This window comes from Pseudomonas auratipiscis (genome assembly GCF_036324085.1).
GTDB lineage: Bacteria > Pseudomonadota > Gammaproteobacteria > Pseudomonadales > Pseudomonadaceae > Aquipseudomonas > Aquipseudomonas auratipiscis.
On sequence record NZ_JAZDCU010000002.1, the window covers coordinates 57,672 to 516,440 of the forward strand.

Sequence of the window (458,769 nt, forward strand, 5' to 3'; positions counted from 1 at the left end):
CGCCTGTACCCTCGACAATCGCGTGGGCACCGGAGTTACGCACGGCAAAGCGCTCGCCCGCGGTGCCAGCAGCGAACAGCTTGCCGCCAGTGGCGCCGTACAGACAGGTGTTGCCGACAATGGCACTGTGCTGGGTGGCGAACGGGCTGCCTGCAGGCGGCACGATAACCAGCTTGCCGCCGGTCATGCCTTTACCGACGTAGTCGTTGGCATCACCTTCGAGGTACATGTTCAGGCCGCCGGCGTTCCACACACCAAAGCTCTGACCAGCCGTTCCTTTGAAGCGGAAGGTGATCGGCGCGTTGGCCATGCCCTGGTTGCCGTGCAAACGGGCGATTTCGCCAGAGATGCGTGCACCGATGGAACGGTCGCAGTTGCAGATATCCAGTTCGAACTGGGCACCGGCCAGGTCGCGAATAGCCGGCAGGGCCATTTCGACCATCTTCTCGGCCAGCACACCCTTGTCGAAGGGCGGGTTACGGTCGACTTCGCAGAACTGCGGTTTGTCGGCCGACACGTGCGGGCTGCCCAACAGCGGGCTGAGGTCCAGGTGCTTCTGCTTCTCGGTCTCGCCGGGGAGCATTTCCAGCAGATCGGTACGCCCGATCAACTCGCCGAGGCTGCGAACACCCAGCTTGGCCAGCCACTCACGGGTCTCTTCGGCCACGTAGGTGAAGAAATTCACCACCATATCGACGGTGCCGATGTAGTGATCCTTTCGCAGCTTGTCGTTCTGAGTGGCGACGCCGGTGGCGCAGTTGTTCAGGTGACAGATACGCAGGTATTTGCAGCCCAGGGCGATCATGGGCGCGGTACCGAAGCCAAAGCTTTCGGCGCCGAGAATGGCTGCCTTGATGACGTCCAGGCCGGTTTTCAGACCACCGTCGGTCTGTACCCGGACCTTGCCACGCAGGTCATTGCCGCGCAGGGTCTGATGCGTTTCAGCCAGGCCCAGCTCCCACGGTGCACCGGCGTACTTGATCGAGGTCAGCGGCGAGGCACCAGTACCACCGTCATAGCCGGAGATGGTGATCAGGTCTGCATAAGCCTTGGCTACACCGGCAGCGATCGTGCCGACACCCGCCTCGGCCACCAGCTTGACCGATACCAGCGCCTGAGGGTTGACCTGCTTGAGGTCGAAAATCAGCTGCGACAAGTCTTCAATCGAATAGATGTCGTGATGCGGTGGTGGCGAAATCAGGGTTACGCCAGGTACGGCATAGCGCAGCTTGGCAATCAGGCCGTTGACCTTGCCGCCAGGCAGTTGGCCGCCCTCTCCGGGCTTGGCGCCCTGGGCAACCTTGATCTGCAGCACTTCGGCGTTGACCAGGTATTCAGGCGTAACGCCGAAACGACCGGTAGCAACCTGCTTGATCTTGGAGCTGCGGATCGTGCCGTAACGCGCCGGATCTTCACCGCCTTCACCGGAGTTGGAGCGTGCCCCAAGGCGGTTCATGGCTTCGGCCAGCGCTTCATGCGCCTCAGGCGACAACGCGCCGAGGGAGATGCCAGCAGAATCGAAGCGTTTGAGAATTGCGTCCAGCGGCTCGACTTCTTCCAGGGCCAACGGCTGATCGGCGACCTTGACCTTGAGCAGGTCACGGATCATCGACACCGGACGGGTGTCGACCAACGCGGTGTATTCCTTGAATTTGGCGTAGTCGCCCTGTTGTACAGCAGCTTGCAGTGTGTTGACCACATCCGGGTTGTAGGCGTGGTATTCGCCGCCGTGAACGAACTTCAGCAGGCCACCCTGCTGGATCGGCTTGCGCGCGCTCCAGGCTTCGGCAGCAAGCAGCTTCTGTTCATTCTCGATGTCGACGAAGCGTGCGCCCTTGAGACGGCTGGCAACGCCCTTGAAGCTCAGGCCCACCACTTCTTCGGACAGACCGACGGCTTCGAACAATTGAGCGCCGCGGTAGGAACCGATGGTCGAAATACCCATCTTCGAGAGAATCTTCAACAGACCCTTGGAGATGCCCTTGCGGTAGTACTTGAACACTTCGTCCAGGTCGCCGAGCACTTCGCCGGTACGGATCAAGTCAGCCAGTACTTCATAGGCCAGGTACGGGTAAACCGCCGAGGCGCCGAAACCGAGCAGCACGGCAAAGTGATGCGGGTCACGGGCGGTAGCCGTTTCTACCAATATGTTGCTGTCGCAACGCAGGCCCAGCTCGGTCAGGCGATGGTGAACAGCGCCCACGGCCAGCGAGGCATGCGCCGGCAGCTTGCCCGGAGCGATATGACGGTCGCTCAGCACCAGTTGGGTCTTGCCGCTGCGCACCGCTTCTTCAGCCTGGTCGGCGATGTTGCGCACCGCAGCTTCCAGGCCAATGCTTTCCTCATAGTTGAGGTCGATCAGCTGGCGCTCGAAGCCCGGGCGATCAAGATTCATCAGCGAACGCCACTTGGCGGGCGAAATCACTGGCGAGCTGAGAATCACCCGTGAGGCATGCTCAGGGGATTCCTGGAAAATGTTGCGCTCGGCACCGAGGCAGATCTCCAACGACATGACGATTGCTTCACGCAGCGGGTCGATCGGCGGGTTGGTCACCTGCGCGAACTGCTGGCGGAAATAGTCATAGGTCGAGCGCACGCGCTGGGACAGAATCGCCATCGGCGTATCGTCGCCCATCGAGCCGACGGCTTCCTGGCCTTGCTCGCCAAGCGGACGCAGCACCTGGTCACGCTCTTCGAAGGTGACCTGGAACATTTTCATGTATTGCTTGAGCTGATCAGTGTCGTAGCTGGCCACGCCCTGGTCATCGCTCAAGTCAGCCTGGATGCGCAAGGCATTCTGGCGCAGCCAGCGCTTGTACGGATGGCGCGACTTGAGACGATTGTCGATGGCGTCCGTGTCGAGGATCTGACCGGTTTCGGTGTCCACGGCAAAGATCTGGCCTGGGCCGACCCGGCCTTTGGCGATCACGTCTTCAGGCTTGTAGTCCCACACGCCGATTTCCGACGCCAGGGTGATGTAGCCGTTCTTGGTGGTGACCCAGCGCGCCGGACGCAGGCCGTTGCGGTCGAGCAGGCAGACTGCATGGCGACCTTCGGTCAGTACCACGCCCGCCGGGCCGTCCCACGCTTCCATGTGCATGGAGTTGTATTCGTAGAAGGCACGCAGGTCGGCGTCCATGGTCTCGACGTTCTGCCACGCTGGCGGAATGATCATGCGCACGCCACGGAACAGATCGATGCCACCGGTGACCATCAGCTCGAGCATGTTGTCCATGCTCGAGGAGTCGGAGCCGACACGGTTCACCAATGGGCCGAGTTCTTCCAGATCAGGGATCAGTTCGTTTTCGAACTTGGTCCGCCGAGCCTGGGCCCAGTTGCGGTTACCGGTAATAGTGTTGATCTCGCCGTTGTGGGCGAGGAAGCGGAACGGCTGCGCCAGCGGCCATTTCGGCAAGGTATTGGTGGAGAAACGCTGGTGGAACACGCAGATAGCGGTTTGTAGGCGCTCATCACCCAGGTCTGGATAGAAGGCGACGAGATCCGCCGGCATCATCAGGCCTTTATAGATAATGGTCTTGTGCGAAAAACTGCAGATGTAGTGGTCGGTGTCGGCGGCGTTGGCCACCGACGAGCGACGACGAGCGCTGAACAGCTTGATGGCGAAATCTTGATCGCTCAGGCCTTCGGCACCGATGAACACTTGCTCGATCTGCGGCAGGCGCTCCAAGGCCAGTCGACCCAGAACGCTGGTATCGATCGGCACTTTGCGCCAGCCCACCAGTTGCAGGCCCGCTGCGAGAATCTCGCGATTCATGTTTTCGCGTGCCGCTTCAGCCTTGGTGGCGTCTTGATTGAAGAACACCATGCCAACGGCATATTGCTTGGGCAGCTCGGCGCCGAAATGTTCCAGGGCGACAGCCCGCAGAAACTGATCCGGCTTTTGCATTAACAGACCACAACCGTCACCGGTCTTGCCGTCGGCGTTGATGCCACCGCGGTGGGTCATGCAAGTCAGCGCCTGAACGGCTGTTTGCAGTAGGTGGTGGCTGGGTTCACCCGTCATATGGGCGATCAGGCCGAAACCACAGTTATCCTTGAATTCTTCGGGATGGTACAGACCTGTTTTCATAGACACTTTCTCACCAGGTTCGCCTCTCACCAAGGCAAATCTTTTTTTAGTACAACCACTTACCATCCACGCCGAACGAATGCCAGCTTTGCGGGGGCAATAGAGGAGCCATTGTTGCACAGCGACAGGGAAGCCCACAAATTTACGACGAATATTCGTAAATCCATGTCGCGTTTTTGAATGTTTTTAAGCGCGCACCGTGGTAACGGAATAGCTTGAGTCTGAAGCGTTTCAGCCTGGACTGCAAGATGGGCTTGTGGCCGGCAGTCTGGGACAGAAAAGCCTGCCGCGTATCACGCAGCAGGCTTGACCGTAAATCAGGAGTCGCTCAGCAGGTGGCGGGGGTAGTGCCACCAAGCTTTATCAACGGGTCGCAGCGAGTTCTTGTTGAACGCTGGCGACGGTACGAGGCCAAGGTTTACCAGCCTGAACCTTGGCTGGCAAGGCTTTGATTGCTGCCAGGGCTGCATCACGGCTGGAGAAGCTACCGTAAGTGATGACGTACAGCGGCTTGCCCTGCAAGGTTTTCTTGAAGTAGCGATAGTCGCCACCCTGAGCTTTCACGTATGCCTGGGCAGACGCCTCGGAGCTGGTACCGAGGATTTGCACAACGTAATTGCCTGGCTTCTGCCCAGCATACCAGCTACCGCCTGCAGCAGGCTTGGCGGCCGGCTTCTCTGCTGGCTTCGGCGCGGGCTTGGCGGTTGCAACCTGAGTCGGCGCAGGCTTGGCCACAGGCGCTACCGGCTTACTGGCAACAGGTGCAACCGGCTGCGGTACAGCTGCTGGCTGAGCCTGACTTACCGGCTGTGCGGGCGCGGGTGCAGGACCTGCGCTAACTCCGGCAGGCGGGGCAATGGTGGTGACCGTCGGTGGCTGCAGGGCGGTATCGGCGGCCGGGCCACCATCTTCGCCATCACCCATGCCAGTGGATTCAGCCAGCGGGCCACGCATGACCGGCTGTGACTGGCCGACCAGCGGCAATGGCATTGGCTGTGAGTTACCAGCAAATTCGATCGCCGGGCTGCCGTTGTTCGATTGCGCATTCCCCGGCTGACCTTGGCCCAGCGGCAATTGAGCCTGCTCTGCGGGGGCGCTGGGCGCTTGATCGCCTTTCTTTGGCATCAGCACGGCCGCAGCAACAGCGACCACTACGACAGCAGACAGCGCCAGCACGTGTTTTTTAGGCATATTGAACCCCATTGATGGTCGCTTCGCCGTGGTTCGGCTAGCGATCATGGCTTCGATCAAGGTATCGCGGGCAACCTGGTTGATGTTTCCAGGCCAGCCGTCCGAGTTTTGGTGAATATCGGCGATCTGATCATTGGTGAAAACCTCGATCCCTCGTCCGGCACCTTCCAGGCGCTGTTCGAGGTATTCCCGGGTTTCTTCTTCGCTATAGGGTGCAAGCTCGATGACATGGAAGCGCTCCAGGTCAGCATTGAGTTCTTCCAGCCCAGCGATCAACGACGGTTCGCCGAAAAGGAACACGTGCGGGCGTCCCTCCGGTGTGCCCGCAGCCAATTCCAGCAAGGCTTGGAGTGCCGACTCGTCAAGTTGTTCCGCATCGTCCACCAATAGGTAGACCTCTTGCCCGGTCAGTGCCAGTTGCACGACCTGAGCCAGCAATTCGGGAACTTCAGGCTGGGCGACACCCAAGGCCTGAGCGACCTGGCCGAGCACACTGGCAGCGTCAGTGGCGCCACGGGCGGAAACCACCACGCTTTGCACTGACTGCTTGTTGGTACTGGCAACCAGGGCTTGGCGCAGCAGCGTCTTGCCGCTGCCCTGCGGGCCGGTTACAACCAGCAGCAACTGACTGTAACGTGCCAGGTGATGCAACTGGCCAAGCACTGGCTTGCGCTGGGCCGGGAAGAATTTGAAACCAGGCACCCTTGCTGCGAAGGGATCGTGGTTCAACTGATAATGGCCGAGAAAGGCCTCGTCGGCATGCAAACTAGTCATCGGACGCTCATCAACCTCAAAGCTGGGCCACTATCGCGCGGTAATCCGCGGCGAGGGTGGCCTGAAGAATCTCTTTCGGATAGTCGTCGGTGACCACTGCCTCGCCCATGCGGCTGAGCAGGACCAGACGCAAACGACCGTCGAGTACCTTTTTATCTACTGCCATGTGTTCCATGAACTGGGCTGGCGTCATGTCCTGCGGCGGCACTACCGGCAAACCGGCGCTTTGCAACAAGCGAATACCACGATCGCGATCCTGCTGGCTGATCCAGCCCAGGCGCATGGACATCTCCAAGGCCATCACCGTACCCGCAGCCACCGCCTCACCGTGCAGCCAGACACCGTAACCCATTTGGGTTTCGATAGCGTGGCCGAAGGTATGGCCGAGATTGAGGGTGGCACGCACACCGGACTCGCGCTCATCGGCGCCGACAACTGCAGCCTTGGCCGCACAGGAGCGACGAATCGCCTCCGTCAGGGCAGCCTGATCCAGTTTGCGCATCGCCGCCACATTCGCTTCGAGCCATCCCAGGAACGGTTCGTCACAAATCAGACCGTACTTGATCACTTCGGCAAGGCCCGCCGACAGCTCACGCGGTGGCAGGGAGTTGAGACTGGCAGTATCAATGAGCACGGCATTGGGCTGATAGAAGGCGCCGACCATGTTCTTGCCCAGCGGATGATTGATGCCGGTCTTGCCGCCCACCGACGAATCGACCTGGGACAGCAAGGTGGTAGGCACCTGGATAAAATCCACGCCGCGCTGATAACAGGCAGCTGCAAAGCCTGCCATGTCACCGATGACACCGCCACCCAAGGCAACCACGGTGGTCCGCCGGTCGTGACGGGCAGTCAGCAAGGCATCGAAAATCAGTTGCAGGGTTTCCCAGTTCTTGTAGGACTCACCATCAGGCAGGACCACCGGAAGTACCGAATAGGCACCCAGGGTCTTGCTCAGTCGTTCGAGATACAGGGGCGCGACAGTCTCATTGGATACGATAGCGACTTGTCTGCCAGCGATATGCGGCGCCAGCAGCTCGGCCTGATCCAGCAGGCCCTCGCCAATGTAGATCGGGTAACTACGCTCGCCCAATTCGACCTTAAGTGTCTGCATGTGTCCCCACAATGAACAAGGCGCGACCTCGATAACTCGATCCGCGCAATAAACGGTGTGCCCTGTCACGGCATGACTGGTCGCCGAGGATAAGCCTGGCTTAACGGGGCGGCAACTTCTGCAAGCGTTCGAGAATATCCTGCACGACCATTCGTGGTGGCCGTTCGTCGGTTTCCACTATAAGGTCGGCAATCTCGCGATAGAGCGGATCACGGACCTCCAGCAGGGCACGCAACGTCGCCTCCGGATTGGCCGTGCGCAACAGCGGTCGGTTGCGATCACGCGAAGTGCGCCCAACCTGCTGCTCTACCGAAGCATGCAAGTACACCACACGCCCTCCGGCGTGCAGAGCCTGACGATTGGCATCGCGCATCACCGCACCTCCGCCGGTAGCCAGAACCACGCCATCGAACGCGCATAGCTCGGCGATCATCGCCTGCTCACGGTCTCGAAAGCCCGGTTCGCCTTCCTTATCGAAGATCCACGGGATATTGGCGCCGGTGCGCAGTTCAATTTCCTTGTCGGAATCCTTGAACGGCAGGCGCAGCTCTTTGGCTAACAGGCGACCGATGGTGCTTTTACCAGCACCCATGGGCCCCACAAGTATCAAATTTCGCACAGAATCAACGACTCACAGCAATCGCCTGGTCACTCATGATACGCGGAGTCAGGAAGACCAGCAGCTCGGATTTTTTCTCTTGTAGAACATCGCGACGAAACAGCCGCCCAACATACGGCACATCGCCGAAAAATGGCACCTTGTCGACAACTTTACTTTGCACAGTGGAGTACACGCCGCCAATCACGATAGTTTCCCCATCGCGTACACGAACCTTGGCATTGACCTCGTTTTTGCGGATTGCCGGCACCTGAGCAAGGGCGTTGAGGTAGTCGGGTTCGTCCTTGGTGACCTTCACCGCCATGATTACCCGATTGTCCGGGGTAATCTGCGGAGTCACTTCCAGCGATAGCGAGGCTTCGCGAAAAGTCACCGAAGTAGCGCCGCTGCCGCTGGTTTCCTGGTAGGGCACTTCGGTGCCCTTGAGAATCCGGGCGGTCTCCTTGTCGGCCGTGACCACCTTGGGCTGGGAGATGATTTCACCATTGCCGGACTTCTCCATGGCACTGAGCTGCAAGTCCAGCACCAGGTTATCTCGCACAAGGCCCAGGCCAATGGCTGAGGTAGCCCGCTCCACGCCCAAATCGACAAACGTGTCGCCAGCCGCGGAGCCAAGGCCACTGCCTGAACTTGCTTGCGCGCCCCAGCGCATGCCAAGACTTTTTTCGAAATCGACATTGGCTTCGACAATTCGCGCCTCGATCATCACCTGGCGCACCGGCACATCCAGGCGAGTGATCATTTCCTTTAGTTCTTCGAGCCGCTCGGGGGGCTGATGAGCGATCAGGGTGTTGGTTCGTTCATCGACACTCAGCGCCCCCTGCCCGGAAGCCATTGGATCAGTCGGCGCAAGTGTCTGGAATACTGCGGCAATATCTTTCGCCTGGGCATAATGAATCGGCAGCAACTCACGGCGCATCGGCGCCAGCCCAGCCACCCGCTGACGCCCTTCGAGCAGCTGTTTTTCGTACCCCGCAAGCTCCGCGATCGGCGCTATCAGCAAGACATTGCCTTCGGCGCGTTTTTCCAGGCCTTTGCTGCGCAGTACCAGATCCAGCGCCTGCTCCCAGGGCACCTCCTGCAAACGCAAGGTAACCCGACCCTGCACGGCATCACTGGCAACCAGATTTACCCCACTGAAGTCGGCCAGCACCTGCAGTACCGCGCGCACCTCAACATCCTGAAAATTCAACGACAACGCTCGGTCACGCTCGACGCTGCCAACGGCCATCGGGTTCACTAGCCCCCACGCAACCAGCCAGGCGATTGCTGCCCCGCTCCACTTTGTCTTCACCTGCGACCTCCCTGGTTCGCTCCCTTATCCGGTGTTTGCCGGCAATTTCAGGCCAAGCGTTCGGGTTCTCTCGACCCAGCCTTCGCCCTGCACGAAAACTTCTTCGGTGATTTCCACCTCGCGTTCATCGATACGCACAACCCGGCCGTTATTACGTCCCAGCCGATCACCCAATTGCAGGCGATGAACGAAGCCCGCAGCCCGCAGCAACGCAAAACGAACCTGATTGCGCGCAAGACTGCCGACCATTTCGAACTGTTCGAGCGGTAACGTCCGCAGGTACTCACGCGGCAGCGTCTGTGGCGAAGACTGAAAAGGGTTGCGCAACGAATCTGGCACAGGCCCAACCAGCCCGGGCTCAGCAACCGGCACTTCAGGCCATGCGCTTGCCTCTAGGCTGCGATAAGCGCTGACACGCACCTGCATGCGCAGCCCATTCGGGGCGTTCTCCTCATCCGCCAACAGGGAAAAGTCCTGCGCGGTAAGTAGCCGGGGCAACTGGGCCAAACCATGGAAAAAAGCCGCCAACCCAGAGTAAGAGCCACGCAAGTGAAGCTGCATGGGCAGCTCAATGTGCTGGTCATGCAGCACCTGCGCCAGCACCTCCAAGTGTTCGACAAACACCCCGTGCGCATGCCCTCGAAGCGCAACCACCTCAAGCAGATCAGCCAACTCACCGCCTGCTTCCAAGCGCCAGCGCGATACATTCAGGCTTTCATTGGCTGCAGCCAGTTGCGCTTCTGCGGATGCAAGCGCCTGCGCTCGACTGGCCCTGTCGATGCGTTCGATATTCATGCGCCGAGTCTGCTCATGGGCGGCTTCAACCCCTGAAAAAAGCACTCGCAAGTGCAACGCGTAAGCCAGCCCGAGCAGCAGCACCAGACAACACAACAGAAAAAACACTTGCCTGATGCCAGAGGCACTCGCCAGCTGTTGCCATCGAAACATCATCGACACACTCAAGGCTTGGCCCCCAGTGCGACGCTCACGTCGAATGCTTCGCCCTCATTGACCGCCTTGACCTGATGTACATGAGTGCCCCCGAAAACGTCGGACAAGTTGCGCAACAGCTGTGCAACCAATGACGCCGATTGTGCGACCCCGAGAATCTGCAAGCGCGAACCTTCTCGGGTCACCGTAGTGAGCCGAACGCCGAGTGGAACCGCATGCTCAAGCTGCTGAAAAAGATCGACCAGGAGCAAGCGCTGCTCGTGCAGGGCGTCCAGCACTTCTCGGCGACGATGAACCTGCGCATGCATATCCTCGTACCGTGCCACCTGTAGCAGCTGGCTATCGAAATGCTCAATGTCTTGGCGAATTGAAGCCTGCTCGAGCGCTTGGCCTTGCCGCTCGCGTCGCCCCAGGTAGTCCATCATCCAGGTTGCCAGTACTGCCGTCAGCCCCACGCCTAGCAGCAGTGCTTGCAGGCGTCGAATTGCAGCCTGACGTCGCTGCTCGCGCCAAGGCAGCAGGTTCAATTCAAGCATCGATCCCCCTCACGCATGGCCAGGCCGCAAGCAACTGCCAGGTATTTGGCCTGATCCCTGGAGGGCAGCGTATCCAGTCCGGGGGCTGGGACCACGGACTGGAAGGGGTCTGCATGCCGCACCTCGATGCCAAGACGCTGCTCGAGCTGCTCGGCGAAGCTCTGATCGCGTGCGCCACCGCCGGTAAGAAATACCTGCGCAGGGAGCGCCCTGTCGGGGCGGGACAGTAAGTAGTTATCCACAGCTGCGACCACCACCGGCACAGATCCCTGGCACTCATACAGAGGCACTTCCCGGCGCTGCGCTACAGGCCCTGCCGCACACTCGTGAATCACCAGGGCACCGACCTCCAGCTGTAGCAGTAGGGCATCCTGCATCCCGCCCACCTGCACTGCGCGGCGCAAGGCATGAGCGTCAGGCTCTACGGCACAAATAAACAGGTCAGCACATTCGGCGCTGGCCTGTAGTGCATCCAGCAAGGCCAGATGGCAAACGGCAACAACTACTTGCTGGTGCAGCGGGTTGCCTGGGTACGGTCCGACAGACTGGAAGTCGATTGCCGCCTCCTCGAGGGCAAAAGGAACAAACTCGCCGACGTCACTGGATAGGCGCTCATCCATAAGGTGATCTTCAAGGTCGGCAGGCAGTGAAAGGACTTTCTCGATGACCAGCCCACCAGGTAGCGCCACCGCTCCACGCCGGCCTTGTCCGGCGCAACGCAAGACGGCCTCACGCAACACCACACCGACCTGTTCTGGCTCAGTAATCCAGCCCTGGTGCATTACACCTGTCGGCAAGGGTTCGAGTGCCCAGCCCTGAAGGTGATAAAGACCTCGGCGCCGGCACAACCGCACCAGCCTGATGAACGGAGGGGTAATTTCTACGCCCAAAAGTGAACTGGCATCCCTGCCCATGCGTCCAAGCATCGGTTTTCCCCTGATCTGGACAGGCGTATTGAGGTCAGCCCTCAACAACCTGCTGCCTTCCTGACGGTCGCACCAATAACGCGCCCGCGTGAAAAATGCTTATAATGCCCAGCGTTTTTCCTTGTCCGCTGGCCCTGCGCGCAACCCACTCTTTTATCTGGACGCCCAAAAGCCTTGATACGCCTGCTGAAGTTCTTCTGGTGGTCTTTCGTCGCAGTCATTTGCGCCATCGTGCTCGGTCTGAGCGGCGCGTTTCTGTATCTTAGCCCCAGCTTGCCCTCGGTAGAGGCCCTCAGAAGCATCCAGTTGCAGATCCCTTTACGGGTCTACAGCAGTGACGGAAAACTCATCGCCGAGTTCGGCGAGATGCGTCGCTCCCCCATCCGTTTCGCCGACATTCCGCCCCATTTCATCCAGGCTTTGCTCTCGGCAGAAGACGACAATTTCGCCAATCACTACGGGGTCGACCCGGCTAGTTTGATGCGTGCTGCAACACAATTGCTGAAGTCCGGGCACATTCAAACCGGCGGCAGCACTATCACCATGCAGGTGGCAAAGAACTTCTTCCTCAGCAGTGAGCGCAGCTTCTCGCGCAAGACCACCGAAATTCTCCTGGCCTTGCAGATCGAACGCGAGCTGACCAAGGACGAGATTCTCGAGCTGTACGTCAACAAGATTTACCTGGGTAACCGCGCTTACGGCATCGAAGCCGCAGCACAGGTTTACTATGGCAAATCGATCCGCGACATCAGTTTGGCGCAGATGGCGATGATCGCCGGCCTGCCGAAGGCACCGTCGCGCTTCAACCCGCTTGCCAACCCGGTCCGCGCCAAAGAGCGTCGCGACTGGATTCTTGGGCGCATGTACAAACTCGGCAAAATCGACCAGGCCGCCTATCAAGCCGCGCTGGCCGAGCCAATCAACGCCAGCTACCACGTACCAACGCCTGAAGTCAGCGCCCCTTACATCGCCGAAATGGCGCGGGCGGAGATGGTCGGCCGTTATGGTAGCGATGCCTACACCGAAGGCTTCCGGGTTACCACCACCGTACCGAGCGACCTGCAGGAAATCGCCAACAAGGCGGTTCTCGACGGCCTCAGTGCCTATGACGAGCGCCATGGCTATCGCGGTCCCGAAGCCCGCTTTGCGGGCAAGTCCCATGTTGATTGGCTTCAGGAGCTGAGTAAACAGCGCCCATTGGGTGGCCTGGAGCCAGTCATTGTCACTCACGTCGATAAGACCGGCCTGCAGGTACTGACACGCAGTGACACAGTGGAAACTGTGGCCTGGGAAACCATGAAGTGGGCTCGCCCGTTCCTCAATACCAATAGCCAGGGTCGAGCGCCGCAACAGCCTGCCGATGTTGCTCAGGTCGGCGACCTGATCCGCGTCCAGCGCCTGGACGACGGCACGCTGAAGTTCAGCCAGGTACCCAATGCCCAAAGCGCGCTGGTTTCGCTGGACCCGAACACCGGTGCCATCCGTGCCTTGGTCGGCGGTTTCTCCTTCGAGCAGAGCAACTACAACCGCGCCATGCAGGCCAAGCGCCAACCCGGCTCGAGCTTCAAGCCCTTTGTCTACAGCGCAGCACTGGACAACGGCTACACAGCCGCCAGCCTGGTCAACGACGCGCCTATCGTGTTTGTCGACGAGTATCTGGATAAAGTCTGGCGACCAAAAAACGACACCAACACCTTCCTCGGTCCGATCCGCATGCGTGAAGCGCTGTACAAGTCGCGCAACCTGGTGTCGATCCGCCTGTTGCAAGCGATGGGGGTTGGTCGCACCATCGACTACATCAGCAAGTTCGGCTTCAACAAGCAGGACCTGCCACCCAACCTGTCTCTGGCCCTGGGTACCGCGACGCTGACGCCAATGGAAATTGCCACCGGCTGGAGCACCTTCGCCAACGGTGGCTACAAAATCACCCCGTACCTGATCGAACGCATCGAAAGCCGCAACGGTGAAACCCTGTTTACCGCCAACCCGCCACGGGTGCCGCAAGCCGATCAAGTCGCAGCAGGCATTGCTGCGCCAGAAGCCCCGATCAGCACCCAACTGCCCGGTGAGGCGGCTCCCGCACCTGCAGGCAATGAAGCGGCGGCAGACCAGCCTCCAGCCGTCGCTGAACGGATTGTCGATGGCCGCACCACCTACATCCTTACCAGCATGCTCCAGGATGTAATCAAGCGCGGTACCGGACGCCGCGCCCTGGCCTTGGGCCGCACGGACCTTGCGGGCAAGACCGGCACCACCAACGAGTCCAAGGATGCCTGGTTCTCCGGCTACAACGCCGACCTGGTAACCACAGTGTGGAGCGGCTTCGATCAACCTGAAACCTTGGGCCGCCGTGAGTATGGTGGCACCGTGGCGCTGCCAATCTGGATGAACTTCATGGGTGCCGCTCTCAAGGACAAACCCAACCACGCGCCGGCAGAGCCGGAGGGCATCCTCAGCCTGCGGATCGATCCTGTCAGTGGCCGAGCAGCGACACCTAGTACGCCCAATGCCTACTTTGAGTTGTTCAAGGCAGAAGACACCCCCCCATCGGTGAACGAGCTGGGCGGTTCGGCCCCAGGCAGCCCACTACCGGCTGATGAAGCGGCGCCGATAGACCTGTTCTAAGCGATCGCGGGGCAAACCCGCTCCCACCGGTCATGCATGGCCCAGCCTGGGGGCGGGCTTGCCCCGCGATGAGACGCACAGACAGCAGCCCAACAAAAAGCCCCGACTCTTGCGAGCCGGGGCTTTTTGCTACAACGCTACAACAGCTTAGCCGTTGAACACGTCATCCACGCTTTTCAGCGGGTAGTTGGCCGGATATGGCAGGGTCGCCACACCAGTCTCCAGCGCTGCCTTGGCTACGGCATCGGAAACGACGGTGATCAAACGTGCATCCATTGGCTTCGGAATGATGTACTCACGACCGAATTCCAGGGCATCAACGCCGTAGGCTGCACAAACTTCCTTTGGAACCGGCAGCTTGGCCAGGTCTTTCAGGGCGTTGGCCGCAGCGATTTTCATTTCTTCGTTGATGCGCTTGGCGCGAACATCCAAGGCGCCACGGAAGATGAACGGGAAGCCCAGTACGTTGTTGACCTGGTTCGGGTAGTCGGAACGACCCGTGGCCATGATCACGTCGCTACGGGTAGCGTGAGCCAACTCCGGCGAAATTTCCGGATCAGGGTTGGAGCAAGCGAAGACGATTGGGTTTGGCGCCATCGACTTCAGGCCTTCAGCGCTCAGCAGGTTCGGACCGGACAGGCCAACGAACACATCAGCGCCGTCCAGGGCATCAGCCAGGGTACGCTTGTCGGTAGCGTGAGCGAAGACCGCTTTGTACTGGTTCAGGTCGTCACGGCCAGCGTGGATCACGCCAGTACGGTCAACCATGAAGATGTTCTCGATCTGCGCACCCATGCTGACCAGCAGCTTCATGCAAGAGATGGCAGCAGCACCGGCGCCCAGGCAGACGATCTTGGCTTCAGCCAGAGTTTTGCCAGCGATTTCCAGGGCGTTGATCATACCCGCCGCGGTCACGATAGCGGTGCCGTGCTGGTCATCGTGGAACACCGGAATGTCGCACTGTTCGATCAGGGCGCGCTCGATTTCGAAGCACTCAGGTGCCTTGATATCTTCCAGATTGATGCCACCGAAGGTGATGGAGATGCGTTTTACGGTGTCGATGAAGGCTTGCGGGCTTTCGGAGTCGACTTCGATGTCGAATACGTCGATGCCAGCGAAACGCTTGAACAGAACACCCTTGCCTTCCATGACAGGCTTGGACGCCAGCGGGCCGAGGTTGCCCAGGCCAAGAATGGCGGTACCGTCGGAAATGACTGCTACCAGGTTACCCTTGCCGGTGTACTTGTAGGCCAGCTCCGGGTCGCGACCAATTTCGCGCACCGGCTCGGCCACGCCAGGGCTGTAGGCCAGCGCCAGGTCGCGAGCAGTCGCGGTAGGTTTGGTGAGCTCTACGCTCAGTTTCCCCGGACGAGGCTGAGCATGATATTCGAGAGCGGCAGTTTTCAGGTCTGACATGGTGGGCATTCCGCTATTTACTGTTCTGACGGACCGCCGAGGATACGCAAAGAGCCAAGGCCCGACAAGACTGGTCGGTCACTTGTGTCAAGGCCTTTAACCTACGACTTTCCGCCAAGAGCCGCGGCCCGCAAGGGTTTCGATGTGTACAATCGAAATAAAAAATGTAGACAATTTTTTATCTTTCGACCCTTTCCAGCATCGTTGGATCGGTCAATGGCAACATCCAGCGCCGCTGCCCGGGTTTCAAGCCACCTTTGCGGGAACGATCCAGCACCCAACCGCGAACTTCGACGGATCGCCCTTTTAGATCAGTCAGGAAGGACGGCGGGAAGTTACGCTGCAACCGCGAGGACACCTGCAGAACCAATGAATCGTCAATTTCGATCCAGATACCGCCGCGATTGCGCTCGATACTGCGTACCTTGCCGCTGATCAACGCAAAGCCCGACTTTCGGATCTGGCTCGACGGGGTCACCGGGGACTGGCGCCACAGGCCTTTTCCAGCCCGACGAGCAGCCTGCTCGGCCTGCTGCTGACACTCGCTCAACGAGACGTTGGGCGCGACCGCCACGCGATAGCCAAGGCCTTCACTGAGCAGTTGTGCCTCGAAATTGTCGCCAGAGTGGCCATAGACGTGCGCCAGCGTGCGACCGTATTTGTCGCGCGCCTCAGCGCCGGGAACCAGGCTCACCCGGTCGCCACTGGCCTCTACCAGCGCCCGCAGGCGTTGGCGTGCGGCCTCGGCAAAGGCCTCACTGGTTCGCCCCTTACGACCGATCTCCGGCGCATTGATACCAATCAGGCGCACGCTTCGACCATCTTTCAGACGCAAGGTATCGCCGTCGACTACCTGGCGCACGCTGACCCACTGCGGATCGACGGGCATCGGACAGAAGGCCAGCGCCGTCAGTTGCCAAGTTGCGCCCACAAAAAAGGCGCCCACAAGGGACGCCTTTTTCAGCAGCGATGCCAAGCCCAGCGGGCCAGCTACGCGCAATCTTACTTCTTGCCGAACGCAGCGAAGCGATCTTCGAAGCGCTTGACGCGACCGCCGGTGTCCAGAGTCTTCTGCTTACCGGTGTAGAACGGGTGGCACTCGTTGCATACGTCGGTACCCAGTGGAGCGCACAGGGTCGAACGAGTTTCGAACTTGTTACCGCAGCTGCAGGTGACTGCGACTACTTCGTAATTCGGGTGAATTTCTGGCTTCATGGTCACTTCCTCGACTGCGTGCCGCCACCCAACACCATTGTTGAATACCGCACGTAATTAGGCGGCGAATAATACCAGAGCATGCTGTCAACGCAAGTTGTCGCTTGCACCGGCTGTCGTCTGCTAGGCTCGCCAGGTCTTGGAACCCCTTCAGAGAACTCACTGCGTGTCCGACGTCATTCTGCGCCTCGCCCTACCCTCGCCGCTGCGGCGACTGTTCGACTACAGGGCCACGGCAAGCATGGCGCGCCACACGCTAACCCCTGGCATGCGTATTCGCGTGCCCTTCGGGCGCCGGGAAATGATCGGCATCCTGGTCGAAGTCACCGACAAGAGCGAAGTACCGGCCGACAAGCTGAAACCGGCAATCGCCCTGCTCGACCCGGTTTCGCCCCTGCCCCCGGCGCTGTTCAAACTGTGCCTGTGGACAGCCCAGTACTATCAACACAGCCTTGGCGACACCCTGAGCTGGGCCTTGCCCGTGCTACTGCGCCAGGGCGAACCCGCCGAAGCACGCCAGGAACGCTTCTGGCAGGTGGCCCCAGGGGCACGCCAGGATGACCCTCGTATCGCCCGCGCCCCTCGCCAGCGCGAAGCCCTGGCGACGCTGGCACAGCACCCTCACGGTGTCGCACACACGCTGTTGAGCAAACTGATGTTGAGCAAAGACAGCCTCGACCTGCTGCTAGCCAAAGAGCTGGTACAGGTTGAAGTACGCCGCCACTTGCCACAGGAGCGTCATGAGCACTGGCTGGCCCAGCCTGAGCTGCCACTGAACGACGAACAGCGCGCCGCCTTCAACGCCGTACGCTCGGGATTCGACAGTTTTCATGCCTTCCTGCTCGCCGGGGTTACCGGCAGCGGTAAGACCGAGGTGTACCTGCAACTGATACGCGAAACCCTGGAAGCCGGCAAACAAGCGCTGATTCTGATTCCGGAAATCAACCTCGGGCCACAGACCCTGGCGCGCTTCGAGCAGCGGTTCAACGCCCGCATCGCCCTCCTGCACTCCGCCGTCAATGACCGCGAACGCCTGGATGCCTGGCTTGCGGCCCGCGACGGCGAGGCCGATATCATCATCGGGACTCGTTCGGCCCTGTTCACTCCGATGAAACATCCCGGCCTGATCATCATCGACGAGGAGCACGACGGCTCCTATAAACAGCAAGAAGGTCTGCGCTACCACGCCCGCGACCTCGCCCTGGTGCGCGCGCGGCAGGAGAACATCCCGATCCTGCTCGGCTCGGCAACACCGTCACTGGAAAGCCTGCACAACGCGCACAGCGGGCGCTACGGCCTGCTGCGCCTCAATCAGCGCGCCGGCGGCGCCCAGCAACCGCGCTTCCTGCGCCTGGACGTCAAGAGCCGGCCGCTGGACAGCGGTATCAGCGGTCCGATGCAGCAGGCTATCGGCCAGACCCTGGCCGCCGGCCAACAGGTGTTGGTGTTCCTCAATCGCCGCGGTTTCGCGCCCACTTTGCTCTGCCACGATTGCGGCTGGATGTCCGAGTGCCCGCGCTGCGATGCGCGCATGACCGTTCACCAGCGCTCCAATGAATTGCGCTGCCATCACTGTGGCTACGATGAGCGAGTGCCGCGCCAGTGCCCTCAGTGCAACAAGGTTGACCTGCGCCCCGTTGGTGCGGGCACCGAGCGAGCGGAAGAGCGCCTGAGCATTCTGTTCCCTGACTTCCCGGTTTTGCGCGTGGACCGCGACAGCACCTCGCGCAAGGACGCCATGAACCAGCTGTTCGCCACGATCCAGCGCGGCCAGCCGTGTATCCTGGTCGGCACCCAGATGCTCGCCAAAGGGCACCACTTCCCGCGCGTAACCCTGGTGGCAATTCTCGACGCAGACGGCGGGTTGTTCTCCGGAGACTTTCGCGCCAGCGAGCGTATGGCCCAACTGATCGTCCAGGTCGCAGGGCGTGCAGGACGCGCTGAGGAGCCCGGCAAGGTCATCATTCAGACACACCTGGCTGACCACCCGCTATTAGTACAACTGACCGAACAAGGTTATTTCGCCTTTGCCGAACAAGCCTTGAGCGAGCGGCGTGCTGCTGGCCTGCCACCGTTTGCCCACCTGGCGCTGCTGCGAGCTGAAGCGCACAAGCCAGGGCAGGCCGAAGGGTTTCTCGACGAAGCATGCAGCGCTGCAGAACAGCTGCTGATCGAACACAACCTTCAAGGTATCGAGCTGCTTGGCCCGGTACCTGCGCCGATGGAACGACGCGCGGGCCGTTTTCGAGCACAACTATTGCTCCAGGCCAATGCACGTGCGCCTTTGCATCGACTGATCAGCGCCTGGTTGCTACTGTTGGAACAGATGCCGTCCGGGCGCCAAGTGCGCTGGTCTTTGGATGTTGACCCTGTAGATCTGTACTGACCAGGGTCGCAGTGGGAGCGGGCTAGCCGCACGATACACCCTCAAAGGTTGGCAACCACGCTCCGGCAACGGATAATGTCCAGTTTTTCCACCTGCGCATCGAAGCGCCGCCGCGCTTGCGGTCGAAAGAGAAGCCCATGAAAGACACCATTCGCCAGCTAATCCAGCAAGCCCTCACCCAACTCGTCACCGACGGTGTGTTGCCTGAAGGGCTGACGCCGGCGATCCAGGTGGAAAACGCCAGGGACAAAACGCACGGTGACTTCGCCAGCAACATCGCGATGATGCTGGCCAAGCCTGCCGGCATGAAGCCACGTGACTTGGCAGAAAAACTCATTGCCGCACTGCCTGCCGACGAGCAGATCAGCAAGGTCGAGATTGCCGGCCCTGGCTTTCTGAACTTCTTCCAGAACACCCAGGCCCTGGCTGCCCGCCTTGATGCCGCACTCGCCGACAGCAAACTCGGCGTGCGCAAAGCCGGCCCTCAACAGAAGGTTGTGGTTGACCTGTCGGCACCGAACCTCGCCAAAGAGATGCACGTCGGCCACTTGCGTTCGACCATCATCGGCGACGCCGTGTCGCGCGTACTGGAATTTCTGGGCGACACAGTGATTCGTCAGAACCACGTGGGCGACTGGGGCACCCAGTTCGGCATGTTGATGGCCTACCTTCAGGAAAACCCGATCACCAGCGACGAGCTGTCGGACCTGGAAAACTTCTACCGCGCAGCGAAAAAACGTTTCGACGAATCCGAAGAGTTCGCCGACCGTGCCCGTGGCCTGGTGGTCAAACTGCAAGCGGGTGACGAGGAGTGCCTGAAGCTGTGGACCCGCTTCAAGGACATCTCGCTGTCGCACTGCCAGAAAACCTACGAACTGCTCAACGTCAAGCTGACCATGGCCGACGTCATGGGCGAAAGCGCCTATAACGACGACCTGGCCAATGTCGTCAACGACCTCAAGGCCAAAGGCCTGCTGGTCGAGAGCAAGGGTGCCCAGTGCGTGTTCCTTGAGGAGTTCAAGACCGCCGAGGGCGAACCACTGCCAGTGATCGTACAGAAAGCCGATGGCGGCTACCTGTATGCCACCACCGACCTGGCTGCCGTGCGCTATCGCAGCAACGTACTCAAGGCCGACCGCGCCCTGTACTTTGTCGACCAGCGCCAGGCCCTACACTTCAACCAGGTGTTTGAAGTAGCTCGCCTGGCCGGCTTCGTCGGCCACCCGATGCAAATGGAGCACATGGGCTTCGGCACCATGAACGGCGCTGATGGTCGTCCGTTCAAGACCCGCGACGGCGGCACGGTAAAACTTATCGATCTGCTCACCGAAGCCAAAGAGCGTGCCTACGCCCTGGTCAAGGAGAAGAACCCCGAGCTGCCCGAGGCTGAACTGCGCGCTATCGGTCAAGTGGTGGGCATTGACGCGGTGAAGTACGCCGACCTGTCCAAGCACCGCACCAGCGACTACAGCTTCAACTTCGAGTTGATGCTCAATTTCGAGGGCAACACTGCGCCATACCTGCTGTATGCCTACACGCGCGTCGCCGGCGTATTCCGCAAGCTGAATAAAAGCTTCGATGAGGCAGACGGGCAGATCGTCCTGCAGGCAGCCCAGGAACAAGACCTTGCCGCGCGCCTGGCTCAGTTCGGCGAAATCCTGAACAACGTCGCCGAAAAAGGCACCCCACACGTACTCTGTGCCTATCTGTACGACGTGGCCGGCCTGTTCTCCAGCTTCTACGAGAACTGCCCGATCCTCGCTGCCGAGACACCTGAACAACAGCAGAGCCGCCTGCGCCTGGCTGCCCTGACTGGCCGCACCCTCAAGCAAGGTCTGGAGCTGCTCGGCCTGGAAACCCTGGAGCGTATGTAAGTTGGCTGCCAAGAAAAAACCTGCACCAAAGCGCGGCGCCAGCCGCAACCAGGCACCTGCCAAACAGCCGATTCCGGGCTGGTTGTGGCTGGCAATTGGCCTGACGGTTGGCGCCTTCATCGTTTTTCTGATGAAGCTTGAGCCAGGCAACGAAGAGGTGAAGCGGACCAAGCCTGAACAGCAAAAAGCCGAAAGAGCCGCCGAAGCCAACAAGACAGCGCCGAGCCCACAACAACCGGTAAAGCCCAAGTACGACTTCTACACCTTGCTGCCCGAGTCGGAAGTGATCGTGCCGCCTGAAGCGGTTCCGGAGAAAACCCCGCCGGTGCCTGCGCAACCTCCGGTAACCCCGGCGGAAGCGGCGAAGATCGATACGGCGCGCGCACAGGCGGCGCTGATGGGACAAACGCCACCGCCCGCGCCACCAGTGATCAAGCCTGCAGCAACGACCCAGTTCTTTCTTCAAGCCGGGTCGTTCCGCAAACAGGCGGATGCCGACAAGGTTCGGGCGCAGATCATTCTGCTCGGCCAGGCGGTCAAGGTGGAGTCCGGTACCGTCAAGGAAGAAACGTGGTACCGAGTGCTGGTCGGACCGTTCAGCAACCGCGAACAACTGACCGTAGCCCAGAAGCAACTGGCCGGCAGCGGCTTCAGCAACTTGCTCTTGCAGCAACGCCAGACCCGCCAGTGAGTCCCGCCAGCGGCCTTGTCGACACCGACAAGGCCGCTACTTTCAACGCCGCTGAGCGTTGGCCAGCGATACCTGGGTGTTCAACGTCCAGAAATCATACAAGACCCCCACCAGGAAAAGCCCACCGGTGAACAGGTAGATGATGCCGGTGATCCACTTGCCCTGATACATGCGGTGCACGCCGAATACACCCAGGAAAGTCAGCAGAATCCAGCTCAGGCTGTAGTCCAGAGGACCGGCGTGAAAGCGCAGATCCGCCTCGCGATCCATCGCCGGGATCAGGAACAGGTCGATCAACCAGCCAATGCCCAGCAAGCCCAGGGTAAAGAACCAAATAGTACCGGTAACCGGCTTGCCGTAATAAAAACGGTGGGCACCGGTGAATCCGAAAATCCACAACAGGTAACCGATAACCTTGCTGTGAGTGTCGTGCAACTGCCCGTCCTGCTGATAACTGTTCATTTCTAGCCTCAGTGAGTTATCGATAAATTTTCTAAGAAAAAATGTGACTTTTTCGTTTCAGGGCGACGTATGGCACTGCGCCAATCGACCAACGGATCAGAAATTGATCAAAAAGCTGTTATAAAGTTGCGCGCTAACCAACAAGAGCCCTGCCCATGCGTCCTTTTTTCAAGACATGGCTGACCCTTTGCCTATTATTGCCACTGGCAGCCCACGCCACCAACCGTGAGCAACGTTTACCCAACGGCTTTTCCGGGTACTCCTCAAATTCCGCCGCCGAGCGTTCCACCAAGAACGTCAGCAGCAAGGTGCACCACAGCACCCGCTCCAGCAAGCCAAGCCTGCCGGTCGCATCAATGTCGCCGCAACAGAGCAGCGATGTGCTCAGCCGCGCCGTCAATGTACTGGGCACTCCTTATCGTTGGGGCGGCAGCAGCCCAAGTAAAGGCTTCGATTGCAGCGGCCTGGTCAAGTACGCCTTCCACGAGATCGATGAAGTCGACCTGCCCCGCACCTCCAACGCCATGGCTCAGGGCCACGGCGTGAAAGTCGATCGCAATGACCTCAAGCCAGGCGACCTGATTTTCTTCAATATCAAGAGCCGGCGGGTCAATCATGTTGCCATTTACCTGGGCAACGACCGCTTCATCCATGCCCCACGCACAGGCAAGCGGGTGAGCATCGACACACTTAACAAGCCTTACTGGCGCAGCCGTTATGTAGTTGCCAAGCGTGTTTTGCCGAAAAGTCAGCAGTTGGCCCTGGCCAAGCGCTAGAACCATTGGTGCGCCCCCGCGCGGGCGCTCTGAACACTGATCAAGCCACGCGCAAGCAGACCTTCGAGGCTACTGTCCAGGGTCTGCATACCCAACGCCCCGCCCATTTGCATCGTTGAATACAACTGCGCCACCTTGCCCTCGCGCACCAGGTTGCGCACTGCGGGGGTAGCCAGCAACACCTCATGGGCGGCTACCCGTCCGCCCCCCACCTTTTCCACCAGCACCTGTGACACCACAGCCTGCAGCGCTTGCGCCAACATCACCCGCACCAATTGCTTTTCATCCGCCGCAAAGACGTCTACCAGTCGATCAATGGTTCTCGCCGCAGAGCCTGCATGCACCGTAGCCAGGACCAGATGCCCGGTTTCTGCAGCGCTCAGGGCCAGGCGTATGGTCTGCGCATCACGTAGCTCACCGAGCATTACCACATCCGGATCCTGGCGCAGGGCGGCACGAAAGGCTTGTTCAAAGCCAAGGCTGTGCCTGCCAATCTCACGCTGGCTGATCAGGCTGCATCGAGGGCTGTGAACAAATTCGATAGGGTCTTCAAGGGTAATGATGTGCAGTTGCCGCTGACAATTGAGGTGATCCACCAAGGCGGCCAAGGTGGTCGACTTCCCCGACCCAGTAGGGCCAGTGACCAGCACCAATCCTGCAGGCAGTTCGGCAATCTGCTGAAAGACACTGCCCAAGCCCAGGTCAGCGAGACTGCTCACCGCACTCGGAATCACCCTAAGTACTGCTGCGGGCCCTCTGCTCTGCGTAAAGGCATTGACGCGAAAACGCGCCAGGCCGGGTACAGCGACCGAGAAATCGATATCCAGAAGTGTTTCGAAATCCTTTTTCTGCGCGCTGGTCATCAACTGCGCCAGCATCTCGAGCATTTGTTCAGCGCTCAATACCGGCAGTTGCAGTCGACGGACTCGCCCATCCACACGAAGGGCCGGTACCTCTGCTGCCGACAGGTGAATATCCGAGGCTCCAGCCCTTGTCGCTACGGCCAACAGTTCAGTCACATCCATGAGACTCCCCAAAGGCTGCCAAGCAGGTAGAATGCCGCAGACCCAAAGAGCCGCTGGCATCTATCAATGTCCACCATAGCAGACAACCTTTCCACGCTCGCCGCACGCATCAGCGCTGCCGCCGAGGCCGCTGGACGCGCACCTTCCGACATCCGCCTGCTGGCGGTGAGCAAGACCAAACCCGCTGCCGCCGTGCGTGAAGCCTTTGCCGCCGGGGTTCGCGATGTCGGCGAGAACTACTTGCAGGAAGCCTTGAACAAACAAGGCGAATTGACCGACCTGCCCTTGACCTGGCACTTCATCGGCCCCATTCAGTCGAACAAGACTCGCGCAATCGCCGAGCATTTTGACTGGGTACATTCCGTGGACCGCTTGAAAATTGCTCAACGTCTGTCCGAGCAACGCCCAGATGGCCTAGCTCCGCTGAACATTTGTCTGCAAGTGAATGTCAGTGGCGAGGCCAGCAAATCCGGGTGCTCGCCAGAAGAACTACCTGCACTGGCCACCGCCATTGCCGCATTACCGCACCTGCAACTGCGCGGGCTGATGGCGATTCCCGAGCCCACCGACGATCGCGCAGCTCAGGAAGCGGCATTTGCACGTGTTCGCGAGCTACAAGACAGTCTCGGGCTGAATCTGGACACGCTCTCCATGGGTATGAGCCACGACCTGGAAGCGGCAATCGCTCAGGGCGCGACGTGGGTACGTATCGGCACCGCATTGTTCGGCGCCCGCGATTACGGCCAGCCCTGACCTATGCCTTTTCAACTTATTTCCTAAAGGACCTGACATGAGCAAGACTCGTATTGCCTTTATCGGCGCCGGCAACATGGCCGCCAGCCTGATCGGCGGCCTGCGCGCCCAGGGCCTGGACGCCTCGCAGATCCGCGCCAGTGACCCGGGTGCCGAGCAGCGGGCCAAAGTTAACGCCGAGCACGGCATCGAAATGTTCGCCGATAACGCCCAGGCCATTGAAGGGGCCGACGTGGTGGTGTTGGCCGTCAAGCCGCAGGCCATGAAAGCCGTCTGTGAAGCGCTCAAGCCCAACCTCAAGCCCGAACAACTGGTTGTGTCCATTGCCGCTGGAATCACCTGCGCCAGCATGAACAACTGGCTCGGCGCACAGCCAATCGTGCGCTGCATGCCCAACACGCCGGCGCTGCTACGCCAGGGTGTCAGTGGTCTGTACGCCACCCACGAAGTGACGGCGGCGCAACGCCAGCAAGCCGAACAACTGTTGTCGGCAGTGGGCATTGCCCTGTGGCTGGACACCGAGCAACAGCTTGACGCTGTCACCGCAGTTTCCGGCAGTGGTCCTGCGTATTTCTTCCTGCTGATCGAAGCTATGACTGCTGCTGGCGAAAAACTCGGATTGCCTCGCGAAACGGCAGCCAAGCTGACCCTGCAAACCGCTCTGGGCGCCGCACACATGGCCGTTAGCAGTGATGTCGACGCCGCCGAGTTGCGTCGTCGGGTAACGTCCCCTGCCGGCACCACTGAGGCGGCAATCAAGTCGTTCCAGGCCGATGGATTCGAAGCGCTGGTGGAAAAAGCGCTGGGCGCTGCCGCGCATCGCTCGGCCGAAATGGCCGAACAACTGGGCAACTAAGGAGCCGAATATGATCGGATTGAACAACGCTGCCATTTACGTCGTACAAACCCTGGGTAGCCTCTACCTGCTGATCATCATGCTGCGCTTCATTCTGCAGCTGGTTCGGGCTGACTTCTACAACCCACTGAGCCAATTTGCGGTGCGCGCCACCCAGCCGTTGCTCAAACCAATGCGCCGGATCATCCCGAGCCTCTTCGGCCTGGACATGTCATCGCTGTTGCTGGCAATCATTGTGCAAATGCTGGTCATGGGCCTGACCCTGTTGCTGGCCTATGGCACCACCGGCAATCCGCTGCAACTGCTGATCTGGTCGATCATTGGCGTTACGGCCCTGTTCTTGAAGATTTTCTTCTTCGCCCTGATCATCAGCGTGATTCTTTCCTGGGTCGCTCCCGGTAGCCACAACCCTGGCGCCGAACTGATCAATCAGATCTGCGATCCGTTCCTGGCTCCATTTCGCCGCCTGCTGCCGAACCTGGGTGGCCTGGACATCTCGCCAATCCTGGCGTTCATGGCGCTCAAGCTGATCGACATGCTGGTCATCAACAACCTCGCCGCCATGACCGGTATGCCGGAAATTCTGCGCCTGCTGGTTTGATTCAACGCTATCGCGGGGCAAGCCCTGTACCACAGGCTGGGAACGGCCGTGCCCCGTGATGCTTTCCTTCCTTGCCGCACACATCAGTGGTCTTTAGACTTACGCCTCATTTAAGCGTGAGCAGGGTCGATGTCCACTGTCTTTCCCGAAGATTCGGTCGGTCTGGTAACACCGCAACTGGCGCAGTTCAACGAGCCCTTGGCCTTGGCCTGTGGCCGCTCGCTGAACGCCTATGAACTGATCTACGAAACCTACGGCACACTCAACAGCTCGGCCAGCAACGCCGTGTTGATCTGCCATGCGTTGTCCGGTCACCACCACGCGGCGGGCTACCATAGCCCGGACGATCGCAAGCCGGGCTGGTGGGACAGTTGCATCGGTCCAGGCAAGCCGATCGATACCAACCGTTTTTTCGTGGTCAGCCTGAACAACCTGGGCGGCTGCAACGGCAGCACCGGCCCAAGCAGCATCAATCCGGCCACTGGCAAGCCTTATGGCGCCGATTTCCCGGTGCTGACGGTGCAAGACTGGGTTCACAGTCAGGCTCGCCTGGCCGACCGCCTGGGTATCACCCAGTGGGCAGCCGTGATCGGCGGCAGCCTGGGCGGCATGCAAGCCCTGCAGTGGACCATCACTTACCCTGATCGCGTACGTCACTGCCTGGACATCGCTTCGGCACCGAAGCTGTCGGCACAGAACATCGCCTTCAACGAGGTCGCCCGCCAGGCCATCCTTACCGACCCCGAGTTCCACGGTGGCTCGTTCCAGGATCAAGGCGTAATCCCCAAGCGCGGCTTGATGCTCGCACGCATGGTCGGGCACATCACGTACCTGTCCGATGACTCCATGGGTGAAAAATTCGGCCGTGAGCTCAAAAGCGACAAGCTCAACTACGACTTTCACAGTGTCGAATTCCAGGTCGAAAGCTACCTGCGTTATCAGGGTGAAGAGTTCTCTGGCCGCTTCGATGCCAACACTTATCTGCTGATGACCAAGGCGCTGGACTACTTCGACCCCGCCGCTGCCCATGGCGGCGACTTGGTGGCAGCCCTGGCCAACGTCACGGCGCAGTACTGTGTGATGTCCTTCACTACCGATTGGCGCTTCTCGCCTGCTCGTTCGCGGGAGATCGTCGACGCGCTGATCGCTGCACGCAAGAACGTCTGCTACCTGGATATCGACTCGCCCTATGGCCACGATGCCTTCCTGATCCCGACCCCGCGCTACATCACGGGATTCACGAACTACATGAACCGCATCGTCTGCTGAGGACCCTATGAGAGCCGACCTGGAAATCATCCAAGACTGGATCCCCGCCGGCAGCCGGGTACTCGACCTCGGTTGCGGTACTGGTGAACTGCTGGCTTCACTGCGTGACAACAAGCAGGTCAGCGGTTATGGCCTGGAAATCGACCCGGACAACATCGCTCAGTGTGTCGCCAAAGGCGTGAACGTCATTGAGCAGGACCTCGACAAAGGGCTGGGCAATTTTGCCAGCAACAGTTTCGATGTCGTGGTCATGACCCAGGCCCTGCAGGCTGTGGAGTACCCCGACCGGATCCTCGATGAAATGCTGCGCGTGGGTCGCCAGTGCATCATTACCTTTCCCAATTTCGGCCACTGGCGCTGCCGCTGGTACCTGGCGACCAAAGGTCGCATGCCGGTCTCGGACTTCATGCCGTATACCTGGTACAACACGCCGAACATCCACTTCTGCACCTTTGAAGATTTCGAGGCGCTGTGCAGCGAACGTCGCGCACAAGTTCTCGACCGGCTGGCCGTTGACCATTTGCACCGCCACGGGTGGGCAAGCAAGCTATGGCCTAATCTTCTAGGGGAGATCGGCATTTACCGTGTCAGCAGCCCCGGCCTTACCCAACATAAGGTCGCAGTTTAACCCGCACACTGGAGGAGAACGATCATGGGTCGCTTGTTGAGTTTTTTTCTGACTGCCTGCTTAAGTGTCACAGCAGTTGCTGCCGACGCCATCAAGGGCGAACGCCAGGAAGTCTTCGGAGACACCACGGTGCACTACAGCACCTTCATCTCGACCTTCCTGCAACCGGACATCGCCAAGGCTGCCGAACTGGTTCGTAGCAAAAACCAGGGCGTGATCAACGTTTCGGTGATCAAGGCCGGCAAACCCGTGGTTACCCAGGTCAGCGGCAGCGTCAAGGATCTCACCAGCAATTCGATCCCGCTGAAGTTCAAACAGATCAACGAACAAGGCGCGATCTATTACATCGCCCAATATCCTGTGCACCAACAGGAAACCCGTACTTTCACTATCAACGTTGATACTGGCGGCAAAACCGAAACCATCAGTTTCAACCAAGAGCTTTTCCCAGGCGAATGATGACTTTTCAACAAATCGTATTGGCCAGCCATAACGCCGGCAAACTCAAGGAACTGCAGGCCATGCTCGGTGATACCGTGCAACTGCGTTCAATTGGCGAATTCAGCAGCATCGAACCGGAAGAGACCGGCCTGTCGTTCGTTGAGAATGCCATCCTCAAGGCACGCAATGCAGCACGCATTTCGGGCATGCCGGCGCTGGCCGACGACTCCGGCCTGGCCGTCGACTTCCTTGGTGGCGCCCCTGGGATCTACTCGGCACGCTATGCCGACGGCAAGGGTGATGCAGCCAACAACGCCAAGCTCCTCGACGTTCTCAAGGATGTACCGCAAGAGCAACGCGGCGCCCAGTTCGTCTGTGTCCTGGCGCTGGTACGCCATGCCGACGATCCGCTGCCGATCCTCTGCGAAGGACTCTGGCACGGGCGCATCCTTACCGAAGCCAGCGGCGAGCACGGTTTTGGCTATGACCCGCTGTTCTGGGTACCGGAACGCGACTGTTCCAGCGCCGAACTGAGCCCCGCCGACAAGAACCAGATCAGCCACCGTGCCCGTGCCATGAGCCTGTTGCGTCAACGTCTGGGCCTGGCATGATCGATCATTCGCCGGCACAGCCACTGCATCTGGGCGAGGCTGGCTTTACGTCCCAAACACCACGGGCGGCACTTACACAACTGCCGCCCCTGGCGCTGTACATTCACATCCCCTGGTGCGTGCGTAAATGCCCGTACTGCGATTTCAACTCTCACGCCGCTACCCCCGAGCTACCGGAAGAGGCTTATGTCGATGCCTTGCTGGCCGACCTGGACCAGGAGCTGGGCGCAGTCTATGGGCGGTCGATCAGCTCGATCTTCTTCGGCGGCGGCACCCCGAGCCTGTTCAGTGCTCGCGCGCTGGGCCGTTTGCTGGCGGGGGTAGAGCAACGCATCCCATTTGCCAGCGATATCGAGATCACCTTGGAGGCCAACCCAGGAACCTTCGAGCAGGAAAAGTTCAAGGCCTACCGACAATTGGGCATCAATCGCCTGTCGATTGGTATCCAGAGCTTTCAACAGGCCAAGCTTGAAGCCCTGGGCCGCATCCACAACGGCGACGAAGCCATCCGCGCCGCCGATATGGCGCGCAATGCCGGCTTCGACAATTTCAACCTGGACTTGATGCACGGCCTGCCTGATCAGTCGCTGGACGACGCCTTGAATGACCTGCGCCAGGCTATCGCGCTGCAACCTACGCACCTGTCCTGGTACCAGCTGACTCTGGAGCCCAACACGGTGTTCTGGAACCAGCCACCCATGCTGCCAGAAGACGATATTCTCTGGGACATCCAGGAAGCCGGCCAAGCCCTGCTGGCCAGTCACGGCTATAACCAGTACGAAGTGTCGGCCTATGCCCAGACCGGCCGCGCCGCGCGCCACAACCTCAATTACTGGAGCTTTGGCGACTTCATCGGCATCGGCGCCGGCGCCCACGGCAAACTCAGCCATCCAGACGGACGCATTCTGCGCACCTGGAAGACCCGCCTGCCCAAGGACTACCTCAACCCGACCAAAGCCTTCAAGGCTGGCGAAAAGTTGCTGCCGATAGACGAGCTACCCTTCGAATTCCTGATGAACGCCCTGCGCCTGACCCAGGGGGTCGACGCCGAACTGTTCAGCCAACGCACTGGGCTGGCGCTGGAACAACTCACCGCTGCACGGCGCGAGGCCGAACAAAAAGGCCTTTTGCAGGTCGAAACGACGCGACTGGTCGCCACCCCTCGGGGCCAGTTGTTTCTCAATGACCTGCTGCAGTATTTCTTGACCTAAGGATTGCGAATGGACTTGGTACTCGACCTGCTCTCGACAGTTTCTCGCTGGAGTCGCAGCAATCTATCGGAAATCGCACTGGCGCTTGTAGGCTGCTTGCTGGTGTTGTTTGGCACGGATATCAAAGGCTGGGTGGAACAACGCCTGGGCGGCCTGGCAGGTGCCTTGCGCGTGCCTTTCATGGCGCTGTTGGTGATGATCGGCAGTGGTGCTGCGCTGATCTACGCAACGCCGTGGGTAGTGCGCGGGTTGGCGCAATTCAACAACTATGCGTTGGCGCCGGTGTTGCTGGTTGTGCTGGTATTGATTGGCGTAGTTGCTGACCGACGCTGAATGCATCGCGAGGCAGGGCGACGATTCGCCTTGCCCCGCTACAGGCTTACGCCAGCTTTTCGAACTTCAGATCCCAAACCCCATGCCCAAGTCGCTCGCCACGGCGTTCGAACTTGGTGATCGGGCGCTCAGCCGGACGCTCTACGCATTTGCCGTCCGCTGCCAGGTTGCGGTAACCCGGCGCCACATTCATCACTTCCAGCATGTATTCAGCATAGGGTTCCCAGTCGGTAGCCATATGGAATACGCCGCCCACCTTGAGCTTGCTGCGCACCAGCTCGGCAAACTCGGGCTGAACGATACGCCGCTTGTGGTGACGGCTTTTGTGCCATGGGTCAGGGAAAAACAGCATCAGCCGATCGAGACTGTTGTCAGCCACGCACTTGTTCAGCACTTCGATCGCATCGCAGTCATACACCCGCAGGTTCTTCAAACCCTGGGTCAGCACGCCATTGAGCAGCGCACCGACACCTGGCCGGTGTACTTCGACACCGATAAAATCCTGCTCCGGTGCCGCAGCAGCCATTTCCAGCAAGGAATGGCCCATGCCGAAACCAATCTCCAGGGTACGCGGCGCTGAACGGCCAAATACCTGGTCGTAGTCGACCGGGCTATCGGCCAACGGCAGAATGAACAGTGGACCACCCTGCTCCAGGCCACGTTGCTGGCCCTCGGTCATACGCCCGGCGCGCATCACGAAACTTTTGATACGGCGGTGTTGGCGCTCTTCGCCGTCAGTGGAGATCGGCGTTTCTTGCGATTCAGTCATCAGGAGCTCTTACTTGATCAGACCATCCAGCGGCGACGAGGCGCTGGCATAGAGTTTCTTCGGCATACGACCGGCCAGGTAAGCCAGACGACCCGCGACAATGGCGTGCTTCATGGCTTCTGCCATCATGATCGGTTGCTGGGCGTTGGCAATGGCCGAGTTCATCAGCACCGCCTCGCACCCCATTTCCATGGCGATTGTAGCGTCCGAAGCAGTGCCGACGCCGGCATCTACCAGTACCGGTACTTTTGATTCTTCAAGGATGATCTGCAGGTTGTACGGGTTGCAGATGCCCAAGCCGGTGCCAATCAGGCCCGCCAACGGCATAACAGCGATACAACCGATTTCAGCCAGCTGACGGGCGATGATTGGATCGTCGCTGGTGTAGACCATCACGTCGAAACCATCCTTGACCAGCACTTCGGCGGCCTTGATTGTTTCAATGACGTTGGGGAACAGGGTTTTCTGGTCGGCCAGCACTTCCAACTTGACCAGGTTGTGGCCGTCAAGCAGCTCACGGGCCAGGCGGCAGGTGCGCACGGCCTCGACCGCGTCATAGCAACCCGCGGTGTTCGGCAAAATGGTGTAGCGATCCGGCGGCAGCACATCGAGCAGATTCGGTTCGCCCGGGTTCTGGCCGATATTGGTACGGCGCACGGCCACGGTGACGATCTCGGCACCCGAGGCTTCAATGGCCAGGCGGGTTTCTTCAAGGTCACGGTACTTGCCAGTGCCGACCAGCAGGCGCGACTGAAAGGTACGGCCGGCCAGCGTGAAGGGCTTGTCGCTGCGAAGGTTGCTCATCGGATATCCTCTGAATGGTTGAGGGACTTGCAAGGTAATCCTGGGCCTCTAGCCGCCGCCGATGGCATGCACGACTTCGACCTGATCGCCTTCACGCAGCGCTGTGGCTGCATGCTGGCTACGTGGCACGATGTCCAGGTTGAGCTCTACCGCGACACGGCGCCCGACAAGGTCCAGGCGGGTCAGCAGGGCCTCGACGTTTTCGCCATCGGGCAACTCGAAGGGTTCACCGTTCAATTGAATGCGCATGCGCACGGCCACCATTATTTTTAGGGGCCCGCATTCTAGCCCTGATCAGGTGCTGCGACCAAGGCCAAGCATCGCCATTCGTCTCGATTCGGACCGCCGAGTCAACCCAGGCGCCAGGCTGCCAGGCCCAGGCACAACCAACCACCGAGGAAGGCCATGCCGCCGATTGGAGTGATTATGCCCAGTTTGCCAATCCCGCTGAGGGTCAGCAGGTAAAGGCTGCCCGAGAAAAGTACGATACCCAGGGTAAACAAGCCGCCAGCCCAACCCACCAGGCGCCCCGGCAACTGCGTAGCCAGTACGGCAACCCCGAACAACGCCAGGGCATGGACCAACTGATAGGTTACACCTGTCTGGAAGATCGCCAGGTATTCGCTGCTCAAGCGCCCTTTCAAACCATGAGCGGCAAATGCCCCCAAGGCGACGCCAGTGAAGCCGAAAAACGCGGCGAGCAAAAGAAAACTACGCAACATGGGGCGACTCCTAGTCATCACAGGGTCTGTATAATGGCCCGCTCAATCGGTTCGGCCAAGCCATCTCTATGTTGTCTTCCATAATCCGCCGTCTTACCCGCGCCCTGCTCTGGTTCGCCGCCGGCAGTGCCTTATTGGTGCTGGTGCTGCGCTGGATACCTCCACCCGGCACTGCGTTGATGGTCGAACGCAAGATCGAATCCTGGTTCAACGGCCAACCTATCGACCTGCAGCGCGACTGGGAGCCTTGGGAGCGAATATCCGACGAGCTCAAGGTGGCGGTCATTGCCGGTGAGGACCAGAAGTTCGCCAATCACTGGGGCTTCGATTTCATTGCCATTCAGGCAGCCCTGGCCCACAACGAACGCGGCGGTAGCATTCGCGGCGCCAGCACCCTCAGCCAGCAAGTGGCGAAAAACCAATTCCTCTGGTCAGGGCGCAGTTGGCTGCGCAAAGGCCTGGAGGCCTGGTTCACCGCCCTGATCGAGTTGCTCTGGTCAAAGGAGCGAATTCTTGAGGTTTATCTCAACAGCGCTGAGTGGGGCGAAGGCGTGTTTGGCGCCCAAGCCGCGGCGCAACACCATTTCGGTGTCGATGCCAGCCGCCTTAGCCGCCAGCAGGCCAGCCTGCTCGCAGCAGTACTACCCAGCCCGCTGAACTGGAGCGCTAGCCGCCCAAGCAGCTACGTGGCTCGGCGAGCCGGCTGGATTCGGCAACAGATGCGTCAGTTGGGTGGCAGTGGTTACCTGGTTCAATTGGAAAGCCCGCGCAAGGCGCCCTGGAAGCAATAAAAAACCCGGCAAAGCGCACACTTTGCCGGGTTTTCATTATTTGCCGATTACGGGGTAAATGCCTTAGAACGCGCCCATGTAATCACGCTTGCCCACTTCCACACCATTGTGACGAAGGATTGCGTAAGTGGTGGTGACATGGAAGAAGAACTGCGGCAGACCGTAGGTCAGCAAATAGGCCTGGCCAGTGAAGCGCTTCTCTTTCGGCGTACCCGGACGGGTCACGATTTCAATACCTTCCTTGCCATCGATCTGCGCTGGCGCAACGCCGTCCAGGAAAGCCAGAACCTTACTGATCAGTGCTTGCAACTCAGCAAAGGTGGTTTCGCTGTCATCGTATTTCGGCAACTCGACCTCAGCCAGGCGTGCCGATACACCCTTGGCGAAATCAACCGCGATCTGCACCTGGCGAACCAGTGGAAACATATCCGGATAAAGGCGAGCCTGCAGGAAGACGCTCGGATCAATGTTTTTAGCCGTAGCGTGAGCTTCGGCCTTGTTCAGAACCTCACTCAAGGCGTTGAGCATTTGCTTGAAAACAGGAACAGAAGCGGCATACAAGGAAATGGTCATAACAGTCTCGACATGGGTGGCGGAAAGAGTGGCGGGGCCAACGTGGCGCGATTATAGACCGGCGTTGTCGCGTGAATGGCCCGGCACCATAAAAAAGGGTTTTCACGGATTGCCGGTTCGGTATGACAATCTCTCGGCGCCTATATGAAGTTGCCTAAGGACTTTCGGGCAATGCACGCGAGGTGGAACCTTGAAATACATCATCGAAGCATTCGATAGAGAGACCGAACAACTAGCTTATGAAATCGCGCTGCCTGACGGATGCGATCCACAGCTAGCGGCAATCATGGGGTGGACAGCGCCCCAGCGAGGGGATGAAGGATACAACCTGACCAGCGAACAGGTGGCGGCGATTGAAGTGCTCGCTAACAGAACCATTCACGAACACGACCATATCCTGCAGCTCACCTGCAACATCGATTAATTGTCTGACCTGGGGGCGTACCGAACGGGAGGTGGCCGTAACTCTTGATGATGCCGTAACGGGATAAGCATACATTTGCAGTGCACAACCCAGCCCTGCCCCATCTAGCCACGAAAATCCGTGATGCCTAAAAAAAGCCCCGACACTTCGGGGCTTTTTGTTTGTCGCGACTTAGATTGCGATCAAGGCTTTCACCTTGTTCATCGCATTCTTTTCCAGCTGACGAATGCGTTCGGCAGACACGCTGTATTTCTCGGCCAGATCATGCAGTGTGGCCTTTTCTTCTGCCAGCCAGCGCTGATAGAGAATGTCACGGCTACGATCATCCAGGCCCTGCAGTGCTTCATGCAGATTGCTGGTGGAGTTGTCGCTCCAGTCGGCATCTTCCAACTGACGAGCCGGGTCGTAGCGATGGTCTTCCAGGTAATTGGCCGGCGACTGGAAAGCACTGTCGTCATCAGCTTCGGACGCTGGGTCAAAGGCCATGTCCTGACCGGTCAGGCGGCTCTCCATCTCGCGCACTTCACGTGGCTCGACGCCCAGGCTTTCAGCAACACGATGAACTTCATCGTTGTTCAGCCAGGCCAGGCGTTTTTTCTGGCTGCGCAGGTTGAAGAACAGTTTGCGCTGGGCCTTGGTGGTAGCGACTTTGACGATGCGCCAGTTACGCAGAATGAACTCGTGAATCTCGGCTTTGATCCAGTGCACAGCAAAGGACACCAGGCGCACACCCATTTCAGGATTGAAACGTTTGACCGCTTTCATCAGGCCAACGTTGCCTTCCTGAATCAGGTCAGCCTGGGCCAGCCCGTAGCCCGAATAACTGCGAGCGATATGTACGACAAAGCGCAGGTGCGCGAGCACCATCTGCCGAGCTGCCTCTAGATTTTGCTCATAGTAGAGACTCTCGGCCAGTTCACGCTCCTGCTCAGGCGACAGCAGTGGAATGCTGTTGACTGTGTGCACGTAGGCCTCCAGGTTTGCACCGGGAACCAGGGCATAGGCAGGTTGCAACGAAGTGGTCATACGAAAAAACCTCCGACTCACTAAACTCGTGCCCTCAGGCACTGCCAACATTGACCGGGAACCGCGAAACAAGTTCCCTGAATATGAAAAGAGTCAATAGCAGCAAAAAGACACTATCGCGGTGCAAGCTCTCGCAAATGGCGGGCGACCGCAATCCAAGCACCGATATACCCTAACAACACCGCTCCAAGCAAGAGCGACAGACCATCGGCAGGCGGAACCCCGGCCAAGGCGAAATCACTGCCATAAAGCCCGGAAAGGCCAATAACCGCGTCGTTCAGCCAGCTCAGGCCAAATGCCAGTACACCCCAGGCCAACACCCCGGCGCCCAGACCATACAACGCACCCATGTACAGGAAAGGCCGGCGTACATAGCTGTCAGTGCCGCCTACCAGCTTGATGACTTCAATTTCGGTACGGCGGTTCTCGATGTGCAGGCGAATTGTGTTACCAATTACCAAAAGCAGCGCCGATACCAGTAAGACAGTCAGGCCGAACACAAAACGGTCGCCCAGCTTCAGAATCGCCGCCAGACGCTCGACCCAGACCAGATCCAGTTGCGCTACATCCACCTTGGGGAGCTCTGCAAGGCGCTGGCGCAAGGCTTCCAGCGCTGGCTTGTCGACCTCCGCCGGGGTTACGACAACCACACCGGGAAGTGGATTATCCGGCAATTCACGCAGGGCATCGCCCAGGCCCGATTGCTGTTGAAATTCTTCCAGGGCTTTTTCACGACTAACGTATTCGGCCTCGGCAACGCCAGGCAAACCCTTGATCTGCTCACGCAGCGCTTCGCCATCGCGGCTGCTGGCATCCAACTTGAGATACAGGGAAATCTGTGCCGCTCGCTGCCACGATCCTCCCAGACGCTCGACGTTGCTCAGCAGCAACGACAGCCCCATGGGCAAGCTCAGGGCCACAGCCATCACCAGGCAGGTGAAAAAGCTGCCTATTGGCTGCTTGGCCAGACGGCGCAAACTATCGAGCAGGCTGGAGCGATGACTTTCCAGCCAGGCATGCAGAAGAGTGCGGAAGTCAGGACCATCGTCGTCATGGCTGCTGCGTTTGTTTTTTTCCGGTTGCGGATCGGCGGCCTTGGGGGCCACGCGCTCGGAAACCTTGGGACTGCGTGTCGCACTCATTGCCCGGCCTCCCCGTCGCCGATCAAGCGACCGCGTTGCAGTGTCAGCATGCGATGGCGCATACGCGCAATCAGCGCCAGGTCGTGACTGGCGATCAGCACGCTGGTGCCCAGGCGGTTGATATCTTCAAATACACCCATGATCTCTGCGGCCAGGCGCGGGTCGAGGTTACCGGTGGGCTCATCCGCCAGCAGCAAGGCCGGGCGATGGACAATGGCGCGGGCAATACCAACGCGCTGCTGTTGTCCGGTGGACAAATCGCCAGGATACAACTCGGCTTTGTCCGAAAGCGCTACGCGCTCGAGCGCCGAGTCGACGCGCTTGGCAACTTCGACCTTGGACAGTCCGAGGATCTGTAGCGGCAAGGCAACGTTGTTGAACACGGTACGGTCGAACAGCAGTTGGTGATTCTGGAACACTACGCCGATTTGCCGGCGCAGGAAGGGGATCTGGGCATTACTGATCTGTCCCAGATCTTGTCCGGCCAGCAACAGTTTGCCGCTGGTAGGCCGCTCCATGGCCAGCAACAGGCGCAGCAACGTACTTTTGCCCGCGCCGGAATGACCGGTGACGAACAGGAATTCGCCCCGACGCACCCGAAAACTCAACTCATGCAGGCCTACGTGACCATTGGGGTAGCGCTTGGCGACCTGTTCGAATCGAATCATGGGTGCTCCCGCTCGGCAAACAGTGCTTTCACGAAGGGTTCTGCTTCGAAGGTGCGCAAATCGTCAATACCTTCACCCACGCCAATATAGCGGATCGGCAAGCCGAACTGCTTGGCCAGGGCAAAGATGACGCCGCCTTTGGCGGTGCCGTCGAGCTTGGTCAGGGCCAGGCCTGTGAGCTCGACACTCTGATTGAAGTGCTTGGCCTGGTTGATAGCGTTTTGCCCAGTGCCAGCATCGAGCACCAGCAAGACCTCGTGAGGTGCGTCGGCATCGAGCTTGCCGATGACCCGACGGACCTTCTTCAATTCTTCCATCAGGTTGTCTTTGGTATGCAGTCGACCGGCGGTATCGGCGATCAACACATCAACACCCCGCGCCTTCGCAGCCTGGACAGCATCGAAGATCACTGAAGCGGAATCGGCGCCAGTGTGCTGGGCAATGACCGGAATATTGTTACGCTCGCCCCACACCTGCAGTTGCTCGACGGCGGCGGCACGGAAAGTGTCACCGGCTGCCAGCATGACTTTCTTGCCTTCAAGCTGAAGCTTTTTCGCCAGCTTGCCGATGGTGGTGGTTTTGCCGGCACCGTTGACACCCACGACCAGAATCACAAAAGGTTTGGCCTGGGAATGGATGCGCAATGGCTGCTCGACTGGCTTGAGCAGGTCAGCCAGTTCACCCTGCAGCGACTTGTACAAGGCATCGCTGTCGGCCAACTGCTTACGCGCGACCTTCTGGGTCAGACTCTGGACAATTGTCGAGGTGGCTTCAACACCGACATCTGCGGTCAGCAGGCGGGTCTCGATTTCGTCGAGCAGATCATCATCGATCGCTTTCTTGCCCAGGAACAGGCTGGCCATGCCCTCACCAATGCTGGCGCTGGTCTTGGACAATCCTTGCTTGAGGCGAGCGAAGAAACCGCCCTTGCTTTCCTCGGTACTGACGGGAACAACGTCTTCGACAGGCGCAGGTTCTGCAACCGCTACCGGCGCTACCGGCGCTACCGGCGCAGGCTCGGCCAGGACTACCGGTGGCGCAACAGGTTCTGGCGCTGTAACCACAGGCACGGGCATAGGCTCAACCACCAGCGGCGCAGGCTGGGCCGCTTCCACCTGTACCGGACGTTCCGGGATGGGGGGAGGTTCATGCGGCTCCAGGTCGGCGACCAGCGCTACCGGCTCTTCAGGAACCGGCAGGACCAACCCGACGGACGGCGCGTGCGGGGCTTCGACCGCGGCAATCTGAACGGGCTCAGGTGCTGCAACCGGAGTCGAAATAATTTCGACTGGCGGCGTTGCAACCTGCTCCGGCTCAATCGGTGCGGGAGGTTGTGGCTGCTCGGCAACAGGTTGCTGGGGCTTTTTGCGCAGCCAGCCGAACAGGCCTTTCTTTTCACCAGCCGCGGCCGGCGTCTTTTTGTCGTCGTTGGAACCAAACATGGAAGACGGCTATCTCAGGGTAGCGAAGCGCCACTGTGGCACTTCGAGAATTCTTTTCACGCAGAACAGACTACTTTTATTCCGGCTCGTTCATGCGCAGCATTTTGTCTTGTGGCCTGCAGGTCAGATCCACGACAGGCATGGTCGACAGGCAACCGGATCAGTATCCTAGCACCTCCTAGCCCGCTGACGCTAAGACCACGCGGGCAGTCCTACAGGTTAAACAACGTATGAATGCTCTAGCCCGCCGCGCCGCTGGCCTGTTGCTCAGCACAGTTTGTCTGCCGTTCGCGGCCTTTGCCGCCGATCCGCAACCCACCCATGAGTTCATTCTCGACAACGGCCTTAAAGTGGTCGTGCGCGAGGACCACCGCGCACCGGTGGTGGTCTCGCAGATCTGGTACAAGGTGGGCTCTACCTATGAATCCCCTGGCCAGACGGGTCTTTCCCATGCTTTGGAACACATGATGTTCAAAGGCAGCGAGAAGCTCGGACCGGGCGAAGCCTCACGGATCCTGCGCGACCTGGGTGCCGAAGAGAACGCCTTTACCAGCGACGACTACACCGCCTACTACCAGGTACTGGCTCGCGACCGCCTGCCGGTAGCCCTGGAGCTGGAAGCCGACCGCATGAGCAGTCTGCGCTTGCCTGCTGACGAGTTCAGCCGCGAAATCGAGGTAATCAAAGAGGAACGTCGCCTGCGCACCGACGATCAGCCCAACGCGAAAGCCTTTGAGCTGTTCAGCGCCATGGCCTTCCCGGCCAGCAGCTATCGCACGCCCACCATCGGTTGGATGGCAGACCTGGACCGCATGAAGGTCGAAGAGCTGCGCCACTGGTACGAGTCCTGGTACACCCCGAACAACGCCACCCTGGTAGTAGTCGGCGACGTTACGGTCGATGAGGTCAAAGGTCTGGCCCAGCGCTTCTTCGGCGCTATCCCAAAGCGCGCAATTCCACCGGCCAAATTGCCGTTGGAACTGGCCGAACCTGGCTTGCGCGAGACCACCCTGCATGTGCGCACCCAGCTGCCGAGCCTGATCTACGGCTTCAACGCCCCCGGCCTGGCAACCGCCAAGGACCCGCGTACCGTGCATGCTCTGCGCCTGATCTCGGCATTGCTTGACGGTGGCTACAGTGCTCGCCTGCCAAGTCGCCTGGAGCGCGGCCAGGAGTTGGTCTCCGGGGCATCATCCAGTTACAACCCGTTTACCCGTGGCGACAGCCTGTTCCTGATCTCGGCCACACCGAATCAGCAGAAGAAAAAAACCCTGGCCGAAGTCGAAAGCGGTATCTGGAAGCTGCTCGACGAGCTTAAAACCACCCCGCCATCCGCCGAAGAGCTTGAGCGCGTACGCGCCCAGGTCATCGCCGGACTGGTCTACGATCGCGACTCCATTAGCAGCCAGGCCACTTCCATCGGCATGCTGGAGACCGTCGGCCTGTCCTGGAAGCTGATTGATAGCGAACTCGATGAACTCAAGAGCGTAACCCCGGCCGACATTCAGAACGCCGCGCGCACCTACTTCACCCGTGAACGCCTGAGCGTTGCCCATGTACTGCCCGAGGAGAACGCTCATGAGTGAACGTAGCGCACCCCGTTACACCCTGATCGGCCTCGGCATCCTGGTGCTGGTAGGCGCCTCGGCGTTCTTCCTGGCCAAGCCGGCCCAATCGGACAATGCCGCGCAGCCTGCCAACAGCGCGGCGGCCAAGCCAACCAATACCTTGCAGACACTGGCAGAGCTCGATGGCAAGGCGCCCAGCCGTCGCCAATTGAACATCCAGACCTGGAACACTGCCGAAGGTGCCAAGGTGCTGTTCGTCGAAGCACGTGAACTGCCAATGTTCGACCTGCGCCTGACCTTCGCTGCCGGCAGTAGCCAGGATGGAGACGCTCCAGGTCTGGCTACCCTGACCAACGCCATGCTCAATGAAGGGGTTTCCGGCAAGGACGTTACCGCCATTGCCGAAGGTTTCGAAGGCTTGGGGGCAGACTTCGGTAACGGCGCCTATCGCGACATGGCCGTGGCCTCACTGCGCAGCCTGAGCGCAGCGGATAAGCGTGAACCGGCACTGAAGCTGTTCGCTGAAGTCGTCGGCAAACCTACTTTCCCGCAGGATGCCCTGGAGCGGATCAAGAACCAGTTGCAGGCCGGCTTCGAGTACCAGAAGCAGAACCCAGGCAAGCTGGCCAGCATTGCGTTGTTCGAGCACCTGTATGGCAATCACCCCTATGCCCATCCAAGTGATGGCACTGCCAAGAGCATTACGCCGATCACCCTGGAGCAACTGCGCGCATTCCATGCCAAGGCCTATGCCGCGGGCAATGCCGTCATCGCCCTGGTTGGCGACCTCAGTCGCAGCGAAGCCGAAGCCATTGCCTCCCAGGTTTCGGCAGCCCTACCCAAGGGGCCAGCACTGGCCAAGCTGGCTCAGCCTGAGGAGCCAAAGCCTGGCACTACACATATCGACTTCCCGTCCAACCAGACGCACCTGATGCTGGCGCAATTGGGTATCGACCGCAACGACCCTGACTACGCTGCACTGTCGTTGGGCAACCAGATTCTGGGTGGCGGCGCCTTTGGCACCCGTCTGATGAGCGAAGTCCGTGAGAAACGCGGCCTGACCTACGGCGTATACTCCGTGTTCAGCCCGATGCAGGTACGTGGCCCGTTCATGATTAACCTGCAGACCCGCGCTGAACTCAGCGAAGGCACTCTCACGTTGGTCCAGGATATCCTTGCCGATTACCTCAAGACCGGCCCGAGCCAGCAAGAGCTGGACGATGCCAAGCGTGAACTGGCGGGCAGTTTTCCGCTGTCCAATGCCAGCAACGCCAGCATCGTCGGCCAACTGGGTGCCATTGGCTTCTACGACCTACCGTTGACCTGGCTGGAAGACTACATGCAGCAGTCCCAGGCCTTGACTGTGGAGCAGGTCAAAGCTGCACTCAATAAGCACCTCGCAACTGACAAGATGGTGATTGTCACTGCAGGACCAAGCGTGCCGCAGAAACCCCTGCCGCCGCCCACTGACAAACCCACCGAGCAGCCGCTTGGTGTACCGGAGCATTAATGGCCAGTCCATCCGCAAAAACGGCCAAGCAACATAGCGGTCAAGGCCAACTGCGCATCATTGCCGGTGAATGGCGCAGCCGCCGCCTGAGCTTTCCTGACGCCCCAGGATTGCGTCCTACGCCCGATCGAGTGCGTGAAACGCTGTTCAACTGGCTGGCGCCACACATCGAAGGGGCCAAGGTTCTCGACGCCTTTGCCGGTAGCGGCGCCCTTTACCTCGAGGCGCTGTCGCGTGGAGCCGGCGAAGCTGTTGCGCTGGACAGCAATCCAGCGGCCATTGCCAACCTGCGGCAAAACCTGGAGACCCTGCGCTGCCCTCGCGGCCAGGTGATCCAGAGCGATGCCCAGCGCTACCTGCAAGGCGAGCCGAAGCTTGCTTTCGATCTGGTATTCCTCGACCCACCGTTCCACCAGGAACTGCTGCCAGCCACCTGTGCACTCCTTGAAGAGCGCCAGTGGCTGGCTGCCAATGCCTGGATCTACACCGAAAGCGAAACCCCGCCTTCTACGCTGCAGCTGCCAGGTAACTGGCGTCTGCATCGCGAGAAGAAAGCCGGACAGGTGTACTACGCCCTCTGGCAGCGTGGCTGAATTGGCTCGCGGCCCCTGTGAAGACGGGGGCCGCTAACAGTGTGGTAATTAAATAGCCCCTGCGCCCCCTCGTTGTAGCTGATCGTTCCTCTGGTCATCAACCAGAAGGAGCGCCGTCATGGAACGACGTTATTGCCTAGGAAGCGGCCTGCTTGGCTTGCTTCTGTTCTCGGGCCAAGCCCTGGCCGATTTGCCCGTCCGTCACACCTTCAGCCTGAATAACGGCCTGCAAGTGGTCGTCAGCGAAGATCGCCGAGCCCCGGTGGTCACTACCCATATGCTCGTCAAAGTCGGTTCTAGTCATGAATACCCCGGCCAATCGGGCCTGTCTCATGCCCTGGAGCACATGCTCTTTCGTGGCAGTTCAAAGACTGCGCCCGGAGAGTTCTCGCAAATCATCGAACGCCTGGGCGGCAGCCAGAACGCTTACACCACTCGCGACATGACGGTCTACCACCAGACCTTACCCAGCGATCGCCTGGCTGTGGCACTGGAGCTGAACGCTGACCTGCTTCAGGGCGCCACCCTCGACGCTGCCGAATTCGAGCACGAAATAGAAGCAGTAAAATCTGAGCGCCGCGAGGAAGTCGACGGCTACCCCACCGATAGAACACGAGAGCAATTGCAATCCATTGCCTATACCAGCAGCTACAGCACGCCTGTGATCGGCTGGCAGAATGACCTTGAGCGCATGAGCAACGAGGAGCTCAAAGCCTGGTATCAGACCTGGTATGCACCCAACAACGTCACCTTGGTTGTCGTTGGCGATGTGCAACTCGATGAAGTCAAAGCGCAAGTTGAACACTACTTCGCGGGCTTCTCCCGGCAACACTTGCCAGTGACAAAGCGGCCCTTGCAGTCGATTCCGGCAGGCCCGAGAACAATGACCGTACTCGATAAGTCCAGCACCCCATTGCTGAACATGGCCTTCAACGTGCCCACCTACGCAACAGCCGAACAGGCAGACGATGTAGAGGCCTTGCGATTGATTCAAGCGCTGCTGGGAGCAGGAATGGGCGCACGACTCAGCACCCGCCTGCATCGTCAGCAGGCAATCCTTTCCTCTCCCCGGGTCAAATACAAAGCGATATCAAGGGGCGATACGCTTTTTGAAATCACCGCCTTGGTCAATATCGCCCAACCTCGCCCACTGCCGGAGATCCAGAAAGCCATCTGGGCGGAACTGAACAACTTGAAGCAGACCCCGCCCGAGCCGCAAGAGCTTGAACGAGCCAAAGCCTTGCTGTTGGCTGAAAAGGTCTTCGCTCAAGACCATCTGGAAGGTCAGGCAGCCAGCATTTCAGCCCTTCTGGGCAGTGACCTGGCGATCTCCCAACTGGATGCTGACGCCGCCAGGTTGGCACTGATAACACCGGAAAAAATTCAACAAGTCGCGGCTTCGTACTTCACCCGCGAGCGTTTCGCTGCTGCCTATTTCCAGGCCGAGGAGGCCGAAGATGAATAAAATCACGAGCAGTTTTCTATATGCCTTACTGGCGCTGGTGTGCGGCGTGCTCCATGCACAGGAACAATCCCACGTCCTTGAGCTGGAGTCATTGAAGACGCCTCCCGCCTCTCCTGCGCAATTGCAGCTGCCAATCGAATCGTGGCAAACGCCCCAGGGAAGCCAGGTGCTGTTTCTACGCAGCCCGAAGCTACCAATGTTCGATGTGCGAGTCGTGTTCGACGCAGGCAGCGCTAGGGACGATGGCGCGTCAGGACTTGCTCAGCTCACCACCGGCATGCTCGATGAGGGAACAACTCAGCGCGATGACCTGCAGATTGCCGAGGAATTTGACGAAATCGGTGCAAAATTCCAAAAATCAGTTCATCTCGACTACACCTACGTGAGCGTGCGTAGCCTCAGCTCAGGGCCGCACCGTGCCAAGGCAGTGGCGTTGTTAGCCGAGGTATTAGGTCAACCGCAGTTTGCCGAAGACAAGTTGCAACTGATCAAAGATCAGATGAACAGCCTGTCCGCGCGAAACAAAGATTACGCCATGACCAAAGCGCTCTCGCAGCTGTATGCGCATACCTATGCCGGTCACCCCTATGCCACGCCCAAGCTTGGTACACCGCAGACGCTTGAAACATTGAAAATCGCCGACCTCCAGGCATTTCATCAACATGCGTTCAACGCAGAAAACGCACTGATCACCCTGGTCGGCGACCTCACTCAAGAGCAGGCCCGGGATATCGCCACCCAACTGTCCACTGCCTTGCCTGGAGGCACGGCCCTGCCGCCGCTGCAGAAACCAGCAACGTTCGAGCCGGAGATCTATCACATCGCACACCCCGGTGCTCAATCACTCCTGCTATTGGCCATACCTGGGGTCGGTATCGATCATCCCGATGCGCCGGCACTGACCTTGGCTAACCTGATACTCGGTGGTGGATCAACGTCTCGACTCTTCGAGCAACTGCGCACCCAACGCGGCTTGACCTACAGCGCCAGCTCTCACCTGCTGCAACCGACTGGCACCGGGATCTGGGTGTTCAATACTCAAGTTCAAGCCAAATACCAGGAGGGCGCCGTTGCGCTGCTCGAAGAGTTGTTGCAGGAGTACGCCGACAATGGCCCGACTGAACAAGAATTCACCGATGCCAAGAACAAATTGCGCGGTGTCTACCTTCGAGAATCGGTAAGCAATGAACAGCTCAGTCAGATTCTGATGCGTATAGGCGTGCATCAGTTGCCACTGGATTACCGCCAAGCGTTCATCGCGCACGTTCAGGCACTGACACTGGATGAGCTGAACGTCGCCTTGAAAAAACACCTCAAGCTCGACAAGCTGGTGCGGATCAGCGTCGGCCCTACAGGCGAGCAGCATCCCTTACCCGAGCAGCCGGCGGGTTGATTGCAGCGAAGTTCAGGAACCCGGCATACACTAACTTGTAACAAGATTTGTGAGTACGCCGCAATGTCTTCATCTGCGCCCAGCCCCTTCACGCCCGCCCGGGGGCTGGGCAACCCACACCTGCAGACATTGTGGGGGCCGCTCTGGCGCAAGTCGGCTGTCTTGTCTCGTCAGCGCGAGCGGCTCTGGTTGGCCGACGGAGACTTTCTCGACCTCGACTGGCATGGGCCGCACAGCGCTGATGCGCCGCTGGTACTGTTACTCCATGGTTTGACCGGGTCGTCCAACTCACCCTACGTGATCGGTTTGCAGCGTTGCCTTGCGGCGCGAGGCTGGGCCAGCGTGGCCTTGAACTGGCGTGGCTGTTCTGGTGAGCCCAACCTTCTTGCACGCAGCTATCACTCCGGCGCCAGCGAAGACCTGGCCGAAGCAATCGCGCATCTGCGCAGCAGTCGTCCGTTGGCACCGATCTACGCGGTCGGCTACTCATTGGGCGGTAATGTGCTGCTCAAGCATCTGGGTGAGGTAGGTTCGGCGAGCCAGGTGCAGGCAGCGGTGGCAGTGTCGGTTCCGTTTCGCCTGGACCAATGCGCCGACCGAATTGGCCTGGGTTTTTCGCGGGTTTACCAGGCGCATTTCATGCGCGCCATGCTCGCGTATGTGAAAGATAAGCAGCGTCACTTCCAACACCACGGCCACCAGGAAGGACTGGCAGCCCTGGATCGCCTGGGACCGCTGGAGAACCTGCGTACCTTCTGGGACTTCGATGGCAAGGTCACTGCGCCACTCAATGGCTTTATCGACGCCAAGGACTATTACCGCAGGGCATCGAGCCGCTATTACCTGGGCGAAAACCGCACGCCCACGTTGATAATCCATTCCAGCGATGACCCTTTCGTGTTCAGCCATAGCCTGCCTGAGGCGAAAGAGTTGGCGCCGAAGACCACCTTGGAGTTGCACTCGCGCGGTGGTCATGTCGGCTTTGTCGATGGCAGCGTACGGGATCCCGGCTATTACCTGGAAAGACGCATTCCGCAGTGGCTGGCAGACCTGTGAACCCTAATCCCCGGTGGCTACAGGGCGCTGGTTGTCGGTAATCCACTCACTCCATGACCCTGCATACAACTTTCCAAGCGGATACCCCGCCAGCGACAAGGCAAACAGGTTATGGCAAGCCGTCACACCTGAACCGCAGTAGGCAACCAGCTGCTCTGGCGCGCGCGTGCCAAATTTTTCGGCAAAGCGCTTTTTGAGCTGCTCAGCAGCCAGGAAGCGACCGTCCGGGCCCAGGTTGTCGGTGAAAGCTGCGCATTGCGCGCCGGGAATATGCCCGGCAACAGGATCAATAGGTTCCACTTCGCCGCGAAAACGCGGGAGACCGCGGGCATCAAGCAGGGTCAGGTCGGCCTGGCCCAGGCGTTGTGCCAACTGCGTGGCATCAAGCACCATTGCAGGATCAGGTTCGCCTCTGAAAGTACCTTCGCGTTTGGCCGGTGCGTCCAGGCTCAGCGGCAACCCTGCTGCGTGCCACGCCTTGAGGCCACCATCGAGAATCGACACGCCGCTACGTTTGCCAAGCCAGGCGAGCAGCCACCAGGCACGCGCAGCGAAGGCACCGGGACCGTCGTCGTACAGAACGACTTCGCTGTCGTTGTCGATGCCCCAGTCTTGCAGACGCTCGACCAAGCGCTCTGGGTCGGGCAATGGATGGCGACCCGTCACGCCCTTGATGATCGGACCACTGAGGTCGCGTTCAAGGTCGGCAAAATGTGCACCGGCAATATGCCCCTCAGCATAACTACGCTGGCCATAGTCGATATCTTCCAGGGCAAAGCGGCAATCGAGAATCACCAGCTCCGGCGCCTCCAGGCGTTCGGCCAATTGCTGGGCAGTGATCAGTTGCGCGAGGGGCATGACAGTCTCCTGAACGATTGAACGGATAGGGCCTGGGCTTTATTGCTCCAGTGCCTGGTTAAGCGATACGTAAAACTCCTGGCACAAGGCGTCCACCGCAGGGCGGGCTTGCGCAGTTACAAAACCGAGCTCCAGAACCAATACCTGATAGATGCCTCGCTTGAAGGCATCTTCACTGAGGTAGGCCGAACTTTCCCGAGTAGTGCAGAGAAACCGTACCCAGGAGGTCAGCACAATCCAGGCATTGAGTGTCAGCGACTCGATCTGCACGGCATCCATGGCTACCAGCCCAGCCTCCACGAAACCACGGTAGATTGCCTGGCCCTGGATCAAGCTGCGCTGGGAAAAACGTCGATAACGGGCCGCCAGCTCTTTGTCACTGTCGAGCAGGTGTTCAAGGTCCCGGTGCAAAAAGCGATAGTCCCACATCGCCGCTAACAGCTCCTTGAGGTAGAAACGCTTGTCGGCAACCGTGGCAACGCGATCTTGCGGTGGACGCAAAAAGCTCTCCACCTGCTCTTCGTACTGACTGAAGAGCACGGCAATGATTTCCTGCTTATTGGCGAAGTGGTAGTACAGATTTCCGGGAGAGATCTCCATATGCGCTGCAATGTGATTGGTGCTGACGCTGCGCTCGCCCTGCTGGTTGAACAGTTCCAGACTGGTCTGCACGATGCGGTCGCGGGTCTTGATGCGCGGGGCCATGATCAGTTCCAGATGCCGAGCTTTAATCGATTAGGTCCATCTTACGGTTTATCCGAATGTGGATGTACCTGCCTGTCATTAAAAACTAGTCGCAAAACGCGCGCATTAGAGTATAAGCTCTAGAAAAACACACTGCCGTGGAGTTTTCGCATGACCGCCGACGCTGCTCGCCTTTTGCCCTCTAGCACCCTTGATGATCTCGCCACCCAGTTCAGCGTTCAGCGCCAGGCGTTCGCCGGCAACCCCATGCCACCTGCAGCGCAGCGCCTGCAGTGGCTGAAAAGCCTGCGGCAGATGCTGCTCAAGCACCAGGATGCCCTTGCCGCAGCCATCAGTGAGGACTTTAGCGGCCGTAGTATCGATGAAACGCGACTAGCCGAAGTGATGCCTAGCATCCAGGGGCTGCGTCATACCGAACGCCATCTCAAGCAGTGGCTGAAGGACTCGCCGCGCAAGGTCGGCCTGGCGTTCCAGCCTGCCAGCGCCAAGGTGGTGTACCAGCCCTTGGGTGTGGTGGGAATCATCGTGCCGTGGAACTACCCTCTGTTTCTGGCCATGGGCCCTTTGACCTGCGCCCTGGCTGCTGGCAATCGAGTCATGCTCAAGCTCAGCGAAGCCACACCGGCAACTGGCTTGTTACTCAAGCAATTGCTGGAGTCTGCGTTTCCCCAAGATTTGATTACCGTGGTGTTGGGCGAAGCCGATGTCGGCGAAGCATTTTCTCGCCTGCCCTTCGACCACTTGCTGTTCACCGGCGCCACCAGCGTCGGCCGCCACGTCATGCTGGCAGCGGCGCAGAACCTGACGCCCGTTACTCTGGAACTGGGTGGAAAGTCGCCGGCCATCGTCTCCGCTACCGTGCCCCTGGCCGATGCGGCTGAACGGATCGCCTTCGGCAAGACCCTCAATGCCGGCCAGACCTGCGTGGCGCCAGACTACGTCTTAGTGCCACGTGAACGTCTGGATGACTTTGCCGACGCTTATCGCAAGGTCGTGCATCGCTTCTACCCGAGCGTGGCCGATAACCCCGACTACACCGCGATCATCAATCCCCGTCACCTGGCACGCCTGGAGAGTTATCTCAGTGATGCGCGTGACAAAGGCGCGAAAATCATCGACCTGTACCCACAGGAAGTCCGTCAGGGCCGGCGCCTTCCTCCACACCTGCTGCAGCAGGTCAACGACGACATGCGCGTGATGCAGGACGAAATCTTTGGACCACTACTGCCGCTGGTGCCCTACGACCATCTTGATGAGGCGCTTTCCTACATCAACCAACGCCCTCGACCCTTGGCGCTTTACTACTTTGGCTATGACCGTGGCGAACAGCAGAAGGTACTCGAGCAGAGCCACTCTGGCGGCGTCTGCCTGAACGACACGTTGTTGCACGTTGCACAGGACGACCTGCCCTTCGGCGGCGTCGGTCCCTCGGGCATGGGCCACTACCATGGTCACGACGGCTTCCTGACTTTCAGCAAAGCCAAGGCCGTGTTCGCCAAGCAACGCTTGAACGCCGCACGCCTGATCTACCCGCCCTACAGCAAGCCGCTGATCAAGTGGGTATACAAACTCTTCATTCGCTAACAACAACTCCAGGCACAACAACAATGACCATAAATCTGCCTGCAACATCCGCCCTGAGTCGTCGCGGACTGCTCAAGTTCAGCCTGGGCGCCACCGCGTTCCTGGCGACAGCCGGCCTGGGCGCAAGCCTCAGCGGCTGCTCGGCGCAAACGCCGGCCAGCGGTTTCATCACCTTGCGCCAGGGTGACTTGCCGATTCTACGCAGCCTGATTCCGGTGGTCCTTGCCGGAACCTCCGCTGCCGAAAACGTCGACGCAGTGCTCAACCGGCTGGACAGCAAGCTTGCCAGCCTGTCTCCGGCGATGCTCAAACTGACACAGCAATTGTTCGACGTACTCGCTCTGCCAGTTACCCGCGGGCCACTCACGGGTATCTGGGGTGGATGGGAAAGCGCCAGCACCGAACAACTGCAGACCTTTTTACAGCGCTGGGAAAACAGCTCGCTGAATCTGCTGCGTATGGGCCATGCCTCACTGCTGCAATTGTTGCAGATGGCCTGGTACGAGTTACCTCAATCCTGGGCGAGATGCGGCTACCCAGGCCCTCCGAAGATCTGAATCAACTGACAACGACAAGAGGCTGAAGATGCCCGTACCAGACCTGTTCCGCGACGGCATGAGCCGCGGCTGGAAAACCCGTGACGCCTCGCGCCTGGACCAAGACCTGAGCCTGGAAGCCGATGTCGCCATCATCGGTAGCGGCGCCGGTGGCGCCACCAGTGCCGAAATGCTCAGTGCCGCCGGCTTCAAGGTGCTGTTGATCGAGGAAGGGCCGCTCAAAACCAGCAGCGACTTCAAGTTACTCGAAGACGAGGCGTACTCCAGCCTCTACCAGGAAGGTGTCGGCCGCATGAGCAAGGATGGCGCAATCACCATCCTGCAGGGCCGCGCCGTAGGAGGCACCACCCTGATCAACTGGACTTCAAGCTTTCGCACACCGGAACCGACGCTTGCGCATTGGGCCAGCGAGCATGGTGTGAAAGGCCTGAGCAGTGTCGAGCTTGCGCCCTGGTTCGAGCGTATCGAGCAACGCCTGGGCATTACGCCGTGGGCCATGCCACCCAATGCCAACAACGAAGTGCTACGCCGTGGCTGTGAAGCCCTCGATTACAGTTGGAAAGTCATTCCACGTAATGTGCGCGGGTGCTGGAACCTGGGTTATTGCGGCATGGGCTGCCCGGTCAATGCCAAGCAGTCGATGCTGGTAACGTCCATTCCCGCCACCCTGGAAAAAGGCGGCGAACTGCTTTATCTGGCCCGTGCTGAGCGTCTGATCCACGACGGTGAACACATCAGCGGCCTGCAATGCCTGGCCATGGACGCCCGCTGCGTCAACCCGACAGGGCGCAAGATTCAGGTCAAAGCTCGACACTACATTCTCGCCGGCGGCGGAATCAACAGCCCTGGTCTGTTGTTGCGCTCGGACGCCCCGGACCCCCATGAACGCCTGGGCAAACGCACCTTCTTGCATCTGGTCAATTTCAGTGCAGGGTTATTCAAGGACAAGGTCAATCCGTTCTACGGCGCCCCGCAGTCGATCTACTCCGATCACTTTCAATGGCGCGATGGCGTCACCGGCCCAATCGGCTACAAACTTGAAGTACCACCGCTGCAGCCCGCGCTGGCCGCCACGTTACTCGGCGGCATGGGTACTGAAAATGCGATCCGTATGGAGCAACTCCCCAACACCCACATGATGCTCGCCCTGCTGCGCGACGGTTTCCACCCGCAAAGTGTCGGCGGCGAAGTTCAGTTGCGCGGCGATGGCTCACCGGTACTCGATTACGCCGTCACGCCCTACGCCTGGGAAGGGGTACGCCGCGCCTTTCACAGCATGGCTGAAATCCAGTTTGCTGCCGGTGCCGAGGCCGTTCTGCCTGTGCACAGCGACGGTCGCTACGTGAAGTCGTTGCAAGAAGCCCGGAAAATGATCGACGGCCTGAGCCTGGAACTGTTCCGCACGCGCTTGGGCAGCGCCCATGTGATGGGGGGTTGCGCCATGGGCGAAGACCCTCGCCAGGCTGTCTGCGACAGTCTTGGACGCCATCATCAACTGGCCAACCTCTCGATTCATGACGGTTCGCTGTTCCCCACCAGCATCGGAGCCAACCCGCAATTGTCGGTGTACGGCCTGACCGCCCGACTCACTGATGGGCTGATCGAACGCCTGGTTACCAATAGATGACAACAAATGGCCTCACTGTCTATAGTGCCTTCAGCATGTGCAGGCGACTTGGCCGACTGCCACTGCTGCGATACCATCCGACTCCCCAACGCACTCCTGCCAGGACGACGCGATGAACCGAGTGTTGTACCCAGGTACTTTCGACCCTATTACCAAGGGCCATGGCGATCTGGTCGAACGTGCCTCACGGCTGTTCGACGAGGTGATCATTGCGGTCGCTGCCAGCCCGAAGAAAAACCCTCTGTTCCCCTTGGAACAACGGGTGGAACTGGCTCGTGAGGTTACCAAGCACCTGCCCAATGTCGAAGTCATCGGCTTCTCATCTTTGTTGGCACATTTCGCCAAGGAAAGGCAGGCCAATGTATTCCTGCGCGGTCTGCGTGCCGTTTCGGACTTCGAGTACGAGTTCCAACTGGCGAACATGAATCGCCAACTGGCACCGGATGTCGAAAGCCTGTTCCTCACCCCTTCCGAGCGTTACTCGTTCATTTCCTCGACTTTGGTTCGGGAGATCGCGGCTCTGGGTGGCGACATCACTAAATTCGTCCATCCCGTGGTGGCCGAAGCCCTGACCGAACGCTTCAAGAAGTGACATCGGTGATTTGACCACGGCGCCCGCGTGCACTGCGGGCGCTAATGCGGCACAATTGTGCCCATTGGTTTTCAAATGCCTGGGTGTTGAGCCCTGGCCGGAGTCCCCATGTCCCTGATCATCACCGACGATTGCATCAACTGCGACGTCTGCGAACCCGAGTGTCCGAACGCCGCTATCTCCCAGGGCGAAGAGATTTACGTGATTGACCCGAATCTGTGCACGCAGTGTGTCGGTCACTACGACGAACCGCAGTGCCAGCAGGTTTGCCCGGTCGATTGCATCCCGCTGGATGAAGCGCATCCAGAGACCGAAGACGAACTGATGGCCAAATACCGCAAGATCACCGGCAAGGCCTGATGCCGTTCGTCGCCCGGTTCCTCCCGTTAGTCCTTGGCGCCACCCTGGCGCTAGGGGCTGTCGGTGCCCAGGCCCAAGGCCCGGGGCGTCCCGCGATCGCCAGTCCGCACACCGAAGCCACTGCCGCTGCCCGAGAAATCCTCCAGCAGGGTGGCAACGCGTTCGATGCAGCCATTGCCCTCAGTGCAGCCCTGGCAGTCGTCGAACCCTACGGCTCCGGACTGGGCGGCGGAGGGTTCTTCCTCCTGCGTGAAGGTGACACACCGGTTCGCTACGCCTTTATCGACGCGCGCGAGCGCGCGCCCGCCAAGGCCAGCGAAGCCATGTATTTGCAGGACGGCAAGGTTCAGCCCGGCTTGTCCATCAATGGTCCTTTGGCGGCGGCGATCCCCGGTTTGCCAGCGGCACTGGCCGATCTTGCAGCGCATTACGGCAAGCTACCGCTAAGAAACACCTTGGCCCCGGCTATTCGCCTGGCTAACCAGGGCTTTGCCGTCGATCGTATCTACCGGGATCGGGCCAAGATGCGCTTGAGTGCGCTGCGTGACGATCCGGAAAGCGCCCGGCTGTTTCTGCAGGACGGAGAAGTACCCGAGCTGGGTGCAAAAATCCGCCAACCTGAACTGGCGATCACTCTTCAACGTTTGGCCGACCAGGGCCGCGATGGCTTCTATGCCGGCCCTACGGCCCAGGCCATGGTTGAAGGCGTGCAGAGCGCGGGTGGCATCTGGAGCCTGGACGACCTGGCCAACTATCGCACGGCCAAGCGCGAGCCATTGCGCTACCCGTTGGCCGACCAGCGCGAGCTGATCAGCGCCCCACCGCCCTCCGCGGGTGGCGTGGCCCTGGCACAGAGCCTGGCGATGCTCCAGCGCCTGCCCTGGCAAAGCGCCGAGCCGGTACAACGCAGCCATTACGTGCTGGAAGTGTTGCGCAGGGCTTACCGCGACCGTGGCCTGCTTGGCGATCCGGAGTACGTGCACAACCCGGTAGCGCAGTTGCTGTCGCGCAACTACTTGACCGGCCTTGCAGACAGCATTGACGTCTACCAGGCTACGCCCAGCAGCAGTCTGCCGCCGTCGCCGCCTTGGCGCGAAGGCGATCACACCACGCACTTTGCAGTGATCGATGCCGATGGTAACGCCGTCGCCGCGACGCTGTCGGTGAACCTGCCGTTCGGTGCAGCTTTCAGCGCACCCGGCACCGGGGTGGTACTGAATAACGAAATGGACGACTTCGCCGCCGACCCTCACGGCAGCAACAGCTACGGGCTGGCGGGCAGTCAAGCCAATGCCGTAGCCGCCGGCAAACGGCCGCTATCGAGCATGAGCCCAACCTTCATCGAGAGCCCGACGCAGTTCGCTGCCTTTGGCACGCCAGGCGGCAGCCGGATTCCCAGCATGGTGCTGTTGTCGATGCTTGGTTTCCTCGAAGGTAAGCCGGTCGCCAGTTGGCCCGCCGTGCCACGCTACCACCACCAGTATCTACCGGATGTCGTAGAGCACGAACCGGGGGCCTTCAGCGCCGAACAGCAACACCAACTGCAGGCCCGTGGCTACCAGCTCAAGGATCTGGGCCGCACATACGGCAACCAGCAAGTGTTGTTCTGGGACAAGGCCAAGCAAACGCTGGAAGCCGCCAGCGACCCCCGCGGCGTAGGCCGCGCAGAAGTGCTCAGCCCCCGCTGAGAGCCTTCACTTCTGACAGCGCGGGCAAAAAACGCTCGCGCGCTGGCCCAGTTTGACCTCGCGCAGGATGCTGCCACAAACCTTGCACGGTTCTTCCCGGCGACCGTAGACAAACAGCTCCTGCTGGAAGTAGCCCGGCTGGCCATCACCGCCGACAAAGTCGCGCAAAGTGGTGCCACCGCGCTCGATCGCGCAGGCCAGAATGCGTTTGATCTCGATAGCCAGCTTCAAGTACCGGGCCCGTGAAATGCTGCCCGCCGCGCGACGCGGGTCGACGCCCGCCGCGAACAACGCCTCGGTCGCATATATGTTGCCAACCCCTACCACCACAGCGTTGTCCATGATGAATGGCTTGACCGCCATGGACTTACCGCGCGATAGCTGAAAAAGACGCTCACCGTCAAACAGGTCGGTCAAAGGCTCGGGCCCGAGCTTGATCAGCAACTCATGATTGAGTGGATCCAGACTCCAGAGCATTGCTCCGAAACGGCGCGGATCGGTGTAGCGCAAGGCAAGACCCGACTCCAATTCGATGTCCACATGCTCATGCTTGCCGGCAGGCAGGCCAATCTCGACCAGACGCAAATTACCAGACATGCCCAGGTGACTGATCAGCGTCCCGACTTCAGCATTTAACAGCAGATACTTGGCGCGGCGCTCGACCTTGACGAAACGCTGCCCGGACAAGCGAATGTCGAGATCCTCGGGAATCGGCCAGCGTAAACGCCGGTCACGCACGACTACCCGGCTGACGCGCTGGCCTTCCAGGTAAGGCGCAATACCGCGCCGGGTGGTTTCGACTTCTGGAAGTTCCGGCATGTATCAGTGGCCGCCCAATTCGCGAATGGTCTGTTTGAGGTTCTCGAAGTCGTACTCCGAGAGTCCCACGTAGTCGAGCACCAAGTGCCCAATGGCCTGCCACTCGTGATCGACACTCTGATTGCCCAATACCCGGTACGATGAGCAGATGTGCTCGGCCATCTTGAGAATCGCCAGCAGGTTTTTCAATTGGCTGCTGCGCGCCGAATCATCGCTGAACACTGCGAGGGCGTTGTGGTGATTTGCGATGGCATTGCTCAAATGCTCGGGCAGGCGCCAGGACTTGGCTGTGTAGTAACCCACCACTGCATGGTTGGTGTTGAACACCTGGTTCTCGGTATCGACCACCCGTTTGTCAGGGCCGGCACTGGCGTAGGCATCTTCAAGCACGCCCATGTAATCGGGGAAACGCTTGAGCATCAGCGGCACACCGCAGTCATGGAACAAGCCCAAGGCGTAGGCTTCGTCCACCGCCTGGGAGCCGATGCGCTTGGCCAGGGTCAGGCAGGTCATCGCCACATCCTGAGCGGTATCCCAGAAACGGTTGAGCGTAACGATAGTGTCGTCACTCATTTCGCCCTTGATCGATTGGGCGTTGATCAGGTTGATGATCGAACGGCTACCGAGCAAATTCACTGCACGCTGTATCGAGGCAATCTTGTTGGTCAGCCCGTAGTAAGGCGAGTTCACCAGTTTGAGCAGAGCACCCGACAGACCGGGGTCTTGAGAAATCAGCTTGGCGATCACCTCAAGGTCGGGATCAGGCATATATTGCTCGAACTGCAGATCGACCATGATCTGTGGCTGCGGCGGTACGCTGATGCCTTGCAAGGCGTGCTGGATCTGTTCGGCGGAGAGTTCCTGGGACATATGTACACACTCGGGACTGAGCGGCGATTCTAACCCGATCATCCCGGCCAGGGGAGCAAGCAAGGCCTCTGCCATGTAGCAATTTGTCGCTATTCACATCGGCGCGCCAGGCATCGGGTTATACTCCCGCTCTTTTTTCCCGGAGCGACGTCATGTCCCTGCCCAGCCTTCGTCTCAAAGCCAATGCCGATCGCCGCCTGCGCGCCGGCCACCTATGGGTCTACAGCAACGAAATCGACGTCGCCGCGACCCCGCTGCATGGCTTCAAGGCCGGCGACCAGGCTATCCTGGAAACCGCAGGTGGCAAGGCCCTGGGCGTCGTCGCCATGAGCCCGAACAACCTTATCTGTGCCCGCTTGCTGTCGCGTGACGCAAAGTTGGCGCTGGACAAATCGCTACTGGTGCACCGCATCAACGTCGCCCTGTCACTGCGTGAACGCCTGTTCGACAAGCCGTTCTACCGCCTGGTGTACGGTGATTCCGATCTGCTGCCGGGGCTGGTAGTGGATCGTTTCGGCGATATCGTCGTTGTGCAGTTGGCCTCGGCCACCATGGAGCAGCATAAGGACGACGTTATCGCTGCGCTGGTCCAGGTGCTCAAGCCTAGCGGCATCCTGTTCAAGAACGACTCGGCCGCACGCGATGCCGAGGGCTTGAATCGTTACGTGGAGACCGTGTTCGGCCTGGTGCCGGAGTGGGTTGCCCTGGAAGAGAACGGCGTCAAGTTCGAAGCTCCGGTCATGGAAGGCCAAAAGACCGGCTGGTTCTACGACCACCGCATGAACCGTGCGCGCCTGGCGCCGTACGTTCAAGGCAAGCGCGTTCTCGATCTGTTCAGCTACATCGGTGGCTGGGGCGTTCAGGCCGGTGCCTTCGGCGCCAGCGAAGTGTTCTGCGTAGACGCTTCGGGCTTCGCACTGGACGGTGTTGAACGCAACGCAGCACTTAACGGCATTGCCGAGAAGCTGACTTGCATTGAAGGCGACGTATTCGAAGCCCTGAGAGAGCTCAAGGCCTCGGAAGAGCGTTTCGACGTGATCGTTGCCGACCCACCCGCCTTCATCAAACGCAAGAAAGACCTGAAAAACGGTGAAGGTGCATACCGTCGTCTGAACGAACAGGCCATGCGCCTGCTGACCAAGGACGGCATTCTGGTCAGCGCATCGTGCTCGATGCACCTGCCCGAGGACGATTTGCAGAATATTCTGCTGACCAGCGCCCGCCATCTGGATCGTAACATCCAGCTGCTCGAGCGCGGCGGTCAAGGCCCGGATCACCCGGTACACCCAGCGATCCCGGAAACCCGCTACATCAAGAGCATTACCTGTCGATTGCTGCCTAACAGCTAAGCGGGTGAAGCTTGCCCTGCGATCGCGAGCATTGATTTACATCGCATCGCGGGGCAAGCGCGCTGCTAACGGGCGTGTCTGCACAACACAGTCGCCAGCGTGGTTAGATATCCAGCACCTGCGAAGCGATCCCGAAGTACACCAGCACCCCAGCGGCATCGGCAATCGATGTCACCAAAGGCCCGCTGGCCGTGGCCGGGGCGAGCTTGATACGGCTTAGCAGGAACGGCAGGCTCATACCGATCAGGCTGCCAAGCAACACTATTACCAACATGCTGCTGGCCACGATCAGCGCGATATCCCGGCCGCCACGCAACGCCCCAAGCGACGCCACGGCGATGGCCATGGTACATCCCAATGCCAAGGCGACCCCGCACTCGCGACCGAGCAAACTCAACCAGTCACGCATGACCACTTCACCTGTAGCCAAGGCGCGGACCATCAACGTTGCCGACTGGGCCCCGGCATTGCCGCCGCTGTCGACCAGCAACGGCAGAAAGAACACCAGGACGATGTGTGCAGCGATGGTTTCTTCAAAAATGGCGATTCCAGCCCCGGAAAACAGGTTGCCAAACACCAGTAGAACCAGCCAGAACACGCGCTTGCGATACAACAGGCCAATCGTGGCTGTCTTCAGGTTACCCAACGGGGTAGAGATCAAGGCGCCCTTGTGGAAATCCTCGGTTGCCTCCTCGACGGCTGCGCGATGAGTCTGCGCTTGAGCCTTGGACGATGCCGGGGCGGTACGGTTTAGTTCGTGAATAAATGTCATTTCGATCTCCAGGCAGCAGCGCAGGTGCCTGGAGGCCGACCGCAAGGAATATCGGTCAGCTGACGGGCAGCCCTGGCGCCACTGTGTTCAGTGCCAGAATGTAGGTTCGCGATGAACTGAAACTGGGAAGGTCCATTAAGGGTGTCGTCTCGTAAGCCGCACATGCGGCGCAGCGATGATAGCCAGTTCGACTGGCGGAAACAGCCGCTTTCAGGGGCTTTCGCAACGATTCAGAAAGCTCTTACAAAAGGTCTGACAGACCGATGACGGGTCGATGTGGGTGCTGATCGCCACCAACCCTCTACATCACCATTCCTTCGCGGCGCCAGCGGTGTAGAATCGAGCTATTCATCGCCAGTCATCCCGGCGGGTTTATGAGCTCTGGCCGAGCGCACGGCGATCCCGCGGCGATCTCGGCTTCATCCGTACCAGCGGCCACATGCCTTCGGTGCAAAGGACAAGAGAAGCTCACTCCCCTTTTTGTTACCTGATTAGCCGCCAGGAGTGCTTCATGCCTGATTACCGCTCGAAAACGTCCACCCACGGTCGCAACATGGCCGGCGCACGCGCCTTGTGGCGCGCCACTGGGATGAAAGACGAAGATTTTAAAAAGCCGATCATCGCCATCGCCAACTCGTTCACTCAGTTCGTCCCGGGGCATGTGCACCTGAAGGACCTGGGTCAACTGGTCGCCCGTGAGATCGAACGTGCCGGTGGTGTAGCCAAAGAGTTCAACACCATTGCGGTGGACGATGGCATCGCCATGGGCCACGACGGCATGCTCTATTCCCTGCCTAGCCGAGAAATCATCGCCGACTCGGTCGAATACATGGTCAACGCTCATTGCGCCGACGCCATTGTATGTATCTCCAACTGCGACAAGATCACCCCTGGTATGTTGATGGCCGCCCTGCGCCTGAACATTCCGGTGATTTTCGTTTCCGGTGGACCGATGGAAGCCGGCAAGACCAAACTGGCCAGCCACGGCCTGGATCTGGTCGACGCCATGGTCATCGCCGCCGATTCGACCGCCTCCGATGAAAAAGTCGCCGAATACGAGCGCAGCGCCTGCCCAACCTGTGGTTCCTGCTCCGGCATGTTCACCGCCAACTCGATGAACTGCCTGACCGAAGCGCTGGGCCTGGCCCTGCCCGGCAACGGTTCGACCCTGGCGACCCACAGCGACCGCGAACAGCTGTTCCTGCAAGCCGGGCGCACCATCGTCGAGCTGTGCAAACGCTACTACGGCGAAAACGACCAGAGCGTACTGCCACGCAATATCGCCAACTTCAAGGCGTTCGAGAACGCCATGATGCTCGACATCGCCATGGGTGGCTCGACCAACACCATCCTGCACTTGCTGGCTGCCGCCCAGGAAGCGGAGATCGATTTCGACCTGCGCGATATCGATCGCCTGTCGCGCAAAGTGCCGCAACTGTGCAAGGTCGCGCCGAATATCCAGAAGTACCACATGGAAGACGTCCACCGCGCCGGCGGCATCTTCAGCATCCTCGGCTCGCTGGCCCGTGGCGGTCTGCTGCACACCGACCTGCCGACCGTGCACAGCCCGAGCATGGAAGAAGCCATCGCCAAGTGGGACATCACCCAGACCAGCGACGAAGCCGTACACCACTTCTTCAAAGCTGGCCCGGCCGGTATTCCGACCCAGACCGCTTTCAGCCAGTCGACACGCTGGGAAAGCCTGGATGATGACCGTGAGAACGGCTGCATCCGCAGTGTCGAACACGCCTACTCGCAAGAAGGCGGCCTGGCCGTCTTGTACGGCAACATCGCTCTGGACGGCTGCGTAGTAAAAACTGCCGGCGTCGACGAGTCGATTCATGTCTTCGAAGGCAACGCGAAAATCTTCGAAAGCCAGGACAGCGCCGTGCGCGGCATTCTTGCCGACGAAGTGAAGGAAGGCGATATCGTCATCATTCGCTACGAAGGTCCGAAAGGTGGCCCGGGCATGCAGGAAATGCTCTACCCGACCTCCTACCTGAAATCCAAGGGCCTGGGTAAAGCCTGTGCCTTGCTGACCGATGGCCGCTTCTCTGGTGGCACCTCGGGCCTGTCCATCGGCCACGCTTCCCCTGAAGCAGCTGCCGGCGGCGCTATTGGTCTGGTTCAGGATGGCGACAAGGTACTGATCGACATCCCCAACCGTTCGATCAACCTGCTGGTTAGCGATGAAGAGCTGGCTGCACGTCGCGTAGAACAAGACAAGAAAGGCTGGAAGCCAGTGGAAGTGCGTCCACGTAAAGTAACTACCGCACTGAAAGCCTACGCCCTGCTAGCCACCAGCGCCGACAAGGGTGCAGTTCGCAACAAGGCAATGCTCGACGGCTTGTAAGTCGAAACGCCAACAAAAAAAAACCGGCGCCCTGTGCGCCGGTTTTTTTATTCCAATTCCCGCTCCCTTTGCCCGCCCCGGGAAGCGGACGGGGATGCTCTGCAATGGCCTTATCCCTCTGCGTTCTGCGGCTCCTTGATCTTGTACCAGGCCACATACAAGGCCGGGAGGAACAGCAATGTCAGCAAGGTGGCAATGATGATCCCGCCAATCATCGCGTAGGCCATGGGGCCCCAGAACACTTCACGTGCAATGGGGATCATGCCCAGACTCGCCGCTGCGGCCGTCAACAGAATCGGCCGACGGCGGTGGTTGGTAGCTTCCTGAACCGCAGCCCACGGCGTGAAGCCCTGGCCTTCGTACTCGTCGATCTGGGTCACCAGAATCACCGAGTTACGAATGATGATGCCGATCAGCGCAAGAATCCCCAGAATTGCCACAAAGCCCATCGGTGTACCTGTTGGAACCAGGGCCAGAACCACACCGATCAAGCCCAGCGGTGCCACGCTCGCGACCAGGAATAGCTTCTGCACGCTGTGCAACTGAATCATCAGGAACGTGCCCATCAGGAACAGCATCAGCGGTAGCACTTTGGCAATCGGGCCCTGGGCCTTGCCACTCGCCTCCACGGTACCGCCGGTTTCGATTTTGTACCCAGCCGGCAACTTGCTGGCAAAATCGTCGATCTGCGGTTTGAGCTCTCTTACCAGGTCGGTCGGCTGAATGTCACCGCGCACGGCAGCCTTGATGGTAATGGTCGGCTTGCGATCGCGGCGCCAGACCAGCGGCTGTTCCAGCTCGTAGCGCACTGTAGCGAATGCCAGCAAGGGAATTGACGTACCGTTGGGGGTGACGATCTGCAGGTTTTGCAGCGTTTGCGGCGAGCTACGTTCACTGCCTACGGCGCGCGCAATAACGTCGATCAGGTAGATGTTGTCATTTACCTGGGTGATGGTCGTGCCGCTGACAATGCTGTTCATCACGTTGGCCACGTCCTCGGACGACAGGCCAAGCTGCCGTGCCTTGTCCTGGGCGATGTCGACTCGCAGGACTTTGCCAGGCTCGTTCCAGTCGTAAATGATCTGGCCGATGTTGTCATTGCTGTCGAGCAGGGTCGCCAAGGCGATGGCGTGTTTACGAACCTCGTCGATGTCCTTGCCCATTACCCGATACTGGATTGGCAACCCGACAGGAGGACCCATTTCAAGTGACTGCACTGTGCTGCCAATGCCGACGAAGTCTTCACGCAACCGTTCCTTCAAGCGCTTGATGAGTATTTCGCGGGACTCGAAGCTCTTACTGACGATGACCAGCTGCGCGTAGTAGGGGTTCTGCAGTTGCTGGTCCAATGGCAGGTAGAAACGAATCGCACCCTGGCCGATGTAAGTGCTCCAGCGCTCGATGTCCGGATCACCCTTGAGCGTGGCCTCCAGCTTATCCACCGCTTTGCGGGTCTCCTCGATAGAGGCGTTCTGCGGCAGGTTGAGGTCGACAAGAATTTCAGGGCGGTCCGAAGCGGGGAAAAACTGGTTCTGCACGAATCGCATGCAAAACAGCGCCAGCAGAAAGATCAGGATGGTGCCGATGATAGTCAGCCAGCGATGGCGCATGCACCACAGCAAGCTGTGTTCGAATGCCCTGCCGACGCGGCCGGTTTCCTCGTTGTGCGGTTTGACCTTGGCGCTGAGGATATGCACTCCCAGCACCGGCGCGAACACCACTGCCACAACCCAGGACACCAGCAACGCAACAGCGATCACCGCAAAGAGTGTGAAGGTGTACTCACCTGCAGAACTGGCATTGAGACCAATCGGCATAAAACCTGCGACTGTCACCAGGGTGCCCGTGAGCATCGGAAAGGCCGTCGAGGTGTAGGCAAAGGTTGCTGCCTGCTCCTTGGTCTCACCCATCTCCAGGCGCGTCACCATTACCTCCACCGTGATCATCGCATCGTCTACCAACAGCCCCAGGGCGATGATCAATGCCCCCAACGAGATCCGCTGCATGGTGATGCCGCTGTACTCCATGAAGATGAACACCATCGCCAGCACCAACGGAATCGAGCACGCCACCACCAGGCCGGCGCGCAGGCCCAGGCTGATGAAGCTCACCACCAGAACGATGATCACCGCCTCGAACAGGGCACTGGTGAAGCCACCTACGGCTTCTTCCACCACCACAGCCTGGTCGGACACGGTGTGCACCCCGACGCCTACCGGTAGTTCGGAAATCACCTGGTTCATGGTTTTGTGCAGGTCGGCACCAAACGCCTGGATGTTGCCACCGGCTTTCATGCCGATGCCCAGACCTATGGCAGGCTGACCATTGAAACGAAACTGCGGCGACGGCGGATCAACGTAGCCGCGCTCGATTTCGGCGATGTCCGCCAAACGGAAGAAGCGGTCATTGATACGCAGATTGACCGCTTCAAGATCCTTTTCCGAAGCGAACTGCCCGGACGTACGGACCGACACGCGTTCAGGTCCAGCCTCGATCACCCCGGCCGGCGTTACCGCGTTCTGGCTCTGCAACGCCTGCAACACCTGGCGCTGGTCAATGCCAAAGGAGGCCAGCTTGCGCGTGGAGAAATTCAGGAACAGCACTTCGTCCTGGGTACCGATCATCTCGACCTTGCCCAAGCCTGGCACTTCGCGGATCACTGCTCGCACCTGCTCGACGTAGTCGCGCAGTTGGCGCATGGTCAAACCATCGGCGGTAAATGCGTAGATCGACCCGTAGACGTCACCGAACTCGTCGTTGAATCCAGGCCCCTGGATACCTTGGGGAAACTCGCCACGAATATCCTGAATCTTCTTGCGTACCTGATACCAGATCTCGGGGATCGCTTTGGAAGGAGTGGTATCGAGCAGGTTCACGTAGACGGTCGATTCACCCGGACGGGTGTAACTCTTTACATAATCGAGTGAGTCTAGCTCCTCGAGCTTTTTCTCGATGCGGTCGGTGATCTGGTTGAGGGTTTCATCCTGCGTTGCCCCAGGCCAACGCGTCTGAATCACCATGGTTTTAATGGTGAAAGAAGGATCTTCCTCCCGCCCCAGGTTCATGTAGGAAAATACGCCCATCAGCAAGCTGACGAACATCAGGTACCAAACAAAGGATTGGTGCTTCAGCGCCCACTCCGACAGGTTGAAGCTTCCTTTCATCGTGGACTGTCCTCATCGACTAATACTTTCTGACCGGGCTTTAGGCTGTTGACGCCTGCAGTTACTACACGATCCCCGGCCTTCAAACCTGCACTCAGTACGACGCTGGTCGGCGTTCGTTCAAGCAACTGCACGTCACGAATAGCGACCGTTTCCTGTTGCGGATCGACCACCCAGACTCGGCTTTTTCCGTCGCTTTCCAGCAGCGCCGAGGCGGGCAGTTCCACCCGCGGGGATACCGCCGATGTCAAGGTGACACTGATCGCGGTACCCAGATAAAAAGCATCCGGAGTGGTGGCCAAGGTCAGTCGCGCTCGGCGCGTTCGCGTGGCGGCATCCGCCTGCGGCTCAAGTTCACGCAACGTCGCGGTGGTGCTGATGTCGGGGTCAAGTTGCGAAGCGACGACAAATTTCAAATCACCAGATAGCTGTTCGGCCAGGTAGGTCGGCAGGTCGATAACCGCCTCCTTGATATCCGGGCGAGCCAAGGTGACAACCGCCTGGCCGGCACTGACGGTCTGCCCGGCTTCCGCCTGCCAATCGGTGACCACCGCCGCATGATCGGATCGCAACTCGGTGTAACCGAGTTGATCACGCGCCTGATCGACAGCAGCTCGCGCTTGCTCCAGGGTAGCGCCTGTGGTTTTCATATCGGTCATCGCGCTATCGAGTTGTGCCTGCGCACCCACGCCGCGATCAAATAGCTGTTGCTGCCGGCGTGCATCAGCCTGAGCATTTATCCATTGCGCCTGGGCCTTCGCCAGATCACCCTCGGCTGCCCGTAGCTGGTTACGCTGATCGGCCGGATCAAGGCTGGCCAGTGTATCGCCTGCCTTCACCTGACTGCCGACATCGACCCAGCGCCGCGCAATACGCCCGCCAACGCGAAAGCCCAAGGTGCTTTCGAAGCGTGCCTGAATACTGCCAGCAAATCGCCCAAGATCGGCTTGAACTTGAGGCTCGACGATCAGCGACAGCACCGGACGAATCGGATCTGGCTCGGCGGTTTCCTTGCCACACCCTGTCAACAACACCACGCTGCAAAACGCCAATGTGAGTGTCTTCATTGAGCCACCCCAATATCCTCAAAGGGCGCGATTTCCACCTGCATGCCCGGATTGAGTAGCTGCCCGCCTGCCACCACCACCATTTCACCGCCTTTGAGCCCTTCACCGATCACCACCTTGCCGGTGAGATAACGACCGATCTTGACCTGCTGCAATCTGACTTTGTTGTCATCCCCTACCAGCCAGACAGCTGGATCATGCAACGCCTTGGTCAAGGCCGACCAAGGCAGTTCGATACTTGGTTTTCCATGAACATTGCCAGTGGCCGTGACCGGCGAGCCCAGCTCCATTGCGTCCGGAACGTCGTGCAACGCTACCTTGACCTGCACCGTCCCGCTCTGCGCTGAGACCGTCGGCGTCACTTCACGCACTTGGCCCTTGGCCTGGATCTTCGGGTTGTCGACCAGACTGACCACGATCGTTTCGTTACTTGGTGGCGCCACCAGCAAGGACTCATAAACGTTGAACACCGCATCACGCTCACCATCGCGGGCCAAGCTGAAAACCGGCATCGTGGCCTGAACCACCTGCCCTACTTCAGCTTGACGCTCGGTGATGACCCCTGCGGCATCGGCCACCAGGGCGGTGTAACCCAATTGGTCGCGAGCGTTGGCGAGCTGCGCCTGCGCGGCCTTCAATGCGCTCTGGTTGCTACGTAGCGTGGCCTGGGCCGAGTCGTATTCACTTTGACTGGTATAGCCTTTGGGCAGCAGCTTTTGCTGACGGACAAATGCAGCACTGGCCTGAGTGACCCGCGCTTGCGCTGCGAACACTTCAGCCTTGGCCGAGTCGACATTGGCCTGCAGGTCCTTGGGGTCAAGTCGAGCCAGCACCTGATTGGCTTTAACGTGATCGCCAATATCAACACTTCGAGAAATGATCTTGCCACCCACGCGAAACGACAGTTCCGTTTGTACCCGGGCCTGTATATCCCCGGTCAAGGTCACAGAAGCAGCAAAGTCACTGGGTTGAACGTGTTGTACGGCTACCCTGGGTAGTTCGACTTCAGCGGTTTTCTTTTCACCACACCCTGTCAGTATCAGCAATAGCCCTAGGCCGGCGACTAAAAATGGACGCAACACCGTCATGCAGGCTCCTTGCATGTACCAGTTCGATAGAGAGATGCGAGTGTTAGCGTAGATCAGACGCAGCGCTGCCGCTTGTGCGAAATCAATAGATTTATGCGGACAGAAGATGCTGGAGGGATAGAGCTCATCGCGGGACAGCCTGCTCCCTGGATGGGAGCGAGGCTGTTCCGCGCTTTTCAGATCAAGCTGAAACAGGCGAAGGTGAGCGACCTACGTCTGGTTGTTTCCACGACTCTGCAGCACTTTCCTCGATAGCCTGCTGGATCGCCCGGCGGCGACGTTCTTCGGCGCGACGGCTGAAGTACCAGACCATGAAGGTCACAATCGACACCGAGAGCAGGATCAGACTGGCAACGGCGTTGATTTCCGGCTTCACGCCCAGACGCACGGCAGAGAAGACTTCCATCGGCAACGTGGTCGAGCCAGGGCCCGACACGAAGCTGGCCAGTACCAGGTCATCCAGCGACAGGGCGAAGGACATCATGCCGCCGGCCGCCAGCGAAGGCGCGATCATTGGGATAGTGATCAGGAAGAACACCTTCCAAGGGCGTGCTCCCAGGTCCATCGCCGCTTCTTCGATCGACAGGTCGAGCTCACGCAGACGCGCCGACACTACCACGGCCACATAGGCCGCACAGAAGGTGGTGTGGGCGATCCAAATGGTGACGATGCCACGCTCCTGGGGCCAGCCGATCAACTGCGCCATGGCCACGAACAGCAGCAACAGCGACAGACCGGTGATCACCTCAGGCATTACCAGCGGCGCGGTAACCAGGCCACCGAACAGGGTACGGCCCTTGAAGCGAGTAACCCTTGTGAGCACGAACGCTGCCAGAGTACCCAATGCCACTGCCGCAATCGCGGTGTAGCAGGCAATTTCCAGCGAGCGCATCACCGAGCCCATCAGTTGGCTGTTGTCGAGCAGGCCGACATACCACTTGATCGACCAGCCGCCCCAGACTGTTACCAGTTTCGAGGCATTGAACGAGTAGATCACCAGGATCAGCATGGGCAGATAGATGAACAGCAGGCCCACTATCAACATCAACTTGGAGAAACTGAAACGCTTCATGCCCTGCCCTCCATCTCTTTGGCCTGACTACGGTTGAAGAGCAGAATCGGCACAATCAGGATCGCCAGCATCACCACTGCCAGGGCAGACGCCACCGGCCAGTCACGGTTGTTGAAGAACTCTTGCCAGAGCACTTTACCGATCATCAGGGTTTCCGGACCGCCAAGCAGTTCAGGGATAACGAACTCACCCACCACCGGAATGAACACCAGCATGCAGCCAGCGATAATGCCGTTCTTGGACAGCGGAACGGTGATTTTCCAGAAGCTGTTGAAGGTGCTCGAACCCAGGTCCGATGCTGCTTCAAGCAGGCTCTGGTCGTGTTTGACCAGGTTGGCGTACAGCGGCAGGATCATGAACGGCAGGTACGAGTAGACCACGCCGATATACACCGCAAGGTTGGTGTTGAGGATCTGCAGCGGTTGGTCGATCAAGCCCAGCCACATCAGGAAGCTGTTGAGCAGGCCGTTGTTGCTGAGAATGCCCATCCAGGCATAGACGCGAATCAGGATCGCGGTCCAGGTTGGCATCATGATCAGCAGCAACAGGACGGTCTGGCTTTCCTTGCGCGCATTGGCAATGGCATAGGCCATGGGATAACCGATCAGCAGGCACAACAGCGTGCTGAAGAAGGCCATCTTCAACGAGCCCAGGTAGGCCGCGATGTACAGCTCATCCTCGGACAACAGGCCGTAGTTGGCCATGTTGAGTACCAACTGCAGCTTGCCTTCAACGTAGCTGTAGATCTCGGTGTAAGGCGGGATCGCTACGTCGGCTTCAGCAAAGCTGATCTTTAGAACGATGAAGAACGGCAGCATGAAGAACAGGAACAGCCAGATGAACGGAACGCCAATAACCAAATGGCGACCTTCAGGCTTTATTCGATTGAGCGCTCGCTTGAGCTTGCGCATGTTCATGACCGCAGTACCACACCGCTGTCGTCTTCCCACCAGACATAAACCTGGTCGTCCCAGGTTGGACGGGTGCCCTGACGCTCGGCGTTGGCAACAAACGACTGGACGATCTTGCCGCCAGGCAGCTCGACGTAGAACACCGAGTGACCGCCAAGGTAGGCAATGTCGTGAACCTTGCCGCGCGACCAGTTGTGCTCACAGGTCGGCTGCGCGGTAGTTACCAGAAGTTTCTCCGGACGCAGTGCGTAGGTGATGCGCTTGTCTTCAACCGAAGTGGTAACACCATGGCCAACATAGATTTTGCGTTCGAGTTCCGGGCTGGCAATGACCGCATGACCCTCAGCATCCTCGACCACTTCACCGTCGAACAGGTTGACGTTACCGATGAATTCGCAAACCAGGCGACTGGTTGGCGTCTCATAGATGTCGATCGGGCTGCCGATCTGGGCAATCCAGCCCAAGTGCATGATGGCGATGCGCTGGGCCATGGTCATGGCCTCTTCCTGGTCGTGGGTCACCATCACGCAGGTTACGCCCACACGTTCGATGATCTCTACCAGTTCCAATTGCATCTGCGAACGCAACTTCTTGTCCAGCGCCCCCATCGGCTCGTCGAGCAGCAACAGTTTCGGACGTTTGGCCAGCGAGCGGGCCAGGGCAACACGTTGGCGCTGGCCACCGGAAAGCTGGTGTGGCTTACGCTTGGCGTACTGGGTCATGTGTACCAGTTTGAGCATCTCGCCAACACGGGCGTCGATCTCGGCTTTGGGCATGCGGTCCTGCTGCAGGCCGAAGGCAATGTTCTGCGCGACGGTCATGTGCGGAAACAGCGCATAGGACTGGAACATCATGTTGATTGGCCGCTCATAGGGCGGCATATCGGTAATGTCTACGCCATCGAGGAAGATGCGTCCCTCGGTTGGCCGCTCGAAGCCGGCGAGCATACGCAGCAAGGTAGATTTACCCGAACCGGAGCCGCCAAGCAGAGCGAAGATCTCGCCCTTCTTGATTTCGAGGGACACATCGTCCACCGCGACCGTTTCGTCGAATTTTTTCGTGACCCGGTCGATTTTGACCAGCACCTGTTTAGGTTGCTGGTCGCCCTCGAGGGCTTTCTTATAGGCACCGGAGGCAACAGCCATTTGTGAAACTCCCAACAAGATTTTTTGCGTCCGCCCCTGCCGTGGCGGACCCTGGATACTTACTTGCCCGACTTGACCTTGGTCCAGCTACGGGTCATCAAACGTTGCACTTTGGGTGGTAACTCGGAGCTAACGTACAACTTGTCCAGCACTTCTTGCGGTGGGTAAACCGCTGCGTCGGTTCGCACGCTCTGGTCCATCAGATCGCCAGCCTTGAGGTTCGGGTTGGCATAACCGACGTAATCACTGACCTGAGCAATAACTTCAGGTTTCAGCAAATAGTTGATGAAAGCATGGGCCTCTTTGACATTGGTGGAATCCTTGGGGATTGCCAGCATGTCGAACCAGAGGTTGCCGCCTTCCTTGGGAATCACATACGCCACGTCCACGCCTTTGCCAGCTTCTTCAGCACGGGCCTTGGCCTGGAACACGTCACCGGAAAAACCAGCAGCCACACAGATGTCGCCATTGGCCAGGTCCGAGATGTACTTGGACGAATGGAAATACGTCACATAAGGGCGCACTGCCAACAGCTTCTTCTCAGCGTCGGCATAGTCCTTGGGATCAGTACTGTTGGGATTACGCCCCATATAGTTGAGCACCGCAGGCAGCATCTCATCGGCCGAGTCCAGGAAGGCAACACCACACTTGGAGAGCTTCTTGATGTTTTCCGGCTCGAACAACATGGCCCAGGAATCGATCTTGTCGGTGCCCAGCGCCGCCTTGACCTTCTCGACGTTGTAACCGATGCCGTTGGTACCCCACAGATATGGAACGGCGTACTGATTGCCCGGATCGTTCTTTTCCAGGCGCTTCATCAGTGCCGGATCCAGATTCGAATAGTTCGGCAGCAACGACTTGTCGAGCTTCTGGAACGCGCCCGCCTTGATCTGCTTACCGAGGAAATGGTTGGACGGCACCACTACGTCGTAGCCAGTACGGCCCGCCAGGAGTTTGCCTTCCAGGGTTTCATTGGAGTCGAAGACGTCCTGTACAGGCTTGATGCCCGTAGCTTTCTCGAAGTCTGCGAGCGTCGTCTGCCCGATGTAGTCCGACCAATTATAAAAGTGCACCGTGGGCGCCGCTTGGACGCTGATCGCCAGCGTCAGACCCGCTCCAGCCAGCATGGCCTTGCGAAATGTAGATATAGACAAGTGGGAGGTCCTCACAATAGTGCCAGTGGCAAACGACAGAAACACCTGCCATCAACGCAAACCGGCGCGCAACTTACCTTCGATGCACTGATGTCGCAAAAAAAATTTGCCGCTAAATGATCCCTGGACGTGATTCACACCGCGCCCAGGGATACCGCCGGCTTATTTGCCCGACTTGATCTTGGTCCAGCTGCGAGTGATCTCGCGTTGAGCTTTCGCGCCTGGGTCAGCAATTGCGTACAGCTGCTTCTTCACATCAGCCGGTGGATAGATGCTCGGATCACCCGAAATATCCTTGTCTACCAGCGGGGTTGCCGCCTTGTTGCCGTTCGGGAAGCGTACTGCGTTAGTGATACCCGCCATGACTTCCGGCTGCATCAGGAAGTCCATGAACTTGTAAGCGGCGTCGACATTGGCGGCATCTTTAGGGATAGCAACCATGTCGTAGAAGGTACCGGCGCCTTCTTTCGGAATGATGTAGTCCAGCTTGACCTTGTCACCGGCTTCGTGAGCACGCGCCTTGGACTGCTCCAGGTCACCCGAGTAACCCACAGCGACGCAGATGTTGCCGTTGGCCAGGTCCGAGATGTACTTGGAGGAGTGGAAGTAACTGATCGACGGTCGGATCTTCAGGAACAGTTCTTCAGCGGCCTTCAGGTCAGCTTTGTCTGTGCTGTTGGTCGGCTTGCCAAGGTAATGCAGAGCCGCCGGGATCATTTCGGTCGGCGCATCGAGGAAGCTTACGCCACAGCTCTTGAGCTTTTCGATGTTCTCGGGCTTGAACACCACGTCCCAGGAATCGATCTTGTCGACACCCAGCGCAGCCTTGACCTTCTCTGGGTTGTAACCAATACCGATAGAGCCCCACATGTACGGGAATGCGTACTTGTTACCCGGGTCGCTGGCATCACCAACGGCCTTGAGCAGATCTTCGTCAAGGTTCTTCCAGTTTGGCAGCTTGGAGCGATCCAGTTCCTGATAGACACCCGCCTTGATCTGTTTGGCCAGGAAGTTGTTCGACGGTACGACGATGTCATAACCGGACTTGCCTGCCAGCAACTTGGCCTCGAGGGTTTCGTTGCTGTCGAAGACGTCATAGACGACCTTGATACCGGTCTGCTTCTCGAAGTTGGCGACGGTGTCTGGTGCGATGTAATCGGACCAGTTATAGACGTGCAGCACTTTGTCATCCGCCTGAACAGCACTGGCCATGGCGCCCATCAGGGACATAGCCAACAACGTCTTGCCCAATTTCTTCATGCGTAATGCTCCAGAATTTTTTATTAAGCCATCTGTTCAGTGGCCGGCTCTTTACGGCACAAGCACTGGGCGACTGAAACAGTCGCTAGTCTGGCAAGTTCCAAGGCGCTCTTTCAAGGAAAGAGCACCTCGAAACCACATGATGCCATTACGCTAGCCTAGCACTTGGCTATTTCAGCGCCTCAAGCGTCAAGTCCAGGCATTTGCGTGCCTTTTCCACAAGCTCGTCGATCTCTTCCCGGCTGATGACCAGCGGTGGCGCAATGATCATGGTGTCGCCCACAGCGCGCATGATCAGACCGTTGTCGAAGCAGTGCTGACGGCAGATCATGCCTGCGCCCTGGCCCTCGTAACGGGTGCGCGAGGCCTTGTCCTTGACCAGCTCGATTGCACCGAGCATGCCCAGGCCACGCACTTCGCCTACCAACGGATGATCGTTGAGCTCACGCAAACGCTTTTGCAAATACGGTGCCGTTTCTTCCTTGACCCGCTCGATAATTTTCTCGTCGCGCAGGATCCGCAGGTTTTCCAGGCCCACGGCGGCGGCAACCGGGTGACCGGAATAGGTGAAGCCGTGGTTGAAGTCACCGCCTTCGCTGACGACCTTGGCGACTTCGTCACGTACGATCACACCACCCATTGGGATGTAACCAGAGGTCAGGCCCTTGGCGATGGTCATCAGGTCTGGCTTGAGATCGTAGTAGTCGGAACCGAACCACTCACCGGTACGCCCAAACCCACAGATCACTTCATCGGCGATGAACAGAATTTCGTACTTGGTCAGGATTTCCTTGATCTTCGGCCAGTAGCTCTCTGGTGGAATGATCACACCGCCTGCGCCCTGGATCGGCTCAGCGATAAAAGCAGCGACGTTTTCTTCGCCCACTTCGAGAATTTTCTTTTCCAGCTGTTCGGCGGCCCAGATACCAAACTCTTCCGGGCTCTTATCGCCACCCTCACCGAACCAGTACGGCTGCGGGATGTGGACGATGTCCGGCAGGGTGCCGCTTTGTTCGTGCATGCCGCTCATACCACCCAGCGCGGCGCCAGCCACAGTGGAGCCGTGATAGCCATTAATGCGGCCGATAATCACTTTTTTCTGCGGCTTGCCCTTGACCGCCCAGTAGTGACGGACCATACGCAGGTTAGTGTCGTTACCTTCGGAGCCCGAACCGGTGAAGAACACATGAGTCATACCTTCCGGCGCCACGGCAGAAATCGCCTTGGCCAATTCCAGCGCAGGTGGGTGTGCGGTCTGGAAGAACAGGTTGTAGTACGGCAGCTCACGCATTTGCTTGGCTGCAGCGTCTGCCAGCTCTTCACGACCGTAACCGACCGCCACACACCACAGACCAGCCATGCCATCGAGGATTTTGTTGCCCTCGCTGTCCCACAAATGCACACCTTCAGCTTTGGTGATGATTCGTGGGCCCTTTTCTTTCAGTTGCTTGTAATCACTGAAAGGCGCCAGGTGATGATCACGGCTCAGGTCTTGCCACTCGCGGGTTTGCGGGTTGTTGACGCTCATGTGCTTCTCCGTTTTCTGACGGCCGCGCTCCTGCGGCTCCGGGGTTGATCAGACTGCAAACAGCAGGAACTCTCGTTCCCAGGAGCTGATTACACGTTTGAAGTTTTCATGTTCGGCACGTTTGGTTGCGACGTAGCCAGTGATGAATTTCTTGCCCAGGTAAGGTTCCAGGGCCTTGCAGTTTTCCATGCGCTCCAACGCATCCTCGATGGTCAGCGGCAGGCGCAGATTGCGACGCTCGTACCCTCGACCCTGTACCGGAGCGCTCGGTTTGATGCCTTCGACCATGCCGATGAACCCGCACAACAGGCTGGCGGCAATTGCCAGGTACGGGTTGGCATCGGCACCTGGCAGACGGTTCTCGACGCGACGGTTCTGCGGCCCCGCATCCGGTACGCGCAAGCCGACAGTGCGGTTCTCTTCGCCCCATTCCACGTTTACCGGAGCCGAAGTGTCTGGCAGGAAGCGACGGAACGAGTTCACGTTCGGTGCAAACAGCGGCAGCACTACTGGAATGAATTTCTGCAAGCCGCCAACGTGATTGAGGAACAACTCGCTCATGCGGCCGTCTTCATCGGAGAAGATGTTCTTGCCGGTATGCACGTCGATGATGCTTTGGTGCAGATGCATGGCACTGCCCGGCTCGCCGGTCATCGGCTTGGCCATGAAGGTAGCGGCGACGTTATGCTTGAGCGCCGCTTCGCGCATGGTTCGCTTGAACACCAGGATCTGGTCGGCCAGGGCCAGGGCGTTACCGTGACGGAAGTTGATTTCCATCTGCGCCGTGCCGTCTTCGTGGATCAGCGTGTCCAGGTCCAGGTTCTGCAGTTCACACCAGTCGTAGACGTCCTCGAACAATGGGTCGAATTCGTTGGCGGCCTCAATAGAGAACGACTGACGCCCGGTTTCCGGACGGCCGGAGCGACCGATTGGCGGCTGCAGCGGGAAGTCTGGGTCTTCGCAGCGTTTGGTCAGGTAAAACTCCATCTCTGGCGCCACAATTGGCTGCCAGCCCCTGTCGGCATACAGCTTCAGAACCTTCTTGAGCACGTTACGCGGCGACAGCTCGACCGGGTTGCCTTGCTTGTCATAGGTATCGTGGATTACCTGGGCCGTGGGCTCGATGGCCCAAGGCACGAGAAACACCGCGTTCTCGTCAGGCCGGCAGATCATGTCGATGTCGGCAGGATCCAGCAGCTCGTAATAGATGTCGTCGTCGACGTAGTCGCCGGTAACGGTTTGCAGCAGGACACTCTCGGGCAAGCGCATGCCTTTTTCAGCGATGAACTTGTTGGTTGGAGAAATCTTGCCACGGGTGATCCCGGTGAGGTCGCTGATCAAGCACTCCACTTCGGTGATCTTGTGTTCTTTCAACCAATCGGTGAGCTGGTCGAGGTTGTTACTCATAAATACCTCAGGAGGTAAATGTCTGGACAATCGTCAGGACACCCGAAGTGGGCGTCGCAGACATTCTGGATGCCGCGCGAAGCTAAAGCAAAAGCCGCGCAGGGGCATACCGCGGCCAGAGCCGCTATAGTCATTAAAGAGAAACGTAGAAGGCGCATCGACAACAGGCAGGCTGCCCGTGCCGTCAATTATTTCAGCCGGGGTGCCGTGTACTGACGCGTAGCGGTAGACGCTCGCGTGAAATGCGTGGAAGCCAATCTGCGGGCGGCAGACGGTGAAGCCGGTTGACGGCTGGCGTGACATGTAACCCCCGGTATTATTGATGTTATGGGTTGCCACCGAGCTTAGCCTTGTTCATTTTTTTACACAACACCCCCGTAAAAAATAGAACACGGCCCGTCGAAAAATCGCTGTTCTTGTAGGAAAGTAGCGGTTGCCGATGCCCTCGATTGCAGCAAAAATGCCGCTTAAGGGCCATTTTAGGGCATCATGGGGTTGGCTTGACTTCAGTATGGCTTTCCGATTGACTGGAGCAGCAAGCCCCCATTGATTGATATTTTTAACAACAAAGGTGTTGCATCATGTCGGTACCCCCGCGTGCCGTTCAGCTTAACGAAGCGAACGCGTTCCTTAAGGAACATCCTGAGGTTCTCTACGTTGACCTTCTGATTGCAGATATGAATGGTGTGGTGCGTGGCAAGCGCATCGAGCGCACCAGCCTCCACAAGGTTTACGAGAAAGGCATCAACCTGCCGGCCTCCCTCTTCGCATTGGATATCAACGGTTCAACGGTAGAAAGCACCGGCCTGGGCCTGGACATCGGCGATGCCGATCGTATCTGCTATCCGATCCCGGACACCCTATCCAACGAGCCGTGGCAGAAGCGCCCGACTGCGCAGCTGTTGATGACCATGCACGAGCTCGAAGGTGAGCCGTTCTTCGCCGACCCGCGTGAAGTGCTGCGCCAAGTGGTGAGCAAGTTCGACGAGATGGGCCTGACCATCTGCGCCGCGTTCGAGCTGGAGTTCTACCTGATCGACCAGGAGAACGTGAACGGCCGTCCACAACCGCCACGCTCACCAATTTCCGGCAAACGCCCGATGTCGACCCAGGTCTACCTGATCGACGATCTGGATGAGTATGTAGACTGCCTGCAGGACATCCTCGAAGGCGCGAAGGAACAGGGCATCCCTGCCGACGCAATCGTCAAGGAAAGCGCCCCGGCGCAGTTTGAGGTCAACCTGCACCACGTTGCCGACCCGATGAAGGCCTGCGACTACGCGGTACTGCTCAAGCGTCTGATCAAAAACATCGCCTACGACCATGAAATGGACACCACCTTCATGGCCAAGCCTTATCCAGGCCAGGCGGGGAATGGTCTGCATGTCCATATCTCGGTGCTGGACAAAGATGGCAAGAACATCTTCACCAGCGAGGATCCCGAGCAGAACGCCGCACTGCGTCATGCGATCGGCGGTGTGCTCGAGACCCTACCGGCGTCGATGGCGTTCCTGTGCCCGAACGTCAACTCGTACCGCCGTTTCGGTGCTCAGTTCTACGTACCCAACTCGCCAAGCTGGGGCCTGGACAACCGTACCGTTGCCCTGCGCGTACCCACCGGCGCACCTGATGCCGTACGTATCGAGCACCGTGTCGCCGGCGCCGACGCCAACCCGTACCTGTTGATGGCCGCGGTATTGGCGGGCGTTCACCATGGTCTGACCAACAAGGTCGAACCTGGCGCGCCGACCGAAGGCAACTCCTACGAGCAGAACGAGCAGAGCCTGCCGAACAACCTGCGTGATGCCCTGCGCGAGTTGGACGACAGCGAGATCCTGGCCAAGTATATCGATCCTAAATACATCGATATCTTCGTGGCCTGTAAGGAAAGTGAGCTGGAAGAGTTCGAACACTCCATCTCCGACCTCGAGTACAACTGGTACCTGCATACCGTTTGATGGCGTAATCGCGAGGCAAACCGGCGTCTACAGATTAAGTCCTGTAGGCGCCGGCTTGCCTCGCGACGCCTTACAAAGCCTTCTCGAAAATCTTCGAGTTTCGCTGGTAGTTGTACAGCGAAGCCCTTGCTGCGGGCAGCCGCTCGACGCCACTGGGCACAAACCCACGCTCACGAAACCAGTGCGCAGTCCGAGTCGTCAGCACGAACAAGGTGTTCAAGCCCATCTCCCGCGCCCGCGTCTCGATGCGCTCGAGCAGCTCATCGCCACGCCCCCCATGGCGATATTCGGGATTCACTGCCAGGCACGCCAACTCACCAGCTTCGGATTCAGCAATTGGATACAGCGCAGCACACGCGATGATCATGCCTTCGCGCTCGACCACACTGAACTGTTCGATCTCACGTTCCAGCACCTCACGAGAACGGCGCACCAGAATGCCTTGCTCTTCCAACGGGCTGATCAGCTCCAGCAAGCCACCGACATCTTCAATGGCTGCTTCGCGAACCTTCTCAAACTGCTCTTGCGCCACCAGGGTGCCGCCACCATCGCGGGTGAACAGTTCGGTGAGCAAGGCACCATCTTCGGCATAGCTGACGATATGACTGCGCGCTACGCCGCCACGGCAAGCCTCGGCAGCGGCATCCAGCAGTTCAGCCTGATAGTCACTGCCCAAACGCTGCAAATGCGCCGGAACCTGCTGCGGGCGCAGCTCACGCACCAACCGTCCTTGCTCGTCGATCAAGCCGCGTTCGGCGCCGAACAACAGCAATTTGTCGGCCTCCAACTCAATCGCCGCGCGGGTCGCGACATCTTCACAGGCCAGGTTGAAAATTTCGCCGGTCGGCGAGTAACCAAGCGGCGATAACAACACAATGGAGCGCTCATCGAGCAGCCGGTTGATACCCTTGCGGTCGACCCGGCGCACCTCACCGGTATGGTGATAATCGACCCCTTCAAGCACACCGATCGGCCGCGCCGTTACCAGGTTGCCGGCGGCAACACGCAAGCGCGAACCCTGCATTGGCGAAGCCGCCATGTCCATCGACAGACGCGCCTCTATGGCGATACGCAGGTGACCAACGGCATCGATCACACATTCCAGGGTTGCCGCATCGGTGATGCGCATACCACGGTGGTAATGGGGCGTGAGGCCGCGACTGGCCAGGCGAGTTTCGATTTGCGGACGCGAACCGTGCACTAATACCAGGCGAACCCCAAGGCTGTGCAACAGCACCAGGTCGTGGACGATATTGCCGAAGTTGGGGTGTTCCACACCGTCACCGGGCAACATAACCACAAAGGTGCAGTCGCGGTGGGCGTTGATATAGGGCGAAGCATGACGCAGCCAGTTGACGTAATCGGGCATAACCACAAAGCCTGTAAAAAATTGGACAAGAACGGGAAGGCACACAGCGCTCGAAGGGTTATCGTCGGAACAGGCTTGGCGTCACGCGCAATCTCCTTTGGGTAACGGCTGAACTCAACGGGCAATTACCGGATTCAGGCAGTAATGTTCAATCAACTCACGCAATAGACGCACAGTAGGCTGCAAGCGTGACATTTCAAGATATTCGCCAGGCTGATGAGCGCAAGCGATGTCGCCCGGACCGAGCACCAGGGTCTCACAGCCCAGACGCTGAAGATAAGGCGCTTCGGTACCAAAGGCTACCGCTTCAGCGCGATGACCCGTAAGACGTTCGGCTACCCGCACCAACTCCGCGTCGGCGTCCTGTTCAAACGGCGGCACCTCGGGGAACAACGGTGCATAGTCGATCTTCACCTGATGCAGCTCGGCCAGCGGTGCAAGCTTTTGCCGAATGGCGGCACGTAGGGCCTCGGGGTCCATGCCCGGCAATGGGCGCAAATCGAACTCCAATGCGCACTGGCCACAGATCCGGTTGGGATTGTCACCGCCATGAATGCAACCGAAGTTCAAGGTCGGCTGCGGGACGCTGAACTGAGCATTGTTGAATTCCTTCTGCCATTGCTGACGCAAGCTCATCAGCTCGCCCATCACCCGGTGCATGGCCTCCAGCGCACTGTGGCCCAAGCGCGGATCCGATGAATGGCCACTGCGACCGAGGATATCGATACGCTCCATCATCACACCCTTGTGCAGGCGGATAGGCTTGAGCCCGGTCGGTTCACCGATCACGGCCGCTCGACCCAGCGGACGACCAGCCTCGGCCAACGCACGGGCGCCGGACATGGAACTCTCTTCGTCGCAGGTAGCAAGAATCAGCAACGGCTGCTTGAAGTCGTTTGCCAGCAACGGCTGTACTGCCTCGATGATCAAGGCGAAGAAGCCTTTCATATCGCAACTGCCGAGCCCGACCCAGCGGCCATCGACTTCCGTCAATTTGAGCGGGTCGGTCTGCCACAATTGCGGATCATAGGGCACCGTATCGCTATGCCCTGCCAACACCAACCCACCCGGGCCACTGCCATAACTGGCCAGCAAGTTGAACTTGCCCGGCGTCACCTGCTGAATATCGCAGGCAAAGCCCAGGTCACCCAACCAACCGGCCAAAAGGTCGATCACTGCCCGGTTTGACTGATCCAGCGCAGGTTGGGTACAGCTGACCGAAGGCACTGCAATCAGTGCCGCGAACTGTTCTTTGAGCGATGGCAAAGGCATGCGCATTCTCCTTGAGGCGAAGCCCATCATAGGGCCATCGAGCACCTGGAATAAACCGTCGACGGCCGACTCCTGTACACTGCACGGCCAAGACGCTCCCTGTCATCCGAGCCTGGATTACTCAGCAATGCACAAAGAAACCGAAATCAAACTGCGGGTCAGCCGCGAGACACTCGCCGCCCTGCGCGAACACCCATTGCTGAAGAAGCGCAACAAGTCTGGCTGGCAACAGCGCGAGCTGCTGAACCAGTACTTCGACACCCCTGAGCGTGACCTGGCTGCCGCCAAGGTTGCACTGCGCCTGCGCCGCGACGGCGATGTGGTCATCCAGACCCTCAAGACCCGTGGCCAGAGCGTCGCCGGTCTGTCGGTGCGCAACGAGCACGAGTGGCAGTTGCCCAAGGCCAAGCTGGACGTGAAAAAGCTCGACGACGCGTGCTGGCCAGCCGAACTCGCCGACGTGGATAAAAAAGCCATCAAGGCGCTGTTCACCACTGATTTCACCCGCGAGTATGCAGAAATCGCCTGGGGTCGCGGCAAGGCCAAGGTGGTGATCGAAGCCGCCCTGGACCTGGGCAGCGTGGTCGCAGGCAAACAGAAGGAAGAAATCTGCGAGTTGGAGTTGGAGCTGCGTGAAGGTGAACCTGAAGCATTACTGGAACTCGCTGCCGAGCTGTCCGCCAGCTTGCCGTTGTTCCCGTGCGACATCAGCAAAGCCGAGCGGGGCTATCGCTTGCTCGATCCAGCCAGCTACGCGCTGAGTCTGCCGGCTGCCGAGCTGAACCCAGAAATGCCACTGGATGACGGCTTCGCCGCCCTCGCCTGGCAATTGCTCGGTACCAGCCAACGCCTGGCCGAACAATACCGATTCAACGGTCACTGGCGCCTGCTGCAGGACTGGGTCCAGGCCCTTGCTGAGCTTCGCGCCCTGGCCAGCAGCCTTGGCCAGGCCGCACCACGCACGACAACCTCCACCTTGCGCAGCAGCCTCGATGCCCTGCTGGAAGACTGGCGCCCACTGGTACTGGCCGGCAATGACGACGAAGACGTCCGCCGTGCAGCGCCGGAACAATTTGCAGAAGAACTGCAGGACCCGCGCTGGGGCCAGTTCTCTCTGGAGACCTCGCGCTGGCTGCAGGCTCGCGGCTGGACCGTCGAGCGCAACAAACGCGGCGACCGCCAGGGTGCCGCGCAGTTGGCCAATTGGTTGAATGTGCTGCTGGCCGACGAAGCCAAGGCCCTGAACCTGCCGCTGTACCATCGCCAACCGGAAGACCTGGCAGAGCAATTGCCCCGAATCGAGCGTCTGCTTGCCTGGCTGCACCATGCCCGTCAGGTGCTTGAGAGCCCAGACCTGGACCGCCTTTTCGGTGAGCTGAACAAGCTGCACGAACTGGCCAACCAGTCGATCAGCGATGAGGTCGAAGCCGAAGTTCGCATTACGGTACTGGATGCCCGTGCCGACCAGGCCATGGCCGTGTTCCAGAGTCGCGGCTGGAAACATCTGTTGCGCAAGTAGGCCCTCAGCGCAGCACCGGTAGACTCGTCGTGGACTTTATTTCGGATAAGGCCACGGTCGAGTTGACCTCCTGGATCCCCGGCACCATCGACAGTTTTTCGAAAAAGAAGCGTTCGTAAGCTTCGATGTCCGGGGTGACGATGCGCAGCAGAAAATCCACTGCGCCCATCAGCACATAGCATTCCATCACCTCCGGGAAGCCGCGAATTGCCTCGGTGAATTCGGTGAAGTTGGAACGCCCGTGGGCATTCAGTTTTACCTCGGCAAAAATCTGCGTATTCAGACCGATTTTCTTGCGATCCAGTAAGGACACCTGAGCGCGAATCACCCCTTCTTCTTTCAAGCGCTGAATCCGTCGCCAGCAGGGTGATTGAGAGAGCCCTACGCGCTCGGCAATCTGCGCACTGGAAAGCGACGCATCTTCCTGCAAGAGAGCGAGGATTCGCCGATCGTAGAGATCCAATTCACTCTGCATAATTATTCCTGCTTTTCGTTAGCATACGAATTGAACAATTCAAAAATTCATACTATCTGCTGATCATAGAGAAAAAATACCCGGTTGAGTATGTGAAAATTTCTTTCACTTGAACCGGAGATTTCCATGAGCGCACTTGAACGCTTCGACAGCCCTGTGACCCCGATGCGTGATGATGTCTGGGCCGCTGACGGCATCTATAGCTGTGTGCACTACCAACTCCAGGTAGAAGCCGAGCCAGACAGCCTGTGCCGAATCCTGAACCTGTTTGCCCTGCAATTTCTCACGCCCCACAAAGTGCTGATGGCCCAGGAGGGTGATCTTCTCAAGGTCGAGATAGAGATTGCCGGCTTGAGCTGGCACCGCGCCGAGCTGATTGCACAAAAAATGCGCAACCTGATTTGTGTCGACAAGGTTCACCTGCAATTGGCCCGCACCGCTGACTGAGTGCGGCAATACCCGGAAATGCATGTCGGCCTTGCTGTTCCCTGCTGTCGACTACGCTTGTAGTTGCCCCTTCAGGCAGCAAGGCAAGGACGCCTCATGACTGTCAGCGATCAGGATCGCAGGCTAAGCCTGGGCGGTCTTCTCACTGCGCTTCTCGACGCACGTCTCATCAGCCCGCAAGCCGCCCACACGCTGCGAAGCCTACGCCAGACCGGCGATGCACATCCTCTGGAACTGATCGCGGCGCAAAACCTGCCTGATCCGCGCCAGGTCGGCCAATACCTGGACCTGGAGAGCCTGTGCCAGTGGCTGGCCAAGCGCGCCGGGCTGCCCTACCTGCATATCGATCCCCTGCAACTCGACCTTGGCGCAACCACAGGACTGATGTCTGCCGCGTTTGCCCGACGCCACCGCATTCTGGCGATAGCGGCGGATGACAATAGTGTCACCGTTGCCAGCGCTGAACCGTTCGTCAGGAAATGGGAGGCCGATCTGGCCCAAGTGCTGCGCAGACCGATCAAGCACGTTCTGGCGAGCCCCGTGCAAATTAACCGGTTCAGTCAGGCTTTCTTTCATATGGCCCACTCGGTAAAAGGAGCCAGTCACCAGGCAGGGACCGCGATTCCACGCGCAAACCTCGAACAGTTGCTCGACCTGAGCGCAAATGGCCGGGCGCATGAGGATGATGATGCCCATATAGTCACCATTGCCGACTGGCTGCTGCAATACGCCTTTGATCAGCGCGCGAGCGACATCCACCTGGAGCCGCGTCGAGACCAGGGCCACCTGCGCTTTCGCATCGATGGCCTGTTACATTCGGTGTATCAGTTTCCCGGCGCGGTAACCCTGGCTGTCATCAGTCGCCTGAAAACCCTTGCTGGCATGAATGTCGCGGAAAAGCGCCGGCCGCAGGATGGTCGGATCAAGACGCGCCTGCCCACTGGCAATGAACTGGAACTGCGCCTGTCGACGCTGCCCACCACCTTTGGAGAGAAACTGGTGCTGCGCATCTTCGATCCGATGGTGCTGCAGCAGGACTTTGCGCAGTTGGGCCTGGAAGGCGACGACCTTGCACGCTGGTTGGCATTGATCGGGCAGCGCCATGGATTGATTCTGATCACAGGTCCGACCGGCTCGGGCAAGACCAGCACCCTGTACACCACGCTCAAACACCTGGCCACTCCCCAGGTCAACCTGTGTACGGTGGAAGACCCCATCGAAATGGTCGAGCCCAGGTTCAATCAACTACAGGTACATCCTGCCATTGACCTTGGCTTTGCTGAAGGCACCCGGGCGCTGCTACGCCAAGACCCGGACATCATCATGATTGGAGAAATCCGAGACCTGGAGACCGCCCAAGTGGCCTTCCAGGCCGCCTTGACCGGTCACCTGGTGCTGTCCACCCTGCACACCAACGATGCTTGCAGCGCTATCACTCGCCTGCTTGAGCTAGGCCTGGCAGCGCATCTGATCAAGGCTGGGCTTATTGGTGTAATGGCCCAGCGCCTGGTACGTACGCTCTGCACGTGTAAGCAAAAGGCAGTTCCAGGTGAAGCCGGCTACCTGGCCCGAGGCTGCAATGAATGCCGGCAGACCGGTTACTTCGGCCGCACCGGTATTTATGAACTGCTGAACATGAATGAAGGGCTGAAAACCTACGTCCACGGCGATATCGACCTCACCAAACTGCGTAGCCAAGCCATCGCCGACGGCATGCTGACCTTGCAACAGCGCGGCGCGCAGAAGGTGGCTTCGGGGGTGACCACCATGACAGAAGTCCTGCGGGTGGCTTCAGGGAACTAGATCGAGGCAATCCGATCGAAGCTGTCAGTCAACCTCAGTTGGAGTCACCCCTCGATGCGTCTCAACGTTGCAGTCGCAACCCTTGCCCTGCTCTCCCTGCCAATCGGTTCAGCCATGGCCGATACCTTCTGGCGTAATGTCATTTCCTCTGGCGCAACCACAGGCTCTACCTACCTCACCTCCAAAGACCACAAACTGGTCCTTGCCGCACAGGACGATGCAGGCAGTTTCGTTGCCAGCGAAGGTGCTATCCGAGGCCCTTATCTGGAGTCTGCCATACACAAGGTGCGGGCCGAAAATCCCGGCCTGGAAGCGAGCGACATGGATCTGGCCAATGCCATTCTGGCCAAGAATGCTGTAAGCGAGTAATTCACTCTCGCAGGACCAGTACGCTCCCGCGAGGGCGTACTGGTCCGCGATCAACTGCGATAGTCCTCAACAGGAACACAGGCACAGAACAGGTTCCTGTCACCAAACACGTTGTCCACCCGATTAACCGCGGGCCAGTATTTATGCTGTCGCACATGGTCGCTGGGGGCAATTCCCTGGGCGATGCTGTACGCACGTTCCCACACGCCCAATACATCAGCCAAGCTATGTGGCGCATGCTTGAGCGGGTTATCGTCTGCTGACCAGTTCCCGTCCTGCACTTCACGAATCTCTGCGCGAATACTCAGCATCGCTTCGACAAAGCGATCCAGCTCCGCCTTCGATTCGCTCTCGGTAGGCTCGACCATCAATGTCCCCGGTACCGGGAACGACATGGTCGGTGCATGGAAGCCATAATCCATGAGGCGCTTGGCCACATCCTCTTCGGTAATTCCGGTCAAGGCTTTCAGCGGCCGCAGATCCAGGATGCATTCATGGGCGACGCGCTCATTGCGGCCCCGATAGAGCACCGGAAACGCCCCTCCTAGCCGTTCAGCCAGATAGTTGGCCGACAGGATCGCCACCTCACTGGCATCGGCCAACTGCGGGCCCATCATGGCGATGTACATCCAACTGATCGGCAAAATACTGGCGCTGCCCCAAGGCGCCGCACTGACCGCAGTGTTCTGTGGATCGGGCCCAGGCACCGGGATGACCGGATGGCTGGCGACAAAAGGGGCCAGATGGGCGCGTACGCCAATCGGGCCCATGCCTGGACCGCCGCCACCATGAGGAATGCAAAAGGTCTTGTGCAGGTTCATGTGTGAAACATCGGCACCGATATCAGCTGGCCGGGTCAAACCGACCTGAGCATTGAGGTTGGCCCCGTCCATGTACACCTGGCCGCCCTGCTTGTGGATAACGTCGCAAATTTCACTGATGCCTTCTTCATACACCCCGTGGGTCGATGGATAGGTGGCCATCAAACACGACAAACGCTCGCCTGCGGCCTGCGCTTTGGCGGTCAGGTCGGCAAGGTCGACGTTGCCGGCCTCATCGCACTCGACAATCACCACCTGCATGCCTGCCATCTGCGCCGAAGCCGGGTTGGTGCCGTGGGCCGACGAAGGGATCAGACAAATATCGCGCTGACTCTGGTGGCGGCTACGGTGATACTTGGCAATTGCCATCAAGCCGGCGTACTCGCCCTGCGCACCGGAGTTAGGCTGCATGCAGATCGCGTCGAATCCCGTGATCGCACACAACCAGTCTTCCAGTTCATCGATCATCGCCTTGTAGCCCTGCACCTGTGCGGCGGGTGCAAACGGGTGCAACAGCGCAAAACCCGGCCAGGTAATCGGGATCATTTCGCTGCTGGCATTGAGTTTCATGGTGCATGAGCCTAGCGGGATCATCGACTGGTTCAGCGCCAGATCCTTGTTTTCCAGTTGTTTGAGATAACGCAGCATCTCGGTTTCGCTGTGATGCAGGTTGAACACCGGATGGGTGAGATAGGCCGAGCTTCGTTGCAGCCCTGCCGGAATACCTTCGGGCAAGGTCTGCGCATCGAGGTCGTCCATATCCAGGCCATGATCTGCACCGAGAAATATATCGAACAAACGCAGCACAGTTGCCTGGTCGCACGTCTCGTCAAGGCTGACGCCCAACTGGCCGCGGCCGAGAATGCGCAGGTTGATCTGAGCAGCTTCGGCACTTTGGATAATCGCGGTCTGGCTGCCGCCCACTTCCAGGGTCAGGGTATCGAAAAAGTGCTCATTGAGACGTTTGATGCCTTTGCTGTGCAAACCGGCAGCAAGCATGGACGTCAGCCGGTGAACCCGCTGGGCAATGCGCAGCAAGCCTTGAGGGCCGTGATACACCGCGTAGAATGCAGCGATGTTGGCCAGCAGCACCTGCGCAGTACAAATGTTGGAGTTGGCTTTCTCACGACGAATATGCTGCTCACGGGTCTGCAAGGCCATTCGCAGTGCCACGTTTCCACGCGCATCCTTGGACACGCCGATAATGCGCCCAGGCATGGCGCGCTTGAACTCATCACGGCAAGCAAAATAGGCCGCATGTGGGCCACCATAGCCCATCGGCACTCCGAATCGCTGCGACGACCCCAACACCACGTCCGCTCCCAACTCACCAGGCGGGGTCAGCATCAGCAAGCTGAGCAGGTCGGCAGCCACACAGGCGAGGGCGTGCTGCTTGTGCAACTGTTCGATCAGTGGCGTCAGATCGACAATGTCGCCGTGGGTATCCGGGTACTGCAGTAAAGCACCAAATACCTGGTAGTTGGCCAGGTTATCCAGCGTATCGACCACCAACTCGAAACCAAAACCTTCGGCACGGGTTTGCAATACCGACAGGGTTTGCGGGTGGCAGTGTTCATCGGCGAAGAACACATTGCTTTTCGACTTGGCCATGCGCTTGGCCAGGGCCATGGCTTCCGCTGCCGCGGTGGCTTCATCAAGCAACGACGCGTTGGCCAGGTCCAGACCGGTGAAGTCGATGATCATCTGCTGGAAATTCAGCAACGCTTCGAGGCGACCTTGGGCAATCTCCGGCTGATAGGGGGTGTACGCAGTGTACCAACCCGGATTTTCCAGCACGTTGCGCAGAATGACCGTCGGCGTGAGCGTACCGTGGTAGCCCATGCCAATCAGGCTGGTCCACACCTGGTTCTGCTCGGCATAACCTCTGAGTTTGCTCAGGGCCGCCTGTTCATCCAGGGCAGCGGGCAGTTCCAGTGGACGGTTCAAGCGAATGCCCGGAGGTACGGTCTGCTCGATCAGTTCGCGACGAGTGCCCAGCCCCAGGGCCTGGAGCATGGCTTGCTGTTCCGAGGCATCTGGCCCCAGATGGCGATGCAGGAAAGGATTAACTTCGAAAAGTTGGCTCAGGGACGGCGACTGGGACATAGCGGCTCTCTCTTCCTAGACCAAGCCCCGAGCAGTCGAGGCATATTGAGTCTAGGAAGAGATTGCCGCTTGTGTGAAAAACTATTCGCCGATGGCCACTTTGTAGCCAGCAGCGTCGAGCAGTTTTTCCAGTTCGGCAGTGTCAGTTGGCTTGAGCTTGAAGATCCAGCTGGCATACGGATCGCTGTTCAGCGACTCTGGGCTATCAGCCAGTTCTTCATTTACCGCGATTACTTCACCACCTACTGGTGCATAGATGTCCGAGGCGGCCTTGACCGACTCAACCACACCGGCAGCCTCGCCTGCGGCAAAAACTTTGCCGACTTCCGCCAGTTCGACGAACACCACGTCACCCAGCGCTTCCTGGGCGTGGTCGCTGATACCGACAGTTACCGTGCCATCAGCTTCCAACCGGGCCCACTCGTGGCTTTCGGCAAAACGCAGGTCGGCGGGGATATTGCTCATCTTGTTTTCCTCGATAGGGTAAGCGGTAAGCCCGCCAGAATTAGGTTCAGATCAGAATCTTGCCATGGCGCACGAAGGTCGGTTTGACCACCCGCACCGGGTACCATTTGCCACGGATTTCTACTTCGGCACGGTCTGCGGTTGCCATCGGCACCCGCGCCAACGCAATCGACTTGCTCAGCGTAGGAGAGAAACTACCACTGGTGATCTCCCCTTCGCCAATATTGGCTACGCGCACTACCTGATGGGCTCGCAGCACGCCGCGTTCCTCCAGCACCAGCCCGACCAGTTTTTGATCGACGCCATGCTCGATTTCCGCCAACAACCCGCTGCGACCGATGAAGTCGCGCTCTGCCGGTTCCCAGGCAACACTCCAGCCCAGGTTCGACGTCAGTGGCGTATGAGCCTCATCGATGTCCTGGCCATACAAATTCATGCCCGCTTCCAGACGCAGCGTGTCGCGCGCACCAAGGCCGCTCGGGGCAATACCTGCGCCGACAAGGTCGTTGAAGAATGCAGGCGCCTGCAACGCGGGCAATATGATTTCCAGGCCGTCTTCGCCGGTATAACCGGTGCGGGCAACAAACCAGTCGCCTTCGACGCGGCCTTCGAAGGGTTTGAGTTCGCGAATCAGCGCAGCCCGTGGGGCGCTGACCAGTTCTGCAACCTTGGCCCGGGCATCCGGCCCCTGGATAGCCAGGATAGCCAGCTCCGGACGCTCGATGAGCTCGACCAGGAACTGGCCTTTGTGGTCGTTCAACCACTTCAGGTCCTTGTCCCGTGTCGCCGCGTTGACGACCAGCCGATAACCGTCCTCACAACGGTAGACAATCATGTCGTCGATAACATTGCCCTGCTCGTTGAGCATGGTGCTGTACAGGGCTTTGCCGGACTCGGTAAGCCGGTCGACGTCGTTGGCCAGCAGGTACTGCAGCCAGACACGGGCCTGGTCGCCATGTACATCGATCACGGTCATATGGGAAACATCAAACACTCCGCAGTCGCTACGCACCTGATGGTGCTCTTCGACCTGAGAGCCATAATGCAAAGGCATGTCCCAACCGCCAAAATCGACCATCTTGGCGCCTAACGCCAAATGCAGGTCATAAAGAGGCGTGCGCAGTCCCATGGGTTTCTCCTTCCGGGCGTGGCGAAGCTACGGCTGTTGGCAGCATTTCAGCTACCCGGTTTGTAGGACCGGCCGCAGCGAATGCCGCGCATTGTAGCTGCAAGCTTGAAGGCTGACACCCTCAGCGCGTTTGACCTACACGATATGCCGAACGTCGAATCAGACCGATGACCGGCAAAAGGCCAACCAAAATCAGCGTCAGGGCAGGCAGCGAAGCCCGCGCCCACTCGCCCTCGCTGGTCATTTCGAACACACGCACAGCCAGCGTGTCCCAGCCAAACGGTCGCATCAATAATGTCGCCGGCATTTCCTTGAGAACATCGACGAACACCAACAAGGCGGCGCTCAAAGCCCCCGGCACCAATAACGGCAGATATACCTTGAAAAATAATTTTGGACCGCTCACGCCAAGGCTGCGCGAAGCCTCCGGTAGCGAGGGGCGAATACGCTCCAGACTGGTTTCCAGCGGCCCGTAGGCCACGGCGATAAATCGCACCAGGTACGCCAGCAGCAAAGCGAACAGACTGCCCAGCAACAATGGCCGACCGGCACCGCCCAACCAATTGGACAGTGGCACCACCAACTGATTGTCCAGGTAACTGAATGCCAGCATGATCGACACCGCCAGTACCGAGCCTGGCAAGGCGTATCCAAGATTGGCCAGACCTACTCCGGCACGAATGCTCGGCGTAGGCGCTTGACGATTGGCGAAGGCGAGCATCAACGCGACACTCACCGTGATCAGCGCCGCCATCGCACCCAGGTACAGGGTATGCAGAATCAGGCTGGTGTAGCGCTCATCAAGATCGAAACGGCCGCGCTGCCAGAACCACACCAGCAATTGCAGCAGCGGAATGACGAAGGCACAGGCAAACACCAACAGGCACCAGCAGCTAGCAACCCATGCCTTCACGCCGTGCAAGTGGTACAGCGCCTTGCTCCTGGGCCGTTCGTTGCTGCCACGCACGGCGCCGCGGGCGCGACGCTCACCGTAAAGCACCAGCATCACCGCCAGCAATAAAAGACTGGCCAGTTGCGCAGCGCTCGAAAGGCTGAAGAAGCCATACCAGGTCTTGTAGATGGCGGTAGTGAAGGTGTCGAAGTTGAACACCGACACGGCGCCGAAGTCAGCCAGGGTTTCCATCAGCGCCAAGGCGATGCCTGCACCGATGGCTGGACGGGCCATCGGCAGCGCCACACGCCAGAACGCCTGCAGTGGCGAATGCCCAAGCACCCGCGCCGCTTCCATCAAGCCTCTGCCCTGGGCCAGGAAAGCGCTACGGGCAAGCAAATACACATAGGGATAGAACACCAGCACCAGGACGATGATCACCCCACCTGTGGAACGCACCCGAGGCAGACGCATGGGCCCAAACCACTCACGCAGCAAGGTTTGCACCGGCCCGGAAAAATCCAGTAGGCCGACAAAAACAAATGCCAACACATAAGCAGGAATCGCGAACGGCAGCATCAACGCCCAGTCCAGCCAGCGTCTGCCAGGGAATTCACACAGGCTGGTTAGCCAGGCCAGGCTGACACCCAGCACGGTCACTCCGACGCCGACCCCCACGATGAGGGTCAAGGTGTTGCCCAGCAAGCGGCTCATCTGGGTATCGAGCAGGTGCGACCAGATTTGCATGTCGACCGACTGCCAGGACAACAGCAGTACGCTCAGCGGCAGCAGTACCAGGGCGGCAACTGCAAAAACCAGGGGATACCAGCGACGTTGGGCGGGGTGAGCCAAAAGGACAAATCTCTTTGTAAATAGGAACGGGCTTACGCCGCGATTGCATTATGTCAGTCATCTCGCAATCGCGGGGCAAGCCCGTTCCCACAGGGGCCTATCAGGGCACCGACTTAGTTCCAGCCAGCCCGATCCATCAGGCGAATCGCCTCAGCCTGACGCTTACCAGCCACTTCGACAGGGATAGTGTCGGCCTTGAACGTTCCCCAAGCAGCGACTTCTTCGGAAGGCGCGACCTTCGGATTGGCCGGGAACTCCTGGTTCACGCCAGCGAAAATTTTCTGCGCATCTTCACCCGTCATCCATTCAACCAACTTGGTGGCGGCTTCAGGATGTGGCGCATATTTGGTCAGGCCAATGCCCGACAGGTTGACGTGCACGCCGCGGTCGGCCTGGTTTGGCCAGAACAGCTTGACCGCAAGGTTCGGATTTTCCTTGTGCAGGCGACCGTAGTAGTAGGTGTTGACGATACCAACGTCGCACTGACCTGCGTTGATGGCCTGCAGCAAGGCGGTGTCATCGGAGAACACATCCGTGGACAGGTTGTTGACCCAGCCCTTGATGATTTCTTCGGTCTTCTTCTCGCCGTGGGTTTCGATCAGGGTGGCGGTCAGCGATTGGTTATAAACCTTTTTCGCCGTGCGCAGGCACAGACGACCTTCCCAGTTCTTGTCGGCCAGGGCTTCGTAAGTGCTCAGTTCTTCAGGCTTCACTCGATCGGTGGAGTAAGCGATGGTCCGCGCCCGCAAGCTCAAGCCGGTCCAATCGTGGGACGAAGCACGGTACTGCTTGGGAATATTGGCATCGATCACTTCGGATTTGATCGGCTGCAAAATGCCCATCTGCTCGGCCTGCCAGAGGTTGCCGGCATCGACAGTCAGTAGCAAGTCAGCAGTGGCGTTCTTGCCCTCGGCCTTGATGCGTTGCATCAAAGGCGCTTCTTTGTCGGTGATGAACTTGACCTTGACCCCGGTCTTGGCCGTGTAGGCATCGAAAACCGGCTTGATCAACTCATCGATACGCGAGGAATACACCACCACTTCATCCGCAGCCTGGGCGGTACCGCCCAGCAGGGTCAAAGCCAGAGCGGCCAGTACGTACTTGCGTGGCAACATGGTGCATGTCCTCGAAGTTCAAAAGAGGTGCAAATGGTAGTTAATCCCATTTCCCATCTCAACTGAACTCATCGGGGAGGAGTTACCAGATGTTACTGCGCTTGCAAGGCTGGCCTCAGGACCGCGCCAACTCTGGCAGATCACCACTAAGCCCAAGGGCTTGACGTACAAACAAGGCCTTTGCTTCGGGCAGTTGTTCCACCCATTTCAGGCCGCTGTTGCGCAACCAGCGCAGCGGCAACTGGTCGGCCTGGAACAAACGTTCGAAGCCTTCCATCGCTGCCATAAGCGCCAGGTTGTGTGGCATACGCCGGCGTTCGTATCGGCTCAGGACGCGGATATCTGCCAATCGCTCCCCCCGCTCATAGGCGTGCTGGAGCTCTTCGGCCAAGGTGGCTGCATCGAGAAACCCCAGGTTGACGCCCTGCCCGGCCAACGGATGGATGGTGTGGGCAGCATCGCCGATCAGCGCCAGGCCTTCTGCGACATAGCGCTTGGCATGCCGCTGGCGCAACGGCACGCACAGCCTTGGGTCGGCTTGCAGTACAGTGCCGAGACGGCCTTCGAAGGCGCGCTCCAGTTGTGCGCAGAAATCGCTATCTTCCAACTTCATCAGGCGCTCGGCCTGCTCTGGAGTGGTCGACCAGACAATCGAGCACCAATCCTGCTGGCCGTCGCGCAGCAGTGGCAGGAAAGCCAACGGACCGTCATCGGTAAAGCGTTGCCAGGCGGTAGCCTGATGCGGTTCAGAGCAGCGCACACTGGTAACGATGGCGTGATGCAGGTAGTCCCACTCACGCGTCTCGCAGCCCGTCAGGCGGCGCACCGCCGAGTGCGCACCATCAGCCGCAACCACCAGCGGTGCACGCAAGGTCCGGCCATCCGCGAGGGTCAGCAACCACTCATCACCGGAGCGGCGCATCTGCTCGAGACGCGCATTGGCCAGCAAACCGATTTCGCTGTCATGCAAGCGCTGCAGCAGGCCATCCTGAACTACGCGGTTTTCGACGATGTGGCCCAGCACTTGGGCGTGCACACTGGCCGCCGAAAAATGGATCTGGCCGGTGCCGCTGCCGTCCCAGACTCGCATGTCCGAATATGGGCTCAGGCGGCGCGCCTCAATCCCTTGCCAGGCGCCCAGGCGCTCCAGGATGCGCTGGCTGGCCATCGACAGGGCACTGACCCGTGGCTCGAAAGCAGACTGCTCGTCGAATGGTTTGACCGACAGCGGACTGCCATCGAGCAGGAGGATTTCCAGGCCACTGTGCTGGAGTGCCAGGGCCAGGGCGCTGCCGACCATACCGGCACCGACAATTAACAGATCTGCGCGCATTTCCATGCTTTAAGCCTGTCTCGCTTGCGGCTTGAGCCGCACGTATAGGGTTTTGTCGACCTGGGCCACCAACTCACCGGCAGCGTCACGGATATCGACTTGAAGTTTTGGCAGGTACTTTTTACCGCCTGCGGTGTGCTCGCGAATGTCAGCCAGCAACTCATCGCCGATGCGCAAGTCAGCGAACACCGGTCCTTTGCCCGGCGCTATGAAGTCGATACTGGCTGCCTTGTCCCAGACAATGTACTCGCGGCCCAACAGTTCTATCAGCATCAACATGTAGAACGGATCGACCATCGAATAGAGGCTGCCACCGAACTGGGTTCCAACATAGTTACGGTTGAACCAGTGCAAACCCATGCGCACCCTCACATGGCGCAGATCCTGGCTGATACTCAACACGCGAATACCGGCGCCAATATAAGGCGGGTAAAAATTCAGCAGCCAGCGCAGCAGCCGTGCGCGCCGGGCCATTTTACGTGAGTCATCCATGCTCAGCTCCGCGGGTCCGGGCGGGTTCCCAGGCCCATGGCCTGACGGGCAAACCAGCGTTTGGCTGGGGGCAACAAGTCCAGCCCGAGCAAGCCCAGGTTACGCCCAGTGGCGATCAATGGCTGTGCGTTGCCAAACAGGCGGGTTACCCGGTCGGAAAAGCCCACGGTCATGTCCTGGTCCAGCCGCTGGCGCTCGCGATAGGCCTGCAATGTGGCAAAGTCCCCTGGCGCAGCAGGTCCTGCCAACAGGCCTTCGGCCAGCGACTGCACATCACGCAGGGATAGATTGAAACCCTGTCCGGCAATCGGATGCAGGCTGTGGGCAGCATTACCCAGGACCACAAGGTGCGGACGCACTTGCTCTTGAGCTTCTATCAACGACAAGGGGTACAGATGCCGTGCGCCCACTTGGCGTAAAGCACCCAGGCGATAGCCGAACATACTTTGCAGCTCATCAAGGAAGCTACGCTCGTCCATTTCCGCCAGACGCTTGGCATCCATACCCGCACGAGTCCAGACCAGCGCACAGCGGTTTTCCGGTAATGGCAACAAGGCCATCGGCCCTTCATCGGTGAAGCGCTCGAATGCCTGGCCACAGTGAGCTTCACTGGGTGTGATGTTGGCAATCAGCGCGCTTTGGTTGTATGGCCGCTGACTGACATGAATGCCCAGTTGTTCACGCAGCCCGGAGCGTCCACCATCGGCCAGCACGGCAAGATCGCATTCGACCCAGGTGTCGTCGTTGAGCGAAAGACGGTAGCCGTCTTCCAGCGCCTGCATGGCTGTCACTTCAGCCGGACAACGCCAGCTGACCACGTCGGTATCCAGGCCTTTCCACAGGCACTGTCCTAGCCAGGCGTTCTCCACCACGTAGCCCAAGGCAGGAACGCCTTCCTCCAGGGCATCCAGGCGCGTGGCACCAAAGCGGCCCCGATCGGAAACCTGAATCTGGCGAATCGGCTCGGCGCGGCGACTGATCTGCTGCCACAAGCCAAGGCGTTCATAGATTTGCCGGGTGCCAAAGGATAGCGCAGACGAACGCGCATCATAGCTGGGCTGATAGGTGTCGCCGGGTGCAAAGGGTTCGATCAGCAGGATGTTCCAGCCACGCGCCTTGGCACCGGCCTGCAGGGCAAGCGCCAGACTGGCACCGACCAGGCCGCCGCCAATAATTGCCAGGTTCACCCGTTTCATGCGGCGGCACTGCGCGCGGCAGCCATCAAGGCCTCGATTTCAGCGATCGTCTTCGGCACACCGGAGGTCAGGATTTCACAGCCCTGCTTTGTAACCACTACGTCATCCTCGATACGTACGCCTATGCCGCGCCACTTTTTCGCGACATCCTGGTTATCGGCACCAATGTAGATGCCAGGTTCCACCGTCAGGGCCATGCCCGGTTCGAGCACCCGCCACTGACCGCCAACCTTGTATTCGCCGACGTCATGTACATCCATGCCCAGCCAGTGGCCAGCGCGATGCATGTAAAAGGCACGGTAAGCTTCGCTTTCGATCAACGCTTCGACGCTGCCTTTGAGCAGCCCCAACGCCACAAGCCCTTCAGTGATCACCTGAACCGTTGCCTCGTGGGCGTGGTTCCAGTGCTTGCCCGGAGCAATGACGGCAAACGCTGCTTCCTGAGCCTTGAGCACCAGTTCGTAGATCGCTTTCTGCTCCGCAGAGAATTGGCCGCTGACCGGAAAGGTCCGCGTAATGTCACTGGCATAGCAGTCGATCTCACAACCGGCGTCGATCAGAACCAGATCACCATCCTTGAGCACCGCGTCATTCTCCTGATAGTGCAGAATGCAGCTGTTGCGTCCGGCAGCAACGATAGAACCATAAGCTGGCATCTTCGCCCCACCCTTGCGAAATTCGTAATCCAGCTCGGCCTCCAGGCTGTACTCACGCAAGCCCGCACGACAAGCCTGCATGGCCCGAACATGGGCACGGGCAGAAATGGCTGCCGCTTCACGCATCACTTTCACTTCTGCCGCCGACTTATACAGGCGCATGTCGTGCAGGAGATGATCCAGGGCAACGAACTCGTTCGGTGGCTGGGCACCAAGGCGAGCCTTGGAACGGATCACGTTGATCCACTCCATCAGGTGACGATCGAACTCGGGGTTGCTGCCCATGGCCGAGTACACCCGGTCCCGGCCCTCGATCAAGCCCGGCAGGATGTCGTCGATATCGGTAATCGGGAAAGCGTCATCGGCGCCAAAATCACGCACCGCCCCTTCCTGTCCGGCACGCAGCCCATCCCATAATTCACGCTCTGGATTGCGTTCACGACAAAACAACACATATTCGCCATGCTCGCGACCAGGAATCAGCGCAATCACTGCCTCCGGCTCAGGGAAGCCGCTCAGGTACTGGAAATCACTGTCCTGACGGTACACATGCTCGACGTCACGGTTGCGAATGGCGACCGCAGCGGCAGGCAGGATAGCGATACTGTTGGGCTCCATCTGCGCCATCAGCGCCTTGCGTCGACGGGCGTATTCCGACTTGGGGATATGGCTCATGGGCAGTGGGGTCCCTCTACAGTCAGTGCAGCGAAGGTTTGGCTGCAGGTTCGACCGGCTTGGCCAATTCCGTGTACAGCAACAGCGGTGCGACGCGCAGGTATTCCATTACTTCCATATAGTCGCTTTCACCGTCTTCGGACTCTTCCAGGGCGTCCTGGACCTGGGAAATGGCATCCAGGTCTTGAAGCACTTCCTTGGCTTCAGTGCTCAGCGTCACGCCGGCGGAGTTCAGACCGAAGCCATACAGGAATCCCTTGCACCACTCACCCAGCGCTGCAGCGCGGTCAGTCAGCGCAGCTTCGTCGCCCGGCAGCAGCAGTACGATAGTGATATCGTCACCCGTGAGTTCGCCCTTGACCATCTCCTGCAGGCCGATCAAAGCGTTACGAACATTGTCTGCCGGATCGTTTTCCAGCAGGTGGGCGGCATCGGCCAACCAGGCCTCCGAATCGAAGCCAGCCCCCGCGCAACTGCGCCCGAGCAACAGCCCGTGCAGTTCGGCAGGGGATACAGGATGCCCGTTGCTGGTGAGCAAAGTGGCGAAAGCGGTGTACGGCGAATTGGTAATAGGCATGGGCAACTAGGCGCCAGACGGCGCAATGACTAGAATGAAGACCTTGTATCCTAGCACCGGCAGGCGCGCCAAGACCATCGACGCGGCCAACTCGGAGCAGGCCGGGGCATAAATCGGGCAACCACCCGCCAGACCGAATCGAGTGGCAACCAATGCAAGAGAACGATCTGCAAACGCTGATGGGCCGATTCGAACTGCTGATTGAGCGAGTCGAGCAACTTAAACGGCAAAACGCACTCCTATTAGCTCAGGAAAAGTCCTGGCGCGAGGAACGCGCCCACCTCATCGAAAAAAACGAAATCGCCCGGCGTAAGGTCGAATCGATGATTTTGCGACTCAAGGCCCTGGAGCAAGACTCATGAGTTCAAGCAATAGCGTGACCGTTCAGATCCTCGACAAAGAATATTCGATCATCTGTCCGCCCGAGGAACGCAGCAATCTGGTCAGCGCCGCTCGCTATCTGGATGGCAAAATGCGTGAAATCCGCAGCAGTGGCAAAGTGATCGGCGCCGACCGGATCGCTGTGATGGCCGCGCTGAACATTACCCACGACCTGCTGCACAATCAGGAACGCCCTGAAGCACCGGCCGGTGGCGCCACCCGCGAACAGGTTCGCGATCTGCTCGAACGCGTCGATCAGGCACTGTCTGACGATCAAGATACAAATAAGGGTTAAGAATCGGTATACTGGCGCCACTCCCTGGAGTGCTTGCCAGTCGGTCATGTCCCTGAGCCGATACGCACAACCACGGGGGTTGCACGTGGGGCCGGTGTGCATGTCCGCTTGACGGAAAGCCTTAACGCCTCCTGCAATCTCCACCTTGAACTTTCGGGTTCAAGGGCTACACCGACAGCGGTTCGTCGGGGAGCCTGAATTACCTTTGCGCGCATTCCAAAGCGGGCAAATTGAGCGGTTGCCCAAGCGCAACAGCCTTCTCTGGGAACGCCCGTGCCATGACCGACACCGCGCAGCTAACCCGCCCCCAACTTCGCCGCCTGCTACGTGACGCCCGTCGTGCCTTGAGCCCGGCCCAACAACGTCAGGCCGCAGCCGGGTTGTACCGCCAGCTGGCGCAACATCCATTGTTCCGTCGCGCCCGCCACATCGCCCTGTACCTGCCCAACGACAGTGAAATCGACCCTCGCTTGCTGCTGCGCGAGGCGCAACGGCGAGGCAAGCGTACTTACCTGCCCGTCTTGCACGCCTGGCCTAGAAGTAAAATGGTCTTCCAACGTATCGAGCACGGCGAAAAACTGCGACCCAATCGCTTTCGCATCGCCGAACCTCACATCAACCTGGCGCGACAACGACCTATCTGGGCGCTGGATTTGATCCTGCTGCCGTTGGTGGGGTTTGATGAAGAAGGCGGCCGACTGGGGATGGGAGGCGGCTTCTACGATCGAAGCCTGGCCTATCAAGCCCGCCGCAAAGCCTGGAAAAAACCTTTGCTGCTGGGCCTGGCGCACGAGTGTCAAAAAGTGCAACGACTGGCACAGGCCAGCTGGGATGTGCCGCTACAAGGGACGGTCTCGGACCGTGGCTGGTACCTGGCGCCAGCCTGAGAAACGTCAACGCTGCGATCAACGTTGTTGCGGATTCACCGGCATTTCGTAGGGAGCATCGAGTTTGCGCTCCCAAAGGCTTTGCGCATAACCGGTAGTGACCACACCCAAACCGAACAGAAACACGAGAATCCAGAGCAAGTCCGGTTTGCGATTCATTGATTGCCCCCCTCAGGCAAACTGATCACGTTGTCAGCAACGTTTTTTAGTTGTTGCAGCAGCGTCAAGCTTAAAAGTGGCGCATTCTCCGACAACCAGCGCCGACACGCAAACCTTGACGCCAACCGACCGTCGGTTTCATGCAACAGGTTATTTCAAGTTTAGTCAGGAGCACCACCTATGGCCTATTGGCTAATGAAATCCGAGCCCGAAGAACTATCAATCAAGGATCTGGCCCGCCTCAAGCAAGCGCGCTGGGACGGCGTTCGTAACTATCAGGCCCGCAATTTTCTGCGCAGCATGGCAGTGGGCGATCAATTTTTCTTTTATCACTCAAGCTGCCCCGAACCCGGGATCGCCGGGATCGGCCAGATATGCACCGCCGCTTACCCTGACCCGACCGCCCTCGACCCTCAGAGCCATTACTTCGACGCCAAAGCCAACGATGAAAAGAACCCTTGGAGCGCCATCGATGTCGTCCATGTGGAAACATTCACGAAGGTTCTAGGCTTGGGCTTCCTCAAGCAACAAACCGCCCTTGCAGAACTGCCACTGGTACAAAAAGGGAGCCGCTTATCAGTCATGCCGGTTACTGCGCAACAGTGGGCAGCAGTACTCGCACTGCGTTAAACAGGGTAGGATTGCGGAGTTTTGACGAACATCAACGCACCAGGGTCGGTGCCGCGCCACAATTTGGTGCGAATGCAGCAGGAGGCAGACTGATGAGCCAACATACTCCAAAATTATTTGCTGGCGCTTTGATCGCCTTACTCCTGGCCGCTGGTGGCCTGGGCTACTGGAAGTCCCTGCACGACCGCCTGCCTGATGGTTTGAGCATGGGCAACGGCCGGCTTGAATCCACTGAAGTACAAATCGCCAGCAAGATCCCCGGGCGCCTGGCCGAAGTGCTGGTCGATGAAGGCGACAAGGTCACGCAAGGCCAGCTCCTGGCGCGTATCGACACCCGCACGCTCGAAGCTCAACGCAGCCAGGCTGAGGCCGAGGTGCTTCGCGCCAAGGAAAATTACTCCGCCGCCCAGGCCAATGTGCAACTGCGCCAGAGCGAACTGCTGTTGGCCAGTCAGGAGTTGAAGCGGGTCAAGGAAATTTTCCTGCGCAAATACGCCAGCCAACAACTGCTCGACCAACAGCAAGCCCGCTACGACACCGCAAGCTCAGCCGTGGTCGCAGCCCGCGCACAATTGGCCGCGATCAAGGCTGCGATTGGCGCTGCCGAAGCTCAAGTCGCCCAGCTTACCAGTGAGATCGACGACAGCAGCCTGCGGGCGCCCCTCGATGGCATTATCCAACTGCGCCTGGCCGAACCGGGTGAGGTGCTGGGCGCCGGAGGCCGCGTGCTGATGCTGATCAACCCGAACGATCAGTACATGAACCTGTACCTGCCCGCCTCGACCACCGGCCGCCTGACTGTCGGCGATGAAGCCAGGATAGTTCTCGACGCCCTGCCGGACAAAGCGCTGCCGGCAAAAATCGCATTTGTTGCCGCCAAGGCCCAGTTCACGCCGAAACAGGTGGAAACCCGCGACGAGCGCCAAAAGCTGGTGTTTCGGGTCAAGCTGCGCCTGACCGAACCCAGTGCCGTGCCTCAGGCCAAGCCCGGCATGCCCGGTGCGGGTTACGTGCGCACGGCTGAAGTAGACTGGCCGGCCAATCTGCAATGAACGCCCTGGCGCTACACGCGCAGGGCATCAGTCACCGTTATGGCAAGCTCGATGCCCTGCAAGATATCTCCTTCGACCTGCCAGCTGGCACCCGTTGCGGGCTGATAGGTCCTGACGGTGCTGGAAAGTCCAGTCTGCTGGGCTTGATCGCCGGGGTGAAGAAGCTGCAAAGCGGCGAGCTTGAGGTACTCGACGGATCGATCCGCAAGCGCCATCACCGCAACAGCCTGTACCCGCGAATAGCCTTCATGCCGCAAGGTCTGGGCAACAACCTCTATCCTGAATTATCCATCAGCGAAAACATTCGCTTCTTCGCCACCCTGTTCGGCCTCAGCGCTGCGCAGTGCGAGCAGCGCATGCACAGCTTGCTGCTCGCTACCGATCTTGCGCGATTTGCCGAACGGCCGGCCGGCAAGCTATCCGGAGGCATGAAGCAAAAACTCGGTTTGTGCTGTGCGCTGATCCACGATCCCGACTTGCTGATCCTTGACGAGCCAACCACCGGTGTAGATCCGCTGTCGCGTCGGCACTTCTGGGAACTGGTCGAGCAAGTCCGTGCCGAGCGACCACAGCTCACCCTGCTGGTTGCCACTGCCTACATGGAAGAAGCCGAGCAGTTCGAGCACTGCCTGATGCTTGATCGCGGCAAGTTGATCGCCTCGGGACTCAGCCAGGAACTGGCCAGTGCAACGGCCAGCGGCAAACTGGATGACGCCTTCACCCACTACCAAGGTGACAGTGCGCACGATCCTCAGCCACTAGAGATTCCTCCACGCCCCGCCGGCGAAACAACAATCGCTATTGAAGCTCACGAACTGACCCTGCGCTTTGGTGACTTCACTGCGGTGAACAAGGTCAGTTTCGCCATCGGTCGAGGGGAGATATTCGGTTTTCTCGGTTCCAATGGTTGCGGCAAAACCACCACCATGAAAGTGCTCACCGGCTTGATGCCTGCCAGCGAAGGCAGCGCGACCCTTTTGGGGCGGCCGGTAGACGCCAAAGACTTGGCAACCCGCAAGCGGGTTGGCTTCATGTCGCAGAGCTTCTCGTTGTATGGCGAGCTTAGCGTGCGCCAGAACCTTGAGTTGCACGCGCGGCTTTTCGATCTGCCCAAAGCCGATAGCACAACTCGTATCGCTGAGCTCATCGAACGCTTCGACCTTGGCAACATCGCTGACCAGCAGTCCGGGGCGCTGCCCTTGGGGCTGCGCCAGCGTCTGTCACTCGCTGTGGCGGTATTACACCGCCCGGAAGTGCTGATTCTCGATGAACCCACTTCTGGCGTGGACCCAGCGGCTCGCGATGATTTCTGGCGCCTGCTGATCGAGTTGTCGCGGGAACAAGGCGTGACCATATTCCTCTCCACGCACTTCATGAACGAGGCGCAGCGCTGCGACCGAATTTCCCTGATGCATGCGGGCAAGGTGCTTGCTTGCGATACCCCTGCGGCGCTGCAACAACAGTTTGCCGGAGACACCCTCGAAGACGCTTTCGTGACATGCCTGGAACAAGCGCAAGGACTGGCCGAAGCGCCAGCAGCCTCAACAGCACTTGAAGAGCCAGGCGCTTCAACCCCGATAACGATGTCCCGGGGATTCAGCATCAGGCGCCTGTTTGCCGTTGCCACCCGCGAGGGTAAGGAGCTACTGCGCGACAAGGTCCGTCTGGCGTTCGCGTTGCTCGGTGCGTTGTTCATGATGGTGATCTTCGGCTATGGCATCTCGCTGGACGTCGAGAATCTTGCATTCGCCGTTTATGACCAGGACCAGAGCCCGCAAAGTCGAGCCTATCTTGAAGCATTCCGTGGCTCGCGCTACTTCGCCGAGCAGCCGCCTATCCGCGATTCGGCACAGCTGCACCAGCGCTTGCAGCGCTCGGAAATCAAGCTGGCACTGGAAATCCCGCCAGGATTCGGACGTGACTTGCATGCCGGGCGCCAGCCAGTGGTCGCGGCATGGCTCGACGGCGGCATGCCGTTTCGCGCCGAAACCAGCCGTAACTATGTCGAAGCGGTGCACCAGGCCAACCTCGAGCAACTGGCAGCCCTGAGCAGCCAGGCACAACCTGGACAATCGCCGGTGCGCCTGGAAACTCGCTTTCGCTACAACCAGGACGTGGTCAGCGTGAACGCGATTGGCCCCGGAGTAATGGCGCTGATCCTTGCCTTCATACCAGCCATGCTCACAGCGCTTGGGATTGTCCGTGAGAAAGAGCTGGGCTCGATCACCAACTTCTATGCCACTCCGCTGACCCGTCTGGAGTTTTTGCTCGGCAAACAGGCCCCCTACCTGGCGATCAGCCTGATCAACCTGGCGTTGCTGGTGGCGATGAACCGCTGGCTATTCGGTGTGCCATTCAAAGGCAGCGCATTTGCCCTGGCCGTTGGCGGTCTACTGTATGTGCTGGCAACCACTAGCCTTGGCCTGTTGATCTCGGCGTTCACCCGTACACAGATCGCGGCGATCCTCGGCACCATGATCATCACCAGCCTGCCGACCATCCAGTTCTCCGGGCTGATCGTGCCACGCTCATCACTCGATGGATCGGCAGCACTGATGGGGCAACTGTTCCCGGCCGGCTACTTTCTCGATGTTGCCGTCGGCACCTTCACCAAGGCCTTGAGCCTGCGTGAACTGTGGCCGCAATGCCTGGCCCTGTTCGGGTTCTTTGTTGCCTTCACCGGCCTGAGCCTGGCCATGCTGAAGAAGCAGGAGGTCTGATGCATCGTTTGGCACATACCCTGCGCCTGGGTCTCAAGGAGCTGACCAGCCTACGCCACGACAGCGTTCTGCTGCTGTTTTTGCTCTATGCATTCAGCGTGGCCATCTACATGCCGGCGGCAGGCTCGATCATTGGTGTGCACAACGCCAGCGTCGCGGTGATCGATGAAGACCACAGCCAGCTGTCGCGCAAGCTTGCCGAATCCTTGCAACCCCCTGAATTCCAGCCTGCGGTGCCGCTGCCTTACAACCAGCTCGACCAGGCCATGGACAGTGGCCTGTATACCTTCGTCATCAACGTGCCAACGAACTTTCAAAACGACCTGCTGGCGGGGCGTTCACCGGAATTGCAGGTTAACGTCGATGCCACAGCCATGAGCCAGGCGTTCATGGGGGCGGGATACATCGGGCGGATATTCGAGCGCGAGCTGCTCGATTACGCCAACCAGGGCTCCGCCGCTGCCAACAGCCCGGCGACAATCAGCCCGAGGGCCCTGTTCAACCCCAACCTGGAAGGTGGCTGGTTCCTGGCGGTAATCCAGATCGTCAACAACATCACCATCCTTGCCATCGTGCTTACCGGCACAGCACTGCTACGCGAGCGCGAACATGGCACCCTGGATCATTTGCTGGTGCTGCCGCTGACCGCACTGGAAATCATGCTAGCCAAGATCGGCAGCAACGCACTGGTTGTGGTGGTATGCACCTGGGTGTCGCTGGAGGTAATCGTCAAAGGTGCACTGGGCGTGCCGCTGGCCGGCTCACTCGGGTTGTTCCTGGCAGTCACCGCCCTGTACTTGTTTGCCAGTACAGCGCTAGGCATATTCCTCGCCACCTTGGCGCGCTCGACGCCGCAGTTCGGCCTGCTGGCGATTCCAGTGATCATTCCCATGCTGTTGCTGTCGGGCGGCAGCACACCGCTGGACAGCATGCCGCAGTGGCTACAGTGGGTCATGCAGCTTTCACCTTCAACCCACTTTGTCAGCCTGAGCGCGGCGATCCTGTTTCGCGACGCCGGCCTGGCAGTGGTCTGGCCCGACGTGCTGGCCCTGGCAGCCATTGGCCTGGCGTTTTTTGCGGTCGCCCTGGCGCGCTTTCGACGCAGCCTCACATCCTGAAGCGCGTCGGTACTACTGCACGATAAGGTTGTTGAACAATAGATCATCGACCATAGGCTTGCCCTCTTCGGCTTCCAGGACTTGCTGGACTTGCTTCAAGGCTTCCTGACGCAGTTTTTCCTTGGACTCGACATTGCTCATGCTTTCCAGATTCTGCTGGGTAAACAGCGCCACCAACTGATTGCGGATCAGTGGCTCATGATGCTTAACCGCTGCGGCAGCAGCATCACTGTTAACGCGCAATGCCACGTCGGCTTTGAACACACGGAGTTTCGGCCCGCCATCCAAGGCATAGTTGCCAACGAAGGGTGGACTCAAAGAGATATAAGAAACCTTCGGTTCGCCTTCTTTGGCTTCCTCGGCCATCGCCGCTATCGGCAGCATCAATGCCAATACCATCAAGATCCACGCTTTCACAAATTCGCTCCTCACACAGTTGGCGCCAGCATACCCAGCGCACCGGTCAAACCCAAGCCCAGGCTTATGCCGGCCTATCAGGACGGGCCATGCTGATTGACCCGGTACTCCACCCACCTACACTTATCGGCCACTACGCGCAAAGGAATAGTCCCGATGAAAGCTGTGTTGTGCAAAGCCCTGGGTCCTGCCAGGGATCTGGTCCTGGAAGAAGTTGCAAACCCCACCCCGAAGAAGAACGAGATCGTCATGGAGGTGCATGCGGCCGGGGTCAACTTTCCCGACACCTTGATCATCGAAGGCAAATATCAATTCCAGCCCCCCTTGCCCTTTTCGCCAGGCGGCGAAGCCGCCGGTATTGTCAGCGCGGTAGGTGAGAAGGTCACCACACTCAAACCGGGCGATCGGGTTATGGCACTGACAGGCTGGGGAAGTTTTGCCGAGCAGGTTGCAGTACCTGCCTACAACGTCCTGCCGATTCCAGAGCACATGGATTTCAACAGTGCAGCCGCCTTTGGCATGACCTATGGCACCTCGATGCATGCTTTGCAGCAACGTGCCCAGCTCAAGGCTGGCGAAAGCCTGCTGGTACTGGGAGCCTCGGGCGGCGTCGGGCTGGCAGCGGTGGAAATCGGCAAGGCCATGGGTGCGCGGGTGATTGCTGCAGCCAGCAGCGCCGAGAAACTCGCCGTGGCCAAGGCTGCCGGTGCCGATGAGTTGATCAACTACAGCGAGCACAGCCTCAAGGATGAGATCAAACGCTTGACCGGTGGTAATGGCGTCGATGTCATCTATGACCCGGTTGGCGGCGACTTGTTTGACCAGGCTGTCCGCGGCATCGCCTGGAACGGCCGCCTGCTGGTGGTAGGTTTTGCCAGCGGGCGCATCCCGCAGCTACCGGTAAACCTGGCACTGCTCAAGGGTGCGGCAGTGCTCGGTGTGTTCTGGGGCGCTTTCGCCCAACGCCAGCCGGACGACAATGCAGCAAACTTCAAGCAACTGTTTGCATGGTACGCCGAGGGCAAGCTCAAGCCACTGGTGTCGCAAACATTCCCACTGGCCGAGGCAGGCGCGGCCATCGAATTGCTCGGTCAGCGCAAGGCCGTGGGGAAATTGGTCGTGACCATGCGCTGAGCCGGTTTTCCCGCAGCGCTCGTCAGCGCTGCGGGACCAGCCGCTCGCGCAACGCCGCAGGCCAAAGGTCGACATAGTCGACGCCCGGGTATGCCCGGCACTGTTCGATTATTTTCGGCAGGGCCTTGTTAAAGGCTTTTGAGGTAGCAAGGGCGTATTCGTAGCTGGTGGTGCCGTCTTTCGGGAGGTCCGAGATCATGCGAATCGACAACAATGTCGTGTTCATCTCGTCAAGTGGCCTTTTTTCATCATCTTTACGGTACATAGCCACTTCTTCGTTGAATTGCTTGCACGTCTTCAAGATCAACCCGGCACGCTCGTAGATATCCCACCATTCTTCTTTGTCATTCAGACGAAAATACAGATTTGTTTGTACATCCACTTTTTCAGGGTTTTCTCTAGAAACGGTCCCGGGCTTGAAACGCCATTTCCTGGCCGCTTCCAGCGCAGAATTTGCAAAGGCCGGGTCACTACTCTGAAGGACCTTTACATTTCGGACGCTACCGTCGGCCAGCACATCGAAACCGATTCTGACAGAGCCGGAAATAGCCGACTTGAGCAATTCCTGCGGATAGGTTGGGATGACCTTTTCAACGAATTCCATTTTGATATCGGCATGGGCGATACCTGCCCCCACCAACAGCAGTGCTGCTAACCACTTCATCCTTGATCCTTGCCTGCCTTGAATTCTTCCAGAGCGCGATATTAGCGAACCAGAGTTTCTGCGGCAATTTAACAATTCTCATTACTGTTGGAGGCACAACTCCAACGGGTAGCCGCGGGCTTGCCCGCTACCGGTTGTGCAGTGCCCGGATGGCAGCGGCGAAAGCGGGCTTCCAGGTTACGGTCCGGCATGGCGTGGCTGCGCAAGGCGCTCAACGTCTGCTCGACATAGTCACGGGTGCTGCCGTAGCGCCCGCTGGCATTGGCGAAGATCTGACTGAGCAGATGGTCGGGCAGGTTGCCGGCATAACAGGGCAAGTGCCGCTCCAGCACAAACCCCAATGCCTGGACCTTGCTGCCATCATCCAGACGACAAGTAAGCCAATGAGGTCGGTAGGCCGGGTATGGCATTTCACGCTGCCACAACGCCAACAGAGAGTCCTCGAGGCGCTCCTGCGGCAACCTGTAGGCGAAGCCGCCGCATGAACCACCCCGATCCAGACCGAACACCAGCCCCGGGGACTCAGGCGTACCACGATGCTCATGAGACCAGAGGTAGAGGCCGCGATGATAACCATGCACCTTGGCCCGCTGGCGCTCGGCGGCATTGCATTCCGGCCGCCAGATCAGCGAACCATAGGCAAACAGCCAGACGGGACCGCCCTGGTGACGTGACATGGTGTGCTGGACCGAGTGTTGAAGTTGCTCAAGAGACAGTTGTTGTCCGAAATCGAGCAACGGAGGATAAGCCACATTCAAAGATGCAGTTTCAATCGCCGACATAGCTGCCGCCAAATTCCTCGTAACTAGTGAAGTGAGTTACTGTAAACGAATACTTCATCCGCGTACTTACCGTACGGCAGACGGGCATTGAACACAATACTCGGCACACCCGAAAGCGCCCTGCAGCAAGGCGTTGCGCAAGCTATCGAGTGTTATTTCAAGTGTAGTGAAAGTTATTTACAGCGCAGGCAATAATAAAGGCCTTATGCCAGACACCAACGATGCAGGTTATTAAAATAGGCACGCTGTTGCAGCGTGCCTTATACCGCTATTCAATCACGCGGCGCATAAGCAAAAACATCGGCACGCATTTGATGAGCGTCCATTCCTGCTTCGACCAATGCATCGAGGGTGGCATAGATCATATTGGGCGAACCACTGGCATAGACGTGCACACCTGCCAGGTCGCTCAGGTCTTCGCACACCGCCTCATGCAGCATTCCGCAGCGCCCTTCCCAACCACAAAGATCACTGACCACCTTGTGCAGGAACAGGTTCGGCAAACGCTCCCACTCCGCCCAGTGTTCGATGTGGTAGAAGTCCTCGGGGCGGCGTACGCCCCAATACAGATGGACCGGGTGCTTAAAGCCCTTGGCCCGGCAATGTTCGAGCAGACTGTGCATCTGCGCCATGCCGGTACCAGCGGCAATCAGTACCAATGGACCGTCGGGCAGCTCGGCCAAGTGAGTATCCCCAAAGGGCATCTCGACGCGCGCCATGCGCGTACGTTGCAACTGCTCGATCAACTGCAGGGCGCTGTTCTCACGCGCCAGTACATGCATCTCAAGCTCACGCCCGCTATGAGGCGCCGAAGCCAGCGAGAACGCTGCCTTGTCAGCGCCTTCACGCTCGATCATCAGGTATTGACCCGCGTGATAACGTGGCACTTTACCGGCTGGGGCCCGCAGACGAATCCGCCAGACATCGCCACCGACGTCGACGCATTCACTCAACTGGCAGGCCAGTGTCCGCACCGGCAGCTCACCCAGGGCGAGCACACCATCCCACAACAAGATACAGTCCTCCAACGGCTCGGCGATGCAGGTGAACAGTTCACCATGATCACGCTCCTGTCCATCCTGACGCACGCGCCCCTCTACCAGCAAGGCAGCGCAGACATGACAGTTGCCATTGCGGCAGCTCTGCGGGCAGTCATAACCCAGGCGTCGCGCCCCATCCAGAATCCTTTCACCGGGGTTGAGCACTAGCACCGCCCCGGAAGGCTGCAAGGTTACCTGCATTTAGTCTATTCCCAACTGGTTCCACAGCTCATCGATCCGCCGGGTGACAGCTTCATCCTTGACGATGACCCGTCCCCATTCACGGGTGGTTTCTCCTGGCCACTTGTTGGTTGCATCCAGACCCATCTTCGAGCCCAGGCCAGAAATCGGCGATGCAAAGTCCAGGTAGTCGATCGGGGTGTTCTCAATCATCACCGTATCGCGCTTGGGGTCCATGCGCGTGGTGATCGCCCAGATCACATCATTCCAGTCACGTGCGTTGATGTCGTCGTCGGTGACAATAACGAACTTGGTATACATGAACTGTCGCAAAAACGACCAGACACCGAGCATGACGCGCTTGGCGTGCCCCGGATACTGTTTCTTCATGGTCACTACCGCCATGCGGTAGGAACAACCCTCAGGTGGCAGGTAGAAGTCGGTGATCTCCGGAAACTGCTTTTGCAGGATCGGTACGAACACCTCGTTCAATGCCACACCTAGAATCGCCGGTTCATCCGGTGGACGTCCCGTGTAGGTGCTGTGATAGATCGGGTTTTTCCGGTGAGTGATACGCTCGACGGTGAACACCGGGAAGCTATCGACTTCGTTGTAGTAGCCCGTGTGGTCGCCATAAGGACCTTCCGGAGCCATTTCACCCGGATGAATCACACCTTCGAGGATGATTTCGGCAGTAGCCGGCACTTGCAGGTCATTGCCACGGCACTTGACCAACTCGGTGCGGTTACCGCGCAACAAGCCAGCGAAGGCATATTCGGAAAGCGTGTCAGGCACTGGCGTCACGGCGCCAAGAATGGTCGCAGGGTCTGCGCCCAGAGCCACAGACACCGGGAACGGTTGGCCCGGATGCTTTTCGCACCACTCGCGGTAGTCCAGAGCGCCACCACGGTGGCTGAGCCAGCGCATGATGACTTTATTGCGGCCAATTACCTGTTGGCGGTAAATCCCCAGGTTCTGGCGTTCCTTGTTCGGGCCGCGAGTGACTGTCAGGCCCCAGGTAATCAGCGGCGCCACATCGCCCGGCCAGCAATGCTGCACCGGCAGCATGCCGAGATCGACGTCGTCGCCTTCAATGATCACTTCGTGACAGGCCGCGTCCTTGATCACCTTCGGCGCCATGGACACGACTTTCTTGAAGATCGGCAGCTTGGACCAGGCGTCCTTGAGGCCTTTGGGCGGTTCAGGCTCCTTCAGGAAAGCCAGCAGCTTGCCGATTTCACGCAGTTCGCTGACCGACTCGGCCCCCATCCCCATGGCCACCCGTTCCGGGGTGCCAAACAGGTTACCTAGCACTGGAATGTCAAAACCCGTGGGTTTCTCGAACAGCAATGCCGGGCCTTTGGCTCGCAGGGTGCGGTCACAAACCTCGGTCATTTCCAGAACTGGGGAGATCGGAACCTGGATGCGCTTGAGTTCGCCGCGCTGTTCCAGGCCACGGATAAAGTCGCGCAAATCGCGATACTGCATGCAAAAGCCTCGTATTCGCCGTACCGGTCGGGGAGCAGAGTGTAGCGCCTAACCCGACCAGCCTGAATAGCCAAAGTACAGATAGCAAAAAGCCGGGTTGCCCCGGCTCTTGCGCAACGCACTCGTTTACTTGCGCTTCATCGACAAGAAGAACTCGTCGTTGGTCTTGGTCTGTTTGAGCTTGTCGATCAGGAACTCGATGGCAGCAACTTCATCCATCGGGTGCAGCAGCTTGCGCAGAATCCACATGCGCTGCAGTTCGTCGTCAGCGGTAAGCAGCTCTTCGCGACGGGTACCCGAACGGTTGATGTTGATAGCCGGGAAGACACGCTTCTCGGCGATCTTGCGGTCCAGCGGCAGTTCCATGTTGCCGGTACCCTTGAACTCTTCGTAGATCACTTCGTCCATCTTCGAGCCGGTTTCAACCAGCGCGGTGGCGATAATGGTCAGCGAGCCGCCTTCTTCGATGTTACGAGCAGCACCGAAGAAACGCTTTGGTTTCTCCAGGGCGTGAGCATCGACACCACCCGTCAGGACCTTGCCGGAACTCGGGATCACGGTGTTGTAGGCACGGGCCAGACGCGTGATCGAATCGAGCAGGATGACCACGTCTTTCTTGTGCTCAACCAGGCGCTTGGCCTTCTCGATAACCATTTCGGCAACCTGCACGTGGCGGGTTGGCGGTTCGTCGAAGGTGGAGGCAACCACTTCGCCGCGCACGGTGCGCTGCATTTCGGTTACTTCTTCCGGACGCTCATCGATCAGCAGAACGATAAGGTGGCACTCGGGATTGTTACGCGTGATGTTGGCCGCGATGTTCTGCAGCATGATGGTCTTGCCCGCCTTCGGCGGAGCGACGATCAGGCCACGCTGGCCTTTGCCGATCGGGGCGCAGAGGTCGATAACCCGACCGGTGAGGTCTTCGGTGGAACCGTTACCGGCTTCCATCTTCAGGCGCTTGTTAGGAAACAGCGGCGTCAGGTTTTCGAACAGAATCTTGTTCTTTGCGTTTTCCGGCCGGTCGAAGTTGATGGTATCGACTTTCAGCAGGGCGAAATAACGCTCGCCTTCTTTTGGCGGGCGGATCTTACCGACAATGGTGTCGCCGGTACGCAGGTTGAAACGACGGATCTGGCTTGGCGAGACATAGATGTCGTCCGGACCGGCCAGATAAGAAGCATCAGCAGAGCGCAGGAAGCCGAAACCGTCCTGGAGAATCTCCAGCACGCCGTCACCGGAGATTTCCTCGCCGCTTTTCGCATGCTTTTTCAACAGGGAGAAAATCACATCTTGCTTGCGCGAACGGGCCATATTTTCTATGCCCATCTGTTCGGCCATTTCGAGCAGATCGGTAATCGGCTTTTGCTTGAGTTCAGTCAGGTTCATAAGGGGAATGACGTAATCATGTAAGAAGGGGAAATTAAGCTTCTGGCTTAATGAAGCCGCGCCGCAAAGAAGGCGACAGGATCGCGTACTGATTCGAATTAGGGATGCGTCGGCGACGGCGTGCAGAGGGCACTGAAAAAACAGTGCGAGGCCGAATGTAACACCTGCTTTTTCTGCCGTCTAGTCATCAGGCAAAGAAAAGCCCCGGAGAATACGGGGCTTTTATGACTCAGATATTGGCGTCCAGGAAGGCTGCCAACTGAGACTTGGACAACGCGCCGACCTTGGTGGCCTCGACGTTGCCGTTCTTGAACAGCATCAGCGTCGGGATGCCACGCACGCCGTGCTTGGCCGGAGTTTCCTGGTTTTCGTCGATGTTCAGCTTGGCGACGGTCAGTTTGCCCTGGTAGGTAGCGGCGATATCGTCCAGAACCGGAGCGATCATTTTGCAAGGGCCGCACCATTCAGCCCAGTAGTCGACCAGCACCGGGCCTTCAGCCTTCAGTACATCGGCTTCGAAGGAGGCGTCAGTGACGTGTTTGATAAGATCGCTGCTCATGGAAGTCTCCAAGGTCGTAAGCAAAAAAACGTGGCCCATCATAGCTGCACCTGCGGCTTACAGGAAGTCGCGGACGATTGAGTGTAACTATAGTTGTGCATGACCGCGCATATCACCGCTGTCACAGGAAAGTCATATTTCCTCATTCAACCTGCCTTGCATCAAGCCTTGATACGCTGCGCGTTGGCGTCAGCCCAGGATCGTGGCAGGATTGCCGGGTTATCGACCGAGAAGCCATGATCATGCCGCAAACCACAGCCAAGAATCTTTCCTTGATCGCTGCCATCGACTTGGGCTCCAACAGTTTCCATATGGTTGTGGCCAAGGCCCACCATACCGAGATCCGCATTCTTGAGCGCCTCGGCGAGAAGGTCCAACTGGCCGCAGGCATCAACGAAGAACGCCAGCTGAATGAAGAGTCCATGCAACGCGGCCTGGACTGCCTCAAACGCTTCGCCCAACTGATCAGCGGCATGCCTGACGGTGCGGTGCGTATCGTCGGCACCAACGCTCTGCGCGAAGCGCGTAACCGTGGCGAGTTCATCCGCCGTGCCGAAGAAATTCTCGGGCATCCGGTAGAAGTGATTTCCGGGCGTGAAGAGGCCCGACTCATCTATCTGGGCGTGTCCCACACCCTGGCCGACACCCCCGGCAAACGCCTGGTCGCCGATATCGGCGGCGGCAGTACCGAATTCATTATTGGTCAACGCTTCGAGCCACTGCTGCGCGAAAGCCTGCAAATGGGCTGCGTCAGCTATACGCAGCGCTACTTCCGTGACGGCAAGATTACCCCCGCACGCTATGCCCAGGCCTATACAGCCGCGCGTCTGGAGTTAATGAGCATTGAAAACGCCCTGCACCGCCTGACCTGGGACGAGGCCATCGGCTCGTCCGGGACCATCCGCGCCATCGGCCTGGCCCTCAAGTCGGGCGGCATGGGCAACGGCGAAGTCAACGCCGAAGGTTTGGCCTGGCTCAAGCGCAAGCTATTCAAGTTGGGCGACTCCGAAAAGATCGACTTCGAGGGCGTCAAACCGGATCGCCGCACGATTTTCCCTGCGGGCCTGGCCATTCTTGAGGCCATATTCGACGCGCTGGAGCTGCAACGCATGGACCATTGCGATGGTGCTCTGCGCGAAGGTGTGCTCTATGACCTACTGGGTCGTCATCACCACGAAGACGTCCGTGAGCGTACTCTGACTTCGCTGATGGAGCGCTACCACGTCGACCAGGGCCAAGCCGCCCGAGTCGAACGCAAAGCCTTGCACGCCTTTGACCAGGTGGCCAAGGCCTGGGACCTGGAAGAGGGTATCTGGCGCGAATTGCTCGGCTGGGCCGCAAAGGTGCATGAGGTGGGCCTGGACATCGCCCACTATCACTACCACAAGCATGGCGCCTACCTGATCGAGCACTCGGACCTGGCAGGCTTCTCCCGAGAAGATCAGCAAATGCTCGCGCTGCTGGTGCGCGGCCACCGCCGCAATATTCCCAAGGACAAGTTCGCCGATTTCGGCGAAGACGGCGCCAAGCTGATTCGCCTGTGCGTGCTGCTGCGCTTTGCGATCCTGTTCCACCACATCCGCGGCACCCAGCAGATGCCCAAGGTTACCCTGCACGCCAAAGGCGACAGCCTGGATGTGGAGTTCCCGGCGGGCTGGCTGGAAGAGAATCAGCTGACCCAGGCCGACTTCGGCCTGGAGGCGGAGTGGCTGACCCGGGTCGGTTTCGTCCTCAGCGTACGCTGAGGACCGGGTTGCTCAGGCGTTCCAGCAGGGCCGCCTGGGCACTGCGCGGGTTCTGGTTCCCGGTAGGCGTGCTGCGAACATAGCGACCATCGGGTTGCAGGATCCAGGCGTGGGTGTTGTCGGTCAGATACCCCTCCAGCTCCTTCTTCACCCGCAAGATCAGTTTCTTGCCCTCTACCGGGAAGCAAGTCTCGACGCGCTTGTCGAGGTTACGCTCCATCCAGTCAGCACTCGACAGGAACATCTGCTCCTCGCCGCCATTGAGGAAGTAGAACACTCGGGTGTGTTCCAGGAAGCGACCGATGATCGAACGTACCTGAATGTTGTGCGACACCCCGGCAATTCCTGGTCGCAAGCAGCACATGCCACGTACCACCAGATCGATCCGCACACCCGACTGACTGGCCTTGTACAAGGCGCGGATGATCTTTGGATCGGTCAACGAGTTGAACTTGGCAATGATGTGCGCAGGCTTGCCATCGAGGGCAAACTGGGTTTCACGCGCAATCATGTCGAGCATGCCTTTCTTCAAGGTAAACGGCGCATGCAGCAGCTTTTTCATGCGCAGGGTCTTGCCCATGCCGATCAACTGGCTGAACAACTTGCCGACGTCTTCGCACAGTGCATCATCGGAGGTCAGCAGGCTGTAGTCGGTATATAGCCGGGCGTTGCCAGCGTGGTAGTTACCGGTACCCAAGTGCGCATAGCGAACGATCTCACCCGCTTCGCGACGCAAAATCAGCATCATCTTGGCGTGAGTCTTGAAGCCAACCACCCCGTAGATCACCACGGCCCCGGCTGCCTGCAGGCGGCTGGCCAGTTGCAGGTTGGACTCTTCGTCGAACCGCGCGCGCAATTCGATCACCGCAGTGACTTCCTTGCCGTTACGCGCCGCATCGACCAGCGCGTCGACGATCTCCGAGTTGGCACCACTGCGGTACAGGGTCTGGCGTACGGCCAGAACGTTGGGGTCCTTGGCGGCCTGACGCAGCAGATCGACCACGGGTGTAAACGATTCAAACGGGTGCATGAGCAGGATGTCCTGCTTTCCGACCACGCTGAAAATGTTCTCGGCGTTCTGCAGCAGCTTGGGAATCGCTGGCGTGAACGGGGTGTACTGCAATTCTGGATGACTATCCAGGCCAGTAATGCTGAACAGTCGAGTCAGGTTGACCGGACCATTGACCTGATACAACTCACTTTCGCTCAGGTTGAACTGCTTGAGCAGGTAATCCGAGAGATGTTTGGGGCAGGTGTCTGCCACTTCCAGGCGCACCGCATCACCGTACCGACGCGAGAACAACTCGCCACGCAGGGCACGCGCCAGGTCTTCGACGTCTTCGGAATCGAGCGCCAGATCGGCGTTACGGGTCAGGCGGAACTGATAGCAACCCTTTACCTTCATGCCTTGGAACAGGTCGTCGGCGTGAGCATGGATCATCGACGACAGGAAGACATAGTTGGCGCCTGGGCCTCCAACATCTTCCGGCACTTTGATCACCCGCGGCAGCAGACGCGGCGCCGGTATGATCGCCAGGCCAGAATCGCGGCCAAAGGCGTCCACACCTTCAAGCTCGACAATGAAGTTCAGGCTCTTGTTCACCAGCAACGGGAACGGGTGTGTCGGATCGAGGCCGATTGGCGTGATGATCGGCGCGATCTCATCGCGGAAGAAGCGCCGCACCCAGGCCTTGAGCTTGGTGTTCCAATGGCGGCGACGAATGAAGCGAATTTGGTGCTTCTCCAGCTCTGGCAGCAGCACATCGTTGAGAATCGCATACTGGCGATCAACTTCGCTGTGCACCACTTCGCTGATGCGCGCCAACGCCTGGTGAGGCTGCAGGCCGTCAGCGCCGGCCTGCTCACGGGCAAAGGTGATTTGCTTTTTCAGGCCCGCTACACGAATTTCGAAGAACTCATCCAGGTTACTGGAAAAGATCAGCAGGAACTTCAACCGCTCCAGCAATGGGTAGTTCTCATCCAGCGCCTGCTCCAGCACGCGAATGTTGAACTGCAGTTGCGACAGCTCACGGTGAATGTACAGGCTGCTGTCATCCAGACCCGGAATGGCGATGGCGGGTGCCGCCGGGGCCGGTGAAGGCGCGGGCGCCTCTACTTCGACTACCGGCTCGGGCACTGCAGCAGGCTCCGGCGGCGTTTCGAGCATCTGCTCCGGCACGGAATGAGCTTGCTTCATTTCGACATCACTACTCTGTACTTCGTTATTCATCTAGCGTTCCTGAAGGGCGTTACTGCCCTCTCATCAATTGAGCAGCGCGAACAGCGAAATAGGTCAGGATGCCATCAGCTCCTGCCCGTTTAAAGGCCGTGAGGGATTCCAGGATCACGCCTTCACTGAGCCAGCCGTTCTGGATCGCGGCCATGTGCATGGCGTACTCGCCACTGACTTGATAGACAAAGGTCGGGACCTTGAATTCATCCTTGACCCGGTAAAGGATATCCAGATACGGCATGCCTGGCTTGACCATGACCATATCAGCGCCTTCAGCCAAGTCTGCAGCCACTTCATGCAGGGCTTCCTGACTGTTGGCCGGGTCCATCTGGTAAGAGGCCTTGTTGGCCTTGCCCAGGTTCAACGCAGAGCCGACTGCATCGCGGAACGGACCATAATAGGCGCTGGCGTACTTGGCCGAGTAAGCCATGATACGAACGTTGACGTGACCGGCCAGCTCCAGTGCCTCGCGAATAGCCTGGATACGGCCATCCATCATGTCCGAAGGGGCGACAACCTGAGCACCGGCTTCGGCATGCGACAGCGCCTGACGCACGAGCGCATCGACGGTGATGTCGTTCTGCACATAACCTTCGTCGTCGAGAATACCGTCCTGGCCGTGAGTGGTGAACGGATCAAGGGCTACGTCGGTAATTACACCCAGCTCCGGGAAACGTTCACGCAGGGCTCGGGTGGCACGCTGGGCAATACCCTCCGGGTTCCAGGCTTCAGCACCGTCCAGCGACTTTTTCTCTGTTGGCGTGACCGGGAACAAGGCCAGGGCAGGAATGCCCAAATTCACCCACTCCTGTGCAGCTTCCAACAACAGGTCGATGCTCAAGCGCTCTACACCTGGCATCGAGGCAACTTCCTCGCGGCGATTTTCGCCATCCAGGACAAACACCGGCAGGATCAAATCATCGACGGTCAGTACGTTTTCGCGAACCAGACGACGGGAAAAATCGTCACGACGGTTGCGACGCAGACGGGTGGCAGGAAACAAACGGTTAGCGGGGGTAAAGCTCACGGCAGACTCCTGAGCCCGCGCAGGCGGGCGAGCGCGACAGTTATAAGCGCTCATTATGACGCTTGAATGACAGCCAGGGACAACCCTGCGACTTGAGGACGCAGTTATTGTCCTAGCAGGAAATGTTCACGTCGAGACACATTTGGACACTTTCCCCAAAGGCCACGAAGGGTTAGGCTGCGCGTTCATTTCGCCAGCACCCAGAAAATGCTCCAACAATTCCTGCAGGATTTCGGCTACTTTGCCCTTTTTCTCGGTACGTTTTTCGAAGGTGAGACCATCCTGGTTCTCGCAGGCTTCCTTGCGTTCCGCGGATACATGGATATCAACCTGGTGGTCCTGGTGGCCTTCTTCGGCAGTTATGCCGGTGACCAGCTCTGGTATTTCATGGGGCGCAAGCACGGGCGTAAGCTGCTGGCGCGCAAACCACGCTGGCAACTGATGGGCGACAAGGCCCTCGAGCACATCCGTCGGCATCCGGACATCTGGGTCCTGAGTTTCCGCTTCGTCTATGGCTTGCGTACCGTTATGCCGGTCGCCATCGGCCTGTCCGGCTACCCCCCACGGCGCTATCTGCTGCTCAACGGCATCGGCGCGGCAGTCTGGGCCTTGGCTTTGGGCACCGCCGCCTACCATTTCGGCGCCATTCTCGAAGGCCTGCTGGGTAACGTGAAAAAATACGAGCTGTGGGTACTCGGCGGCCTGTTGGCCTTTGGCGGGTGCCTGTGGCTGCGTCGGCGCTTCAAGGCCGCGCGCGTTGCCCGCAAGGAAGCTGCCGCGTTGCTGGCTGAACAAGCAGAGCAGAGCAAACCGCCAGCCCCCGATCAAGACAACGATCGTCCTTGACCTGCAGCAAGTGAACACTCGGCGCGGATTACGATCCAAACTCTGTGGCGACATTTGCCAATTTATAGGACATTGAGCACCTCGACTCGGGAGTAGTGAGAATGACAAAAAAAGTTGCAGTGATTCTTTCCGGCTGTGGTGTGTACGACGGCGCCGAAATCCACGAAAGTGTGATTACCCTGCTGCGCCTGGACCAACGCGGCGCACAGGTGCAATGCTTTGCTCCGAACATTGCCCAAATGCACGTAATCAATCATCTGACCGGCGAAGAAATGCCTGAGTCGCGCAATGTCCTGCTGGAGTCGGCGCGCATCGCCCGCGGCGAAATCAAGGACCTGCGAGAAGCCGATGCCAAAGACTTCGACGCACTGATCGTACCGGGTGGTTTTGGCGCGGCAAAAAACCTGTCCAACTTCGCCGTTGAAGGCCCTGGTTGCACCGTTCACCCTGATGTTCTGGCCTTGGCCGAGGCATTTGCCGAAGCCGGCAAGCCGGTGGGGTTGATCTGTATCTCCCCTGCCCTGGCGGCGAAAATCTACGGCCCCGGCGTGGTCTGCACCATTGGCAACGATGCTGACACCAGCGCCGCCATCGTCAAGATGGGCGGCACGCACGAGGAGTGCGATGTTCATGACATCGTCGAAGACACTCAGCGCAAGTTGGTCACCACCCCGGCCTACATGACGGCAAAGTCGATCAGCGAAGCCGCTGGCGGCATCTACAAGCTGGTTGACCGCGTACTAGAGCTGACTCACGAAAACGACTGAGTTCGATATCAGCGCGCCAGACGCGTGAGGATGCGGTCCAGGGCGTTGGAGAATGCCTGCTTTTCACGATCGCCGTAAGGCGCCTGACCACCACCGACCTGCCCTTGCTCTCGCAGGTCGGTGAACAGATTGCGTACCGCCAGACGCTCGCCCATGTTGCGCTCATCGAACTCGCGCCCGCGCGGATCAAGACAGGCCACGCCCTTTTTCACCAGCCGATCGGCAAGCGGTACATCACTACAGATCACCAGCTCGCCCGGCACAGCATGTTCGACCAGGTAATCGTCGGCGGCATCCGGACCACTGGGCACAACGATCAGTCTGACACAGGCAAATGCAGGCTTGATCTGACTCTGGCCAGCCACCAGTACCACTTCGAGCTGGCGCTTGAGGGCGAATTTGACGACCTGATCCTTGGCCGCCTTGGGACAGGCATCGGCATCAATCCAGACACGCATGACAAAAATTCCAACAAGAACGGACGGTCAGTATCCCCGCTCGCCCGTTCAGCTTCAAATCAACCCGCCGAAACCCGTCGCTTCTCGGCCAGGCGGCTGCGCCCGTAGAGAACGACGATTGCAAGCAACGCAACTGCTTGCGCGGTCAGCGAGTACGCATCAGCGTGGATACCCAGCCAATCGAAATCGAAGAACGCCACCGGACGAGTTCCGATCACGCCGGCCTCCTGCAAGGCCTTGACGCCGTGGCCGGCAAACACCACCGACAAGGCGCACAGCAGCGCGGCGTTGATGCTGAAGAACAACGACAGGGGCAGCTTCGCCGAACCACGCAGAATCACCCAGGCCAGGCCAATGAGCAGGACCAACGCCGTGGCACCACCCGCTAGCACCGCCTGATGCCCAGCGGGGCCAGCCTGCAGCCACAGGGTTTCGTAGAACAGAATCACTTCGAACAACTCGCGATAAACCGAGAAGAACGCCAGCAAGGCAAAACCGAAACGCCCTCCGCCGCTCAGCAGGCTGCTCTTGATGTAGTTCTGCCAGGCAGCTGCATGCCGACGATCGTGCATCCATACGCCCAACCACAGGACCATGACGCTGGCAAACAGCGCCGTGCAGCCTTCAAGGAGCTCACGCTGGGCACCACCAACGTCAATGACATAGGCCGCAAGGGCCCAGGTGCCAAAACCGGCCAGCAATGCCAGGATCCAACCGATGTTGACGCTGCGCACCGCCGACTGTTGACCGGTATTGCGCAAAAAGGCCAGGATCGCCGCCAGCACCAGAATCGCTTCCAGGCCTTCGCGCAGCAGAATCAGCAGGCCGGAAATGAAACTCAAGGTCCAGCTCAAGCCGTCTCCACCGAGCAAATCCGCAGCTTCCTTCAGCTTGCCTTTGGCCACCTCCAGGCGCTGTTTGACCTGGTCGAGACCCAAGCCATCCTGCAACGCCTGGCGGTACGCCATCAGCGACTTCTCAGTGTCTTTGCGTACGTTGGCATCGACGTTGTCCAATGAGCTTTCGACCAACTCAAAGCCTTCCAGGTAGGCTGCAACAGACAGGTCGTAGGCCTGCTCGTGATCACCAGCCTCGAAGGCCGCCAGGCTCTTGTCCAGCGTCGTTGCGGTGTAGTCGAGCAACTGCCCCGGGCCCCGCTGGACCTGCGGCGGCTGGGCGCGCTGCGCACGGAATACCGCCGCGGCCTCTGGACCTTGGGCGGCGTCGACCTCGGCAGGCGTCTGGCGAGCCAGATCAGCGAGGTTGAAGGTTGTGTCGCCCTTGGCCTTGGTCGGGTCGGCAGTAAAACTTGCGATGTAAGTGGCCAAATCCCAGCGCTGACGCTCGTCGAGCTGGTCGGCAAACGACGGCATGTCGGTGCCCTCGATGCCTTGTCCCAGCGTATTGAACAGATCGAACAAACTCAGACGGGACAGACGTTCGCTGCTGCGCAGGTTGGCCGGCGGTGGCTCAAGGCCCACACCTGCCGGGCCATCTCCAGCACCGGTGTCACCATGACAAACCGAGCACTGCTGGGCGTACAACGGTGCGCCACGGGAAGCATCGGGCGTGATCAGAGGGGCCTGACTGACTTCATAGGCTACGGCCAACTGCGCGCCAAGCTGGCGCGCCTGATGGGCGACGCTGGCGCCCTCTTGATGCTGAACAATGGCCTGGCGCAGATTGATCACGCCCTGCTCCAGCGCTCGCTGCTCGGCGCGTGCCGGCAGTCCGCTGATCAGGCCTTGCAATACATCGGTAAACTCCAGCTGCTCGCGGTACTCCCCATCGTCCACGACCTTGCCCGCCTCTACCGTCGCCGGATAGTCGGCACCGATGTAGCCAATCAGGTGCAACGCTTTGGCGGCATCATCGACAGAGTCGGCCAGCAGCGCGGTACTACTCAGTGCCAGTAGCGGCCAGAGTAACCAGGCAAGCAAACGGGAGCGGGGAATCATGAGCCAATCTCAAATAACAATGCGAGGTATTGCATTGTTCACTTCCAATGGCCATCGCTCAAGGTTTACCCGGCAATCTCAGTAAAAATTAGTGACAATTTCATCTTCAAGCAAAAAAGACGACCCGAAGGTCGCCTTTCCTACCAATGCGGCAATTACCGCAATGAAACGTGCCTGCGTCTCAGACCGGCGCCCGGCGGATGGTCGCCAGCAGTGTGGCAGCGCCCAGGAACAACCCGGCGAAGGTGCGGTTCATGCGGCGCTGTTGCTTTGGCGTACGCAGCAAACGCAAGACTCGCGCCGCCAGGCCGGTGTAGCCGGCCATGACCAGCAGATCGACAGTAATCATGGTCGCGGTGATGATCAGATACTGAGGCAGCAAAGGCGAATGGGGATTGATGAATTGCGGCAACACCGCCAGCATGAAAATCAGCGCCTTGGGGTTGCTGACATTAACCAGAAAGCCGCGAAACACCAGGCTCAACGGCTTGCCGATTGGCCGCACGGCAGACTCGTCGCTCAGGTCAGCCGGCAAGGCACGCCATTGTTTGACGGCCAGGTAGACCAGATAGGCAACGCCGAACCATTTGATTACCTGGAACGCGGTAGCAGAAGCCGCCAGCACGGCGCCGACACCTGCCGCAATGATCGCAATCTGCAGAACCAGGCCCAATTGCAAGCCCAGGGCGTTCCAATAGCCACGCCAGAAACCGTACTGCAGCCCACACGACATCGAGGCAATGGCCCCAGCGCCCGGCGAGAGACTGATCACCCAGCAAGCGGCAAAAAATGCCAACCACGTTTCCAACGACATCGCACACCTCGCCCGTAGCTTTGTTACAAAGCTCTAAGCTAGTGTGCTGGCGAAAAAATCACCACGGTTTTTTTCAGTTCGCCGATCAATTGCCTGAGGTTTTGTCTTCGCCCACCAACGGTACGAACTCAGCCCCACGCCAGCGCCGTACCGACTTCTGGAAAAATTGGCTGTTGGGCACCTGAACGATGGCCCCGCCAGCTTCGGGCAACTCGATCAATGTCGTGAACAGCAGGTTGATGGCCACCACCCGCCCTTTAACGCCGGGCTTGTCGATGGTCTCGACCAACTCCACTACGTCGCCAATGCGAAACGGCCCGACGGTGAAGATCAGCACGGCACACAGCAGGTTCGACAGCACACTCCACATGGCGAAGAACGCAACGGCGGCCACTGCGACAAAGCCGGACAAGGCCGTCCAGAGCACCGTGGCGGAAACGCCCAGGCGCTCGAGCACGAAGACCAGCGCGCTGCCCATGATCAACCAGCGCAAACCGCCCCGAACCGGCATCATCAGTTCCGGTGGCAATGGATAACGCTCGCCCAGGCGTTTGAGACAGCGCCCAACCAGGCGCTGCAACACAAACGCGGCGCAGAGGATCAGAAGAATCTGCAGCCCCAACCAGAACGGTGCGATCCATTCCGGCGGAACCGGCAACTGCAAGGACGTTATCAAGACAACGCCTCCAGCTCCGCCTGCATGGTCTCCAGCTCCTCGAGGGCGGCCATCCAGGCTTCTTCCAATTCTGCCTCACGAACTTTGAGCTTGGCCTGTTGGGCCAGCAGATCGCGCAGCTCATCCTTGCGGGCCGCTTCATAGAGCGCGCTGTCACCCAGGCTTGCATCGACCTTCGCCAACTGTTCGTGCAAGGTGCCCAGTTCACGCTCAAGTTTGTCGGCTTCGCGCTTGTGGGGCGCCAGTTGCTGACGGAGTGCCGCAGCAGCCTGACGCTGGGCTTTCTTGTCAGTCTTGTCGGCGTTGACCGGCGCAGTACTGACAGGTGCATTGCGCTGGCGGTACTCGACCAGCCAACGGCTGTAGTCATCAAGGTCGCCATCGAAGGTTTCGACTTTACCGTCAGCTACCAGCAAGAAGTCATCGGTGGTGCTCTTGAGCAGGTGGCGATCGTGAGATACCACCAGCACTGCGCCACTGAACTCCTGCAGGGCCATGGTCAGCGCCAGGCGCATTTCCAGGTCCAGGTGGTTGGTCGGTTCGTCGAGCAACAGCAGGTTGGGTCGCTCCCAAGCGATCAATGCCAGCGCCAGGCGGGCCTTTTCGCCACCGGAGAAATTAAGCACCGGCTCGTCGATGCGGTTACCCCGGAAGTCAAAGCCACCGAGGAAATCGCGCAATGTTTGTTCGCGCTCGGTCGGGGCCAGGCGTTGCAGGTGCAGCAAGGGACTGGCTTTGTTATCCAGCGAGTCGAGTTGGTGCTGGGCGAAGTAGCCGACCGACAGGTTTTCACCGCGCACCAAGCGCCCGCTCAGCGGCTCGAGCTCGCCCGCAAGGTTTTTGATCAGGGTCGATTTACCCGCGCCGTTGGGGCCGAGCAAACCGATGCGCGCACCCGGCGTGAGCTGCAACTTGACCTTCTCAAGGATGGTCTTGTCACCATAGCCCAAGCGGCCCTCGGAGAGATCGAGCAAGGGGCTGGAGATTTTTTCCGACTCACGGAAAACGAAGTCGAACGGGGAATCCACATGCGCCGCCGACAGCTCCTCCATGCGCTCCAGGGCCTTGATCCGGCTCTGCGCCTGACGTGCCTTGGTAGCCTGGGCCTTGAACCTGGCGATGTACTTTTCCATGTGCGCACGTTGCGCCTGCTGCTTCTCGTAGGCCTGTTGCTGCTGGGCCAGGCGCTCGGCACGGGTGCGCTCGAATGCCGTGTAGCCACCGCGGTAAAGCGTCAGCTTGCACTGTTCGACGTGGGCCACATGATCGACAACCGCATCGAGAAAATCGCGGTCGTGGGAAATCAGCAACAGAGTGCCCGGATAGCTCTTGAGCCAGTCTTCCAGCCAAAGGATCGCATCCAGATCCAAGTGGTTGGTCGGCTCGTCGAGCAGCAACAAGTCGGAAGGACACATCAACGCCTGGGCCAGGTTCAGACGCATCCGCCAGCCGCCGGAAAAGTCGCCGACCCGGCGATCCATCTGCTCGTTGGTGAAGCCGAGGCCGGCCAGCAGCTTGCGCGCACGCGCATCGGCAGTATAGCCATCGGCGCTATCGAGTTCGATATGCAGGCGCGCCAGCGCCGTACCGTCATGGGCGGCTTCGGCGGCGGCGAGATCGGCCTGGACCTTGCGCAGGCGCAGGTCACCATCGAGCACATAGTCGACTGCCAGACGGTCGAGCGTATCGACCTCCTGACGCATGTGTGCGATACGCCAGTCGGCCGGCAACTGACAGTCGCCCGAGTCAGGCGTCAGCTCTCCGCGCAACAAGGCGAACAGGCTGGATTTACCGGCGCCATTGGCACCGATCAAGCCGGCCTTGTGACCGGCGTGCAGGGTCAACTCAGCGCCTTCTAGCAGGCGCTGGGGACCACGCTGTAAAGTGAGGTTCGATAGTCTGATCATAATGGCCGCGGAGTTTACCAGCTTCGTCGATAACTGGCGCGAGTAGGACCATGCACACCGACCTGTGGAATTTTGCCTTGAACCTCTATGCCCGCCCAGGGGTAGAAACCGCGTGCTTGCAATGGCAAGACCAGGGTGGCGATGTCTGTCTGCTGCTTTGTGCAGCATGGCTCAATTCACGTGGTGCTCAAGCCAGCGAGCAACGCATGCAGGCACTGCGTGAAGTGGCCGAAACCTGGCAGAAAGAGGTGACCGGGCCGTTACGCAGCTTGCGCCGGCAATGGCGACAGGCAGCCATTGAGGACTCGCAGTTGGCGCGCTTGCGCGAACAAGTGAAAGGCTTGGAGTTGGAAGCTGAGCGGGTGTTGCTGGAGCGCCTGCAAATCGCCAGTGAAGGCTGGTGCTCAGCAACCGGAGCCGAGAGCGACTGGTTGCACTACCTGGCGCCAAGGGACGCCGGTTTGCATCACGACGCGCTGGATACGTTGCGCGCCGTGATGCTGTCGACTCAGGACGCCGAAGACGGAGTCTGAGTTGGTGCCACCGACGCTGCCGGCGTAGTCGGCGCGGCGGCTGCCGGAGCCGCAGCTGCTGGCGTAGACACGGACGCTGCTGGCGCAGGCGTCGCTGCAGGCTTGGCTACAGCTGGTTGTGCTGCTGGCTTGGCAGGTGCCTTTGCAGCAGGCTTGGCCGCAGCTCGGGCAGGTGCTTTGGCCGCAGCAGGCTTGGCCGCGGGTTTGGCTGGCGCTTTTGCTGCTGCAGGTTTGGCCGCAGGCTTGGCTGGCGTTTTTGCCGCAACTGGCTTGGCCGCAGCTTTGGCTGGTGCTTTCGCTGCCACGGGTTTGGCCGCTGCCTTGACTGGAGCTTTAGCCGCTGCCGGCTTGGCCGCAGCTTTGGCTGGCGCTTTCGCTGCTGCAGGTTTGGCCGCAGCCCTGGCTGGAGCTTTGGCTGCTACTGGCTTGGCTGCTGGCTTGGCCGCAGGTTTTGCAGCTGCTGTCCGTGCCGCAGGTTTGGCGGTGGCTTTTGCTGCTGCAGGCTTGGCCGGCGCTTTCGCGGCAACAGGTTTTGCAGCTGCGGTTTTAGCCGCAGGCTTGGTGGCCGCTTTGGCCGCTGCCGGCTTGGCAGCAACGTTACGCGCAGGCGCTTTTGCTGCAGGTTTGGCAGCGGGTTTGCTTGCAGCCTTGGCTACTGGCTTGGCAGCAACAGGCGCTGGTTTGGCCGCGCGCTGAGTCAGCGCTTTGCCAGCAGCCTCCTTGACCTTGCCAACGCCTTGGGCAAGTTTCAGGCTTTCCTGAGCATCACGTTTGAGCTGCAGGATGTAGGTGCGAGTCTGCGACTGACGCTCTTTGAGCGAGTCGAGCAATTCTTCCAGTTCAGCGGCTGCGGATTTGGCCTTGGCCTGAGCCTTGGACTTTCCGGACTTGGCAGCATCCTGCAATTTAAGACGAGACTTATGCAGTTTTTCTTGAGCCTTGCCGCGTTGTTTTTCCAACTTGGCGAGCAGCTTTTCTGCATCAGCCAGCGCTTGCGAGCAGGCAGTTTCCAAATGTTCGAGCAGGCTGCCCGAGAGTTGCTGGAGCAGGTGCAACGGAGTATTTACTGGCTTCTTATTGGCCGACATGATTTACCTCCTGGCTGACGAGAGTGCGGCTCATACTATGCTTCTGCTGCTACCGCCGCTAGGCCATGTTGACAGTATTAAAGGCGCCGCGTTGCATGCCTGGGCAAAGTTGTTATCGCTGCAGCTGGAATCAAGTGTAGATGCTTCACAAAGTGTTGCTGATATTTACACGGTAGTCGTAGGCGAACGCTGGCATACTTTATTTCCACTGAAGCAGGAGTGAGCCAGTGTCACGCTATCTAGTGTTAGCTCTTTTTCTATTGCCGGCGACGCTCATGGCCGCGCCTGCCAACACCCCGAAAAATGAACATGATCTGGCCTACAGCCTGGGCGCAAGCCTCGGTGAACGCCTGCGTACAGAAGTTCCTGACCTGCAGTTGGACGCGTTGCTCGAAGGACTAAGCCAGGCCTATCAAAACAAGCCGTTGGCGCTGAGCAAAGAACGCATTGCAGTAATACTCAGTGAACATGAAACCCGGGCCAATGAAGCAGTGCTACAAGCACAAAGTGAACAGATGCTGGCTGCAGAAAAACGTTTCCTCACCACTGAACGTGCGCGTGCAGGTGTGCGCGAATTAGCCGCAGGCATTCTGGCAACAGAATTGGTGAAAGGTAGCGGACCCAAACCCACAGCGACCGGTAAAGTCCAGGTGCGTTATGTCGGCAAGTTGCCTGACGGCACAATCTTCGATCAGAACCAACAGCCGCAATGGTTCAAATTGGACAGTGTGATCGAGGGGTGGCAAGTAGCACTGCCCGAAATGGCAACCGGTTCGAAATGGCGTTTGGTAATTCCTTCGGCGCAGGCTTATGGCCCCGACGGCGCGGGCGACTTGATTGCGCCCTACACGCCATTAGTGTTCGAGATCGAACTGATTGAAGTGGCCGACTGACGCGTCGGCCCATCGGTCAGGCCTGCACGGCGCCTTCTTCACTATGGGCGTTGTGCAGTACTTCGATCAGGCAGTCTTCCAGCTCGAAGCGCTCATGCAGCAAGCTGCCCAGCTCACTGAGTTTTTTCGCGAAACGCTCGGGGTCGTTGCAGTTGCCCTTGTCGCAATGATCGTTGAACGCCGAAGCAATTTCAGTGGTCGCGTCGATGCGCGGACTGATCTGCTGGGCAAGCTCAAGGCCGCGTGTGTCGCCAAATGCCTTGGCTTCACTGACCAACTGCTCGCTGACTTCGAAATGCCAGGCCGAAACATAGTCGACCAACACTGCACAGAAGTCCCGGCTTTTGTCCTTGTCGGCGAAGGCAGGCTTGGCATCACGTAACTCACGGAAGGCTGTCACCAGCTCTGCGCGCTCTTCCAACCAGCGGTCAATGAGCTTATGGACCCCACCCCAGCGTTCCTGAGCATTCTGACAACTATCTAGCATGGCGATCTCATCCCTTCTGGGTAATGCCCCTGCCCCCGCTCGCAAAAGTGCAGAGCATAGGTCGTTGGCAGGGCAGCATCGAGCAGCTGTATTTTCGGTATGCGTGCAGGGAGATTATTCCCGTGCGCCCTTGGCTTCAAGGTACGCAGACGACAAAGTTCATACAAGTGTTTAATACCACTTGCCGGTGCCACTGGTCGTTTGCAGGCGTGCTCGCGTGCTTCAGTTTTTTGCCAGATGACGAATCAGCAGATGCCTGTAGGCCAACAGGCGAACGAGCAGCAGCGCGGCCAGCAGTACAAACACCAGCAAGCTCCACTCAGGAACGGTCAAGTCGAGAAAGCTCCAGGTGATAGGTACGCATTCCGGGCTGCCAAGCAGCATGGCTTTGATTACCTGCCCCAGGGGCATATTGGCGACGAAATATTCCATCGATGGCTGGCAGCCAACGTTGGAAAGTGGTGAGCCCTGCAACCAAACGTGTCTGGCTGCCAAGAGCGCACCGGCAGTAGCGAAGAACAGCCCCAGGGCCGCATAGATCCGTGAACCAGACCACCCCGGTGCCTGCACTACCGCACACAGACAGACCAATGCAAAACCGCCCAGGCATATGCGCTGGCTGTAACACAACGGACACGGCTGCAGCGCCAACCCCCATTCCAGATAAAAGGCCACAGCCAGCATCAGCGCCGAGACCAGCAACGCCGGAAGGAACATTGAACGCAAGCAGGCCGACGGCATGGGAGTTCCGGGATCGAGAAGGACAGGCTTTAACGGTAGAGGAAAGCGGTACCTTGTTTCAAGGCGCGACAAATAGGGCAAGTCCCTGAGTGCAAAGGGAATATTCCGAGAGAAGACTTGAAGTTTTACCTACCACTGTCAGACGGGAGCGTGAGAGTGTGTAGGCATTTTCTCTGCAGCCTTGAGCACGCGCACTGGCGCATGCCCAAGGCTCGATTCACGCCTGGACGGATTCTGGCAGCGGCAAGGCCAGCAGACGTTCGTCAAGCAGCCCCAGGCCCTCCTGGAACAGTTGATTGCTGCGCTCGGTATCACCCAACCCGGCCAATAGGCGCGCCAACTCTGCGCACGCTTCAGGATTGCGCTGCAAGCGTAGGCTGCTCTCCAGGTAGTCACGGGCTTTGCCCCACAAGCGATTCTGCAGGCTCAGCCGTCCGAGAGTGAGTAACAGGCCCGGATCATCGCCATGCTGCTTCAACCAGCCTTCAGCGGTTTGCAACTGGCGTGCGACATCCGAGCCACGTACCAAGCCATAGAGCCGTGCCAGGTGGCTTTCATAGTGGCGCTTGATTGCGGTGCGCAGAACTTCTTCGGCCTCATTCTCGGCCCCCAGCTGGCGCAATTGTTCGGCATAGGCCAATACCAGCTGCGGCTCTTGGCGCTGGGCGGCCGTCAGTTGCTGCCAGGCGCGTTCCAGCGACTGCCGAGCACTTTGCTCTTCGCCTTCACGGCTGGCGGCCAGGCTGAGATTTTCTCCCCAGGCGCGACGTTCAAGATCCGCCAGTTCGGCAGCGGGCAAGACTTTGTCCTTGCGCAAGTCCGGCATCAACCGAATCAGCGCCGACCAGTCGCCACGCTCTCGGTACAACCGCTGCAGCAGCCTGAGCACTTGCGCATTGTGTGGATGACGCTCCTGCATGGCTTGCAGCGTGACCAGTGCGGAATCACTCTCCCCCTGATCCATCTGCAGTTGGGCATGATTCAAGGCGATGGCCAGCTCCGCCTGCGGCTGACGCTCCAGTGCCCGCTCAAGCAGGTTGTCGCGGTCTTCGATACGCCCCAGTTCATTTGCAGCCCGCGCAGCACCAAGATAGTACAGCAGCGGCTGACGCTCGCTTTCGGCGGCACGTTGCAGGTGGCGCTGGGCACTGGCCCAACGACCTTCAGCAAGGTCCAACTGCCCCTGCTCAATGGCCAGCTGGGTACGGCGACTGCGGTTGCGCCGCGACCAGGGATTGACCACGCCACTTGAGGTCAACACAAGGCCCACCAGATAGCGCACCAGCAGTACCGTCAGGATGATGCCGAGCAACGCCGCCAGCGCCGCCCAAAGCCCCGATTGATAGCGAAAGCCGCCGTAGGAAATCAGCACATAACCACTGTGCTTGGCGATCGCGATCCCGAGCGCAGCAGCGACCGCAATGGCCACTACCGCCAACAGGTAGACGCGCTTCATGGCTTGGCCTCCTCGACCGGCAGGTGCCGACGCTCAAGGTAGGCCTGGACAGCACTCAGGCTGTCGGCCAGGTCCGGAACGACCACCGACACCGGCTCTTCAGCCAACGCATTGAGGCTGTCGAGCATCGCCTTACTCTGGGGGTTGTCCGCATTGAAGTTGGCGAGCAGAACGCTGCGCGCATCATCCAGCGCCTGGGTGTAGACCTTCGCTTCACCATTCAACGCTGCCCATTGAGCTTGCTCGATCGTCAGGCTCAACGCCAGGCGCAGCTGGTTGAGCGACTGCCCGGAAAGCAACGGCCGTACATTCTCGTCAGCATTGAAATCGATCTGGAAATACTTGGACAACTCGGCCCACCACTGCGACCAACGACTGGCGCCGTCGCCATCGGCGGTCAATGCCCCGAGAGCATTGGCGTCGCTGTTGAACTCCGGCGACACCGCGCTGAGCTGCTGCACCAGCTCACGCTGAGCAGCGAGTTTCAGGAACAGACCGGTGCGATCCGGTTGCTGAACGCTGTTCAACGTTGCCAGGCTCTTGGCCAACTGCTCACGAGCGGCGAACGCGCCAGGATCACTCTGCTCTCGCAGAATGTCATCGGCACCCTGGACCAGCGCACGCGCACTGACAATATCCTGCAATGCAGAAAGCCGCAGGCTGGCCAGGCGCAACAAGTGCTCGGCTTCGGCCAGGCGCCAGTCCTTGCGGCTGGCCCCAAGCACGGTTTCAAGGCGCTGGCTCAGACGCTGCTGGTCACCCTGCAATTGGGCTACCAGGCGGCGACGATCTTCGAGTTCGGTGGCTGCAGGCAAGCCCGCCAACTGCGCGGATATTTGCTGTTCGCGCAATTGCAGGGCCTGGGTTTTTTCGCCCAGGGCTTGCAGGTATTGGCCCTGGCCTTGCTCAGCGCCCTGGAGCTGGCGCACCTGCCATACCCCCCAACCACCGACGGCGACACCCGCAGCACCGAGCAGCAGAGCCAGGATCGCCAGGCTGTTGCTCGAACGTTTGCCTGGCGTGGCAGCGGAAGGTTCAGACGTTTCAGGCGTCGTTTGCATGTCATCGTTGGGCAAGACAGTTTCGCTCACGTATCCATCCTTTGCATTGGGCTCGTCGCCAATCAGCTTAGCGCTTCAGAGGGCAGGTGCAGGCATTTGCTGCAGTGCTGCCAACAACGCCGCGGCACTGGCACCGCGGCAGTCCACTACATTCTGTGCCCCGGCTTCCCGGGCTTGCCCGGCTACACGCGGGCTGGGTACAAACAGCGGCAAGCGGGCCAACTGCGACCAATTGTCCCCGGCCAGTTGCAGCAGGTGTTCAAACCCCTGCCCACTGCTGACCACCAGGCCGTTCAGGCGTTCCGCGCAAATTCGTTCAGACAGCGCGCCCAGTGGATAAGCCGGTAGGTAGCGACGGTAGAGTTCCAGATAATCGACACTAGCACCTTGCTCGGCGAGACGCTCGGCGAGCAGTTCGCGACCGCCCTGGCCACGTATGATCAACACACGTGGCGCCGTTCCGCCAATCGCCTGGTGCAATTGAGGCATGTGCAGCAGGGCTTCGCTGTCGTCGCCCTGCGCTGGATAGCAGACCTGGCAGCCCTCGGCCTGAAGGACCTGCGCTGAAGCCGCGCCCACGGTAAACCAGGCTTGCCGAGGCAGCTGCGACCAGTGACGAGCCAGCTCGGCCAGTCCCAGACGCGCAGCAGGCTTGCTGACCACGATGACCGCTGCGTACTGGTCAAATTCGCGCAGCAGTTTGCGCTGTGCTTCATCCAGGCTCAGCGGTTCGATTTCCAGCAACGGCAGGCTGCTACTGGCAATGCCTTGCTCGGCCAGCGCCCGGGAGAGCGCAATGCACTCCTGCTCCGGGCGTGTCAGCAGCAGGCGCCAACCGCTCACGGGTGACCGGCCTCGCCGTAGACAGCCTTGAGGATGTCTTCGGCGCCTTGCTTGAGCAGGTCCTCGGCCACCTGGACACCCAGCGTCTGCGCATCGCTGCGCGGCGCACGGGCTTCAGCGGTCAGCAGCTTGCCACCGCTGGGCTCGCCAACCAGGCCACGCAGCCACAGTTGATCACCTTCGAGCACGGCATAACAGGCAATCGGGACCTGGCATCCACCATTGAGGTGCTTGTTCAGCGCCCGCTCGGCCACGACACGGTCCGCGGTGTCCTGGTGATGCAAAGGAGCCAACAACGCATGAATTTCGCTGTCGACGCTGCGGCATTCGATACCCACAGCACCTTGGCCACCGGCAGGCAAGCTGTCGTCGACGCTGATGCCGGAGGTAATGCGGTCTTCAAAACCAAGGCGGATAAGACCGGCTGCAGCGAGGATGATCGCGTCGTACTCACCGGCATCGAGCTTGGCCAGGCGGGTGTTGACGTTACCGCGCAGAAAGCGGATCTGCAGATCAGGGCGACGCGCCAGCAACTGGGCCTGGCGGCGCAGGCTGGAAGTGCCTACCACGCTTGCAGCTGACAGCTCATCAAGGCTTTTGAAGGTATTGGACACGAAGGCGTCGCGCGGGTCTTCACGCTCACAGATGCAATACAGCCCCAGGCCTTCAGGGAAGTCCATGGGCACATCTTTCATCGAATGCACAGCGATGTCGGCCTGGTTTTCCAGCAGCGCGGTTTCCAGTTCCTTGACGAACAGGCCCTTGCCACCAATCTTGGACAGCGGCGAGTCGAGCAGTTTGTCACCCCGGCTGACCATAGGCACCAGAGTAACCAGCAAACCAGGATGGGCTTGCTCAAGACGTGCTTTGACGTATTCGGCCTGCCACAGGGCTAGGGCACTTTTGCGCGTGGCAATGCGGATTTCACGAGTGGACATGGATCGATCCGTACAAGATAGATGCAACGGATGATAACAGCTCATTCCGACCCGCTTGCAGATCTATGTCACAGGAGAATTGAACCGTCCCTGGTAGAGCTATTCTCCAATCGCAGCCTAGAGCTGCTGCATCATCTTGCGTACACCGGCCACGTGCCGGCGGCTAACGATCAATGCATCACCGTTGAGGCCCTTGAGAAACAACTGGAAATGCCCCAACGGCGTGCGTTGCAGCCGCTCTATTCGGTTGCGGGCGACCAGGGCGTTGCGGTGAATCCGCACGAACCGGTCGCCGAATTCGTCTTCCAGCGCCTTGAGGGGCTCGTCCAGCAGGACTTCGCCGCCTTCATGACGCAACGTTACATATTTGTGGTCGGCGATGAAGTAGATCACCTGGTCCAGCGGGATCAACTCGATCCCTTTGCGGGTTCGCGCACTGATATGGCTACGTGGCCCGCTGCCGCTTTCGGCCGCTGGGCGGGTAAGCGCAGCCAGTTGTACCCGACTGGGTCGCTCGGCCTTTCTCAAGGCTTCGCGCAGCGCATCGGCAGCCACCGGCTTGAGCACATACCCGAGCGTGCTTTCCGTGAATGACTGGACGGTGAATTCGTCATCACCCGTACAGAACACAACGGCAGGCGGGGCTTCACGCTCACACAAGCGGGCAGCTACCTGCAGGCCATCGAGGCCCGGCATGCGGATATCGAGCAAGACCACCTCAGGCTTGAGGCTGTCTATCAACGCCAGAGCCTCTTCGCCGTTGGTGGCGCTGGGCTCCAGTACGGTGTATCCCCCGAGTTCGCCAAGCAGTCGGCTCAGCCGTTCCCGGGCTTGGGGTTCGTCATCAACGATCAGGACATTCATATTGCGCTGGATTCCTGCGTGAGTCTCGCACAAGGGTAGCGTAGACAGGTGAGGTGACGACCGTCACGGCGATCCACGCTCAGACTCGCACGATGGCTAAAGATTCACTGGTTCGGCAGGAAACATGCCGATCCTCTGTCCAACTGTAGACGGTTGCCGGAACGCTGCCGTTCAATCGGTAAATATCCTGTTGTGCAACGGCTGTCATCTGCCTTCTGCGCGACATAATCACGCATTCGCACCGACCGCCGCCCTGCGGTCCGGGCCTTAACCCTGTTATCATCGACGCCACTTTCCGTTCACGCCTTCAACGAGTGAATCCATGAGCACCGACAAGACCAATCAGTCCTGGGGCGGCCGCTTCAGTGAGCCCGTCGACGCATTCGTCGCCCGTTTCACCGCCTCCGTCAACTTTGACCAGCGCCTGTACCGCCACGACATCATGGGTTCGATCGCCCACGCCACCATGCTGGCGAAGGTCGGCGTGCTCACTGATGCCGAGCGCGACACCATTATCGATGGCCTCACGACCATCCAGGGTGAAATCGAGGCCGGCAACTTCGACTGGCGCGTCGACCTTGAAGACGTGCACATGAACATCGAGGCACGCCTGACCGACCGTATCGGCATCACCGGTAAAAAGCTGCATACCGGCCGCAGCCGCAATGACCAGGTCGCTACCGACATCCGTCTGTGGCTGCGAGACGAGATCGACCTGATCCTGGCCGAGATCACCCGTTTGCAGAAGGGCCTGCTGGAGCAGGCCGAACGCGAAGCCGACACCATCATGCCCGGCTTCACCCACCTGCAGACCGCCCAACCGGTAACCTTCGGCCATCACCTGCTGGCCTGGTTCGAAATGCTCAGCCGCGACTACGAGCGCCTGGTCGACTGCCGCAAACGTACCAACCGCATGCCGCTGGGCAGCGCCGCCCTGGCAGGCACCACCTACCCGATCGACCGCGAGCTGACCTGCAAGCTCCTGGGCTTCGAGGCCGTGGGCGGCAACTCGCTGGACGGCGTCTCCGACCGCGACTTCGCTATCGAATTCTGCGCAGCCGCCAGTGTGGCAATGATGCACCTGTCGCGTTTCTCTGAAGAACTCGTCCTGTGGACCAGCGCCCAGTTCCAGTTCATCGATCTGCCTGATCGTTTCTGCACCGGCAGTTCGATCATGCCGCAGAAGAAGAACCCGGACGTTCCAGAGTTAGTGCGTGGCAAGACCGGTCGCGTATTCGGTGCTCTCACCGGCCTGCTGACCTTGATGAAAGGCCAGCCGCTGGCCTACAACAAGGACAACCAGGAAGATAAAGAGCCGCTGTTCGACGCCGCCGACACCCTGCGTGACTCGCTGCGCGCCTTTGCCGACATGATCCCGGCGATCAAACCGCGCCACGCGATCATGCGTGAAGCTGCACTGCGTGGTTTCTCTACCGCAACCGACCTCGCCGACTACCTTGTACGCCGTGGCCTGCCATTTCGTGACTGCCACGAAATCGTCGGCCACGCCGTCAAGTACGGTGTCGATAGCGGCAAGGACCTGGCTGAAATGAGCCTGGAAGAACTGCGCCAGTTCAGCGACCAGATCGAACAGGACGTCTTCGCGGTGCTCACCCTGGAAGGCTCGGTCAACGCCCGCAACCACATCGGCGGTACCGCACCGGCCCAGGTTCGCGCAGCCGTTGCTCGGGGCCAGGCCTTGCTGGCCAGCCGCTGAGCCCAACGCACAGGCTCGTCGGCGCTACGCCGCGAGCCTGCTTGCGCGAGAGGGACTAGCGCTTGCCGCTACGCACCATCTCAAGGAAAACAGGCATCTGCGCATCCTTGTCTGCTGCGATTTTCTGCACGTTGGGATTCTGCTTGAAATGATTGAGCAGCGTCTGGGCCTGAGGAAAATCCTCCAGCAGATCCATATCAAAAACCTTCTTGCCCACTGCACTGGCCAGATCAAGGCTGAAGCAGAACTTCATGTCGGCAATGGTCATCTGATTGCCGGCAACGTATGGCGAGAACGTGCCATTGCGCTTTAGCGTTTCCACCCCGGCCAACAACTCGGTTTTCGCCTTGTCCTTGATAACCGGATCGACCTTGGCACCAAAGAAAGCCTCGGGATAACACGCACGGGCCGGCAACTCGATATACAGCTCGATTTCCTTGGCCAGCTCACGCACTTTGGCCTGGGCGAAGGCATCTGCGGGCAGCAATGGCTTGTTATCAGGATGCGTCTGTTCGATATATTCCAGAATCAGGTTGGTTTCACTCAGAAAGCCATGTTCGGTCTCCAGCACCGGCACCTTGCCCCGCGGGCTGACTTTCAGTGCCTGCGGGCTCTGGCCGCCGAAGAATAGAACTTCTTCAAAAGGAATTCCTTTCTCCAGCAGCGCCAGCTTGACCATGTTGTAGTAGTTGCTAACCGCGAATCCATGAAGCTTGAGCATGACAACAGCCTCCAGGCCGTAAAGGGGTTGGCGCAGTTGTTATAGCCCCGGCACGCGGCACTGACCAGCATCATGGAGTTTGTAGATAGCGAGGCATTGGCGCTTTGCCCGTGGCAAACTGAGCATCCCCTCAGAGGAGAATCGCCCATGAGCGAACCCACAGACATCGACAACGACGAAGAAGAGTTCGCCGAGTCGACCCTGATCGAAGCGATCGAAAACCAAATCGAAAGCGATGATCCACCTGCCGCCAAAGCCACGTTCAACAAACTGACCCTGGTAGGTTACGAGCGCGAAGACATCCTTAACCTCATGGCCCACGTGCTGGCCTACGAGATTGACGCGATGCTTGAAGATGACCGCGCCTTTGACACCCAGTGGTACGAAACTGCCTTGCGCGCCCTGCCTGAGCTGCCTCCTGAAAAGGACTGAAGCAAAGCAGGAGTTACCTGACTACACTGCAAAACCAGGCACCGCTGACGGTGCTGCCCTCCTTGTCTGGAAGTCGGAGTTACTATGTCGTTTACCCCCGATCTGATTGCCGAGCTGGAAGTCCTTGCCCTGTTCAACCTGGATAGCAGCCAGGAAGGTATCAAGGTTCACAACACTGCCTCTCAAGAGCTCATCGCTGCCGCCCAGCGCCTGTACGACAAAGGTTTGACCGACCAGCATGATGGCGGCTACCTGACCAGTCTGGGGCATGATGCGGCCGAACACGCACAGCAACTGCTGACTATCCTGAAAGTCGCCCAACCGGCCTGAAAACAATGCTCATCGCGGAGCAAATCTGCTCCGCGATGCATTCAACGCTAATAAAATGGCGTCAAAATTAAATTAGCGCTTAAACTCGCCTCAGCTCCCCAGACGGCCGGTTTTAGCGCGCAATGAACCACCCCTACGAAATTCGCCCCGACCTCGAACAGGGCATTGACCGAAAGGTGCTCAGCCAACTGCGCCAACGCTTCCTGACGCTCAATCAGGGGCGACTCTACCGAGCCCTGGAAGGATTATCGAGCCGTCAGCAGCAAGTGTTGACGCTGTTGCCGCTGTTTCTGCACGTCAATCACCCGCTGCTTCCTGGCTATGTATCTGGAACCACGCCCGCAGGGGTCGCCAACTTCGAACCTGACGCCAACATACTGGCCGAAGCCCAGCGCCTGACACGCTCCTTCTCCTACAAGGCCCGCCATGGCAAGCCATCCATGCCCATCCACGGGCTGTTCCTGATGGGTAGCCTGGGCACGCTGGCCCAGGCAGAACAAAGTGATATGGACGTGTGGGTCTGCCACGCAGCCCATCTCGGCGATAGCGAACTGGCTGAACTGCGCAAAAAAGCCCAACTGTTGGAGAACTGGGCCACCAGCCAAGGCGCCGAGGCCCACCTGTTTCTGATCGAACCGCAACGCTTCGTGAGCGGCGCACGCGACAGCCAACTCAGCTCCGACGACTGCGGAACCACCCAGCACTATTTACTACTGGACGAGTTCTACCGCACCGCGATCTGGCTCGCCGGACGCACCCCGTTGTGGTGGCTGGTGCCAGTCTACGAAGAGTCGCGTTACCACCCGTACATCGACACACTTCTGTCCAAGCGCTTCGTGCGCGCCGACGAGTACCTGGACTTGGGGCACCTGGCGCATATTCCGCCAGGGGAGTATGTCGGCGCAGGTCTCTGGCAGCTTTTCAAGGGCATCGAGTCGCCCTACAAATCGGTGCTGAAACTGCTCTTGACCGAGGTCTATGCCAGCGAACACCCGCACGTGAATTGCCTGAGCCTGCAATTCAAACAGGCGGTATTTGCCAATCAGCTCGATCTCGACGAGCTCGATCCGTACATGATGGTCTACCGGCGCATCGAGAAGTACCTACAAGCACGCGGAGAGCAACAGCGACTTGAGCTGGTGCGTCGCAGCCTGTACCTGAAAGTGAACAGGAAACTCAGTGGCCAGCCGCGCCAACGCGGCAACTGGCAGCGTGCACTGCTTGAGCGACTCAGCGAGGAATGGGGTTGGGACGAGCGCCAACTGGCATTGCTCGACGCCCGCAGTCAATGGAAGGTACGCCAGGTGGCAGTCGAACGCCGCGATCTGGTCGCCGAGCTCAACTACAGCTATCGCTTCCTCTGCCAGTTTGCCCGTAACCAGAATGCAGCAAGTCGAATCGACCACCGTGACCTGAGCATCCTCGGCCGGCGCCTGTATGCAGCGTTTGAACGCCGCGCAGGCAAAGTCGAGGTCATCAACCCAGGCATTGCCCCGGACCTGGCCGAAGATACCCTCACGCTGGTGCAATCGCCCAACCGCAAGGAGCCCGGAGAGGTTCACTGGGGCCTGTACAACGGTAACCTGGGCGTGCACGAATGGGAGCACTTCGCGCCACTCAAGCGCTGCCGAGAACTGCTCGAGTTACTGGCCTGGGCTCATCGCAATGGGGTAATCGACAACAGTACACGCCTGGCCTTGCATCCAGGCAGCAGCGACCTGAGTGAATATGAGCTGTTCAACCTGTTGGGCAGCCTGCAACAAAGCATCCCTCTACCCTTGCCGATGATCAGCGAACAGCGCCTACTACAGTCGAGCGTGGCGGACGAAATTCTCCTGTTGATCAATGTCGGCATCGACCCGTTACGCCACCATCGTGACCTGAACATTCTGATGACCACCGAGCGTACCGACTCGCTGAGCTACGCTGGCGTACGTGAGAACCTGGTCTTGACCCTCGATCAGGTAACGCTCAATAGCTGGAACGAGGTTCAGGTGCACCGCTACGAGGGTGAGCATGCCTTGCTGCGGTGCTTGCGCGACTACCTCAATGGTTTGGGTGATTGCAGCCATCGACCACGGTTGCGGGTTCAGTGCTTCTGCCACAACCGAGCCCCAGCCATTGCTCTGCGGGTCGAAGAGGTTTTTCTCAATGCCCAGGCGCTGCTGGCGCAGCACCTCAACTTCCGTTATTTGTTGCAAGTCCAGCAGCACACCCACGTCTTGGAGCTGCAGGCCGGTGCAGTGAACCTGGTAACGCTTGAGGGCCAGGATGCTGTTTCGCACTATTTAAGCAAGGAACGTTGCGAGTACAGCCCGCTGCACCTGGATGCCAACGCCCTGCAGGAGCTGGACCTGGCCCAGGTTCTGCCACTGGGACAACCGCGGTGTATTCAGGTGTTTTATCGACTGCAGGATGCCTGGGCCACTGTCTATGTGCTCGATGAGCACAACGCACTCTGGCAACAGCGCCTGCCTTACCATGACGAAAACAGCCTGCTACTGCCGCTACAGCGCTTCATGCAGTCCATGGTTTTTCGCCGTGAAGCGCGGCTGCCGCTGGACAATCTTCACGCTCAAGGTTCGCTGGAGATTCTTTATTACCAATTGTTGCCTTCAGGCACTGGCAAGGTCCGCCAGGTGGATGCCAAGCAAGTGCAGCGTAATGCCATCGCCCTGCCTTACTACGAAGTGCAGGCGATTTTGCAGGCAGGCGCCAGCGATGACGTTCAGGTCACTTTGTATTGTAATCAGCGGGAGTTTTCCGAACTCGAGCATGGCGACCAGCTGTATACCATGGTCGCCCGCGAGATCATCGAGCAGCGCCGCGAGACCGAGCGCTACCGTTGTTACATTACTGACCTGGACCTGTCTGGCGTGCTTGCCGAAGGCCTGGGTTCGAGCACTCTCTACCTGCGCTACAAAGGCGAGCTGGAGCAGGCGCTCAACGAGGCCCTGGCGCAGGTCTAAGGCTCAGAGATCGAAGTTGCCAGCCGCTTCGGGCTGGTATTCAACTTCCAGCAGCTTCAGCTTGAGCGTTTTGCCGCCCGGGGCCGGCCAATCGATCTGCTCACCTACCGACAAGCCCAGCAGCGCACTGCCGATGGGGGCCAGGATGGAGATCTTGCCTTCGTCGGCGTTGGCGTCCTTCGGGTAGACCAGGGTCAGGTGGTAGTCCTTGCCACTGGCTTCTTCGCGGCAATGAACCCGGGAGTTCATGGTCACGACACCGGCCGGAACTTCCTCGTGACCGACCTGTTCGGCGCGGTCCAGCTCGTCCTGCAAGGCGAGCACACCCGGCGTATCCTGCATCTTCTCATCGAGGCTGTCGATCAGACGCTCGAGACGCTGTACGTCCAATCGGGTGACGATAATGGAAGGCTTGGTGCTCATGATCCAGTCAGGCTCCTTTTTTTGAGCGATATAAAGCAAAACCCCGCCCAAGGGCGGGGTTTGCAGGAATTCGGCACTGCCGAAGCAAGTTCGACACTACCACAGCCAAGTAAATACACAATACCCGAAGGGATTACGCCGATCCTGCCAGTTGCCGACGAGTCTGCGCCTCCTGGCAGATTTGCCGACGACGCTGGTCATCGGCAGAGCGCCACTGGCGAATGTCCTCGACATGACGGAAACAGCCAATACAAACCTTGTTCTCATCCAGCCGACAAGTGCTGATGCAAGGCGATGGCACCGCCGGACTGACATTGCTGTAGAGCGGCTTGGCCGGCTTCGACGCGCTGCTCATCTCAGATCTCTTCGAAGTCGAGCTTCTCGCCCACCCGCTCCCAGACGATGCGCTCAAGCATCTCGCCCAGCAACTCTTCGGTTTTTTCGCAGGTCCATTTGCCGCTCTGCTCGTCGTAGTCGAAATGGAAACCGCCGGACTTGTCAGCCAGCCACAGCTGACGCAGTGGCTCCTGGCGACTGAAAATCAACTGGCTACCATTGTCGAACTTGATGGTCAGGACGCCAGCCGAATTCTCCATATCCAGATCCAGATCGGTGTCGTCGAACAGGTCTTCCAGGGCCTGTTGGGTCGCATCGACCAGGTCGTGAAAACGCGCTTCGGTCAAACTCATTGCAAGAACCTCAAAAATGTCTGCACACACGCAAGCCGGGGAAGATACGAGCGACGCGCGCCGAATGCAAAGGATAACGCCCAGTGCCTGACGCAGCAGCCCCCGCCCGACGGCGGGCTGCCTGCATAGGCAAGGCGGCAGGTGCTCGGTATACTCGGGCGCAATACTGCATATTTCAAAGGATTACGCCATGAAGCGCCTGATCTCCTCCCTCGCGGCGCTCGTCGCGATTGCCTGCCTTGTTTCCGCCTGCGGCCAGAAAGGTCCGCTGTACCTGCCAGACGACAGTAAAGACGGTCAAAAGTCGCAATCGCACAAGCATCAGTAAGGGTAACCCATGGACGCTTTCAACTACCGCGACGGTGAACTGTTCGCGGAAGGCGTGGCCCTGTCGGCCATCGCCGAACGTTTCGGCACGCCAACCTACGTCTACTCGCGCGCTCACATCGAGGCCCAGTACCGTAGCTATGCCGACGCCCTGCAGGGCGTTTCGCACCTGGTCTGCTTTGCGGTCAAAGCCAACTCCAATCTTGGCGTGCTGAATCTGCTGGCGCGTCTGGGCGCAGGTTTCGACATCGTGTCCGGCGGTGAGCTCGAGCGGGTCCTGGCCGCTGGTGGAAGCGCCGACCGTGTAGTGTTCTCGGGCGTCGGCAAAACCCGTGAAGACATGCGCCGTGCCCTGGAAGTCGGTGTTCACTGCTTCAACGTCGAGTCCACCGACGAGCTGGAGCGCCTGCAAGTGGTGGCTGCCGAGATGGGTCTGCGCGCCCCGGTTTCGCTGCGGGTCAACCCGGACGTCGACGCTGGCACCCACCCGTACATCTCCACGGGCCTGAAAGAAAACAAGTTCGGTATCGCTATCGCCGATGCTGAAGAGGTTTACATTCGCGCTGCCCAGTTGCCCAACCTGGAAGTGGTCGGTGTCGATTGCCACATCGGTTCGCAACTGACCACCCTGGAGCCTTTCCTCGATGCCCTCGACCGCCTGCTGGCGCTGATCGATCGCCTCGGTGACTGTGGCATCCTCCTGCGTCACCTGGACCTGGGTGGCGGCCTCGGCGTGCGTTACTGTGACGAAGAACCGCCACTGGCGGGCGACTACATCAAGGCTATCCGCGAACGCGTTGGCGACCGTGACCTGGCACTGGTGTTCGAGCCGGGCCGCTACATTGTGGCCAACGCCGGCGTCCTGTTGACCCGCGTCGAATACCTCAAGCACACAGAGCACAAAGACTTCGCCATCGTCGATGCGGCCATGAACGACCTGATCCGCCCGGCCCTCTACCAGGCCTGGATGGACGTCACTGCCGTGCAACCGCGTGCCGGTGAAGGCCGTAACTATGATGTAGTCGGTCCGATCTGCGAAACCGGTGACTTCCTGGCCAAAGAGCGCACGCTGAACCTGGCCGAAGGTGATTTGCTGGCAGTGCAGTCCGCGGGCGCCTATGGTTTTGTCATGAGCTCGAACTACAACACCCGTGGTCGCTGTGCCGAGATCCTGGTCGATGGTGACCAGGCGTTTGAAGTGCGTCGCCGGGAAACTGTCGCCGAGTTGTTCGCTGGCGAAAGCCTGCTGCCGGAGTAAACCCATGCTGCTGCGTTTTACCAAAATGCATGGGCTGGGCAACGACTTCATGGTCCTCGACCTGGTCAGCCAGCATGCGCACATCTTGCCCAAGCACGCTAAGCAATGGGGTGATCGCCACACCGGTATCGGCTTCGACCAGTTGCTGATCGTCGAAGCGCCGAGCAATCCGGAAGTGGACTTCCGCTACCGAATCTTCAATGCCGACGGCTCTGAAGTAGAGCAATGTGGCAACGGAGCACGCTGTTTCGCGCGCTTCGTGCTGGACAAGCGCCTGACTGCAAAAAAACGCATTCGGGTCGAAACCAAGAGCGGTGTCATCGAGCTGGACGTGCGCAGTGATGGGCAGATCAGCGTCGATATGGGCCCGCCTCGGCTGGTGCCTGCCGACATTCCGTTCGATGCACCGGCCCAGGCGTTGAGCTATCCACTGGAAGTAGCCGGACAACAGATCGAGTTGGCCGCCGTATCCATGGGTAACCCCCATGCTGTGATACGCGTCAACGACATCAACAACGCACCGGTTCATGAACTGGGGCCACAGATCGAACACCATCCGCGCTTCCCACAGCGGGTCAACGTCGGTTTTATCCAGATCATTGACCGTCACCGCGCTCAATTGCGCGTCTGGGAGCGCGGCGCTGGGGAAACCCAAGCCTGCGGTACTGGCGCCTGCGCGGCTGCCGTGGCTGCGATCAGCCAAGGCTGGATGGATTCCCCACTACTGATCGATCTTCCCGGTGGACGCCTGTCGATCGAATGGGAAGGCCCAGGCAAGCCGGTCATCATGACCGGCCCCGCCGTTCGCGTATTTGAAGGACAGGTTCGTCTATGAGTGAGTGCCAACCATGACCGATCAGCCCCAGGCTCCCGCCGAACAGCCCACCGACCTTAGCGCCGAGGGCTCGACGCCCGCCTTCGGGGCTGATGCCGTGGTTGCGTACCTGCGTGACAACCCGACGTTCTTCGCGGAACACGACGATCTGCTCTGCGAACTGAACATTCCCCATCAGCGCGGCGACAGCGTTTCGCTGGTGGAGCGTCAGCTCAAGCTGCTGCGCGACCGCAATATAGAAATGCGCCATCGCCTCTCGCAGTTGATGGACGTAGCCCGAGACAACGACCGGTTGTTCGACAAGACCCGTCGACTGATTCTCGATCTGCTCGATGCCGACAGCCTGGAAACCGTGGTCATGGCAGTCGAAGACAGCCTGCGCCAGGAATTCAAAGTACCCTTCGTCAGCCTGATTCTTTTCGGCGAAAGCGCAGCCCCTGTCGGCCGCTGGGTCAACAGTGCCGACGCCCAGCAAGCCATCGGCGGCCTGTTGTGCAGCGGCAAGACAGTCAGTGGCAACTTGCGTGACCACGAGTTGGACTTTCTGTTTGGCGAAGACCAACGCAAAGAAGTCGGCTCCACGGCGGTGGCGACCCTCAACCATCAAGGCCTGCATGGCGTGCTGGCCATCGCCAGCCGTGATCCGCAGCACTACAAAAGCACAGTAGGCACCCTGTTCCTCAGCTACATCGCCGAAGTGCTTGGCCGTGTCGTCCCGCGTTTTACCCAGACCCTACGCCCGGTACGTTGATGGAACGTCAGCTGCAGGCCTTCAGTGCGCACCTGCGCAATGAACGTCAGGTGTCCGAGCACACCCAGCTGGCTTATCGCCGCGACCTGGAAAGCGTTTTGGCGTTTTGCGGCAAAACTGGGATCGACAGCTGGAATGACCTGCAAATCCAGCACTTGCGCCAACTGATCGCCCGTCAGCATCATCAGGGACAATCCTCCCGCAGCCTGGCTCGCTTGCTCTCGGCAGTGCGCGGGTTGTATCGCTATCTCAATCGCGAAGGGCTGTGCAGCCATGATCCGGCCAACGGCTTGTCGGCGCCCAAGGGTGAGCGGCGCTTGCCGAAAACCCTCGACGCCGACCGCGCCCTGCAGTTGCTCGAAGGCGCAGTGGAAAACGACTTTCTCGCACGCCGCGATCACGCCATGCTGGAGCTGTTCTACTCCTCTGGCTTGCGCTTGTCAGAACTGACCAGCCTGAACCTTGACCATTTGGATCTACCTGCCGGCCTGGTGCAGGTGCATGGCAAGGGCAGCAAGACTCGCGTGCTGCCCGTCGGCCGCAAGGCACGTGAGGCAATGGAGCAATGGCTGGCCCTGCGCGGTATCAGCAGCCCGCAGGACGGCGCGGTATTCGTCAGCCAGCAAGGGCGTCGACTCGGTCCGCGTGCGATCCAGTTGCGCGTACAGGCGGCAGGAGCCCGAGAATTGGGCCAGAACCTGCACCCGCACATGTTGCGACACTCCTTCGCCAGCCATCTGCTGGAGTCGTCCCAAGACCTGCGTGCGGTACAGGAGATGCTCGGCCACGCCGACATTGCTACCACGCAGATCTACACTCACCTTGATTTCCAGCACTTGGCGGCCGTCTATGACAGTGCCCACCCCCGGGCAAAACGCAGTAAGGGCAGCGATTCATGAGCATCGAACTGATCACTTTCGACCTGGATGACACCTTGTGGGATACCGCACCGGTAATTGTCAGCGCCGAAGCCATCCTGCGTGACTGGCTGGCGGCCAATGCGCCAGACCTGGGCACAGTCCCGGTGGAGCATCTGTACGCTATCCGCGAACGTCTGGTGCAAGCCGAACCGGGGCTCAAGCATCGCATCAGCGCTCTGCGCCGGCGCGTCCTGTTTCACGCCCTCGAAGACGTCGGCTACAGCGAGAACAAAGCCCGTGAGCTAGCCAACGAAGGTTTTGAAGTGTTCTTGCACGCTCGCCACCAGATCGACATTTTTCCCGAAGTTCAGCCGGTACTGGAAATCCTTCGTCATCATTACACCCTTGGCGTTGTTACCAACGGCAATGCCGACGTGCGACGCCTGGGGCTCTCCGACTACTTCAAGTTTGCCCTGTGCGCCGAGGATATCGGCATCGGCAAGCCCGACCCTCAGCCCTTCCTTGAAGCCCTGCGCCAAGGTCAGGTCGAAGCTCATGCCGCGGTGCATATCGGCGATCACCCTGGGGACGACATTGCCGGGGCGCAACGTGCAGGCCTGCGGGCAATCTGGTTCAACCCGCAGGGCAAACCCTGGGAGGCTGAGAGCCGCCCTGATGCTGAAATCCAGCGCCTGTCGCAACTGCCCGAACTGCTCAACAGCTGGCGTTAACCTTCTCACACGGCACAAAAAAGCCCGCAGCGACGGCGGGCTTTCTTGCTGACAGAACCACTCAGATAGGGCGGCTTCCGTACTTGTTGTCTGGCTTCTTGGGCGGATCGGCAACCACGTTGGCTTCCACTTCCTGCACCTTGCCGCCACGCGAAAGGAACTCTTCCATGGCCTTGGCCAGGGCATCACGCTCCTTCTGCTTGGCTTCCATGCTCGGCATTTCATCTACCGAGACAGCAGCCGACTTGGACTTGCCCTTGGCAGCAGGTGCCGGGCTGTCGTCGCCACCATCGTCAGCCACATCATCGGCTGCCGCTTCGAGGCCCTCATCACCGTCGTCTTCGTCGCCTACTTCGAGGTCGTCATTTTCCAGATCGTCGTCGCTCATGTTCTACCTCATGACTTGCGAAAAGCAGATTAGTTATAGACCAGCAGTGTCGTGAGTCGACAACCGCCAGAAAAAATTCAAAGGGTCGCGGGTTTGCCGCCACCTCGAGTGCGCGCAAAAAAGCTGGCGTGCACCGTGCAGGTCCCGCTCTTGGCAGGGCCTGACAAAATTAAAGAGCCGCCGATAGTGAATTGTCGGCCTACCCTGGCGTGATCAGCCTGCTCATTGGCAAGCCTAGCAAAGGGTAGCGAAGTTTGCGGACTGCTTGTCTGCTCCCTTCGGCGCGCATTCTAGCGTGCTCAGAGAAAAAGCAAAGTGTCTTACTATCACTCTGCTCTGTAAGTTTTCTCCCCGTGCGGCGCCAGCCGAGAAAGCAGGCGTAAAAACGTCATGGGAAACCGTTTGCGTTACCGGAAATCGACATCGTGCAGACAAAAAAATGCCCGGCAAGCCGGGCAAGATTTTTCGAGGGCGTTACAGGTTGTAGCCGCGCTCATTGTGTTGCGCCAGGTCGAGACCGACCGACTCTTCTTCTTCGTTAACCCGCAGACCCATCACCAGATCCAGCACTTTGAGAATCACGTAGGTAACAATGGCCGTGTAGATCACGGTGAAACCGACGCCTTTGGCTTGAATCCAGACTTGTGCACCAATGTCTTCAACGGTACCGAATCCGCCCAGTGCAGGAGCTGCGAACACGCCAGTGAGGATTGCCCCGACGATACCGCCGACGCCGTGGACTCCGAAGGCATCCAGGGAATCGTCATAGCCAAGCTTGCGCTTGAGGCTGGTAGCGCAGAAGAAGCAGATGACACCCGACATCAAGCCGATCACCAGGGCGCCCATTGGGCCCACGGTGCCTGCAGCCGGGGTGATCGCCACCAGACCGGCGACCACACCGGATGCAATGCCCAAGGCGCTAGGTTTACCGTGGGTAATCCACTCGGCAAACATCCAACCCAGTGCGGCAGCGGCGGTTGCGACCTGAGTTACCAGCATGGCCATACCCGCGGTGCCGTTGGCGGCAGCAGCGGAGCCTGCGTTGAAGCCGAACCAACCTATCCACAGCATGGCCGCGCCCATCAGGGTGTAACCCAGGTTGTGCGGAGCCATAGGCGTGGTCGGGAAGCCTTTACGCTTGCCCAGCACCAGACAGGCCACAAGACCGGCGATACCTGCGTTGATATGCACCACAGTGCCGCCAGCGAAATCCAGAACGCCCCAATCCCACATCAGGCCACCCGCACCAGCCCAAACCATGTGAGCGATGGGTGCATAAACCAGCGTGAACCAGACAGCCATGAAAATCAGCATGGCGGAGAATTTCATGCGTTCGGCGAAAGCACCGACGATGAGGGCTGGAGTAATGATGGCGAAGGTCATCTGGAAGGTGATGAACACCGCCTCAGGGAACATTGCCGTCAGGCTGTCAGGGGTGACACCGGCCAGGAAGACCTTGGAGAAACCACCGACAAAGGAATTGAAGTTGACCACGCCTTCTTCCATACCCGTGGTATCGAATGCCAGGCTGTAGCCGAAGACCACCCAAAGAATGCTGATCATGCCAGTGATTGCAAAGCACTGCATCATCACCGACAGCACGTTCTTGGAACGCACCATACCGCCGTAAAACAACGCCAGACCAGGGATGGTCATGAACAGCACCAAGGCTGTAGCAGTCAACATCCAGGCAGTGTCGCCGGAGTTGAGTACGGGGGTTGCCTCCTCTGCCAGGGCAAGGCCGGGCATTATGAGGGACAAAAGGGCTCCTAGCCCTGCGAATTGACGCAGAGTCATATTGTTTTCTCCTGGGGCGTTGGGGTTTGGTGAGGCTTTTTTTAGATCGCGTCGGTATCGGTTTCGCCGGTACGGATGCGGATCGCCTGCTCCAGATTGACCACGAAAATCTTCCCGTCACCGATCTTGCCGGTGTTGGCAGCCTTGGTAATCGCTTCGATGACCCGGTCCAGATCCTTGTCGTCGATAGCGACGTCGATCTTCACCTTGGGCAGGAAATCGACGACATATTCAGCCCCGCGATACAGCTCGGTGTGGCCCTTCTGCCGACCGAAGCCTTTGACTTCAGTGACAGTGATACCCTGCACGCCGATTTCAGACAGCGACTCGCGCACGTCGTCCAACTTGAACGGCTTGATGATGGCAGTGACTAGCTTCATGAAACTCTCTCCCGAATTGGTGGACTTGCCCCAGGAAAACAAACCCGACTCAAGTCTAAGCGCAGCGCCTGGCTTTGTAACGCGTCGTCGACCGAAACAGCTTGATGCTCCACCTGCACCCGCCTACGTCACGTTGACTGCATCAGTGCATGGGTCACTAAGGTCTTAGCAGAAACCTTGCCAAATCCGTTAACCCCTCCAATAACAAGCACTTGCGGCGAGCCGCCAACATTGGCCAGTCGCCAGCTCCCATTAGCTGCACAATTACAGTGCGTGGCGATTCACCACGATGCGCAAAAAGCGTGCAGGCCAAGGTTGATAAAATCTGCGTGCTACACTAGCGCCCCACTTGGATACAGCGGATAGCCGAACATGCTCGCGCCCAAAGCCTTTCTCGATGCCCTGAGCGACCAAGCCTCGCGCCTGTTCAGCGGTGACACCTCACAACCTCGGGCTGAACTTGAAAGCCAGTTCAAGGCGTTGCTGCAAAGCGGCTTCAGTAAACTGGAACTGGTCAGCCGGGAAGAATTCGACAGCCAGATGGTGGTATTGGCCCGCACCCGCGCTCGCCTCGAAGCGCTGGAAGCCAAAGTGGCCGAAATGGAAGCACGCCTGAATCCAACTGCTGCCGAATAAGCTGCCTTTTGCAGATACGGCACCTAGCAGTAAAAGCGGGCTCAGCCCGGTAATCGCTGCAGTTCAATCCCATCGATCAATGAATCGATCAAGGCTTGAGCCAGCTCCAGCGAATGCTGAACCGACCTGGTATGCTCCCGCCCGAGGCCGTCGGCATATTCCAGCACCTGCGCGACACTGGCGCTGGCGCATCGGAGATACAGCGACGCATGCACCAGCGCATCCTCGGCGCTGACACCTGCACGAACAACGAACAGCGGCGGATGCTCGGGACAACTGGCGACCGCCCTTTCGACAGTTTCGACAAAGGGCAAATCGGGTGGATCAGGAACAGGCTTTTTCATTGGGCAACTCCCATGCAAATGGAGCGACCACCGTTCGCTGCGAAACGAATAGGGTGGCAGCTGTACGCGGGTTCGCAGACCGGGCATAGGAACCGGCGCACCCTAAAGTGCCCCACGCACAGCCGCCATTAACCTGTGATGCAAGCAGGGAAGCCTGCAACTGGAAAATAGAGCTCTGACTTATGCCTCGGACTGCGACATCCGGTCGTAAAAATATTCACGACCATCGCAGGGTAGGCACGCACCTTGGCAGGCGCAACAGAGTAACGGCGCCCAAAGTATGATTCAGAAGCGTCTGACAGAAAACACCTACGCACCCTTGAAGGGAAAAATTATCGTAAAAATTAGACTTACTTTTAGACGCCATCCTCGCATCCCCTCGAAACTCACACCTGTTCATTGTTGTGAAGACAATACGCAAACTTTCTAGACGTTACATACCAACAGCCGCAACACGCTGCACTTGTAGGAAACTTCTGAATTTTGCGGCGCCCGCCCCGAGACGTTGAGCAAAAATTCTCTTTCAGGCACTCTCGCGCGCTGCTCGAAAGCAGCTACAAACAATGTTGATAAGTCCACACCACTATTAGCTACGCCTCTATATGATGATGAGAGCGCAGTATGTATTTTTATCGGGAATCAACTACTGGAATAAACGAAAAATAATTTACTGTAGCTTTAAAAGGCGCTCGAGTCACAACCTTAAACGTCCAAGCCCCACACACCATAAACATGGGCAATACAGAACCACAAGAGATTATCTCTTTACAATACAGTAATATCACTTGGATCCACCTTCACTCAGTACATCAGCACCCACCACGTGGGCAAATGAAAAAAACTCCAATTCAACGCCTTTGCAGCCTCCTATGTAGATGGAGTTATTAGGGTGACTGCGGACGGTTCAATAAGCGGATGGGAATAAATACAGGAAATACAGCGAGAGTACGCTAATTTTTCTGACAAGTGTCTTTTTAAAGGAGCCAATAAATTACAGACGGGCATACCCGTAGCGGGCAAAACCACTCTAGTTTTCGAGGCGCTAGTGGATTACCATTCTGTCAAAATAATAATGCAGACAGAACCACCCGAAAATTCACAATAGAAGCATACGCAGCATCACTTTCTTAAATTATACCGCGCAACCTTTTTCTGTAAAAAATAAATCCCACAAAAACAATAACTACATACAGTACCAGATAGAGAACATGTAATTGCCTACCCTCAAGCTGATAGGTCGCTCTTATAGGCCAAGCAACCAGCCCCGTGTACAAGATTGAAGGCCCTAAAACAGCACATGACAAGGCAATATAATAGCGAAAATTATCTAAACTCATATTCATCCATCCATTCAACACACCAGCCAAAGAAATTACAGACACTACATAGTAAGGATTGCGAACACCCTTTATCTCGTTTCGGGAGGCATCAGGCAACACAAGCATCGACGCAGGTGTTGTGCGCGTAGTATGCGATCAGAAATAAATCAGCCCATGGAAATTTAGCAAAAATTGTGTACTTCACAATTCAAACTCTATCTCGACATGTTTGAAAATGTAGCCGGTTTTGTCACAGATCCGGTCAGGGCTCAGTCCTGGAAAAAATCAGACTTACTATTCCTTATCTCCCCCTCATCCCTCCACTATCCTTACAAAGCCGCAGGACGCGGCCCCGCATTGATCATGGAGTGTTCATGTCCCTCGCCCTTGTCCACAGTCGCGCTCAAGTGGGGGTGTCTGCCCCGGCTGTCAGTGTCGAAGCCCATCTTGCCAATGGTTTGCCCGCGCTGACCCTGGTCGGTTTGCCGGAAGCCACGGTGAAGGAAAGCAAGGACCGCGTGCGCAGCGCGATTCTTAATTCAGGACTGGAATTTCCCGCCCGCCGCATCACGCTCAATCTCGCGCCAGCAGATCTGCCAAAGGACGGCGGGCGTTTTGATCTGGCTATCGCTTTGGGCATTCTGGCAGCCAACGGGCAGTTTCCAGGCACTGCCCTGGAAGATCTGGAGTGCCTCGGAGAGCTTGCGCTATCGGGCGCCATACGACCGGTGCAAGGCGTTCTTCCAGCGGCCTTAGCGGCTCGGGAAGCCGGGCGGGCGCTGGTAGTGCCACAAGAGAATGCCGAAGAAGCCTGTCTGGCATCGGGCTTGGTGGTGTTTGCTGTCGGCCACCTGCTGGAGCTGGTAGCTCACCTCAATGGCCAGACGCCTCTTGCCCCTTATGCCGCCAATGGTTTGCTGCTGCAAGTGCGCCCCTACCCTGATCTCAATGAGGTGCAGGGCCAGCAAGCCGCAAAACGCGCCCTGCTGGTAGCTGCCGCGGGCGCTCACAATCTACTCTTCAGCGGCCCTCCCGGCACCGGGAAAACCCTGCTCGCCAGCCGTTTGCCTGGCCTGTTGCCGCCACTGGATGAACGCGAGGCGCTGGAAGTGGCAGCGATTCAATCAGTAGCCAGCCATGTACCGCTCAGTAGCTGGCCGCAACGGCCCTTCCGACATCCTCATCATTCGGCGTCCGGGGCTGCGCTGGTGGGTGGCGGCAGTCGTCCGCAACCGGGTGAAATCACACTTGCTCACCACGGAGTGCTGTTTCTTGATGAACTGCCTGAATTTGAACGAAGGGTGCTTGAGGTGCTGCGTGAACCACTGGAGTCCGGCGAGATTGTTATCGCCCGCGCCAAAGACAAGATCCGCTTTCCGGCACGCTTCCAACTGGTCGCAGCAATGAACCCCTGCCCCTGTGGATATCTCGGCGACCCTACCGGGCGCTGTCGTTGCAGCAGTGATCAGATTCAGCGCTACCGCAACAAGCTTTCCGGTCCCCTGCTTGATCGCATCGACCTGCATCTGACCGTCGCCCGCGAAGCCACCGCCCTGTCCCCGGTTGCCAGCAACGGCCAGAGCAGTGCCTGTATTGCGGCACAGGTCGCAGCTGCGCGCGAGCTTCAGCAGCGACGCCAAGGTTGCGCCAACGCTTTTCTCGACCTGCCAGGCTTGCGCAAGCACTGTGAGTTATCCACAGCCGACCAGCATTGGTTGGAAAGCGCCTGCGAGCGGCTGACGTTATCGTTGCGAGCGGCGCATCGGTTGCTGAAGGTGGCTCGCACGCTGGCCGATCTGGAGCATGCCAAGCACATAGATAGAAACCATCTCGCCGAAGCCTTGCAGTACCGACCGACTACAGCAGCCTGAGCAATTATTTCAAACTTGAAATATATATAGTGCACTATTTTATTTATGCACTAAGACAATGGCAAGTGCTGCCCGTCGACTTGCCACACCGATGCGCAGGCCTATAATAGCCACACATTTCACGGCACGCGTAATGCTTGATGATCTACCATTTTCGACTGAAAAACAGCGCTCTTGTGGAGTTTAATTCCGAACACTGCAAGATAATTATCGAGAAATCACCCGGCACCACCGAGGAAGTATCACTGGCGCGAGCAGATTCGCGCATACTCGAACTTTTGCTGATGAGCCCTGGCACAACCTGCTCACGCGAAGCCATTCAAGAGTTCGCCTGGGATGATCGTATCGTCTCCACCGGCAGCCTCAACCAGTCGATATTCATGCTCAGGAATATCCTCGGCGACAGCAAGGATCACGAGATCCTGATCACCGTGCCGCGCCGAGGCTATCGCTTCAACAGCGACTACCTGATCAACGGACCCGAGGCATCAGCAGCGCCTGAGCAAGAAGACCTGGAACAAGGCCCTTCAAGCAGCGAGCCGTCCCCGCCAGCGCCCAGTCGTAAGCGAGGAATTGGCAGAGCAGTCCAACTGGGTTACCTGGCTGCGGCAGTATTGGCAGTGTTCGCTGTATGGCGGATATATGCCTGGTATGAACCGGTTAATGGGCTGCAGGTAGTCAATATAAAGCAGGGCGAACTTTCAATTTCGGCGGTCGGTAAAAACAAGCATGAAGTCGAAAAACTTAAATCTTATATTGCAGAACTAGACTTGCCAACGCAAGGAATGAAAGGTCAAGCGTTTATAAGCCGAACCGGCCCGCGCTTTAATATATCGTGCATCAGGGCAACGGGGCTTACTTACAACGCTGAGTTCCAGTTGCGTGATGAGTCCCTCGCCAGCATGCTAAAAAAATGTGTGGCCGCTGAATGATGAAAAATATTCGAACTGCATGGCCCCACTGGCTTGTCATCGCAATTGTGATGTCTGCGAGCCTGGCGGCGCTTTTCATTGAGCTTCCCCGCCCGTTCAAGAACAGCCAGCCTTATCGAACCGAAGGGCATAACTTCATGGCTCAGGATGTTCTGGACTCCAAGGAGGGGTTGACCATAAGCGAACCGAGCGCGGTTATCAGCGTGCTTGAACGATTAGGCGACAAGGAACGACACGTAGCCGTCGGTACGTCGTTTGTCGATGTCTCTCGCTGGCGATTGAAGATCAAGGTTGAAGACCTGCAGGCCAGCAGCCATGAAGAGCTGTTCGACGTGCGCCGCAATTCGGAATTGCTGTTTGCTCGCCAGTACTTCAGGTTAGGCTCAATTCTCAACCTGGCGGTCATTCCGTCAGGTGGCGATACGCTTTGCTACTACATGCTTGAGCTCGACCGTTTGAGGTGCATGAACGACTGACCGCGGGGACCGCCGCGTCCAGTCGGGCGCGCCCTACAGGCCATAAATAACGATTTTTGATTCCTGCTTTTTCCACTCCAGCTTCAGAGTGCGATGCGCCAGTCACATCAGGGTGGCGCTAACAGGAATCCTCCATGCCATTCAGAACATTAATCCTGCTTTTGCTCTCGATGAGTCTATTTGGTTGCTCGATGGCCCCCACCATCGACACCGCCATAACGCCCGAGCAACAAGCAAGTACTTCCCTCACTGTTATCGAGCACGATGACAGTAGCCTTGCTTGGAAGAAATCCTCCGCGTCCTTGTCGAAGGATTATGACAAGACAATATTCATCAATTTGCCAAAAACCATTTCCTTCGACACTACCGATCCCAGACTTGCCAACTTTGATGGCGACGCAAACAAGCTTCGCTCGCACTTTCGCGCGCAACTGGAAAAGCAGCTGACTGCTGCGGGTTATCGCGTAGTAGACAAGCCAACCCATGGGGCACTCGCGCTTCAAGTTTCGATTGCCGACATCGAACGCGCCCCGCGTGATCCGAATGTCACCGAATACATTCCCATCGGTATGTTGGTCGGGCTTTCCCTGCACGCCACGGGAGTGCGTGACGAGACGCTTTACTTGTTCTTCCAGAGCGAAGTCAGCGACAGCCTGACCGGTGTAACCCTTGGCCGCGCCGTAGACCGGGCCAGCGGTCGCAATATCGGGCAAGACAAAGGGCCTGTCGTCGAAGACATCTATCCCGCCATGGATACCGCTGCGCGGTTGATTCGCGAACGGCTGGACAGAGAATTCCAGCCCAAGGGCTCGGTTTGATAGACCCCCTTCCCATTAACCAACCCACATTGGATGAACAATGAAATTCGCAAAACAGTTTGTAGCCGCTTTGGTCGTATTCAGCTCTGTCGGCGTCATGGCGGATGACCGTGGCCTTTATCTGGGCGGCGGCCTCACCAAGGTTGACACCGACGAGCATCAATTGAGCGATGACGACAACGCCTATAAGGCCTTTGTAGGCTACCGGCTGAACCCATACCTGGCGCTCGAAGGTGCCTGGGTAGACCTGGGCAAATTCGATGGTGAGTACGCGGACTTCGAAGGCCACTCGCTGCAAGCCACCGCGCATCTCGGCTTTCCCATAGGTCAACGCATACGCCTGTTCGCCAGCGCCGGCGTCCACGCCTGGGATGCGGACAAAGACGTCGCCGGCGACAGCAGTGATTTGGACATGACCTACGGCCTTGGCGTCGAGGTCGATGTGTTGCGCAACATTGGCGTTCGCCTGGAGCAAGAAGTGCTCAAGGTGGGTGATATCGATCTGGACCAGACCAGCGCCAGTGTCTACTTCATGTTCTAGGTACCCACCAGTAGTAATTGCCGCAAACCTGCTCTTTACTAGCAACACCCCACCGCCGCGAGATCGGTATGTTCGCTCTTATCCAGAGTTACCCATTGCTGATCGGTATCGTTCTGATCGCACTCGATATTCTGCTCTGGCAAGTGACCCCGCTCAAGCGGCGCGCCTTGCGTATCGGCCTGCGCCTGGGTGTGTTCCTGTTGTTTACCTGGGTGTTGATCAGTTCCGGGGTAAGCCCGTTGCAGCCAGCGCCTTGGACCGACGATGTAGCCCGCAATCTGTTGGCAACTGTCCTGGGCATTGGTTGGTGGCTATTCGCAGCGCGGACCATGACCGTTGTGATCGGCGTGATTTTGGTAGCGCGCAGTAGCCATACCGGCCGCCTGCTGCAAGACGTACTCGGTGCGGTGATCTTTTTAGTGGCTATTGTCGCCGCAGCCGCTTACGTGTTGCAGCTACCGGTAAAGGGGCTGCTGGCGACCTCGGGGGTGATGGCGATTGTCATTGGCCTGGCGCTGCAAAGCACCCTGAGCGATGTGTTCTCCGGGATTGTCCTCAACACCACCCGCCCTTATCAGATAGGTGACTCGGTCAGCATCGACGGCACTGAAGGCAAGGTCATCGATATCGACTGGCGCGCCACCCGCCTGCTGACCGGCAACGGCAGCCTGGCGGTAATTCCCAACTCGGTAGCGGCCAAGGCCAAACTGCTCAATTTCAGTCAGCCGAACGATGTACACGGCGTGTCGATCAGCGTGGTGATTCCGGCGAGAGTCCGTCCCAGGCGCGTGTTCGATGCGCTGGAGAAAGCCCTGCAAGGTACGCGTACGCTGCTGAGCACGCCGCCACCCAAGGTCACCATTAAGAGCTCCACGCTGGAATCGGTCGAATACGAAGCCAGCGGTTTTGTCAGTTCAATGAGCCAGAAAACCGATACACGCAATCACCTGTTTGACCTCGCTCATCGCCACCTCGAAGCAACCGGCGTGGTGTGGAATACCGACAGCCTGCCATCCCAGACCTGGACCCGCCAACGTGCCCTGTTGGAAGACGTACGCATTTTCCGCTCACTGAGCAGCGAGGAAAAAGACAACCTCAGCCAGCGCATGACGTCAGTCGAGTACCTGGCCGATCAGGTGATCCTGGGCGTGGGTGATAACTCGGACTATCTGCTGGTGATAGGCACTGGCGTGGTGTCGGTGGTGGTGCGGGACGGTGACAAGCTGATCGAGGCCGGACGCATGGGGCCGGGCGAGATCCTGGGGGTTGAGAACCTGCTTGAGGCTGAAGACTCAACGGCTGAGTTTCGCACCTTGTCCAGTTGTCTTCTGTACCGCATCGACAAAGACGAAGTGCGCAGCTGTCTTGAGCAACGGGGCGAAGTCAAGACAGCGCTGATCAAGCTCCAACGTATCCGTCAGCAAACGCGGCAGTCGCTGCTGGAACAAAAGCCGGCAGCCATCAAGAAAGGCGGCTTTCTCAGCTGGCTGCACAAGTAGCCGTTACAACACCACGCGCAAACACTGCCCGGCGTGATACAGCGAAAATCCGGTCTCGTAGAAGCCGGTGCGCAGAGCCGGCGCTGAAACCGGCTTCATTGGCGAAAACGGAACAGGCAGGGTATCCGGGTTGTCTTGTAGGAGGAACTGCGCAAAGGCCTTGCCGATCACCGTTCCGGTGGTGTTGCCCCGGCCGTTGTAGCCGGTGACCGCGACCAGGCCCGGGGCCGGCTCGAACAGGCGCATCAAGTGATCAGGGGTGAAGTCGATGCAGCCGGTCCAGTGCATTTCCCACTCGACTTTGCCCAACTGCGGGAAGTAGTGATTCTGGATACGGTCGGCCCAGCTGCGAATGAACCAGCTTGGCTTATTGTCGACCCGACCCAGGCTACCGAGTAGCAGCCGGCCTTCATCATCACGACGAATGCTGCTCAGCACGGTGCGAGTGTCCCAGGAGCCTTGCCCGTGCTTGAGCACGTTATCAGCCGCAGCGCATTGCAGCGGCGCCGAGGCGACCTGGTAGTAGTAGCCCCGGAAAAAGTGCTTCTGCAGCGTGGTCCAATCGCCTTCGGTGTACGCGCCGGTGGAGATAACCACTTTGTCGGCGCTGACCGCGCCATTGGCAGTTTTCACTCGCCAGCCGCGGTTTTCGCGCTCCAGTCCCTCGACAGCGGACTGCTGGAAAATCTGCCCACCCAGGCGGCTGACGGCTGCCGCCAGGCCTTGGGTGTAGGCCATGGGGTTGATGGTGCCAGCGCGGCGGTCGAGCAGCGCGGCGGAAATCTTGTCGGTACCGCAGTATTCCTCACACGCTGCGCCAGTAAGCAATTCGACGTCGGCTCCGCGACGGCTCCACTGCTGATGACGCGCCTGCAAGTCGGCTACTCCGGTGGCGTTATGCGCCATATGCAGGGTGCCAGTATTGTGTGCCTGGCAGTCGATGCCCAAGCGTTCGATAGTGGCGAAAACTTCAGCAGGTGCCTCGCCGAGGACCTTGTTCAGGCGACTGCCTTGCTGTTGGCCAAGCGTAGCTTCAACGTCATCGGGACGAATCCAGGTACCGGCATTGACCAGACCGACGTTGCGACCCGAACCGCCGTGGCCGATCTTCCAGGCTTCCAGCAGGATCACCGACTTGCCAGCTTCAAGCAGGTGCAGCGCGGCGCTAAGACCGGTAATGCCACCGCCAATGACGCAGACGTCGGCCTTGAGTTCGGTGGCCAGCTTATCGACCGGCGCAGCGAGCGTGGTTACGTGTTCCCACAAACAGTGTTGACGCAGCTCTGGCATGGCCGGCTTCCTTGATTATTATTGTTCGGTGGAGCGCTTGTCGCGGGGCCAACTTGCTCCCACAGTATCATTGAGACTTGTAGAAGCGGGCTGGACCCGCGAACAACCGGATCAGTCGAACACGATCCCCTGCGCCAATGGCAGCTCACGCGAGTAGTTCACGGTATTGGTCTGACGACGCATGTAGGCTTTCCACGAATCGGAGCCCGACTCACGACCGCCACCGGTTTCTTTCTCGCCGCCGAAGGCCCCCCCAATTTCCGCTCCGCTGGTGCCGATGTTGACGTTGGCAATACCGCAGTCGCTGCCCGAAGCGCTCTGGAAGCGCTCTGCTTCACGCAGGTCGGTGGTGAAAATGCACGAGGACAAGCCTTGCGGTACCTCGTTGTTCAGGCGCAGGGCCTCTTCGAAGTCGTCATAGGCCAGCACGTAGAGGATCGGGGCGAAGGTTTCGTGACACACCACGGCGCTTTGCGCCGGCATCTCGGCAATGGCTGGCGATACGTAGTACGCATTCGGATACTGCTCTGCCAACTGACGCTCACCACCAAATACTTGGCCGCCTTCGTCGCGAGCACGCGCCAGGGCATCCTGCATGGCGCTGAAGGACTGCTTGTCGATCAGTGGCCCAACCAGGTTGTCCTTGCGCGGATCACCGATACGCACTTTGGCGTAGGCAGCTTTCACCCGTGCAACCACCTCGTCCTTGATCGAGCGATGCACGATAAGACGACGCAGGGTGGTACAACGCTGACCGGCCGTACCGACGGCGCTGAACAGGATGCCACGCACGGCCAGGTCCAGGTCTGCGCTAGGCGCCAGGATCATGGCGTTGTTGCCACCCAGTTCGAGGATGCTGCGACCAAAGCGGGCGGCAATCCGTGGACCGACTTCGCGCCCCATGCGGGTACTGCCGGTGGCGCTGACCAGCGGCACACGCGGATCGTCGACCAGCGCTTCACCGGCTTCACGATCACCGATAATCAGTTGGCTCAGTCCTTCTGGCGCATCGCCAAAGGCTTTCAGGGCTTTCTCGAACAGCGCCTGGCAAGCCAGCGCGGTGAGCGGGGTTTTCTCGGAAGGCTTCCACACCACGGCGTTACCGCAAACCAGCGCCAGCGTCGTGTTCCAGGCCCAGACGGCAACCGGGAAGTTGAAGGCGCTGATGACACCGACCACGCCAAGCGGGTGCCAGGTTTCACGCATGTGGTGGCCAGGGCGCTCAGAGGCGATGGTCAAACCGTACAACTGGCGCGATAGACCCACGGCGAAGTCGCAAATGTCGATCATTTCCTGCACTTCACCCAGACCTTCCTGAGTAATCTTGCCGGCTTCGACCGAAACCAATTCACCCAGGGCAGCCTTGTTTTCACGCAGTACTTCGCCGAACAGGCGAATCAACTCACCGCGACGCGGCGCCGGAACATTGCGCCAAGCCTGAAATGCTTGCGCAGCCTTGTCGATTTTTGCCACGACCTGGGCTTTGCTTTCCAGGTGCACCGAGGCAATCGCGCTGCCATCGATAGGGGTGTGAACGGGATGGTTGCCATGGGTGTAGGCAGTGGCCGGGACACCGAGGCGGTCAAGCAGTCCATCAACCATTTTCTTCTCCTGCATGCGATGAGTGGTTGAAATAGTGATCCGGATCAGTATTAATCCGATCACTCTGGCGCAACAAACGACCTTTATTCTGCATATCATTCCGCCAGGTAATGATCTACCCGCTTAGAGACTGCTATGTCCAAACGTCTGGTGCCATCGATGGCCGCCCTGCAGTGTTTCGAGGCTGCCGCCCGGCACCTGAGCTTTACCCGCGCAGCCGAAGAATTGCATCTGACCCAGAGCGCGGTGAGCAAACAGGTCGCCCAACTTGAGGAGATGCTGCGCCATCACCTTTTCCTGCGCATCCGCCGCCGCCTGCAATTGACACCTGCTGGTGCGCTTTACCTGGCCGAGGTCAACAAGATCCTCACCCAGGTAGACATGTCCAGCCGCTACATCCTCTCCTACGGTCAGCAGACCGAAGTATTGAAAGTAGCCACTCAACCGAGTTTTGGCGTGCGCTGGTTGATTCCTCACCTTAAAGGCTTCGGCAAACGCCACCCGAATATCCATCTGGATATCCGCAACGAGATGGAACCCTTCGCGCTGCTGCAGGGTAAAGCCGACGTGGTGTTTTTCTTCGGCCAAGGCACTTGGCCGGGAGCTACCTGTGTGGAGTTGTTCGGCGAAGAAGTGGTGCCGGTTTGCGCACCGGAGTTGGTGCAGGGCCGCACGCTCAAAGACGCCAGCGAATTGTCCGAGCTTGTGCTATTGCAAAGCACTTCGCGCCCCGAGGCTTGGCATGAGTGGTTCCTGGAACAAGGCCTGCACTCGGCCCATAGCTACCACGGACCACGCTTCGACACCTTCTATATGAGCCTCAGTGCTGCCCAGTCCGGCTGCGGTGTGGCCCTGGTGCCGCGTTATCTGGTGGCGCAGGAGCTGGCTGAGGGCAAGTTGGTCGTGCCCTGGCAGCACAGCATGCGCAGCAATGGCTCACATTTTCTGGCGTTTGCCGAGCATGCGGCGGAGGTGCCGAAAGTGCGCGCACTGGTCGAATGGATCGCTGCCGAATTGGCGCCGGAAGATCACGAATTTACGGAATAATTGATCGACTTTTTTTCGCTTGCGGGAGTAGTGCATTCCTCGCTTTCATGTAGCGGTGCCCACTTCACCAGGAAGCTTTCGATGCCCGCTCAAGATTTCGTTAGCCCGGACAGCATTCGCGCGCAGTTCTCGGCCGCCATGTCGCTCATGTACAAACAAGAGGTGCCGCTCTATGGCACGCTGCTGACGCTGGTGAGCGAAGTCAACCAGCAGGTCATGGCCGAGCAGCCGCAAGTGGCTCAAGCCCTGCGCCTGACCGGCGAGATCGAGCGCCTCGACCAGGAGCGTCATGGCGCAATCCGAGTCGGCACCGCCGAGGAGCTTGCCACCATCGCCCGCCTGTTCGCAGTGATGGGTATGCACCCGGTGGGTTACTACGACCTCAGTTCCGCTGGCGTACCGGTACATTCAACTGCCTTTCGGGCCGTTCATGAGCAGTCGTTGCACATCAGTCCGTTCCGGGTATTCACTTCGTTGCTGCGTCTGGAGTTGATCGACAACCCAGCGCTGCGAGAACTGTCACGGCAGATTCTCGCCAAACGGCAGATCTTCACTCCACGCGCCCTGGAGCTGGTTCAGCAGTGCGAGCGTGATGGCGGCTTGAACGCCAGTGATGCCGACGCCTTTGTAGGTGAAGCCCTGCACACTTTCCGCTGGCACCAGGACGCCACCGTGACAGCGCAGCAGTATCAACAGCTGCACGATCAACACCGGTTGATCGCCGATGTCGTGGCGTTCAAAGGCCCGCACATCAATCACCTGACACCGCGAACCCTCGACATCGACGCCATTCAGGCAGGCATGCCAGCCAAAGGCATTTCACCCAAGGCCGTGATCGAAGGTCCACCACCGCGTCGCTGCCCTATCCTGCTGCGCCAGACCAGTTTCAAAGCCCTGCAGGAAAAGGTCGCCTTCAGCGATCAGCAGGGCGCTGCCAGCGGCAGCCATACCGCCCGTTTCGGCGAGATCGAGCAGCGCGGCGCAGCACTGACGCCCAAAGGTCGCCAGCTGTATGACCAACTGCTTGATGCCGCGCGTGACTCGCTGGGTGGCGTGCCGGCAGAAGCCAACGCCGAGCGCTACATGAACTTGCTCGAGGAAAGCTTTCAGGCATTTCCGGACGACTTGGCGCAAATGCGTGAACAGGACCTGGCGTACTTCCATTACTTGCCGACCGAACGTGGCCTGGCTGCACGCGGCGAGGCCCAGCGCCCGACCTCGTTGCAGGGACTGATCGACGCCGGGCACGTGCAATTTGCAGCCCTGGTGTACGAAGACTTCCTGCCGGTCAGTGCTGCGGGGATCTTCCAGTCCAACCTCGGAGACGATGCCCATAGCGAGTACGGCAGCAATGCCAATCGCGATGCCTTTGAACAGGCATTGGGCAAATCGGTACAGGATGAGCTGGCGCTATACGCCCAGAGTCAGCAGCGTTCGTTGCAGGCGTGTGCCCGAGCGCTGGATTTGCCTGGATTGTAACGGCGTCGTCGCCGGGCCAGCCCGCGCCGACAACTGCCGCGATAATTAACTGAGGACCTGCACCTTCGGCAGGTCCATCGCGTCGGCTTCGCCCTGCAGAAAGTCACTCAAGCGGCGCAACCGCTCGCCCCCCGGCCGGGTCTTTGGCCACACCAGGTAATAATCCAGACCACTGGCTACCGCCGTTGGCCAGGGCAGGCTCAAACGCCCCTGAGCCACGTCCTCGGCCACCATCAGCAGATCGCCCATCGACACGCCATACCCGCGCGCGGCAGCAATCATGCCCAGCTCCAGGGTATCGAACACTTGCCCACCCTTCAGCGAGACCTTGTCGGTCAGGCCCATGCGCGCCAGCCAACTGCGCCAGTCGCGCTTGTCAGGTGTCGGATGGAGCAACTCGATGCCTGCCAGGCGCTTGGCGTCCCAGGGGCCGTCCGCCCGTAGATCGGGCGCGCCCACCGGAATCAATAGCTCAGAAAACAGCCGTACCACTTCCCAGTCCGGAGGAAAGCGCCCGTCGCCCAGCAACACCGCACAATCGAATGGCTCATGGTTGAAATCGACGTGATCAACATCCATCCAAGCACTTGTCAGTTGCACCTCGTTGCCCGGTTGCAGATGACGAAATCGGCTGAGTCGCGCGAGCAACCAACGCATGGTCAGCGTCGAAGGTGCCTTCATGCGCAAGATGTCGTCCTCACTGCGTAGCGTATTGCAGGCACGTTCCAGCGCGGCAAAACCTTCGCGCACCCCGGGCAGCAGCAAGCGGGCCGCCTCACTGAGCTGCAAGCTGCGGCCATTGCGCACGAATAAACGGCAGGCGAAATGCTCTTCCAATGTGCGGATGTGTCGGCTGACTGCGCTCTGGGTGATTGATAACTCATCCCCGGCGCGGGTGAACGAGCTGTGCCTGGCAGCAGCCTCAAAGGCTCGCAAAGCATACAACGGCGGTAAACGACGGGACATGTGGTCAATCCTGCAGGTGCTGCCTGAGTGTTGGTCAACATCATACCGGCATGAGTTTTAATCATGCCAATGATCGCTTTTATCCTTTTGTGCAAAACCTTACAAAAGATGAGAATTTCAAACTTTCCGAAATCAGCTTCAAAAAAGGACGATTCAATGCAGGTCGCACCCACACATGAACTCAAGGCTCTGTTGCGCCTGGCCGGTCCGCTGATCGCCTCGCAGTTGGCCCACATGCTGATGGTGCTGACCGACACCCTGATGATGGCCCGCATCAGCCCACAGGCCCTGGCCGGCGGTGGCCTGGGTGCGGCCAGCTATTCGTTCGTGTCGATTTTCTGCCTGGGAGTGATTGCTGCCGTCGGTACCCTGGTGGCGATACGCAAAGGTGCCGGTGACATTCCCGGCGCTACCCGCCTGACTCAGGCCGGACTGTGGCTGGCTTGGGCCATGGCCATTGTCGCAGCGCTAGCGCTGTGGAACCTTGAACCGGTGTTGTTGCTACTGGGCCAAAGCCCGAACAACGTCGAAGCCGCCGCTCAATTCCTGCTCCTGCTTCCTCTGGCCCTTCCCGGCTACTTGAGCTTCATGGCCTTGCGCGGCTTCACCAGCGCCATCGGCCGCTCGACGCCGGTAATGGTCATCAGCCTGATCGGCACGGTGGCCAACTTCCTGCTCAACTATGCGCTGATCGAAGGCATGTTCGGCTTGCCCAAGCTGGGCCTGATCGGAATCGGCCTGGTCACGGCTGTCGTTGCCAACTGCATGGCCGTGGCCATGGCCCTGTACATACGCTGGCACCCGGCCTATGCCCCTTATCCCATTCGTACTGGCCTGAGCCGCCCCTCCTGGCCAGCCCTGCGTGAGCTCTGGCGCCTGGGACTGCCCATTGGCGGAACCTATACGGTGGAAGTCGGCTTGTTCGCTTTTGCCGCGCTGTGCATGGGCGTACTGGGCAGCACGGAACTGGCAGCCCACCAGATTGCCCTGCAGATCGTTTCCACCGCCTTCATGATCCCGGCCGGGCTGTCTTATGCGGTCACCATGCGCGTCGGCCTCTACTATGGCGCGGGTAATCTGCCTGGCGCGCGGCATGCCGGGCGGGTCGGCATAGGTTTCGGGGCGACGATGATGCTGATGTTCGCCATCCTGTTCTGGCTGTTGCCCGATCCGTTGGTGGGGTTGTTCCTCGATCACGGTGATCCCGCCTTCGCCGACATTATCCAGTTGGCCGTAAGCCTGCTGATGGTTGCGGCCTGGTTCGAGCTGTTCGATGGCGTACAAACCATCGCCATGGGCTCGATTCGTGGCCTCAAGGATGCCAAGACCACCTTCCTGGTGGGACTGTTCTGTTACTGGGTGATTGGCGCTCCGGCAGCCTGGCTGCTGGCCTTTACCCTCGGGATGGGTGCGGTCGGCGTCTGGTGGGGCCTGGCAGTGGGCCTGGCCTGTGCGGCAATAAGCCTGACACTGGCGTTCGAGTGGCGGATGAAGCGCTTACTGCGCAATGCTGGCAGCTTGAAAACTGCCGTATCAGCGGCGTAAAACTGCACTAGGAGCGGATTCATCCGCGAAGGGCTGCGCAGCAGCCCCAACGCCAGCAACGCCTGCTCCCAGACCACGGTTGCCCCACTACAAGGCGATGGATTGCTGCGCCGCGCCACTGAGTAGAAACGTCATCAGCTCATCGATTGGCAACGGCCGGCTGATCAGAAACCCCTGAACCTGGTCACAGTTGAAACTGCGCAGCAGGTCCAATTGCTCGGGGGTTTCCACCCCTTCGGCCACCACCTCGAGGTTGAGGTTATGCGCCAGGTTGATCATGGCGTGGACCAGCTTGCGGTTCTCCTCACGCTTTTCCATGCCACCGACAAAACTACGATCGACCTTGAGCAGGGTAATCGGCAGGCTATTGAGGTGGACGAAGGATGAGAAACCAGTGCCAAAGTCATCGAGAGAAAAGCGCACGCCCAACCGCCCAAGCGCATCCATGGTTTGCTCGACCAGATCGTTACGGCGCATCACGGCCGTCTCGGTAAGTTCGAACTCCAGCCATCGCGCATCCACGCCATGCTCGATGATCAGCCGACTCAGCGTCGCCAACAGCTGGCTGTCCTGAAACTGGCGGAACGACAGGTTCACCGCCATGTGCAAGGGCGCCAGGCCCTTTTCCCGCAGCGCCTGCATGTCGCGCAGGGCTCGTGAGATTACCCAGTACCCCAAGGGCACAATCAAACCACTCTGCTCGGCGAGCGGCACGAACTCACTGGGTGGCAACAAACCACGCTCGGCATGCCGCCAGCGCACCAGCGCTTCCAGGCCAACGATGCGCCCGTCGGTCATGTCCAGCCGAGGCTGATAGTGCAACTCCAGTTCATCGCGACGCAGGGCGCGGCGCAACTCGCTCTCCAGATCAGCGAGGCTGCGAGCGTTGCGGTTTATTCGCTCGTTGAAGATATGAAAGGTGCAACCCTGGGTACCTTTGGCCTGCTGCATGGCAATGTGAGCGTGCCACATCAAAGGATCAGCGCCACCCTGCGCACGCGCATGGGCAACACCCAGGCTGCAGCCGAGGAGCAAGCTCTCGCCATCGACCCAATAGGGCTCGGCCAAGGCCTCGGTAATGCGTTCGGCCATCCACTCGGCACGTTGCGGTTCACGTCGCGTATCGATCAGCAGGGCAAATTCATCACTGCCCAGGCGCGCCACCTGGTCACCGGCCTCAAGCTGGCTCTTCAAACGCCCGACCACCTGCAGAATCAAGCGGTCGCCAGCCTGGTGACCCAGCGCGTCGTTGGCTCGACGGAAGTTATCCAAGTCCAGATGCCCAAGGGCGACGCCCCGTCCCTCATTGTCGGCCAGGCGTGCGGCCAGCAGGGTCTGGAAGCCCTGGCGATTGGCGATACCGGTCAACGGGTCCTGCTCGGCCAGGCGCTGCAAGGTGGCTTCCAGCACGCCACGCTCACGTACATGACGAAGGCTACGGCGCAGGATATCGGGGCCCAACTGATCAAGCACCAGCCAGTCGCTGACGCCCGGTGGTGGCGATTGCGGTTCCTGCTCAAGCAACAACACCATCGGCAGGATGCAGCGCCCTGGCGCAGGCTGCAGCTGCGGCGTTGCCAGTACCAATGCGTTGCGGTCATTGGCAAACAAACTATCGACCGCGTCCCAGCTGGGTGCGGTCAACATCACCGCGCTACCCGCCAGCGGTGCCAGACAATCACGCAGGGCCGAGGCCCATTCGGGCTCATCAGCCAGCAACAGCAAACGCAAGGGTTCGACAGGCGTAGACAAGCTGGCTCCTTAGGACGTGGACGCAGTCAAATGACAATGGGCAGCGAGAGGCTCATCCTAAACCATTAGTGAAAATGATTTTCACTTAAAGTCGCGCCTATCCATTTGCCGACATCCCGCAGGTTTCGCCATGCATCCTGCGGGAAAGTATCAAAAGCGGCAAATTTAGATCGAGTGGTACGTCACACTGTCAGACGGTCGCGGCAGAATCTCTCTACGCCTGCTAAAATGCCCGGCTATTTTTCAGGCGACCCCGGTTTTCTTCATGTCCCGACTCAATCCCCGGCAACAAGAAGCCGTGAACTACGTCGGCGGCCCTCTTTTGGTGCTCGCCGGTGCCGGTTCCGGCAAAACCAGCGTGATCACCCGTAAAATCGCGCACTTGATCCAGAATTGCGGCATTCGTGCGCAATACATCGTGGCGATGACCTTCACCAACAAGGCCGCGCGCGAGATGAAAGAGCGGGTCGGCACCCTGCTACGCAAAGGCGAAGGGCGCGGCCTGACTGTGTCGACATTCCACAACCTGGGCCTGAACATTATCCGCAAGGAGCATCAGCGCCTGGGTTTCAAACCGGGCTTCTCGATCTTTGACGAGACTGACGTCAAAGCCTTGATGACCGACATCATGCAGAAAGAGTATTCGGGCGACGATGGCGTCGACGAGATCAAGAACATGATCGGCGCCTGGAAAAACGATCTGATCCTGCCGCCTGAAGCATTGGAAAAGGCGCGCAATCCCAAGGAGCAGACCGCCGCCATCGTCTATGCCCATTACCAGCGCACGCTCAAGGCGTTCAACGCGGTGGACTTCGACGACCTTATCCTGCTGCCGGTCAAGTTGTTCCAGGAGCACGCCGACATCCTGGAAAAATGGCAGCACAAAGTTCGCTACCTGCTGGTGGATGAATATCAGGACACCAACGCCAGCCAGTATTTGCTGGTGAAAATGCTCATCGGCACGCGCAACCAGTTCACCGTGGTGGGCGACGACGACCAGTCGATCTACGCCTGGCGCGGCGCACGTCCAGAAAACCTGATGCTGCTCAAAGAGGACTATCCGTCACTGAAGGTGGTGATGCTGGAGCAGAACTACCGCTCCACCAGCCGTATTCTGCGCTGCGCCAACGTGCTCATCTCGAACAACCCGCATGCCTTTGAAAAGCAGTTGTGGAGTGAGATGGGCCATGGTGACGAGATTCGTGTGATCCGCTGCAAGAACGAGGAAGCCGAGGCCGAACGGGTGGCCATGGAAATTCTCAGCCTGCACCTGCGTACCGATCGCCCCTACAGCGATTTCGCCATTCTTTACCGCGGCAACTACCAGGCCAAGCTGATTGAGTTGAAGCTGCAGCACCATCAGGTGCCGTATCGCCTGTCTGGCGGCAACAGTTTCTTCGGGCGTCAGGAAGTCAAAGACCTGATGGCCTACTTCCGCTTGCTGGTCAATCCGGATGACGACAACGCCTACCTGCGCGTGATCAACGTGCCGCGCCGCGAAATTGGCTCAACCACCCTGGAAAAGCTCGGCAACTACGCCACCGACCGCAAGATTTCGATGTACGCCGCCAGTGAAGAGCTGGGCCTGGGCGAGCATCTGGACAGCCGTTTCACCGACCGTCTGCAGCGCTTCAAGCGCTGGATGGACAAGGTTCGTGAGCAAGTCGCTCTGGAAGACCCTATCGCGGCCTTGCGCGGCATGGTCACCGACATCGATTACGAAAACTGGATTCGCACCAACAGTTCCAGCGACAAAGCTGCAGACTTTCGAATGGGCAACGTCTGGTTCCTGATCGAGGCATTGAAAAATACCCTCGAAAAGGATGAAGACGGTGAAATGACCATCGAGGAGGCCATTGGCAAGCTGGTCCTGCGTGACATGCTTGAACGTCAGCAGGAAGAGGAAGACGGTGCCGAGGGCGTGCAAATGATGACGCTGCATGCGTCCAAGGGCCTGGAGTTTCCTTATGTGTTCATCATGGGCATGGAGGAAGAGATTCTCCCCCACCGCTCCAGCATCGAAGCTGACACCATCGAGGAAGAACGACGTCTTGCCTACGTGGGCATTACCCGCGCACGCCAGACCCTGGCTTTCACCTTTGCAGCCAAGCGCAAGCAGTACGGCGAGATCATTGATTGCTCGCCAAGCCGCTTCCTCGACGAGCTGCCGGATGATGACCTGGCCTGGGAAGGCCTTGACGATGCGCCGACCGAAGTGAAGGCCGCACGCGGCAATAATGCATTGGCCGATATCCGCGCCATGCTTAAACGTTAGATAATCAACCTTTGCTGCGGCGTACTGCCGTGGCCACTCTTGCTACATCGAGGAAATACCACAGTGGAAGCACTGCACCAGAAGATTCGCGAAGAAGGCATCGTGCTTTCCGATCAGGTTCTCAAAGTCGATGCGTTTCTTAACCATCAGATCGACCCTGCGCTGATGCAACTGATTGGCGACGAGTTTGCCCGTCGGTTCGCCGACTCCGGCATCACCAAGATCGTCACTATCGAGGCCTCGGGTATCGCCCCGGCGGTGATGACCGGCTTGAAGCTGGGTGTACCGGTGATTTTCGCGCGCAAGCACCAGTCGCTGACCCTGACCGAAAACCTGCTGACCGCGTCGGTATATTCCTTCACCAAGCAGACTGAAAACACCGTGGCGATCTCCCCGCGCCACCTCAACAGCAGCGATCGCGTGCTGGTGATCGACGACTTCCTGGCCAATGGCAAAGCCTCTCAGGCCCTGATTTCGATCATCAAACAAGCTGGCGCTACCGTTGCCGGCCTGGGTATCGTTATCGAGAAGTCGTTCCAGGGCGGCCGTGCCGAACTGGACAGCCAGGGCTACCGCGTTGAGTCGCTGGCCCGGGTCAAGTCGCTCAAGGATGGCGTGGTTACTTTCATCGAGTAAGCCGGCGCTCATGTCGCGGGGACAGCCCGCTCCCACACAAAAGTCGTGGGAGCGGGCTTGCCCTGCGATAGTGTCCTCAAACCGACGAAGTCGCCTGCAACCCCGCCAGCAGCAAGCGCTGGTACAGCTCATCCTTGAGCCCCTGCGGCTGCGCCAGTCCCATGCGCTGCAACTGCTGTGGATAAGCCTCCGGTGCCGGAGCGTCCAAGGCGGCCTTGCCCAACGACAGTACCTCGCTCAATTTGAATTTGCTCTTGAGCCAGTTCAACGCACGCAACAAATCGCGCTCTTGCTCAGTGAAATCACTGCCCAACGGGTACTCGGGGAACAACTGCGCGTGCCCGTCACGCAAGCGTTGCAAGCGCTGCGGTGTGTTGTCGGTAAAGCGTGGCGCCAAGGCAAAGTCGGACGGCAGCTTGCCGGCCTTCTGCGCCTGTGCGATCAACCCGGCCTGAAAACGCGAATCGCAGATCTGCAGAAGTCGCCGGATGGTTTCGGCATCGGTCTGCCCGCGCAGGTCGGCGATCCCGTACTCAGTGACGACCACATCACGCAGGTGCCTTGGAATAGTGCAGTGGCCGTACTCCCAGACCAGATTCGAGCTCACCTCCCCAGCCGACTCCCGCCAACTACGCAGCAGTAGAATCGAGCGTGCACCTTCCAGGGCATGACCCTGAGCGACAAAGTTGTATTGCCCCCCAACGCCGCTGAGTACCCGTCCGTCTTCCAACTGGTCGGCAACCCCGGCCCCCATGAGGGTCATGGTGAACACGGTATTGATGAAGCGTGCATCCAGGCGCTGCGAACGCTTGAGCGCTTCCTCGCCGAACAGTTCGTTGATGTAGCTGATTGCGCACATGTCGATACGTTTGCGGCTTTCCAGCGGCATGTCGCGCAAGCGCTGATAAAACGCCCGAGGCCCGAGGAAGAAGCCGCCATGTGCCAACACGCCGCCAGCGACCGGGCGCCGGATAATGCCTGCTTCCAACAGTGCCAACAGGCCGTTGACGAACATTTCGCTACAGCCATACAAGCCGTGAACGAAAGGCTCGGTGCCGCCTTCGCGCTCGATCAAGGCGTGCCAGGGATGCAGGTTCATCGCACCCAGGAGTGCCTGGTAGGCTTGGCTCTCAGACTCTCGCGCCAGGAGCGCCGCGGTCAGGGCGTCGCCCATGGCCCCGATGCCGATCTGAAGGGTGCCGCCGTCGCGCACCAGGGTGCTGGCATGCAAGCCGATGAAATGATCCTGGGGCGTGACTGGCATATTCGGTGTGGAAAACAGCCGCCTGCGCTCAACCGAATCAATCAGTAAGTCGAAATCCTGACGGGGCAATTCCGAGCCACCGGGCATGTAGGGAAGCTCGGCGTGCACCTGACCCAACAGCAGGATGGTTTCCCCGGCAGCACGACGGCGCTCGATCATCGGCAGCAGATCGAGCGTGATATCCGGATTACAGCTGAGGCTCAGGTGGTCTGGGTACTGCGTATCCTGCGCTACCAACTGCGCCACCAGGTTCAAACCTTTCGCATTGATGTCCCGCGCTGCGTGACTGTAGTTACTGCTGACGTAATCCTGTTGAGCCGTGGCGCTGTGCAGCAGGCTGCCGGGCTGCATGAAAAACTGCTCGACGCGAATGTTGGCCGGCAAACAATCCTTGCGCAGGTCGCTCAGGTACTCGAGCTCTTCATAGTCGGCAAATACCCGTTCGAGGAACGGTTCGAGAAAGCGCCGCTGCAGGCCGTCGCCTAGATCAGGCCGCCCCAGGCTGAGCGCGGTATAAATCGTCAAACGCCGCTGGGGCAGTTGCCGAACACGCGCATACAAGGCGTTGACGAAAGCGTTGGGCTTGCCGAGGCCCAAGGGCAGCCCCATGTGGATATGTGCGGGCAAACGCGCCAACACTTCGTCTACTGCCTTTTCGATTGAGCAACTCTGTGGCATCTGCGCCTCCCGGTCATCCTTGCAGGTTGGACCGAGCATGGCTTGAGTTTGCTCCCCAGTCCACACCAGCGGGAGCGAGCCTGGCCTGCAGAAACAACAAAGCCCGCTCGTGGCGGGCTTTGTTGTCGAAATTGCAGGCTTACAGGCCGGACATTTTCTTGATGGCGCCCATCAGGTCGTCATCCGAGCAATCCGCGCAAGTGCCTTTAGGCGGCATGGCGTTAATGCCGGTGATTGCTTTGGCCAGGATACCGTCCAGGCCACCTTGGTGGTCGGCACGCTCTTTCCAGGCAGCGGTGTCACCTATTTTCGGTGCGCCCAGCAAGCCACTGCCATGACAGGCATTACAGTGCTTGGCGATAATATCGTCCGGGGTCTTGGCAGCGCCGCCGCCTGCGGAAGCAGCAACTTCCATGCCCTTGCATTCTTGACCTTGTACACACACTTGTCCGACTGGTTCGAGTCGCTTGGCAATGTCGTCGTTGGTCGCAGCTGTTGCGCTGACTGCCCAAAGGGCCAATACGGCAGCTGGTACGGCCAGCATTTTCTTGATTAGATTCACGCGTACACCCTCATGGTGGCTAGTCACGCCCGCGGCCACGGTTTCGCAGGCGGCGCAAGTATAACGGGAACCCTGCCATACCGAAACAACCCTAATGTCCAAAGGGTCTTAGCCGCGACAATCCGCCGCGTGTCACACACTTTAGAAGTTGGCCGGCGTCGCTGCGCTGATCAGCCGAGCCGGCTCATCGTAGGGGTTGCGGAAACGGTGCGGCTTGGTACTTTCAAAATAGTAGCTATCGCCCGCTTCGAGAATAAAAGTTTCCAGACCGACCACCAGTTCCAGGCGCCCTTCAAGGAGAATCCCGGTTTCCTCACCGTCGTGAGTGAGCATTTCTTCACCGGTATCGGCACCCGGTGGGTACACTTCGTTAAGAAATGCAATCGCCCGGCTCGGATGCGCCTTACCGACCAGTTTCATGGTTACGGCACCGTCAGAAATGTCGATTAACTCATGAGCCTTGTAAACGATTTGCGTGGGGTTTTCCGGCTGAAGTTCTTCCGAGAAAAACTCGACCATGGACATCGGAATACCGCCCAGCACTTTACGCAACGAGCTGATTGAAGGGCTTACGCTGTTCTTCTCGATCATCGAGATAGTGCTATTGGTGACGCCCGCCCGTTTGGCGAGTTCACGCTGGGACAGGCCCTTGAGCTTGCGAATGGCTTGCAGTCGTTCACCGACGTCCAATGCTGGAGCCCTCCTAAACGAACGAGTGGGGTCGAAATTGAACGATATCATCGCAACAGCGTTCAGTATTTACAACACTTCGACCCGCAGCCTGTCCGCTTTGGCGCCTCAATCGTCGATATAGTCCAGCGGCACACGTTTGAGGTTGCAGAATATCTGGTACGGAATCATTCCCGCCTGCTGCGCCAGATCGCTGGCCAGCACATTTTTGCCCCATAGCTCTACCGGGCTGCCGATGCCGGCTTCCGGTACGTCGGTCAAATCAATGCACAGCATGTCCATCGACACTCGGCCAATCAACTGACTGCGCTTGCCTGCGACCATGACCGGAGTACCGGTCGGCGCCTGACGCGGGTAGCCATCGGCATATCCCATGGCAACCACACCGACGCGAGTCGGGCGCGGGCTGATGAATTTAGCGCCATAGCCCACTGGCTCACCGGCAGGCAATTCGCGCACGCTGATCACGCGTGATTGCAGGGTCATAACCGGTTGCAGACGGACAGCTTCAGCTTGCGGCACTTCAAACGGCGTGGCGCCGTAGAGCATGATGCCCGGGCGCACCCAATCACTTGGAATGGCCGGCCAACCCAGCACAGCCGGCGAGTTACGCAGGCTGATTTCAGCACTCAGGCCCTGACGGGCGGCTTGAAATACCGCGACCTGATCGTTGCTGGCAGCACTGTCGAGCTCGTCCGCACGGGCGAAGTGACTCATCAACACCACACGGGTGACCTTGCCGCTGGCCAGCAAGCGCTGATAGGCCGCCTGGTAATCCTTGGGATGCAAACCTACCCGGTGCATGCCGCTGTCGAGCTTGAGCCAGACGGTGATCGGCGTGCTCAAGCGCGCCTGCTCGATAGCTTCCAACTGCCACAGCGAATGCACAACACACCACAGGTCATGCTGGGCAATCAGCTCCAGTTCGCTGGCTTCAAAAAAACCTTCGAGCAACAATACCGGCGCCTTGATCCCCGCCGCTCGCAACTCCAACGCCTCTTCGATGCAAGCTACGGCGAAACCATCGGCCTGCTGCTCGAGCGCCAAGGCGCAACGCACGGCACCATGGCCATAGGCGTCAGCCTTGATCACGGCCAAGGCCTTGGCACCGGACAATTCGCGAGCCAGTTGGTAGTTGTGACGCAGAGCTTGAAGATCGATCAGGGCACGAGCAGGACGCATGGCGGCAGCCTTCTTGGCAGTCTGGTTATAGTAAAAAACCCGGTGCTCGATTGCAGCTTGTAGGCCACCAACGGCACCGGGTGAGGGATTGCTATTACGGCAGTGCAGCCACTACCGACAGCTCTACGAGAATTTCCGGCTCGCACAGCTTGGCTTCGACAGTCGCGCGTGCAGGCGCGACGCCTTTGGGCAGCCACGTGTCCCAGACACTGTTCATGCCCTGGAAGTGCGCATCGATGTCCTTCAAATAGATGGTCACCGAGAGCAAGCGGCTCTTGTCGGTACCGGCCAGATCCAGCAGACGCTCGATGTTGACCAGGGTTTCACGGGTCTGCTGCTCAATTCCCGCATTCATGTCGTCCCCCACCTGGCCCGCCAGATAGACGGTGCCATTGTGGGTGACGATCTGACTCATGCGCTCATTGGTGAGCTGGCGCTGGACTGACATGTTTTGCAGGCTCCTGGTGTTTTCCGTAACGAGAAATATCGAGGCCTTCGGCACTGATCTGTGGCTTTTTACGTGCGATCAAATCCGCCAGCAAGCGGCCCGAACCGCATGCCATGGTCCAGCCCAGCGTACCGTGACCGGTATTGAGGAACAGGTTGCGGAACGGTGTGGCACCTACAATCGGCGTACCGTCCGGCGTGGTCGGGCGCAGGCCGGTCCAGAAACTGGCCTCGCTCAGATCGCCGCCGCGAGGATAGAGATCGTTGACGATCATCTCCAGCGTTTCGCGTCGACGCGGATTCAGCGACAGGTCAAAACCGGCGATTTCAGCCATGCCACCAACACGAATACGGTTGTCGAAACGGGTAATCGCTACTTTGTAGGTTTCGTCGAGAATGGTCGAAGTCGGCGCCATTGCCGGGTCGGTGATCGGCACGGTCAGGGAGTAACCCTTGAGTGGATAAACCGGCGCCTTGATACCCAACGGCTTGAGCAGTTGCGGCGAATAGCTACCCAACGCCAGAACGTAGCGGTCGGCAGTTTCCAGCTTGCCATCGATCCACACACCATTGATGCGGTCACCGGCGTAGTCCAGACGCTGAATGTCTTGGCCAAAGCGGAACTCGACACCCAGTTTGATCGCCATTTCCGCCAGGCGGGTGGTGAACATCTGGCAGTCGCCCGTCTGGTCGTTTGGCAAACGCAGGGCGCCAGCAAGAATATCGGTAACATTAGCCAGGGCTGGCTCGACGCGGGCAATGCCCTCACGGTCGAGCACTTCGTACGGCACGCCGGACTGCTCAAGCACAGCGATGTCCTTGGCGGCGCTATCGAGTTGCGCTTGGGTACGGAACAGTTGGGTAGTACCCAGCATACGGCTTTCATAGGCGATGCCGGTTTCTGCACGCAACTCGTCGAGGCAATCACGGCTGTACTCGGACAGACGCACCATGCGCTCTTTGTTCACGGCATAACGGTTGGCGGTGCAGTTGCGCAGCATCTGCGCCATCCACAGGTACTGGTCGATGTCTGCAGTGGCTTTGATTGCCAACGGTGCGTGACGCTCGAGCAGCCATTTGATGGCCTTCAGTGGCACACCGGGAGCAGCCCACGGCGAAGCGTAGCCTGGCGAGACCTGGCCGGCGTTGGCAAAGCTGGTTTCCATGGCGACTGCCGGTTGGCGGTCGACCACAACGACTTCAAAACCCTGCCGTGCCAGATAGTAGGCACTGGCGGTTCCGATGACACCGCTACCAAGTACCAGAACTCGCATGTTTATTACCCTCGACGCAGCGTATAGCTGACATTTGTTGTTAGTGGCGTAGATGGGCGCAGTATAGGAAGGTATGACCAGTGCTTTTCACTGTATAAAAGCCTATATTTGGCGAGAATTCTCGGCAAGGTTGGCTTTTACGGAGGGGCATCCACTATGAGAACCCAGCACCAAAGCAAACGTGAACTGGATAAGATCGACCGCAACATCCTGCGCATACTGCAATCCGATGGACGCATTTCGTTTACTGAACTGGGCGAGAAGGTGGGTCTTTCGACGACGCCATGCACCGAAAGAGTGCGGCGCTTGGAGCGAGAAGGGATCATCATGGGCTACAACGCCCGGCTCAACCCGCAGCACCTGAAGGGCAGTTTGCTGGTGTTCGTCGAGATAGGCCTGGATTACAAGTCTGGCGACACGTTCGAAGAATTTCGCCGCGCGGTACTGAAACTTCCCCATGTGCTGGAATGCCACCTGGTGTCGGGGGACTTTGACTACCTGGTGAAAGCACGAATCTCGGAGATGGCTTCTTATCGCAAGCTATTAGGCGATATTCTTCTAAAATTGCCGCACGTTCGCGAATCCAAGAGTTATATCGTCATGGAAGAAGTCAAGGAGAGCCTTAACCTGCCGATTCCAGACTAAGCCCTAGACCAGCACCTGGCGGGTACTGGCAATGAACTGATGCACCAGCTTCTCTGCCTGCGGGTCAATCATTTCGACCGGGCCGCGACCGTTGGGGCATGGCAGGCGCTCTGTGGTACCGAACAGCCGGCAGATCAGCGGCCGCTCTTCGTACACTGTGCAGCCATCAGCCCCCAGGTGCACACAATTCAGCTCGGCCAGGGCGGCTTCCTGTTCGGCCGCACTCTTGCGCGGCAAGCGGGCCATTTCTTCCGAAGACGTGGTCACCGGCCCGCAGCAGTCATGGCAACCGGGCACACACTCGAAAGATGGGATCTGATCGCGCAGGAATCGGATCTTGTGGCTGTTACAACTCATGGCGGCCTGCGGTGGGGAACGGGGACGACGGTATTTTGCCCCATGGTTGCCCCGTATCGAAAGTGCAGCTTATCCTGCGTCAATTTTTCCAAACACTAAAATCAGGACTCATCGATGAGCGCCCCTGTTCAATCACCTGCTTCCCACGCCGCCTCCTACTATGCAGCCAGCAGCCAGTTGCAGCCCGAATTTCCGGTGCTGCTCGGCGCGTTGAGCTGCGACGTGTGCGTGGTGGGGGGAGGTTTTTCGGGGCTCAATACAGCGATTGAACTGGCTGAACGCGGCCTCAATGTCATCTTGCTGGAGGCCCGCAAAATCGGCTGGGGCGCCAGTGGTCGCAATGGTGGGCAGTTGATTCGCGGCGTCGGGCACGGTCTTGATCAGTTCACCCCGCTGCTGGGCAGCGACGGCGTACGCGAACTGAAATTGATGGGCCTGGAAGCGGTGGACATCGTGCGCCAGCGCATCGAGCGGCACGCGATAAGCTGCGACCTGACCTGGGGCTACTGCGATCTGGCCAATAAGCCCAAGGATTTGCAAGGCTTCGCCGAAGATGCCGAAGAGCTACGCGGTCTGGGCTACCGCCATGAACTACGCCTGGTCCAACCCGAACAGATGCGCACAGTGGTGGGCTCGGACCGCTACGTGGGCGGTCTGATCGACATGGGCTCCGGGCACCTGCACCCCCTGAACCTGGCCTTGGGCGAGGCAGGCGTGGCCAAGAAGCTTGGGGTTCGCCTATTCGAACAGTCGACAGTTACCCGTATCGACTATGGCTCACAGGTGCGCGTGCACACTGCCCAAGGATCAGTGCGCGCCAGTACCTTGGTACTTGGTTGCAACGCCTATTTGAACGACCTCAACACTGAATTGGGCGGCAAGGTGTTGCCTGCCGGTAGCTACATCATTGCCACCGAGCCTTTGAGCGAAGAGCTGGCTCACGAGCTTCTGCCACAGAACATGGCGGTTTGCGACCAGCGAGTTGCGCTGGACTACTACCGTCTGAGCGCGGATCGCCGACTGCTGTTCGGAGGCGCTTGCCACTATTCCGGGCGCGACCCGCATGACATCGCCGCCTATATGCGGCCAAAGATGCTCCAGGTTTTTCCGCAACTGGCCAATGCACGCATCGACTACCAGTGGGGCGGCATGATCGGCATCGGCGCCAACCGCCTGCCGCAGATCGGTCGCCTGGCCGACCAGCCAAACGTATATTTTGCCCAGGCCTACTCAGGTCACGGCCTCAATGCCACTCACCTGGCGGGCAAGCTTCTGGGTGAGGCCATCAGCGGCCAGCACAGCGGACGTTTCGACCTGTTCGCCAAAGTGCCGCACATCACCTTCCCGGGTGGCAAGCACCTACGCTCACCACTGCTGGCCCTGGGCATGCTCTGGCACCGACTGAAAGAGTTGGTCTGAACTGTTGCGTCCTGCCGCAGCGGCATACCCCGCGATCGGCTGCCTATGCGTCAGGAACTCAGCTTCAGCCACGCCAGAAAGGTTTCAAGCCCTCCTGGCGTGCCTGCTCCGGTGTAAGGCCGATATCGCGCAATTGCTCGGGGGTCAGTTCCAACAGCTCACGACGACTGTTCCATCGATGCGCCATCAAGCCCCAGCGCCCAAGCTCAACTGGAACATTGAACAACTTCAAACGCTGTTCACGCCTCAGTTCTTCAGCGTGCAATTTAAGACGCACATCGCTAATACCGCTCATCACCTGATCCTCCGGGTCTGAATAACCGTAGGAAAAGCTTGCGCGATCATGCGCAAGCAATACAGATTCAAAGCAGCGATATTATTTCCATACAGAATTGGCAGTTTTCCCACTGAATGCTGTATTTTTTCAGCATCTGTATTGGTAGGCCGCCACACGACGCCACGGGAGTATGCCATGACCCTCTACGTCAATCTCGCTGAGTTGCTCAGCGCCCGCATCGAGCAAGGCCTGTACCGCCCGGGTGATCGCTTGCCGTCTGTACGGGCGCTGAGTGTGGAGCATGGCGTCAGCTTGAGCACTGTGCAGCAGGCCTATCGCCTGCTGGAAGATAACGGCCTGGCAGCGCCGCGCCCTAAATCCGGCTACTTCGTGCCGACCGACCGTAGCCTGCCTGCGCTGCCCGCGGTGAGCCGTCCGGCGCAACGGCCCGTGGAAATTTCCCAATGGGAACAAGTCATCGAATTGGTGCGCAGCGTACCGAGCAAAGACGTCGTGCAACTAGGCCGTGGCATGCCCGACATCGATAGCCCCACGCTCAAGCCGCTGCTGCGCAGCCTGGCCCAACTCAGCCGCCGCCAGGACATGCCCGGCCTGTATTACGACACCATTTCCGGTACCCTGGCCCTACGCGAACAGATTGCCCGCCTGATGCTCGACTCCGGCTGCAGTATCGATCCGGCTGACCTCGTCGTGACCACCGGCTGCCACGAGGCACTGTCGGCCAGCATTCGCGCCGTGTGCCAGCCTGGAGATATCGTCGCGGTGGACTCGCCGAGTTTTCACGGCGCCATGCAAACCCTCAAGGGCCTGGGCATGAAAGCCTTGGAGATCCCCACCGACCCGCTCACAGGCATAAGTCTCGAGGCCCTGGAACTGGCGCTTGAGCAGTGGCCGATCAAGCTCATCCAGATCACCCCGAACTGTAACAACCCTCTGGGCTACATCATGCCCGAGGCGCGCAAGAAGGCCTTGTTGACCCTGGCCCAGCGTTTCGACGTAGCGATCCTGGAAGACGATGTCTATGGCGACCTGGCCTACACCTACCCGCGTCCGCGCACCATCAAGTCGTTCGACGAAGACGGCCGGGTGCTGCTGTGCAGTTCCTTCTCCAAAACCCTGGCGCCAGGGCTGCGTATTGGCTGGGTAGCCCCTGGCCGATATCTGGAGCGGGTGCTGCACATGAAATACATCAGTACCGGTTGCACCGCGACCCAACCGCAGTTGGCCATTGCCGACTTTATCGAGGCCGGCCACTACCCGCCGCATATGCGCCGTATGCGTAGCCAGTACCAACGCAGTCGCGATCAAATGAGCGACTGGGTCACCCGCTACTTTCCGCCAGGCACTCGCGCCAGCCGACCGCAGGGCGGGTTCATGCTGTGGGTGGAGTTGCCCGAAAGTTTCGACACGCTTCGCCTGAACCGGGCTTTACTTGGGCAAGGTGTGCAAATTGCCGTCGGCAGTATCTTCTCCGCCTCCGGCAAGTACCGCAATTGCCTGCGGATGAATTTTGCGGCACGCCCCACAGCCGCAATCGAAGCCGCTGTACGCAAGGTTGGTGAGACCGCCATTCGTCTACTGGCCGAAGCTGACAACGACGGGTAACTTTCCGCCGCCGTTCGCGGTCGATATATCCATAAGCAATTGAACCAAAGGACCCGTTTGCCTTGAGAAGCCTGTGCGCGCTGCCCCTGTTGCTGTCGCTGCTGCTGACGCTTGGCCTGAGTGGATGCGCCAGTGTCGGACAACCACGGCAAGTTACTCAAGCACTGCCCGCCAGCGACTCAGCCTTCGGCCGCTCAGTACAACGCCAGGCTGCTGCCTATGACGGCCGCTCCGGCTTTCGCCTGCTGCCCAACAGCAATGAAGCCTTCCGCGCTCGCGCCGAACTGATTCGTAATGCCCAGTCGAGTATCGACCTGCAGTACTACATCGTGCATGACGGCCTCAGCACCCGTGCCTTGGTGCATGAGCTACTGTTGGCTGCCGACCGGGGCGTGCGGGTTCGTATTCTGCTCGACGACACCACCAGTGACGGCATCGACGACAAGATAGCCACCCTCGCCGCCCACCCGAACGTCCATATTCGCGTCTTCAACCCGCTACACCTTGGCCGCAGCACCGGCGTGACCCGCGCCTTGGGCAGGCTGTTCAACCTCAACCTGCAACATCGACGCATGCACAACAAGCTGTGGCTGGTAGACAACAGCATGGCCATTGTGGGCGGCCGCAACCTGGGCGATGAGTACTTCGATGCCGAGCCCAACCTCAACTTCACCGATATCGATCTCTTGGGCGTCGGCCCGGTAGCCGAACAACTGGGTCATAGCTTCGATCAATACTGGAACAGTGCTCTAAGCCAGCCGATTGGCGACTTCATGCTGACTCAGCCTGACGCCGAAGACCTGAGCGCCAGCCGCCAGCGCCTGGAAGCCTCGCTCGCCGCGGCCCAGGTCGAACGCAAAGCACTGTACGACCGCCTGATGGCCTACAAGACAAATCCCCGTCTGGGCGTGTGGCGCAACGAACTGATCTGGGCCCATAACCAGGCATTGTGGGATGCACCCAGCAAGGTTCTGGCCCGTGATGAGCCTGACCCGCAGTTGCTCATGACTCACCAGCTGGGTCCGGAAATGAACGACGTGCAGCATGAGCTGATCATGATCTCGGCCTATTTCGTTCCCGGTGAAACCGGTCTGCTGTACCTGACCAGCCATGCCGATGCCGGTGTCTCGGTCAAGCTGCTGACCAACTCCCTGGAGGCGACCGATGTGCCTGCGGTGCATGGCGGCTACGCGCCGTATCGGCGGGCGCTGCTCAAGCATGGCGTGCACTTGTATGAACTACGTCGCCAGCCGGGTGATCCCGGTTCCAAACGCACCCTGAGCCTTTATGGCAGTTCCGATTCGAGCCTGCACAGCAAGGCGATCATCTTCGACCGGCGCAAAACCTTCATTGGCTCGTTCAACTTCGATCCTCGGTCTGTGCTGTGGAACACCGAGGTCGGCGTACTGGTCGACAGCCCGGAGCTTGCCGAATACACCCGCGAGTTGGCGGTACAGGGTATGTCTCCGGCACTGAGCTACCAGCCGCGGCTGGTCGACGGCGAACTGGTCTGGGTAACCGAAGACAACCACCGCCTGCACACGCTGACCACCGAACCCGGCGGACTGTGGCGCCGTTTCAATGCCTGGATCAGCAAGGCCGTTGGCCTGGAGCGCATGCTTTAGGCCGGAGCAGGCTCGAAGGCATTCGGGCGCCGGGCAAGTACCACCAGCCCGGCAGCGCCAGCAGCCATCAACAGGGGCAACGCATGCCCGCTGACCCACTGGCTACCTGCACCTGCAACCAGCGGCCCGATCAGGCAACCAATGCCCCACAACTGCGCGACGTGTGCATTGGCGCGCACAAGGGCATCATCGCGGTACCGTTCGCCGATCAGCACCAACGACAACGTGAACAAGCCCCCGGCGCTGGCACCGAACAACACCCACAGAGGCCAGATCATCCATGTCTGCAGCATCACTGGAATAGCCAGGCTCGACAGCAGCAAGGTCATCGCGCAGCCGCTGAACAACGTACGCCTGGACATGCGGTCGGCCAGTGCGCCGATAGGCAGTTGCAGCAGCGCATCGCCAATCACCACCGTACTAACCATGAACAAGGCAATCTCGGTGGTGAAGCCTTGCTGCAGGCAATACACCGGCAACAAGGTCAAAATCATCGCCTCGAAAGCAGCAAACAAGGCGATCGCCCAGGCAATCACCGGCAACCGTCGGCAGAAGCCAATCAAATCGAAAAGCGTCACGCTGCAGGACTCCGCCGTGGGCGCCCCGTTACGCCCGAGCAACACCAGGGGCGCCAGCAGCAATAAGCCTGCACCGACCCAGAAACCAAAATCGTCCTCTGAACCCAGTACCCCCAGTAAAAGCGGGCCAGCCAATTGGCTCAAGGCATAACTACTGCCATACAAAGCCACCAGGCGACCTCGCCATTGCTCCACAACCAGTTGGTTGATCCAGCTTTCACCGAGGATGAACACAATGGTCAAGATCATGCCAATCAGCAGGCGCAGCACCAGCCACAGCGGATAGCTGGGCAGCAGCGCCAACAAACCGATGGACAACGCACCTGCCCACAGACACATGCGCATCAGCCCCGGCGTACCAAAACGGGCAGCTAGCCGACTGGTCAAGCTGGCGCCCAGCAACACACCGATAGCCGGCATCGCTGCCATCACGCCAATGGCAAAGCTACCATAACCCCAGCCTTCCAGACGCAAGGACACCAGCGGCATGCTCACGCCCAGCGCAAGGCCGACACTGAGCACCGCCGACAGCACGGCGAAATAGGTTCCCCAACGCATCGCAGCCTCCCAGGCTGTTGTGGATCTGCAGAAACAACACAGCCGGACCTGCGTCGAGCAAGGTCCGGCTGTGAACTGGATCGAACGGTTGCGGTTACAGCTTGATCCAGGTCGCCTTCAGCTCGGTGTACTTATCGAGCGCGTGCAAGGACTTGTCACGGCCATTACCCGACTGCTTGAAGCCACCGAACGGAGCGGTCATGTCGCCACCGTCGTACTGGTTGACCCACACGCTGCCGGCGCGCAGTGCCTTGGCGGTCAGGTGAGCCTTGGAAATGTCGGCAGTCCACACACCCGCAGCCAGGCCGTAAGGCGTGTCGTTGGCGATAGCGATGGCTTCCTCGACGGTGTCGAAGGACAGTACCGACAGCACTGGGCCGAAGATCTCTTCCTGGGCAATACGCATGGCGTTGCTGACGCCGTCGAAAATCGTTGGTTCCACGTAGGTACCACCGGTTTCTTCGAGAATGCGCTTGCCGCCGACCAGCAGCTTGGCGCCGTCAGTGTGACCAGCTTCGATGTACGACAGCACGGTGTTCATCTGCTGTGCATCGACCAGCGCACCTACGGTGGTAGACGGGTCCAGCGGGTTGCCCGGTTTCCAGGCCTTGAGCGCATCGAGCACCAGTGGCAGGAACTTGTCCTTGATCGAGCGCTCGACCAACAGACGCGAGCCCGCAGTGCAGACTTCACCCTGGTTGAAGGCAATGGCGCTGGCTGCGGCTTCGGCAGCCGCGTTCAGGTCTGGAGCATCGGCGAAAACGATGTTCGGGCTCTTGCCACCGGCTTCCAGCCATACGCGCTTCATGTTCGATTCGCCCGCGTAGATCATCAATTGCTTGGCGATCTTGGTCGAACCGGTGAAGACCAGCGTATCGACGTCCATGTGCAGGGCCAGGGCCTTGCCCACAGTGTGGCCGTAACCTGGCAGCACGTTGAGGACGCCTGCCGGAATACCGGCCTCGATTGCCAATTGGGCGATACGGATGGCTGTCAGCGGCGATTTTTCCGAAGGCTTGAGCACTACCGAGTTGCCGGTAGCCAACGCCGGGCCAAGCTTCCAGCAGGCCATCAGCAATGGGAAGTTCCACGGCACGATAGCAGCAACCACACCTACCGGCTCGCGCGTCACCAGGCCCAATTGGTCATGGGGAGTCGCGGCGACTTCATCGTAGATCTTGTCGATCGCTTCGCCGTTCCAGCTCAGCGCCTGGGCAGCGCCAGGTACGTCGATGGTCAGCGAATCGTTGATCGGCTTGCCCATGTCCAGCGTTTCCAGCAGCGCCAGCTCCTCGACATTTGCGTTGAGCAAGGCAGCAAAGCGGATCATGGTGGCCTTGCGCTTGGCTGGAGCCAGGCGCGACCAGACGCCGGAAGCGAAGGTAGCGCGGGCGTTTTCCACGGCACGCTGGGCATCGGCATCATCACAGCTGGCAACCTTTGCCAACAGACGGCCATCGACCGGGCTGAGGCATTCGAACGTCGCGCCGGAAACGGCGGCGGTGTATTCACCATTGATGAAAGCGCGACCTTCGATCTTCAGTTGTTGGGCACGCTGTTCCCAATCCGCACGAGTCAGGGTGGTCATACGAAACTCCTCCTCTTGTTAAGGTGCAGTGCCGCACGAGGTCTCACGGGCACTGTCAAAAATTCTGGCTGGGCGAGATACGCGCACAGGCACCTGCCACCCTAAACCACTGACGGGCCAATTATCAATATATTTGACATAATTGCACCAAACGCCTACTGATGTTCATTTTATTAAACAAACAAGAGAACAGACCATGCGCATTGATCAAATCATCGACTTCGCCCAAGTTCTTACCGAAGCCGAACGCTATCGTCCTGCCGCCGAAAAGGTGCTCAAAGGCGACCCGGAACAAGCGGTCTATAACCACTACTCCAGCCCATGTGGACAATTTGCTGCGGGCGTGTGGGAAGGTGAAGTCGGCCAATGGACCGTCAATTACACTGAACACGAGTACTGTGAAATCGTTCAGGGCGTGTCGGTGCTGCGCGATGCAGACGGTGGGGCAAAAACCCTGCGTGGCGGTGATCGCTTCGTCATTCCGGCAGGCTTCAAGGGCACCTGGGAAGTTCTGGAGCCGTGCCGCAAGATCTACGTGATGTTCGAACAGAAAACCAATTAACGGCCCGCCGCTACAGGCAAAAAAAAGGCCCGTATCCTGAGATACGGGCCCTTTTTTCGTCAGCTAGATCAATTACTTGATCTTGGCTTCCTTGTAGATCACGTGCTTGCGAACAACCGGATCGAATTTTTTGATTTCGATTTTGTCCGGAGTGGTGCGCTTGTTCTTGTCGGTGGTGTAGAAGTGGCCGGTATTAGCGGTCGACACCAGACGGATCAATTCACGCATGATTCTCTCCCTTAGACCTTAGCGCCGTTACGGCGAATGTCGACCAGAACGGCATCGATGCCGCGCTTGTCGATGATGCGCATGCCTTTGGCAGATACGCGCAGACGCACGAAACGCTTCTCGGACTCGACCCAGAAGCGATGATGCTGCAGGTTCGGCAGGAAACGACGACGGGTTTTGTTGTTTGCGTGGGAAATGTTATTCCCAGTCACCGGACCCTTACCGGTAACTTGACAGACTCTCGACATGCCTCAGCCCTCTAAAACCACATGCCCAACCCGGCATGGGTTGGCCGCTTAATCTCTCAGTCAATGGCGCTAGGCGCCGTGTTTCTTCAGGGTCTTATCGACTCAATCAGCAGATGCGACGAGCCGAGCCCCTAGAAAAGAGCGCTGCTTTATACCAGAAAGACCAGAGCACAACAACAGAAGATGTGCTTTGGCTTGCTGACTGACACGCCGGTGCAGCATAACGACTGGCCCGCAGAGGTGTCGACCACTCGTCGCGAGATTGATAAAAAAGCCTATGGTTATTTCCGGTCCGGCGAACTAGGGTAGGACTTTTCCAGACTGCACTGGCAGATGGGCCATCGATCAGCCAAGGAATTTTATGCGCGTTGCTACTCTACCCCTGTTGTTCGCCACCCTGCTCGGCCCTGTATTCGCTCAAGCGGCCGCGTTAAGTGTGTGCACCGAAGCCAGCCCCGAAGGCTTCGATGTGGTTCAGTACAACTCGCTGACCACTACCAATGCTTCGGCAGACGTGCTGATGAACCGCCTGGTGGAATTTGACGCCGGAAAAGGCGAAGTGGTGCCAAGCCTGGCCGAAAGCTGGACGGTTTCAGCCGATGGCTTGATCTATGAGTTCAAGCTGCGCCCGGAAGTCAAGTTTCACAGCACCGGCTATTTCAAACCCAGCCGAACCTTGAACGCAGACGATGTGCTGTTCAGCTTCCAGCGCATGATCTACCCCGCTCACTCCTGGCACAAAATCGCCCAGAGCGGCTATCCGCACGCCCAGTCGTTGCAGCTACCAAGCCTGATCAAGCAGATTGAAGCGCCAGAGCCGCAGTCGGTACGTTTCACCCTGAATCATCCGGACGCGACATTCCTCGCCACCCTGAGCATGGGCTTCGCTTCAATCTACTCTGCCGAGTACGCCGACCAGCTCCTCAAGGCCGGCACCCCGGAAAAGCTCAATAGCCAGCCGATTGGCACCGGGCCGTTTGTCTTCAACCGCTTCCAGAAAGATGCGGTCATTCGCTATCGAGCCAATCCGGACTACTTCAACGGCAAGCCAGGTGTCGACCCGCTGATTTACGCCATTACCCCTGACGCCAACGTGCGTTTGCAAAAGCTCAAGCGCAATGAGTGCCAGATAGCCTTGTCACCGAAGCCGCTGGACGTCGCTGCCGCTGCCCAGGATCCGACGCTGAAAGTAGAAAAGACCGAGGCCTTCATGACCGCCTTCGTCGCTATCAATAGCCAACACGCGCCGCTGGATAAACCCGAGGTACGTCAGGCCATCAACCTGGCTTTCGATAAAGCCAGCTACCTCAAGGCGGTGTTCGAGGACACCGCAGTGGCCGCCAATGGCCCCTACCCGCCCAATACCTGGAGCTACGCCAAGGACCTGCCGGGGTACCCGACCGATCTCGACAAAGCACGAGCGCTGCTGGCCAAGGCCGGGCTCAAGGACGGTTTCAGCACCACGATCTGGACACGCCCGCAAGGCAGCTTGCTCAATCCCAACCCGAGCCTCGGTGCCCAGTTGCTCCAGGCCGACCTGGCCAAGATCGGCATCAAGGCAGACATTCGTGTCATTGAGTGGGGCGAGCTGATTCGCCGAGCCAAGGCCGGCGAGCACGACTTGCTGTTCATGGGCTGGGCCGGCGACAACGGCGATCCGGACAACTTCCTCAGCCCGCAATTCGCTTGCGCTGCAGTGAAGTCGGGCACCAACTTCGCCCGCTACTGCGACCAGCGCCTCGATCAATTGATCAGCGCGGGTAGGACGACTACGGACCAAAGTGTACGCAGTCGCCTGTACCAGCAAGCCCAGGCCCTGATCCAGCAACAAGCGCTGTGGTTGCCCCTTGCGCACCCCACCGCTGCCGCCCTGGTACGCCAGAATGTCCAGGGTTACCAGGTCAGCCCGTTCGGTCGTCAGGACTTCGCCAAGGTCAGCTCGACACGTTGAACCACCCGTGCTCGACCATCGACAACGGCTCGCCGTCGCCGACAATGAAGTGGTCGAGCAGCCGCACATCCACCAGTGCCAGCGCCTCCTTGAGGCGCAAGGTCAGATGCAGGTCTGCCGAGCTGGGTTCGGACACTCCCGATGGATGGTTGTGGCACAGAATCAGTGCCGCGGCATTGTTCGCCAATGCACGTTTTACCACCTGCCGGGGGTAAACGCTGGCCGTGTCGATGGTGCCATTGAACAGCGCTTCGAATGCAAGCAAGCGGTGCTTGGCATCCAGGAACAGACAGGCAAAAACTTCGTGCGGCTCATGCCGCAATTGCGCCTTGAGGTAGTCCTTGACCGCCTGCGGGCTTTCGAACGCCGAGTCGCGGCGTAGCCGGTCGGCCAGATGACGCCGAGACATTTCCATCACCGCCTGCAATTGGGCGAACTTCGCAGGCCCGAGACCGAACTCGCGGTTGAATCGCTTGCTATCAGCCTCCAACAAGCCGCGCAGGCCGCCAAACTGCCCGAGCAGATGACGGGCCAGATCCACCGCACTGAAGCCGCGAACCCCGGTGCGCAAAAAGATCGCCAGTAGCTCTGCATCCGAGAGGCTGAGCGCCCCTTGCTCCAGTAACTTTTCCCGCGGGCGCTCCGCCGCCGGCCAATCCCTGATGCTCATCCACCACCTCCTTGTCTATCAGTTACTGCGGTTTTTCCGCCCTGTGCTACATTACCCGCTCATTTTTACGCGACGATTCGGCCTGGGGAGGCGTCGTCGCCGCGTGCAATCACTGAGCAAAAGGCAAGCCTATGCAGCGGCTGTATCGTAAGCGCATCGTTCTCGGCGTCGGCGGCGGCATCGCCGCCTACAAGAGTGCCGAACTGATTCGCCGACTCCTGGAACACGGTGCGCAGGTGCGCGTCGTCATGACCCGCGGTGGCGCGGAGTTCATCACTCCGCTCACCCTGCAAGCACTGTCCGGTCACCCGGTGCACATGGATTTATTGGACCCTGCTGCCGAAGCGGCGATGGGCCATATCGAACTGGCTAAATGGGCCGATCTGGTTCTGATTGCCCCAGCCACAGCCGACGTGCTCGCGCGTATGGCGCAAGGCGTTGCGAACGACCTGCTGACCACCCTGGTACTGGCCACCGACGCCACCGTGGCCGTGGCACCGGCCATGAACCAGGCAATGTGGCGTGACCCGGCCACTCAGGCAAACCTCGAACTGCTGCAAAGCCGCGACATCAAGGTGTTTGGCCCCGCCTCCGGTAGCCAGGCCTGTGGCGACGTGGGCCTAGGCCGTATGCTCGAAGCCACCGACCTGGCCTGGTGCGCGGCCGAGAGCTTCAAGCGTGAGTCGCTGACTGGCAAACACGTCGTGATCACTGCCGGCCCGACCCAGGAAAACATCGATCCGGTGCGCTACATCACCAACCACAGCTCTGGAAAAATGGGTTTTGCCCTTGCAGAAGCCGCTGTCGAAGCGGGCGCCAAAGTCACGCTGATCAGTGGTCCGGTGCATTTGCCAACGCCTGATCGCGTCACTCGCATCGACGTGGTCAGTGCCCGCGACATGCTGGCCGCCTGCGAAGCTGCGATGCCTTGCGACATTTTCATCGCTTCGGCCGCTGTTGCTGACTACCGCCCAGAAGTGGTCGCACCACAGAAACTCAAGAAAGACCCTACGACAGGTGACGGCCTATTACTGCAGATGGTTCGCAATCCGGACATCCTGGCCAGTATCGCCACCCGTCCCGATCGCCCGTTCAGCGTCGGCTTTGCCGCCGAGACCGAACACCTGCTCGATTATGCCGCGCGCAAGCTCAAGGACAAGAACCTCGATCTGATTGTCGCCAACGATGTCGCCAACCCCAGCATCGGCTTCAACAGCGAGGAGAACGCCTGCAGCGTGATCGATCGCCAGCTTCATGAAACACTCTTCGCACAGACCAGCAAAGGCAAGATCGCCCGTCAGCTGGTTGCTTTCATCGCCGAACGTCTCAACCAGGTTTAACTCTGCATGCACGCTCTACAAGCCAAGATTCTTGATCCACGCATCGGTAACGAATTCCCGCTGCCGCAATACGCCACTCCGGGCTCGGCGGGCCTCGACCTTCGCGCCATGCTCAAGGAAGACACCGTCCTGGAGCCTGGTCAGACCCTGCTCATCCCCACCGGCCTTTCGGTCTACATCGGCGACCCTGGTCTGGCTGCGCTGATCCTGCCGCGCTCGGGCCTGGGCCACAAGCACGGCATCGTGCTGGGCAATCTGGTCGGCCTGATCGATTCCGACTACCAGGGCGAGCTTATGGTTTCCTGCTGGAACCGTGGCCAAACCCCATTCACCATCACCATTGGCGAACGTATCGCGCAACTGGTCCTGGTGCCTGTGGTGCAGGCTCATTTCGATATCGTCGAAACCTTCGACGAGAGCCAGCGCGGTGCAGGCGGCTTTGGACATTCCGGCAGCAACTGATCGAACCACTGCCCACTGTGCGCCAAGGATGGCGAACTCTCTGGCGAAAAGACCGTCAAAGCGTTCAGTTTGAGCCTGCCCTGCACGCCCTCGATATTGGAGCTCCCCAGAGATGAACGACATGGCACACCTAGCACCTGCACTTCCAGAAAGCATCTTTCGCGCTTACGACATCCGTGGCGTGGTAGGTGACACCCTGACCGCCGAGACTGCCTATTGGATCGGCCGCGCCATTGGTGCGCAAACCCTGGCTCAAGGCGAACCGAACATCTCGGTTGGCCGTGATGGCCGCCTGTCCGGCCCTATGCTGGTCGAGCAGTTGATCAAAGGCCTGGTCGAAGCAGGCTGCACGGTAAGTGATGTTGGCCTGGTGCCGACGCCTGCCCTGTACTACGCCGCCAACGTCCTGGCAGGTAAGTCCGGTGTAATGCTCACCGGCAGCCACAACCCACCGAACTACAACGGATTCAAAATCGTCATCGCTGGCGACACCTTGGCCAACGAACAAATTCAGGCACTGCTGACACGCCTGAGAACCAACGACCTGACCCGCGGCGAAGGCCGTGTCGAACAGGTCGAAATCCTCGAGCGCTATTTCAAACAGATCACCGGCGACATCAAGCTGTCGAAGAAACTCAAGGTCGTTGTCGACTGCGGCAACGGCGCCGCTGGCGTGATTGCCCCGCAACTGATCGAAGCCCTGGGTTGCGAAATGATTCCGTTGTTCTGCGAAGTCGACGGTAACTTCCCTAATCATCACCCGGATCCAGGCAAACCTGAAAACCTCGTCGACCTGATTGCCAAGGTCAAGGAAACCGGTGCCGACCTGGGCTTGGCCTTCGATGGCGACGGCGACCGCGTCGGTGTCGTCACCAACACCGGCAGCATTGTCTATCCCGATCGCCTGCTGATGTTGTTCGCCAAGGACGTTATCGAGCGCAACCCGGGTGCCGAGATCATCTTCGACGTCAAATGTACGCGTCGCCTGACCCCGCTGATCCAGCAGTATGGTGGCCGCGCGCTAATGTGGAAGACCGGTCATTCGTTGATCAAGAAGAAGATGAAGCAGACCGGCGCACTGCTGGCCGGCGAGATGAGCGGACACATTTTCATCAAGGAACGCTGGTACGGTTTCGACGACGGCATCTACAGTGCTGCGCGCCTGCTAGAGATCCTCAGTAAAGAATCCACCGATGCCGAACAGCTGTTCGCCGCGTTCCCAAATGATATTTCCACACCGGAAATCAACATTGATGTGACCGACGAAGGTAAATTCAGCATCATTGATGCACTGCAACGCGAAGCTGATTGGGGCCAAGACGCCAACCTGACCACCATTGATGGTGTGCGGGTCGACTACCCCGATGGCTGGGGCCTGGTTCGCGCCTCCAACACCACACCGGTGCTGGTATTGCGCTTCGAAGCCGACAACACCGCCGAACTGCAGCGTATCCAGGAAATATTCCGCGCTCAATTGAAGCGCGTTGCTCCTGATCTGCAACCCAAGTTCTGACCGACTATTTGTTCCAATTGGAGCCCTGCATGACCCTCGATCGCGATGCCGCCACCCATGTCGCCCAGGTTTTGTCCGAAGCGCTGCCTTACATCCGCCGCTTTGTCGGCAAGACTTTGGTGATCAAATACGGCGGCAACGCGATGGAGAGCGAAGAGCTCAAAACCGGCTTTGCTCGCGATGTGGTGCTGATGAAGGCTGTCGGCATCAACCCGGTGGTGGTTCACGGTGGCGGCCCGCAGATTGGCGACCTGCTCAAACGTCTGTCGATTGAAAGCCACTTTATCGATGGCATGCGCGTCACCGATGCGCAGACCATGGACGTGGTCGAGATGGTGCTCGGCGGCCAGGTGAACAAGGACATCGTCAACCTGATCAACAGTCATGGCGGCAGTGCCATCGGGTTGACCGGAAAAGATGCCCAACTGATCCGCGCGAAGAAGCTCACCGTTACTCGCCAGACGCCTGAGATGACCACTCCGGAGATCATCGACATCGGCCATGTAGGCGAAGTGGTCAAGGTGAATACCGACCTGCTGAACATGTTGGTCAAAGGCGATTTCATTCCGGTGATCGCCCCGATCGGCGTCGGTGAGAATGGCGAGTCGTACAACATCAACGCCGACCTGGTAGCAGGCAAGGTGGCAGAAGCATTGAAGGCTGAAAAGCTGATGCTGCTGACCAACATTGCAGGCTTGATGGATAAGCAAGGCACCGTGTTGACTGGCCTGACGACCGAGCAGGTCAACGAGCTGATTGCCGACGGCACTATCTACGGCGGTATGCTGCCGAAGATCCGCTGCGCCCTGGAAGCCGTGCAAGGCGGTGTCAACAGCTCGCATATCATCGACGGTCGAGTGCCGAATGCAGTCCTGCTGGAGATCTTTACCGACAGCGGTGTGGGTACCCTGATCACCAATCACAAACCGCGCTAACGCCTTGATTGCGGGGCATACCTGCCCCGCAATTGTTCCTTGCGTCTCCTGCTTCCCCCTCAAGGAAATTCCCTGCCAGCCGAAACAGCTGGCACAATTAGATGCAAACCATTTGTATTTACCCGGGAGAAGTAGTGTGAAATATGCGTCACAAGGACTCGTGCTGGCAGCCGCCATCGCATTGGGCTCTATTGCAGGCTGTGCAACAGAAACCTCAAGGGCCGTCGCGGTACAACAAGTCGAAAGCGTCAACCGTCCCTACAGTGGCCTGCGCACCCCCATCGCTGTAGGCAAGTTCGACAACCGTTCCAGCTACATGCGCGGCATCTTCTCCGACGGCGTCGATCGCCTCGGCGGTCAAGCCAAGACCATCCTGATTACCCACTTGCAACAGACCAACCGGTTCAACGTACTGGACCGCGACAACATGGGTGAAATCCAGCAGGAAGCGGCCATCAAAGGCCAAGCCCAACGCCTTAAGGGTGCTGACTTCGTCGTGACCGGCGATGTCACCGAGTTCGGACGCAAAGAGGTGGGTGACCATCAGTTGTTCGGCATTCTCGGCCGCGGCAAAACCCAGGTCGCCTATGCCAAGGTCGCCCTGAACATCGTCAACATCAGCACCTCTGAAGTGGTCTATTCGAGCCAGGGTGCGGGTGAGTTTGCCCTGTCCAATCGTGAAGTGATCGGCTTCGGCGGCACTGCCAGTTACGACTCTACCCTTAACGGCAAAGTACTTGACCTGGCTATGCGCGAAGCCGTCAACAAGCTTGTCGATGCAGTAGAAAGCGGCGCCTGGAAGCCTGCGTCTTAATACGAAGACTCAATTCACACGGACGAACACAGAATGAGTAACGCAAATTTTGCCTGGCGCATGGTCGTCGGCGTCTTGCTGGGCGGTGTCTTGCTAACTGGCTGCACCTCACATAAGCCGCTGTACCAGTGGGAGAGTTACCAGCCCCAGGTGTATCAGTACTTCAAAGGGGAATCGAAAGAAGCCCAAGCGGAGGCGCTTGAGCGCGACCTGCAGAAGATCCGCGCCAAAAGTGGTGCTGTACCGCCCGGCTATCACGCTCAGCTCGGCCTGCTCTACTCGAGCCTGGGCAAGGATGACCAAATGATTCAGCAGTTCCAGACGGAGAAAGCCCTGTTTCCAGAGTCGACCGCTTACATGGACTTCTTGATGAAAAATGCCCAGCAAGGAGCCAAACAGTGATCAGTCGTCTTATAAAATTGATGGTTGGCGCGTGCATCCTGTCGTTGTTCGCAGGCTGCGCCGAGCGCAAGACGGTCGACTACTCAGCCTTCAAGCAAGCTCGTCCGCGCTCGATCCTCATTTTGCCTCCGCTGAACGAGTCGCCGGATGTTAAAGCCAGCTACAGCATGCTTTCGCAGGTTACCTACCCGCTGGCTGAGGCCGGCTACTATGTGCTGCCTGTCGCTCTGGTCGACGAGACATTCCGTCAGAATGGGCTGACCACGCCAGCCGATATTCATCAGTTGCCAACCAATAAGCTCAACGAAATATTTGGTGCGGACGCGGGGCTTTATGTGACCGTCAGCGACTACGGCACACGCTACATGGTGATTAGCAGCGCATCGATCGTGACTGCCAGCGCTAAGCTTGTCGATCTTAAAACCGGTACTACCCTGTGGACCGGCACCGCCACGGCGTCTAGCGAAGAAGGAAATAACAACGCCGGCGGCCTGGTCGGTATGTTGATCACCGCTGCGGTCAAGCAAATCATCAACACCACATTGGATGACGCCAGCTATCCAATTGCTGGCGTGACTGGCGCACGTCTGTTATCGCCTTACCAGAACGGCGGGCTGCTCTACGGGCCTCGCTCGCCGAAATACGGCACGGACTGACCAAAAAAAAGGCCGCGGATGCGGCCCTTTTTTAGATCCCGTACTGGGCTCGATAAGCTTCGACAGCCGGCAAGTGCTGCTTGAGCGCCGGATCGTCGGCAAGGAATTCCAGCACTTGGGTCAGCGAAACAATGCTGACCACTGGAATGCCGAAGTCGCGCTCCACTTCCTGGATAGCTGACAACTCGCCGTTGCCGCGCTCCTGGCGGTTCAACGCGATCAATACGCCTGCAGCCTTGGCCTGCTGGCCCTGGATAATCTGCATGACTTCACGGATAGCGGTGCCAGCGGTGATTACGTCATCGATGATCAGCACCTCGCCCGTCAGCGGTGCGCCGACCAGACTGCCGCCTTCGCCGTGAGCCTTGGCTTCCTTGCGGTTGAAACACCATGGCAGGTCAAGATCGTGATGCTCGGCCAGAGCCACTGCGGTGGTTGCCGCCAGCGGAATACCTTTGTAGGCCGGGCCAAACAGGACGTCGAACGGAATCTTGCTGTCGACGATCGCCGCAGCATAGAAACGCCCGAGCTGAGCCAGGGCCGAACCACTGTTGAACAGGCCGGCATTGAAGAAGTACGGGCTAGTGCGCCCGGACTTGAGAGTGAACTCACCGAAGCGCAGAACCCCACGATCGATGGCAAAACGTATGAAATCGCGCTGATACGGCTGCATGAAAAGTCCCGGATTACCACGGATTTAGCTAAATGAGTACAGCTCGGGTATCATACACGCACGAGATTTTTGGGGCCATTTATGCGGATCATCAGTGTGAACGTAAATGGCATTCAGGCTGCAGTCGAGCGTGGTTTGCTCAGCTGGCTGCAAGCCCAGAATGCCGACGTCATCTGCCTTCAGGATACCCGCGCCTCGGCCTTTGAACTCGACGACCCAGCTTTTCAGCTTGATGGCTACTTCCTTTATGCCTGCGACGCAGAAGTCCCCGCCCAAGGCGGTGTGGCACTTTATTCGCGGTTGCAGCCCAAGGCAGTCATCAGCGGCCTGGGCTTCGAGACAGCCGACCGCTACGGACGTTACCTACAGGCCGATTTTGACAAGGTAAGCATCGCAACGCTGCTGCTGCCTTCGGGAATGAACGGCGACGAAGACTTGAATCAGAAATTCAAGTTGATGGACGACTTCGCCAAGTACCTGGACAAGCAGCGACGCAAGCGTCGTGAATATATCTACTGCGGCTCGTTGTACGTGGCGCAGCAGAAACTCGACGTGAAAAACTGGCGTGATGGCCAGCAATCACCGGGTTTCCTGGCACCTGAGCGTGCCTGGATGGATACCGTCGTCGGTGATATGGGTTATGTCGATGCGCTGCGTGAAGTCAGCCGTGAAGGCGACCAGTACAGCTGGTGGCCAGACAACGAGCAGGCCGAGATGCTCAACCTGGGTTGGCGTTTTGACTACCAGCTACTGACCCCAGGCTTGCGTCGCTTCGTGCGCAGCGCTCGCCTGCCGCGTCAGCCACGCTTCTCCCAGCACGCGCCACTGATCGTGGACTACGACTGGACGCTGACGATCTGATCGTTCAGCCATAAAAAAACCGACATCACGTCGGTTTTTTTTATGGCTGTCTGCAACTGATCGTTATTTGATCGGCCGCCAGGTCAGCGGGTAGCGGTAAGGCTGGCCATCGTTGGCCTTGACCCCGGCAACGATGGTGAGGATCAGCACAGCAACCATAAGCATGCCGAACAGTACGATCCCTACCAGCACGAACATCAGCGCAAAGCAGATGATCGAGGCCAGGAACACCGTGAGCTGGAAATTCAGCGCTTCCTTGCCCTGGGCATCAATGAACGGATCGAGGTCCTTTTTCCATATCCACATCACCAGCGGACCCAGCAGGTTGCCAAAAGGCACGACCAACCCCAGCAGGGCGGCCAAGTGACAGAACATCGCCCACTGACGAATCTCGGCATTGGGGGTAGGCAACTGTAGTGGTTGCTCGCTCATGCTCTGCTCCTTGCCTTGTCGACTATCAGTCAGCCAGCGCAGCTGTCTGCAATTCGAACAGATCAGCCATGCCCTTTTGTGCCAACGCCAGCATGGCATTGAGCTCTTCTGGCTGGAACGGCGCGCCCTCAGCGGTACCCTGGACTTCGATGAAACCACCTTTGCTGGTCATGACCACGTTCAGGTCGGTTTCTGCAGCCGAGTCTTCGAGGTAGTCCAGGTCAAGCACTGCTTCGCCCTGGTACATGCCAACCGAGACGGCAGCGATCATGTGCTTGAGTGGATCGCCACCTTTCAGGCCGCCACGCTTCTTGACCACACGCAACGCATCGATCAGGGCGACCATGGCGCCTGTGATGGAAGCGGTGCGGGTGCCACCGTCGGCCTGGATCACGTCACAGTCGACATACAGGGTGATGTCACCGAGCTTGCTCATGTCCAGGGCGGCACGCAGCGAGCGCCCGATCAGACGCTGGATTTCGAGGGTACGGCCACCTTGCTTGCCACGCGCGGCTTCACGCTGGTTACGCTCGCCAGTGGAGCGTGGCAGCATGCCGTATTCGGCAGTCAGCCAGCCTTGGCCCTGGCCTTTGAGGAACCGAGGTACACCGTTCTCGACACTGACCGTACAGACGACTTTAGTGTCACCGAACTCGACCAGCACTGATCCCTCGGCGTGTTTGGTGTAGTTGCGGGTGATGCGGATCGAGCGGAGCTGATCGGCAACGCGACCACTTGGACGTTTCATTTGGGATACCTGTACTGGGTTTGAATCTGCCCAGCATTATAGAGCGCGCTGGGGCTCGAGGACACGTCTATTGTCGCAGCCCGTGAAACAGCGGGCCCAGAGGCGTTGGTCGGTTTTTTCCGGGTTTTTCCAGACTGTTTGTAACATCAGTGGATTGGGAGCCAGCACCGCACTGCGCTACAATCTTGCGCCTTTGCAGCCGGTTGGCTTTCCCTTAACCCCTTTTTGCGAGGTACTTCCCATGGTGCACAGCATGACCGCTTTTGCTCGCGTCGAGCGCGCAGGTAGCCAGGGCACCCTGATCTGGGAACTTCGCTCGGTGAACCACCGCTACCTTGAGCCGCACCTGCGCCTGCCCGAAGCTCTGCGAGACCTTGAAGGAGCCGTGCGCGAAGCCCTGCGCCAAGGCCTGTCACGCGGCAAGGTAGAGTGCACCTTGCGCTTCAACGAAGAGAGCACCGGCAAACCCCTGCAGGTTGACCGTGAGCGTGCTGCCCAGTTGGTAGCTGCCGCCGAAACCGTCGCCAGCCTGATCAAACAGCCAGCAGCGCTCAATCCCCTGGAAGTGCTAGCCTGGCCAGGCGTACTGGTCGCCGATGCCAATGACCCACAAACCCTCAACAGTGAAGCCATGGCGCTGTTCGTCGAAGCGCTGAATGAACTGAAGAGTGGCCGCAACCGCGAAGGCAGCGAGTTGGCGCGCCTGATCAACGAACGCTTGGATGGCATGGCCAGCGAGGTCACCACCTTGCGTGCCCTGGTGCCGCAGATGCTCGCCGCCCAGCGTCAGAAAATCCTCGATCGCTTCGCCGACATGCAGGCTGAACTCGATCCGCAGCGTCTGGAACAGGAAATGGTCCTGCTGGCACAGAAGAGCGACGTTGCCGAAGAACTCGATCGACTGAGCACCCACATCACCGAAGTACGCCGGGTACTCAAGTCCGGCGGTGCCGCTGGTCGGCGCCTGGACTTCCTGATGCAGGAGCTCAATCGCGAAGCCAACACCCTGGGCTCCAAAGCCTTCGACCCACGCAGCACCCAGTCCGCGGTCAACCTCAAGGTACTGATCGAGCAGATGCGTGAACAAGTACAGAACATTGAGTAAGGCCACCCCGACCATGAATCAAAGCAGCGGCACCCTTTATATCGTTTCCGCCCCGTCAGGCGCAGGCAAGACCAGCCTGGTCAAGGCCCTGATCGACGCTGACAACAGCATCCAGGTTTCGATCTCGCACACCACTCGCGCGATGCGCCCAGGCGAAGTTCACGGCGTGAACTATCACTTCGTCGAGCACACCGAGTTCAAACTGATGATCGAGCAAGGCGACTTCCTCGAGCAGGCCGAAGTCTTCGGTAATTTCTATGGGACGTCGCGCAGCGCGCTGCAGCAGTCCCTGGATCGAGGCCATGACCTGATTCTGGAAATCGACTGGCAAGGTGCTCAGCAGGTGCGCAAATTGATGCCTGAAGCGCGCTCGATCTTCATCCTGCCGCCAACCCAGGAAGCCCTGCGCCAACGCTTGACCAACCGTGGCCAGGACAGCGACGAGATCATCGAAGGCCGCATGCGCGAAGCAGTCAGTGAGATGAGCCACTACGACGAGTATGACTTCGTCATCATCAACGATGACTTCGCCACTGCGCTGGAAGACCTCAAAGCGGTATTCCGCGCCAACCGCTTGCTGCAGGCTCACCAGCAGCAGCGTCATGGCCAACTGCTCAAGCAATTGCTTGCCTGAGCAGCGGGTAACTCCAACCGCTTAGCGGCGGTTGGAGACTGTGGCGTGACGCTGCAGCGTCATACCCAGGAAGAACGCCGGCGCACGCAGGCGTGACAGCATCATCAGCCCCAGCCCCAGCAATGTGATGATCACTGCGATCACGAACACCAGACCCAAGCCCCCTACATGCGAACCGCTGCCGAACGACGGCGATGCACTGTCGATGGCCGTCTGCAGGAAGATCACCGAAAGAATACCGCCACCAAGCAGCGGGCACAGGCCACGCATCAGGAAGTGGCGTACGCTGTCGAACAAGCTGTGGCGGAAGTACCAGACGCAGGCGTAAGCAGTCAGCGAGTAGTAGAAGCAGATCATCATGCCCAGCGCGGTAATGGTATCCGCCAGCACGTTTTCACTCAGGGTCCGCATGGTGACGTAGAACACGCCTGCCGCTACACCGGCACAGATTGTCGCGTACCGCGGCGTTTTCGAGCGCGGGCAGATATTGGCAAACCGCTCCGGAACCGCGCCGTAGTACCCCATCGCCAGCAACGTTCGAGCCGGCGACACGAAAGTCGACTGCAGCGATGCAGCGGTACTGGCCAACACGGCAATGGACATCAGAATGGCCAATGGCCCCATGACTGGCCCCGCCAGGTGAGCGAAGACGTTCTCTTGAATGCGCGGATTGTTCAGGCCCAGACCGATATCACCAATCCCGGCGAACTGCAGGGTGGCAATCGCCGTTACCAGGTACAGACCCAGGATCAGCAGCACGGTCAGGGTCGCCGCACGTCCAGGCGTATCACCGCTGCCCACCGATTCTTCGCTGATGCTCAGACAGACATCCCAGCCCCAGAAAATGAAGATCGACAATGACAGGCCGGCAGTAAATGCCGAGAACGATTCGACACCGAATGGGTTGAACCAGTCGAGATCGAATTCCAGCGGTGGCGTTACAGAAGACTCGCCAAATGCAGCCATTGCAAAGCCCACTAACACCACTAATTGCAGTGCGACCAGGCCGTACTGCACCGTCATGGTCGTGGCGATCCCGCGGCAGCAGATCCAAACCGCCATGGCGATGAACACGCAACAGGTGACAACGTTGATTAACAGGTTGTCCGCCAGCGCTGCCACCTCGTGACTACCGGATATTTGCCCGAGGAACAGATAGAAGAAGTCGACTGCCACCCCCGCAAGGTTGGACAGCACAATGGTTGTGGCAGTTACCAGGCCCCAACCGCCAATCCAGCCGATCATCGGACCGAAAGCCCGTGCCGACCAGGTGAAGGAGGTGCCGCTGTCAGGTTCGGCCGCGTTCAACTCGCGATAACCCAAGGCTACCAGGAGCATCGGCAGGAAGCCGACGATGAACACTGCCGGCAAATGAGCACCGACTTCGCGCACCGTGGGGCCCAGCGCACCCGTGAGGGTGTAGACCGGTGCAATGGTAGAGATGCCCAGGACAATGCTCGCCAGCAGTCCAAGCCGGCCCTTGGCCAGCCCTTTGGAAGCTTTCGATACACCGTTTTCCTCGGCGCGAGCCTGTCCAATACCTGGAGACAGGCCTGCTTCGTATTCACTCATGAGTAGTTGCCGCCGCTTTTACTATTGTTTTTCAGGACGCCCCACAGCACGCCCGCTTGCACTCAATGAATCCTGTTACGTGTTGCTTGAACTCCGGATCAACCGGATGACCTCATACGGTCGTCTCCCGGTGCCGCTCACCCCTTGCACGGGCCAGGCATGCTTCCCGAAACGCCTGAAACAGACGCAACGAAACCGGATTTTCGGCCAAGCGATATTCGGGGTGCCATTGCACGCCGACCACAAAGCCCGGAGCATCCTCCATGGACACCGCTTCGATCAGTCCGTCCGGCGCCAGGGCCTCGGCCCGCAGGCCGTCAGCCAGGCGATTGATTCCTTGGCTGTGAAGCGAATTGACCATGAAGCTTTGCTCCAGCCCCAGTCGCTCGAACAGCCCACCGGGCTGCACAGTAACGCTATGACGTGGGCTGTATTGCTCTTCCAGTGGGGCATCCTGCGGCTCACGGTGATCGAGGAAACCGGGTAGCTCCTGCACGCGCTGGTGCAGTGTGCCGCCCAAGGTAACGTTCAATTCCTGAAAACCACGGCAGATGCAGAACACCGGCACACCAGTGGCAATGGCGGCCTGCAACAGAGGCAGAGTCAGCCGGTCACGAAACACATCGTGCTTCGTACCTTCCACGCTGGGGGCGCCATTGTAATGATGCGGCTCGACATTAGAAGGCGAACCGGTAAAAAGAATGCCATCTAGGCGCTCTAGCACGCGCTGCGGATCAACCGGCTCGGCGCGAGCAGGCAGGATCACAGGGATCCCGGCAAAACCTGCTGCTTCGACATATTTATCGCCGACCGTGTGCGACGAGTTATTGCCCAATTGCTGACGACAGGCAGAAATGCCAATCAAAGGCGGCAGGTCATTGGTAGTTTGCATGGGTTCACCCTCCCTTACAGCTTGATCCAGGTCGCCTTGAGTTCGGTATATTTATCAAATGCGTGCAGCGACTTGTCCCGACCATTACCCGACTGCTTGAACCCGCCAAATGGCGCAGTCATATCGCCGCCGTCGTATTGGTTGACCCAGACGCTGCCGGCAGGCAAGGCGCGGGCACTCTTGTGGGCACGAGAGATGTCACTGGTCCAGACTGCTGCGGCCAGGCCGAATGGCGAGTCATTGGCGATGGCAATGGCCTCTTCGGCGCTGTCGAAGGTGATGACCGAAAGCACTGGCCCGAAGATTTCCTCGCGAGCGATACGCATGGCGTTGGTTACGCCATCGAAAATCGCCGGCTGCACATAGACGCCGCAGGTGTCTTCCAGCACACGCTCTCCGCCCGTTAGCAACGTGGCGCCATCTGCCTTGCCGGCCGCGATGTAACCCAGCACGGTGTCTAGCTGAGTGCTGTCAACCAATGCGCCGACACGGGTATCAGGGTCCAGGGCGTGTCCCGGTTTCCAGGCCTTGAGCGCCTCGACCACCATGGGCAGGAAGCGCTCCTTGATGCTGCGCTCAACCAGCAAACGTGAACCGGCAATGCATACCTCGCCCTGATTGAAGGCAATGGCAGCCGCTGCCGCATCGGCAGCCGCTTGCAGATCGGGAGCGTCGGCAAACACGATGTTCGGGCTCTTGCCGCCGGCCTCCAGCCAGACACGCTTCATGTTCGATTCACCGGCATACACCATCAATTGCTTGGCAATACGGGTAGAACCGGTAAACACCAAGGTGTCCACGTCCATGTGCAAGGCCAAGGCCTTGCCCACGGTGTGGCCGTATCCAGGCAACACGTTCAGCACCCCCGCCGGAATTCCGGCATCGAGTGCCAACTGAGCGACGCGGATCGCGGTCAGTGGTGATTTTTCGGACGGTTTGAGAATCACCGAGTTACCGGTGGCCAAGGCCGGACCGAGCTTCCAACAGGCCATCATCAGTGGAAAGTTCCACGGAACAATGGCCGCAACCACGCCGACCGGCTCGCGGGTGACCAGACCCAACTGGTCGGACGCGGTTGCAGCAACTTCGTCGTATATCTTGTCGACGGCTTCGGCGTGCCAACGGATGGCATTGGCCGCAGCCGGAATATCAATGTTCAAGGAATCGGCAATCGGCTTGCCCATGTCCAAGGTTTCCAGCAGCGCCAGTTCCTCGGCGTTGGCCAGAAGCAGGTCGGCGAAAGCGATCAACACCCGCTTACGTTGCGCTGGTGCCTGCTGCGCCCAGACGCCGCTGTCAAAACTGCGTCGGGCTGCGGCAACAGCACTCTCGGCATCCGCACTGTCACAACTGGCGACCTGCACCAGCTGGCGACCATCGACCGGACTGGAACAGTCGAAAGTGTCACCAGAAACACTGGCACAATACTGCCCATCGACAAAGGCACGGCCTTCGATCTTCAGGGTCTGGAACAGCTGTTCCCAGTGTTCACGTGGTGCAATTGTCATTATTGTTTTCTCCGGGCATCACACGGTATGCAGGTACCAGTTGTATTCGAGGTCGGAAATCGACACCTCGAACTCGGCCATTTCGCTTTCCTTGCAGGCAACGAAAATGTCGATGTAGTCCGGGCTGATGTATTTGTTCAGCACTTCGCTGTCATCGAGCTCACGCAACGCATCGCGCAGGTTGTTCGGCAGGCTCTGCTCCAACTGTTCGTAGGAGTTACCTTCAATCGGCGCACCTGGCTCGATCTGATTGGTCAGACCGTGATGGATGCCTGCCAGAATCGCCGCCATCATCAAATACGGGTTGGCATCTGCGCCCGCTACGCGGTGCTCGATACGAACTGCATCGCTGCTGCCGGTAGGTACGCGTACCGCTACTGTGCGGTTGTCCAGGCCCCAGCTAGGTGCATTCGGCACATAGAACTGGGCACCGAAACGGCGGTAGGAGTTGACGTTCGGGCACAGGAAGGCCATCGAAGCCGGCATGGTTTCCAGCACGCCACCGATCGCGTGGCGCAGGGTTTCGCTTTGTTCCGGGTCATCGCTGGTGAAGATGTTCTTGCCGGTTTTCTTGTCCAGCAACGAGATATGCACATGCAGACCGTTGCCCGCCTGGCCTGGGTACGGCTTGGCCATGAAGGTGGAGTCCATTTCATGGTCGTAGGCGATGTTTTTGATCAGACGCTTGAGCAACACCGCGTAGTCGCAGGCCTTGATTGCATCAGCAACGTGATGCAGGTTGACCTCGAACTGCGCAGGAGCGCTTTCCTTGACGATGGCGTCGGCTGGAATACCCTGCTCTTTCGCCGCTTCGAGCATGTCCTGCAGGCAGTCCACATACTCGTCAAGATCATCGATCAGGTAGACCTGGGTCGATTGCGGGCGCTTGCCGGAGATTGGCGAGCGAGGTGGCTGCGGACGACCGTTGAGGTTGTCCTGGTCGATCAAGTAGAACTCGAGCTCGAACGCCGCGCAAATATCCAGGCCCAGCGCGTCGAACTTCTCGACCACACCGCGCAGCACTTCTCGCGGGTCGGCAAAGAACGGCGCACCGTCCAGCTCGTGCATGGTCATCAGCAACTGAGCGGTAGGGCGCTTTTGCCAGGGCTCGTAGCTCAGGGTGCCGGGAATCGGGAAGCAAATGCGGTCTGCGTCGCCGATATCCAGGCCCAGACCGGTGCTTTCCACGGTGGAACCATTGATATCCAGGGCAAACAGCGATGCTGGCAGGTTGATGCCTTTTTCGTAAACCTTGACCAGGCTCGCACGCTCGATGCGCTTGCCTCGTACCACTCCGTTCATGTCGGCAATCAGCAAATCGACAAATTGCACCTCAGGGTGGGCCTTGAGAAATTCACCCATCTCGTCGAGAGGGATGGCGCGCGGGGAGACCGACGTCATGGCTAGGCATCCTTTGATCTTTTATCGAACGATTGTGAAGGAGGTACTGCGGCGCTACTGAGAGCGGCGATGGTTTAGTTTGTTCTTTTAAGTAGTCCCATCGTGGGGAACTGCAGGGCGATGCCATCTGGGACTCACGTTCCACATCCTGACAACGCCGCGAGTTGATTCACGACTGCTGGCTCACTATAGAATGGCCCTAGCGCAACAGACATTGGCATTTAGGCAAGCAAAGAGTGCACCCATGCAATATCAGATCAGTCACGCCGACCTCTCGCTGGTACTCGCCCTGGTACGCGGGCGCTCACTGGCAAAAGCCGCAGAGCTACTGCGGGTTGATGTTTCGACGGTATTTCGCTCGATTCGGCGCATGGAAGCTGCCCTGGGTACCGCGTTATTTGTAAAAAGCCGCAAGGGCTATATCCCTACAGGCACGGCTCAGGCCCTGGCCGAGCAGGCCGAGCGTGCCGAACAAGCTCTGGATGCTGCCCGGGTAGCACTGGAACACGGTGAACAGGTGGTTAGCGGCACCGTGCGCCTGACCTGTACCGATGCCGTATTGCACAGCCTATTGCTGCCAGCACTGGCCGAGTTCATGCCAGCCTACCCGGCGTTGTCGCTGGAGCTGGCAACCTCCAACACCTTCGCCAACCTGAGTCGACGCGATGCCGATCTCGCTTTACGCCTGACCAACTCGCCACCTGAGCACTTGGTTGGCCGCTGCCTCGGTTCAGCTTCCTACGTGGTGTGTGGCCGCGAGGAATATCGGGAAAAACTTAAACAAATCCCGGCCAGCCTGCCGTGGATTGCCCCGGACGACACCATGCAGGACCACTCCACTGTGGTCTGGCGCAGCGAGCACCTACCCGCTGTGAACCCGCGTTATAAGTGCAGCAGCATCTCTGCCATTGCGCAGCTGGTAACCGCTGGCCTGGGCGTGGCCGCCCTGCCCGACTACATGGCCCATACCCTGCCAGGCGTCGAAGCATTGAGCGATGCCTTGCCCGGCTGCGATACCGAGTTATGGCTGCTGACACGTCCTGATTGCCGTGCGTTGCGCTCGGTGCAGACCTTGTTCGACGAACTTACCCCGCGCCTGCGCGATGCCTTGAGTCGCCAGTAGTATCGCGGCGCGCCTCCCGTCTGGGCATATTCGATTGCAACCGATACAAGACGGTTGTGCTAGAGCCCCCTATCTAGGTATCGTCAGGGCAATAAGGACCCGAAACGAAATCAGCGCTTCCCTAAAGGCTGGTGATTTTTTAAACTATCGAGTCCGCTCGCCCATTTGGGCTGAACACCGCATTTGCTACTTGAGGAAGACCATGGCCCGCGTAACCGTTGAAGACTGCCTAGAACACGTGGATAACCGTTTTGAGCTGGTCATGCTCTCTACCAAGCGTGCCCGTCAGCTGGCCACCGGCGGCAAAGAGCCGAAAGTGGCATGGGAAAACGACAAACCTACCGTCGTTGCACTGCGTGAAATCGCTGAAGGCATCTGCACCCCTGAGTTCATCGCTGCCGAATCCATTGTCGAAGTCGAGCCCGCTTTCGCCTTCGGCAGTGAGGAAGAGGCCAACGAGGCCGTCTAAGCCCATGCCTGGTCGACGTAGTACGGCGCAGGTCCCCTTTCCTCGGCAGGAGGTAATCCTGTGCCGAGCATAGACGCCCTCGCCGATCGTCTGTCGACCTACCTCGGCCCAGATCAGGTCAACCTGGTACGCCGAGCGTATTTCTACGCCGAACAAGCCCACGACGGCCAACGCCGTCGTAGCGGTGAGCCTTACGTCACGCATCCGCTGGCGGTGGCTAGCATCCTCGCCGACATGCACATGGACCATCAAAGCCTGATGGCGGCCATGCTTCATGACGTGATCGAAGACACCGGCATCGCCAAGGAAGCCCTCAGCTCGCAGTTTGGCGAGACGGTGGCCGAGCTGGTCGATGGAGTCAGCAAGCTGACTCAGATGAACTTCGAGACCAAGGCCGAAGCCCAGGCGGAAAACTTCCAGAAAATGGCCATGGCCATGGCCCGGGATATCCGCGTAATTCTGGTCAAGCTCGCCGACCGCCTGCACAACATGCGCACACTCGAGGTGCTGTCAGGCGAAAAACGCCGACGCATAGCCAAGGAAACCCTGGAAATCTACGCACCCATCGCCAATCGCCTGGGTATGCACAGCGTGCGCGTGGAGTTCGAAGACCTGGGCTTCAAGGCTATGCACCCGATGCGCTCTGCGCGCATCTACCAAGCCGTCAAGCGGGCCCGCGGCAACCGCAAGGAACTGGTCAACAAGATCGAAGAGTCGCTCGCCCACTGCCTAGCTGTCGACGGCATCGAAGGCGAAGTCAGCGGCCGGCAGAAACATCTCTATGGCATCTACAAGAAGATGCGTGGCAAACGCCGCGCCTTCAACGAGATCATGGATGTCTATGCGTTTCGCATCATTGTCGACAAGGTAGACACCTGCTACCGCGTACTCGGCGCCGTGCACAACCTGTACAAGCCACTGCCGGGGCGTTTCAAGGACTACATTGCGATTCCCAAGGCCAACGGCTACCAGTCGCTGCATACCACCTTGTTCGGTATGCACGGCGTGCCAATCGAGATCCAGATTCGCACCCGCGAAATGGAAGAGATGGCCAACAACGGCATTGCTGCCCACTGGCTGTACAAGTCCAGCGACGACGAGCAGCCCAAAGGCACCCATGCCCGTGCCCGCCAGTGGGTCAAAGGCGTGCTGGAAATGCAGCAACGGGCTGGCAACTCCTTGGAATTCATCGAAAGCGTGAAGATCGACCTGTTCCCGGACGAGGTCTACGTGTTCACGCCCAAGGGCCGCATCATGGAGCTGCCCAAAGGCTCCACCGCGGTCGATTTTGCTTACGCGGTACACACCGACGTCGGCAACAGTTGCATCGCCTGCCGAATCAATCGGCGCCTGGCACCGCTGTCCGAACCTTTGCAGAGCGGTTCGACGGTCGAGATCGTCAGCGCCCCCGGCGCGCGGCCTAATCCTGCCTGGCTCAATTTCGTGGTCACCGGTAAGGCCCGCACGCATATTCGCCACGCTCTCAAACTGCAACGCCGTTCCGAGTCCATCAGCCTGGGCGAACGCCTGCTGAACAAGGTGCTGAATGGCTTCGACAGTGCACTGGACAAAATCCCTCAGGAACGCGTCCAGGCCATGCTCAGCGAATATCGCCTGGAGCAGATCGAGGACATGCTCGAAGACATCGGCCTGGGCAATCGCATGGCTTATGTCGTTGCCCGCCGCCTGCTCTCTACAGAAGGCGAACAGCTCTCGACTCCAGAAGGACCACTGGCCATTCGCGGAACCGAAGGCCTGGTACTCAGCTACGCCAAGTGCTGCACCCCCATCCCGGGTGATCCGATCGTTGGCCACTTGTCTGCGGGCAAAGGCATGGTCGTGCACCTTGAGAACTGCCGGAATATCAGTGAAATCCGTCACAACCCGGAAAAATGCGTACAGCTGTCCTGGGCCAAGGATGTCACCGGCGAGTTCAACGTCGAACTGCGCGTCGAGCTGGAACACCAGCGCGGCCTGATCGCCCTGCTCGCCAGTAGCGTCAATGCCGCCGACGGCAACATTGAAAAAATCAGCATGGATGAACGCGATGGTCGCATCAGCGTGGTCCAACTGGTGGTAAGCGTACACGACCGCGTGCACCTGGCCCGTGTGATCAAAAAACTGCGCGCCCTGACCGGGGTGATTCGCATCACCCGCATGCGCACGTAGCCCAATAACAGCAAGGAATCATCATGACCAAGACCGTCATCACCAGTGACAAGGCCCCAGCCGCCATCGGCACCTACTCCCAGGCAATCAAGGCCGGCAACACTGTGTACATGTCCGGCCAGATCCCTCTGGACCCGAAAACCATGGAACTGGTTGAAGGCTTCGAAGCCCAGACCGTACAGGTCTTCGAAAACCTCAAGGCTGTTGCTGAAGCCGCTGGCGGTTCGTTCAAGGACATCGTCAAGCTGAACATCTTCCTGACCGACCTGAGCCACTTCGCCAAGGTCAACGAGATCATGGGCAAGTACTTCGAACAGCCATACCCTGCCCGCGCCGCCATTGGCGTTGCCGCCCTGCCGCGCGGCTCGCAGGTTGAAATGGACGCGATTCTGGTCCTCGAGTAATACCCTCGCGTGGCGAGTCGCCCGGCTCGCCCCGCTTTGCCCCGGAAAGGACCCCGCTATGCGTCACGCGCTCGCCCTGACCCTGGCTGCCGCACTGCTCGGCGGCTGCGCTAGCCACAAACCTGAAGATTACAACGGTATCTGGATCAACCAGAAAGCCATCGACACCGCCGCCAAAGGCGTCAGCCTGCGCCAGGCGCTGCAAGACAACGGCCCCAATTTTGAGTGGAAGCTCAATATTGCGGCGGCCCAGGCCAGCTTCGACAATGGCTTCGAAATCGCTAAAGGCCAGCTCAAGGCTGGAGAGAAGCAGTACCAGGCTGAATTCCCTGGCGACCAGGTCGAAACCCTGGAGCTGGACGGTAATGAGCTGGTGCAAAAATCCACCCCGCCACAACGCTTCGAGAAGGCGCGCACGCCTGCGCCAATGGGAGCACGTACCGGCACTACCTTCGAGCAGGCCCTGTACAGCGCCTACATGGGTGGTGAGTGGAAAATCATTGAAGGCCCAGGCCAAGGCGCCCAGGTACGTTTTCGCGACAATGGCAGCGTTGAAGGCTTGCCCAATCTGGACCGCTACGCGCTTTGCCTGGCTGGCGACTGCGCCGACATGAGCGGCGCATACGACAGCCTGTGGCTGGAGCGCAATCAGAAAGGCGCGCCCTGGATCTTCAAACGTAACGGTGATCAGTTGGAAATTCTGCAGGCGCTCAACAGCGCTCAGCCGGATGAGAAACCGCAGCTCACTCCAGGCGCTCGCCAATGGCTGCTCGAGCGCGACTGATCGGTTAGCGCCTCAGGCTTTATCGCCCAGGATTGCGGCGTAGCCTTCCTTGTAGCTCGGGTACTGTGGCTCCCAGCCCAATGCCCGGGCACGAGCGTTACTGCAGCGCTTGCTACCGGTACGACGCACCCGCTCCTGCTCAGACCACTGCGTTACGCCCATGTATTGCCGCAACCATGCCACCACTTCGGCCAAAGGTGCTGGCGCGTCGTCCACACCGATGTAGCAATCGTCCAAGGTACGCCCCTGGGTATCGGCCTTGAGCAGAAAGGCGAGCAGACCCGCGGCATCGTCGGCGTGAATCCGATTGGCGTACAGTGGAGGCTCTTCGGTTACTCGGTATCCCTGACGCACCTGGCTCAATAGCCATTCACGCCCTGGCCCGTAAATTCCTGTAAGGCGCACAATCGAGGCCGGGATAGCGCTGGCCAGCGCCAGTTTTTCCGCCTCCAGCATGACCGTACCCGAGTAACCTTGCGGCTCGGTCGCCGACGTTTCATCGACCCACTCACCATTCTGCTGGGCATGCACACTGCTACTGGACACGAAGAGCAAGCGCCGCGGCTTTTGCTCGTTCGCTGCCAACCAACCGAGAACGTGCTGCAAGCCCTCGACATAAGCGGCCTGATACCCTGCTTCGTCGTGCTGGCTAGCTGCCGCGCAATACACCAGATAATCCGGCGCCACCTCAGGCCAGGTGTCGGGACAGCGACGGTCAAAGAGATCGGCAGCCACCCCTTTGACCCCAGTGGGCAACAGCTCGACATTGCGACGCAGGCCGCTCACTTGCCAGCCACAAGCCAGCATCTGCTTGGCCAAGCGGCTACCCACATCACCACAACCGACAATAAGAACTGATGGCGCAGACATCTCGAAACTCCGCAAATCAAAGGTCCAGCCTATCCAAACAAATCGATAGGCGGCTAGCTATGATAGAAAAAAAGTAACTTTATTACTTCTGCTAACAAGAATTACTTGCAATAATGGCCGCCCAAATTTTGTTCTCGGCCCGTCTCGAGGCCTTGAAGGACATCCAACTCTTTCTTCTTCATCAGGTCCGGCCAGCATGACACGTATTCAACCTTCCGCTTCGCCAACCACGCCGCGCGTATGGCGCGCCATTGCCGCGCTGATGTTCAGCCTGGTACTGGCCCCCGCCGTCATGGCCGATGAGCCTGTCAATGCACCCACCACACCTGCTGCCGTTGCCCCAGCTGCCGCACCCGCTGCTGCACCTGCCGCCGCGCCTGCAACTGACGGCGAGCAAGCTGCAGCACCTGTCGATCCGGCTGCAGCACCGACAGTGGCCCCCGTAGACGGCCAAGTCCCGGACACCGGTGAACAAGCCCTGGTTGAAGAAACCAGCCTGGGCATGGCCCATGACCTATCGCCATGGGGCATGTACAAAAACGCCGACATCGTGGTCAAGATAGTCATGATCGGCTTGGCGATTGCCTCGATCATTACCTGGACCATCTGGATCGCCAAGGGCTTCGAACTGCTGGGCGCCAAGCGTCGTCTGCGTGGCGAAATTGCCGCCCTGAAAAAGGCCACCACCCTCAAGGAAGCCAGCGATGGCGCCAACAAGGAAGGCACTTTGGCGCACCTGTTGGTCCACGATGCCCTTGATGAAATGCGCCTTTCGGCCAATACCCGCGAAAAAGAAGGCATCAAGGAACGCGTCAGCTTCCGTCTTGAGCGCCTGGTAGCGGCCAGCGGCCGCAACATGAGCAGCGGCACCGGCGTACTGGCCACCATTGGTTCCACCGCACCGTTTGTCGGTCTGTTCGGTACCGTGTGGGGCATCATGAACAGCTTCATCGGCATCGCCAAAACCCAGACCACCAACCTGGCGGTAGTTGCTCCAGGTATTGCCGAAGCCCTGCTGGCTACAGCGTTGGGCCTGGTCGCAGCGATTCCGGCCGTGGTTATCTACAACGTCTTCGCCCGCTCCATCGCTGGGTACAAGGCACAGGTATCCGATGCTTCGGCAGAAGTGCTGCTGCTGGTCAGCCGTGATCTGGACCACCAGCCAAGTGACCGCGCCAGCGCGCCTCACATGGTGAAAGTGGGGTAAGCCATGGGCCTGCATCTTAACGAAGGTGGCGATGACCTCGCCGAGAACCACGAAATCAACGTCACACCGTTTATCGATGTGATGTTGGTCCTGCTGATCATCTTCATGGTGGCAGCGCCTCTGGCAACCGTTGATATCAAGGTCGACCTACCAGCCTCTACCGCCAAACCGGCACCGAGACCGGAGAAACCAATCTTCCTCAGCGTCAAGGCTGACCAGAATGTCTACGTCGGTGAAGAGCAGGTCCAGCGCGAGCAACTCGGCGCGCTGCTCGATGCCAAGACTAAAGGCGACAAGGACACGACGATCTTCTTCCAGGCCGACAAAGGCGTGGACTACGGCGATCTGATGGAAGTCATGAATACGCTGCGCGCGGCCGGTTACCTGAAAGTCGGTCTGGTCGGGCTTGAGACGGCAGCCAAGAAATGATCAAGACGCGGCATAAGCTGGCGCGTTACAGCAGTAGTCTGGCGATTGTGCTGGGTATCCATGCCATTGCCGTGCTGCTGACGCTCAATTGGTCGGTACCCCAAGCGATCGAATTACCGCCTGCGGCGATGATGATCGAGATGGCACCGCTGCCGGTACCTGCTCCACCACCACCGCCCAAGGTAGTGACTCCGCCTCAGCCGCCAGCGCCGGTCGAAGAATTGCCGCTGCCGAAACTGGCTGAGGCACCGAAGCCGAAGATCGCCGTTGCCAAGCAAGTCAAGCCGAAGGCCAAACCGCAGCCGCCCAAGCCTGAGAAGAAGCCTGAGCCGCCACAAGACAAGCCTACCGACGAGCAAGTGGTCGACACGCCGCCAAGTAACGCGCCAGCGCAGAAATCCGCAGCGCCTGCTCCAAGCATCGCCACCAACAGCAATGCCTTGCCAACCTGGCAGAGCGACCTGTTGCGCCACTTGGCCAAGTACAAGCGCTATCCGGAGAACGCTCGGCGCATGCGCATGGAAGGTATCAACCGTTTGCGCTTCGTAGTCGATGGCGAGGGCAAGATACTCTCCTACGCCCTGGCTGGCGGTTCGGGAAGTGCGGCACTGGACAGAGCAACCCTGGAGATGATCCGTCGTGCTCAACCCGTACCACCACCGCCCAAGGAATTGCTCAACAACGGCAGCATCGAAGTGATCGCGCCATTCGTCTACTCGCTGGATAAGCGCTGACGCATTGTTTCTGTCACAAACGGGCAACTCTGATAACGTGCGTCTATCGATTGCAGCCGCTATGCTGGGGCCGCAAATTCATGGACGCCCGTTATGACCCTCACAGAATTGCGCTACATCGTCACCCTCGCTCAAGAACAGCACTTCGGCCACGCGGCCGAGCGCTGTCATGTCAGCCAGCCGACCCTGTCGGTGGGCGTGAAAAAACTTGAGGACGAGCTCGGTGTATTGATCTTCGAGCGCAGCAAAAGCGCTGTTCGCCTGACCCCGGTTGGCGAAGGAATCGTCGCTCAGGCTCAAAAAGTTCTCGAACAGGCTCAAGGTATCCGCGAGCTGGCCCAGGCAGGCAAGAACCAACTGACCGCTCCGCTGAAAGTCGGTGCGATCTACACGGTAGGCCCGTATCTGTTCCCACACCTGATCCCGCAACTGCACCGTGTCGCACCGCAGATGCCGTTGTACATCGAAGAGAACTTCACTCACATCCTGCGCGACAAGTTGCGCAACGGTGAGCTGGACGCAGTGATCATTGCCTTGCCGTTCAACGAAGCCGATGTCCTGACCTTGCCGTTGTACGATGAACCTTTCTATGTGCTGATGCCCAGCGAACACCCCTGGACCAAGAAGCAGACCATCGATTCCAGCCTGCTCAACGACAAGAGCCTGCTGCTGTTGGGCGAAGGCCATTGCTTCCGTGACCAGGTGCTGGAAGCCTGCCCAACCCTGACAAAAGGTAGCGACGGCGCCAAGCACACCACGGTTGAGTCCAGCTCGCTGGAAACCATCCGCCATATGGTGGCCTCGGGCCTTGGTGTATCGATCCTGCCGTTGTCGGCAGTGCATAGCCATCACTATGCGCCTGGAGTGCTCGAAGTGCGCCCACTGAGCCCACCGGCACCGTTTCGCACGGTGGCGATTGCCTGGCGCGCCAGCTTTCCGCGGCCCAAGGCGATCGAGATTCTTGCCGACTCCATCCGCCTGTGCTCGGTGGCCAAGCCATCTGCGAGTCAGTAGGAAGCTGATATGCCGGAGTTGTCTCAGGTTTCGGTAACCGCACTCAAGGGTGTCGGCGAAGCCATGGCTGAAAAGCTGGCCAAGGTCGGACTGGAAAACCTTCAGGACGTACTTTTTCACTTGCCGTTGCGCTATCAGGACCGCACCCGTGTGGTCCCGATTGGCGCCCTGCGTCCTGGTCAGGATGCGGTGATCGAGGGTGTCGTCAGCGGCACGGATGTGGTGATGGGCAAGCGCCGCAGCCTACTGGTTCGCCTGGGTGACGGAACCGGCGTGCTGAGCCTGCGCTTCTACCACTTCAGCAATGCGCAGAAAGAAGGCCTCAAACGGGGTACGCACCTGCGCTGCTACGGTGAAGCCCGCCCTGGCGCATCGGGACTGGAAATCTACCACCCTGAGTACCGCGCCCTGACCGGCGACGAGCCTGCTCTGGTGGAGCAAACCCTGACGCCGATCTACCCAACCACCGAAGGCCTGACCCAGCAACGGCTGCGCCAGCTGTGCCAGCAGAGCCTGGCCATGCTCGGCCCACGCAGCCTGCCAGACTGGCTCCCGCCAGAACTGGCGCGTGACTACCAACTGGCACCCTTGGACGATGCGATCCGCTATCTGCATCATCCACCCGCCGATGCCGATGTCGATGAACTTGCCGAAGGCCAGCATTGGGCCCAGCACCGCCTGGCGTTCGAAGAGCTGTTGACCCATCAGTTGTCCCAACAACGGTTGCGCGAGAGCCTGCGCGCTCAACGCGCTCCGGCGCTGCCCAAAGCCACCCATTTGCCCGCGCAGTACCTGGCCAATCTCGGCTTCGCACCCACTGGCGCCCAGCAACGGGTCGGCAACGAGATTGCCTACGACCTTAGCCAGCCGGAACCGATGCTGCGCCTGGTCCAGGGTGATGTGGGCGCGGGCAAGACCGTAGTGGCTGCGCTGGCAGCCCTGCAGGCGCTCGAGGCCGGCTATCAAGTGGCATTGATGGCGCCCACCGAGATTCTCGCCGAGCAGCACTTCATTACTTTCAAGCGCTGGCTTGAGCCACTTGGCATCGAAGTCGCCTGGCTGGCTGGCAAACTCAAGGGCAAAGCCCGCGCCAGCGCTCTGGAGCAAATTGCCGGAGGCGCGCCAATGGTGGTGGGCACTCATGCGCTGTTTCAGGAAGAGGTGAAGTTCAAGAACCTGGCCCTGGCGATCATCGATGAACAGCACCGTTTCGGTGTTCAACAGCGCCTGGCCCTGCGACAAAAAGGCGTAGGCGGTCAGTTGTGCCCTCATCAGTTGATCATGACGGCTACACCTATCCCGCGCACCTTGGCAATGAGCGCCTATGCCGATCTGGATACCTCTATTCTCGATGAGTTGCCGCCCGGGCGCACACCGGTCAATACCGTACTGGTTGCTGACAGTCGACGTTTCGAAGTGGTCGAGCGGGTACGTGCTGCCTGCGCTGAAGGGCGTCAGGCCTATTGGGTGTGCACCCTGATCGAAGAGTCTGAAGAGCTAACCTGCCAGGCTGCCGAAACAACCTTCGAGGAGCTAGGCAGTGCCTTGGGTGAATTACGCGTCGGCTTGATCCACGGGCGTCTGAAACCTGCGGAGAAAGCCGCGATCATGGCCGAGTTCAAACAGGGCAACCTGCAATTGCTGGTCGCCACCACGGTGATCGAGGTCGGGGTGGATGTTCCCAATGCCAGTTTGATGATCATCGAAAACCCGGAGCGTCTTGGTCTTGCGCAACTCCACCAGTTGCGCGGCCGGGTGGGTCGAGGCAGTGCAGTAAGCCATTGTGTCCTGCTTTACCATCCGCCGCTTTCACAGATCGGGCGCGAGCGTCTGGGCATCATGCGTGAAACCAATGACGGCTTCATCATTGCCGAGAAAGACCTGGAGCTGCGTGGGCCTGGGGAAATGCTTGGCACTCGTCAGACTGGCCTGTTGCAGTTCAAGGTCGCCGACCTGATGCGTGACGCAGACCTGTTACCCGCAGTGAGAGACGCTGCGCAGACGCTGCTGGCGCGCTGGCCAGGTCATGTCAGCCCGTTGCTCGAGCGTTGGCTGCGACATGGGCAGCAGTACGGACAAGTGTGACGTCCGTCTCAGAATGGATCCATCTTGCGACACAAGCTGGTTATACTCTTGCGATTATAAAATTTCTGGATGCAGGCCATGACTGAAGTTGCCCTGGACACCGCAATCCCCCACGCTCCGCCTGTTATCCGGCTGCTGCTGGAAAAGCTTGGCATCGCCTATGGTGAAGTGCTGGACCATCCAAACCTGCTGCCAGAGCGCAAGGTACAGGCTGTCCTGCTCGACGACGCCGTGGGCGCGCTGATGGTGTTGTTTGCGCAAAATCAGTTGCTGGACCTCAACCGCCTGACCGAGCTGACTGGTCGCAAGCTTGCTGCCGTGCCCCTGGACCGCCTCAAGCTGATGCTCGACAAGCACGGCCTGAAGCTCCTGCCTGGCATTCCTGCGCTTACCAGCTCACCTTGCCTCTACGAGGAGAGCCTGCTCAAGCCAGAAAAGTTGCTGATTCATTCCGGCGAAGCAGGGTTGTTGCTGGAGATCGAACGTGACGATTTCAAGAAGATGCTCAGCAAGGCCAGTGCCGGCAGCTTTGGTGAGCCCCTGAGCAGTATTCGTCCGAACCTCGATCGTCCGATCGATGATCGCGACGAGATCACTCAGGCGGTCCAGGCCTTCACCGCGCGCCGTATCCAGCAACGCCTGGAAAGCACCATCGAAATTCCGCCTCTGGCTGAAACCGCGCAGAAGATCATCAAGCTACGCGTCGATCCCAACGCCACCATCGACGATATTACCGGCGTCGTCGAAACGGACCCGGCGCTGGCTGCGCAAGTGGTCAGTTGGGCTGCTTCGCCTTACTACGCCTCTCCGGGCAAGATTCGTTCAGTGGAGGACGCTATCGTCCGTGTGCTGGGCTTTGATCTGGTGATCAACCTGGCACTGGGACTCGCGCTGGGCAAAACCCTGAGCCTGCCCAAGGATCACCCACAGGACACCACGCCCTACTGGCAACAGTCGATCTACACCGCTGCCGTGATTGAAGGGCTGACCCGTGCCATGCCCCGTGCCGAGCGCCCGGAAGCCGGGCTGACCTACCTGGCCGGGCTGCTGCACAACTTCGGCTACCTGCTGCTGGCGCATGTGTTTCCGCCGCACTTCTCGCTGATCTGCCGCCATCTGGAGGTCAACCCGCACCTGTGCCACAGCTATGTCGAACAGCACCTGCTAGGCATCAGCCGCGAGCAGATTGGCGCCTGGCTGATGCGTTATTGGGATATGCCCGAAGAGCTGTCCACGGCACTACGCTTTCAGCACGACCCGTACTACGCCGGCGACCATGCCGCGTTCCCGAACCTGGCGTGCCTGGCTGTACGCCTGTTGCGCACTCGCGGCATAGGTTCGGGCCCGGATGAATCAATCCCGGACGAATTGCTGGAACGCCTGAACATATCCCGCGAAAAAGCGGCAGATGTGGTGAACAAAGTACTGGAGGCCGAAGCGCTGTTGCGCGAGCTGGCCTCGCAATTCAATCACCACTAAGCCTGTGGCCTGTCCCTGCGGGGTCAGGCCTTTTTCTTCGGCTTCAGGTACTTCATAAGCCCCTGGAACCAGATGACCAGCGCCGGGTTGCCCTTGATCTGGATGTTTTTTTCCTGAATCCCCTGCATGAATGCCAATTGCTTGTTCTTCGCTTGCAAGGTGGCAAAGCCGTAGGCCGAATCTTTGAAGGCAATGGCAAACGCCGGCTGGGGATGAGTGCCCGAGCGACTGCCGATACGCATGTCTTTGACGATGAAGTGACGTGCAACCTTGCCATCCAGCGTCTGCAGCTGGAACACCAGGTCCTTGTCGACCAATTGTTGCTGGAACGCAGGGTTCTTGCGGCTGGCCTTGGCCATCAACAGCCCCATGGCCCAAAGGAGAAAGCGAAACTTCATTTGCGCGCCTCGGCTAAAAAGTGACTGGCGAAGCAGTTTATAGTCTCGCTATAAAAACACCATACTTTGCTACTCATTTCGCGAAGATCAAGGCAATTTGCTTTGTAACAGGGCCAATCCTGATCACAACCCGGCAATTCTAGCCTGCGCCTGAGTGCTGACAAAGGGCTTCAAACGCCGCCCGATGCCCTCGCTTAATAGCACCGCCATCAAGGTCAGGCTGCCATTTAGGCTGGCATAAAACAGCGCGCGTACCGGGTGCTCGGGCATCAACCAATAGAGGATCAACGCAGCCTGGGCCAGCGTCAGCAAGATACGAACACGCAAGCGCATGATCATGGCGATAGGAATGCTGAAGATCATCAGCAAATACCAGGCCCCCCAGGCGACCATACCAGCAGCCACGCCGCGGGCGGTGAAACCGCCAAAATTCTGTTTGTAGTAGCTGACCGCGTAATCGTTGAGCAGTACAAAGAGCACACATGCCAAGGTGTGCAGAGCGAAATTGAGCAGAAGACGGCGCCGGATCATAGGGCACCCCTGTCGCGAACCGCCGCCTTGGCGTTCGAAGTCGTGCAGCGCATCTTGCGTCCCTCCTTGGACGTGGTCCGCTGCCTGACAGCGGTAATGAAAACGGGCACCGCGTGGGTACCCGTCTTCCAATGCAATCAATCCATGCGAGGCATCAAGGATTGACGCTGTCCTTCAGGGACTTGCCTGGCTTGAACGCAACAGTATTGCTGGCTTTGATTTTGACAGGTTCACCGGTTTGCGGGTTTTTGCCAGTGCGAGCACCGCGGTGACGTTGCAGAAAAGTGCCAAATCCGACCAGAGTCACACTGTCTTTGCGGTGCAGTGCGCCAGTGATTTCTTCGAGAACGGCGTTGAGCACGCGATTGGCTTGCTCTTTGGTGAGATCGGCCTTTTCAGCGATAGCTGCGGCGAGTTCTGGTTTGCGCATAGGTGAAGCCTCTTAGACGGTTTTTTGTTTTTATGCCGTGCTGCTCTTCGCAAGCAGCGCCCAAGGCACCGCAGGCTCTAAACTGCGGCAGACGGGAGTGAGAATGGCATGCCGTCAGAGGCCGCGCCAGTCTCTGGGCGGCCATTGTTCACGCAAACACAGGGGTAATCCGACAGAATGCAGGCCGTTTACGCCATAAGCGCTGGAAGTTGCCGATTTAGAGCCAGCTTTTCCATGACTGCCGAGCCCGTAAGGGCATAGCCCAGCAGATTGCCCTCAGCATCGTGACAAAGCACTTTGAGGTCGATGCCCTGGCCTTCAACGTGCCAGGTCCCTTCACGACCATGAGGCGGCACAGATACCACCAACGGGCAAGCGGGGGTTTTCACCGTCACCGGCATGGGGCCATAGGCAACCGCGGTGGGGTTGCCTACCAAGGTTTGCGCCAAGGCGCGCGCGCAACTCATCAGCGGCATGACATAAAGCAGATTCAACCCATCGACTTCAGCGCAGTCGCCCAGGGCGTAGATGTTGGCATGGGAGGTGCGCAACTGTCGGTCGACCACCACACCTCGGTTGACCTGCAAGCCAGCAGCAGCGGCCATATCGATACGCGGACGCAAGCCGACAGCAGAGACCACCAGATCGCATGCGATGACCTGGCCGTCGGACAGGTGCGCCTCAAGGCCGGCGCCAACCCGCTGCAGCCGGGTCAGCACCGGTCCCAGGTGCAGGCGCACCCCCAACCCTTCCAGGCCGGCTTGCACGGCGGCTGCGGCAGCCGGATGCAATAGAGTCGGCATCACCTGCTCACAGGGTGCCACCAAATCCACCTGGAAGCCTCCCAGGCTCATGTCATTGGCAAACTCACAGCCGATCAGCCCGGCGCCCAAAATCAACACCCGCTGCTTGCCCGCGGCAGCCGTGCGAAAACGAGCGTAGTCCTCAAGGTCGTTGATCGGAAAAATCGCGTCACCGGCATCGCCTTCAACCGGAACCTGCACGGTTTGCGCACCCCAAGCCAGAATCAGGTCGCGGTAGATAACCTGTTCCTCACCAATCCACAGGCGCTTGTGACCTGGGTCGATTCCGCTGATACGGGTGTGGGTGCGTACTTCGGCGTTGAGCTGCTCGGCCATGGCTCCGGGTTCGGCCATGCTCAACCCAGCTGCGTCTTTGTTCTTGGCAAAGCCGGTGGAAAGCATTGGTTTTGAGTAGGAGCGGCCATCATCGGCGGTAATCAGTAGCAGCGGCGAATCGCCGTCGAGCTTACGAAATTCGCGGGCCAGGTTGTACCCCGCCAATCCTGTTCCGACAATTACCACTGGAGCCGTCATGCCATGCTTTCCTCGAGTCTTGATTGAAAAATGATCAGCCGATAGCGATCATTTCGAAGTCCATCTTGCCTACGCCACAGTCCGGACACAGCCAGTCCTGCGGAACATCTTCCCAGCGTGTGCCAGGAGCAATGCCGTCATCCGGCCAGCCCTCGGCCTCATCGTAGATCAGACCGCAAACAATACACTGCCACTTTTTCATCACGCTTTTCCTCAACGAATTCAGGCTTTGGAGTGGCCGCTCTAGACAAAATTACACTGGCGACCATCTAAGGAAGGGCTTTGTACTGGAGCCAGGTGCCAGCATGCAAGCCGGATCGGGCAATCATGCTAAGCTCGCCGTCTCTTTGGCCTGTTAATCCATACCATCGTGTCGTACGAAACGTTGCAAGCGCCCGCTGCAGAATGGTTGCAGCACTCTCAGGTAGCAGACAGCGCAACGCCCGCGCTTCTGGACTGGTTGTTCGATCAAGGATCTCTGACCCGTCGCCTGACTCGATTATCCGCCGACCACTTTTCCGTTACACCCCTTTATGAAGGATGGCAGCCGCTGCGTGATGACGAGTGCCAGGCATTAGACCTGGCCCCGAAAAGCGAAGGCTGGGTACGCGAAGTGTATTTGCGAGGCCACGGCCAGGCCTGGGTGTTCGCCCGAAGCGTCGCCGCACGGAGCGCTCTGGAAAGCGGCGGCCTGGATATGGAAGCGTTGGGCAGTCGCTCCCTGGGGGAACTGCTGTTCTGCGACCATGCCTTCACCCGCCGCGCCATTGAAGTTTGTCATTACCCCAAGGCCTGGCTGCCGACAATCGACGCCAGCGACACGCTCTGGGGACGGCGCTCACGCTTCGACCGTGACGCGCTGAGCATATTGGTCGCCGAAGTCTTCCTGCCTTCACTGTGGCAGGCTACCGAGATTGCCGGGGAGATCCGCTGATGTACCTGCAACTGCTCAAGTCGCTCAATCGCCTGCACCCAAGGGCCTGGGATTTTATCCAACTCAGCCGCATGGATCGGCCGATCGGCATTTATCTGCTGCTTTGGCCAACACTTTCGGCTGTGTGGATTGCCGCCAAGGGCATGCCAACCCTGGCCAACGTGCTGATTTTCACCCTCGGTGTGGTGATGATGCGTGCGGCCGGTTGCGCTATCAACGATTTCGCCGACCGCAAGGTCGATGGCCACGTCAAACGCACAGCGGACCGCCCGCTCGCCGCGGGCAGAATCAATGCCCGCGAAGCACTGGTATTGTTTGCCGTGCTAGTGGGCGCCAGCTTCCTGCTGGTGTTGTGCACCAACACCAAGACCGTGTGGCTGTCATTCGGCGCCGTGGCGCTAGCGGCGTGCTATCCGTTCATGAAGCGCTACACCTACTATCCACAAGTAGTGCTCGGAGCCGCGTATTCCTGGGGCATTCCCATGGCCTTCACCGCCGCTAACGGCGAGCTGCCGGCCATCGCTTGGCTGCTATACATTGCCAACTTGCTGTGGACAGTGGGTTATGACACCTACTACGCCATGGTCGATCGCGATGACGATCTGAAGATTGGGGTGAAATCCACTGCCATTCTGTTTGGCGAAGCTGATCGAGTCATCATCCTGACCTTGCAGGTGCTGTCGCTGGGCTGCCTGTTGCTGGCTGGCTTGCGCTTCGAATTGGGCGGCTGGTTCCATCTGGGCCTGATGGCAGCGTTGCTGTGCTTTGTCTGGGAGTTCTGGTCGACGCGCAACCTCGACCGCGAGTCCTGCTTCAAAGCGTTTTTGCACAACCACTGGGCTGGGCTGCTGATATTCGTGGGGATTGTGCTGGACTACAGTTTCTGACCAGCGCAGGGCAAGCCTACTCCCAACCGAGCAGCAGTGGGAGCGGGCGTACCCCATGATCAACGTCGCGGTTACTTGATCACATGCCACACATCCTTCATGCCATCACCCGTCATATCCCCGCCTTTCTTGTCCTTGATGAAGGTGTAGACCGGCTTACCTTTGTAAGCCCATTGCATTGAGCCGTCATCGCGCTTGATCTGCGTCCACCCCTCTTCGGCCATATCACCATCTTTGACCAGCAACGGCGGCCAGTTCTTGGCGCACTCATCGTTGCACATGGATTTTCCGCCCGAGTCCTTGTCGAAGGTATAAAGCGTCATGCCTGCATGGTCGACCATCACACCATCTTTCATCATGGCATGATGGGCGGAAGCGATTCCCGGCAAGGCCAGTGCCACTGCAGTGAAAAGCGCCATCCAGTTCAGCGTATGTCGTGTCATTGGATCCACCATGTTTCTCGGGAGAGGGAATGTAAGCCTAGCCCAGTAACAGAATGTTGCTGCTATCGCCCACGACTTGTCACACGACTGCAATAATTCCGTTATCTAATGCGGGCCAAGACACCTTAAATGGAAGAGGTTTAAGCATGGTTGGCAGAAACATTCTCATCGTTGACGACGAAGCGCCAATTCGCGAAATGATCGCCGTTGCATTGGAGATGGCCGGCTATGACTGCCTGGAAGCAGAAAACTCCCAGCAGGCCCACGCCATCATCGTCGACCGTAAACCGGACCTTATCCTGCTTGACTGGATGCTCCCGGGCACCTCTGGCATCGAGCTGGCCCGACGCCTCAAGCGCGACGAGCTGACCGGCGATATCCCGATCATCATGCTCACCGCCAAGGGTGAGGAAGACAACAAGATCCAGGGTCTTGAAGTGGGCGCTGATGACTACATCACCAAGCCCTTCTCACCTCGCGAATTGGTAGCTCGCCTGAAGGCCGTGCTGCGCCGTGCAGGTCCGAGCGACGGCGAAGCGCCAATTGAAGTCGGCGGCTTGCTGCTCGATCCCATCAGCCACCGGGTCACCATTGACGGCAAACCTGCTGAAATGGGGCCGACCGAATATCGCTTGCTGCAATTCTTCATGACCCACCAGGAACGTGCCTACACACGTGGCCAATTGCTCGACCAGGTCTGGGGCGGCAATGTCTATGTCGAAGAGCGCACGGTTGATGTGCATATTCGCCGTCTGCGCAAGGCACTGGGTGAGGCTTACGAGAATCTGGTACAAACCGTGCGTGGGACCGGTTATCGCTTCTCGACCAAGAGCTGAATCGATAATCAGGCCAAGGTATAGGAAAGGACGCATCGTTAATTGAACCAGAACTGGCATGGCACCCTGATTCGCCACATGTTGCTGTTGATTACCGCCTGCCTGCTGGTTGGTTTGATCAGTGGCTATTACGGCTGGAGCCTGGCCCTTGGCCTGGCGCTTTACCTGGGCTGGACACTCAAGCAGTTGCTACGCCTGCACGAGTGGCTACGCCTGCACAAGCCCGATGAGGCACCTCCCGATGGCTACGGCTTGTGGGGCGAGGTGTTCGACAGCATTTATCACTTGCAACGCCGCGACCAACGCGTGCGTGGCCGCCTGCAGGCAGTGATCGATCGCGTGCAGGAGTCCACCGCGGCCCTCAAGGATGCGGTGATCATGCTCGACAGTGACGGCAACCTGGAATGGTGGAACCGTGCTGCGGAAACCCTGCTTGGCCTGAAAACCCCACAGGACAGCGGTCAACCGGTGACCAACCTGGTTCGCCACCCGCGCTTCAAGGAGTACTTCGAACAGGAGAACTACGTCGAACCGCTGGAAATTCCGTCACCGATCAACGACCGCCTGCGCGTGCAGCTGCATATCACCCGGTATGGCAACAATGAACACCTGATGCTGGTTCGCGATGTGACCCTTATCCATCAGCTCGAACAGATGCGTAAGGACTTCGTAGCCAACGTCTCCCATGAGCTACGCACGCCGTTGACCGTCATTGCCGGCTATCTGGAAACCTTGCTCGACAACGTCGAGCAAGTGAATCCGCGCTGGGTCCGGGCGCTGCAGCAGATGCAGCAACAAGGCGTGCGCATGCAGACCCTGCTCAACGACCTGCTGCTGTTGGCCAAGCTTGAGGCCACGGACTACCCCTCCGACAACCAGCCAGTGGCCGTAGAGCCATTACTGCAAACGATCAAGAACGATGCCCAGGCGCTGTCGGGTCAACGCAACCAGCGCATCACGCTGGAAGCCGCCCCCGGCATCCGTCTCAAAGGCAGTGAGGCGGAGTTGCGCAGCGCCTTCTCCAATCTGGTCTTCAATGCCGTCAAGTACACACAGGATGAAGGGCAGATCCGCATCCGCTGGTGGGCTGACGAACACGGAGCGCACTTGAGCGTTCAAGACTCGGGGATTGGAATTGATGCCAAGCACCTGCCACGTCTGACCGAACGTTTTTATCGGGTCGACTCCAGTCGAGCCTCAAATACTGGCGGTACCGGTCTTGGTCTGGCGATCGTCAAGCACGTACTCTTGCGCCACCGCGCACGTCTTGAGATCAGTAGCGTGCCAGGCCATGGCAGCACCTTTACCTGTCATTTCGCGCCCACCCAGATTGCCCAGCGCACGTCCGCCTGAAGGTTCGCCACTAGGCAATTGCGCCCTCACCCGCTACATTGGCGGACTTGTGCCAGCGAATGCTGGCACAGCATTTCTTCCTATTTTCAAATGACGGACCCCGTAAAACCCCATCATGGACCCATCCCCTGGTATTAGCTTCGCCTCACTTTTTGCCGATTTCGGCATGATTCTTTTTGCTCTGCTGCTGGTACTGCTCAACGGATTTTTCGTTGCTGCCGAGTTCGCCATGGTCAAATTGCGTTCGACAAAGGTCGAGTCGATTGCCGTGCAGCATGGCTGGCGTGGGCAAATCCTGCGCACCGTACACAACCAGTTAGACGCCTATCTTTCCGCCTGCCAGTTGGGTATCACCCTCGCCTCGCTGGGCCTGGGCTGGGTCGGTGAGCCTGCTTTCGCCCACTTGCTCGAGCCTTTGCTGGCGGCTATCGGCGTGCAGTCGCCGGAAGTCATCAAGGCCGTGTCGTTCTTCAGTGCCTTCTTCGTGATCTCTTACCTGCACATCGTGGTGGGTGAGCTGGCGCCCAAGTCCTGGGCCATTCGCAAACCCGAGCTGTTGTCGCTGTGGACTGCAGTACCGCTGTATCTGTTCTACTGGGCAATGTACCCGGCTATTTACCTGCTCAACGCCAGCGCCAACGCCATTTTGCGTATTGCCGGCCAAGGTGAACCCGGCCCGCACCACGAACATCACTACAGCCGCGATGAGTTGAAGCTGATCCTGCACTCCAGCCGCGGCCAGGACCCTAGCGACCAGGGCATGCGTGTTCTGGCTTCTGCGGTGGAAATGGGCGAGCTGGAAGTGGTCGACTGGGCCAACTCCCGTGAGGACATGGTCTGCCTGGAAGCACATGCACCGCTTAAAGAAATCCTGGCGATGTTCCGTCGGCACAAGTTCAGCCGCTACCCAGTGTTCGACGCCCAGCGCGGTGAGTTCGTCGGCCTGTTGCACATCAAGGATCTGCTGCTGGAGCTGGCCGATCTGGAGCATATCCCCGAGTCGTTCAATCTCGCCGAGCTGACCCGACCGCTGGAGCGCGTGTCCCGACACATGCCGCTGTCGCATCTGCTCGAACAGTTCCGCAAGGGCGGAGCGCACTTTGCCCTGGTTGAAGAAGCTGACGGCAAGGTGATCGGCTACCTGACCATGGAAGACGTGCTGGAGGTGCTGGTAGGAGACATCCAGGACGAGCACCGCAAGGCCGAACGCGGCATCCTCGCCTACCAGCCAGGCAAGTTGCTGGTTCGTGGCGACACGCCGTTGTTCAAGGTCGAGCGTCTGTTGGGCGTGGATCTGGATCACATCGAGGCCGAAACCCTTGCCGGCCTGGTGTACGAGACTCTCAAACGCGTCCCTGAAGAAGAAGAGCAGATGGAAGTCGAGGGCCTGCGCATCATCATCAAGAAGATGAAAGGCCCGAAAATCGTCCTGGCGAAGGTACTCAAACTCGATTGAGTCGCCTTATGGGTTGCCGGCAGTAAAGTTCGGCAACCCAGCGACAGGCTGATTGAACTGGTAAGGAATGGATACAAGCTCGAGCCCGACGTTGCGCTGCACAACAAAGTGCAGATGCGGGCCCGTGCTGTTACCGGTGTTGCCGGATTTCGCCAGAGCGGTCCCGTACACCACTTGCTGGCCCTCCCGCACCACCACAGAACCACGCATCAGGTGCAGATAGACGCCCATGGTGCCGTCGTCGTGCAGAATCCGCACGTAATTGCCTGCTGGGTGAGTGCCACGCCCGCTCTGACTGTTCTCGGTCTTGATCACTATGCCTGCCCGCGAGGCGATGATTGGCGTGCCTTCCGGCATCGCGATGTCCATCGCATAGCGTCCTTTGGGGCCGAAGTGACTGTAGCGCCCATTTGGGCCTTGAGTTAAATGGAACGGCCCGCCGCGCCACGGCAACGGATACCGAAACGCCTGATAACGCTGCCCAGGATTCCCCAGTGCGTAGGAGAACTTCTCTTGATAACTCACCGGCTGGTCCGGTTTCTGTGCGTTGACTATTGTCAGCAACACCGCTGCACGGGCAGGCACCACGCGACGTACCAGCCGCGTACCAGCACCCTTGGCATTGCCAAGGCGCTCCAGCCGCAGTTCGACTTCCACCGGCGCAAAGGTGTCATTGCGGGCGCTGAAGCTCACTCCCGTAGCGAACTTGATGGCATGCAGTTTCACCTGGCCTTCCAATTGCTCGACCATCCGCTCACCGAAGACGAAGGCCTTGGTGCCCGCTAGCGGACGATCGGAATAAGAAACCACCCCGTAGGGATCGGTGCTTTTGTAGAGCGTCGAGGCCAGTGCCGGGCCACAAGCCATGAGCAAGGCACAAAACAGTAGCGAGCGTGCAGGCATGACTAGTGGCTTTATGACAGTTGATATCTGTCGAAGCCTAGCAGCGAATTTCAGCAGAGGAATGGCGAGAGTGTTTCAGCGCCGTGCCAGGAGACGAGTGGTGTACTGATCGACATCCACCTATCAGCCTGGCGATCGGCGGTATGATTAGGCGCCTGGAACGAAGTGCTTCTGCGCTGTACCGCGAGCGATCAGCCGCGAGAGGTAATCGAGTTTCTGCGCATCCTGATCAACGAATTTGAAAGTCAGCTGCAACCAATCGCTGTCCGGCTTGGGCTCCAACGCCGCAACAGCATGCAAATAGCCATTGAGTCGGGCAATCTCGGCGTTCTCGCCCTGCTCCAGGTCGAGTACGGCGCCTTCGAGTACCTGTGGCAGGGTTTCACCCCGGCGCACCACCAGCAACGCCTCCTTGAGGCTCAGCGCTTTGATCACGCAGGGCTGCACCCCGCTAGGCAAGCGCAGTTGACCCTGACCACGACCAGCAGGTGCGGCGGCGGTCGGTCTAGGGGCACTGACGAGCGGCTGGGCAGCCACCACCGGCGCAACCGGCGCCGAGGCTTTCACTGATTCGGCACGTCCACCGGTCAGTGCGCTCAACGAGTCGTTGGCAAAGGCGGAAGTAGCGCGGGTCGGGGCACTGGCCAGCAACGTATCGAGCTTACCGACCTTGGTCAGGGCCTTCTTCACTTTGGTCAACAGTTGCTCGTTGGTGAACGGCTTGCCGACGAAGTCGGACACACCAGCCTGAATCGCCTGCACCACGTTTTCCTTGTCGCCACGGCTGGTCACCATGATGAACGGCAGTGCCTTCAGCGACTCTTGCTGGCGACACCAGGTCAACAATTCCAGGCCGGACATTTCTGGCATTTCCCAGTCGCACAGGACCAGGTCAAAGGCTTGGCGCGACAGCAATGTCTGGGCCTTGCGACCGTTGACTGCGTCTTCGATGACAATTCCCGGGAAATAGTTGCGCAGGCACTTCTTCACCAGATCGCGAATGAACGGCGCATCATCCACAACCAACACACTGACTTTACTCATCGCCACTCCTATTGAATCCCGACTAGCATAACGCTGACTGATGGCCATTTGCCAAAAATTGGCTCACGCCGGGACTCGTGGTTGGGTTCGCGGCTGCCTTTAGGTGCACGCCCCACAAACGAAAACGCCCGGCCAGGGCCGGGCGTTCTTCTCGGGGCAGTCTTACTTATCGTCAGCTTCGGCTGGAACATTAGCCTTTTCGCTACCGCCCTCGACCTCTTCTTTCATCCGCTTCAGACCCAGGTGACGTACGTCGGTACCACGCACCAGGTAAATCACCAGCTCGGCAATGTTGCGTGCATGGTCGCCGATCCGCTCAAGCGAACGCAGGGCCCAGATCACGCTGAGTACCCGCGAAATCGAGCGCGGGTCTTCCATCATGTAGGTAACCAGCTCACGCAACGCGGTCTTGTACTCGCGATCGATGGTCTTGTCGTACTGAGCAACCGACAGCGCCAGGTCGGCGTCGAAACGGGCGAACGCATCCAACGCATCACGCACCATGTTGCGCACCTGGTCACCAATGTGACGAACTTCAACGTAACCACGGGGCGACTCACCCTCTTCACACAACTGAATGGCGCGGCGGGCAATCTTGGTCGACTCGTCACCGATACGCTCCAGGTCGATGACCGATTTGGAGATACTGATGATCAGACGCAGATCGGAAGCAGCCGGCTGGCGACGGGCGAGAATTCGCACGCACTCTTCGTCGATGTTGCGCTCCATCTGGTTGATCTGCTCATCGACTTCACGCACCTGCTGAGCCAGGCCCGAGTCGGCCTCGATCAGCGCGGTTACTGCGTCATTGACCTGCTTCTCGACCAGGCCCCCCATTGCCAGGAGGTGGCTGCGCACCTCTTCGAGCTCGGCATTGAACTGCTGGGAGATATGGTGGGTAAGGCTGTCTTTACTGATCATGCTTTCGCTCCGCGAAAAAGCTGCAAGCTTCAACCTGCAAGCTTCAAGTCATACGTGTAATACCGGGCACCGTTGTCTGTTCGCCGCAAACTAGCCATAACGGCCGGTAATGTAGTCTTCGGTCTGCTTCTTCGCCGGGTTGGTGAACAGCGTGTCGGTATCACCAAACTCGATCAACTTGCCCATGTACATGAACGCGGTGTAGTCGGAAACCCGTGCCGCCTGCTGCATGTTATGGGTAACGATGACGATGGTGTACTTGGACTTCAGCTCGTAGATCAGCTCTTCGACCTTCAGCGTCGAAATCGGGTCGAGTGCCGAGCAAGGTTCGTCGAGCAACAGTACTTCAGGTTCAACGGCAATGGTGCGGGCAATTACCAGACGCTGCTGCTGACCACCGGACAAGCCCAGTGCCGACTCGTGCAGGCGGTCCTTGACCTCATCCCACAGCGCTGCGCCCTTGAGCGCCCACTCCACAGCCTCGTCAAGCACGCGTTTCTTGTTGATGCCCTGGATACGCAGGCCATAGACCACGTTTTCATAGATGGTCTTGGGGAACGGGTTAGGCTTCTGAAACACCATACCGACGCGGCGGCGCAATTCAGCTACGTCTTCGCCCTTGCGGTAGATGTTGTTGCCGTACAGGTTGATTTCACCTTCAACGCGGCAACCGTCAACCAGGTCGTTCATGCGGTTGAAGGTACGCAACAACGTGGATTTACCACAGCCGGACGGCCCGATGAACGCAGTCACGCGCTGTTTTGGGATGTTCATACCAACGTCGAACAGCGCTTGCTTGTCACCGTAGAACAGGTTCAGGCCAGGCACTTCGATGGCAACGGTTTCGTCCGCCAATTGCAGGCTCTGCTTGGTGCGGCCCAGGGCCGACATATCGATACCGTGAGCATGGGTTTCATGTTGCATGGTTTCACTCCATTTGTAGCAGCAGACTTCAAGCTGCACGCTGCAAGTTTGTGCAAAAGCGGCGTGAAGCTTGCCGCTCATGGCTAAAGACTTTCAATCAGCTATCCAGCGCCTTGTACTTCTCGCGCAGGTGGTTACGAATCCATACCGCCGAAAGGTTGAGCGTGGCGATGACCAGCACCAGCAGCAACGCGGTGGCGTACACCAACGGCCGCGCGGCCTCGACGTTAGGACTCTGGAAGCCAACGTCATAAATGTGGAAGCCCAGGTGCATGATCTTCTGGTCCAGGTGCAGATACGGGTAGTTACCGTCGACTGGCAACGATGGCGCCAGCTTCACTACACCCACCAGCATCAGCGGCGCCACCTCACCGGCAGCACGCGCCACGGCGAGAATCATCCCGGTCATCATCGCCGGGCTGGCCATGGGTAGCACGATCTTCCACAGGGTCTCAGCCTTGGTCGCACCGAGCGCCAGCGAGCCTTCGCGCACTGTGCGAGGGATACGCGCCAAGCCTTCTTCAGTGGCCACGATTACCACCGGCACCGCCAGCAAGGCCAGGGTCAGCGAGGCCCAGAGCAGGCCTGGAGTCCCCAGCGTTGGGGCTGGCAATGCTTCAGGGAAGAACAAACGGTCGAGCGAGCCACCCAATACATAGACGAAGAAGCCCAGGCCGAACACACCGTAGACAATTGCCGGTACGCCAGCCAGGTTGTTCACCGCGATACGGATCAAACGCGTCACCGGGCCCTGGCGAGCGTATTCGCGCAGGTACACCGCAGCGAGTACACCAAAAGGCGTGACGATCACGGCCATAATCAGGGTCATCATCACCGTACCGAAGATAGCCGGGAAGATCCCGCCTTCAGTGTTGGCTTCACGCGGGTCGTCACTGAGGAATTCCCAGACCTTGGCGAAGTACACACCGAGCTTGGTGAAGCTGCCCATGGCGTTCGGCTGGTAGGCGTGAACCACCTTGTCCAGGCTGATCTCGATTTCACGACCATTGCCGTCTTTGACGACCACGCTGTCGCGACCGAAGTCCTGATGCAGGCTGCCCAAACGCTCTTCAATCGCTTTGTAGCGGTTGTTCAGCTCGGCGCGTTCGGCGTCCATGTCTGCCTGGGCGGCGGCATCGAGCTTGCCATTTAGTTCCAGCTTGCGAGCGTGCAAACGCAAGCGCTCAAGGCCGTAGTTAATGGCACCAATGTCCTTCTTCTCAAGCTTTTGCAGCTCGCCCGCCAGCTTATCGGCACGCTTCAGGCGCGTCTGCAGTTCAGACCAGGCAGCCTGGCCTTCGGCGACGACCTTGCCGTTTTCCTTGACGCTCACCAGATAACCGTAAAAGTTACCCCACTCGCGTCGCTCAAGGGCAATCAGCTCCGCTGGTGTCTTCTGGTCAGTCAGCCAATCGCCTACTACCCAGGTGAAGTCACTGCCATTGAGGTCGCGGTTACCGACCTTGATCAACTCACGCGTCATGAACTCCGGGCCATTTTCAGGAACCGGCAAGCCAGCTCCTTTCAAACGCGCCAGAGGCACTTCTTCTTTCTGTACGACTTCACCGACCACTACATGGTCAGGCTGACCCGGGACCTTATAGGTTGCCTGGATCAGGTCGGCCGGCCAGAAGTGGCCCAGGCCGCGCACGGCGATCACGGAGAGCAGACCGATGGTCATGATCACCGCGATGGCGACCGCGCCACCGCTGACCCAGACGCCAGGGGCGCCGCTCTTGAACCAGCTTTTGAGGGAATCCTTTTTCACGGATCTCTACCTTTCTATCAAAGCGACGAGTATTTCTTGCGCAGACGCTGGCGAATCAGCTCGGCCAAGGTGTTCATCACGAAGGTGAACATCAACAACACCAGCGCGGCGAGGAACAGCACACGATAGTGACTGCCACCAACTTCCGACTCCGGCATCTCGACCGCAACGTTGGCCGCCAGGGTACGCATACCTTCAAACAGGTTCATTTCCATGACCGGCGTGTTGCCGGTAGCCATCAGCACGATCATGGTTTCACCAACAGCGCGGCCCATACCGATCATCAGCGCTGAGAAGATACCCGGGCTGGCGGTGAGAATGACCACACGGGTCAGGGTCTGCCATGGCGTCGCACCCAATGCCAGCGAGCCCAGGGTCAGACTGCGCGGCACACTGAACACGGCGTCTTCAGCGATCGAATAAATGTTTGGAATGACCGCAAAGCCCATGGCGATACCCACTACCAAGGCGTTGCGCTGGTCGTAGGTGATACCCAGGTCATTGGTGATCCACAGGCGCATGTCCCCCCCGAAGAACCAGGTCTCCAGCAGCGGGCTCATGTACAAGGCGAACCAACCAGTGAGCAGAATCACCGGGATCAGAATCGCAGCTTCCCAACCATCCGGGACCCGCAGGCGGATCGACTCAGGCAAGCGGCTCCAACTGAAACCTGCGACCAGAATGCCAATCGGCATCAGCAGGAACAGACTGAACACGCCCGGCAGGTGTCCTTCCAGGTAAGGCGCCAGGAACAGACCAGCGAAGAAACCGAGAATAACCGTCGGCATCGCCTCCATCAGCTCGATTACCGGCTTGACCTTGCGGCGCATGCCCGGGGCCATGAAGTAGGCCGTGTAGATAGCGGCCGCGATGGCCAGCGGAGCGGCCAGGATCATGGCGTAGAACGCAGCCTTCAACGTACCGAAGGTCAGCGGCGAAAGGCTCAGCTTGGGTTCAAAGTCGGTGTTCGAGGCGGTCGACTGCCAGACATACTTCGGCTCGTCATAGTTCTCGTACCAGACCTTGCTCCACAACGCGCTCCAGGAGACTTCCGGGTGCGGGTTCTTCAACGACAGTGGCAGCAGCTTGCCGCCTTCTTCGATAATGATGCGGTTGGCCCGAGGCGACAGCGCGAGAATACCCGCACCTTCAGCTACCGGCTCAACCAACAGGGTACGGTGCGCAGTGCTGTGGAACACGCCGAGTTCACCGCTGGCATCCAGGGCCACGAAACCCTTACGACGCTCTTCGGCATCGATCTGCACGATCGGCGCCTTGCCCATCTGGAACTCGCGAATACGCTTGAAGCGCTGCTCGCCATCGGGATCACGGGCCATGAACCATTGGGCCAGACCACCTTTGGAGTCGCCGATGATCAAAGAGATACCGCCCACCAACTGAGCGCTGGCGGTAACTTCGGCATCACCGTCATCAAGCAGCTTGTAACGGCCATTGAGGCTCTTGTCCCGCAGGCTGAATACGTCCGCCTGAGCCCGCCCATTGATCACATACAGCCACTGCTGGCGCGGATCGATGAAGATCGCCTTGACCGGCTCGGTCATCTGCGGCAGGTCGATACGGTTCTGCTCGCTGGTGACTTCGCCAGTCATCATGTTTTCTTCGCGGCTCAGCGATACCACTTGCAAGTGCGCCCCGGTGGAACCGGCAACCACCAGGGTTTCGCCGTTCACATTGAGGCTCACGTGTTCCAGCGCACGGCCCTGCTCATCGAGTACAAACGGCTCCTGGCCATAGGGATAGTCGATAGCGGGGGTGATGGTTTTCTTGTTGTCCGGGTAGGTGATCTTGTAGCTGTGGCTGAATGCCAACGCCTGTCCATTGGACAAGCCCAGCACCACCAGCGGATTACCCGGCTGATCGTTACCGATCGAGGTCACCTGGGTGCCAGCAGGCAGAGGCAGCTCTACGCGCTTGAGCTCGGCACCGGTCTTGGTGTCGAAGAACAGCGCCTGGCCCTTGTCGGACACACGCATGCCGACCAGGTTTTGCTCTTCCAGAGCGATCATCAGCGGCTTGCCGGCATCCTGGCTCAACCAGGTAGGCTCCAGCGCCTTCTTGCTGGTCAGTGTGGCGCCCTGGAACAGGGGCACGACCACATAGGCCAAGTAAAAGAAGATCAAGGTGATCGCTGCCAGCACGGCAAGCCCGCCCACCAGTACATACCAGCGAGTCAGGCGATCCTTGAACGCGCGCATACGGCGCTTGCGTTGCAATTCGGGCGTATTGAAATCAATCCGCACGGGGGGAGAATTTTGGGTCATGGTGGAGTTGGCCAGATCATTCATGCGCACACCCTAGCGGTCCCGTATTACAAAAACATGACAGTGCAGTGACGCAAAAAAGCCCGCCGCTCAGGGATGCTGGCAACGGACTCGCAATTTGCAGCGGGATCTGGTCATTCCCAGACCCCGCCTAGCTCACTCTTAGTTTGCTGCGACGCCTTTGGCGGCGTGGTTCAGACCCAGGTCCGCCAGGGCTTTTTCAGCCACTTTGGCAGGCAGTGGGATGTAACCGTCTTTCACTACCACCTGCTGGCCTGCCTGCGACAGAACCAGTTTGACGAACTCGGCTTCCAGCGGGGCCAGAGGCTTGTTCGGCGCTTTGTTTACGTAGACGTAGAGGAAGCGCGACAGCGGGTAGGTGCCGTTCAGAGCGTTGGCTTCGTTGTCTTCAACGAATGCGCCGCCGTCTTTCTTGGCCAGAGGCACAGTCTTGACGCTGGCAGTCTTGTAACCGATACCCGAGTAACCGATACCGTTCAGCGAGCTGCTGATCGACTGCACCACCGAAGCCGAGCCCGGTTGTTCGTTGACGTTAGGCTTGAAGTCGCCTTTGCACAGGGCTTCTTCCTTGAAGTAGCCGTAGGTGCCGGATACCGAGTTACGACCGAATAGTTGCACTGGCTTGTTGGCGAGGTCGCCGGTCACACCCAGGTCACCCCAGGTTTTAACGTCAGCTTTAGCACCGCACAGGCGGGTCGACGAGAAGATCGCATCGACCTGGGCCATGGTCAGGCCTTTGATCGGATTGTCCTTGTGGACGAATACAGCCAGTGCGTCGACAGCAACCGGAATAGCAGTTGGCTTGTAGCCATACTTCTGTTCGAACGCCTGCAGCTCGACGTCCTTCATTTTACGGCTCATCGGGCCGAGGTTGGCGGTGCCTTCAGTCAGCGCAGGTGGCGCAGTCGAGGAACCAGCAGCCTGGATCTGAATATTTACGTTCGGGTATTCCTTCTTGTAGGCCTCAGCCCACAGGGTCATAAGGTTCGCCAGGGTATCGGAACCGACGCTGGAGAGGTTGCCCGACACACCAGTGGTCTTGGTGTAGGTCGGAATAGCAGGGTCAACAGCGGCAACCGCATTGGCGGTGGCAACGCCAGCGGCGACGAAAGTCAGGGCCGCCATCAAACGCTTCAGTTTCATGCCTTGCTCCTAGCAGGAATTGGGGTGAGATGGATCGGGCCCAAGTATCTGCAGGCCGTATGAACACTCTATGAATGGAATGTGACAATTAGATGAAAGGCCATCACCGGAGATCGATGATGGCCTTTCAAAATGTTGCGAGAGCTGTGTTAGAACGGCTTCAGCGTTTTTTGGTCAGCAGATAGACGCCAACCAGCAGACCGATGGCGCAGATACCGGCCACATAGTAGGCCGGAGCCATAGGGCTGAATTTGAGCAACGCCGTTACCACCATCGGCGTCAGGCCGCCGAAGATCGCGTAGGCCATGTTGTAGGAAAAAGACAGGCCACTGAAACGTACCGCAGGCGGGAAAGCCTTGACCATGACATACGGAACCGCACCCACGATGCCCACACACAGCCCAGTCAAGGCGTACAGCGGGAACATCCATTCTGGATGGGTTGGCAGGGTGTGATAGAAGGTCCAGGAGGACGCCAGCAACATCAGACTACCGACGACGAATACCCGTCCAGCCCCTATACGGTCAGCCAGCGCACCGGTACCTATGCAGCCCAGGCTGAGCAAGACAATCGCCATGCTGTTAGCCTTCAGCGAATCGAGCGGGGTGATGTGATAAAGGCTCTGCAGCAACGCAGGCGTCATCAGGATGACCACGACAATGCCGGCTGATAACAACCAGGTCAGCAACATCGAAAGAACAATGGCGCCTCGGTGATCACGCAACACTGCCCGCAGCGGTACTTCCTCAGCCAGTGCCTTGCGTGCCTGCATTTCGGCAAAGACGGGGGTTTCATGTAGCCAACGACGCAGGTAGACCGCGAACAATCCGAACACACCACCCAGCAGGAATGGAATACGCCAGGCGTAGTCCGCTACTTCCTCGGTGGTGTAAATCGTGTTGATCAGGGTTGCCACCAGGGAGCCAAGGAGGATCCCGGCCGTTAGCCCAGCGGTCAGCGTGCCGCAGGCATAACCTGTATTACGTGCCGGCACATGTTCGGACACAAATACCCACGCGCCTGGCACTTCACCGCCAATCGCCGCACCTTGGATCACCCGCATCAGCAAAAGCAGGAACGGCGCCATCACACCTATCTGCGCATACGTTGGCAGCAGACCCATGATCAGCGTGGGTACGGCCATCATGAAAATGCTCAACGTGAACATTTTCTTGCGCCCCAGCAGGTCGCCAAAGTGGGCCATGACAATGCCGCCCAGCGGGCGCGCCAAGTAGCCGGCGGCAAAAATGCCAAACGTTTGCATCAAGCGCAGCCAATCCGGCATGTCGGCAGGAAAGAACAACTGGCCGACGACGGTGGCGAAGAATACGAAAATGATGAAATCGTAGAACTCCAGTGCCCCGCCCAAAGCGGAAAGCGACAGGGTCTTATAGTCACTGCGGGTGAGCGGCCTCGAAGGCTGCGCGATACTACCGGGCACGGAGGTCATGGATATCTCTTATAGGTCTTTCTTATGTTCAGGCCAGCTACGACGCGGCTTTCGGCCTGGGAAGCATCGAACCATAGCAAATTGCTGGAAAAAGCACATAGCAGTACAAATTCAATACAAGTTTAATGACTGCACGGTCGTCGCTGCGCTGTCGGCTCTATATACTGGCCGCCTGTAGAAGGGTTGGATGTCATGAAGGATGTTGTGCGAAAACGCAGCTAGATGTGCTTAGTCGGTTTCGCAGAGTTTCCCTTCGCCGCCTGGCAAAGCGAAAGCAGCGTATTATGGTTGTGCTGAATCGTTTTTCGAGGCGTCTGTGTTAGCGCCAACCAACGAAGCGTCACGGGTCAGAGGCACCCCCGGCATGATTGAACTCGAACAAGAAGATCCTATCCCGCAAGGCGACCTGGCCTTGCAGATCACCGCACTACCGCGTGAAACCAATGGTTTTGGCGATATATTCGGCGGCTGGCTAGTCGCGCAAATGGACTTGGCCGGCACGGCCATGGCCAGCCGAGTCGCTGGTGGCCGGGTAGCAACCGTGGCTATCGACCGCATGGCCTTCCTCGTACCTGTGGCCGTGGGTGCACAATTGTCTTTCTATACCCAGACCCTGGAAATCGGCCGTAGCTCGATCCAGATGATGGTCGAGGTGTGGAGCGACGATCCGCTGTCCAGTGAATGGCGCAAGGTTACCGAAGCGGTCTTCGTGTTTGTCGCCATCGATGGCAGCGGCCGCACTCGCTCGGTTCCTCCTCGTCGCTGACACGGCTGCGCGGTAAACTCGACGGAATGCAAACGGTCCAAAACCGTACGGCAAACCAATGAGATCAAGCGCATGTCCACACCCAAGGTCGAATCCGAACAGCATGGCGAGCTTAACTGCTGGCGTATCACCAGCAGCCATGCCGAACTGCTGGTCGCCCAGCAGGGCGCGCAAGTTCTGAGCTATCAGCGGCTCGGTGAGCCGCCTTTGCTGTGGCTCAGCGAACAAGCCATTTTCAAACAGGGCAAATCTGTGCGTGCCGGAGTACCGGTATGCTGGCCCTGGTTTGGCAATCTCAAGCGCAACCCTGCTACGGTGCAAGCCATGTATGGTGCCGAGGAGGGGCCAGCTCATGGCTTGGTTCGTGGTCGCGACTGGCAACTGCTCGGTATCGACAGCAGTGGCGAAAGTGTTCGTGTCGAATTCACATTGCCAGCCACTCAGGGCGATCTTCCCGACTGGCCGCACAACGTCGAGCTCACGTTGGCCATCGTCATGGGCGAGCAACTGACCGTCACCCTCTCCAGCTATAACCTGGACAACGCTCCAGTCACCCTCAGCCAGGCACTGCATAGCTACTTTGCCGTCAGCGATGTGCGCCAGGTACTGGTCGAAGGCGTTGACGACCTGAGCTACATCGAAACCCTGGCGGATTGGCAACAACGCACACAACAAGGCACGCTAGGTTTTGCCGGTGAAACCGACCGCATCTATTTGCAGAGCCCTGAGCAACTGCACATTGTCGATCCGGCATGGCACCGGCGCATTACCTTGACCAGCAGCGGTTCGCGCTCGGCGGTGATCTGGAACCCCTGGACTGACCGCGCTGCGGAACTGGCTGACATGGCCAACGATGGCTGGCAACGCATGCTATGTATCGAGACCGCCAATGTGTGGGACGACATTGTGACACTCGCACCGGGAGCAACACATTCCCTGAGCCTGTGCATCAGCAGCGAACCGCTCTAGGACAATAACCTCAGCGCACTCTACCGCTGCCTTGTATGGTCAGTTCAAGCGCCTTTTGCATGTCCAGTCGTGCCGAGCGTCCCAAGTCAGCATGGTCCAGCTGACTGTCACGCTCGGACGGTAGAATGGGCGCGGTGAGATCTTCGCCATCCATGGCCTCGAAGTCTTGCCGCGGCCCCAAAGTCATTGCGCTACGCCGCAATAGCATGCGTACTTGTTGCGGAGTAAGTGCCGGATCGATCGACAGCATGGCTGCTATAACAGCCGTCACCAAAGGCGTCGCGAACGAGGTACCGCAATGCACCGTGCCAGGCTTGCCCATTTCTGCTGTAGAGGCATGAACACAGGCTGCAGCGCTAATATCAACACGCCTTCCAATATTTGAACTGCCGCGCTTAATCACGTAATCCGGGTCATCTCGCCTCACGTCCTGCCCGCTACGCTGATGAGCACCGACCACCAGAAGCTGATCGGCCACCAATGAAGACGGTAGGCGATACTCGTCGTCATCGGACCTGGATGAACCGTTACCTGCCGAATTGACCACAATGACATCCGGATGCTCGGCTCGCAGCCACAGGAAAAATTCTTCGAGAAGTTCTTCGTAACCACCGATAGCCAGCCCGGAGCGCACCAATGAATCGATTTCGTCCCCCTCGATGCTCCTGGTCCCGACACGATGTACTCCCCAACTCCAATTGAGCACCCGCACCCCGTCTTCGACCAGATTCACCGAAGCGGCAATGTTGGCGGTGATGCCCGCATCAGAGCTGCGCTCGACGATCACCTCGAAGCCAGGGCTGGCAGCGTCCAAGCCCGATAGGAACCCGCGATTACCTCCGGCCTGCCAAGCCGCCGCAATGATGCCGGCAACGCTTGAGCCGTGGTTATCCGGTTTGCTCGAATCACGGGCAAACACGCACATCTTCCCAGCACCTGCTTTACAGCCCCCCCGATAAGCAGCGAAGTCCGGTGAATCGAAATCCACATCCCGCTCGATGATACCCACTCGCACTTGCTGCACCTTGATTGGAGCCTTCACTGCCGGAATGCGTTTGCGGTAGTAGTACACCGCATCCATGAACCGATTGGCGGCCCACTCTTTGCCCGCCGTAGGTGGACGGGTGTTGTCGACGGCAGTCTCTTCACCACGTTCCGGAGCCGATTCTTCGACAATGACAGCATCAACGCTGGCTTCGCTGCCCATGCGCAACAACAGGGCATCACGCTGGATAAGGTCACGTGCGGGTATACGCAATTGGTAGGTATTGAGCGCAGGGATGGCGCCTACGACCTTGGCACCATATTTTTCAGCCAGACGACGCGCCTCGATCAATCCGTCGTGCTGCTCCTCGATCAGTAGGCTGATCAGATCCACGTAGGTGACCAGACCATCCATATTCCTGGCTACTTCGTCAGACCGCGCCGCAACTATGTGACTATTGCTCACCGACAGCCATACGGGGTTGCTGCGTCGGTCCGCCAGTTCCAGCCATACTGAAGCGCTTACGTGATCGCGCTTGTTCACGCGTAGCTGCACAGACTCACCCTTGAGCTGCACTGCTTCAGGCGCCAAAGCCTTATCACCGAGCCAGACGGTGGGACGTTGATTTCCCAGCCCGCTGACATGCAGGCACCACTGTTGCTCAGCAGTCGCCAGTATGTCGCCGCAACGTTGCATCTGAGTGATTCGTAGCGGCGCTTGTGCAGCTGACGCCAGCGGCCAAATCAGGCCCAGGCAGGCCAGCAGCGCAATGGGTCCTTTCATGAGACATGACGCTCCATGACAATCCTTGAATATCGGACTGTCAGCACCAGTCAACGTTCAGGAAGATCAGAGATCGCTTTCTTCGACTACTTTCACTTGGGCCGCGTCTATTGCATATGCCGCGTCAGCCAGGTCATTGGTGACCTTCTCCACTTTCAGCGTGCCGTTGACCCACAGCGGCGTGTAGATATCGTCGATCTTCAGGCCCTTGGGGTAACGAACCAGCACCAGTTGGTTAGGTGGCGGTGGCGGCACGTGGATGCAGGCACCTGGATAAGGCACGAGGAAAAACAGCGTGCTGTTGCCCTTGGCATCGGATTCCAGCGGCACGGGGTAACCACCCAGACGGATCTGTTTGCCATTCATTGCGGGCACGGTCTTGTTTGAATACATCACCGCAGGCAAGCCCTTGCTCTGCTTAAGGCCGCCCTTGGCAGTAAAAGTGCCCATGGCCTCGGGGGAGTTGTGATCAATTTCAGGCATCAGCTCAAGGGCTTTCTGATCCGACTCGGGCATCAATTCAAGCCAGTCGGTCTCCGCCAGTTCAGCACGGGCGAGGCTGCTGATGATCAACAATGAAAGCAGCAATACACGGCGCATAAGAATGCTCGACAACGAAAATTGCCGAGCATTCTAGCCTGCTGTCAGTTCTTTTTGACCATACCGTAGATCACCAGAAGAATGACCGCCCCCACCAGCGCACCCAGGAAGCCCGCGCCTTCGCCAGCCTGGTAGATGCCCAGCGCCTGACCGCCGTAGGTCGCAGCAAGCGAACCGGCAATACCCAGGAGAATGGTCATGATCCAGCCCATGCTGTCGTCGCCAGGCTTGATGAAGCGTGCCAGCAATCCGACGATCAGGCCGATGAAGATGGTTCCGATGATACCCATGGCAATCCCTCTGAATGAAATGGCGCATGCCAAAGCCTAGTCAGCGCTTTGGCATCCTGCCATCAGAGGGACAGCGGTGGGGGAAGGTTCCAATTAACCCTTAATCAGCGCTTCGACCTTCTGGATTTTTTGCTCCAGGGTCGCCATGTCATCACAACGCAGGGTGGCGTGACCCACCTTGCGGCCGACCTTGAAGGCCTTGCCGTAGTGATGCAGGTGGCATTCGTCGATGGCAACCACCTGGTGTACTGCTGGGACTTCGCCGATGAAGTTGAGCATTGCGCTCTCGCCGACCTTGGCAGTCGAACCAAGCGGCAGGCCGGCAACGGCGCGCAGGTGGTTCTCGAACTGGCTGCACTCGGCCCCTTCGATGGTCCAATGCCCGGAGTTATGTACGCGTGGTGCGATCTCGTTGGCTTTCAGGCCGCCATCGACTTCGAAGAATTCGAATGCCAGCACACCGACGTAGTCGAGTTGCTTGAGCACACGACCCGCGTAATCTTCGGCCAGTTTCTGAAGCAAATGGTCTTCACTGGCCACCGACAGACGCAGGATGCCGTTCTCGTGGGTGTTGTGCACCAACGGATAAAAACGGGTTTCACCATCGCGAGCACGCACGGCAATCAGCGAGACTTCGCCGCTGAACGCAACGAAGCCTTCCAGCAAGCAAGGCACACTACCCAGTTCAGCGAAAGTGTCTACCACATCCTCGGCCGTGCGCAGCACCTTCTGACCCTTGCCGTCATAACCCAGGGTACGGGTCTTGAGCACGGCAGGCAGGCCAATCGTGGCGACTGCAGCGTCCAGATCGGCTTGCGACTGGATATCGGCAAACGCCGGGGTCGGAATGCCCAGGTCCTTGAACATGCTTTTTTCGAACCAGCGATCACGTGCGATCCGCAACGATTCTGCACTCGGATAGACCGGCACGAATTGCGAGAGGAAGGCAACGGTTTCAGCCGGTACGCTTTCGAACTCGAAGGTTACCAGGTCGACTTCGTCGGCCAACTGACGCAGATGGTCCTGGTCACCGTAATCGGCGCGCAGGTGTTCGCCCAAGGGGGCTGCACATGCATCCGGGGCGGGGTCAAGGAAGGCGAAGTTCATGCCCAGCGGAGTTCCCGCCAAAGCCAGCATACGACCCAATTGGCCGCCACCGATTACACCGATTTTCATGGGTTGGACCTCAAGCCTGACGCGGATCTGGATTATCCAGAACGCTGTCTGTCTGCTCAGCGCGGAACTGCTTCAACACCGTGTGGAACTGCGGGTGCTTGGCGCCCAGAATGCTCGCCGAGAGCAGCGCAGCGTTGATGGCGCCAGCTTTGCCGATAGCCAAGGTGGCGACCGGAATACCGGCTGGCATCTGTACGATCGACAACAGCGAGTCGACTCCGGAGAGCATCGACGACTGTACCGGCACACCCAGGACAGGCAGATGGGTCTTGGCGGCGCACATGCCTGGCAGGTGGGCAGCGCCCCCCGCTCCAGCGATGATCACCTCAATGCCACGGCCTTCGGCCTCTTCAGCATACTGGAACAACAAATCCGGGGTGCGGTGGGCGGAAACCACCTTGACCTCGTAGGGAATGCCGAGTTTTTCCAGCATATCGGCGGTGTGGCTAAGGGTGGACCAATCGGACTTGGAGCCCATGATCACGCCAACCAGTGCACTCATCGTCGAGCCTCTCCTGCAAGCGCCGTGCGGCGCGCTAAAAGCAACAAGCCACGCAGGTGGACCGGCGTGGCTTGTCATTCGGATTCTGAATCGACCGGTGTGGCCGAAGGCGCGGGATTATAGCCCATGGCGTATACACACGCCCACCCCTTGGCGCACTCCGACAGATCAAAGGCTGAGTTTATTGCTGGGCAATTTTCCGAATGCTGCTTGCGCCGATTCCAAAACATCATTGGGCACCCAAACAAGTCCCAAGGAGGGGCGCCAGATGAATCACTTCAAATGTTACGCAATGACTGTTGTCCTACTTGCCTGTACACATCTTGGCCAAGCCATGGCCGCCTCATCATTCATCGTCATGCTGTACCCTCATGACGAGTTGGCCGACACCAGCGACGAGCAGCTACGCAAAGGCTATGTACAACCCTGGCTAGATGAAATGCGCCAGATCACCCAGCATTCCATCGAGGTGATTTTTCAGCGCAACGTCGCGGGTGTTACCGACATTGCGTACTGGCAGAGTTCACCTGAAAACACCTTGAAGACCTTTCGTCAAACCGCGCCTGCGCCCGAGTATGGAAAAGCATTGCTGCTCACTCGCAATGGTTTCGGCCCCCTCGATGGGCCGGAGGCCGGCACCGTCGCCGGTCTTGCCAGCAGGCTTTACCCTTACGGCGTCGCATCACTCACCACCTACACTGCACTGGCACATGAGCTGGGCCATTTGATGGGAGCCACTCACGAAGCCGCTGAATTGCGCTACAACCCATGGATCTGCGAGACCTACGTCTACCCCGAACGCCACCCACTGCGCTCCAATTGCTACCGATACAGCGATGCAAACCGTGCCACCATCGCTGAACACCTGGACCGTATGCTCAGCGAGTAGACATCCTCATTCAGCCTGGCCAGCGTGCACGCCTGTGGATTCCAGCTTGCGCCACAACAACCGCACGTTGGCCTTGCGTACCAAGGCACACCGATAAAGACGAATTTCCAAAGGCACATGCCATTGGCTTGCACCACAAATTGCCAGCTCACCCCGCTCCAACTCGCCACGCATGGACAGTCGTGGCACCCAGGCAACCCCCATCCCTTCCAGCGCCATGCTCTTCAAGCTATCGGCCATAGCAGTCTCATAGACAGTGGTGTAGCGCAGGTTACGCTGGCGCAATAGCAAGTTAACCGAGCGACCAAGGAATGCACCCGCACTGTAGGCCAGCAGGGGCACGCTGCCCTCACCCTCCAGATCGAACAGCGGCTTGCCATCGGTTCCCAGCGCACACACCGGCAACATTTCGGTCGTCCCCATGTGTAGCGATGGAAATATCTCGGCATCCATTTGCAGGGCTGCGTCCGGATCGTAGAAGGCCAGCATCAAGTCACAGCCACCCTCACGCAGCGCATGCACCGCATCGCCCACGTTAGTAGCGACTAGGCGCGTAGCAATGTTCAAACCATCGTTGCGGAGTTGAGCGACCCAGCGCGGAAAAAAGCCGGACGCCAGCGAGTGCGCTGCTGCGATCTGGATAACCTCCCCCTGACCACCTTCCAAGTGATGCAAATGACGGAGAACTTCGCCCAACTGGTCGACAACGGTGCGCGCAGTCACTAGAAACAGCTGCCCCGCTGCGGTCAACTCAATGGGCGTGCGGGAACGGTTCACCAACTGCAGTCCCAGTGCGGCTTCCAAACTGCGTATGCGTCGACTGAAGGCCGGCTGCGTTACAAATCGGCGCTCGGCGGCCTGGGAAAAGCTGCGGGTCGCCGCCAAGGCGCTGAAGTCTTCCAGCCATTTGCTTTCGAGGTTCATTTGTCTCTCCACGCATGCACCAAAATGGCACACGCTCGAATGTCGGTTGGCGTCACATCAACCATTATGCCGTTTGTGCATAGGTTAGCGTGCAACAGCATTGGCCGCAAAATCCCCCCCGGCCTAGCATTAGCGCCATTCCGGCATGTGCCGGGTCAAATTCGAGATGATATCTATCATGTCCGCTGCTGCATCGTTCCGCGTTGAGAAAGACCTGCTTGGCACCCTTGAAGTCCCTGCTGATGCTTATTACGGCATCCAGACCCTGCGCGCTGCCAACAACTTCCACCTCTCCGGTGTTCCGCTGTCGCACTACCCTAAACTGGTTGTTGCCCTGGCCATGGTCAAACAGGCCGCTGCCGACGCCAACCGTGAACTGGGTCACCTGAGCGATGCCAAGCACGCCGCCATCAGCGAGGCCTGCGCCCGCCTGATCCGCGGTGATTACCACGAGCAGTTCGTGGTTGACATGATTCAAGGCGGTGCTGGTACTTCTACCAACATGAACGCCAACGAAGTAATCGCCAACATTGCGCTGGAGGCCATGGGTCACCAGAAGGGCGAGTACAAGTATCTACACCCGAACAACGACGTGAACATGGCGCAGTCCACCAACGACGCCTACCCGACTGCGATCCGTCTGGGTCTGCTGTTGGGTCACGATGCGCTGCTGGCCAGCCTCGACAGCCTGATCCAGGCCTTCGCCGCCAAGGGCCAGGAATTCGACCACGTACTGAAGATGGGCCGTACCCAGCTGCAGGACGCTGTGCCGATGACCCTGGGCCAGGAATTCCGTGCCTTCGCCACTACCATGACCGAAGACCTGAACCGCCTGCGCTCCCTGGCGCCAGAACTGCTGACCGAAATCAACCTCGGTGGTACCGCCATCGGCACCGGCATCAACGCCGACCCTGGCTATCAGTCCCTGGCGGTACAGCGCCTGGCGACCATCAGCGGCCAGCCGCTGGTACCTGCCGCCGACCTGATTGAAGCGACTTCGGACATGGGCGCCTTCGTCCTGTTCTCCGGCATGCTCAAGCGTACCGCGGTCAAGCTGTCGAAAATCTGCAACGACCTGCGCCTGCTTTCCAGCGGTCCACGTACCGGCATCAACGAGATCAACCTGCCAGCGCGCCAGCCAGGCAGCTCGATCATGCCAGGCAAGGTCAACCCGGTTATCCCGGAAGCAGTCAACCAGGTGGCCTTCGCCATCATGGGTAACGACCTGGCCCTGACCGTTGCCGCTGAAGGTGGCCAACTGCAGCTGAACGTCATGGAGCCGCTGATCGCCTACAAGATCTTCGACTCGATCCGCCTGCTGCAGCGCGCCATGGACATGCTGCGCGAGCATTGCATCGTCGGCATCACCGCCAACGAACAACGCTGCCGTGAACTGGTCGAACACTCGATCGGTCTGGTCACTGCCTTGAACCCGTACATCGGCTACGAGAACGCCACCCGTATCGCTGCCATCGCCCTGGAAAGTGGCCGTGGTGTGCTGGAACTGGTCCGCGAGGAAGGCCTGCTGGACGAAGAGATGCTCAACGACATCCTGCGTCCGGAAAACATGATTGCTCCGCGTCTGGTCCCGCTCAAAGCGTAACCGATGCTGTAACACCGCTCACCAGGTCGAGGGACTAGACACCTCTCACCTTTTGAGGGCCCAGGGATCATTCCCCGGGCCCTTTTTTTATGCCCGCTGACAGCCAGGCTGATGATGACGTACTGTGCTCGGCTAAACCCTGGCCGACCACGGAGACAGCGTAATGGCTACTGCATATCCCGCTCGTAAGATCATGGTGCTGTATACCGGAGGTACCATTGGCATGCAGGCCAGTGCCAACGGCCTGGTTCCGGCGTCGGGACTCGAGCAAAGGATGCGCGAACACCTGACCGGGCGTACCGATATAACGCAGTGGCAGTTTCGCGAAATGCAGCCGCTGATCGATAGCGCCAACATGACGCCCCGCTACTGGCAGCGCCTGCGTGTAGCGATCATCGATGCCATCGAGGTACAGCACTGCGACGCGGTGCTGATACTGCACGGTACCGACACCCTCGCCTACAGCGCTGCCGCCCTGAGTTTCCAGCTCATTGGTTTGCCAGCGCCCGTACTGCTCACAGGTTCCATGCTACCCGCGGGCACAGCCGACAGCGATGCCTGGGAAAACCTCGTCGGGGCCCTGCAAGCGCTAACTCAAGGCGCAGTCGCGGGCGTGCAATTGTATTTTCATGGAGAACTGCTCGAACCCAATCGAACCGCCAAGGTGCGCAGTTTCGGTCGGCATCCATTCGTCATGCTCAAACGCTTGGGCGGCGCACCCAAGGCGCAGCCTTTACCAGCAGCGCTGAACTACCGACAAGCCTGGCAACCTGCGACTGTCGCTGTATTGCCACTGGTACCCGGGTTCGGCGCTGCTTTGTTGCAAGCGGCGCTCGACAGCGGTGCGCAGGCCCTTATCCTGGAGTGTTTCGGCAGCGGCACCGGTCCGGCCGACGACGCCGGCTTTCTCGATGTGCTGAGGCAAGCCCAGAGCAAAGATGTAGTGGTGGTGGCAATCACCCAATGCCATGAGGGCGGCGTCGAACTGGACGTTTATGAAGCGGGCAGCCGTTTGCGCCAGGTTGGTGTGGTATCGGGCGGCGGAATGACCCGTGAAGCGGCATTCGGCAAGCTGCAGCTACTGCTCGGCACGGGTTTGCCGCCAGCAGAAATACGGCGCCTGATCGAACTGGATCTGTGTGGAGAGCTGTGCTGATTCCAGCAAGGCACGCATATTGCTGGTTTGCAGATAGCCCTTCAGCAGGAAGCCCCACCATGCTCCACTCACACCTCACAACGCTCAATGCTGTGTCGTTGGTTATTCAAGCCTTCAAGGATGACGGCATCGAGGCTTCTGCGCTGCTCGAAGGTAGCGGTATCAGCCCGTCAGACCTGGGCCGCGCCGATTCACGCATCACCACCCGCCAGGAGATGCTGGTGTGTGCCAATGCTGTGGCACGACGTCGCGAAGTGGGCTTGGAATTGGGACGACGCATGCACGTTTCCTGCTACGGCATGCTTGGTTACGCCCTGCTCTCCAGTGCCACCTTAGGTGACGCTTTGCGCCTGGCAATGCAGTATCCGGCGTTGTTGGGAACACTTTTTCAGCTACGCCTGATCGAAGACGGTGAGCGCATCTGGTTCAGCGCCAGCAATTATCGTGCGGATCCTTGCCTGGCTGCATTCAACGCCGAATTTTGCCTGACCTCACTGAAAGTGATTTGCGATGACCTACTCGGGCAGACACTGCCGTTGATCGCTTCCCGCTTCAACCATACCTGCCCCGATTACCAATCGCTGTACGCTGAAACTTTCAACTGCCCACTGCATTTCGGTGCCGGCGACAATGCCTTTGCCTTTGAACGTCGCTGGCTGGACATGCCACTGCCGTTGGCAGACCAGATAACCCACCGCGCCATGAGCGAGCGCTGCCGGCGGCAGAATCTGGAGTTCACCGGTCGCCAAGCCTGGTTGGGGCGCATCCGCCAACTGCTTCTCGATCAGTTGAATGCCGCGCCTGGACTGGAGGGCCTGGCCAAGCAGATGAATTGTTCATCGCGCACCCTGCGACGACATCTGCAGGAGTTGGGCAGCAGCTATCAGCAGTTGCTCGATGAGTTGCGATTCGAGCGTGCCAAACAATTGCTGGCCGAGGACCAACTGCCGATCTATCAAATCGCAGAGGTGCTGGGCTTCAGCGAAACGGCCAGCTTTCGTCATGCGTTCTTGCGCTGGAGCGGCGTAGCACCCAGCCATTTCCGCACCTAGCGGCGAAAAGCGGACGGCCAGACTGGCCATATCGATCCCCTTTTGGCCGTTTTCGCCGTTCAGAACCGGAGCTGGTCCATCAACAATGGGCCCACGCCAGAGACTCCGGAGAACAATAAATGCTGACAATTTATTCTGACGATCATCGCCTTCATCACGGCCGCTGCGAGTTGATCGATGGGCAACTCATGCCCTGCTTTGAAATGCCTTCACGTGCAGACCATGTACTTGAGCGGGTCAAGACCCGTGAATTGGGCCCGGTACAAGGTCCGACAGACTTTGGCCGCGCACCACTGCTACGCGTGCACAGCGCCGATTACCTGAATTTCTTCGAGGGTGCCTGGCAGCGCTGGTCCGCCCTCGGCCACGAGGGTGACCTGCTGCCCTTTACCTGGCCAGCACGAACCTTGCGTAGCATCAAACCCAAGGGCCTGCATGGTGAACTGGGCTATTACAGCTTCGACGCGGGAGCCCCGATCACTGCTGGCACCTGGAAGGCAGCCTATAGTGCCGCGCAGGTTGCGCTGACCGCCCAAGCGGCAGTGCAAGCCGGTGCGCGCAGCGCCTTTGCCCTATGCCGCCCACCAGGACACCATGCGGCAAGCGATGTGATGGGCGGCTACTGCTATCTGAACAATGCCGCCATTGCCGCACAGGCCTTTCTTGACCAAGGCCACAGCAAAGTTGCCATCCTTGACGTCGACTACCACCACGGCAACGGTACCCAGGAAATCTTCTATCAGCGCAGCGACGTGCTCTTCGCCTCGATTCACGGCGACCCGCAGGCCGAGTTTCCATTTTTCCTGGGTTATGCCGACGAGGAAGGCGAAGGTGAGGGCCTGGGTTACAACGTCAATTACCCACTACCCGCAGGCAGTGACTGGACCACTTGGAGCAATGCTCTGGAGCAAGCCTGTGAACGCATTGCCGCCTATGCGCCAGACGTGATCGTGGTGTCATTGGGGGTCGATACATTCAAGGACGATCCCATCTCCCAGTTCAAGCTCGACAGCCCGGACTACCTGCAGATGGGCGAGCGCATCGCTCGTCTTGGCAAGCCGACCTTATTTGTCATGGAAGGTGGCTATGCCGTTGAAGAAATCGGTATAAACGCCGTTAACGTCCTGGAAGGATTCGAACGCACCTGACGGAATGGCGTCGGCGCATCTAGCCGCCCCACGCACGCCGCAGACGTACGAGCGCATCAGCAATGTGTGCTTCGTCCACTGCGGCAAAACCCAGCACCAATCCGGCGCGTCCATCCACAGGCGTGGCCGAGTCCGGCAGCCAGTAGTCGCTCAGGGCATTGAGCTCAACGCCGACCGCTTCGGCCTGGGCGATCAACGTCTGCTCACGCGCGTAGCTGTCGACATCGATTTTCAAGTGCAGCCCTGCCGCTACCTCGGGCATGGGACCAATTCCCGGGATATCCACAGGCCACCCCATCTGAAGCGCATTTCGCCGACTCAGGGCGGCACGCCGTACTCGGCGAATATGTCGCTGAAAATGCCCCTGGGCCATGAATTTCGCCAAGACAGCCTGGGTACCCACTTCCGAATGCCTGACAGCCAGCGCCCGACAGCGAGAAAAGGCCTGCACCAACTGTTGCGGCAGCACCAGATAGCCCAGTCGTAATGCAGGAAAAACAATTTTGCCGAACGTGCCGACATACAGTACACGCCCGCTGCGATCCAGCGCTGCCAACGGTGCCAGAGGCGCGCCGCTGTAACGATATTCGCCGTCGTAGTCGTCCTCGATGATCCAGCCACCCTTGCGCTGTGCCCATTCCAGCAGCTCCAGACGCCGGGCCAAACTCATCGTGACGCCAGTGGGGTACTGGTGCGAGGGCGTCACATAGCTCAAGCGACACTGCGCCATGGCATCAAGTGCAGCACAGTCCAGCCCCTCGCTGTCCACCGCAATGCCATGCACCTGCGCTCCCGTCAGAGCGAAGGCGTTACCAGCAGCACGATACCCAGGGTTTTCCACAGCCACCCCATCCCCAGGCTCCAGCAGCAACTGTGCACAAAGGCTAATGGCTTGCTGCGCGCCGCTGGTGATCACAATTTGTTCAGCGGTGCAGGAAAGTCCGCGAGATCGACGCAAATAAGTCGCAATCAATTCACGAAGTTGAGTCTCTCCTGCCGGATCCCCATACCCCAAGGCCTGCGGATCCGGGTTGCGCCAGAATCCCGCCTGCAGCTTGGCCCAGACGTCAAAAGGAAACAGGTCCAGCGCCGGCAAACCGACGCGAAAAGCCCGTGGAGGACCACTTTTTGGCGCAGGCAAATGATGTCGCTGCAGGCGCTCCAAGGGCCCATTGTGGATAACTTCACTGGATAAAATATCAGTGCTTTCAGGCGAATTTGTGGATAAATCTGTGGAAAAGCCCAGGGATAACCCTGTGGATATTTTTGTGGATAGTTTCGGAAGCTGACTGACGTAGGTCCCGTCACCCACCCGGCTTTCGATGAAGCCTTCGGCATACAGCTGGTCGTAAGCGCGCACCACACTGTTACGTGACAACGCCAACGCAGCGGCCATGTCTCGAGTCGCCGGTAGGCGCGTGCCACTGCTCAAACGGCCATCCAGCACCCGTACGCGCAGCTCTTGGTACAGCTGACGGCTCAAGCCTTGGCGGCGATCAAGAACAATACCCGTGGGGTCGAACGGCAAGCAAAACGGACGCTCGCTCATAACAATGGACCTATCAAATTAGCTGTAAATGGCTCTTAACATAGACCATTAGCCTGCCTAGGATTGAGCCATTCGCCAAGGACAATCCTCATGTTCACACCTTCGAGCTACAAGGAAACCGACCTTTCCCAACTGCAACAGCAAATCGAACAGACACGCTTGGCCGTTCTGGTTACTCACGGCGAGCAGGGTTTGCAGGCCAGTCACTTGCCGCTGTTGCTGGATCGTAGCAAGGGCAGCAACGGTACGCTTTATGGACACTTTGCCCGCGCCAATCGCCAATGGCAGGAATTGGCCGACGGCGCCGAGGCACTGGTGGTGTTTGCCGGTCCCGACGCCTACGTCAGTGCTGGCTATTATCCAAGCAAGCTTGAAGATCCCCGCACCGTGCCAACCTGGAACTACCAGGTCGTGCATGCCTGGGGTCAAGCCGAGGTGTTTCACGATGCCGAGCGTTTGCTCGATATCGTCCGCCGCTTGAGCGACCACCATGAACAGCGCCAGGCCAAACCTTGGTCGGTAGACGACGCACCCAGCGACTACATGGCCGGGATGCTCAAGGCCATTGTCGGTTTTGCGCTGCCTATCGATCGCCTGCAAGGTACCCGAAAACTCAGTCAGAACCGCTCAGCCGTCGATATCGAAGGCGTTCGCTCGGCGCTGGCCAACAGCTCTGATCCCATGGACAACCAACTGGCCACACTGATGCGCCAACCTTGAGGGAACCTGCTATGCCAACCGTAACTATTCGTCCCGTCTGCGCTGACGACCACAATGTCTGGCTGCCACTCTGGCAGGCTTATCTGAGCTTCTACGAAACCCATCTTGACGACGAAGTGACAGCAGTGGCCTGGGAGCGCATGCTTGATCCAGGTGAGCCCACCAATGCCGCGCTGGCCTGGGTCGATGGCAAGGCAGTAGGCATGGTTCATTGGATCTATCATCGATCCAACTGGAGCATCGAGAACGCATGCTACCTGCAGGATCTGTTTGTCCGAAGCGAACAACGTGGCCTCGGCGTTGGCCGCCAATTGATCGAATTTGTTTACGCCACCGCCCGCGAAGCTGGCTGCGCCAAGGTTCACTGGCTGACCCACGAAACCAACGCCACCGCAATCAGTCTCTACGAACAGGTTGCCGAGCGTCCTGGGTTTATCCAGTTTCGCAAACCGTTGTAAACCTGGAGCCTTCACATGAGTGCATCGTTGAACTGGCACCCGGCCAAACGTCCGCAAGCCAAAACCCTGGTAGGTCGCTTCATTCGCCTGGAGAAACTCGATCCCCGGCGCGATCGTGAAGACCTCTGGCAGGTGTTTCAAGGACCGGAATCGGACCCCACGCTCTGGGACTATCTTGCCTACGGCCCCTTTACTGAACGAGAAGACTTCGACCATTGGCTTGATAGCAACGCAGCCAGCAGCGATCCGCTGTTCTACAGCGTCATTGATCTGGCCAGTGGCCAGGCTCAAGGGATTCTCAGCTTGATGTCCATCGTGCCCGACCAAGGCCGCATCGAGATCGGCCATATTGCCTTTGGCGCAGCCATGCAACGCTCACCCAAGGGCACAGAGGCCGTATACCTGCTGGGTAAGTTGGGGTTCGAACTGGGCAACCGCCGCCTGGAGTGGAAGTGCAATAACGACAACGCCCGTTCAAAAAGAGCAGCCGAACGCTTCGGCTTCAGCTTCGAAGGCGTGTTTCGCAAGCACATGGTGATTAAGGATCGTAACCGCGACACAGCCTGGTTCTCGATTACCGACGATGAATGGCCTGCGATTGCGGCAGGCTTTGAGCGCTGGCTAGGGGAAGACAACCAGCGACCAACAGGCCAGCTGCTCACACTGCAAGCCTGCCGGAGTGCCCGCTAGCGTTGGCGTATAAACTTCGCAGCGGGCTGTGCTCGCTGCTATCGCAGACCTAGGCAAAAAAAGGGGAGCAAATGCTCCCCAGAGGTTAACCGCTTGTAGATGAAGGCGTGTAAATCAGCCTTCGATCTCGATCAGGATCTCGCCCGGGTTGACCCGGTCACCCTTGGCCACGTGAATGGCGGTGACCTTGCCGGCGATGGCCGCCTGGACTTCAGTCTCCATCTTCATCGCCTCGGTAATCAGTACCGGCTGGCCAGCCTTGACCATGTCACCTTCCTTGACCAGCACATCGACGATGTTGCCCGGCATGGTGGTGCTGACATGACCCGGTGCGCTGGCCTGCTTACGCTTGCTGCTCCCGCCGCCAACGAATTCATTGAGCGGCTCAAACACCACCTCTTCCGGCATGCCGTCAATGGACAGGTAGAAGTGACGCTTGCCTTCAGCCTTGACGCCAACCCCAGTGATATCAACGCGGTAGGTCTCACCGTGAACGTCGATAACGAATTCGGTTGGCACACCTTCACCACCGGCCGATGCCACCGCGCCGGCCTCAGGAATTGGCAGCAGCACTTCTGGGGTCAGGGTGCCGGCTTCACGCTCTTCGAGGAACTTGCGCCCGATATCCGGGAACATGGCGAACGTCAGCACGTCCTCTTCGGACTTGGCCAGGTTGCCGATATCGGCACGCAGCTTGGCCATTTCCGGCTTGAGCAGGTCTGCCGGACGCACATCGATAACGTCTTCACTACCGATGGCCTGGCGACGCAGATTCTCATCGACCACACCTGGCGCTTTGCCGTAGCCGCCTTGCAAGTACAGCTTTACTTCGTTGGTGATAGTCTTGTAACGCTCACCTGCCAACACGTTGAAGAACGCTTGGGTACCGACGATCTGCGAGGTTGGCGTAACCAGCGGTGGGAAACCCAGGTCTTCACGCACGCGCGGGATTTCAGCCAGCACTTCGCTCATGCGGTTGAGAGCGCCCTGCTCCTTGAGCTGGTTGGCCAGGTTGGAAATCATTCCGCCTGGAACCTGGTTTACTTGAACGCGGGTGTCGACAGAGGTGAACTCGCTTTCGAACTGGTGGTACTTCTTGCGCACGGCATAGAAGTACAGGCCGATTTCCTGCAGTAGCTCCAAGTCCAGGCCGGTGTCGAACTCGCTACCCTTGAGGGCGGCCACCATCGACTCGGTACCTGGATGGCTGGTGCCCCAGGCAAAGCTGGAGATGGCCGTGTCGATATGATCGGCACCATTCTCGATCGCTTTGAGCTGACACATGGCGGCCAGGCCAGCGGTGTCATGAGAGTGAACGAACACTGGCAGTGACTGCTCGGCTTTCAAAGCCTTGACCAATTCGCCGGTGGCATAAGGGGTCAGCAGGCCCGCCATGTCCTTGATCGCGACCGAATCGCACCCCATGGCTTCCATCTGCTTGGCCTGAGCGACGAAAGCGTCGATGGTGTGTACAGGGCTGGTGGTGTAGGCGATGGTGCCCTGGGCGTGCTTGCCGGCAGCCTTGACCGCTTCAATGGCCACGCGCAGGTTCCGCACGTCGTTCATGGCATCGAAGATACGGAACACATCGATACCGTTGACAGCGGCTTTAGCCACGAAGGCTTTGACCACGTCATCACTGTAGTGACGGTAGCCCAGCAGGTTCTGGCCGCGCAGCAGCATCTGCAGGCGAGTGTTAGGCAGCGCAGCACGAAGTTTGCGCAAACGCTCCCACGGATCTTCCTTGAGGAAACGCACGCAGGCGTCGAAAGTCGCCCCGCCCCAGACTTCCAGCGACCAGTAGCCGACTTTGTCGAGCTTGTCGCAGATCGGCAGCATGTCATCGGTACGCATGCGAGTGGCCAGCAGGGACTGGTGGGCGTCGCGCAGGATTGTGTCTGTAACAAAGATCTTCTTGGACATTATGGGTTTCCTCACAGGCCTGCGTGGGCGGCAATGGCGGCAGCGATGGCCAGGGCCAGCTCTTCGGGTTTGCGCTTGATCGAGTAGTTGGTCAGTTCCGGATGGCTTTCAACGAAGCTGGTATTGAACTGACCGCTGCGGAACTCCGGATTACGCAGGATTTCCTGGTAATAGGCGGCAGTGGTCTTCACCCCTTGCACGCGCATGTCATCCAGGGCGCGCAGGCCGCGGTCCATGGCTTCTTCCCAGGTCAATGCCCACACCACAAGTTTCAGGCACATGGAGTCGTAAAACGGTGGAATGGTATAGCCGGTATAGATCGCCGTATCGGTACGTACGCCGGGGCCGCCTGGGGCGTAGTAACGCGTGATCTTGCCGAAGCTGGGGAGGAAGTTGTTCTTTGGGTCTTCAGCATTGATCCGGAACTGCAGAGCAAAGCCGCGGTGCTGAATATCTTCCTGCTTGACCGACAGCGGCAGGCCCGAGGCAATACGAATTTGCTCGCGAACGATGTCGATACCGGTGATTTCCTCGGTGATGGTGTGCTCCACCTGCACCCGGGTGTTCATTTCCATGAAGTACACTTCGCCTTCGGCGAGCAGGAACTCCACGGTGCCGGCGTTCTCATACCCCACGGCCTTGGCTGCGCGCACCGACAGGTCGCCAATATAGGCACGCTGTTCCGGGGTCAGTTGCGGGCTGGGGGCAATTTCGATCAGCTTCTGGTTGCGACGCTGAATCGAGCAGTCGCGCTCGAACAGATGCACAACATTACCGAAGCTGTCGCCAAGAATCTGGGCTTCGATGTGCTTGGGGTTGACGATGCATTTTTCCAGGAAGACTTCCGCCGAACCAAAAGCCTTGGTCGCCTCGGAAATCACCCGTGGGAATGCTTGTTCCAGTTCTTCGCGGCTGTTGCAGCGACGAATACCGCGGCCGCCGCCGCCGGAGGTTGCCTTGAGCATGACCGGGTAACCAATGCGGTCACCTTCCTCAAGTGCTTCGTGGATGTCCGCGACGTTGCCTTCTGTGCCTGGCGTTACCGGCACACCGGCCTTGATCATGCTGCGGCGAGCTTCAGTCTTGTCACCCATGCGACGAATGACTTCCGCTGCCGGGCCGATGAACTTAATACCACGCTCAGCGCAGATGTCCGCAAGTTCAGCGTTCTCCGACAGAAAGCCATAACCGGGATGCAATGCATCACATCCGGTTTCCACTGCCAGGTTCACCAGCTTGCGCGGGTTCAAGTAGCCAGCCAGGGGCTCAGCACCAATGCTGTGCGCCTCATCAGCACGTTTGACGTGCAAGGCGTGGCGGTCGGCGTCGGAGTAGATCGCCACGGAGCGAATGCCCATCTCGGCGCAAGCACGCACGATCCGAACTGCAATTTCACCCCTGTTGGCGATCAGGATTTTTTTTATCACTGGAGTATTCCCAAGGCCGCTAGAACAAACGAGCCGGCGGTGCCGGTCGGCGCGTGACCAGTCGTCGCTGGCCAGTCGCATCTTTAACTTAGCGCTGTCTCTGGATAAACAAAAATCAATATTTATTAGGGTGTGCATTAGCAAAAGCTTATAGTGCTGTTACAGGGTTTTGCTGGAGCACCAGGAAAAATGCGTAAGTCATTGATGCGTATGACATTGCGTCAATTGCAGATCTTCAATGAGGTCTGTGATTTGCGTTCGTACAGTCGCGCAGCTGCAGAGATGAATTTGACGCAACCCGCCGTTAGTCTACAAATCCGCCAGCTCGAAGAACTGGTGGGGCAGCCCTTGTTCGAGTACGTCGGAAAAAAGCTCTATTTGACCGAGGCAGCAGAAGCGCTTCAACGCGCTAGCCGCGATATATTCGGCCGCCTCGAAAGCCTCGATATGCAGCTTTCCGACATGCAGGGCTCACTACAAGGGCAACTGAAGCTTGCGGTGGAGTCGAGCGCCAAGTACTTCGTCCCGCACTTGTTTGCCGCCTTCAAGCGCATGCATCCTGAGGTTAACCTGACACTCAACGTGGTCAACCGTGCCCAGGCTATCCGCCGCCTCTCGGACAACCGGGACGACTTGATCATCATGTCCATGGTGCCACAGGACATGGGCCTCGAATTCCTGCCATTCCTCAACAATCCAATCGTCGCCGTCGCCCCTCCCGACCACCCACTGTGCAAGCTGGAAAACCTGCGCCTGCAGGATCTGGAGCCGCATACTCTACTGGTTCGCGAGCAAGGCTCGGGAACACGCAAGGCCTGCGAGGAGTACTTCAAGGAAAAGCGCGTGCACTTCGCCCAGACCCTGGAGGTGGCTTCGACCGATGCCCAGCGCGAGTGCGTAATTGCAGGCCTGGGCATTGCCCTGCTGACTCGCCATGCGCTTAACCTGGAGTTGGCTACCGGCGTACTACGGGAGCTACCCGTTGAAGAGCTGCCGCTTTATCGCAGTTGGTGCGTGGTGCAGGCCAAGGCAAAACGGCAATCACCGGTGGCCTTGGCCTTTCTAGCATTCATTCGCAGCGAACGTGCGCAAATCAGCACACTTGTTGAGCGTTTTTCGGGGACTCTGCCGCAGATACCTGCCACAGGTTAATCGCCTTCAACTCCGGGTAGTCGGCGATTTCCTGGAGCAGGCGACGCTGCTCGGAGTAACTTTCAATCGCGCGGCGAAACTCCATGCGGCGCTGATCTTTCTCCTGTTGCTTGCGGGACTTGGCGCTGGGCTGATACGAGCCATCGAATTCACGAGCCATTGCATATCTCCCTGATCGAGTGCGGGAGTTTCAGCCTGACCTCGCGGCATTACGGTTTGGCGGCGTGCCAATGACAAATCGATGAACCCGAAGAGCCAGGGTAAATCCGTATCAGTCGTCCATTGCCTTGATCGACTTGGGCGACAAACGCAGGCTGCGCAAGCTGCGCTTAACGCTCTTGAGGTGATTGACCAAGCTTGGGCCACGCGCCATGGCCACGCCCATGGCGAGCACATCGATCACCACCAAGTGCGCAATACGCGACGTCAGAGGAGTATAGATTTCGGTATCTTCGTGCACGTCGATGGCCAGATTGACCGTCGACAATTCAGCCAGAGGCGTCTGACTAGGGCACAGTGTAATCAACGTGGCCCCGCTCTCACGCACCAGGTTGGCCGTAATCAGCAAGTCCTTCGAGCGACCCGACTGGGAAATACAGATAGCTACATCGCCAGGCTTGAGCGTTACCGCCGACATCGCCTGCATGTGCGGGTCGGAGTAAGCTGCCGCCGTAAGCAGCAGGCGGAAAAACTTGTGCTGGGCGTCCGCCGCTACCGCACCGGAAGCGCCAAAGCCGTAGAACTCGACGCGCTGGGCCTGGGCCATGGCGGACACTGCCCGCTGCAGGGCCTGGGGATCGAGATGCTCGCGCACTTCCATCAGGGTGTGCAGTGTAGTGTCGAAAATCTTAAGGCTATAGTCGGCGACCGAGTCGTCTTCATGAATGGCAAACTGGCCAAAACTGGCGCCGGCCGCCAGGCTTTGTGCCAGCTTGAGCTTGAGATCCTGGAACCCTGAGCAACCAATGGCGCGACAAAAACGTACGATGGTCGGCTCGCTGATTCCAACGCTGTGGGCAAGATCGGCCATGGAGCTGTGCATGACGGCTGCTGGATCCAGCAGCACATGATCGGCAACCTTGAGTTCCGATTTGCGTAGCAGATGGCGCGACTGGGCGATGTGTTGCAACAGATTCAAGGGCAGGACTCGGTTATGATCGACTGACCGGGTTGTAGCTTTCTTGTAGTTATACTACATGACCGGCGACCCGCCCAGCTAAACGAACTGTGAGAGTAGTGATTTGACTATCCCGTGCGACATCATGGTGTTCGGCGGCACCGGTGACCTGGCCCTGCATAAGCTACTTCCGGCGCTCTATCACCTGTATCGCGAGGGCCGTCTCCATATTGCCGTACGCATCATTGCCCTGGCCCGGCGCAACCTGCCACGCAGCGAATACCTGAAGCTGGTGGAACGCCACTGTCGCGCGCAAATTGCCCGCAATGACTTCGATGAAGATGTCTGGGCACGCTTTTGCGCGCGTCTGGACTACTTCTCCATGGATGCCGCCCAAAGCGCCGACTTTGGCCGTCTGGCGCGGTTTCTTGGCGAAGCCGGCGGCTTGACTCGCGTTTACTACCTCGCTACTGCCCCGAACCTGTTCGTACCCATCGCCAACCATCTGAAAGTGTCGGGTCTGGCCGATAATGAGGCGCGCATCGTTCTGGAAAAGCCTATCGGCCACTCGCTGGAATCGGCCACGGCTATCAACCAGGCCATCGGCGCAGTTTTCGATGAGTCACAGGTTTTTCGAATCGACCACTACTTGGGCAAGGAAACCGTGCAGAACCTCATGGCGCTGCGCTTTGCCAATGCCCTGCTCGAACCGGTATGGCGTAACAGCCAGATCGATCATGTTCAGATCAGCGTCTGCGAAACGCTCGGCGTGGAAAATCGCGGCGCCTATTACGACCGTGCCGGCGCCACCCGCGACATGCTGCAGAACCACCTACTACAGCTACTTTGCCTCGTCGCAATGGAGCCACCCGCGCAGTTCGAAGCCGAGGCTGTGCGTGATGAAAAGGTAAAGATCCTGCGAGCGCTGAAGCCGATCTGCGGTCAGGACGTGCAAGACAAAACCGTACGCGGCCAATACGGTGCGGGCAAGATCGGCGGGCAAGAGGTTCCTGCGTACTACTTCGAGAAAGATGTCGATAACGACAGTGATACCGAAACGTTCGTCGCCGTTGAAGCCCATATAGAAAACTGGCGCTGGGCCGGCGTGCCCTTCTACCTGCGCACCGGCAAGCGTATGGGTAAGCGCTCCTCGCAGATTGTCATCCAGTTCAAACCCGTGCCTCATCGCCTGTTCGAGGGCGACCAGGCTAACCAGTTGCTGATCCAATTGCAGCCCGATGAGCGCATCAGCCTGCAAATGATGACCAAAACGCCCGGCAAGGGGATGCGCCTGGAGCCCGTCGAACTGAATTTGAACCTGGCGCAGGTATTCGGCCAGACACGCCGATGGGATGCCTACGAGCGCTTGCTGCTGGATGTGCTCTCAGGCGACTCGACCCTATTCATGCGCCGTGATGAAGTCGAAGCGGCGTGGACCTGGATCGACCCAATCCTCAATGGCTGGCAGGAGCACTTTCAGGCCCCACGTCCTTATCCTGCCGGCGCCAACGGACCTGAGCAGGCTCATAGCCTGCTGGCACGCCAAAGCCGCGCCTGGCACGACTGAAGGTTTTCCTGCTGAATCTGACAGCCTCTATTGCTCGATGATGGACCTGCAATCCGCATTGCAAACCCTTTATCGAGGAATGAAAGATATGACTATCCAAAGCAAAGACTGGCATGCTCAATATGACCGCATGCCAAGTACTGAAGGCCCATGTTTTCGAGTCCACGGCACCGTAACCGTGAACAGCCCAGCAGTCACTCCAGTACTGCTCATGGCTCAGAAGTTAATGGTTATGAATGAACCTGAAGGCATCGACCTGGAACTGATACTCGAGCGAAAAGAAGGCACATTCCTTACGGTCGTTACCGAGAAACAGGTCACCTTCGAAATGCGTGAGAGCAACCGCGACATCACTTGCGTACGTGTGCATTACGAGGGTAACTTGCTGTGCACCATCAACGACATCGTGACCACATACTGATGTTCTCGTGGCAGGCCTTCATTTCTGAAAGGCCTGCTACTCCATGAAGCTCGCCATGCTTCGTCCGAGCAGGGCACTGAATGCAGCCGCGCCTACGGGCTTGCTGATCAAGTAGCCTTGCACTTCGTCACACCCCTGTTCACGCAGCAGGGTAAGCTGCTCCATCGTCTCCACGCCCTCGGCCACCACTTTAAGCTCCAGGCTCTTGGCCATTGCAATGATCGCCCGGGTTATGGCCGCATCTTCACTGCCTTCGTGCAGGCCACGTATAAAGGCCTGATCGATCTTTACGTAGTCCACCGGAAAGCGCTTGAGATAGCTGAGTGACGAATAACCGGTTCCAAAATCATCGATAGCCAGCTTTACGCCGAGCTCATGCAATTGCTCGAAGGTTGTAATGATGTGTTCGACGCTATCGAGCAGTTGGCTCTCGGTCAGTTCCAGTTCCAACAGATGCGGCTCCAGACCGCTCTCTTCCAAGACCTGACGGACCAGGCTGACCAATTTGCCCTGTCGCAACTGGTGCACCGACAGGTTCACCGAGACCCGAATCGGCGTCAAACCCTGGCGCTGCCATTCGCGGGCCTGCCAGCACGCCTGGCGCAGTACGAATTCGCCAATAGGCGCGATCAGACCTGTCTCCTCAGCAAGTCCGATAAATTCACTTGGCGGCACCATGCCCCATTGTGGGTGCTGCCAACGCACCAACGCCTCGGCCGCCAGTAGTCGCCCCTGACGCAAGCACAACTTGGGCTGGTAATAGACCAGCAGTTGTCGCTCCTCGATGGCTTTGCGCAAATGGTTCTCCAACTGCAGCCGCTCAAGTGTGCTGGCTCGAAGATTCTCGGTGTAGAACTGGAAGCTGTCGCCGCCCAGATGCTTGGCATGTTGCTTGGCCATATCTGCCTGGCTGACCAGAGCACCCACGTCGAAGGTGGCATCTGACAACAAACTGATGCCTACGGACGCACTGATCACCACCTCGTGGCCATCCAGACGCTGCGGCACACGTAATTTGTCGAGTAGACGCGTTGTGACCCTGACCAGACTGGAAAGGTTGTTATAGCCATCGAACAACACGGCAAACTCGTCACCCGACAAACGCGCCACGGTGTCGGCCTCGGGCACTGCATTGGCGATACGTCGGGCCATTTTCTTGAGCAACTGGTCCGCCAGCTCATGACCAAGACCTTCGTTGAGCAGCTTGAAACGATCCAGATCAATGTGCAGTAACGCCAGGCTCCGGCCATTAACGCGAACCCGCTGACCGGCATCGTGCAGGCGCAGGCGGAAAAGTGCTCGATTGGCAAGTCCCGTCAGTTCGTCGTAATGGGCCAGGTAACGCAGGCGCTCTTCCGACTCACGACGAGTCGATAGATCGGTAAAGAAACCCACAATGTTGCTGATGCTACCGCGAGCGTCGCGTACACCGTTCAATTGCAGCCACTGTGGGTACAGGTCTCCATTCTTGCGCGCTTCGACGAGCTCACCCTGCCAGCGCCCCTGCTGATCCAGCGCCTGTTCGATGGCGGCACTGTGCCGTCTTGCATCGCGGCTGCAGGGCAATTCCAAGGCATTGCGCGCAAGCAACTCTTCACGACAATAACCGGTGACTTCGCAATACGCCTGGTTGACCGCCAGCAATTCGAAATCAGGACCAAGAATGGCAATGCCTTCGCTGGCCGCCTCGAACACTGTTGCTGCCAGGCGCTGCTGTTCTTCCTGTGCCTTCTGCGCAGAAATATCGCGACGCGTACCTAGCATGCGCAAGACCTTGCCGTTGGCGTCGTGCTCCACCGCCTTGCCCCGGTCTTCGATCCAGCACCAGTGTCCGTGGCTATGGCGTATGCGGTACTCGACCCGGTAATCCTCGGTGCGACCCTTGAGATGCTCAACCAGTGTGCGTCGTAAAAGCGGCAGATCATCGGGGTGCAGACGAGGTTTGAGGTCGTTGCGTACACTGCGTACCTGGGCCTGTTCGAGGCCGAACAGCTCTCGAAGCTGGGTATGATGGATTTCATCTGTTTCCAGGTTCCAGTCCCACAAGCCCAGCTCGCTGGCCTCCAAGGCCAATGCCAGGCGCTGCTCACTCTTGCCTAGCGCTTGATTGGCCTGGTCCAACTCCAGCCCGCGCTGAGCTACCCGCGACTCCAATCCCGTCTGGGCCTCCCGCAGTTGCTCTTCTACCTGTCGTCGCTGTTCAACTTCGCCAGCCAGAGCCTGATTCAGACGCTCACTGCGCAACTGCACGGCCTGCAGATGTTCAATCAACGCCTGGTTCTGGAAGCGCTTGAGCAGGCCGCCTTCGATAAGCCGATTGACCTGCCAGGCGACTACCAGCAAGGCACCGAGCAAAATCAGGCCCAGCCAGCCCCAGCCTCGTTGTTGCTCATCGCCAGTGCAGAACAAAAAGACAATAGGAGGCAGCAAGCACGGCAAAGTGAAGCTGAGGAAGGCGGGCAGACTGACTGCGTAGGCGATGCTGGCGGACAACGTCGCCGCCCCGAGCAAGCCGAACACCCACGCCTGTTGCACAAAGTTATCCACAGGGACCAGGGCAATGGCTGCGCTGGCCAGGGTGAGTCCGCTGAAGGCCGAACCGAATAAAAACATTCGCCACCAGGCTGGCTTGGCCTGGCGCACCGGCATCGCGGAGTCAAACGCTGCGACCTGGATAACTCTGAGTGCTACCAACGCCATCAACCAGACTACCCAGACGCTGACCTGTAGGTAACGCGCCGGGCTCCACAGCATCCAGGCACAGACAAGTCCATTGAGCAGCATGAATAAAGTGGGCAGCAGCGAGCCTTGATAGAGCAGACGGGTGCGCTCTACCGCCAGTTGCGTAGCGAACTGTTTGCGAATGCTCCCGCGCGCGCCCAGCGGCACATCAACGGGGCTGGAACCAGATGTCATAGGCAGTGTTCTTGTAATGGTCAGCCCTAAACGTGCACGGAGCATACACAAGCAGACAGCCACGCCAAAATGCTCTGGATCATTATTTTGCTATCCGCCTTTGCGACGAAAAGCGCTCAAGCACGCAGGCCTTGGGCTACAGACCGATGACCGACTGGTCAGCGGCAACAAGTTTTTCTACTGTATATTTGCCCAAGGGTTGCTCGCGCCTCTAAAATGCTCGGATGCGCGATGATCTCTCTCTCCTGTTGAACTCTCTCAACGACGCCCAACGTCAGGCCGTAGCGGCCCCCGTCGGTCGTCAGTTGGTCCTGGCCGGTGCCGGCTCTGGCAAAACCCGGGTGCTGGTGCACCGTATCGCCTGGTTGATCCAGGTCGAGCAGGCCTCGCCACACTCGATTCTGTCGGTGACCTTCACCAACAAGGCCGCTGCCGAGATGCGCCAGCGTATCGAGCAACTGATGGGCATCAACCCAGCCGGCATGTGGGTAGGCACCTTCCACGGCCTGGCCCATCGTCTGCTGCGTGCACATTGGCAGGAAGCCGGCTTGAACCAGAACTTCCAGATCCTCGACAGCGATGACCAGCAACGACTGGTCAAGCGAGTCATCCGCGAACTGGGACTCGATGAGCAACGATGGCCAGCGCGCCAGGCTCAGTGGTTCATCAATGGGCAAAAAGACGAAGGGTTGCGACCACAGCACATCCAGGCCAGTGGTGATCTGTACCTGGGCACCATGCGTAGCATTTATGAAGCCTACGAAGCCGCGTGCCAACGTGCCGGCGTCATCGACTTCTCCGAACTGCTACTGCGCGCGCTGGATCTATGGCGCGACCACCCCGGCCTGCTCGAACACTATCAGAGGCGCTTCCGCCATGTGCTGGTGGACGAGTTCCAGGATACCAACGCCGTGCAGTACGCCTGGCTGCGCCTGCTCTGCAAAGGCGGTGACAGCCTGATGGTTGTCGGTGACGACGACCAATCCATTTATGGCTGGCGCGGCGCCAAGATCGAGAATATTCACCAGTACAGCGCCGACTTCCCCGACGCCGAAATGATCCGTCTGGAGCAGAACTATCGCTCTACCGCCGGGATCCTCAAGGCAGCCAACGCCCTGATTGCCAATAATAGCGATCGCCTGGGCAAAGAGCTGTGGACCGATGGTGGCGATGGCGAACCGTTGAGCCTCTACGCCGCCTTCAACGAACATGACGAAGCGCGCTATGTGGTCGAAACCATCGAAAGCGTGTTGAAGACGGGCCTGGCCCGCAGCAACATTGCCATCCTGTACCGCTCCAACGCCCAGTCCCGTGTACTTGAAGAGGCCTTGCTGCGCGAGCGTATCCCTTATCGCATTTATGGTGGTCAACGCTTCTTCGAGCGAGCCGAAATCAAGAATGCCATGGCCTACCTGCGTTTGCTCGAAGGACGCGGCAACGACGCCGCTCTCGAGCGGGTGATCAACGTTCCGCCACGGGGCATCGGTGAAAAAACCGTCGAGGCGATTCGCGACCACGCGCGGCATACCGAAGTGTCGATGTGGGAATCGATGAACCTGCTGGTCACCAACAAAGCCCTCAAAGGCCGCGCAGCAGGCGCCCTGGCGGCATTCATCGAGCTGATTGAGAACCTTGCCGCAAAAGTCATGGCAATGCCGCTGCACCTGATGACCCAGACCGTCATCGAGCAGTCCGGGCTGATCATTTATCACCAGGAAGAAAAAGGTGAGAAGGGGCAGGCACGAGTAGAAAACCTCGAGGAATTGGTCAGCGCCGCGCGCAACTTTGAAACCAGCGAAGAAGACGCCGAACTTTCCCCGCTGGCAGCCTTCCTTGGTCACGCGTCGTTGGAAGCCGGCGATGCCCAGGCCGACGAACATGAAGACAGCATTCAGCTGATGACCCTGCACAGCGCCAAAGGCCTGGAGTTTCCTCATGTCTTCCTGGTGGGCATGGAAGAGGGACTGTTCCCGCATAAAATGAGCCTGGAGGAACCAGGCCGCCTGGCAGAAGAACGTCGTCTAGCCTATGTCGGTATCACCCGCGCCATGCAGCAGTTGGTGATGACCTACGCCGAAACCCGACGCCTTTATGGCAGCGAAACCTACAACAAGGTCTCTCGTTTCGTACGCGAGATTCCGGCTGGGCTGATCCAGGAAGTGCGCTTGTCCAACAGCGTCAGCCGTCCTTTCGGCTCGGGACAACAGCAAAGCAGCAGCAGTTTGTTTGCCAATGCCAACATTCCGCAGACCGCCTTCAACCTCGGCCAGCGTGTGCAACACGCTGTTTTCGGCGAAGGTGTAATCCTCAACTTCGAAGGTTCCGGAGCCCAAGCACGGGTCCAGGTAAACTTCGCAGAAGGCAGCAAATGGCTGATGCTTGGCTATGCCAAGCTAGAAGCGCTGTAGAGGAAAGCCTGCTTAGGCAAAAGATGGAAACATCTTGGCTCTGGTCATGCGCGTTCCAACCTGTGCAACATGACGCGCGTGCAATCCACAAAACGGGAATACCCTTCTATGCAACGTTTTCTTAGCATCGCCCTGGCGTTGTGCATCGGCTTGACGATGAGCCTCGACGCGAACGCCAAACGCCTCGGTGGCGGCAAAAGCTCGGGCGCCGCGCCTATGCACCAAACTCGCCAGGCTGCGCCGACTACCCCAGCCGCCTCGCCAACCGCTCCAGGTCGCGCACCTGCAGCTGCCAGCGGTGCCTCGCGCTGGCTCGGTCCTCTGGCCGGTATCGCCGCCGGTGGCCTGCTGGCCTCGATGTTCATGGGCGATGGCTTCCAAGGCATGCAGATCTTCGACATCCTGATCATGGCTGTGATCGCATTCCTGGTGTTCCGCTTCATCGCCGCCCGTCGTCGCAAGCAGCAGCCACAAATGGCCGCCGCCGGTCACGCACCGTTCCAGCGCGAAGCTCACCAGCCTACTGCCCAGCCGTCGATCTTCGGCGGCTCCGCCGCACCTGCTGCTGCCGCCCGTCCGGTAATCAATGCACCAGCCTGGTTCAACGAACAGAACTTTCTGGCCGCTGCGCGCAATCACTTCCAGACGCTGCAACAGCACTGGGACGCCAACGAAATGGACAAGATTGCCGAGTTCGTCACCCCGCAGATGCTCCAGTTCCTCAAGCAGGAACGTGCTGATCTGGGCGACGGCTTCCAATCTACCTACATCGACAACCTCGACGTGCAACTTGAAGGCGTCGAAGACCGCGCCGACAAGACCATCGCCACCCTGACGTTCAGCGGTGTGTCGAAAACCTCACGCTTCGACCAAGGCGAACAGTTCAGCGAAAGTTGGAACATGGAACGCGCCCAAGGCGAGAACCAGCCTTGGCTGGTCGCAGGGATCCGCCAGAACGGCTGATCTTGAGGCATTGCACAAAAAACCCCGGGCTAGTCCCGGGGTTTTGCTTTTAGCGCGGTGGGCTACTAGGGTATAACGCGCAGCGTGTCGTAAAGGTTAGAGGATAGAACCGTGGAAGAAGTCATCGAACAGCTCCGAGAAGCCAACGAACCGGTACCGGTGCCGCTTGAGTTGCCTGACGAAGACCAGTTGGTCGAAATCGAAGAACAGTTGTTCATTAATATTCCGTTCGTCTTCAAGGAGTTCCTGCTGACGGTCAGCGATGTGGTCTATGGCAGCCTGGAGCCCGTGACAGTCACCGATCCGCAGTCACACACCTATTTGCCAGAAGTAGCCGCTACGGCCTGGGACATGGGCGTTCCGCGTGAGTTGATCCCAATCTGTCAGGATGGCGACGACTACTACTGTGTCGAGGAAGATGGCACCGTGGTGTTCTGGTCGGGCGAAGAAGAGCTCGTCACTGAGGAAAGCTGGGAATCGGTCTGGCACTGGGCTCGGGATGTCTGGCTTGAAAGCTGAATGAGAAATATCCTCATAAATTAATGGCCGTTTGCCATTAATGTTCGTAGAATCGCCATGCCTTCCTGTGCGTGGCGATTTCGTTACCGCTCCATCCCCTCGGACATTCGAGTCGTCTCGTGCAGGAAGCGTCCACTTCTAGTGGTTATTTTCCTGGTGGTTTTCCAGTGTTTCCAGCAACGCAATCTGCATGCGCGTATGCACGCGGATAAGCCAACGCCAGAGCAATGCCACGACCCCCGCCGCGACCACAACAATCAACACCAGCAATTCACTGGTGGGCAGAATGCTTGCCGAAAGTGCCGATAACAGCAGGAAGATCACCAGCAGCGACAGCAATGGGATTACCTCGGCAATCACCCGACGAACCCTTTGAGTATGACGGCCGGCCATTTCTGGCTTGACGCCCATCTCCGCCAGCAGCATAGACAGCGCCTTGAGCTTGCGATAGGCAGCTATCAAAAATGGCAGCGACAGCAACAATGCGGCGCCCCAGATAAGCGCCTTCTGCTGGCCCACATCGCTAACCCATTCACCCAGGTATTCGCCGATACGCGCTGCGAAGTAACCGCCACTGAAAAATATCGCCACCACCAAGGCCAGGTTTACCCCCACCTGCAACAGGATGCGCCTGATCATCGACGCCAGTAACGCACCCTCGCCGTGTGGCTGAATACTGCGCAGCCACTCCCCATACAGCGACAGCACTCGCGCCAGGGGGCGCGGAACCACCTTGGCAAGCTTCAGCGACAATGGGTCGGCGCCACGGATGAGGTAGGGTGTGAGCAGCGTGGTAATAGCCGACACGGCAACCGCCACCGGATACAGAAAGTCACTGGTGACCTGCAAGGTCATGCCTAACGCTGCAATGATGAATGAGAACTCGCCAATTTGAGAAAGGCCCATGCCCACACGTAGCGAGGTACGCCCATCGTTGCCAGCGATAAAAGCCCCCATGCCACAGGAAAGCATCTTGCCCAACACCACGGCCACGGTAATGACCACGATCGGCCAGGCATATTCGACCAGCACCTGAGGGTCGATCATCATGCCGATGGCGACAAAGAAAATAGCGCTGAACAAGTCGCGAACCGGTTCGATCAACCGTTCGATCTTAATCAATTGACGCGACTCAGCCATGATCGCACCGATCAGGAACGCACCCAGCACCATGCTGTATTCGAGTTTCACGACCAGCAGGCAGAAGCCGAAACATAGTCCCAATACGGTGATAAGTAGCATTTCATTGCTTTCGAATCGGGCGACATAAGCCAGCAGGCGCGGCACCAGCAAAATGCCGATAACCAACGCCACAATCATGAACAGCGATAGCTTGCCGACCGTGGAGAATACTTCGCCGGAGCTGACCGAACCGCTGACAGCGATCCCTGAAAGCAAAGCAATGATACCGATGCCGAGGATGTCTTCGACGATCAGCACACCAAAGATCAGTTGTGCGAAGCGCTCGTTCTTCATCTTCAGATCGTTGAGCGCTTTGACAATGATGGTGGTCGAGGAAATCGCCAGGATGGCGCCCAGGAACAATGAGTCCATGGTGCTCCAGCCAAACCAGCGGCCGATCTCGAAGCCGATCCAGATCATCAGCACGATTTCCAGGAACGCCGCGATGAACGCCGTGGCACCCACTTTGAAGAGCTTTCGCAGGCTGAACTCGAGCCCCAGGCAGAACATCAGGAAAATCACCCCAAGCTCGGCAAGCGTCTTGATGGTGTCTTCGTCGTGAATCAATCCGAAAGGTGGGGTATGCGGGCCGATAATAAAGCCGGCGACGACATAACCCAGTACGACCGGCTGCTTGAAGCGGTGAAACAGGATGGTCACCACGCCGGCAACCAACATGATCACCGCCAGGTCCTGGATGAAGCTGATGGCATGCACGGCGTGGTACTCCTTACCTTGGGACCATGGACACAACGCAACTCCTGCACGTGGATCGAGTTGCGGGTACATAATGATTTAATACAGAACGCCCATTTTGCATGGGCTTATTCAGGTTAACACCGCCACCTGTCGCGAAAAACCGATGCAATAAGTGGTAACAGATCGACCAATTCAACGCCGTGTATGGCACTAATAGCGTGACGGCAAGGCCGCTGTCAGCGTCCCGTCTTTTAATGGGAATCGAAATAGGGGAAAGAAGCGTGAATACCAGTCGCCACCCCGCCTCAGCGCAACCTCACCGTGAGCACACTATGGAACCTGGAAACGCCCAGCTGTCGATGACCGTCCTGATGACCCCGGACAAGGCCAATTTTTCTGGCAACGTTCATGGCGGTACGCTGCTCAAATACCTGGATGAAGTGGCTTACGCTTGTGCCAGCCGCTATGCCGGTCGCTATGTGGTAACCCTGTCGGTAGACCAGGTGGTCTTTCGTGAGCCGGTACATGTCGGTGAGCTGGTGACCTTTCTGGCCTCGGTCAACTACACCGGCAATACCTCGATGGAAGTTGGCATTAAAGTCGTCACTGAAAACATCCGCGAACGTTCAGTGCGACATAGCAACAGCTGCTTTTTTACCATGGTTGCCGTCGATGACGACCGCAAGCCGGTGGCAGTTCCACCGCGTCAGCCGGAAACCAGTGAAGAGAAGCGCCGCTTCCTGCAAGGCAAGCAGCGCCGATTGATCCGCCAGGAGCTGGAAAAGCGTTACCAGGAACTCAAGGGCGACACGCTTTAATAGCCGAGAAGTTGCGCTTCAAAGCGCACACGTGGATGCACGATGCGATCCTGGGCCCGCACCAGCTCAAGTTCATAGCTGGCGCAGGCCTGGGTTTCCAACAGCACCTCGTGCACCGCTGCTGCCGCGAACTCGAACGCTGCCAACCAGCTGTCGCCCAGCAACAGCCGCGCCAGGAACAGCCCTGAAGTCAGATCGCCGACGCCCACGGGTTGTCGCGGGAACGCCAACAGCGGCCGACGCAGGTGCCAACTGCCTTGCGCAGTAACCAGCAGCATCTCGAAATCATCAGCGCCCCGTCCAGGGTAGACCAGGTGTTTGACCAGCACCGCTTTCGGTCCGCGCGCCAGCAAGCTGCGAGCCATTACCACGCAATCTTCCAGCGATGTAGGCCGGCGATCGCAAAAGCTGTCCAGTTCCAGCTGGTTTGGGCACAACACATCAGCGACTGCCACTGCTTCTTCGAGCAAAAAGCTGCTGACTTCCGCCGGAACGATGCAGCCTTTTTCCGGATGCCCCATCACCGGATCACAGAGATAGATGGCCTTCGGGTTAGCCGCCTTGATTCGCGCCACCCCACTGAGAATAGCTCGTCCTTGTTCGGCACTGCCCAAATAGCCGGACAGCACTGCATCGCAGTTGCCCAACTCTCCTATCGCTGCAATCCCCTCTACCAGTGCGGGAATTTGAGCTGGCGCAAGCACTTCTCCCGTCCACTGGCCATACTGAGTGTGGTTGGAGAACTGTACGGTGTTCAGAGGCCATACATTCACACCGACCCGCTGCATCGGAAACACTGCCGCGCCATTGCCGGCATGGCCGAAAACTACATGGGACTGAATGGCAAGCAGGTGCGGCGTACGTTTCATGCAAGGCTTCCGAAGCAATTAGATGAAATTCAAGGCGTGCAGTATGGCGCCAACAGCCACCTGTACGACAGACCAGGGAGGCAGTTAAGCTTGGCATAATTCGTTGGAGCATTCGCAAATGTTGACCCTGGGTAATCTCTCCGTGCTGATGTTGCTGGCCACCGCCGGCGCCTGGCTATGGCACAACCACGGATTGCGTGAAAAGGCCTTGGAAAGGGTCAAGCAGCATTGCGCAAAACTTGATCTGGAGTTGCTCGACGGCAACGTTGCGCTAAAGCGAATTGGCTTTGTCCGCGACGCCAACGGCCGCAAGCGCTTGGCTCGTGTGTATAACTTCGAATTTACCGTTACCGGCGAACAGCGCCATCCGGGCACCGTCACCCAATTCGGTGCACACAGCATGCAGATAGAACTGGCGCCCTACCCGTTTGAAATCAAACCTGCGCAGCAAGCCGACAACGTCATCGAAATGAATCAGTGGCGCCAGGACCATAACCGCTGGCGCAACTAGACCAGGCAAGCCTGCATAGCCTGCTGAAGCCTGTCGCCATCTTGAGACTGAGCAAATATCAGCTCGATACGTGAGTCCCGCCGCCATTCACTGAACTGCCATTGCAGAGGGCTTTCCCCCTGCAAAGCATTTATCGACTGCCAACCTTCAGGGCTGTGGATAACAAGTTTCGCCCGGCGCCAGGCGAAACTGCGCAGAAACTGTTCGATGCGCGAGCGGTCAAACACCTGCTGTGGATGCCAACGCCAGCCGATACTCCAACCTTCTGCTGCATTCTGAATCTCAAAGATCGGCGTGCCAGAAGTTATCCACAGGGTTGGCAGAGGCCCGGATCCATTGGGCAAAACAAGATTCTCCACAGCGGGGGTGGTCCCATCCTCGAGCACTTGGCTGGGTAACGCCATGAGCGGCAGACGACCCTGATCGGTCCAGAAAATGGGCTTGTCTGGAAGCTGAGAACTTATCCACAGGCGCTGTTCCTTAGTCAAATCCAGTGATTTGTTCAGAACCAGCAGGCCTGTACCGGCCAGGGCTTGCACCTGTGCCTCTGGCAAGGGTATGCGCTCAGCCAAGTGTTGCGCATCCAGCACCATGACAGCCGGCTGCACTGCCAACACCCCACGCCAAGGTGCCTGTCGAAGCTGTTCCAGCAACTGCAATGGATGTCCCAATCCGGAGGGCTCGATAAATAACCGATGCGGCTTGGCTTTGCGTAACAAACGGCCCAACCCAACCTGAAAGGGCGTGCCGTTGACGCAGCAAAGACAACCGCCCGCCACTTCTCCCATGGCAATACCCTGATCGTCGGTACTGAGCAGAGCTGCATCGAGACCTATCTGACCAAACTCGTTGATCAGTACCGCCCACCGTTCATTTGCAGGCCGTTGGCCTAGCAGGTGGCGAATGAGGCTGGTCTTGCCGGCTCCCAACGGACCGGCAATTACATGGGTGGGTATGTTCTGCAGCATTTGAAGATACAAGCCTGGAATTTTCGTCACTATGCCTTGAAATCATATCTACCAGTCAATACCTGAGCATGTGCGCTCAGGCCGCCTCCTCTTCGTACCAGGGGCCGAAAGGATCTGTCCATTGAGACCAACTCTCGATGCCCTCGGCCAACTCTGCGTCAGTTAGCAAACATGCGCTGAGCTGAGCCTTGAGTAGGGCAAAATCGATATTCTGGCCAATGAACACCAGTTCCTGACGGCAATCTCCACATTCCGCTACCCAATTCTTGTGAATCGCCGCAGCGCTTTGTTCATCCTCCGGCCATTGCTCGCGCGGCACAAAGCGCCACCAGCGCCCAGCATAGCCGTAGCGCATCACTCCACCGGCCTGCGACCAGCTACCGGCATCCTGGTGCTTGTTGGCCAGCCAGAAAAAGCCCTTCGAACGCAGCAACCGACCGTTGCGCCACGGACCGTTGATAAAGTCGAAAAAGCGCTGTGGATGCAGCGGCCGCCGTGCCTGCCAAGTACTGGCAGCGATGCCGTACTCTTCAGTTTCCGGTATATGCTCGCCGCGCATCTCCTTCAGCCAGCCCGGCGCCTGGGCGGCACGCTCGAAATCGAACAAACCCGTATTGAGTATCCACTCCAAAGGCACCTGGCCCATCACCATCGGCACAATCCGAGCGTTGCCGTTAAGGCTGCGCAAGATGGCACTAAGCTCTTCGCGCTCGTGACTACTGATCAAATCAATCTTGCTCACCAGAAGCACATCGGCAAACTCAACCTGCTCGATGAGCAGTTCGGTGATAGAGCGTTCATCGCCTTCACCCAAGGTCTCGCCACGGCTGCCCAAGCTTTCCGCTGCCTGATAGTCACGGAGAAAATTCACGCCATCAACAACGGTGACCATGGTATCCAGTCGTGCCTGATCCGCCAGGCTTCGGCCCTGTTCATCCCTGAAAGTGAATGTCTCGGCAACCGGCAGGGGTTCGGAAATGCCAGTGGACTCGATCAATAAATAATCAAAGCGACCTTCTCGTGCCAGTTGCCCAACCTCTTCGAGCAAATCCTCCCGCAAGGTGCAACAAATGCAACCATTGCTCATTTCCACGAGCTTTTCTTCGGCACGGTTAAGGGTGACATTTCGCTGCACCTCACTGGCATCGATGTTTATTTCGCTCATGTCGTTGACGATAACCGCGACCCGCAAGTTCTCACGGTTACGCAGGACATGGTTGAGCAGAGTGCTTTTTCCGGCGCCGAGAAAGCCGGAAAGCACGGTAACGGGAAGACGGTGGCGCATCATCAGGTCCTCATCAGAGCAAAGTGCATTCGAGCGATGCATTGCGTGATGTTATAGTATAACAATATAATCTTGCCAATCGACTTTGCTTCAACTCGACCCAAAGGCCCCGAGAAGGACGCCAGGAAATGAAATCGTTGCGTTTGTTCGCCGCGGCAGCAGCGATGCCGCTGTGTCTGTCAGTAGCTGATACCGAAGCGGCGCCAATGAGCGCGGGCCTCGCGCTGTGTACACGCAGCGCCACTTTGCTGGCGTGTGGCGACGCGCAGGGTAATTACTACAGCGTACGGACCGAAGGCAGCACAACCTATCTACGCGGCTACGAGGTGACGGGTAAGCGACTGTGGTCGCAGACCAACAGTCGATATGGACAACTAACCTTCTATACCGGACTGGCCAGCGACGGTGAAACCTGGGTGGGATACAGCCGCAAAGTTGGCTGGACCACCTTGAACCGAGTATCGAGCTCCGGTGGCCAACGCTTCAGCGTGCGCTGCAATCGACTGAGCGGCTGCGACTAACTGAATCATCCAGACAACGAGACCGATATGACAGCCCTCACGCTTCCAGATATTGCCGCCCAAGCAACCCACACTTTTTTGCCACTCGATTGGGTCGGCATGTGCAAAATCGCTGTTCCGGTGTTACTCGATGGCCGCACACTGCCGGCAAGTGCCGACGCTGGCGTCAGTTTGGACGATGGGACGGCACGCGGCATCCACATGTCGCGCTTGTACTTGGCACTCGAGGTATTTGAGCATCGGCCCTTGACGCTTTCGCTGCTACGCCAGGTTCTGGATGGATTTCTGCAAAGTCATAGTGGCTTGTCTGCTGCTGCGTTCCTTACTTTGCGTTTCGATCTCATGCTAAAGCGGCCAGCAGCAGTCAGCCCGTTGGCAGGGTGGAAAGCCTATCCTGTCACCCTAGCCGCTCAGCTAAAAGATGAAGTGTTCCACGTGGAACTAAACGTGGAACTCGACTATTCCTCCACTTGCCCATGCTCGGCGGCTTTGGCCCGGCAAATGATTCAGCAACAATTTTTGGCCGACTTCAACGAGCGGGCACTGAATCATGACGACCTGCTTACCTGGTTAGGCAGTACCCAAGGAGTAGTTGCAACACCTCACAGTCAGCGCAGCACTGCCAAACTGCAAGTTCGTCTGGGTAGCGACATCGATGCCCTGCCAATCGAGGCGCTGATCGACCGAGCGGAAGCGGTGCTGGGAACGGCAGTGCAGACAGCTGTCAAGCGAGCCGATGAGCAGGCTTTTGCCTTGGCCAATGGCCAAAATCTGATGTTCTGCGAGGATGCCGCTCGAAGACTGCACCAGGCTCTACGAAGCATCACATGGTTGAGTGGCTTTGCGTTGCGCGTGGAACATGCTGAAAGCCTGCATGCCCACGACGCTGTCGCCCACAGTAAGTGGCATTGGTGAGCGAATATCAAGTCCGTGGTTTCACAGCACCACAGTCATTGCCCAGCCAAACAGCGCGCGTATTCATGCTGCCCTGCTGCTGAACACCTGAAGCATTGAAGGTGCCACTGACCTCTGTGAGAAATTCGCGGTCACTGAGGAAGGTAGCTTGCCCGGCACCCTGTGCTTTTGGGCACGTGAAGGTGAACTTCCAGACGTTGCCGCTGCGCTCGGTAATCTTCTGAGTGCAACCGGACTTCGGGTCCTGCAGCGGGATATCGTTAGTCTTTACCTGTTCAGGTGTCAGGCACGAGCGCACACCTTGTCCTGCCACACTAATCCCCTGCTTGGCCAAACCGCCTTCGATCATTGCCCGCTGCTCGGGCGGCAGGTTCTTCAGTTGGCCAAGCATGAAGCCCATGTCCGGAAGCGGCTTTCCATCAACTTGCATATTGCTGGTTGTCAGCTCCCACAACCCCGGTTGTAACATCTGTGCATGCACCAACGGGCTCGCCAGCCCCACGACCAATGCCAGCATCGGCAGACGACTCTTCATGTAGTGGCTCCTCGATAGTCCAGCCCCAAGCTGGATCAAAGCTTAGACGTCAATTTGTCCTTTCGGTTGCAAGTACATAGAGGAACATGCTCTGTTAGAAGGCAGTGCCTTTGGACAGCAGGATGCGTATGGATTACCACAGCCCCTACTTCTTCGGTTACCTCATCGGTGCCCTGCATTTGCTCGGCGCTATCGCTGCCATGCACGCAGTGCTCACCGTGCGCACAGCTCAAGGGGCAATCGCCTGGGCCTTGTCGCTTTTGTTCATTCCCTACCTCACTCTGATTCCCTACCTGATATTCGGCAGCCGAACCTTCGACGCCTACATCCAGGCCAGACGCCAGGCCAACCGGGAAATGCACGTGGCGATGGCTGACTTGAACTGGCGCCCTTGGGTCGACGAGGCACTGGCAGCCCGCAACTCAGAGTCATACGGCGCCCTGCGAGCCATGCCCAGGTTAGGTCGCATGCCGTGTCTGGCCAATAATCAGGTACGCCTGCTGATCGATGGCAAAGCGACTTTTGAGGCAATCTTCTCCGCTATCGAGCAAGCCCAAAATACGGTGCTGGTGCAGTTCTTCATCATCCATGACGACAAGCTCGGGCGCGCCCTGCAATCGTTGTTGCTGAAAAAAGCAGCGCAAGGGGTAAAGGTGTATGTGCTGTATGACCGCGTTGGCAGCCACGCCCTGCCCTCTGCTTATGCCCAGACCCTACGCGATGCGGGGGTAAATGTTCGCGCTTTCGCCACACGACGTGGATGGTTCAACCGCTTTCAGGTGAATTTCCGCAACCATCGCAAAATTGTCGTCGTCGATGGTTTGCAAGGCTTCGTGGGTGGGCACAACGTCGGCGATGAATACATGGGAGACAAGCCAAGACTTTCGCCATGGCGCGATACGCATGTGCAAGTCAGCGGGCCGGTGCTGGCTTGCCTGCAGGAGTCGTTTGCCGAAGACTGGTATTGGGCTGCGCGCGAGCTGCCACCACTGATCCTGCCCGACACTTATCCAGAGGACGGCGTCCTTTGCCAAGTCCTGGCGAGCGGTCCGGCAGACCCTCAGGAAACCTGTTCACTGTTTTTCGTCGAAGCGATTCACTCGGCCCGGGAGCGACTCTGGATTACCAGCCCCTACTTCATCCCCGATGAAGCGGTGTTCGCTGCATTGCGTCTGGCCGTACTGCGTGGCGTAGATGTCCGTATCCTCCTGCCGTCACGAGCCGACCACCGTATTGTTTATGCAGCCTCTAGCCTGTTCGCATTCGAAGCGGTGCGCGCGGGGGTCAGAATGTTCCGCTACGGGCCTGGGTTCCTGCACCAGAAAGTGGTGCTGATCGACAACGAGATCAGCGCCATCGGCAGCGCCAACCTGGACAACCGCTCGTTTCGTCTCAATTTCGAAGTGATGCTGCTAACAGTCGACCGAGCCTTTTCGGATCAGGTCGAAGCCATGCTTATCCATGACTTCAACCAGGCGCGTGAGATCAGTGCCGAAGACAGCAAAGACACCCACCGCCTACAGCAATTGGGGATGCGTATTGCGCGTCTTATTTCGCCGATCCTCTGACCGCCATCAACGGTAGAGATCCTCACGGGTCAGGGGTAACTCGTGATGACCATCGGCAAAAGGTTTCACCGCCAGAATTTGGTGAAGATTGATCCAGCCTTTGGCAAAGGCATAGGAACAACCAGCCAGATACAGACGCCAGATGCGCAAGGCCTTTTCCGGTACCAAGGTGGAGGCTTTCTGCAACTGGCTCTCCAAACGGTTGCTCCACTGTTCGAGCGTGCGCGCATAGTGCAAGCGCAGGCTTTCCACGTCGACTACCTCAAGACCTGCAGTACTGATGCTGGCAGCGATCATGGACAAGTGCGGTAGCTCGCCATGGGGAAACACATAGCGCTCGATAAAGCTGCCCGCGCCTCGTCCAACTGGGCGGCCGTCAACGTGCTTGGCGGTGATGCCATGATTCATTACCAGGCCGCCTTCACGTACCGCCCCAAACAGACGCTGACAGTACAGCGCCAGATTGGCATGGCCGACATGCTCGAACATACCGACACTGACAACCTTGTCGAAGCGACCATCTTGAGGCAGGTCCCGGTAGTCGAGGATCTGCAGATCGACTTGGTCTTGCAAGCCCTCAGCCTTGACCCGTTCACGACCCAATTTGAGTTGCTCTTTACTCAGGGTGATGCCCAAAACCTTGGCACCGAACTCCCGAGCGGCAAATCGTGACAGCCCTCCCCAGCCGCACCCGACATCAAGCAGGTAGTCGCCTTTGTTCAGGCGCAACTTGCGGCACAGGTGCTCGAACTTGTTCTGTTGCGCTTGCTCCAGGGTGTCTTGATCGGTTCTGAAATAGGCACAGGAGTACGCCATGTCCGGATCCAGCCATAGCTGGTAGAAGTCATTGGACAAGTCGTAATGGTAAGAAATCGCAGCAGCGTCAGTGGCCTTGTTGTGCTTGCGGCGCACCGGCTGATCATCCGCCTCATCCTTGAGCAACGCTTCGCTGAGCTCATCACAAACGCGAATTACCTCACTGATGGTGCCCTCCAGCTCCAGCTTTCCTTCAACGAAAGCTGCGCCTAGTTCGTCCAGGCTGGGGTGAGTGAATTGGCTGATCAGTTGCGGATCCTTGACCACAATAGTGACCTTGGGCTTGGGGCCCAGATCGAATTCATGGCCGTCCCACAGCTTCAGACGCAGTGGTAATCGCAGGCTTTGCAGAATAGGCGGAAGTTGCGCAAGCATGAACTGAACCTCCCTTTCTTTATCGGACGTCACGGCGAAAGGGTAGTTCATCTGCTGAAAGTTTCAGCTAATCGAGACCATAGTCGGCCCTGGCGCTCCCATTTCAGACCTCTGCAGGCTCATCGAGAGGCCATATAAATTGTATACAATCAGCTATCCCGCAGACTAATCTTGGCGCCATTGTCGATTCTTCATCCTGGAGTAAAACAATGAAAACCTATGATGTAGTGATCATCGGCGGCGGACCGGGCGGCTATAACGCTGCTATCCGGGCGGGCCAGCTGGGTATGAGTGTGGCGTGCGTAGAAGGCCGCTCAACCTTGGGAGGCACCTGCCTGAACGTCGGCTGCATGCCCTCGAAGGCGTTGCTGCACGCTTCGGAGCTTTACGAAGCAGCGGCGGGAAGCGAATTCGCCAACCTGGGCATCGAGGTCAAACCGACCCTGAACCTCACCCAGATGATGAAGCAGAAGGATGACAGCGTCACCGGACTGACCAAGGGCATCGAGTTCCTGTTCCGCAAGAACAAGGTCGACTGGATCAAAGGCTGGGGCCAACTGGCGGGAGCGGGTCGGGTGAATGTCAGTGCCGAAGACGGCAGCATCACCGAGCTGCAGGCCAAGGACATCGTCATCGCCACCGGTTCAGAGCCGACACCTCTGCCAGGGGTGACCATCGACAACCAGCGGATCATCGATTCCACCGGCGCACTCTCGCTGCCCAGCGTGCCCAAGCACCTAGTGGTGATCGGTGCCGGTGTGATCGGCCTGGAACTTGGCTCGGTTTGGCGTCGTCTGGGAAGCCAGGTAACGGTGATCGAGTACCTGGATCGAATCTGTCCGGGCACCGATGAAGAAACCGCCAAAACGCTGCAACGTGCGTTGGCCAAACAAGGCATCAGCTTCAAGCTGGGCAGCAAGGTCACTCAGGCCACGGCATCGACAGATACTGTCAGCTTGAGCCTGGAGCCAGCCGCAGGCGGCGCCAGCGAAAACCTGGAAGCGGACTATGTCTTGGTAGCGATCGGTCGCCGTCCGTACACCGAGGGCCTTGGCCTTGAAAGTGTTGGCCTGGAAACCGACAAGCGCGGCATGCTTGCCAATGAACATCACCGTACTGCCGCGCCTGGCGTCTGGGTTATAGGTGACGTCACCTCCGGCCCAATGCTTGCGCACAAGGCCGAAGATGAGGCTGTCGCCTGTATCGAACGCATCGCTGGCAAGGCCCACGAGGTCAATTACAACCTCATTCCCGGCGTGATCTACACCCGTCCGGAGCTGGCCAGCGTCGGCAAGACCGAAGAACAGCTCAAAGCCGAAGGGCGTGCGTACAAGGTCGGTAAATTCCCCTTCACCGCCAACAGCCGCGCCAAGATCAACCACGAGACCGAAGGCTTCGCCAAGGTGCTGGCCGACGCCGACACCGACGAAGTGCTGGGCGTACACCTGGTTGGCCCGAGTGTCAGCGAGATGATCGGCGAATTCTGTGTGGCCATGGAATTCTCTGCCTCGGCCGAAGACATTGCTCTGACCTGCCACCCACACCCGACGCGATCTGAAGCCTTGCGCCAGGCAGCCATGAACGTCGAAGGCATGGCCATGCAGATCTGACCTCAGTCAGCCCGCACTCCTACCCTGCTTGCCTGTGGCGCTGGTCGCCGCAGGTTGAGCAGCACATGGGCGAACAAGCCGAAGATCAATCCCCAGAACGCCGCCGACAAGCCCAGGAATGACATTCCCGAGGCCGTCACCAGAAAGGTGATCAAGGCCGCCTCTCGATCACTCGGAACACTCATCGCGCCTGCCAGAGCGCCGCCAATAGCACCGAACAGGGCCAGCCCGGCCAGCGCCGCAATCAAGGCTGCTGGGAAGGCGGTGAACAGCGATACCAACGTCGCGCCGAATACCCCCAGCAGCAAATACAACACGCCACCACTCACACCCGCCCAATAGCGCTTGCCCGGATCATCATGCGCTTCGCGACCGGTGCAGATGGCTGCTGTGATTGCAGCCAGGTTCAGACCATGGCAACCAAAAGGTGCCAGGATCAAACTAGTCAGCGCGTTGCTGGAAATAATCGGGCTGGCCGGGGTTGGGTAGCCATCGTTGCGCAACACGGCGATACCCGGCACAAACTGTCCGGTCAGAGCGACCATGACCAGCGGCAGACTGATACTCAGCAAGGCATTCCAGGTGAACACTGGCGTGGTCCATACCGGTGTGGCCAGGCCTGCTACCAGTGCCGAGCTGTTCATATCGCCACTGAACACCGCAATACCCACCCCGCATATCAGCACGGCCAATACCGCGTAGCGCGCAGCGATACGCTTGAACACCAGATAGGTGACAAACATTGCCAGCACCAGCAGCGGCTGCGATTTCAGAGAGGTGAAAAGGCCGGTGCCAAAACTGAACAGAATTCCCGCCAGCATTGCCGCCGAGATGGCAGGCGGCAGCTTGCCGACAATACGGTCGAAGGCACCCGACACGCCCACCAACAGGATGACCAGGTTCGCGACAATGTAGGCCCCTACCGCCTCGGCAAAAGCGATATCCGGCAACAGTGCTACCAGCAAGGCAGAGCCTGGCGCCGACCATGCGATCACCAGCGGTACTTTAAAGCGCAGGCTCAGGACCACGCCCAGGACCCCACTGCCGATAGAAATAGCCCACACCCACGAAGACAGCTCGGCCGCCGACAGGTGTGCGCTGTGGGCGGCCTGGAAAACGATCACCAGGGGGCCAGCATAAGAAATCAGAGTAGCGATGAAGCCGGCGACCAAGGCAGAGAGAGAGAAGTCCTGGAGTATTGTTTTCATTGGATTTTCCAGTTGAAAGCTTTGAAAAGCATTGCGGGACAAGCCCGCTCCTACACGTAGCTGTAGGAGCGCGCTTGCCCCGCGCGCAATTCAACCTAAACCTCAGGCGTCCTGCAACGCTCGCGGCCGCTTACTGCGCTTTTCGCCCGCGGGTGCGGGTGTGGCGAGCAACTGGAAGTCGAAGTTCATTTCAGCAAAGCGCCCTTGCACCCCGCGAGCGTCGGCTGCCGCCGCATCGTCGACAAAGTGCAGCTCGCCAATCAAACCATCACGCGTAGCGTAGGCGAAGTCATCCCACAGGTATTGATCACCGGCCAGGTTGATCTGAGTGGTCAGGTGGCGGAAACCCGGCGCCGAGATGAAGAAGTGAATGTGCGCCGGACGATTGCCGTGGCGCCCCAGTTGGTCAAGCAGCTCTTGGGTCGGACCATCTTCAGGGCAGCCATAGCCGGACGGCACGATGCTGCGAGCACGGTAACGGCCTTCGGCATCGGTGATGATACGTCGGCGCAGGTTGTAGTCCGATTGAGTGCTGTCGAAGTATGAATAGGTGCCCTGGGTGTTGGCATGCCACAGATCGACAACGGCGCCTGCAACCGGTCGCCCTTGGTCATCCACGACGCGACCCTGCAGGAACATTACCGTGCCCGCATCCAGGCCGTCGTCCATCCGCACTTCGCCTTCGGCCATCGGCGCACCCGCTACATACAGCGGGCCTTCGATGGTGCGCGGGGTGCCACCGCTGATGCCGGCCTGGGCATCCTGGGCATCCAACTGCAAATCCAGATAGTGCTCAACGCCCAATCCGGCCACCAGCAGTCCAGCTTCCTGACGGGAACCCAGGCGGTTGAAGTAATCCACGGCTTTCCAGAACTCGTCCGGGGTTACTTGCAGGTCTTCGATAATGCGCGCCACATCGTTAATGATGCGGTTGGTCACCAGTTTCATGCGCGGGCTGCCAAGGTCGTTGTTCAAGCCGCTGGCTTCTTCGAAAAAACGCTGAACATCGGCAGTGTGAGCAATTTTCACGGTCATGATGGAGTACCTCGAATTGTTGTTATCGATGCTTCGGTGATTCAGCGGTCATCGCTGTGGACAGATGACGGGTGGCGACACAGACCATCGATTTCGATGGCCATGTAGGGGAATAGCGGCAGTTGCATCAGGGTGTCGTGCAACGCTTCGACGCTAGGCACGTCGAAAACGCTGTAGTTGGCGTAATGCCCGGCGATACGCCACAGGTGGCGCCAGATGCCCTCGTGCTGCAGGCGTTGAGCCAACTGCTTTTCGTCAGACTTGAGCCGGGCGGCCAGCGCCGGATCCATGTCCAGGGGCAGGTTCACGGTCATTTTCACGTGGAACAACATGGCATCTCTCCTTACTTGCGGCTGAAGAACGCCAAGCGCTCTTCGTCCAGGGTCAGGCCCAGGCCCGGGGTGCTGGGTACGTGCAACGCAAAGTCGCGATAAACCGGCGCTTCGATCACGATCTCTTCGGTCAGCAGCAGTGGGCCGAACAGTTCGGTGTGCCAGGTCAGCTTGTTCAAGGTGACAAAGGCATGGGCCGCGGCCAGGGTGCCGATCGAGCCTTCGAGCATGGTGCCGCCGTACAGGGCGATACCGGCGGCTTCGGCAATCTGGGCAGTGCGCAATACCGCACGCGGTCCGCCGTTCTTGGCGATCTTCAAGGCGAAAATGCTGGCGGCACCCTCGGCAGCCAGACTGAAGGCGTCTTCTACGCTTTCAATGGATTCATCGGCCATGATCGGTGCCGGGCTGCGCTGATTCAGGCGCACCTGACCTGCGCGATTGATACGTGAAATAGGCTGCTCAACCAGATCGATAGCGTTGTCGCCCAGTACCTGACAGGCACGAATGGCCTGGGATTCATCCCAGTACTGATTGACATCGACGCGCACGCTGGCGCGTTCGCCAAGCGCGCGTTTGATCGCAATCACATGGTTCAGGTCATGGGCGACCGGGTTGGAACCAATCTTCAATTTGAAGATGCGATGACGACGCAGGTCGAGCATCTGCTCCGCTTCGGCGATGTCTTGTGTGGTGTCGCCACTGGCCAGGGTCCAGGCCACTTCCAGACTGTCGCGCACACGCCCGCCCAGCAGTTCACTTACGGCCAGGCCCTGGCGCTTGCCTTGCGCATCGAGCAAGGCACTTTCGATCCCGGAGCGGGCGAAGGTGTTGCCCTTGATGGTCTTGTCCAGGCGTTGCATCGCCGCATTGATATTGCTGGCGTCCTGGCCGATCAACAGGGGGGAAAAATAGCTGTCGATGTTCTGCTTGATGCTTTCCGGGCTTTCATTGCCATAGGCCAGGCCACCAATGGTGGTGGACTCGCCGAGTCCTTCGATGCCATCCGAACACTGCAGGCGGATGATCACCAGGGTTTGCTTCTGCATGGTATGCATCGCCAGCTTGTGCGGGCGAATCGTGGGCAGGTCGACGATAACCGTCGAGATGCGTTCAATCAGGGGATGACTCATCGAGATCTCCGGGGCACTCAGCCGAGGTCGCCGCCACCGACCGGCAACACCGTGCCGGTGATGTAGGAAGCCTCGTCGGAGGCAAGAAAGAGGATTGCGCCAACCTGTTCGTCAAGGTTGCCGTAGCGCTTCATCAGGCTGCTATCGAGGGTCTGGTCGACGATCTGCTGGTACCAGATTTTCTCGTCGCCGCTCTGCTCGGCGTTGTTGCGCGGCACTCGCCGAGGTGGCGCCTCGGTGCCACCGGGTGCAGTCGCATTAACCCGCACTCCACGACCGGCCGTTTCAAATGCCAGGCAGGCAGTCAGGGCGTTCACACCACCTTTGGCTGCGCCATAAGGCACTCGGTTGACGCTGCGGGTGGCGATCGAGGAAACGTTGACGATCGCTCCACTGCCCTGCTCGAGCATGTACGGCAGCGCCGCATGGCAGCACCACAAGGTGGGAAACAACGAGCGTCGCACTTCCGCTTCGATCTGCGCCGCTTCGTAATGCTCGAACGGCTTCGCCCAAATGGTGCCGCCAACGTTGTTGACCAGCACATCCAGGCGACCAAAGTGCTCCACGGCTGCCGCCATTACACGACTGCAATCGTTGTGTTGCTCCAGGTCTGCAGTCAGGCTCAGCACACCCTCACCTTCCAGCTCGTGCACCAGCTCCGAGCGATCCACTGCAATCAGGGTCGCGCCCTCTTCCAGCAACCGCTCACACACGCGCCGGCCGATGCCCTGCGCCGCACCTGTCACCAGCACGACCTTGTTGTCGAATCTGTTGTTCATGACAACCTCGAATAAAAAAGGGACCGACCGTACCCGCACGATGCGCCCGGCCCCATAAAACGGGTTCAGGCAGCCGCGGTAGCGAATTTTTCGTAATAGAAGTTCGCCGGCGTAATGCCCTGTTCGCGGATGTACTGACTGACCGCTTCAACCATGGGCGGCGGACCACACAGGTACACATCGACATCACCTTCATTGAGATGACGTGGCTCGATGTGCTGGGTGACATAGCCCTTGAGCGGGTGCTGGCTCTCGGGGTTGGCCACACAGGCACTGAAGCTGAAGTTAGGAATACGAGCGGCCAGAGCCTGCAGGCGGTCCAGCTCGACCAGATCGAAATCATTGGTCACGCCGTAGATCAGGTGCAGGGGGTACTCGCTGCCTTGCTCGGCGATTTTTTCCAGCATCGCAGTGAACGGTGCAAGCCCGGTACCCCCTGCCAACAGCAGCAACGGACGACGGATTTCACGCAGGTAGAAACTACCCAGTGGCCCCGCCAGAGTCATGCTGTCGCCCGCTTTCGCCAAGCCGGTGAGAAAGCTGCTCATCAGGCCACCCGGCACGTTGCGGATCAGGAAACTGACCTCGCCGTCCTTTTGCAACGAGCTGAACGAGTAAGCGCGCGTCTGTTCACTGCCCGGCACCCCGAGATTGACGTACTGTCCTGGCAGGAAAGCCAGGCGGCTCAGAGCATCGCCCTTGATCGATAAGGTAATGGTGCTATCGGAAAGCTGGCGCACCGCGCTGATGCTCGCCTGATAGTTGGACTGCTCGGTCTTGCACACCTGGGACGACGCCGGGATGCGCACCACGCAATCACTTTCAGCGCGCATCTGGCAGGTCAGAACGTAACCCTGCGCGGCTTCTTCCTCGCTCAACGCGTCTTCGATGTATTCCTGGCCCAAGTCGTAACGTCCGGCTTCGGCAAAGCACTTACAGGTTCCGCAGGCGCCATCGCGGCAGTCCAGGGGAATGTTGATGCCCTGGCGGTAGGCCGCGTCGGCGACCGTCTCGTCAGCAGTGGCGTCAATGAAACGGGTAACCCCGTCTTCGAAATTCAAGGCGATCTTGTGCATGGCGCACCTCGCAAAAAGCGGGATTCAGATGTGGTAAACGTCGATGACCTGACGCACGTAGTCGTTCTTGAGCACTACCTTCTTGGCCTTGATCAGCGGCCGATCGCCGCGCACATCAAGGGTGTAGAAGCTGGTGCCGAAGTGACTGTCCACTGTCTTGTAGCGAAAGCTCAGGGTGTGCCAGTTGAAGCGCACCTTGCAGACGCCATCGCCCTGTTCCAGCAGTTCGATGTTGCTGATGTTGTGCGAGGTCCGGGTGTCGGGCATTGTCGCGCTGGAGCGCTCGGTCTTGATCCGGAACACACGATCCTCCAGGCCACCACGGTTGCCGTACCAGATCAGCGAAATTTCTCGTTGCGGGTCTTCGGTCAGTTGATCGTTATCGTCCCAGGCTGGCATCCAGAAGGTGGCGTCAGCGGCATAGCACTCCAACCAGTTATCCCATTGGCTGTCGTCCAGGTAGCGCGCTTCTTCAAACAGGAAGTCGCGCACTTGCTCGAAGGAAATGCTCATTGCACGGCCTCCACTGGAATCAATTGCTGGTCAGCGGCAAGCGCCTTGAGCATGGTTTCCTGCCAGTACTTGTGTTGCAGCACGAACAGCCCTTCGTCTTCGGTGCGCACGCCACTCATCTGCGGATGCAAGTCGATTTCCTGGGCAGCAGCATCGGCACCGTCAACCCAATGCGTTGCGCCACGGGACATATCGTTCCAGCCACGCCCACCTTGGTAACCCATCTGGCAGGAACGGAACTCTTCCAGGTCATCTGGAGTGGCCATGCCACTGACGTTGAAAAAATCCTCGTACTGGCGAATACGCTGGGCCCGTGCCTCGGCGCTCTCACCCTTGGGCGCGATGCAGTAGATAGTGATCTCGGTCTTGTCCACGGCAATTGGCCGGGCAATACGTATCTGCGAGCTGAACTGATCCATCAGGTAAACGTTCGGGTACAGGCACAAATTGCGCGAGTTCTCGATCATCCAGTTGGCCCGGGCCTGGCCGAAATCAGCCGCCAGCTCATCGCGACGCTCGAACAGCGGACGGTCCTCAGGGTTCGCCCAGCGGGTCCAGAGCAACAGGTGACCTTTGTCGAACGAGTAGAAGCCACCACCGCTCTTGGCCCAACCGCCGGCGCTCATGGTTTTGACTTCATCGCCAGCCTCGCGCTGTTTGCGCTGGTTCTGGGTCGCCGCGTAGTTCCAGTGCACGGCACTGACGTGGTAGCCGTCGGCGCCATTCTCGGCAGTCAGCTTCCAGTTGCCTTCGTAGATGTACGACGAGGAGCCACGCAACACTTCCAGGCCTTCCGGCGACTGGTCAACGATCATGTCGATGATCTTGGCCGACTCGCCCAGATGCTCTTGCAGAGGCACGACATCCGGGTTCAGGCTGCCAAACAGGAAACCCCGATAGGACTCGAAACGAGCAACCTTGGTGAGATCATGGGAGCCTTCGCAATTGAAGCTCGCAGGGTAGCCGGCATCGACCGGGTCCTTGACCTTGAGCAGCTTGCCGGAGTTGTTGAACGTCCAGCCGTGGAACGGGCATGTGTAGGAGGAGCGGTTACCGCTCTTGTGGCGGCACAGCATTGCACCGCGGTGGCTGCAGGCATTGAGGAAAGCATTGAGCACACCCTCCTTGTTGCGCGCGATAAAGATCGGCTGGCGCCCCATGGTGGTGGTAAGGAAGTCGTTCTTTTCAGGAATCTGGCTCTCGTGGGCAAGGTACAGCCAGTTACCCTCGAAAATGTGTTTCATCTCAAGATCGAACAGACGGGGGTCGGTGAACATCTCGCGCTTGCAGCGAAAGACGCCCTTCTCCTGATCTTCTTCCAGCAGGGAATTAAGGTAATCGAATCCCAGGGACATGGCCGGGGCCTCCGTTGTTATTGTGTTCAGGCCATGTCAGGTTAAGCAGCGAGGGGGACGGCAAATATCCGCTTTGTGCAGACCTTTATCCGTTTTCTGCAAAGTGTCAGGAACGACGCTTGAGGGTATCGGAGGGGAGTTCGCCAAACAGCGACTTGTAGTTTTCCGAGAAGCGGCCAAGGTGGACAAAGCCGTAATCCATGGCCAGTTCGGTAATGCTGCGCACCGGGCAGTTGGGGTCGCAGAGGTTGGCGTGGATGCGCTCGAGCTTCTTCTGGCGGATGTAGATTTTAGGCGTGGTGCCCGCGTTGCGCTCGAACAGCGCATACAACGAACGCAGGCTCATGCTGGCCTGGCGCGCCAGCTGCTCACTGCAAATATCGAGCTTGAGGTTGCCTTCGATATAACCGGCAATGCGATCGAAGGTCACCGCCTGGCTACTCAGGGCCTCACGGCTGACGTTGGTCGGCATCAAGGTCAGCATCTTGCTGGCGACGATCTGGCTGTAGTGCTCCTGAACTCGCAGCAGCGGCTCGCTGGCCTCGGCTTCGTGACAAACCATTGCCAGCAACCCAGCGAAACCTTCCAGCGCCAGCAACTGATAATGGCTCTGGATAAAACGCACGCCCTCGCTCGGACGCTGCCAGCGTTGTTCGTCGCAGACGCTTTCGAGTAAACGGTTTGGCAGCTTGAGGATAAATTTTTCGCAATCTGCCGAGTAGGCAAGGTCTACCGGCTCGTCCGGATTGATCAGCAACAACTCGCCGGGACCGAGCTGGCGTTCGGCACGCCCGCGCCGCCACAGGCAATGGCCACGCAACAAAATCTGCAGATGAAACACATTCTCCAAGGCTTCGGACATCACCCGCACTTCGCCGCCATAGCTGATTCGGCACAGATCGAGGCTGGCGAATTTGCGATGGTTCAGACACGCCTCGGGCAGCCCGTAGCGCGGCAGGCGGATGTGGTGCACGCCAACATGCTGATTGACGTAGGTCGACACGGCATAAGGATCGGCACGATCGAAAACCCGGCTGCGCTCACTGAGCAGGGGACTTTCCATACCAGGACACTCGTTGTAGTTGTCCTGGCAGTCTAAGCGATAGCACCGGCCCACGACCAACCGAGGGATGGACGGTGTGTTTCCAAACGCATCGCAAAGCCCGCCCCTCTTTTCTACTCAGAAGGAGCGGGCTTTCCCCACGAAAACCCTACAACAGTGTCCAGGTGTACGAAAGGATCACCCGGTTCTCGTCAATATCCGAACGGTAATTGGAGCGCGCCACTGCATTACGCACCCTGATTCCCAAGCCCTTCAACAACCCGCTCTGCACCGCGTATCCCAGGTCCAGGTCACGCTCGTGCTCCTTGCCCTCGAAGCCCAATCCGGTATCGACGTTGTTGCCCTTGAGGTAACGCACAGTGGCCGTCAGGCCCGGTACGCCCATGGCTACGAAATCGTAGTCATACCGCACCTGCCAGGAGCGTTCGTCTGCATATGAGAATTCGTAAGTGGGAACCTCGTTGCCCAATGGTGAAATGTTAGGAAACACTCGCGGAAAAGCGTTGTCACCAAAAATCCCCTGGTAGCCGACGCTGAAGGTATGACCGCCGCGCTTGGCAGACAGCAATGAGTAGAACGCCTGGTTATCGATATCTCCGATGCGGCTTTCCCCTTGCTCCTTGGCGCTGAAATAGCCCAGGTTGGCACCCAGCACCCAGTCACCCACGGGATGGTTGTGTTTGAGACCGACAAAGCCCTGCTGATAGATGTCCTCCAGGCGGCTATACCAAAGGCTCAAGGTGCTGCGATTGGCGTTGAAGCTGTAGTCGCCACCCGCGAAGTTAAAGGCATCGCTGTCGGCCTGGCGCTGAGGCAGATGACCTAGCATAGCGATCATTTTCTCGTCGCCTGATTCATTACGCAGGCTGGTCGAACTTAAATGACCCGCTTGCAGCGTCAGTCCACTGATCTCAGCGGAAGTGATGCTGGCGCCTTGGTAGGTAGGCGGCAGCAGGCGCGAATCGTTGTACTGCAGGATCGGCAGATTGGTCTGCAGTTCACCCACTTTCAGCTCGGTTTTCGAATAGCGCACCTTCAGAGTTCCGCCCACCCGACTGTATTCATCAGCAGCCCGGCCATCGTCCTGAACCGGCAGAAGACCGGTACCTGTGCGATCCGGGCTGCTATCGAGCTTGAGCCCGAGCAAGCCAATGGCATCGACGCCCACGCCAAGGGTGCCGGGGGTGTAGCCGGACTTGAAGTTGAAGATGAATCCTTGCCCCCACTCCTCAGCCTTGGACTGTTTGTTTGCACCAACGATGTCGGAAAAGTCGCGGCTGAAGTAGTAATTACGGGCTTGTAAGGTAGCGGTAGCGTCCTTGAAGAAGTCAGGTTCAGCGGCTTGGGCGGTAAAACTCAGGGCGAATGAAGACAGCAACCCGATTCCACGGAGGTTGTTCATGATTGGCGTGCTCTTTCTTATTGTTGTTTGTGATTCAAGAACTGCGGCGTTTCCAGCGCCGGCCCGCAGCCGCCAACACAGTCAGCGCTGCGGCCCAGCGTGCGTGTAGGCAATCAGCTAGGTCGCCGATTGCAACGCTGCGCCACTCTTGGCGGTGCCACGACTGGCAAACACCATCATCGCCACTGCAGCTACCGCTCCGGGTATGGCAAAGGCCATGAAATTCAGCGCCAGCGGCAGCTGAATCCCCAGCAACAGCCCGCCCAGCAACGGGCCGACAATGGCTCCGCTACGACCAATACCCGAGGCCCAACCCAAGCCGGTGGAGCGAATACCCATTGGATAGAACTGGGCAACACAGGCATACGCGAGGATCTGGGTACCGATGGTTGTCGCTCCGGCGACAGCGATCAACAGGTACAGCACCGGGGTTGGACTCTTGAAGCCGAGCAGACTGATCGACAATGCCGCGATGGCAAAGAACACCACCAACACCCGATCGAGCTTGAATCGGTCACCAATCCAGCCACCGCCAACGGCACCAAAGATTGCCCCGAAGTTGAGCACCAACAGGAACGCCAGGCTTGAGCCAAGGCCGTAACCTGCGTTGCTCATCAGTTTTGGCAACCAGGAATTGAGGGCGTAGACCATCAACAGGCAGCAGAAAAATGCGACCCAGAGCATCAAGGTATTCAGCGCTCGGCCTTCGCGAAACAATTGTGGAACTGAGCCACCCGCTTGCGTGCCGGTGACAACCTCCAGACGATCACCGCTCTGGGGCTGGTAACTCGGTTCAACCCGTTGCAATAACTGGCTGGCCTGCTCGGTACGGCCCTGGCGAACCAGAAAGCCCAGCGACTCAGGCAAGAAACGCAGAATCAATGGCAACAGCAGCAGTGGAATGATTGCCACATAAAACACCGACTGCCAACCGAACGCCGGCAACAACACAATGCCTAGGCCGGCCGAGAGCATGCCGCCCACCGAATAGCCACTGAACATGATGGCGACCAGCGTGCTGCGCCTACGCTTTGGCGCGTATTCGTTCATCAGCGCAACCACGTTGGGCATCACGCCACCAATGCCCAAACCGGCGAGGAAGCGACAGACACCAAACTCTGTTGGATTGCGGGCAAAGCCGTTGAGCACGGTGAAGCCGCTGAACAGAATCACACAGATCATGATGGCCTTTTTACGACCAATGCGATCGGACAATGGGCCAAATATCAGTGCGCCGAACATCATGCCAAACAAGGCGTAGCTGCCCAGGGCGCCTGCCTGAAGCGGGGTCATGCCCCACTCCTGCATCAACGCCGGCAACACCACGCCATAAATGACCAGGTCGTAACCGTCGAAGATTATGATCAGCGCGCACCAGAACAGTACACGCCAGTGGAAGACATTGAACTTCGCCTGATCGATCAGGCTATTGATATCGATCGTTCGCATGAGGCGTGTCTCTTTTGTTGTTGTTATCGAAACCCTTGGGCGAATCTGCCAAGCAGCCTTCGCAGCCTCAGGTTAGGAGCAGGACAAAAGGGCCAATAGCCGTTTACTGCGAATCGATATCCACTTTGCGCAATGACCGATCAGGGGTCAGCGATGACGTTTGAACGTGACTGAGGGCAGCTCACCAAAGCGCTGGCGGTAGCTTTCGGCGAAACGCCCCAGATGCAGAAAGCCATAGTCCAAGGCAATTTCGGTGACGTTGCGCACGGTGCTGGTCGGGTCTTGAAGTGCCCCGTGTATGCGCTCGAGTTTGCGCTGGCGAATGTACCCTCTAGGTGATAACCCCGCATGGCGTTCGAACAGTGAATACAGGGTACGCTCGCTCACTCGTGCAACGTTCATCAGCTGTGCAATGTTGATGTCGGTGTGCAGGTGCGCATCGATATAGGCTGCCAGTTGCTCGAATGAATGGGCGTGCTGCGCGGGCTCGCTACGCTGGACGTTGTTGCCCAGCAAGCTGAGCAATTTGCTGGCGACAATACGCCCGTAGTGCTCCTGCACTTGAGCCAATGACTGGGAAGACTCCGCCTCTTCGCAAATCAGCCCAAGTAGGCCGATAAACCCTTCCAGCTCCCCCGTCACATGACGAGCGCTGGTAAAGCGAATGCCTCCTTCGGGCACCTGCCAGCGCTGGTCTACACAAGCCTGCTCGAGCAGACCGACCGGCAATTTGAGTATGAATTTTTCGCAGTCGGCCGAGTAAGTCAGATCCACCGGATCGTCTGGGTTGATCAGCATCAGTTCCCCGGGCACATAGTGATGCTCATTGCCGCGACAACTGGACTGGCAATGCCCTTTAAGCAGAATCTGCAGGTGATACAGGGTACCCAGCGCCGGTGAAGTAATCCGCGCTTTACCGCCATAGCTCAGACGGCACAGATCGAGGCTGGCGAACTTGCGATGGTTGATACTCGCCTGCAGATCGCCGGTTCGCGGCAAGCGCAGGCGGTGGCCACCCACATGCTGGTTGACGTACTCGGACACGGCATACGGGTCGGCGCGCTGGAATACACTGCTGCGCTCGCTCAACAGGTGGCTGCTCATGGGCTGCCCTCTTCTTGTTCTGGACGATATCCACAGGGTCTGGTTATCCACAGAGGATGAGCTTGCGCCAGCACCGACAGGCAGTCCAATATCTGTTGAGTACATACAATACCCAGGAGGTATCATGGAGCTGCGCCATCTACGTTACTTCCGTGTGCTCGCACAAACCTTGAACTTCACTCGCGCAGCCGAGCAGTTGCACATTGCGCAGCCGCCGCTTAGCCGACAAATTCGCCAGTTGGAAGAATCCCTCGGCGTCGAGTTGCTGGAGCGCAGCCGGCCCCTGCGTCTGACGGAGGCTGGGCGCTATTTCTATGAACAAAGCGCGATGCTGCTCGAGCAACTTGAGCAGATAGGTGAAGGGACCCGGCGTATCGCCAATAGCGAACGCCAATGGCTACGAATCGGATTTGCACCGTCGACGCTCTACGACCTACTGCCCGATCTTATTCGGCAGTTACGACGCAATGACGCTCTGGAGCTGGGCTTGCAGGAGATGATTACCTTGCAGCAGGTCGAATCCCTGAAAGCTGGACGTATCGACGTCGGCTTCGGACGCATCCACATCAACGACCCCGCTATCGAGCAGCAAGTGCTGCGCGAAGACCCACTGGTTGTCGCGCTGCCCTGCGGCCATCCGCTGATAGGCCAACCCATTGACCTTGTTCGCCTGGCCTTTGAACCGTTTGTCCTTTATCCCGCAACGCCCCGTCCGAGTTATGCAGACCACATCATGGGGTTGTTTTCCAGCCAGGGCCTGAGCGTGCAGGTTATCCAGTGGACCAACGAATTGCAGACCGCGCTGGGGCTGGTGGCAGCGGGCCTGGGGATAACATTGGTACCAGGCTCGGTACAACGCCAGCAACGCGACGATATCGTATTCGCCCCCTTGAGTGAGACCGCGGCGGTTTCTCCCATTATCCTTAGCCGACGGGTTGGGGATAACTCTGCGCAGGTCAGGCACTGCCTGGAACTGATCGCACAAATGACCGGCCCTTAAGCCGGTCATCCGGTAGTTATCCCAACGAAGGACTGTTATCCACAGGCGATTTAAAGAAGCGTTCAGCCAGGAATGGGGTGATATCCACAGGCGAGGTTTCTCCATGCAGAACCTTATCGATCATCACCCCGGTAATGGCCGACGTGAGAATGCCAGTGCGAAAGTGTCCACAGGCATTCAAATAACCGGAAACCTCCGGAACCGGACCCAGTATCGGTAGTTCGTCCGGCGAACCTGGGCGCAATCCCGCCCAGGTTCGCTTCAGGTTGATCTGCGCCAGTTCAGGAATACAGCGAATCGCGCCCTGCACCAGGCCACTGATTTCCGGCAAGGTGTTACTCACGTCGAAGCCTTTATCTTCAGTCGTGCTGCCAATCAGAATTTCGCCGTTATCCTTCTGAGCCATGTAGCAGTCACTGGTGGTGAGGCAGCCGTGCAACAGTTTGGGCAGGCGCTCAGTAAGGATAATCTGGCCTTTCACCGGACTGACTGGAATGCGCAGACCGCAGGCCTGTTCGCTGAGATCGGCCGCCCAGGCGCCAGCGGCATTGATCAGGGTCTGGCAGTGAAACGTACCTTCTTCGGCGGTTTGTACGGCACTGATCCGCGATCCCTGATGCAACACACCCGTGACATTGGTGTTGTGGAACAGGTCTACGCCATTCTGTCGTGCCGATTCCATATAGGCGTCGGCCAAGCGGAACGGACTGACCTGATGATCGCAAAGAAACTCCAGGGCCCCACGTGCCTGATGACTGACAGCTGGCTCCGCCTGGCGTAACGTGTTTTGATCGAGCCAGCGCACCTGCTCAGTCAGGTGCGGAATCTGCGCAACGATGTGCTCGGCGTATAGCTGGTCTTCATCGTCGTAGATCACATACTTGAGGCCCGTGCGCTCAAACTTGAAGTCCATACCGTGACGATCGATCAGCTCACGATGCAGCTGTGGATAAAGTGCATTCGACTGTAAGGCAAAGTCGAAGAACGACTGCGGCAAGATGTGCGGGGTGTTGGCATCCACCACAACGGCAGCCCCTTGAGCCTCGCGCTTGCGCTGCGTTGACATCATGCGAAAGAAAATAACCCCGCAGCCGAGCCCAACCGACTCACCTATGGCCCACAGCCCGCCAGCTGAAGCGCGTGTAGCATTGCCAGGGCGCTTGGCATCGATCAGAGCGATTCTGAGGTTTTTGCGTTTGGACAATTGATACGCGCAGGAAGCACCAATGACACCACCGCCAGCGATCACCACGTCATAGATTCTGTTCATGTTCACACCTTTGCGCCAGATTTCTGAAATGCCGAGAACGGAATCGGGTCTATGGGAAATCGCGGGCGCAGCCAGCCCACATCGGCGCGACCGGTCGCTTCGCGCAAGCGATCACTGCAATAACCAACGCACATGCGACCCTGGCAATCGCCCATGCTCACCCGGGTGCGCATTTTCAATCCGGCCATGTCTTGCACCCCCTGCTCCAAGGCCAGGTCGATGTCACTGCGGTGCACATGTTCGCAGCGACAGATCACCGTATCGGCCTGCGGCAGATCAAGTTGCCGCGCTCCCCGCTCGGTGTAGCGCTCGACACCAGCGCGAAAGCGTTTGATTGCTGCCAACTGGCCGAGATACTGCTCGCGCAGCTCAATGGCTTGCTCGGCATTGAGTACGCCGCGCTGGAGCAATATCGACACCGCGGCAATGCGCCCGGTGAGCATGGCCGCCTCGCCGCCACGAATGCCAGCCATGTCACCCGCCAGATGAATGTGCGGCTGGCTGCTTTGCTGCCATCCGTTGCTACGCGCATGCAGGTAGCCATCGTCATGGAAGCAATGCTCCAGCCCTAACTGCTGACTCAACTGCGTACGCGGGATGAAACCGTAGCCAACCGCAAGGGTTTGCACATGCTCGCGCTGAGCGCGGCAATGGTCGGGCTGCCAGTTTTTGTCATAAGGCGCCAAAATGACTTCAGCAAGTTCGCCCTCGCCTTTTGCCTCGACCACGCCCCAGCCGTAATACAGCGGAATGCCGTTGAGCTTCATATAGCCAAGCATGCTTAAGCCGTTGAGGAAAAGTTGCGGCTTGTTCAGCAATGCCAGGCTTTCCTTGGCGATCTTGCCGAAGGCACAGGCTTCATATACCCCGGCAACTTTTGCCCCCGCCGCATGTAATTGACAGGCCACCAGCGGAAGCAATGGCCCAGTCCCGGCAATCAACGTTACACCTGATGGTTTGACCACCCCGCTCTTGATCTGCAGCTGCAACCCACCTAAAAGCTGGACACCGGGCAGGGTCCAGCCAGGAAACGGTACATTGCGCTCATGGCAACCGACCGACAGCAGCAAATGCGAGTAGTCCACTTCCTTAAGGCGCTCCTGGTCATCGAGGACCATCAAACGCTGCGTATCCCCCCCTACAATTCGGTTGTTCAAGTGCAAATCAATACGCTCGACGCAGCTTGCGAACTCTTTGTGCAAGGCCGCCAGAGCCTTGCTATAGCGAGACCCGAGATAGCCCGGATCGACACCGTCACGAAGCGGACCGCGATACACCACCCCGCCCGGCCGCGATGCTTCATCGAACACTGTGCTGGCAACCCCGTGGCGGGCCAACTCAATGGCAGCGGCCATACCCGCCGAGCCACCACCGACAATTACAGGTCGTATGCTCATGGGGCTTCCTCTTCGTTGAAGCGGTTGCTCAGGGTCTCTACTCGCATACCCGGCTGCACGACTGTCTGACAGGCACGGCGTTTGGGCCGGCCATTGATTGAAACCAGGCAGCAGTGACACACACCCATGCCACAAAAGGCCCCTGTCGTCTGAGCATGGTCGTTACGCGCAACCTGACGCAGGCCCACGGCGTTAAGAACGGTGAGCACTGTCTCGCCAAAAGCAACTTCGACCGCTTGGCCGTTGAGATAAATAGTGATGTTTGCCCCCGGCAGGGGCTGAATGTCGAGTGTTCGATCCAGTGTTTTCATTGCGCTTTTCATCCGTGAAAAGTTAAGTGGTCTTTTCACCCTATGCCAAGCGCGCTGCAAAACTATTGATCCAGGCCAGTTTTCAACCAACTTTCCTGTTGATCTTTCAAAGGTGCTCGATTAACGGTTTATCGGATCCAATTGAACGAAGCTTGATAGCAATTCAATACTACTTTTTCATATTGGTTTCCAAACAGTTTTGTAAAAAACTCACAACATCTGTCAGCGCTTTTCACGTCCGTCGCTAACCTATAAGGGTATGATCAATTTTATATCGAAAGGATAAAATACATCGCTGTTTGGATCGGCAAAAAAAGGCGCCATTAAGGGCGCCAAAAATTCACCGTTTACCAAAGGAGCAATGGGTGAATACATTGAGCTGCCACTATTGGACAGCTGAAGTAAATCGGCACCCTGAGGAAACCTATTTACCGGGACTTACAGTATCGACAGTGGATACTCGACAATTAGCCGCACTTCATCCAGATCGGACTCGAAGGCTGTGGCGCGCGTATTGGCTTGGCGTACTCTAAATGAAAGATCCTTCGCCGGGCCTGTCTGAACGACGTATTTAGCTTCGATGTCGCGCTCCCAGCGTTTTTGGTCAGTCAGCGGATTGCCGTTATCGTCAGTGCGCATATAGAACTGGTTAGCGTTCGAATAGTCAGCATCGGTGCCCTTGGCGTAACGGGTCATGAATGACAGACCGGGAATCCCGTAGGCGGCCATGTTCAAGTCATAGCGAAGCATCCACGAGCGCTCTTTTGGCGAGTTGAAGTCGCTGTACTGAATCGAGTTATCCAAGAATATAGAATCGGACTGGCGCAGGTAGTCGAAGTCGTCATCACCGTTGTTCTGCTGATGTGACAGTGCCAGGGTATGGCCGCCATAACTAACACCAATCTTTCCACTCCAGATGCTGTTGTTGAACTCGCCTAGCAGTTGTTTGCCCTCATCAACAGCTTTGTAATAGTTAAAGCCACCGATCAGTGCCAGGTCATCGCTCAATGGATAGGTAAGGCTGGTGCCTGCATAATATTGATTCCAGACATCCTTCAGGCGACTGCTGAACAGGCTGACGGTAACCCTATCGTTGATTTCATAGTCTCCACCGCCATAAGCAATCCAAGGCGAATTGACTGCGCCTGCGTAGAACGTCGCAAAATTTTCGCGCATGTCACTGGAAACGGGCTGGCTCATCGAGTGCAAACGCCCGCCCTGTAGGGTAAGGCCTTCAATACTGGTATTTTCAGCCGTTACACCACGAAAGCTTTCGGGCAGCAGGCGTGAGTCCCCCGCCGCTACAACCGGGTTGGCAGGGAAAACGTCACCTACTTTGACCACGGTGTCGAGCAAGCGGACTTTGGCTGCGCCACCGATCTTGGTGTACTCGTCACGCGCCTCACCATCGTGATCGACGGGCAAAACGTCGAACGAACTGCGCCCACCATTCCTGCCATCACCCGTATCGAGCTTCAAGCCGATCATTGCAAAGGCATCCACACCGAAGCCAACTGTGCCTTGGGTAAAACCGGAGTTGAAGTGCGTGATGATCGCGTGCGCCCATGTTTCGGAATAGCCATTCGTGTCGCCCTTGCCGCTGTTGTAAGTTGCGCCAGCGCCATCGCGGTTATCACGATTGTAATAAAAGTTTCGGTTCAGCACCGTGAGGCTACTGCCTTCAATGAACCCTTCCGCTTGCTCTTCGGCTTGCGCTGAAACAACGTAACTTGCAGATAAAGCAGACATCGCGGCGAGATAAAGCGAGAGTGTTCGGCTCATTCAATGCTCCTTTGATACGGCAGCTTTTATTATACTTTCGGCCCAGTATTGACTTGTTCTATCCGGCCGCACGCCACGCACGGCGCCTGAACAAAAGTGACAGCCGATAGATAACGGGAGAGTGATAAGAGCATTACAATTCTGTCACTTGCACGCGCTGCCATTGATTACAGAATTGTAATTTTCCAGCCACGCCTGTGATAGCTAGCGCTTATTAGAGTTCCGGCACCTATTCCGTTGGGCTTGGCTGTTGTCCCCGGCGTTCTCGCCAAGCTCTCGAAAGTTTGCGCTCGAGGACCCTACTAGTGCCCTGGTACAGCCGAAATGCCTTGTTCAAGATCCCTGTTTCCTGGAAGTGCGCCGCGCTCTGCACCCTCGTAGTTGGGGCAATCACGCCTGCAGCATTCGCTCAGCAGAGCATCAGCCTGTCCGAGGCACTGACCACTGCCATGGAGGCAAATCCCGATCTGGCGGCAGCGCGTCAGGAAATAGGCATCGCCCAGGGCGCTCGCCAGCAAGCAGGACTTATCCCCAACCCCGAGCTTTCATACGAAGTCGAGGACACCGATCGTGACACCAGTACCACTACCGTCACCCTCGCCCAACCGCTGGAACTGGGCGGCAAGCGGTCTGCCCGAATCGAAGTGGCGACGGTTGGCCAGAGCATCGCTCAGATGGCATTGGAACGCAGTGTGAACAGCCTGCGAGCAGACGTCGTGCAAGCGTTCTACGCCGCCCTGCGTGCGCAAGCCGGTGTCGAGTTGGCCAATCAGTCGCTAGCGCTTACAGAACGTGGATTGCGCATTGTCGACGGTCGCGTCCGGGCTGGAAAATCGTCACCGGTAGAGGCGACTCGGGCCCAGGTGCAACTGGCGGAAGCCAAACTGCAACTGCGCCGTGCGCAAACGGATAAAGCCAATGCCTATCAACAGTTGGCCCAAGTGACCGGCAGTGCCGTTACCGCATTCGACCGGCTCGACGCTCCCTCCTTGTCCCCGGGTATGCCACCACGCTCGGCAACGTTGTTGAGCACGCTTGAGCAAACCGCCGAGATGCGCCAAGCACTTGCACAGATCGACCAAAGCGACGCCTCGCTGGGTTCGGAAAAGGCCCAGCGCATCCCAAATTTGACGGTGAGCGTGGGTAGCCAATATGACCGCTCCGTTCGCGAGCAGGTCAACGTTGTCGGACTGTCGATGCCCCTACCGCTGTTCGATCGTAACCAAGGCAACATTCTTTCTGCTGCGCGACGCGCCGATCAGGCCCGCGACCAACGAAACGCTGTGGAGTTGAGGCTGCGCAGCGAAACCCAGACAGCGCTTAACCAATGGACCACCGCCATGCAGGAGGTTGAGTCCTACGACAAGAGCATCCTGCCCTCGGCCCAGCAAGCAGTCGACACCGCAACACGAGGCTTTGAGATGGGCAAATTCGGTTTTATCGAAGTACTGGATGCCCAGCGCACGTTGATCACCGCTCGCAGCCAGTACCTCGGCTCCCTGGAAGCTGCAACCAACGCTCGTGCTCAGGTGGAAAGGGTTTTTGGCGACCTCGGGGCGCTTGCCGGCAGTCGTTGAGCAGACCAGACATTTTCTTCGGCATGCGCGCCTGACCGCATCCATGCCTACGATCAGCAGGAGTAACAATGGATACGAAACGCAAGATCGCCCTTGCCGTTGCCGTGGTGGCAGCCCTGGGGTTTGGCAGCCTAGCCTGGGATTCCAACGCCAAGCAGCAGGCCCCCGGCAGTGCCGAACACGGCGAGGAAGATGGTCATGATCATGACCCAAAAGCCTTGCCAAGCGCAGACCAGCATGGCGATGAAGATGCTCATCGAGAAGCTGGGCATGACGAGGAAGGCAAGCTGACGCTCAGTGTCGAGCAGATCAAGACTGCCGGGATCGAACTGGTCGTTGCCGCGCCCAGGGAGCTGGGTATGATTGCCAGCTTTCCTGGCGAAATTCGCTTCAATGAAGACCTCACCGCACACATCGTTCCGCGGGTTCCAGGGGTAGTAGAAAGCGTTCATGCCAATTTGGGTGAGTCGGTCAAGAAAGGTCAACTGCTTGCAGTGATTGCCAGCCAGCAGATTTCCGATCTGCGCAGTGAACAGCAAGCTGCACAGCGTCGAATGGAACTGGCACGCCTGACCTTCGAGCGCGAGAAACAACTTTGGCAGGACAAGATCTCCGCCGAGCAAGACTACCTGCAAGCACGCCAAGCGATGCAGGAAGCGGAAATTTCCCTGGCCAATGCGCGACAGAAAGTGGCGGCCATCGGCGCCTCAGTCAGTTCTGCAGGTGGCAACCGCTACGAGCTACGCGCGCCCTTCGACGCTGTTGTCGTTGAAAAGCACCTGGCTATTGGTGAAGTGGTCAGCGAAGCCACCAACGCCTTCATTCTGTCCGACCTGAGCCAGGTCTGGGCCACCTTTGCCGTTCCTCCTGGCGAGCTGAGCAAGGTCGTGACTGGACGCGAAGTCAGGGTCTCTTCACCCGATATGAATGCTCAGGTCGATGGCAGGATTGGCTACGTCGGCAGTTTGCTCGGCGAACAGAATCGCGCTGCCACCGTGCGTGTGACGTTGACCAATCCAAACGGAGCCTGGCGCCCGGGCTTGTTCGTGAACATTGCCGTCACGGTGCAGACCACGCGCGCAGCGGTCGCCGTTCCGGAATCTGCAGTGCAAACCGTGGAGGAAAAACCTTCTGTGTTTGCCCGTACATCAGAAGGTTTCGACACCTTGCCAGTGAAACTGGGTCGTCGTGATGACGGCTTTGTGGAAATCATCGAGGGCCTCGCGCCCGGTGCCCAAGTAGCAGCAAGTGGCAGCTTCACACTCAAGTCCGAGCTTGGCAAAGCGTCCGCCGAGCACAGCCACTGATGCGAATGGAAGAGGTGACTACACATGTTTGAACGTCTCATCAGGTTTGCCATCGAGCAGCGCATCGTCGTAATGATTGCGGTGCTGCTAATGGCGGGCATCGGCATCTACAGCTATCAAAAGCTGCCTATCGACGCAGTGCCGGATATCACCAACGTCCAGGTGCAGATCAACGCCGCAGCGCCTGGCTACACACCGCTGGAAACCGAGCAGCGCATTACTTTTCCCGTTGAAACGGCAATGGCCGGCCTGCCTGGGCTCAAACAAACCCGCTCCTTGTCGCGCTCCGGATTGTCCCAGGTAACAGTCATCTTCGAAGATGGCACCGACATTTTCTTTGCGCGCCAATTGGTCAACGAACGCTTGCAAGTGGCGAAGGAGCAATTGCCCGAAGGTGTCGAAGCCTTGATGGGCCCGGTGTCCACTGGCTTGGGTGAAATTTTCCTCTGGACCGTCGAAACCGAGGAAGGCGCGGTCAAGGAAGATGGCTCGCCCTACACACCCACGGACCTGCGCGTCATCCAGGATTGGATCATCAAGCCGCAGTTGCGCAACGTGCCGGGTGTGGCCGAGATCAACACCATCGGCGGTTATGTCAAGCAGTATCTGATTGCACCGGATCCCAAGCGTCTGGCCGCCTATAAACTGACCCTCAACGATCTGGTTGCGGCACTGGAAAGCAACAATGCCAACATCGGCGCCGGCTATGTGGAGCGTAGCGGCGAGCAATTGCTGATTCGCGCGCCAGGCCAGGTCGGCAGCATTGACGACATTGCCAACATCGTCATTTCACGTGTGGATGGCACGCCTATTCGAGTCAGCAGCGTTGCAGAGGTCGGTATCGGCAAAGAGTTGCGCTCCGGTGCCGCAACCGAAAACGGTCGTGAAGTAGTACTGGGTACGGTGTTCATGCTGATTGGCGAGAATAGCCGGACAGTGTCCCAGGCGGTAGCGGCCAGACTTGCCGAGATCAACCGCACGCTGCCCAAAGGCGTGGTCGCCATTACCGTTTATGACCGCACCAACCTGGTAGAAAAAGCGATTGCGACAGTTAAAAAGAACCTCATCGAAGGGGCGATTCTGGTCATCGCCATCCTCTTCCTGTTCCTTGGCAACATCCGTGCAGCACTGATTACCGCCATGGTGATTCCACTGTCGATGCTGTTTACGTTCACGGGCATGTATACCAACAAAGTCAGCGCCAACCTGATGAGCCTTGGCGCATTGGACTTCGGCATCATCGTTGACGGTGCGGTGGTAATCGTTGAAAACGCGGTCCGCCGCCTCGCCCATGCCCAGCATAAACATGGACGCCTGCTGACCAAGGCAGAGCGCTTCCATGAAGTGTTCGCCGCTGCCGGCGAAGCTCGACGACCGTTAATCTTCGGTCAGTTGATCATTATGGTGGTGTACCTGCCGATCTTTGCCCTCACCGGTGTCGAAGGCAAGATGTTCCACCCGATGGCTTTCACTGTGGTGATCGCTCTGCTTGGCGCGATGATTCTTTCCGTCACCTTCGTGCCGGCAGCGATTGCCATGTTCGTGACTGGCAAGGTCAAGGAAGAGGAAGGCCTGGTAATGCGCCACGCTCGTCTGCGCTATGCGCCGATCCTGCGTTGGGTTCTCGGCCACCGCAATCTGGCGTTTTCGGCAGCCGTTGGCGTGGTACTGCTTACCGGTGTAATGGCAAGTCGCATGGGCAGCGAGTTCATACCCAGTCTCAGCGAGGGCGACTTTGCCTTGCAGGCGCTACGTGTGCCTGGAACCAGCCTGACGCAATCGGTCGATATGCAACAGCGCTTGGAAAAAGCGGTGATCGAGCAAGTCCCGGAGGTTGAACGTGTGTTCGCCCGTACCGGCACCGCAGAAATTGCATCCGACCCGATGCCACCCAACATTTCCGATGCCTACGTCATGCTCAAGCCTAAGGATCAGTGGGCAGATCCGAAGAAGTCGCGCGATGAACTGATTGCCGAAGTGCAAAAAGCCGCCGCCAGCGTGCCAGGCAGCAACTATGAAATGTCACAACCCATTCAGTTGCGCTTCAACGAACTGATTTCCGGTGTGCGAAGTGACGTGGCGGTGAAAATCTTCGGTGATGACATGGATGTGCTCAACCGTACCGCCGCGAAAATTGCCTCCACACTACAAAGCGTCGAGGGCGCCTCCGAGGTGAAGGTGGAGCAGACCACGGGCTTGCCCGTCCTGACCATCAACATCGACCGAGAGAAAGCGGCTCGCTATGGCCTGAACATTGGTGCCGTACAAGATGCTGTGGCCATCGCCGTAGGTGGGCGCCAGACTGGCACGCTGTATGAGGGCGACCGGCGCTTCGACATGGTCGTGCGACTTTCAGAAACGCTGCGCACCGACGTCAATGGCCTGTCGAGCCTGCTGATACCGGTGCCGGCGAATGCCGCTCAAGGTGCAGGTCAGATCGGCTTCATCCCGCTGTCCCAGGTAGCCAATCTCGACCTGCAACTGGGACCCAACCAAATCAGTCGGGAAAACGGCAAACGTGTCGTGGTGGTCAGCGCGAACGTTCGCGGTCGCGACCTGGGCTCGTTCGTCGAGCAAGCCAGCGAAACCCTCGCTTCCAGCGTCGAGATTCCTGCTGGTTACTGGACCACGTGGGGCGGTCAGTTCGAACAGCTGCAATCTGCAGCCAAACGCCTGCAGATCGTCGTACCCGTCGCCCTGCTGCTGGTCATGACCTTGTTGTTCCTGATGTTCAACAACCTCAAGGACGGCATGCTGGTGTTCACCGGCATCCCCTTCGCATTGACCGGCGGCGTACTCGCACTGTGGCTGCGCGACATCCCCCTGTCGATCTCTGCCGGAGTTGGTTTTATCGCCCTTTCGGGGGTGGCGGTGCTTAATGGTCTGGTGATGATTTCCTTCATCCGCAACCTACGCGAAGAAGGTCGCACCCTGCGCGTCGCAGTTGATGAGGGTGCGCTGACTCGACTGCGGCCGGTATTGATGACCGCGCTGGTCGCCTCGCTTGGCTTCATCCCGATGGCATTGGCCACCGGCACCGGCGCTGAAGTTCAACGCCCGCTGGCGACCGTGGTCATTGGCGGCATCCTGTCATCCACCGCACTGACCTTGCTGGTACTACCGGCTCTTTATCACTGGGCACATCGCAAGGACGAGGACGGCGAGCAAGCAAAACCTTGATACCTGCCTGAAATAGCGCCCACAACGCCTGTTGTGGGCGTTGCCTGAGAAAAGTTTCTGGTACGGCCGATACCACGCAAACGCATGCAGTGAGTGCTTTCTCAATTGCGAACTACTCTAGTCCCTAGGAATTGGCCGACGAGCGTCACTAATTTGCGTGGGCCGTACAACTATTGCGTCGTTCCAATGTCACTCACTTCGCGCGACTCATCTTTCCCGACTCGCCCCATTTGTACGGAGCAACAGGCACATGGCAGCACTGCAGAGCACACTCGATGCGATGAGGAACAACCAGGCTCAATTGCTTGCGCAATGGAAAAGCGGCCTGGAAGCCAGTGGCGCCACACGTAATCTGAAAGATCAGGACTTGCAGCAACAGACCTCGGAGTTTTTGCAACTGGTCATAAACGGCCTGGCGGACAACGATGAGAAGATGATCGCCGCCAAGGGATGGGATGAAATTCGCCTGTTTCTGGAAAAGCTGTCCCGCAGCCGCGCTCTGCTGGGCCATGACTCGCAGCAAACTGCACACTTCATCTTTGCACTCAAAGGCCCCTTGTTCGCGCTCCTGCAGAATCAGTATCAGGACAGTCCGGCGCTGCTGGCTGAACAGCTTTGGGAAATATCCCGCTTACTCGATGATCTGGGTATGCATACCATCGGCACCTTCCAGAAGTCCCGGGAGGAGGTCATCAAGCGCCAGCAGGAAGAACTGCTGGAACTCTCGACCCCAGTGGTCAAACTCTGGGATGGCGTCCTGGCCCTGCCAATGATCGGTACCCTCGACTCGCAGCGTACCCAGATGGTGATGGAATCCCTGCTGCAACGCATCGTCGATACTGGTTCCGAGATCGCCATCATCGACATCACTGGCGTCCCGACTGTCGACACCCTGGTGGCCCAGCATCTGCTGAAAACCGTGACTGCGATCCGCTTGATGGGTGCAGACTGCATCATCAGTGGCGTGCGCCCGCAAATTGCCCAAACCATTGTGCACCTGGGACTCGACCTGCAAGGTGTGGTGACCAAGGCCAACCTGGCCGATGCCTTGAAACTGGCGCTGACTCGCCTGGATATCACCCTCGGCAAGACGGTTTGAGCCATGGAGCGCATACCGATTCTCCAGATGGGCGATTTTCTGTTGGTGACCATCCAGGTCGACATGCATGACCAACTTGCCCTCACCTTGCAGGACGACTTGTCTGAACGTATCAGCAAGACCTCGGCTCACGGCGTATTGATCGATATTTCGGCGCTGGGCATGGTCGACTCCTTTATCGGGCGAATGATCGGCACCATTTCCGGTCTCTCGAAAATCATGGATGCCGAAACCGTACTGGTCGGTATGCAACCAGCGGTTGCCATCACGCTGGTCGAACTTGGCCTGACCTTGCCTGGCGTCAGTACTGCATTGAACGTCGAACGCGGAATGCAGCTGCTTCAGGGCCGGGTATATCAACAATGACCCCGCGCGATAGTGGTACTCAACCCATCCATCTCGAACAGGACGTAGTGCTGGCGCGTCAGACCGCGCGCAAGCTGGCCACCGAATGTGGCATGCGCCTGATCGACCTGACCAAGCTGGTCACTGCCGTGAGCGAATTGGCGCGTAACACCGTGGTGTATGGCGGTGGCGGAGATATGGAGTGGCAGATCCTCGAAGATGGCAGCCGTGTAGGCCTGCGCCTGAGCTTTCGTGATCAAGGGCCAGGTATCGCTAATGTCGCACTGGCGATGACCGACGGCTGGACGTCGGGAGCCGGCCTCGGTCTGGGTCTGACAGGCGCAAAACGTCTGGTGGATGAGTTTGAACTTGAAACCGCACCCGGTCAGGGCACTCGCGTGACGATCACGCGATGGACATGAACATCGCCGGAACCACGACCCAGGTACTCATGGTCGAAGACAGCAGTCAGGTGGGGCACGCCCGGCGCACCGTACAGCAACTGGCTCATCAATGCGGCTTTGACGATACCGATAGCGGACGCGCGGCGCTGGTGGCAACCGAACTCGCCAGTAACATTCTCAAGCATGCCACCCGAGGTGAACTACATCTGCGAATGTTGCCGCGTACGAATGGCGCTGGCATCGAAATGCTCGCGATAGACCGCGCGCAAGGTTTTGATCTGCAGGCTTGCCTTACCGATGGCTACTCCACCGGAGGCACCCAAGGTATCGGACTCGGTGCTATCTCACGTCAGACCGAAGTGTTCGACAGCTACGCCGACTCACGGGGTGCGGTGCTGTTGGCGCGACTTTACTCGCGTCAAGACAAAGCAGCGGATCAACGCTTCGGTATCAGCCAGCACTCGCTGCACAATGACCCTGCATGCGGTGACGTTTGGCACTTGGCGTTCGACGGGGCGCACATCAGCGCTCTGGTCATCGACGGCCTGGGTCATGGTGTGGACGCTGAACGCGCAGCCCGGGCCGGAGAGCATTCCTTTGCCCAAGCGCCTTTCATCCCTCCCGCGCAGGCGCTGGAACATATCCATCGCGCCATGACCGCAACGCGTGGAGGCGCGGTAGCCATCGCGCAGTTCGCCCCTGACAATGGGGCGCTGACGTTTGTCGGAATCGGCAATATCGGCGCCAGCCTGGTCACTGTGGACAAGTCCCGTGGACTGGCCTCACACCCTGGGATCGTTGGCGGCCAGTATCGACGGGCACAACCGTTCGAGTACGCCGAGGTGAACGGGCAACTGCTGATCATGCACAGCGATGGCCTGCAGTCGCGCTGGAAACTGCAGGATTACCCAGGCCTGATATACCGACATCCCGCCGTGATTGCCGCCATCCTCCACCGTGACTTCTGTCGCGGGCGAGATGACGTCACAGTGCTGGTCATCGCTCTGGAGGCAGCCCATGCCTGAGTTACCTGAAAAACCACTCGACGACCAAGCGGCACGAATCGCGCAACTGCAGCAAGAAGCCGATGCCCTGCGTTTGGAGCTGGATGAAACCAACCAGGGTGTACTGGCGCTTTATGCCGAACTCGACACTCAAGCCGAACAGTTGCGTCAGGCATCAGATCTGAAAAGCCGCTTCTTGTCGTACATGAGCCATGAGTTTCGCACCCCCCTGGGTTCGATACTGAGTATCGCCAGCCTGCTTACCGACGAACTGGACGGGCCCTTGAGTCCCGAGCAACACAAGCAGATGGGGTTTATCAGTACTTCCGCCCGCGAACTGAGCGATATGGTCGACGACTTGCTTGATCTGGCAAAAATAGAAGCTGGACGCATCACTATTTTTCCGGCCTGGTTCGACATGCTCGATTTGTTTACCGCGCTGCGTGGCATGTTCCGTCCGATAGTCGATACCTCCGCGGTCGACCTGATTTTCGAGGAGCCGGTGGGGCTGCCGCGCTTGTTTACCGATGACAAGAAACTTGCGCAGATCCTCCGCAACTTCATCTCCAATGCACTGAAATTCACCACACAAGGGGAAGTCCGCGTTTCAGCGCAACTGTTGGACAACGAACGCGTGCGATTTGCCGTGACCGACTCAGGCATCGGCATCGCACCAGAGCTTCACGGCGCCTTGTTCGAAGACTTTTCCCAAGTCGATTCACCGCTGCAGAAGCGCTTTCGCGGCACTGGGCTAGGATTATCCTTGTGCAAACGCTTCGCCGGGTTATTGGGTGGCGAAGTCGGGGTGCAGAGCACACCGGGTAACGGATCGACCTTTTTCGTGATCATCCCGCTAGCCATCGCGCTGGAGCCTGCCGATGAAGCGTGAAATCCACTTATTGATCGTCGATGACAACATCGCTACCCGCTACGCCTTGCGTCGACGTCTGGAGCCTCACGACTATAAAGTGCTCGAAGCCGGTACTGGCAACGAGGGACTGGCACTCATCGCCAGCGAGAAGATTGACGCGCTGATTCTCGATGTCAATCTGCCGGATATGAGTGGATTCGACATCGTTCGTAGGTTACGTTCCGATCCTGCTACCGCCCTGCTCCCAATCATTCACGTGTCTGCAGCCTCGATCCAGACAGGTGACATCATCACCGGCCTGAACGCTGGCGCGGATGCTTACCTGGTGCATCCGGTAGACCCCGATGTTCTCCTGGCAACTCTGCGTACGCTTCTGCGTGTGCGGGATACAGAAAACGCCCTGCGTGAAAGCGAGGCGCGCTTTCGCGAAATTTTCTTCAACGTGTCGGCGCCCATAGCGGTACTGGACGCCGAGCTGAAGGTGCATGAATGCAACCATGCCTTCGCCCAGTTGATTCAGGATAATCGCGAACCCACTACGCTGTGTGAGTGCTTTGCCGAAGATCAGGTGGCGATCATTGAAGAGCTGCGCTTGCGCGTGGCCGAGGGAGAACGCTGGAAGGGTACCCTTAGCATGCAAGTACAGGGTGAAATGCGAGAAACCGAGTGGCAGATTTCACCTTACCGTACCCCAGCGCTGAGCCTGGTTTTTGTCGAGGATGTCACCGAGCATCGTCACCGCGAACGCTCCCACTTGGCACGACTTGACGATGCGACCACGCAACTCGCCAAGGAAGTGGCCGAACGAGCACGTACCGAGGCCCAACTGCTACAAGTGCAAAAAATGGATGCGCTGGGCAAATTGACCGGGGGCATCGCCCACGACTTCAACAACCTACTCACCGGGATCATCACGAGCCTGGAGTTGCTTCAGAAGCGAATCGCCGCTGCCAGTACCGACAAGGTCCAGTTCTACATCGAGGCAGCGCTGAACTCGGCCATGAGCGCAGCCTCTCTCACCCACCGCCTGCTGGCGTTCTCGCGCCAGCAGCCGCTCGACACTCGCCCTGTGGATATCAACGAGCACATCCGCTCGCTTGAGGATCTGCTGACCCGCACCATCGGTGAACGCATTGCCCTCAAGCTGGAGTTGAGCACCAAAGCCGCCATCGCGCTGGTTGACCCCATCCAGCTGGAAAGCGCCATGCTCAATCTGGTGATCAATGCCCGCGACGCTTTGCCGGGAGGTGGCAATATATGGGTCAGCACCTACGCCGCCTATTCCCACGGTGATCCAGACCTGGCGGACGGTTCCTATATCGCCGTTTCGGTTCGTGATGACGGTACCGGTATCGAGCACTCGGTGATCGACAAGGTGTTCGATCCATTCTTCACCACCAAGCCGCTTGGCCATGGCACTGGGCTCGGACTTTCGACGATCTATGGCTTCGCCCGTCAATCTGGAGGAAACGCGCAGATCCGCAGTGTGGCCAGGCGCGGCACCGAAGTAACGATTCTACTGCCCGCGACCAGCGACTCATCGGACCCCAGAAGCGCACCCGTGGAATTCGACCACCAAGGTGCAGGCGAGCACATTCTTGTCGTTGAAGACATGGCCTCAGTGCGCATGTTTGTCGCCGAAGCGTTGGAGGATGCGGGCTACCGCTGCACCCAGGCAAGCGACATCGAGTCCGCACTGGAACGACTGCAGAATGACCCCTCGATCAATCTCTTGCTGACCGACGTTGGACTTCCGCGCATGAGCGGACGAGAGCTTGCGGACATTGCCAGGGGCTGGAACCAGGATTTGCCGATCTTGTTCATGACCGGTTACGCCGAACCGGCACTCAATCGGCAGACGTTCCTGGGTCGCCATATGGACATGCTGGTCAAACCGTTTCAGGTAACAGAACTGCTGGGGAAAGTCAGGCTCATGCTTGCCAGCAGTTGCAACTGAAAGAACCGCATGACCCACGCCTGTTAATGCAAGTAAAAGGCGTGGGCATTTAGCGCAGAAGCGTTTAGATACGGAAACTGCCAACCAGATGTTTCAAGCGAGTGGCCTGTTGCTCAAGGTCAGCGCACGCGCGCAGGGTCGACTGCAGGTTCTCCACGCCTTCCTGGTTCAGCATGTTGATTTCGTTGATGTCCATGTTGATCGACTCAACCACGGCGGTTTGTTCTTCGGTGGCGGTTGCCACCGACTGGTTCATGCCATCGATCTCGCCGATGCGCACAGTCACGCTGCCAAGTCGCTCGCCCGCCTGATTGGCGATTTCGACGCTGTCCTGGCTGTGGCGCTGGCTCTGGCCCATGGTGTCAACCGACTCGCGGGCGCCGACTTGCAGCTCCTCGATCATGTTCTGCACCTGTTGTGCAGACTCCTGGGTGCGATGCGCGAGGTTGCGCACTTCGTCTGCTACCACAGCAAAGCCGCGACCGGCCTCACCCGCCCGAGCAGCTTCGATCGCGGCGTTGAGCGCCAACAGGTTGGTTTGCTGGGAGATGCTGGTGATCACTTCAAGAATCTGGCCGATGTTCACCGTCTTGTTGTTGAGCGTCTCGATATGCGAGCTCGAGGTGCAGATCAGGTCCGAGAGACGGTTCATGGCGGCGATGCTGCGATCGACCACCTGCTGACCTTCTTCTGCCAGGTGACGTGCCGAACTCGCTTGCTGCGAAGCCTGGGCGGCGTTGTGGGCAATTTCCTGCGCCGCGGCGCCAAGCTCATTGATCGCGGCCGCCACGCTGTTGGTGCGATTGGATTGCTCGTCAGAATTGACCATCGAAGAGTTCGAGGCACTGACCACGCGCAGCGCTACTTCATTGACTTGTTCGGTAGCTGAGGAGACTTCACGGATCGAGGTGTGAATACGTTCGACAAAACGGTTGAACGCCTTACCCAGGTCACCGAACTCGTCCTGGCTGTGAATGGCCAGGCGCTTGGTCAGATCCCCTTCACCTTCGGCGATGTCTTCCATGGCACGGGTCATGGTCAGCAGCGGTTGCAGCAACACTCGAATCAGCAAGCCCAGCAGACCGATAATGATGGCCAGCGCAATCACCGTGGCAATGATAGCCGACGTGCGAAACTCGCTGAGCATTGCGTAGGCCTTGTCCTTATCGATAGACAAGCCAATGTACCAGTTGGCCGACGGCAGGCCTTTGATCGGCGTAAAGGTCAGCAGACGGTCCTGGCCGTCTACCTGAACCTCTGTCAGCTCGGTGGACAATTCAGGTGTGCGTCCTGGGTACAGATCCGCTAACGACTTCATCACCAGTGATTGATCCGGGTGGACCAGAATCTTGCCTTGGTCGTTAACCAGGAAGGCATAGCCCATGCCGCCAAATTTCAGCGAGTTGATGATTTGCACCAGGCCGTCCAACGACAGGTCGCCACCAACCACACCAACGCTACTGGACACTTTGCTCAAGATACCAATGACCATCTTGTTGGTGGTCAGGTCAATGTAAGGTTCAGTGAGCACGGCACCACTGGCAGCCATCCCATCCTGGTACCAAGGCCGCGTACGCGGATCGTAACCATCAGGCATCGTCGAATCCGGCCGAACGCTAAAGCCACCGTCGACCTTCCCCAGGTACACGGTGAGGAAGCTCGAAATCAGGGCTTTCTGCCCCATCAAGGTTTCAGCATCTGCGGGGTCTTGGGCAATGTTCTGCGCCAGGTTTTCCACCAGACTGATCCGCCCTTCCAGCAGGTTACGGATGTTGGTGGAGGTCGATTCGCCCATTTCAGCCAGGTAGTTTTCCAAGCTGGTGCGGGTGGCATTGCGCTGCAGGTAGTCGTTGTACAACGTGAAAAGGGCGAAAGCGACCATTACGATCAATGACGCGGCAATCAAAATTTTGTGACTGAAACGAAGACTTCTGTTCATGGGGCGTGAATTCACTCGTCTTTGCGGGGCGTTTGCACGGTATCGGCCGTGGGGGGGAACATCTTGAGCACACAATGATGGCTATTTGCCATCCAAGATCAAGACCGAAGACGAGTGGATTGAATAGCGTACCTGCGGCACTACTCAACCAAGCTTACGCTGCGTTACTCAGATCAACGCCATGCAGACAAAGATAGCCGGCCCACAGGCAAAACATGAGGCCTTGGCAGATGCCAGCGTCGAGGCGAACACGACTGCGGGAGCTTCCCCTGGGGGGAGCTACCGCAGTCGTTATTTATTGCAGATGAATATTTAGTTTTCCTCAATAAAGACCGTATTTTCAGTGTCTTACGGAACGCAGGCTGTGGACCGTTCTGACATTCTCGCCAACCTGTCACAGCCCGCGACTTCTAGGTATCGAGCCAAGCATCCAGACAAAAAAGCCTGTAAATGACCGTAAATTACTGATTTTTATGCCTTTTCTCGACTCTTCGGCAGTCTGCTTTCTATCTAAAGCTTGAGGCCCTCAAACGCTCCGAGTTTTTGCGGCGAGTGCTTGACCAGCTCCCTATTGCACACCGCACTCCGAATGAGATTCCATCCACAAATCAAGGATGGAGATTTTCATGTACCTCGCTGAACTCACCATAAAAAACTTCCGCAAGCTGCGTGACACAACACTGAAATTTCAGCCCGGGCTGAACGTTCTGGTCGGGCCCAATAACGTGGGAAAAAGCGCCGTTGTCGACGCGCTGCGGACGCTTCTGGCCGGGCACGAAGAGCCGTACCCACGTCTTGATATCGCCGATCGCCACCGGCCTCTTGAAGGCGAACCAGGTGGCGACATCAGCTTTCATTTTGTTTTCAGAGAACTGAGCCTTGATGACGAGGCTGACTTTATCGCGGCCCTGAAACCCTCAGCTGACAACGCTATGGAAGCGCACATCCACGTCCGCTACACCGATGCCGATCAATCTGGTCGCTTCAGGGTTAAACGATGGTGCGGAGATCACCAGGACATTGCTCTTACTTCGGACATGATGGAAAACCTGCGTGGGGTCTATCTTCAGCCTCTGAGGGATGCCGCACAGGGTCTTCGCCCCAGCCGCAACAGCCAGCTGGCTCGCTTGCTCCACTTACTGACTGATGACCAAGGCCGAGAGGCAATCAACGCCGCGCTGAAAGACCTGGATGACCAGTTGCAGCAGAATGAGTCGATCAAAAATACCCATGCCGCGATCTCTGCGCGCCACGGCGCCATGATGGGTGAGCAGTTGGCGCAGGTGCTTGCAGTGGGACTCAGTGCAACAGATTTCCAGCGTCTTTCAGCTCGACTTTCCATGACCGCGCAGTCCATGGAGATTGAGCAGAACGGCCTTGGGTTCAACAATCTTATTTTCATGGCCGTGGTGCTGAGCGAACTGGCCAGAAACCCAGAGGCTGCTTACCGAAGCTTGATTGTCGAGGAGCCGGAAGCGCATCTACACCCCCAACTGCAGCGCGTGCTGTTGAGCTACCTGGCAGGCATTCCTACGAATGAAGGTGAAAAGCCTGTGCAATTGTTCGTCACCAGCCACTCACCAAACTTCGCCAGCAACTCAAAGCTCCAGTCCCTGGTGTGCTTGGTCGAGAACGATGCAGGTGTAGAGACTTTCTTCTCTCGCGATGTCCAGTTCGGAAAGGGTAAGCGAGAGAAGCTCGAACGCTACTTGGACGTGACCCGGGCAGAGCTGTTTTTCGCCCGTCGCGTCATTTTCGTCGAAGGCGCCGCCGAGCTCATGCTGGTGGACGCTCTCGCGAAACGGCTGGGTTTCGATTTGAAGGATTACGGCATCAGCCTCATCAGCGTCGAGGGACTTAACTTCGACTCGTTCCTCCCGTTGTTCGGTGAGAAAGGACTGCGTATACCTGTGTCTGTGGTCACAGATGCCGACCCGTTTGAAGAGGAAGAGATACCTGAATTAGCGGGAGCAGAACTGACTGACGCGGAGGTCGCGGAGGAGCTCCTCGCTGAGGCGGCGTATCTTGAAGAGGCCGACGCACAGAACGAAGAAGAAATCGAAGAGCCTGCCGACTTGGAGGCCGGTGATGGCCAGGGGAAGAAGAAAAAGGTCAAGCGCAAGGCTGTCTATCCTGGGCTAGGCGAAGCCATTCAGGTGTCGAGCAACACTTTGAAGATGAAGGCGTCAGAAGACCAGTATGTAAGAGTGCACCACGGCGTTAAGACCCTTGAGTATGACCTTGCTCTGCATGAGGAAAATCGAGACGCAATGCTGAAGGCATTGGCTGAGTTTCATCCGAATATCTCCAAGGCGCTGCGTAAAATCGTAGACGCTGCACCAGACAACACTGCGAAAGCAAAGGCGCTGTTCTGCGGCATGTTTGAGCGCAAGGACAGCCGTAGCAACGTTCAGAAAGGCCGTTTCGGTCAAGCGCTCGCCGAGCAGATCGCCCTGACGCCTGGGTGCAAAGTTCCTGCGTACCTTGAGCAGGCGATCAAGCACGTTTGCCAAGGAGCGGGCAAGCTATGAAATTGTCAGATGAGCAAAAGGCTGTGATCCACGCGCCATTACAGGCCATGGCCGTTACCGCTTGCGCCGGTAGCGGAAAAACTGCCACGGCAATCCGCAGACTCATCGCGATTCGGGAAAAGCTGGCAGATCACCGCGGGCGGGTCTTGCTGCTGTCGTTTTCCAATGTCGCTGTGAACACCTTCAACAAAGGTTACGCGCAGCTCGCTTCAGGTCTACCAGAAGACGCTAATCGTAAGCGCGTAGAAGTGGACACATTGGATGGATTCTTCACCCAGCATGTTCTACGCCCCCATGCCTTCCGCTCCATGGGCGCCTCGCAAGCCGCCTATCTCGTGTCGGGATCAGAACCTTTCTTAAACAATTTCCAGTACTGGAGGAATGAGCAGGAGAAGGAGCGCCCTATCCCGCTAAAAGATCTGCAAGTTGGCGTAGAGGCTGGAAAAGCCGTTTTTTTCATCGAAACTCATGCTGGCGTCGAAAAGCTTGACCGCGGGAAGGCCAGAGCGCTCGTAGAGAAGCTAGGGCGTACTGGCGCGTATACCCATGAGTTGGGGCGCTATTGGGTCTTTCGTACATTGATTCAACAACCTGCAATTCTGCGAGCGCTCGTCACTCGCTACCCCCAGATTCTGGTAGATGAATCGCAGGATCTGGGGTCTATGCATCAGGCAATCCTTGAGCAGCTGATCAATGCGGGCGCCCAGGTTTCATTGATCGGTGACGTTAACCAAGGCATCTTCGCTTTCGCCGGCGCCGATGGTATGTTTTTGAAAACCTACGCCGACCGCCCGGGAGTGCAAGATTACAAGCTTACCCGCAACTACCGTTCCCTCCCCCCCATCATAGATATTGCCAACCGGCTTTGCGGCCGCAACGATGAGCCAGACAGGGAAGCTGACCAAGGCGGAGCTTTTTTTATTGGGTACAAGGGCACCCGAATTCCCCAACTCATCACGGCGTTCAAGGCTCGCTTCAGTGAGTTGGGCATTGAGGCTTCAGACTCAGTCGTTTTAAGCAGAGGAACTGATCGAGCCGCAAAGCTTTCAGGGAAGCCAGCGGCTCCAGGACAAGGTACGGTGAAGCTGTTCGCGGAGGCTTCACTTGCCCGTGACCAACAGGGTCGGTTAAGAGATGCTTTCCGCCTGGTGTGCAGCGCGGTGGTTAGCCTTTTCAACGATGCTCCGCATGGCCTCAGCTCTGCGCTACAGGGTTCGCCTCACGAAGAGCGGCTGCTGAGGCTCAGGCGATTATTGTGGGCATTTGTCCGAGATGCCGAGACGGGGCTTCCCTCCTCGTCGCTGCAAGCCAGCGCAGAGTGGCATCCGAAGCTCCTGGGCAATCTGCGCGCACTACTCGCAAAAATTGACCAACAGTTCGCGCTGAAAACGATTGCTACCTTCGGTCACATGATGGCCAAAAAGCGCTTGAAAGACATCCCGCTCACTGGCGCCAAGGCCGGTGAGCAGGAACCACATGGCTTGAGGGTTGAAACTGTTCACCAGGTAAAAGGCGAGTCCATAGGAGCCGTGCTCTATGTCGCGACCAAGGCCAACATTTGCGCAATGCTGGGCGGCACAGAAACGGAGGACGGCCGCATCGGCTATGTGGCTCTTACGAGAGCGAAAAATCTTTTCTGGCTAGCCGTTCCAGACAGTTGCTTAGGCGAAGTACGAGAGGACCTCATCAAGGCTGGCTTCACAGAGGTGCCAGCCGATAAGGCGGGTCGACGCGCCAAACAAGCCCTGAAGGTCGAGTGAACCCCCTTTCTCACGGTCCCGCGGGCTCATCGCACTCAAGCTGTCAGTTGAAAACCACAAACGTCCGAAGATTCAGACCAGGCGACCCTTCACGACCGACGAGTGCCTTTTCGGAAAGGATGAGGAGTAGTCGCAGCGATCCTTTAGCTCCCAGTCTGGCGACCTTGGGTTCAGAATCCGACCGGCAATGCCCGCCGTCACTACTTCAGAGGAACCAGCCTCCTCTGCTGCCAAAATTGCGGGGAGGCTCAAGCTGGTGCCCAGGCCCGACAAATGCGCAGTTGCAGCCCTCAATTGCAAGGTTATCCAAGGCGGCACGCGTGTCAATCAAGATCTGATGCATGGCGGTGGCCGGCCTCATAGAGATGACACTGGAGTTTCAGAATGACTAAACCGGCTCCGTAGACAACAACCTCCACAAAAGCCGCTATCGACCCATTGCAGCCGTTCAGCACTGACTTTGATCCCTCGCGACCAGTGCTCCCGACACTTACAGTTCGCGAGCCCAAGTCTGGCTGACGAGGTCTTTTCCGAAGCTGTGTACCTGTTCTTCTTCGAGCAATTGGAAACCTGCTTTCTGATAGAGCTTTCGGGCATCGACAAGCACGCTGGTTGTCCAGAGGATCATGTTCTTGTAGCCCGCGAGCCGCGCAAACCGAATACTCTCTTCCAGTAACCGATTGCCGATTCCCATGCCCCTGGCGCTCGCGTCAACGTAGAGCATCCGCAGCTTGGCGGTCGTCTGGTCATGTTTGACGACAAAGACCGAACCGATGACCGCGCCATCTTTTTCCGCGATCCAGCATCGCTCACAGGACGGGTCGAACCCACGAAGGTAGTTGGCGACGATCTCCGCCACTAGCGCTTCGAACTCCATATTCCAACCGTATTCGCGGGCATAGAGTTGAGCTTGTTGCTGAACAACGATGCCCATGTCGCCTGCTTGTGGATCACGCAGTATGTAGGAACGATCACCGCCGCCCAGTTGGGTCTGTATCTTCTTCATGGCATGGATCAATTGCTCTTGCTGCGGCTCAGACAGGCCTTGCAACATCAACACGACTTCGTCACGAGCGGCTTGTTCCAGCGAAGCCAGCACCTGACGACCTGGCTCGGTGAGCTGGATTTGAGAGGCTCGGGCGTCGATTGCCGACCGAGATTTGCTGATCAGCCCTTTTTTCTCGAACCCACCGATGACTCGGCTGAGGTAGCCGGCGTCCAGGCCGAGCAAATGGCAGAGATCTGAACTCTTCAGGCCAGCACTAGCGCCTAATTCAAAGAGGATGCGTGCCTCGGTCAAGGAGAATTCGGCTTGAAGAAGGTGCTCTTGCAGCGCGCCAATCTGCCGTGTGTAGAAACGGTTGAAACGGCGGACGATGTCAGCACGCTCCTGGAGGGTTGTAGTCATGAAAATGCCTATATAGTTGCTTTTGGCAGATATATTATTGCCTCAGGCAACTATGTCAATCCTCCCATGCTCGGATGCAGGTAGTCACTGCTGGCTGAGCCGTTCCTGCAAAGCTTCGATTAGGGCGCGTACCCGCTGCGGCTGATACTTGGATGAGGGCCACAGCGCCCAGATGGGAAGGCTTTGGGGGACTGCATCCTCCAACTCGATCACTGTAATTTCGCCAGAAGCGATTTCTTCGGCAAAATCCCATTTGGTCATTAAGGCAATGCCGAGCCCCTGCAGGCAGGCTGTACGTACACCATCTGCGCTGCAGCAGACCAAGCGCCCATCGACCTTGAGTCGTTGCACGCTATCGCCCACATGGAAGGGCCAATGCTTGGCTTGTGTGAGAGTCAAACAGTCATGTTGCTGCAGATCTGCCAGTACGTTTGGCCGGCCAAATTCTTTTATGTAGTCGGGTGCCGCGCAGAGTATTCGGGGGTTAGCAGACAGCTGCTTGGCCACTAGGCCTGAGTCCTTAGGGTGGGCCAGACGAATCGCCAGATCGACACCTTCTTCCACGATGTCCATCACTGAGTCGGTCATAAGCAACTCAACGTTCAGTGCGGGATTTGATCTCAGCAGGGCCTTGAGAATCGGCATAAGCACAACACGTCCGAAAACATGTGGGCAGGTGACTTTCAGCGTACCGGCCACACCGCTCCCTGAATGTGAAATTGCACCAAGCGCTGTGTCGGCGAGCTCGATTATGGAGCGTGCATACGTCAGAAACTCTTCGCCTTCTGGGGTGAGCGAGATCGAACGCGTGGTGCGGTGCATCAAACGAACGCCGAGTTTCTGCTCCAACGAGGCAAGGGCCTTGCCAATGCTGGCCGACAAGCTGGGTTTCCCTGCCTTGTGGCTGCGCGACGTACCGTTTAGAGATCCTGTGTTTGGCGACGTCGGCCAGATCTACGATCCCATGGTGTACGCTTCCTGGCTCGCCGCTGCCACCAAGCGAATCGCAATTGGTACGGCCGGTATCGTCCTGCCCCTACGTGATCCACTGGCCGTTGCTAAACAGGCCACCTCAATCGACCAGTTGAGTGCGGGGCGCTTCATCCTGGGCCTCTCTACGGGTGACAGGCCAACCGAGTACCCAGCATTCGGCATGGAATTCGAGAACCGCGCAGCGCGATTCAGGGACGCAGTTGGAGTCATCAAGGCCGTGACTCAGCAGCGCTTCCCAGCGCACCGCTCAGAGTTCTAGGGCACGCTGATCGGCGAGCTCGACCTTGTACCAAAACCCGTAGCCCCTGCACTGCCAACCCTCGCGATCGGGCGCTGCGGTCAGGATCTGCAGTGGCTGGCCAGCAACACCGACGGCTGGATATGGCATCAGCCCAATTTTGCGCGGCTGCCGGACCTGATCGAAGCTTGGCAGGAGGCCTGTGGCGAAGGTCGCTACCGCCCGTACGGCTATGGCCTGTACTTCGAGCTCGATCCTGATCCTGATGCGCCGCTACGTATCAGTCGTGGCATTCACACAGGCCGGAAAGCCCTGATCGAATTCTGGAAACAGCACGAGGCTCTGGGCGTTGCCCATGTGGTGCTCAACCTTCGTGTATCGCGCAGGCCTGCCGAAGAGACGATTCACGAACTGGCCGAGCACGTCCTGCCGCATTTTTCCTGACCACCTCAGCCCCCCGCTGCAGCGCTGCGGTCATGCGATAATCAGCACCATCCATCCGCCGCAGGAAACTAAGCATGCTAGATCGGCTTCGTTCCATGGAAGTCTTCGTCGCGGTCGCAAACAGCGGCTCGTTCGCAGCCGCCTCAGCTCAGTTGGGGATGTCGGCACAGATGGTCGCCAGGCATGTCCAGGCGCTCGAAGAGCGCCTCAACATTCGCCTGATTCATCGCACCACTCGCCGGCAGAGCCTCACCGAATTTGGTCGTTTGTATCACGAGCGCTGCACGGTACTGCTGGCCGCAATCGATGCCACCGACGCGTTGGCCACAGAGCTGCACGATGAGCCTTCTGGCCAGTTGCGCATTAGCGCCCCTCACCAATTCGGCTCCTTGAGCTTGGTGCGCTTCGTGAGCGATTTCATGACCCGGTACCCGAAAGTAGAGGTCGACCTCAACCTGGGAGACCGTGTCGTGCACATCATCGAAGAAGGGTTTGAAGCTGTCTTTCGGATCGGTGATCCCGGTATTGGAGAGAGCAGTAGCCTGGTCGTGCGCCCCTTACGACGGTACCAGATGGTCGCCTGTGCCTCGGCTGCCTATCTCGAAGCAAACGGGGTACCTGAGCATCCGTTTGATCTGCGCGAGCATCAGTGCCTGAGCTACGTATTCTGGGATCGGGTGGCCTACGACGCCTGGACATTCACCAAGAATGGCGAGGAATACCGGGTACCAATTAATGGCCGGCTGAAGGTGAACGATGCCACAGCCCAACTGAACGCTGCGCTGAACGGTATGGGAATCTTGTTGGCCGCTGAAGACCTGGTCGCGGATAGCCTGGCCAATGGCCGCCTGATACAGGTGTTGCCAGGCTTTGAGGCGCCGTCCAAAGCCATGAACCTCATCTATCCAGCTGATCGACAGCGGAGTATCAAACTGCGGCGGTTCCTCGACGAAGCTGTAGAGGCATTCGGTGGTCATCGCGCGGATTAACAACCATCAGTACTGAAAGATGTCGCTCGCGGTCCATTTATCACAGAACAGTATAGAAATAGGCTAAGCACCCATTTTTCCACCGGAGTCATCACGATGAATGCGATGAACCAAAGCTTTAGCCATGTCGTTCGTCACCGCCGCTCGATGCGGGAGTTTCTGTCCACCCCAGTGCCGGCCGACCTGCTGCAGACCGTACTGCAGGAAGCTCAACAAGCGCCGTCCAACTGCAACACCCAACCGTGGCAAGTCCACATTGTCTCGGGGCAGAAACGGAATGAATTGGCGGCCGCGCTGATGGATGCCGATGACGCCGGGAATTTCACGCCTGACTACTACTTCGACATGTCCGAGTACCCCGACATGTACGCAGAGCGCGCCCAGTCAAGCGCGAAGGCTCGATATGACGCGATCCAGGTCACCCGAGACGACAAAGCGGGTCGAGCCCGAGCTATGCGGCAGAATCTGGATTTCTTTGGCGCCCCTCACGTGGCACTGCTGTTCATGCCGGCACTTGGGGACAGCGTGCGAGTGGCCAGCGACATCGGTATGTACGGTCAGACCTTCCTGCTTTCGCTTACTGCAAACGGCTTGGCCGGCATCCCGCAGACCCTTCTGGGCATGTACGCCGACACCGTGCGCGAGTTCCTGGGCATTGATCCAGAAATGAAGATGCTCTTCGGCATCTCGTTCGGATACGCGGATCGAGATGCTGCAGCCAACGACATGGTTGTAGGGCGTATCCCTGTGTCGGAAAGCGTGACATTCCACGAGTAATATACAACCGGGGCTCGCTTGGTAATGGCGCCGGGCGACTCCTCATCTCATTGCTTGTTAGCGACAAATTCGTTGGCGGCCGCGACTTTTGCTTTGCTGGCCTTGCCTCCTTTACCCGCCTGATTCAACGGATTGAAGGCCGGCCACTTATCGCCAAGACCGCGAACCAGGTATCGGTTGGTCCGATCCTGCTCCGTGTTGCCAAGCTCGTAATAGTCGGCCTGCTTGTAGGAAATCAACTCCAGGTGGTACAGGCGGTTCAAGGAGCCAGGGATTTGGTACATGGGTACACCTGCCAGCCTTGAGATAGTCGAGTAGTTGATGGTCGCGATATTGAAATTGTCCTTATTTCTGAACGCGCAGATCACCAAAAAAACCTTCAGCGCGTAGAGGCTCAATGCGCTGAATTCGAACTGATGCAGGACGAGCAGCTGCGTCCTGCTTCCATCGTAGAGCCTCGACTTAGGCAGCTTCCCGTGGAAGTTCTCCTCCCACCCTGCCATTTGCAACACGGTCCCTTCGCGTAACGGCTTGCCGTATTTTTCGAGCAGGCCCACTTCCACCAGGCGCTTGAGAGATCGAGCGACGATCGGTCTCGACAAGCCAGACAGCGCGATCAGCTTCGGGTACGTCGTTGTGACCTGTCCTGTGTAGTAGTTCGCGATCATGCACAAGCTGACGTAAAGCCTCAATGCCCCAAGACTCGTGTTCTGCTCCAGCAAGCAGCGTGCTCCTCCATCCACACGGCTATCGAACGCAGCAACGCTACCCCCTTGAATCCACTTGATGGGCAGTCGAGCAAAGTCGCCTTTGTCCTGGGTGCTCATAAATTCAGCTCCGCTTCCATACAGCGGCGACCACAGCCACCGAAAGAGTAATCACTGCGCACAGCGCCAAGTTGAGGGGATCAGCCGTGAGCGCGGCCGAGAAAATACTGCTGATTGACTTGGGTAAAGGCTTACGCCGCGGGGGTTTGGCGTGGGGGCTCCGGCTTGCTGATTCGATATGCTTTATCGCTTTACGCTCCTGCTCAGTCATGGAGGAGTCGATCGCCAGTGCAGTGACGCGTTCGTCTCTCTCCTGCCTGGCGAACTGCACAATGTTGGATTTGCGCGTATCTGGCACTTCTAGAGGACAATAGAGGTCAACAACGTAATTCACAGCGAGGGAAGTATGAAGGGAAATCAGCCGATCGAAACCGTAGCTTCCATCCCACCCGAGAAAGACCGAAATTTCTTTCAGGTCAGATTTGAAGAATCGAACCTTATTTTGAAATTTACGGATGTCGTCGACAGCATGAGAGTCCCAGCAGAGGAACAAAGAACGTTCCAGATACGAGCGAATTGACTCTTCAGGCTGAATTTGCAAACGCGGTATGGAGAGCATGCTGAGACTGCTTGGATAACGTAACTGTATCGCGCCGACCCACGCGACCGCGGCCCCTATGGGAGGCCGCAGTCGCGCATGACAGCTTTTATTGTCGCGGTACCGCTTTTATTGTCGGAAACCATATTTCTAAAATAGCCGCACTCGTTACTCAACCGTCACAGATTTCGCTAGGTTACGCGGCTGGTCGACGTCGGTGCCTTTGAGCACGGCCACGTAATACGACAGCAGTTGCAGGGGAATGGTGTACAGAATCGGCGCCAAGGCATCGATGATGTGCGGTACGGCAATTACGTGGGTACCTTCACCATTGCTCATTCCGGCGGCCTCATCAGCGAAGACGATCAGTTGACCGCCACGGGCGCGGACTTCCTGCAGGTTGGACTTGAGCTTTTCCAGCAGTTCATTGTTCGGTGCCACCGTGACCACGGGCATGTCGTTGTCCACCAACGCCAGCGGACCATGCTTTAGCTCACCGGCTGGGTAGGCTTCAGCGTGGATATAGGAGATTTCCTTGAGCTTGAGCGCTCCCTCCATCGCGACCGGGAACTGCGCGCCACGGCCAAGAAACAAAGTGTGGTGCTTGTCGGCAAACAGCTCGGCGGTTTTCTCGACGATGGCATCCATGGCCAGGGCTTCACCCAGGCGAGTTGGCAAGCGGCGCAGTTCTTCGACCAGTTCGGCCTCGACACCAGCAGCCAAGGTTCCACGAACCTGACCCAAGGACAAGGTCAGCAGCATCAGCGATACCAATTGGGTGGTAAAGGCTTTGGTCGATGCTACGCCAATTTCCGGACCGGCCTGGGTCAGCAGCGTCAGGTCCGACTCACGTACCAGCGAGCTGATACCGACGTTGCAGATAGCCAGGCTGCCGAGGAAGCCAAGTTCCTTGGCGTTGCGCAACGCTGCCAGGGTGTCGGCGGTTTCGCCCGACTGGGAGATTGAAACGAACAGGGTATCGGGCTGCACCACCACTTTGCGGTAGCGGAACTCGCTGGCTACTTCGACCTGGCAAGGAATGCCGGCCAGTTCTTCCAACCAGTAACGCGCAACCATGCCGGCGTGGTAGCTGGTGCCACAGGCAACAATCTGTACGTTCCGCACTTTGGCGAACAGTTCTGCGGCCTGCGGACCGAAAGCCTGAACCATGACATGGTCCTTGCCCAGACGCCCTTCCAGAGTACGTTGGACGACAGTCGGTTGCTCATGGATTTCCTTGAGCATGAAGTGGCGATACGTGCCCTTATCGGCAGCCTCGGCGCCCTCGTGGTACTGCACGGACTCGCGTTGTACCTGTTTGCCAGACAAATCCCAGATGGTTACCTGGTCACGGCGAATCTCGGCGATGTCGCCTTCTTCCAGGTACATGAAACGGTCAGTTACCTGACGCAGGGCCAGTTGGTCCGAAGCCAGGAAGTTCTCACCATGACCCAAGCCAATAACCAGCGGGCTGCCACTGCGAGCAGCCAACAGGCGATCAGGCTGATGCGCGCTGATCACTGCCAGGCCGTAGGCACCGTGCAGTTGCTTGACGATCGCTTTCAGGGCGTCGGCCAGATCTGGAATGGCCTTCAGGGTGTGGTGCAACAGGTGGACGATGACCTCAGTGTCGGTTTCGGAGCTGAATACGTAGCCCATACCCTTGAGCTGCTCACGCAGCGCTTCGTGATTCTCGATGATGCCGTTATGCACTACAGCCAATTCGTGACCGGAAAAATGCGGGTGTGCATTGCTCTCGGTAGGCGCGCCGTGGGTCGCCCAACGGGTGTGGGCAATACCCAACGTACCGGCCAGCGGTTCGGCAGCGACAGCGGCTTCAAGCTCACTGACCTTACCGATACGGCGGCGGCGTTCGAGATTCCCTTGCTGAGTGAGAACTGCCAGACCCGCGCTGTCATAGCCGCGATATTCCAGGCGCTTTAGTCCTTCGATCAGGATGGTGGTGATGTTACGTTCAGCGACGGCGCCAACGATTCCACACATTAGTTTTGCTCCTTGGAGAGTGCGGCACAAATCACATGGACGCCGCGGGCTTCAATTTGTTTACGCGCCTCATCACAAAGACGCTCATCGGTAATAAGGGTACTGACGCTGCTCCAGGGCAGTTCGAGATTGGGAATCTTGCGCCCAACCTTGTCCGACTCCACCATCACGATCACTTCACGGGCCACTTCAGCCATTACCCGGCTCAGGCCGAGCAGCTCATTGAAAGTGGTGGTGCCGCGCGCCAGGTCGATGCCATCAGCACCAATGAATAGCTGGTCGAAATCGTAAGAACGCAGAACCTGCTCGGCGACCTGCCCCTGAAAGGACTCGGAGTGCGGATCCCAGGTGCCGCCGGTCATCAACAACACCGGTTCGTGTTCAAGCTCACTCAAGGCGCGCGCGACATTCAGCGAGTTAGTCATCACCACGAGGCCGGGCTGGTGACCGAGCTCGGGAATCATCGCTGCCGTGGTGCTGCCGCTGTCGATAATAATGCGCGCGTGTTCACGAATACGTTCGACGGCGGCCCGGGCGATAGCTTGTTTATAAAGGGAGACGGGCTGACTCTGATCGGCGATCAGCTCCTGCGGCATGGTTACCGCACCACCGTAGCGGCGCAGAAGCAAGCCGTTGGCTTCCAGGGCCGCCAGATCCTTGCGAATGGTGACTTCCGATGTTTCGAAACGCTTGGCCAGGGCATCAACGCTCACTTCCCCCTGCTCGTTAAGCAAGGCGAGGATATTGTGTCGGCGCTGGGGGGTGTTACGTTTCGACATGGCGTCTTTAAGTTTCGTTTCGAAAGTTAGTGATGCCAATCAAAACCTAAAGGACGAAAAGCGTCAAGCAGAGAGATGAAATTTTCACCTGTGAGTAACCTGAAGCGTTCCGCTTATTTATCCACAGAATGAAAAAGGCCGACTTATACACAGTTCAGTCGGCCTTTTTGTTCAGCTGTGCATAACTCAGCTCTTCTTGATCTTCTCTGGTCGCTTCCAGCCATCGATGTTGCGCTGCCGCGCGCGGCCAACCGCCAGTTGTGCGGTTTCGACGTTCTGGGTGATGGTCGAACCGGCAGCCGTGGTGGCACCATCAAGGATATCCACAGGCGCAACCAGGGAGTTGTTGGAGCCGATGAACACGTCCTCACCAAGGACCGTCTTGAACTTGTTCGCACCATCGTAGTTGCAGGTGATGGTACCGGCACCAATGTTGGTGCGGGCGCCGACTTCAGCATCGCCCAGGTAGGTCAGGTGACCGGCCTTGGCGCCTTCACCGAGGTGGGCGTTCTTCAGTTCGACAAAGTTACCCACATGGGCACGGGCCTCCAGCACGCTACCAGGACGCAGGCGGGCGAAAGGACCGGCATCGCTACCTTCGCCCATGATCGCGCCCTCAAGATGGCTGTTGGCTTTAACCACAGCGCCTTTGCGCAGGGTAGTGTTCTTGATTACGCAGTTCGGACCAATCACCACGTCGTCTTCGATGACTACACGGCCTTCAAGAATGACGTTGATATCGATGAGTACATCGCGACCAACGGTCACTTCACCGCGCACATCGAAACGCGCCGGGTCACGCAGCGTCACCCCTTGAGCCATCAGGCGACGGCCCTCACGCAACTGATAATGACGCTCGAGTTCCGACAGTTGGCGACGGTCATTGGCGCCCTGTACTTCCATCGGGTCGAGCGGTTGCTCGGTGGCAACGACCAAGCCATCAGCAACGGCCATGGCAATAACATCTGTGAGGTAGTACTCACCCTGGGCGTTGTTATTCGACAAGCGGCCCAACCACTCAGCTAAACGCGTGCCAGGCACCGCGAGAATTCCGGTGTTGCCTTCCTTGATTGCTTTCTGTGCGTCGCTGGCATCCTTGTGCTCGACGATAGCCGCAACTTGCCCTTGGGCATCTCGCACGATGCGCCCGTAACCGGTTGGATCTTCCAGCGTGACCGTCAGTAAACCAAGTTGCTGAGGCGTAACTTTGGACAACAGCCGGTTTAGGGTGTCGACTTCAATCAGTGGCACATCACCGTAGAGAATCAGCACGGTCTCGGCAGTCAACGCAGGCAGCGCCTGGGCCACGGCATGGCCAGTGCCTAGCTGTTTGTCCTGGAGGACGAAGTTCAGGTCATCAGCCGCCAAACGCTCACGTACCAGCTCTGCACCGTGACCGATCACCACGTGAATCCCTTGAGGCTGTAGCTGCCGGGCGCTGTGGATAACGTGGCCGAGCATGGAGTCGCCAGCAACCGGGTGCAGCACCTTGGGCAGCGCAGAGCGCATGCGGGTACCTTGGCCTGCGGCGAGAATAACGATATCGAGAGACATTGACGGGCTACCAATCCTAGAAGGCCAGTGATGTGACCAGAATATAAAACGCGGAAAAAGAAAAAGGGTAGCCGAGGCTACCCTTTAACTCAATCGCAGCGGAAGTGATCGGCCTGAACCAGATTACTTGCCTTTGCGCATTTGCTGGACGGTACGCAGCTGAGCTGCGGCCTCGGCCAGACGAGCGGCTGCGGCGCCGTAATCGAACTCCGCGCCTTTTTCGTGCAGGGCGTTCTCAGCAGCCTTGAGGGCATCCTGAGCCTGAGCTTCGTCCAGGTCGGCAGCACGTTGCACGGTATCGGCAAGCACCTTGACCATGTTCGGCTGGACCTCGAGGAAACCACCAGAGATGTAGAACACCTCTTGGGCGCCACCCTGCTTGGTCAGCGTGATCGGACCTGGCTTCAGATTAGTGATCAGCGGCGCGTGGCCTGGAGCGATACCAAGATCACCCAGGTTACCGTGCGCAACCACCATCTCGACCAGACCGGAGAAAATCTCTCCTTCCGCGCTGACGATATCGCAATGGACTGTCATAGCCATCTGCTTGCCTCAACCTGATTAGCGCCCCTTGCGGGGCGCCGGGATTACAGTTTCTTGGCTTTCTCGACCGCTTCTTCGATGCTGCCGACCATGTAGAACGCTTGTTCTGGCAAGTGGTCGTAGTCACCTTTGAGGATGCCGCTGAAGCCAGCAATGGTGTCTTTCAGGGAAACGTATTTGCCTGGAGAACCAGTGAAGACTTCTGCCACGAAGAACGGCTGGGACAGGAAGCGCTGGATCTTACGAGCACGGGATACCAGCTGCTTGTCGGTTTCGGACAGTTCGTCCATACCCAGAATAGCAATGATGTCCTTCAGCTCTTTGTAGCGCTGCAGCACGTACTGAACACCGCGAGCGGTATCGTAGTGCTCGTTGCCGATAACGTTCGGGTCCAGCTGGCGCGAAGTCGAGTCCAGTGGATCGACCGCTGGGTAGATACCCAGGGAAGCGATGTCACGGGACAGTACGACGGTGGCGTCCAAGTGGGCGAAAGTGGTCGCTGGCGACGGGTCGGTCAAGTCGTCCGCAGGAACGTAAACGGCCTGGATCGAGGTGATCGAACCTTCCTTGGTCGAAGTGATACGCTCTTGCAGAACGCCCATCTCTTCAGCCAGGGTCGGCTGGTAACCTACTGCCGAAGGCATACGGCCCAGCAGTGCGGATACTTCAGTACCGGCCAAGGTGTAACGATAGATGTTGTCGACGAACAGCAGAACGTCGTTACCTTCGTCACGGAACTTCTCAGCCATGGTCAGGCCGGTCAGCGCTACGCGCAGACGGTTTCCTGGTGGCTCGTTCATTTGGCCGTATACCAGAGCAACCTTGTCCAGTACGTTGGAATCCTTCATCTCGTGGTAGAAGTCGTTACCCTCACGAGTACGCTCACCCACACCGGCGAACACGGAATAACCGCTGTGCTCGATGGCGATGTTACGGATCAGTTCCATCATGTTTACGGTTTTGCCTACACCGGCACCACCGAACAGACCGACTTTACCACCCTTGGCGAACGGGCAAACCAGGTCGATAACCTTGATGCCGGTTTCCAGCAGGTCGTTGCCGCCTGCCTGGTCAGCGAACGAAGGAGCGTCGCGGTGGATGCCCCAACGCTCTTCTTCACCGATAGGACCAGCTTCGTCGATTGGGTTACCCAGGACGTCCATGATCCGGCCCAGGGTCGCTTTACCGACAGGTACGGAGATGGCTGCGCCAGTATCGGCAACTTCCAGACCGCGCTTCAAGCCTTCGGTCGAGCCCATCGCAATGGTACGGACTACGCCGTCGCCCAGCTGCTGCTGGACTTCCAGGGTAGTTTCCGCGCCTTGTACTTTCAGTGCGTTATACACACTCGGAACGCTGTCACGTGGGAATTCCACGTCGATGACGGCGCCGATGATTTGAACGATACGTCCGCTACTCATAGCTGGATCCTCTGAATATTTGAACCGTTAAACCGCGGCAGCGCCGCCGACGATTTCCGAGATCTCTTGGGTGATCGCAGCCTGACGCGCCTTGTTGTAGATCAGCTGCAATTCGCTGATCAAATCACCGGCGTTGTCGGTGGCGTTCTTCATTGCGATCATCCGGGCAGCTTGTTCAGCTGCGTTGTTCTCGACCACCGCCTGGTAGACCTGCGACTCCACGTAACGCACCATCAGGCCGTCCAGCAGCTCTTTGGCGTCAGGTTCGTAGAGGTAGTCCCAGTGGTGCTTGAGTTCTTGATCCGGGGTTGCAACCAACGGAATCAACTGCTCGACCGTTGGAGTTTGCGTCATGGTATTGACGAACTTGTTCGATACCACGGACAGACGATCGATACGACCATCCAGGAAAGCGTCCAGCATGACCTTGACGCTGCCGATCAGATCGTTGATCGACGGCTCTTCGCCCAGGTGGCTGATCGCTGCAACGACGTTACCGCCGAAGCTGCGGAAAAACGCCGCACCTTTGCTGCCAACCACGCAAAGATCGATCTCGATACTTTGCTCGCGGTTGACCGCCATGTCCTTGACCAGAGCCTTGAACAGGTTGGTGTTCAAGCCACCGCACAAACCACGGTCACTGCTCACAACTACATAACCGACGCGCTTTACAGGGCGATCGATCATGAAGGGGTGGCGGTATTCCGGGTTAGCGTTGGCCAGATGACCAATAACCTGGCGGATACGCTCCGCGTAAGGACGGCTAGCAGCCATGCGCATTTGAGCCTTGCGCATCTTGCTGACCGCCACTTTTTCCATGGCGCTGGTAATTTTTTGCGTGCTTTTGATGCTCGCAATCTTACTGCGAATCTCTTTTGCGCCTGCCATGTAACACCTATCAGGTTAGCAAGCGGGGGCTGCAAAGCCCCCGCTGCGGCTTACCAGGTTTGGGTGGCCTTGAACTTCTCGATACCGGCTTTGATGCCAGCGTCGATTTCGTCGTTGAAGTCACCCTTCACGTTGATCTTCGCCATCAGTTCGGCGTGATCACGGTTGAAGTAAGAGATCAGCGCTTGTTCGAAGCTACCGATCTTAGGGATTTCAACGTCGGTCAGGAACCCACGCTCAGCGGCATACAGCGACAGCGCCATGTCCGCGATGGACATTGGAGCGTATTGCTTCTGCTTCATCAGCTCGGTAACACGTTGACCGTGTTCGAGTTGCTTACGGGTGGCTTCGTCCAGGTCAGAAGCGAACTGAGCGAATGCCGCCAGTTCACGGTACTGAGCCAGAGCGGTACGGATACCACCGGAGAGCTTCTTGATGATCTTGGTCTGAGCGGCACCACCCACACGGGATACCGAAACACCGGCGTTAACTGCAGGACGGATGCCCGAGTTGAACATGGCCGATTCCAGGAAGATCTGACCGTCGGTGATGGAAATCACGTTGGTCGGAACGAACGCGGAAACGTCGCCAGCCTGGGTTTCGATGATCGGCAGGGCGGTCAGAGAACCGGTCTTGCCAGTTACAGCACCGTTGGTGAACTTCTCAACGTACTCTTCAGAAACGCGCGAAGCACGCTCCAGCAGACGGGAGTGGAGATAGAACACGTCACCTGGGTACGCTTCACGTCCTGGTGGACGGCGCAGCAGCAGGGAGATCTGACGGTAGGCAACAGCCTGCTTGGACAGGTCATCGTAAACGATCAGAGCGTCTTCACCGCGGTCACGGAAGAACTCGCCCATGGTGCAACCGGCGTATGGCGCCAGGAATTGCAGTGCGGCGGATTCCGAAGCACTGGCAACAACCACGATGGTGTTGGCCAGGGCGCCGTTTTCTTCCAGCTTGCGAACGATGTTGGCAACGGTGGAACGCTTTTGGCCGACAGCGACATAAACACAGAAAATACCGGAGTCTTTCTGGTTGATGATGGCGTCGATCGCCATGGCGGTCTTACCGATCTGACGGTCACCGATGATCAGCTCACGCTGGCCACGGCCGACAGGGATCATGGCGTCGACGGATTTGTAGCCAGTCTGTACAGGCTGGTCTACCGACTTACGCCAGATAACGCCCGGAGCAACTTTCTCGACCGCGTCGGTCTCGGTGTTGCCCAGTGGGCCCTTGCCATCAATTGGGTTGCCCAGTGCGTCAACAACGCGACCCAGCAGTTCCTTACCAACTGGAACTTCGAGGATGCGGCCGGTGCACTTGGCGCTCATGCCTTCAGCGAGGGAGTCGTACGCGCCCAGTACTACCGCACCAACGGAGTCTTGCTCCAGGTTGAGGGCCATACCGTACACGCCGCCTGGAAACTCGATCATTTCGCCGTACATTACGTCGGCCAGACCGTGAATCCGCACGATACCGTCAGAAACGCTGACGACGGTACCCTCGTTGCGGGCTTGAGAGGCTACATCGAGGTTCTCGATGCGGCCCTTGATGATTTCACTTATTTCGGAAGGATTGAGTTGCTGCATTGCTCTGCTGCCCCTTCAAACTCAAGATTTCAATGCTTCAGCCAGTTTCGCGATTTTGCCGCGAACCGAGCCATCGATTACCAGGTCGCCTGCGCGGATTACGACACCACCGATAAGGGAGGCATCCTCCGTCGCATGCAGGCGCACTTCCCGGCTGAGCCGTGCACTGAGAACCTTGGCGAGTTTGTCTTGCTGTTCTTGGTTCAACGCAAAAGCACTAGTGACTTCCACGTCCACGGATTTCTCTTGTTCAGCTTTGTACAGCTCGAACAGGGCCGAAATCTCCGGCAAAAGCAGGAGACGATCGTTTTCCGCGGCAACATGAATGAAATTCTGTGCCTGTGCATCGAACTTGTCACCGCACACGTCAATGAACGTGGCGGCCTTTTCTGCGCTCGTCAGTCGCGGGGCCTTGAGCAGGCGCTGCATAGTGCCGTCTTCCGACACTGCAGCAGCCAGGCCGAGCATGGCTGACCAATTGGCCAGTTGCTGATGGGCCTGTGCGTGCTCAAAGGCCGCCTTAGCGTAAGGTCGGGCCAACGTGGTCAGTTCTGCCATGATCGCCCTCGCTTAAATTTCAGCGGCCAGTTTATTAACCAGCTCCGCATGCGCGTTTTGATCGATTGTGGCGCCAAGGATCTTTTCAGCACCGCCAACGGCCAGGCTACCCACTTGGGCACGCAGCGCGTCTTTGACACTGTTAATTTCCTGTTCGATCTCGGCTTGAGCCTGAGCCTTCACACGGTCAGCTTCGACGCGGGCCTGGTCACGGGCTTCCTCGACGATCTGAGCACCGCGCTTCTTGGCTTGCTCAATGATTTCGGCTGCCTGAGCTTTCGCTTCGCGCAGTTGCTGACCCGCTTTATCTTGGGCCAACTCCAGGTCGCGAGCTGCTCGGTTGGCAGCGTCCAGTCCATCCGCGATCTTCTTCTGACGTTCTTGCAATGCCGCGATGACCGGAGGCCACACGAACTTCATGCAGAACAGCACAAAAATGAAGAACGCAACGGACTGACCAATCAGGGTTGCATTAATGTTCACGCCAACACCTCGCTCGTTCTTTGTCCATCACACCAAACCACTCGAGAATTCGAGTGATTAGCCGGCGAGTTGACCAACGAAAGGATTAGCGAAGGTGAAGAACAGTGCGATACCAACACCGATCATGGTTACGGCGTCGAGCAGACCGGCAACGATGAACATTTTAACTTGCAGCATTGGAACCATTTCTGGCTGGCGAGCTGCGCCTTCCAGGAACTTGCCGCCCAGCAGGCCGAAACCAATGGCGGTACCCAGGGCACCCAGGCCGATCAGCAGAGCAACAGCGATAGCGGTAAGACCAACTACAGTTTCCATCTTTCCTCCCGACTTTTACGTCGTATTGGTTAGGTTTTTTAGTTTGAAGCGGTAAAACAAAATCGTTTTGTACAGCTGCCCTTGCGGACTTTTTCGACCCTCCCCAAAACCTGCGGAAGGGCCATCAGACACGCCAGGCGGTCTTAATGGTTATCTTCGTGAGCCATCGACAAGTAGACGATGGTAAGCATCATGAAGATGAACGCTTGCAGGGTGATGATCAGGATGTGGAACACAGCCCACGCCCATTGCAGCACCACACCGAGGCCGCTCAGCCACAACAGGCCGCTGCCGAACATTACAGCGATCAGGATGAACACCAGCTCGCCGGCATACATGTTGCCGAACAGACGCAGGGCCAGCGAGATCGGCTTGGCGATCAAGGTAACGAATTCAAGCAGGAAGTTGACCGGGATCAGCAGGATCTGAACGAAAATGTTCTTGCTGCCGAACGGGTGCAGGGTCAGTTCGCCGAGGAAACCGCCGATACCCTTGACCTTGATGCTGTAGAAAATGATCAGGGCGAAAACGCTGAAGGCCATGGCCAGGGTAGCGTTCGGGTCGGTAGTCGAAACCGCGCGGAATGGAATGTGCGGATCACCGGAGATCAGCATGGCCAGCTGAGGAATCCAGTCGACCGGGATCAGGTCGATGGCGTTCATCAGGAAAACCCAGACGAAAATGGTCAGCGCCAGTGGGGCGATCACCGGGCTACGACCGTGGAAGCTGTCCTTGACGCTGCCGTCGACGAATTCCACCATCACTTCAACGAAGTTCTGCAGGCCGCCAGGCTGGCCGGAAGTTGCCTTCTTGGCTGCCATGCGGAACAGGAATACGAAAAGCAGACCCAGTGCGACCGACCAACCCAGGGTATCCAGGTGGAAAGCCCAGAAGCCCATTGCTTTGGCTTCTGCTGCGGAATGGGCAAAGCCCCAACCGCCGTCTGGTAGTTGACCGAAGGTCAGGTTCTGCAAGTGGTGCTGGATATAGCCCGAAGCGGTTTCTGCTGCCATGGTTGCCTCAAACGCCCTAAGGTCTCGAAAGTCTTATATTCATCAGCAGGGGCGCGAACCAGCTGACCAACTGGGTCAGCAGAAAGACACCGAAGACTGCTAACGGCGCCAATGGCTTCACTCCTGCAAACGTCAGTGCAAACAGCACTGCCGTCAAAATCAATTTGCCTGCTTCGCCAGCGTAAAACGACTTGACGATAGCCTGCGCTGCCCTGGCTCCCGTGTAACGAAAAGCCTTCCAGGCGAAATACACATTAGGCAGCCAGGCAATCAACCCTCCGCAGAGTGCTGAATATCCAGTAACTGCCCCATGCCACTGCCACAACACCAAAGTTGCCAGCAAAAACACTACGCATTGAGCCAACAGTACCGGAAAAACCGCCCAGCGATGGAAAGGCAAGCGGTTTGGCGTGCGGGTTTCCATCACAACTGCTCCTCAAAAGTCGACCAGCCAGTCAGCTATGACTTGGCATAATTTGTGCCGACAAAATGCGCGCAGAGTATAGGGGCGGTTTAACCCCTATTCAACTGCTGGGTAGTGATTTCCGACTATGCGCTACAAATCGAATTGTTTCAGCGGATGTGAGCCAGCACACCTTGCAACTCATCTAGCGAGTTGTAACGGATAACTAACTGACCTTTACCCTTGTTACCGTGACGTATCTGTACTGCCGAGCCCAAACGCTCTGCCAGACGCTGTTCAAGGCGGGTGATATCCGGGTCTGGTTTAGCCGCTTCGACCGGCTCCGGCTTACCATTGAGCCACTGGCGAACCAGTGCTTCGGTCTGACGTACAGTCAGCCCACGTGCGACAACATGACGCGCCCCGTCAACCTGCTGTTCTTCCGGCAAACCCAGAAGTGCCCGCGCATGACCCATTTCCAGATCACCGTGGGACAGCATGGTCTTGATCACATCCGGCAGCGAAATCAGTCGCAGCAAATTCGCCACGGTCACCCGCGACTTACCCACAGCGTCAGCTACCTGCTGCTGGGTGAGCTGAAATTCCACTTGCAGGCGCTGCAGTGCAATCGCCTCTTCCACTGGATTGAGGTCTTCGCGTTGAATGTTCTCGATCAGGGCCATGGCGATCGCCGCTTCGTCGGGCACATCGCGGACCATGGCCGGGATAGTTTCCATGCCGGCCTGCTGGCTGGCACGCCAGCGACGCTCACCGGCGATGATTTCGTAGCGGTTTTCAGCAATCGGGCGGACCACGATAGGCTGCATCACGCCCTGGCTCTTGATCGAGTTAGCCAGTTCTTCCAGCGCTTGCGGGTCCATGTCCCGACGAGGCTGGTATTTTCCGCGCTCGATCAAGTCGAGCGGCAGGTGTTGCAGTTCTTTCTGGTCGACCTTGACAGCCTGCTCTTCGAGCGCACTGACGGTGGGACCACTGAGCAGTGCATCCAACCCACGTCCGAGACCCCGTTTCTTAACGGCCATACGGATTCCTTAAGTTGTTTGTGCAGTGCGTGATGGACGGCGCTGACGGCGTACGAGTTCCCCTGCCAGGGCCAGATAGGCCAGCGCACCACGAGATTGCTTGTCGTAAGCCAGCGCCGGCATGCCGAAGCTCGGCGCCTCGGCGAGACGGATATTGCGCGGAATCACCGTATCGTAAAGCTGGTCGCCGAAGTGTTCCTTGAGTTGCGCAGACACATCGTTGATCAGACTCAGGCGCGGGTCGTACATGGTCCGCAGCAGGCCTTCGACCTTGAGCTGCGGGTTCAGACGCTCACCAATACGCTTGATGTTATCCACAAGGTCGCTCAAGCCTTCCAGCGCAAAGTACTCACACTGCATCGGAATGATCACGCCATCGGCAGCAACCAGGGCGTTGAGCGTCAGCATCGACAGCGATGGCGGACAGTCGATCAGGATGTAATCGTAATTCTCGCGGATAGGCGCCAGCGCCGTGCGCAACCGGCTTTCCTTCATCTGCATTTCCAGCAGCACGACTTCCGCCGCTGTCAGGTCGCGGTTGGCCGGCAATAGCTGGTAACCACCGTGCTCGGAGAAGTGCATGGCCTGGGCCAGATCGCATTCACCGATCAGCAAGTCGTAGACCGAATGTTCCAGGACGTGTTTATCCACACCGCTACCCATGGTGGCGTTGCCCTGTGGATCGAGATCGATCAGCAGCACCCGGCGCTTGGTCGCGACCAGCGATGCTGCGAGGTTGATACAGGTGGTGGTCTTACCCACACCACCTTTCTGGTTCGCGATAGCGAATACCTTAGCCATTCTTGCTTGTGTTCCCAATCATGCCGTGCGGCGCAGTATCAGCAGATGGCGCTGGCCTTGGCAACCCGGTACGGTCAAGGCCTGCTCGCTATCTACTCTGAAATCTGCCGGCAATGCTACCAGCTCATCGGCAGGATGCAGCCCTTTCATTGCCAACCACTGCGTCTGCGCATCGCCAAGGTGGCGAGTCCAGTTGGTAAAGTTCTCCATGCTGCTGAAAGCACGAGAAACAATTCCAGTGAAAGGCATCGCCGGTTGAAATGCTTCGACCCGGCTGTGGATAACTGTGAGGTTGTCCAACTTCAGCTCCAGTTTCACCTGGGTCAGGAAGCGAGTCTTCTTGCCATTGCTATCCAGAACCGTGACTTGTTTGTCCGGATGCAGAATAGCCAGCGGAATACCGGGCATCCCGCCGCCGCTGCCAACGTCGAGCCAGCGCTCGCTGTGGATAAATGGCATGACGCTCAAGCTGTCCAACAGATGCCGAGAAACCATCTCGTCCGGATCGCGCACGGCGGTCAGGTTGTATGCCTTGTTCCACTTGATCAGCAGGGCCAGGTAAGCCAGCAGTTGCGCGTGATGCGTTTCGCTCAACTCGACGCCGAGCTGGCGGGCACCTGTGGACAACTCTTCAGCGTGTTGAGGGGTGACCTGAGAACTCAAGCGCTTTGCTCCAACTCACGGCTTGCGCCGCGTTTTTTCAGATGAATCAGCAACAGGGAGATTGCTGCCGGGGTTACACCAGGAATACGCGATGCCTGACCCAACGTTTCAGGCCGGGTTTGACCCAGCTTGCTCTGAATTTCCTTGGATAGACCGGAAATACCGCTGTAATCGATATCGTCGGGCAGGCGGGTGTCTTCACTGGCACGCAAGCGGGCGATTTCTTCCTGTTGCCGGTCGATGTAACCGGCGTATTTGGTCTTGATCTCGACTTGCTCGGCGACTTGCGGATCGACATCGCTGCCACCCGTCACCTCCATCAGGCCAGCGTAGTCGATTTCCGGGCGGGTCAGCAGGTTGAGCAAGTTGTACTCATGGCTCAACGGCGTGCCGAACTTCTCAGCAATCGCTTGCCCCTGTGCGGTGTCTGGACGAACCCAGGTCGATTTCAGTCGCTGCTCTTCCAGGGCAATGCCCTCGCGCTTGGCGCTGAAGGCAGCCCAACGTTGATCATCGACCAGACCAAGCTCACGACCTTTTTCGGTCAGGCGCAAATCAGCGTTGTCCTCGCGCAGGATCAACCGGTATTCGGCGCGCGAGGTGAACATTCGGTATGGCTCCTGGGTACCCAGGGTAATCAGGTCGTCGACCAGCACGCCGATATACGCCTCGTCACGACGTGGGCACCAGCTTTCGCGGCCCTGAGCACGCAATGCAGCGTTGGTTCCAGCCAGCAAACCTTGTGCACCGGCCTCTTCGTAGCCAGTCGTACCATTGATTTGACCGGCAAAGAACAACCCACCAATAACCTTGGTTTCCAGGCTGTACTTCAGATCACGTGGATCGAAGTAATCGTATTCGATGGCATAGCCCGGGCGCACGATGTGGGCGTTTTCCATACCGCGGATCGAACGGACGATCTGCAACTGCACATCGAATGGCAGTGATGTGGATATTCCGTTGGGGTAAAGCTCGTGGGTATTCAGGCCTTCAGGCTCGATGAACACCTGATGGCTTTCCTTGTCGGCAAAGCGATGGATCTTGTCCTCGATCGACGGGCAATAGCGTGGGCCAATACCTTCGATGACCCCGGAGTACATCGGCGAACGGTCAAGGTTCGAGGCAATGATTTCGTGGGTGCGGGCATTGGTGTGGGTAATCCAGCAACTGACCTGACGTGGGTGCTGTTCCTTGGAGCCCATGAAAGACATCACTGGAATCGGTGTGTCGCCAGGTTGCTCAGTCATCACCGAGAAATCCACAGAGCGGCCATCGATACGCGGCGGCGTACCGGTTTTCAGGCGGCCTACACGTAACGGAAGCTCGCGCAAGCGATGCGCCAGGGCAATCGCTGGCGGGTCACCCGCGCGACCGCCGGAGTAATTCTGCAATCCAATGTGGATAAGTCCACCGAGGAAGGTCCCGGTCGTCAGCACTACTGAATCAGCGAAGAAACGCAGACCCATCTGAGTCACCACGCCGCGTACCTGGTCCTGCTCGACGATCAAGTCATCGCACGACTGCTGAAATATCCACAGGTTGGGCTGGTTCTCAAGAATTTCACGTACCACCGCCTTGTAGATAGCGCGGTCGGTTTGTGCGCGTGTAGCCCGTACAGCCGGGCCTTTACGGTTGTTCAAAACACGGAATTGGATACCGCTCTTGTCAGTGGCCAATGCCATGACGCCGCCGAGCGCATCAATTTCCTTAACCAGGTGGCTTTTGCCGATACCACCAATGGCCGGGTTGCAACTCATATGACCGAGGGTTTCCACGTTGTGGGTCAGCAGTAGGGTTTTTACGCCCATGCGTGCAGACGCAAGCGCAGCCTCGGTACCGGCATGGCCGCCGCCGATGACGATCACTTCAAAACGGGAAGGGAAATCCACCACGCACCTCGTGCCTGTTTCGGGAATAGATAGGGATAACGCACAAGTATAGGGACTTCCCCCCCTCTAAAGGAACCTTTTGCACAAAATTTAACCAGGCTGTGGATGAATGGTGAGCAATAGAAATTAAAAGAGAGAAATTTATTAAAGCTTTGTTTTTATGTTTATTTCTATAGAGCACATTTTCTGTGGATAAAGCTCTACAAGCCTTTATTTTCGTACTGTACAGAGATTTATAACCCTGTGGTCTACCCACCATGAGCACTCTGGATAAGCGTCTTAAGCCTGTGGATTAAAACGTCACTTACCCACAGGCGTCGTTATCTTCAGCTTTTAGGGCTAGTTATCAACGGAGCTGAGGCTAGGTTTTCCACAGGGCTTATTTATGCGAATTGAAGTCAGGCGCACAGGCGAACGCGCAGAGGTCGTGCCGAAGGCAGCTCTATGGGAAGGGAAATAGGTGGGAAAAGCGCAGCGGCCAGGCCCATTGCGGACCCGGCTGTGGATAAGAAAATTATTTACCGATGCAGAAGCTGGAGAAAATACGCCCGAGCAAATCGTCGGAACTGAATGCTCCGGTGATTTCGCCCAGCGCTTGCTGGGCCTGACGCAGGTCCTCTGCCAGCAGTTCACCGGCTCCTGCCAAGGTCAATTGAGCACGTCCGTGTTCTAGGTGTGCGCTAGCCCTTTGCAGTGCCTCCAAATGGCGTCTGCGGGCGCTGAAGCTGCTCTCCGCGGTTTGTTCATAGCCCATGCAGGCCTTTAGGTGCTCGCGCAGCAGCTCAAGCCCTTGGTCGGAATCCTTGGCACTCAAGGTGATCGTGACGTGGCCATCGTCACTTTTTTCCATCGTGATGCGCTCACCGCTCAAGTCAGCCTTGTTCCGTATCAGCGTGACCTTTGCTGGATCTGGACGCAGATCGAGAAATTCAGGCCACAAGGCAAAAGGATCACTTGCTTCGGGCGCCGTCGAGTCGACTACCAAGAGCACTCGATCAGCTTCAGTGATGGCCTTCAGCGCACGTTCGACGCCGATCTTTTCCACATGATCATCGGTATTGCGCAACCCTGCGGTGTCGACGACATGCAGCGGCATTCCATCAATGTGGATATGTTCGCGCAAAATATCCCGAGTGGTACCGGCGATGTCAGTAACAATGGCGGCCTCGCGACCGGCCAGCACGTTAAGCAAGCTGGATTTACCGGCGTTGGGGCGGCCAGCGATCACAACAGTCATGCCGTCGCGCAGCAATGCCCCCTGCCCTGCCTCTCGCTGTACGGTGGATAAGTGGGTACGGACATCATCGAGCATGCCCAGAACATGGCCATCGGCAAGAAAATCGATTTCTTCTTCAGGGAAGTCGATTGCCGCCTCGACGTAAATCCGCAAGCTGATCAGCTTTTCCGTAAGGTTATCCACACGACGGGAAAACTCACCCTGCAATGAACGCAAGGCATTGCGCGCAGCCTGTGCAGAACTGGCTTCGATCAAGTCGGCAATCGCCTCGGCCTGAGCCAGGTCGAGCTTGTCATTGAGGAACGCACGTTCGCTGAATTCCCCTGGACGAGCCAGACGACATCCCAGTTGTACACAGCGCTGCAGGAGCATGTCGAGCACTACAGGGCCGCCGTGTCCCTGCAACTCCAATACATCTTCGCCGGTGAATGAGTTCGGACCAGGGAAAAACAGAGCAATGCCTTCATCGACTATCAAGCCATCATCGGCGCGAAACGGTCCGTAGTGCGCATGCCGAGGAGTCAGCGATTTTCCGCAGATGACCAGCCCGGCTTGCTGCGCCAAAGGTCCGGAGAGTCGCACGATTCCAACGCCCCCACGCCCCTGGGCGGTAGCAATGGCGGCAATGGTTTCACGAACAGTATTCATGCTCGAAGGCCTCACGACAAAAAACGACAGATAGCAAAACGCCCCACGAGGGGGCGTTTATCCACAGGTTAGCTGGCTAACCCGTTATGCAGCGGCTTTCTTGGTAGCCTTCTCGATGCTGCGAGTGATGTACCACTGCTGCGCGATCGACAAGCAGTTGTTCACAACCCAGTACAGCACCAGACCTGCAGGGAACCACAGGAAGAAGAAGGTGAAGATGATAGGCATCATTTTCATTACCTTGGCCTGCATCGGATCCGGAGGCGTCGGGTTCAGCTGCTGCTGGATGAACATGGTTGCGCCCATGATGATCGGCAGGATGAAGAACGGATCCTTGATCGACAGGTCGGTAATCCAGAACATCCAAGGTGCTTGACGCATCTCGACGCTTTCAAGCAGTACCCAATACAGCGAAAGGAAGACTGGCATCTGCACTAGAATCGGCAGACAGCCACCCAACGGGTTGATCTTCTCTTTCTTGTACAGCTCCATCATGGCCTGCGACATTTTCTGCCGATCATCGCCATGCTGTTCTTTCAGTGCGGCCAGTTTTGGTGCAACGGCACGCATGCGCGCCATCGACTTGTAGCTGGCAGCCGACAGTGGGAAGAACAACAGCTTGATCAGCATGGTCAGGACGATGATCGACCAGCCCCAGTTGCCGAGCAGGTTGTGGATATGTTGCAGCAACCAGAAGATTGGCTGGGCGATGAACCACAGAATGCCGTAGTCGACAGTCAGTTCCAGACCTGGGGACAACGTTTTGAGTTTGTCCTGAATCTTAGGACCTGCGTACAACATGGCACTGGTTTCGCCGGTAGCGCCAGCGGCAACATTCAACGCCGGGCCAGTGAAACCAATGATGTAGTTACCTTGGCTGTCTTTACGCGTCTGAACGATATTGTTTTCAGACTTGTTCGGAATCCAGGCAGTAACGAAGTAGTGCTGGAGCCAGGCTACCCATCCACCGGTAACATTTTCTTTCAGATTTCCCTTGTCGATGTCTTTCATCGACACTTTTTTGTAGGGTTCTGAACTTGTCCACAGGGCAGCACCCAAGTAGGTCGCAGTACCAGTTGCAGTGCTGGAAGACGGATCCGAGCTGGCGTCACGCTTCAGTTGTGCAAACAGATTACCGGTCCAAGGCTGTGCGCTCTGGTTATCGATCAGGTAAGTAACGGTCAGATCATACTCGCCGCGCTTGAAACTGAAGCGCTTGATGTAGTTGACACCGTTATCGCTGAATTTGAGGTCGACTACCAGTTGATCCTGGCCATCAGCCAGTTGATAACTTTTCTTGTCGGCAGCGTACAACGGGCGACCGCTCGAACGTGCATCCGGACCATTGGTGCCAGTGAGGCCACTTTGAGCCAGGTAAGTACGTTCACCACCGTTATCGAACAACTGGAATGGAATGTCTGGATGATCCTGACGGCGCGGATACTTGGGCAGCATCAACTGGGCGATGTCACCACCGTTTGGATCGATAGCCAGGTCGAGTACGTCAGTTTTGACCCTAATCAGGTCTTTGCTAACGGCAACTGGCGCCAGTTCGGCAGGGCTGGATTCAGCGTTGGCACTCGGCACATCGGCGCTGGCGCCAGTGTTTCCGGCCTGCGCGGTATCCGGCAACGCCGGGGCAACGTTGCTGGCAGCAGTATTCTGAGTCGGCAAGGCAGCTTGGCCGTAGTCCTGGTTCCAGTTAAGGACCATGACATAGGACACGATTGCCAGGGCGACGATCAGGATCGTGCGTTTAATATCCATGATTACTCGGCTATCGAAGAAGAACGGGAAGAGGGAGCAGGCGGAACCGGGTCAAAACCGCCGGCATTCCACGGATGACAACGCCCCAGGCGACGAACGGTAAGCCACCCGCCACGTAAAAGACCATGGTTTTCGATGGCTTCTAACGCGTAGCAGGAGCAACTGGGGTAGAAACGACAGTGACTGGCCATCAGAGGACTAATGGCATAGCGGTAAAACTGGATCGGAACGAGTGCCAGTTTACGCATCTTGACTGTCTACCCCCACAGAGTCGGTGTTAACCACTGGAGCGGGCCGACTACGTGCGAGGCGCTTCCAGAGCTTGCCAAAATGTTGGTGCAATTCTGGGTTTTCAATCTCGCCCAACCCTTTGCGCGCGACGATCACGATATCCCAACCTGCAAGCAAGTGCTGGTTCAGGCGAAACGAATCGCGCATCAGGCGTTTCAGGCGATTGCGTTGAACGGAGAGCTTGACGCTCTTTTTCCCGATCACAAGCCCCAGACGGGGATGATCCAGACCGTTCTCGCGAGCAAGGAGCAGGAGGTTTTTCCCTGGAACCTTGCCGGTTGGGGAGTCGAAGACCGCTTTGAAGTGTCGGGGAATAAGCAGACGCTTTTCCCGACTGAAGTCCTGACTCACCACCAGTGCCGAAAAATCAAACTGCCAGGCGCTTACGGCCTTTGGCACGGCGACGCGACAGAACGGCACGACCGTTCTTGGTGGCCATACGAGCACGGAAACCGTGAGTGCGAGCGCGCTTGATGGTGCTTGGTTGGAAAGTACGTTTCATGGCGTGTTACCTGGTTCGTCGACTACGGGCCGGAATGGCCCCCGTTTTAAGAGACCGGCGATTCTAGAGAAAGCGCGGCCGTAGGTCAATTTCCAACCAGCTTTTCCTTATAGACGGAAAGTTCTTCGTTGCGGTGGAGCGTGGGGACGGACTAAACCTGCGAACGCTTAAACATAAAAAAAAAGAGAGGAATTATTTAAAGCTTTTCTGTAAATCTTATAAAGCTTAAGCCGATCATTTCTGTGGATAGATTGCTGTAGGCCTTGTGAAACGTCATGTACAAGGAATTGAAACCTTGTCGAGAAGAGGTGTTTTTACTGTGCTGTAGGCTCGGAAAAGCTGTGGATTAAATAGCTTGTTATCCACAGGGCGGTTATCCACCGATTTCAACCCCCAGTTGTGCATAGACCTCAAGTGCGGTTATCCACAGAGCTTATGCACAAGGCCAAAGGGTCATTTTTGCCACTAAATTGCTGATTTATCGCTGTGCTCGTAGCAGGTGCATGTGGATAACTGCGCTGGTGCTCGGTACAATGGGCGCTTGTTTTTGCCTCACCGGCTTTCAACTCAGGGGATATCCGTGTCAGTGGAACTTTGGCAGCAGTGCGTGGAGCTTCTGCGCGATGAACTGCCTGCCCAGCAATTCAACACCTGGATCCGTCCGCTACAGGTCGAAGCCGAAGGCGACGAGTTGCGCGTCTACGCGCCTAATCGTTTTGTTCTCGACTGGGTCAACGAAAAGTACCTGAGCCGCTTGCTCGAACTGTTGGGTGAGCATGGCAACGGGATGGCGCCTGCTCTTTCCTTATTAATAGGTAGCAGGCGCAGTTCGGCACCGCGCGCTGCTCCCAATGCACCGTTGGCTGCCGCCGTCGCTGCATCCCAGGCGCAGGCCGCGCAAGTCGCAGTGGTCAATGAACCTGTCTCAAAACCTGTTGCAGCGGTGGCTGTTGCTGAAGTCGAACAAGCCCCATCACGGGACAGCTTCGATTCGATGGGCGACCCCAATACCGCGCCAGCGCCAAGCGGCCGTGCCGAGCAACGCACCGTTCAGGTAGAAGGCGCGCTCAAGCACACCAGCTACTTGAATCGAACCTTTACCTTCGAGAATTTTGTCGAAGGTAAATCCAACCAGCTTGCTCGCGCGGCTGCCTGGCAAGTCGCTGACAACCCCAAGCACGGCTATAACCCGTTGTTCCTTTACGGCGGTGTAGGTCTTGGTAAAACGCACTTGATGCACGCTGTGGGTAACCATCTGCTCAAGAAGAATCCGAATGCCAAGGTTGTCTACCTGCATTCGGAGCGCTTCGTTGCTGATATGGTCAAGGCGCTGCAGCTCAACGCGATCAACGAATTCAAACGTTTTTACCGCTCGGTTGATGCGTTGCTGATCGATGACATTCAGTTCTTCGCTCGTAAGGAGCGATCCCAGGAAGAGTTTTTCCACACTTTCAACGCCTTGCTCGAAGGTGGTCAGCAAGTAATTTTGACTAGCGACCGCTATCCGAAAGAGATCGAAGGTTTGGAGGAGCGCCTGAAGTCGCGCTTCGGTTGGGGTTTGACTGTAGCTGTTGAACCTCCTGAACTGGAAACTCGCGTGGCCATCCTTATGAAGAAGGCCGACCAGGCGAAGGTCGATCTTCCTCATGATGCTGCATTCTTCATTGCCCAGCGCATTCGCTCCAACGTGCGTGAACTTGAAGGCGCTTTGAAGCGAGTCATCGCTCACTCGCACTTCATGGGACGCGACATCACCATCGAGCTGATTCGTGAGTCGCTGAAGGATCTGCTGGCGTTGCAGGACAAACTGGTGAGTGTGGATAACATCCAGCGCACAGTTGCCGAGTACTACAAGATCAAGATTTCCGACTTGTTGTCCAAGCGCCGTTCTCGTTCGGTTGCTCGACCGCGTCAGGTTGCCATGGCCCTGTCCAAGGAGCTGACCAACCACAGCTTGCCGGAAATCGGTGATGTTTTCGGCGGCCGCGACCACACTACGGTGTTGCACGCATGCCGCAAGATCAATGAACTCAAGGAATCCGACGCGGATATCCGCGAGGACTACAAGAACCTGCTGCGGACTCTGACGACGTGATTGGCGTCAGCGCAGCTTATTAAGGCAAGGGACTAGACCATGCACTTCACCATTCAACGCGAAGCCCTGTTGAAACCCCTGCAACTGGTCGCAGGCGTCGTTGAGCGCCGCCAGACCTTGCCAGTACTGTCCAACGTACTGCTGGTTGTTCAGGGACAACAACTTTCACTCACTGGTACCGATCTGGAAGTGGAACTGGTTGGCCGTGTGCAGCTCGAAGAGCCCGCCGAGCCAGGGGAGATCACCGTACCTGCGCGCAAGCTGATGGATATTTGCAAAAGCTTGCCCAACGATGCACTGATCGACATCAAGCTCGATGAACAGAAGATTATCGTCAAGGCTGGCCGGAGCCGATTCACCCTCTCGACCTTGCCAGCCAATGACTTCCCAACTGTTGAGGAAGGTCCTGGTTCGCTGACCTGCAACCTTGAGCAGAGTCGGCTGCGCCGCTTGATCGAGCGCACCAGCTTCGCCATGGCCCAACAGGATGTGCGTTACTACCTCAACGGCATGTTGCTGGAGGTCTCTGCAGACACCTTGCGCGCCGTAGCCACCGATGGTCACCGTTTGGCCATGTGCTCCATGCGCGCTGACATCGGTCATGCCGATCGTCATCAAGTTATCGTGCCGCGCAAAGGTATCCTGGAATTGGCTCGCCTGCTGACTGAGCCTGATGGCATGGTCAGCATCGTACTGGGTCAACATCACATTCGTGCCACCACGGGCGAGTTCACCTTCACCTCCAAGTTGGTCGATGGCAAATTCCCAGACTACGAACGTGTGCTGCCCAAGGGTGGCGACAAGCTGGTAATTGGTGACCGTCAGGCGCTGCGTGAGGCGTTTAGCCGTACCGCCATTCTGTCCAACGAGAAATATCGAGGCATTCGTCTGCAACTGGCCAACGGTCAGCTCAAGATTCAAGCGAACAACCCTGAACAGGAAGAGGCTGAAGAAGAGATCAGCGTCGACTACAACGGTAGCTCGCTGGAAATCGGCTTCAACGTCAGCTATCTGCTAGACGTACTGGGTGTCATGACTACTGAGCAAGTTCGCCTGATTCTTTCGGACTCCAATAGCAGCGCCCTGCTGCAGGAAGCCGATAACGACGACTCCGCTTACGTTGTCATGCCAATGCGTCTGTAATTTGTCCAGCAGACTTTAGATGTCCCTCAGTCGCGTTTCGGTCACCGCGGTGCGTAATCTGCACCCGGTGACCTTCTCTCCCTCCCCCCGCATCAATATCCTGTACGGCGCCAATGGCAGTGGGAAAACCAGTGTGTTGGAAGCGGTGCATCTGTTGGGCCTGGCCCGATCCTTTCGCAGCACGCGTCTAACGCCTGTCATTCAATACGAACAGTTGGCTTGTACGGTATTCGGCCAAGTCGAGTTGAGTGAAGGTGGATCAAGCAATCTGGGTATTTCGCGGGATCGGCAAGGTGAGTTCACCATTCGTATCGACGGGCAAAATGCTCGAAGTGCCGCGCAGTTGGCAGAGATTCTGCCGCTGCAATTAATCAACCCGGACAGCTTTCGCTTGTTGGAAGGGGCACCAAAAATCCGTCGCCAGTTCCTTGATTGGGGCGTGTTCCACGTGGAACCCCGCTTCATGGCCACATGGCAACGCCTGCAGAAGGCTTTGCGGCAGCGGAACTCATGGTTGCGGCATGGTACACTTGACGCTGTTTCGCAAGCGGCTTGGGACCGGGAACTGTGCCTGGCCAGTGCTGAAATGGATGAATACCGCCGAAATTACATCAAGGCCTTGAAGCCCGTCTTTGAGCAAACCCTGAGCGATTTGGTCGAACTCGACGGACTGACCCTGAGTTACTACCGTGGCTGGGACAAAGAGCGAGAGCTTAGTGAAGTGCTCGCTTCGTCCTTGCAACGCGATCAGCAAATGGGCCATACCCAGGCTGGACCGCAACGAGCTGATTTGCGCTTGAGACTCGGCGCACATAACGCCGCCGATATATTGTCTCGGGGCCAGCAGAAACTAGTGGTCTGTGCACTGCGCATTGCCCAAGGGCACCTGGTTAGCCAGGCGCGACGCGGCCAATGTATTTATCTTGTGGATGATTTGCCGTCCGAGTTGGATGAGCAACACCGCCACGCACTTTGCCGCTTGTTGGAAGACTTACGCTGCCAGGTGTTTATCACCTGTGTAGATCATGAATTATTGAGGGAAGGCTGGCAGACGGAAACGCCAGTTGCTTTGTTCCACGTGGAACAGGGCCGTATCACCCAGACCCACGACCATCGGGAGTGAAGGCATGAGCGAAAATCAAACGTACGACTCCTCCAGCATTAAAGTGCTGAAAGGGCTAGATGCCGTGCGCAAGCGTCCCGGTATGTACATTGGCGACACCGATGATGGTAGCGGTCTGCACCACATGGTGTTCGAGGTGCTCGATAACTCGATCGACGAAGCACTCGCCGGTCACTGCGATGACATCACCGTAACTATCCACCCGGACGAATCTGTCAGTGTTCGCGATAACGGTCGCGGCATTCCAGTGGACGTGCACAAAGAGGAAGGCGTATCCGCCGCCGAGGTCATCATGACCGTCTTGCACGCAGGCGGTAAGTTTGACGATAACTCCTACAAAGTATCCGGCGGTCTGCACGGTGTAGGTGTTTCTGTTGTTAACGCCCTGTCTGAACAGTTACTTCTGACAGTTCGTCGTAGCGGAAAGATCTGGGAACAGACCTATGTTCACGGCGTTCCACAGGCGCCTATGGCTATTGTCGGCGACAGTGAAACTACCGGCACCCAGATTCACTTCAAACCTTCGAGCGAGACGTTCAAGAACATCCACTTCAGCTGGGATATCTTGGCCAAGCGGATTCGTGAATTGTCCTTTCTCAACTCTGGCGTTGGTATCCTGCTGAAGGACGAGCGTTCGGGCAAAGAAGAATACTTCAAGTACGAAGGTGGTCTGCGTGCCTTCGTCGAGTTCCTCAACACCAACAAGACTCCGGTCAACCAGGTGTTCCACTTCAGCGTACAACGCGAAGACGGTGTGGGTGTTGAAATTGCCCTGCAATGGAACGATAGCTTCAACGAGAACCTGTTGTGCTTCACCAACAACATTCCGCAGCGTGATGGCGGTACTCACTTGGTCGGCTTCCGCTCGGCGTTGACGCGTAACCTGAACAACTACATCGAGCAAGAAGGCCTGGCGAAGAAGAACAAGGTTTCGACCACCGGCGATGATGCCCGAGAAGGTTTGACCGCGATCATCTCGGTGAAGGTACCGGATCCCAAGTTCAGCTCGCAGACCAAAGACAAGCTGGTTTCTTCGGAAGTCAAAACAGCCGTTGAACAAGAGATGGGTAAATACTTCTCTGACTTCCTGCTGGAAAACCCGAATGAAGCCAAAGCCGTCGTCGGCAAGATGATTGATGCTGCACGTGCTCGAGAAGCGGCGCGCAAGGCGAGAGAAATGACTCGCCGTAAAGGCGCGCTGGACATCGCGGGTCTGCCAGGCAAACTGGCTGACTGCCAAGAGAAGGACCCTGCCCTTTCCGAACTGTACCTGGTGGAGGGTGACTCCGCAGGTGGTTCGGCCAAGCAAGGCCGCAACCGCAAGACGCAGGCTATCCTGCCGCTTAAAGGTAAGATCCTGAACGTCGAGAAAGCGCGTTTCGACAAGATGATCTCGTCCCAGGAAGTGGGCACACTGATCACGGCGTTGGGCTGTGGTATCGGCCGCGAAGAGTACAACATCGACAAGTTGCGCTATCACAACATCATTATCATGACCGATGCTGACGTCGACGGTTCGCACATTCGTACGCTGCTGCTGACCTTCTTCTTCCGTCAGCTGCCTGAACTGGTCGAGCGTGGTTACATCTACATTGCTCAGCCACCACTGTACAAGGTCAAGAAGGGCAAGCAAGAGCAGTACATCAAAGACGACGAGGCCATGGAAGAATACATGACCCAATCGGCTCTGGAAGATGCCAGCTTGCACCTGGACGAATCGGCACCTCCTGTTTCCGGCGTTGAGCTGGAGCGTCTGGTAAACGAATTCCGTACGGTGATGAAGACCCTCAAGCGTTTGTCGCGCCTGTACCCTCAGGAACTGACCGAGCACTTCGTTTACTTGCCGGCCGTAACCCTGGAGCAACTGGGTGACCATGCTGCAATGCAGGAATGGTTGGGCAAGTTTGAAGAGCGTCTGCGTATCAGCGAGAAGTCGGGCCTGCTGTACAAGGCCAGCCTGCGTGAAGACAAAGAGCGCAATGTCTGGTTGCCGGAAGTGGAAATCACCTCCCACGGTCTCGCCAGCTACGTTACTTTCAACCGTGACTTCTTCGGTAGTAACGACTATCGCACCGTTACTGCCCTGGGCGCGCAACTGAGCACCCTGCTCGGCGAGGGTGCCTATGTGCAGCGAGGTGAACGCAAGAAGGCGATCACTGAGTTCAAGGAAGCGCTCGACTGGCTGATGACCGAAAGCACCAAGCGTCACACCATTCAGCGATACAAAGGTCTGGGTGAGATGAACCCTGATCAACTCTGGGAAACCACGATGGACCCAACTGTGCGTCGGATGCTCAAGGTGACTATTGAAGATGCGATCGCTGCCGATCAGATCTTCAACACGCTGATGGGGGATGCCGTTGAGCCGCGTCGCGAGTTCATTGAAAGCAACGCATTGGCGGTGTCTAACCTGGATTTCTGATCCGACGAAGGTTCACGTAAAGCAGTAACGTATCAAGAATGAATGGCCGACCAGAATCTGAAACAAGGCTGGTCGGTCATTATCAAGCCCGCTAACGCGGGCTTTTTTTTGTGCAGATTTCATATGTCGAGCTAGTTTCTTCAGCGCGTGTTCTCCGCGTCCTTTACTTCGCTCCAACTGCTGTCGGGATCGAAACGTGTGATCGCAGCAGCGTGTTTTGTGCTGTCCTGGCCGAGGTCTTTCTCGAACAGTTCGCCGTCGTGGCTGATCATGAAGCTCATCACGCCAGTGTCATCGTAGGTCGTCGGCCAGGCAATTACGGCAAAGCCACGGGTCATGTGATCACCGATCTTGTAGTTATAGGCGCCGCCCGGCGCCGAAGGTCCCTGGGCAGTGAGGATACGATAGTGATAGCCGTGCCAGTCATCGCCAACGGCGGCATCACCAAAGAGCGGTCCGAGCGGACTTTCCTCGATGCCCTCCTCCTCTGGCCAGTACAGACCGTCGAACTGACCGTCGCTACTGATGAATTTTTGTGCGTACTCGAGGACCCCATCGTTATTGCGATCAACTTCGGCGTAATCCATCTGAGCATCGTGGTAGGCACGCACCGCTTCAATGGTTGCAAGTTCGTTTCGTCCGATACGGCGTAAGCGGATCTCCTTGGCGCCGGCTTTGGTATCGAATGACCAACCATTAGCACTGTGTCTTACGGGAATGGGAAATACCCAGGACGCGTCACCGACAACCAAATGCGCTCTGTCCGGGCTGTCAGCCTGAATTTGATGCTTTTGCTTGTAGAGAGAGAGGAAGGCGTCGACATCTTTTCGGTCAACGTTCTTGGTTGGGATGTAACTTTGCCAGTCGTTGCCGAGCAGGTTTGCCAACTGTTTACTATCGGCTTTTTCACCACCCAGCGCCTGTACCAACGCTTCACCTGCAGCCTGCGCATCTGGGAAATGTTTTTGAGCGTAACTGCTGGACGCCCACAGCAGGAGCATAACAAGCGCAAATCGACTTGTAGTATTCATGACTGACTCTCCTCTCAACGGCGACGGCCGCCACCGCTGGATTGCATCCGTACGGGTCGTTGCACCTGGTGGCCCGCAGACGCTACGGAGGGTCGGCTGGCGCTTCGTTGGCTGACCTGGCCACGATTGCTGGCTATGCGTGACTGCGAAGGGTTGCGCACACCGGCCAAGGCATTGTTGCGTGGCGCCTGCGTGCTCGCATGCTGCTGGCGCACTTGTTGGCGTACCTGTTGGTTGCGCGCAGGCTGTTGATGCTGGCGATTCTGTAGAGGCGCCTGAGCACGCTGGCGGGTTTGAGCATCACTTTTCAGTTGGCGGTCGGCAACCTGGGCGCGTTCGCGTGCGCTACCGGTCTGGCTGATACCTTGTTTTTCAAGGCTTTGTTGGGCGCGCTCGCGGTCGGCACTCTGCACCCTTTGACGGGCTTCAAGGTTGCTGGTTGCCGGTGCTTCTATGCCATGCTGCGCGAGGCTTTCCCGGGCTCGCGCGCGGTCTTCGACACGGGCCGGCGTGTCACCGCGGTAGACCGTGCGCTGTTCGCTGCCCGGTAAACGTCGGTCGAACTGGGCCCTGCTGGCTTGGTCGCGGTACGGAACGCCGTCGCGGTACGCAGGATTGTGACGCCAGTTGTTCTGGTTGGCATCGAGCCTTCGGTTGACGTTGTTGATGTTGTTGTAGCGATTTACATTGATATCGACGTCATGATCGTCCCAGTCGCAATCACCCCACAGGGAATTGACGATCGCTATGCCGGCACCGAAAGCCAGGCCTGTGGCCAACGCCGTAGCGATGGGATACTCCGGTGGCGGTGGATAATACGCTGGTGGATAGGACGGGGATGACCAATTGCCGTACACCACAGAAGGGTTGTAACTGGGCACGTAGACAACCTGCGGGTTGGTTGGTTGGATGACAATGGTTTGTGCCGGTGCGCTACCTTGCACCACTGTGGTTGTGCCGCCTGCCGCGGCACTTGCCGGTTGTACTGTGACAGTCTGCTGTTCGTTGGACTCCAGATGGCCTGCTGCCTTGGCTTTGGCACGCAGGCGCTGCACCGAGTTCATGACCGCGTCGGGCTGGGCAAGAAAGGCATCGCCGACGCGCTGCACCCAGACTGGGTCCTGCCCGAGGGTAGCCAGTACCTGTGGAAAAGCCACCAACGATTGCACGCTGGGATCCCACGGTTGGTCGGCGACCTGTTGGACGGCGGCATCACCGCTGACCTTGGGATGCGCCTTGGACCAAACAACGGCGTCAGCGACATTGCCTGGATAGGTGGTAGCCATCAGTACCTGAGCCAGTAACGCGTCCGGATACAACGCCAGCGGGGCAAGCATTTGATCAAGTTGCTCGGTGCTGAACACCGCTTCGCTTGGGGCCGTTGGAGCGGCTGGAGGGGGTGCAGATTCTGGTGCGGCCGCAACAGTCGATGCGGATGACGCGGTCGTTGCCTTGGGTGGTGCATCCTTATCGGAACAGCCTGAGAGCGCAAGCATGGCGATGGTTAGCAAAATCGCCCGGTGAAGACAGGCAGACATGACGATGCTCCTGTGGCAGAAAAGACAGAGCGGAACGTCAGGCGGTTGGCCCTACTGGTTTCCGACCGACAATCGACGCTTGGACAGCTCTCCGCAGCGGGTGAGCAGTATCAGCGTAGAAGAAAAAAGCGCTGTCGAATGAGCACAATCGCATGCAACGGACTGCTTCCTGTGAGCCCGTTCTCAACATCGGATGTTCCACGTGGAACCTATCGAGCTTTAAGCACGGCGGATATTTACAAACCCAGTTCACGCAAGCGTCGGTAAAGGGTTCTTTCACTCAATCCCAGATGCCTGGCGAGTTCACTGCGAGAACCTGAAAAGTTTTCCAGTGCCTGCGCCAGTTGCGCAAAACCTTGTTTGTCACGGCGCCGCAAAGGGATTGGAGTCCTGTCCAGGGCGCTGCGCAAGTCACTCGGTAAATGTTCGGCACGGATAACGCCGTCGTCGGCGAATAGCCTTGCTCGCTCGAGAATGTTGCGCAGCTCACGAATGTTTCCTGGAAAGCTGTGCAGCCTGAGTAGCTTCAGTGTTTCGCTATCGACATGAGGTGCGGATTTTCCCGCCATCCGTTGCAGCAGGCTTTCGATCAGTAAGGGCAGGTCTTCTGCGCGCTCACGAAGTGAAGGCAGACGAATGGGAAAGCCACTGATTCGGTAATACAGGTCTTCTCGAAAGGTCCCTGCAGCGACCATTTCCTTGAGCGGCTTATGGGTGGCTGAAACAAGCCTGAAATCCGAATGGACTGTTCGCAAGCTTCCAACCGGACGAAAGCTGCCTGACTCGATCAGGCGTAAAAGCTTTACTTGCATGGCCAGCGGTACTTCGCCGATTTCATCCAGGAACAGAGTTCCGCCGTGAGCGGCTTCAGCGAGTCCGATCTTGCGTTGCAGGGCGCCTGTGAAAGCGCCCTTCTCGTAACCGAACAGCTCGCTTTCGAACAGTGACTCGGTCAGGCCGGTGCAGTCGACAACAACCAGTGGACCGGCGTTACGCGCACTGCCCAAATGCAAGGCTCGTGCGAAGAGCTCCTTGCCTGTTCCAGATTCCCCCTGGAGCAGCACCGGTATCTGCGCTGGTGCTGCCCGCTGCAGACTTGCCAATGCGTCTGTGAAGGCTGGCGCGCGCCCAACCAACCCTTGTTGCTGAGGTTGTGCAGAGGCTACTGCGATGCTGGTAAGTCGTTCGACAAAGGCAATCACTTCACCTTGTTGGTCAAGGATCGGGCGCAACTCTACGTCAACATGCTCGGGGCCGCGCGGGGTGTGGTGAACGTGCAGCACGCGCTCAGGGGCTCGACTGCTCCATGCCTTGCGCATTGGACAGAGTTCACCGGCTTGGTCGCATGGCACAGCGTAGTGATGGGAAATCCGATGGCATTTACCGCCGACGGGAGATTGGCCTTCAACCCCGAACTGGCGTTGGTAGGCAGCATTGGCGGCGAGAATGTTGTAATCGGTATCCAGAACGATTGTCGGTTGGGGGTCGTGTTCAAGGTACGACACCAGCGCTTGAACTGCGGGGGCGGGGAATTTTCGCGAGGAATAAGACATAAGGCACCAGGAAAAGCACGTGAGCAGCTTAACTGAAAGGCGAGCCCGACTGCCAAAAACTGCCATTGACTGCCAGCAATTGGCAGAAACTTCGGCAGTGGGTAGGGGCCGAAGTCTATGTCATTCAATAAAAGCGGCGTTTGGCCTCGAAAAATTGGCCTGTTAACGGTGGCATGTATCTTGATGGCAGCTTCGCCATGCGCACTTGGCTCGACGCCCAGGCACACGAATTATCTGGAGAGTGGTAATGATCATCGGCGGCAATTTGTATGTGGAGGCCCTGTTCGACAGTGCCACCTCGACCATCAGCTATCTGGTGATGGACCGTGACAGTAGCCAATGTGCGTTGGTCGACAGCGTGCTGGACTACGATCCCAAATCCGGACGTACCAGCAGTTGTTCAGCAGACAAGTTGGTTGCTCGGGTGAAAGAGCTGGGCGCTACGGTCCAGTGGATTCTCGAAACCCATGTGCATGCCGATCATCTGTCTGCCGCGGCGTATCTCAAGGCGGCCTTGGGGGGGCAAATTGCAATCGGCAGCCAGATTACTCAAGTGCAAAAAGTCTTTGGCACCTTGTTCAATGCTGACAGCCGCTTCGCTCGCGATGGCAGCCAATTCGATGTGCTGTTCGATGACGAGCAGCACTTTGCAATTGGTAACCTGCAAGCTCGCGCCTTGCACACCCCAGGGCATACGCCGGCCTGCATGACCTACGTGGTCGAGATTGGGGGGCAAGCTGTCGCCTTTGTGGGTGACACCCTATTCATGCCGGATTACGGCACAGCCCGCTGTGACTTCCCTGGGGCAAGCGCTCGTACGTTGTATCGCTCGATCCAGCGCATTCTTGCCCTCCCCGCCGATACGCGGTTGTTCATGTGCCATGACTACCTGCCGGGAGGGCGTGAGCTTCGTTACATGACCACCGTGGCCGAGCAACGTGCCAGCAACATCCATGTGAAAGAAGGCATCAGCGAGGACAGCTTCGTCTCCATGCGCGAAGCCCGCGATGCCACGCTCGACATGCCAGTGCTGATCCTGCCTTCGGTACAGATCAACATGCGCAGTGGCCAACTGCCTGAACCGGAAGAAAACGGAGTGCGTTATTTGAAAATTCCGCTCAACGCACTCTGAGCAGTACCCAGAATTATTATTAAAGGAACACCTTGCCATGCCTGCTCAAACCACATCGCCTAAAGGCGATCATCACAAGGTCCTGATTGTTGGTGCAGGGGCCGCCGGCGTAGCTGTTGCCTCAAGCTTGATGTGCCGCGATCCCTCGTTGGACATTGCCCTCGTTGACCCTAGCGACACCCACTATTATCAGCCCGGTTGGACCATGGTCGGCGCTGGTGTCTTCAACGCGCCGAGCACTGCCAGGAGCATGGAGTCGACCATTCCGTCCGGTGTTCACTGGATCAAGGCGCGGGTAGAGCGTTTTGATCCGCTTGCTCAAACCGTAATCTTGAATGACGGGCGCTTGCTGAGCTACGAACAGTTGGTGGTCTGCCCCGGCTTGAAGCTCGATTGGGATGCCATTGATGGCCTGGTGCAGACCCTGGGCCGCAATGGGGTGACCTCGAACTACCGCTATGATCTGGCTCCTTACACTTGGCAGCTGGTGCAAAACTTGCGCAAAGGTCGAGCGATATTCAGCCAGCCACCGATGCCGATCAAATGCGCTGGCGCGCCACAGAAAGCCTTGTATCTGTCGTGTGACCACTGGCTGCGCAAAGGCTGTCTTGGTGATGTTCAGGCGAAGTTCTTCAACGCAGGCGCCGTGCTTTTTGGCGTTGCCGACTATGTGCCTGCCCTGATGGAGTACATCGACAAGTACGGTGTGGACCTCCAATACTCCCATCGTTTGGTTGCTGTCGATGGCCCAGCTCGGCAAGCTACCTTTGAACGCACCTTGCCTGATGGAAGCAGTGAAACCCTGACCCAGCCGTTCGACATGTTGCATGTCGTGCCGCCGCAAGTACCTGTCGACTTCATTCGCAACAGCCCCTTGGCCGACACTGCAGGCTGGATTGACGTCGATCCGGCAACGCTGTGTCACCGCAAGTTCTCCAACATTCACGCCCTGGGGGATGGGATCAATACCACTAACGCCAAGACCGCAGCCGCTGCGCGAAAACAGGCCCCGGTAGTCGCCAACAACGTATTGGTTGCCCTTGGCCGACTGTCGAGGCTGGCTCACTACGATGGCTATGGTTCCTGCCCGCTCACGGTTGAGCGTGGCAAGATCGTGCTGGCGGAGTTCACCTATGGGGGCAAACTGTCGCCGAGCTTCCCGCGCTGGCTGCTTGATGGTCGTCGCCCTACCCGTCTGGCCTGGTTGCTCAAGGCGCAGATTCTGCCACCGCTGTACTGGCGCTGCATGCTCAAAGGTCGTGAGTGGCTGGCCAAACCCCATGCGGCACCGCTAGAGGCCAGGCAGTGATCGACCAACAATTCCTAGCGGTTGGATTGGGAGCGATCATTGGCACTGTGTTGGCATTGACCGGTGCAGGAGGCGGAATTCTGGCCGTACCTCTGCTGGTTTTTGGCCTGGGGCTGACGATGGTGGAGGCTGCGCCAGTTGGATTGCTCGCCGTCGGCATGGCTGCGGCTGTGGGCGCCGCATTGGGACTACGCCAAGGCGTGGTGCGCTACCGGGCGGCAGCGTTTGTGGCGGCTATCGGAGTCGCCGCTGCACCGTTGGGCTTGATGCTGGCGCATCAGCTTCCCAATGCACCGCTGTCCCTGGCCTTTGCTGCAGTGCTGATTTACGCCTGCGGGCGCATGATGCTCAAGGCTCGTCGTGAATTGCGTGGTGAGCCGCCATTGGGCAAGCGTACGGTCATGCCGTGTGTGCTCAACCCCTTGCAAGGGCGACTGCGCTGGACCCTGCCATGTGCTCGGGCATTGGCAGTCACTGGCGCGTTGTCTGGCCTGCTGTCCGGTTTGCTTGGGGTCGGTGGTGGTTTTGTAATCATCCCTGCACTGAGTCGCTACACCAACCTGGATATGAAAAGCATCGTTGCTACCTCGCTGGCCGTGATTGCTCTGGTGTCTACCGGAAGCGTGATTAGTGCCAGTGTGGCTGGTGTAATGCATTGGAGCGTCGGCGCACCTTTTGCCGCAGGCGCAATCGCAGGGCTGCTGGTTGCCCGCCAGTTCGCCAGTCGTCTGGCGGGACCACGGTTGCAGCAGCTGTTTGCGGGTGTCGGGATCTGCGCGGCGTTGCTTCTTACAATCAAAACGTTGGGGGGCTAGGCCTCCTACTCCGCCAGCAAGGTGTCCTGCTCCTGTGCACATAACGCCAGGAGGAAATCCCACACTACGCGCAAGCGAACGGACTTGTGCAACTCGCGGCGGGTACAGATCCAATAGCTGCGTTGGATGGTTTCGCTGGGCAACACGCGTACCAGTGAAGGGTCTTGCTGGGCCATATAGTTGGGTAGCACGGCAATGCCCAACCCCGCACGGGCAGCCTGCTGCTGAGCGATCACGCTGGTGCTGCGAAACACCACGTTCGGTGCTCGGCAGAAACTGTTTAGAAACAGCAGTTCCTGGCTGAACAGCAGGTCGTCGACGTAACCAATCCAGCTGTGTTTGGCCAGGTCCTCGCGGTGATGCAAGGTGGGCGCCTGGGCCAGGTATTCACGGCTGGCATAGAGCGCCAGGCGATAGTCGGTGAGTTTGCGGGTGATCAGCAGGTCAGCGTTGGGTCGTTCCAAATGGATGCTGATTTCAGCTTCTCGGTTAAGGATGCTGACAAATCGTGGCACCGCAACCAGTTCAACCTCCAGCCCGGGATAGCGTTCGAACAGGCTACCCATTCGCGGGGTGAAGAACATGATACCGATGCCTTCGGTAACGCCCAGACGGATTTTCCCCAGAGGGGTGATGGCCTGAGTAATTTCTTCCTGTGCCAGTAGTGCAACGTTTTCCATGGCTTCGGCATGCTTGAGCAGGGCTTGCCCGGAGGGAGTCAGTTCGTAGCCCTGGGCGTGTTGGACGAACAGCGCGGTGCCGAGGCTCTGTTCGATGTTGTCGATATGCCGCGCGACCGTACTGTGGGTGGTATTCAGGCGCTTGGCTGCTGTCAGCAGACGCCCGCTGCGCTGCAACTCGAGAAAAAACCGCAGATCATTCCAGTCGAACATGCTTTTCCTTGTGAATCATGTGTTCACGAACGTTGTGTTAAAACGCACAGCACTTGAGTGAAATCTAACGTTTTCATCTCGAAATTAATCAATAACATGGGTTGAGACAAGAATAATAATCAGGCGCGAGGTTGCCCATGCCATCTGCCGATTTTCTCTACGACTATGTTGTGGTCGGTGCTGGTCCTGCTGGATGTCTTCTGGCCAATCGTTTGTCTGCTGATCCGACCTGCCGTGTTTTGTTGCTTGAGGCGGGAGGCAAAGACAACTATCCCTGGATCCACATTCCAGTGGGCTATCTGTATTGCATTGGTAACCCCCGTACCGATTGGTGCTTCAAGACCGAAGCCCAGCCAGGCTTGCAAGGTCGGGCCTTGGGCTATCCCAGGGGCAAGGTGCTGGGCGGCTGTTCCTCGATCAACGGCATGATCTACATGCGTGGGCAGGCGAGTGACTACGATCGCTGGGCTGAGCAAGGCAATGCCGGATGGGCGTGGAAAGATGTGTTACCGCTGTTCAAGGCCAGCGAAAAGCACTTTGCCGGTGCCAGTGAAGTGCATGGTGATGAAGGCGAGTGGCGCGTCGAGCAGCAGCGTTATTCCTGGCCGATTCTGGATGCCTTTCGTGAGGCGGCGGCGCAGAGTGGCATTGAGAGCGTGGCCGACTTCAACGGTGGCGATAACCAGGGTTGTGGATACTTTCAGGTTAACCAACGTTCCGGTGTGCGCTGGAACTCCGCCAAGGCCTTTTTACGTCCCGTACTGGCTCGCCCCAATCTGACTGTATTGACTGACGTATTGGTCGATCAGGTGGTTCTCGACGCAGGTCGCGCCTCTGCGGTAAAAGCGCGCTGGCGCGGCGAGTGGCAGCACTTCAATGCCCGTCGCGAGATCATCCTGTGTGCAGGGTCAGTGGGTTCTCCCGGCATTCTGCAACGTTCAGGCATCGGCCCGCGGGCTTTGCTTGAGAGCCTGGGGATAACTGTTCGTCATGAATTGTCGGGCGTGGGTGGCAACCTGCAGGACCACCTGCAACTGCGCCTGATCTATCAGGTCGATGGCGCACGCACGCTCAACCAGGTCGCTAATAGTGCCTGGGGCAAGCTGGGTATGGGCGTGCGCTACCTGTACGACCGCAGCGGACCGCTAGCCATGGCACCGAGCCAGTTGGGAGCATTTGTACGCTCTGGGCCGGAACAAGCCTCCGCCAACCTTCAATACCATGTTCAACCGCTGTCACTTGAGCGCTTTGGCGAGCCGTTGCATCAGTTTCCAGCGTTCACGGCTTCGGTCTGCAATCTACGCCCGTCCAGCCGTGGACGTATCGATATCCGCTCGGCCAACCCGGACGATGCGCCGCTGATCGATCCTAATTACCTGAGTGACCCTGAGGATCTGCGGGTTGCCGCCCAGGCCATACGCATCACTCGCAAGATCGTCCAGGCCCCTGCCCTGGCTGCGTTCAATCCTCGTGAGTACTTACCTGGGGCCGATTTGCACAGCGAAGAGCAACTGCATGAAGCTGCCGGACGAATTGGCACCACCATTTTTCATCCGGTGGGTACCTGCCGGATGGGTAACGGTGCATTGGATGTGGTCGACGAGCAATTACGCGTGCACGGCGTACCGGGGCTGCGTATCGCTGACGCCTCGATCATGCCGCAGATTGTGTCCGGCAATACCTGTTCGCCCACCTTGATGATCGCTGAAAAAGCGGCGCAATTGATTACACGGGGGAAGTTATCCACAACGCGGATCGACGAAGAAAACGCAATACCGACGCCCTGACACAAGGGTGCGTAGCAATAACGACGCGGGCCGCGGTCTGCCTGCGTCGACAGTGGAACAACAAGAATAATCACTGGGGCCTTGAGGCCGAGGACAGCAACGATGTCGGATTACATTCAGGAGCAGGGCGCCGCAACGGTCAGCAATAGTCGCCGTGAAGAGCGCAAGATCATTTTCGCGTCATCCCTCGGGACGGTTTTTGAGTGGTATGACTTTTTTCTCTATGGGGCACTGGCCGCGGTCATCAGCAAGCAGTTCTTCGCCGGGGTGAACGATACCACTGCCTTTATCTTCGCTTTGATGGCCTTTGCTGCGGGCTTTTTGGTCCGACCATTCGGGGCGCTGGTGTTCGGTCGCCTGGGTGACATGATTGGGCGCAAGTACACCTTTCTGGTAACCATCGTACTGATGGGACTGTCCACTTTTGCAGTAGGCCTGTTACCGACGTACGCCAGCATTGGTATCGCCGCACCGATCATTCTGGTGATTCTGCGGATGCTTCAAGGCCTGGCCCTGGGCGGTGAGTATGGCGGTGCGGCGACTTATGTAGCCGAGCATGCGCCACCCGGAAAGCGTGGTTTCCATACCGGCTTCATCCAGTCCACAGCGACACTTGGTTTGTTGTTGTCGCTGCTGGTTGTGTTGGGTAGTCGATATATCAGCGGCGACCAGTTTGAAGTTTGGGGATGGCGCCTGCCGTTTCTGTTGTCGATCGTGTTGTTGGCGATCTCAACCTGGATCCGCATGAGCATGCATGAGTCGCCGGCTTTCGTGAAAATGAAGGCACAAGGCAAAACCAGCAAGGCACCGATTCGTGAGTCCTTTGGTTCCTGGGCAAACCTCAAGGTCGTTCTCACTGCATTGTTCAGTATCAACGCCGGGCAAGCGGTGACCTTCTACACCGCACAGTTCTATGTCCTGTTCTTCCTTACCCAGATGTTGAAGATGGACCCGGCGCAGGCCAATACATTGCTGATCATCAGTGTGGTCATCGGCGCACCGTTCTTTGTATTTTTCGGCTGGCTATCGGACCGCATCGGGCGTAAGCCTATCCTGATGCTCGGCCTGCTTTTGGCGACTGTGCTGTACTTCCCACTGTTCAAAGCCCTGAGTCACTACGCCAACCCGCAGATTGATATGGCCAGCCGCCAGGCACCTATTGTGGTCATGGCCGATCCGCAAAGCTGCACCTTCCAATTCGACCCGGTAGGCAAGGCGCGCTTCGATAGCCCGTGCGACAAGGTGAAGACATTCCTGGTCAAACAAGGCCTGCCGTACAGTTCGGAATCTGTCGCTGCCGGTAGCGAAGTGGTTGTTACCGTGGGTGACCAGCGCATCGATGGCTTCGATGAAGTGGCGTTGCGAGCTGCGATCGACAAGGCGGGTTATCCGGCCAAGGCAGACCCAGCGAACGTGAACGAAACGATGGTAGTGGCGCTTATCGTAGCGATGATTCTGATTGCCACTATGACCTATGGTCCTTTGGCAGCGGTGATGGTCGAACTGTTCCCGACGCGCATCCGCTACACCTCGATGTCCCTGCCCTATCACATCGGCAATGGTTGGTTCGGCGGCTTCCTGCCTACCGTATCGTTTGCGTTGGTGGTGTATACCGGAGATATCTTCTACGGCCTGTGGTACCCGGTACTGATCACGGGTATCAGCCTGGTGGTCGGGTTGTTCTGCCTGAAAGAAACCCGAGATGTGGACATCGATAAGGTCTGACGTTCCACGGGCATAAAAAACCGGCTAAGCGCCGGTTTTTTTATGCCAAGGAAAAACTTATGCACGATTTTCAAAAAACAGTCATACACGCAAATAAGTAATTAAATTAATGACTTAGCAATGTTTTTAGCGAAAGATCCAAATACTGTACACAAGTTATCCACAGATCGTCAGGCAATGCTCTGGGCCGCATCAGGCGCCGCTGTAGGCAATGATCCCATTGCCCGTTGAGTCTGTTCGTTCCAGGCCGCCGCCCGGTCGTTCAGCTCGGCAATGGCACGGGGACCGGTACCCTCAGCGTACATAGGGGCCCCAATCACTACCTCGATAGTACCGGCGCGCTTGTTCCATCCCTGCTTTGGCCAGAACTTGCCAGCATTGTGAGCGATAGGCAGAACAGGCAGGCCGGCGTTCACTGCCAAGGCGGTACCACCACGGGAGAACTTGCCGATCTGGCCGAATGGCACACGGGTACCTTCCGGGAAAATCAGTACCCAAACACCGTCCTTGAGCAATTTGTCGCCTTCGCTGGCAACCTGCCGCAGTGCAGCCTTGGGGTTGTCACGGTCAATGGCGATGGGGCGCAACATAGCCATGGCCCAGCCGAAAAACGGCACGTAGAGCAGCTCACGCTTGAGCACCTGGCTCAACGGTGAAAAATAGGCAGACAGGAAGAAGGTTTCCCAGGTGCTCTGGTGATTGGAAAGGATCACACAAGGTTGTTTGGGGATGTTTTCAGCCCCGCTGACCTTGACCTTGATGTTCAGGAAAACCCGTACCAATACCAATGCGAAACGGCACCAGTAGACGTTAATGAAGCGATAACGAGCGCTGAATGGCAGAAACGGCGCGATAAAAAAGCTCAGGGTGCACCACAGCAACGAGCTGGTACCCAGCAGCAGGTAAAAAAGAAAAATTCTGATCGCCTGCAGGATCGACATAGCGGCATGTACCGTTGCGGGCTTGCCCGCCTAGTAAAAGTGCGCCTGGGTTGTAGGCGTACTATTTGTGGATAAGTTCTCTGGAGATGGCTGCCAGATCATCGAAAATCAATGTTCCTTGCGGAATTCCCTTGCTCAGGGTCTTCTCACCTTTTCCGGTTTTTACCAGAATCGGTTGAGCATCGACGGTCAATGCGGCTTCCAGGTCACCCTTACTGTCACCAACAAACCATACGCCAGCCAGATCAACCTGGTAATGCGCGGCGATGGTTTGCAGCATGCCCGGCTGTGGTTTGCGGCAATCGCAGCCTTCATCCGGGCCGTGAGGGCAATAGACGATGAGGCCAACCTCGCCCCCCTGCTCCGCCACTAGCATGCGCAGGCGCGCATGCATGGCCTCCAGGGTTGCCAGGTCGTAGTAACCGCGAGCGATGCCGGACTGGTTGGTGGCAACTGCCACCGTCCAGCCGGCCTTGCTCAACTGCGCGATGGCCTCGATCGAACCCGGGATCGGTATCCACTCGTCCAGCGACTTGATGTAGGCGTCGGAGTCCTGGTTGATTACTCCGTCCCGATCGAGAATCAGCAGCTTCAAAACTTACCCCAGCAGCGAAATGTCGGCTACGCCCAGAAACAGACCGCGCAGGCGGCTGAGCAAGGCATAACGGTTGGCCCGTACATTGGCATCATCGGCGTTGACCATCACGGCCTCGAAGAAGGCATCGACCGGTTCACGCAGAGCTGCCAGACGTGCCAGCGATTCACTGTACTGACGCGCAGCGGCCATGGGTTGCACAGCCTGATCAGCTTGCTGGATCGCCGAGTACAGAGAGAACTCATTGGCATTGTCGAAGTACTTCGGCTCGACCGTAGTGGCCACAGCACCTTCGGCCTTGCTCAACAGGTTCGAAACACGCTTGTTCACGGCGGCCAGGGCAGCGGCTTCCGGCAATTGACGGAAAGCCTGTACAGCCTGCACGCGCTGGTCGAAGTCCAGAGCTGAACCCGGCTTGAGCGCACGTACCGACAGGTAAGTGGCCACATCGATGCCTTCGTCTTCATAACGAGCACGCAGACGGTCGAAGACAAACTCCAGTACCTGCTCAGCCAGGCCTGCAGCTTTGACCTTGGCGCCGAACTGGGTCACGGCGAAACTCACCGCTTCGCTCAGGTCCAGGTCCAGTTGCTTGTCGATCAGGATGCGCAGTACACCCAGCGCTGCACGACGCAGCGCATAAGGGTCTTTGCTGCCGGTCGGGAGCATGCCGATACCGAAGATACCGACCAGAGTGTCGAGCTTGTCCGCGATGGCCACAGCCGCACCGGTCAAGGTCGTCGGCAATTCAGCGCCGGCACCGCGCGGCATGTACTGCTCATTGAGGGCCAGGGCGACATCTTGCGGCTCGCCATCATTGAGGGCGTAGTAATAGCCGGCAACGCCCTGCATTTCAGGGAATTCGCCGACCATTTCGGAGGCCAGGTCGCACTTGGACAACAAGCCGGCACGGGATGCGCGCTGGGCGTCACCGCCAATACGGGGTGCGATGAACGCGGCCAGTTTGGCAACACGCTCGGCCTTGTCGAAGACGCTGCCCAATTGAGCCTGGAACACCACATTCTTCAGGCGTTCGTTGAAGCTTTCCAGAGGCTGCTTCTTGTCCTGCTTGAAGAAGAACTCGGCGTCGGTCAGGCGTGGGCGTACAACCTTCTCGTTACCTTCGATGATCTGCTTCGGATCGCGGCTTTCGACGTTGGCCACGGTAATGAAGCGCGGCAGCAGTTTGCCGTCCACGTCCAGCAGGCAGAAGTATTTCTGGTTGTCCTGCATGGTGGTGATCAGGGCTTCCTGCGGTACTTCAAGGAAGCGCTCCTCAAACGAGCAAACCAGCGGCACCGGCCATTCGACCAGTGCAGTCACCTCGTCGAGCAGGGCCGGTGGCACGATCGCGGTGCCTTCCTGCTGCAGGGCGAGCTCAGCGGTACGCTTGCTGATGATTTCACGGCGCTCGGCGAAGTCGGCCAGCACGTAGGCTTTGCGCAGGTCTTCGAGATAGTTCGCCGGGGCGCTGATGCGCACGTCTTCCGGGTGGTGGAAGCGGTGGCCACGAGAGTCACGGCCAGCTTTCTGGGCGAGGATAGTGCAGTCGATGACGTTGTCGCCCAGGAGCATTACCAGCCATTGGGTCGGACGCACGAACTCTTCCTTGCGAGCACCCCAGCGCATGCGCTTGGGGATTGGCAGGTCGTTCAGCGAATCTTCGACGATGGTTGGCAGTAGGCTGGCGGTAGCCTTGCCCGGAATATGCTGGGAGAAGCGTAGCTTCGGGCCGCTCTGATCGATTTCCGCCAGGTCTACGCCGCACTTCTTGGCGAAGCCGAGGGCTGCCTGGGTCGGATTGCCTTCAGCATCGAACGCCGCCTGGCGGGGAGGCCCGTCGACATTGATGCTGCGATCTGGCTGCTGGGTATCCAGCTGGCGAATCAGCACGGCCAGACGACGCGGCGCGGCGTAGACCTTTTTGTCGGTGTAGTTCAAGCCAGCAGCCTGCAGGCCTTTTTCGATACCGGCAAGAAAAGCGTCGGCCAGGGCGCTCAGGGCTTTTGGCGGCAGTTCTTCGGTGCCCAGTTCAACCAGGAAATCTTGAGCACTCATTGTGCAGCCTCCAACTTGGCCAATGCTTCATCACGCAATTCAGGGGTCGCCATCGGGAAGCCCAGCTTGGCGCGCGCTTGCAGGTAGCTTTGAGCCACAGCACGGGCCAGTGTGCGCACACGCAGGATGTATTGCTGGCGCGCGGTCACCGAGATGGCGCGGCGGGCGTCGAGCAGGTTGAAAGTGTGCGAGGCCTTGAGGACCATTTCATAGGTCGGCAGTGGCAGTTCCAGTTCGATCAGGCGATTGGCTTCGCTTTCATAGAAGTCGAACAGTTCGAACAGCTTCTCGACGTTGGCGTGCTCGAAGTTGTAGGTCGACTGTTCCACTTCGTTTTGGTGGAACACATCGCCGTAGGTAACCTTGCCGAACGGACCATCGGTCCAGACCAGGTCGTAGACCGAGTCGACGCCCTGCAGGTACATAGCCAGACGCTCAAGGCCATAGGTGATTTCACCCGTGACCGGCATGCACTCGATGCCACCTACTTGCTGGAAGTAGGTGAACTGGGTGACTTCCATGCCGTTGAGCCAGATTTCCCAGCCCAGACCCCACGCGCCAAGCGTCGGCGATTCCCAGTTGTCTTCGACGAAACGGATGTCATGTACCAGCGGGTCGAGGCCGATGGCCTTCAACGAGCCCAGGTACAGTTCCTGGAAGTTCGCCGGGTTTGGCTTGAGCACCACCTGGAATTGGTAGTAGTGCTGCAGGCGGTTGGGGTTTTCACCATAGCGGCCGTCAGCAGGGCGGCGGCTTGGTTGTACGTAGGCGGCGTTCCAGATTTCCGGGCCGACGGCGCGCAGAAACGTGGCGGTATGGAAAGTGCCGGCGCCCACTTCCATATCGTAGGGCTGAAGCACCACACAACCTTGCTCGGCCCAGTAGTTCTGCAGGGCGAGGATCAAGTCTTGGAAGGTACGCACTGCTGGCGTAGGCTGGCTCACGAAATTCACCTGTTTCTAGGGCTGCGAATATAAAGAGCGGGAGTATAACCCGATTCGCTTGAGCCTCTACCCTTGGAGCCTTATGCCACGTTGCTTTTGGTGTACCGACGATCCGCTTTACCAGGCTTATCACGATCAGGAGTGGGGTACGCCGCAGCGCGATCCACGCCAATTGTTCGAGATGTTGCTGCTTGAAGGCTTTCAGGCCGGGCTGTCCTGGATCACTGTGTTGAAGAAGCGTGAACGCTACCGTGAGGTACTGTTTGGCTTTGATCCTGAGCGCCTGGTGCGGATGACCGACGAAGAAATCGAGGAGCGAATGCTCGATCCCGGCATTATTCGCAATCGGCTGAAACTCAACGCTGCGCGACGCAACGCCAAGGCCTGGCTGGCCGTGGAGAACCCTGCTGATTGGCTTTGGTCGTTTGTCGGCGGTGAGCCGAAAATCAATCACTTCAGCCAGCGCAGCGACGTCCCGGCGGTTACCGATGAAGCCAAGGCCATGAGCAAGGCATTGCAGAAAGCCGGATTCACTTTCGTGGGACCGACTATTTGCTATGCCTTTATGCAGGCCACCGGGATGGTCATGGATCACACCACCGATTGCGATCGCTACGCCGCTCTGTTGCGCTGAGGAGTACAATGGCCGGCTTGCAGAAAGAGGAACCAGCCTGTGGATAAGTTCAAGGGCGCCTTGATGGTCGGGGCGTTGCGATTGTTTGCCAAGCTCCCGTGGGGCGCAGTACAGCGGATCGGCGCCGCCATCGGCTGGATCATGTGGAAGGTGCCGAACAGTTCGCGCGAGGTGGTAAGAATCAACCTGGCCAAGTGTTTTCCGGAGATGGACCCGGTAGCACGTGAGCAATTGGTGGGTCGCACCCTGATGGACATCGGCAAGTCTTTTACTGAAAGTGCCTGCGCCTGGATCTGGCCGGCCCAGCGTTCGCTGGAACTGGTCCGCGAAGTTGAAGGCCTGGATGTTTTGCACGCCGCGCTGGCCTCAGGCAAGGGGGTCGTCGGCATCACCAGTCACCTGGGAAACTGGGAAGTGCTCAATCACTTCTATTGCAATCAGTGCAAACCGATCATTTTCTATCGTCCGCCCAAGCTCAAGGCGGTTGACGATTTGCTCCGTGAACAACGTGTACAACTGGGTAACCGCGTGGCGGCGTCTACCAAGGAAGGCATCCTGAGCATCATCAAGGAAGTGCGTAAAGGCGGTCAGGTCGGCATTCCGGCAGACCCGGAGCCAGCCGAATCTGCAGGTATTTTCGTGCCGTTTTTCGCCACCAAGGCGTTGACCAGCAAATTTGTGCCGAACATGTTGGCGGGCGGCAAAGCCGTGGGGGTATTCCTGCATGCCCTGCGTTTGCCCGATGGCTCAGGCTTCAAAGTCATCTTGGAAGCAGCGCCGCAAGCCATGTACAGCGAAGACACCGAAACGTCGGTGGCGGCAATGAGCCAGGTGGTAGAGCGTTATGTGCGAGCTTATCCAAGCCAGTACATGTGGAGCATGAAACGCTTCAAGAAGCGTCCACCTGGTGAAGCGCGCTGGTACTGAGTCCCCTGCCCGCGCCAGCCTGGGCTTGCTAGCTTTTGGGGAGCTGGGCATTTTCCTTGTCCAGCTTCCTCAGGAACACCGTCATCTCTTTCTCGGCCTGCTTGTCGCCGTGGGCCTTGGCCGCGTCGAGCCCCTGCTCCCAGGCCTGGCGTGCTGCGGCATTGTCACCTTGCAGCCGATGTGCCTTACCCAGCAGTTTCCACGCTGCTGAATACTTGGGATCAAATTCCACACAGCGCTGCAGGTGCACTGCAGCCTCGGCGCCATTGCCCTCATCCAGCCAGGCCTTGCCGAGGCCGAAGCGCAGCAGTGCGTTATCCACACCCTTGGCAAGCATCTTTTCCAGTGATTCGCGCATCAGGACTTCCTCTTAGAAGAAGCTCAACCCTACATGGAATAGCTTCTCGACGTCACGGATGTACTTTTTATCCACAACGAAGAGGATCACATGGTCGCCTGCTTCAATGACCGTGTCGTCGTGGGCTATCAGTACTTCCTCATCGCGAATGATCGCACCGATGGTCGTGCCGGGCGGCAGGGCGATATCTTCGATGGCTTTGCCAATCACCTTGCTCGACTTCGAATCGCCGTGAGCAATTGCTTCGATCGCCTCCGCCGCACCGCGGCGCAGCGAGTGCACGCTGACGATATCGCCGCGGCGTACGTGAGTGAGCAAAGTACCAATGGTGGCCAGCTGTGGACTGATCGCGATGTCGATATCACCACCCTGGACCAGGTCGACATAGGCCGGGTTGTTGATGATGGTCATCACCTTGCGTGCGCCGAGGCGCTTGGCCAGCAGCGAGGACATGATATTGGCCTCGTCATCGTTGGTCAGGGCCAGGAAGATGTCGGCTTCGGCGATGTTCTCTTCCAGCATCAAGTCGCGGTCCGAGGCGCTGCCCTGCAACACCACGGTGCTGTCCAGGGTATCGGAGAGGTAACGGCAGCGCGCGGGGTTCATCTCGATGATCTTGACTTGATAGCGGCTTTCGATGGCTTCGGCCAGGCGTTCGCCAATTTGCCCGCCGCCGGCGATGACGACGCGCTTGTTGCTTTCATCAATTTGCCGCAATTCACCCATCACCGCGCGGATGTGGGCCTTGGCTGCAATGAAGAACACTTCGTCGTCGGCTTCAATAACCGTGTCGCCCTGGGGCAGGATCGGTCGGTCGCGGCGAAAGATCGCGGCGACGCGGGTATCTACATTGGGCATGTGTTCACGGATCTGGCGCAGTTGCTGACCGACCAGCGGCCCGCCGTAGTACGCCTTCACGGCAACCAACTGGGCTTTGCCTTCGGCGAAGTCGATTACCTGCAGCGCGCCTGGATGTTCGATCAGCCGCTTGATGTAGTGAGTGACTACCTGCTCGGGGCTGATCAGTACATCGACCGGAATAGCATCATTGTCGAACAGACCGGCGCGTGTCAGGTAGGCCGACTCACGCACTCGGGCAATTTTGGTAGGCGTGTGGAAAAAGGTGTAGGCGACTTGGCAGGCGACCATGTTGGTCTCGTCGCTGTTGGTCACCGCCACCAGCATGTCGGCGTCATCGGCACCGGCCTGACGCAGTACGGTAGGGAACGAGGCGCGGCCCTGGACGGTACGGATGTCCAGACGGTCGCCGAGATCGCGCAAGCGGTCGCCGTCAGTATCGACCACGGTAATATCGTTGGCTTCGCTGGCCAAGTGTTCAGCCAACGTACCGCCGACTTGCCCTGCACCCAGGATGATGATTTTCATCCGCTCTTCCCTTCTCTTGTTATCCGCGTGCGGCGGCGATTTTGATCAGCTTGGCATAGTAGAAGCCATCGTGTCCGCCTTCCTGGGCCAGCAACTGACGGCCATGCGTTTGGCGCAGGCCAGCTTGGGTTGCAAGGTCCAGCTCGCGGGCGCCCGGCGTGCGATTGAGGAACGCCTCGATGACTTCGGTATTCTCGGTCGGCAGGGTCGAACAGGTGGCATACAGCAGGATGCCGCCGACTTCGAGCGTTGGCCACAAGGCATCGAGCAACTCGCCCTGCAAGGCAGCCAGCGCCTGGATATCCTCGGCTTGCCGGGTCATCTTGATGTCTGGGTGGCGGCGAATGACCCCTGTTGCCGAGCAAGGCGCATCGAGAAGGATGCGTTGGAAGCCCTTGCCATCCCACCAACTGGCAGTATCGCGGGCATCACAGGCAATCAACTGGGCTTCCAGGCCGAGGCGATCGAGGTTTTCCCGGACTCGGGTCAGACGCTTGGCCTCAAGGTCGATAGCGACCACCGAGTCCAGCTTTTCTTCAGCTTCGAGCAGGTGGCAGGTCTTGCCTCCCGGTGCGCAGCAGGCGTCGAGAACGCGCTGGCCGGGAGCCAGATCGAGCAGGTCTGCTGCCAGTTGCGCAGCTTCGTCCTGAACGCTGATCCAGCCCTGGTCAAAACCCGGCAGTCCGCGTACATCGCAGGCCTGAGCCAGAACAATACCGTCGCCGCTGTACTGGCAGGCGCTGGCTTCCAGACCGGCCTGGTGCAGCAGCTCAAGGTACGCCTCGCGACTGTGATGACGGCGGTTGACCCGCAGGATCATCGGCGGATGAGCGTTGTTGGCGGCGCAGATTGCTTCCCATTGTTGCGGCCAGAATGCCTTCAATGACTTCTGTAGCCAACGGGGATGGGCCGTGCGCACCACCGGATCGCGTTCGAGTTCGGCAAGAATTTCACTGCTCTCGCGTTGCGCACGGCGCAGTACTGCATTGAGCAGCGCCTTGGCCCAGGGCTTTTTCAGCTTGTCGGCACAGCCAACGGTTTCGCCAATGGCCGCATGGGCAGGCACGCGGGTGTAGAGCAATTGATACAAGCCCACCAACAGCAGGGCCTCGACATCGGCATCGGCACTTTTGAAGGGTTTTTGCAGCAGCCGTTCAGCTAGCGCAGAGAGTCGCGGTTGCCAGCGTGCGGTGCCAAATGCCAGGTCCTGGGTCAGGCCGCGGTCACGTACTTCAACCTTGTCCAGTTGTGTAGGCAGTGAGCTGTTCAGGGAGGCTTTGCCGCTGATAACTGCCGCCAGGGCGCGGGCGGCTGCCAGACGTGGATTCATTGACCGAGCACCGTACCGATGGCGAACTTCTCGCGACGGCTATTGAACAGGTCGCTGAAATTCAGCGCCTTGCCGCCGGGCAATTGCAGTCGGGTCAAGCACAGCGCCTGTTCGCCGCAGGCTACGATAAGGCCATCTTTGCTGGCCGCGAGGATTTCGCCCGGCTTTCCGCTATCTGTGGATAAGTTGGCCACCAGTACTTTCACAGCCTCACCGTTCAGACTGCTGTGGCAGATCGGCCAGGGATTGAAGGCACGAATCAGACGCTCCAGCTCGACGGCCGGACGGGTCCAGTCCAGACGGGCTTCGTCTTTATTCAGCTTGTGGGCATACGTGGCCAGGCTGTCGTCCTGAATTTCACCTTCCAAAGTGCCTGCCGCCAGCCCGGCAATCGCTTCGAGCACGGCGGATGGGCCCATCTGGGCAAGGCGATCGTGCAGGCTGCCGCCGGTGTCATTGGCACTGATGGGGGTGGTGACCTTGAGCAACATCGGGCCTGTATCCAGACCGGCCTCCATGCGCATTACCGTCACGCCGCTTTCGCTGTCACCGGCTTCGACTGCTCTCTGGATGGGTGCCGCACCACGCCAGCGTGGCAGAAGCGAAGCGTGGCTGTTGATACAGCCAAGACGTGGGATATCCAATACCGCCTGCGGCAGGATCAAGCCATAAGCGACCACCACCAACAAATCGGGCGCAAGCGCAGCGAGCTCGGCTTGAGCATCGGCGTTGCGCAGTGTTGGCGGTTGCAGGACCTGGATGCCGTTATCCACAGCCAGTTGCTTGACTGCGCTGGGCATCAGTTTTTGCCCACGGCCGGCCGGCCGATCCGGCTGGGTGTAGACGGCCACTACTTCATAGGGGCTGTCGATCAGGGCCTTGAGGTGTTCGGCGGCAAACTCTGGGGTGCCTGCAAAGACAATGCGCATGGAGTTCTCGCTTAAAAAGAAAAAGGCTTGCCGGAGCAAGCCTTTGGAAAGAGGAGATCAAGCTTGCTGGCGGTGCTGCTTTTCCAGTTTTTTCTTGATCCGGTCGCGTTTGAGCGTGGACAGGTAGTCGACGAACAACTTGCCGTTGAGGTGATCACATTCGTGCTGGATGCACACGGCCAGTAGACCTTCGGCAATCAGTTCGTACGGCTTGCCGTCGCGATCCAGCGCCTTGACCTTGACCCGCACCGGGCGATCGACGTTCTCGTAGAAACCCGGCACCGACAGACAGCCTTCCTGGTACTGGTCCATTTCGTCGGTCAGCATCTCGAGCTCGGGGTTGATGAACACCCGTGGCTCGCTGCGATCTTCACTCAGGTCCATGACCACGATGCGCTTGTGTACGTTGATCTGGGTTGCCGCCAGGCCGATGCCAGGGGCTTCGTACATGGTTTCAAACATGTCATCGATCAACTGGCGAACGCCGTCATCGACTTCGGTCACCGGTTTGGCGATGGTGCGAAGGCGCGGGTCCGGGAATTCGAGGATGTTCAGAATGGCCATAAGCGTATGAGCTGCACTGTGCGATGAATTACAAACATGAACACACATAATAAAGGGATTCGGCGCATTCGGCACCTGCAAAGGTCAGCTAAGGTTTCACACAGCTTGAAGCCTTTCCTCGGCAAGCACGCAGTGACGCCGCTCAGGAGAATCCTTCAACCGGTTGTCAAAGTATTATCAACAGAGTTATCCACAGCTTTTCCTCAGTGTAATTCAACGCCGTCGATCAAGGATGATCGTTATGCCACTGTCCGCTGGCCGGGAGCTTTCCCCAGCCGAACTTGAGGCGCGCTTGCGTCTGCATCGCTTGCCTGCGCTTGGTCCGCAACGCTTTCATTCACTCCTGCAAGCCTTCGGCAGCGCATCTGCAGCACTCAGTGCGCCGGCCGCTGCCTGGCGCTCATTAGGGCTTCCTGCTGCCAGCGCCGAAGCTCGGCGCAGTGAAGAAGTGCGCGACGGTGCTGCTGCTGCATTGTCCTGGCTAGAGGGCCGCGACCGGCATTTGCTGATGTGGGACGATCCCGCCTACCCGGCTCTATTGGCCGAGGTGGACAGCGCCCCACCCCTGCTTTTCGTGGCCGGCAATCCCGCGCTGCTGGAAAAACCACAGTTGGCGATCATCGGCAGTCGCCGGGCATCTCGTCCGGCTCTGGACACGGCTACGGCGTTTTCCCGTCACCTTGCCCAAGGAGGATTCGTGATCACCAGCGGCCTGGCGCTTGGCGTCGATGGCGCCGCTCATCAGGGTGCCCTGGATGTCGGAGGCCAAACGATCGGGGTGTTGGGCACCGGCCTGCAGAAATTTTATCCACAGCAACATCGAGCGCTGGCCGCAGCGATGATCGAGCAAGGAAGCGCTGTAGTTTCCGAATTTTCGCTCGATACAGGACCGGTGGCGAGCAACTTTCCCCGGCGCAATCGGATCATTAGCGGCCTATCCCTGGGCGTGCTCGTTGTCGAGGCGAGTCTGGCCAGCGGCTCGTTGATCACTGCGCGTCTGGCAGCGGAGCAAGGTCGCGAGGTCTACGCCATTCCCGGGTCGATTCATCATCCTGGCTCCAAAGGCTGTCACCAGCTGATTCGCGACGGAGCGCTGTTGGTTGAAAGCGTGGATCAAATCATGCAAACCCTGCAAGGCTGGCAGCAGTTGCCACCGGTAACCTGCAGCAAAGACAGTGGTAAGCGACATGTCCTTGAGGCATTGCTGTTGGCTGCGCCGCAAACCAGTGAAGCCTTGGCCAGCAACAGCGGTTGGCCGTTGCCCAGAGTGTTGGCGGCGTTGACCGAGCTTGAAGTAAACGGACGGGTTTGCAATGAAGCTGGGCGTTGGTTTGCCCGGTCTGCCTAAGTACACTGCGAGTCAGCCTTAATGCGGAGTGATAGCAATGGTGAGCAGTTGGCGTGTGCAACAAGCCGCGCGTGAGATTCGGGCCGGTGCGGTGATTGCCTACCCAACCGAGGCAGTGTGGGGCCTGGGCTGTGATCCGTGGAACGAGGAAGCGGTCGATCGCTTGCTGGCGATCAAATCGCGCTCGGTCGATAAAGGGGTGATTCTGGTCGCTGACAATATTCGTCAGTTCGACTTTTTGTTCGAAGATTTTCCCGAGATCTGGCTTGACCGTATGGGCAGTACCTGGCCTGGTCCCAACACCTGGCTGGTGCCACACCAGAACATGTTGCCGCAGTGGATTACCGGCGTGCATGACACCGTGGCCTTGCGGGTTAGCGATCATCCGGTTGTGCGTGAGCTGTGTTCGCTGGTCGGGCCTTTGGTCTCGACCTCGGCCAACCCTCAGGGCCGTCCTGCGGCTAAGTCAAGGTTGCGTGTGGAGCAATACTTCCGAGGGCAACTGGACCTGGTGTTGGGCGGCGCATTGGGTGGCCGGCGCAATCCGAGCGTGATCCGGGATCTGGTGACCGGCGATCTGGTCCGGGCGGGATAAATCATCACGGGGCAAGCTTATTCCCACAGTCTGGCTGTAGGCGTAGGTTTGCCCCGCGAAGAGTTACGGCAGCAGCACCGTTGACCCCACTGTGCGCCGCGCCGACAGTTCGGTCTGGGCCTTGGCTGCTTCGCTCAGCGCATAGCGCTGCTGAATATCCACCGTCAGCTTGCCGCTGGCGATCATTGCGAACAGGTCATCGGCCATCGCTTGGGTGTTTTCGGCATTGTTGGCATAGCTTGCCAAGGTCGGCCGGGTGACATACAGCGAACCCTTTTGCGCCAGGATACCCAGGTTGACCCCACTGACAGCGCCTGAGGCATTACCGAAGCTGACCATCAGTCCGCGCGGCGCCAGGCAGTCCAACGAGGTCAGCCAGGTATCCTGGCCAACACCGTCATAAACCACCGGGCACTTCTTGCCATCGGTCAGTTCCAGCACCCGTTGCGCTACATCTTCGCGGCTGTAATCGATGGTTGCCCAGGCTCCAGTGCTTTTGCGCGCTCGGCCTTCTGCGCGGAGCTGACCGTGCCGATCAATTTGGCGCCCAGGGCCTTGGCCCATTGGCAAGCCAGTGAGCCGACGCCCCCCGCAGCGGCGTGGAACAGAAGGATGTCGCCAGGCTGCACGGCATAGGTCTGCTTGAGCAGGTATTGCACGGTCAGGCCTTTGAGCATGACGGCCGCGGCCTGCTCGAAGCTGATGTTGTCCGGCAGCTTGACCAGATTGGCTTCAGGCAGCACATGTATCTCGCTGTAGGCGCCCAGCGGCCCTCCGGCGTAAGCCACCCGGTCGCCGACTTTGAGCCGGGTGACCTGTTCACCAATGGCCTCGACTACCCCGGCGCCTTCTGTACCCAAGCCTGAGGGCAAGGCCGGTGGTGCGTACAAGCCACTGCGAAAATAGGTGTCGATAAAATTCAGGCCAACGGCCTGGTTGCGCACGCGAACCTGCTGTGGACCGGGGGTGGCAGGTTCGAAGTCGACTAGTTCCAGGACCTCCGGGCCCCCATGCTGGCTGAACTGGATACGCTTGGCCATCTGCACTCTCCTGTCGAGTCTGGAAAACCCCTATCGGACGCCTTTGCATGACCGCCGTCAACTGCGGCCACCCTGTCGCCGGTGGTATGCTACGCGCCGAATTTGCTCATGCCCGCTTCCAGGTGACCTGATGACTAGCCGCACCGAGGCCGTGAAAGCCTACCTGCTCGACTTGCAAGACCGTATTTGTGCCGCCCTCGAAACCGAGGACGGTGGCGCCCGCTTTGTCGAAGACGCCTGGACGCGCGAAGCAGGTGGCGGTGGACGAACCCGTGTAATAGGTGACGGAACGGTTATTGAAAAAGGCGGGGTCAATTTCTCCCACGTCTTTGGTAGCGGTTTGCCGCCTTCGGCCAGTGCCCACCGACCAGAATTGGCCGGTCGGGGGTTTGAAGCACTGGGCGTGTCGTTGGTTATCCACCCGCACAATCCGCATGTGCCAACCTCTCACGCCAACGTGCGTTTCTTCATCGCCGAAAAGGAAGGTGAAGAAGCAGTCTGGTGGTTTGGTGGTGGCTTCGATCTGACCCCTTATTACGCCAACGAAGAAGACTGCCTGCACTGGCATCAGGTGGCCGAGCGCGCCTGTGCGCCCTTTGGTGCTGATGTCTACCCGCGTTACAAGGCGTGGTGCGACCGTTACTTCCACCTCAAGCATCGCGGCGAGCCTCGTGGTATTGGCGGCCTGTTCTTTGACGACCTGAACGAATGGGACTTCGATACCTGTTTCGCTTTCATGCGCGCGATTGGCGATGCCTACGTAGAGGCCTACCTGCCGATCATCCAGCGTCGCAAGGCTATGGCCTATACCGCTGAGCAACGTCAGTTCCAGGAGTTTCGCCGCGGTCGCTACGTTGAATTCAACCTGGTTTACGACCGAGGCACGCTGTTTGGCCTGCAATCGGGTGGTCGCACCGAATCAATCCTGATGTCACTGCCACCCCAAGTGCGTTGGGGGTACGATTGGAAACCTGCGCCAGGCAGTGAAGAAGCTCGCCTGACCGAGTATTTCCTGCAGGACCGCGACTGGATTGGTGAGGCTCGATCCAAGCGCTGAGACCCTGTGGATAACTTTGCCGGCAGCTCCGGCCCCCAATCAGGAAGCGCGTGAATGGACCAGTACGTTGTATTCGGTAACCCGATAGGCCACAGCAAGTCGCCGCTGATTCACCGCCTGTTTGCCGACCAGACTGGCCAGCAGCTGGAGTACAGCACCTTGCTGGCACCTCTGGACGATTTCAGCATGTGCGCTCAGGGTTTCTTTAAACAGGGGCTGGGGGCCAACGTCACGGTTCCATTCAAGGAAGAGGCTTATCGCCTGGTCGATAGCCTTACGCCACGAGCACGGCGCGCTGGCGCTGTGAACACCTTGAGCAAACTGGCCGATGGCACCCTGCAGGGTGACAACACCGATGGCGCCGGCCTGGTTCGTGACCTGACCGTCAATGCTGGCGTGCAGCTAACCGGCAAGCGCATCCTCCTGCTTGGTGCTGGCGGTGCCGTGCGCGGTGTATTGGAACCATTGCTGGCGCATAACCCGGCTTCTCTGGTTATCGCCAACCGCACCGTGGAAAAGGCCGAACAACTGGCCCGTGAATTCGCTGACTTGGGGCCGGTGGCCGCCAGTGGTTTCAGTTGGCTGCAAGAGCCGGTGGACCTGATCATCAATGCTACCTCCGCCAGCCTTGCGGGCGAGTTGCCACCCATTTCCGCGAGTCTGATCGAGCCGGGCCGAACGGTTTGCTACGACATGATGTACGGCAAAGAGCCAACGCCGTTTTGCCGCTGGGCAAGCGAACACAAGGCCGCCAAGGTATTGGACGGGTTGGGTATGCTTGCCGAGCAGGCTGGCGAAGCCTTCTTCATCTGGCGCGGCGTGCGTCCGGATACGGCTCCTGTACTGGACGAACTGCGTCGTCAACTGGCTCGCGGTTGACGCACGAGTCTCGGGGGGAAATCCGTTCCCTCCAGTGCGCGTGACTCGCCCGAAGATTGCCCTGCGATAGTTTCACTCCTTGAAGCGGATTGGGCACAGCGCTGCCCTTTCCAACTTGTGTAATTCCTCGATCATCTATTGATGCGCTCGATACAGCGTCTGGCTGCCGCCTGCCTGACGCAGGCGGCGATCTTCTTACTTGGCCGGGTCTTTATCGATTTTCTGAATTTAAGGCCGACATATGTTGTATAGAGTTTCGGACGCGCCCCCATTGGCTCTATGTTTTCAGAAGATGGTCCAGATGTACAAAGTAAGTGATGCCCAAAGAGCAATAGTTACCATTTGTTTCGTAGTTTGGGGATGTAAATTTTTAATCCGGCAACGGTGAGGATAACAAACAAAATTCCGCTTGTAGTCCAGTATGGCGATTCTTCTAATGGGAGAAATACTGTTACGCACCACATAATAACCAATGTGTAGAACATTGAGCAGGCGGTTATAGTCAGCCCCATACTTATTAAATATCTAAGTGTGTACATTTCTGCAGAGCCCTCGGGCGTAAGCCATAATGTAAGCTCGCCAATCATGCGAATGCGCGTCCAAACTGTTTGGCATGGCGAGGGTTACCATATATTGCGTAGCCGGGGGATGTAAAATTTCAAGCTGGCAACGGTGATGATAACAAACAAGATGCCGCTTATAATCCAGTAAGACGTCTCTTCCAATGGGAGGAATTTTGTTACTACCAGCATAATAAGCATTGTGTAAAACATGGAGCAGGCGATAAGAGTTAGTCCCAAGCTTACTAAATAGCGTAACGTGTACATTCCCTATGCCATCTCCTATCTATAAGCTCACTATTTAATATAGCCGGCATTGCTGAGGTAATTGCAGCCCCTGAAACAAGAGTTCGCGATTTACAACCAGAGGAGTCTAGAGTTTCGCACAAAGACATTCGCCGAGTATCCGAAATGCCCATTTCAGGAAAAATCGGACATGCCCCGTCGCAATTTCACTCAGCGAACTGAATGGGACAATTTGCTGCCCCTTCCAGCTTGTGCAACTCCTCGATTACCTGTGGGCGGGCTCGATGTAGCGTCAGGCTGCCACCTGCCCGGCGCAGTCGGTGGGCTTCACGGTGCAGCATGTCGACGCCCGAATAGTCGATAAAGTTTATCTGTCGAGCATCGATTACCACGTCGGGGCCCTGGCAGCGCTGCAGGCGTACTTGCAGATAGTGGCTGGCGCCGAAGAAGATCGACCCGCCGACCCGCAGCACGTCGGCGTTACCTTCGCGCGACTGCTGGACCCGTGGTCGCGAGGTACGTTTGAGGTAGAAGAACAGCGAGGCCAGAACCCCTGCGTAAATGGCAGTCTGCAGTTCCAGTAACAAGGTTGCGGCGGCGGTCAGGGCCATGACTAGAAACTCCGCACGACTCACCCGGAACAGCGCCCGCATGGCTCGATGATCAACTAGCCCCCAGCAGATCAGAAGAATGCTGCCCGCCATGGCCGGAATCGGAATGTGCGCAATCAACCCGGCGCCGGCTACGGCGAACAAGGCTACCCACAAAGCTGAGAACACCCCGGCCAGTGGCGACCGGGCGCCAGACTCGTAGCTCAGCCCGGAACGGGTGAAGGAGCCTGATGACAGATAACCGGAGAAAAAGCTGCCCACCATATTCGACAAACCTTGGGCGCGGACTTCCTGATTGGCGTCGATCATTTGTTCCGAACGCGATGACAATGAGCGTGCGATTGACAGGCTGGTGACCAGCCCGAGCATACCCACGGCTACTGCGCTAGGCAGTAGACGCAGGATCAACTCAAGGTCCAGTAGCGGTAGAGGGCTCAATGGCGGTAGTTGGCCGATGAAACCGGGCACCAATTGCACCCGGCCAAACACAACAGGCAATAGCCAAGCCAGCAGACTGGCAATGCTCAACGTGATCAACAGGCCGGGCCAACGCGGTCGCAGGAGCTTGAGGGCAATGCCGAGTGCCAGCGTACCAAGTCCCAGAACCAGCGAAGGCCAGTCAACGTCACCTGCGTGTTCCACCAGGCTCTCAACGGTTTTCAGGGCTGTCGCCTGGCTGGGTAGGTCCATTCCCATCAGGTTTGGCAATTGACCCAGTGCGATGACTACTGCAGCACCGAGGGTGAACCCCAGCACCACTGAGTGAGAGACGAAATTTACCAGGGCGCCAAAGCGCAGCAGTCCCAGTAACCACTGGAACACGCCGGCCATAAACGTCAGCAACAGGATGAGGGTGATGTAATCGTCGCTTCCACTGACAGCCAAAGGGCTGATACTGGTGTAGAGCACGATGGAAATGGCGGCTGTCGGCCCACAGATCAGATGCCAGGATGACCCCCAAAGGCAGGCAATCAGCACCGGGACTATCGCTGCGTAAAGGCCATATTCCGCGGGCAGGCCGGCGATCAGGGCATAGGCGATCGATTGCGGCAGAGCCAATATCGCGCCGCTCAGGCCTACCAGCAGATCACGGCGCACACTCCCCCGCGTCTGCCGGGGTAGCCAGCTGAGAAATGGCAGTAGGGAGTGGCGATCAGGCCAGGGCATGAACAAGCTCTATCGCAAACAATGGCTGTTCAGGGTGCGATGGAATGACGTGTGCGCGCAAGTTAAAGCGGGCTCATCAACCTCATTAACGTTAAATCAGAATACAAAGTTCAGATGCTCGCCCTGATGCAGATTCAGCTCCAGGGTATCGACCATGGCAGCGGCAATCCTGGCCAACTGCTGCAACGGCTCGGCGAGGCCTGGTTCCAGCGTGCCTTGCGTCTTGCGAAAGTGTTCAATGCTCAGCCCGGCGATCTCTTGCGGGGCGTTGACCAGCGTCCATTGCAGGTGGCTGCGTTGTAACAGGTCGACGATCTGTTCGGCGCAGGTTCGCTGCTGTTCACTGTGCCCCTCACTGTGATCGAGTACGCTGAAATCGCCGACTAGGAGCAAGCGTCGTATAGTCGTGCGGGAGAGGCTGGCGATCAGTGCCTGGCTCATGCGAAGCTGCGTGGCAAAGTCATCGGGGGCCAATGCTGGCAACAGGCAGACCACTGCCGAACCACCGGCGACGCTTTGCTCCGCTTGGTCAGTGGTATTCAGGCCTCCGATTTTGAAGTGCAGTCCGGGTCGTGGTGCGCGAGCGTTCAGTTCATCGACCACCGCGATGACTTCGTGCTGGCGCTTGAGCAGCTCGGCTATCAAGGCGCTGCCCAGGCTGCTCAGACCGCCTAGGATGACCAGTTTGAATACTGGGGTTTCGGCATTTTTCACCAGATCATTCCTTTCGTTGCGAATGATCATTGGACCCTGAGTCTCGCGCCAGGGTTCGCATAAATTCAGGAGCATGTGTGCAAAGGATCAAGGGTTATCACGCCCATATCTATTACGACGCCAGCACAATGGAGCAGGCTCGGCAGCTATGTGAAGAAGCGTCCCGGCTGTTCGGCGTGAGTATGGGGCGCATGCATCAGAAGCCCGTAGGACCGCATCCGGACTGGAGTTGCCAACTGGCGTTCGGACCGGAAGTGGTGGGGGTGGTGTTGCCTTGGCTGGCGCTGTATCGGAAGGGGCTGGTGGTGTTTCTGCACCCGTTGACGGGGGATGACTTGGCGGATCACCGTGATCATGCGATCTGGATGGGGGCGGTGCGGCCCTTGGATCTGTCTATTTTTGCGTAGAGACTGCGGTAGCTTCGCGGGGCCAGCCCGCACCCATAGGCAGCAACCTGTGGGTGCGGGCTGGCCCCGCGTTTAGATCGCTACGCAATCACGCCTTGCGCGCACCCCGCACACCCTGGGCCAGCGCTGAGCACAGCTCAAGCACATCACCCACGGCCTGCTCGGCATTCGCTGCCTTGGCAATTTTGTCGACCAGCGCCGACCCCACCACCACGCCATCTGAAAGCTTGGCAATGGCCGCCGCCTGCTCGGGGGTACGGATACCAAAGCCGACGCTGATGGGCAGATCGGTATGCCGGCGAAGTCGCGCGATCGCATCGCTGACCTGTTCGCTGGTGGCCGAGCCGGCACCCGTAACACCTGCCACTGAGACGTAGTAGACGAAGCCGGAACTGCGCTCCAGTACGCGTGGTAGGCGCGCGTCATCGGTAGTTGGGGTGGTCAGGCGGATAAAGTCGATGCCGGCAGCCTGCGCCGGGGTTGCCAGTTCGGCGTCATGCTCAGGCGGCAGGTCGACAATGATCAGGCCGTCGACACCTGCGTCCTTGGCCTGGGCCACGAACGCTTCTACGCCGAAGCGGTGAATCGGGTTGTAGTAGCCCATCAGCACAATCGGCGTGGTCTGATTATCGACCCGGAACTCGCGAACCATCTGCAAGGTTTTCGCCAGGGTCTGGCCAGCATCCAGGGCACGCAGGGTTGCCAGTTGGATGGAGACGCCGTCGGCCATTGGATCGGTGAATGGCATGCCCAGTTCGATCACATCGGCGCCGGCAGCTGGCAGGCCTTTGAGAATTGCCAGGGAGGCGTCGTAGCCAGGGTCGCCCGCAGTGATGAAGGTGACCAGTGCAGCACGGCCCTCGTTTTTCAGTTCGGCGAAGCGTTGTTCTATACGGCTCATGCCTGTTTCTCCTGGGCAGCCATATGGCTCATCACGGTTTGCATATCTTTGTCACCACGCCCGGACAGGCAAACTACCATCAGGTGATCCTTGGGCAGGGTCGGGGCGCGTTTGATTGCTTCGGCCAGGGCGTGGGAGGTTTCCAGCGCTGGAATAATGCCTTCCAGGCGGCAGGTGGTATGGAACGCGGCCAAGGCTTCTTCGTCGTTGATGCTGACGTACTCGACTCGTTTCACTTCGTGCAGATAAGCGTGCTCCGGGCCGATCCCCGGGTAGTCCAGGCCTGCGGAAATCGAGTGGGCATCGGTGATCTGTCCGTCGGCGTCCTGCAGCAGGTAAGTACGGTTACCGTGCAGTACGCCTGGAATGCCACCGGTGAGGCTGGCCGCATGCTTGTCGGTGTCTACGCCATGACCGCCGGCTTCAACACCGATGATTTGTACGCTGGCGTCGTCGAGAAAATCATGGAACAGGCCCATGGCGTTTGAGCCGCCGCCAACACAGGCGATCAAGCTATCGGGCAGGCGTCCTTCTTTGGCCTGCAACTGTTCACGGGTCTCCTTGCCAATGATCGACTGGAAGTCGCGGACCATTGCCGGATAAGGGTGTGGGCCGGCAACGGTACCGATCAGGTAGAAGGTGTCATCAACGTTGGTGACCCAGTCGCGCAGTGCCTCGTTCATGGCATCCTTGAGGGTGCCGGTACCGGAGGTCACAGGAACGATTTCCGCGCCCAGCAGCTTCATGCGAAAAACGTTGGCCTGTTGGCGCTCGATGTCGGTGGCGCCCATGTAGATCACGCAAGGCAAGCCAAATCGTGCGGCCACGGTCGCTGTAGCGACACCATGCATGCCAGCACCGGTTTCGGCGATCAGGCGCTTTTTGCCCATGCGCTTGGCCAGCAGAACTTGGCCGATGCAGTTGTTTACCTTGTGCGCGCCGGTATGGTTGAGTTCTTCGCGTTTGAAGAAGATCTTCGCGCCACCGCAGTGTTCGGTCAGGCGTTCGGCGAAGTACAGCGGGTTGGGACGACCGATGTAATCGCGCTGAAAGTACGCCAGCTGTTCCAGAAACTCGGGGTCGGCCTTGGCCGCTTCGTATTCGCGGGCAAGGTCGAGCACCAGCGGCATCAGCGTTTCAGCCACGTAGCGGCCACCGAAAGCGCCAAACAGGCCATTTGCATCGGGGCCGGCGCGGAAGTTGGTCTGGGTCATGTGTCGCTCCAGGGCGTAGTGGAAACTGGGAATGGCTTTACTGTACCCACGACATGCGCTGCTGAAAACCGATAAGATTGCTTCAACATGTCAGGAAAACTCACACGTTATGCGCCAGGATCTGCCTCCTCTCAATGCCCTCAGGGCATTTGAAGCCACTGCCCGGCTCAATAGCGTTAGTCTGGCGGCCGAACAACTGCACGTAACTCATGGCGCCGTAAGCCGGCAGATCAAAGTGCTGGAGGAGCACCTGGGCGTCAGTCTGTTCGTTAAAGATGGACGTGGCATTAAACTCACAGATGCGGGGCTGCGCTTACGGGACGCAAGTTTTGATGCTTTTGATCGCTTGCGCAGCGTCTGTGGCGAGCTGAGCCAACGTGGTACGGACGCTCCTTTTGTCCTCGGGTGCTCAGGGAGTTTGCTGGCTCGCTGGTTCATTCCGCGCCTGGGCCGACTCAAGGCTGATTTGCCGGAGTTGCGACTGCATTTGTCTGCCGGTGAAGGCGATCTTGATCCGCGTCGCCCGGGCCTGGATGCCTTGCTGGTTTTTGCAGAACCACCATGGCCTGCGGACATGCAGGTGCATGTGCTGGCGCAGGAGCGCATCGGCCCTGTGCTGAGTCCGCATTACGCAGGGTTTGCCCGCCTGCAGCAGGCGTCTGTCCAGGCGTTGCTCGATGAGCGATTGTTACAGACCACCTCAAGACCCCAGGCCTGGCCCAGTTGGGCGGAGCAACAGGGTATCAACCGCGACGCGTTGCAGTACGGGCAGGATTTCGAGCATTTGTATTATTTACTGGAGGCAGCGGTCGCCGGCCTGGGCGTTGCTATTGCGCCGCAACCGCTGGTAGCCGATGACTTGCGCGCCGGTCGTCTGGCGGCGCCCTGGGGCTTTTGCCAGACCCAGGCAGTCTTGGCATTGTGGATACCTCGACGCGCCGCGGACGGGCGCGCCGAGCAATTAGCCGGTTGGCTTCGAGCGGAGCTGGAACGCCAGGCTGATTAGTTGGAGCGTTTGCACATCAGGTAGGCCGCGAGCAGACCTAGAGCACCTAATGCCACGCCTGCTGTGGTCCACGGGTGCTCCTGGGCGTAATCGCGGGTGGCCAGTCCAGTTTCGCGGGTCTTGGTTTTCACTTCTTCGTAGGTATCGCTGAGCAGGCTGCGCGAATGGCGGAGGGCACTCTCGGCATTGCCTTTGAGCGTCTTGAGGGTTTTGCGGGACTCATCCGAGGCGTCGTCCTTGAGACTTTCCAGTGCCTTGAGCAGGCTTTCTATCTCCGCTTCCATGCTTTGCAGCGACGCTTTACGCAGCGAGTGGTTGGCCATGGTGACTCTCCTTTCAGGTGTGAGTGAGCTGTTTGCTTCCGACTTCGTCAGCTCAAGAAAGTGCAGTCCGACTTTCCTCCGTTTCTGTGCCTTTCGGGTAAAACAGCCGGTCGCTGCTAGGCTCAAAGCTCACATTCGAAAAGGAGACTGATTATGTCGGATCATCACACTTACAAGAAAATTGAACTTGTCGGCTCATCGCCCACCAGCATAGAAGACGCGATCAATAATGCCTTGGCTGAAGCGGGCAAAAGCATCAAGCATCTTGAGTGGTTCGAAGTGGTCGACACCCGCGGTCATATCAAGGACAACAAGGCAGCGCACTTTCAGGTCACGCTGAAAGTCGGATTCCGTATCGTCAATAGCTGAAATCGTGGCACTGGCTTGTACGGGTCAATTGAGTTACACAGTCTAGAGGCGCCTGGACGGGTTCCGGCGCCATCCTCCACTTTGATCTGAACAAGGAAAGCGATCGATGAAGAAGTTGGTAGTGGCCGCAGGTTTGATGATGCTGGCAGGCACCGCCCTTGCAGCGGGCAAGCCGTGCGAAGAACTGAAGAGCGAAATAGCCGCCAAAATTGACGCAAAAGGTGTCAGCGGCTATTCGCTTGAGATAGTCGACAAGGGTGCAGCGTCTGACGGCAAGGTCGTAGGGACCTGCGAAGGTGGCACCAAGGAAATCGTTTACAAGCGTGGTTGATAGGCAGCCATTGAGCCTGCCAAGACTTCATCGCTGGCAACGCCAGCTCCCGCAGATTCGCTGTTACCGCAATCTGTGCAGGAGCCAGCCTTGCTGGCGATGAGGCAATCAGCTACCGCTCATGACCTGTGCCAATAGCTCATAGGACCGAATACGGTCGGTATGTTCATACAGGTCACAGGTGAAAATCAGTTCGTCTGCCTGAGTCTGTTCCAGCAGAACATCGAGCTTGGCCCGAATCTTCTCCGGCCCGCCCACCATCGCCAATCCCAGGAAATCCCCCACCGCCTCTCGTTCGTGGGGCAACCACAGGCCATCCATGCTTTCTACAGGTGGTCGCTGGACCAGGCTTTGGCCCCGCATCAGGGCAAGAATTCGCTGATATACCGAGGTTGCCAGGTAGTTGGCGTGCTCATCGGTGTCGGCGGCTACCAGCGGCACACCGAGCATCACGTAGGGCTTGTCGAGTACTGCTGATGGCGTGAAGTGGTTTCGATAGATGCGGATGGCTTCGTGCATGTAGCGCGGCGCGAAGTGTGAGGCAAAGGCATATGGCAGGCCGCGCATACCGGCCAGTTGCGCGCTGAACAGGCTGGACCCCAATAGCCAGATCGGCACTTCGGTGCCGTAACCAGGCACCGCGATGACCTTTTGCTCCGGTGTGCGCGGGCCTAGGTAACGCACCAATTCTTCGACGTCATCGGGAAAGTCGTCGGGGCTGCCGGAGCGTTCGCGACGCAGGGCTCGGGCGGTCATCTGGTCGGAACCCGGTGCACGTCCCAGTCCCAGATCTATTCGACCCGGATAGAGGCTTTCCAGGGTGCCGAATTGTTCGGCAATTACCAGCGGCGCATGGTTGGGCAGCATCACCCCGCCGGCACCGACGCGGATGGTCGAAGTGCCGCCGGCAAGGTAGCCAAGCAGTACCGAAGTCGCCGAGCTGGCAATGCCATCCATGTTGTGGTGCTCAGCGACCCAGAAGCGGTTGTAGCCGAATTTTTCCACATGTTGTGCCAGGTCCAGCGAGTTGCGCAGCGATTGCGCCGGGCTGCCGTCGGCACGAACTGGTACCAGGTCGAGGGTGGAGAATTTGATATCCGCAAGTCGCTTCATGGGCTGGTCAGCCTCCTGGGCAGTCATTTGTCCGGCATAAAACCGGAGCCTTCTCAACTCTGTATGGGCACATCCTGAGGATTCAAGGCTTGGGTGCAATCAAGCTGAACTTGCCCGGGCACCCACGCTCTGAATCTTAGGCTGCGCAAACTTGCGCCCTGCAGACACTCAGGAGGCAGTATGAAAAAAACAGCATCGGCCGTTTGGGAAGGTGGTCTGAAGGAAGGAAAAGGTCAGATTTCTACTGAAAGTGGTGCGCTTAAAGCGAACCCTTATGGGTTCAACACAAGGTTCGAAGGACAGCCAGGGACCAATCCGGAAGAGCTGATCGGTGCAGCCCATGCCGGTTGCTTTTCCATGGCCCTGTCAATGCTGTTGGGTGAGGCGGGATTCACCGCCGAACGTATCGACACCACAGCTGAAGTGACCCTTGAGAAACAATCGGACGGTTTTGCCATCACTGCGGTGCACTTGATTCTCAAGGCCAAGGTTCCTGGTGCCAGTGAGGAGCAATTCAAGGAGGTGGCGAAAAAGGCGAAATCCGGTTGCCCAGTGTCGAAAGTGCTCAATGCAACCATCAGTCTGGACGCGACCCTGGTGGGATAAGGTCGAACCGGGACGGGCTTCTTGTGGTCAAATGGGAGTCGGCAGGACCTCTGCCGCCACAAGGAGCTGTCCCATGATTCGTGTTGCAATAGCTGTGATGGCATCGCTGCTGACTACTTCTGTGCTTGCCGCCCCGAAAAACTGCGAGGAGCTCAAGGCTGAGATCGAAGCGAAGATTCAGGCAAACAACGTCAGCTCCTACACCCTTGAAATCGTCAAGAACGAAGAGGTTCACGACCAGAATATGGTGGTCGGCAGTTGCGAGGGCGGAACCAAAAAGATCATCTACCAGAAGAATGATCGTTAAGCGTCAGGGAATGCAAAAGATGTCGTTGGCTTCTTCTGCGACGATTTTGCGCTGTGCGTCGTAAAGATAGGCGCTGGGTCGCATTGCGGGAGCCCGGGCTTCCAGACGATAGCGCTGGCCGGCTTCGAAGTTGTCGTAACGCACTTTCAGATAACAGGTCCGGTCCACGGGATCGACCGAGAAACCTCCGGAATACACTTCAAAATCGAAGCGGACGGTCAGCTCGTGCTTGCCTGGCGTGACTTGGAAGAAGCGTCCGTCGTTAAGCCGCTCACCATCCAGACGGTCGGCCATCAGTATCTTGCCGGGTGTCATGGTGTACAGATCGACCCACGCCTGCTTGCTATCAACTGGAGGCAGGGGGCTGGCGCAGGCCCCCAGGGTACTGAGGGCAATCAGCATCATTGGCTGGCGCATGGCAAACTCCCGCTTGTAACCTACAAAGCATAAGCATAGCGCCGTTCACACTGTCAGGTGCGCTGGCAGCCCGCCGGAGCTCCTTTGCTGAGCAGATTACGCTGGTCGTCGTAGAGCTTTGCCCACGGGCGAAAGCCTATGCTGCCCGCTTCAAGCTGGTAGCGTTGCCCGGCATTGAAATCCTTGAACTTGAGATTCAGTTGGCAATCGCGCCACAGCGGCTCGCTGACCGGGCCAATATTGCTGGGGGTCACCGGGAACAGGTAGCGCACCGTCAGTTCGTGGCTGCCGGGCGAGACTTCGAAATAACGGTTATCACTCCAAGTACGCTCGTCTACCTCTACGGCATGCAAGGTATCGTCCGAACTGGGCGCAAGGTCGATCCAGGCCTGGTTGGGATCGGGGGCAGGCAAGCCGGCACAGCCGGATAAAAGCAGAAGACCACTGAAGACAAGCAGTGTACGCATGGCAAAACTCCAGCCGGGCAGGATAGTCTTGAAGCTGATGAGCTCTTGAGCGGATAACGGGACACCAATGCTTCGACTATTTCTTTTATTGCGCTCAAGTCTTGGGGCACTCGACCATTTTTTTCGCTACTTGGTTCCCGTGCTGGCGCTCGGGCTGCTCAACGGTTGTTCCAGCATTGGCTATTACGGGCAGTTGGCCAGCGGGCAGTGGCAGCTGTTGCAGGCGCGCAAACCGGTCTCCGAGGTGCTCGCGCAGCCCGCCACCCCCCCGAAATTGCGTCAGCACCTGCTGCACGCCGAACAGGCCAGGACGTTCGCCAGCGCGCAGTTGAAACTGCCGGATAACCGCAGCTACCGGGTTTATGCGGACATTGGCCGCCCGTTTGTGGTGTGGAATGTGTTTGCTACGCCGGAGTTTTCCCTCGAACCCCAGACCCATTGCTTTCCCATTGCCGGGTGCGTCGCCTATCGCGGTTATTACACTCAAGGTGCTGCCCGCGGCGCAGCTGCGCTGCAAAAGCAGCAGGGGCTGGATGTGTATGTGGGGGGTGTGGAGGCCTACTCGACCCTGGGTTGGTTTGATGACCCGATCCTGAGCTCGATGCTGGGCTGGGGTGACGAGCGACTGGCCACGGTCATTTTCCATGAACTGGCACACCAGCGCGTGTATGTGCAGGACGACACGGCATTCAACGAATCATTTGCCACCTTTGTCGAACAGGAAGGTTCTCGCCAGTGGCGTGCTGCTCGCGGCCTGCCAGCGCAAACACTGGATGATGGTCCACAACGCGATCAGTTCGTGGCGTTGGTTCTGGCCAGCCGTGAACGGTTGAAGACGTTGTACGCAGCACCACTGACCGAATCAGCCAAGCGTGCCGGAAAACAAGCCGAATTCGAGCGCTTGCGCCGAGATTATCGCACTTTGCGCGACAGCCAATGGGGTGGTAAGGGCCGTTTTGACGCCTGGATCAATGCGCCGATGAACAACGCCAAGTTGTTGCCCTTTGGTTTGTACGACCAATGGGTGCCGGCCTTCGCGGCGCTGTTTGCCCAGGTAGATAGCGATTGGGATGCTTTTTACCAGCGGGTCGAAACCCTCGGGCGACTGTCGCTCGAGCAGCGCCAGCAAGCCCTGAACAGAATCGCGGAGCAGGCGCGCTCCCACCCCGCGATCGTGGTCAGCCCTGATTAGGGATGAACGCGCTGTGCAGCTCGGCCAAGGTCGCAAAGTGATAGGCCGGTTGTTCCGCTGTCAGCTCCTCATGACTGCCAAAGCCGTAACCGACCGCTACAGCTTCGAGTCCATTGCAGCGAGCGCCAATCAGGTCGTGCTTGCGGTCGCCGATCATCAAGGTTTGCGCCGGATCCAGCGATTCCTCGGCAAGCAGGTGAGCAATCAACTCGACCTTGTTGGTACGGGTGCCGTCCAGCTCACTGCCGTAGATCACTTTGAAGTGATGATCGAACTGGAAATGCCGGGCAATCTCACGGGCAAACTGCCAAGGCTTGGACGTGGCGATGTACAGCGTTCTGCCCTGCCCGTTCAAGGCTTCGAGGAGCGGCTGGACACCCTCGAACACCAGGTTTTCATACAATCCGGTCACCTTGAAGCGCTCGCGGTAGAAATTCACCGCTTGCCAGGCTTTGGCTTCGTCGAAGCCATAAAATTGCATGAATGCCTGTAGCAACGGAGGGCCGATGAAGTGCTCAAGACGCGCCAGGTCTGGTTCATCGATATCCAGCTTGGCCAGGGCGAACTGGATCGAACGCGTGATGCCCAGGCGCGGATCGGTCAGGGTGCCGTCGAGGTCGAAAAGAATATTCTGCTGATGCATAACTGTCTCGATAAGGGGCGTGGACGGACTCACTCAGGCAAGTGATAGCCTTCGGCCAAGTGCTGGTCTTTGAGTTTTACGTAGTTGCTGGCGCTGTAGGGGAAGAACGCGCGTTCCTTTTCAGTCAAGGCCCGGGCCTGTTTGACCGGGCTGCCGACATACAGGTAGCCGCTTTCCAGGCGTTTTCCCGGCGGGACCAGACTGCCGGCACCAATGATCACTTCGTCTTCGACGATTGCCCCGTCCATGATCGTACTGCCCATGCCGACCAGAATCCTGTTGCCGAGGGTGCAGCCATGCAGCATCACTTTATGACCGATGGTCACTTCGTCACCGATCAGCAATGGAAAGCCGTCGGGATTGAACGGGCCGGCATGGGTAATGTGCAACACGCTGCCGTCTTGCACGCTGGTGCGAGCGCCAATGCGGATTCGGTGCATATCGCCGCGGATCACTGTCAGTGGCCAGACGGAGCTGTCTGCACCGATCTCGACATCACCCAGCACCACGGCGCTGCGGTCCACGAAGGCACGCTCGGCCAAGCGCGGCGAATGGTTCTGGAAGGTGCGAATGGCCATGATAGGGGTTCTCTTTGGTGTTGATAGGGCTGCGGTCTGCGTCGATTGTAATTAAGATGGTCCGGTGTTTCTTCTGCCAAGGTGTTTAACCGTGAGTGCGAACAACCCGCTACTGCAGTCTTATGACTTGCCGCCCTTCTCGGCGATCCGTGCCGAGCATGTGCAGCCGGCGATTGAACAGATCCTGGCCGACAACCGTACAGCTATTGCCCAAATCCTCAAGACTCAAGGCCAGCAACCAAGCTGGGCCGGTCTGGTGCTGGCCATGGACGAACTCAATGATCGCCTGGGCGCCGCCTGGAGCCCGGTCAGTCACCTCAATGCCGTGTGCAACAGCGCCGAGCTGCGTGAAGCCTACGAGGCCTGCCTGCCAGCGCTCAGTGCGTATGCCACTGAACTTGGCCAGAACCGCGAGCTGTTCCAGGCCTACGAGGCGTTGATCGCCAGCCCGGAAGCGGCAAGCTTCGACGTTGCGCAAAAGACTATTCTTGAACATGCCCTGCGTGACTTCCGCCTGTCGGGTATCGACCTGCCAGCTGATCAGCAGCAACGGTATGCCCAGGTGCAAAGCAAACTCAGCGAGCTGGGCAGCCGGTTCTCCAACCAGTTGCTCGATGCCACCCAGGCCTGGACCAAGCATGTCAGCGATGAGGCTGCGCTGGCCGGACTGACTGATTCGGCCAAGGCGCAGATGGCCGCTGCAGCCCAGGCCAAAGGGCTTGATGGCTGGCTGATCAGCCTGGAGTTCCCCAGCTACTACGCCGTGATGACTTACGGCGAAGATCGCGCGTTGCGCGAAGAAATTTACGCCGCCTACTGCACCCGCGCTTCTGATCAGGGTCCTAATGCCGGTCAGTTCGACAACGGTCCGGTGATGGGCGAAATTCTTGACCTGCGCCAGGAGTTAGCCGAACTGCTGGGCTATGCGAACTACGCTGAGCTGAGCCTGGCAACAAAAATGGCCGAGTCCAGCGACCAGGTGCTGACCTTCCTGCGTGACCTGGCCAAGCGCAGCAAGCCGTTTGCCATCCAGGATCTGGCTCAGCTCAAGGCTTACGCGGCCGAGCAAGGTTGTCCGGACCTGCAAAGCTGGGACAGCGGCTTTTACGGCGAAAAACTCCGTGAGCAGCGCTACAGCGTGTCTCAGGAAACCCTGCGTGCCTACTTCCCGATTGATAAGGTGTTGTCTGGTCTGTTCGCTATTGTCCAGCGTCTGTACGGTATCGAAATTGCCGAGCTCAAGGGCTTCGACACCTGGCATCCGGATGTGCGCCTGTTCGAAATTAAGGAGCATGGTCAGCACGTAGGCCGCTTCTTCTTCGACCTTTATGCCCGCGCCAACAAGCGTGGCGGCGCTTGGATGGACGGTGCCCGCGACCGTCGACGGAACGCGGAGGGCCAATTGCAGAGCCCGGTGGCAAACCTGGTATGTAACTTCACGCCTGCAGTACCTGGTAAACCTGCGCTGCTGACGCACGATGAAGTCACCACCTTGTTCCACGAGTTTGGGCATGGCTTGCACCACTTGCTGACTCGCATCGAGCATGCCGGTGTGTCGGGAATCAATGGTGTGGCCTGGGATGCCGTGGAACTGCCTAGCCAGTTCATGGAAAACTGGTGCTGGGAGCCTGAAGGTCTGGCGCTGATCTCCGCTCATTACGAAACCGGTGCAGCCCTTCCACAAGACCTGCTTGAGAAAATGCTGGCGGCGAAAAACTTCCAGTCCGGGCTGATGATGGTCCGTCAATTGGAGTTCTCGCTGTTCGACTTCGAACTGCACGCCAGCCACGGCGACGGCCGTAGTGTGCTGGAAGTGCTCGAGGGCATTCGCGACGAAGTCTCGGTCATGCGGCCACCTGCGTACAACCGCTTCCCCAACAGCTTTGCGCACATCTTTGCCGGGGGTTATGCCGCGGGCTACTACAGTTACAAGTGGGCTGAAGTGCTCTCGGCCGATGCGTTCTCGCGGTTTGAGGAAGAAGGCGTGCTAAACGCGCAAACGGGTCGTGCTTTTCGCGAGGCGATTCTGGCGCGTGGCGGCTCGCAGGAGCCGATGCTGCTGTTCGTCGACTTCCGTGGTCGTGAGCCATCAATCGATGCACTCTTGCGCCATTGTGGTTTGAGTGAGGATGTGGCGGCATGAGCGATGGGCCTGTGATAACGAAAAAACGCTTCATCGCCGGGGCAGTCTGCCCGGCATGCAGCGAGCCGGACAAACTGATGATGTGGAGCGAAGACAGCGTCCCGCATCGAGAGTGTGTGGCGTGTGGGTTCTGCGACACGCTCAACGAACAGGGGCTGTCGGTGCCCAAGGAGCTGGGCACTCGAGTCAACAAGATCGAGGTCAAACCAGCCGAGGCGAAGGTGCAGACTGTTCAGTTCTTCCCCAATCCCAAGCTGAAAAAGCCTGCGGAGTAAGGCTGTCACCCTACCCAGGGCGTCCTGCCCTGGGTGTCTAGTATTTTCCCGTGCAGTAGATAGTTACCGCTTGTCAGGCTGATGTGTCTTGCAAGCTCGGGTCACTGATAACCCGAGCAAGGAAGCACTATGAGTACTGAAAATCCACTGTTGGGCGCCCAAGGTCTGATCGCCTACGACCAGATCACCTTGGAACATTTACGCCCGGCTGTCGATCAGGTGATCGAGGAGCACGAAAACGGCATTGATCAAATCATCGGCCATCAGCAAGCATTGCCCACCTGGGATGATCTGGCGCTTGCTGTGGATGGGCTGGATGCCAGGTTGCAGGGGGTGTTCTACTCCATGGTTCCTTTGATGGCTCGAGGCGATGCCTGGGCATCTGAAGTGTTCGAGTGCTATGGACTCATCGACGCGCGCTTCAAGCAGAAGCTTAAAAATGCGCCGCTGCATGTTTTGTATGAGCGTCTCGCCGCCAGCGACGTGGGGGCCAATCTTGATGCCCATCAGCGTGGCACCTTGCAACAAGTGCTCAAGGAGTTTCGTCTGGCAGGTGTTGGCCTGGACGATGCCAGACAGCTTGAACTGGAACAGCTGGAGTCGCGGATCCGCGAGTTGGAGGGGAAATTCCAGGAAACGCTGCAGAAGTCGGTTGAGCAATCCAGCATCCACATTACCGATGAAACGCAGCTTGAGGGGGTTCCTGAACCGCTGCGCGCCGACCTGGCTCAAAAGGCCAGGGATGCCTCATTGCCCGGCTGGCTGATTGTTTGTGTGCAGGAACCGTGCAACGCGATTCTTAAACATGCCACGGACCGCGCCCTGCGCGAGCAGGTTTACCGCGCATACACCACCCGCGGCTGGGACAGTGAACTGGCACATGACAACGGCCCGGTGCTGGAGCAGTTGGCGCAACTCAGGCTCGAAAAAGCCCGCCTGCTAGGGTTTGACAGTTACATGGCGTTGAGCCTTGAATCGAAAAGTGCCGGCTCCGTCGAGCAAGTTGCAGGCTTTCTCGACGATCTGGTTCGCAGGGTTGGCCCAGGGATGCAGCGAAGGCAAACACGACTGCAGGCGGTGGGGCAGTCCCATGGCCTGGAGACTGTCCAACCTTGGGACGTGACTTATCTGCAGGCTGCCGATGCGCGGGCAACGTTGGGTCTTCCGGCTAAAGGGCTGCGCGGCTTCTTCCCGCTGGACAAGGTGGTGCAAGCTTTGCGTGAGCTGACCTGGCAGTTGTTTGGCGTCACCTTGAACACTGATGAGTCCGTCGCGGCCTGGGATCCAAGCGTACTCACCTTTGAGGTGCTCCAGGACCATGCGACGATTGGTTATATTCATCTCGACCTGATCGACCGACCTGGCAAACAAGTGTTGGGCGTTTCTACCTCATACATCTGGCACCGACGGGTCGATGCCGAGGGTATCTACCATGGCGCCGTGGCGGTAGTGTTCAGCGACATCGCACCAGGCATTGGTGGTGAGCAACCACAACTCAGTCACCTCTCTCTGCGCAAGTTGTTTCACGAGTACGGGCATGCCATGCACCACCTGCTGGTGCGCACCAACAACCATCTACTGTCCGATCTACGACGCTTGGGGGCGGACGGCGTAGAGGTATCGAGTAAATTGCTTGAACGTTGGACGTGGGATGCCGACTACATGGCCGACATTTCTTCGCACCATGAGGATGGCCGCAAGCTGACAACGGAGCAGGTACAACTGGCGCTGACGGCTTTGCAGGGCGAGGGCATTCAGGAGTGCGCACTCCTGCTGTCTCAAGCCTTGTTCGATTTCGATCTGCACCTGTCAGCTGATGACGGCAGGACAATCGACCAGCGAGCCGAGACCAGTCATGCGCAGGTTTGTGGTTGGCCATTGGTAGGTTTTGAACGTCCCATGCATGCCTTGGATCACTTGGTCAGTGGATATGACGCGAGTTTCTACGCTTACCTGTGGTCCGATGCTCAGGCTTTTGATTTGTTTACACGTTTCCAGAGCGAAGGCTTGCGCAGTGCTTCGACGGGGCGAGCGTTGCAGGATGTGGTTCTGTCACAAGGTGCGGCGCGCCCAATTTCGCAAAGCCTGGAAGCTTTCCTGGGCCGTCCAGTGAGCTATGTGCCCTTCCTGCGCTGGTATGGTGTGGCTGAAGATGATTGACCAAAGGCGCTGGCAGAAATAGCCATACCTCTATACTGTATGTAAATACAGTATAGAGGTTGGCGCGATGTTCTCTCCAGCACCGCAAAGGGGCCGTGGTACGACCCTCAATCCCCACAATCGCTTCGCCCCCAGGCAATCGCTTGCAGAAGACGATGGCTGGTACCAAGAGGTACCCATGACCCAAGGGACCGAGGTGCGCAGCGAGACGGCCAAGTCCATCATTACTCGCAACACCTCACCCGATCTGCCTTTCGACCGCTCGATCAATCCCTATCGTGGCTGCGAGCATGGTTGTATCTACTGCTATGCGCGGCCAAGCCATGCCTACTGGGATTTGTCTCCTGGACTGGATTTCGAGACCAAGCTGATCGCCAAGACCAATGCTGCGCAAGTGCTTGAGCAGCAGTTGAGCAAGCCGGGTTATGTCTGTGCTCCGATCAATCTTGGCTCCAACACAGATCCCTACCAACCCATCGAACGCGAGCAGAAACTGACCCGGCGCTTGCTGGAGGTGCTGCTGCGCTATCGTCATCCGGTCACGATTGTCACCAAAGGCTCGTTGATCCTTCGTGACCTGGATGTGCTCGCCGAGCTGGCCCGGCAACGCTTGGTGACGGTAATGATCAGCCTGACGACCCTCGATGATGAGCTAAAACGCACGCTGGAGCCTCGGGCCGCAGCGCCCAAGGCGCGATTGCGAGCGATCCGGGTGCTGAGTGAGGCAGGTGTACCGGTAGGCGTGCTGTGTTCACCGATGATCCCGATGATCAATGACAGCGAGCTGGAGCAGTTGCTTGAGGCGGCCAAGAACGTCGGAGCGCTGAGCGCGGCGTACATGCTGTTGCGTTTGCCGCTGGAGGTTGCACCGTTGTTCGAGCAATGGTTGCAGGATCACTATCCACAACGCGCCAACCATGTATTGAGTCTTATCCGCCAGAGCCGCGGTGGAGAGTTGTATGACAGCCGCTTTGGTGCGCGCATGCGCGGTGAAGGTGTATTTGCCGACTTGTTGGCGCAGCGGTTCGCCAAGGCGATCCGTCGCCTGGAGCTGAATCAGCGCAAAGGCTATGCGCTTGATTGCAGTGCCTTTTGTCCGCCAGGAGGGCAGATGTCGTTGCTCTGACTTAAGTAATGGGTATTGGCCATTGATGGTTTTTTGATATTATTCTGGCCTCTCCTTGAATCTCTGGAACGCCCGTTCTAGAGCCTCTTAATTCAGTTTGAGTTAAGTTTTTCCGCGTAGCGTAGGAATTCAGCCAACAACTGATGTGATTGTTGGTGCGCGCTGGTCATCCAAACGACATGCGCTATTTGAATCATCAACCCGGTAAAATGGACTTAACCAAAAACCGTCAAAGAGGATGAATCATGCCCGTCAAGGACCCATCCAAGGTCGTTCCGGAAGCACCTGCCGAGAGCGCTGATGCCGCCCTGAAGCATATCGTCGACGGCTTTCTGCGGTTTCATCACGACGTTTTTCCTGAGCAGCAGGAGTTGTTCAAGAAGCTCGCCACCTCGCAAAAGCCTCGCGCCATGTTCATCACCTGCGCTGACTCGCGCATCGTGCCCGAGTTGATCACCCAAAGCTCGCCCGGCGATCTGTTCGTTACTCGTAACGTGGGTAACGTAGTACCGCCGTATGGGCAGATGAATGGTGGTGTATCCACCGCCATCGAATACGCAGTACTGGCCTTGGGCGTACATCACATCATTGTTTGCGGTCACTCCGATTGCGGCGCGATGCGCGCAGTACTGAACCCTCAAAGTCTCGAGAAGATGCCGACGGTAAAGGCCTGGTTACGCCATGCCGAGGTGGCCCGCACGGTGGTCGAGGACAATTGTTCCTGCGGCAGCGAGCATGAAAGCATGCAGGTACTGACCAAGGAAAACGTCATTGCCCAGTTGCACCACTTGCGTACCCACCCTTCGGTGGCTTCGCGTCTGGCAGCCGGCCAGTTGTTTATCCATGGCTGGATCTATGACATCGAAACCAGCCAGATCGAAGCATACGATGCTGCCAGCGACAGCTTCCAACCGCTGTCCGCCGGTCAACCGATTCCCTGCGCAACACCCAAAGGCCGCTACTAAGCGTCCTTGAAACCTCCATAACTGCCTGATTGACCGCTGCACCCACGGGTGCGGTCTGGTCATCGGCTGCCTTGAATTCTCCTGACTGCCTTGCCGGCCTGCTGGCGGCTAGCGGCTGCGTGTTTGTCAGGGGTTGTGCCTGCGGCCATCGGAATGGCTGTGAATCTTGAGAGAAGGAGTGACACGGTGAACAAGACACAAGCGAAAGCGTTAATCCCGCGGGAGCTACTGGCCTCTGTAGTGGTTTTTCTGGTCGCCCTGCCCTTGTGCATGGGTATCGCCATAGCCTCGGGCATGCCGCCAGCCAAGGGTCTGATTACTGGAATCATCGGCGGGATCGTGGTCGGTTGGCTCGCCGGCTCGCCCCTGCAGGTAAGCGGTCCTGCCGCTGGCCTGGCTGTTTTGGTGTTTGAGCTGGTACGTCAGCACGGCGTGGCAATGCTGGGTCCGATTCTGTTGCTGGCAGGCCTGCTGCAACTGCTGGCCGGGCGCTTGCGCCTGGGGTGCTGGTTTCGGGTTACGGCTCCTGCGGTGGTCTACGGCATGCTCGCCGGTATCGGTGTGTTAATTGTTTTGTCCCAGGTACATGTGATGTTCGACAGCGCGCCGCAGCCTTCAGGCCTTGCCAATCTGGCTGGTTTCCCTGACACCGTCAGGCAAGCGTTCATGCAAGGTGGGCGGGACCAGGGTTTGCAGGCTGCTGCATTGGGGCTGGGCACTATCGCGGTTATGTGGGGCTGGGAGCGATTTCGGCCGCAAACGCTGAGGTTTGTGCCTGGTGCGCTGCTCGGGGTCGCCTTGATGACCGCAATCAGTATCTGGCTCACGCTGCCGGTCAATCGCGTTCAAGTACCGGCGGATCTGAGTGAGGCTATCGACTGGTTGCGTCCGGCTGATCTCCTGAGTCTGGCTGATCCGAATCTGCTGGTGGCAGCTTTTGCCCTGGCGTTTATCGCCAGTGCTGAAACGTTGCTTTCCGCTGCTGCTGTAGACCGCATGCACAATGGTCAGCGTTCGGATTTTGATCGTGAATTATCGGCGCAAGGATTGGGCAACATGCTCTGCGGTGTGCTGGGGGCGTTGCCCATGACTGGGGTAATTGTGCGCAGCTCCGCCAATGTTCAGGCCGGTGCCCAAACGCGTTTATCGGCAATTCTGCACGGGGTGTGGTTGCTGGCGTTTGTCGTGGTGCTTGGCAGTTTGTTGCAGCAGATACCCGTGGCGAGTCTTGCGGGGGTGCTGGTGTACACCGGTATCAAACTGGTGGACTTCAAGGCTTTCAAGGGTTTGAGCCGGTACGGCCGTATGCCGATGTTTACCTACGCGGTCACGGCGCTAGCGATCATCTTTACTGATCTGTTGACCGGAGTGCTGCTGGGTTTTGCGCTGACCTTGTTCAAGCTGGCGCTGAAGGCGGCACGCCTGAAAATCAGCGTGGCCAGCCTTGATGTTCCCGGTCATCTGGAGCTGCGCTTGAGCGGCGCGGCAACCTTTCTCAAGGTACCGGCGTTGGCCCAGGTGCTTGAAGGTCTTCCAGCAGGAACCACATTGCATGTACCGCTGGCCAACCTCAGCTATATCGATCACTCATGCCTTGAACTGCTTGAGGATTGGGGGCGGGCCAACGCAGGCAAGGGTTCGCGGCTAGTGATTGAGCAGCGCAGATTGAAACGCCGGACCGAAGGGCGGGTGCGCACAACGGCGGGCTTGGGCGCCTGACTCATCGCGGCTAAAGCCCGCTCCTACCGGCAATCATTGCCGGTGGGGGCGCAATAAGTGCTTAAGCCGGCTGATCCAGATCCAGGCCGACACCCAGCTGACGTGACAGACAAGGCCAGCGTTTCCAGGCAGCGCCTGTTTCGGGGCTGCTGAGCTTGTGGCGATACTGCTCGACCGATTCCAGAGCGAAGCTTTCTTCATCAAGCATTTCGTCCACCGAGTGGTGAACCACTTCGTCCAACTGGTTGGCGAATTCTTCGCCGATCAGTTGGTGGGCAATCAGGTTGGCCACAGTGGTATCCAGCGGTATCAACGGCTGGTTGAAGTGCTTGATATACAAGTCGTTCACTTCTTCTACCAAGCGATGCGCCAGGTAGGCTTCATCCAGCAGGCAACCCAGGCCGAGGTGGCCATTGGTGATGGCGGGTGGCTGCAGGAAATACTGTTCAGCAATTTTCAGTACAGGTTTTATTTGCGATTCGATACCGGCTTCGCGGGCCACTTCATTGGCGGCCTCAAGCAGCTCTGGAACCTGTTCGATGTAGGCGCTGACGAAGCGGGTCAACGCGCCTTGGGCGTCAATCTCCGGCAGTTGAATCGAAGGATGTAAGTGCGGCAGTTGCTTGATAAGTTGCTCTTTCAGTTGGCCGGTTTCGGTCTCATGTTGATGGGCACGGGAAATCTGCTCGCGCAAAGCGGCGATGTTCATGACAACTCCAGGGTAAAGGCGTGACAAACGGAAGACATAAAATAGCTCGGTTCTGCAAACGGCTAAGACGCATTTGGCATAACCGATTGCGTCTTATATTCAGAAATTATATCGAAATGCCATCATTGTGCTCTCACCCCGGCTAGCTCGCGGCTTTGCACGCAAACGTTCAACTTGGCGGCGATGAATTTTCCTATCGCGTTGCGTCGTCGAGGTCGCTGTCTATACTCCGGTTGGAAAGTGATTCGCTGATGAGGCCCGACTGCAGTTCGCAGGGGCTCGGTCGTCGAAGTTCGCAGTCTTGGCCGCCGTACCCTTAGCCGTAGGTCCACGCCTCCGGGATAACAAGAACGATAAGGGGAACCCGCAATGATGCGACATCCACATGTCTGGATGGGCCTCCTGTTGTGGTCGGTATTCGGTCAGGCCAACGCCGCCTGGACCGTGAACATGGCGCCAGGGGCGACAGAAGTCAGCAACGCAGTGTTCGACCTGCACATGACCATCTTCTGGATCTGCGTGATCATTGGCCTGGTGGTCTTTGGTGCGATGTTCTGGTCGATGATCGTCCACCGCCGTTCGACCGGCCAGCAGCCTGCTCATTTTCACGAGCACACCTGGGTCGAGATCATGTGGACGGTGGTGCCGTTCCTGATTCTGGTGGCAATGGCTATCCCCGCGACCAAAACTTTGATCGATATCTACGATGCCAGTGAATCGGATGTCGATATCCAAGTCACCGGTTATCAGTGGAAATGGCATTACAAGTACTTGGGCCAGGACGTTGAGTTCTTCAGTAATCTGGCCACGCCCGCCGACCAGATCCACAACAAAGCCCCCAAAGACGAGCATTACCTGCTTGAAGTCGACCAGCCATTGGTGCTGCCGGTCGGCGCCAAGGTACGCTTTCTGGTGACGGCTGCCGACGTGATTCACTCCTGGTGGGTGCCGGCATTTGCAGTCAAGCGCGACGCCATTCCCGGCTTCGTCAACGAAGCCTGGACCCGGGTCGAGAAACCCGGCATTTACCGCGGCCAATGTACTGAACTGTGCGGTAAGGACCATGGCTTCATGCCTGTGGTGGTGGAGGTCAAATCCAAAGCCGATTACGACACCTGGCTCGCCGAGCGCAAGGCAGATGCGGCCAAGCTCAAGGAACTGACCAGCAAGGAATGGACGCTTGAAGAGTTGGTCGAGCGTGGTGACAAGGTTTACCACACCACCTGTGTCGCCTGTCACCAGGCTGAAGGCCAGGGCCTTCCGCCGATGTTCCCGGCCCTCAAGGGTTCGAAGATCGCTACCGGACCGAAGGAAGATCACTTGAGCATTGTCTTCCATGGCAAGCCGGGCACGGCCATGGCTGCTTTCGGCAAACAGCTTTCGGAAGTCGACATTGCTGCCGTGGTGACCTACGAGCGAAACGCCTGGGGCAATAACAAAGGCGACATGGTCACGCCTAAAGATGTGCTGGCGATCAAACAGGCAGAAAGCAAATGAGCCGACCTGACAGGAATTCCCGCACCAGCCACCGGATTGCAGGAGACAGGACATGAGCGCAGTGATCGACGACCACAGCCAGGGTCATGAACACGCCCACGGACCGGCCAAAGGCTTGATGCGCTGGGTACTGACCACCAACCATAAAGATATTGGCACGATGTACTTGTGGTTCAGTTTTATCGCGTTTCTGCTGGGCGGCTCTTTCGCCATGGTGATTCGCGCCGAATTGTTCCAGCCAGGCCTGCAGATCGTTCAGCCGGAGTTTTTCAACCAGATGACCACCATGCACGGGCTGGTGATGGTCTTTGGGGCCGTGATGCCGGCGTTTGTCGGCCTGGCCAACTGGATGATTCCATTGATGATCGGCGCGCCGGACATGGCCTTGCCGCGCATGAACAACTTCAGCTTCTGGCTGCTACCAGCGGCCTTCCTGCTGCTGGTTTCGACGCTGTTCATGCCGGGTGGCGGGCCCAACTTCGGTTGGACGTTTTATGCCCCACTATCGACTACCTATGCTCCGGAAAGCGTGACCTTCTTCATTTTCGCCATTCACCTGATGGGCATCAGCTCGATCATGGGGGCGATCAACGTGATTGCCACCATTCTCAACCTGCGTGCTCCAGGCATGACGCTGATGAAAATGCCGCTGTTCGTCTGGACCTGGTTGATCACCGCGTTTCTGTTGATTGCGGTCATGCCGGTTCTGGCCGGTGTGGTAACCATGATGCTCATGGATATTCACTTCGGCACCAGCTTCTTCAGCGCTGCGGGCGGCGGTGATCCAGTGTTGTTCCAGCATGTGTTCTGGTTCTTCGGCCACCCCGAGGTCTACATCATGATCCTGCCGGCATTCGGCGCGGTCAGCTCGATCATCCCGGCGTTTTCGCGCAAGCCACTGTTTGGCTATACCTCGATGGTTTATGCCACCGGTGCGATCGCCTTCCTGTCCTTTATCGTGTGGGCTCACCATATGTTCGTGGTGGGCATTCCGGTGGTTGGCGAGCTGTTTTTCATGTACGCCACCATGCTGATCGCAGTGCCGACCGGAGTGAAGGTGTTCAACTGGGTCAGCACCATGTGGGAAGGCTCGCTGACCTTCGAGACACCGATGCTGTTCGCCATTGCCTTCGTCATCCTGTTCACCATTGGCGGCTTTTCAGGGTTGATGCTGGCTATTGCCCCGGCGGATTTCCAATACCACGATACCTATTTCGTGGTCGCCCATTTCCATTACGTGCTGGTGCCGGGTGCAATCTTCGGGATTTTTGCTTCGGCCTATTACTGGCTGCCGAAGTGGACCGGGCACATGTACGACGAAACCTTGGGCAAGCTGCATTTCTGGCTGTCCTTCGTTGGCATGAACATGGCGTTCTTCCCGATGCACTTTGTCGGTTTGGCCGGGATGCCCCGACGGATCCCGGACTACAACCTGCAGTTCGCCGACTTCAACATGATTTCATCGATCGGTGCCTTCATGTTCGGCGCCACACAGATCTTCTTCCTGTTCATTGTCATCAAATGCATTCGCGGTGGTGCGCCTGCCCCAGCCAAGCCTTGGGATGGTGCTGAAGGCCTGGAGTGGTCAGTGCCATCCCCTGCGCCTTACCACACCTTCCAGACACCACCGGAAGTGAAATGAACGGCCTGGGCCGGAGGATGAAACATGAGTGAAAGGACCTCGCTCAAACGCCTGGTAGTGCGACTGTTGCTGCTGACTGTGGTGATGTTCGCCTTCGGCTTTGCCTTGGTGCCGATCTACGACGTGATGTGCAAGGCATTCGGTATCAACGGCAAGACCGGAGGGCAATACGAAGGCAGTCAGGTCAGTGACCCGAGTCGCATGGTGAAGGTGCAGTTTATGTCGACCAATGCCAGTGACATGGTCTGGGAGTTCTACTCCACGGCCGACCAGATCGACGTTAACCCCGGTGCGGTGAACCAGATGGTTTTCATCGCGCGCAATCCAACCGACAAGCCGATGAGCGCTCAAGCGGTTCCAAGCATCACCCCGGCAGAGGCAGCGGCCTACTTTCACAAGACCGAGTGCTTCTGTTTTACCCAGCAAGTACTACAGCCAGGAGAGCGTATCGAGATGCCGGTGCGTTTTATCGTCGACCGCGATCTGCCCAAGGATGTGAAACACCTGACGCTGGCTTACACGTTGTTCGATATCACCGCTCGCCACCCGCCGGTTGCACACCTGGCGAGCCAGGACACACAGGGTGCCCGATAAGGAGAACACTCAATGGCTTCGCATGAGCACTACTACGTTCCGGCGCAGAGCAAGTGGCCGATCATTGCCACCATCGGCATGTTCATTACGGTGTTTGGCCTGGGTACCTGGTTCAACGATCTCAAGGCCGGGCGACCGGATTCCCATGGTCCGTGGATCTTCTTCTTCGGCGCGCTGTGCCTGGCTTACATGCTGTTCGGCTGGTTTGGCGCGGTAGTCAAGGAAAGTCGCGCCGGGCTCTATAGCCCGCAGCTGGACAGGTCGTTCCGCTGGGGGATGTCGTGGTTCATTTTTTCCGAGGTAATGTTTTTCATCGCCTTCTTCGGGGCATTGTTCTACGTCCGCAATCTGGCCGGGCCCTGGTTGGGGGGAGAAGGTGCCAAGGGCGTAGCGCACATGCTCTGGCCAAACTTCGAGTTTTCCTGGCCATTGCTGAACACGCCGGATCCGAAGCTATTTCCACCGGCAAAAGACATCATCGATCCTTGGCATCTGCCGTTGATCAATACCATTTTGCTGGTCAGCTCCAGTGTCACGGTGACTATCGCGCACCACGCCCTGCGCAAGGATCACCGGGGTGCGCTGAAATTCTGGCTCGGCTTGACCATCGTGCTCGGAGTCGCCTTCCTCATTCTGCAGGCGTACGAGTATCACGAAGCCTACAACGAGCTTGGTTTGACCCTGGGTTCGGGAATCTATGGCGCAACATTCTTCATGCTCACCGGATTCCATGGTGCCCACGTAACCATGGGTACGCTGATTCTGTTTGTTATGTTGGTGCGCATCATGCGTGGACACTTCAGTCCCGATAAGCATTTCGGCTTCGAAGCGGCTAGCTGGTATTGGCACTTCGTCGACGTGGTCTGGGTCGGGTTGTTTATCTTTGTGTATGTGCTGTAGCGGGTTTTAGAACGGCGCGTGGGAGACTAGTTGGCCGCTGTAAAAGCCCCAGGTCACCAGCGCCAGGGTCAGCGCGGCGAGGGTAACCCGCACGGTCAGGGCTTTGAGCAGACGTGTGGAGTCGCCATCGTCCTTGACCAGAAAGAACAGGCCACTGAACAGACTGGCGATGGTCGCCAGCAGCATCAGGACAATCGCAGCTTTAAGCATGGCGAAACTCCGGGGGGATGCATCGATGACCTTAAGTATAGCGATTGACCATGGGGTGACCGGGTGAAGCCATTTCGCCCTGGTTGGCTGCCGACGCTGGTAGTGCTGTTGCTGCTACCGGGCTTGATCGGCCTCGGTTTCTGGCAACTCGGGCGTGCGGAACAAAAGCGCCACCTGCTTGGCAGCTACGCCGAGCGCCAGGCTGGCGAACCCATTGGTGTGACGCAACTGACCCAGGTGCAAGACCCGGCTTACCGCCGTGTTCGCCTATTCGGCCATTTTGATACCCAGCACAGTTTGCTGCTGGATAACCGCATGCGGGATGGCCACGTCGGCGTCGAGCTTTTACAACCCTTTTTCGATCAGTCCAGCGGGCTTTGGCTACTGCTCAATCGCGGCTGGCTACCGTGGCCGGACCGACGCAATCCGGTGCAGTTCGCTACGCCGGAGCAAACCTTGAGCCTGGATGCCTGGGTATATATCGCCCCAGGCGCGACCTTCCAGCTGCATGCCGATCCTGAGGGTGGCAGTTGGCCGCGGCTGCTGACATCCATCGATGCCGGTCATCTCTGGACGCAGTTGGCGCGCCAGGGCTTTGCTCATGAACTGCGTCTGGAGGCCAGCCCGGTCAGCTACCGTCTGGACTGGCCTGTGGTTGCCATGGGGCCGGAAAAACATGTGGGCTACGCCGTGCAGTGGTTTGCCCTGGCGTTGGCGTTGGTCCTGCTCTACCTCTACTTCGGCTGGCATAACAACAAAAAGGAGAAACAGCATGGGAGCCGTCACGAGTCCACTCAACATGTCTGAAGGCAAGTCGCCGCGCGGGCGAACTCGCGGACGCCTGCAACTGATCCTGATCCTGCTGGTGGTCGTTGGCCCAATGTTACTGGCCACTGCCATGTATAAGTTGCAGTTCTGGGTGCCCGATAGCCGCAGCTATCACGGCGAGATGATTGGTGATGGTAAAAGCCGCGCCGATCTTGGCGTCGACGCCGATGAACAGCGCTGGCAGCTGTTGGTCAGCGCGCCTAAGGAATGTGGCCTGGATTGTCAGCAACTGGTGTACCTGGCCCGGCAGATTCAAGTCGGCCTCGGTCGCGATGCCAGCCGCGCCAGTCATGCCCTGGCCACTACCCAGCCGTTGACGGGTGATTATCAGGCCCGGCTCGATCGTGAATATCCACAATTGCAACGCTACCCGCTGAACCTGGACAAGTACGGTGCCGTGAGTCAGGGCAAGCAAGATGCTCAGCTTTGGGTCATCGATCCACACGGCAATCTGGTGCTGCGTTATGACGCCAGGGTCAAGGGCAAGGATCTGCTCAACGACCTGCGCCATCTGCTGAAACTGTCCAATATCGGGTAGGACTAGATCATGGCCAGACCTGGATACCGTCTAGCTGTATTTGCCACCTTGCTGGCGCTGGTAGTTGTGCTGCTCGGGGCCTATACCCGTCTCACCCATGCCGGCCTGGGGTGCCCGGACTGGCCGGGCTGCTACGGCTTCATCAGCGTGCCCAAGAGCGAGGCGCAGCTGGCTCATGCCGAACTGCATTATCCGGACTCGCCGGTGGAGGAGCACAAGGGCCGCAACGAAATGGTCCATCGTTACTTTGCAGGCACCTTGGCGTTGGTGATCACCCTCCTGGCCTGGCAGGCTTGGCGTCGCCATGGCCGGGATGGCCAGCCTTATCGCTTGCCTTTACTGTTGCTCGTGGTGGTGTTCGCGCAGGCGGCATTCGGCATGTGGACGGTGACCCTCAAGCTTTGGCCGCAGGTCGTTACGGCACATCTATTAGGTGGGTTTGCCACCTTGAGTCTGTTGTTCTTGCTGAGCCTGCGATTGTCGCGGGCATTTGCTCCCCTGCCCAAGCTGCCCCTGAGCGTCAGGCGGGTGGCCGCGTTGGGGTTCCTTGTCGTTGTCGGTCAGATCGCCTTGGGTGGTTGGGTGAGTGCCAACTACGCCGCGGTGGCGTGTGTGGACCTGCCCACCTGCCATGGCCAATGGTGGCCACAGGCCGACTTCGCCAACGGCTTTCACCTCACTCAACACATCGGCCCCAATTACCTCGGCGGGCAGTTGGACAGTGATGCACGCACAGCTATTCACATGAGCCATCGCATGGGGGCTTTGTTGGTCACATGTGTGCTGCTGATGCTCAGCTGGAAGCTACACCGCCATGGCCTGAGCAAGTTGGCAGGCGTGGTGTTGCTGGCACTGGGCGCACAGGTTGGATTGGGGATAAGTAATGTGCTGTTCCACCTGCCACTGCCGGTGGCCGTGGCGCATAACGCCGGTGGCGCCATGCTGCTGCTGAGCATGGTGCTGGTCAATTACCGTATACGGCTGGTGGCCAAGGCCAAGGCACGTCGAGTCAGCCAAGGTTGGCGCCTGACACCGCTTACTAACGGCGGCGTGGTTCACTATCTGGGAGATAACTCATGGCGTCGCTTCTGAGTGAACGCAGTCAGCAGGCTGGCTGGCGCGACTATCTGGAACTGACCAAGCCCAAGGTGGTGGTGCTGATGCTGATCACCTCGCTGGTGGGCATGTTCCTCGCCACACGTGCGGGCGTGCCCTGGACGGTGCTGTTGTTCGGCAATCTGGGCATCGCCTGCTGCGCCGGCGGTGCTGCTGCGGTGAATCATGTGGTGGATCGGCGCATCGATGCGCTAATGGCACGTACACACAAGCGGCCGTTGGCCGAAGGCCGGGTAACGCCAGGCGCCGCGCTGATTTTCGCCCTGCTGCTTTCGCTGTCAGGCATGGGCCTGCTGCTGGTGTTTACCAATGCCCTCACCGCCTGGCTAACCCTCGCTTCACTGCTGGGCTACGCAGTGATCTACACCGGCTTTCTCAAACGGGCCACACCGCAGAACATCGTGATTGGCGGGTTAGCCGGTGCGGCGCCGCCGTTGCTGGGCTGGGTGGCGGTCAGCGGCCATATCAGCGCTGAACCACTGCTGCTGGTACTGATGATTTTTGCCTGGACCCCTCCGCATTTCTGGGCCCTGGCCATTCACCGCAAGGAAGAGTACGCCAAGGCAGATATTCCGATGTTGCCGGTGACCCATGGCGAGCATTACACCAAGGTGCACATTTTGCTCTATACCCTGGTGTTGCTGGCGGTCAGCCTGCTGCCCTATGCCATTCATATGAGTGGGCCGCTGTACCTGGCCTGCGCCGCGGTACTGGGCTTGCGCTTCCTGCAATGGGCCTGGGTGTTGTACCGTGGCAGTCGGCCGCATGCCGCGATCAAGACCTTCAAGTACTCTATCTGGTACCTGTTTTTGCTGTTCATCGCGCTGCTTGTTGATCACTACTTACTGTTGAACCTATGACTCGAACCCAGAAAACCGTTTTCATCCTCGTTGCCCTGGTCGCCGTGATCCTTGGGCTTACCGTCAACAAAGTGCTCAATGGCCGCAGTGAGGGCAACCCTGCTGAACTGATCGATGCGGGCATTATTCTGCTGCCGCAGAGCCGCACGGTGCCAAGCCTGGAAATGACTGACGAAAAGGGTCAGACCGTGGCGGTGGATGAACTTACAGGTAAATGGTCGCTACTGTTCTTCGGCTACACCTTCTGCCCGGACATCTGCCCGACCACCCTTGCGCAGTTGCGTCAGGTTAAGAGCGAATTGCCCAAGGAAGCGGTAGACCGCTTGCAGGTCATTCTGGTTAGTGTTGACCCGAACCGTGATACCCCGACTCAGCTGCAGCAGTATCTGGGATATTTCGACAAGGATTTCCGTGGCCTGACCGGCTCACTGGATAACTTGCAGAAGCTGGCCAATGCGGTAAGCATCCCGTTCATTCCGGCCGATACCAGCAAGCCGAACTACACGGTTGATCACAGTGGCAACCTGGCGGTGATTGGGCCAGACGGCAAGCAGCGGGGGTTTATTCGCGCACCGTTCAACAATCAGAAGTTGGTAGCGCAGTTGCCGGGCTTGCTCAAGCGCGACTAAAAGCATCGCCGGGCAGGTCCGCTCCCACCGACGCTGTGGGAGAGAGCTTGCCCGACGATAGTCTTCTGGATCAGAACGCAGGCTTGACCGCGCCCTTGTACTTGTCTTCGATGAACTTCTTCACTTCCGGGGTGTGCAGGGCTGCAACCAGCTTCTTCACTGCCTCGGCATCTTTGTTGTCTTCACGGGTAACCAGGATGTTCACGTAAGGCGAATCGGCACCTTCAATGACCAGGGCGTCTTTCTCTGGGTTGAGCTTTGCTTCCAGCGCATAGTTAGTGTTGATCAGCGCCAGGTCGACCTGAGTCAGTACGCGTGGAATGGTCGCCGCTTCCAGTTCACGGAATTTCAGGTTCTTGCTGTTCTCGGTAATGTCTTTGACGGTCGAGAGGATATTGGTGTTGTCTTTGAGTTTGATGACGCCAGCCTTGTCCAGCAGCAGCAAGGCACGACCACCGTTGGTAGCGTCGTTGGGGATCACGACGGTGGCGGTCGATGGCAGTTCATCGAGCTTTTTGTATTTGCTCGAGTAAGCACCCAGCGGCTCCAGGTGAACACCGGCAACACTGACCAGCTTGGTGCCTTTGGCTTTGTTGAACTCATCCAGGTATGGCTGGTGCTGGAAGAAGTTGGCGTCCAGACGCTTTTCGGCAACCTGCACGTTCGGCTGGATGTAGTCGGTGAAGACTTTGACTTTCAAGTCCACGCCTTCTTTGACCAAAGCTGGTTTGACGAACTCCAGGATCTCGGCGTGCGGCACCGGAGTGGCAGCGACGGTCAGGGTTTCAGCCTGAGCGGAGAAGGCCGCGACGGCGGCGACAACAGCAAGCAGCTTTTTCATCAAATCACTCCTTGTGAGGGCCGATCCGGCCCCCGGTGCGTCGGCCTTGCCGACCCATGGGGTTACTTACGGGAAAAATGCACAACCAGTTTGTCGCCCACGCTCTGCAGTACTTGAACCAGTATCAGCAGCAGGACCACGGTTACGACCATGACGTCAGTCTGGAAGCGTTGATAGCCAAAGCGGATCGCCAAGTCGCCGAGGCCGCCTGCGCCCACCACACCCGCCATTGCGGTGTAGGAGACCAAGGTGATGGCAGTGACCGTGATTGCCGCGAAAATGCCCGGACGGGCCTCTGGCAGCAACGCATTGGTGATGATCTGGCGAGTGGTTGCACCCATTGATTGGGTTGCTTCGATAATGCCACGGTCGACTTCACGCAGGGCTGTTTCAACCAGGCGGGCGAAGAACGGTGTAGCGCCCACAACCAGCGGCGGGATCGCCCCGGCGACGCCCAGCGAAGTGCCGGTGATCAACACCGTGAACGGGATCATCACAATCAACAGGATGATGAACGGCAGCGAACGCAGCACGTTGACCACCAGCGACAGCAGCGCATAGACGCCCTTCTGCTCGAACAACTGGCGCGGCCCGCAGAGGAACAGCAGTACGCCCAGCGGCAGACCGAGCAATACGGTGAAGAACAGCGAGCCGAACAACATGATCATGGTATCGATCGTGGCCAGCCAGATTTCGGCCCAGTCGACGTTGGCAAAGAAACTCAAAGCGTCCATTAACGCAATACCTCCATATGAACATCAGCCGCTGTGAAGCGGGCGAAAGCCGCTTCCATGTCGCCGCCAGTCACGGCCAGGGTCAGCTGCCCATACGGGGTGTCTTTGATACGGTCGATACGACCCGCGAGGATGCTGTAGTCGACGCCGGTTTCGCGGGCTACGGTGCCCAGCAGTGGCGCGTAGGTCGAGTCACCCTGGAAGGTCAGGCGCACGATGCGACCTGGAACGTGGGCAAAGTCATCGCGCTGCTCATTCTCGTCGACTTGTTCATCTTCCTGAACAAAACGTTTGGTGGTCGGGTGCTGTGGATGCAGGAATACATCCGCCACCGGTCCATGCTCGACAATCTTCCCGTCGTCCATCACGGCAACGCGGTCACACACGCGGCGGATCACGTCCATTTCATGGGTGATCAACACAATGGTCAGCTTAAGTTCGCGGTTGATCTCTGCCAGCAATTGCAGGACTGAAGCGGTGGTCTGCGGGTCGAGGGCGCTGGTGGCTTCGTCGCAAAGCAGGATTTTGGGCTTGGTGGCCAAGGCGCGAGCGATGCCTACACGTTGCTTCTGACCGCCCGACAATTGCGCGGGATACTTCCTGGCGTGTTCGGACAAGCCGACGCGCGTCAGCAGCTCACTGACCCGAGCATCGATTTCCTTGCGCGACAGCTGGCCCGCCAGGGTCAGCGGTAGGGCAACGTTGTCGGCCACGGTCTTGGAAGCCAGCAAGTTGAAGTGCTGGAAAATCATCCCGACCTGTTGGCGGAACTGGCGCAGTTCATCAGCGTTGAACGCGGTGACATCTTCACCGTCAACAATGATCTTGCCGCCGCTTGGGGCTTCCAGACGGTTGATAAGGCGCAGCAGGGTACTTTTACCGGCACCGGAATGGCCGATCAGTCCGAACACCTGGCCGTTCTCGACGCTCAGGTTGGTCGGGTGCAGCGCGGGAATGTCCCTACCGGCGACGCGGTAGGTTTTATGCACATTTTGAAACTCGATCACGTAGCGAACCTTGTGGGGCGCATGAAATTTGGGTCAGCGGTTAGCCGGGGGGCGCATTTTAGCCTGTTCATATAGAGGTTCTTAGCATTTATTTTGCATTTGACCAATGCTGTTGGAATAACGCGATCAGTGGTCAATCCGAATGAACGCTCGCAGGCCTTGACCAGTCACTACTAAATGGACCCGCCGTGGGGTCGATCCGAGACTGATTGAGGAGAGCGTTCCAATGCCCAGCAAGAAGAATCCGCCCAAGGAAAGTCAACTGGCCGGTACCCAGACCCCGGACCGGGCCAATACCAATGCCAAGCTTCAGAGCCTTGAGGCCGTTCGCAGCGATGCTACCGGCCAGGCCTTACGTACCAATCAGGGCGTGAAAATTGCCGATAATCAAAACACGCTCAAAGCCGGAGAGCGGGGCCCGTCGTTACTCGAAGACTTCATCATGCGTGAGAAAATCACGCACTTTGACCATGAGCGTATTCCAGAGCGGATCGTTCACGCACGCGGTACCGGTGCCCATGGCTACTTCCAGAGTTATCAATCGCACGCTGCGCTGACCAAGGCTGGATTTCTTCAGGACCCGGAGAAAATCACGCCCGTGTTTGTGCGTTTTTCGACGGTTCAGGGGCCAAGGGGGTCTGGTGACACCGTGCGAGATGTGCGAGGTTTTGCCGTCAAGTTCTTTACCGATGAGGGTAATTTCGATCTCGTTGGCAACAACATGCCGGTTTTTTTCATTCAAGATGCGGTCAAGTTCCCGGATTTCGTCCATGCAGTGAAACCTGAGCCGCACAACGAGATGCCAACGGGTGGCTCGGCCCATGACACCTTCTGGGACTTTGTCTCGCTGGTTCCCGAGTCGGCTCACATGGTTATCTGGGCTATGTCCGACAGAGCCATTCCGAAAAGCCTGCGCACCATGCAAGGCTTCGGTGTGCATACCTTCCGATTGATAAACGCTGAAGGTAAGTCGAGCTTCGTCAAGTTCCACTGGAAGCCCAAAGCTGGCGTGTGCTCGCTGCTCTGGGATGAGGCGCAGAAGTTGGCCGGCAAGGACACCGACTACCACCGGCGAGACCTCTGGGAGGCCATCGAGACGGGTAATTACCCGGAATGGGAATTCGGTGTGCAGATCGTTGCTGAAGAGGATGAGCACAAGTTCGATTTCGACTTGCTTGATCCCACCAAGATCATTCCTGAAGAGCTGGTGCCGGTAACACCGCTGGGCAAAATGGTGCTCAACCGCAACCCCGACAACTTCTTTGCCGAAACCGAGCAGGTAGCGTTCTGCCCTGGGCACATTGTCCCCGGCATTGATTTCTCCAACGACCCGCTGCTGCAGGGCCGGTTGTTCTCATACACCGATACCCAGATCAGTAGACTCGGTGGTCCGAATTTTCATGAAATTCCAATCAACCGACCGCTCGCGCCCAACCATAACGGTCAACGCGATGCACAGCACCGGGTCACGCTCGACAAAGGACGGGCCTCTTATGAACCCAACTCAATCGACGGCGGCTGGCCGAAGGAGACGCCACCTGCTGCCAGTGACGGTGGTTTCGAGTCCTATCCTGAACGAATCGAGGCGCACAAGGTGCGCCAGCGCAGCCCGTCGTTCGCCGATCACTTTTCCCAAGCACGGCTGTTTTTCCAGAGCATGAGCCCAACCGAACAAGAGCACATCATCAGTGCTTACAGTTTCGAGCTGGGGAAGGTTGAGCGAGAGTTCATTCGCGCACGTGAAGTGAACGAGATTCTGGCCAACATCGACCTGAAGCTGGCGGCTCGTGTGGCGGCGAACCTCGGGCTGCCTGCACCGAAAAAAGGCACCGTTGATGTTCGCGAGCCGAGCCTCAAGCAATCACCTGCCTTGAGCCAGATGAACCTTCTTGGGGAAGGTATCAAGGGGCGCAAGGTGGCGGTGCTGGTAGCCGATGGCGTCGATGCCGAGAGTGTCGACACACTGGTGAAAACGCTGGAAGCGCAGAGTGCGCAGATCAAGCTGCTGGGGCCAACCTCTGCGCCGGTGAAAACCGCTCAAGGCAGGGCTTTAGCAGTGGATGCCTCGATGGAAGGCATGCCCTCGGTGGTCTTCGATGCGGTTTGGGTGCCGGCCGGCAAAGCGTCGCTTCAAGCCTTGATGAACAGCGGCCTGGCCCTGCATTTTCTGCTCGAAGCTTATAAGCACTTGAAGCCGATGGGGCTTGCCAGTGAAGCACAGCCATTGCTCGACAAGCTTGGTTTGAAGGCAGATAGCGGATTGCTGTTGGGTAATGACGCGCAAACCCACAAGGCTTTCATCACCGCCATCAGCAAGCATCGGGTGTGGGAGCGCGAGGCTGCCGCTCAGGGGGTTCCGGCGTAGCTATAGGCTACGGGTGCCTGGGCAGGCACCCGTTCCTTCAGGAGCGCCGAGGCACCAGCACAGCTTGTGCTGGCTGGTTGCGATGAATTTCATGCGATTGCTGAAGGTCGAACTCGCTGTCGAGCTTGTGCACTCGCTTGCCCAGCAGGGTCTTGAGCCATGGTGCGTCGTCTTTGCGCGGGACCTGGAACACAACATCGCACTTGTAATTCACAACATCGGCGGCGATATCATCCAATTGGCGGCGCATTTCACGAATATTCGTGGTTTTGAGTGCAACCACCGTGCTCTGGGCCGTGGGGTCGACAAGCCTTGCCGCCGGGCGTGCTTCGGCTGCCTTGAGGGCGGCTTCGGCTTTTTCCAGCTCAGCCTTGCGGGCCTGGGCAATGGCGCCATTGACGCCACCGGTCAACGCCGGGGCCTTGGGCATTAACGCCCGGGCGCGGCTCAAGGCAGTGGCGGCGGCATTGACGTCACCCTTTTGCAGAACGATCTGGCTGCGTTGCAGATAGGCCTCGGCCAACTGCCGCTGATACTGCTCTACCCGGCTGTCATCAGGTGCCTGGGCCTGCAGTGCGGCCAGTTGATCTTCGGCGGTAGCCAGCTCACTGCTGGCGATGCTTTGCTCCAACTGCTGCCAGGCATCGGCCTGGGCTGGCGTGGCAGCGTTCTCGGCTGGGGTGCTGGAGCACGCGGCCAGGATTACCGAAAACGCGGCAAGGAGCAGATAACGGAAGGCGAACGGCTTCATTCCTGCGACTCTCTATTTGCGCAAAAAGCGAGCAAGTCTACACCCAGTCCGCAGACTCGAAAATAAATCTTCAGGGCCCTGCGCGATTTAACTGTCGCAGGGTGCAACCGCCAAGGCTGCCCCCTGCATCATCAACGTCGGGGTATGGCCAGGCTCAGCAAGAATAGCACTGCCGCGCAGACCACGATCGAAGGGCCGGCCGGCGTGTCTTTGAACCATGACAAGGCTAAACCGCCACAGACCGCTGTTACCCCGAGCAGGCTGGCGCCCAGGGCCATCTGTTCCGGCGAGCGGGCGTGGCGTTGTGCCGCAGCGGCCGGAATGATCAACAGCGAGGTGATCAAGAGAACACCGACGATTTTCATCGCCACGGCGATTACCACCGCAATCAGCAGCATGAGTGCCAAGCGCAGAGCCGCCACTGGTAGGCCTTCGACCATCGCCAGCTCTTCATGCACGGTCACCGCCAGCAGAGGTCGCCAGAGTACGACCAGCAAGAGTAGTACCGCAGCGCTGCCGCCGAGTATCCAGGCCAAATCGCCCGGGCTGATCGCCAGCAGGTCGCCAAACAGATAAGCCATCAGGTCAATGCGCACGTCATGCATGAAGCTCAGTACTACAAGCCCCAGGGACAGGGTGCTTGGGGCCAGAATCCCCAGCAAGGTGTCGGACGCCAGCGGCTGGCGCTGTTGCAGCGTCACCAGGAGCAGCGCCAGCAACAGGCAGCCAATTGTCACTGCCAACGCGGGACTGACATCTAATGCAAAGCCCAGGGCTACGCCAAGCAATGCCGCATGAGAGAGCGTATCGCCGAAATAGGCCATGCGCCGCCAGACTACGAATGATCCCAAAGGGCCGGCTACGACCGCCAGGGCCAAGCCTGCGAGCAGGGCGTAAAGCAGAAAATCAGCCATGCTTGCAGTTTTCTCCGTGTACATGCCCGCCTTGGGCCGGGGCGACCACCGACCCATGCAGGTCGTGGGAATGGTCGTGATGGTGGTGGTAGATCGCCAGGCTTGGCGCGTTGTTGCCGAACAGTTCGACGAACGCCGGATCGCCACTGACTTGTTCTGGATGGCCGGAACAGCAGACGTGACGATTAAGGCACACCACCTGGTCAGTGGTGCTCATTACCAGGTGCAGGTCGTGAGAAACCATCAACACGCCGCAACCATGGCGATCGCGCAAACGTGTGATCAAGCTATAAAGCTCTGCCTGGCCGGCGACATCGACGCCTTGCACCGGCTCATCGAGCACCAGCAGTTCAGGCTCGCGTAGCAGCGCCCGGGCCAGCAACACCCGTTGCATTTCACCACCGGAGATACCTTGTATCGGGTTGTCGATAACTTGCTCGGCACCGACTTCTTTCAGTGCACTCAGCGCGGCGTTGCGATCCACACCTGGTACCAGGCGTAGAAAGCGCAGGACCGACAGCGGCAACGTGGCATCCACCTGCAGCTTTTGCGGCATATAGCCAACGCGCAGGCGCGGCTTGCGCCAGACTTTGCCGGTGTGGGGTTTGAGCAGACCCAGCACGGCGCGCACCAAGGTGGTTTTGCCCGCCCCGTTGGGGCCGATCAAGGTGACGATTTGTCCGGGTTCCACGGCCAGGTCGATACTGTCGAGCACCGCTTGCCCGGAGAAAGCCACGCCGACCTGTTCGAGTCGAATCAGCGCATTGCTCATCAGGCGCTCCGGCAGTTGCCGCACAAACCGACGACTTCGACGGTTTGCGCTTCGACGCTGAAGCCGACGTCGTTGGCACTGGCCACAATTGCGTCGCTGATGCTGGTCTGTTCCAGCTCGATGGCTACATGACACTCGCGGCAAATCAGGAACTGGCCTTGGTGCGCATGCTCGGGGTGACTGCAGCCCATGAATGCGTTGAGCGAGGCGATACGGTGAACCAGGCCGTTTTCCAGAAGGAAATCCAGGGCACGGTACACCGTTGGTGGCGCCGCTCGGCGTCCATCCTGCTCGCTCAATACGGCGAGAATGTCGTAGGCACCCAGCGGTTTATGGCTTTGCCATACCAATTCCAGCACACGTCGGCGCAGGGCGGTAAGTCGCAGCCCTTTACGCGCGCACAGTGCATCGGCCTCGGCCAAGGCGCTGTGGACGCAGTGGGAGTGGTCGTGGGGACGAGTGGCCAGCGGGGTTTTAGGCATGGGCGGCGACGGTTCTGATTGGAGACGTTATTATGTTACCTGTTCCTGCCCCTGTGAGTGGTCATCGTGTCTCGATTTTTTGCCCTTTTTGTCGCTTTTATCACCTCGATGGTGATGGTTCAGGCACAGGCTGAGGTCCGTGTCCTGACCAGCATCAAGCCTCTGCAGCAGATTGCCGCTGCAGTCCAGGATGGTGTTGGCAGCCCGGAAGTATTGCTGCCGCCTGGCGCCTCGCCACATCACTACGCACTGCGCCCTTCCGATGTACGCCGGGTGGGCGATGTGGAGTTGTTGTACTGGATCGGTCCGGATATGGAAGGCTTCCTGCCTCGGGTGCTGAAAACCCGCAGTAAGCCGAGCGTAGCTGTACAGGACCTGCCGGGGCTGCATCTGCGTCATTTTGGCGAAGACAGCCATTCACATGACGAAGACGGCGATGATCATGACCACGACCATCGCCCAGGCAGCCTTGATGCGCACCTGTGGCTGTCGTCGGTCAACGCTCGGGTAATTGCGGCGAAGATGGCTGCTGACCTCAGCGGCGTCGACCCAGCCAATGCGGCGCGCTACCAGAGCAATCTGAAAGTCTTCAATGAGCGCCTGGACGCCCTGGATGCGCGCCTGAAGACGCGTTTGGCCGGTGTCAGCGCCAAGCCGTTCTTTGTGTTTCACGAGGCATTCGACTATTTCGAGTCGGCGTATGGCCTCAAGCATGCGGGCGTTTTCAGTGTGGCTGCCGAAGTACAGCCAGGTGCACAGCACGTGGCGGCAATGCGTAAGCGCCTGCAGGAAACAGGCAAGACTTGTGTGTTCAGTGAACCGCCGCTGCGTCCGCGTCTGGCCGAGACATTGACGGCAGGTTTGCCGGTAACCCTGGCTGAGCTGGATGCATTGGGCGGCACGGCGCCGGCGAGCGCTCAGGGTTACGAGCAATTGCTCGAGAAGCTGGGCAATGATTTGGCTGGCTGCCTGGAAAAGCTCTAGGACGACCGCGGTAACTCGGCAGGAGCGGGCTTGCCCCGCGATCCTGCCGCAATGTGGCGGGCATGCTCCGGGCCCGGCCCGGAGTAAACCCATCCCGACCGGGATCGCAGGTTACCTTACAAGGCAAACGGCAAGGCAATTTCCACGTGTTGGCGCGCCGCCAGCCGAACTTCAAAATCTGCAGGGTCGTGGATCAGCACATCCATGCCCGCGAAAGATTCGGCAGCGATCAAGCGCGACAGCCAGAAGCGTACGCAGGCGATGCGCAACATGATCGGCCACAGCTGGGCTTCGGCAGCAGTGAATGGACGCAGTGCCGCGTAGGCACCGAGCAGTGCTCGCGCCCGCGGGCTGTCGATGTTGCCGTGATCATCGCAGCACCAATCGTTGAGGGTAATGGCCAGGTCATAGAGCATTGGCCCGGAGCAGGCATTGTAGAAATCGATCACACCGGTAAGGTGAGTGCCTTCGAACAAGACATTGTCGCGAAACAGGTCGGCATGCAGGTTGGCCCGTGGCAGTGCCATGATCTGCGCCTGATGCGCGCTGATCTCGTCGAGGCAGCCTTGCAACAACTGGCGCTGTTGTTCACTCAAGCGTGGCATCAGCTCGACACCGGTCTCCAGCATCCAGTCCAGGCCGCGATCAGTCTTGCGCTCCAGCACTTTGTTGCGAGTTGCCAGGTGCAGGTGGCCTAGCCATTCGCCGATCTGCACACAATGCTGATTATTGACGGCCTTGATGTGCTTGCCAGCCAGGCGCGGCTGCAACAGCGCCGGCTTGCCAGCCAGCTCGCGCAAGGCCACGCCGTCGGTGTCGCGCAGGGCGTAAGGCACCGGCAGGTCGGCCTCATGCAGCACGTCGAGCAGTTCGATGAAGAACGGCAGATCCTGGATCGGACCGCGCTCGACCAACGTCAGCACGTACTCTCCCTGTTCCAGACTGACAAAGAAATTGCTGTTCTCGGTGCCGGCGGCAATGCCCTGGAAGTCTCGCAGGCGGCCAAGGCCGTACGGCGCCAGAAAGGTTTCCAGCTCAGGCCGGGTCAGGGGGGTGAAGACTGACATGATCAAAAATTGCCCATACGGGCACCTCTACAGCGAAGTGCCAGGTTGATGTGAAGGGTACGGCTTACTTCCACTCGAAGATTTTCCACGAAGGGATCAGCATGTCTGGTTGGTCGGAGCGAACAAAGTTGGCGTCCGTACCGTCGGCGCGTACCAGGAAATAAGGCTTGCCACCTTTTGGGGTGACCTTGATTGCATACAGGAAGCCATTTTGACGGTATTCCTGAATAGTCTTGTCGCCTTCCGTGCGAATAGTTACTTCCGGATCAGCCGATGGCGCATCTTCTGCGGCCAAGGTGACGACCGGAGTGGCTGCCAACAGGCTGAGCAGCAACAGGCGATTTAGTGTACGCATGATAACCTTGTCCCTTTGTCGTCAATGTTCCGGACATTCTAGCGCCGGGCCCGCCGAAAAGGTTGATTCTGCTCATGAGCCAAGCTCCCCTCGTCCTGGTGGACGGTTCCTCATACCTCTACCGCGCCTTCCATGCGCTGCCGCCGCTGACCACCTCCAAGGGCATGCCGACCGGTGCGGTCAAGGGCGTGCTGAACATGCTCAAGAGCCTGCGCAAGCAGTATCCGGACAGCTTGTTTGCGGTGGTGTTCGACGCCAAGGGCGGCACCTTCCGTGATGAAATGTTCGCCGAGTACAAGGCCAACCGGCCCAGCATGCCGGACGATCTGCGTGTGCAGGTCGAACCGTTGCATGCCAGCGTTCGTGCCTTGGGCTATCCATTGTTGTGCGTAGAAGGGGTAGAGGCCGACGATGTTATCGGCACTTTGGCCCGCAGCAGCGCCGCTCTGGACCGCCCGGTGATCATCTCTACCGGTGACAAGGACATGGCGCAATTGGTTGATGGCCACATTACGCTGGTCAATACCATGACCGGTACTGTCCTCGACGTACCTGGCGTACACGAGAAATTCGGCGTCGGTCCTGAGCACATCATCGACTTTCTTGCCCTGATGGGCGACAAAGTCGACAACATTCCGGGTGTTCCAGGCGTCGGCGAAAAGACCGCCGTTGGCCTGTTGACCGGTATTGGCGGTGGTTTGCGCGAGCTTTACGAGAATCTGGACAAGGTCCCAGGCCTGGCCATTCGTGGCGCCAAGACCTTGCCAGCAAAGCTTGAAGAGCACCGCGATGCGGCCTTCCTTTCCTATGAATTGGCAACGATCAAGGTCGATGTACCGCTGGATGTTGAAGTCGACGACCTGGTGTGTGGCGAGCCGGATCGCGAAGCGCTGCTTGAGCTATACACCGAAATGGAGTTCAAGAGCTGGATCGACGAGGTACAACGTGACGCCAAGCGAGCCGGCCAGGAGATCGTCGCCGAGGTCGTCGAGGAAGTGGTCGAGGCGAAGTATGAAACTATCCTCGATCAGGCCCGCTTCGACGCTTGGCTGGAAAAGCTGCGTGCCGCCCCATTGTTTGCCTTTGACACCGAAACTACCGGCCTGGACGCGCAACAGGCGCAGCTGGTGGGTTTGTCCTTCGCCGTGCAGGCCCACGAAGCCGCTTATGTGCCCTTGACCCATAGTTATATGGGCGCGCCTGAGCAACTGGATCGTGACAGCGTGCTGCTGGCGCTCAAACCGTTGCTGGAAGACCCGAGCAAACTCAAAGTCGGGCAGAACGCCAAGTACGACATGAACATCCTCGCCAACTGCGCCATTGGTGGTGATAGTGCCAATGGCATTCTGATGCAGGGCGTGTCTTTCGACACCATGCTTGAATCCTATGTGCTGGACTCCACGGCTACCCGCCACGACATGGACAGCCTGGCGCTCAAGTACCTGAACCACACCACCATCGGTTTTACCGACATTGCCGGGAAAGGCGCCAAACAGCTGACGTTCGACCAGATCAGTCTGGAACAGGCCGGCCCCTACGCGGCCGAAGATGCGGACGTTACCCTGCGCCTGCACCAGGCGCTGCAACAGAAGCTGGCTAAAACCCCTAGCGTATTGCCGGTGCTGACCGATATCGAAATGCCGCTGGTGCCAGTGTTGGCGAAAATCGAACGCCAAGGTGCGCTGGTCGATGCGAACTTGCTGGGTATCCAGAGCGTCGAGTTGGGCGATAAGCTGGTCGAGTTGGAGCGCGAGGCTTTTGCCATTGCAGGTGAGGAGTTCAACCTCGGCTCCCCTAAGCAACTGGGCGTGATCCTTTACGAAAAGCTCGGCATGCCGGTGCTGAGCAAGACCGCCAAGGGCCAGGCCTCTACCGCTGAAGCGGTATTGGCTGAACTGGCCGACATGGAGTTCCCACTGCCGAAGGTGCTGATGCAGTACCGCTCCTTGAGCAAGCTCAAAAGCACCTACACCGACCGCCTGCCGGAACAGATCAATCCGCGCACCGGGCGTATCCATACCTCGTACCAGCAGGCAGTCGCAGCCACCGGTCGTTTGTCCTCCAGTGATCCGAACCTGCAGAACATTCCAATCCGCACCGCGGAAGGTCGGCGGATTCGCCAAGCCTTCATCGCAGCGCCTGGCTATCAGCTTCTGGCGGCGGACTATTCGCAGATTGAACTGCGAATCATGGCGCACCTGGCCAAGGACGAGGGGCTGCTGCACGCGTTTCGCAACGACCTGGACGTACACCGGGCCACTGCGGCGGAGGTTTTCGGTGTTGACCTGGCAGATGTCACCATCGATCAGCGACGCAGCGCCAAGGCGATCAACTTCGGTTTGATCTATGGCATGAGCGCTTTTGGCCTGGCCAAGCAGATCGGCGTGGACCGCAAACAGTCCCAGGCTTATATCGACCGCTATTTTGCGCGTTATCCCGGTGTGCTGGCCTACATGGAGCGCACTCGCGCGCAGGCGGCGGAACAAGGCTTTGTCGAAACACTGTTTGGTCGCCGTTTGTACTTGCCTGAAATCAATGCCAAGAACCCAGCCTTGCGCAAGGGGGCAGAACGCACGGCGATCAACGCGCCGATGCAGGGCACGGCGGCAGACATTATAAAGCGCGCCATGGTGGCTGTGGATAACTGGCTTACCGAGTCTGGCCTGGACGCTCGAGTCATTCTGCAGGTCCACGATGAACTGGTTCTGGAGGTGCGCGAAGACCTGATCGAGCAGGTCCGTGAACAAATTCGCCCGCACATGAGCAATGCCGCATCACTCGATGTTCCACTGCTGGTTGAGGTGGGAGTAGGGTCAAATTGGGACGAAGCGCATTAAAAATGCGCCTAATTGCCGAAAAAATCTGCGACATATCGTCGCGGCTTTTTTTCGGTTCCAGGGACGTTATCTCGAAAGGAATTTGGCCCTATCGCAAATAGTTTCTAAAGCTTCGGAACTAAACCAGTGAACTGCGACTCAGAGTACCTGAATGGCTGGTGAAGCCCTTCGATGCTCCTATGTTGTGTTAAGTGTTGGCAGATATCTGGACCCCGCCCTAGCGGTCCGGAAACTTGGACCCCGAACTTCCCCCTCCCCATACGAAGTCCGGGGTTTTTTTTGCCCGGCGTTTGCCGGGCAGCCCTTATTCTGCGGGCTTGTCGGCCAATTCCATCCACTTGGCCAATACGCCATAGGCTTCTTCCAAGCCCTGGCGCTTGGGGGCCGAGAACAACTGGATAGTCACGGCATCACCCCAACCCTTGCGGATTTCGGACTGCACTTTGAGCAGGGTGTTCTTGGCTGCGCCGAAGGTCAGCTTGTCGGCCTTGGTCAACAGGATATGCATAGGCATGCCAGCGGCCTGGGACCAGTCGAGCATCATCTTGTCGAAATCGGTCATTGGATGGCGCACGTCCATCATCAGGATCAGGCCCTTCAGGCATTCGCGGCTGCCCAGGTAGGCTTCCAGGTGCTTCTGCCAGTGCTGCTTGAGCGGAATCGGAACCTTGGCATAACCGTAACCCGGCAAGTCGACCAAACGCCGTTCATCGTCCAGACTGAAGAAATTCAAAAGCTGGGTGCGCCCCGGTGTTTTCGAGGTGCGCGCCAGGCTGGCGTGGGTCAGGGTATTCAGGGCGCTGGATTTGCCGGCGTTGGAGCGGCCGGCAAAAGCCACTTCGTAGCCTTGGTCGGCTGGGCACTGGTCGACCTTGGCGGCGCTGAGCGCGAATTTGGCTTGTTGGCAGAGACCGAGAATGGGGTTTTTGACTTGCATGGTTTTTCCGATTGGGCGTTGCGCGAGGAGGTCTCGGCAAGCAGTGTCGTTTCCGTTTCAGTAACGGGAGTATATAATGCCCCAGTTTTTGTGTGCGCATTATCCCGGCGTAGGAGGATGTGCACGGGGGCGGTTGATTCAAGCTCGCGCAGTAGAACGCAGTGCAACCCCCAACCCTGAAAGGTCGTTCGTATGACGAAATGGCTGCTTGCTGCAGGTGTCTTGATACCGTTTTTCAGCGCTCAGGCTACACAGGATCCCCAGGCAGTGTACAAGCGAGCATGTGCCGCTTGCCATGCCGGACAGCTACCGCAGGCACCGCAGGTTGGTGACAAGGCAGCATGGGAGCCTCGGCTGGCGCAAGGAATGGAGACGCTGGTGAAGCATGTCACACAGGGTTTCAAGGCTATGCCGCCGCGTGGATTGTGCATGGACTGCAGTGCCGAGGACTACCAGGTGATCATCCAGTGGATGAGCCAAAGTCCCGATACATAACTCTTTCACCCTTAGCCGTAGTTGGATTAGCTGATGAACAAACTACTCGTGAGTCTGCTGTTGACCTTAGGCGTCACTGGTGCAGCCAATGCCGCAGAGCCTATCAAAGGGGATGCCGCTGCTGGTCAGGCCAAAACTGCTGTATGTGGCGCTTGTCACAATCCTGACGGCAACAGCATGGCGCCGAATTTCCCGAAACTTGCAGGCCAGGGTGAAAAGTACCTGGAGAAACAACTGCACGACATCAAGTCGGGCAAGCGCACCGTGCTGGAAATGACCGGCATGCTCGCGGCTTTCAACGACCAGGACATGGCCGACATCGCTGCCTACTTCTCCAGCCAGAAAGGTAGCGTAGGTGCTGCCGATCCCAAGCTGGTCGAGCATGGCCGCGCCCTGTTCAATGGCGGTGACATCGAGAAGGGCCTGCCAGCCTGCAGCGGCTGCCACTCGCCTAACGGCGCGGGCATTGCCCTGGCCGGCTTCCCACACCTGGGTGGCCAGCACGCTACCTATGTTGCCAAACAGCTGACCGACTTCCGCGAAGGCAATCGCACCAACGACGGCGATGCCACCACGATGCGCACCATCGCTGCCAAGCTGAGCAACAAGGACATCGAAGCGCTGTCCAGCTACATTCAGGGTCTGCACTGATCCACGCTTTAACGCTGGGTTAATACTGCAGCGTAAAGATGAAAAGGGTGGCTTGGGCCACCCTTTTTTGTGCCCGCTGCCGTTACACTAACGAACTCGGGCCCGCTTCGACCTGTCTTACCGCAGGTCGTATCGAGGCGACCAATAGATTGCTCAGGAGTGAAGCATGCGTAATTTGATTCTCAGCGCCACGCTGGTCGCCGCCAGCGTATTCGGAATGACTGCCCAGGCTGCCGAGCCCATCGAAGCCGGTCGGGAGTATGTCGAGCTGAGCAACGCCGTACCGGTGTCGGTGCCAGGTAAGATCGAAGTCGTCGAGTTGTTCTGGTACGGCTGCCCGCATTGCTACAGCTTCGAACCAGTGGTTAATCCATGGGCGGAAAAACTGCCCGCCGATGTCAATTTCAAGCGTATCCCCGCCATGTTCGGTGGCCCGTGGGATGCACATGGTCAAATGTTCCTGACCCTCGAAGCCATGGGTGTCGAGCACCAGGTTCATGCTGCAGTGTTTGAAGCGATTCAGGTGCAGCGCAAGAAACTGACCGACCCTGAAGAAATGGCCGAGTTCCTGGCTACCCAAGGTGTCGATAAAGACAAATTCCTCGCCACTTTCAACTCCTTTGCAATCAAAGGCCAGGTACAGAAGGCTAAAGAGCTGGCCAAGAAGTATGAAATCACCGGCGTTCCAAGCATGGTCGTCAACGGCAAGTATCGTTTCGACCTGGGCACTGCCCAAGGTCCACAAGGTGTGCTGAACGTTGCTGACCAACTGATCGCCAAGGAGCGCGCCGCCAAGTAAGCGGCGCCCATCATGCGACGTTGGAAAGCTGAGCGAGGCGTAGGCCTGCATGACCCGCGGGTCAACGAACATCACTTGCAGGCAAATGGCCTGCCAGAGGATGGCAGGCTGCGTCTGCTCAGTTTCAATATCCAGGTGGGTATCAGCACCGAACGTTACCGCCACTACCTGACCAAGAGCTGGCAGCACTTGCTGCCGCATAACGGTCGTGCCGGCAATCTGCAGAAAATCGGTGAATTGCTCGGTGACTTCGACCTGGTCGCCCTTCAGGAAGCCGACGGCGGAAGCCTGCGTTCCGGGTACGTCAATCAGGTCGAGCATCTGGCTCAACTGGGTGCCTTCCCGTACTGGTACCAGCAGCTCAACCGCAACCTTGGGCGCTTTGCTCAGCACAGCAATGGCGTGCTCAGCCGCCTCAAGCCGCAATTGCTCGAAGACCATCCCCTGCCTGGTCCAGCTGGGCGCGGGGCGATTCTGGTGCGTTTTGGTGAAGGCGAAGACGCACTGGTCGTGGTCATGATGCACCTGGCACTGGGTTCGAAGACCCGGGCCCTGCAGCTCGCTTATATCCGTGAATTGATTGGCGGATATCGTCATCAGGTGCTGATGGGCGACATGAATACTCACGCCAATGATCTGCTCGAACACTCTCCCCTACGCGATTTGGGCCTTGTCGCCCCGCAAGTGCAAGCCACCTTCCCCAGTTGGCGGCCGCAGCGCTGCCTTGATCATATTTTGCTCAGCCCGAGCCTGACACTGGAGCGGGTCGAGGTGCTGGCCCAGCCAATTTCCGACCATCTTCCGGTTGCTGTTGAGATTCGTTTGCCTGATGCCCTTGCTATGGATACGCTGCCCGCTTTGAGCTAATTGCCACTACCCTCTGCGGACCCAGGCATGACCGACGAAGCGCAACGCTGGAAAGAAAAGTACCTCAAGAGTATCGAACAGCAAGAGAAGCTCGAGCGCCGTTGGGAAGCCCGCCTCGACTTGTTGCGCCGTGGTCTGGTGCGTAGCACCTTGGCCGCTGAAGGTAGCGATCGGGCGGTGGATCAGTGCATGAAGGAAATGCGCGAAGTTATCCGCACCGACAACATGGATGCCGCCCTGGCTGGGCTCATTCCGCGCCTGGAAAAGGCGGTGCTCGATTCCGAACAGCGTCGAGAAACACGGATCGGCCAGGTAGGTACCGCGTTGAATGCGTTGGTGAGTCAGTTGCAGAGCTTGCCCTTGCCAAGTGATGTCAGTCGTCCGCTGAAAAAATTCGCCAAGCAACTCGACGCCCGGGCCGGCCAGTCACGCGAAATGCCGCTGTTGCTGGGTGAGCTCAGCAGCCTGCAAGGTCAGGCGCTGTCGGCACTGGAGCGGCCGGAGGAGATCGCGCGTCCCGGCTTGCTACAGCGATTGTTTGGCGGTCGTGAGGCAGAAATCGAAGAGTTGCAGCCGGCTTTTGCAGGTGAAGGACACGCTGTGGCGGGCAGTGTCCCTGCGCTGCAGGCGGCAGTTGGTGCCGAACCACTGCTTGCTCCCGACGAGTCTGCAGACATCGATGAATTGCAGCCCCCCGCCGAAGCTCAAACCACCAGCATCGCTCCTGAAGCCGAAGCCGTGTCGGTAGTCTCGGCGCCAGAAATAGAACTAGAGCGAGAGCGAGAGCCAGAGCCAGAGCCAGAGCTACAGGCACAAGAACCCGAAGCTCTGGAAACCGTCGAGAAATCTGTGGATGCTGAGGCCTCCCTCGCTGCGCATCAGGGTGAAAGCGCCGAAGCGCTACCCGAGGCTATCCAATACGCTCTGCCCGATGGCACCGAACCAAGCTATAGCTCGGTTGCCGCGCACATTGAAGAAACCTTGCTGGGCCTGCTCAACGACCTGGACTTTCCCGAACGCCACAAGGAGCAGGCGCAACATGTGCGCGACCGTTTGGAACATGGCCTGAACTGGTATGAGTTGCTACCGGTACTGGACGACCTGGCCGTGCTCATGCTGGCCATCAACGACAGCGGTCAGCATGAGTTCGAAGCGTACTTGCAACAACTCAACGAAAGACTTGAGTCGTTTCAGAGCCACTTGCAGGAAGCCAGCGAAGGCCATGCCGACAACAGCACCGCTGCCCGTGACCTGGACAGCCAGTTGCGCGAACAGGTCGACGGTTTGCAAAACAGTGTGCAAGGTGCAGCCGATCTGGACAGCCTCAAGTCGGTCCTGGAAAACCGCTTGGAAGGGTTGCTCGGCACAATGGATGAGCATCAGCATCAACGTGATCAGCGCGAGCAGGAAATGGCGGGTCGCTTGCAGGGCTTGGCCGAGCGTGTGGCCAACATGGAACAAGAAGCCATGGGCTATCGCGAGCATCTCGAGGAGCAGCGACAGAAAGCCTTGATCGATCCCTTGACCGGGTTACCCAATCGGGCTGCCTGGTCGGAACGCGTCGACCAGGAGTTGCTGCACTGGCAAGAGAGCGGTGGCCATTTGTTGATGGCTATTCTTGACTTGGACCACTTCAAACGGATCAACGACAGCTACGGCCATTTGGCCGGCGACAAGGTGCTCAAGATAGTCGCCAATGAGTTGCGTAAACGCTTACGCCCCCAGGACTTCATTGCTCGCTTTGGTGGTGAGGAGTTTGTCCTGTTGATTCCACAGACTGCTTTGGCTGCAGGCTGCCAATTGGTCGAAACCTTGCGTGCCGCCGTAGAAGCTTGTCCTTTCCACTTCAAGGGCGAGCGCGTGACCATTACCCTGTCGATCGGAATCAGCGCGTTTCGCTCAGGGGAGCGCAGTGAAGTAGTGCTCAAGCGTGCTGATGAAGCGCTTTATCGCGCGAAACATCTCGGTAGAAATCGAGTCGAACAAGGATAAGTGACGGTAGCGTACATACGTTATGCTATTGCATTGCAGATCATCACATGTGCCCTTCACCATGAAAGCCATTTTTACCGCGCTCTTGCTGCTTGCGCTTGCAGGCTGCAGCAGTGGTTTGCGGATCGACCGCAGCCACACTTCGGTCAACCAGGACGGACGCATCCAGTTCGTCGTCCTGCATTACACCAACGCGAACCTCGAGCGCTCCCTGGCGCTGCTGACTCATGGTGAGGTCAGCAGTCACTACCTGATTGGCGACTCGCCGGCGACGGTCTACCAGTTGGTCGATGAAAGTCGCCGCGCCTGGCATGCCGGCGATAGTCGGTGGGATGGGCGTACCTGGCTCAACTCCAGCTCCATCGGTATCGAGATAGTCAACCCGGGTTTCACCGATACACCGGCAGGACGTGTCTGGCAGCCTTATACCGAAGCGCAGATCGAAGCCTTGATCGTGCTGCTCAAGGACATCGTCAAACGCAACAACATTCAGCCGCGCTACATTGTTGGTCACAGCGACATCGCACCGTCGCGCAAGCTCGACCCTGGTCCGATGTTCCCCTGGAAGCGTCTGGCCGATGCAGGCTTGGGTGTCTGGCCCAACGCGCAAGCAGTGGCTCAGCAGCAGGCGCGCTTCAGCGTCAATCCACCGAGTATCACTTGGTATCAGCAGCAATTGGCACGCTTCGGCTACGCAATCGAGCAGACCGGTGTCTACGATGTCAGTACCAAACATGTTCTGGCAGCCTTCCAGATGCGCTTTCGCCCCCAGCGTTTCGACGGCGTAGCAGATGCACAAACGGCTGCGATGTTGCAGGTACTCAATGGCCGCTGAGTAACGACGCCGCCAAACGGCCAGGCTGACTTGACCGGCAGTTGCTATACCTCTTGGTATTCAACTGGGTGTTTCTTGATGTCAGCTGCTATTTCTGTGCTGCGCCACTTGCTCTACCGTCCCTGGTTACTGGCCACACTTGCGGCTTCGGCCAGCGCAATCTTGTTGCTGCTCGCCAGCATCGGCGTGGCCATGCATCAGATGCAATTGAGTGAAAGCGACCAGATGAACGCCAAGGGCGAGCGCTTTCTCGAGCGTTTAGAGCAGATTTTCGGGCAACTGCGCGAAGGTGTTGATCAGTTGGAAGCGCAACCGCTTCGCGGTTGTGACGCAGCGATGCTCAATGTCTTGCAGATGGTTGGCTTCAATTATCGCTTCGTCTATGAAGCAGCCTACGTTGATGGCACGGTGGCCTGCTCCAATCGAATTGGGCAGCGTACCATCAGCCCTTTGCGACCTCCGGATATTCATGGACCGACCTATAGCTATTGGTTGAACACCACCACCGAGCCAGATGACAACATTGCCGCGCTGATGCTGGGACGTGGCAAATTCCTGGTAGCTACCTCGCGCGGGCATTTGACGGATGTAGTCGATCTACCTCCCGATGGTAGCTTGCTGGTGGTGCTGGATAACGGTACGCGGGCTGTGCCGGTGCTGGGTCCTCCTCAGGTTTGGCCGCCCTCCTCTGACTGGCCGCCGAAATCCAAGGACTCGCTGCTGGAATTGCCCGACCGACTGGTTTACCTGATGCCCACCAAGTCGCCCGACTATGAGTTGGCGTTGATCGTGCCGCGTGCAAGTTTGCCGCTGAAGATGAACGGGGTGTTGTGGCTGCTTTTTCCCGGCAGCCTGGTGTTGGCGTGGTGCCTGGGTTGGTTGGTGCTGCAGTTGGTACGTCAGCGGCGTTCGATGAGTTCCGAACTGCAGGGCGCGCTGCGTCGGGGCGAATTGCAGGTGCTGTACCAGCCGATCTTCGAGCTCAATAGCCGTCGCTGTGTCGGGGCTGAGGCGTTGGTGCGCTGGCGTCGACCGGACGGCACTTTGACCAGCCCAGACCTATTTATCCCGCTGGCGGAAAACACCGGGCAGATTCGACCGATCACTGACTTCGTGTTGCAGCGGGTACTTGAACAGTTAGGGCAGCTTCTGCGCTCCAATCGGCAGTTGTACGTATCGGTCAATCTGGCCGCCTGTGACGTGATGGTGCCGAGGATTGGCAGAGTGGCTGCACGTCTACTGGCAATGCACCATGTCTCTGCCAGTCAGATTGCGTTCGAAGTTACCGAGCGCGGCCTGATCGACGTCGTGGTTGCTCGTGACAACTTACAGTCCTTGCGGGCGTGCGGCCACCAGGTATTGATCGATGACTTCGGTACAGGTTATTGCAGCCTGGCTTACTTGCAGACACTTCCGGTGGACTGCCTGAAAATCGACAAGGCTTTTATCGACGCTCTTGGACATGATGCGGCCAGCAGCGGTGTGGCACCCCACATCATTCGTATGGCGCATGCCTTGCAGTTGCGGGTCATAGCGGAAGGCATTGAATACGAAGACCAGGCCTTGCTGCTCAACAGCGAAGGTGTCGATTATGGCCAGGGCTGGCTATTTGCACATCCGCTCAGTGCCCGTCAGTTCGTCGAGTTGATCACCCGGGGGCGGCGCATGGCGCCGCGGCGGATCGACGATGAAGCCTGAGGGTGCTGTGCGGTTTCAAACTGGCAAGGCCATATAGAACTGAGTGCCTTGCCCGGGGCGGGAATAAACACCCATGCGCCCGCCATGCAATTGAACAATCTCCTTGCACAGTGCCAGTCCCAGACCCGCTCCCCCTTTTTTACGACCTACCTGCACGAACGGCTCAAATATCCGCCCCTGCTGGCTATAGGCGATACCTTCACCGTTGTCTTCAATGCTAATGATGACCCGTTCCGCTTGCCGCCTGGCATGCAGGCGAATACTGCCGGCCACTGGGGTATGGCGAACGGCGTTGTCGAGCAGGTTGTCAATGACCCGATCCAGTTGCGCAGGATCGGCTTGGATATGTGGCAGCGGCGTCGCCAGTTCTACCTGAAGTTCGATTTGCTTGTCACTGGCGGGGCCGGCAAATCGCGTGCAGGCACGGGCCAGTAACTCGTCGACAGCGCAGGGCATCAATTCCAGCTTTTGCTGCCCGCTTTGGTAGCGGGAGAAGTTCAGCAGGTCATTTATCAGTTGCGTCAGGCGCTGCATTTCCTCGCCGATGGTATCGAGCAAATCGGTCTCTCGCGCTTGCGCAGGGAAGGTCAGCCGCTCTCGCAGCAGTCCGAAGGCCATGTGCATTCCGGTGACCGGAGTGCGCAGTTCGTGCGAAGCACGTAGGACGAACTCGCTGCGTACTCGCTCGAAGATGCGCTGCTCAGTCACGTCATTAAGTACCATGACCGCACCGAGGATCTGCCCGTCAGGATGGCAAACAGGGGTCATGCGATAAGCCAGCAGCCGCGGTTCGTCATCTATCTCCAGACTCAGGTCCTCAGGTACCCGGTCAAGGCTCGCGCCGCGAAGCACCCGTTGCAGCTGTTCCTCCAGACCCGGTCGCTGCAAGGCGTCGCTCAGGCCGACACCCAGGCGGCTGTCATCCCAGCTCAGCTGACGGCGGGCCACTGGGTTGATGTGCTCAAGGTGGCCTTGGCGATCAATGATCAATAGACCGTCGTCGATGCTGTCGAGCACCGCTTGCAGGCGCTGCTGGCCTGTGAGCATTTCGTCGATGTTGGTTGCCTGATGCTTGTTCAAGGCCTCAGCCATCAAGCCGAAGCGCCGAGTCAGTTGGTTGATCTCAAGCGCATGGGCCGTCGGCAAGGTGATTTTGAAGTCGCCCTGGCCTATCTGGTCAGCCGCTTTGGCCAGGGCCTCGATAGGTTGCCCGAAGCGTCGAGCCAGACTATGGGCGGTGACAAAGCCCAGGATAAGTACGCTTAAACCCACCAGGCCGAGCAGCGCTGAAATCATCAAGGCGCGTTCATAGCTGCGCTGTTCATTATCATTGATATGCTCGAGCGCTCGCTTGTGGGCATCGACCAGACTGCTGCGCAGCGCCCCGAATGCTTTGCCCAGCGGTTGTTCGGGCCCCAAGCCATGGGCGGGAACCGGGGTGCCGTTAAAGGTCTCGAGGTACTGCTGATAAAGGGCATTGGTACTGACGAAACCGGCGTCGGCATCATGGCTTTTACCCCGTTTGACCCCTTCGTCCAACAGCTTTTGAAACTGCGCCTGCAGATTGCCAAGTGCGTTCATATCGGCTGATTCGTTCAGCATCAATGTCAGCTGTTCGCCAAGGTTTTGCCGTAGCTTCAGGCCCAGATCCAGGGTGGCAGCGTTTTCGCGGATCAGCGCTTGCTGGGTGTTAGCCATTTGCAAAACACTGACCAGGCCAAGTAGCAAGCCAAACAGCGCTACTGTAATCAGCGCCGAAATGCTGAGAAAAAGCTGCGTACGCAGCTTCATCGACCATTTCATAAGTTGTACTGCTTACGTTTGCGATACAGCGTCGAGGCGTCGATACCCAGGGTTTTTGCGGCTTGGTCCAGGGTTTCACTGGTAGCAAGCACCGCTCCGATATGGGCACGTTCCAACTCGTCGAGACTCAGCGAGGCACCGACACGTGGCGCGTTGGTGGCCGGTTGTTCCGCCATGCCCAAGTGGCTGATTTCAACCCGCTCCTGAGAGCAGATGATACTGGCCCGCTCGACTACGTTGCGCAATTCGCGGATGTTCCCCGGCCAGCGGTAATTGAGGAGGGCTGCCCGCGCTTCTTCGCTGAAGATGCGTGCTGGCCTCGAGTACTCTTTCACAAAGCGCGCAAGGAAGCGGTCGGCGAGGGTCAGGATGTCTTCGCTGCGTTCGCGCAACGGAGGTAGATGCAACGTGATCACGTTCAGGCGATAAAGCAGGTCTTCGCGAAAGCGACCCTCGCGGACCATGTCCTCAAGGTTGAGGTTGGTGGCGGCCAGAATGCGTACATCGGCGCGGCGGGTAACCGGGTCGCCGACACGTTCGTACTCTTTGTCTTGAATAAAGCGCAGCAGTTTGGGTTGCAACGTCAGCGGGAAGTCTCCGATCTCGTCGAGGAACAGGGTGCCGCCGTCGGCTTGATTGACTCGGCCCAGGGTGCTTTCACTGGCCCCGGTGAACGCGCCGCGGCTATGACCGAACAACTCGCTTTCCATCAACTCGGCAGTGAGCGAAGGACAGTTAATGGTTGTGCAGGCCTTGCGCGCGCGTTTGCTCCAGCCGTGAACCGCTCTGGCCAATTCGCCCTTACCCGTGCCGGATTCTCCGAGAATCAGGATGTTGGCATCGGTGCTGGCCACCTGGCGGGCGGTTTCCAGCACAGCCATCATGGCCGGGCTGTGCGAATCCAGGCCGTCCTTGGGTTTGAGTATTTCTCCTTCCAACGCTTCAAGCCGCGCCGACAGCTGGCGTACCTCCAATTGCTTGGCTGCTGCCAGACGCAACTGATCAGGGCTGCAAGGCTTGATCAGATAGTCCGCTGCTCCGGCCTGGATCGCGTCGACGGCGGTATCGACCGCAGAGTGGGCCGTTACGATGACGATGCGCATCCAGGGAGCCTGGATACGCATTTGTGCCAGTACATCCAGGCCGTTGTCTTCGCCCAGGCGCAAATCAAGGAAACACAGGTCGAAGACCTGGCGTTGAAGCAACGTCTCGGCTTGCGTCGCGCTGGTGGCGGTGGCCACGCTGTAGCCTTCATCTTCAAGGCAATATCGGAAGGTACGCAGAATGGCAGATTCGTCGTCCACCAACAGGATACGGCCTTGATGTTCCTGGGCTGACTCCATTTCCTACGCTCCTTTTAGATTGATCTTTACTTAGTGCCGGAGAAATCGGGCAAGTTGCATGCCTTTCTCTGATTTATTCCGATCACTGCATGGTAGCTCCTGTCTATCCACATATCTAACTCATTGAAAACTTTAGAGTGATCTCCTTTGTAGGACCTTGCGGCGCACACAGCTGTCCAACTGGTTTGTGCTCTGTAGGAGGTTTTCCCATGGCTGCTCCATACCGACTGGCAGTTGCTGCTGCCATGTTGCTTTCGCTACCGCTGGCTGCTTCTGCCGCCGAATCCCTCCCTACGCCCGCTCACCAAGCGCGGTTGGAGGGCGGGCTGCAAACTGCGCTGGCACTGAATCGGCTGCTCAATCCCTACAAGATAGAAGTGCGGGTTGAAGGAAAAACCGCGTATTTACAGGGCGAAGTCGAAAACCAAGTCGAGCGGCATCTGGCCGAGCAAGTTGCCCTGGCGACCCGCGGTATCGACAGCGTTGAGAACCAACTGCGGGTGAATGCCGAGCTGGTCGAGCAGCCTCTGGAGCGACGTGCTTACGCCCAGCGCTTGGAAGACGCGACGCTGGCTTCAGTCATTCAGGCACGCTTGCTGTGGAGTACCCATACCCAGGCGGTACCTATAGAAGTAGAAAGCCGCGACGGCGTGGTGACCTTGCGAGGCCAGGTGAACAGCGCTGAGGCCAAGGAACTGGCGGGCGTTCTGGCGGGGTCCACAGAGGGGGTGTTTCTGGTCAATAACCTGATCAGCCTGAGCGCCGCTGATATGGCCAAGCTGCGAGAAGAACAGCAACAGGTACGGATCGACCCACAGCTTAGTGATGCCTGGATCAATGACAAGATCCAGACCAGCTTCATGTACAGCCGAAACCTCGACGGCCCGAATATTAAGGTTGCCACCCAAGATGGCGTCGTGCGCCTGTCTGGCGAGGTAGTCAGCAGTGAACAGAAAACCATTGCGGTGGAAGTGGCACGGCAAATTCGCGGCGTACGAGGTGTTGACGCAGACATGCTCAAGATCGCCAGCAAAGTCTCAGGTTAATCATGCAAATCGCACGGTCGCCCAACGGGCATCGTGCAGGATACGCACCAAATAATTCGTCTTTATTTTTTAACTTATTGATTTATATAGAAAATATTTTAAAGCGGTGACTGGCATGCACTCTGCAATAACTACTGCAAGACAACAATGAATGCAGCAGGAGGAGCACGGCATGAACCGCCACACCGCCACCTTAGTGCAACTATCGCCACATCAATTGCGCCAGGGACTGCTCCTCAGTTTGACGCTGCTGCTAACCCTCATTGCTGGCCAGCTCTATCACAACTGGCAAGTCGTACAGAGTGCTCACGAGATAGCAGTTCGAGCCGCCTTGGTAATCAAGGCGCCGGTGGCTAACCCTCCGATGCTTATGCAATCTCGGCCGCAGGCCGCGAGTGCCGCCTCGGTGGATACCACTACACCGCGTGATCGTTGGGTGTTCTAAGCATTGTCCGAGGATTTATTTCAAGAACGGTAAGGAGAATCACCATGTTGAGTTGGGCTATCACCTTTCTGATTATCGCCATTGTCGCTGCAGTGTTGGGCTTCGGTGGTATCGCGGGCGCCGCTACCGGTATTGCGAAGATTCTGTTCATCGTATTCCTGGTGCTGTTCATAGCCTCCTTCTTCTTTGGTCGTCGTGGTAGAGGTTGAATAAACGCAGGTACTGAGTGGCGTCGCCATTTACGTACATATATAGAAGCTGAACCTTTTTCTGTTTCACGCTTCTATGTTGCGTCCGCCCGAGGACGGCAGGCGCATGACCAAGGGGCCGGGCAGCTTTGATTGTTTCAGGATCGGAGAGGCCTAGGGGTACAGGGAGTGCCTCCGACGAGGGCCGGGTCAGGTGAAGCGATAGCGGAAGTCTCAGGTCGAACAACTGCTTTTCAGGCAAGGTGTTTGATCGAGCTTCCGTATCGCTGTGAGCATTGATCGTTAGCTATCTATTTTCCCAAGCTTTCCCGCCAGACGTGCGTAGGCACATTTTCATGCGACCGTACATCGATATTTTTTCACCCCGCCAGGGGTGCTTGATCGAGGTGCTTTCACGCATTCGGATTGTCGAACAACCGTGTTTTCCACTCAGGAGGATACGTCTAAATCTGCCGAAATGTGGCGCTTTGGCCATCGTCGGATTTCCGAACGCTCGCTAAAAAGCCCTCTGGGACGCTCGTTTTGGCGTAAAAGGATCATGCCGATTCGGCATAGGGTAGTCGTTTACGGCATTAGACGCCCCCCCCTCACGTGGGAATAGTTGCGCCTTTTTTCGCTGGGCCGAACGTTCCTACGCTCGCCTGCGGTGACCTTCTACGGAGTCATCTGCCAATAACCATTCACGATCAAAATGACGCTTGAGCAGGTCTAGGTCGCGGTTGTTTGTCAGACGCCCGTGTCCACTTGAAGAAAAGGTAACGACATGAAGAAGGCAAAGCTAAGCCTCGCCTGGCAGATCCTCATCGGTCTGGTACTGGGGATTGCGATCGGCGCTTTACTGAATCATTTCAGTGCAGAAAAGGCATGGTGGATCAGTAACGTCCTGCAACCTGCTGGGGACATCTTCATTCGCCTGATCAAGATGATCGTCATCCCAATCGTGATCTCGTCACTGATTGTGGGTATCGCCGGGGTAGGCGACGCGAAAAAGTTGGGCAGTATCGGTCTGAAGACCATTATTTACTTCGAGGTGGTCACGACCATCGCGATCGTGGTGGGTCTGGTTCTGGCTAACCTGTTCCACCCGGGTGCAGGTATCGACATGAGTACCCTCGGTACCGTCGATATCTCCAAATATCAGGCGACCGCGGCCGAGGTTCAGCATGAGCACGCGTTCATCGAGACGATCCTCAACCTGATTCCGTCGAACATCTTCGCAGCGTTGATGCGTGGCGAAATGCTGCCGATCATCTTCTTCTCGGTATTGTTTGGCCTTGGTTTGTCGAGCCTGCAGGCAGACATCCGCGACCCGTTGGTGAAAACCTTCCAGGGCGTCTCCGAAGCCATGTTCAAGGTCACTCACATGATCATGAACTACGCGCCAATCGGTGTGTTCGCGTTGATCGCCGTGACCGTCGCCAACTTCGGCTTTGCCTCGCTGTTGCCGTTGGCCAAGCTGGTGTTGCTGGTGTACTTCGCCATCGCCTTCTTCGCCTTCATGGTCCTTGGCCTGATCGCCCGCCTGTTTGGCTTCTCGGTGATCAAGCTGATGCGTATCTTCAAGGATGAGTTGGTCCTGGCCTACTCCACCGCCAGCTCCGAAACCGTGCTGCCGCGAGTGATCGAGAAGATGGAAGCCTACGGTGCGCCGAAAGCCATCTGCAGCTTCGTGGTTCCGACCGGTTATTCGTTCAACCTCGACGGCTCTACCTTGTACCAGAGCATCGCGGCCATCTTCATTGCCCAGCTGTATGGCATCGACCTGTCGATCAGCCAGCAGTTGCTGCTGGTTCTGACCCTGATGGTTACCTCCAAGGGCATCGCCGGTGTACCGGGTGTTTCCTTCGTGGTTCTGTTGGCCACCCTGGGCAGCGTTGGTATTCCGCTGGAAGGCCTGGCATTCATCGCCGGTGTCGACCGTGTCATGGACATGGCCCGTACCGCACTGAACGTGATCGGTAACGCCCTGGCTGTGCTGGTTATCGCACGCTGGGAAGGCATGTACGACGACGCCAAAGGTCAGCGCTACTGGAACTCGCTGCCGCACTGGCGCAGCAAAGAAGCGGTGCCTGCTGGTAAGACGGCCAACGATTGAGACATCGCCTGGCTGACTGAATGAGCCCCGACCTGGTCGGGGCTTTTTCTTTGTAGGCCTTGCCCAGATCCCTGATCGGCTTTCAACCATCTTGCAGCGGTGCATTGCTCGACCTCTGCCGTTATCATTCGTCGCAACTTTGTGGGGGAACAACGGATGCTCAACGGCCTTTGGCTTGGTTTTTTCTTGGTCGCAGCCGTCTCAGCGCTGGCGCAATGGCTGATAGGTGGCAATGCCGGGATCTTTGCCGCAATGGTTGAGAGCATTTTCGCCATGGCCAAACTGTCGGTTGAAGTCATGGTCTTGCTGTTCGGCACCTTGACCCTCTGGCTGGGCTTTCTGAAGATTGCCGAAAAGGCAGGCATTGTCGATTGGTTGGCCAAGGTTCTCGGCCCGCTCTTCGCCCGTCTGATGCCCGAAGTTCCACCCGGCCATCCAGCACTGGGCTTGATTACCTTGAACTTCGCCGCCAATGGCCTGGGCCTGGACAACGCCGCCACACCCATTGGCCTGAAAGCCATGCGCGCTCTGCAGGAGCTCAACCCCAGCTCGACTACGGCTAGCAACGCGCAAATTCTTTTCCTGGTGCTCAATGCGTCTTCCCTGACATTGCTGCCGGTGACTATCTTTATGTACCGCGCCCAGCAAGGCGCCACCGATCCAACCCTGGTATTTCTGCCAATCCTGCTGGCGACCAGTGCTTCGACCCTGGTGGGTCTGCTTTCGGTCGCGGTGATGCAACGCCTGCGTCTTTGGGACCCGGTAGTCCTGGCTTATCTGATTCCTGGCGCCCTGATACTGGGCGGCTTCATGGCTTTTCTCGGCACCCTTTCGGCCACCGCCTTGGCCGGGCTGTCGTCGATCCTGGGCAACCTGACCTTGTTCGGCTTGATCATCCTGTTTCTGGTGATTGGTGCGTTCAAGCGGGTGAAGGTGTATGAAACCTTTGTGGAAGGCGCCAAGGAGGGTTTTGACGTTGCCAAAAGCCTGCTGCCCTATCTGGTTGCCATGCTCTGCGCAGTCGGCGTGCTGCGCGCTTCAGGGGCCCTGGAGCTGAGTCTGGATGGCATTCGGCATGTGGTTGAGTGGCTGGGTATGGATACGCGCTTTGTCGAAGGCTTGCCGACTGCACTGGTCAAGCCCTTCTCTGGCAGTGCCGCTCGGGCGATGTTGATCGAAACCATGCAGACCCACGGCGTCGACAGCTTTCCGGCACTGGTGGCCGCAACTATCCAGGGCAGCACAGAGACCACCTTCTATGTACTGGCAGTCTACTTTGGCGCTGTCGGCATTCAGCGTGCCCGCCACGCGGTGGGCTGCGCCTTGCTTGCCGAGTTGTCCGGGGTCATCGCGGCTATCTGCGTCTGCTACTGGTTCTTCGCCTGAACCTGCGCTCGGTTGGCCTGGGCCAAGGTCCAGTCGACCAGTTGCGCCATTAACCTGTCACTGGCAGCGCCAAAGCCGCTGACCACTGCTGGTACATCCTTGTCGCTAAGCGGCTGGTGCACTTCAAAGCGTCGGCTGGCAAGGATGCGCTGGTCGCGCCCTTGCACCAGGCGTGCGTCGTAGCGGATCACCACCATCAGTCCCTCGGCACGGTATTCGCTCTGGAATGCCTGGAGCTCACCCGCCAACTCATAGTCAGCCTGCAGGTTGCTGTCGTCGGCACTGAGGCGCGGCACGCGACCATCACTTTGGAAGGCATCGAGCATGCGGTTGCGCAGCAGCAGGGGCGCCGGATCACTCCAGCGTGCCCCCTTATAGTGACTGATCAAATCACCCTGTGGCACCACGGCAATTTTCGGGTTGTTCAGGGCATCACTGGCCAAGGGCTTGTTCAGGCGCAGCGACCAGTTCGCTGCACTGCTCGCTGGCGCTGGCTGAGTGACTTGTAGCAACGGCAGGCGGTAGACATCGGCAGGCTCCGGTTTGGGCAGGATCGAGCAGGCACTGCCCAGGCTCAGCGCCACAGCCAGGGCCAGGTAGCGGCAGGTGCGACTCATGGGGTGAACTCCTTGTTGGTGTCACGGCCAAGCAGGTAACCGCTGGGGTTGGCTTCCAGGCGCTGGGAGATAGCTTTCAACGAATTGAGGGTCTCGCGCAGTTCGCGAATGGCAGGCGCCAGTTGGTTGAGCCCCTGTGCGCCGCCATCCAGCGCTTCACGGTTGTCGTTGATCAGGCTATTGATGGTCGCAGTGCTTTGCGCCAGCGACTGCATGGCCTGTTCCGCGCTGCCGAAGGCCTGCTTGCCCTGGTTGCTCAGCAGGCCATTGGCATTGCGCATCAGTTCGCTGGTCTGCTCAAGCATGGAGCTGGCTTGGCTGCCGATCTGGGCCAATTGCTGAATCGCGGTACGAATATCGCCACGCTGTTCGCTGAATGCAGCAGTGGTTTGCTCAAGATGATTCAAGGTGTTGGTCAGGCTGGCGGCGTTGTCTTCGGAAAACAGCTTGTTAGCGTTGTGCACCAGCATGTTGATGTTGGTCAGCAGATCACTGCCGTCATCCAGCAGGCGAGCAATAGGTGATGGCGACGCAACGATCACTGGCAGCTTGCCATCCTTGCCCTTGAGCTCGGGACTATGTGGTGTACCGCCGCTGAGCTGGATGAACGAGGTACCGGTAATGCCGGTCAAGGTCAGTTTCGCCTTGGTGTCTTCCTTTACCGGCGTATCGGCGCTCAAGCGCACCTGAGCCAACACTCGGCGAGGATCGTTGGGATCAAGACGCAAACTGGTGACATCCCCCACCTTGATACCGCTGTACTGTACCGAGCTGCCCCGGGACAAACCCGACACCGCTTCGTTGAAGACCACCTCGTAATCCTTGAAAGTGGCGTCGACGCTGGACTTTGTCAGCCATAGGCCAAACAGCATGGCGCCGGCGACCACAATGACCGTGACCAGGCCGATCAGCACGTGATGTGCACGGGTTTCCATTTCAGCGCTCCTTTGCTGCTGAGGCGGCCACATACGCCGCACGGCCGCGAGGGCCATGAAAATAGTCGTGAATCCAGGCGTCGTCGGTGTCTTCGACCTGGGCAATCGGACCTGCGACCAGTACTTTCTTCTGCGACAGCACCGCCACCCGGTCGGTGATTGTGTAGAGGGTATCCAGATCATGGGTGATCAGGAACACACTCAAACCCAAGGCGTCGCGCAGGGTAAGAATCAATTGATCGAACGCCGCTGCGCCGATTGGGTCCAGGCCCGCGGTGGGCTCATCGAGAAACAGGATATCCGGATCCAGGGCCAAGGCTCGGGCCAGCGCTGCGCGTTTGATCATGCCGCCGGACAAGGACGAGGGATATTTGTCGGCGGCGGATATCGGCAAACCGGCCAGGGCCAGCTTGACCCCAGCCAGGTGCTCGGCGTCGGCACGTGACAGGCCTGCATGCTCGATCAGTGGCAAGGCGACGTTTTCGGTGACGGTCAGGGAAGAGAACAAGGCACCCTTCTGAAACAACACCCCAAAGCGTCGTTCAACCTTTGAGCGCTGATCATCGTTCAGGCCGCTGAGTTCTTGGCCGAACACTTTTATCTTTCCCTCGTTGGGGCGGCGCAAGCCGATGATGCTCCGCAACAGCACTGATTTGCCACTGCCGGAACCACCCACCACAGCCAGTATCTCGCCGCGAAACAGGTCCAGGTCGAGTTGTTCGTGCACGCTCTGGGTGCCGAAGCGGTTACAAATCCCGCGCGCCTCGATCACCACCTCGCGATTATTGGGGGTTGTCTGACTCACCAGCCCATCTCCATGAAGAACAGCGCAGCCACTGCATCCAGAACGATCACCACGAAAATCGACTGCACCACACTGGAGGTGGTGTGAGCGCCTACCGACTCGGCGCTGCCGCTGACCTTGAAGCCTTCCAGGCAGCCAATGGACGCGATCAGGAAGGCAAAGAATGGCGCCTTGGCGAGGCCGACCAGGAAATGCTGGACACCAATGTCGCTTTGCAGCAATGACAGGAACATGGCCGGGGAAATGTCCAGCGACAGCGCACACACCACCGCGCCGCCAACCATGCCGCAGAGCATGGCGAGGAAGGTAAGCAGTGGTAAAGCAATCAGGAGTGCCAGCACTCGGGGCACGACGAGCAGTTCGACCGGATCCAGGCCCAGGGTGCGAATGGCATCAATTTCCTCATTGGCCTTCATTGAACCGATCTGCGCAGTAAACGCACTGGCGGTTCGGCCAGCCATAAGAATTGCTGTCAGTAGGACGCCGAATTCACGCAGGAAGGAGAATGCAACCAGGTCCACAGTGAAGATGCTGGCGCCAAATCCGGCCAATACTGTGGCACCGAGGAAGGCCACGACGGCGCCAACCAGAAAAGTCAGCAAGGCAACGATGGGTGCAGCGTCCAGACCGGTTTGCTCGATGTGCGCTACCACCGCGGTGACCCGCCAACGCCGAGGCTGAAACAGGCGCGATACCAGGGTCTGCAGAATCAAGCCGACAAAGCCCAGCACTTGCAGGGTGTCCTGCCAAAGGGTATCGATTGCGCAGCCGATGCGGCTGAGCAGCTGGATCAGTATCGACTGTTCCGGCTGTTTCTGCGGGATGCAAAAGTCTTGCACCGAGCAGTACACAGTCTGCAGCAGCGCGCGGCTGGCGTCGGGCAATTGTGCCGTTGCGGTCAGCCGCGACAGCCGGTCGGCCCCGAGCAGCTCTACCAACAGAGACGCGCCCGCGGTATCCAGGCGACCAAGCTGTTGGAGGTCGACCTCGGTGCTCTGGTCATAGTGGCCGATCAGATCATCGCTGGTGCGCTTGAGGCTGGCGTAATTGGCCAGTGTCCAGTCACCGGCAATCCTTAGGCACGGCGGACTGCTCGAGGTGTCCAGAGTTGCGCTGGCTTGTGTAGTCATAGGCTCCATGCATTCCGACTGACGTATCGCAACCTCAGAGCATAGCGTTACTCGCCTTTGGGTGCTTGACCATCGTCAACCACACTGAAGCGCAGAACACCGATGACCTGACCATCTTCGGTCAGTACCCTCACCTGCCATCGTCCCACTGGATTGGCGGGGAAGTTCTGCTTGTGCGTCCAGGCGCGGTAGCCTTCTTTACGACCGCCATGGATGTCCAGGGCAATACGGTCGACTTCTTTACCGTCGAATTGCCAGACGTGATAAATCCGCTCGTTCAGCCCGCGCGGAGCATTGATGGACGTGAATGCGTATAGCCCTGCGCGGATCTGGCTGGCTGTTACCTCACTCAAACTGTTCCCGGGCGTGCGGTTTTCCAGTTGGGTACTGACAGCTACTTCGGTCATCCATAAGGTTGCCGGCGGCACCCAGGAGCGCATCATCCAGCCGCTGGCGCCTACGGCAAGCGTTATGACCACCAGCATTACGCCGCGTCGCCAGTGGTTGATGGGGAAGCTGCTGGCCAGGCTTGGGAAGGAAAGCAGCATGGCAATCACCAGCGCCAGCTTGAAGCTTTGCGAGGTGGTCAGATGCAGAATGATCGGTAGCGCAGTGAGTAGCGCCGCGAACAAGGTCAGGGTGTGCAGTGCGAGGAACAGCCAGCGTCGTGGCGCCAGCCATTTGTAATAGAGAGGGTCGACGATCGATATCAGTCCTGCGGCGCCGAGCAACCCGGTAAACACGAGCTGACCACTGTTCCAGGTGGTGGTGACGAAAAAGAACGGCAAGACGAAGAACAGACTTTCCTGGTGGATCATCTGTGTGGCATAGCGCAGCAACGGCTGCGGTATCTCGCGCTTGAACACCTTGGCGAACACCTTGGTAAAGGTGTTTTCCATCATCAGCCATATCCAACTGATCAGCATCACGATGGCGATCCAGCTGGCCAGACTTTCCTGACGGTCGACCAGAATGAAACTGGCAATACCGGAGATAAAGCCGCCGAGAGCGATGACGCCGGGGTAGCGCTTGATCAATTCGATCAAGCGCTGAAGATAGAGAGGCATGAAGGTGTTCGCAGGGGTTGGGTTTAAACCTGCACAGGATACTCCTGTTTGTGTTTCAGGCGGGTCTCTATCGCCAGCCAAGGCCGGCATTTTCCGGCCACGGCGGCGATGAAGTCAGGGGAGCCGTCGCCGCCCCAGAATCAGGCCGCCAGCGAGTATTACACCCAGTCCAAGAGCAATCAGCCCGTACAACTCGTCATAACTGAACATGGGTTGCTCAACACGCACATAGCCAGGCTCGGCCAGTAGCTGGCGCAAGGCCTTGTTAGCGTCTTCCAGGCTGACCCGGCGCATTGAGCGCACAGGATCGGCAAAGCGTCCGTCAAGGTAATCGTTGAGCGCCCCCCAATAGTAATCGGCCAGCGCTGCGTTACCTTGTGTGGTCCAGGCCTCGCGGTCAATTGCGGCTTGCTTGACGCGTTCAAAGGTCGCCGGATCCAGGCCGTCCTTGCGCAAGCCCTCAAGCATGTCGCCCAACGCTTGCTCGGCCTCCTTGATGTCGGCTCGATCCAGGTCGGCATTGAGGCTCATTATTCCCGTGTCGCCAAAGCTTTCTCGTTGACTGAACGGCCCGTATGACAGCCCGTGCTTGAGGCGCAATTCTTCGTAGAGCGTCCAGTCCAGGTAGCGCTGCAACAAGTCGTAAGTCTGGCCGTGATCGTTGTCCAGCACCGGCTCCAGGAACATCCAGTGCAGGCGGGCGCTGTCGCCGAGCCAGCCACGGGTCAGCTCGCGGCGTGCTTCAGCTTTGTGAACAACTCCGTCAAGGGCTCGACGCTCGCCAGGCTCAGCCGGGTCGAGTTCGCCGTAGGTCCGTTCCAGATAGGCCGGCAGCAAGCGATCCAGGCCGCCGACTATGATCAGGCTCATATTGTTAGCGGCGTACCAGTGCTGGCGGACGTCATTGACTTGTTCCAGCGTCATGTCAGCAACGGCTGAGCGCTCTGCACATTTGAGCCCCAGCTCCACCGCGAGTTGATCGCTTGCGCGGTGGCCCAGATCCTGGCGATCCAGCCAGCGCTGCAGGTGAGAATAGTGTCCACCGTCTTCGCGCTCTACGATCTTTTTCGACAGCGCCAGGGATTTCTCATCGATCTCGGTGTCCTTGATCACTGCAAGTAGCAGGTCGAGCACTTTACGTTGGTTGCGCGCAGGTGCTTCGATAACGAAGGTGGTGTCAGCACTGCTGGTATAAGCGTTCCACTCACCGCCCAAAGCCTGCATGCGGGCTTCCAAGCCGCCTTCACCCGTGTTGTCCAGGCCACTGAACAGCAGGTGCTCGAGCAGATGCGGTAGTTCTTGCTGTTCGCAGGGAAAGTCGTCAAAGCCGACTCCCACAACCAGGCGGATCGACACATGGTTGCGTTCATATCCCGATTTAAGCAACACCTGCAGGCCATTGGGCAGCAAGTAGCCTTCGACCTGCGAGCGGTCGAGGGCAAAGCTGGGCAAGGCGCCTAATAGCAGGCACAGGAAAATCAGGCAACGCATGGTGAGCTTCCTTGCGGGCGTTCTAGGTGAGGGTCAAGGTGAGTGGGCATCATCAGGCACGCTGTCTAGCAGTAGACCGCCGGTATCGGATCCACCCAATACCACATAGGCACTGCTGCAGAACAAGGAGTTCAATCGTTTCATATCGGCAATCAGTTCCAGGTGCAAGGCGCTGGTTTCGATACTTTGCAGCACTTTACGTTGCAGTCGGCTTACATGGGCGTGGGCCAGGCGTCGCTCTTGTGCTCTGAAGCGGCGTTTCTCCCGCAACAGTTGCCGAGCACTCTCCGGGTCGGCGCTGAGAAATACCGACAGCCCCAAGCGCAGGTTGGCCAGTAATTGGCTATGCAGCCCGGTCAACTCTTCCAGGCCGACGTCGGAGAATTCCCGGCGCTGGGAAGTTTTCTGCTGCTGTACCTTGCGCAGCATTCGTTCGATCAGGTCGCTGGCCAGCTTGAGGTTGATTGCCAGTTCGATGATTTCTGCCCAGCGCTTGCTGTCCTGATCGCTGAGGTCCTCTCGGGGCATCTGCGCCAGGTACAGTTTGATCGCATTGTTGAGGGCTTCGACGTCTTCAGCCAAGCCGCGCACTTGTTGAGTCATTGCTGTGTGAGTACCCAGCAGTACGCCCTGCATGGCATCAAGCATGTTATCGATCAAATCACCCACGCGCAGGGTTTCACGCACAGCGTTGGCCAGGGCCAGGCTGGGGGTTCCCAGTGCAGCGGGATCGAGATGGCGCGGCTTGGCCCGACCATTGGTCTCTGCCCGCTCCGGCAATAACCAACTGCAGAGTCGTCCCATGGGGGTGACCGTTGGTAGCATGATCAGGCAACGCAGGCTGTTGTAGAGGAGGTGGAAGCCAATCACTAGCTCTTGGGCGCTGAAGTTCAGCGTATCCATCCAGTGCACCAGTGGATCAAGTACCGGGATGATCAGAATCAGGCCGATCAACTTGTACAACAAACTGCCCAAGGCCACTTGCCGTCCGGCTGCGTTCTGCATGCTGGTACTGAGGAATGCCAACAAACCACTGCCGATGTTGGCGCCAATCACCAGGCCGATGGCAACCGGAAGGCTGATCAGTTCAGCGCCAGCCAGGGTCGCGGTAAGGAGCACAGCGGCCAGACTTGAGTAGGAAACAAGTGCAAACAGGGCACCGACCAAAGCGTCGAGAAGAATGTCACCGGTCAGTGAAGCGAACAGTACCTTTACGCCCTGAGCCTGGGTAATGGGCGCGGCAGCCTCGACGATCAGTTGCAGGGCGAGGATGATCAGGCCCAGGCCAATACCGACGCGACCTAGTTGTCCGGCACGGGTTTGCTTGCGGGACAGAAAAAAGATCACCCCGAGGAAAATCAGTAGCGGTGACAGCCATGACAAGTCAAAGGTCAGCACCCGCGCCATCAGCGCTGTACCGACATCGGCGCCGAGCATGATCGCCAGCGCCGGGGTCAAGGTCATCAATCCTTGCCCCACAAAGGAGGTCACTAGCATCGCCGTGGCATTGCTGCTCTGGACCATGGCGGTAACCAGAATGCCGGCAACGAACGCCAGCGGCCGCTTGGACATGTTCTGGCTCAGAACGCGTCGCAGGTTGGAGCCGTACACCCGCAGGATTCCAGTCCGCACAATGTGCGTGCCCCAGATCAACAGCGCTACAGCGGAAAGCAGATTGAGCAGGGTCAGCATTTAACAGGCCCCCTGTTGAGCGTGCCCCAGTGGGGCAAAATGGATAGAGCCGTGAGCCCGGCCTGATCGCAGGCGGTTTTTACCAGTGCTCACTTAAGCTTTAGTCGGTCCGACGGTCTGACGCCAGCATCGCATAGCCTGCACAGGCTTTGAAACAAAAGCGTCATGAAAACAAATGAAAAAAGGGCCCGCAGGCCCTTTGATCAAAACACCCCAGGTTTACTGACCTGGAATATCCTTGCGAAGTTTCACCGGGTCGCCTTGCTCCTGGTTTTTCTTCCGAGCCATGGCCGAACGCATCTTGATGTTGACGGCTTCGACTGCCAGAGAGAAAGCCATGGCGAAGTATACGTAGCCTTTCGGTACATGCACTTCGAAGGCTTCGGCGATCAGCACCGTACCGACCACAATCAGGAACGACAGGGCGAGCATTTTCAAGGAAGGGTGCTTGTCGATGAAGTTACTGATAGCGCCGGCGCACAGCATCATTACCAACACCGCTACGACAATTGCGGCGATCATCACCGGAACGTGCGAGACCATGCCCACAGCAGTGATCACCGAGTCCAGGGAGAAGACGATGTCGATGATCGCGATCTGAATGATTGTATAGAGGAACTTGCCGCCTTTGCCGGAAGGTTCGTCGTGGGTCTCATCCTCGCCTTCCAGGCCGTGGTAGATCTCCTGGGAGCTTTTCCACAGCAGGAATAGGCCACCAAAGAACAGAATCAGGTCGCGACCGGAAATACCGTGGCCCATGACCACGAACAGGTCGGCGGTGAGGCGCATTACCCAGGTGATCGACAACAGCAGAAGGATGCGCGTGACCATTGCCAAGGCCAGGCCGAAAATCCGGGTGCGCTGCTGCATATGCTTGGGCATGCGGCTGACCAGGATCGAGATCATGATGATGTTGTCGATGCCGAGAACGATCTCAAGAGCCGTCAAGGTAAAAAAGGCAACCCAGATTTCTGGGCTGGTCAGCCATTCCATGTGTATTCCTTCGAGCGATTGATGCAGGGCGCCCGGGCAAAGGCGCCGCTACGGTTGGGTAAGTCTATGGTTTATAGGCTGCTGAACAGTGGGAATGTTCCCAGAAGCAGCGCGGCGAGCATTATGCACAGGCAGACCAGCACTGCCCACTTCAAGGTGAAGCGCTGATGATCGCCGAACTCGATTCCGGCCAGAGCCACCAACAGATAAGTAGAGGGTACCAGCGGACTGAGCAAGTGTACCGGTTGGCCGACGATCGACGCGCGAGCCATTTCCACAGGCGAGATGCCGTAGTGGCTGGCTGCTTCTGCCAGTACTGGCAGCACGCCGTAATAGAAGGCGTCGTTGGACATGAAGAACGTGAACGGCATACTGACAATTGCTGTAATCACCGCTAGGTAGGGGCCCAGCGCGTCTGGAATTACTGCCAGCAAGCTCTTGGACATGGCTTCGACCATGCCGGTACCGGAGAGAATGCCGGTGAAGATACCCGCGGCGAAGATCAACCCGACCACAGCCAGCACACTGCCGGAGTGTGCAGCGACCCGATCCTTCTGCATCTGCAGGCAAGGGTAGTTGGCGATCATGGCGATACTGAAGGCCACCATGAACAACACGGGAAGCGGCAACAGACCCGCTACCAGCGTCACCATCAATGCCGCGGTCAGTGCGCCATTGAACCAGATCATTTTGGGTCGACGGGCGTCCGGGAACTGCGAAACACTGATCTCACTGTGATCGATTTCATCGCCTGGAAGGTGCAGTTCACCGAGGCGTGCACGCTCACGTTTACCGTACATATAAGCAATCGCCAGGATGGCGACCACGCCGAAGAGCATGGCCGGAATCATCGGCACGAAAATATCCGACGGGTCGACATGCAGGGCGCTGGCGGCGCGGGCGGTCGGCCCCCCCCAGGGGGTCATGTTCATCACCCCTCCGGCGAGGATGATCAAACCAGCCATAATTCGAGGACTCATGCCCAGGCGGCTGTACAGCGGCAGCATGGCGGCCACGCAGATCATGTAGGTGGTGGCGCCATCGCCATCCAGCGACACAACCAGTGCCAGCACCGCGGTGCCTACCGAGACCTTCAGCGGGTCACCTTTGACCATTTTGAGGATCTTACGCACTGCCGGGTCAAACAACCCGGAGTCAATCATCAGTCCGAAATACAGAATGGCGAACATCAGCATCACCCCGGTAGGGGCAAGCTTGGTAATACCTTGCAGCATCATTGGGCCGATATCGCCCGAGAAACCGCCGAACAAGGCGAACAGGATCGGTACCAGAATGAGGGCAATCAAGGCCGACAGGCGCTTGGTCATGATCAGGTACATGAAGGTGATGACCATGGCAAAGCCGAGGAAGGTCAGCATGGGAGTACTCCAGGCGTATCGCGTCGAATAGGGAACGGGTCGGGCGGATCAGCGCGCGAGGCGCAGTGCGTGGAGTAGCGGGGGAAATACGGCGGGGTGGCGGTTGTAAGCAGACATCAGAATCACCATTGTTGTTGTTAATTGGGCCGGACGCTGTACTGGAAGTCAGGTGCCCTGGCTGGCCGGTCTGTGCCGGTGGTGGAGGCAATCCTAAGTCGGCAAGCTTTCAGCCAGCTTTCGCTGGCTCAAAGACGACGAGAGGTGCATTGTTGGCGATAGACGGACGGGAGAGAGAATTGCCATGCGCGATGTGCATGAAGGTGGCTGTCATTGCGGGGCCCTGCGCTACCAGGTTCGGGGTCCACTAACCGATGTTGCACACTGCCATTGCTCGGTGTGTCGACGGGTGAGCGGTGGGTTGCTGGTGACCTGGGCAACCCTGCCCTGCGCGGACTTCCAGTGGTTGAACGGCTCGCCGCAGTGCTATGACTCCTCACCTAGCTGCGTGCGGTATTTCTGCAGCCGGTGCGGTGCTCATGTGGCGCTGAGCACGGATCTGAGTCCGGAAACAATCGATATCACAATCGCTACCCTGGACCAGCCTGAACTAGCCCGGCCCAACCGGCATATCTGGACCAGCAGTCGCCTAGCCTGGCTGCGGTTGGATGAGCATTTACCAGGCGAGCCAGAGGAAACACTCTAGGCTGGAGCCCTCAGGGTAGCTGCAACCCTCCGGCGGCTTTGTGCAGAGCACGCAGGTGCTCTCCAACCTGCTTGATGTTCGCTTCGACTGCGGCAATTTCTGCGGCCCGGGCTGGGCCAAGAAGCGCACGTACTTCTTTGTCCAGTTCGGCACTGAGTGATTGCAACTGCTTTTGCCGTTGGCTGGACTCGCTGATCAGTTGCTTGCGTTCACTTGCTTGCGGTAATCCGTAGCCACTACTTCCCAAGAGCTCCGCGGGCCGGCTGAGAAATCCACTGTTGGCGAGAATCTGCTGCAGCGTGCCATTGGCCTTGCTGACGCTGGCATCGTTCTCGGCGCGCCCGGTCAGGTAACGTTGCTTGACTTCATCCTGAGCCAGCAGCAACTGCTTGCGCAGGCTTGCCTGTTCCAGCAGGAGCAGTGCTGCGCTGGTGCGCAGGTCAGCCTTGGCGAACCATTGCCTGCGTTGTTCGGCTGATTGTTCCAGCCAGCCTTCGACGCTGTCCTGGGGGATGGGCAAGTGCTGCTTCAGTACCAGGAACATGGCCTGATAACGGTCGCGGTAGGAGTCGAAGCGATATCCTAGGCGCAAAGCCTCGCGTGGATCATCGAGGACGCTGACATCGGCCAGCCCGCGTCCTTGCAAAACTTCCAGCAAACCATTGGGCACGATGCTGTCCAGGTCTGAAAGGCGCGGGTTGGCGGTGCCGCTACGCAGCAACTTCAGGGTTTCCACTGCGCAGTTGTTGGACAGGAAGTAGTAGTTGCCATCGTAGCTCCAGTGCATCTCCGCCGCTTGGCGAACCAGGCTTTCCAGCTCATTGCGGTCGAATTTCAGAGGAATTGAGGCCAGGCTGCGCAGCTCGGTTTTGGTGTATTCATCAATGACCTGAGCCAGGGGCAATACGAACAGGCGCGAAGGGTACGCACCTGTCAGGCCATCCCAGCTGGACAATTGCACATCATTGACGAAGGCGCGGTACGACAGCACCAAGTGCTGGTCAAGATCCAGCCGGCAATCAGGGCCACGCGGGCGTCCCGGAGCACAGATGACCAGGCGTAGCATGCTGTGCCCCCAGCGACTGACCCAGTTCTGGTTGGCTTCAGCCAGCAGGTAATCCACGGCGTACACGCGCTCTGGATCGATTTCGCCCAGAGGCGCTTTGGCAAAATCATTACCGGCATTGAGAAATGGCAGCGCCTGTGCGCACGCCGGATGCTCCGGCGCCCAGTCGAAATGTGTTTTGAGATAGGTGTGCAGCGCTGGGCGTCGACAGGCGAAACTCGGGTCAAGAAGGAAGTACTCCATGTTGACCGCGATGAACTCCTTCGGACTGCTCAGTTCGTAGTCGTCAGGGCTGCGTGCGACTTGGCGGTTGTGTTGCTCCCTCTCCCCTCGCCGGCCTACATATTGCGGCCAGCCGGCCAGGTCGAGTAGGCGTGGGTCGTCGCTGAGTGTGAAGCGACGCTCAGCCTGGCCGCGACATTCCTCGGGCAGGCCGACTTTGCCCTGGCTACTCACGTGCCGCGTGCATTGAATGATGAGATGCCGCTCACGGCCCTGCCACAGGCGCGCACGGTCATAAATGTGCGTCAGCTCGTGGAGCACTGTGGCGAGCAGCTCTTGGCGCACAGTGCCATGCGCGCGCCCGGTTTTGCTGGTAGCTGCGCTGCCGTCGGTGAGGCTCGGTAGAAGTCGGCTATTGAGCTCAAGCGTGGAAACCAGTGATGCCTGGCCATAGGCATCCTCAGGCATTTTCGCACTCCAACTGACCTGGATGCGACGATCCAGGCGTGCCTTGAAACTGGGCGGCAAGGCTTGTAACGCTTCATCCAGCAACGCCTGGCTTGCTCGCTGCTGCGCAGGCTCCAGGCCCTCAGGCTGCAGGTGCAGCTGTAGATCAGCCAGAACAGGGCTAGTGAGTAGCGTTAGCAGGCTACCGAGCAACCAGGCGCGCAGGGTTTTCACAGAGCGAGAATGGCTTCAGCCAGATCCTGGTCGCTCGCCTGGCGTGCATCAGGCACGCGTTGGCGCAGGGTGTCAAAGGCGGCTTCCAGTTGGGCGCCGCGGATCTCGCCGTTGCTGGCGACATAACTGGCGGCGTCATCTCGGGCTTCACGCACGACCTTGGAGTCACGGATCGAGGTGGTTGTATCAGAGGTGAAGTCGATCGAGCGGCCGAATGCACGAACGATGATATTGCTGGTGGCCACCAGGGTTTGTGCCTGGGCCACATCGGCCAGCAACATAAGGCCAAGGGTGGCGGCAATCAGCGGGTTACGCATGGAGCATCTCCGAAAAATAGGGTTACTTATTGGACGAGAATTGCCTGCGCCAGTTCAAGGTCGTCGGCAGGAAGTTCGAGGTCTGCAAGGCGTAGCCGCTCAAAAGCCGCCTGCAGTCGAGCGCCGTGTATCTGGCCTTCGCTGGCAACAAATGCGGCGGCATCATCTTGCGCGTCCACTAGCAATTTGCGATCGAAGGGCGCCGAGGTCACCTTGCTGGTGACATAACCGCTGACGACAAGATTGTTGGTAGTGAGGTCCAGCGCGTGGGCTGTACTCGTCCAGCAGAGCACAAACAACAGAAATGACAGATAACGCATGAGTCTCGTTGGGCTTGGTGGATCAAGCGGCAAAGGCTATCCCAATGCGCTGGTCAGGGCCAGCGCAGGGGCCCCGGCTTCGTTGCATGTTGTTACATGACTGAGCCGGGGGGCAGGCGATTTCACAGCGCCAGGATTGCCTGGGCCAATTGTGCATCGCTTGCTTGCAGGGTTGGGGCCTGCTGGCGAATGTGGGCAAATGCACTTTCCAGCTTAACGCCGCGGATTTCGCCATGGCTGGCTACGAAGCTGGCGGCATCGTCACGGGCAGCGCGAACGATTTTGTCGTCTCGGAACGAAGACGATACGTCCGAAGTGGCGTCAGTGGAGGCTGCAACAGCACCAACAACGGCATCGGTGGTGACAACGAAGCTGGTGGCGTTGGCTGTGGAAGCCAGAGCAAGTACCAGCGCGGCGCCAAACAAGCTTGTACGGAACATGGTCAATCTCCTGGTTTAAGACGGGTTCGTTGTGTCAGACGCACGCTCAGTCGGAAGGGCTACTTATTTCCCAGACTGGGTGCTGTAAGCGTATCACGCGATGAGCAACTGCGAGTTGGACAGGGTAAACAGGAAGTTTATCAACTGTACCTGTCGTTTACTAAAATAAGTAAACTGTACTTGTTCTGATGTAGAAGGCTCTATTCTGCGGCTTTAGAATGAAAAAACCCGTCGGCAGTAACCTGCGACGGGTTTTAGAATTCGAGGGCGCCGACTGTGGGCCGGCGAGCCCTGCATCAACGCCAGAACGGCTTGCTCAGCTCTTCGTAGCGTTGTGCTTCGCTGATACCAGCGTCGGCCAGCAGGCGCGAGTCCAGGCGAGCCAACTGGTGGCGGCTGGCGATGCGGCGTTGCCAAAGCATCAGGTTGGCCAACAGGCGCAGTGGCAGCGCAGCTTTGGATTGTTCGTTGTTACGTTCGAAAACCAGATCGGAACTGAGGGTACGTTCCATGATGTCATCCTTCCGCTTGTGGCGGCATTAGGTAGTGATTTAACTGGTGCCCATGATCCTCCTCTGTCGTCCATAACAGTAGATACAGTTCGATTGCATTGTGATGGTCCAGTTAACTGTTTTATAGCACTGTTGCACTCTAAACAGACGCAACTGTACTGGTCGGCACTAAAGTAGTGCGTTTTCCGCGCGATCAAGACGGTTGGGAGGGGTTTTCGGGGTGAAAGTACCGGTACAGTAGTACAGTTTTTGAATATTAATGGGTTGTAACTGTACAGCCGGTGAGCATTGCGCATCACCGGCCGTGACCAGTCAGCTTCAGCTGGCGAGCATACGCCCGGTTTCTTCCAGGTTTTCGTGCCAGGACAGGGCTTCGCGCAGGATGTGCGGCGTATGACCGCCGCGCTCGCAGGCCCGAGCGAAGTAGTCATTCAAGGCTTCGCGGTAGTCCGGGTGCACACAGTTGTCGATGATCACTCGCGCCCGCTCGCGGGGCGCCAAACCGCGCAAGTCGGCCAGACCTTGTTCAGTGACGAGGATGTCGACGTCATGCTCGGTGTGGTCCACGTGGCTGACCATGGGCACAACGCTGGAAATCGCACCACCTTTGGCAATGGACTTGGTAACGAAGATTGCCAAGTGTGCGTTTCGTGCGAAGTCGCCCGAGCCACCGATGCCGTTCATCATCCGCGTACCGCAGACGTGAGTGGAGTTGACGTTACCGTACAGGTCGAACTCAAGGGCAGTGTTGATGCCGATGATCCCGAGACGACGGACCACTTCCGGATGGTTGGAAATTTCCTGAGGACGCAGCACCAGCTTGTCCTTGTAGCGCTCCAGATTACCGAAAACGTCGGCATTGCGACGGCTCGACAGGGTAATGGAGCTACCCGAGGCAAAGCTGAGCTTGCCGGCATCGATCAGATCGAAAGTCGAATCCTGGAGTACTTCGGAGTACATGGTCAGGTCTTCGAAAGGCGAGTCGATCAAGCCGCACATTACCGCATTGGCAATGGTGCCGATGCCCGCTTGCAATGGACCCAGCTTGTTGGTCATGCGCCCTGCTTCAACTTCCTGCTTGAGGAAGGTGATCAGGTGGTCGGCGATGCCCTGGGTTTCTGCATCTGCCGGCAGTACAGTCGACGGCGAGTCTGGTTGCTCGGTGATGACGATACCGACGATCTTTGCAGGGTCGATCGGTATGGCGGTGCTACCAATCCGATCATCGACTTTGACCAGCGGAATCGGTGTGCGGGTCGGGCGGTAAGTCGGGATATAGATATCGTGCAGGCCTTCCAGGTTGGCGTTATGGGCCATGTTGATCTCGACGATCACCTGCTTGGCGAAAATGGCGAAGCTGGCGGAGTTGCCCACCGACGTGGTCGGAACAATGTGGCCTTGCTCCGTGATTGCAACGGCTTCGATGACCGCGATGTCTGGCAGCTTCAGCTGCTGGTTGCGCAGCTGTTCCACGGTCTCGGACAAGTGCTGGTCGATGAACATGACTTTGCCGTCGTTGATGGCCTTGCGCAGTGTGCTGTCGACCTGGAAAGGCATGCGACGGGCAAGAACGCCGGCTTCGGTCAGTTCTTTGTCCAGGTCGTTGCCCAGGCTGGCGCCTGTCATCAGGCTGATTTGCAGCGGAGATTGCTTGGCGCGCTCGGCCAGTGCATGCGGCACGGCCTTGGCTTCGCCGGCGCGGGTAAAACCGCTCATGCCGACGGTCATGCCGTCCTCGATCAGGCCAGCGGCATCAGCCGCACTCATAACCTTGCTGTGCAGGGAGGACAAGCGGATACGATCACGGTACATGGATTGTTATCTCAGGCTATTAAAGCTAGATGCGCAGTCTAGAGATTTAGTGTCCCGGCGTCCCGCGACCATGGTCGAATGCTGGGCTACCAATTGAAGCCTTCTGTCGGTGGGCCGGGCATTAGAAAGCCCCAGCCGATACCGCGCTGGGGCTAATTGTCACAGCCTGAAAAAAGCTTAATCGACAGCTTTGACCATGTCTTCGATGACCTTCTTCGCGTCACCGAAAACCATCATGGTTTTGTCCAGGTAGAACAGTTCGTTATCTAGGCCGGCATAGCCACTGGCCATGGAGCGCTTGTTGACGATGATGGTCTTGGCCTTGAAGGCTTCGAGGATCGGCATCCCGGCGATCGGCGACTTTGGATCGTTCTTGGCTGCCGGGTTGACCACGTCGTTGGCGCCCAGTACCAGTACCACGTCGGCCTGGCCGAACTCGGAGTTGATGTCCTCCATCTCGAACACCTGGTCGTAGGGCACTTCGGCTTCCGCCAGCAGTACGTTCATATGGCCAGGCATACGTCCAGCTACCGGGTGAATCGCATACTTAACGGTTACGCCGTTGTGGGTAAGTTTCTCGGTGAGCTCCTTGAGCGCGTGCTGGGCACGGGCTACTGCCAGGCCATAGCCCGGAACGATGATCACGGTGTCGGCGTTGCTCAGCAGGAAGGTCGCGTCATCGGCTGACCCGGATTTGACCGGACGAGCCTCTTGCGAGCCAGCCGGGCCGGCGCTGTCCGTGGCGCCGCCGAAACCACCGAGGATCACGTTGAAGAACGAACGGTTCATCGCCTTACACATGATGTACGAGAGAATGGCACCCGACGAGCCTACCAGCGAGCCTGCAATGATCAGCATCGAGTTGTTCAGCGAGAAACCGATACCAGCCGCCGCCCAGCCCGAGTAGCTGTTGAGCATCGATACCACTACTGGCATATCGGCGCCACCGATCGGGATGATGATCAGTACACCCATGATGAATGCCAGGATCAGCATCAGGGCAAAAGCGCTGTAGCTGCCGGTAAAGGTAAAGACCAGGCCCAGGCCGATAGTTGCCAAGCCCAGCACCAGGTTCAATTGGTGCTGGCCGCTGAACTGTACAGGCGCGCCTTGGAACAAGCGGAACTTGTACTTACCAGAGAGCTTGCCGAAGGCGATGACCGAACCGGAGAAGGTGATTGCACCGATCGCTGCACCAAGGAACAGCTCCAGGCGGTTACCGGTAGGAATCGGGTCGCTGATGCTGGAGACGATGCCCAGCGACTGTGGCTCGATCACTGCAGCGATGGCGATGAACACGGCAGCCAGACCAATCATGCTGTGCATGAAGGCGACCAGTTCAGGCATCTTGGTCATTTCAACGCGCTTGGCCATGATGGAGCCAGCAGTACCGCCAATCAGCAAGCCGACAATCACATAGCCAATACCGGCAGTGGCCAGTTCAGCGCCCAGTTTGTAGATCAGCCCAACAGTGGTGATGACTGCCAAGGCCATGCCAAGCATGCCGAAAAAGTTGCCGCGTCGCGATGTGGTCGGATGCGAAAGGCCCTTGAGCGCCTGGATGAAGCAGATCGAGGCGACAAGGTAGAGAAGTGTTACCAGGTTCATGCTCATGTTTACTGCTTCCCCTCAGCCTTTGCGGCTTTCTTCTTGAACATCTCCAGCATGCGCCGGGTGACCAGGAAACCACCGAATACGTTGACCGCTGCCAGGGCCACCGCCAGGGTGCCCATGATTTTGCCCAGCGGCGTAACGGTCAGGGCGGCGGCCAGCATGGCGCCGACAATGACGATGGCGGAGATGGCGTTGGTAACCGCCATCAAGGGGGTGTGCAGTGCAGGCGTAACGTTCCATACCACGTGATAACCGACATAGATCGCCAGAACGAAAATGATCAGGTTATAGACGCCGTGAGAGATCAGCATGTCTTCCATTGTCTGGCTCCTTATCCGTTCTTGCGGATGATCTGGCCGTCGCGGCACATCAGGCACGCGGCGACGATATCGTCTTCGAGGTTGATCACCAACTGACTGTCCTTGTCGAACAGCAGCTTCATGAAGTCCAGCAGGTTACGAGCATAGAGGGCCGAAGCATCGGCACCCACCTGCGCGGGCAGGTTGGTCGGGCCGACGATGGTTACGCCCTGCTCTACCACCACCTGGTCAGCGACAGTCAATGGGCAGTTGCCGCCTTGAGCCGCTGCCAGGTCGATGACCACCGAGCCTGGTTTCATCTGTGCAACCGTCTCGGCGCTGAGCAGCGTCGGCGCCTTGCGTCCTGGAATAAGGGCGGTGGTGATAACAATATCGGCCTGTTTGGCGCGCTCATGCACGGCCTGGGCCTGACGTTGCATCCAGCTTGCCGGCATTGGGCGGGCGTAGCCACCTACACCGACAGCACATTCACGTTCTTCGTCGGTCTCGTAAGGCACGTCGATGAACTTGGCACCCAGCGACTCGATCTGCTCTTTCACCGCAGGACGCACGTCCGAGGCTTCAATCACTGCACCCAGACGCTTGGCCGTGGCAATGGCCTGCAGCCCGGCAACACCTGCTCCGAGAATCAGCACGCGAGCGGCCTTAACGGTACCGGCAGCGGTCATCAGCATCGGCATGAAGCGTGGATAGTGATGGGCAGCCAGCAACACAGCCTTGTAACCGGCAATGTTGGCTTGCGAAGACAGCACGTCAAGGCTTTGTGCCCGCGATGTGCGAGGAGCCGCTTCCAGCGCGAATGCGGTAATACCGCGCTCGGCCATCTTGGCGATCATGTCGTTGTTGAACGGATTGAGCATGCCCACCAGGATGGTGCCGCTCTTGATTTGGGCCAGTTCGCTATCGTCGGGAGCCACAACTTTCAAAACAAGCTGTGCGCCAAACGCATCGGCTGCGCTGCCAATGGCAGCGCCTACTGCTTCATAGGCACTGTCCGGAACGCTGGCATTGATGCCGGCGCCACTCTGGACGGTAACCTGATGCCCCTGACCAATCAGTTTCTTGATGGTTTCCGGGGTTGCAGCAACCCGTGTTTCGCCCGTCTGCGTTTCGAGAGGAACACCAATGTGCACGTCAAATCTCCTGCGTGATCTTTTGTTGGTAAACCAGCGCACTGCGGATGGTGCGTCTGGGGCGGCCGATCAGCACGATCCCGCCGAATCCAGGCGGGGCGCGGCATTTTGCAGGTGATTCCTGAGTCGCTTCAACCAGTTTTGAAGGGTGACGGTATTCAAACTACAAGTCACCCTGTGACTGAATGTCGCAAGAACAGGCCTGGAGCCCGTCAAATACGGGCTTCAGGGAGATTACGGTAATTTTTAAAAAAATTCCGCCGAATTTGCCGATTGCTTCGGTCAAAACGCGATTTATGCTGCGAATGCCGCATAGATACTAGGGTTAAGGTCTATGTCGCGACGATTAGTACAGTTTTGATAATTGCGACATTTACGTACATCTGTAGGGTTGTGATTTTGCTGACTACGGGGTCAGGTTGTTGCTGCTAGCCTTATGCTCTGCGGCGTAGCGCTGAGATTCGGCTACCAGCCAATCGCGGAAAGCGCGCAACGAGGCGGATTCGACCTTCCGTTCGGGGATCATCAGGTAATACGCCTTGATGCTGGACAAGCCGTGTCGATTGGCTACCACCAGGCGCCCTTCTGCCAGTTCTCGCTGAATCAGAAAGGGCGGGATCAAGGCTATTCCCATCTCATGCATGGCCGCTTGAGCCAACATCGAGAATAGCTCATAGCGTGGCCCTGTCATGTCGCGGCTAACGTTCAGGTCCAGGCTGTTGAACCATTGGCGCCAGGCGTATGGGCGCGTGGTCTGCTGCAGTAGTGGTAATCGAGCAATTTGCTCGGCATCCAGTTGTGTGGCGCCAGCTAGCAAGCCCGGGCTGCAAACCGGTACCGGGCTTTCGCTCATCAGTCGATGAGAGTGAGTGCCCGACCAATCGGCATCACCGAAATAGATGGCTGCGTCAAAGGGGGTATCGGCGAACAGGAACGGCCGGGTGCGGTTTGTCAGATTGACGGTGACTTCTGGATGGTGCCGCTGGAAGTCCTTGAGCCTTGGCAGCAACCATTGGGTACCAAAGGTCGGAACCACGGCAAGCTCGATGACGTTCGCGCCCTGTTGGCCCATTACTGACAAGGTGTCGCGCTCCACGGCATCGAGTTGTGCGGCCACCCTGCGGCTATAAGAGAGGCCAGCTTCTGTGAGCTTCACCCCGCGCCGCGAACGACGGAACAGTTCAACGTTGAGAAATTCTTCGAGTCCGGCGATTTGCCGACAAACGGCGCCCTGGGTAAGAGATAACTCTTGGGAGGCCTTGGTAAAGCTCTCGTGGCGGGCGGCTGCCTCGAAGCAGACCAAGGCCGCTGTGCTGGGGATCTTTCGTCGCATGTACGTCAATCTCACTAATAAGTCGTAAGGGTGGGGTTTTCTACCTTTACGGAGTGAGAAATTATCACAAGACCATGCGTATTCCTCGTTTGTCTCATGCCCCGAACAGGCCTAGGATCAATCCACAACAACTCTGGTCCCCTATTTCGAGGATTCGCTCATGGCCGGTAAAGCAAGCTTCAACTGGATCGACCCGCTGTTGCTAGATCAACAGCTCACTGAAGAAGAGCGCATGGTGCGTGACAGCGCTTATCAGTTCGCCCAGGACAAGCTGGCCCCGCGCGTGCTGGAAGCTTTTCGGCATGAGCAGACTGATCCTGCGATTTTCCGTGAAATGGGTGAGGTCGGTCTGCTTGGCGCGACCATTCCTGAGCAGTACGGTGGAAGTGGCCTGAACTATGTCTGCTACGGTTTGATCGCCCGTGAGGTCGAGCGGATCGACTCCGGCTATCGTTCGATGATGAGTGTGCAGTCCTCTCTGGTGATGGTGCCTATTAATGAGTTCGGTACCGAAGCGACGAAGCAGAAGTACCTGCCGAAGCTGGCCAGTGGTGAGTGGATCGGCTGTTTCGGTCTGACCGAGCCTGATCATGGTTCCGATCCGGGTTCAATGATTACCCGGGCAAAAAAGGTCGACGGTGGCTATCGCCTGTCTGGCAGCAAAATGTGGATTACCAATAGCCCTATCGCTGATGTGTTCGTGGTGTGGGCCAAGGACGACGCCGGCGACATCCGTGGCTTTGTTCTGGAGAAAGGCTGGCAAGGCCTCAGCGCTCCAGCGATTCACGGCAAGGTGGGTCTGCGTGCGTCGATCACCGGCGAAATCGTCATGGACAATGTGTTCGTACCCGAAGAGAACATCTTCCCTGATGTGCGCGGCTTGAAAGGTCCTTTCACCTGCCTCAACTCTGCTCGCTATGGCATTTCCTGGGGGGCGTTGGGTGCGGCTGAAGCCTGCTGGCACACCGCTCGCCAATACACCCTGGATCGTAAGCAGTTCGGCCGCCCCCTGGCTGCCAACCAGTTGATCCAGAAGAAGCTGGCGGACATGCAGACAGAGATCACCTTGGCACTGCAAGGCTGCTTGCGCCTCGGGCGTATGAAAGATGAAGGTACTGCGGCAGTCGAAATCACTTCGATCATGAAGCGCAACTCCTGCGGCAAGTCCCTGGAAATTGCCCGCATGGCGCGTGACATGCTCGGTGGGAACGGCATCTCCGACGAGTTCGGTGTGGCCCGTCATCTGGTCAACCTCGAAGTGGTCAACACCTATGAGGGTACCCATGACGTTCACGCGTTGATCCTGGGTCGCGCCCAAACCGGCATTCAGTCCTTCTATTAATAAGGAGCCAGCCCATGGGCGCGCTATCTCATCTGCGGGTACTGGATTTGTCGCGAGTGCTGGCCGGGCCGTGGTCCGGGCAGATTCTCGCCGACCTTGGGGCCGAAGTTATCAAGGTCGAGCGCCCGGGAACCGGCGATGACACGCGTGCCTGGGGGCCACCCTTCCTTAAGGACGCCTACGGTGAGAACACTACCGAGGCGGCCTACTACTTGTCGGCCAACCGTAACAAGCGCTCGGTGACCATCGACTTCACCCAGCCGGAAGGTCAGCGCTTGGTGCGTGAGCTTGCGGCAAAATCGGATGTGGTCATCGAGAACTTCAAGGTAGGTGGTCTGGCCGCTTATGGGCTCGACTATGAAAGCCTGAGGGTAATCAACCCGCAGTTGATCTATTGCTCTATTACCGGTTTTGGCCAGACGGGTCCGTATGCCAAGCGTGCTGGGTACGACTTCATGATCCAGGGGCTTGGCGGATTGATGAGCCTCACCGGCCTTCCGGAAGGTGAAGAGGGTGCGGGGCCGGTAAAGGTAGGCGTTGCGCTGACCGACATCCTCACCGGGCTTTATTCTACTGTGGCAGTTCTGGCCGCCCTCGCCCATCGTGATCATGATGGTGGGGGCCAGCATATCGATATGGCATTGCTCGATGTCCAGGTGGCCTGCTTGGCCAACCAGGCCATGAATTATCTGACTACAGGCACACCGCCTAGTCGCCTTGGTAATGCGCACCCTAATATCGTCCCATACCAGGCGTTCCCCACGTCTGATGGCGACTTCATCCTTACCGTTGGCAATGACGGGCAATTTCGCAAGTTCGCTGAGGTGGCTGGTCAGCCGCAATGGGCGGATGACCCACGCTTCGCTACTAATAAGCAGCGAGTGGCGAATCGGGCAGTGTTGATCCCATTGATTCGCCAGGCAACAGTGTTCAAGACCACCGCCGAATGGGTGTCGCAGCTCGAGAAGGCCAGTGTGCCTTGTGGGCCGATTAATGATCTGGCGCAGATGTTTGCCGATCCGCAGGTCAAGGCGCGAGCGTTGGCAATTGAGATGCCTCACCCATTGGCTGGGCATGTGCCGCAGGTTGCGAGCCCTATTCGGCTTTCTGAGACGCCAGTGGAGTACCGCAATGCCCCGCCGCTACTAGGCGAGCATACAGAGCAGGTATTGGGTGATGTTCTGGGGATGACATCGTCGGATATAGAGCGCTTGCGTACTGCTGGGGTGGTCTGAAGCGGGCAAGCTGCAAGGGCGCGCGGTGTGTCCGCATTAGCTTGTAGCTTGCAGCTTATTACTTATAGCCAAAACGCCCCTCCTGAAACAAAGTTGTAATAAGTCCTTGACGCCCCTGCGGATCTCTCTATAATTCGCCCCACTTCTGGCGTAGTCGGAACTGAAAACTCCTTGATATTCAATGAGTTAGATGTTTCAGGTAGTGCTGGAAGGGCTTCGATCGAAAGATCGGCAGCGGTGAAAAAGGTGGTTGACAGCGAATTGAAACGCTGTAGAATTCGCCTCCCGCTGACGAGAGATCGCAGCGAGTTAAGCGGTTGAAGTTGAAAGAGAAATTCTGAAAAACTTCAAAATAAACGCTTGACACACTCTGAGGAAAGCGTAGAATGCGCGC

General features: G+C 58.3%; 428 protein-coding genes, 1 other RNA gene and 5 pseudogenes (1 of these 434 cut by a window edge). 195 read left to right on the forward strand and 239 right to left on the reverse strand.

The annotated features are described in order from the left end of the window. The 8 genes from gltB to pilM form a co-directional block, all read right to left on the reverse strand. Positions 1–4,090, reverse strand: partial view of a glutamate synthase large subunit gene (gene gltB / locus V0R60_RS02690; protein WP_136478577.1) — the 5' portion only. The gene continues 356 nt to the left of window position 1, outside the view; 4,090 of the gene's 4,446 nt are visible here — the first part of the coding sequence; the start codon lies at positions 4,088–4,090; the stop codon falls past the left edge of the window. A 363-nt stretch (positions 4,091–4,453) separates the two neighbouring features. After that, entirely contained in the window at positions 4,454–6,055 is a 1,602-nt protein-coding gene (locus V0R60_RS02695; RefSeq protein WP_330078909.1) for an AAA family ATPase, read from the reverse strand. Between the two features lie 16 nt (positions 6,056–6,071). Beyond that, positions 6,072–7,169 carry a 3-dehydroquinate synthase gene (gene aroB / locus V0R60_RS02700; RefSeq protein WP_136478579.1) on the reverse strand — a complete coding sequence of 366 codons (1,098 nt, stop codon included), beginning with the start codon at positions 7,167–7,169 and terminating at the stop codon, positions 6,072–6,074. Between the two features lie 100 nt (positions 7,170–7,269). Continuing rightward, positions 7,270–7,788: a shikimate kinase AroK gene (gene aroK / locus V0R60_RS02705; protein ID WP_136478580.1), complete on the reverse strand. Its 519-nt coding sequence runs from the start codon at positions 7,786–7,788 to the stop codon at positions 7,270–7,272. 4 nt (positions 7,789–7,792) lie between these two features. After that, positions 7,793–9,019 (reverse strand): type IV pilus secretin PilQ, encoded by a 1,227-nt coding sequence (locus V0R60_RS02710; protein ID WP_330078925.1) that lies wholly within the window; start codon positions 9,017–9,019, stop codon positions 7,793–7,795. Between the two features lie 87 nt (positions 9,020–9,106). Next, entirely contained in the window at positions 9,107–10,033 is a 927-nt protein-coding gene (locus V0R60_RS02715) for a pilus assembly protein PilP (RefSeq protein ID WP_330078908.1), read from the reverse strand. A gap of 8 nt (positions 10,034–10,041) precedes the next feature. Then, on the reverse strand, positions 10,042–10,569 hold the full coding sequence (locus V0R60_RS02720; protein WP_330078907.1) for a PilN domain-containing protein: 528 nt from the start codon (positions 10,567–10,569) through the stop codon (positions 10,042–10,044). Beyond that, positions 10,557–11,495 (reverse strand): type IV pilus biogenesis protein PilM, encoded by a 939-nt coding sequence (gene pilM / locus V0R60_RS02725; protein ID WP_330078906.1) that lies wholly within the window; start codon positions 11,493–11,495, stop codon positions 10,557–10,559. Before pilM ends, V0R60_RS02720 begins: the two co-directional genes overlap by 13 nt. Before the next feature lie 177 nt (positions 11,496–11,672). Between pilM and V0R60_RS02730 the strand changes: the two genes are divergently transcribed. Next, complete coding sequence (locus tag V0R60_RS02730; RefSeq protein ID WP_371922340.1) at positions 11,673–14,120, forward strand: penicillin-binding protein 1A; 2,448 nt, start codon at positions 11,673–11,675, stop codon at positions 14,118–14,120. Positions 14,121–14,267: 147 nt separating this feature from the next. Here V0R60_RS02730 and V0R60_RS02735 read toward each other — a convergent pair whose 3' ends face one another. The 3 genes from V0R60_RS02735 to rpmE form a co-directional block, all read right to left on the reverse strand. Continuing rightward, complete coding sequence (locus V0R60_RS02735; RefSeq protein WP_136478586.1) at positions 14,268–15,536, reverse strand: malic enzyme-like NAD(P)-binding protein; 1,269 nt, start codon at positions 15,534–15,536, stop codon at positions 14,268–14,270. A gap of 178 nt (positions 15,537–15,714) precedes the next feature. Further along, entirely contained in the window at positions 15,715–16,536 is an 822-nt protein-coding gene (locus V0R60_RS02740) for a thermonuclease family protein (RefSeq protein ID WP_330078905.1), read from the reverse strand. A 2-nt stretch (positions 16,537–16,538) separates the two neighbouring features. Then, on the reverse strand, positions 16,539–16,751 hold the full coding sequence (rpmE, locus tag V0R60_RS02745; RefSeq protein ID WP_107024884.1) for a 50S ribosomal protein L31: 213 nt from the start codon (positions 16,749–16,751) through the stop codon (positions 16,539–16,541). Positions 16,752–16,917: 166 nt separating this feature from the next. Between rpmE and V0R60_RS02750 the strand changes: the two genes are divergently transcribed. The 3 genes from V0R60_RS02750 (at position 16,918) to V0R60_RS02760 (ending at position 21,702) form a co-directional block, all read left to right on the forward strand. Continuing rightward, positions 16,918–19,137 (forward strand): primosomal protein N', encoded by a 2,220-nt coding sequence (locus V0R60_RS02750; protein WP_330078904.1) that lies wholly within the window; start codon positions 16,918–16,920, stop codon positions 19,135–19,137. Positions 19,138–19,274: 137 nt separating this feature from the next. Further along, positions 19,275–21,011 (forward strand): arginine--tRNA ligase, encoded by a 1,737-nt coding sequence (gene argS / locus V0R60_RS02755; RefSeq protein ID WP_136478589.1) that lies wholly within the window; start codon positions 19,275–19,277, stop codon positions 21,009–21,011. Position 21,012: 1 nt separating this feature from the next. Beyond that, on the forward strand, positions 21,013–21,702 hold the full coding sequence (locus tag V0R60_RS02760) for an SPOR domain-containing protein (protein ID WP_136478590.1): 690 nt from the start codon (positions 21,013–21,015) through the stop codon (positions 21,700–21,702). A gap of 42 nt (positions 21,703–21,744) precedes the next feature. Here the strand turns inward: V0R60_RS02760 and V0R60_RS02765 are convergent, their stop codons facing one another. Then, entirely contained in the window at positions 21,745–22,164 is a 420-nt protein-coding gene (locus V0R60_RS02765; RefSeq protein WP_136478591.1) for a TM2 domain-containing protein, read from the reverse strand. Positions 22,165–22,319: 155 nt separating this feature from the next. Between V0R60_RS02765 and V0R60_RS02770 the strand changes: the two genes are divergently transcribed. Continuing rightward, the gene (locus tag V0R60_RS02770; RefSeq protein WP_136478592.1) at positions 22,320–22,940 is read left to right on the forward strand and encodes a C40 family peptidase; all 621 of its coding nucleotides are present in this window, start codon (positions 22,320–22,322) and stop codon (positions 22,938–22,940) included. Here V0R60_RS02770 and V0R60_RS02775 read toward each other — a convergent pair. Then, entirely contained in the window at positions 22,937–23,965 is a 1,029-nt protein-coding gene (locus tag V0R60_RS02775; RefSeq protein WP_330078903.1) for a type IV pilus twitching motility protein PilT, read from the reverse strand. The genes V0R60_RS02770 and V0R60_RS02775 overlap by 4 nt on opposite strands. A 66-nt stretch (positions 23,966–24,031) precedes the next feature. Between V0R60_RS02775 and V0R60_RS02780 the strand changes: the two genes are divergently transcribed. The 9 genes from V0R60_RS02780 (at position 24,032) to V0R60_RS02820 (ending at position 30,668) form a co-directional block, all read left to right on the forward strand. Then, positions 24,032–24,718: a YggS family pyridoxal phosphate-dependent enzyme gene (locus V0R60_RS02780; protein ID WP_136478594.1), complete on the forward strand. Its 687-nt coding sequence runs from the start codon at positions 24,032–24,034 to the stop codon at positions 24,716–24,718. 37 nt (positions 24,719–24,755) lie between these two features. Then, complete coding sequence (proC, locus tag V0R60_RS02785) at positions 24,756–25,574, forward strand: pyrroline-5-carboxylate reductase (RefSeq protein ID WP_136478595.1); 819 nt, start codon at positions 24,756–24,758, stop codon at positions 25,572–25,574. A gap of 10 nt (positions 25,575–25,584) precedes the next feature. Further along, a complete protein-coding gene (locus tag V0R60_RS02790; RefSeq protein ID WP_136478596.1) occupies positions 25,585–26,175 on the forward strand; it encodes a YggT family protein in 591 nt (196 codons plus the stop codon). Positions 26,176–26,304: 129 nt separating this feature from the next. After that, positions 26,305–27,444: a homoserine O-succinyltransferase MetX gene (gene metX / locus V0R60_RS02795; RefSeq protein WP_136478597.1), complete on the forward strand. Its 1,140-nt coding sequence runs from the start codon at positions 26,305–26,307 to the stop codon at positions 27,442–27,444. A 7-nt stretch (positions 27,445–27,451) separates the two neighbouring features. Next, entirely contained in the window at positions 27,452–28,072 is a 621-nt protein-coding gene (gene metW, locus V0R60_RS02800) for a methionine biosynthesis protein MetW (protein WP_136478598.1), read from the forward strand. 24 nt (positions 28,073–28,096) lie between these two features. Continuing rightward, a complete protein-coding gene (locus V0R60_RS02805) occupies positions 28,097–28,531 on the forward strand; it encodes a DUF4426 domain-containing protein (RefSeq protein ID WP_136478599.1) in 435 nt (144 codons plus the stop codon). After that, the gene (gene rdgB / locus V0R60_RS02810; protein ID WP_330078902.1) at positions 28,528–29,124 is read left to right on the forward strand and encodes an RdgB/HAM1 family non-canonical purine NTP pyrophosphatase; all 597 of its coding nucleotides are present in this window, start codon (positions 28,528–28,530) and stop codon (positions 29,122–29,124) included. The genes V0R60_RS02805 and rdgB overlap by 4 nt, the downstream gene beginning before the upstream one ends. After that, on the forward strand, positions 29,121–30,335 hold the full coding sequence (gene hemW, locus V0R60_RS02815) for a radical SAM family heme chaperone HemW (RefSeq protein WP_330078901.1): 1,215 nt from the start codon (positions 29,121–29,123) through the stop codon (positions 30,333–30,335). Before rdgB ends, hemW begins: the two co-directional genes overlap by 4 nt. Positions 30,336–30,344: 9 nt before the next feature. Further along, positions 30,345–30,668, forward strand: a complete 324-nt coding sequence (locus V0R60_RS02820) for a DUF3392 family protein (protein WP_136478602.1) — start codon at positions 30,345–30,347, stop codon at positions 30,666–30,668. A gap of 46 nt (positions 30,669–30,714) precedes the next feature. Here V0R60_RS02820 and trmB read toward each other — a convergent pair whose 3' ends face one another. The 4 genes from trmB to V0R60_RS02840 form a co-directional block, all read right to left on the reverse strand. Further along, complete coding sequence (trmB, locus tag V0R60_RS02825; RefSeq protein ID WP_136478603.1) at positions 30,715–31,437, reverse strand: tRNA (guanosine(46)-N7)-methyltransferase TrmB; 723 nt, start codon at positions 31,435–31,437, stop codon at positions 30,715–30,717. Positions 31,438–31,446: 9 nt separating this feature from the next. After that, entirely contained in the window at positions 31,447–32,241 is a 795-nt protein-coding gene (locus V0R60_RS02830) for a thiazole synthase (protein WP_136478604.1), read from the reverse strand. A gap of 48 nt (positions 32,242–32,289) precedes the next feature. After that, positions 32,290–32,490: a sulfur carrier protein ThiS gene (gene thiS / locus V0R60_RS02835; protein WP_136478605.1), complete on the reverse strand. Its 201-nt coding sequence runs from the start codon at positions 32,488–32,490 to the stop codon at positions 32,290–32,292. A gap of 101 nt (positions 32,491–32,591) precedes the next feature. Beyond that, positions 32,592–32,963: a DUF423 domain-containing protein gene (locus tag V0R60_RS02840; RefSeq protein ID WP_136478606.1), complete on the reverse strand. Its 372-nt coding sequence runs from the start codon at positions 32,961–32,963 to the stop codon at positions 32,592–32,594. Positions 32,964–32,996: 33 nt separating this feature from the next. On the opposite strand from V0R60_RS02840, the pseudogene mtgA reads away from it, so the two are divergent. Beyond that, positions 32,997–33,754 (forward strand): annotated as a pseudogene (mtgA, locus tag V0R60_RS02845) (monofunctional biosynthetic peptidoglycan transglycosylase). A 63-nt stretch (positions 33,755–33,817) separates the two neighbouring features. On the opposite strand, the gene V0R60_RS02850 reads toward mtgA, so the two are convergent. Further along, positions 33,818–34,327, reverse strand: a complete 510-nt coding sequence (locus V0R60_RS02850; RefSeq protein WP_136478608.1) for a DUF1993 domain-containing protein — start codon at positions 34,325–34,327, stop codon at positions 33,818–33,820. Between the two features lie 190 nt (positions 34,328–34,517). Here V0R60_RS02850 and V0R60_RS02855 point away from each other — a divergent pair, with 190 nt between their 5' ends. Next, positions 34,518–34,751: a DUF7683 domain-containing protein gene (locus V0R60_RS02855; RefSeq protein ID WP_136478609.1), complete on the forward strand. Its 234-nt coding sequence runs from the start codon at positions 34,518–34,520 to the stop codon at positions 34,749–34,751. Between the two features lie 171 nt (positions 34,752–34,922). On the opposite strand, the gene rpoH is transcribed toward V0R60_RS02855, so the two are convergent. The 4 genes from rpoH to ftsY form a co-directional block, all read right to left on the reverse strand. Next, the gene (gene rpoH, locus V0R60_RS02860) at positions 34,923–35,777 is read right to left on the reverse strand and encodes an RNA polymerase sigma factor RpoH (protein WP_136478610.1); all 855 of its coding nucleotides are present in this window, start codon (positions 35,775–35,777) and stop codon (positions 34,923–34,925) included. A 113-nt stretch (positions 35,778–35,890) separates the two neighbouring features. Beyond that, entirely contained in the window at positions 35,891–36,919 is a 1,029-nt protein-coding gene (gene ftsX, locus V0R60_RS02865) for a permease-like cell division protein FtsX (RefSeq protein ID WP_136478611.1), read from the reverse strand. After that, complete coding sequence (ftsE, locus tag V0R60_RS02870; RefSeq protein ID WP_065757980.1) at positions 36,916–37,587, reverse strand: cell division ATP-binding protein FtsE; 672 nt, start codon at positions 37,585–37,587, stop codon at positions 36,916–36,918. Before ftsE ends, ftsX begins: the two co-directional genes overlap by 4 nt. After that, positions 37,584–39,029, reverse strand: coding sequence for a signal recognition particle-docking protein FtsY (gene ftsY, locus V0R60_RS02875; RefSeq protein ID WP_330078900.1), 1,446 nt, complete (start codon positions 39,027–39,029; stop codon positions 37,584–37,586). Before ftsY ends, ftsE begins: the two co-directional genes overlap by 4 nt. 230 nt (positions 39,030–39,259) lie before the next feature. Between ftsY and V0R60_RS02880 the strand changes: the two genes are divergently transcribed. From V0R60_RS02880 to V0R60_RS02905, 6 genes are all read left to right on the forward strand, one after another. Then, positions 39,260–40,615: a M16 family metallopeptidase gene (locus tag V0R60_RS02880; RefSeq protein ID WP_136478613.1), complete on the forward strand. Its 1,356-nt coding sequence runs from the start codon at positions 39,260–39,262 to the stop codon at positions 40,613–40,615. Then, complete coding sequence (locus V0R60_RS02885; RefSeq protein WP_330078899.1) at positions 40,608–42,107, forward strand: M16 family metallopeptidase; 1,500 nt, start codon at positions 40,608–40,610, stop codon at positions 42,105–42,107. The genes V0R60_RS02880 and V0R60_RS02885 overlap by 8 nt, the downstream gene beginning before the upstream one ends. Beyond that, positions 42,107–42,700, forward strand: a complete 594-nt coding sequence (rsmD, locus tag V0R60_RS02890) for a 16S rRNA (guanine(966)-N(2))-methyltransferase RsmD (protein WP_330078898.1) — start codon at positions 42,107–42,109, stop codon at positions 42,698–42,700. The genes V0R60_RS02885 and rsmD overlap by 1 nt, the downstream gene beginning before the upstream one ends. 118 nt (positions 42,701–42,818) lie before the next feature. Continuing rightward, the gene (locus tag V0R60_RS02895; protein WP_330078897.1) at positions 42,819–44,165 is read left to right on the forward strand and encodes a M16 family metallopeptidase; all 1,347 of its coding nucleotides are present in this window, start codon (positions 42,819–42,821) and stop codon (positions 44,163–44,165) included. After that, on the forward strand, positions 44,158–45,558 hold the full coding sequence (locus V0R60_RS02900; protein WP_136478617.1) for a M16 family metallopeptidase: 1,401 nt from the start codon (positions 44,158–44,160) through the stop codon (positions 45,556–45,558). The genes V0R60_RS02895 and V0R60_RS02900 overlap by 8 nt, the downstream gene beginning before the upstream one ends. A 63-nt stretch (positions 45,559–45,621) precedes the next feature. Beyond that, positions 45,622–46,614, forward strand: a complete 993-nt coding sequence (locus V0R60_RS02905; protein ID WP_136478618.1) for a hydrolase — start codon at positions 45,622–45,624, stop codon at positions 46,612–46,614. Positions 46,615–46,617: 3 nt separating this feature from the next. On the opposite strand, the gene V0R60_RS02910 is transcribed toward V0R60_RS02905, so the two are convergent. After that, a complete protein-coding gene (locus V0R60_RS02910; protein WP_330078896.1) occupies positions 46,618–47,472 on the reverse strand; it encodes a sulfurtransferase in 855 nt (284 codons plus the stop codon). Between the two features lie 39 nt (positions 47,473–47,511). Then, on the reverse strand, positions 47,512–48,177 hold the full coding sequence (locus tag V0R60_RS02915; protein WP_136478620.1) for a TetR/AcrR family transcriptional regulator: 666 nt from the start codon (positions 48,175–48,177) through the stop codon (positions 47,512–47,514). A gap of 150 nt (positions 48,178–48,327) precedes the next feature. Here V0R60_RS02915 and V0R60_RS02920 point away from each other — a divergent pair, with 150 nt between their 5' ends. From V0R60_RS02920 to ggt, 6 genes are all read left to right on the forward strand, one after another. Then, the gene (locus V0R60_RS02920; RefSeq protein ID WP_136478621.1) at positions 48,328–49,761 is read left to right on the forward strand and encodes a coniferyl aldehyde dehydrogenase; all 1,434 of its coding nucleotides are present in this window, start codon (positions 48,328–48,330) and stop codon (positions 49,759–49,761) included. A 23-nt stretch (positions 49,762–49,784) separates the two neighbouring features. After that, on the forward strand, positions 49,785–50,318 hold the full coding sequence (locus tag V0R60_RS02925; protein ID WP_330078895.1) for a twin-arginine translocation pathway signal protein: 534 nt from the start codon (positions 49,785–49,787) through the stop codon (positions 50,316–50,318). A gap of 28 nt (positions 50,319–50,346) precedes the next feature. Beyond that, positions 50,347–51,945: a GMC family oxidoreductase gene (locus tag V0R60_RS02930; protein WP_330078894.1), complete on the forward strand. Its 1,599-nt coding sequence runs from the start codon at positions 50,347–50,349 to the stop codon at positions 51,943–51,945. Between the two features lie 112 nt (positions 51,946–52,057). After that, positions 52,058–52,537, forward strand: a complete 480-nt coding sequence (gene coaD / locus V0R60_RS02935; RefSeq protein WP_136478624.1) for a pantetheine-phosphate adenylyltransferase — start codon at positions 52,058–52,060, stop codon at positions 52,535–52,537. Between the two features lie 108 nt (positions 52,538–52,645). Further along, positions 52,646–52,897 (forward strand): YfhL family 4Fe-4S dicluster ferredoxin, encoded by a 252-nt coding sequence (locus V0R60_RS02940; protein ID WP_017124885.1) that lies wholly within the window; start codon positions 52,646–52,648, stop codon positions 52,895–52,897. Next, complete coding sequence (gene ggt / locus V0R60_RS02945) at positions 52,897–54,585, forward strand: gamma-glutamyltransferase (protein WP_330078893.1); 1,689 nt, start codon at positions 52,897–52,899, stop codon at positions 54,583–54,585. Before V0R60_RS02940 ends, ggt begins: the two co-directional genes overlap by 1 nt. Positions 54,586–54,591: 6 nt before the next feature. Here the strand turns inward: ggt and mutM are convergent, their stop codons facing one another. Next, complete coding sequence (gene mutM / locus V0R60_RS02950) at positions 54,592–55,404, reverse strand: bifunctional DNA-formamidopyrimidine glycosylase/DNA-(apurinic or apyrimidinic site) lyase (RefSeq protein WP_330078892.1); 813 nt, start codon at positions 55,402–55,404, stop codon at positions 54,592–54,594. A 3-nt stretch (positions 55,405–55,407) separates the two neighbouring features. Continuing rightward, positions 55,408–56,274, reverse strand: a complete 867-nt coding sequence (locus V0R60_RS02955; protein ID WP_330078891.1) for an HDOD domain-containing protein — start codon at positions 56,272–56,274, stop codon at positions 55,408–55,410. 152 nt (positions 56,275–56,426) lie between these two features. On the opposite strand from V0R60_RS02955, the gene V0R60_RS02960 reads away from it, so the two are divergent. Beyond that, positions 56,427–57,623 (forward strand): class I SAM-dependent rRNA methyltransferase, encoded by a 1,197-nt coding sequence (locus V0R60_RS02960; protein ID WP_136478628.1) that lies wholly within the window; start codon positions 56,427–56,429, stop codon positions 57,621–57,623. A 103-nt stretch (positions 57,624–57,726) separates the two neighbouring features. On the opposite strand, the gene V0R60_RS02965 is transcribed toward V0R60_RS02960, so the two are convergent. After that, positions 57,727–58,395 carry a magnesium transporter gene (locus tag V0R60_RS02965; protein ID WP_330078890.1) on the reverse strand — a complete coding sequence of 223 codons (669 nt, stop codon included), beginning with the start codon at positions 58,393–58,395 and terminating at the stop codon, positions 57,727–57,729. Between the two features lie 511 nt (positions 58,396–58,906). Between V0R60_RS02965 and ilvD the strand changes: the two genes are divergently transcribed. Then, on the forward strand, positions 58,907–60,748 hold the full coding sequence (ilvD, locus tag V0R60_RS02970; protein ID WP_136478630.1) for a dihydroxy-acid dehydratase: 1,842 nt from the start codon (positions 58,907–58,909) through the stop codon (positions 60,746–60,748). Between the two features lie 110 nt (positions 60,749–60,858). Here ilvD and V0R60_RS02975 read toward each other — a convergent pair whose 3' ends face one another. The 10 genes from V0R60_RS02975 to V0R60_RS03020 form a co-directional block, all read right to left on the reverse strand. Then, positions 60,859–63,912, reverse strand: coding sequence for an efflux RND transporter permease subunit (locus tag V0R60_RS02975; RefSeq protein ID WP_136478631.1), 3,054 nt, complete (start codon positions 63,910–63,912; stop codon positions 60,859–60,861). Further along, the gene (locus V0R60_RS02980; RefSeq protein ID WP_136478632.1) at positions 63,909–64,979 is read right to left on the reverse strand and encodes an efflux RND transporter periplasmic adaptor subunit; all 1,071 of its coding nucleotides are present in this window, start codon (positions 64,977–64,979) and stop codon (positions 63,909–63,911) included. The genes V0R60_RS02975 and V0R60_RS02980 overlap by 4 nt, the downstream gene beginning before the upstream one ends. Beyond that, positions 64,976–66,067, reverse strand: coding sequence for an efflux RND transporter periplasmic adaptor subunit (locus V0R60_RS02985; RefSeq protein WP_136478633.1), 1,092 nt, complete (start codon positions 66,065–66,067; stop codon positions 64,976–64,978). Before V0R60_RS02985 ends, V0R60_RS02980 begins: the two co-directional genes overlap by 4 nt. Positions 66,068–66,248: 181 nt before the next feature. Next, positions 66,249–67,139, reverse strand: a complete 891-nt coding sequence (locus tag V0R60_RS02990) for an ABC transporter permease subunit (protein ID WP_136478634.1) — start codon at positions 67,137–67,139, stop codon at positions 66,249–66,251. Then, positions 67,136–68,056, reverse strand: coding sequence for an ABC transporter permease subunit (locus V0R60_RS02995; RefSeq protein WP_330078889.1), 921 nt, complete (start codon positions 68,054–68,056; stop codon positions 67,136–67,138). The genes V0R60_RS02990 and V0R60_RS02995 overlap by 4 nt, the downstream gene beginning before the upstream one ends. Continuing rightward, the gene (gene potA / locus V0R60_RS03000; RefSeq protein ID WP_136478636.1) at positions 68,053–69,195 is read right to left on the reverse strand and encodes a polyamine ABC transporter ATP-binding protein; all 1,143 of its coding nucleotides are present in this window, start codon (positions 69,193–69,195) and stop codon (positions 68,053–68,055) included. Before potA ends, V0R60_RS02995 begins: the two co-directional genes overlap by 4 nt. A 59-nt stretch (positions 69,196–69,254) precedes the next feature. Continuing rightward, positions 69,255–70,349: a polyamine ABC transporter substrate-binding protein gene (locus tag V0R60_RS03005; RefSeq protein ID WP_203479042.1), complete on the reverse strand. Its 1,095-nt coding sequence runs from the start codon at positions 70,347–70,349 to the stop codon at positions 69,255–69,257. 162 nt (positions 70,350–70,511) lie between these two features. Beyond that, entirely contained in the window at positions 70,512–71,609 is a 1,098-nt protein-coding gene (locus tag V0R60_RS03010) for a polyamine ABC transporter substrate-binding protein (protein WP_136478638.1), read from the reverse strand. Positions 71,610–71,778: 169 nt separating this feature from the next. Next, positions 71,779–73,137: an aspartate aminotransferase family protein gene (locus V0R60_RS03015; RefSeq protein ID WP_330078888.1), complete on the reverse strand. Its 1,359-nt coding sequence runs from the start codon at positions 73,135–73,137 to the stop codon at positions 71,779–71,781. 48 nt (positions 73,138–73,185) lie between these two features. After that, the gene (locus tag V0R60_RS03020; RefSeq protein ID WP_136478640.1) at positions 73,186–74,544 is read right to left on the reverse strand and encodes a glutamine synthetase family protein; all 1,359 of its coding nucleotides are present in this window, start codon (positions 74,542–74,544) and stop codon (positions 73,186–73,188) included. A 581-nt stretch (positions 74,545–75,125) separates the two neighbouring features. Here V0R60_RS03020 and V0R60_RS03025 point away from each other — a divergent pair. Continuing rightward, positions 75,126–76,502 (forward strand): glutamine synthetase family protein, encoded by a 1,377-nt coding sequence (locus V0R60_RS03025; RefSeq protein ID WP_136478641.1) that lies wholly within the window; start codon positions 75,126–75,128, stop codon positions 76,500–76,502. A 70-nt stretch (positions 76,503–76,572) separates the two neighbouring features. On the opposite strand, the gene argA is transcribed toward V0R60_RS03025, so the two are convergent. Together argA and argE are read right to left on the reverse strand one after the other, a co-directional pair. Further along, positions 76,573–77,871, reverse strand: coding sequence for an amino-acid N-acetyltransferase (gene argA / locus V0R60_RS03030; RefSeq protein WP_330078887.1), 1,299 nt, complete (start codon positions 77,869–77,871; stop codon positions 76,573–76,575). A 114-nt stretch (positions 77,872–77,985) separates the two neighbouring features. After that, entirely contained in the window at positions 77,986–79,143 is a 1,158-nt protein-coding gene (argE, locus tag V0R60_RS03035; protein WP_136478643.1) for an acetylornithine deacetylase, read from the reverse strand. Between the two features lie 127 nt (positions 79,144–79,270). Between argE and V0R60_RS03040 the strand changes: the two genes are divergently transcribed. Further along, positions 79,271–80,662, forward strand: a complete 1,392-nt coding sequence (locus tag V0R60_RS03040; protein WP_330078886.1) for a CYTH domain-containing protein — start codon at positions 79,271–79,273, stop codon at positions 80,660–80,662. A 4-nt stretch (positions 80,663–80,666) separates the two neighbouring features. On the opposite strand, the gene V0R60_RS03045 is transcribed toward V0R60_RS03040, so the two are convergent. After that, positions 80,667–81,137 carry an Lrp/AsnC family transcriptional regulator gene (locus V0R60_RS03045; RefSeq protein ID WP_136478645.1) on the reverse strand — a complete coding sequence of 157 codons (471 nt, stop codon included), beginning with the start codon at positions 81,135–81,137 and terminating at the stop codon, positions 80,667–80,669. Positions 81,138–81,263: 126 nt separating this feature from the next. Between V0R60_RS03045 and V0R60_RS03050 the strand changes: the two genes are divergently transcribed. From V0R60_RS03050 to V0R60_RS03060, 3 genes are all read left to right on the forward strand, one after another. Then, the gene (locus tag V0R60_RS03050) at positions 81,264–81,584 is read left to right on the forward strand and encodes a hypothetical protein (protein WP_330078885.1); all 321 of its coding nucleotides are present in this window, start codon (positions 81,264–81,266) and stop codon (positions 81,582–81,584) included. A 96-nt stretch (positions 81,585–81,680) separates the two neighbouring features. Then, positions 81,681–83,387: a GspE/PulE family protein gene (locus tag V0R60_RS03055; RefSeq protein WP_330078884.1), complete on the forward strand. Its 1,707-nt coding sequence runs from the start codon at positions 81,681–81,683 to the stop codon at positions 83,385–83,387. 54 nt (positions 83,388–83,441) lie between these two features. Continuing rightward, the gene (locus V0R60_RS03060; RefSeq protein ID WP_136478648.1) at positions 83,442–83,756 is read left to right on the forward strand and encodes a DUF2388 domain-containing protein; all 315 of its coding nucleotides are present in this window, start codon (positions 83,442–83,444) and stop codon (positions 83,754–83,756) included. A 50-nt stretch (positions 83,757–83,806) separates the two neighbouring features. Here V0R60_RS03060 and gcvP read toward each other — a convergent pair whose 3' ends face one another. The 10 genes from gcvP to V0R60_RS03110 all read right to left on the reverse strand — a co-directional run bounded on the left by gcvP (position 83,807) and on the right by V0R60_RS03110 (position 96,065). Then, complete coding sequence (gcvP, locus tag V0R60_RS03065; RefSeq protein ID WP_330078883.1) at positions 83,807–86,683, reverse strand: aminomethyl-transferring glycine dehydrogenase; 2,877 nt, start codon at positions 86,681–86,683, stop codon at positions 83,807–83,809. Between the two features lie 81 nt (positions 86,684–86,764). After that, a complete protein-coding gene (gcvH, locus tag V0R60_RS03070) occupies positions 86,765–87,148 on the reverse strand; it encodes a glycine cleavage system protein GcvH (RefSeq protein ID WP_330078882.1) in 384 nt (127 codons plus the stop codon). Between the two features lie 46 nt (positions 87,149–87,194). Next, positions 87,195–88,277: a glycine cleavage system aminomethyltransferase GcvT gene (gene gcvT, locus V0R60_RS03075; protein ID WP_136478651.1), complete on the reverse strand. Its 1,083-nt coding sequence runs from the start codon at positions 88,275–88,277 to the stop codon at positions 87,195–87,197. A gap of 121 nt (positions 88,278–88,398) precedes the next feature. Further along, positions 88,399–90,021, reverse strand: a complete 1,623-nt coding sequence (locus V0R60_RS03080) for an ABC transporter permease (protein ID WP_136478652.1) — start codon at positions 90,019–90,021, stop codon at positions 88,399–88,401. 113 nt (positions 90,022–90,134) lie between these two features. Further along, entirely contained in the window at positions 90,135–91,136 is a 1,002-nt protein-coding gene (locus tag V0R60_RS03085) for an extracellular solute-binding protein (RefSeq protein WP_136478653.1), read from the reverse strand. A gap of 115 nt (positions 91,137–91,251) precedes the next feature. Next, complete coding sequence (locus V0R60_RS03090; RefSeq protein WP_330078924.1) at positions 91,252–92,469, reverse strand: 2-octaprenyl-3-methyl-6-methoxy-1,4-benzoquinol hydroxylase; 1,218 nt, start codon at positions 92,467–92,469, stop codon at positions 91,252–91,254. A gap of 9 nt (positions 92,470–92,478) precedes the next feature. Then, positions 92,479–92,961, reverse strand: a complete 483-nt coding sequence (locus tag V0R60_RS03095) for a DUF4442 domain-containing protein (protein WP_330078881.1) — start codon at positions 92,959–92,961, stop codon at positions 92,479–92,481. Between the two features lie 2 nt (positions 92,962–92,963). Then, positions 92,964–94,157 (reverse strand): 2-octaprenyl-6-methoxyphenyl hydroxylase, encoded by a 1,194-nt coding sequence (gene ubiH, locus V0R60_RS03100; protein WP_330078880.1) that lies wholly within the window; start codon positions 94,155–94,157, stop codon positions 92,964–92,966. Further along, on the reverse strand, positions 94,154–95,488 hold the full coding sequence (gene pepP, locus V0R60_RS03105; protein ID WP_330078879.1) for a Xaa-Pro aminopeptidase: 1,335 nt from the start codon (positions 95,486–95,488) through the stop codon (positions 94,154–94,156). Before pepP ends, ubiH begins: the two co-directional genes overlap by 4 nt. 22 nt (positions 95,489–95,510) lie before the next feature. Continuing rightward, positions 95,511–96,065 carry a YecA/YgfB family protein gene (locus V0R60_RS03110; RefSeq protein WP_330078878.1) on the reverse strand — a complete coding sequence of 185 codons (555 nt, stop codon included), beginning with the start codon at positions 96,063–96,065 and terminating at the stop codon, positions 95,511–95,513. A 152-nt stretch (positions 96,066–96,217) separates the two neighbouring features. Here V0R60_RS03110 and V0R60_RS03115 point away from each other — a divergent pair, with 152 nt between their 5' ends. The 4 genes from V0R60_RS03115 (at position 96,218) to V0R60_RS03130 (ending at position 97,628) form a co-directional block, all read left to right on the forward strand. Then, complete coding sequence (locus V0R60_RS03115; protein ID WP_203479022.1) at positions 96,218–96,427, forward strand: TIGR02449 family protein; 210 nt, start codon at positions 96,218–96,220, stop codon at positions 96,425–96,427. Then, on the forward strand, positions 96,424–96,741 hold the full coding sequence (locus tag V0R60_RS03120; RefSeq protein ID WP_330078877.1) for a cell division protein ZapA: 318 nt from the start codon (positions 96,424–96,426) through the stop codon (positions 96,739–96,741). The genes V0R60_RS03115 and V0R60_RS03120 overlap by 4 nt, the downstream gene beginning before the upstream one ends. Before the next feature lie 18 nt (positions 96,742–96,759). Beyond that, positions 96,760–96,937: non-coding RNA, 6S RNA (gene ssrS / locus V0R60_RS03125), on the forward strand. Between the two features lie 82 nt (positions 96,938–97,019). Then, a complete protein-coding gene (locus tag V0R60_RS03130) occupies positions 97,020–97,628 on the forward strand; it encodes a 5-formyltetrahydrofolate cyclo-ligase (protein ID WP_136478661.1) in 609 nt (202 codons plus the stop codon). A gap of 18 nt (positions 97,629–97,646) precedes the next feature. On the opposite strand, the gene V0R60_RS03135 is transcribed toward V0R60_RS03130, so the two are convergent. Then, a complete protein-coding gene (locus V0R60_RS03135; protein WP_165392175.1) occupies positions 97,647–97,787 on the reverse strand; it encodes a hypothetical protein in 141 nt (46 codons plus the stop codon). A gap of 180 nt (positions 97,788–97,967) precedes the next feature. Here V0R60_RS03135 and V0R60_RS03140 point away from each other — a divergent pair, with 180 nt between their 5' ends. The 4 genes from V0R60_RS03140 to V0R60_RS03155 all read left to right on the forward strand — a co-directional run bounded on the left by V0R60_RS03140 (position 97,968) and on the right by V0R60_RS03155 (position 103,307). Continuing rightward, on the forward strand, positions 97,968–98,417 hold the full coding sequence (locus tag V0R60_RS03140; RefSeq protein WP_330078876.1) for an EVE domain-containing protein: 450 nt from the start codon (positions 97,968–97,970) through the stop codon (positions 98,415–98,417). A 92-nt stretch (positions 98,418–98,509) separates the two neighbouring features. Then, a complete protein-coding gene (locus V0R60_RS03145; protein ID WP_330078875.1) occupies positions 98,510–99,469 on the forward strand; it encodes an HlyD family secretion protein in 960 nt (319 codons plus the stop codon). Beyond that, the gene (gene rbbA, locus V0R60_RS03150) at positions 99,466–102,189 is read left to right on the forward strand and encodes a ribosome-associated ATPase/putative transporter RbbA (RefSeq protein ID WP_330078874.1); all 2,724 of its coding nucleotides are present in this window, start codon (positions 99,466–99,468) and stop codon (positions 102,187–102,189) included. Before V0R60_RS03145 ends, rbbA begins: the two co-directional genes overlap by 4 nt. Further along, positions 102,189–103,307, forward strand: coding sequence for an ABC transporter permease (locus tag V0R60_RS03155; RefSeq protein WP_136478665.1), 1,119 nt, complete (start codon positions 102,189–102,191; stop codon positions 103,305–103,307). Before rbbA ends, V0R60_RS03155 begins: the two co-directional genes overlap by 1 nt. 12 nt (positions 103,308–103,319) lie before the next feature. On the opposite strand, the gene V0R60_RS03160 is transcribed toward V0R60_RS03155, so the two are convergent. Continuing rightward, on the reverse strand, positions 103,320–103,724 hold the full coding sequence (locus V0R60_RS03160) for a flagellar basal body-associated protein FliL (protein WP_136478666.1): 405 nt from the start codon (positions 103,722–103,724) through the stop codon (positions 103,320–103,322). A 156-nt stretch (positions 103,725–103,880) separates the two neighbouring features. Between V0R60_RS03160 and V0R60_RS03165 the strand changes: the two genes are divergently transcribed. Beyond that, positions 103,881–104,858 (forward strand): NADPH:quinone oxidoreductase family protein, encoded by a 978-nt coding sequence (locus tag V0R60_RS03165; RefSeq protein ID WP_136478667.1) that lies wholly within the window; start codon positions 103,881–103,883, stop codon positions 104,856–104,858. A 22-nt stretch (positions 104,859–104,880) separates the two neighbouring features. Here V0R60_RS03165 and V0R60_RS03170 read toward each other — a convergent pair whose 3' ends face one another. The 6 genes from V0R60_RS03170 to trxA all read right to left on the reverse strand — a co-directional run bounded on the left by V0R60_RS03170 (position 104,881) and on the right by trxA (position 110,957). Further along, positions 104,881–105,522 (reverse strand): energy transducer TonB, encoded by a 642-nt coding sequence (locus V0R60_RS03170; RefSeq protein ID WP_330078873.1) that lies wholly within the window; start codon positions 105,520–105,522, stop codon positions 104,881–104,883. 68 nt (positions 105,523–105,590) lie between these two features. Next, positions 105,591–106,304, reverse strand: coding sequence for a gamma-glutamylcyclotransferase (locus V0R60_RS03175; RefSeq protein WP_136478669.1), 714 nt, complete (start codon positions 106,302–106,304; stop codon positions 105,591–105,593). Positions 106,305–106,576: 272 nt separating this feature from the next. Continuing rightward, the gene (locus tag V0R60_RS03180; RefSeq protein ID WP_136478670.1) at positions 106,577–107,545 is read right to left on the reverse strand and encodes a CDP-6-deoxy-delta-3,4-glucoseen reductase; all 969 of its coding nucleotides are present in this window, start codon (positions 107,543–107,545) and stop codon (positions 106,577–106,579) included. Continuing rightward, positions 107,546–109,012, reverse strand: a complete 1,467-nt coding sequence (gene ubiD / locus V0R60_RS03185) for a 4-hydroxy-3-polyprenylbenzoate decarboxylase (protein WP_136478671.1) — start codon at positions 109,010–109,012, stop codon at positions 107,546–107,548. 126 nt (positions 109,013–109,138) lie between these two features. Continuing rightward, positions 109,139–110,398, reverse strand: coding sequence for a transcription termination factor Rho (gene rho, locus V0R60_RS03190; protein ID WP_038615733.1), 1,260 nt, complete (start codon positions 110,396–110,398; stop codon positions 109,139–109,141). A gap of 229 nt (positions 110,399–110,627) precedes the next feature. Beyond that, positions 110,628–110,957, reverse strand: a complete 330-nt coding sequence (gene trxA / locus V0R60_RS03195) for a thioredoxin TrxA (RefSeq protein WP_136478672.1) — start codon at positions 110,955–110,957, stop codon at positions 110,628–110,630. Positions 110,958–111,199: 242 nt separating this feature from the next. On the opposite strand from trxA, the gene ppx reads away from it, so the two are divergent. After that, positions 111,200–112,702, forward strand: coding sequence for an exopolyphosphatase (gene ppx / locus V0R60_RS03200; RefSeq protein WP_330078923.1), 1,503 nt, complete (start codon positions 111,200–111,202; stop codon positions 112,700–112,702). Here ppx and ppk1 read toward each other — a convergent pair. Both ppk1 and hemB read right to left on the reverse strand, forming a co-directional pair. Then, entirely contained in the window at positions 112,689–114,869 is a 2,181-nt protein-coding gene (ppk1, locus tag V0R60_RS03205; RefSeq protein ID WP_371922341.1) for a polyphosphate kinase 1, read from the reverse strand. The two genes, ppx and ppk1, sit on opposite strands and share 14 nt — an antisense overlap. 82 nt (positions 114,870–114,951) lie before the next feature. Further along, positions 114,952–115,962 (reverse strand): porphobilinogen synthase, encoded by a 1,011-nt coding sequence (gene hemB, locus V0R60_RS03210; RefSeq protein ID WP_136478674.1) that lies wholly within the window; start codon positions 115,960–115,962, stop codon positions 114,952–114,954. A 207-nt stretch (positions 115,963–116,169) separates the two neighbouring features. Here hemB and V0R60_RS03215 point away from each other — a divergent pair, with 207 nt between their 5' ends. Beyond that, a complete protein-coding gene (locus V0R60_RS03215; RefSeq protein WP_136478675.1) occupies positions 116,170–116,808 on the forward strand; it encodes a DedA family protein in 639 nt (212 codons plus the stop codon). A gap of 101 nt (positions 116,809–116,909) precedes the next feature. Beyond that, positions 116,910–117,575 (forward strand): isoprenoid biosynthesis glyoxalase ElbB, encoded by a 666-nt coding sequence (elbB, locus tag V0R60_RS03220; RefSeq protein WP_136478676.1) that lies wholly within the window; start codon positions 116,910–116,912, stop codon positions 117,573–117,575. An 8-nt stretch (positions 117,576–117,583) separates the two neighbouring features. On the opposite strand, the gene V0R60_RS03225 is transcribed toward elbB, so the two are convergent. From V0R60_RS03225 to V0R60_RS03245, 5 genes are all read right to left on the reverse strand, one after another. After that, positions 117,584–118,033 carry a YaiI/YqxD family protein gene (locus V0R60_RS03225; RefSeq protein ID WP_136478677.1) on the reverse strand — a complete coding sequence of 150 codons (450 nt, stop codon included), beginning with the start codon at positions 118,031–118,033 and terminating at the stop codon, positions 117,584–117,586. 59 nt (positions 118,034–118,092) lie between these two features. Next, on the reverse strand, positions 118,093–119,991 hold the full coding sequence (locus V0R60_RS03230) for an FTR1 family protein (RefSeq protein WP_330078872.1): 1,899 nt from the start codon (positions 119,989–119,991) through the stop codon (positions 118,093–118,095). Positions 119,992–120,172: 181 nt separating this feature from the next. Next, positions 120,173–120,805, reverse strand: coding sequence for a LysE family transporter (locus V0R60_RS03235; protein WP_136478679.1), 633 nt, complete (start codon positions 120,803–120,805; stop codon positions 120,173–120,175). Between the two features lie 85 nt (positions 120,806–120,890). After that, the gene (locus V0R60_RS03240) at positions 120,891–121,478 is read right to left on the reverse strand and encodes a mechanosensitive ion channel family protein (protein ID WP_136479047.1); all 588 of its coding nucleotides are present in this window, start codon (positions 121,476–121,478) and stop codon (positions 120,891–120,893) included. Next, entirely contained in the window at positions 121,478–123,388 is a 1,911-nt protein-coding gene (locus V0R60_RS03245; RefSeq protein ID WP_330078871.1) for an ATP-binding cassette domain-containing protein, read from the reverse strand. Before V0R60_RS03245 ends, V0R60_RS03240 begins: the two co-directional genes overlap by 1 nt. 50 nt (positions 123,389–123,438) lie before the next feature. On the opposite strand from V0R60_RS03245, the gene V0R60_RS03250 reads away from it, so the two are divergent. Next, complete coding sequence (locus tag V0R60_RS03250) at positions 123,439–123,921, forward strand: TIGR02444 family protein (protein ID WP_330078870.1); 483 nt, start codon at positions 123,439–123,441, stop codon at positions 123,919–123,921. On the opposite strand, the gene V0R60_RS03255 is transcribed toward V0R60_RS03250, so the two are convergent. Continuing rightward, on the reverse strand, positions 123,897–125,009 hold the full coding sequence (locus V0R60_RS03255) for an AlgP family protein (RefSeq protein ID WP_136478682.1): 1,113 nt from the start codon (positions 125,007–125,009) through the stop codon (positions 123,897–123,899). The genes V0R60_RS03250 and V0R60_RS03255 overlap by 25 nt on opposite strands. 227 nt (positions 125,010–125,236) lie before the next feature. On the opposite strand from V0R60_RS03255, the gene V0R60_RS03260 reads away from it, so the two are divergent. After that, entirely contained in the window at positions 125,237–125,902 is a 666-nt protein-coding gene (locus V0R60_RS03260; RefSeq protein WP_330078869.1) for an FKBP-type peptidyl-prolyl cis-trans isomerase, read from the forward strand. Between the two features lie 16 nt (positions 125,903–125,918). Here the strand turns inward: V0R60_RS03260 and rsd are convergent, their stop codons facing one another. The 8 genes and pseudogenes from rsd to V0R60_RS03300 all read right to left on the reverse strand — a co-directional run. Beyond that, entirely contained in the window at positions 125,919–126,389 is a 471-nt protein-coding gene (gene rsd, locus V0R60_RS03265; protein ID WP_136478685.1) for a sigma D regulator, read from the reverse strand. Between the two features lie 222 nt (positions 126,390–126,611). Beyond that, a complete protein-coding gene (locus tag V0R60_RS03270; RefSeq protein WP_136478686.1) occupies positions 126,612–127,130 on the reverse strand; it encodes a disulfide bond formation protein B in 519 nt (172 codons plus the stop codon). Between the two features lie 217 nt (positions 127,131–127,347). Next, positions 127,348–128,586, reverse strand: a complete 1,239-nt coding sequence (locus V0R60_RS03275; RefSeq protein WP_136478687.1) for a heme biosynthesis protein HemY — start codon at positions 128,584–128,586, stop codon at positions 127,348–127,350. Continuing rightward, on the reverse strand, positions 128,583–129,677 hold the full coding sequence (locus V0R60_RS03280; protein ID WP_256658285.1) for a uroporphyrinogen-III C-methyltransferase: 1,095 nt from the start codon (positions 129,675–129,677) through the stop codon (positions 128,583–128,585). The genes V0R60_RS03275 and V0R60_RS03280 overlap by 4 nt, the downstream gene beginning before the upstream one ends. Positions 129,678–129,722: 45 nt before the next feature. Beyond that, the gene (locus V0R60_RS03285; protein WP_256658286.1) at positions 129,723–130,490 is read right to left on the reverse strand and encodes a uroporphyrinogen-III synthase; all 768 of its coding nucleotides are present in this window, start codon (positions 130,488–130,490) and stop codon (positions 129,723–129,725) included. Further along, the gene (gene hemC, locus V0R60_RS03290) at positions 130,487–131,428 is read right to left on the reverse strand and encodes a hydroxymethylbilane synthase (RefSeq protein WP_136478688.1); all 942 of its coding nucleotides are present in this window, start codon (positions 131,426–131,428) and stop codon (positions 130,487–130,489) included. The genes V0R60_RS03285 and hemC overlap by 4 nt, the downstream gene beginning before the upstream one ends. Positions 131,429–131,545: 117 nt before the next feature. Next, entirely contained in the window at positions 131,546–132,292 is a 747-nt protein-coding gene (locus tag V0R60_RS03295; protein WP_136478689.1) for a LytR/AlgR family response regulator transcription factor, read from the reverse strand. Beyond that, positions 132,289–132,396: pseudogene (locus tag V0R60_RS03300) on the reverse strand (sensor histidine kinase); the annotation flags it as partial. The pseudogene V0R60_RS03300 and the gene V0R60_RS03295, both read right to left, overlap by 4 nt. Before the next feature lie 218 nt (positions 132,397–132,614). Between V0R60_RS03300 and argH the strand changes: the two are divergent. Further along, on the forward strand, positions 132,615–134,009 hold the full coding sequence (argH, locus tag V0R60_RS03305) for an argininosuccinate lyase (RefSeq protein ID WP_330078868.1): 1,395 nt from the start codon (positions 132,615–132,617) through the stop codon (positions 134,007–134,009). 55 nt (positions 134,010–134,064) lie between these two features. On the opposite strand, the gene V0R60_RS03310 is transcribed toward argH, so the two are convergent. After that, on the reverse strand, positions 134,065–134,730 hold the full coding sequence (locus V0R60_RS03310) for a glutathione S-transferase family protein (RefSeq protein WP_330078867.1): 666 nt from the start codon (positions 134,728–134,730) through the stop codon (positions 134,065–134,067). A 147-nt stretch (positions 134,731–134,877) separates the two neighbouring features. Between V0R60_RS03310 and V0R60_RS03315 the strand changes: the two genes are divergently transcribed. From V0R60_RS03315 to V0R60_RS03325, 3 genes are all read left to right on the forward strand, one after another. Then, a complete protein-coding gene (locus V0R60_RS03315; RefSeq protein WP_136478692.1) occupies positions 134,878–135,162 on the forward strand; it encodes a hypothetical protein in 285 nt (94 codons plus the stop codon). Positions 135,163–135,246: 84 nt separating this feature from the next. Further along, positions 135,247–135,492: a TIGR02647 family protein gene (locus V0R60_RS03320; RefSeq protein ID WP_136478693.1), complete on the forward strand. Its 246-nt coding sequence runs from the start codon at positions 135,247–135,249 to the stop codon at positions 135,490–135,492. Between the two features lie 122 nt (positions 135,493–135,614). After that, positions 135,615–138,461 carry a class I adenylate cyclase gene (locus V0R60_RS03325; protein WP_330078866.1) on the forward strand — a complete coding sequence of 949 codons (2,847 nt, stop codon included), beginning with the start codon at positions 135,615–135,617 and terminating at the stop codon, positions 138,459–138,461. A 3-nt stretch (positions 138,462–138,464) separates the two neighbouring features. On the opposite strand, the gene rnk is transcribed toward V0R60_RS03325, so the two are convergent. From rnk to cyaY, 3 genes are all read right to left on the reverse strand, one after another. Then, positions 138,465–138,884: a nucleoside diphosphate kinase regulator gene (rnk, locus tag V0R60_RS03330; RefSeq protein ID WP_136478695.1), complete on the reverse strand. Its 420-nt coding sequence runs from the start codon at positions 138,882–138,884 to the stop codon at positions 138,465–138,467. 133 nt (positions 138,885–139,017) lie between these two features. Beyond that, complete coding sequence (locus V0R60_RS03335; protein ID WP_136478696.1) at positions 139,018–139,239, reverse strand: DUF1289 domain-containing protein; 222 nt, start codon at positions 139,237–139,239, stop codon at positions 139,018–139,020. A gap of 1 nt (position 139,240) precedes the next feature. Continuing rightward, on the reverse strand, positions 139,241–139,573 hold the full coding sequence (cyaY, locus tag V0R60_RS03340; protein WP_136478697.1) for an iron donor protein CyaY: 333 nt from the start codon (positions 139,571–139,573) through the stop codon (positions 139,241–139,243). A gap of 190 nt (positions 139,574–139,763) precedes the next feature. On the opposite strand from cyaY, the gene lptM reads away from it, so the two are divergent. Genes lptM through V0R60_RS03370 form a run of 6 tightly spaced genes read left to right on the forward strand, consistent with a single transcriptional unit; the run spans position 139,764 to position 144,335 of the window. Further along, positions 139,764–139,901 carry an LPS translocon maturation chaperone LptM gene (gene lptM, locus V0R60_RS03345; RefSeq protein ID WP_128321863.1) on the forward strand — a complete coding sequence of 46 codons (138 nt, stop codon included), beginning with the start codon at positions 139,764–139,766 and terminating at the stop codon, positions 139,899–139,901. Between the two features lie 9 nt (positions 139,902–139,910). Next, a complete protein-coding gene (gene lysA / locus V0R60_RS03350) occupies positions 139,911–141,158 on the forward strand; it encodes a diaminopimelate decarboxylase (RefSeq protein ID WP_136478698.1) in 1,248 nt (415 codons plus the stop codon). Between the two features lie 4 nt (positions 141,159–141,162). Beyond that, positions 141,163–141,993, forward strand: coding sequence for a diaminopimelate epimerase (gene dapF / locus V0R60_RS03355; RefSeq protein WP_136478699.1), 831 nt, complete (start codon positions 141,163–141,165; stop codon positions 141,991–141,993). A gap of 13 nt (positions 141,994–142,006) precedes the next feature. Then, complete coding sequence (locus V0R60_RS03360) at positions 142,007–142,744, forward strand: DUF484 family protein (protein ID WP_136478700.1); 738 nt, start codon at positions 142,007–142,009, stop codon at positions 142,742–142,744. Then, positions 142,744–143,643 carry a tyrosine recombinase XerC gene (gene xerC / locus V0R60_RS03365; RefSeq protein ID WP_136478701.1) on the forward strand — a complete coding sequence of 300 codons (900 nt, stop codon included), beginning with the start codon at positions 142,744–142,746 and terminating at the stop codon, positions 143,641–143,643. The genes V0R60_RS03360 and xerC overlap by 1 nt, the downstream gene beginning before the upstream one ends. Further along, positions 143,640–144,335 (forward strand): HAD family hydrolase, encoded by a 696-nt coding sequence (locus V0R60_RS03370; RefSeq protein ID WP_136478702.1) that lies wholly within the window; start codon positions 143,640–143,642, stop codon positions 144,333–144,335. The genes xerC and V0R60_RS03370 overlap by 4 nt, the downstream gene beginning before the upstream one ends. 61 nt (positions 144,336–144,396) lie before the next feature. Here V0R60_RS03370 and sutA read toward each other — a convergent pair whose 3' ends face one another. The 3 genes from sutA to glnK form a co-directional block, all read right to left on the reverse strand. Next, positions 144,397–144,723, reverse strand: a complete 327-nt coding sequence (gene sutA, locus V0R60_RS03375; protein WP_136478703.1) for a transcriptional regulator SutA — start codon at positions 144,721–144,723, stop codon at positions 144,397–144,399. 474 nt (positions 144,724–145,197) lie between these two features. Then, the gene (locus tag V0R60_RS03380; RefSeq protein ID WP_330078865.1) at positions 145,198–146,520 is read right to left on the reverse strand and encodes an ammonium transporter; all 1,323 of its coding nucleotides are present in this window, start codon (positions 146,518–146,520) and stop codon (positions 145,198–145,200) included. A 41-nt stretch (positions 146,521–146,561) separates the two neighbouring features. Beyond that, positions 146,562–146,900: a P-II family nitrogen regulator gene (gene glnK, locus V0R60_RS03385; RefSeq protein WP_002555808.1), complete on the reverse strand. Its 339-nt coding sequence runs from the start codon at positions 146,898–146,900 to the stop codon at positions 146,562–146,564. 372 nt (positions 146,901–147,272) lie between these two features. On the opposite strand from glnK, the gene V0R60_RS03390 reads away from it, so the two are divergent. Then, positions 147,273–147,536: an accessory factor UbiK family protein gene (locus V0R60_RS03390; protein ID WP_136478705.1), complete on the forward strand. Its 264-nt coding sequence runs from the start codon at positions 147,273–147,275 to the stop codon at positions 147,534–147,536. A gap of 41 nt (positions 147,537–147,577) precedes the next feature. Here V0R60_RS03390 and V0R60_RS03395 read toward each other — a convergent pair whose 3' ends face one another. After that, positions 147,578–147,880 (reverse strand): DUF6124 family protein, encoded by a 303-nt coding sequence (locus V0R60_RS03395; RefSeq protein WP_330078864.1) that lies wholly within the window; start codon positions 147,878–147,880, stop codon positions 147,578–147,580. Positions 147,881–149,573: 1,693 nt separating this feature from the next. Here V0R60_RS03395 and V0R60_RS03400 point away from each other — a divergent pair. From V0R60_RS03400 to V0R60_RS03425, 6 genes are all read left to right on the forward strand, one after another. Then, positions 149,574–151,070 carry a YifB family Mg chelatase-like AAA ATPase gene (locus V0R60_RS03400; protein ID WP_330078863.1) on the forward strand — a complete coding sequence of 499 codons (1,497 nt, stop codon included), beginning with the start codon at positions 149,574–149,576 and terminating at the stop codon, positions 151,068–151,070. A 140-nt stretch (positions 151,071–151,210) separates the two neighbouring features. Next, entirely contained in the window at positions 151,211–152,002 is a 792-nt protein-coding gene (locus V0R60_RS03405; protein ID WP_330078922.1) for a winged helix-turn-helix domain-containing protein, read from the forward strand. After that, on the forward strand, positions 151,999–152,478 hold the full coding sequence (locus V0R60_RS03410; RefSeq protein ID WP_330078862.1) for a hypothetical protein: 480 nt from the start codon (positions 151,999–152,001) through the stop codon (positions 152,476–152,478). Before V0R60_RS03405 ends, V0R60_RS03410 begins: the two co-directional genes overlap by 4 nt. A gap of 134 nt (positions 152,479–152,612) precedes the next feature. Further along, on the forward strand, positions 152,613–153,296 hold the full coding sequence (locus V0R60_RS03415; RefSeq protein WP_330078861.1) for a DUF3313 domain-containing protein: 684 nt from the start codon (positions 152,613–152,615) through the stop codon (positions 153,294–153,296). 40 nt (positions 153,297–153,336) lie between these two features. After that, positions 153,337–153,837 (forward strand): outer membrane beta-barrel protein, encoded by a 501-nt coding sequence (locus V0R60_RS03420; RefSeq protein WP_136478712.1) that lies wholly within the window; start codon positions 153,337–153,339, stop codon positions 153,835–153,837. Positions 153,838–153,905: 68 nt separating this feature from the next. Then, positions 153,906–155,336: a mechanosensitive ion channel family protein gene (locus V0R60_RS03425; RefSeq protein ID WP_330078860.1), complete on the forward strand. Its 1,431-nt coding sequence runs from the start codon at positions 153,906–153,908 to the stop codon at positions 155,334–155,336. Between the two features lie 3 nt (positions 155,337–155,339). Here V0R60_RS03425 and amaA read toward each other — a convergent pair whose 3' ends face one another. Next, complete coding sequence (gene amaA / locus V0R60_RS03430; RefSeq protein ID WP_330078859.1) at positions 155,340–156,626, reverse strand: L-pipecolate oxidase; 1,287 nt, start codon at positions 156,624–156,626, stop codon at positions 155,340–155,342. Positions 156,627–156,737: 111 nt separating this feature from the next. Next, entirely contained in the window at positions 156,738–158,228 is a 1,491-nt protein-coding gene (amaB, locus tag V0R60_RS03435) for an L-piperidine-6-carboxylate dehydrogenase (protein ID WP_330078858.1), read from the reverse strand. 135 nt (positions 158,229–158,363) lie between these two features. Between amaB and V0R60_RS03440 the strand changes: the two genes are divergently transcribed. Together V0R60_RS03440 and hglS are read left to right on the forward strand one after the other, a co-directional pair. Continuing rightward, positions 158,364–159,275 carry a LysR family transcriptional regulator gene (locus V0R60_RS03440; protein ID WP_330078857.1) on the forward strand — a complete coding sequence of 304 codons (912 nt, stop codon included), beginning with the start codon at positions 158,364–158,366 and terminating at the stop codon, positions 159,273–159,275. Positions 159,276–159,356: 81 nt separating this feature from the next. Continuing rightward, the gene (gene hglS / locus V0R60_RS03445) at positions 159,357–160,754 is read left to right on the forward strand and encodes a 2-oxoadipate dioxygenase/decarboxylase HglS (protein WP_330078856.1); all 1,398 of its coding nucleotides are present in this window, start codon (positions 159,357–159,359) and stop codon (positions 160,752–160,754) included. A gap of 45 nt (positions 160,755–160,799) precedes the next feature. On the opposite strand, the gene V0R60_RS03450 is transcribed toward hglS, so the two are convergent. After that, positions 160,800–161,720: a LysR substrate-binding domain-containing protein gene (locus V0R60_RS03450; RefSeq protein ID WP_330078855.1), complete on the reverse strand. Its 921-nt coding sequence runs from the start codon at positions 161,718–161,720 to the stop codon at positions 160,800–160,802. 156 nt (positions 161,721–161,876) lie between these two features. On the opposite strand from V0R60_RS03450, the gene V0R60_RS03455 reads away from it, so the two are divergent. Then, positions 161,877–163,265, forward strand: a complete 1,389-nt coding sequence (locus V0R60_RS03455) for a NorM family multidrug efflux MATE transporter (RefSeq protein WP_330078854.1) — start codon at positions 161,877–161,879, stop codon at positions 163,263–163,265. 87 nt (positions 163,266–163,352) lie between these two features. Here the strand turns inward: V0R60_RS03455 and V0R60_RS03460 are convergent, their stop codons facing one another. Beyond that, positions 163,353–165,017, reverse strand: coding sequence for a putative bifunctional diguanylate cyclase/phosphodiesterase (locus V0R60_RS03460; protein ID WP_136478720.1), 1,665 nt, complete (start codon positions 165,015–165,017; stop codon positions 163,353–163,355). A gap of 265 nt (positions 165,018–165,282) precedes the next feature. Between V0R60_RS03460 and rep the strand changes: the two genes are divergently transcribed. Together rep and V0R60_RS03470 are read left to right on the forward strand one after the other, a co-directional pair. After that, on the forward strand, positions 165,283–167,292 hold the full coding sequence (gene rep / locus V0R60_RS03465) for a DNA helicase Rep (protein WP_136478721.1): 2,010 nt from the start codon (positions 165,283–165,285) through the stop codon (positions 167,290–167,292). 63 nt (positions 167,293–167,355) lie between these two features. Beyond that, positions 167,356–167,928 (forward strand): xanthine phosphoribosyltransferase, encoded by a 573-nt coding sequence (locus V0R60_RS03470; RefSeq protein ID WP_136478722.1) that lies wholly within the window; start codon positions 167,356–167,358, stop codon positions 167,926–167,928. 76 nt (positions 167,929–168,004) lie between these two features. On the opposite strand, the gene V0R60_RS03475 is transcribed toward V0R60_RS03470, so the two are convergent. The 6 genes from V0R60_RS03475 to dadA all read right to left on the reverse strand — a co-directional run bounded on the left by V0R60_RS03475 (position 168,005) and on the right by dadA (position 174,025). Next, a complete protein-coding gene (locus V0R60_RS03475; RefSeq protein ID WP_136479049.1) occupies positions 168,005–169,870 on the reverse strand; it encodes an acetyl-CoA hydrolase/transferase C-terminal domain-containing protein in 1,866 nt (621 codons plus the stop codon). 139 nt (positions 169,871–170,009) lie between these two features. After that, positions 170,010–170,432, reverse strand: a complete 423-nt coding sequence (locus tag V0R60_RS03480; RefSeq protein ID WP_178084197.1) for a c-type cytochrome — start codon at positions 170,430–170,432, stop codon at positions 170,010–170,012. A gap of 141 nt (positions 170,433–170,573) precedes the next feature. Further along, positions 170,574–171,122: a cupin domain-containing protein gene (locus V0R60_RS03485; protein ID WP_028942437.1), complete on the reverse strand. Its 549-nt coding sequence runs from the start codon at positions 171,120–171,122 to the stop codon at positions 170,574–170,576. Between the two features lie 108 nt (positions 171,123–171,230). Beyond that, positions 171,231–172,304: an alanine racemase gene (alr, locus tag V0R60_RS03490; protein ID WP_136478723.1), complete on the reverse strand. Its 1,074-nt coding sequence runs from the start codon at positions 172,302–172,304 to the stop codon at positions 171,231–171,233. 94 nt (positions 172,305–172,398) lie between these two features. Further along, positions 172,399–172,752: a RidA family protein gene (locus tag V0R60_RS03495; RefSeq protein WP_136478724.1), complete on the reverse strand. Its 354-nt coding sequence runs from the start codon at positions 172,750–172,752 to the stop codon at positions 172,399–172,401. Then, positions 172,724–174,025, reverse strand: a complete 1,302-nt coding sequence (dadA, locus tag V0R60_RS03500; RefSeq protein ID WP_330078853.1) for a D-amino acid dehydrogenase — start codon at positions 174,023–174,025, stop codon at positions 172,724–172,726. The genes V0R60_RS03495 and dadA overlap by 29 nt, the downstream gene beginning before the upstream one ends. 156 nt (positions 174,026–174,181) lie before the next feature. On the opposite strand from dadA, the gene V0R60_RS03505 reads away from it, so the two are divergent. After that, entirely contained in the window at positions 174,182–174,670 is a 489-nt protein-coding gene (locus V0R60_RS03505; RefSeq protein WP_136478726.1) for an Lrp/AsnC ligand binding domain-containing protein, read from the forward strand. Positions 174,671–174,673: 3 nt separating this feature from the next. Here V0R60_RS03505 and V0R60_RS03510 read toward each other — a convergent pair whose 3' ends face one another. After that, on the reverse strand, positions 174,674–175,027 hold the full coding sequence (locus V0R60_RS03510) for a YkgJ family cysteine cluster protein (RefSeq protein ID WP_330078852.1): 354 nt from the start codon (positions 175,025–175,027) through the stop codon (positions 174,674–174,676). A 114-nt stretch (positions 175,028–175,141) separates the two neighbouring features. On the opposite strand from V0R60_RS03510, the gene V0R60_RS03515 reads away from it, so the two are divergent. Further along, complete coding sequence (locus tag V0R60_RS03515; protein ID WP_330078851.1) at positions 175,142–176,446, forward strand: NAD(P)/FAD-dependent oxidoreductase; 1,305 nt, start codon at positions 175,142–175,144, stop codon at positions 176,444–176,446. A 64-nt stretch (positions 176,447–176,510) separates the two neighbouring features. Here V0R60_RS03515 and V0R60_RS03520 read toward each other — a convergent pair whose 3' ends face one another. After that, the gene (locus tag V0R60_RS03520; protein WP_136478729.1) at positions 176,511–176,741 is read right to left on the reverse strand and encodes a DUF1127 domain-containing protein; all 231 of its coding nucleotides are present in this window, start codon (positions 176,739–176,741) and stop codon (positions 176,511–176,513) included. Positions 176,742–176,918: 177 nt separating this feature from the next. Here V0R60_RS03520 and V0R60_RS03525 point away from each other — a divergent pair, with 177 nt between their 5' ends. Continuing rightward, a complete protein-coding gene (locus V0R60_RS03525; protein WP_330078850.1) occupies positions 176,919–178,349 on the forward strand; it encodes an aminotransferase-like domain-containing protein in 1,431 nt (476 codons plus the stop codon). Between the two features lie 62 nt (positions 178,350–178,411). Continuing rightward, complete coding sequence (locus tag V0R60_RS03530; protein ID WP_136478731.1) at positions 178,412–179,974, forward strand: phospholipase D family protein; 1,563 nt, start codon at positions 178,412–178,414, stop codon at positions 179,972–179,974. Here V0R60_RS03530 and V0R60_RS03535 read toward each other — a convergent pair. Both V0R60_RS03535 and V0R60_RS03540 read right to left on the reverse strand, forming a co-directional pair. Then, entirely contained in the window at positions 179,971–181,110 is a 1,140-nt protein-coding gene (locus V0R60_RS03535; protein ID WP_136478732.1) for an MFS transporter, read from the reverse strand. The genes V0R60_RS03530 and V0R60_RS03535 overlap by 4 nt on opposite strands. A 94-nt stretch (positions 181,111–181,204) precedes the next feature. Beyond that, the gene (locus V0R60_RS03540; RefSeq protein WP_330078849.1) at positions 181,205–182,698 is read right to left on the reverse strand and encodes an aldehyde dehydrogenase; all 1,494 of its coding nucleotides are present in this window, start codon (positions 182,696–182,698) and stop codon (positions 181,205–181,207) included. 196 nt (positions 182,699–182,894) lie between these two features. Between V0R60_RS03540 and V0R60_RS03545 the strand changes: the two genes are divergently transcribed. Then, complete coding sequence (locus V0R60_RS03545; RefSeq protein WP_136478734.1) at positions 182,895–183,260, forward strand: cupin domain-containing protein; 366 nt, start codon at positions 182,895–182,897, stop codon at positions 183,258–183,260. Between the two features lie 72 nt (positions 183,261–183,332). On the opposite strand, the gene rpmG is transcribed toward V0R60_RS03545, so the two are convergent. Together rpmG and rpmB are read right to left on the reverse strand one after the other, a co-directional pair. Next, a complete protein-coding gene (rpmG, locus tag V0R60_RS03550) occupies positions 183,333–183,488 on the reverse strand; it encodes a 50S ribosomal protein L33 (RefSeq protein WP_010225867.1) in 156 nt (51 codons plus the stop codon). An 11-nt stretch (positions 183,489–183,499) separates the two neighbouring features. After that, positions 183,500–183,736 (reverse strand): 50S ribosomal protein L28, encoded by a 237-nt coding sequence (gene rpmB, locus V0R60_RS03555; RefSeq protein ID WP_010225868.1) that lies wholly within the window; start codon positions 183,734–183,736, stop codon positions 183,500–183,502. Between the two features lie 361 nt (positions 183,737–184,097). On the opposite strand from rpmB, the gene V0R60_RS03560 reads away from it, so the two are divergent. Beyond that, a complete protein-coding gene (locus V0R60_RS03560; protein WP_136478735.1) occupies positions 184,098–185,687 on the forward strand; it encodes an ABC transporter substrate-binding protein in 1,590 nt (529 codons plus the stop codon). On the opposite strand, the gene radC is transcribed toward V0R60_RS03560, so the two are convergent. Further along, positions 185,671–186,357, reverse strand: a complete 687-nt coding sequence (gene radC, locus V0R60_RS03565) for a RadC family protein (protein ID WP_330078848.1) — start codon at positions 186,355–186,357, stop codon at positions 185,671–185,673. The two genes, V0R60_RS03560 and radC, sit on opposite strands and share 17 nt — an antisense overlap. Before the next feature lie 131 nt (positions 186,358–186,488). On the opposite strand from radC, the gene coaBC reads away from it, so the two are divergent. The 7 genes and pseudogenes from coaBC (at position 186,489) to V0R60_RS03600 (ending at position 192,479) form a co-directional block, all read left to right on the forward strand. Further along, positions 186,489–187,697 carry a bifunctional phosphopantothenoylcysteine decarboxylase/phosphopantothenate--cysteine ligase CoaBC gene (coaBC, locus tag V0R60_RS03570; protein WP_136478737.1) on the forward strand — a complete coding sequence of 403 codons (1,209 nt, stop codon included), beginning with the start codon at positions 186,489–186,491 and terminating at the stop codon, positions 187,695–187,697. Positions 187,698–187,703: 6 nt separating this feature from the next. Beyond that, a complete protein-coding gene (dut, locus tag V0R60_RS03575) occupies positions 187,704–188,159 on the forward strand; it encodes a dUTP diphosphatase (RefSeq protein WP_136478738.1) in 456 nt (151 codons plus the stop codon). Between the two features lie 133 nt (positions 188,160–188,292). Continuing rightward, positions 188,293–189,672 (forward strand): annotated as a pseudogene (locus V0R60_RS03580) (phosphomannomutase/phosphoglucomutase); the annotation flags it as partial. Positions 189,673–189,701: 29 nt separating this feature from the next. After that, positions 189,702–190,607 (forward strand): acetylglutamate kinase, encoded by a 906-nt coding sequence (gene argB / locus V0R60_RS03585; protein ID WP_136478740.1) that lies wholly within the window; start codon positions 189,702–189,704, stop codon positions 190,605–190,607. Positions 190,608–190,743: 136 nt separating this feature from the next. Beyond that, complete coding sequence (locus V0R60_RS03590; RefSeq protein WP_136478741.1) at positions 190,744–191,421, forward strand: CsgG/HfaB family protein; 678 nt, start codon at positions 190,744–190,746, stop codon at positions 191,419–191,421. Between the two features lie 33 nt (positions 191,422–191,454). Next, complete coding sequence (locus V0R60_RS03595) at positions 191,455–191,823, forward strand: DUF4810 domain-containing protein (RefSeq protein ID WP_136478742.1); 369 nt, start codon at positions 191,455–191,457, stop codon at positions 191,821–191,823. 20 nt (positions 191,824–191,843) lie between these two features. Next, positions 191,844–192,479, forward strand: coding sequence for a DUF799 domain-containing protein (locus tag V0R60_RS03600; protein WP_330078921.1), 636 nt, complete (start codon positions 191,844–191,846; stop codon positions 192,477–192,479). Between the two features lie 31 nt (positions 192,480–192,510). On the opposite strand, the gene pyrE is transcribed toward V0R60_RS03600, so the two are convergent. Further along, the gene (gene pyrE, locus V0R60_RS03605; RefSeq protein ID WP_136478743.1) at positions 192,511–193,152 is read right to left on the reverse strand and encodes an orotate phosphoribosyltransferase; all 642 of its coding nucleotides are present in this window, start codon (positions 193,150–193,152) and stop codon (positions 192,511–192,513) included. Positions 193,153–193,233: 81 nt separating this feature from the next. Here pyrE and V0R60_RS03610 point away from each other — a divergent pair, with 81 nt between their 5' ends. Beyond that, a complete protein-coding gene (locus V0R60_RS03610; RefSeq protein ID WP_028942456.1) occupies positions 193,234–194,013 on the forward strand; it encodes an exodeoxyribonuclease III in 780 nt (259 codons plus the stop codon). 63 nt (positions 194,014–194,076) lie between these two features. Here V0R60_RS03610 and V0R60_RS03615 read toward each other — a convergent pair whose 3' ends face one another. Continuing rightward, complete coding sequence (locus V0R60_RS03615; protein WP_136478744.1) at positions 194,077–194,445, reverse strand: DUF4870 domain-containing protein; 369 nt, start codon at positions 194,443–194,445, stop codon at positions 194,077–194,079. 25 nt (positions 194,446–194,470) lie between these two features. Next, a complete protein-coding gene (gene rph / locus V0R60_RS03620; protein ID WP_136478745.1) occupies positions 194,471–195,193 on the reverse strand; it encodes a ribonuclease PH in 723 nt (240 codons plus the stop codon). A 241-nt stretch (positions 195,194–195,434) separates the two neighbouring features. Here rph and V0R60_RS03625 point away from each other — a divergent pair, with 241 nt between their 5' ends. Then, positions 195,435–196,298, forward strand: coding sequence for a YicC/YloC family endoribonuclease (locus V0R60_RS03625; RefSeq protein WP_136478746.1), 864 nt, complete (start codon positions 195,435–195,437; stop codon positions 196,296–196,298). A gap of 13 nt (positions 196,299–196,311) precedes the next feature. Then, on the forward strand, positions 196,312–196,932 hold the full coding sequence (gmk, locus tag V0R60_RS03630) for a guanylate kinase (RefSeq protein WP_330078847.1): 621 nt from the start codon (positions 196,312–196,314) through the stop codon (positions 196,930–196,932). Between the two features lie 21 nt (positions 196,933–196,953). On the opposite strand, the gene V0R60_RS03635 is transcribed toward gmk, so the two are convergent. The 4 genes from V0R60_RS03635 to V0R60_RS03650 all read right to left on the reverse strand — a co-directional run bounded on the left by V0R60_RS03635 (position 196,954) and on the right by V0R60_RS03650 (position 202,305). Beyond that, positions 196,954–198,504 (reverse strand): APC family permease, encoded by a 1,551-nt coding sequence (locus tag V0R60_RS03635; RefSeq protein WP_136478748.1) that lies wholly within the window; start codon positions 198,502–198,504, stop codon positions 196,954–196,956. Between the two features lie 112 nt (positions 198,505–198,616). Beyond that, positions 198,617–199,396: a gamma-glutamyl-gamma-aminobutyrate hydrolase family protein gene (locus tag V0R60_RS03640; RefSeq protein WP_330078846.1), complete on the reverse strand. Its 780-nt coding sequence runs from the start codon at positions 199,394–199,396 to the stop codon at positions 198,617–198,619. Between the two features lie 14 nt (positions 199,397–199,410). Then, complete coding sequence (locus V0R60_RS03645) at positions 199,411–200,904, reverse strand: aldehyde dehydrogenase (protein ID WP_330078845.1); 1,494 nt, start codon at positions 200,902–200,904, stop codon at positions 199,411–199,413. A gap of 18 nt (positions 200,905–200,922) precedes the next feature. Continuing rightward, complete coding sequence (locus V0R60_RS03650) at positions 200,923–202,305, reverse strand: glutamine synthetase family protein (RefSeq protein WP_136478751.1); 1,383 nt, start codon at positions 202,303–202,305, stop codon at positions 200,923–200,925. 244 nt (positions 202,306–202,549) lie between these two features. Between V0R60_RS03650 and V0R60_RS03655 the strand changes: the two genes are divergently transcribed. The 5 genes from V0R60_RS03655 to V0R60_RS03675 all read left to right on the forward strand — a co-directional run bounded on the left by V0R60_RS03655 (position 202,550) and on the right by V0R60_RS03675 (position 207,254). Further along, positions 202,550–203,428 (forward strand): LysR family transcriptional regulator, encoded by an 879-nt coding sequence (locus tag V0R60_RS03655; protein ID WP_330078844.1) that lies wholly within the window; start codon positions 202,550–202,552, stop codon positions 203,426–203,428. A 202-nt stretch (positions 203,429–203,630) separates the two neighbouring features. Beyond that, entirely contained in the window at positions 203,631–203,897 is a 267-nt protein-coding gene (gene rpoZ / locus V0R60_RS03660; protein ID WP_028942466.1) for a DNA-directed RNA polymerase subunit omega, read from the forward strand. Positions 203,898–203,957: 60 nt separating this feature from the next. After that, positions 203,958–206,066, forward strand: coding sequence for a bifunctional GTP diphosphokinase/guanosine-3',5'-bis pyrophosphate 3'-pyrophosphohydrolase (gene spoT / locus V0R60_RS03665; RefSeq protein ID WP_136478753.1), 2,109 nt, complete (start codon positions 203,958–203,960; stop codon positions 206,064–206,066). A gap of 23 nt (positions 206,067–206,089) precedes the next feature. Next, complete coding sequence (locus tag V0R60_RS03670) at positions 206,090–206,470, forward strand: RidA family protein (protein ID WP_038615925.1); 381 nt, start codon at positions 206,090–206,092, stop codon at positions 206,468–206,470. A 58-nt stretch (positions 206,471–206,528) separates the two neighbouring features. Then, positions 206,529–207,254, forward strand: a complete 726-nt coding sequence (locus tag V0R60_RS03675; RefSeq protein ID WP_136478754.1) for a hypothetical protein — start codon at positions 206,529–206,531, stop codon at positions 207,252–207,254. 12 nt (positions 207,255–207,266) lie between these two features. On the opposite strand, the gene V0R60_RS03680 is transcribed toward V0R60_RS03675, so the two are convergent. Beyond that, entirely contained in the window at positions 207,267–208,124 is an 858-nt protein-coding gene (locus V0R60_RS03680) for an SDR family oxidoreductase (RefSeq protein ID WP_330078843.1), read from the reverse strand. A 196-nt stretch (positions 208,125–208,320) separates the two neighbouring features. On the opposite strand from V0R60_RS03680, the gene exbB reads away from it, so the two are divergent. The 6 genes from exbB (at position 208,321) to V0R60_RS03710 (ending at position 215,072) form a co-directional block, all read left to right on the forward strand. Then, positions 208,321–209,331 (forward strand): tonB-system energizer ExbB, encoded by a 1,011-nt coding sequence (exbB, locus tag V0R60_RS03685; protein WP_330078842.1) that lies wholly within the window; start codon positions 208,321–208,323, stop codon positions 209,329–209,331. Positions 209,332–209,334: 3 nt separating this feature from the next. Beyond that, complete coding sequence (exbD, locus tag V0R60_RS03690) at positions 209,335–209,760, forward strand: TonB system transport protein ExbD (RefSeq protein WP_136478757.1); 426 nt, start codon at positions 209,335–209,337, stop codon at positions 209,758–209,760. Then, on the forward strand, positions 209,757–210,494 hold the full coding sequence (locus V0R60_RS03695) for an energy transducer TonB (protein WP_136478758.1): 738 nt from the start codon (positions 209,757–209,759) through the stop codon (positions 210,492–210,494). Before exbD ends, V0R60_RS03695 begins: the two co-directional genes overlap by 4 nt. A 93-nt stretch (positions 210,495–210,587) precedes the next feature. Then, entirely contained in the window at positions 210,588–211,508 is a 921-nt protein-coding gene (locus V0R60_RS03700; protein WP_136478759.1) for a hydrogen peroxide-inducible genes activator, read from the forward strand. 9 nt (positions 211,509–211,517) lie between these two features. After that, positions 211,518–213,593 carry an ATP-dependent DNA helicase RecG gene (recG, locus tag V0R60_RS03705; RefSeq protein WP_330078841.1) on the forward strand — a complete coding sequence of 692 codons (2,076 nt, stop codon included), beginning with the start codon at positions 211,518–211,520 and terminating at the stop codon, positions 213,591–213,593. Positions 213,594–213,671: 78 nt separating this feature from the next. Beyond that, positions 213,672–215,072, forward strand: coding sequence for an aminoacyl-tRNA deacylase and HDOD domain-containing protein (locus V0R60_RS03710; protein WP_330078840.1), 1,401 nt, complete (start codon positions 213,672–213,674; stop codon positions 215,070–215,072). 23 nt (positions 215,073–215,095) lie between these two features. Here the strand turns inward: V0R60_RS03710 and V0R60_RS03715 are convergent, their stop codons facing one another. The 5 genes from V0R60_RS03715 to V0R60_RS03735 form a co-directional block, all read right to left on the reverse strand. Beyond that, positions 215,096–215,470 (reverse strand): helicase, encoded by a 375-nt coding sequence (locus V0R60_RS03715; protein ID WP_330078839.1) that lies wholly within the window; start codon positions 215,468–215,470, stop codon positions 215,096–215,098. 123 nt (positions 215,471–215,593) lie between these two features. Beyond that, complete coding sequence (locus tag V0R60_RS03720; RefSeq protein WP_136478763.1) at positions 215,594–216,001, reverse strand: hypothetical protein; 408 nt, start codon at positions 215,999–216,001, stop codon at positions 215,594–215,596. Between the two features lie 154 nt (positions 216,002–216,155). Then, positions 216,156–216,431, reverse strand: coding sequence for an HU family DNA-binding protein (locus V0R60_RS03725; protein ID WP_003213368.1), 276 nt, complete (start codon positions 216,429–216,431; stop codon positions 216,156–216,158). Between the two features lie 188 nt (positions 216,432–216,619). Then, complete coding sequence (locus V0R60_RS03730; RefSeq protein WP_330078838.1) at positions 216,620–217,768, reverse strand: NAD(P)/FAD-dependent oxidoreductase; 1,149 nt, start codon at positions 217,766–217,768, stop codon at positions 216,620–216,622. 34 nt (positions 217,769–217,802) lie between these two features. Further along, on the reverse strand, positions 217,803–217,970 hold the full coding sequence (locus tag V0R60_RS03735; protein WP_136478765.1) for a rubredoxin: 168 nt from the start codon (positions 217,968–217,970) through the stop codon (positions 217,803–217,805). A gap of 168 nt (positions 217,971–218,138) precedes the next feature. On the opposite strand from V0R60_RS03735, the gene V0R60_RS03740 reads away from it, so the two are divergent. Together V0R60_RS03740 and ubiA are read left to right on the forward strand one after the other, a co-directional pair. Then, positions 218,139–218,702: a chorismate--pyruvate lyase family protein gene (locus V0R60_RS03740; protein WP_330078837.1), complete on the forward strand. Its 564-nt coding sequence runs from the start codon at positions 218,139–218,141 to the stop codon at positions 218,700–218,702. Next, positions 218,702–219,589 (forward strand): 4-hydroxybenzoate octaprenyltransferase, encoded by an 888-nt coding sequence (gene ubiA, locus V0R60_RS03745; RefSeq protein ID WP_136478767.1) that lies wholly within the window; start codon positions 218,702–218,704, stop codon positions 219,587–219,589. The genes V0R60_RS03740 and ubiA overlap by 1 nt, the downstream gene beginning before the upstream one ends. A 71-nt stretch (positions 219,590–219,660) precedes the next feature. Here ubiA and V0R60_RS03750 read toward each other — a convergent pair whose 3' ends face one another. Further along, positions 219,661–220,032 carry a COG4315 family predicted lipoprotein gene (locus V0R60_RS03750; protein ID WP_136478768.1) on the reverse strand — a complete coding sequence of 124 codons (372 nt, stop codon included), beginning with the start codon at positions 220,030–220,032 and terminating at the stop codon, positions 219,661–219,663. Positions 220,033–220,178: 146 nt separating this feature from the next. Between V0R60_RS03750 and phoB the strand changes: the two genes are divergently transcribed. The 3 genes from phoB (at position 220,179) to V0R60_RS03765 (ending at position 223,677) form a co-directional block, all read left to right on the forward strand. Then, a complete protein-coding gene (phoB, locus tag V0R60_RS03755) occupies positions 220,179–220,868 on the forward strand; it encodes a phosphate regulon transcriptional regulator PhoB (protein WP_028942483.1) in 690 nt (229 codons plus the stop codon). A gap of 42 nt (positions 220,869–220,910) precedes the next feature. After that, positions 220,911–222,221 (forward strand): phosphate regulon sensor histidine kinase PhoR, encoded by a 1,311-nt coding sequence (phoR, locus tag V0R60_RS03760; protein ID WP_136478769.1) that lies wholly within the window; start codon positions 220,911–220,913, stop codon positions 222,219–222,221. Between the two features lie 115 nt (positions 222,222–222,336). After that, a complete protein-coding gene (locus V0R60_RS03765) occupies positions 222,337–223,677 on the forward strand; it encodes a hemolysin family protein (RefSeq protein WP_136478770.1) in 1,341 nt (446 codons plus the stop codon). Between the two features lie 6 nt (positions 223,678–223,683). On the opposite strand, the gene V0R60_RS03770 is transcribed toward V0R60_RS03765, so the two are convergent. The 8 genes from V0R60_RS03770 to V0R60_RS03805 all read right to left on the reverse strand — a co-directional run bounded on the left by V0R60_RS03770 (position 223,684) and on the right by V0R60_RS03805 (position 234,133). After that, a complete protein-coding gene (locus tag V0R60_RS03770; protein WP_330078836.1) occupies positions 223,684–224,580 on the reverse strand; it encodes a peptidoglycan DD-metalloendopeptidase family protein in 897 nt (298 codons plus the stop codon). A 147-nt stretch (positions 224,581–224,727) separates the two neighbouring features. Beyond that, entirely contained in the window at positions 224,728–225,624 is an 897-nt protein-coding gene (locus V0R60_RS03775; protein ID WP_136478772.1) for a response regulator, read from the reverse strand. A gap of 162 nt (positions 225,625–225,786) precedes the next feature. Further along, positions 225,787–226,545, reverse strand: coding sequence for a phosphate signaling complex protein PhoU (gene phoU, locus V0R60_RS03780; protein ID WP_136478773.1), 759 nt, complete (start codon positions 226,543–226,545; stop codon positions 225,787–225,789). Positions 226,546–226,635: 90 nt separating this feature from the next. Continuing rightward, on the reverse strand, positions 226,636–227,469 hold the full coding sequence (pstB, locus tag V0R60_RS03785) for a phosphate ABC transporter ATP-binding protein PstB (protein ID WP_136478774.1): 834 nt from the start codon (positions 227,467–227,469) through the stop codon (positions 226,636–226,638). A gap of 97 nt (positions 227,470–227,566) precedes the next feature. Continuing rightward, the gene (gene pstA, locus V0R60_RS03790; RefSeq protein ID WP_330078835.1) at positions 227,567–229,237 is read right to left on the reverse strand and encodes a phosphate ABC transporter permease PstA; all 1,671 of its coding nucleotides are present in this window, start codon (positions 229,235–229,237) and stop codon (positions 227,567–227,569) included. A gap of 17 nt (positions 229,238–229,254) precedes the next feature. Continuing rightward, positions 229,255–231,543 (reverse strand): ABC transporter permease subunit, encoded by a 2,289-nt coding sequence (locus V0R60_RS03795; RefSeq protein WP_136478776.1) that lies wholly within the window; start codon positions 231,541–231,543, stop codon positions 229,255–229,257. Between the two features lie 138 nt (positions 231,544–231,681). Next, positions 231,682–232,683: a phosphate ABC transporter substrate-binding protein PstS gene (locus tag V0R60_RS03800; protein WP_136478777.1), complete on the reverse strand. Its 1,002-nt coding sequence runs from the start codon at positions 232,681–232,683 to the stop codon at positions 231,682–231,684. Between the two features lie 160 nt (positions 232,684–232,843). Next, complete coding sequence (locus V0R60_RS03805) at positions 232,844–234,133, reverse strand: MFS transporter (RefSeq protein ID WP_330078834.1); 1,290 nt, start codon at positions 234,131–234,133, stop codon at positions 232,844–232,846. Between the two features lie 364 nt (positions 234,134–234,497). Between V0R60_RS03805 and V0R60_RS03810 the strand changes: the two genes are divergently transcribed. Together V0R60_RS03810 and V0R60_RS03815 are read left to right on the forward strand one after the other, a co-directional pair. After that, on the forward strand, positions 234,498–234,899 hold the full coding sequence (locus V0R60_RS03810; RefSeq protein WP_009402429.1) for an acyl-CoA thioesterase: 402 nt from the start codon (positions 234,498–234,500) through the stop codon (positions 234,897–234,899). Positions 234,900–234,971: 72 nt separating this feature from the next. Next, positions 234,972–235,868, forward strand: coding sequence for a D-hexose-6-phosphate mutarotase (locus tag V0R60_RS03815; protein ID WP_136478779.1), 897 nt, complete (start codon positions 234,972–234,974; stop codon positions 235,866–235,868). Positions 235,869–235,878: 10 nt separating this feature from the next. Here V0R60_RS03815 and V0R60_RS03820 read toward each other — a convergent pair whose 3' ends face one another. From V0R60_RS03820 to purE, 5 genes are all read right to left on the reverse strand, one after another. Continuing rightward, the gene (locus V0R60_RS03820) at positions 235,879–237,636 is read right to left on the reverse strand and encodes a S8 family peptidase (RefSeq protein WP_330078833.1); all 1,758 of its coding nucleotides are present in this window, start codon (positions 237,634–237,636) and stop codon (positions 235,879–235,881) included. 66 nt (positions 237,637–237,702) lie between these two features. Then, complete coding sequence (locus V0R60_RS03825; RefSeq protein ID WP_330078832.1) at positions 237,703–238,236, reverse strand: DUF3299 domain-containing protein; 534 nt, start codon at positions 238,234–238,236, stop codon at positions 237,703–237,705. Between the two features lie 44 nt (positions 238,237–238,280). Continuing rightward, positions 238,281–238,526, reverse strand: a complete 246-nt coding sequence (locus V0R60_RS03830; RefSeq protein ID WP_136478782.1) for a GlsB/YeaQ/YmgE family stress response membrane protein — start codon at positions 238,524–238,526, stop codon at positions 238,281–238,283. Positions 238,527–238,619: 93 nt separating this feature from the next. Next, positions 238,620–239,702 carry a 5-(carboxyamino)imidazole ribonucleotide synthase gene (locus tag V0R60_RS03835; RefSeq protein ID WP_136478783.1) on the reverse strand — a complete coding sequence of 361 codons (1,083 nt, stop codon included), beginning with the start codon at positions 239,700–239,702 and terminating at the stop codon, positions 238,620–238,622. Positions 239,703–239,712: 10 nt separating this feature from the next. Beyond that, entirely contained in the window at positions 239,713–240,204 is a 492-nt protein-coding gene (gene purE, locus V0R60_RS03840) for a 5-(carboxyamino)imidazole ribonucleotide mutase (protein ID WP_009402441.1), read from the reverse strand. Positions 240,205–240,472: 268 nt separating this feature from the next. Here purE and V0R60_RS03845 point away from each other — a divergent pair, with 268 nt between their 5' ends. Beyond that, the gene (locus V0R60_RS03845; protein WP_136478784.1) at positions 240,473–241,093 is read left to right on the forward strand and encodes a zinc metalloprotease; all 621 of its coding nucleotides are present in this window, start codon (positions 240,473–240,475) and stop codon (positions 241,091–241,093) included. 6 nt (positions 241,094–241,099) lie between these two features. Here V0R60_RS03845 and V0R60_RS03850 read toward each other — a convergent pair whose 3' ends face one another. Then, positions 241,100–242,017, reverse strand: a complete 918-nt coding sequence (locus V0R60_RS03850) for a LysR substrate-binding domain-containing protein (RefSeq protein WP_330078831.1) — start codon at positions 242,015–242,017, stop codon at positions 241,100–241,102. Between the two features lie 178 nt (positions 242,018–242,195). On the opposite strand from V0R60_RS03850, the gene aspA reads away from it, so the two are divergent. The 4 genes from aspA to V0R60_RS03870 all read left to right on the forward strand — a co-directional run bounded on the left by aspA (position 242,196) and on the right by V0R60_RS03870 (position 246,976). Further along, complete coding sequence (gene aspA, locus V0R60_RS03855; RefSeq protein ID WP_136478786.1) at positions 242,196–243,620, forward strand: aspartate ammonia-lyase; 1,425 nt, start codon at positions 242,196–242,198, stop codon at positions 243,618–243,620. A 163-nt stretch (positions 243,621–243,783) separates the two neighbouring features. After that, the gene (locus tag V0R60_RS03860) at positions 243,784–244,776 is read left to right on the forward strand and encodes an asparaginase (protein ID WP_136478787.1); all 993 of its coding nucleotides are present in this window, start codon (positions 243,784–243,786) and stop codon (positions 244,774–244,776) included. A gap of 59 nt (positions 244,777–244,835) precedes the next feature. Continuing rightward, positions 244,836–245,828 carry an AraC family transcriptional regulator gene (locus V0R60_RS03865; protein WP_136478788.1) on the forward strand — a complete coding sequence of 331 codons (993 nt, stop codon included), beginning with the start codon at positions 244,836–244,838 and terminating at the stop codon, positions 245,826–245,828. Positions 245,829–245,947: 119 nt separating this feature from the next. After that, a complete protein-coding gene (locus V0R60_RS03870; RefSeq protein WP_330078830.1) occupies positions 245,948–246,976 on the forward strand; it encodes a histone deacetylase family protein in 1,029 nt (342 codons plus the stop codon). Positions 246,977–246,995: 19 nt separating this feature from the next. On the opposite strand, the gene pdxR is transcribed toward V0R60_RS03870, so the two are convergent. After that, positions 246,996–248,525: a MocR-like pyridoxine biosynthesis transcription factor PdxR gene (pdxR, locus tag V0R60_RS03875; RefSeq protein ID WP_330078829.1), complete on the reverse strand. Its 1,530-nt coding sequence runs from the start codon at positions 248,523–248,525 to the stop codon at positions 246,996–246,998. Between the two features lie 90 nt (positions 248,526–248,615). Between pdxR and V0R60_RS03880 the strand changes: the two genes are divergently transcribed. The 3 genes from V0R60_RS03880 to V0R60_RS03890 are packed head-to-tail and all read left to right on the forward strand — an operon-like array spanning position 248,616 to position 250,393. After that, positions 248,616–249,245 carry an FMN-binding negative transcriptional regulator gene (locus V0R60_RS03880; RefSeq protein ID WP_330078828.1) on the forward strand — a complete coding sequence of 210 codons (630 nt, stop codon included), beginning with the start codon at positions 248,616–248,618 and terminating at the stop codon, positions 249,243–249,245. Between the two features lie 11 nt (positions 249,246–249,256). After that, a complete protein-coding gene (locus tag V0R60_RS03885; protein WP_136478792.1) occupies positions 249,257–249,703 on the forward strand; it encodes a GNAT family N-acetyltransferase in 447 nt (148 codons plus the stop codon). 15 nt (positions 249,704–249,718) lie between these two features. Beyond that, the gene (locus V0R60_RS03890; RefSeq protein WP_136478793.1) at positions 249,719–250,393 is read left to right on the forward strand and encodes a GNAT family N-acetyltransferase; all 675 of its coding nucleotides are present in this window, start codon (positions 249,719–249,721) and stop codon (positions 250,391–250,393) included. 114 nt (positions 250,394–250,507) lie between these two features. On the opposite strand, the gene oadA is transcribed toward V0R60_RS03890, so the two are convergent. Both oadA and V0R60_RS03900 read right to left on the reverse strand, forming a co-directional pair. Beyond that, positions 250,508–252,316: a sodium-extruding oxaloacetate decarboxylase subunit alpha gene (oadA, locus tag V0R60_RS03895; RefSeq protein ID WP_136478794.1), complete on the reverse strand. Its 1,809-nt coding sequence runs from the start codon at positions 252,314–252,316 to the stop codon at positions 250,508–250,510. A gap of 11 nt (positions 252,317–252,327) precedes the next feature. After that, positions 252,328–253,743, reverse strand: coding sequence for an acetyl-CoA carboxylase biotin carboxylase subunit (locus V0R60_RS03900; RefSeq protein ID WP_136478795.1), 1,416 nt, complete (start codon positions 253,741–253,743; stop codon positions 252,328–252,330). Between the two features lie 189 nt (positions 253,744–253,932). Here V0R60_RS03900 and V0R60_RS03905 point away from each other — a divergent pair, with 189 nt between their 5' ends. Further along, positions 253,933–254,895, forward strand: coding sequence for a LysR family transcriptional regulator (locus V0R60_RS03905; RefSeq protein WP_136478796.1), 963 nt, complete (start codon positions 253,933–253,935; stop codon positions 254,893–254,895). On the opposite strand, the gene V0R60_RS03910 is transcribed toward V0R60_RS03905, so the two are convergent. Beyond that, entirely contained in the window at positions 254,837–255,055 is a 219-nt protein-coding gene (locus tag V0R60_RS03910; protein ID WP_136478797.1) for a PA3496 family putative envelope integrity protein, read from the reverse strand. The genes V0R60_RS03905 and V0R60_RS03910 overlap by 59 nt on opposite strands. 111 nt (positions 255,056–255,166) lie before the next feature. Further along, positions 255,167–256,033 (reverse strand): transcriptional regulator HexR, encoded by an 867-nt coding sequence (hexR, locus tag V0R60_RS03915; RefSeq protein WP_038616018.1) that lies wholly within the window; start codon positions 256,031–256,033, stop codon positions 255,167–255,169. A 103-nt stretch (positions 256,034–256,136) separates the two neighbouring features. Here hexR and zwf point away from each other — a divergent pair, with 103 nt between their 5' ends. Beyond that, complete coding sequence (gene zwf / locus V0R60_RS03920; RefSeq protein ID WP_136478798.1) at positions 256,137–257,579, forward strand: glucose-6-phosphate dehydrogenase; 1,443 nt, start codon at positions 256,137–256,139, stop codon at positions 257,577–257,579. A gap of 88 nt (positions 257,580–257,667) precedes the next feature. Then, positions 257,668–258,000, forward strand: a complete 333-nt coding sequence (locus tag V0R60_RS03925) for a hypothetical protein (RefSeq protein ID WP_330078827.1) — start codon at positions 257,668–257,670, stop codon at positions 257,998–258,000. 36 nt (positions 258,001–258,036) lie between these two features. Here V0R60_RS03925 and V0R60_RS03930 read toward each other — a convergent pair whose 3' ends face one another. Beyond that, positions 258,037–260,916 (reverse strand): EAL domain-containing protein, encoded by a 2,880-nt coding sequence (locus tag V0R60_RS03930; protein ID WP_330078826.1) that lies wholly within the window; start codon positions 260,914–260,916, stop codon positions 258,037–258,039. Positions 260,917–261,140: 224 nt separating this feature from the next. On the opposite strand from V0R60_RS03930, the gene uvrD reads away from it, so the two are divergent. From uvrD to V0R60_RS03945, 3 genes are all read left to right on the forward strand, one after another. Next, on the forward strand, positions 261,141–263,324 hold the full coding sequence (gene uvrD, locus V0R60_RS03935; RefSeq protein WP_136478801.1) for a DNA helicase II: 2,184 nt from the start codon (positions 261,141–261,143) through the stop codon (positions 263,322–263,324). A 108-nt stretch (positions 263,325–263,432) separates the two neighbouring features. Then, a complete protein-coding gene (locus V0R60_RS03940) occupies positions 263,433–264,287 on the forward strand; it encodes a Tim44 domain-containing protein (RefSeq protein ID WP_136478802.1) in 855 nt (284 codons plus the stop codon). A 111-nt stretch (positions 264,288–264,398) separates the two neighbouring features. Then, entirely contained in the window at positions 264,399–264,806 is a 408-nt protein-coding gene (locus V0R60_RS03945; protein WP_136478803.1) for an SMI1/KNR4 family protein, read from the forward strand. A 138-nt stretch (positions 264,807–264,944) separates the two neighbouring features. Here V0R60_RS03945 and V0R60_RS03950 read toward each other — a convergent pair whose 3' ends face one another. Next, on the reverse strand, positions 264,945–266,705 hold the full coding sequence (locus V0R60_RS03950; protein WP_136478804.1) for a cation:proton antiporter: 1,761 nt from the start codon (positions 266,703–266,705) through the stop codon (positions 264,945–264,947). A 314-nt stretch (positions 266,706–267,019) separates the two neighbouring features. Between V0R60_RS03950 and V0R60_RS03955 the strand changes: the two genes are divergently transcribed. After that, a complete protein-coding gene (locus V0R60_RS03955) occupies positions 267,020–267,505 on the forward strand; it encodes an acyl-CoA thioesterase (RefSeq protein ID WP_133213681.1) in 486 nt (161 codons plus the stop codon). Here the strand turns inward: V0R60_RS03955 and pdxY are convergent. Next, positions 267,502–268,374 carry a pyridoxal kinase PdxY gene (gene pdxY, locus V0R60_RS03960; protein WP_136478805.1) on the reverse strand — a complete coding sequence of 291 codons (873 nt, stop codon included), beginning with the start codon at positions 268,372–268,374 and terminating at the stop codon, positions 267,502–267,504. The two genes, V0R60_RS03955 and pdxY, sit on opposite strands and share 4 nt — an antisense overlap. 118 nt (positions 268,375–268,492) lie before the next feature. On the opposite strand from pdxY, the gene V0R60_RS03965 reads away from it, so the two are divergent. Beyond that, positions 268,493–268,885 carry a DUF3301 domain-containing protein gene (locus tag V0R60_RS03965; RefSeq protein ID WP_136478806.1) on the forward strand — a complete coding sequence of 131 codons (393 nt, stop codon included), beginning with the start codon at positions 268,493–268,495 and terminating at the stop codon, positions 268,883–268,885. Here V0R60_RS03965 and V0R60_RS03970 read toward each other — a convergent pair. Together V0R60_RS03970 and zigA are read right to left on the reverse strand one after the other, a co-directional pair. Further along, positions 268,882–269,853, reverse strand: a complete 972-nt coding sequence (locus V0R60_RS03970) for a CobW family GTP-binding protein (RefSeq protein WP_330078825.1) — start codon at positions 269,851–269,853, stop codon at positions 268,882–268,884. The genes V0R60_RS03965 and V0R60_RS03970 overlap by 4 nt on opposite strands. Before the next feature lie 76 nt (positions 269,854–269,929). After that, positions 269,930–271,138: a zinc metallochaperone GTPase ZigA gene (gene zigA, locus V0R60_RS03975; RefSeq protein WP_330078920.1), complete on the reverse strand. Its 1,209-nt coding sequence runs from the start codon at positions 271,136–271,138 to the stop codon at positions 269,930–269,932. Positions 271,139–271,302: 164 nt separating this feature from the next. On the opposite strand from zigA, the gene V0R60_RS03980 reads away from it, so the two are divergent. Together V0R60_RS03980 and folE2 are read left to right on the forward strand one after the other, a co-directional pair. Continuing rightward, entirely contained in the window at positions 271,303–271,659 is a 357-nt protein-coding gene (locus V0R60_RS03980) for a glutamine synthetase (protein WP_136479053.1), read from the forward strand. 27 nt (positions 271,660–271,686) lie between these two features. Continuing rightward, positions 271,687–272,574 (forward strand): GTP cyclohydrolase FolE2, encoded by an 888-nt coding sequence (gene folE2 / locus V0R60_RS03985; protein ID WP_330078824.1) that lies wholly within the window; start codon positions 271,687–271,689, stop codon positions 272,572–272,574. A gap of 7 nt (positions 272,575–272,581) precedes the next feature. Here folE2 and V0R60_RS03990 read toward each other — a convergent pair whose 3' ends face one another. Further along, positions 272,582–273,109: a DUF3617 domain-containing protein gene (locus V0R60_RS03990; RefSeq protein WP_136478809.1), complete on the reverse strand. Its 528-nt coding sequence runs from the start codon at positions 273,107–273,109 to the stop codon at positions 272,582–272,584. A gap of 128 nt (positions 273,110–273,237) precedes the next feature. On the opposite strand from V0R60_RS03990, the gene cls reads away from it, so the two are divergent. Next, a complete protein-coding gene (gene cls, locus V0R60_RS03995; RefSeq protein ID WP_136478810.1) occupies positions 273,238–274,677 on the forward strand; it encodes a cardiolipin synthase in 1,440 nt (479 codons plus the stop codon). 6 nt (positions 274,678–274,683) lie between these two features. Here the strand turns inward: cls and cfaB are convergent, their stop codons facing one another. Then, positions 274,684–275,868 (reverse strand): C17 cyclopropane fatty acid synthase CfaB, encoded by a 1,185-nt coding sequence (gene cfaB / locus V0R60_RS04000; RefSeq protein WP_330078823.1) that lies wholly within the window; start codon positions 275,866–275,868, stop codon positions 274,684–274,686. A 209-nt stretch (positions 275,869–276,077) separates the two neighbouring features. On the opposite strand from cfaB, the gene lpdA reads away from it, so the two are divergent. Continuing rightward, positions 276,078–277,478, forward strand: coding sequence for a dihydrolipoyl dehydrogenase (lpdA, locus tag V0R60_RS04005; RefSeq protein ID WP_330078822.1), 1,401 nt, complete (start codon positions 276,078–276,080; stop codon positions 277,476–277,478). 2 nt (positions 277,479–277,480) lie between these two features. On the opposite strand, the gene V0R60_RS04010 is transcribed toward lpdA, so the two are convergent. The 12 genes from V0R60_RS04010 to V0R60_RS04065 all read right to left on the reverse strand — a co-directional run bounded on the left by V0R60_RS04010 (position 277,481) and on the right by V0R60_RS04065 (position 289,927). Then, the gene (locus V0R60_RS04010) at positions 277,481–278,686 is read right to left on the reverse strand and encodes a benzoate/H(+) symporter BenE family transporter (protein ID WP_136478813.1); all 1,206 of its coding nucleotides are present in this window, start codon (positions 278,684–278,686) and stop codon (positions 277,481–277,483) included. A gap of 102 nt (positions 278,687–278,788) precedes the next feature. Then, entirely contained in the window at positions 278,789–279,721 is a 933-nt protein-coding gene (gene catA / locus V0R60_RS04015) for a catechol 1,2-dioxygenase (RefSeq protein ID WP_136478814.1), read from the reverse strand. Between the two features lie 41 nt (positions 279,722–279,762). Next, positions 279,763–280,053: a muconolactone Delta-isomerase gene (gene catC / locus V0R60_RS04020; protein WP_203541782.1), complete on the reverse strand. Its 291-nt coding sequence runs from the start codon at positions 280,051–280,053 to the stop codon at positions 279,763–279,765. Between the two features lie 11 nt (positions 280,054–280,064). Next, positions 280,065–281,186 carry a muconate cycloisomerase family protein gene (locus V0R60_RS04025; protein ID WP_136478816.1) on the reverse strand — a complete coding sequence of 374 codons (1,122 nt, stop codon included), beginning with the start codon at positions 281,184–281,186 and terminating at the stop codon, positions 280,065–280,067. 17 nt (positions 281,187–281,203) lie between these two features. Continuing rightward, positions 281,204–281,965 (reverse strand): 1,6-dihydroxycyclohexa-2,4-diene-1-carboxylate dehydrogenase, encoded by a 762-nt coding sequence (locus V0R60_RS04030; RefSeq protein ID WP_330078821.1) that lies wholly within the window; start codon positions 281,963–281,965, stop codon positions 281,204–281,206. Between the two features lie 65 nt (positions 281,966–282,030). Further along, a complete protein-coding gene (benC, locus tag V0R60_RS04035) occupies positions 282,031–283,041 on the reverse strand; it encodes a benzoate 1,2-dioxygenase electron transfer component BenC (protein WP_330078820.1) in 1,011 nt (336 codons plus the stop codon). A 24-nt stretch (positions 283,042–283,065) separates the two neighbouring features. Beyond that, entirely contained in the window at positions 283,066–283,554 is a 489-nt protein-coding gene (benB, locus tag V0R60_RS04040; RefSeq protein ID WP_203477230.1) for a benzoate 1,2-dioxygenase small subunit, read from the reverse strand. Then, positions 283,551–284,909 carry a benzoate 1,2-dioxygenase large subunit gene (gene benA / locus V0R60_RS04045; RefSeq protein WP_330078819.1) on the reverse strand — a complete coding sequence of 453 codons (1,359 nt, stop codon included), beginning with the start codon at positions 284,907–284,909 and terminating at the stop codon, positions 283,551–283,553. The genes benB and benA overlap by 4 nt, the downstream gene beginning before the upstream one ends. 106 nt (positions 284,910–285,015) lie before the next feature. After that, positions 285,016–285,972 carry an AraC family transcriptional regulator gene (locus V0R60_RS04050; protein WP_330078818.1) on the reverse strand — a complete coding sequence of 319 codons (957 nt, stop codon included), beginning with the start codon at positions 285,970–285,972 and terminating at the stop codon, positions 285,016–285,018. Positions 285,973–286,120: 148 nt separating this feature from the next. Further along, positions 286,121–287,374 (reverse strand): OprD family porin, encoded by a 1,254-nt coding sequence (locus V0R60_RS04055; protein ID WP_330078817.1) that lies wholly within the window; start codon positions 287,372–287,374, stop codon positions 286,121–286,123. A gap of 117 nt (positions 287,375–287,491) precedes the next feature. Then, positions 287,492–288,823: an aromatic acid/H+ symport family MFS transporter gene (locus V0R60_RS04060; RefSeq protein ID WP_330078816.1), complete on the reverse strand. Its 1,332-nt coding sequence runs from the start codon at positions 288,821–288,823 to the stop codon at positions 287,492–287,494. Positions 288,824–288,970: 147 nt separating this feature from the next. Further along, positions 288,971–289,927, reverse strand: a complete 957-nt coding sequence (locus tag V0R60_RS04065; protein WP_136478824.1) for an AraC family transcriptional regulator — start codon at positions 289,925–289,927, stop codon at positions 288,971–288,973. Between the two features lie 124 nt (positions 289,928–290,051). On the opposite strand from V0R60_RS04065, the gene V0R60_RS04070 reads away from it, so the two are divergent. Then, the gene (locus V0R60_RS04070) at positions 290,052–290,927 is read left to right on the forward strand and encodes a LysR family transcriptional regulator (protein WP_330078815.1); all 876 of its coding nucleotides are present in this window, start codon (positions 290,052–290,054) and stop codon (positions 290,925–290,927) included. Positions 290,928–290,943: 16 nt separating this feature from the next. Here V0R60_RS04070 and hcnC read toward each other — a convergent pair whose 3' ends face one another. From hcnC to V0R60_RS04090, 4 genes are all read right to left on the reverse strand, one after another. After that, the gene (hcnC, locus tag V0R60_RS04075; RefSeq protein WP_330078814.1) at positions 290,944–292,197 is read right to left on the reverse strand and encodes a cyanide-forming glycine dehydrogenase subunit HcnC; all 1,254 of its coding nucleotides are present in this window, start codon (positions 292,195–292,197) and stop codon (positions 290,944–290,946) included. A gap of 2 nt (positions 292,198–292,199) precedes the next feature. Beyond that, entirely contained in the window at positions 292,200–293,594 is a 1,395-nt protein-coding gene (gene hcnB / locus V0R60_RS04080; protein ID WP_330078813.1) for a cyanide-forming glycine dehydrogenase subunit HcnB, read from the reverse strand. Beyond that, positions 293,591–293,905 carry a cyanide-forming glycine dehydrogenase subunit HcnA gene (hcnA, locus tag V0R60_RS04085; protein ID WP_136478828.1) on the reverse strand — a complete coding sequence of 105 codons (315 nt, stop codon included), beginning with the start codon at positions 293,903–293,905 and terminating at the stop codon, positions 293,591–293,593. The genes hcnB and hcnA overlap by 4 nt, the downstream gene beginning before the upstream one ends. 438 nt (positions 293,906–294,343) lie before the next feature. Beyond that, a complete protein-coding gene (locus V0R60_RS04090) occupies positions 294,344–295,654 on the reverse strand; it encodes an OprD family porin (RefSeq protein ID WP_375547258.1) in 1,311 nt (436 codons plus the stop codon). 338 nt (positions 295,655–295,992) lie between these two features. Between V0R60_RS04090 and V0R60_RS04095 the strand changes: the two genes are divergently transcribed. The 9 genes from V0R60_RS04095 (at position 295,993) to V0R60_RS04135 (ending at position 307,431) form a co-directional block, all read left to right on the forward strand. Then, the gene (locus V0R60_RS04095; protein WP_330078811.1) at positions 295,993–297,264 is read left to right on the forward strand and encodes a TolC family protein; all 1,272 of its coding nucleotides are present in this window, start codon (positions 295,993–295,995) and stop codon (positions 297,262–297,264) included. A 68-nt stretch (positions 297,265–297,332) separates the two neighbouring features. Next, a complete protein-coding gene (locus tag V0R60_RS04100) occupies positions 297,333–298,571 on the forward strand; it encodes an efflux RND transporter periplasmic adaptor subunit (RefSeq protein ID WP_330078810.1) in 1,239 nt (412 codons plus the stop codon). Positions 298,572–298,595: 24 nt separating this feature from the next. Next, on the forward strand, positions 298,596–301,751 hold the full coding sequence (locus tag V0R60_RS04105; RefSeq protein WP_330078809.1) for a CusA/CzcA family heavy metal efflux RND transporter: 3,156 nt from the start codon (positions 298,596–298,598) through the stop codon (positions 301,749–301,751). A gap of 250 nt (positions 301,752–302,001) precedes the next feature. Next, a complete protein-coding gene (locus V0R60_RS04110; RefSeq protein ID WP_136478833.1) occupies positions 302,002–302,850 on the forward strand; it encodes an STAS domain-containing protein in 849 nt (282 codons plus the stop codon). A 3-nt stretch (positions 302,851–302,853) separates the two neighbouring features. Next, positions 302,854–303,216, forward strand: coding sequence for an STAS domain-containing protein (locus tag V0R60_RS04115; protein WP_136478834.1), 363 nt, complete (start codon positions 302,854–302,856; stop codon positions 303,214–303,216). Further along, positions 303,213–303,617, forward strand: a complete 405-nt coding sequence (locus V0R60_RS04120; protein WP_136478835.1) for an anti-sigma regulatory factor — start codon at positions 303,213–303,215, stop codon at positions 303,615–303,617. Before V0R60_RS04115 ends, V0R60_RS04120 begins: the two co-directional genes overlap by 4 nt. Then, the gene (locus V0R60_RS04125) at positions 303,614–304,624 is read left to right on the forward strand and encodes an ATP-binding protein (protein ID WP_136479054.1); all 1,011 of its coding nucleotides are present in this window, start codon (positions 303,614–303,616) and stop codon (positions 304,622–304,624) included. Before V0R60_RS04120 ends, V0R60_RS04125 begins: the two co-directional genes overlap by 4 nt. Beyond that, the gene (locus V0R60_RS04130; RefSeq protein ID WP_136478836.1) at positions 304,617–305,492 is read left to right on the forward strand and encodes a sensor histidine kinase; all 876 of its coding nucleotides are present in this window, start codon (positions 304,617–304,619) and stop codon (positions 305,490–305,492) included. The genes V0R60_RS04125 and V0R60_RS04130 overlap by 8 nt, the downstream gene beginning before the upstream one ends. Then, positions 305,482–307,431, forward strand: coding sequence for a response regulator (locus tag V0R60_RS04135; protein WP_330078808.1), 1,950 nt, complete (start codon positions 305,482–305,484; stop codon positions 307,429–307,431). The genes V0R60_RS04130 and V0R60_RS04135 overlap by 11 nt, the downstream gene beginning before the upstream one ends. A gap of 64 nt (positions 307,432–307,495) precedes the next feature. On the opposite strand, the gene V0R60_RS26925 is transcribed toward V0R60_RS04135, so the two are convergent. Together V0R60_RS26925 and V0R60_RS26930 are read right to left on the reverse strand one after the other, a co-directional pair. Then, a complete protein-coding gene (locus V0R60_RS26925) occupies positions 307,496–308,260 on the reverse strand; it encodes a methyl-accepting chemotaxis protein (protein WP_408005540.1) in 765 nt (254 codons plus the stop codon). A 93-nt stretch (positions 308,261–308,353) separates the two neighbouring features. After that, positions 308,354–309,370, reverse strand: a pseudogene (locus tag V0R60_RS26930) (cache domain-containing protein); the annotation flags it as partial. Positions 309,371–309,996: 626 nt separating this feature from the next. Between V0R60_RS26930 and V0R60_RS04145 the strand changes: the two are divergent. Next, positions 309,997–311,901 carry an ATP-dependent nuclease gene (locus V0R60_RS04145; protein ID WP_330078806.1) on the forward strand — a complete coding sequence of 635 codons (1,905 nt, stop codon included), beginning with the start codon at positions 309,997–309,999 and terminating at the stop codon, positions 311,899–311,901. Next, positions 311,898–313,661, forward strand: a complete 1,764-nt coding sequence (locus V0R60_RS04150) for a UvrD-helicase domain-containing protein (protein WP_330078805.1) — start codon at positions 311,898–311,900, stop codon at positions 313,659–313,661. Before V0R60_RS04145 ends, V0R60_RS04150 begins: the two co-directional genes overlap by 4 nt. A gap of 490 nt (positions 313,662–314,151) precedes the next feature. Here V0R60_RS04150 and V0R60_RS04155 read toward each other — a convergent pair whose 3' ends face one another. Together V0R60_RS04155 and V0R60_RS04160 are read right to left on the reverse strand one after the other, a co-directional pair. Continuing rightward, positions 314,152–315,069 (reverse strand): bifunctional helix-turn-helix transcriptional regulator/GNAT family N-acetyltransferase, encoded by a 918-nt coding sequence (locus V0R60_RS04155; RefSeq protein WP_330078804.1) that lies wholly within the window; start codon positions 315,067–315,069, stop codon positions 314,152–314,154. 84 nt (positions 315,070–315,153) lie between these two features. After that, positions 315,154–315,951 carry a LysR family transcriptional regulator gene (locus V0R60_RS04160; protein ID WP_330078803.1) on the reverse strand — a complete coding sequence of 266 codons (798 nt, stop codon included), beginning with the start codon at positions 315,949–315,951 and terminating at the stop codon, positions 315,154–315,156. Here V0R60_RS04160 and V0R60_RS04165 point away from each other — a divergent pair. The 3 genes from V0R60_RS04165 (at position 315,938) to V0R60_RS04175 (ending at position 318,510) form a co-directional block, all read left to right on the forward strand. Further along, positions 315,938–316,321, forward strand: a complete 384-nt coding sequence (locus V0R60_RS04165) for an LLM class flavin-dependent oxidoreductase (protein ID WP_330078802.1) — start codon at positions 315,938–315,940, stop codon at positions 316,319–316,321. The two genes, V0R60_RS04160 and V0R60_RS04165, sit on opposite strands and share 14 nt — an antisense overlap. A gap of 497 nt (positions 316,322–316,818) precedes the next feature. After that, positions 316,819–317,733: a LysR family transcriptional regulator gene (locus V0R60_RS04170; RefSeq protein WP_330078801.1), complete on the forward strand. Its 915-nt coding sequence runs from the start codon at positions 316,819–316,821 to the stop codon at positions 317,731–317,733. A 96-nt stretch (positions 317,734–317,829) separates the two neighbouring features. After that, positions 317,830–318,510: a nitroreductase gene (locus V0R60_RS04175; RefSeq protein ID WP_330078800.1), complete on the forward strand. Its 681-nt coding sequence runs from the start codon at positions 317,830–317,832 to the stop codon at positions 318,508–318,510. 47 nt (positions 318,511–318,557) lie between these two features. On the opposite strand, the gene V0R60_RS04180 is transcribed toward V0R60_RS04175, so the two are convergent. From V0R60_RS04180 to rpmH, 23 genes are all read right to left on the reverse strand, one after another. Next, positions 318,558–319,337 carry a hypothetical protein gene (locus tag V0R60_RS04180; RefSeq protein ID WP_330078799.1) on the reverse strand — a complete coding sequence of 260 codons (780 nt, stop codon included), beginning with the start codon at positions 319,335–319,337 and terminating at the stop codon, positions 318,558–318,560. Between the two features lie 4 nt (positions 319,338–319,341). Continuing rightward, positions 319,342–319,896, reverse strand: a complete 555-nt coding sequence (locus V0R60_RS04185) for a hypothetical protein (protein WP_330078798.1) — start codon at positions 319,894–319,896, stop codon at positions 319,342–319,344. Positions 319,897–320,043: 147 nt separating this feature from the next. Then, on the reverse strand, positions 320,044–321,879 hold the full coding sequence (glmS, locus tag V0R60_RS04190) for a glutamine--fructose-6-phosphate transaminase (isomerizing) (RefSeq protein WP_136478839.1): 1,836 nt from the start codon (positions 321,877–321,879) through the stop codon (positions 320,044–320,046). Beyond that, positions 321,879–322,658 carry a DeoR/GlpR family DNA-binding transcription regulator gene (locus tag V0R60_RS04195; protein WP_136478840.1) on the reverse strand — a complete coding sequence of 260 codons (780 nt, stop codon included), beginning with the start codon at positions 322,656–322,658 and terminating at the stop codon, positions 321,879–321,881. The genes glmS and V0R60_RS04195 overlap by 1 nt, the downstream gene beginning before the upstream one ends. 186 nt (positions 322,659–322,844) lie before the next feature. After that, positions 322,845–324,212: a bifunctional UDP-N-acetylglucosamine diphosphorylase/glucosamine-1-phosphate N-acetyltransferase GlmU gene (gene glmU / locus V0R60_RS04200; protein ID WP_330078797.1), complete on the reverse strand. Its 1,368-nt coding sequence runs from the start codon at positions 324,210–324,212 to the stop codon at positions 322,845–322,847. A gap of 123 nt (positions 324,213–324,335) precedes the next feature. Beyond that, on the reverse strand, positions 324,336–324,755 hold the full coding sequence (locus V0R60_RS04205) for a F0F1 ATP synthase subunit epsilon (protein ID WP_045186333.1): 420 nt from the start codon (positions 324,753–324,755) through the stop codon (positions 324,336–324,338). A 44-nt stretch (positions 324,756–324,799) separates the two neighbouring features. Beyond that, on the reverse strand, positions 324,800–326,176 hold the full coding sequence (atpD, locus tag V0R60_RS04210; protein ID WP_136478842.1) for a F0F1 ATP synthase subunit beta: 1,377 nt from the start codon (positions 326,174–326,176) through the stop codon (positions 324,800–324,802). A 27-nt stretch (positions 326,177–326,203) separates the two neighbouring features. Continuing rightward, positions 326,204–327,064, reverse strand: a complete 861-nt coding sequence (gene atpG, locus V0R60_RS04215; RefSeq protein ID WP_136478843.1) for a F0F1 ATP synthase subunit gamma — start codon at positions 327,062–327,064, stop codon at positions 326,204–326,206. A 50-nt stretch (positions 327,065–327,114) separates the two neighbouring features. Further along, positions 327,115–328,659, reverse strand: coding sequence for a F0F1 ATP synthase subunit alpha (gene atpA, locus V0R60_RS04220; protein WP_136478844.1), 1,545 nt, complete (start codon positions 328,657–328,659; stop codon positions 327,115–327,117). A 21-nt stretch (positions 328,660–328,680) separates the two neighbouring features. Further along, on the reverse strand, positions 328,681–329,217 hold the full coding sequence (locus V0R60_RS04225) for a F0F1 ATP synthase subunit delta (RefSeq protein WP_330078796.1): 537 nt from the start codon (positions 329,215–329,217) through the stop codon (positions 328,681–328,683). 12 nt (positions 329,218–329,229) lie between these two features. Beyond that, the gene (locus tag V0R60_RS04230) at positions 329,230–329,700 is read right to left on the reverse strand and encodes a F0F1 ATP synthase subunit B (RefSeq protein ID WP_028942553.1); all 471 of its coding nucleotides are present in this window, start codon (positions 329,698–329,700) and stop codon (positions 329,230–329,232) included. Positions 329,701–329,757: 57 nt separating this feature from the next. Next, complete coding sequence (gene atpE / locus V0R60_RS04235) at positions 329,758–330,015, reverse strand: F0F1 ATP synthase subunit C (protein ID WP_002555987.1); 258 nt, start codon at positions 330,013–330,015, stop codon at positions 329,758–329,760. A gap of 143 nt (positions 330,016–330,158) precedes the next feature. Continuing rightward, entirely contained in the window at positions 330,159–331,028 is an 870-nt protein-coding gene (gene atpB, locus V0R60_RS04240; RefSeq protein WP_038616144.1) for a F0F1 ATP synthase subunit A, read from the reverse strand. 16 nt (positions 331,029–331,044) lie between these two features. Continuing rightward, positions 331,045–331,452 (reverse strand): F0F1 ATP synthase subunit I, encoded by a 408-nt coding sequence (locus tag V0R60_RS04245; protein ID WP_136478848.1) that lies wholly within the window; start codon positions 331,450–331,452, stop codon positions 331,045–331,047. Between the two features lie 149 nt (positions 331,453–331,601). Beyond that, a complete protein-coding gene (locus V0R60_RS04250; RefSeq protein WP_136478849.1) occupies positions 331,602–332,474 on the reverse strand; it encodes a ParB/RepB/Spo0J family partition protein in 873 nt (290 codons plus the stop codon). Between the two features lie 9 nt (positions 332,475–332,483). Next, the gene (locus V0R60_RS04255; RefSeq protein ID WP_045186348.1) at positions 332,484–333,275 is read right to left on the reverse strand and encodes a ParA family protein; all 792 of its coding nucleotides are present in this window, start codon (positions 333,273–333,275) and stop codon (positions 332,484–332,486) included. A gap of 18 nt (positions 333,276–333,293) precedes the next feature. Beyond that, positions 333,294–333,938 (reverse strand): 16S rRNA (guanine(527)-N(7))-methyltransferase RsmG, encoded by a 645-nt coding sequence (gene rsmG, locus V0R60_RS04260; RefSeq protein ID WP_330078795.1) that lies wholly within the window; start codon positions 333,936–333,938, stop codon positions 333,294–333,296. Continuing rightward, entirely contained in the window at positions 333,935–335,827 is a 1,893-nt protein-coding gene (gene mnmG, locus V0R60_RS04265) for a tRNA uridine-5-carboxymethylaminomethyl(34) synthesis enzyme MnmG (protein ID WP_136478851.1), read from the reverse strand. The genes rsmG and mnmG overlap by 4 nt, the downstream gene beginning before the upstream one ends. A 514-nt stretch (positions 335,828–336,341) precedes the next feature. Further along, a complete protein-coding gene (gene mnmE, locus V0R60_RS04270; RefSeq protein WP_330078794.1) occupies positions 336,342–337,712 on the reverse strand; it encodes a tRNA uridine-5-carboxymethylaminomethyl(34) synthesis GTPase MnmE in 1,371 nt (456 codons plus the stop codon). Between the two features lie 84 nt (positions 337,713–337,796). Then, positions 337,797–339,479 carry a membrane protein insertase YidC gene (gene yidC, locus V0R60_RS04275; RefSeq protein ID WP_136478853.1) on the reverse strand — a complete coding sequence of 561 codons (1,683 nt, stop codon included), beginning with the start codon at positions 339,477–339,479 and terminating at the stop codon, positions 337,797–337,799. Positions 339,480–339,481: 2 nt separating this feature from the next. Further along, entirely contained in the window at positions 339,482–339,727 is a 246-nt protein-coding gene (yidD, locus tag V0R60_RS04280) for a membrane protein insertion efficiency factor YidD (RefSeq protein WP_082071379.1), read from the reverse strand. Then, the gene (gene rnpA / locus V0R60_RS04285) at positions 339,720–340,124 is read right to left on the reverse strand and encodes a ribonuclease P protein component (protein WP_045186563.1); all 405 of its coding nucleotides are present in this window, start codon (positions 340,122–340,124) and stop codon (positions 339,720–339,722) included. The genes yidD and rnpA overlap by 8 nt, the downstream gene beginning before the upstream one ends. A 13-nt stretch (positions 340,125–340,137) precedes the next feature. Then, the gene (gene rpmH / locus V0R60_RS04290) at positions 340,138–340,272 is read right to left on the reverse strand and encodes a 50S ribosomal protein L34 (RefSeq protein ID WP_002551315.1); all 135 of its coding nucleotides are present in this window, start codon (positions 340,270–340,272) and stop codon (positions 340,138–340,140) included. Between the two features lie 580 nt (positions 340,273–340,852). Between rpmH and dnaA the strand changes: the two genes are divergently transcribed. The 4 genes from dnaA to gyrB are packed head-to-tail and all read left to right on the forward strand — an operon-like array spanning position 340,853 to position 347,055. Further along, on the forward strand, positions 340,853–342,367 hold the full coding sequence (gene dnaA, locus V0R60_RS04295; RefSeq protein ID WP_136473822.1) for a chromosomal replication initiator protein DnaA: 1,515 nt from the start codon (positions 340,853–340,855) through the stop codon (positions 342,365–342,367). A 39-nt stretch (positions 342,368–342,406) separates the two neighbouring features. Further along, positions 342,407–343,510 (forward strand): DNA polymerase III subunit beta, encoded by a 1,104-nt coding sequence (dnaN, locus tag V0R60_RS04300; RefSeq protein WP_136473823.1) that lies wholly within the window; start codon positions 342,407–342,409, stop codon positions 343,508–343,510. Positions 343,511–343,529: 19 nt separating this feature from the next. Further along, a complete protein-coding gene (recF, locus tag V0R60_RS04305) occupies positions 343,530–344,633 on the forward strand; it encodes a DNA replication/repair protein RecF (RefSeq protein WP_330078793.1) in 1,104 nt (367 codons plus the stop codon). A gap of 4 nt (positions 344,634–344,637) precedes the next feature. Next, on the forward strand, positions 344,638–347,055 hold the full coding sequence (gene gyrB, locus V0R60_RS04310) for a DNA topoisomerase (ATP-hydrolyzing) subunit B (RefSeq protein WP_136473825.1): 2,418 nt from the start codon (positions 344,638–344,640) through the stop codon (positions 347,053–347,055). A gap of 140 nt (positions 347,056–347,195) precedes the next feature. On the opposite strand, the gene V0R60_RS04315 is transcribed toward gyrB, so the two are convergent. From V0R60_RS04315 to V0R60_RS04325, 3 genes are all read right to left on the reverse strand, one after another. After that, the gene (locus tag V0R60_RS04315; RefSeq protein ID WP_330078792.1) at positions 347,196–348,086 is read right to left on the reverse strand and encodes a DUF2950 domain-containing protein; all 891 of its coding nucleotides are present in this window, start codon (positions 348,084–348,086) and stop codon (positions 347,196–347,198) included. Positions 348,087–348,100: 14 nt separating this feature from the next. Further along, positions 348,101–349,624, reverse strand: coding sequence for a DUF3300 domain-containing protein (locus V0R60_RS04320; protein ID WP_330078791.1), 1,524 nt, complete (start codon positions 349,622–349,624; stop codon positions 348,101–348,103). A 236-nt stretch (positions 349,625–349,860) separates the two neighbouring features. Further along, positions 349,861–351,177 carry a sigma-54 interaction domain-containing protein gene (locus V0R60_RS04325; RefSeq protein ID WP_330078790.1) on the reverse strand — a complete coding sequence of 439 codons (1,317 nt, stop codon included), beginning with the start codon at positions 351,175–351,177 and terminating at the stop codon, positions 349,861–349,863. Between the two features lie 247 nt (positions 351,178–351,424). Between V0R60_RS04325 and V0R60_RS04330 the strand changes: the two genes are divergently transcribed. From V0R60_RS04330 to V0R60_RS04340, 3 genes are read left to right on the forward strand one after another with little or no spacing between them, the layout of a single operon-like run. Further along, positions 351,425–352,309 carry an MBL fold metallo-hydrolase gene (locus V0R60_RS04330; RefSeq protein ID WP_330078789.1) on the forward strand — a complete coding sequence of 295 codons (885 nt, stop codon included), beginning with the start codon at positions 351,425–351,427 and terminating at the stop codon, positions 352,307–352,309. Between the two features lie 37 nt (positions 352,310–352,346). Continuing rightward, on the forward strand, positions 352,347–353,618 hold the full coding sequence (locus V0R60_RS04335) for an NAD(P)/FAD-dependent oxidoreductase (RefSeq protein ID WP_136473830.1): 1,272 nt from the start codon (positions 352,347–352,349) through the stop codon (positions 353,616–353,618). Beyond that, on the forward strand, positions 353,615–354,433 hold the full coding sequence (locus tag V0R60_RS04340) for a sulfite exporter TauE/SafE family protein (RefSeq protein WP_330078788.1): 819 nt from the start codon (positions 353,615–353,617) through the stop codon (positions 354,431–354,433). Before V0R60_RS04335 ends, V0R60_RS04340 begins: the two co-directional genes overlap by 4 nt. A 5-nt stretch (positions 354,434–354,438) precedes the next feature. On the opposite strand, the gene V0R60_RS04345 is transcribed toward V0R60_RS04340, so the two are convergent. Continuing rightward, positions 354,439–355,326 (reverse strand): LysR family transcriptional regulator, encoded by an 888-nt coding sequence (locus V0R60_RS04345; RefSeq protein WP_136473832.1) that lies wholly within the window; start codon positions 355,324–355,326, stop codon positions 354,439–354,441. Between the two features lie 137 nt (positions 355,327–355,463). On the opposite strand from V0R60_RS04345, the gene V0R60_RS04350 reads away from it, so the two are divergent. After that, positions 355,464–357,113: a GMC family oxidoreductase gene (locus V0R60_RS04350; protein WP_330078787.1), complete on the forward strand. Its 1,650-nt coding sequence runs from the start codon at positions 355,464–355,466 to the stop codon at positions 357,111–357,113. 102 nt (positions 357,114–357,215) lie between these two features. Continuing rightward, a complete protein-coding gene (locus V0R60_RS04355; protein ID WP_136473834.1) occupies positions 357,216–358,838 on the forward strand; it encodes an MFS transporter in 1,623 nt (540 codons plus the stop codon). A gap of 170 nt (positions 358,839–359,008) precedes the next feature. On the opposite strand, the gene V0R60_RS04360 is transcribed toward V0R60_RS04355, so the two are convergent. The 4 genes from V0R60_RS04360 to glyQ form a co-directional block, all read right to left on the reverse strand. Continuing rightward, positions 359,009–359,779: a lysophospholipid acyltransferase family protein gene (locus V0R60_RS04360; protein WP_330078786.1), complete on the reverse strand. Its 771-nt coding sequence runs from the start codon at positions 359,777–359,779 to the stop codon at positions 359,009–359,011. Between the two features lie 61 nt (positions 359,780–359,840). After that, positions 359,841–360,374 carry a D-glycero-beta-D-manno-heptose 1,7-bisphosphate 7-phosphatase gene (gene gmhB, locus V0R60_RS04365; RefSeq protein ID WP_136473836.1) on the reverse strand — a complete coding sequence of 178 codons (534 nt, stop codon included), beginning with the start codon at positions 360,372–360,374 and terminating at the stop codon, positions 359,841–359,843. Positions 360,375–360,377: 3 nt separating this feature from the next. Beyond that, on the reverse strand, positions 360,378–362,432 hold the full coding sequence (gene glyS, locus V0R60_RS04370; RefSeq protein WP_136473837.1) for a glycine--tRNA ligase subunit beta: 2,055 nt from the start codon (positions 362,430–362,432) through the stop codon (positions 360,378–360,380). Continuing rightward, positions 362,429–363,376, reverse strand: a complete 948-nt coding sequence (gene glyQ, locus V0R60_RS04375; protein ID WP_136473838.1) for a glycine--tRNA ligase subunit alpha — start codon at positions 363,374–363,376, stop codon at positions 362,429–362,431. Before glyQ ends, glyS begins: the two co-directional genes overlap by 4 nt. A gap of 82 nt (positions 363,377–363,458) precedes the next feature. Between glyQ and V0R60_RS04380 the strand changes: the two genes are divergently transcribed. Together V0R60_RS04380 and V0R60_RS04385 are read left to right on the forward strand one after the other, a co-directional pair. After that, on the forward strand, positions 363,459–364,010 hold the full coding sequence (locus tag V0R60_RS04380) for a DNA-3-methyladenine glycosylase I (protein WP_136473839.1): 552 nt from the start codon (positions 363,459–363,461) through the stop codon (positions 364,008–364,010). 39 nt (positions 364,011–364,049) lie between these two features. Continuing rightward, positions 364,050–364,937: a lysophospholipid acyltransferase gene (locus tag V0R60_RS04385; RefSeq protein WP_136473840.1), complete on the forward strand. Its 888-nt coding sequence runs from the start codon at positions 364,050–364,052 to the stop codon at positions 364,935–364,937. A 28-nt stretch (positions 364,938–364,965) separates the two neighbouring features. On the opposite strand, the gene V0R60_RS04390 is transcribed toward V0R60_RS04385, so the two are convergent. Genes V0R60_RS04390 through def form a run of 5 tightly spaced genes read right to left on the reverse strand, consistent with a single transcriptional unit; the run spans position 364,966 to position 369,504 of the window. Beyond that, a complete protein-coding gene (locus V0R60_RS04390; protein ID WP_168198500.1) occupies positions 364,966–365,298 on the reverse strand; it encodes a tetratricopeptide repeat protein in 333 nt (110 codons plus the stop codon). A 9-nt stretch (positions 365,299–365,307) separates the two neighbouring features. Continuing rightward, a complete protein-coding gene (gene trkA, locus V0R60_RS04395; protein ID WP_203477070.1) occupies positions 365,308–366,681 on the reverse strand; it encodes a Trk system potassium transporter TrkA in 1,374 nt (457 codons plus the stop codon). A 19-nt stretch (positions 366,682–366,700) separates the two neighbouring features. Next, positions 366,701–368,011, reverse strand: coding sequence for a 16S rRNA (cytosine(967)-C(5))-methyltransferase RsmB (gene rsmB / locus V0R60_RS04400; RefSeq protein WP_136473843.1), 1,311 nt, complete (start codon positions 368,009–368,011; stop codon positions 366,701–366,703). Next, positions 368,008–368,940, reverse strand: a complete 933-nt coding sequence (gene fmt, locus V0R60_RS04405; RefSeq protein ID WP_330078785.1) for a methionyl-tRNA formyltransferase — start codon at positions 368,938–368,940, stop codon at positions 368,008–368,010. Before fmt ends, rsmB begins: the two co-directional genes overlap by 4 nt. Positions 368,941–368,997: 57 nt before the next feature. Continuing rightward, positions 368,998–369,504, reverse strand: coding sequence for a peptide deformylase (def, locus tag V0R60_RS04410; protein ID WP_038605133.1), 507 nt, complete (start codon positions 369,502–369,504; stop codon positions 368,998–369,000). Between the two features lie 241 nt (positions 369,505–369,745). Here def and dprA point away from each other — a divergent pair, with 241 nt between their 5' ends. Continuing rightward, positions 369,746–370,852: a DNA-processing protein DprA gene (gene dprA / locus V0R60_RS04415; RefSeq protein ID WP_136473845.1), complete on the forward strand. Its 1,107-nt coding sequence runs from the start codon at positions 369,746–369,748 to the stop codon at positions 370,850–370,852. Between the two features lie 37 nt (positions 370,853–370,889). Beyond that, complete coding sequence (locus V0R60_RS04420) at positions 370,890–371,447, forward strand: L-threonylcarbamoyladenylate synthase (RefSeq protein ID WP_136473846.1); 558 nt, start codon at positions 370,890–370,892, stop codon at positions 371,445–371,447. Positions 371,448–371,510: 63 nt separating this feature from the next. On the opposite strand, the pseudogene V0R60_RS04425 reads toward V0R60_RS04420, so the two are convergent. Beyond that, a pseudogene (locus V0R60_RS04425) lies at positions 371,511–372,487 on the reverse strand (NADPH:quinone reductase). Positions 372,488–372,617: 130 nt separating this feature from the next. On the opposite strand from V0R60_RS04425, the gene hemF reads away from it, so the two are divergent. Both hemF and aroE read left to right on the forward strand, forming a co-directional pair. After that, a complete protein-coding gene (hemF, locus tag V0R60_RS04430) occupies positions 372,618–373,544 on the forward strand; it encodes an oxygen-dependent coproporphyrinogen oxidase (RefSeq protein WP_136473848.1) in 927 nt (308 codons plus the stop codon). Between the two features lie 54 nt (positions 373,545–373,598). Further along, a complete protein-coding gene (gene aroE, locus V0R60_RS04435; RefSeq protein WP_136473849.1) occupies positions 373,599–374,423 on the forward strand; it encodes a shikimate dehydrogenase in 825 nt (274 codons plus the stop codon). Positions 374,424–375,435: 1,012 nt separating this feature from the next. On the opposite strand, the gene V0R60_RS04440 is transcribed toward aroE, so the two are convergent. After that, the gene (locus V0R60_RS04440; protein ID WP_330078784.1) at positions 375,436–377,007 is read right to left on the reverse strand and encodes a SulP family inorganic anion transporter; all 1,572 of its coding nucleotides are present in this window, start codon (positions 377,005–377,007) and stop codon (positions 375,436–375,438) included. A gap of 96 nt (positions 377,008–377,103) precedes the next feature. Continuing rightward, a complete protein-coding gene (locus tag V0R60_RS04445) occupies positions 377,104–377,721 on the reverse strand; it encodes an NAD(P)-dependent oxidoreductase (protein WP_136473851.1) in 618 nt (205 codons plus the stop codon). A 77-nt stretch (positions 377,722–377,798) separates the two neighbouring features. Between V0R60_RS04445 and V0R60_RS04450 the strand changes: the two genes are divergently transcribed. Next, positions 377,799–378,128, forward strand: coding sequence for a DOPA 4,5-dioxygenase family protein (locus tag V0R60_RS04450; RefSeq protein WP_136473852.1), 330 nt, complete (start codon positions 377,799–377,801; stop codon positions 378,126–378,128). Between the two features lie 88 nt (positions 378,129–378,216). Here V0R60_RS04450 and trpA read toward each other — a convergent pair whose 3' ends face one another. Together trpA and trpB are read right to left on the reverse strand one after the other, a co-directional pair. Next, a complete protein-coding gene (gene trpA, locus V0R60_RS04455; protein WP_136473853.1) occupies positions 378,217–379,029 on the reverse strand; it encodes a tryptophan synthase subunit alpha in 813 nt (270 codons plus the stop codon). Then, positions 379,026–380,243, reverse strand: a complete 1,218-nt coding sequence (trpB, locus tag V0R60_RS04460) for a tryptophan synthase subunit beta (protein ID WP_136473854.1) — start codon at positions 380,241–380,243, stop codon at positions 379,026–379,028. Before trpB ends, trpA begins: the two co-directional genes overlap by 4 nt. 109 nt (positions 380,244–380,352) lie before the next feature. Between trpB and V0R60_RS04465 the strand changes: the two genes are divergently transcribed. Beyond that, positions 380,353–381,249: a LysR family transcriptional regulator gene (locus V0R60_RS04465; RefSeq protein ID WP_168198420.1), complete on the forward strand. Its 897-nt coding sequence runs from the start codon at positions 380,353–380,355 to the stop codon at positions 381,247–381,249. Here the strand turns inward: V0R60_RS04465 and V0R60_RS04470 are convergent. Further along, on the reverse strand, positions 381,246–381,572 hold the full coding sequence (locus tag V0R60_RS04470; protein ID WP_330078783.1) for a DUF883 family protein: 327 nt from the start codon (positions 381,570–381,572) through the stop codon (positions 381,246–381,248). The genes V0R60_RS04465 and V0R60_RS04470 overlap by 4 nt on opposite strands. A 153-nt stretch (positions 381,573–381,725) precedes the next feature. Between V0R60_RS04470 and V0R60_RS04475 the strand changes: the two genes are divergently transcribed. Next, positions 381,726–381,941: a dodecin gene (locus tag V0R60_RS04475; RefSeq protein WP_136473856.1), complete on the forward strand. Its 216-nt coding sequence runs from the start codon at positions 381,726–381,728 to the stop codon at positions 381,939–381,941. A 106-nt stretch (positions 381,942–382,047) separates the two neighbouring features. Further along, a complete protein-coding gene (locus V0R60_RS04480; protein WP_136473857.1) occupies positions 382,048–382,272 on the forward strand; it encodes a DUF1161 domain-containing protein in 225 nt (74 codons plus the stop codon). Between the two features lie 108 nt (positions 382,273–382,380). Here the strand turns inward: V0R60_RS04480 and V0R60_RS04485 are convergent, their stop codons facing one another. Then, on the reverse strand, positions 382,381–383,385 hold the full coding sequence (locus V0R60_RS04485; protein ID WP_330078782.1) for an LLM class flavin-dependent oxidoreductase: 1,005 nt from the start codon (positions 383,383–383,385) through the stop codon (positions 382,381–382,383). 180 nt (positions 383,386–383,565) lie between these two features. Between V0R60_RS04485 and V0R60_RS04490 the strand changes: the two genes are divergently transcribed. Both V0R60_RS04490 and V0R60_RS04495 read left to right on the forward strand, forming a co-directional pair. Further along, positions 383,566–383,991 carry an OsmC family protein gene (locus V0R60_RS04490; RefSeq protein WP_330078781.1) on the forward strand — a complete coding sequence of 142 codons (426 nt, stop codon included), beginning with the start codon at positions 383,566–383,568 and terminating at the stop codon, positions 383,989–383,991. 73 nt (positions 383,992–384,064) lie between these two features. Beyond that, positions 384,065–384,298: a DUF1161 domain-containing protein gene (locus V0R60_RS04495; protein WP_136473860.1), complete on the forward strand. Its 234-nt coding sequence runs from the start codon at positions 384,065–384,067 to the stop codon at positions 384,296–384,298. A 3-nt stretch (positions 384,299–384,301) separates the two neighbouring features. On the opposite strand, the gene V0R60_RS04500 is transcribed toward V0R60_RS04495, so the two are convergent. Together V0R60_RS04500 and V0R60_RS04505 are read right to left on the reverse strand one after the other, a co-directional pair. Continuing rightward, positions 384,302–384,715 (reverse strand): PA0061/PA0062 family lipoprotein, encoded by a 414-nt coding sequence (locus tag V0R60_RS04500; RefSeq protein WP_136473861.1) that lies wholly within the window; start codon positions 384,713–384,715, stop codon positions 384,302–384,304. Between the two features lie 53 nt (positions 384,716–384,768). Continuing rightward, positions 384,769–385,182, reverse strand: a complete 414-nt coding sequence (locus tag V0R60_RS04505; protein ID WP_136473862.1) for a PA0061/PA0062 family lipoprotein — start codon at positions 385,180–385,182, stop codon at positions 384,769–384,771. A 67-nt stretch (positions 385,183–385,249) separates the two neighbouring features. Here V0R60_RS04505 and V0R60_RS04510 point away from each other — a divergent pair, with 67 nt between their 5' ends. Continuing rightward, positions 385,250–386,374: an aminopeptidase gene (locus tag V0R60_RS04510; protein WP_330078780.1), complete on the forward strand. Its 1,125-nt coding sequence runs from the start codon at positions 385,250–385,252 to the stop codon at positions 386,372–386,374. On the opposite strand, the gene V0R60_RS04515 is transcribed toward V0R60_RS04510, so the two are convergent. Beyond that, a complete protein-coding gene (locus tag V0R60_RS04515) occupies positions 386,361–387,017 on the reverse strand; it encodes an HAD family hydrolase (RefSeq protein WP_330078779.1) in 657 nt (218 codons plus the stop codon). The genes V0R60_RS04510 and V0R60_RS04515 overlap by 14 nt on opposite strands. 29 nt (positions 387,018–387,046) lie before the next feature. Further along, positions 387,047–387,595 carry a gamma carbonic anhydrase family protein gene (locus tag V0R60_RS04520; protein WP_136473865.1) on the reverse strand — a complete coding sequence of 183 codons (549 nt, stop codon included), beginning with the start codon at positions 387,593–387,595 and terminating at the stop codon, positions 387,047–387,049. Between the two features lie 91 nt (positions 387,596–387,686). On the opposite strand from V0R60_RS04520, the gene prlC reads away from it, so the two are divergent. The 6 genes from prlC (at position 387,687) to V0R60_RS04550 (ending at position 395,983) form a co-directional block, all read left to right on the forward strand. Next, positions 387,687–389,738 (forward strand): oligopeptidase A, encoded by a 2,052-nt coding sequence (gene prlC / locus V0R60_RS04525; protein ID WP_330078778.1) that lies wholly within the window; start codon positions 387,687–387,689, stop codon positions 389,736–389,738. Further along, on the forward strand, positions 389,735–390,013 hold the full coding sequence (locus V0R60_RS04530; RefSeq protein WP_136473867.1) for a YheV family putative zinc ribbon protein: 279 nt from the start codon (positions 389,735–389,737) through the stop codon (positions 390,011–390,013). The genes prlC and V0R60_RS04530 overlap by 4 nt, the downstream gene beginning before the upstream one ends. A 129-nt stretch (positions 390,014–390,142) precedes the next feature. Beyond that, positions 390,143–392,173 carry a M3 family metallopeptidase gene (locus V0R60_RS04535; protein WP_330078777.1) on the forward strand — a complete coding sequence of 677 codons (2,031 nt, stop codon included), beginning with the start codon at positions 390,143–390,145 and terminating at the stop codon, positions 392,171–392,173. Positions 392,174–392,240: 67 nt separating this feature from the next. Next, the gene (locus V0R60_RS04540) at positions 392,241–393,299 is read left to right on the forward strand and encodes a PA0069 family radical SAM protein (RefSeq protein WP_330078776.1); all 1,059 of its coding nucleotides are present in this window, start codon (positions 392,241–392,243) and stop codon (positions 393,297–393,299) included. Between the two features lie 245 nt (positions 393,300–393,544). Beyond that, positions 393,545–394,264 (forward strand): carbonic anhydrase, encoded by a 720-nt coding sequence (locus V0R60_RS04545; protein WP_136473870.1) that lies wholly within the window; start codon positions 393,545–393,547, stop codon positions 394,262–394,264. 153 nt (positions 394,265–394,417) lie between these two features. Next, positions 394,418–395,983, forward strand: a complete 1,566-nt coding sequence (locus V0R60_RS04550; RefSeq protein ID WP_330143355.1) for a SulP family inorganic anion transporter — start codon at positions 394,418–394,420, stop codon at positions 395,981–395,983. Between the two features lie 61 nt (positions 395,984–396,044). Here V0R60_RS04550 and V0R60_RS04555 read toward each other — a convergent pair whose 3' ends face one another. Then, positions 396,045–396,692, reverse strand: a complete 648-nt coding sequence (locus V0R60_RS04555) for a hypothetical protein (protein ID WP_330078774.1) — start codon at positions 396,690–396,692, stop codon at positions 396,045–396,047. Between the two features lie 369 nt (positions 396,693–397,061). On the opposite strand from V0R60_RS04555, the gene coxB reads away from it, so the two are divergent. The 4 genes from coxB to V0R60_RS04575 are packed head-to-tail and all read left to right on the forward strand — an operon-like array spanning position 397,062 to position 401,325. Continuing rightward, complete coding sequence (gene coxB / locus V0R60_RS04560) at positions 397,062–398,189, forward strand: cytochrome c oxidase subunit II (RefSeq protein ID WP_136473873.1); 1,128 nt, start codon at positions 397,062–397,064, stop codon at positions 398,187–398,189. A 52-nt stretch (positions 398,190–398,241) separates the two neighbouring features. After that, a complete protein-coding gene (ctaD, locus tag V0R60_RS04565; RefSeq protein ID WP_136473874.1) occupies positions 398,242–399,831 on the forward strand; it encodes a cytochrome c oxidase subunit I in 1,590 nt (529 codons plus the stop codon). Positions 399,832–399,855: 24 nt separating this feature from the next. Then, on the forward strand, positions 399,856–400,425 hold the full coding sequence (locus tag V0R60_RS04570; RefSeq protein ID WP_203541737.1) for a cytochrome c oxidase assembly protein: 570 nt from the start codon (positions 399,856–399,858) through the stop codon (positions 400,423–400,425). A gap of 12 nt (positions 400,426–400,437) precedes the next feature. Further along, complete coding sequence (locus V0R60_RS04575; RefSeq protein WP_136473876.1) at positions 400,438–401,325, forward strand: cytochrome c oxidase subunit 3; 888 nt, start codon at positions 400,438–400,440, stop codon at positions 401,323–401,325. A 6-nt stretch (positions 401,326–401,331) separates the two neighbouring features. Here V0R60_RS04575 and V0R60_RS04580 read toward each other — a convergent pair whose 3' ends face one another. Next, positions 401,332–401,535, reverse strand: coding sequence for a twin transmembrane helix small protein (locus V0R60_RS04580; RefSeq protein ID WP_136473877.1), 204 nt, complete (start codon positions 401,533–401,535; stop codon positions 401,332–401,334). A 63-nt stretch (positions 401,536–401,598) separates the two neighbouring features. On the opposite strand from V0R60_RS04580, the gene V0R60_RS04585 reads away from it, so the two are divergent. Genes V0R60_RS04585 through V0R60_RS04605 form a run of 5 tightly spaced genes read left to right on the forward strand, consistent with a single transcriptional unit; the run spans position 401,599 to position 405,506 of the window. Then, complete coding sequence (locus V0R60_RS04585) at positions 401,599–402,342, forward strand: SURF1 family protein (RefSeq protein ID WP_330078773.1); 744 nt, start codon at positions 401,599–401,601, stop codon at positions 402,340–402,342. Further along, positions 402,308–402,901 (forward strand): hypothetical protein, encoded by a 594-nt coding sequence (locus tag V0R60_RS04590; protein WP_330078772.1) that lies wholly within the window; start codon positions 402,308–402,310, stop codon positions 402,899–402,901. The genes V0R60_RS04585 and V0R60_RS04590 overlap by 35 nt, the downstream gene beginning before the upstream one ends. Before the next feature lie 9 nt (positions 402,902–402,910). Then, a complete protein-coding gene (locus V0R60_RS04595) occupies positions 402,911–403,993 on the forward strand; it encodes a COX15/CtaA family protein (protein WP_136473880.1) in 1,083 nt (360 codons plus the stop codon). Beyond that, a complete protein-coding gene (cyoE, locus tag V0R60_RS04600) occupies positions 403,978–404,877 on the forward strand; it encodes a heme o synthase (protein ID WP_330078771.1) in 900 nt (299 codons plus the stop codon). The genes V0R60_RS04595 and cyoE overlap by 16 nt, the downstream gene beginning before the upstream one ends. After that, positions 404,874–405,506, forward strand: coding sequence for an SCO family protein (locus V0R60_RS04605; RefSeq protein ID WP_136473882.1), 633 nt, complete (start codon positions 404,874–404,876; stop codon positions 405,504–405,506). Before cyoE ends, V0R60_RS04605 begins: the two co-directional genes overlap by 4 nt. 70 nt (positions 405,507–405,576) lie before the next feature. On the opposite strand, the gene V0R60_RS04610 is transcribed toward V0R60_RS04605, so the two are convergent. From V0R60_RS04610 to V0R60_RS04620, 3 genes are all read right to left on the reverse strand, one after another. Next, the gene (locus tag V0R60_RS04610) at positions 405,577–406,347 is read right to left on the reverse strand and encodes a MetQ/NlpA family ABC transporter substrate-binding protein (RefSeq protein ID WP_330078770.1); all 771 of its coding nucleotides are present in this window, start codon (positions 406,345–406,347) and stop codon (positions 405,577–405,579) included. A gap of 62 nt (positions 406,348–406,409) precedes the next feature. Beyond that, on the reverse strand, positions 406,410–407,081 hold the full coding sequence (locus V0R60_RS04615) for a methionine ABC transporter permease (protein ID WP_038605236.1): 672 nt from the start codon (positions 407,079–407,081) through the stop codon (positions 406,410–406,412). Then, a complete protein-coding gene (locus tag V0R60_RS04620; protein WP_136473884.1) occupies positions 407,081–408,088 on the reverse strand; it encodes a methionine ABC transporter ATP-binding protein in 1,008 nt (335 codons plus the stop codon). Before V0R60_RS04620 ends, V0R60_RS04615 begins: the two co-directional genes overlap by 1 nt. Before the next feature lie 226 nt (positions 408,089–408,314). Here V0R60_RS04620 and katE point away from each other — a divergent pair, with 226 nt between their 5' ends. Continuing rightward, positions 408,315–410,453, forward strand: coding sequence for a catalase HPII (gene katE, locus V0R60_RS04625; protein WP_330078769.1), 2,139 nt, complete (start codon positions 408,315–408,317; stop codon positions 410,451–410,453). Between the two features lie 37 nt (positions 410,454–410,490). Here katE and V0R60_RS04630 read toward each other — a convergent pair whose 3' ends face one another. The 4 genes from V0R60_RS04630 to zur form a co-directional block, all read right to left on the reverse strand. Continuing rightward, positions 410,491–411,204, reverse strand: coding sequence for a PA5502 family lipoprotein (locus V0R60_RS04630; RefSeq protein ID WP_136473886.1), 714 nt, complete (start codon positions 411,202–411,204; stop codon positions 410,491–410,493). Between the two features lie 131 nt (positions 411,205–411,335). Then, positions 411,336–412,118: a zinc ABC transporter permease subunit ZnuB gene (gene znuB / locus V0R60_RS04635; RefSeq protein ID WP_136473887.1), complete on the reverse strand. Its 783-nt coding sequence runs from the start codon at positions 412,116–412,118 to the stop codon at positions 411,336–411,338. Next, entirely contained in the window at positions 412,111–412,890 is a 780-nt protein-coding gene (gene znuC / locus V0R60_RS04640) for a zinc ABC transporter ATP-binding protein ZnuC (protein WP_136473888.1), read from the reverse strand. Before znuC ends, znuB begins: the two co-directional genes overlap by 8 nt. Next, the gene (zur, locus tag V0R60_RS04645) at positions 412,890–413,372 is read right to left on the reverse strand and encodes a Fur family transcriptional regulator (protein WP_203477010.1); all 483 of its coding nucleotides are present in this window, start codon (positions 413,370–413,372) and stop codon (positions 412,890–412,892) included. Before zur ends, znuC begins: the two co-directional genes overlap by 1 nt. 66 nt (positions 413,373–413,438) lie before the next feature. Here zur and V0R60_RS04650 point away from each other — a divergent pair, with 66 nt between their 5' ends. Next, positions 413,439–414,356 carry a zinc ABC transporter substrate-binding protein gene (locus tag V0R60_RS04650; protein ID WP_330078768.1) on the forward strand — a complete coding sequence of 306 codons (918 nt, stop codon included), beginning with the start codon at positions 413,439–413,441 and terminating at the stop codon, positions 414,354–414,356. Between the two features lie 116 nt (positions 414,357–414,472). Here the strand turns inward: V0R60_RS04650 and V0R60_RS04655 are convergent, their stop codons facing one another. Continuing rightward, complete coding sequence (locus tag V0R60_RS04655) at positions 414,473–415,423, reverse strand: homoserine kinase (RefSeq protein WP_330078767.1); 951 nt, start codon at positions 415,421–415,423, stop codon at positions 414,473–414,475. A gap of 64 nt (positions 415,424–415,487) precedes the next feature. After that, positions 415,488–415,778: a DUF2782 domain-containing protein gene (locus V0R60_RS04660; RefSeq protein WP_136473892.1), complete on the reverse strand. Its 291-nt coding sequence runs from the start codon at positions 415,776–415,778 to the stop codon at positions 415,488–415,490. 74 nt (positions 415,779–415,852) lie between these two features. Here V0R60_RS04660 and polA point away from each other — a divergent pair, with 74 nt between their 5' ends. Beyond that, positions 415,853–418,615, forward strand: coding sequence for a DNA polymerase I (gene polA / locus V0R60_RS04665; RefSeq protein ID WP_330078766.1), 2,763 nt, complete (start codon positions 415,853–415,855; stop codon positions 418,613–418,615). A gap of 304 nt (positions 418,616–418,919) precedes the next feature. Here polA and yihA read toward each other — a convergent pair whose 3' ends face one another. Then, positions 418,920–419,552 carry a ribosome biogenesis GTP-binding protein YihA/YsxC gene (gene yihA / locus V0R60_RS04670; protein ID WP_136473894.1) on the reverse strand — a complete coding sequence of 211 codons (633 nt, stop codon included), beginning with the start codon at positions 419,550–419,552 and terminating at the stop codon, positions 418,920–418,922. A 192-nt stretch (positions 419,553–419,744) separates the two neighbouring features. On the opposite strand from yihA, the gene V0R60_RS04675 reads away from it, so the two are divergent. From V0R60_RS04675 to V0R60_RS04705, 7 genes are all read left to right on the forward strand, one after another. Continuing rightward, positions 419,745–420,047: a c-type cytochrome gene (locus tag V0R60_RS04675; protein WP_136473895.1), complete on the forward strand. Its 303-nt coding sequence runs from the start codon at positions 419,745–419,747 to the stop codon at positions 420,045–420,047. 33 nt (positions 420,048–420,080) lie between these two features. Further along, positions 420,081–420,698: a c-type cytochrome gene (locus tag V0R60_RS04680; RefSeq protein WP_136473896.1), complete on the forward strand. Its 618-nt coding sequence runs from the start codon at positions 420,081–420,083 to the stop codon at positions 420,696–420,698. 166 nt (positions 420,699–420,864) lie between these two features. Continuing rightward, on the forward strand, positions 420,865–421,497 hold the full coding sequence (gene dsbA / locus V0R60_RS04685) for a thiol:disulfide interchange protein DsbA (RefSeq protein WP_136473897.1): 633 nt from the start codon (positions 420,865–420,867) through the stop codon (positions 421,495–421,497). 9 nt (positions 421,498–421,506) lie between these two features. Continuing rightward, a complete protein-coding gene (locus V0R60_RS04690) occupies positions 421,507–422,364 on the forward strand; it encodes an endonuclease/exonuclease/phosphatase family protein (RefSeq protein ID WP_168198501.1) in 858 nt (285 codons plus the stop codon). A gap of 27 nt (positions 422,365–422,391) precedes the next feature. Further along, a complete protein-coding gene (locus V0R60_RS04695; protein WP_330078765.1) occupies positions 422,392–424,356 on the forward strand; it encodes a GGDEF domain-containing protein in 1,965 nt (654 codons plus the stop codon). A 61-nt stretch (positions 424,357–424,417) separates the two neighbouring features. Continuing rightward, positions 424,418–425,191, forward strand: a complete 774-nt coding sequence (locus V0R60_RS04700; RefSeq protein WP_330078764.1) for an N-acetylmuramoyl-L-alanine amidase — start codon at positions 424,418–424,420, stop codon at positions 425,189–425,191. 78 nt (positions 425,192–425,269) lie between these two features. After that, on the forward strand, positions 425,270–426,889 hold the full coding sequence (locus tag V0R60_RS04705) for an EAL domain-containing protein (protein ID WP_136473901.1): 1,620 nt from the start codon (positions 425,270–425,272) through the stop codon (positions 426,887–426,889). A 15-nt stretch (positions 426,890–426,904) separates the two neighbouring features. On the opposite strand, the gene V0R60_RS04710 is transcribed toward V0R60_RS04705, so the two are convergent. After that, the gene (locus V0R60_RS04710) at positions 426,905–428,692 is read right to left on the reverse strand and encodes an ATP-binding protein (protein ID WP_136473902.1); all 1,788 of its coding nucleotides are present in this window, start codon (positions 428,690–428,692) and stop codon (positions 426,905–426,907) included. Then, positions 428,689–430,035 carry a sigma-54-dependent response regulator transcription factor AlgB gene (gene algB / locus V0R60_RS04715; protein WP_330078763.1) on the reverse strand — a complete coding sequence of 449 codons (1,347 nt, stop codon included), beginning with the start codon at positions 430,033–430,035 and terminating at the stop codon, positions 428,689–428,691. Before algB ends, V0R60_RS04710 begins: the two co-directional genes overlap by 4 nt. A gap of 209 nt (positions 430,036–430,244) precedes the next feature. Between algB and V0R60_RS04720 the strand changes: the two genes are divergently transcribed. From V0R60_RS04720 to V0R60_RS04740, 5 genes are all read left to right on the forward strand, one after another. Beyond that, positions 430,245–431,081 (forward strand): BON domain-containing protein, encoded by an 837-nt coding sequence (locus V0R60_RS04720; RefSeq protein ID WP_136473904.1) that lies wholly within the window; start codon positions 430,245–430,247, stop codon positions 431,079–431,081. Between the two features lie 172 nt (positions 431,082–431,253). Beyond that, complete coding sequence (locus V0R60_RS04725; RefSeq protein WP_136473905.1) at positions 431,254–431,526, forward strand: hypothetical protein; 273 nt, start codon at positions 431,254–431,256, stop codon at positions 431,524–431,526. Between the two features lie 44 nt (positions 431,527–431,570). Then, positions 431,571–431,735, forward strand: a complete 165-nt coding sequence (locus tag V0R60_RS04730; RefSeq protein WP_136473906.1) for a DUF1328 domain-containing protein — start codon at positions 431,571–431,573, stop codon at positions 431,733–431,735. A 763-nt stretch (positions 431,736–432,498) separates the two neighbouring features. Then, positions 432,499–433,830 carry a glutamate/aspartate:proton symporter GltP gene (gltP, locus tag V0R60_RS04735; protein ID WP_136473907.1) on the forward strand — a complete coding sequence of 444 codons (1,332 nt, stop codon included), beginning with the start codon at positions 432,499–432,501 and terminating at the stop codon, positions 433,828–433,830. Between the two features lie 156 nt (positions 433,831–433,986). Further along, on the forward strand, positions 433,987–435,216 hold the full coding sequence (locus V0R60_RS04740; RefSeq protein ID WP_136473908.1) for a nucleoside recognition domain-containing protein: 1,230 nt from the start codon (positions 433,987–433,989) through the stop codon (positions 435,214–435,216). Here the strand turns inward: V0R60_RS04740 and V0R60_RS04745 are convergent. The 9 genes from V0R60_RS04745 to V0R60_RS04785 all read right to left on the reverse strand — a co-directional run bounded on the left by V0R60_RS04745 (position 435,198) and on the right by V0R60_RS04785 (position 445,325). Then, on the reverse strand, positions 435,198–435,833 hold the full coding sequence (locus V0R60_RS04745; protein WP_330078762.1) for an ABC-type transport auxiliary lipoprotein family protein: 636 nt from the start codon (positions 435,831–435,833) through the stop codon (positions 435,198–435,200). The genes V0R60_RS04740 and V0R60_RS04745 overlap by 19 nt on opposite strands. Further along, complete coding sequence (locus tag V0R60_RS04750) at positions 435,830–436,768, reverse strand: MlaD family protein (protein WP_136473910.1); 939 nt, start codon at positions 436,766–436,768, stop codon at positions 435,830–435,832. The genes V0R60_RS04745 and V0R60_RS04750 overlap by 4 nt, the downstream gene beginning before the upstream one ends. A 1-nt stretch (position 436,769) precedes the next feature. Beyond that, on the reverse strand, positions 436,770–437,543 hold the full coding sequence (locus V0R60_RS04755) for an ABC transporter ATP-binding protein (RefSeq protein WP_371922343.1): 774 nt from the start codon (positions 437,541–437,543) through the stop codon (positions 436,770–436,772). A 26-nt stretch (positions 437,544–437,569) separates the two neighbouring features. Further along, positions 437,570–438,712: an ABC transporter permease gene (locus tag V0R60_RS04760; protein WP_330078761.1), complete on the reverse strand. Its 1,143-nt coding sequence runs from the start codon at positions 438,710–438,712 to the stop codon at positions 437,570–437,572. A 38-nt stretch (positions 438,713–438,750) separates the two neighbouring features. After that, positions 438,751–439,770, reverse strand: coding sequence for a DUF5924 family protein (locus V0R60_RS04765; RefSeq protein ID WP_136473913.1), 1,020 nt, complete (start codon positions 439,768–439,770; stop codon positions 438,751–438,753). Positions 439,771–439,884: 114 nt separating this feature from the next. Further along, positions 439,885–441,261, reverse strand: coding sequence for a M16 family metallopeptidase (locus V0R60_RS04770; RefSeq protein WP_136473914.1), 1,377 nt, complete (start codon positions 441,259–441,261; stop codon positions 439,885–439,887). A 33-nt stretch (positions 441,262–441,294) separates the two neighbouring features. Next, complete coding sequence (locus V0R60_RS04775) at positions 441,295–442,953, reverse strand: Na/Pi cotransporter family protein (RefSeq protein ID WP_136473915.1); 1,659 nt, start codon at positions 442,951–442,953, stop codon at positions 441,295–441,297. A gap of 219 nt (positions 442,954–443,172) precedes the next feature. Further along, positions 443,173–443,946, reverse strand: a complete 774-nt coding sequence (locus V0R60_RS04780; protein ID WP_330078760.1) for a TerC family protein — start codon at positions 443,944–443,946, stop codon at positions 443,173–443,175. Between the two features lie 71 nt (positions 443,947–444,017). Continuing rightward, a complete protein-coding gene (locus V0R60_RS04785; RefSeq protein ID WP_136473917.1) occupies positions 444,018–445,325 on the reverse strand; it encodes a CitMHS family transporter in 1,308 nt (435 codons plus the stop codon). 301 nt (positions 445,326–445,626) lie between these two features. Here V0R60_RS04785 and V0R60_RS04790 point away from each other — a divergent pair, with 301 nt between their 5' ends. After that, positions 445,627–446,028: a GFA family protein gene (locus V0R60_RS04790; protein WP_330078759.1), complete on the forward strand. Its 402-nt coding sequence runs from the start codon at positions 445,627–445,629 to the stop codon at positions 446,026–446,028. Positions 446,029–446,038: 10 nt separating this feature from the next. On the opposite strand, the gene V0R60_RS04795 is transcribed toward V0R60_RS04790, so the two are convergent. From V0R60_RS04795 to V0R60_RS04840, 10 genes are all read right to left on the reverse strand, one after another. After that, positions 446,039–447,997 carry a DUF7844 domain-containing protein gene (locus tag V0R60_RS04795; protein ID WP_330078758.1) on the reverse strand — a complete coding sequence of 653 codons (1,959 nt, stop codon included), beginning with the start codon at positions 447,995–447,997 and terminating at the stop codon, positions 446,039–446,041. Then, complete coding sequence (locus V0R60_RS04800; protein WP_136473920.1) at positions 447,994–448,314, reverse strand: DUF2388 domain-containing protein; 321 nt, start codon at positions 448,312–448,314, stop codon at positions 447,994–447,996. The genes V0R60_RS04795 and V0R60_RS04800 overlap by 4 nt, the downstream gene beginning before the upstream one ends. A 26-nt stretch (positions 448,315–448,340) precedes the next feature. Next, positions 448,341–448,634, reverse strand: a complete 294-nt coding sequence (locus V0R60_RS04805) for a DUF2388 domain-containing protein (protein ID WP_136473921.1) — start codon at positions 448,632–448,634, stop codon at positions 448,341–448,343. Positions 448,635–448,756: 122 nt separating this feature from the next. Beyond that, positions 448,757–449,074 carry a DUF2388 domain-containing protein gene (locus tag V0R60_RS04810; protein WP_136473922.1) on the reverse strand — a complete coding sequence of 106 codons (318 nt, stop codon included), beginning with the start codon at positions 449,072–449,074 and terminating at the stop codon, positions 448,757–448,759. Between the two features lie 296 nt (positions 449,075–449,370). Beyond that, positions 449,371–449,586, reverse strand: a complete 216-nt coding sequence (locus V0R60_RS04815) for a DUF1127 domain-containing protein (RefSeq protein ID WP_136473923.1) — start codon at positions 449,584–449,586, stop codon at positions 449,371–449,373. 318 nt (positions 449,587–449,904) lie between these two features. Continuing rightward, on the reverse strand, positions 449,905–451,398 hold the full coding sequence (locus V0R60_RS04820; protein WP_136473924.1) for an acetyl-CoA hydrolase/transferase family protein: 1,494 nt from the start codon (positions 451,396–451,398) through the stop codon (positions 449,905–449,907). Positions 451,399–451,575: 177 nt separating this feature from the next. Then, positions 451,576–453,012 (reverse strand): NAD(P)(+) transhydrogenase (Re/Si-specific) subunit beta, encoded by a 1,437-nt coding sequence (locus V0R60_RS04825; RefSeq protein WP_330078757.1) that lies wholly within the window; start codon positions 453,010–453,012, stop codon positions 451,576–451,578. 2 nt (positions 453,013–453,014) lie between these two features. Next, on the reverse strand, positions 453,015–453,332 hold the full coding sequence (locus V0R60_RS04830) for an NAD(P) transhydrogenase subunit alpha (RefSeq protein WP_107024308.1): 318 nt from the start codon (positions 453,330–453,332) through the stop codon (positions 453,015–453,017). Positions 453,333–453,343: 11 nt separating this feature from the next. Continuing rightward, a complete protein-coding gene (locus V0R60_RS04835) occupies positions 453,344–454,465 on the reverse strand; it encodes a Re/Si-specific NAD(P)(+) transhydrogenase subunit alpha (RefSeq protein ID WP_136473926.1) in 1,122 nt (373 codons plus the stop codon). Between the two features lie 406 nt (positions 454,466–454,871). Continuing rightward, a complete protein-coding gene (locus V0R60_RS04840) occupies positions 454,872–455,798 on the reverse strand; it encodes a LysR family transcriptional regulator (RefSeq protein WP_330078756.1) in 927 nt (308 codons plus the stop codon). 160 nt (positions 455,799–455,958) lie between these two features. On the opposite strand from V0R60_RS04840, the gene V0R60_RS04845 reads away from it, so the two are divergent. Beyond that, positions 455,959–457,140, forward strand: coding sequence for an acyl-CoA dehydrogenase (locus V0R60_RS04845; RefSeq protein ID WP_136473928.1), 1,182 nt, complete (start codon positions 455,959–455,961; stop codon positions 457,138–457,140). Positions 457,141–457,154: 14 nt separating this feature from the next. After that, complete coding sequence (locus V0R60_RS04850) at positions 457,155–458,375, forward strand: CaiB/BaiF CoA transferase family protein (protein WP_136473929.1); 1,221 nt, start codon at positions 457,155–457,157, stop codon at positions 458,373–458,375. Positions 458,376–458,769: the final 394 nt, after the last annotated feature.

Bases quoted from the DNA above. Each gene is read 5' to 3' on its own strand.
- thiS (WP_136478605.1), bottom strand. From the start codon at position 32,490: ATGCGCATTCAATTGAACGGTGAACCCTTCGAGTTGCCCGATGGCGAA.
- V0R60_RS02840 (WP_136478606.1), bottom strand. From the start codon at position 32,963: ATGTTGCGTAGTTTTCTTTTGCTCGCCGCGTTTTTCGGCTTCACTGGC.
- V0R60_RS04815 (WP_136473923.1), bottom strand. From the start codon at position 449,586: ATGGAACGTACCCTCAGTTCCGATCTGGTTTTCGAACGTAACAACGAA.
- sutA (WP_136478703.1), bottom strand. From the start codon at position 144,723: ATGAGCGACGACGATCTGGAAAATGACGACCTCGAAGTAGGCGACGAA.
- rpoH (WP_136478610.1), bottom strand. From the start codon at position 35,777: ATGACCACTTCGTTGCAACCTGCCTATGCCCTGGTTCCCGGTGCAAAC.
- phoB (WP_028942483.1), top strand. From the start codon at position 220,179: ATGGTTGGCAGAAACATTCTCATCGTTGACGACGAAGCGCCAATTCGC.
- V0R60_RS03165 (WP_136478667.1), top strand. From the start codon at position 103,881: ATGAAAGCTGTGTTGTGCAAAGCCCTGGGTCCTGCCAGGGATCTGGTC.
- V0R60_RS03255 (WP_136478682.1), bottom strand. From the start codon at position 125,009: ATGTCGGCCAATAAGAAGCCAGTAAATACTCCGTTGCACCTGCTCCAG.
- V0R60_RS04845 (WP_136473928.1), top strand. From the start codon at position 455,959: ATGGCCGGTAAAGCAAGCTTCAACTGGATCGACCCGCTGTTGCTAGAT.
- V0R60_RS03820 (WP_330078833.1), bottom strand. From the start codon at position 237,636: ATGAAAGGACCCATTGCGCTGCTGGCCTGCCTGGGCCTGATTTGGCCG.
- cyaY (WP_136478697.1), bottom strand. From the start codon at position 139,573: ATGAGTTTGACCGAAGCGCGTTTTCACGACCTGGTCGATGCGACCCAA.
- zigA (WP_330078920.1), bottom strand. From the start codon at position 271,138: ATGCGCCACCGTCTTCCCGTTACCGTGCTTTCCGGCTTTCTCGGCGCC.
- V0R60_RS04805 (WP_136473921.1), bottom strand. From the start codon at position 448,634: ATGCGTTATCTGTCATTTCTGTTGTTTGTGCTCTGCTGGACGAGTACA.
- V0R60_RS02715 (WP_330078908.1), bottom strand. From the start codon at position 10,033: ATGATGTTTCGATGGCAACAGCTGGCGAGTGCCTCTGGCATCAGGCAA.
- V0R60_RS04480 (WP_136473857.1), top strand. From the start codon at position 382,048: ATGAAGAAGTTGGTAGTGGCCGCAGGTTTGATGATGCTGGCAGGCACC.
- glmU (WP_330078797.1), bottom strand. From the start codon at position 324,212: ATGTCTCTCGATATCGTTATTCTCGCCGCAGGCCAAGGTACCCGCATG.
- V0R60_RS04065 (WP_136478824.1), bottom strand. From the start codon at position 289,927: ATGAGCAGCCACCTGTTGAGCGAGCGCAGCAGTGTATTCCAGCGCGCC.
- V0R60_RS04780 (WP_330078760.1), bottom strand. From the start codon at position 443,946: ATGGAATGGCTGACCAGCCCAGAAATCTGGGTTGCCTTTTTTACCTTG.
- cfaB (WP_330078823.1), bottom strand. From the start codon at position 275,868: ATGCTTGCGCAACTTCCGCCTATTCTGCAAAGCCTGCGATTACCACTG.
- fmt (WP_330078785.1), bottom strand. From the start codon at position 368,940: ATGCGCATTGTCTTTGCAGGCACCCCAGAGTTTGCCGCCGAACACCTC.
- V0R60_RS03680 (WP_330078843.1), bottom strand. From the start codon at position 208,124: ATGTCTGCGCCATCAGTTCTTATTGTCGGTTGTGGTGATGTGGGTAGC.
- hglS (WP_330078856.1), top strand. From the start codon at position 159,357: ATGCCCGCTCAAGATTTCGTTAGCCCGGACAGCATTCGCGCGCAGTTC.
- V0R60_RS26925 (WP_408005540.1), bottom strand. From the start codon at position 308,260: ATGGTCAATTCTGACGAGCAATCCAATCGCACCAACAGCGTGGCGGCC.
- V0R60_RS04475 (WP_136473856.1), top strand. From the start codon at position 381,726: ATGTCGGATCATCACACTTACAAGAAAATTGAACTTGTCGGCTCATCG.
- V0R60_RS02780 (WP_136478594.1), top strand. From the start codon at position 24,032: ATGTCCACCATAGCAGACAACCTTTCCACGCTCGCCGCACGCATCAGC.
- V0R60_RS03545 (WP_136478734.1), top strand. From the start codon at position 182,895: ATGCGCATTGATCAAATCATCGACTTCGCCCAAGTTCTTACCGAAGCC.
- uvrD (WP_136478801.1), top strand. From the start codon at position 261,141: ATGCGCGATGATCTCTCTCTCCTGTTGAACTCTCTCAACGACGCCCAA.
- V0R60_RS03695 (WP_136478758.1), top strand. From the start codon at position 209,757: ATGATCAAGACGCGGCATAAGCTGGCGCGTTACAGCAGTAGTCTGGCG.
- V0R60_RS04575 (WP_136473876.1), top strand. From the start codon at position 400,438: ATGGCTTCGCATGAGCACTACTACGTTCCGGCGCAGAGCAAGTGGCCG.
- V0R60_RS03670 (WP_038615925.1), top strand. From the start codon at position 206,090: ATGACCAAGACCGTCATCACCAGTGACAAGGCCCCAGCCGCCATCGGC.
- V0R60_RS03810 (WP_009402429.1), top strand. From the start codon at position 234,498: ATGATTGAACTCGAACAAGAAGATCCTATCCCGCAAGGCGACCTGGCC.
- V0R60_RS03405 (WP_330078922.1), top strand. From the start codon at position 151,211: ATGATCTACCATTTTCGACTGAAAAACAGCGCTCTTGTGGAGTTTAAT.
- V0R60_RS04730 (WP_136473906.1), top strand. From the start codon at position 431,571: ATGTTGAGTTGGGCTATCACCTTTCTGATTATCGCCATTGTCGCTGCA.
- hemW (WP_330078901.1), top strand. From the start codon at position 29,121: ATGATCGATCATTCGCCGGCACAGCCACTGCATCTGGGCGAGGCTGGC.
- V0R60_RS03020 (WP_136478640.1), bottom strand. From the start codon at position 74,544: ATGAGTAACAACCTCGACCAGCTCACCGATTGGTTGAAAGAACACAAG.
- glyS (WP_136473837.1), bottom strand. From the start codon at position 362,432: ATGAGTGCTCAAGATTTCCTGGTTGAACTGGGCACCGAAGAACTGCCG.
- V0R60_RS04150 (WP_330078805.1), top strand. From the start codon at position 311,898: ATGAAATTGTCAGATGAGCAAAAGGCTGTGATCCACGCGCCATTACAG.
- V0R60_RS02695 (WP_330078909.1), bottom strand. From the start codon at position 6,055: ATGACTAGTTTGCATGCCGACGAGGCCTTTCTCGGCCATTATCAGTTG.
- V0R60_RS04570 (WP_203541737.1), top strand. From the start codon at position 399,856: ATGAGTGAAAGGACCTCGCTCAAACGCCTGGTAGTGCGACTGTTGCTG.
- rsmB (WP_136473843.1), bottom strand. From the start codon at position 368,011: ATGAATCCACGTCTGGCAGCCGCCCGCGCCCTGGCGGCAGTTATCAGC.
- V0R60_RS03025 (WP_136478641.1), top strand. From the start codon at position 75,126: ATGTCGGTACCCCCGCGTGCCGTTCAGCTTAACGAAGCGAACGCGTTC.
- atpA (WP_136478844.1), bottom strand. From the start codon at position 328,659: ATGCAGCAACTCAATCCTTCCGAAATAAGTGAAATCATCAAGGGCCGC.
- mnmE (WP_330078794.1), bottom strand. From the start codon at position 337,712: ATGAATACTGTTCGTGAAACCATTGCCGCCATTGCTACCGCCCAGGGG.
- V0R60_RS02995 (WP_330078889.1), bottom strand. From the start codon at position 68,056: ATGAACATGCGCAAGCTCAAGCGAGCGCTCAATCGAATAAAGCCTGAA.
- rep (WP_136478721.1), top strand. From the start codon at position 165,283: ATGTCCCGACTCAATCCCCGGCAACAAGAAGCCGTGAACTACGTCGGC.
- V0R60_RS04770 (WP_136473914.1), bottom strand. From the start codon at position 441,261: ATGCGTTGCCTGATTTTCCTGTGCCTGCTATTAGGCGCCTTGCCCAGC.
- V0R60_RS03310 (WP_330078867.1), bottom strand. From the start codon at position 134,730: ATGCTCAAGCTTCATGGATTCGCGGTTAGCAACTACTACAACATGGTC.
- metX (WP_136478597.1), top strand. From the start codon at position 26,305: ATGTCCACTGTCTTTCCCGAAGATTCGGTCGGTCTGGTAACACCGCAA.
- V0R60_RS03425 (WP_330078860.1), top strand. From the start codon at position 153,906: ATGTTCGCTCTTATCCAGAGTTACCCATTGCTGATCGGTATCGTTCTG.
- V0R60_RS03225 (WP_136478677.1), bottom strand. From the start codon at position 118,033: ATGCGTGTCTGGATTGATGCCGATGCCTGTCCCAAGGCGGCCAAGGAT.
- V0R60_RS03315 (WP_136478692.1), top strand. From the start codon at position 134,878: ATGAGCGAACCCACAGACATCGACAACGACGAAGAAGAGTTCGCCGAG.
- V0R60_RS02820 (WP_136478602.1), top strand. From the start codon at position 30,345: ATGGACTTGGTACTCGACCTGCTCTCGACAGTTTCTCGCTGGAGTCGC.
- ftsY (WP_330078900.1), bottom strand. From the start codon at position 39,029: ATGTTTGGTTCCAACGACGACAAAAAGACGCCGGCCGCGGCTGGTGAA.
- rdgB (WP_330078902.1), top strand. From the start codon at position 28,528: ATGATGACTTTTCAACAAATCGTATTGGCCAGCCATAACGCCGGCAAA.
- V0R60_RS03135 (WP_165392175.1), bottom strand. From the start codon at position 97,787: ATGAATCGCAAACCGGACTTGCTCTGGATTCTCGTGTTTCTGTTCGGT.
- V0R60_RS02765 (WP_136478591.1), bottom strand. From the start codon at position 22,164: ATGAACAGTTATCAGCAGGACGGGCAGTTGCACGACACTCACAGCAAG.
- recG (WP_330078841.1), top strand. From the start codon at position 211,518: ATGCCGGAGTTGTCTCAGGTTTCGGTAACCGCACTCAAGGGTGTCGGC.
- V0R60_RS04725 (WP_136473905.1), top strand. From the start codon at position 431,254: ATGAACCGCCACACCGCCACCTTAGTGCAACTATCGCCACATCAATTG.
- aspA (WP_136478786.1), top strand. From the start codon at position 242,196: ATGTCCGCTGCTGCATCGTTCCGCGTTGAGAAAGACCTGCTTGGCACC.
- V0R60_RS04100 (WP_330078810.1), top strand. From the start codon at position 297,333: ATGGATACGAAACGCAAGATCGCCCTTGCCGTTGCCGTGGTGGCAGCC.
- V0R60_RS03910 (WP_136478797.1), bottom strand. From the start codon at position 255,055: ATGGCTCGTGAATTCGATGGCTCGTATCAGCCCAGCGCCAAGTCCCGC.
- V0R60_RS03725 (WP_003213368.1), bottom strand. From the start codon at position 216,431: ATGCGCAAACCAGAACTCGCCGCAGCTATCGCTGAAAAGGCCGATCTC.
- V0R60_RS03515 (WP_330078851.1), top strand. From the start codon at position 175,142: ATGAGCGCCCCTGTTCAATCACCTGCTTCCCACGCCGCCTCCTACTAT.
- gyrB (WP_136473825.1), top strand. From the start codon at position 344,638: ATGAGCGAAAATCAAACGTACGACTCCTCCAGCATTAAAGTGCTGAAA.
- alr (WP_136478723.1), bottom strand. From the start codon at position 172,304: ATGCGTCCTGCTCGTGCCCTGATCGATCTTCAAGCTCTGCGTCACAAC.
- V0R60_RS04495 (WP_136473860.1), top strand. From the start codon at position 384,065: ATGATTCGTGTTGCAATAGCTGTGATGGCATCGCTGCTGACTACTTCT.
- V0R60_RS04850 (WP_136473929.1), top strand. From the start codon at position 457,155: ATGGGCGCGCTATCTCATCTGCGGGTACTGGATTTGTCGCGAGTGCTG.
- V0R60_RS03360 (WP_136478700.1), top strand. From the start codon at position 142,007: ATGACCGATCAGCCCCAGGCTCCCGCCGAACAGCCCACCGACCTTAGC.
- trxA (WP_136478672.1), bottom strand. From the start codon at position 110,957: ATGAGCAGCGATCTTATCAAACACGTCACTGACGCCTCCTTCGAAGCC.
- V0R60_RS03655 (WP_330078844.1), top strand. From the start codon at position 202,550: ATGCAATATCAGATCAGTCACGCCGACCTCTCGCTGGTACTCGCCCTG.
- V0R60_RS04470 (WP_330078783.1), bottom strand. From the start codon at position 381,572: ATGGCCAACCACTCGCTGCGTAAAGCGTCGCTGCAAAGCATGGAAGCG.
- V0R60_RS03510 (WP_330078852.1), bottom strand. From the start codon at position 175,027: ATGAGTTGTAACAGCCACAAGATCCGATTCCTGCGCGATCAGATCCCA.
- V0R60_RS03055 (WP_330078884.1), top strand. From the start codon at position 81,681: ATGACTGTCAGCGATCAGGATCGCAGGCTAAGCCTGGGCGGTCTTCTC.
- lysA (WP_136478698.1), top strand. From the start codon at position 139,911: ATGGACGCTTTCAACTACCGCGACGGTGAACTGTTCGCGGAAGGCGTG.
- V0R60_RS04750 (WP_136473910.1), bottom strand. From the start codon at position 436,768: ATGGAAACCCGTGCACATCACGTGCTGATCGGCCTGGTCACGGTCATT.
- V0R60_RS03050 (WP_330078885.1), top strand. From the start codon at position 81,264: ATGAGCGCACTTGAACGCTTCGACAGCCCTGTGACCCCGATGCGTGAT.
- V0R60_RS04440 (WP_330078784.1), bottom strand. From the start codon at position 377,007: ATGCCCTGGCCTGATCGCCACTCCCTACTGCCATTTCTCAGCTGGCTA.
- V0R60_RS03400 (WP_330078863.1), top strand. From the start codon at position 149,574: ATGTCCCTCGCCCTTGTCCACAGTCGCGCTCAAGTGGGGGTGTCTGCC.
- V0R60_RS02720 (WP_330078907.1), bottom strand. From the start codon at position 10,569: ATGCTTGAATTGAACCTGCTGCCTTGGCGCGAGCAGCGACGTCAGGCT.
- V0R60_RS02955 (WP_330078891.1), bottom strand. From the start codon at position 56,274: ATGTCCCAGGAACTCTCCGCCGAACAGATCCAGCACGCCTTGCAAGGC.
- V0R60_RS03800 (WP_136478777.1), bottom strand. From the start codon at position 232,683: ATGAAACTGAAGCGTTTGATGGCGGCCCTGACTTTCGTCGCCGCTGGC.
- V0R60_RS03540 (WP_330078849.1), bottom strand. From the start codon at position 182,698: ATGACCACCCTGACTCGTGCGGATTGGGAACAGCGTGCCCAACAACTG.
- hemC (WP_136478688.1), bottom strand. From the start codon at position 131,428: ATGTCCACTCGTGAAATCCGCATTGCCACGCGCAAAAGTGCCCTAGCC.
- V0R60_RS04700 (WP_330078764.1), top strand. From the start codon at position 424,418: ATGAAAGCCATTTTTACCGCGCTCTTGCTGCTTGCGCTTGCAGGCTGC.
- V0R60_RS04590 (WP_330078772.1), top strand. From the start codon at position 402,308: ATGGGAGCCGTCACGAGTCCACTCAACATGTCTGAAGGCAAGTCGCCG.
- catC (WP_203541782.1), bottom strand. From the start codon at position 280,053: ATGTTGTTCCACGTGAAAATGACCGTGAACCTGCCCCTGGACATGGAT.
- V0R60_RS03170 (WP_330078873.1), bottom strand. From the start codon at position 105,522: ATGAAGTGGTTAGCAGCACTGCTGTTGGTGGGGGCAGGTATCGCCCAT.
- gcvH (WP_330078882.1), bottom strand. From the start codon at position 87,148: ATGAGCAATATCCCCGCCGACCTGCGTTTTGCCGAAAGCCACGAGTGG.
- hcnB (WP_330078813.1), bottom strand. From the start codon at position 293,594: ATGAGCATACGACCTGTAATTGTCGGTGGTGGCTCGGCGGGTATGGCC.
- cyoE (WP_330078771.1), top strand. From the start codon at position 403,978: ATGGCGTCGCTTCTGAGTGAACGCAGTCAGCAGGCTGGCTGGCGCGAC.
- V0R60_RS04580 (WP_136473877.1), bottom strand. From the start codon at position 401,535: ATGCTTAAAGCTGCGATTGTCCTGATGCTGCTGGCGACCATCGCCAGT.
- V0R60_RS03140 (WP_330078876.1), top strand. From the start codon at position 97,968: ATGGCCTATTGGCTAATGAAATCCGAGCCCGAAGAACTATCAATCAAG.
- V0R60_RS03835 (WP_136478783.1), bottom strand. From the start codon at position 239,702: ATGAAAATCGGTGTAATCGGTGGCGGCCAATTGGGTCGTATGCTGGCT.
- rpmH (WP_002551315.1), bottom strand. From the start codon at position 340,272: ATGAAACGTACTTTCCAACCAAGCACCATCAAGCGCGCTCGCACTCAC.
- argE (WP_136478643.1), bottom strand. From the start codon at position 79,143: ATGCCTTTGCCATCGCTCAAAGAACAGTTCGCGGCACTGATTGCAGTG.
- argB (WP_136478740.1), top strand. From the start codon at position 189,702: ATGACCCTCGATCGCGATGCCGCCACCCATGTCGCCCAGGTTTTGTCC.
- atpE (WP_002555987.1), bottom strand. From the start codon at position 330,015: ATGGAAACTGTAGTTGGTCTTACCGCTATCGCTGTTGCTCTGCTGATC.
- V0R60_RS04680 (WP_136473896.1), top strand. From the start codon at position 420,081: ATGAACAAACTACTCGTGAGTCTGCTGTTGACCTTAGGCGTCACTGGT.
- trpA (WP_136473853.1), bottom strand. From the start codon at position 379,029: ATGAGCCGTATAGAACAACGCTTCGCCGAACTGAAAAACGAGGGCCGT.
- lpdA (WP_330078822.1), top strand. From the start codon at position 276,078: ATGAAAACCTATGATGTAGTGATCATCGGCGGCGGACCGGGCGGCTAT.
- V0R60_RS04135 (WP_330078808.1), top strand. From the start codon at position 305,482: ATGAAGCGTGAAATCCACTTATTGATCGTCGATGACAACATCGCTACC.
- ppk1 (WP_371922341.1), bottom strand. From the start codon at position 114,869: ATGCTCGAAACGCCGCCGGAGCCTGCTGCAGTGCCCGAGCCGGTAGTC.
- V0R60_RS04490 (WP_330078781.1), top strand. From the start codon at position 383,566: ATGAAAAAAACAGCATCGGCCGTTTGGGAAGGTGGTCTGAAGGAAGGA.
- V0R60_RS03455 (WP_330078854.1), top strand. From the start codon at position 161,877: ATGCAGGTCGCACCCACACATGAACTCAAGGCTCTGTTGCGCCTGGCC.
- V0R60_RS04380 (WP_136473839.1), top strand. From the start codon at position 363,459: ATGCCACGTTGCTTTTGGTGTACCGACGATCCGCTTTACCAGGCTTAT.
- V0R60_RS03335 (WP_136478696.1), bottom strand. From the start codon at position 139,239: ATGAGCAGCGCGTCGAAGCCGGCCAAGCCGCTCTACAGCAATGTCAGT.
- V0R60_RS03440 (WP_330078857.1), top strand. From the start codon at position 158,364: ATGTCCAAACGTCTGGTGCCATCGATGGCCGCCCTGCAGTGTTTCGAG.
- V0R60_RS03600 (WP_330078921.1), top strand. From the start codon at position 191,844: ATGGTTGGCGCGTGCATCCTGTCGTTGTTCGCAGGCTGCGCCGAGCGC.
- proC (WP_136478595.1), top strand. From the start codon at position 24,756: ATGAGCAAGACTCGTATTGCCTTTATCGGCGCCGGCAACATGGCCGCC.
- V0R60_RS04720 (WP_136473904.1), top strand. From the start codon at position 430,245: ATGGCTGCTCCATACCGACTGGCAGTTGCTGCTGCCATGTTGCTTTCG.
- V0R60_RS02990 (WP_136478634.1), bottom strand. From the start codon at position 67,139: ATGAAGCGTTTCAGTTTCTCCAAGTTGATGTTGATAGTGGGCCTGCTG.
- V0R60_RS03495 (WP_136478724.1), bottom strand. From the start codon at position 172,752: ATGTCAGTCCAGCGCCAGCTCACCAATGAGCGCATGAGTCAGATCGTC.
- V0R60_RS04055 (WP_330078817.1), bottom strand. From the start codon at position 287,374: ATGAACAACCTCCGTGGAATCGGGTTGCTGTCTTCATTCGCCCTGAGT.
- glmS (WP_136478839.1), bottom strand. From the start codon at position 321,879: ATGTGTGGAATCGTTGGCGCCGTCGCTGAACGTAACATCACCACCATC.
- V0R60_RS03990 (WP_136478809.1), bottom strand. From the start codon at position 273,109: ATGAAGAGTCGTCTGCCGATGCTGGCATTGGTCGTGGGGCTGGCGAGC.
- V0R60_RS04505 (WP_136473862.1), bottom strand. From the start codon at position 385,182: ATGCGTACACTGCTTGTCTTCAGTGGTCTTCTGCTTTTATCCGGCTGT.
- V0R60_RS04610 (WP_330078770.1), bottom strand. From the start codon at position 406,347: ATGAAAAAGCTGCTTGCTGTTGTCGCCGCCGTCGCGGCCTTCTCCGCT.
- V0R60_RS03370 (WP_136478702.1), top strand. From the start codon at position 143,640: ATGAGCATCGAACTGATCACTTTCGACCTGGATGACACCTTGTGGGAT.
- hcnA (WP_136478828.1), bottom strand. From the start codon at position 293,905: ATGAAAACACTGGATCGAACACTCGACATTCAGCCCCTGCCGGGGGCA.
- V0R60_RS04695 (WP_330078765.1), top strand. From the start codon at position 422,392: ATGACCGACGAAGCGCAACGCTGGAAAGAAAAGTACCTCAAGAGTATC.
- V0R60_RS02920 (WP_136478621.1), top strand. From the start codon at position 48,328: ATGACCGCCGACGCTGCTCGCCTTTTGCCCTCTAGCACCCTTGATGAT.
- V0R60_RS04010 (WP_136478813.1), bottom strand. From the start codon at position 278,686: ATGAAAACAATACTCCAGGACTTCTCTCTCTCTGCCTTGGTCGCCGGC.
- V0R60_RS04825 (WP_330078757.1), bottom strand. From the start codon at position 453,012: ATGAGCATGAACCTGGTAACACTTCTCTACCTTGTCGCCTCGATCTGC.
- pyrE (WP_136478743.1), bottom strand. From the start codon at position 193,152: ATGCAGCCGTATCAGCGCGATTTCATACGTTTTGCCATCGATCGTGGG.
- V0R60_RS03175 (WP_136478669.1), bottom strand. From the start codon at position 106,304: ATGTCGGCGATTGAAACTGCATCTTTGAATGTGGCTTATCCTCCGTTG.
- polA (WP_330078766.1), top strand. From the start codon at position 415,853: ATGAGCCAAGCTCCCCTCGTCCTGGTGGACGGTTCCTCATACCTCTAC.
- folE2 (WP_330078824.1), top strand. From the start codon at position 271,687: ATGACAGCCCTCACGCTTCCAGATATTGCCGCCCAAGCAACCCACACT.
- V0R60_RS04785 (WP_136473917.1), bottom strand. From the start codon at position 445,325: ATGCTGACCTTCCTCGGCTTTGCCATGGTCATCACCTTCATGTACCTG.
- V0R60_RS03230 (WP_330078872.1), bottom strand. From the start codon at position 119,991: ATGATTCCCCGCTCCCGTTTGCTTGCCTGGTTACTCTGGCCGCTACTG.
- znuC (WP_136473888.1), bottom strand. From the start codon at position 412,890: ATGAGCAATGCGCTGATTCGACTCGAACAGGTCGGCGTGGCTTTCTCC.
- pdxY (WP_136478805.1), bottom strand. From the start codon at position 268,374: ATGAAACGTACGCCGCACCTGCTTGCCATTCAGTCCCATGTAGTTTTC.
- V0R60_RS04420 (WP_136473846.1), top strand. From the start codon at position 370,890: ATGGTGAGCAGTTGGCGTGTGCAACAAGCCGCGCGTGAGATTCGGGCC.
- V0R60_RS03860 (WP_136478787.1), top strand. From the start codon at position 243,784: ATGGCTACTGCATATCCCGCTCGTAAGATCATGGTGCTGTATACCGGA.
- def (WP_038605133.1), bottom strand. From the start codon at position 369,504: ATGGCCATTCTGAACATCCTCGAATTCCCGGACCCGCGCCTTCGCACC.
- gltP (WP_136473907.1), top strand. From the start codon at position 432,499: ATGAAGAAGGCAAAGCTAAGCCTCGCCTGGCAGATCCTCATCGGTCTG.
- benA (WP_330078819.1), bottom strand. From the start codon at position 284,909: ATGTCCCTGGGATTCGATTACCTTAATTCCCTGCTGGAAGAAGATCAG.
- V0R60_RS04245 (WP_136478848.1), bottom strand. From the start codon at position 331,452: ATGGAAACCCGCACGCCAAACCGCTTGCCTTTCCATCGCTGGGCGGTT.
- V0R60_RS03640 (WP_330078846.1), bottom strand. From the start codon at position 199,396: ATGCAAACTACCAATGACCTGCCGCCTTTGATTGGCATTTCTGCCTGT.
- V0R60_RS04195 (WP_136478840.1), bottom strand. From the start codon at position 322,658: ATGTCGAAACGTAACACCCCCCAGCGCCGACACAATATCCTCGCCTTG.
- pdxR (WP_330078829.1), bottom strand. From the start codon at position 248,525: ATGAGCGAGCGTCCGTTTTGCTTGCCGTTCGACCCCACGGGTATTGTT.
- V0R60_RS03180 (WP_136478670.1), bottom strand. From the start codon at position 107,545: ATGCAGGTAACCTTGCAGCCTTCCGGGGCGGTGCTAGTGCTCAACCCC.
- V0R60_RS03505 (WP_136478726.1), top strand. From the start codon at position 174,182: ATGAGAACCCAGCACCAAAGCAAACGTGAACTGGATAAGATCGACCGC.
- V0R60_RS04355 (WP_136473834.1), top strand. From the start codon at position 357,216: ATGTCGGATTACATTCAGGAGCAGGGCGCCGCAACGGTCAGCAATAGT.
- V0R60_RS03625 (WP_136478746.1), top strand. From the start codon at position 195,435: ATGGTGCACAGCATGACCGCTTTTGCTCGCGTCGAGCGCGCAGGTAGC.
- V0R60_RS04130 (WP_136478836.1), top strand. From the start codon at position 304,617: ATGCCTGAGTTACCTGAAAAACCACTCGACGACCAAGCGGCACGAATC.
- V0R60_RS03805 (WP_330078834.1), bottom strand. From the start codon at position 234,133: ATGACCTCCGTGCCCGGTAGTATCGCGCAGCCTTCGAGGCCGCTCACC.
- V0R60_RS02975 (WP_136478631.1), bottom strand. From the start codon at position 63,912: ATGAAAGGAAGCTTCAACCTGTCGGAGTGGGCGCTGAAGCACCAATCC.
- argH (WP_330078868.1), top strand. From the start codon at position 132,615: ATGAGCACCGACAAGACCAATCAGTCCTGGGGCGGCCGCTTCAGTGAG.
- cls (WP_136478810.1), top strand. From the start codon at position 273,238: ATGGATTACCACAGCCCCTACTTCTTCGGTTACCTCATCGGTGCCCTG.
- recF (WP_330078793.1), top strand. From the start codon at position 343,530: ATGTCCCTCAGTCGCGTTTCGGTCACCGCGGTGCGTAATCTGCACCCG.
- V0R60_RS04595 (WP_136473880.1), top strand. From the start codon at position 402,911: ATGGCCAGACCTGGATACCGTCTAGCTGTATTTGCCACCTTGCTGGCG.
- V0R60_RS02850 (WP_136478608.1), bottom strand. From the start codon at position 34,327: ATGACCATTTCCTTGTATGCCGCTTCTGTTCCTGTTTTCAAGCAAATG.
- V0R60_RS03420 (WP_136478712.1), top strand. From the start codon at position 153,337: ATGAAATTCGCAAAACAGTTTGTAGCCGCTTTGGTCGTATTCAGCTCT.
- trmB (WP_136478603.1), bottom strand. From the start codon at position 31,437: ATGACTGAATCGCAAGAAACGCCGATCTCCACTGACGGCGAAGAGCGC.
- V0R60_RS03610 (WP_028942456.1), top strand. From the start codon at position 193,234: ATGCGGATCATCAGTGTGAACGTAAATGGCATTCAGGCTGCAGTCGAG.
- V0R60_RS02925 (WP_330078895.1), top strand. From the start codon at position 49,785: ATGACCATAAATCTGCCTGCAACATCCGCCCTGAGTCGTCGCGGACTG.
- V0R60_RS03040 (WP_330078886.1), top strand. From the start codon at position 79,271: ATGCACAAAGAAACCGAAATCAAACTGCGGGTCAGCCGCGAGACACTC.
- V0R60_RS04540 (WP_330078776.1), top strand. From the start codon at position 392,241: ATGTTCTCTCCAGCACCGCAAAGGGGCCGTGGTACGACCCTCAATCCC.
- V0R60_RS04250 (WP_136478849.1), bottom strand. From the start codon at position 332,474: ATGGCCGTTAAGAAACGGGGTCTCGGACGTGGGTTGGATGCACTGCTC.
- V0R60_RS03380 (WP_330078865.1), bottom strand. From the start codon at position 146,520: ATGACTCTGCGTCAATTCGCAGGGCTAGGAGCCCTTTTGTCCCTCATA.
- V0R60_RS03095 (WP_330078881.1), bottom strand. From the start codon at position 92,961: ATGGATGACTCACGTAAAATGGCCCGGCGCGCACGGCTGCTGCGCTGG.
- V0R60_RS03765 (WP_136478770.1), top strand. From the start codon at position 222,337: ATGGACCCATCCCCTGGTATTAGCTTCGCCTCACTTTTTGCCGATTTC.
- V0R60_RS04120 (WP_136478835.1), top strand. From the start codon at position 303,213: ATGACCCCGCGCGATAGTGGTACTCAACCCATCCATCTCGAACAGGAC.
- V0R60_RS03325 (WP_330078866.1), top strand. From the start codon at position 135,615: ATGAACCACCCCTACGAAATTCGCCCCGACCTCGAACAGGGCATTGAC.
- V0R60_RS03215 (WP_136478675.1), top strand. From the start codon at position 116,170: ATGCTCCAACAATTCCTGCAGGATTTCGGCTACTTTGCCCTTTTTCTC.
- V0R60_RS04360 (WP_330078786.1), bottom strand. From the start codon at position 359,779: ATGTCGATCCTGCAGGCGATCAGAATTTTTCTTTTTTACCTGCTGCTG.
- V0R60_RS04315 (WP_330078792.1), bottom strand. From the start codon at position 348,086: ATGAATACTACAAGTCGATTTGCGCTTGTTATGCTCCTGCTGTGGGCG.
- V0R60_RS04330 (WP_330078789.1), top strand. From the start codon at position 351,425: ATGATCATCGGCGGCAATTTGTATGTGGAGGCCCTGTTCGACAGTGCC.
- V0R60_RS02915 (WP_136478620.1), bottom strand. From the start codon at position 48,177: ATGGCCCCGCGCATCAAGACCCGCGACCGCATCGTGCAGACCAGTCTG.
- V0R60_RS03110 (WP_330078878.1), bottom strand. From the start codon at position 96,065: ATGCCTATTACCAATTCGCCGTACACCGCTTTCGCCACTTTGCTCACC.
- V0R60_RS03955 (WP_133213681.1), top strand. From the start codon at position 267,020: ATGGAACCTGGAAACGCCCAGCTGTCGATGACCGTCCTGATGACCCCG.
- V0R60_RS04810 (WP_136473922.1), bottom strand. From the start codon at position 449,074: ATGTTCCGTACAAGCTTGTTTGGCGCCGCGCTGGTACTTGCTCTGGCT.
- coaD (WP_136478624.1), top strand. From the start codon at position 52,058: ATGAACCGAGTGTTGTACCCAGGTACTTTCGACCCTATTACCAAGGGC.
- V0R60_RS02960 (WP_136478628.1), top strand. From the start codon at position 56,427: ATGTCCCTGCCCAGCCTTCGTCTCAAAGCCAATGCCGATCGCCGCCTG.
- ftsX (WP_136478611.1), bottom strand. From the start codon at position 36,919: ATGAGTGCGACACGCAGTCCCAAGGTTTCCGAGCGCGTGGCCCCCAAG.
- coxB (WP_136473873.1), top strand. From the start codon at position 397,062: ATGATGCGACATCCACATGTCTGGATGGGCCTCCTGTTGTGGTCGGTA.
- V0R60_RS04155 (WP_330078804.1), bottom strand. From the start codon at position 315,069: ATGACTACAACCCTCCAGGAGCGTGCTGACATCGTCCGCCGTTTCAAC.
- V0R60_RS04840 (WP_330078756.1), bottom strand. From the start codon at position 455,798: ATGCGACGAAAGATCCCCAGCACAGCGGCCTTGGTCTGCTTCGAGGCA.
- V0R60_RS04515 (WP_330078779.1), bottom strand. From the start codon at position 387,017: ATGCATCAGCAGAATATTCTTTTCGACCTCGACGGCACCCTGACCGAT.
- atpB (WP_038616144.1), bottom strand. From the start codon at position 331,028: ATGGCAGCAGAAACCGCTTCGGGCTATATCCAGCACCACTTGCAGAAC.
- V0R60_RS03700 (WP_136478759.1), top strand. From the start codon at position 210,588: ATGACCCTCACAGAATTGCGCTACATCGTCACCCTCGCTCAAGAACAG.
- V0R60_RS02880 (WP_136478613.1), top strand. From the start codon at position 39,260: ATGAATGCTCTAGCCCGCCGCGCCGCTGGCCTGTTGCTCAGCACAGTT.
- V0R60_RS04500 (WP_136473861.1), bottom strand. From the start codon at position 384,715: ATGCGCCAGCCAATGATGCTGATTGCCCTCAGTACCCTGGGGGCCTGC.
- rpoZ (WP_028942466.1), top strand. From the start codon at position 203,631: ATGGCCCGCGTAACCGTTGAAGACTGCCTAGAACACGTGGATAACCGT.
- V0R60_RS04655 (WP_330078767.1), bottom strand. From the start codon at position 415,423: ATGTCAGTCTTCACCCCCCTGACCCGGCCTGAGCTGGAAACCTTTCTG.
- V0R60_RS03535 (WP_136478732.1), bottom strand. From the start codon at position 181,110: ATGCGTTGGGGAACCTATTTCGCCGTGCTGTCGGCGGTGCTCAGTGTC.
- katE (WP_330078769.1), top strand. From the start codon at position 408,315: ATGCCCAGCAAGAAGAATCCGCCCAAGGAAAGTCAACTGGCCGGTACC.
- V0R60_RS04185 (WP_330078798.1), bottom strand. From the start codon at position 319,896: ATGCTCTCCATACCGCGTTTGCAAATTCAGCCTGAAGAGTCAATTCGC.
- ctaD (WP_136473874.1), top strand. From the start codon at position 398,242: ATGAGCGCAGTGATCGACGACCACAGCCAGGGTCATGAACACGCCCAC.
- V0R60_RS03320 (WP_136478693.1), top strand. From the start codon at position 135,247: ATGTCGTTTACCCCCGATCTGATTGCCGAGCTGGAAGTCCTTGCCCTG.
- rsd (WP_136478685.1), bottom strand. From the start codon at position 126,389: ATGCTAGATAGTTGTCAGAATGCTCAGGAACGCTGGGGTGGGGTCCAT.
- V0R60_RS03830 (WP_136478782.1), bottom strand. From the start codon at position 238,526: ATGGGTATCATCGGAACCATCTTCATCGGCCTGATCGTCGGATTGCTG.
- hcnC (WP_330078814.1), bottom strand. From the start codon at position 292,197: ATGAACAGAATCTATGACGTGGTGATCGCTGGCGGTGGTGTCATTGGT.
- gcvT (WP_136478651.1), bottom strand. From the start codon at position 88,277: ATGGGACTGCGCACGCCTCTTTATGACCTGCATTTGGCGTTAGGCGCC.
- V0R60_RS04820 (WP_136473924.1), bottom strand. From the start codon at position 451,398: ATGTACCGTGATCGTATCCGCTTGTCCTCCCTGCACAGCAAGGTTATG.
- V0R60_RS03560 (WP_136478735.1), top strand. From the start codon at position 184,098: ATGCGCGTTGCTACTCTACCCCTGTTGTTCGCCACCCTGCTCGGCCCT.
- V0R60_RS03270 (WP_136478686.1), bottom strand. From the start codon at position 127,130: ATGCCGTCGGCCTGCTTGCGTTCAATGTTCCTTCCGGCGTTGCTGGTC.
- V0R60_RS04090 (WP_375547258.1), bottom strand. From the start codon at position 295,654: ATGTCTGCTTTATCTGCAAGTTACGTTGTTTCAGCGCAAGCCGAAGAG.
- benB (WP_203477230.1), bottom strand. From the start codon at position 283,554: ATGAGCATTTCCTTCGAGCAAGTGCGCGACTTCCTGTTTGAAGAAGCG.
- dapF (WP_136478699.1), top strand. From the start codon at position 141,163: ATGCTGCTGCGTTTTACCAAAATGCATGGGCTGGGCAACGACTTCATG.
- dadA (WP_330078853.1), bottom strand. From the start codon at position 174,025: ATGCGAGTTCTGGTACTTGGTAGCGGTGTCATCGGAACCGCCAGTGCC.
- coaBC (WP_136478737.1), top strand. From the start codon at position 186,489: ATGCAGCGGCTGTATCGTAAGCGCATCGTTCTCGGCGTCGGCGGCGGC.
- V0R60_RS02830 (WP_136478604.1), bottom strand. From the start codon at position 32,241: ATGAGCAACCTTCGCAGCGACAAGCCCTTCACGCTGGCCGGCCGTACC.
- V0R60_RS03815 (WP_136478779.1), top strand. From the start codon at position 234,972: ATGTCCACACCCAAGGTCGAATCCGAACAGCATGGCGAGCTTAACTGC.
- argA (WP_330078887.1), bottom strand. From the start codon at position 77,871: ATGCCCGATTACGTCAACTGGCTGCGTCATGCTTCGCCCTATATCAAC.
- V0R60_RS02710 (WP_330078925.1), bottom strand. From the start codon at position 9,019: ATGGCCGTTGGCAGCGTCGAGCGTGACCGAGCGTTGTCGTTGAATTTT.
- mutM (WP_330078892.1), bottom strand. From the start codon at position 55,404: ATGCCGGAACTTCCAGAAGTCGAAACCACCCGGCGCGGTATTGCGCCT.
- V0R60_RS03520 (WP_136478729.1), bottom strand. From the start codon at position 176,741: ATGAGCGGTATTAGCGATGTGCGTCTTAAATTGCACGCTGAAGAACTG.
- V0R60_RS03410 (WP_330078862.1), top strand. From the start codon at position 151,999: ATGATGAAAAATATTCGAACTGCATGGCCCCACTGGCTTGTCATCGCA.
- benC (WP_330078820.1), bottom strand. From the start codon at position 283,041: ATGCACAAGATCGCCTTGAATTTCGAAGACGGGGTTACCCGTTTCATT.
- rpmG (WP_010225867.1), bottom strand. From the start codon at position 183,488: ATGCGTGAATTGATCCGTCTGGTGTCGACCGCTAATACCGGCCACTTC.
- rsmD (WP_330078898.1), top strand. From the start codon at position 42,107: ATGGCCAGTCCATCCGCAAAAACGGCCAAGCAACATAGCGGTCAAGGC.
- V0R60_RS03235 (WP_136478679.1), bottom strand. From the start codon at position 120,805: ATGTCGTTGGAAACGTGGTTGGCATTTTTTGCCGCTTGCTGGGTGATC.
- V0R60_RS02930 (WP_330078894.1), top strand. From the start codon at position 50,347: ATGCCCGTACCAGACCTGTTCCGCGACGGCATGAGCCGCGGCTGGAAA.
- gcvP (WP_330078883.1), bottom strand. From the start codon at position 86,683: ATGTCCCAGTCGCCGTCCCTGAGCCAACTTTTCGAAGTTAATCCTTTC.
- potA (WP_136478636.1), bottom strand. From the start codon at position 69,195: ATGGCTGTTGCCTCCGGTGCCTATAAGAAAGCCCTCGAGGGCGACCAG.
- V0R60_RS03710 (WP_330078840.1), top strand. From the start codon at position 213,672: ATGACTGAAGTTGCCCTGGACACCGCAATCCCCCACGCTCCGCCTGTT.
- V0R60_RS02940 (WP_017124885.1), top strand. From the start codon at position 52,646: ATGTCCCTGATCATCACCGACGATTGCATCAACTGCGACGTCTGCGAA.
- xerC (WP_136478701.1), top strand. From the start codon at position 142,744: ATGGAACGTCAGCTGCAGGCCTTCAGTGCGCACCTGCGCAATGAACGT.
- V0R60_RS04060 (WP_330078816.1), bottom strand. From the start codon at position 288,823: ATGCGAACGATCGATATCAATAGCCTGATCGATCAGGCGAAGTTCAAT.
- V0R60_RS04025 (WP_136478816.1), bottom strand. From the start codon at position 281,186: ATGAGTCATCCCCTGATTGAACGCATCTCGACGGTTATCGTCGACCTG.
- V0R60_RS02905 (WP_136478618.1), top strand. From the start codon at position 45,622: ATGTCTTCATCTGCGCCCAGCCCCTTCACGCCCGCCCGGGGGCTGGGC.
- V0R60_RS04345 (WP_136473832.1), bottom strand. From the start codon at position 355,326: ATGTTCGACTGGAATGATCTGCGGTTTTTTCTCGAGTTGCAGCGCAGC.
- V0R60_RS03415 (WP_330078861.1), top strand. From the start codon at position 152,613: ATGCCATTCAGAACATTAATCCTGCTTTTGCTCTCGATGAGTCTATTT.
- dsbA (WP_136473897.1), top strand. From the start codon at position 420,865: ATGCGTAATTTGATTCTCAGCGCCACGCTGGTCGCCGCCAGCGTATTC.
- V0R60_RS04320 (WP_330078791.1), bottom strand. From the start codon at position 349,624: ATGTCTGCCTGTCTTCACCGGGCGATTTTGCTAACCATCGCCATGCTT.
- V0R60_RS03720 (WP_136478763.1), bottom strand. From the start codon at position 216,001: ATGATCCGGCGCCGTCTTCTGCTCAATTTCGCTCTGCACACCTTGGCA.
- V0R60_RS04105 (WP_330078809.1), top strand. From the start codon at position 298,596: ATGTTTGAACGTCTCATCAGGTTTGCCATCGAGCAGCGCATCGTCGTA.
- V0R60_RS02985 (WP_136478633.1), bottom strand. From the start codon at position 66,067: ATGACGGTGTTGCGTCCATTTTTAGTCGCCGGCCTAGGGCTATTGCTG.
- V0R60_RS04145 (WP_330078806.1), top strand. From the start codon at position 309,997: ATGTACCTCGCTGAACTCACCATAAAAAACTTCCGCAAGCTGCGTGAC.
- V0R60_RS03145 (WP_330078875.1), top strand. From the start codon at position 98,510: ATGAGCCAACATACTCCAAAATTATTTGCTGGCGCTTTGATCGCCTTA.
- aroE (WP_136473849.1), top strand. From the start codon at position 373,599: ATGGACCAGTACGTTGTATTCGGTAACCCGATAGGCCACAGCAAGTCG.
- V0R60_RS03770 (WP_330078836.1), bottom strand. From the start codon at position 224,580: ATGCCTGCACGCTCGCTACTGTTTTGTGCCTTGCTCATGGCTTGTGGC.
- V0R60_RS04705 (WP_136473901.1), top strand. From the start codon at position 425,270: ATGTCAGCTGCTATTTCTGTGCTGCGCCACTTGCTCTACCGTCCCTGG.
- rpmB (WP_010225868.1), bottom strand. From the start codon at position 183,736: ATGTCGAGAGTCTGTCAAGTTACCGGTAAGGGTCCGGTGACTGGGAAT.
- rho (WP_038615733.1), bottom strand. From the start codon at position 110,398: ATGAACCTGACTGAACTCAAGCAAAAGCCGATTACCGATCTGCTCGAA.
- znuB (WP_136473887.1), bottom strand. From the start codon at position 412,118: ATGGCTGATTTTCTGCTTTACGCCCTGCTCGCAGGCTTGGCCCTGGCG.
- V0R60_RS03925 (WP_330078827.1), top strand. From the start codon at position 257,668: ATGACTATCCAAAGCAAAGACTGGCATGCTCAATATGACCGCATGCCA.
- V0R60_RS04740 (WP_136473908.1), top strand. From the start codon at position 433,987: ATGCTCAACGGCCTTTGGCTTGGTTTTTTCTTGGTCGCAGCCGTCTCA.
- V0R60_RS04830 (WP_107024308.1), bottom strand. From the start codon at position 453,332: ATGGAAGACATGCTGATCTCTCACGGCGTCTATAACCTGATCATTTTC.
- glnK (WP_002555808.1), bottom strand. From the start codon at position 146,900: ATGAAGCTAGTCACTGCCATCATCAAGCCGTTCAAGTTGGACGACGTG.
- V0R60_RS04175 (WP_330078800.1), top strand. From the start codon at position 317,830: ATGAATGCGATGAACCAAAGCTTTAGCCATGTCGTTCGTCACCGCCGC.
- V0R60_RS04800 (WP_136473920.1), bottom strand. From the start codon at position 448,314: ATGCGTAACCCGCTGATTGCCGCCACCCTTGGCCTTATGTTGCTGGCC.
- V0R60_RS03865 (WP_136478788.1), top strand. From the start codon at position 244,836: ATGCTCCACTCACACCTCACAACGCTCAATGCTGTGTCGTTGGTTATT.
- V0R60_RS03870 (WP_330078830.1), top strand. From the start codon at position 245,948: ATGCTGACAATTTATTCTGACGATCATCGCCTTCATCACGGCCGCTGC.
- V0R60_RS04710 (WP_136473902.1), bottom strand. From the start codon at position 428,692: ATGAAATGGTCGATGAAGCTGCGTACGCAGCTTTTTCTCAGCATTTCG.
- V0R60_RS04465 (WP_168198420.1), top strand. From the start codon at position 380,353: ATGCGCCAGGATCTGCCTCCTCTCAATGCCCTCAGGGCATTTGAAGCC.
- lptM (WP_128321863.1), top strand. From the start codon at position 139,764: ATGAAGCGCCTGATCTCCTCCCTCGCGGCGCTCGTCGCGATTGCCTGC.
- V0R60_RS03475 (WP_136479049.1), bottom strand. From the start codon at position 169,870: ATGCCACAGAGTTGCTCAATCGAAAAGGCAGTAGACGAAGTGTTGGCG.
- V0R60_RS04790 (WP_330078759.1), top strand. From the start codon at position 445,627: ATGCGCGATGTGCATGAAGGTGGCTGTCATTGCGGGGCCCTGCGCTAC.
- V0R60_RS04535 (WP_330078777.1), top strand. From the start codon at position 390,143: ATGAGTACTGAAAATCCACTGTTGGGCGCCCAAGGTCTGATCGCCTAC.
- V0R60_RS04335 (WP_136473830.1), top strand. From the start codon at position 352,347: ATGCCTGCTCAAACCACATCGCCTAAAGGCGATCATCACAAGGTCCTG.
- V0R60_RS04485 (WP_330078782.1), bottom strand. From the start codon at position 383,385: ATGAAGCGACTTGCGGATATCAAATTCTCCACCCTCGACCTGGTACCA.
- V0R60_RS03750 (WP_136478768.1), bottom strand. From the start codon at position 220,032: ATGACACGACATACGCTGAACTGGATGGCGCTTTTCACTGCAGTGGCA.
- V0R60_RS04530 (WP_136473867.1), top strand. From the start codon at position 389,735: ATGAGCGATGGGCCTGTGATAACGAAAAAACGCTTCATCGCCGGGGCA.
- V0R60_RS02805 (WP_136478599.1), top strand. From the start codon at position 28,097: ATGGGTCGCTTGTTGAGTTTTTTTCTGACTGCCTGCTTAAGTGTCACA.
- V0R60_RS03155 (WP_136478665.1), top strand. From the start codon at position 102,189: ATGCATCGTTTGGCACATACCCTGCGCCTGGGTCTCAAGGAGCTGACC.
- yidC (WP_136478853.1), bottom strand. From the start codon at position 339,479: ATGGATATTAAACGCACGATCCTGATCGTCGCCCTGGCAATCGTGTCC.
- V0R60_RS02895 (WP_330078897.1), top strand. From the start codon at position 42,819: ATGGAACGACGTTATTGCCTAGGAAGCGGCCTGCTTGGCTTGCTTCTG.
- V0R60_RS04605 (WP_136473882.1), top strand. From the start codon at position 404,874: ATGACTCGAACCCAGAAAACCGTTTTCATCCTCGTTGCCCTGGTCGCC.
- V0R60_RS02770 (WP_136478592.1), top strand. From the start codon at position 22,320: ATGCGTCCTTTTTTCAAGACATGGCTGACCCTTTGCCTATTATTGCCA.
- V0R60_RS03980 (WP_136479053.1), top strand. From the start codon at position 271,303: ATGCCGCTGTGTCTGTCAGTAGCTGATACCGAAGCGGCGCCAATGAGC.
- V0R60_RS03115 (WP_203479022.1), top strand. From the start codon at position 96,218: ATGCAAGAGAACGATCTGCAAACGCTGATGGGCCGATTCGAACTGCTG.
- V0R60_RS03775 (WP_136478772.1), bottom strand. From the start codon at position 225,624: ATGAGTAAAGTCAGTGTGTTGGTTGTGGATGATGCGCCGTTCATTCGC.
- zur (WP_203477010.1), bottom strand. From the start codon at position 413,372: ATGCCTAAAACCCCGCTGGCCACTCGTCCCCACGACCACTCCCACTGC.
- V0R60_RS03130 (WP_136478661.1), top strand. From the start codon at position 97,020: ATGACCGACACCGCGCAGCTAACCCGCCCCCAACTTCGCCGCCTGCTA.
- V0R60_RS03275 (WP_136478687.1), bottom strand. From the start codon at position 128,586: ATGAAGCGCGTCTACCTGTTGGCGGTAGTGGCCATTGCGGTCGCTGCT.
- yidD (WP_082071379.1), bottom strand. From the start codon at position 339,727: ATGCGTAAACTGGCACTCGTTCCGATCCAGTTTTACCGCTATGCCATT.
- V0R60_RS02965 (WP_330078890.1), bottom strand. From the start codon at position 58,395: ATGACATTTATTCACGAACTAAACCGTACCGCCCCGGCATCGTCCAAG.
- V0R60_RS03450 (WP_330078855.1), bottom strand. From the start codon at position 161,720: ATGTCCCGTCGTTTACCGCCGTTGTATGCTTTGCGAGCCTTTGAGGCT.
- trkA (WP_203477070.1), bottom strand. From the start codon at position 366,681: ATGAAAATCATCATCCTGGGTGCAGGGCAAGTCGGCGGTACGTTGGCT.
- atpG (WP_136478843.1), bottom strand. From the start codon at position 327,064: ATGGCAGGCGCAAAAGAGATTCGCAGTAAGATTGCGAGCATCAAAAGC.
- V0R60_RS03250 (WP_330078870.1), top strand. From the start codon at position 123,439: ATGCACACCGACCTGTGGAATTTTGCCTTGAACCTCTATGCCCGCCCA.
- V0R60_RS03390 (WP_136478705.1), top strand. From the start codon at position 147,273: ATGCTCGCGCCCAAAGCCTTTCTCGATGCCCTGAGCGACCAAGCCTCG.
- V0R60_RS03890 (WP_136478793.1), top strand. From the start codon at position 249,719: ATGAGTGCATCGTTGAACTGGCACCCGGCCAAACGTCCGCAAGCCAAA.
- pstB (WP_136478774.1), bottom strand. From the start codon at position 227,469: ATGCAACATGAAACCCATGCTCACGGTATCGATATGTCGGCCCTGGGC.
- dut (WP_136478738.1), top strand. From the start codon at position 187,704: ATGCACGCTCTACAAGCCAAGATTCTTGATCCACGCATCGGTAACGAA.
- V0R60_RS02885 (WP_330078899.1), top strand. From the start codon at position 40,608: ATGAGTGAACGTAGCGCACCCCGTTACACCCTGATCGGCCTCGGCATC.
- V0R60_RS03715 (WP_330078839.1), bottom strand. From the start codon at position 215,470: ATGAAGTTTCGCTTTCTCCTTTGGGCCATGGGGCTGTTGATGGCCAAG.
- V0R60_RS04660 (WP_136473892.1), bottom strand. From the start codon at position 415,778: ATGCGTACACTAAATCGCCTGTTGCTGCTCAGCCTGTTGGCAGCCACT.
- V0R60_RS03085 (WP_136478653.1), bottom strand. From the start codon at position 91,136: ATGTTGCCACGCAAGTACGTACTGGCCGCTCTGGCTTTGACCCTGCTG.
- V0R60_RS04115 (WP_136478834.1), top strand. From the start codon at position 302,854: ATGGAGCGCATACCGATTCTCCAGATGGGCGATTTTCTGTTGGTGACC.
- pepP (WP_330078879.1), bottom strand. From the start codon at position 95,488: ATGAGCCATATCCCCAAGTCGGAATACGCCCGTCGACGCAAGGCGCTG.
- V0R60_RS04170 (WP_330078801.1), top strand. From the start codon at position 316,819: ATGCTAGATCGGCTTCGTTCCATGGAAGTCTTCGTCGCGGTCGCAAAC.
- V0R60_RS03010 (WP_136478638.1), bottom strand. From the start codon at position 71,609: ATGAAGAAATTGGGCAAGACGTTGTTGGCTATGTCCCTGATGGGCGCC.
- V0R60_RS04745 (WP_330078762.1), bottom strand. From the start codon at position 435,833: ATGAGTCGCACCTGCCGCTACCTGGCCCTGGCTGTGGCGCTGAGCCTG.
- V0R60_RS02735 (WP_136478586.1), bottom strand. From the start codon at position 15,536: ATGTCAGACCTGAAAACTGCCGCTCTCGAATATCATGCTCAGCCTCGT.
- V0R60_RS03795 (WP_136478776.1), bottom strand. From the start codon at position 231,543: ATGAATGATCTGGCCAACTCCACCATGACCCAAAATTCTCCCCCCGTG.
- ubiH (WP_330078880.1), bottom strand. From the start codon at position 94,157: ATGAAACGGGTGAACCTGGCAATTATTGGCGGCGGCCTGGTCGGTGCC.
- V0R60_RS03845 (WP_136478784.1), top strand. From the start codon at position 240,473: ATGAATCACTTCAAATGTTACGCAATGACTGTTGTCCTACTTGCCTGT.
- gmk (WP_330078847.1), top strand. From the start codon at position 196,312: ATGAATCAAAGCAGCGGCACCCTTTATATCGTTTCCGCCCCGTCAGGC.
- V0R60_RS04630 (WP_136473886.1), bottom strand. From the start codon at position 411,204: ATGAAGCCGTTCGCCTTCCGTTATCTGCTCCTTGCCGCGTTTTCGGTA.
- V0R60_RS03905 (WP_136478796.1), top strand. From the start codon at position 253,933: ATGCGTAAGTCATTGATGCGTATGACATTGCGTCAATTGCAGATCTTC.
- metW (WP_136478598.1), top strand. From the start codon at position 27,452: ATGAGAGCCGACCTGGAAATCATCCAAGACTGGATCCCCGCCGGCAGC.
- V0R60_RS02775 (WP_330078903.1), bottom strand. From the start codon at position 23,965: ATGGATGTGACTGAACTGTTGGCCGTAGCGACAAGGGCTGGAGCCTCG.
- V0R60_RS04555 (WP_330078774.1), bottom strand. From the start codon at position 396,692: ATGAACATCGCCGCTTTGCGCGAGCAGATTTCCCGTGCCCATCAACAT.
- ftsE (WP_065757980.1), bottom strand. From the start codon at position 37,587: ATGATTCGATTCGAACAGGTCGCCAAGCGCTACCCCAATGGTCACGTA.
- V0R60_RS03060 (WP_136478648.1), top strand. From the start codon at position 83,442: ATGCGTCTCAACGTTGCAGTCGCAACCCTTGCCCTGCTCTCCCTGCCA.
- dprA (WP_136473845.1), top strand. From the start codon at position 369,746: ATGCCACTGTCCGCTGGCCGGGAGCTTTCCCCAGCCGAACTTGAGGCG.
- aroB (WP_136478579.1), bottom strand. From the start codon at position 7,169: ATGCAGACACTTAAGGTCGAATTGGGCGAGCGTAGTTACCCGATCTAC.
- V0R60_RS04775 (WP_136473915.1), bottom strand. From the start codon at position 442,953: ATGCTGACCCTGCTCAATCTGCTTTCCGCTGTAGCGCTGTTGATCTGG.
- catA (WP_136478814.1), bottom strand. From the start codon at position 279,721: ATGACCGTGAAAATTGCTCACACTGCCGATGTTCAGCGTTTTTTCGAA.
- V0R60_RS03595 (WP_136478742.1), top strand. From the start codon at position 191,455: ATGAGTAACGCAAATTTTGCCTGGCGCATGGTCGTCGGCGTCTTGCTG.
- V0R60_RS03615 (WP_136478744.1), bottom strand. From the start codon at position 194,445: ATGAGCGAGCAACCACTACAGTTGCCTACCCCCAATGCCGAGATTCGT.
- V0R60_RS03970 (WP_330078825.1), bottom strand. From the start codon at position 269,853: ATGCTGCAGAACATACCCACCCATGTAATTGCCGGTCCGTTGGGAGCC.
- V0R60_RS04205 (WP_045186333.1), bottom strand. From the start codon at position 324,755: ATGGCTATGACAGTCCATTGCGATATCGTCAGCGCGGAAGGAGAGATT.
- V0R60_RS04520 (WP_136473865.1), bottom strand. From the start codon at position 387,595: ATGGCCATTCGCACCTTCCAGAACCATTCGCCGCGCTTGGCCGAGCGT.
- V0R60_RS04545 (WP_136473870.1), top strand. From the start codon at position 393,545: ATGCCCGTCAAGGACCCATCCAAGGTCGTTCCGGAAGCACCTGCCGAG.
- V0R60_RS03885 (WP_136478792.1), top strand. From the start codon at position 249,257: ATGCCAACCGTAACTATTCGTCCCGTCTGCGCTGACGACCACAATGTC.
- V0R60_RS04615 (WP_038605236.1), bottom strand. From the start codon at position 407,081: ATGGACGCTTTGAGTTTCTTTGCCAACGTCGACTGGGCCGAAATCTGG.
- trpB (WP_136473854.1), bottom strand. From the start codon at position 380,243: ATGACCCAGACCAACTTCCGCGCCGGCCCCGATGCAAATGGCCTGTTT.
- amaB (WP_330078858.1), bottom strand. From the start codon at position 158,228: ATGGTTGATGGACTGCTTGACCGCCTCGGTGTCCCGGCCACTGCCTAC.
- V0R60_RS04165 (WP_330078802.1), top strand. From the start codon at position 315,938: ATGCTGGCCGACAAGCTGGGTTTCCCTGCCTTGTGGCTGCGCGACGTA.
- purE (WP_009402441.1), bottom strand. From the start codon at position 240,204: ATGAGTGCACTGGTTGGCGTGATCATGGGCTCCAAGTCCGATTGGTCC.
- V0R60_RS02790 (WP_136478596.1), top strand. From the start codon at position 25,585: ATGATCGGATTGAACAACGCTGCCATTTACGTCGTACAAACCCTGGGT.
- V0R60_RS04125 (WP_136479054.1), top strand. From the start codon at position 303,614: ATGAACATCGCCGGAACCACGACCCAGGTACTCATGGTCGAAGACAGC.
- rnk (WP_136478695.1), bottom strand. From the start codon at position 138,884: ATGAGCACCAAGCCTTCCATTATCGTCACCCGATTGGACGTACAGCGT.
- V0R60_RS04765 (WP_136473913.1), bottom strand. From the start codon at position 439,770: ATGCCTCTCTATCTTCAGCGCTTGATCGAATTGATCAAGCGCTACCCC.
- rpmE (WP_107024884.1), bottom strand. From the start codon at position 16,751: ATGAAGCCAGAAATTCACCCGAATTACGAAGTAGTCGCAGTCACCTGC.
- V0R60_RS02900 (WP_136478617.1), top strand. From the start codon at position 44,158: ATGAATAAAATCACGAGCAGTTTTCTATATGCCTTACTGGCGCTGGTG.
- V0R60_RS03395 (WP_330078864.1), bottom strand. From the start codon at position 147,880: ATGAAAAAGCCTGTTCCTGATCCACCCGATTTGCCCTTTGTCGAAACT.
- V0R60_RS03045 (WP_136478645.1), bottom strand. From the start codon at position 81,137: ATGCAGAGTGAATTGGATCTCTACGATCGGCGAATCCTCGCTCTCTTG.
- radC (WP_330078848.1), bottom strand. From the start codon at position 186,357: ATGAGCATCAGGGATTGGCCGGCGGCGGAGCGCCCGCGGGAAAAGTTA.
- ubiD (WP_136478671.1), bottom strand. From the start codon at position 109,012: ATGCAGTATCGCGATTTGCGCGACTTTATCCGTGGCCTGGAACAGCGC.
- V0R60_RS03880 (WP_330078828.1), top strand. From the start codon at position 248,616: ATGTTCACACCTTCGAGCTACAAGGAAACCGACCTTTCCCAACTGCAA.
- yihA (WP_136473894.1), bottom strand. From the start codon at position 419,552: ATGCAAGTCAAAAACCCCATTCTCGGTCTCTGCCAACAAGCCAAATTC.
- V0R60_RS04255 (WP_045186348.1), bottom strand. From the start codon at position 333,275: ATGGCTAAGGTATTCGCTATCGCGAACCAGAAAGGTGGTGTGGGTAAG.
- V0R60_RS02980 (WP_136478632.1), bottom strand. From the start codon at position 64,979: ATGAAGACACTCACATTGGCGTTTTGCAGCGTGGTGTTGTTGACAGGG.
- V0R60_RS03650 (WP_136478751.1), bottom strand. From the start codon at position 202,305: ATGACGTCGGTCTCCCCGCGCGCCATCCCTCTCGACGAGATGGGTGAA.
- V0R60_RS03635 (WP_136478748.1), bottom strand. From the start codon at position 198,504: ATGAGTGAATACGAAGCAGGCCTGTCTCCAGGTATTGGACAGGCTCGC.
- V0R60_RS03940 (WP_136478802.1), top strand. From the start codon at position 263,433: ATGCAACGTTTTCTTAGCATCGCCCTGGCGTTGTGCATCGGCTTGACG.
- argS (WP_136478589.1), top strand. From the start codon at position 19,275: ATGAAAGACACCATTCGCCAGCTAATCCAGCAAGCCCTCACCCAACTC.
- V0R60_RS04760 (WP_330078761.1), bottom strand. From the start codon at position 438,712: ATGGAGCCTATGACTACACAAGCCAGCGCAACTCTGGACACCTCGAGC.
- V0R60_RS03930 (WP_330078826.1), bottom strand. From the start codon at position 260,916: ATGACATCTGGTTCCAGCCCCGTTGATGTGCCGCTGGGCGCGCGCGGG.
- V0R60_RS03735 (WP_136478765.1), bottom strand. From the start codon at position 217,970: ATGAAAAAGTGGCAGTGTATTGTTTGCGGTCTGATCTACGATGAGGCC.
- phoU (WP_136478773.1), bottom strand. From the start codon at position 226,545: ATGATCAGTAAAGACAGCCTTACCCACCATATCTCCCAGCAGTTCAAT.
- V0R60_RS02910 (WP_330078896.1), bottom strand. From the start codon at position 47,472: ATGCCCCTCGCGCAACTGATCACTGCCCAGCAATTGGCCGAACGCCTG.
- elbB (WP_136478676.1), top strand. From the start codon at position 116,910: ATGACAAAAAAAGTTGCAGTGATTCTTTCCGGCTGTGGTGTGTACGAC.
- V0R60_RS04350 (WP_330078787.1), top strand. From the start codon at position 355,464: ATGCCATCTGCCGATTTTCTCTACGACTATGTTGTGGTCGGTGCTGGT.
- V0R60_RS04180 (WP_330078799.1), bottom strand. From the start codon at position 319,337: ATGAGCACCCAGGACAAAGGCGACTTTGCTCGACTGCCCATCAAGTGG.
- V0R60_RS03295 (WP_136478689.1), bottom strand. From the start codon at position 132,292: ATGAATGTCCTGATCGTTGATGACGAACCCCAAGCCCGGGAACGGCTG.
- V0R60_RS03825 (WP_330078832.1), bottom strand. From the start codon at position 238,236: ATGCGCCGTGTATTGCTGCTTTCATTGTTGATCATCAGCAGCCTCGCC.
- V0R60_RS03730 (WP_330078838.1), bottom strand. From the start codon at position 217,768: ATGACGGCTCCAGTGGTAATTGTCGGAACAGGATTGGCGGGGTACAAC.
- ilvD (WP_136478630.1), top strand. From the start codon at position 58,907: ATGCCTGATTACCGCTCGAAAACGTCCACCCACGGTCGCAACATGGCC.
- exbB (WP_330078842.1), top strand. From the start codon at position 208,321: ATGACACGTATTCAACCTTCCGCTTCGCCAACCACGCCGCGCGTATGG.
- V0R60_RS03245 (WP_330078871.1), bottom strand. From the start codon at position 123,388: ATGATCAGACTATCGAACCTCACTTTACAGCGTGGTCCCCAGCGCCTG.
- ubiA (WP_136478767.1), top strand. From the start codon at position 218,702: ATGTACCTGCAACTGCTCAAGTCGCTCAATCGCCTGCACCCAAGGGCC.
- V0R60_RS03645 (WP_330078845.1), bottom strand. From the start codon at position 200,904: ATGACAATTGCACCACGTGAACACTGGGAACAGCTGTTCCAGACCCTG.
- V0R60_RS03525 (WP_330078850.1), top strand. From the start codon at position 176,919: ATGACCCTCTACGTCAATCTCGCTGAGTTGCTCAGCGCCCGCATCGAG.
- V0R60_RS03675 (WP_136478754.1), top strand. From the start codon at position 206,529: ATGCGTCACGCGCTCGCCCTGACCCTGGCTGCCGCACTGCTCGGCGGC.
- atpD (WP_136478842.1), bottom strand. From the start codon at position 326,176: ATGAGTAGCGGACGTATCGTTCAAATCATCGGCGCCGTCATCGACGTG.
- V0R60_RS03015 (WP_330078888.1), bottom strand. From the start codon at position 73,137: ATGAGCGTCAACAACCCGCAAACCCGCGAGTGGCAAGACCTGAGCCGT.
- V0R60_RS04110 (WP_136478833.1), top strand. From the start codon at position 302,002: ATGGCAGCACTGCAGAGCACACTCGATGCGATGAGGAACAACCAGGCT.
- pilM (WP_330078906.1), bottom strand. From the start codon at position 11,495: ATGCTTGGACGCATGGGCAGGGATGCCAGTTCACTTTTGGGCGTAGAA.
- ggt (WP_330078893.1), top strand. From the start codon at position 52,897: ATGCCGTTCGTCGCCCGGTTCCTCCCGTTAGTCCTTGGCGCCACCCTG.
- hemF (WP_136473848.1), top strand. From the start codon at position 372,618: ATGACTAGCCGCACCGAGGCCGTGAAAGCCTACCTGCTCGACTTGCAA.
- V0R60_RS04070 (WP_330078815.1), top strand. From the start codon at position 290,052: ATGGAGCTGCGCCATCTACGTTACTTCCGTGTGCTCGCACAAACCTTG.
- V0R60_RS04675 (WP_136473895.1), top strand. From the start codon at position 419,745: ATGACGAAATGGCTGCTTGCTGCAGGTGTCTTGATACCGTTTTTCAGC.
- V0R60_RS03850 (WP_330078831.1), bottom strand. From the start codon at position 242,017: ATGAACCTCGAAAGCAAATGGCTGGAAGACTTCAGCGCCTTGGCGGCG.
- rph (WP_136478745.1), bottom strand. From the start codon at position 195,193: ATGAAACGTCCAAGTGGTCGCGTTGCCGATCAGCTCCGCTCGATCCGC.
- V0R60_RS04030 (WP_330078821.1), bottom strand. From the start codon at position 281,965: ATGAACAACAGATTCGACAACAAGGTCGTGCTGGTGACAGGTGCGGCG.
- exbD (WP_136478757.1), top strand. From the start codon at position 209,335: ATGGGCCTGCATCTTAACGAAGGTGGCGATGACCTCGCCGAGAACCAC.
- V0R60_RS04050 (WP_330078818.1), bottom strand. From the start codon at position 285,972: ATGGAAAGTCCCCTGCTCAGTGAGCGCAGCCGGGTTTTCGATCGTGCC.
- V0R60_RS04325 (WP_330078790.1), bottom strand. From the start codon at position 351,177: ATGTCTTATTCCTCGCGAAAATTCCCCGCCCCCGCAGTTCAAGCGCTG.
- V0R60_RS03965 (WP_136478806.1), top strand. From the start codon at position 268,493: ATGTTGACCCTGGGTAATCTCTCCGTGCTGATGTTGCTGGCCACCGCC.
- V0R60_RS03120 (WP_330078877.1), top strand. From the start codon at position 96,424: ATGAGTTCAAGCAATAGCGTGACCGTTCAGATCCTCGACAAAGAATAT.
- dnaN (WP_136473823.1), top strand. From the start codon at position 342,407: ATGCACTTCACCATTCAACGCGAAGCCCTGTTGAAACCCCTGCAACTG.
- V0R60_RS04510 (WP_330078780.1), top strand. From the start codon at position 385,250: ATGCTTCGACTATTTCTTTTATTGCGCTCAAGTCTTGGGGCACTCGAC.
- V0R60_RS04550 (WP_330143355.1), top strand. From the start codon at position 394,418: ATGGCTGTGAATCTTGAGAGAAGGAGTGACACGGTGAACAAGACACAA.
- rbbA (WP_330078874.1), top strand. From the start codon at position 99,466: ATGAACGCCCTGGCGCTACACGCGCAGGGCATCAGTCACCGTTATGGC.
- algB (WP_330078763.1), bottom strand. From the start codon at position 430,035: ATGGAGTCAGCCCAGGAACATCAAGGCCGTATCCTGTTGGTGGACGAC.
- V0R60_RS04225 (WP_330078796.1), bottom strand. From the start codon at position 329,217: ATGGCAGAACTGACCACGTTGGCCCGACCTTACGCTAAGGCGGCCTTT.
- oadA (WP_136478794.1), bottom strand. From the start codon at position 252,316: ATGTCCAAGAAGATCTTTGTTACAGACACAATCCTGCGCGACGCCCAC.
- ppx (WP_330078923.1), top strand. From the start codon at position 111,200: ATGCCGCAAACCACAGCCAAGAATCTTTCCTTGATCGCTGCCATCGAC.
- amaA (WP_330078859.1), bottom strand. From the start codon at position 156,626: ATGCCAGAGCTGCGTCAACACTGTTTGTGGGAACACGTAACCACGCTC.
- V0R60_RS03090 (WP_330078924.1), bottom strand. From the start codon at position 92,469: ATGCGCGCAGATCTGTTAATTGTCGGTGCCGGTATGGTCGGCAGCGCC.